The organism is Yimella lutea (assembly GCF_006715095.1).
GTDB classification, from domain to species: Bacteria; Actinomycetota; Actinomycetes; order Actinomycetales; family Dermatophilaceae; genus Yimella; species Yimella lutea.
In genome coordinates this window covers 569,224-1,028,725 of record NZ_VFMO01000001.1, presented here as the reverse complement: position 1 = coordinate 1,028,725, position 459,502 = coordinate 569,224, and the positions used below count along the sequence as shown (strand labels likewise).

Annotated in this window: 441 protein-coding genes, 10 tRNA genes, 1 other RNA gene and 9 pseudogenes (2 of these 461 running past the window's edge); 180 read left to right on the top strand and 281 right to left on the bottom strand. The window is 67.3% G+C overall.

What is annotated here, in order from left to right; all coding sequences use genetic code 11:
* Positions 1–2,400, bottom strand: partial view of a DNA-directed RNA polymerase subunit beta gene (gene rpoB / locus FB459_RS04870; RefSeq protein WP_141927647.1) — the 5' portion only. Its footprint begins 1,086 nt before the window's first position; only the first 2,400 of its 3,486 coding nucleotides appear in the window; the start codon lies at positions 2,398–2,400; its stop codon lies off the left edge, out of view.
* 510 nt (positions 2,401–2,910) lie between these two features.
* Between rpoB and FB459_RS04865 the strand changes: the two genes are divergently transcribed.
* Complete coding sequence (locus FB459_RS04865; RefSeq protein WP_170221717.1) at positions 2,911–4,011, top strand: peptidoglycan-binding domain-containing protein; 1,101 nt, start codon at positions 2,911–2,913, stop codon at positions 4,009–4,011.
* A gap of 22 nt (positions 4,012–4,033) precedes the next feature.
* Entirely contained in the window at positions 4,034–5,374 is a 1,341-nt protein-coding gene (locus FB459_RS04860; protein ID WP_141927645.1) for a hypothetical protein, read from the top strand.
* A gap of 119 nt (positions 5,375–5,493) precedes the next feature.
* On the opposite strand, the gene FB459_RS04855 is transcribed toward FB459_RS04860, so the two are convergent.
* Positions 5,494–8,952 (bottom strand): ATP-binding cassette domain-containing protein, encoded by a 3,459-nt coding sequence (locus FB459_RS04855; protein WP_425472369.1) that lies wholly within the window; start codon positions 8,950–8,952, stop codon positions 5,494–5,496.
* Between the two features lie 772 nt (positions 8,953–9,724).
* On the opposite strand from FB459_RS04855, the gene FB459_RS04850 reads away from it, so the two are divergent.
* Entirely contained in the window at positions 9,725–10,135 is a 411-nt protein-coding gene (locus FB459_RS04850; protein ID WP_129626003.1) for a GIY-YIG nuclease family protein, read from the top strand.
* A gap of 241 nt (positions 10,136–10,376) precedes the next feature.
* Here FB459_RS04850 and rplL read toward each other — a convergent pair whose 3' ends face one another.
* Together rplL and rplJ are read right to left on the bottom strand one after the other, a co-directional pair.
* Complete coding sequence (rplL, locus tag FB459_RS04845) at positions 10,377–10,766, bottom strand: 50S ribosomal protein L7/L12 (protein WP_129625328.1); 390 nt, start codon at positions 10,764–10,766, stop codon at positions 10,377–10,379.
* Between the two features lie 63 nt (positions 10,767–10,829).
* Positions 10,830–11,435 (bottom strand): 50S ribosomal protein L10, encoded by a 606-nt coding sequence (gene rplJ, locus FB459_RS04840; protein ID WP_141927643.1) that lies wholly within the window; start codon positions 11,433–11,435, stop codon positions 10,830–10,832.
* 325 nt (positions 11,436–11,760) lie between these two features.
* Between rplJ and FB459_RS04835 the strand changes: the two genes are divergently transcribed.
* Positions 11,761–13,047: an integrase catalytic domain-containing protein gene (locus FB459_RS04835; RefSeq protein ID WP_211345110.1), complete on the top strand. Its 1,287-nt coding sequence runs from the start codon at positions 11,761–11,763 to the stop codon at positions 13,045–13,047.
* Between the two features lie 78 nt (positions 13,048–13,125).
* Here FB459_RS04835 and FB459_RS04830 read toward each other — a convergent pair whose 3' ends face one another.
* The 3 genes from FB459_RS04830 to FB459_RS04820 form a co-directional block, all read right to left on the bottom strand.
* A complete protein-coding gene (locus FB459_RS04830; RefSeq protein WP_141927642.1) occupies positions 13,126–14,019 on the bottom strand; it encodes an SCO4651 family lipoprotein in 894 nt (297 codons plus the stop codon).
* Between the two features lie 259 nt (positions 14,020–14,278).
* Positions 14,279–15,325, bottom strand: a complete 1,047-nt coding sequence (locus FB459_RS17175; RefSeq protein WP_170221715.1) for a hypothetical protein — start codon at positions 15,323–15,325, stop codon at positions 14,279–14,281.
* Between the two features lie 111 nt (positions 15,326–15,436).
* Positions 15,437–16,213, bottom strand: a complete 777-nt coding sequence (locus tag FB459_RS04820) for a hypothetical protein (protein ID WP_141927641.1) — start codon at positions 16,211–16,213, stop codon at positions 15,437–15,439.
* Between FB459_RS04820 and FB459_RS17170 the strand changes: the two genes are divergently transcribed.
* Complete coding sequence (locus tag FB459_RS17170) at positions 16,203–16,355, top strand: hypothetical protein (protein ID WP_170221713.1); 153 nt, start codon at positions 16,203–16,205, stop codon at positions 16,353–16,355. The two genes, FB459_RS04820 and FB459_RS17170, sit on opposite strands and share 11 nt — an antisense overlap.
* Positions 16,356–16,476: 121 nt before the next feature.
* Here the strand turns inward: FB459_RS17170 and FB459_RS04815 are convergent, their stop codons facing one another.
* The 6 genes from FB459_RS04815 to metG form a co-directional block, all read right to left on the bottom strand.
* Entirely contained in the window at positions 16,477–18,288 is a 1,812-nt protein-coding gene (locus tag FB459_RS04815; RefSeq protein WP_141927640.1) for an ABC-F family ATP-binding cassette domain-containing protein, read from the bottom strand.
* Between the two features lie 7 nt (positions 18,289–18,295).
* A complete protein-coding gene (locus tag FB459_RS04810; protein WP_141927639.1) occupies positions 18,296–19,222 on the bottom strand; it encodes a 4-(cytidine 5'-diphospho)-2-C-methyl-D-erythritol kinase in 927 nt (308 codons plus the stop codon).
* A gap of 9 nt (positions 19,223–19,231) precedes the next feature.
* Positions 19,232–20,110, bottom strand: a complete 879-nt coding sequence (rsmA, locus tag FB459_RS04805; RefSeq protein ID WP_129625321.1) for a 16S rRNA (adenine(1518)-N(6)/adenine(1519)-N(6))-dimethyltransferase RsmA — start codon at positions 20,108–20,110, stop codon at positions 19,232–19,234.
* Positions 20,111–20,191: 81 nt separating this feature from the next.
* Positions 20,192–21,058, bottom strand: coding sequence for a resuscitation-promoting factor (locus FB459_RS18025; RefSeq protein WP_129625320.1), 867 nt, complete (start codon positions 21,056–21,058; stop codon positions 20,192–20,194).
* Positions 21,059–21,268: 210 nt separating this feature from the next.
* Positions 21,269–22,123, bottom strand: coding sequence for a TatD family hydrolase (locus tag FB459_RS04795; RefSeq protein ID WP_141927638.1), 855 nt, complete (start codon positions 22,121–22,123; stop codon positions 21,269–21,271).
* Positions 22,120–23,910: a methionine--tRNA ligase gene (gene metG, locus FB459_RS04790; RefSeq protein WP_141927637.1), complete on the bottom strand. Its 1,791-nt coding sequence runs from the start codon at positions 23,908–23,910 to the stop codon at positions 22,120–22,122. Before metG ends, FB459_RS04795 begins: the two co-directional genes overlap by 4 nt.
* Positions 23,911–24,046: 136 nt before the next feature.
* On the opposite strand from metG, the gene FB459_RS04785 reads away from it, so the two are divergent.
* Both FB459_RS04785 and FB459_RS04780 read left to right on the top strand, forming a co-directional pair.
* Complete coding sequence (locus FB459_RS04785) at positions 24,047–24,646, top strand: DUF4126 domain-containing protein (RefSeq protein ID WP_141927636.1); 600 nt, start codon at positions 24,047–24,049, stop codon at positions 24,644–24,646.
* A 49-nt stretch (positions 24,647–24,695) separates the two neighbouring features.
* On the top strand, positions 24,696–24,992 hold the full coding sequence (locus FB459_RS04780) for a DUF3592 domain-containing protein (RefSeq protein ID WP_170221711.1): 297 nt from the start codon (positions 24,696–24,698) through the stop codon (positions 24,990–24,992).
* A 325-nt stretch (positions 24,993–25,317) separates the two neighbouring features.
* Here the strand turns inward: FB459_RS04780 and rsmI are convergent, their stop codons facing one another.
* Entirely contained in the window at positions 25,318–26,148 is an 831-nt protein-coding gene (gene rsmI, locus FB459_RS04775; protein ID WP_141927634.1) for a 16S rRNA (cytidine(1402)-2'-O)-methyltransferase, read from the bottom strand.
* Positions 26,149–26,192: 44 nt separating this feature from the next.
* Here rsmI and FB459_RS04770 point away from each other — a divergent pair, with 44 nt between their 5' ends.
* Positions 26,193–27,827, top strand: coding sequence for a dolichyl-phosphate-mannose--protein mannosyltransferase (locus FB459_RS04770; RefSeq protein ID WP_246092319.1), 1,635 nt, complete (start codon positions 26,193–26,195; stop codon positions 27,825–27,827).
* A 20-nt stretch (positions 27,828–27,847) separates the two neighbouring features.
* On the opposite strand, the gene FB459_RS04765 is transcribed toward FB459_RS04770, so the two are convergent.
* The 10 genes from FB459_RS04765 to galU all read right to left on the bottom strand — a co-directional run bounded on the left by FB459_RS04765 (position 27,848) and on the right by galU (position 35,766).
* Positions 27,848–29,455 carry a PH domain-containing protein gene (locus FB459_RS04765; protein WP_141927633.1) on the bottom strand — a complete coding sequence of 536 codons (1,608 nt, stop codon included), beginning with the start codon at positions 29,453–29,455 and terminating at the stop codon, positions 27,848–27,850.
* A gap of 1 nt (position 29,456) precedes the next feature.
* Positions 29,457–29,966: a PH domain-containing protein gene (locus tag FB459_RS04760; protein ID WP_246092318.1), complete on the bottom strand. Its 510-nt coding sequence runs from the start codon at positions 29,964–29,966 to the stop codon at positions 29,457–29,459.
* A gap of 2 nt (positions 29,967–29,968) precedes the next feature.
* Positions 29,969–30,496, bottom strand: a complete 528-nt coding sequence (locus FB459_RS04755; RefSeq protein WP_205744701.1) for an inorganic diphosphatase — start codon at positions 30,494–30,496, stop codon at positions 29,969–29,971.
* 258 nt (positions 30,497–30,754) lie between these two features.
* A tRNA-Ala gene (locus tag FB459_RS04750) sits at positions 30,755–30,830 on the bottom strand.
* Positions 30,831–31,016: 186 nt separating this feature from the next.
* Entirely contained in the window at positions 31,017–31,970 is a 954-nt protein-coding gene (locus FB459_RS04745; RefSeq protein ID WP_141927632.1) for a hypothetical protein, read from the bottom strand.
* 40 nt (positions 31,971–32,010) lie between these two features.
* Complete coding sequence (locus FB459_RS04740) at positions 32,011–32,649, bottom strand: GNAT family N-acetyltransferase (RefSeq protein WP_141927631.1); 639 nt, start codon at positions 32,647–32,649, stop codon at positions 32,011–32,013.
* Positions 32,642–33,124: a MogA/MoaB family molybdenum cofactor biosynthesis protein gene (locus FB459_RS04735; protein WP_342771012.1), complete on the bottom strand. Its 483-nt coding sequence runs from the start codon at positions 33,122–33,124 to the stop codon at positions 32,642–32,644. Before FB459_RS04735 ends, FB459_RS04740 begins: the two co-directional genes overlap by 8 nt.
* A 4-nt stretch (positions 33,125–33,128) precedes the next feature.
* Positions 33,129–33,611, bottom strand: coding sequence for a cyclic pyranopterin monophosphate synthase MoaC (gene moaC, locus FB459_RS04730; RefSeq protein ID WP_141927629.1), 483 nt, complete (start codon positions 33,609–33,611; stop codon positions 33,129–33,131).
* Positions 33,608–34,822, bottom strand: coding sequence for a molybdopterin molybdotransferase MoeA (locus tag FB459_RS04725; RefSeq protein WP_129625308.1), 1,215 nt, complete (start codon positions 34,820–34,822; stop codon positions 33,608–33,610). The genes moaC and FB459_RS04725 overlap by 4 nt, the downstream gene beginning before the upstream one ends.
* Positions 34,822–35,766 (bottom strand): UTP--glucose-1-phosphate uridylyltransferase GalU, encoded by a 945-nt coding sequence (gene galU, locus FB459_RS04720; protein WP_141927628.1) that lies wholly within the window; start codon positions 35,764–35,766, stop codon positions 34,822–34,824. The genes FB459_RS04725 and galU overlap by 1 nt, the downstream gene beginning before the upstream one ends.
* A 90-nt stretch (positions 35,767–35,856) precedes the next feature.
* Between galU and FB459_RS04715 the strand changes: the two genes are divergently transcribed.
* The 6 genes from FB459_RS04715 to FB459_RS04690 all read left to right on the top strand — a co-directional run bounded on the left by FB459_RS04715 (position 35,857) and on the right by FB459_RS04690 (position 40,454).
* Positions 35,857–36,435: a 5-formyltetrahydrofolate cyclo-ligase gene (locus FB459_RS04715; RefSeq protein WP_141927627.1), complete on the top strand. Its 579-nt coding sequence runs from the start codon at positions 35,857–35,859 to the stop codon at positions 36,433–36,435.
* Positions 36,436–36,489: 54 nt separating this feature from the next.
* Positions 36,490–38,040, top strand: coding sequence for a potassium/proton antiporter (locus tag FB459_RS04710; RefSeq protein ID WP_246092317.1), 1,551 nt, complete (start codon positions 36,490–36,492; stop codon positions 38,038–38,040).
* 16 nt (positions 38,041–38,056) lie between these two features.
* Positions 38,057–38,386: an FmdB family zinc ribbon protein gene (locus tag FB459_RS04705; protein WP_129625305.1), complete on the top strand. Its 330-nt coding sequence runs from the start codon at positions 38,057–38,059 to the stop codon at positions 38,384–38,386.
* Between the two features lie 95 nt (positions 38,387–38,481).
* Positions 38,482–39,330, top strand: coding sequence for an S-methyl-5'-thioadenosine phosphorylase (locus tag FB459_RS04700; protein WP_141927626.1), 849 nt, complete (start codon positions 38,482–38,484; stop codon positions 39,328–39,330).
* Positions 39,327–39,974 (top strand): SAF domain-containing protein, encoded by a 648-nt coding sequence (locus tag FB459_RS04695; protein ID WP_170221710.1) that lies wholly within the window; start codon positions 39,327–39,329, stop codon positions 39,972–39,974. Before FB459_RS04700 ends, FB459_RS04695 begins: the two co-directional genes overlap by 4 nt.
* A 123-nt stretch (positions 39,975–40,097) precedes the next feature.
* Positions 40,098–40,454, top strand: a complete 357-nt coding sequence (locus FB459_RS04690; RefSeq protein ID WP_129625302.1) for an MscL family protein — start codon at positions 40,098–40,100, stop codon at positions 40,452–40,454.
* Positions 40,455–40,521: 67 nt separating this feature from the next.
* Here the strand turns inward: FB459_RS04690 and FB459_RS17165 are convergent, their stop codons facing one another.
* From FB459_RS17165 to FB459_RS04680, 3 genes are read right to left on the bottom strand one after another with little or no spacing between them, the layout of a single operon-like run.
* Positions 40,522–40,692 (bottom strand): hypothetical protein, encoded by a 171-nt coding sequence (locus FB459_RS17165; RefSeq protein ID WP_170221708.1) that lies wholly within the window; start codon positions 40,690–40,692, stop codon positions 40,522–40,524.
* Complete coding sequence (locus tag FB459_RS04685; protein WP_141927624.1) at positions 40,692–44,378, bottom strand: hypothetical protein; 3,687 nt, start codon at positions 44,376–44,378, stop codon at positions 40,692–40,694. The genes FB459_RS17165 and FB459_RS04685 overlap by 1 nt, the downstream gene beginning before the upstream one ends.
* A 2-nt stretch (positions 44,379–44,380) precedes the next feature.
* On the bottom strand, positions 44,381–46,045 hold the full coding sequence (locus FB459_RS04680) for a substrate-binding domain-containing protein (protein ID WP_141927623.1): 1,665 nt from the start codon (positions 46,043–46,045) through the stop codon (positions 44,381–44,383).
* Between the two features lie 134 nt (positions 46,046–46,179).
* Between FB459_RS04680 and FB459_RS04675 the strand changes: the two genes are divergently transcribed.
* The 3 genes from FB459_RS04675 to FB459_RS04665 all read left to right on the top strand — a co-directional run bounded on the left by FB459_RS04675 (position 46,180) and on the right by FB459_RS04665 (position 49,008).
* A complete protein-coding gene (locus FB459_RS04675) occupies positions 46,180–47,538 on the top strand; it encodes an AI-2E family transporter (protein ID WP_211345132.1) in 1,359 nt (452 codons plus the stop codon).
* A 68-nt stretch (positions 47,539–47,606) separates the two neighbouring features.
* A tRNA-Arg gene (locus FB459_RS04670) sits at positions 47,607–47,679 on the top strand.
* A 126-nt stretch (positions 47,680–47,805) separates the two neighbouring features.
* The gene (locus FB459_RS04665; RefSeq protein ID WP_141927622.1) at positions 47,806–49,008 is read left to right on the top strand and encodes an MFS transporter; all 1,203 of its coding nucleotides are present in this window, start codon (positions 47,806–47,808) and stop codon (positions 49,006–49,008) included.
* 132 nt (positions 49,009–49,140) lie between these two features.
* Here the strand turns inward: FB459_RS04665 and FB459_RS04660 are convergent, their stop codons facing one another.
* Both FB459_RS04660 and FB459_RS04655 read right to left on the bottom strand, forming a co-directional pair.
* Positions 49,141–50,439, bottom strand: a complete 1,299-nt coding sequence (locus FB459_RS04660) for an HNH endonuclease signature motif containing protein (protein WP_246092530.1) — start codon at positions 50,437–50,439, stop codon at positions 49,141–49,143.
* Between the two features lie 600 nt (positions 50,440–51,039).
* Complete coding sequence (locus FB459_RS04655) at positions 51,040–52,062, bottom strand: GTP pyrophosphokinase (protein WP_141927621.1); 1,023 nt, start codon at positions 52,060–52,062, stop codon at positions 51,040–51,042.
* 144 nt (positions 52,063–52,206) lie between these two features.
* Between FB459_RS04655 and FB459_RS04650 the strand changes: the two genes are divergently transcribed.
* The gene (locus tag FB459_RS04650; protein WP_170221706.1) at positions 52,207–53,385 is read left to right on the top strand and encodes an MFS transporter; all 1,179 of its coding nucleotides are present in this window, start codon (positions 52,207–52,209) and stop codon (positions 53,383–53,385) included.
* A 6-nt stretch (positions 53,386–53,391) separates the two neighbouring features.
* Here the strand turns inward: FB459_RS04650 and FB459_RS04645 are convergent, their stop codons facing one another.
* The 4 genes from FB459_RS04645 to FB459_RS04635 form a co-directional block, all read right to left on the bottom strand.
* Positions 53,392–54,864, bottom strand: coding sequence for a WS/DGAT/MGAT family O-acyltransferase (locus tag FB459_RS04645; RefSeq protein WP_141927619.1), 1,473 nt, complete (start codon positions 54,862–54,864; stop codon positions 53,392–53,394).
* The gene (locus FB459_RS04640; protein ID WP_170221705.1) at positions 54,831–55,754 is read right to left on the bottom strand and encodes an alpha/beta fold hydrolase; all 924 of its coding nucleotides are present in this window, start codon (positions 55,752–55,754) and stop codon (positions 54,831–54,833) included. The genes FB459_RS04645 and FB459_RS04640 overlap by 34 nt, the downstream gene beginning before the upstream one ends.
* Entirely contained in the window at positions 55,744–56,571 is an 828-nt protein-coding gene (locus FB459_RS17160; protein ID WP_170221703.1) for an esterase/lipase family protein, read from the bottom strand. Before FB459_RS17160 ends, FB459_RS04640 begins: the two co-directional genes overlap by 11 nt.
* Positions 56,572–56,667: 96 nt before the next feature.
* Positions 56,668–57,510, bottom strand: coding sequence for a serine hydrolase (locus tag FB459_RS04635; RefSeq protein WP_141927617.1), 843 nt, complete (start codon positions 57,508–57,510; stop codon positions 56,668–56,670).
* Positions 57,511–57,586: 76 nt separating this feature from the next.
* On the opposite strand from FB459_RS04635, the gene FB459_RS04630 reads away from it, so the two are divergent.
* Positions 57,587–58,015 carry a pyridoxamine 5'-phosphate oxidase family protein gene (locus tag FB459_RS04630; RefSeq protein WP_141927616.1) on the top strand — a complete coding sequence of 143 codons (429 nt, stop codon included), beginning with the start codon at positions 57,587–57,589 and terminating at the stop codon, positions 58,013–58,015.
* Positions 58,016–58,070: 55 nt separating this feature from the next.
* Positions 58,071–59,429: a hypothetical protein gene (locus FB459_RS04625; RefSeq protein WP_141927615.1), complete on the top strand. Its 1,359-nt coding sequence runs from the start codon at positions 58,071–58,073 to the stop codon at positions 59,427–59,429.
* A gap of 71 nt (positions 59,430–59,500) precedes the next feature.
* Here FB459_RS04625 and FB459_RS04620 read toward each other — a convergent pair whose 3' ends face one another.
* From FB459_RS04620 to pdxH, 3 genes are all read right to left on the bottom strand, one after another.
* Positions 59,501–61,414 carry a potassium transporter Kup gene (locus FB459_RS04620; RefSeq protein ID WP_141927614.1) on the bottom strand — a complete coding sequence of 638 codons (1,914 nt, stop codon included), beginning with the start codon at positions 61,412–61,414 and terminating at the stop codon, positions 59,501–59,503.
* 72 nt (positions 61,415–61,486) lie between these two features.
* Complete coding sequence (locus FB459_RS04615; RefSeq protein WP_141927613.1) at positions 61,487–62,173, bottom strand: iron-dependent transcriptional repressor DtxR; 687 nt, start codon at positions 62,171–62,173, stop codon at positions 61,487–61,489.
* A gap of 628 nt (positions 62,174–62,801) precedes the next feature.
* A complete protein-coding gene (pdxH, locus tag FB459_RS04610) occupies positions 62,802–63,479 on the bottom strand; it encodes a pyridoxamine 5'-phosphate oxidase (protein ID WP_141927612.1) in 678 nt (225 codons plus the stop codon).
* 33 nt (positions 63,480–63,512) lie between these two features.
* Here pdxH and serC point away from each other — a divergent pair, with 33 nt between their 5' ends.
* Both serC and FB459_RS04600 read left to right on the top strand, forming a co-directional pair.
* Complete coding sequence (gene serC / locus FB459_RS04605) at positions 63,513–64,622, top strand: phosphoserine transaminase (RefSeq protein ID WP_141927611.1); 1,110 nt, start codon at positions 63,513–63,515, stop codon at positions 64,620–64,622.
* A 57-nt stretch (positions 64,623–64,679) separates the two neighbouring features.
* Positions 64,680–67,307 carry a M1 family aminopeptidase gene (locus tag FB459_RS04600; RefSeq protein WP_170221701.1) on the top strand — a complete coding sequence of 876 codons (2,628 nt, stop codon included), beginning with the start codon at positions 64,680–64,682 and terminating at the stop codon, positions 67,305–67,307.
* A gap of 85 nt (positions 67,308–67,392) precedes the next feature.
* On the opposite strand, the gene FB459_RS04595 is transcribed toward FB459_RS04600, so the two are convergent.
* Together FB459_RS04595 and FB459_RS04590 are read right to left on the bottom strand one after the other, a co-directional pair.
* Positions 67,393–68,682 carry an MFS transporter gene (locus FB459_RS04595; RefSeq protein ID WP_129625287.1) on the bottom strand — a complete coding sequence of 430 codons (1,290 nt, stop codon included), beginning with the start codon at positions 68,680–68,682 and terminating at the stop codon, positions 67,393–67,395.
* Entirely contained in the window at positions 68,679–69,077 is a 399-nt protein-coding gene (locus FB459_RS04590) for a MarR family winged helix-turn-helix transcriptional regulator (RefSeq protein ID WP_211345131.1), read from the bottom strand. Before FB459_RS04590 ends, FB459_RS04595 begins: the two co-directional genes overlap by 4 nt.
* Positions 69,078–69,445: 368 nt before the next feature.
* Here FB459_RS04590 and FB459_RS04585 point away from each other — a divergent pair, with 368 nt between their 5' ends.
* Positions 69,446–70,849: a S1C family serine protease gene (locus tag FB459_RS04585; RefSeq protein WP_246092315.1), complete on the top strand. Its 1,404-nt coding sequence runs from the start codon at positions 69,446–69,448 to the stop codon at positions 70,847–70,849.
* A 93-nt stretch (positions 70,850–70,942) separates the two neighbouring features.
* Positions 70,943–71,242: a WXG100 family type VII secretion target gene (locus FB459_RS04580; protein ID WP_129625286.1), complete on the top strand. Its 300-nt coding sequence runs from the start codon at positions 70,943–70,945 to the stop codon at positions 71,240–71,242.
* A gap of 201 nt (positions 71,243–71,443) precedes the next feature.
* Here the strand turns inward: FB459_RS04580 and groL are convergent, their stop codons facing one another.
* Positions 71,444–73,069: a chaperonin GroEL gene (groL, locus tag FB459_RS04575; RefSeq protein WP_141927609.1), complete on the bottom strand. Its 1,626-nt coding sequence runs from the start codon at positions 73,067–73,069 to the stop codon at positions 71,444–71,446.
* A 236-nt stretch (positions 73,070–73,305) separates the two neighbouring features.
* Positions 73,306–73,833 carry a YbaK/EbsC family protein gene (locus tag FB459_RS04570; RefSeq protein ID WP_141927608.1) on the bottom strand — a complete coding sequence of 176 codons (528 nt, stop codon included), beginning with the start codon at positions 73,831–73,833 and terminating at the stop codon, positions 73,306–73,308.
* Between the two features lie 76 nt (positions 73,834–73,909).
* On the opposite strand from FB459_RS04570, the gene FB459_RS04565 reads away from it, so the two are divergent.
* Positions 73,910–74,656, top strand: coding sequence for an SDR family oxidoreductase (locus tag FB459_RS04565; RefSeq protein WP_141927607.1), 747 nt, complete (start codon positions 73,910–73,912; stop codon positions 74,654–74,656).
* Between the two features lie 94 nt (positions 74,657–74,750).
* Here the strand turns inward: FB459_RS04565 and FB459_RS04560 are convergent, their stop codons facing one another.
* The 15 genes from FB459_RS04560 to FB459_RS17155 all read right to left on the bottom strand — a co-directional run bounded on the left by FB459_RS04560 (position 74,751) and on the right by FB459_RS17155 (position 87,985).
* Complete coding sequence (locus FB459_RS04560) at positions 74,751–75,041, bottom strand: DUF3263 domain-containing protein (protein WP_141927606.1); 291 nt, start codon at positions 75,039–75,041, stop codon at positions 74,751–74,753.
* A gap of 146 nt (positions 75,042–75,187) precedes the next feature.
* On the bottom strand, positions 75,188–76,678 hold the full coding sequence (locus FB459_RS04555; protein WP_246092313.1) for a hypothetical protein: 1,491 nt from the start codon (positions 76,676–76,678) through the stop codon (positions 75,188–75,190).
* Positions 76,679–76,895: 217 nt separating this feature from the next.
* Positions 76,896–78,236: a pyridoxal phosphate-dependent decarboxylase family protein gene (locus FB459_RS04550; protein ID WP_141927605.1), complete on the bottom strand. Its 1,341-nt coding sequence runs from the start codon at positions 78,234–78,236 to the stop codon at positions 76,896–76,898.
* 63 nt (positions 78,237–78,299) lie between these two features.
* On the bottom strand, positions 78,300–79,748 hold the full coding sequence (locus tag FB459_RS04545; RefSeq protein WP_141927604.1) for an NADH-quinone oxidoreductase subunit N: 1,449 nt from the start codon (positions 79,746–79,748) through the stop codon (positions 78,300–78,302).
* The gene (locus tag FB459_RS04540) at positions 79,745–81,241 is read right to left on the bottom strand and encodes a complex I subunit 4 family protein (RefSeq protein WP_141927603.1); all 1,497 of its coding nucleotides are present in this window, start codon (positions 81,239–81,241) and stop codon (positions 79,745–79,747) included. Before FB459_RS04540 ends, FB459_RS04545 begins: the two co-directional genes overlap by 4 nt.
* A complete protein-coding gene (locus tag FB459_RS04535; protein ID WP_141927602.1) occupies positions 81,235–83,301 on the bottom strand; it encodes an NADH-quinone oxidoreductase subunit 5 family protein in 2,067 nt (688 codons plus the stop codon). The genes FB459_RS04540 and FB459_RS04535 overlap by 7 nt, the downstream gene beginning before the upstream one ends.
* Positions 83,298–83,606 carry an NADH-quinone oxidoreductase subunit NuoK gene (gene nuoK, locus FB459_RS04530; RefSeq protein WP_129625277.1) on the bottom strand — a complete coding sequence of 103 codons (309 nt, stop codon included), beginning with the start codon at positions 83,604–83,606 and terminating at the stop codon, positions 83,298–83,300. Before nuoK (FB459_RS04530) ends, FB459_RS04535 begins: the two co-directional genes overlap by 4 nt.
* Positions 83,603–84,133, bottom strand: a complete 531-nt coding sequence (locus FB459_RS04525; RefSeq protein ID WP_141927601.1) for an NADH-quinone oxidoreductase subunit J family protein — start codon at positions 84,131–84,133, stop codon at positions 83,603–83,605. Before FB459_RS04525 ends, nuoK (FB459_RS04530) begins: the two co-directional genes overlap by 4 nt.
* Positions 84,130–84,645 carry a NuoI/complex I 23 kDa subunit family protein gene (locus FB459_RS04520; protein WP_425472285.1) on the bottom strand — a complete coding sequence of 172 codons (516 nt, stop codon included), beginning with the start codon at positions 84,643–84,645 and terminating at the stop codon, positions 84,130–84,132. Before FB459_RS04520 ends, FB459_RS04525 begins: the two co-directional genes overlap by 4 nt.
* The gene (nuoH, locus tag FB459_RS04515; RefSeq protein WP_141927600.1) at positions 84,642–85,610 is read right to left on the bottom strand and encodes an NADH-quinone oxidoreductase subunit NuoH; all 969 of its coding nucleotides are present in this window, start codon (positions 85,608–85,610) and stop codon (positions 84,642–84,644) included. Before nuoH (FB459_RS04515) ends, FB459_RS04520 begins: the two co-directional genes overlap by 4 nt.
* Positions 85,610–86,143, bottom strand: coding sequence for an NADH-quinone oxidoreductase subunit C (locus FB459_RS04510; RefSeq protein ID WP_129625274.1), 534 nt, complete (start codon positions 86,141–86,143; stop codon positions 85,610–85,612). The genes nuoH (FB459_RS04515) and FB459_RS04510 overlap by 1 nt, the downstream gene beginning before the upstream one ends.
* A complete protein-coding gene (locus FB459_RS04505) occupies positions 86,136–86,729 on the bottom strand; it encodes an NADH-quinone oxidoreductase subunit B (RefSeq protein WP_129625273.1) in 594 nt (197 codons plus the stop codon). The genes FB459_RS04510 and FB459_RS04505 overlap by 8 nt, the downstream gene beginning before the upstream one ends.
* Complete coding sequence (locus tag FB459_RS04500) at positions 86,719–87,102, bottom strand: NADH-quinone oxidoreductase subunit A (protein ID WP_240795965.1); 384 nt, start codon at positions 87,100–87,102, stop codon at positions 86,719–86,721. Before FB459_RS04500 ends, FB459_RS04505 begins: the two co-directional genes overlap by 11 nt.
* 9 nt (positions 87,103–87,111) lie before the next feature.
* Positions 87,112–87,741 (bottom strand): DUF222 domain-containing protein, encoded by a 630-nt coding sequence (locus FB459_RS04495; RefSeq protein ID WP_246092529.1) that lies wholly within the window; start codon positions 87,739–87,741, stop codon positions 87,112–87,114.
* Positions 87,641–87,985 carry a hypothetical protein gene (locus FB459_RS17155; protein WP_170221697.1) on the bottom strand — a complete coding sequence of 115 codons (345 nt, stop codon included), beginning with the start codon at positions 87,983–87,985 and terminating at the stop codon, positions 87,641–87,643. Before FB459_RS17155 ends, FB459_RS04495 begins: the two co-directional genes overlap by 101 nt.
* Positions 87,986–88,370: 385 nt before the next feature.
* Here FB459_RS17155 and FB459_RS04490 point away from each other — a divergent pair, with 385 nt between their 5' ends.
* From FB459_RS04490 to FB459_RS04460, 7 genes are all read left to right on the top strand, one after another.
* Positions 88,371–88,991 (top strand): urease subunit gamma, encoded by a 621-nt coding sequence (locus FB459_RS04490; protein ID WP_141927598.1) that lies wholly within the window; start codon positions 88,371–88,373, stop codon positions 88,989–88,991.
* The gene (locus FB459_RS04485) at positions 88,988–90,697 is read left to right on the top strand and encodes an urease subunit alpha (RefSeq protein WP_141927597.1); all 1,710 of its coding nucleotides are present in this window, start codon (positions 88,988–88,990) and stop codon (positions 90,695–90,697) included. The genes FB459_RS04490 and FB459_RS04485 overlap by 4 nt, the downstream gene beginning before the upstream one ends.
* The gene (locus tag FB459_RS04480; protein WP_141927596.1) at positions 90,697–91,332 is read left to right on the top strand and encodes an urease accessory protein UreF; all 636 of its coding nucleotides are present in this window, start codon (positions 90,697–90,699) and stop codon (positions 91,330–91,332) included. The genes FB459_RS04485 and FB459_RS04480 overlap by 1 nt, the downstream gene beginning before the upstream one ends.
* Positions 91,325–92,056, top strand: coding sequence for an urease accessory protein UreG (gene ureG, locus FB459_RS04475; RefSeq protein WP_484455997.1), 732 nt, complete (start codon positions 91,325–91,327; stop codon positions 92,054–92,056). The genes FB459_RS04480 and ureG overlap by 8 nt, the downstream gene beginning before the upstream one ends.
* Positions 92,040–92,729: an urease accessory protein UreD gene (locus FB459_RS04470; RefSeq protein ID WP_141927595.1), complete on the top strand. Its 690-nt coding sequence runs from the start codon at positions 92,040–92,042 to the stop codon at positions 92,727–92,729. The genes ureG and FB459_RS04470 overlap by 17 nt, the downstream gene beginning before the upstream one ends.
* A gap of 404 nt (positions 92,730–93,133) precedes the next feature.
* Positions 93,134–95,002, top strand: a complete 1,869-nt coding sequence (locus tag FB459_RS04465) for a 2-oxoacid:acceptor oxidoreductase subunit alpha (RefSeq protein WP_141927594.1) — start codon at positions 93,134–93,136, stop codon at positions 95,000–95,002.
* Positions 94,999–96,078 carry a 2-oxoacid:ferredoxin oxidoreductase subunit beta gene (locus tag FB459_RS04460; protein WP_141927593.1) on the top strand — a complete coding sequence of 360 codons (1,080 nt, stop codon included), beginning with the start codon at positions 94,999–95,001 and terminating at the stop codon, positions 96,076–96,078. Before FB459_RS04465 ends, FB459_RS04460 begins: the two co-directional genes overlap by 4 nt.
* A gap of 577 nt (positions 96,079–96,655) precedes the next feature.
* On the opposite strand, the gene FB459_RS04455 is transcribed toward FB459_RS04460, so the two are convergent.
* A complete protein-coding gene (locus FB459_RS04455; protein ID WP_170221695.1) occupies positions 96,656–97,090 on the bottom strand; it encodes an enoyl-CoA hydratase-related protein in 435 nt (144 codons plus the stop codon).
* Positions 97,091–97,167: 77 nt separating this feature from the next.
* Here FB459_RS04455 and rarD point away from each other — a divergent pair, with 77 nt between their 5' ends.
* The gene (gene rarD, locus FB459_RS04450) at positions 97,168–98,100 is read left to right on the top strand and encodes an EamA family transporter RarD (RefSeq protein WP_246092312.1); all 933 of its coding nucleotides are present in this window, start codon (positions 97,168–97,170) and stop codon (positions 98,098–98,100) included.
* A gap of 110 nt (positions 98,101–98,210) precedes the next feature.
* Here the strand turns inward: rarD and FB459_RS04445 are convergent, their stop codons facing one another.
* The 20 genes and pseudogenes from FB459_RS04445 to FB459_RS04350 all read right to left on the bottom strand — a co-directional run bounded on the left by FB459_RS04445 (position 98,211) and on the right by FB459_RS04350 (position 120,641).
* A complete protein-coding gene (locus FB459_RS04445; protein WP_211345130.1) occupies positions 98,211–99,509 on the bottom strand; it encodes a D-arabinono-1,4-lactone oxidase in 1,299 nt (432 codons plus the stop codon).
* Positions 99,502–100,647, bottom strand: coding sequence for an alanine racemase (locus tag FB459_RS04440; protein ID WP_239702414.1), 1,146 nt, complete (start codon positions 100,645–100,647; stop codon positions 99,502–99,504). Before FB459_RS04440 ends, FB459_RS04445 begins: the two co-directional genes overlap by 8 nt.
* Positions 100,644–101,255 (bottom strand): TetR/AcrR family transcriptional regulator, encoded by a 612-nt coding sequence (locus FB459_RS04435; RefSeq protein WP_129625263.1) that lies wholly within the window; start codon positions 101,253–101,255, stop codon positions 100,644–100,646. Before FB459_RS04435 ends, FB459_RS04440 begins: the two co-directional genes overlap by 4 nt.
* Before the next feature lie 152 nt (positions 101,256–101,407).
* Positions 101,408–102,418 carry a polyprenyl synthetase family protein gene (locus tag FB459_RS04430; protein ID WP_129625262.1) on the bottom strand — a complete coding sequence of 337 codons (1,011 nt, stop codon included), beginning with the start codon at positions 102,416–102,418 and terminating at the stop codon, positions 101,408–101,410.
* Between the two features lie 7 nt (positions 102,419–102,425).
* Positions 102,426–103,967: an NADH-quinone oxidoreductase subunit NuoN gene (nuoN, locus tag FB459_RS04425; RefSeq protein WP_129625261.1), complete on the bottom strand. Its 1,542-nt coding sequence runs from the start codon at positions 103,965–103,967 to the stop codon at positions 102,426–102,428.
* The gene (locus FB459_RS04420; RefSeq protein WP_129625260.1) at positions 103,967–105,514 is read right to left on the bottom strand and encodes an NADH-quinone oxidoreductase subunit M; all 1,548 of its coding nucleotides are present in this window, start codon (positions 105,512–105,514) and stop codon (positions 103,967–103,969) included. The genes nuoN and FB459_RS04420 overlap by 1 nt, the downstream gene beginning before the upstream one ends.
* Positions 105,514–107,370 (bottom strand): NADH-quinone oxidoreductase subunit L, encoded by a 1,857-nt coding sequence (gene nuoL, locus FB459_RS04415; RefSeq protein WP_141929415.1) that lies wholly within the window; start codon positions 107,368–107,370, stop codon positions 105,514–105,516. The genes FB459_RS04420 and nuoL overlap by 1 nt, the downstream gene beginning before the upstream one ends.
* Before the next feature lie 116 nt (positions 107,371–107,486).
* Entirely contained in the window at positions 107,487–107,786 is a 300-nt protein-coding gene (gene nuoK, locus FB459_RS04410) for an NADH-quinone oxidoreductase subunit NuoK (protein ID WP_129625259.1), read from the bottom strand.
* Entirely contained in the window at positions 107,783–108,574 is a 792-nt protein-coding gene (locus FB459_RS04405) for an NADH-quinone oxidoreductase subunit J (RefSeq protein ID WP_141927589.1), read from the bottom strand. The genes nuoK (FB459_RS04410) and FB459_RS04405 overlap by 4 nt, the downstream gene beginning before the upstream one ends.
* On the bottom strand, positions 108,571–109,251 hold the full coding sequence (nuoI, locus tag FB459_RS04400) for an NADH-quinone oxidoreductase subunit NuoI (protein WP_141927588.1): 681 nt from the start codon (positions 109,249–109,251) through the stop codon (positions 108,571–108,573). Before nuoI ends, FB459_RS04405 begins: the two co-directional genes overlap by 4 nt.
* A pseudogene (gene nuoH / locus FB459_RS04395) lies at positions 109,244–110,636 on the bottom strand (NADH-quinone oxidoreductase subunit NuoH). Before nuoH (FB459_RS04395) ends, nuoI begins: the two are co-directional and overlap by 8 nt.
* Positions 110,637–113,117 (bottom strand): NADH-quinone oxidoreductase subunit G, encoded by a 2,481-nt coding sequence (locus tag FB459_RS04390; protein WP_141929414.1) that lies wholly within the window; start codon positions 113,115–113,117, stop codon positions 110,637–110,639.
* Positions 113,117–114,433: an NADH-quinone oxidoreductase subunit NuoF gene (nuoF, locus tag FB459_RS04385; protein ID WP_141927587.1), complete on the bottom strand. Its 1,317-nt coding sequence runs from the start codon at positions 114,431–114,433 to the stop codon at positions 113,117–113,119. The genes FB459_RS04390 and nuoF overlap by 1 nt, the downstream gene beginning before the upstream one ends.
* The gene (gene nuoE / locus FB459_RS04380) at positions 114,433–115,263 is read right to left on the bottom strand and encodes an NADH-quinone oxidoreductase subunit NuoE (protein ID WP_141927586.1); all 831 of its coding nucleotides are present in this window, start codon (positions 115,261–115,263) and stop codon (positions 114,433–114,435) included. Before nuoE ends, nuoF begins: the two co-directional genes overlap by 1 nt.
* Positions 115,263–116,615, bottom strand: coding sequence for an NADH-quinone oxidoreductase subunit D (locus FB459_RS04375; protein WP_141927585.1), 1,353 nt, complete (start codon positions 116,613–116,615; stop codon positions 115,263–115,265). The genes nuoE and FB459_RS04375 overlap by 1 nt, the downstream gene beginning before the upstream one ends.
* Positions 116,615–117,418, bottom strand: a complete 804-nt coding sequence (locus FB459_RS04370; RefSeq protein ID WP_425472284.1) for an NADH-quinone oxidoreductase subunit C — start codon at positions 117,416–117,418, stop codon at positions 116,615–116,617. Before FB459_RS04370 ends, FB459_RS04375 begins: the two co-directional genes overlap by 1 nt.
* Entirely contained in the window at positions 117,415–117,969 is a 555-nt protein-coding gene (locus FB459_RS04365; RefSeq protein WP_129625251.1) for a NuoB/complex I 20 kDa subunit family protein, read from the bottom strand. The genes FB459_RS04370 and FB459_RS04365 overlap by 4 nt, the downstream gene beginning before the upstream one ends.
* 10 nt (positions 117,970–117,979) lie before the next feature.
* Positions 117,980–118,345: an NADH-quinone oxidoreductase subunit A gene (locus FB459_RS04360; RefSeq protein WP_141929412.1), complete on the bottom strand. Its 366-nt coding sequence runs from the start codon at positions 118,343–118,345 to the stop codon at positions 117,980–117,982.
* 64 nt (positions 118,346–118,409) lie between these two features.
* Positions 118,410–119,687 (bottom strand): geranylgeranyl reductase family protein, encoded by a 1,278-nt coding sequence (locus FB459_RS04355; protein WP_141927584.1) that lies wholly within the window; start codon positions 119,685–119,687, stop codon positions 118,410–118,412.
* A gap of 261 nt (positions 119,688–119,948) precedes the next feature.
* On the bottom strand, positions 119,949–120,641 hold the full coding sequence (locus FB459_RS04350) for a demethylmenaquinone methyltransferase (protein WP_141927583.1): 693 nt from the start codon (positions 120,639–120,641) through the stop codon (positions 119,949–119,951).
* Between the two features lie 61 nt (positions 120,642–120,702).
* Here FB459_RS04350 and FB459_RS04345 point away from each other — a divergent pair, with 61 nt between their 5' ends.
* Positions 120,703–121,983, top strand: coding sequence for an isochorismate synthase (locus tag FB459_RS04345; RefSeq protein ID WP_141927582.1), 1,281 nt, complete (start codon positions 120,703–120,705; stop codon positions 121,981–121,983).
* Between the two features lie 528 nt (positions 121,984–122,511).
* Here the strand turns inward: FB459_RS04345 and FB459_RS17150 are convergent.
* The 4 genes from FB459_RS17150 to FB459_RS04330 all read right to left on the bottom strand — a co-directional run bounded on the left by FB459_RS17150 (position 122,512) and on the right by FB459_RS04330 (position 125,804).
* Complete coding sequence (locus tag FB459_RS17150; RefSeq protein WP_170221693.1) at positions 122,512–122,661, bottom strand: hypothetical protein; 150 nt, start codon at positions 122,659–122,661, stop codon at positions 122,512–122,514.
* 274 nt (positions 122,662–122,935) lie between these two features.
* Complete coding sequence (locus tag FB459_RS04340) at positions 122,936–124,243, bottom strand: ISL3 family transposase (RefSeq protein ID WP_141927312.1); 1,308 nt, start codon at positions 124,241–124,243, stop codon at positions 122,936–122,938.
* 469 nt (positions 124,244–124,712) lie between these two features.
* Complete coding sequence (locus tag FB459_RS04335) at positions 124,713–125,045, bottom strand: hypothetical protein (protein ID WP_141927581.1); 333 nt, start codon at positions 125,043–125,045, stop codon at positions 124,713–124,715.
* Between the two features lie 351 nt (positions 125,046–125,396).
* Positions 125,397–125,804 (bottom strand): hypothetical protein, encoded by a 408-nt coding sequence (locus FB459_RS04330; protein ID WP_141927580.1) that lies wholly within the window; start codon positions 125,802–125,804, stop codon positions 125,397–125,399.
* Positions 125,805–125,814: 10 nt separating this feature from the next.
* Here FB459_RS04330 and FB459_RS04325 point away from each other — a divergent pair, with 10 nt between their 5' ends.
* From FB459_RS04325 to FB459_RS04315, 4 genes are all read left to right on the top strand, one after another.
* Positions 125,815–126,021: an AfsR/SARP family transcriptional regulator gene (locus FB459_RS04325; protein ID WP_141927579.1), complete on the top strand. Its 207-nt coding sequence runs from the start codon at positions 125,815–125,817 to the stop codon at positions 126,019–126,021.
* A gap of 323 nt (positions 126,022–126,344) precedes the next feature.
* Positions 126,345–126,500, top strand: a complete 156-nt coding sequence (locus FB459_RS17145; RefSeq protein ID WP_170221691.1) for a hypothetical protein — start codon at positions 126,345–126,347, stop codon at positions 126,498–126,500.
* Positions 126,501–126,624: 124 nt separating this feature from the next.
* A complete protein-coding gene (locus FB459_RS04320) occupies positions 126,625–127,164 on the top strand; it encodes a toxin-antitoxin system HicB family antitoxin (protein WP_211345128.1) in 540 nt (179 codons plus the stop codon).
* A 2-nt stretch (positions 127,165–127,166) separates the two neighbouring features.
* Positions 127,167–128,015, top strand: a complete 849-nt coding sequence (locus FB459_RS04315) for a DUF4097 family beta strand repeat-containing protein (protein WP_141927577.1) — start codon at positions 127,167–127,169, stop codon at positions 128,013–128,015.
* 69 nt (positions 128,016–128,084) lie between these two features.
* Here FB459_RS04315 and FB459_RS04310 read toward each other — a convergent pair whose 3' ends face one another.
* Positions 128,085–128,654: a dienelactone hydrolase family protein gene (locus FB459_RS04310; RefSeq protein ID WP_141927576.1), complete on the bottom strand. Its 570-nt coding sequence runs from the start codon at positions 128,652–128,654 to the stop codon at positions 128,085–128,087.
* Positions 128,655–128,746: 92 nt separating this feature from the next.
* On the opposite strand from FB459_RS04310, the gene FB459_RS04305 reads away from it, so the two are divergent.
* The gene (locus FB459_RS04305; protein WP_211345127.1) at positions 128,747–128,992 is read left to right on the top strand and encodes a hypothetical protein; all 246 of its coding nucleotides are present in this window, start codon (positions 128,747–128,749) and stop codon (positions 128,990–128,992) included.
* Positions 128,993–128,998: 6 nt separating this feature from the next.
* Here the strand turns inward: FB459_RS04305 and menD are convergent, their stop codons facing one another.
* Together menD and FB459_RS04295 are read right to left on the bottom strand one after the other, a co-directional pair.
* Positions 128,999–130,732, bottom strand: coding sequence for a 2-succinyl-5-enolpyruvyl-6-hydroxy-3-cyclohexene-1-carboxylic-acid synthase (menD, locus tag FB459_RS04300; RefSeq protein ID WP_170221690.1), 1,734 nt, complete (start codon positions 130,730–130,732; stop codon positions 128,999–129,001).
* Between the two features lie 4 nt (positions 130,733–130,736).
* Positions 130,737–131,648: an aldose 1-epimerase family protein gene (locus FB459_RS04295; protein WP_141927575.1), complete on the bottom strand. Its 912-nt coding sequence runs from the start codon at positions 131,646–131,648 to the stop codon at positions 130,737–130,739.
* A 56-nt stretch (positions 131,649–131,704) separates the two neighbouring features.
* Between FB459_RS04295 and FB459_RS04290 the strand changes: the two genes are divergently transcribed.
* Positions 131,705–133,624, top strand: coding sequence for a helicase-associated domain-containing protein (locus FB459_RS04290; RefSeq protein WP_141927574.1), 1,920 nt, complete (start codon positions 131,705–131,707; stop codon positions 133,622–133,624).
* A gap of 115 nt (positions 133,625–133,739) precedes the next feature.
* On the opposite strand, the gene FB459_RS04285 is transcribed toward FB459_RS04290, so the two are convergent.
* On the bottom strand, positions 133,740–134,555 hold the full coding sequence (locus FB459_RS04285; RefSeq protein ID WP_141927573.1) for a helix-turn-helix domain-containing protein: 816 nt from the start codon (positions 134,553–134,555) through the stop codon (positions 133,740–133,742).
* 74 nt (positions 134,556–134,629) lie between these two features.
* Here FB459_RS04285 and FB459_RS04280 point away from each other — a divergent pair, with 74 nt between their 5' ends.
* Both FB459_RS04280 and FB459_RS04275 read left to right on the top strand, forming a co-directional pair.
* Positions 134,630–135,169, top strand: a complete 540-nt coding sequence (locus tag FB459_RS04280; RefSeq protein ID WP_129625237.1) for a maleylpyruvate isomerase family mycothiol-dependent enzyme — start codon at positions 134,630–134,632, stop codon at positions 135,167–135,169.
* 29 nt (positions 135,170–135,198) lie between these two features.
* Complete coding sequence (locus FB459_RS04275) at positions 135,199–135,615, top strand: ATP-binding protein (protein ID WP_141927572.1); 417 nt, start codon at positions 135,199–135,201, stop codon at positions 135,613–135,615.
* Here FB459_RS04275 and FB459_RS04270 read toward each other — a convergent pair.
* The 3 genes from FB459_RS04270 to FB459_RS04260 all read right to left on the bottom strand — a co-directional run bounded on the left by FB459_RS04270 (position 135,612) and on the right by FB459_RS04260 (position 138,927).
* Positions 135,612–135,953, bottom strand: coding sequence for a DUF2200 domain-containing protein (locus tag FB459_RS04270; RefSeq protein WP_141927571.1), 342 nt, complete (start codon positions 135,951–135,953; stop codon positions 135,612–135,614). The genes FB459_RS04275 and FB459_RS04270 overlap by 4 nt on opposite strands.
* Positions 135,953–137,902, bottom strand: a complete 1,950-nt coding sequence (locus tag FB459_RS04265) for a M13 family metallopeptidase (RefSeq protein ID WP_141927570.1) — start codon at positions 137,900–137,902, stop codon at positions 135,953–135,955. Before FB459_RS04265 ends, FB459_RS04270 begins: the two co-directional genes overlap by 1 nt.
* Positions 137,903–137,994: 92 nt before the next feature.
* Positions 137,995–138,927 (bottom strand): hydroxymethylglutaryl-CoA lyase, encoded by a 933-nt coding sequence (locus tag FB459_RS04260; protein WP_141927569.1) that lies wholly within the window; start codon positions 138,925–138,927, stop codon positions 137,995–137,997.
* Between the two features lie 78 nt (positions 138,928–139,005).
* Here FB459_RS04260 and FB459_RS04255 point away from each other — a divergent pair, with 78 nt between their 5' ends.
* Positions 139,006–140,658, top strand: a complete 1,653-nt coding sequence (locus FB459_RS04255) for a DNA repair helicase XPB (RefSeq protein WP_141927568.1) — start codon at positions 139,006–139,008, stop codon at positions 140,656–140,658.
* Between the two features lie 56 nt (positions 140,659–140,714).
* On the opposite strand, the gene FB459_RS04250 is transcribed toward FB459_RS04255, so the two are convergent.
* Positions 140,715–142,193: an NCS2 family permease gene (locus FB459_RS04250; RefSeq protein ID WP_141927567.1), complete on the bottom strand. Its 1,479-nt coding sequence runs from the start codon at positions 142,191–142,193 to the stop codon at positions 140,715–140,717.
* Positions 142,194–142,246: 53 nt separating this feature from the next.
* Between FB459_RS04250 and FB459_RS04245 the strand changes: the two genes are divergently transcribed.
* On the top strand, positions 142,247–142,486 hold the full coding sequence (locus FB459_RS04245; RefSeq protein WP_239702435.1) for a DUF2530 domain-containing protein: 240 nt from the start codon (positions 142,247–142,249) through the stop codon (positions 142,484–142,486).
* Positions 142,487–142,539: 53 nt separating this feature from the next.
* On the opposite strand, the gene FB459_RS04240 is transcribed toward FB459_RS04245, so the two are convergent.
* Both FB459_RS04240 and FB459_RS04235 read right to left on the bottom strand, forming a co-directional pair.
* Positions 142,540–143,187 (bottom strand): response regulator, encoded by a 648-nt coding sequence (locus FB459_RS04240; protein ID WP_141927566.1) that lies wholly within the window; start codon positions 143,185–143,187, stop codon positions 142,540–142,542.
* A complete protein-coding gene (locus FB459_RS04235; RefSeq protein ID WP_170221688.1) occupies positions 143,165–144,517 on the bottom strand; it encodes a sensor histidine kinase in 1,353 nt (450 codons plus the stop codon). Before FB459_RS04235 ends, FB459_RS04240 begins: the two co-directional genes overlap by 23 nt.
* A gap of 152 nt (positions 144,518–144,669) precedes the next feature.
* Between FB459_RS04235 and zwf the strand changes: the two genes are divergently transcribed.
* A complete protein-coding gene (zwf, locus tag FB459_RS04230; protein WP_141927564.1) occupies positions 144,670–146,106 on the top strand; it encodes a glucose-6-phosphate dehydrogenase in 1,437 nt (478 codons plus the stop codon).
* Positions 146,107–146,181: 75 nt separating this feature from the next.
* Here zwf and FB459_RS04225 read toward each other — a convergent pair whose 3' ends face one another.
* The 6 genes from FB459_RS04225 to FB459_RS04205 all read right to left on the bottom strand — a co-directional run bounded on the left by FB459_RS04225 (position 146,182) and on the right by FB459_RS04205 (position 150,641).
* Positions 146,182–146,979 (bottom strand): DUF3027 domain-containing protein, encoded by a 798-nt coding sequence (locus tag FB459_RS04225; RefSeq protein WP_141927563.1) that lies wholly within the window; start codon positions 146,977–146,979, stop codon positions 146,182–146,184.
* Positions 146,979–147,362 (bottom strand): cold-shock protein, encoded by a 384-nt coding sequence (locus FB459_RS04220; protein ID WP_129625228.1) that lies wholly within the window; start codon positions 147,360–147,362, stop codon positions 146,979–146,981. Before FB459_RS04220 ends, FB459_RS04225 begins: the two co-directional genes overlap by 1 nt.
* A 133-nt stretch (positions 147,363–147,495) precedes the next feature.
* Positions 147,496–148,140 (bottom strand): hypothetical protein, encoded by a 645-nt coding sequence (locus tag FB459_RS04215; protein ID WP_141927562.1) that lies wholly within the window; start codon positions 148,138–148,140, stop codon positions 147,496–147,498.
* Positions 148,141–148,251: 111 nt separating this feature from the next.
* Positions 148,252–148,416 (bottom strand): hypothetical protein, encoded by a 165-nt coding sequence (locus FB459_RS17140; RefSeq protein ID WP_170221677.1) that lies wholly within the window; start codon positions 148,414–148,416, stop codon positions 148,252–148,254.
* A 100-nt stretch (positions 148,417–148,516) separates the two neighbouring features.
* Positions 148,517–149,641, bottom strand: a complete 1,125-nt coding sequence (locus FB459_RS04210) for an ABC transporter permease (RefSeq protein ID WP_141927561.1) — start codon at positions 149,639–149,641, stop codon at positions 148,517–148,519.
* Positions 149,642–149,738: 97 nt separating this feature from the next.
* The gene (locus tag FB459_RS04205; RefSeq protein ID WP_129625225.1) at positions 149,739–150,641 is read right to left on the bottom strand and encodes an ABC transporter ATP-binding protein; all 903 of its coding nucleotides are present in this window, start codon (positions 150,639–150,641) and stop codon (positions 149,739–149,741) included.
* A gap of 64 nt (positions 150,642–150,705) precedes the next feature.
* On the opposite strand from FB459_RS04205, the pseudogene FB459_RS18110 reads away from it, so the two are divergent.
* Positions 150,706–150,861 (top strand): annotated as a pseudogene (locus tag FB459_RS18110) (helix-turn-helix domain-containing protein); the annotation flags it as partial.
* Here FB459_RS18110 and FB459_RS04195 read toward each other — a convergent pair.
* Entirely contained in the window at positions 150,862–151,815 is a 954-nt protein-coding gene (locus FB459_RS04195) for a 1,4-dihydroxy-2-naphthoyl-CoA synthase (RefSeq protein ID WP_141927560.1), read from the bottom strand.
* A 322-nt stretch (positions 151,816–152,137) separates the two neighbouring features.
* Here FB459_RS04195 and FB459_RS04190 point away from each other — a divergent pair, with 322 nt between their 5' ends.
* Both FB459_RS04190 and FB459_RS17135 read left to right on the top strand, forming a co-directional pair.
* Positions 152,138–153,127 carry an o-succinylbenzoate synthase gene (locus FB459_RS04190; RefSeq protein WP_246092311.1) on the top strand — a complete coding sequence of 330 codons (990 nt, stop codon included), beginning with the start codon at positions 152,138–152,140 and terminating at the stop codon, positions 153,125–153,127.
* A complete protein-coding gene (locus FB459_RS17135; protein WP_170221614.1) occupies positions 153,127–153,273 on the top strand; it encodes a hypothetical protein in 147 nt (48 codons plus the stop codon). Before FB459_RS04190 ends, FB459_RS17135 begins: the two co-directional genes overlap by 1 nt.
* 91 nt (positions 153,274–153,364) lie before the next feature.
* Here the strand turns inward: FB459_RS17135 and FB459_RS04185 are convergent, their stop codons facing one another.
* Together FB459_RS04185 and FB459_RS04180 are read right to left on the bottom strand one after the other, a co-directional pair.
* Positions 153,365–154,153, bottom strand: coding sequence for an inositol monophosphatase family protein (locus FB459_RS04185; RefSeq protein ID WP_141927558.1), 789 nt, complete (start codon positions 154,151–154,153; stop codon positions 153,365–153,367).
* A 25-nt stretch (positions 154,154–154,178) separates the two neighbouring features.
* Positions 154,179–154,922 (bottom strand): SDR family NAD(P)-dependent oxidoreductase, encoded by a 744-nt coding sequence (locus FB459_RS04180; protein WP_141927557.1) that lies wholly within the window; start codon positions 154,920–154,922, stop codon positions 154,179–154,181.
* Positions 154,923–154,971: 49 nt separating this feature from the next.
* Between FB459_RS04180 and menE the strand changes: the two genes are divergently transcribed.
* Together menE and FB459_RS04170 are read left to right on the top strand one after the other, a co-directional pair.
* On the top strand, positions 154,972–156,102 hold the full coding sequence (menE, locus tag FB459_RS04175) for an o-succinylbenzoate--CoA ligase (protein ID WP_141927556.1): 1,131 nt from the start codon (positions 154,972–154,974) through the stop codon (positions 156,100–156,102).
* A gap of 32 nt (positions 156,103–156,134) precedes the next feature.
* The gene (locus tag FB459_RS04170; RefSeq protein ID WP_129625218.1) at positions 156,135–157,022 is read left to right on the top strand and encodes a 1,4-dihydroxy-2-naphthoate polyprenyltransferase; all 888 of its coding nucleotides are present in this window, start codon (positions 156,135–156,137) and stop codon (positions 157,020–157,022) included.
* A gap of 91 nt (positions 157,023–157,113) precedes the next feature.
* Here FB459_RS04170 and FB459_RS04165 read toward each other — a convergent pair whose 3' ends face one another.
* From FB459_RS04165 to FB459_RS04030, 28 genes are all read right to left on the bottom strand, one after another.
* Positions 157,114–157,377 carry a DUF4229 domain-containing protein gene (locus FB459_RS04165; RefSeq protein ID WP_129625217.1) on the bottom strand — a complete coding sequence of 88 codons (264 nt, stop codon included), beginning with the start codon at positions 157,375–157,377 and terminating at the stop codon, positions 157,114–157,116.
* Positions 157,377–158,363 carry a c-type cytochrome biogenesis protein CcsB gene (gene ccsB / locus FB459_RS04160; RefSeq protein WP_129625216.1) on the bottom strand — a complete coding sequence of 329 codons (987 nt, stop codon included), beginning with the start codon at positions 158,361–158,363 and terminating at the stop codon, positions 157,377–157,379. The genes FB459_RS04165 and ccsB overlap by 1 nt, the downstream gene beginning before the upstream one ends.
* A complete protein-coding gene (resB, locus tag FB459_RS04155; protein ID WP_129625215.1) occupies positions 158,360–159,982 on the bottom strand; it encodes a cytochrome c biogenesis protein ResB in 1,623 nt (540 codons plus the stop codon). Before resB ends, ccsB begins: the two co-directional genes overlap by 4 nt.
* Complete coding sequence (locus FB459_RS04150) at positions 159,982–160,731, bottom strand: cytochrome c biogenesis CcdA family protein (RefSeq protein ID WP_141927555.1); 750 nt, start codon at positions 160,729–160,731, stop codon at positions 159,982–159,984. The genes resB and FB459_RS04150 overlap by 1 nt, the downstream gene beginning before the upstream one ends.
* Entirely contained in the window at positions 160,731–161,330 is a 600-nt protein-coding gene (locus FB459_RS04145; protein ID WP_141927554.1) for a TlpA family protein disulfide reductase, read from the bottom strand. The genes FB459_RS04150 and FB459_RS04145 overlap by 1 nt, the downstream gene beginning before the upstream one ends.
* Positions 161,327–161,968 (bottom strand): histidine phosphatase family protein, encoded by a 642-nt coding sequence (locus tag FB459_RS04140; protein WP_141927553.1) that lies wholly within the window; start codon positions 161,966–161,968, stop codon positions 161,327–161,329. Before FB459_RS04140 ends, FB459_RS04145 begins: the two co-directional genes overlap by 4 nt.
* Positions 161,968–163,284, bottom strand: a complete 1,317-nt coding sequence (gene hemL / locus FB459_RS04135; RefSeq protein ID WP_141927552.1) for a glutamate-1-semialdehyde 2,1-aminomutase — start codon at positions 163,282–163,284, stop codon at positions 161,968–161,970. The genes FB459_RS04140 and hemL overlap by 1 nt, the downstream gene beginning before the upstream one ends.
* 71 nt (positions 163,285–163,355) lie before the next feature.
* Positions 163,356–163,811, bottom strand: coding sequence for a MarR family winged helix-turn-helix transcriptional regulator (locus FB459_RS04130; protein ID WP_141927551.1), 456 nt, complete (start codon positions 163,809–163,811; stop codon positions 163,356–163,358).
* Positions 163,812–163,883: 72 nt separating this feature from the next.
* Complete coding sequence (locus FB459_RS04125) at positions 163,884–164,795, bottom strand: M15 family metallopeptidase (protein ID WP_246092310.1); 912 nt, start codon at positions 164,793–164,795, stop codon at positions 163,884–163,886.
* A gap of 57 nt (positions 164,796–164,852) precedes the next feature.
* Entirely contained in the window at positions 164,853–165,824 is a 972-nt protein-coding gene (gene hemB / locus FB459_RS04120; protein ID WP_141927550.1) for a porphobilinogen synthase, read from the bottom strand.
* Positions 165,825–165,935: 111 nt separating this feature from the next.
* Positions 165,936–167,558, bottom strand: coding sequence for a bifunctional uroporphyrinogen-III C-methyltransferase/uroporphyrinogen-III synthase (locus tag FB459_RS04115; RefSeq protein ID WP_141927549.1), 1,623 nt, complete (start codon positions 167,556–167,558; stop codon positions 165,936–165,938).
* Positions 167,555–168,676 carry a hydroxymethylbilane synthase gene (hemC, locus tag FB459_RS04110; protein WP_141927548.1) on the bottom strand — a complete coding sequence of 374 codons (1,122 nt, stop codon included), beginning with the start codon at positions 168,674–168,676 and terminating at the stop codon, positions 167,555–167,557. Before hemC ends, FB459_RS04115 begins: the two co-directional genes overlap by 4 nt.
* Entirely contained in the window at positions 168,673–169,962 is a 1,290-nt protein-coding gene (locus FB459_RS04105; protein ID WP_141927547.1) for a glutamyl-tRNA reductase, read from the bottom strand. The genes hemC and FB459_RS04105 overlap by 4 nt, the downstream gene beginning before the upstream one ends.
* Positions 169,959–170,630, bottom strand: a complete 672-nt coding sequence (locus FB459_RS04100; RefSeq protein ID WP_141927546.1) for a redox-sensing transcriptional repressor Rex — start codon at positions 170,628–170,630, stop codon at positions 169,959–169,961. The genes FB459_RS04105 and FB459_RS04100 overlap by 4 nt, the downstream gene beginning before the upstream one ends.
* Positions 170,631–170,803: 173 nt before the next feature.
* Entirely contained in the window at positions 170,804–171,040 is a 237-nt protein-coding gene (locus FB459_RS04095) for a glutaredoxin family protein (protein WP_141927545.1), read from the bottom strand.
* Positions 171,040–172,272: a lysophospholipid acyltransferase family protein gene (locus FB459_RS04090; protein WP_141927544.1), complete on the bottom strand. Its 1,233-nt coding sequence runs from the start codon at positions 172,270–172,272 to the stop codon at positions 171,040–171,042. The genes FB459_RS04095 and FB459_RS04090 overlap by 1 nt, the downstream gene beginning before the upstream one ends.
* A complete protein-coding gene (locus FB459_RS04085; protein ID WP_141927543.1) occupies positions 172,265–173,245 on the bottom strand; it encodes an NAD-dependent epimerase/dehydratase family protein in 981 nt (326 codons plus the stop codon). The genes FB459_RS04090 and FB459_RS04085 overlap by 8 nt, the downstream gene beginning before the upstream one ends.
* A gap of 95 nt (positions 173,246–173,340) precedes the next feature.
* On the bottom strand, positions 173,341–173,439 hold the full coding sequence (locus FB459_RS04080) for a 30S ribosomal protein bS22 (RefSeq protein WP_003792170.1): 99 nt from the start codon (positions 173,437–173,439) through the stop codon (positions 173,341–173,343).
* Between the two features lie 97 nt (positions 173,440–173,536).
* On the bottom strand, positions 173,537–173,737 hold the full coding sequence (locus FB459_RS04075) for a helix-turn-helix domain-containing protein (protein ID WP_141927542.1): 201 nt from the start codon (positions 173,735–173,737) through the stop codon (positions 173,537–173,539).
* 213 nt (positions 173,738–173,950) lie between these two features.
* Positions 173,951–175,162, bottom strand: coding sequence for an acetoin utilization protein AcuC (locus FB459_RS04070; protein WP_141927541.1), 1,212 nt, complete (start codon positions 175,160–175,162; stop codon positions 173,951–173,953).
* Between the two features lie 53 nt (positions 175,163–175,215).
* On the bottom strand, positions 175,216–175,755 hold the full coding sequence (locus FB459_RS04065) for a GNAT family N-acetyltransferase (protein WP_141927540.1): 540 nt from the start codon (positions 175,753–175,755) through the stop codon (positions 175,216–175,218).
* 106 nt (positions 175,756–175,861) lie between these two features.
* The gene (gene proC, locus FB459_RS04060) at positions 175,862–176,692 is read right to left on the bottom strand and encodes a pyrroline-5-carboxylate reductase (RefSeq protein WP_281279528.1); all 831 of its coding nucleotides are present in this window, start codon (positions 176,690–176,692) and stop codon (positions 175,862–175,864) included.
* A gap of 29 nt (positions 176,693–176,721) precedes the next feature.
* Positions 176,722–177,675 (bottom strand): proline dehydrogenase family protein, encoded by a 954-nt coding sequence (locus FB459_RS04055; RefSeq protein ID WP_211345126.1) that lies wholly within the window; start codon positions 177,673–177,675, stop codon positions 176,722–176,724.
* Between the two features lie 26 nt (positions 177,676–177,701).
* Positions 177,702–178,547 (bottom strand): transglutaminase family protein, encoded by an 846-nt coding sequence (locus tag FB459_RS04050; RefSeq protein ID WP_136622854.1) that lies wholly within the window; start codon positions 178,545–178,547, stop codon positions 177,702–177,704.
* Positions 178,544–179,470 (bottom strand): alpha-E domain-containing protein, encoded by a 927-nt coding sequence (locus FB459_RS04045; RefSeq protein ID WP_129625197.1) that lies wholly within the window; start codon positions 179,468–179,470, stop codon positions 178,544–178,546. The genes FB459_RS04050 and FB459_RS04045 overlap by 4 nt, the downstream gene beginning before the upstream one ends.
* Positions 179,471–179,473: 3 nt before the next feature.
* Complete coding sequence (locus FB459_RS04040; RefSeq protein WP_425472282.1) at positions 179,474–181,279, bottom strand: circularly permuted type 2 ATP-grasp protein; 1,806 nt, start codon at positions 181,277–181,279, stop codon at positions 179,474–179,476.
* 86 nt (positions 181,280–181,365) lie between these two features.
* On the bottom strand, positions 181,366–182,169 hold the full coding sequence (locus FB459_RS04035; RefSeq protein WP_141927539.1) for a sugar phosphate isomerase/epimerase family protein: 804 nt from the start codon (positions 182,167–182,169) through the stop codon (positions 181,366–181,368).
* A complete protein-coding gene (locus FB459_RS04030) occupies positions 182,170–183,096 on the bottom strand; it encodes a Ppx/GppA family phosphatase (RefSeq protein ID WP_129625195.1) in 927 nt (308 codons plus the stop codon).
* Positions 183,097–183,129: 33 nt separating this feature from the next.
* On the opposite strand from FB459_RS04030, the gene FB459_RS04025 reads away from it, so the two are divergent.
* Positions 183,130–183,933: a DUF3109 family protein gene (locus FB459_RS04025; RefSeq protein ID WP_129625194.1), complete on the top strand. Its 804-nt coding sequence runs from the start codon at positions 183,130–183,132 to the stop codon at positions 183,931–183,933.
* Positions 183,934–183,935: 2 nt separating this feature from the next.
* On the top strand, positions 183,936–184,628 hold the full coding sequence (locus tag FB459_RS04020; RefSeq protein WP_168990179.1) for a class I SAM-dependent methyltransferase: 693 nt from the start codon (positions 183,936–183,938) through the stop codon (positions 184,626–184,628).
* A 6-nt stretch (positions 184,629–184,634) separates the two neighbouring features.
* Here the strand turns inward: FB459_RS04020 and FB459_RS04015 are convergent, their stop codons facing one another.
* Positions 184,635–186,362, bottom strand: a complete 1,728-nt coding sequence (locus FB459_RS04015) for an NAD-binding protein (protein WP_141927538.1) — start codon at positions 186,360–186,362, stop codon at positions 184,635–184,637.
* A 26-nt stretch (positions 186,363–186,388) separates the two neighbouring features.
* Positions 186,389–186,775: a DUF6394 family protein gene (locus FB459_RS04010; protein WP_129625191.1), complete on the bottom strand. Its 387-nt coding sequence runs from the start codon at positions 186,773–186,775 to the stop codon at positions 186,389–186,391.
* Between the two features lie 87 nt (positions 186,776–186,862).
* On the opposite strand from FB459_RS04010, the gene radA reads away from it, so the two are divergent.
* The 5 genes from radA (at position 186,863) to FB459_RS03985 (ending at position 191,560) form a co-directional block, all read left to right on the top strand.
* Positions 186,863–188,287 (top strand): DNA repair protein RadA, encoded by a 1,425-nt coding sequence (gene radA / locus FB459_RS04005; protein ID WP_129625190.1) that lies wholly within the window; start codon positions 186,863–186,865, stop codon positions 188,285–188,287.
* Between the two features lie 234 nt (positions 188,288–188,521).
* Positions 188,522–189,598: a DNA integrity scanning diadenylate cyclase DisA gene (disA, locus tag FB459_RS04000; RefSeq protein WP_129625189.1), complete on the top strand. Its 1,077-nt coding sequence runs from the start codon at positions 188,522–188,524 to the stop codon at positions 189,596–189,598.
* A 14-nt stretch (positions 189,599–189,612) separates the two neighbouring features.
* Positions 189,613–190,497 carry an HhH-GPD family protein gene (locus tag FB459_RS03995; RefSeq protein WP_425472281.1) on the top strand — a complete coding sequence of 295 codons (885 nt, stop codon included), beginning with the start codon at positions 189,613–189,615 and terminating at the stop codon, positions 190,495–190,497.
* Between the two features lie 32 nt (positions 190,498–190,529).
* Complete coding sequence (locus tag FB459_RS03990) at positions 190,530–191,207, top strand: AAA family ATPase (RefSeq protein ID WP_370447349.1); 678 nt, start codon at positions 190,530–190,532, stop codon at positions 191,205–191,207.
* Complete coding sequence (locus FB459_RS03985; RefSeq protein WP_141927537.1) at positions 191,204–191,560, top strand: MGMT family protein; 357 nt, start codon at positions 191,204–191,206, stop codon at positions 191,558–191,560. The genes FB459_RS03990 and FB459_RS03985 overlap by 4 nt, the downstream gene beginning before the upstream one ends.
* A gap of 33 nt (positions 191,561–191,593) precedes the next feature.
* Here the strand turns inward: FB459_RS03985 and FB459_RS03980 are convergent, their stop codons facing one another.
* The 4 genes and pseudogenes from FB459_RS03980 to FB459_RS03965 form a co-directional block, all read right to left on the bottom strand.
* On the bottom strand, positions 191,594–191,923 hold the full coding sequence (locus FB459_RS03980) for a type II toxin-antitoxin system PemK/MazF family toxin (protein ID WP_240795958.1): 330 nt from the start codon (positions 191,921–191,923) through the stop codon (positions 191,594–191,596).
* 19 nt (positions 191,924–191,942) lie between these two features.
* Positions 191,943–192,179, bottom strand: a pseudogene (locus FB459_RS03975) (hypothetical protein); the annotation flags it as partial.
* Between the two features lie 40 nt (positions 192,180–192,219).
* The gene (locus FB459_RS03970; RefSeq protein ID WP_239702477.1) at positions 192,220–192,726 is read right to left on the bottom strand and encodes an amino-acid N-acetyltransferase; all 507 of its coding nucleotides are present in this window, start codon (positions 192,724–192,726) and stop codon (positions 192,220–192,222) included.
* Between the two features lie 111 nt (positions 192,727–192,837).
* Positions 192,838–195,384, bottom strand: a complete 2,547-nt coding sequence (locus FB459_RS03965; protein WP_141927536.1) for an ATP-dependent Clp protease ATP-binding subunit — start codon at positions 195,382–195,384, stop codon at positions 192,838–192,840.
* 230 nt (positions 195,385–195,614) lie between these two features.
* On the opposite strand from FB459_RS03965, the gene FB459_RS03960 reads away from it, so the two are divergent.
* A complete protein-coding gene (locus FB459_RS03960) occupies positions 195,615–196,727 on the top strand; it encodes a PqqD family protein (protein ID WP_141927535.1) in 1,113 nt (370 codons plus the stop codon).
* Here FB459_RS03960 and FB459_RS03955 read toward each other — a convergent pair.
* Both FB459_RS03955 and ku read right to left on the bottom strand, forming a co-directional pair.
* A complete protein-coding gene (locus FB459_RS03955; RefSeq protein WP_168990184.1) occupies positions 196,708–197,199 on the bottom strand; it encodes an arsenate reductase/protein-tyrosine-phosphatase family protein in 492 nt (163 codons plus the stop codon). The genes FB459_RS03960 and FB459_RS03955 overlap by 20 nt on opposite strands.
* Before the next feature lie 32 nt (positions 197,200–197,231).
* Complete coding sequence (gene ku, locus FB459_RS03950) at positions 197,232–198,026, bottom strand: non-homologous end joining protein Ku (RefSeq protein WP_129625181.1); 795 nt, start codon at positions 198,024–198,026, stop codon at positions 197,232–197,234.
* 16 nt (positions 198,027–198,042) lie between these two features.
* On the opposite strand from ku, the gene FB459_RS03945 reads away from it, so the two are divergent.
* Both FB459_RS03945 and ligD read left to right on the top strand, forming a co-directional pair.
* Positions 198,043–199,002: an ATP-dependent DNA ligase gene (locus FB459_RS03945; RefSeq protein ID WP_168990183.1), complete on the top strand. Its 960-nt coding sequence runs from the start codon at positions 198,043–198,045 to the stop codon at positions 199,000–199,002.
* A 32-nt stretch (positions 199,003–199,034) separates the two neighbouring features.
* On the top strand, positions 199,035–199,910 hold the full coding sequence (gene ligD, locus FB459_RS03940) for a non-homologous end-joining DNA ligase (protein WP_425472280.1): 876 nt from the start codon (positions 199,035–199,037) through the stop codon (positions 199,908–199,910).
* Between the two features lie 4 nt (positions 199,911–199,914).
* Here the strand turns inward: ligD and FB459_RS03935 are convergent, their stop codons facing one another.
* From FB459_RS03935 to FB459_RS03925, 4 genes are all read right to left on the bottom strand, one after another.
* Positions 199,915–200,238 carry a histone-like nucleoid-structuring protein Lsr2 gene (locus FB459_RS03935; RefSeq protein ID WP_129625179.1) on the bottom strand — a complete coding sequence of 108 codons (324 nt, stop codon included), beginning with the start codon at positions 200,236–200,238 and terminating at the stop codon, positions 199,915–199,917.
* Between the two features lie 100 nt (positions 200,239–200,338).
* On the bottom strand, positions 200,339–200,500 hold the full coding sequence (locus tag FB459_RS17130; protein ID WP_168990178.1) for a hypothetical protein: 162 nt from the start codon (positions 200,498–200,500) through the stop codon (positions 200,339–200,341).
* A 73-nt stretch (positions 200,501–200,573) separates the two neighbouring features.
* Positions 200,574–201,455, bottom strand: coding sequence for a pantoate--beta-alanine ligase (gene panC, locus FB459_RS03930; RefSeq protein ID WP_129625178.1), 882 nt, complete (start codon positions 201,453–201,455; stop codon positions 200,574–200,576).
* Entirely contained in the window at positions 201,452–202,324 is an 873-nt protein-coding gene (locus tag FB459_RS03925) for a Rossmann-like and DUF2520 domain-containing protein (protein ID WP_129625177.1), read from the bottom strand. Before FB459_RS03925 ends, panC begins: the two co-directional genes overlap by 4 nt.
* Positions 202,325–202,378: 54 nt before the next feature.
* Here FB459_RS03925 and FB459_RS03920 point away from each other — a divergent pair, with 54 nt between their 5' ends.
* Positions 202,379–203,344, top strand: a complete 966-nt coding sequence (locus FB459_RS03920; RefSeq protein WP_168990182.1) for an SAM-dependent methyltransferase — start codon at positions 202,379–202,381, stop codon at positions 203,342–203,344.
* Here FB459_RS03920 and FB459_RS03915 read toward each other — a convergent pair.
* Entirely contained in the window at positions 203,319–203,795 is a 477-nt protein-coding gene (locus tag FB459_RS03915) for a DUF8017 domain-containing protein (RefSeq protein WP_484456001.1), read from the bottom strand. The two genes, FB459_RS03920 and FB459_RS03915, sit on opposite strands and share 26 nt — an antisense overlap.
* A gap of 75 nt (positions 203,796–203,870) precedes the next feature.
* Between FB459_RS03915 and FB459_RS03910 the strand changes: the two genes are divergently transcribed.
* Positions 203,871–204,110 (top strand): hypothetical protein, encoded by a 240-nt coding sequence (locus FB459_RS03910; protein WP_141927532.1) that lies wholly within the window; start codon positions 203,871–203,873, stop codon positions 204,108–204,110.
* 247 nt (positions 204,111–204,357) lie between these two features.
* Positions 204,358–205,461, top strand: coding sequence for an NADH-quinone oxidoreductase subunit D (locus FB459_RS03905; RefSeq protein WP_240795970.1), 1,104 nt, complete (start codon positions 204,358–204,360; stop codon positions 205,459–205,461).
* Between the two features lie 86 nt (positions 205,462–205,547).
* Here FB459_RS03905 and FB459_RS03900 read toward each other — a convergent pair whose 3' ends face one another.
* The 10 genes from FB459_RS03900 to FB459_RS03855 all read right to left on the bottom strand — a co-directional run bounded on the left by FB459_RS03900 (position 205,548) and on the right by FB459_RS03855 (position 215,983).
* Complete coding sequence (locus tag FB459_RS03900) at positions 205,548–206,030, bottom strand: DUF3180 domain-containing protein (RefSeq protein WP_129625173.1); 483 nt, start codon at positions 206,028–206,030, stop codon at positions 205,548–205,550.
* A complete protein-coding gene (gene folK / locus FB459_RS03895; RefSeq protein ID WP_129625172.1) occupies positions 206,030–206,911 on the bottom strand; it encodes a 2-amino-4-hydroxy-6-hydroxymethyldihydropteridine diphosphokinase in 882 nt (293 codons plus the stop codon). Before folK ends, FB459_RS03900 begins: the two co-directional genes overlap by 1 nt.
* Positions 206,908–207,747, bottom strand: a complete 840-nt coding sequence (gene folP / locus FB459_RS03890; RefSeq protein ID WP_170221673.1) for a dihydropteroate synthase — start codon at positions 207,745–207,747, stop codon at positions 206,908–206,910. The genes folK and folP overlap by 4 nt, the downstream gene beginning before the upstream one ends.
* Positions 207,744–208,337, bottom strand: a complete 594-nt coding sequence (gene folE / locus FB459_RS03885) for a GTP cyclohydrolase I FolE (protein ID WP_129625171.1) — start codon at positions 208,335–208,337, stop codon at positions 207,744–207,746. The genes folP and folE overlap by 4 nt, the downstream gene beginning before the upstream one ends.
* Positions 208,309–210,324 (bottom strand): ATP-dependent zinc metalloprotease FtsH, encoded by a 2,016-nt coding sequence (gene ftsH / locus FB459_RS03880; protein ID WP_129625170.1) that lies wholly within the window; start codon positions 210,322–210,324, stop codon positions 208,309–208,311. The genes folE and ftsH overlap by 29 nt, the downstream gene beginning before the upstream one ends.
* Before the next feature lie 274 nt (positions 210,325–210,598).
* A complete protein-coding gene (hpt, locus tag FB459_RS03875) occupies positions 210,599–211,150 on the bottom strand; it encodes a hypoxanthine phosphoribosyltransferase (RefSeq protein WP_141927530.1) in 552 nt (183 codons plus the stop codon).
* Positions 211,151–211,154: 4 nt separating this feature from the next.
* On the bottom strand, positions 211,155–212,129 hold the full coding sequence (gene tilS / locus FB459_RS03870) for a tRNA lysidine(34) synthetase TilS (protein ID WP_141927529.1): 975 nt from the start codon (positions 212,127–212,129) through the stop codon (positions 211,155–211,157).
* A gap of 14 nt (positions 212,130–212,143) precedes the next feature.
* A complete protein-coding gene (locus FB459_RS03865; RefSeq protein ID WP_141927528.1) occupies positions 212,144–213,181 on the bottom strand; it encodes a zinc-dependent metalloprotease in 1,038 nt (345 codons plus the stop codon).
* A gap of 26 nt (positions 213,182–213,207) precedes the next feature.
* Positions 213,208–214,611, bottom strand: coding sequence for a D-alanyl-D-alanine carboxypeptidase/D-alanyl-D-alanine endopeptidase (gene dacB / locus FB459_RS03860; RefSeq protein ID WP_141927527.1), 1,404 nt, complete (start codon positions 214,609–214,611; stop codon positions 213,208–213,210).
* 55 nt (positions 214,612–214,666) lie between these two features.
* On the bottom strand, positions 214,667–215,983 hold the full coding sequence (locus tag FB459_RS03855; RefSeq protein WP_141927526.1) for an MFS transporter: 1,317 nt from the start codon (positions 215,981–215,983) through the stop codon (positions 214,667–214,669).
* 41 nt (positions 215,984–216,024) lie between these two features.
* On the opposite strand from FB459_RS03855, the gene FB459_RS03850 reads away from it, so the two are divergent.
* Positions 216,025–216,882 (top strand): alpha/beta fold hydrolase, encoded by an 858-nt coding sequence (locus FB459_RS03850; protein ID WP_141927525.1) that lies wholly within the window; start codon positions 216,025–216,027, stop codon positions 216,880–216,882.
* Between the two features lie 182 nt (positions 216,883–217,064).
* Here the strand turns inward: FB459_RS03850 and FB459_RS03845 are convergent, their stop codons facing one another.
* Positions 217,065–217,283 carry a hypothetical protein gene (locus tag FB459_RS03845; protein WP_141927524.1) on the bottom strand — a complete coding sequence of 73 codons (219 nt, stop codon included), beginning with the start codon at positions 217,281–217,283 and terminating at the stop codon, positions 217,065–217,067.
* A 120-nt stretch (positions 217,284–217,403) separates the two neighbouring features.
* Between FB459_RS03845 and FB459_RS03840 the strand changes: the two genes are divergently transcribed.
* The 3 genes from FB459_RS03840 (at position 217,404) to FB459_RS03830 (ending at position 218,539) form a co-directional block, all read left to right on the top strand.
* Positions 217,404–217,477 (top strand) — tRNA-Thr (locus FB459_RS03840).
* Positions 217,478–217,607: 130 nt separating this feature from the next.
* Positions 217,608–217,919, top strand: a complete 312-nt coding sequence (locus FB459_RS03835) for a YciI family protein (RefSeq protein WP_141927523.1) — start codon at positions 217,608–217,610, stop codon at positions 217,917–217,919.
* Positions 217,916–218,539 carry a sigma-70 family RNA polymerase sigma factor gene (locus tag FB459_RS03830; protein ID WP_141927522.1) on the top strand — a complete coding sequence of 208 codons (624 nt, stop codon included), beginning with the start codon at positions 217,916–217,918 and terminating at the stop codon, positions 218,537–218,539. Before FB459_RS03835 ends, FB459_RS03830 begins: the two co-directional genes overlap by 4 nt.
* Before the next feature lie 48 nt (positions 218,540–218,587).
* Here FB459_RS03830 and FB459_RS03825 read toward each other — a convergent pair whose 3' ends face one another.
* From FB459_RS03825 to FB459_RS03805, 5 genes are read right to left on the bottom strand one after another with little or no spacing between them, the layout of a single operon-like run.
* Positions 218,588–219,232, bottom strand: a complete 645-nt coding sequence (locus FB459_RS03825) for an HAD family hydrolase (RefSeq protein WP_141927521.1) — start codon at positions 219,230–219,232, stop codon at positions 218,588–218,590.
* A gap of 55 nt (positions 219,233–219,287) precedes the next feature.
* Positions 219,288–220,880, bottom strand: a complete 1,593-nt coding sequence (locus tag FB459_RS03820) for an alpha/beta hydrolase (RefSeq protein ID WP_141927520.1) — start codon at positions 220,878–220,880, stop codon at positions 219,288–219,290.
* 21 nt (positions 220,881–220,901) lie between these two features.
* Positions 220,902–222,062 (bottom strand): DNA polymerase III subunit delta', encoded by a 1,161-nt coding sequence (locus tag FB459_RS03815; RefSeq protein ID WP_141927519.1) that lies wholly within the window; start codon positions 222,060–222,062, stop codon positions 220,902–220,904.
* Complete coding sequence (gene tmk / locus FB459_RS03810) at positions 222,059–222,697, bottom strand: dTMP kinase (protein ID WP_141927518.1); 639 nt, start codon at positions 222,695–222,697, stop codon at positions 222,059–222,061. Before tmk ends, FB459_RS03815 begins: the two co-directional genes overlap by 4 nt.
* 55 nt (positions 222,698–222,752) lie before the next feature.
* Complete coding sequence (locus FB459_RS03805) at positions 222,753–223,598, bottom strand: polysaccharide lyase family protein (protein WP_170221672.1); 846 nt, start codon at positions 223,596–223,598, stop codon at positions 222,753–222,755.
* A gap of 103 nt (positions 223,599–223,701) precedes the next feature.
* On the opposite strand from FB459_RS03805, the gene FB459_RS03800 reads away from it, so the two are divergent.
* A complete protein-coding gene (locus tag FB459_RS03800; RefSeq protein ID WP_141927516.1) occupies positions 223,702–225,036 on the top strand; it encodes a serine hydrolase domain-containing protein in 1,335 nt (444 codons plus the stop codon).
* A 68-nt stretch (positions 225,037–225,104) separates the two neighbouring features.
* Here FB459_RS03800 and FB459_RS03795 read toward each other — a convergent pair whose 3' ends face one another.
* From FB459_RS03795 to FB459_RS03780, 4 genes are all read right to left on the bottom strand, one after another.
* Complete coding sequence (locus tag FB459_RS03795) at positions 225,105–225,800, bottom strand: hypothetical protein (RefSeq protein ID WP_129624175.1); 696 nt, start codon at positions 225,798–225,800, stop codon at positions 225,105–225,107.
* A 138-nt stretch (positions 225,801–225,938) separates the two neighbouring features.
* Complete coding sequence (gene topA / locus FB459_RS03790; RefSeq protein ID WP_239702493.1) at positions 225,939–228,698, bottom strand: type I DNA topoisomerase; 2,760 nt, start codon at positions 228,696–228,698, stop codon at positions 225,939–225,941.
* A gap of 137 nt (positions 228,699–228,835) precedes the next feature.
* Positions 228,836–230,326 (bottom strand): DUF7059 domain-containing protein, encoded by a 1,491-nt coding sequence (locus FB459_RS03785; RefSeq protein WP_246092309.1) that lies wholly within the window; start codon positions 230,324–230,326, stop codon positions 228,836–228,838.
* Positions 230,323–230,676, bottom strand: coding sequence for an STAS domain-containing protein (locus tag FB459_RS03780; RefSeq protein WP_281279525.1), 354 nt, complete (start codon positions 230,674–230,676; stop codon positions 230,323–230,325). Before FB459_RS03780 ends, FB459_RS03785 begins: the two co-directional genes overlap by 4 nt.
* A gap of 137 nt (positions 230,677–230,813) precedes the next feature.
* On the opposite strand from FB459_RS03780, the gene FB459_RS03775 reads away from it, so the two are divergent.
* Entirely contained in the window at positions 230,814–233,141 is a 2,328-nt protein-coding gene (locus tag FB459_RS03775; RefSeq protein ID WP_129624177.1) for a DEAD/DEAH box helicase, read from the top strand.
* On the opposite strand, the gene FB459_RS03770 is transcribed toward FB459_RS03775, so the two are convergent.
* From FB459_RS03770 to FB459_RS03735, 8 genes are all read right to left on the bottom strand, one after another.
* Entirely contained in the window at positions 233,077–233,460 is a 384-nt protein-coding gene (locus tag FB459_RS03770) for an Rv3654c family TadE-like protein (RefSeq protein ID WP_240795881.1), read from the bottom strand. The two genes, FB459_RS03775 and FB459_RS03770, sit on opposite strands and share 65 nt — an antisense overlap.
* Entirely contained in the window at positions 233,447–233,827 is a 381-nt protein-coding gene (locus tag FB459_RS03765; protein ID WP_141927514.1) for a TadE family type IV pilus minor pilin, read from the bottom strand. Before FB459_RS03765 ends, FB459_RS03770 begins: the two co-directional genes overlap by 14 nt.
* Positions 233,824–234,036: a DUF4244 domain-containing protein gene (locus FB459_RS03760; protein ID WP_129624179.1), complete on the bottom strand. Its 213-nt coding sequence runs from the start codon at positions 234,034–234,036 to the stop codon at positions 233,824–233,826. The genes FB459_RS03765 and FB459_RS03760 overlap by 4 nt, the downstream gene beginning before the upstream one ends.
* Positions 234,037–234,099: 63 nt before the next feature.
* Entirely contained in the window at positions 234,100–234,549 is a 450-nt protein-coding gene (locus FB459_RS03755; RefSeq protein ID WP_141927513.1) for a type II secretion system F family protein, read from the bottom strand.
* Positions 234,546–235,211: a hypothetical protein gene (locus FB459_RS03750; RefSeq protein ID WP_129624181.1), complete on the bottom strand. Its 666-nt coding sequence runs from the start codon at positions 235,209–235,211 to the stop codon at positions 234,546–234,548. Before FB459_RS03750 ends, FB459_RS03755 begins: the two co-directional genes overlap by 4 nt.
* Complete coding sequence (locus tag FB459_RS03745) at positions 235,211–236,350, bottom strand: TadA family conjugal transfer-associated ATPase (protein WP_240795882.1); 1,140 nt, start codon at positions 236,348–236,350, stop codon at positions 235,211–235,213. Before FB459_RS03745 ends, FB459_RS03750 begins: the two co-directional genes overlap by 1 nt.
* The gene (locus tag FB459_RS03740; protein WP_129624182.1) at positions 236,347–237,036 is read right to left on the bottom strand and encodes a CpaE-like family protein; all 690 of its coding nucleotides are present in this window, start codon (positions 237,034–237,036) and stop codon (positions 236,347–236,349) included. The genes FB459_RS03745 and FB459_RS03740 overlap by 4 nt, the downstream gene beginning before the upstream one ends.
* Positions 237,037–237,540: 504 nt before the next feature.
* A complete protein-coding gene (locus tag FB459_RS03735; protein ID WP_239702502.1) occupies positions 237,541–238,422 on the bottom strand; it encodes a Fic family protein in 882 nt (293 codons plus the stop codon).
* 95 nt (positions 238,423–238,517) lie between these two features.
* Here FB459_RS03735 and nhaA point away from each other — a divergent pair, with 95 nt between their 5' ends.
* On the top strand, positions 238,518–239,831 hold the full coding sequence (gene nhaA / locus FB459_RS03730) for a Na+/H+ antiporter NhaA (RefSeq protein WP_129624184.1): 1,314 nt from the start codon (positions 238,518–238,520) through the stop codon (positions 239,829–239,831).
* Positions 239,832–239,907: 76 nt separating this feature from the next.
* Entirely contained in the window at positions 239,908–240,297 is a 390-nt protein-coding gene (locus FB459_RS03725) for a phage holin family protein (protein WP_129624185.1), read from the top strand.
* 61 nt (positions 240,298–240,358) lie between these two features.
* On the opposite strand, the gene FB459_RS03720 is transcribed toward FB459_RS03725, so the two are convergent.
* Positions 240,359–241,000: an NUDIX hydrolase gene (locus tag FB459_RS03720; RefSeq protein WP_239702503.1), complete on the bottom strand. Its 642-nt coding sequence runs from the start codon at positions 240,998–241,000 to the stop codon at positions 240,359–240,361.
* Entirely contained in the window at positions 240,997–241,758 is a 762-nt protein-coding gene (gene nth, locus FB459_RS03715) for an endonuclease III (RefSeq protein WP_129624186.1), read from the bottom strand. Before nth ends, FB459_RS03720 begins: the two co-directional genes overlap by 4 nt.
* A 115-nt stretch (positions 241,759–241,873) precedes the next feature.
* Between nth and FB459_RS03710 the strand changes: the two genes are divergently transcribed.
* On the top strand, positions 241,874–242,551 hold the full coding sequence (locus FB459_RS03710) for a Crp/Fnr family transcriptional regulator (protein WP_205744631.1): 678 nt from the start codon (positions 241,874–241,876) through the stop codon (positions 242,549–242,551).
* Between the two features lie 2 nt (positions 242,552–242,553).
* Here FB459_RS03710 and FB459_RS03705 read toward each other — a convergent pair whose 3' ends face one another.
* Genes FB459_RS03705 through FB459_RS03685 form a run of 5 tightly spaced genes read right to left on the bottom strand, consistent with a single transcriptional unit; the run spans position 242,554 to position 246,154 of the window.
* The gene (locus tag FB459_RS03705; protein WP_129624187.1) at positions 242,554–243,345 is read right to left on the bottom strand and encodes an MBL fold metallo-hydrolase; all 792 of its coding nucleotides are present in this window, start codon (positions 243,343–243,345) and stop codon (positions 242,554–242,556) included.
* 21 nt (positions 243,346–243,366) lie between these two features.
* Positions 243,367–244,215, bottom strand: coding sequence for an NUDIX hydrolase (locus FB459_RS03700; RefSeq protein ID WP_141927512.1), 849 nt, complete (start codon positions 244,213–244,215; stop codon positions 243,367–243,369).
* Positions 244,215–244,676: a RidA family protein gene (locus FB459_RS03695; protein WP_141927511.1), complete on the bottom strand. Its 462-nt coding sequence runs from the start codon at positions 244,674–244,676 to the stop codon at positions 244,215–244,217. Before FB459_RS03695 ends, FB459_RS03700 begins: the two co-directional genes overlap by 1 nt.
* Positions 244,677–244,682: 6 nt before the next feature.
* Positions 244,683–244,835, bottom strand: coding sequence for a Sp36 family protein (gene sp36, locus FB459_RS03690; RefSeq protein ID WP_129624190.1), 153 nt, complete (start codon positions 244,833–244,835; stop codon positions 244,683–244,685).
* A 38-nt stretch (positions 244,836–244,873) separates the two neighbouring features.
* On the bottom strand, positions 244,874–246,154 hold the full coding sequence (locus tag FB459_RS03685) for an NAD(P)/FAD-dependent oxidoreductase (protein ID WP_141927510.1): 1,281 nt from the start codon (positions 246,152–246,154) through the stop codon (positions 244,874–244,876).
* A gap of 91 nt (positions 246,155–246,245) precedes the next feature.
* Between FB459_RS03685 and FB459_RS03680 the strand changes: the two genes are divergently transcribed.
* Genes FB459_RS03680 through bagB form a run of 3 tightly spaced genes read left to right on the top strand, consistent with a single transcriptional unit; the run spans position 246,246 to position 249,097 of the window.
* Positions 246,246–246,944 (top strand): alpha/beta fold hydrolase, encoded by a 699-nt coding sequence (locus tag FB459_RS03680; protein ID WP_141927509.1) that lies wholly within the window; start codon positions 246,246–246,248, stop codon positions 246,942–246,944.
* 9 nt (positions 246,945–246,953) lie between these two features.
* Positions 246,954–247,940, top strand: a complete 987-nt coding sequence (bagA, locus tag FB459_RS03675; RefSeq protein WP_141927508.1) for an ATPase BagA — start codon at positions 246,954–246,956, stop codon at positions 247,938–247,940.
* Positions 247,937–249,097 carry an ArsA family ATPase gene (bagB, locus tag FB459_RS03670; protein ID WP_141927507.1) on the top strand — a complete coding sequence of 387 codons (1,161 nt, stop codon included), beginning with the start codon at positions 247,937–247,939 and terminating at the stop codon, positions 249,095–249,097. The genes bagA and bagB overlap by 4 nt, the downstream gene beginning before the upstream one ends.
* 1 nt (position 249,098) lies before the next feature.
* Here the strand turns inward: bagB and FB459_RS03665 are convergent, their stop codons facing one another.
* Positions 249,099–249,374, bottom strand: coding sequence for a WhiB family transcriptional regulator (locus FB459_RS03665; protein WP_129624492.1), 276 nt, complete (start codon positions 249,372–249,374; stop codon positions 249,099–249,101).
* Between the two features lie 308 nt (positions 249,375–249,682).
* On the opposite strand from FB459_RS03665, the gene FB459_RS03660 reads away from it, so the two are divergent.
* Positions 249,683–252,058, top strand: a complete 2,376-nt coding sequence (locus FB459_RS03660; RefSeq protein WP_141927506.1) for a transglycosylase domain-containing protein — start codon at positions 249,683–249,685, stop codon at positions 252,056–252,058.
* 52 nt (positions 252,059–252,110) lie between these two features.
* On the opposite strand, the gene FB459_RS03655 is transcribed toward FB459_RS03660, so the two are convergent.
* Positions 252,111–252,560, bottom strand: coding sequence for a GatB/YqeY domain-containing protein (locus FB459_RS03655; protein WP_129624196.1), 450 nt, complete (start codon positions 252,558–252,560; stop codon positions 252,111–252,113).
* A 92-nt stretch (positions 252,561–252,652) separates the two neighbouring features.
* Between FB459_RS03655 and FB459_RS03650 the strand changes: the two genes are divergently transcribed.
* Positions 252,653–253,588 carry a metallophosphoesterase gene (locus FB459_RS03650; protein WP_129624197.1) on the top strand — a complete coding sequence of 312 codons (936 nt, stop codon included), beginning with the start codon at positions 252,653–252,655 and terminating at the stop codon, positions 253,586–253,588.
* 156 nt (positions 253,589–253,744) lie between these two features.
* Positions 253,745–253,821 (top strand) — tRNA-Pro (locus tag FB459_RS03645).
* Positions 253,822–253,930: 109 nt separating this feature from the next.
* Here FB459_RS03645 and FB459_RS03640 read toward each other — a convergent pair.
* Positions 253,931–254,518 carry a hypothetical protein gene (locus tag FB459_RS03640; RefSeq protein ID WP_141927505.1) on the bottom strand — a complete coding sequence of 196 codons (588 nt, stop codon included), beginning with the start codon at positions 254,516–254,518 and terminating at the stop codon, positions 253,931–253,933.
* A gap of 127 nt (positions 254,519–254,645) precedes the next feature.
* Here FB459_RS03640 and FB459_RS03635 point away from each other — a divergent pair, with 127 nt between their 5' ends.
* From FB459_RS03635 to FB459_RS03600, 8 genes and pseudogenes are all read left to right on the top strand, one after another.
* Positions 254,646–255,113 carry a DUF4357 domain-containing protein gene (locus FB459_RS03635; RefSeq protein ID WP_141927504.1) on the top strand — a complete coding sequence of 156 codons (468 nt, stop codon included), beginning with the start codon at positions 254,646–254,648 and terminating at the stop codon, positions 255,111–255,113.
* Positions 255,114–255,147: 34 nt separating this feature from the next.
* Entirely contained in the window at positions 255,148–256,191 is a 1,044-nt protein-coding gene (locus tag FB459_RS03630) for a hypothetical protein (RefSeq protein ID WP_129624198.1), read from the top strand.
* Positions 256,192–256,274: 83 nt separating this feature from the next.
* Positions 256,275–256,766, top strand: coding sequence for a helix-turn-helix domain-containing protein (locus FB459_RS03625; RefSeq protein WP_129624199.1), 492 nt, complete (start codon positions 256,275–256,277; stop codon positions 256,764–256,766).
* 3 nt (positions 256,767–256,769) lie between these two features.
* Positions 256,770–257,342 (top strand): PIN domain-containing protein, encoded by a 573-nt coding sequence (locus tag FB459_RS03620; protein WP_141927503.1) that lies wholly within the window; start codon positions 256,770–256,772, stop codon positions 257,340–257,342.
* A pseudogene (locus tag FB459_RS18105) lies at positions 257,281–257,430 on the top strand (hypothetical protein); the annotation flags it as partial. The gene FB459_RS03620 and the pseudogene FB459_RS18105, both read left to right, overlap by 62 nt.
* A gap of 65 nt (positions 257,431–257,495) precedes the next feature.
* The gene (locus tag FB459_RS03610; RefSeq protein ID WP_246092307.1) at positions 257,496–258,890 is read left to right on the top strand and encodes an HsdM family class I SAM-dependent methyltransferase; all 1,395 of its coding nucleotides are present in this window, start codon (positions 257,496–257,498) and stop codon (positions 258,888–258,890) included.
* A 54-nt stretch (positions 258,891–258,944) separates the two neighbouring features.
* Positions 258,945–259,700, top strand: coding sequence for a beta-phosphoglucomutase family hydrolase (locus FB459_RS03605; protein WP_129624201.1), 756 nt, complete (start codon positions 258,945–258,947; stop codon positions 259,698–259,700).
* Complete coding sequence (locus FB459_RS03600; RefSeq protein WP_141927502.1) at positions 259,697–262,054, top strand: glycoside hydrolase family 65 protein; 2,358 nt, start codon at positions 259,697–259,699, stop codon at positions 262,052–262,054. The genes FB459_RS03605 and FB459_RS03600 overlap by 4 nt, the downstream gene beginning before the upstream one ends.
* A 16-nt stretch (positions 262,055–262,070) precedes the next feature.
* Here the strand turns inward: FB459_RS03600 and FB459_RS03595 are convergent, their stop codons facing one another.
* Both FB459_RS03595 and FB459_RS03590 read right to left on the bottom strand, forming a co-directional pair.
* Positions 262,071–263,354 carry a glutaminase gene (locus FB459_RS03595; RefSeq protein ID WP_141927501.1) on the bottom strand — a complete coding sequence of 428 codons (1,284 nt, stop codon included), beginning with the start codon at positions 263,352–263,354 and terminating at the stop codon, positions 262,071–262,073.
* Positions 263,351–263,938: a 4'-phosphopantetheinyl transferase family protein gene (locus FB459_RS03590; protein WP_141927500.1), complete on the bottom strand. Its 588-nt coding sequence runs from the start codon at positions 263,936–263,938 to the stop codon at positions 263,351–263,353. The genes FB459_RS03595 and FB459_RS03590 overlap by 4 nt, the downstream gene beginning before the upstream one ends.
* A gap of 232 nt (positions 263,939–264,170) precedes the next feature.
* On the opposite strand from FB459_RS03590, the gene FB459_RS03585 reads away from it, so the two are divergent.
* The gene (locus FB459_RS03585; protein WP_129624493.1) at positions 264,171–265,001 is read left to right on the top strand and encodes a uracil-DNA glycosylase; all 831 of its coding nucleotides are present in this window, start codon (positions 264,171–264,173) and stop codon (positions 264,999–265,001) included.
* A 69-nt stretch (positions 265,002–265,070) separates the two neighbouring features.
* On the opposite strand, the gene FB459_RS03580 is transcribed toward FB459_RS03585, so the two are convergent.
* Positions 265,071–265,853, bottom strand: coding sequence for an amino acid ABC transporter ATP-binding protein (locus FB459_RS03580; protein WP_141927499.1), 783 nt, complete (start codon positions 265,851–265,853; stop codon positions 265,071–265,073).
* Positions 265,850–267,301, bottom strand: coding sequence for an ABC transporter substrate-binding protein/permease (locus tag FB459_RS18100; protein ID WP_141927498.1), 1,452 nt, complete (start codon positions 267,299–267,301; stop codon positions 265,850–265,852). Before FB459_RS18100 ends, FB459_RS03580 begins: the two co-directional genes overlap by 4 nt.
* A 190-nt stretch (positions 267,302–267,491) precedes the next feature.
* Between FB459_RS18100 and FB459_RS03570 the strand changes: the two genes are divergently transcribed.
* From FB459_RS03570 to FB459_RS17120, 7 genes are read left to right on the top strand one after another with little or no spacing between them, the layout of a single operon-like run.
* Complete coding sequence (locus FB459_RS03570) at positions 267,492–270,434, top strand: Na+/H+ antiporter subunit A (protein ID WP_141927497.1); 2,943 nt, start codon at positions 267,492–267,494, stop codon at positions 270,432–270,434.
* Positions 270,431–270,859 (top strand): Na(+)/H(+) antiporter subunit C, encoded by a 429-nt coding sequence (locus FB459_RS03565; protein WP_129624208.1) that lies wholly within the window; start codon positions 270,431–270,433, stop codon positions 270,857–270,859. Before FB459_RS03570 ends, FB459_RS03565 begins: the two co-directional genes overlap by 4 nt.
* Positions 270,856–272,397: a Na+/H+ antiporter subunit D gene (locus tag FB459_RS03560; RefSeq protein ID WP_141927496.1), complete on the top strand. Its 1,542-nt coding sequence runs from the start codon at positions 270,856–270,858 to the stop codon at positions 272,395–272,397. The genes FB459_RS03565 and FB459_RS03560 overlap by 4 nt, the downstream gene beginning before the upstream one ends.
* On the top strand, positions 272,394–272,984 hold the full coding sequence (locus FB459_RS03555; RefSeq protein WP_141927495.1) for a Na+/H+ antiporter subunit E: 591 nt from the start codon (positions 272,394–272,396) through the stop codon (positions 272,982–272,984). The genes FB459_RS03560 and FB459_RS03555 overlap by 4 nt, the downstream gene beginning before the upstream one ends.
* Positions 272,981–273,304, top strand: a complete 324-nt coding sequence (locus FB459_RS03550) for an MrpF/PhaF family protein (RefSeq protein ID WP_170221670.1) — start codon at positions 272,981–272,983, stop codon at positions 273,302–273,304. The genes FB459_RS03555 and FB459_RS03550 overlap by 4 nt, the downstream gene beginning before the upstream one ends.
* Positions 273,301–273,675 (top strand): monovalent cation/H(+) antiporter subunit G, encoded by a 375-nt coding sequence (mnhG, locus tag FB459_RS03545; RefSeq protein WP_141927493.1) that lies wholly within the window; start codon positions 273,301–273,303, stop codon positions 273,673–273,675. Before FB459_RS03550 ends, mnhG begins: the two co-directional genes overlap by 4 nt.
* A gap of 33 nt (positions 273,676–273,708) precedes the next feature.
* Positions 273,709–273,861 carry a hypothetical protein gene (locus FB459_RS17120; protein WP_168990100.1) on the top strand — a complete coding sequence of 51 codons (153 nt, stop codon included), beginning with the start codon at positions 273,709–273,711 and terminating at the stop codon, positions 273,859–273,861.
* Here the strand turns inward: FB459_RS17120 and FB459_RS17505 are convergent.
* The 3 genes from FB459_RS17505 to FB459_RS03535 all read right to left on the bottom strand — a co-directional run bounded on the left by FB459_RS17505 (position 273,851) and on the right by FB459_RS03535 (position 275,257).
* Entirely contained in the window at positions 273,851–274,234 is a 384-nt protein-coding gene (locus FB459_RS17505; protein ID WP_211345125.1) for an MBL fold metallo-hydrolase, read from the bottom strand. The genes FB459_RS17120 and FB459_RS17505 overlap by 11 nt on opposite strands.
* The gene (locus tag FB459_RS17500) at positions 274,210–274,635 is read right to left on the bottom strand and encodes an MBL fold metallo-hydrolase (protein ID WP_211345124.1); all 426 of its coding nucleotides are present in this window, start codon (positions 274,633–274,635) and stop codon (positions 274,210–274,212) included. Before FB459_RS17500 ends, FB459_RS17505 begins: the two co-directional genes overlap by 25 nt.
* A gap of 256 nt (positions 274,636–274,891) precedes the next feature.
* Positions 274,892–275,257 carry a VOC family protein gene (locus tag FB459_RS03535; RefSeq protein WP_141927492.1) on the bottom strand — a complete coding sequence of 122 codons (366 nt, stop codon included), beginning with the start codon at positions 275,255–275,257 and terminating at the stop codon, positions 274,892–274,894.
* Between the two features lie 475 nt (positions 275,258–275,732).
* Between FB459_RS03535 and FB459_RS03525 the strand changes: the two genes are divergently transcribed.
* The 3 genes from FB459_RS03525 (at position 275,733) to FB459_RS03515 (ending at position 279,964) form a co-directional block, all read left to right on the top strand.
* Entirely contained in the window at positions 275,733–276,338 is a 606-nt protein-coding gene (locus FB459_RS03525; RefSeq protein ID WP_246092306.1) for a CGNR zinc finger domain-containing protein, read from the top strand.
* A gap of 274 nt (positions 276,339–276,612) precedes the next feature.
* Entirely contained in the window at positions 276,613–277,407 is a 795-nt protein-coding gene (locus tag FB459_RS03520) for an ABC transporter ATP-binding protein (protein ID WP_141927490.1), read from the top strand.
* 1 nt (position 277,408) lies between these two features.
* Positions 277,409–279,964 (top strand): ABC transporter permease, encoded by a 2,556-nt coding sequence (locus FB459_RS03515; RefSeq protein ID WP_211345123.1) that lies wholly within the window; start codon positions 277,409–277,411, stop codon positions 279,962–279,964.
* A gap of 113 nt (positions 279,965–280,077) precedes the next feature.
* Here the strand turns inward: FB459_RS03515 and FB459_RS03510 are convergent, their stop codons facing one another.
* Positions 280,078–281,565, bottom strand: coding sequence for an amino acid permease (locus tag FB459_RS03510; protein ID WP_141927489.1), 1,488 nt, complete (start codon positions 281,563–281,565; stop codon positions 280,078–280,080).
* Positions 281,566–281,780: 215 nt separating this feature from the next.
* Between FB459_RS03510 and FB459_RS03505 the strand changes: the two genes are divergently transcribed.
* A complete protein-coding gene (locus FB459_RS03505; RefSeq protein WP_246092305.1) occupies positions 281,781–283,535 on the top strand; it encodes an alpha-amylase family glycosyl hydrolase in 1,755 nt (584 codons plus the stop codon).
* A gap of 263 nt (positions 283,536–283,798) precedes the next feature.
* Here the strand turns inward: FB459_RS03505 and FB459_RS03500 are convergent, their stop codons facing one another.
* From FB459_RS03500 to FB459_RS03490, 3 genes are all read right to left on the bottom strand, one after another.
* Positions 283,799–284,824 (bottom strand): phosphotransferase family protein, encoded by a 1,026-nt coding sequence (locus FB459_RS03500; protein ID WP_141927488.1) that lies wholly within the window; start codon positions 284,822–284,824, stop codon positions 283,799–283,801.
* Positions 284,825–284,940: 116 nt separating this feature from the next.
* Entirely contained in the window at positions 284,941–285,573 is a 633-nt protein-coding gene (locus FB459_RS03495) for a CoA transferase subunit B (protein ID WP_141927487.1), read from the bottom strand.
* A 1-nt stretch (position 285,574) separates the two neighbouring features.
* A complete protein-coding gene (locus FB459_RS03490) occupies positions 285,575–286,399 on the bottom strand; it encodes a CoA transferase subunit A (RefSeq protein WP_141927486.1) in 825 nt (274 codons plus the stop codon).
* 131 nt (positions 286,400–286,530) lie between these two features.
* Here FB459_RS03490 and FB459_RS03485 point away from each other — a divergent pair, with 131 nt between their 5' ends.
* On the top strand, positions 286,531–287,523 hold the full coding sequence (locus tag FB459_RS03485; RefSeq protein WP_141927485.1) for a patatin-like phospholipase family protein: 993 nt from the start codon (positions 286,531–286,533) through the stop codon (positions 287,521–287,523).
* Between the two features lie 79 nt (positions 287,524–287,602).
* On the opposite strand, the gene FB459_RS03480 is transcribed toward FB459_RS03485, so the two are convergent.
* The 8 genes from FB459_RS03480 to FB459_RS03445 all read right to left on the bottom strand — a co-directional run bounded on the left by FB459_RS03480 (position 287,603) and on the right by FB459_RS03445 (position 295,136).
* Positions 287,603–288,262, bottom strand: coding sequence for a DUF2461 domain-containing protein (locus FB459_RS03480; RefSeq protein ID WP_211345121.1), 660 nt, complete (start codon positions 288,260–288,262; stop codon positions 287,603–287,605).
* A 76-nt stretch (positions 288,263–288,338) separates the two neighbouring features.
* Positions 288,339–289,208, bottom strand: a complete 870-nt coding sequence (locus tag FB459_RS03475; RefSeq protein WP_141927484.1) for an amino acid ABC transporter permease — start codon at positions 289,206–289,208, stop codon at positions 288,339–288,341.
* Positions 289,205–289,885 carry an amino acid ABC transporter permease gene (locus FB459_RS03470; protein ID WP_141927483.1) on the bottom strand — a complete coding sequence of 227 codons (681 nt, stop codon included), beginning with the start codon at positions 289,883–289,885 and terminating at the stop codon, positions 289,205–289,207. The genes FB459_RS03475 and FB459_RS03470 overlap by 4 nt, the downstream gene beginning before the upstream one ends.
* A 70-nt stretch (positions 289,886–289,955) precedes the next feature.
* Positions 289,956–290,777 carry a glutamate ABC transporter substrate-binding protein gene (locus tag FB459_RS03465; protein WP_129624221.1) on the bottom strand — a complete coding sequence of 274 codons (822 nt, stop codon included), beginning with the start codon at positions 290,775–290,777 and terminating at the stop codon, positions 289,956–289,958.
* Between the two features lie 55 nt (positions 290,778–290,832).
* The gene (locus FB459_RS03460) at positions 290,833–291,639 is read right to left on the bottom strand and encodes an amino acid ABC transporter ATP-binding protein (RefSeq protein WP_141927482.1); all 807 of its coding nucleotides are present in this window, start codon (positions 291,637–291,639) and stop codon (positions 290,833–290,835) included.
* Positions 291,640–291,738: 99 nt separating this feature from the next.
* Positions 291,739–292,797 (bottom strand): aspartate-semialdehyde dehydrogenase, encoded by a 1,059-nt coding sequence (locus tag FB459_RS03455; protein WP_129624223.1) that lies wholly within the window; start codon positions 292,795–292,797, stop codon positions 291,739–291,741.
* Between the two features lie 6 nt (positions 292,798–292,803).
* On the bottom strand, positions 292,804–293,856 hold the full coding sequence (locus tag FB459_RS03450) for an aspartate-semialdehyde dehydrogenase (RefSeq protein WP_141927481.1): 1,053 nt from the start codon (positions 293,854–293,856) through the stop codon (positions 292,804–292,806).
* Positions 293,853–295,136, bottom strand: coding sequence for an aspartate kinase (locus tag FB459_RS03445; protein WP_141927480.1), 1,284 nt, complete (start codon positions 295,134–295,136; stop codon positions 293,853–293,855). The genes FB459_RS03450 and FB459_RS03445 overlap by 4 nt, the downstream gene beginning before the upstream one ends.
* Positions 295,137–295,500: 364 nt before the next feature.
* Between FB459_RS03445 and FB459_RS17115 the strand changes: the two genes are divergently transcribed.
* The 3 genes from FB459_RS17115 to FB459_RS03430 are packed head-to-tail and all read left to right on the top strand — an operon-like array spanning position 295,501 to position 297,431.
* Positions 295,501–296,223 carry a phosphatase PAP2 family protein gene (locus tag FB459_RS17115; RefSeq protein WP_170221669.1) on the top strand — a complete coding sequence of 241 codons (723 nt, stop codon included), beginning with the start codon at positions 295,501–295,503 and terminating at the stop codon, positions 296,221–296,223.
* Between the two features lie 52 nt (positions 296,224–296,275).
* Positions 296,276–296,878: a recombination mediator RecR gene (recR, locus tag FB459_RS03435; RefSeq protein WP_129624227.1), complete on the top strand. Its 603-nt coding sequence runs from the start codon at positions 296,276–296,278 to the stop codon at positions 296,876–296,878.
* Positions 296,871–297,431 (top strand): DUF5063 domain-containing protein, encoded by a 561-nt coding sequence (locus tag FB459_RS03430; protein ID WP_129624228.1) that lies wholly within the window; start codon positions 296,871–296,873, stop codon positions 297,429–297,431. Before recR ends, FB459_RS03430 begins: the two co-directional genes overlap by 8 nt.
* Positions 297,432–297,435: 4 nt before the next feature.
* Here FB459_RS03430 and FB459_RS03425 read toward each other — a convergent pair whose 3' ends face one another.
* Positions 297,436–298,107 carry a lysophospholipid acyltransferase family protein gene (locus FB459_RS03425; RefSeq protein ID WP_129624229.1) on the bottom strand — a complete coding sequence of 224 codons (672 nt, stop codon included), beginning with the start codon at positions 298,105–298,107 and terminating at the stop codon, positions 297,436–297,438.
* A 2-nt stretch (positions 298,108–298,109) separates the two neighbouring features.
* Positions 298,110–300,470, bottom strand: a complete 2,361-nt coding sequence (locus tag FB459_RS03420) for a DNA polymerase III subunit gamma and tau (protein ID WP_141927478.1) — start codon at positions 300,468–300,470, stop codon at positions 298,110–298,112.
* A 277-nt stretch (positions 300,471–300,747) separates the two neighbouring features.
* On the opposite strand from FB459_RS03420, the gene ffs reads away from it, so the two are divergent.
* Positions 300,748–300,844: signal recognition particle sRNA small type (gene ffs / locus FB459_RS03415), an RNA gene on the top strand.
* An 81-nt stretch (positions 300,845–300,925) separates the two neighbouring features.
* Here the strand turns inward: ffs and FB459_RS03410 are convergent.
* Positions 300,926–301,012: transfer RNA gene (locus tag FB459_RS03410), tRNA-Ser, on the bottom strand.
* Between the two features lie 29 nt (positions 301,013–301,041).
* A complete protein-coding gene (locus tag FB459_RS03405) occupies positions 301,042–301,674 on the bottom strand; it encodes a MerR family transcriptional regulator (RefSeq protein WP_281279524.1) in 633 nt (210 codons plus the stop codon).
* Positions 301,675–301,954: 280 nt separating this feature from the next.
* Here FB459_RS03405 and FB459_RS03400 point away from each other — a divergent pair, with 280 nt between their 5' ends.
* Positions 301,955–302,749 (top strand): LytR C-terminal domain-containing protein, encoded by a 795-nt coding sequence (locus FB459_RS03400; RefSeq protein WP_170221668.1) that lies wholly within the window; start codon positions 301,955–301,957, stop codon positions 302,747–302,749.
* Positions 302,750–302,762: 13 nt separating this feature from the next.
* Here the strand turns inward: FB459_RS03400 and FB459_RS03395 are convergent, their stop codons facing one another.
* Entirely contained in the window at positions 302,763–304,313 is a 1,551-nt protein-coding gene (locus FB459_RS03395) for a helicase HerA-like domain-containing protein (RefSeq protein WP_246092304.1), read from the bottom strand.
* 213 nt (positions 304,314–304,526) lie between these two features.
* Between FB459_RS03395 and FB459_RS03390 the strand changes: the two genes are divergently transcribed.
* Together FB459_RS03390 and FB459_RS03385 are read left to right on the top strand one after the other, a co-directional pair.
* A complete protein-coding gene (locus FB459_RS03390; protein WP_141927475.1) occupies positions 304,527–305,051 on the top strand; it encodes a LytR C-terminal domain-containing protein in 525 nt (174 codons plus the stop codon).
* A gap of 16 nt (positions 305,052–305,067) precedes the next feature.
* Positions 305,068–306,339, top strand: a complete 1,272-nt coding sequence (locus FB459_RS03385; RefSeq protein WP_141927474.1) for an alpha-hydroxy-acid oxidizing protein — start codon at positions 305,068–305,070, stop codon at positions 306,337–306,339.
* 12 nt (positions 306,340–306,351) lie between these two features.
* On the opposite strand, the pseudogene FB459_RS18190 reads toward FB459_RS03385, so the two are convergent.
* A pseudogene (locus tag FB459_RS18190) lies at positions 306,352–306,540 on the bottom strand (helix-turn-helix domain-containing protein); the annotation flags it as partial.
* Between the two features lie 99 nt (positions 306,541–306,639).
* On the opposite strand from FB459_RS18190, the gene FB459_RS03375 reads away from it, so the two are divergent.
* Positions 306,640–306,729 (top strand) — tRNA-Ser (locus FB459_RS03375).
* Between the two features lie 54 nt (positions 306,730–306,783).
* Here FB459_RS03375 and FB459_RS03370 read toward each other — a convergent pair.
* The 4 genes from FB459_RS03370 to tadA all read right to left on the bottom strand — a co-directional run bounded on the left by FB459_RS03370 (position 306,784) and on the right by tadA (position 311,193).
* Entirely contained in the window at positions 306,784–307,557 is a 774-nt protein-coding gene (locus FB459_RS03370) for an acetoin reductase (protein WP_141927472.1), read from the bottom strand.
* 10 nt (positions 307,558–307,567) lie between these two features.
* Positions 307,568–309,355 carry a flavin-containing monooxygenase gene (locus tag FB459_RS03365; protein ID WP_141927471.1) on the bottom strand — a complete coding sequence of 596 codons (1,788 nt, stop codon included), beginning with the start codon at positions 309,353–309,355 and terminating at the stop codon, positions 307,568–307,570.
* An 89-nt stretch (positions 309,356–309,444) separates the two neighbouring features.
* A complete protein-coding gene (locus FB459_RS03360) occupies positions 309,445–310,617 on the bottom strand; it encodes a GAF domain-containing protein (protein ID WP_141927470.1) in 1,173 nt (390 codons plus the stop codon).
* Between the two features lie 90 nt (positions 310,618–310,707).
* The gene (tadA, locus tag FB459_RS03355; protein WP_246092303.1) at positions 310,708–311,193 is read right to left on the bottom strand and encodes a tRNA adenosine(34) deaminase TadA; all 486 of its coding nucleotides are present in this window, start codon (positions 311,191–311,193) and stop codon (positions 310,708–310,710) included.
* Here tadA and upp point away from each other — a divergent pair.
* A complete protein-coding gene (gene upp / locus FB459_RS03350; protein ID WP_141927469.1) occupies positions 311,192–311,833 on the top strand; it encodes a uracil phosphoribosyltransferase in 642 nt (213 codons plus the stop codon). The genes tadA and upp overlap by 2 nt on opposite strands.
* A gap of 4 nt (positions 311,834–311,837) precedes the next feature.
* On the opposite strand, the gene FB459_RS03345 is transcribed toward upp, so the two are convergent.
* Complete coding sequence (locus tag FB459_RS03345) at positions 311,838–312,785, bottom strand: MFS transporter (protein ID WP_141927468.1); 948 nt, start codon at positions 312,783–312,785, stop codon at positions 311,838–311,840.
* Complete coding sequence (locus FB459_RS03340; protein WP_141927467.1) at positions 312,764–313,711, bottom strand: small ribosomal subunit Rsm22 family protein; 948 nt, start codon at positions 313,709–313,711, stop codon at positions 312,764–312,766. The genes FB459_RS03345 and FB459_RS03340 overlap by 22 nt, the downstream gene beginning before the upstream one ends.
* A gap of 146 nt (positions 313,712–313,857) precedes the next feature.
* Here FB459_RS03340 and FB459_RS17110 point away from each other — a divergent pair, with 146 nt between their 5' ends.
* The 6 genes from FB459_RS17110 (at position 313,858) to FB459_RS03310 (ending at position 318,476) form a co-directional block, all read left to right on the top strand.
* Positions 313,858–314,031: a hypothetical protein gene (locus FB459_RS17110; RefSeq protein WP_168990104.1), complete on the top strand. Its 174-nt coding sequence runs from the start codon at positions 313,858–313,860 to the stop codon at positions 314,029–314,031.
* A 4-nt stretch (positions 314,032–314,035) separates the two neighbouring features.
* Positions 314,036–314,971 carry a PH domain-containing protein gene (locus FB459_RS03330; protein ID WP_170221667.1) on the top strand — a complete coding sequence of 312 codons (936 nt, stop codon included), beginning with the start codon at positions 314,036–314,038 and terminating at the stop codon, positions 314,969–314,971.
* Positions 314,972–315,040: 69 nt separating this feature from the next.
* Positions 315,041–315,619 (top strand): peptide deformylase, encoded by a 579-nt coding sequence (gene def, locus FB459_RS03325; RefSeq protein WP_129624248.1) that lies wholly within the window; start codon positions 315,041–315,043, stop codon positions 315,617–315,619.
* Positions 315,620–315,679: 60 nt separating this feature from the next.
* Entirely contained in the window at positions 315,680–317,236 is a 1,557-nt protein-coding gene (locus tag FB459_RS03320) for a metallophosphoesterase family protein (protein WP_141927464.1), read from the top strand.
* 141 nt (positions 317,237–317,377) lie between these two features.
* On the top strand, positions 317,378–318,247 hold the full coding sequence (locus FB459_RS03315) for a hypothetical protein (protein WP_141927463.1): 870 nt from the start codon (positions 317,378–317,380) through the stop codon (positions 318,245–318,247).
* 156 nt (positions 318,248–318,403) lie between these two features.
* Positions 318,404–318,476, top strand: a tRNA-Arg gene (locus tag FB459_RS03310).
* Positions 318,477–318,561: 85 nt separating this feature from the next.
* Here FB459_RS03310 and FB459_RS03305 read toward each other — a convergent pair.
* Positions 318,562–320,241 (bottom strand): long-chain fatty acid--CoA ligase, encoded by a 1,680-nt coding sequence (locus FB459_RS03305; protein WP_141927462.1) that lies wholly within the window; start codon positions 320,239–320,241, stop codon positions 318,562–318,564.
* 42 nt (positions 320,242–320,283) lie between these two features.
* Positions 320,284–320,511 (bottom strand): hypothetical protein, encoded by a 228-nt coding sequence (locus FB459_RS17705; protein WP_170221666.1) that lies wholly within the window; start codon positions 320,509–320,511, stop codon positions 320,284–320,286.
* On the opposite strand from FB459_RS17705, the gene FB459_RS17495 reads away from it, so the two are divergent.
* The 4 genes and pseudogenes from FB459_RS17495 to FB459_RS03290 all read left to right on the top strand — a co-directional run bounded on the left by FB459_RS17495 (position 320,472) and on the right by FB459_RS03290 (position 322,302).
* Positions 320,472–320,930: a glycoside hydrolase family 3 N-terminal domain-containing protein gene (locus FB459_RS17495; RefSeq protein ID WP_281279523.1), complete on the top strand. Its 459-nt coding sequence runs from the start codon at positions 320,472–320,474 to the stop codon at positions 320,928–320,930. The two genes, FB459_RS17705 and FB459_RS17495, sit on opposite strands and share 40 nt — an antisense overlap.
* Positions 320,842–321,045, top strand: a complete 204-nt coding sequence (locus tag FB459_RS18020) for a glycoside hydrolase family 3 N-terminal domain-containing protein (RefSeq protein WP_342771011.1) — start codon at positions 320,842–320,844, stop codon at positions 321,043–321,045. Before FB459_RS17495 ends, FB459_RS18020 begins: the two co-directional genes overlap by 89 nt.
* A gap of 27 nt (positions 321,046–321,072) precedes the next feature.
* Positions 321,073–321,336, top strand: a pseudogene (locus tag FB459_RS18185) (fibronectin type III-like domain-contianing protein); the annotation flags it as partial.
* Between the two features lie 237 nt (positions 321,337–321,573).
* Positions 321,574–322,302: a sulfite exporter TauE/SafE family protein gene (locus tag FB459_RS03290; protein ID WP_141927461.1), complete on the top strand. Its 729-nt coding sequence runs from the start codon at positions 321,574–321,576 to the stop codon at positions 322,300–322,302.
* A gap of 47 nt (positions 322,303–322,349) precedes the next feature.
* Here the strand turns inward: FB459_RS03290 and FB459_RS03285 are convergent, their stop codons facing one another.
* A complete protein-coding gene (locus tag FB459_RS03285) occupies positions 322,350–323,147 on the bottom strand; it encodes a transglutaminase-like domain-containing protein (protein ID WP_141927460.1) in 798 nt (265 codons plus the stop codon).
* 74 nt (positions 323,148–323,221) lie between these two features.
* A complete protein-coding gene (locus FB459_RS03280) occupies positions 323,222–323,767 on the bottom strand; it encodes a hypothetical protein (RefSeq protein WP_170221664.1) in 546 nt (181 codons plus the stop codon).
* A gap of 202 nt (positions 323,768–323,969) precedes the next feature.
* Between FB459_RS03280 and FB459_RS03275 the strand changes: the two genes are divergently transcribed.
* Complete coding sequence (locus FB459_RS03275; protein WP_141927458.1) at positions 323,970–325,373, top strand: class II fumarate hydratase; 1,404 nt, start codon at positions 323,970–323,972, stop codon at positions 325,371–325,373.
* A 29-nt stretch (positions 325,374–325,402) separates the two neighbouring features.
* Entirely contained in the window at positions 325,403–326,557 is a 1,155-nt protein-coding gene (corA, locus tag FB459_RS03270) for a magnesium/cobalt transporter CorA (protein WP_141927457.1), read from the top strand.
* Between the two features lie 20 nt (positions 326,558–326,577).
* Here the strand turns inward: corA and FB459_RS03265 are convergent, their stop codons facing one another.
* Positions 326,578–326,925 (bottom strand): IclR family transcriptional regulator domain-containing protein, encoded by a 348-nt coding sequence (locus FB459_RS03265; RefSeq protein WP_141927456.1) that lies wholly within the window; start codon positions 326,923–326,925, stop codon positions 326,578–326,580.
* 62 nt (positions 326,926–326,987) lie between these two features.
* Here FB459_RS03265 and FB459_RS18180 point away from each other — a divergent pair.
* Positions 326,988–327,182 (top strand): annotated as a pseudogene (locus tag FB459_RS18180) (CoA transferase); the annotation flags it as partial.
* A 27-nt stretch (positions 327,183–327,209) separates the two neighbouring features.
* Here the strand turns inward: FB459_RS18180 and FB459_RS18175 are convergent.
* Positions 327,210–327,332, bottom strand: a pseudogene (locus FB459_RS18175) (hypothetical protein); the annotation flags it as partial.
* Between the two features lie 144 nt (positions 327,333–327,476).
* Between FB459_RS18175 and FB459_RS03255 the strand changes: the two are divergent.
* From FB459_RS03255 to FB459_RS03235, 5 genes are read left to right on the top strand one after another with little or no spacing between them, the layout of a single operon-like run.
* On the top strand, positions 327,477–328,307 hold the full coding sequence (locus FB459_RS03255; protein WP_141927454.1) for a siderophore-interacting protein: 831 nt from the start codon (positions 327,477–327,479) through the stop codon (positions 328,305–328,307).
* Positions 328,308–328,353: 46 nt separating this feature from the next.
* Positions 328,354–329,403: an iron-siderophore ABC transporter substrate-binding protein gene (locus FB459_RS03250; protein WP_141927453.1), complete on the top strand. Its 1,050-nt coding sequence runs from the start codon at positions 328,354–328,356 to the stop codon at positions 329,401–329,403.
* Positions 329,400–330,446, top strand: a complete 1,047-nt coding sequence (locus FB459_RS03245) for a FecCD family ABC transporter permease (protein ID WP_246092302.1) — start codon at positions 329,400–329,402, stop codon at positions 330,444–330,446. The genes FB459_RS03250 and FB459_RS03245 overlap by 4 nt, the downstream gene beginning before the upstream one ends.
* Positions 330,443–331,495 carry a FecCD family ABC transporter permease gene (locus tag FB459_RS03240; protein WP_246092301.1) on the top strand — a complete coding sequence of 351 codons (1,053 nt, stop codon included), beginning with the start codon at positions 330,443–330,445 and terminating at the stop codon, positions 331,493–331,495. The genes FB459_RS03245 and FB459_RS03240 overlap by 4 nt, the downstream gene beginning before the upstream one ends.
* Entirely contained in the window at positions 331,492–332,289 is a 798-nt protein-coding gene (locus tag FB459_RS03235) for an ABC transporter ATP-binding protein (protein WP_141927452.1), read from the top strand. The genes FB459_RS03240 and FB459_RS03235 overlap by 4 nt, the downstream gene beginning before the upstream one ends.
* A gap of 97 nt (positions 332,290–332,386) precedes the next feature.
* Here the strand turns inward: FB459_RS03235 and glpK are convergent, their stop codons facing one another.
* Together glpK and FB459_RS03225 are read right to left on the bottom strand one after the other, a co-directional pair.
* Positions 332,387–333,937, bottom strand: a complete 1,551-nt coding sequence (glpK, locus tag FB459_RS03230; protein WP_141927451.1) for a glycerol kinase GlpK — start codon at positions 333,935–333,937, stop codon at positions 332,387–332,389.
* A 79-nt stretch (positions 333,938–334,016) separates the two neighbouring features.
* Positions 334,017–334,754 carry an MIP/aquaporin family protein gene (locus FB459_RS03225; protein ID WP_168990109.1) on the bottom strand — a complete coding sequence of 246 codons (738 nt, stop codon included), beginning with the start codon at positions 334,752–334,754 and terminating at the stop codon, positions 334,017–334,019.
* Between the two features lie 220 nt (positions 334,755–334,974).
* Between FB459_RS03225 and FB459_RS03220 the strand changes: the two genes are divergently transcribed.
* From FB459_RS03220 to FB459_RS03210, 3 genes are all read left to right on the top strand, one after another.
* Complete coding sequence (locus FB459_RS03220; protein WP_141927450.1) at positions 334,975–336,702, top strand: glycerol-3-phosphate dehydrogenase/oxidase; 1,728 nt, start codon at positions 334,975–334,977, stop codon at positions 336,700–336,702.
* A gap of 122 nt (positions 336,703–336,824) precedes the next feature.
* Positions 336,825–337,547: a response regulator transcription factor gene (locus FB459_RS03215; RefSeq protein ID WP_141927449.1), complete on the top strand. Its 723-nt coding sequence runs from the start codon at positions 336,825–336,827 to the stop codon at positions 337,545–337,547.
* A 7-nt stretch (positions 337,548–337,554) separates the two neighbouring features.
* On the top strand, positions 337,555–339,060 hold the full coding sequence (locus tag FB459_RS03210; protein ID WP_141927448.1) for a sensor histidine kinase: 1,506 nt from the start codon (positions 337,555–337,557) through the stop codon (positions 339,058–339,060).
* A gap of 53 nt (positions 339,061–339,113) precedes the next feature.
* Here the strand turns inward: FB459_RS03210 and FB459_RS03205 are convergent.
* A tRNA-Ser gene (locus FB459_RS03205) sits at positions 339,114–339,203 on the bottom strand.
* Between the two features lie 246 nt (positions 339,204–339,449).
* Between FB459_RS03205 and FB459_RS03200 the strand changes: the two genes are divergently transcribed.
* Positions 339,450–341,036, top strand: coding sequence for an LCP family protein (locus tag FB459_RS03200; RefSeq protein WP_170221663.1), 1,587 nt, complete (start codon positions 339,450–339,452; stop codon positions 341,034–341,036).
* A 39-nt stretch (positions 341,037–341,075) separates the two neighbouring features.
* Entirely contained in the window at positions 341,076–342,986 is a 1,911-nt protein-coding gene (locus tag FB459_RS03195; RefSeq protein ID WP_141927446.1) for a penicillin-binding transpeptidase domain-containing protein, read from the top strand.
* 97 nt (positions 342,987–343,083) lie between these two features.
* On the opposite strand, the gene FB459_RS03190 is transcribed toward FB459_RS03195, so the two are convergent.
* A complete protein-coding gene (locus tag FB459_RS03190) occupies positions 343,084–343,287 on the bottom strand; it encodes a cold-shock protein (RefSeq protein WP_129624281.1) in 204 nt (67 codons plus the stop codon).
* A gap of 337 nt (positions 343,288–343,624) precedes the next feature.
* Positions 343,625–343,987, bottom strand: a complete 363-nt coding sequence (locus FB459_RS03185) for a hypothetical protein (protein ID WP_141927445.1) — start codon at positions 343,985–343,987, stop codon at positions 343,625–343,627.
* Positions 343,988–344,193: 206 nt separating this feature from the next.
* On the opposite strand from FB459_RS03185, the gene FB459_RS03180 reads away from it, so the two are divergent.
* Positions 344,194–345,345 carry a PRC-barrel domain-containing protein gene (locus tag FB459_RS03180; protein WP_141927444.1) on the top strand — a complete coding sequence of 384 codons (1,152 nt, stop codon included), beginning with the start codon at positions 344,194–344,196 and terminating at the stop codon, positions 345,343–345,345.
* A 6-nt stretch (positions 345,346–345,351) separates the two neighbouring features.
* On the opposite strand, the gene FB459_RS03175 is transcribed toward FB459_RS03180, so the two are convergent.
* From FB459_RS03175 to FB459_RS03160, 4 genes and pseudogenes are all read right to left on the bottom strand, one after another.
* A complete protein-coding gene (locus FB459_RS03175; protein WP_141927443.1) occupies positions 345,352–346,605 on the bottom strand; it encodes a GNAT family N-acetyltransferase in 1,254 nt (417 codons plus the stop codon).
* Between the two features lie 39 nt (positions 346,606–346,644).
* The gene (locus FB459_RS03170; protein ID WP_141927442.1) at positions 346,645–347,634 is read right to left on the bottom strand and encodes a cation diffusion facilitator family transporter; all 990 of its coding nucleotides are present in this window, start codon (positions 347,632–347,634) and stop codon (positions 346,645–346,647) included.
* Positions 347,624–348,505: a crotonase/enoyl-CoA hydratase family protein gene (locus FB459_RS03165; protein WP_141927441.1), complete on the bottom strand. Its 882-nt coding sequence runs from the start codon at positions 348,503–348,505 to the stop codon at positions 347,624–347,626. The genes FB459_RS03170 and FB459_RS03165 overlap by 11 nt, the downstream gene beginning before the upstream one ends.
* 11 nt (positions 348,506–348,516) lie before the next feature.
* Positions 348,517–348,696, bottom strand: a pseudogene (locus FB459_RS03160) (DUF1345 domain-containing protein); the annotation flags it as partial.
* A gap of 284 nt (positions 348,697–348,980) precedes the next feature.
* Between FB459_RS03160 and FB459_RS03155 the strand changes: the two are divergent.
* Both FB459_RS03155 and FB459_RS03150 read left to right on the top strand, forming a co-directional pair.
* A complete protein-coding gene (locus tag FB459_RS03155; protein ID WP_239702572.1) occupies positions 348,981–349,736 on the top strand; it encodes a histidine phosphatase family protein in 756 nt (251 codons plus the stop codon).
* Positions 349,726–350,658: an NAD(P)H-hydrate dehydratase gene (locus FB459_RS03150; protein WP_141927438.1), complete on the top strand. Its 933-nt coding sequence runs from the start codon at positions 349,726–349,728 to the stop codon at positions 350,656–350,658. The genes FB459_RS03155 and FB459_RS03150 overlap by 11 nt, the downstream gene beginning before the upstream one ends.
* 4 nt (positions 350,659–350,662) lie before the next feature.
* Here FB459_RS03150 and FB459_RS03145 read toward each other — a convergent pair.
* Positions 350,663–350,752: transfer RNA gene (locus tag FB459_RS03145), tRNA-Ser, on the bottom strand.
* Between the two features lie 134 nt (positions 350,753–350,886).
* Here FB459_RS03145 and FB459_RS03140 point away from each other — a divergent pair.
* Positions 350,887–351,312, top strand: a complete 426-nt coding sequence (locus tag FB459_RS03140; protein WP_141927437.1) for a hypothetical protein — start codon at positions 350,887–350,889, stop codon at positions 351,310–351,312.
* Positions 351,313–351,507: 195 nt separating this feature from the next.
* Positions 351,508–351,783 carry an HU family DNA-binding protein gene (locus tag FB459_RS03135; RefSeq protein ID WP_168990111.1) on the top strand — a complete coding sequence of 92 codons (276 nt, stop codon included), beginning with the start codon at positions 351,508–351,510 and terminating at the stop codon, positions 351,781–351,783.
* Positions 351,784–351,863: 80 nt separating this feature from the next.
* Here FB459_RS03135 and epsC read toward each other — a convergent pair whose 3' ends face one another.
* Together epsC and cysK are read right to left on the bottom strand one after the other, a co-directional pair.
* Positions 351,864–352,490 (bottom strand): serine O-acetyltransferase EpsC, encoded by a 627-nt coding sequence (gene epsC, locus FB459_RS03130; protein WP_141927436.1) that lies wholly within the window; start codon positions 352,488–352,490, stop codon positions 351,864–351,866.
* 83 nt (positions 352,491–352,573) lie between these two features.
* Positions 352,574–353,506 carry a cysteine synthase A gene (cysK, locus tag FB459_RS03125; RefSeq protein ID WP_129624303.1) on the bottom strand — a complete coding sequence of 311 codons (933 nt, stop codon included), beginning with the start codon at positions 353,504–353,506 and terminating at the stop codon, positions 352,574–352,576.
* Positions 353,507–353,865: 359 nt separating this feature from the next.
* On the opposite strand from cysK, the gene FB459_RS03120 reads away from it, so the two are divergent.
* The 3 genes from FB459_RS03120 (at position 353,866) to FB459_RS03110 (ending at position 358,120) form a co-directional block, all read left to right on the top strand.
* A complete protein-coding gene (locus FB459_RS03120) occupies positions 353,866–356,115 on the top strand; it encodes a (Fe-S)-binding protein (RefSeq protein WP_141927435.1) in 2,250 nt (749 codons plus the stop codon).
* A gap of 146 nt (positions 356,116–356,261) precedes the next feature.
* Positions 356,262–356,624 (top strand): hypothetical protein, encoded by a 363-nt coding sequence (locus FB459_RS03115; protein ID WP_141927434.1) that lies wholly within the window; start codon positions 356,262–356,264, stop codon positions 356,622–356,624.
* The gene (locus FB459_RS03110; RefSeq protein WP_141927433.1) at positions 356,621–358,120 is read left to right on the top strand and encodes an alpha/beta hydrolase family protein; all 1,500 of its coding nucleotides are present in this window, start codon (positions 356,621–356,623) and stop codon (positions 358,118–358,120) included. Before FB459_RS03115 ends, FB459_RS03110 begins: the two co-directional genes overlap by 4 nt.
* 6 nt (positions 358,121–358,126) lie before the next feature.
* Here FB459_RS03110 and FB459_RS03105 read toward each other — a convergent pair whose 3' ends face one another.
* From FB459_RS03105 to FB459_RS03065, 9 genes are all read right to left on the bottom strand, one after another.
* A complete protein-coding gene (locus FB459_RS03105; protein WP_141927432.1) occupies positions 358,127–359,953 on the bottom strand; it encodes an ABC transporter ATP-binding protein in 1,827 nt (608 codons plus the stop codon).
* Positions 359,950–361,680, bottom strand: coding sequence for an ABC transporter ATP-binding protein (locus tag FB459_RS03100; protein WP_141927431.1), 1,731 nt, complete (start codon positions 361,678–361,680; stop codon positions 359,950–359,952). The genes FB459_RS03105 and FB459_RS03100 overlap by 4 nt, the downstream gene beginning before the upstream one ends.
* Positions 361,681–361,692: 12 nt before the next feature.
* Positions 361,693–362,625 carry an ABC transporter substrate-binding protein gene (locus tag FB459_RS03095; RefSeq protein WP_141927430.1) on the bottom strand — a complete coding sequence of 311 codons (933 nt, stop codon included), beginning with the start codon at positions 362,623–362,625 and terminating at the stop codon, positions 361,693–361,695.
* On the bottom strand, positions 362,622–363,362 hold the full coding sequence (locus FB459_RS03090) for an ABC transporter permease (protein WP_170221662.1): 741 nt from the start codon (positions 363,360–363,362) through the stop codon (positions 362,622–362,624). The genes FB459_RS03095 and FB459_RS03090 overlap by 4 nt, the downstream gene beginning before the upstream one ends.
* Complete coding sequence (locus tag FB459_RS03085) at positions 363,359–364,000, bottom strand: ABC transporter permease (RefSeq protein WP_141927429.1); 642 nt, start codon at positions 363,998–364,000, stop codon at positions 363,359–363,361. The genes FB459_RS03090 and FB459_RS03085 overlap by 4 nt, the downstream gene beginning before the upstream one ends.
* The gene (locus FB459_RS03080; protein ID WP_141927428.1) at positions 363,997–365,133 is read right to left on the bottom strand and encodes an ABC transporter ATP-binding protein; all 1,137 of its coding nucleotides are present in this window, start codon (positions 365,131–365,133) and stop codon (positions 363,997–363,999) included. Before FB459_RS03080 ends, FB459_RS03085 begins: the two co-directional genes overlap by 4 nt.
* A gap of 45 nt (positions 365,134–365,178) precedes the next feature.
* Complete coding sequence (locus tag FB459_RS03075) at positions 365,179–365,853, bottom strand: alpha/beta hydrolase (RefSeq protein WP_141927427.1); 675 nt, start codon at positions 365,851–365,853, stop codon at positions 365,179–365,181.
* Entirely contained in the window at positions 365,854–366,429 is a 576-nt protein-coding gene (gene dcd / locus FB459_RS03070; protein ID WP_141927426.1) for a dCTP deaminase, read from the bottom strand.
* A gap of 171 nt (positions 366,430–366,600) precedes the next feature.
* Positions 366,601–366,671 (bottom strand) — tRNA-Gly (locus tag FB459_RS03065).
* 59 nt (positions 366,672–366,730) lie between these two features.
* Here FB459_RS03065 and FB459_RS03060 point away from each other — a divergent pair.
* Genes FB459_RS03060 through FB459_RS03050 form a run of 3 tightly spaced genes read left to right on the top strand, consistent with a single transcriptional unit; the run spans position 366,731 to position 369,005 of the window.
* Positions 366,731–367,516: a LamB/YcsF family protein gene (locus FB459_RS03060; RefSeq protein ID WP_246092298.1), complete on the top strand. Its 786-nt coding sequence runs from the start codon at positions 366,731–366,733 to the stop codon at positions 367,514–367,516.
* Positions 367,513–368,160 carry a 5-oxoprolinase subunit B family protein gene (locus FB459_RS03055; protein ID WP_211345120.1) on the top strand — a complete coding sequence of 216 codons (648 nt, stop codon included), beginning with the start codon at positions 367,513–367,515 and terminating at the stop codon, positions 368,158–368,160. The genes FB459_RS03060 and FB459_RS03055 overlap by 4 nt, the downstream gene beginning before the upstream one ends.
* Positions 368,157–369,005, top strand: coding sequence for a 5-oxoprolinase subunit C family protein (locus FB459_RS03050; RefSeq protein WP_141927425.1), 849 nt, complete (start codon positions 368,157–368,159; stop codon positions 369,003–369,005). Before FB459_RS03055 ends, FB459_RS03050 begins: the two co-directional genes overlap by 4 nt.
* 49 nt (positions 369,006–369,054) lie before the next feature.
* Here the strand turns inward: FB459_RS03050 and aroQ are convergent, their stop codons facing one another.
* The 5 genes from aroQ to FB459_RS03025 all read right to left on the bottom strand — a co-directional run bounded on the left by aroQ (position 369,055) and on the right by FB459_RS03025 (position 372,840).
* A complete protein-coding gene (gene aroQ / locus FB459_RS03045) occupies positions 369,055–369,498 on the bottom strand; it encodes a type II 3-dehydroquinate dehydratase (protein WP_141927424.1) in 444 nt (147 codons plus the stop codon).
* A 9-nt stretch (positions 369,499–369,507) separates the two neighbouring features.
* Complete coding sequence (locus FB459_RS03040) at positions 369,508–370,824, bottom strand: MFS transporter (RefSeq protein WP_141927423.1); 1,317 nt, start codon at positions 370,822–370,824, stop codon at positions 369,508–369,510.
* 41 nt (positions 370,825–370,865) lie between these two features.
* The gene (locus tag FB459_RS03035; RefSeq protein ID WP_141927422.1) at positions 370,866–371,555 is read right to left on the bottom strand and encodes a Pr6Pr family membrane protein; all 690 of its coding nucleotides are present in this window, start codon (positions 371,553–371,555) and stop codon (positions 370,866–370,868) included.
* Positions 371,556–371,758: 203 nt separating this feature from the next.
* Positions 371,759–372,292: a YbhB/YbcL family Raf kinase inhibitor-like protein gene (locus FB459_RS03030; protein ID WP_141927421.1), complete on the bottom strand. Its 534-nt coding sequence runs from the start codon at positions 372,290–372,292 to the stop codon at positions 371,759–371,761.
* Between the two features lie 47 nt (positions 372,293–372,339).
* The gene (locus tag FB459_RS03025; RefSeq protein WP_141927420.1) at positions 372,340–372,840 is read right to left on the bottom strand and encodes a Fur family transcriptional regulator; all 501 of its coding nucleotides are present in this window, start codon (positions 372,838–372,840) and stop codon (positions 372,340–372,342) included.
* Between the two features lie 145 nt (positions 372,841–372,985).
* Between FB459_RS03025 and FB459_RS03020 the strand changes: the two genes are divergently transcribed.
* Positions 372,986–374,848 (top strand): acyl-CoA dehydrogenase, encoded by a 1,863-nt coding sequence (locus FB459_RS03020; RefSeq protein WP_141927419.1) that lies wholly within the window; start codon positions 372,986–372,988, stop codon positions 374,846–374,848.
* 342 nt (positions 374,849–375,190) lie between these two features.
* On the opposite strand, the gene FB459_RS03015 is transcribed toward FB459_RS03020, so the two are convergent.
* The 6 genes from FB459_RS03015 to FB459_RS02990 form a co-directional block, all read right to left on the bottom strand.
* A complete protein-coding gene (locus FB459_RS03015; RefSeq protein ID WP_141927418.1) occupies positions 375,191–376,375 on the bottom strand; it encodes an acetate/propionate family kinase in 1,185 nt (394 codons plus the stop codon).
* Positions 376,372–378,462, bottom strand: coding sequence for a phosphate acetyltransferase (gene pta, locus FB459_RS03010; RefSeq protein WP_141927417.1), 2,091 nt, complete (start codon positions 378,460–378,462; stop codon positions 376,372–376,374). Before pta ends, FB459_RS03015 begins: the two co-directional genes overlap by 4 nt.
* 61 nt (positions 378,463–378,523) lie before the next feature.
* Positions 378,524–380,335 carry an NHL domain-containing thioredoxin family protein gene (locus tag FB459_RS03005; RefSeq protein WP_141927416.1) on the bottom strand — a complete coding sequence of 604 codons (1,812 nt, stop codon included), beginning with the start codon at positions 380,333–380,335 and terminating at the stop codon, positions 378,524–378,526.
* A gap of 87 nt (positions 380,336–380,422) precedes the next feature.
* Positions 380,423–381,217 carry a carbon-nitrogen family hydrolase gene (locus tag FB459_RS03000; RefSeq protein ID WP_129624338.1) on the bottom strand — a complete coding sequence of 265 codons (795 nt, stop codon included), beginning with the start codon at positions 381,215–381,217 and terminating at the stop codon, positions 380,423–380,425.
* A complete protein-coding gene (locus FB459_RS02995) occupies positions 381,217–383,181 on the bottom strand; it encodes a bifunctional copper resistance protein CopD/cytochrome c oxidase assembly protein (protein WP_141927415.1) in 1,965 nt (654 codons plus the stop codon). Before FB459_RS02995 ends, FB459_RS03000 begins: the two co-directional genes overlap by 1 nt.
* Entirely contained in the window at positions 383,178–383,882 is a 705-nt protein-coding gene (locus FB459_RS02990) for a class I SAM-dependent methyltransferase (RefSeq protein ID WP_141929390.1), read from the bottom strand. Before FB459_RS02990 ends, FB459_RS02995 begins: the two co-directional genes overlap by 4 nt.
* A gap of 50 nt (positions 383,883–383,932) precedes the next feature.
* On the opposite strand from FB459_RS02990, the gene FB459_RS02985 reads away from it, so the two are divergent.
* On the top strand, positions 383,933–384,772 hold the full coding sequence (locus FB459_RS02985) for a maleylpyruvate isomerase family mycothiol-dependent enzyme (protein ID WP_141927414.1): 840 nt from the start codon (positions 383,933–383,935) through the stop codon (positions 384,770–384,772).
* A 3-nt stretch (positions 384,773–384,775) separates the two neighbouring features.
* On the opposite strand, the gene FB459_RS02980 is transcribed toward FB459_RS02985, so the two are convergent.
* Positions 384,776–385,144 carry a DedA family protein gene (locus tag FB459_RS02980; protein ID WP_141927413.1) on the bottom strand — a complete coding sequence of 123 codons (369 nt, stop codon included), beginning with the start codon at positions 385,142–385,144 and terminating at the stop codon, positions 384,776–384,778.
* A 274-nt stretch (positions 385,145–385,418) separates the two neighbouring features.
* Between FB459_RS02980 and FB459_RS02975 the strand changes: the two genes are divergently transcribed.
* From FB459_RS02975 to FB459_RS02960, 4 genes are all read left to right on the top strand, one after another.
* Complete coding sequence (locus tag FB459_RS02975) at positions 385,419–385,892, top strand: MarR family winged helix-turn-helix transcriptional regulator (RefSeq protein ID WP_170221661.1); 474 nt, start codon at positions 385,419–385,421, stop codon at positions 385,890–385,892.
* Positions 385,889–387,763, top strand: a complete 1,875-nt coding sequence (locus tag FB459_RS02970; protein WP_129624347.1) for an MDR family MFS transporter — start codon at positions 385,889–385,891, stop codon at positions 387,761–387,763. The genes FB459_RS02975 and FB459_RS02970 overlap by 4 nt, the downstream gene beginning before the upstream one ends.
* A 284-nt stretch (positions 387,764–388,047) precedes the next feature.
* Positions 388,048–388,422: a GNAT family N-acetyltransferase gene (locus FB459_RS02965; protein WP_342771010.1), complete on the top strand. Its 375-nt coding sequence runs from the start codon at positions 388,048–388,050 to the stop codon at positions 388,420–388,422.
* Positions 388,423–388,529: 107 nt separating this feature from the next.
* On the top strand, positions 388,530–389,324 hold the full coding sequence (locus FB459_RS02960) for an ABC transporter permease (protein WP_129624349.1): 795 nt from the start codon (positions 388,530–388,532) through the stop codon (positions 389,322–389,324).
* On the opposite strand, the gene FB459_RS02955 is transcribed toward FB459_RS02960, so the two are convergent.
* From FB459_RS02955 to hisC, 9 genes are all read right to left on the bottom strand, one after another.
* On the bottom strand, positions 389,309–389,701 hold the full coding sequence (locus FB459_RS02955; RefSeq protein ID WP_129624350.1) for a VOC family protein: 393 nt from the start codon (positions 389,699–389,701) through the stop codon (positions 389,309–389,311). The genes FB459_RS02960 and FB459_RS02955 overlap by 16 nt on opposite strands.
* The gene (locus tag FB459_RS02950) at positions 389,698–390,522 is read right to left on the bottom strand and encodes a helix-turn-helix domain-containing protein (RefSeq protein ID WP_129624352.1); all 825 of its coding nucleotides are present in this window, start codon (positions 390,520–390,522) and stop codon (positions 389,698–389,700) included. Before FB459_RS02950 ends, FB459_RS02955 begins: the two co-directional genes overlap by 4 nt.
* Positions 390,523–390,564: 42 nt before the next feature.
* On the bottom strand, positions 390,565–390,744 hold the full coding sequence (locus FB459_RS02945; protein WP_129624354.1) for a DUF1905 domain-containing protein: 180 nt from the start codon (positions 390,742–390,744) through the stop codon (positions 390,565–390,567).
* Positions 390,745–390,867: 123 nt separating this feature from the next.
* Positions 390,868–391,650 (bottom strand): MerR family transcriptional regulator, encoded by a 783-nt coding sequence (locus FB459_RS02940; RefSeq protein WP_129624356.1) that lies wholly within the window; start codon positions 391,648–391,650, stop codon positions 390,868–390,870.
* Positions 391,651–391,958: 308 nt separating this feature from the next.
* Positions 391,959–392,447: a DUF3253 domain-containing protein gene (locus tag FB459_RS02935; protein WP_246092297.1), complete on the bottom strand. Its 489-nt coding sequence runs from the start codon at positions 392,445–392,447 to the stop codon at positions 391,959–391,961.
* Positions 392,434–393,873, bottom strand: a complete 1,440-nt coding sequence (locus FB459_RS02930) for a dihydrolipoamide acetyltransferase family protein (RefSeq protein ID WP_141927410.1) — start codon at positions 393,871–393,873, stop codon at positions 392,434–392,436. The genes FB459_RS02935 and FB459_RS02930 overlap by 14 nt, the downstream gene beginning before the upstream one ends.
* Before the next feature lie 13 nt (positions 393,874–393,886).
* Positions 393,887–394,876: an alpha-ketoacid dehydrogenase subunit beta gene (locus tag FB459_RS02925; RefSeq protein ID WP_129624362.1), complete on the bottom strand. Its 990-nt coding sequence runs from the start codon at positions 394,874–394,876 to the stop codon at positions 393,887–393,889.
* Position 394,877: 1 nt separating this feature from the next.
* Positions 394,878–396,047, bottom strand: a complete 1,170-nt coding sequence (gene pdhA / locus FB459_RS02920; RefSeq protein WP_141929389.1) for a pyruvate dehydrogenase (acetyl-transferring) E1 component subunit alpha — start codon at positions 396,045–396,047, stop codon at positions 394,878–394,880.
* A gap of 2,343 nt (positions 396,048–398,390) precedes the next feature.
* Positions 398,391–399,476, bottom strand: a complete 1,086-nt coding sequence (gene hisC / locus FB459_RS02915; RefSeq protein WP_129624366.1) for a histidinol-phosphate transaminase — start codon at positions 399,474–399,476, stop codon at positions 398,391–398,393.
* A 77-nt stretch (positions 399,477–399,553) separates the two neighbouring features.
* Between hisC and FB459_RS02910 the strand changes: the two genes are divergently transcribed.
* Positions 399,554–399,952 (top strand): phage holin family protein, encoded by a 399-nt coding sequence (locus tag FB459_RS02910; protein ID WP_129624368.1) that lies wholly within the window; start codon positions 399,554–399,556, stop codon positions 399,950–399,952.
* Positions 399,953–400,018: 66 nt separating this feature from the next.
* Here the strand turns inward: FB459_RS02910 and FB459_RS02905 are convergent, their stop codons facing one another.
* A complete protein-coding gene (locus tag FB459_RS02905) occupies positions 400,019–400,831 on the bottom strand; it encodes an NUDIX hydrolase (RefSeq protein ID WP_239702606.1) in 813 nt (270 codons plus the stop codon).
* Between the two features lie 32 nt (positions 400,832–400,863).
* Positions 400,864–402,579 carry a phenylacetic acid degradation protein PaaN gene (paaN, locus tag FB459_RS02900; RefSeq protein WP_129624370.1) on the bottom strand — a complete coding sequence of 572 codons (1,716 nt, stop codon included), beginning with the start codon at positions 402,577–402,579 and terminating at the stop codon, positions 400,864–400,866.
* A 60-nt stretch (positions 402,580–402,639) separates the two neighbouring features.
* Between paaN and FB459_RS02895 the strand changes: the two genes are divergently transcribed.
* Positions 402,640–403,092, top strand: coding sequence for a hotdog fold thioesterase (locus tag FB459_RS02895; RefSeq protein WP_246092296.1), 453 nt, complete (start codon positions 402,640–402,642; stop codon positions 403,090–403,092).
* Positions 403,093–403,363: 271 nt separating this feature from the next.
* Here the strand turns inward: FB459_RS02895 and FB459_RS02890 are convergent, their stop codons facing one another.
* A complete protein-coding gene (locus FB459_RS02890; RefSeq protein WP_141927409.1) occupies positions 403,364–403,927 on the bottom strand; it encodes a DivIVA domain-containing protein in 564 nt (187 codons plus the stop codon).
* A gap of 114 nt (positions 403,928–404,041) precedes the next feature.
* Here FB459_RS02890 and galE point away from each other — a divergent pair, with 114 nt between their 5' ends.
* Positions 404,042–405,061, top strand: coding sequence for a UDP-glucose 4-epimerase GalE (gene galE / locus FB459_RS02885; protein WP_141927408.1), 1,020 nt, complete (start codon positions 404,042–404,044; stop codon positions 405,059–405,061).
* 79 nt (positions 405,062–405,140) lie between these two features.
* Positions 405,141–406,949: an alpha/beta hydrolase gene (locus FB459_RS02880; RefSeq protein WP_141927407.1), complete on the top strand. Its 1,809-nt coding sequence runs from the start codon at positions 405,141–405,143 to the stop codon at positions 406,947–406,949.
* A gap of 99 nt (positions 406,950–407,048) precedes the next feature.
* Here FB459_RS02880 and argS read toward each other — a convergent pair whose 3' ends face one another.
* Positions 407,049–408,785, bottom strand: a complete 1,737-nt coding sequence (gene argS, locus FB459_RS02875; RefSeq protein ID WP_141927406.1) for an arginine--tRNA ligase — start codon at positions 408,783–408,785, stop codon at positions 407,049–407,051.
* Between the two features lie 98 nt (positions 408,786–408,883).
* Between argS and FB459_RS02870 the strand changes: the two genes are divergently transcribed.
* Together FB459_RS02870 and FB459_RS02865 are read left to right on the top strand one after the other, a co-directional pair.
* Positions 408,884–412,756, top strand: a complete 3,873-nt coding sequence (locus FB459_RS02870) for a Pls/PosA family non-ribosomal peptide synthetase (protein ID WP_141927405.1) — start codon at positions 408,884–408,886, stop codon at positions 412,754–412,756.
* Between the two features lie 55 nt (positions 412,757–412,811).
* The gene (locus FB459_RS02865) at positions 412,812–414,116 is read left to right on the top strand and encodes a M1 family metallopeptidase (RefSeq protein ID WP_141927404.1); all 1,305 of its coding nucleotides are present in this window, start codon (positions 412,812–412,814) and stop codon (positions 414,114–414,116) included.
* A gap of 77 nt (positions 414,117–414,193) precedes the next feature.
* Here the strand turns inward: FB459_RS02865 and FB459_RS18010 are convergent, their stop codons facing one another.
* From FB459_RS18010 to FB459_RS02850, 3 genes are all read right to left on the bottom strand, one after another.
* Entirely contained in the window at positions 414,194–414,964 is a 771-nt protein-coding gene (locus FB459_RS18010; RefSeq protein ID WP_281279519.1) for a LysM peptidoglycan-binding domain-containing protein, read from the bottom strand.
* A gap of 380 nt (positions 414,965–415,344) precedes the next feature.
* Positions 415,345–417,648 carry an MMPL family transporter gene (locus tag FB459_RS02855; RefSeq protein WP_141927402.1) on the bottom strand — a complete coding sequence of 768 codons (2,304 nt, stop codon included), beginning with the start codon at positions 417,646–417,648 and terminating at the stop codon, positions 415,345–415,347.
* 44 nt (positions 417,649–417,692) lie between these two features.
* Positions 417,693–418,298, bottom strand: coding sequence for a TetR family transcriptional regulator (locus FB459_RS02850; RefSeq protein WP_141927401.1), 606 nt, complete (start codon positions 418,296–418,298; stop codon positions 417,693–417,695).
* A 133-nt stretch (positions 418,299–418,431) separates the two neighbouring features.
* On the opposite strand from FB459_RS02850, the gene bioB reads away from it, so the two are divergent.
* The 7 genes from bioB (at position 418,432) to FB459_RS02815 (ending at position 423,916) form a co-directional block, all read left to right on the top strand.
* Positions 418,432–419,445 (top strand): biotin synthase BioB, encoded by a 1,014-nt coding sequence (gene bioB, locus FB459_RS02845; protein WP_141927400.1) that lies wholly within the window; start codon positions 418,432–418,434, stop codon positions 419,443–419,445.
* 7 nt (positions 419,446–419,452) lie between these two features.
* Positions 419,453–419,647 carry a biotin synthase auxiliary protein BsaP gene (gene bsaP / locus FB459_RS02840; protein ID WP_239702616.1) on the top strand — a complete coding sequence of 65 codons (195 nt, stop codon included), beginning with the start codon at positions 419,453–419,455 and terminating at the stop codon, positions 419,645–419,647.
* A gap of 109 nt (positions 419,648–419,756) precedes the next feature.
* Positions 419,757–420,437 (top strand): hypothetical protein, encoded by a 681-nt coding sequence (locus FB459_RS02835; RefSeq protein ID WP_141927399.1) that lies wholly within the window; start codon positions 419,757–419,759, stop codon positions 420,435–420,437.
* Between the two features lie 63 nt (positions 420,438–420,500).
* Positions 420,501–421,790, top strand: a complete 1,290-nt coding sequence (locus tag FB459_RS02830) for an adenosylmethionine--8-amino-7-oxononanoate transaminase (RefSeq protein ID WP_141927398.1) — start codon at positions 420,501–420,503, stop codon at positions 421,788–421,790.
* A 76-nt stretch (positions 421,791–421,866) separates the two neighbouring features.
* Positions 421,867–422,556 (top strand): dethiobiotin synthase, encoded by a 690-nt coding sequence (bioD, locus tag FB459_RS02825; RefSeq protein ID WP_141927397.1) that lies wholly within the window; start codon positions 421,867–421,869, stop codon positions 422,554–422,556.
* A gap of 58 nt (positions 422,557–422,614) precedes the next feature.
* Positions 422,615–423,409 carry a GNAT family N-acetyltransferase gene (locus FB459_RS02820; protein WP_211345116.1) on the top strand — a complete coding sequence of 265 codons (795 nt, stop codon included), beginning with the start codon at positions 422,615–422,617 and terminating at the stop codon, positions 423,407–423,409.
* Positions 423,410–423,424: 15 nt separating this feature from the next.
* Complete coding sequence (locus FB459_RS02815; RefSeq protein ID WP_141927395.1) at positions 423,425–423,916, top strand: low molecular weight protein-tyrosine-phosphatase; 492 nt, start codon at positions 423,425–423,427, stop codon at positions 423,914–423,916.
* Positions 423,917–424,092: 176 nt separating this feature from the next.
* Here the strand turns inward: FB459_RS02815 and FB459_RS02810 are convergent, their stop codons facing one another.
* The gene (locus FB459_RS02810; RefSeq protein WP_170221660.1) at positions 424,093–424,512 is read right to left on the bottom strand and encodes a DUF1232 domain-containing protein; all 420 of its coding nucleotides are present in this window, start codon (positions 424,510–424,512) and stop codon (positions 424,093–424,095) included.
* Between the two features lie 121 nt (positions 424,513–424,633).
* On the opposite strand from FB459_RS02810, the gene FB459_RS02805 reads away from it, so the two are divergent.
* Together FB459_RS02805 and purB are read left to right on the top strand one after the other, a co-directional pair.
* The gene (locus FB459_RS02805; RefSeq protein ID WP_141927393.1) at positions 424,634–425,398 is read left to right on the top strand and encodes a VOC family protein; all 765 of its coding nucleotides are present in this window, start codon (positions 424,634–424,636) and stop codon (positions 425,396–425,398) included.
* 108 nt (positions 425,399–425,506) lie between these two features.
* A complete protein-coding gene (gene purB / locus FB459_RS02800; protein WP_141927392.1) occupies positions 425,507–426,919 on the top strand; it encodes an adenylosuccinate lyase in 1,413 nt (470 codons plus the stop codon).
* Positions 426,920–427,079: 160 nt separating this feature from the next.
* On the opposite strand, the gene FB459_RS02795 is transcribed toward purB, so the two are convergent.
* The 3 genes from FB459_RS02795 to FB459_RS02785 are packed head-to-tail and all read right to left on the bottom strand — an operon-like array spanning position 427,080 to position 430,928.
* Positions 427,080–428,579, bottom strand: a complete 1,500-nt coding sequence (locus FB459_RS02795) for an acyl-CoA carboxylase subunit beta (RefSeq protein WP_211345115.1) — start codon at positions 428,577–428,579, stop codon at positions 427,080–427,082.
* A gap of 20 nt (positions 428,580–428,599) precedes the next feature.
* The gene (locus FB459_RS02790; RefSeq protein WP_141927390.1) at positions 428,600–429,982 is read right to left on the bottom strand and encodes a tryptophan-rich sensory protein; all 1,383 of its coding nucleotides are present in this window, start codon (positions 429,980–429,982) and stop codon (positions 428,600–428,602) included.
* 52 nt (positions 429,983–430,034) lie between these two features.
* Positions 430,035–430,928: a MerR family transcriptional regulator gene (locus FB459_RS02785; protein WP_141927389.1), complete on the bottom strand. Its 894-nt coding sequence runs from the start codon at positions 430,926–430,928 to the stop codon at positions 430,035–430,037.
* Positions 430,929–431,038: 110 nt separating this feature from the next.
* Here FB459_RS02785 and FB459_RS02780 point away from each other — a divergent pair, with 110 nt between their 5' ends.
* From FB459_RS02780 to idi, 10 genes are read left to right on the top strand one after another with little or no spacing between them, the layout of a single operon-like run.
* Positions 431,039–432,121, top strand: a complete 1,083-nt coding sequence (locus FB459_RS02780; RefSeq protein ID WP_141927388.1) for a polyprenyl synthetase family protein — start codon at positions 431,039–431,041, stop codon at positions 432,119–432,121.
* Positions 432,118–432,984, top strand: a complete 867-nt coding sequence (locus FB459_RS02775) for a phytoene/squalene synthase family protein (RefSeq protein ID WP_141927387.1) — start codon at positions 432,118–432,120, stop codon at positions 432,982–432,984. The genes FB459_RS02780 and FB459_RS02775 overlap by 4 nt, the downstream gene beginning before the upstream one ends.
* Complete coding sequence (gene crtI, locus FB459_RS02770) at positions 432,981–434,558, top strand: phytoene desaturase family protein (protein ID WP_141927386.1); 1,578 nt, start codon at positions 432,981–432,983, stop codon at positions 434,556–434,558. The genes FB459_RS02775 and crtI overlap by 4 nt, the downstream gene beginning before the upstream one ends.
* Complete coding sequence (locus FB459_RS02765) at positions 434,555–434,920, top strand: lycopene cyclase domain-containing protein (RefSeq protein ID WP_141927385.1); 366 nt, start codon at positions 434,555–434,557, stop codon at positions 434,918–434,920. Before crtI ends, FB459_RS02765 begins: the two co-directional genes overlap by 4 nt.
* Entirely contained in the window at positions 434,920–435,252 is a 333-nt protein-coding gene (locus FB459_RS02760) for a lycopene cyclase domain-containing protein (RefSeq protein ID WP_141927384.1), read from the top strand. Before FB459_RS02765 ends, FB459_RS02760 begins: the two co-directional genes overlap by 1 nt.
* Entirely contained in the window at positions 435,249–436,628 is a 1,380-nt protein-coding gene (locus tag FB459_RS02755) for a cytochrome P450 (protein WP_141927383.1), read from the top strand. Before FB459_RS02760 ends, FB459_RS02755 begins: the two co-directional genes overlap by 4 nt.
* Complete coding sequence (locus tag FB459_RS02750; RefSeq protein WP_141927382.1) at positions 436,621–437,715, top strand: glycosyltransferase family 2 protein; 1,095 nt, start codon at positions 436,621–436,623, stop codon at positions 437,713–437,715. Before FB459_RS02755 ends, FB459_RS02750 begins: the two co-directional genes overlap by 8 nt.
* A complete protein-coding gene (locus tag FB459_RS02745) occupies positions 437,715–438,197 on the top strand; it encodes a glycosyl-4,4'-diaponeurosporenoate acyltransferase CrtO family protein (RefSeq protein ID WP_246092523.1) in 483 nt (160 codons plus the stop codon). The genes FB459_RS02750 and FB459_RS02745 overlap by 1 nt, the downstream gene beginning before the upstream one ends.
* Complete coding sequence (locus tag FB459_RS02740; RefSeq protein WP_141927380.1) at positions 438,194–439,072, top strand: phosphatase PAP2 family protein; 879 nt, start codon at positions 438,194–438,196, stop codon at positions 439,070–439,072. Before FB459_RS02745 ends, FB459_RS02740 begins: the two co-directional genes overlap by 4 nt.
* Positions 439,069–439,611: an isopentenyl-diphosphate Delta-isomerase gene (gene idi / locus FB459_RS02735; protein ID WP_129624408.1), complete on the top strand. Its 543-nt coding sequence runs from the start codon at positions 439,069–439,071 to the stop codon at positions 439,609–439,611. The genes FB459_RS02740 and idi overlap by 4 nt, the downstream gene beginning before the upstream one ends.
* 211 nt (positions 439,612–439,822) lie before the next feature.
* Here idi and FB459_RS02730 read toward each other — a convergent pair whose 3' ends face one another.
* The 7 genes from FB459_RS02730 to serS form a co-directional block, all read right to left on the bottom strand.
* Positions 439,823–440,035, bottom strand: coding sequence for a heavy-metal-associated domain-containing protein (locus FB459_RS02730; RefSeq protein WP_129624409.1), 213 nt, complete (start codon positions 440,033–440,035; stop codon positions 439,823–439,825).
* A 15-nt stretch (positions 440,036–440,050) separates the two neighbouring features.
* Positions 440,051–440,332, bottom strand: coding sequence for a metal-sensitive transcriptional regulator (locus FB459_RS02725; RefSeq protein WP_129624410.1), 282 nt, complete (start codon positions 440,330–440,332; stop codon positions 440,051–440,053).
* An 86-nt stretch (positions 440,333–440,418) separates the two neighbouring features.
* The gene (locus tag FB459_RS02720; protein WP_129624411.1) at positions 440,419–441,072 is read right to left on the bottom strand and encodes a VOC family protein; all 654 of its coding nucleotides are present in this window, start codon (positions 441,070–441,072) and stop codon (positions 440,419–440,421) included.
* A 94-nt stretch (positions 441,073–441,166) separates the two neighbouring features.
* A complete protein-coding gene (locus FB459_RS02715; protein ID WP_129624412.1) occupies positions 441,167–441,976 on the bottom strand; it encodes a TrmH family RNA methyltransferase in 810 nt (269 codons plus the stop codon).
* An 18-nt stretch (positions 441,977–441,994) separates the two neighbouring features.
* A complete protein-coding gene (locus tag FB459_RS02710; protein WP_239702631.1) occupies positions 441,995–442,780 on the bottom strand; it encodes an HAD family hydrolase in 786 nt (261 codons plus the stop codon).
* 86 nt (positions 442,781–442,866) lie between these two features.
* Positions 442,867–443,808 carry a hypothetical protein gene (locus FB459_RS02705; protein ID WP_129624414.1) on the bottom strand — a complete coding sequence of 314 codons (942 nt, stop codon included), beginning with the start codon at positions 443,806–443,808 and terminating at the stop codon, positions 442,867–442,869.
* A gap of 113 nt (positions 443,809–443,921) precedes the next feature.
* Positions 443,922–445,235 (bottom strand): serine--tRNA ligase, encoded by a 1,314-nt coding sequence (gene serS, locus FB459_RS02700; RefSeq protein ID WP_141927379.1) that lies wholly within the window; start codon positions 445,233–445,235, stop codon positions 443,922–443,924.
* 83 nt (positions 445,236–445,318) lie between these two features.
* On the opposite strand from serS, the gene FB459_RS02695 reads away from it, so the two are divergent.
* A complete protein-coding gene (locus FB459_RS02695) occupies positions 445,319–446,251 on the top strand; it encodes a diacylglycerol/lipid kinase family protein (RefSeq protein ID WP_141927378.1) in 933 nt (310 codons plus the stop codon).
* Positions 446,248–446,694 (top strand): SRPBCC family protein, encoded by a 447-nt coding sequence (locus FB459_RS02690; RefSeq protein WP_141927377.1) that lies wholly within the window; start codon positions 446,248–446,250, stop codon positions 446,692–446,694. Before FB459_RS02695 ends, FB459_RS02690 begins: the two co-directional genes overlap by 4 nt.
* Before the next feature lie 24 nt (positions 446,695–446,718).
* Here the strand turns inward: FB459_RS02690 and FB459_RS02685 are convergent, their stop codons facing one another.
* Positions 446,719–447,174 (bottom strand): hypothetical protein, encoded by a 456-nt coding sequence (locus tag FB459_RS02685; protein ID WP_129624418.1) that lies wholly within the window; start codon positions 447,172–447,174, stop codon positions 446,719–446,721.
* Between the two features lie 191 nt (positions 447,175–447,365).
* Positions 447,366–447,971, bottom strand: a complete 606-nt coding sequence (locus tag FB459_RS17100) for a hypothetical protein (protein ID WP_170221659.1) — start codon at positions 447,969–447,971, stop codon at positions 447,366–447,368.
* Between FB459_RS17100 and FB459_RS17095 the strand changes: the two genes are divergently transcribed.
* The gene (locus FB459_RS17095; protein WP_170221658.1) at positions 447,970–448,344 is read left to right on the top strand and encodes a class F sortase; all 375 of its coding nucleotides are present in this window, start codon (positions 447,970–447,972) and stop codon (positions 448,342–448,344) included. The genes FB459_RS17100 and FB459_RS17095 overlap by 2 nt on opposite strands.
* 811 nt (positions 448,345–449,155) lie before the next feature.
* Positions 449,156–450,700 carry an HNH endonuclease gene (locus tag FB459_RS02675; RefSeq protein ID WP_170221657.1) on the top strand — a complete coding sequence of 515 codons (1,545 nt, stop codon included), beginning with the start codon at positions 449,156–449,158 and terminating at the stop codon, positions 450,698–450,700.
* On the opposite strand, the gene pheA is transcribed toward FB459_RS02675, so the two are convergent.
* A complete protein-coding gene (gene pheA, locus FB459_RS02670) occupies positions 450,697–451,635 on the bottom strand; it encodes a prephenate dehydratase (protein WP_141927374.1) in 939 nt (312 codons plus the stop codon). The genes FB459_RS02675 and pheA overlap by 4 nt on opposite strands.
* A 48-nt stretch (positions 451,636–451,683) precedes the next feature.
* A complete protein-coding gene (locus FB459_RS02665) occupies positions 451,684–452,169 on the bottom strand; it encodes a DUF4446 family protein (protein ID WP_211345114.1) in 486 nt (161 codons plus the stop codon).
* Between the two features lie 36 nt (positions 452,170–452,205).
* Between FB459_RS02665 and FB459_RS02660 the strand changes: the two genes are divergently transcribed.
* Entirely contained in the window at positions 452,206–452,835 is a 630-nt protein-coding gene (locus tag FB459_RS02660) for a TMEM165/GDT1 family protein (RefSeq protein WP_141927373.1), read from the top strand.
* Positions 452,836–454,916: 2,081 nt separating this feature from the next.
* Here the strand turns inward: FB459_RS02660 and FB459_RS02655 are convergent.
* Entirely contained in the window at positions 454,917–456,182 is a 1,266-nt protein-coding gene (locus FB459_RS02655; RefSeq protein ID WP_141927372.1) for a glycosyltransferase 87 family protein, read from the bottom strand.
* Positions 456,183–456,290: 108 nt separating this feature from the next.
* On the opposite strand from FB459_RS02655, the gene FB459_RS02650 reads away from it, so the two are divergent.
* A complete protein-coding gene (locus FB459_RS02650) occupies positions 456,291–458,318 on the top strand; it encodes a hypothetical protein (RefSeq protein WP_141927371.1) in 2,028 nt (675 codons plus the stop codon).
* A 64-nt stretch (positions 458,319–458,382) separates the two neighbouring features.
* On the opposite strand, the gene FB459_RS02645 is transcribed toward FB459_RS02650, so the two are convergent.
* Positions 458,383–458,730, bottom strand: coding sequence for an ArsR/SmtB family transcription factor (locus FB459_RS02645; protein WP_129624425.1), 348 nt, complete (start codon positions 458,728–458,730; stop codon positions 458,383–458,385).
* 258 nt (positions 458,731–458,988) lie between these two features.
* On the opposite strand from FB459_RS02645, the gene arsB reads away from it, so the two are divergent.
* Positions 458,989–459,502, top strand: partial view of an ACR3 family arsenite efflux transporter gene (arsB, locus tag FB459_RS02640; RefSeq protein WP_141927370.1) — the start only. Its footprint extends 596 nt past the window's final position; 514 of the gene's 1,110 nt are visible here — the first part of the coding sequence; the start codon lies at positions 458,989–458,991; the stop codon falls past the right edge of the window.

Sequence of the window (459,502 nt, the reverse complement as noted above, 5' to 3'; positions counted from 1 at the left end):
GGTCTCACCCTTGGGCGTGACCTTGCCGACGAGCAGGTCGCCGTCGCGAACCTCGGCACCGATACGGATGATTCCGCGCTCGTCGAGGTCGGCCAGCACCTCCTCGGACACGTTCGGGATGTCGCGGGTGATCTCCTCCGGACCCAGCTTGGTGTCGCGGGCGTCGATCTCGTGCTCCTCGATGTGGATCGAGGAGAGAACGTCGTCCTGCACCAGACGCTGGCTCAGGATGATGGCGTCCTCGAAGTTGTAGCCCTCCCACGGCATGAATGCCACGAGCAGGTTCTTTCCGAGGGCCATCTCGCCACCGTCGGTCGACGGTCCGTCGGCCAGCACGCCGCCGACCTCGACGCGGTCACCGGTGTCGACCAGCACACGCTGGTTGTAACAGGTGCCGGCGTTCGAACGGTCGAACTTGGCGATGCGGTAGGTGGTGTAGGTCGCATCGTCGTTAGCGACGGTGACCAGGTCGGCCGAGACCTCCTGCACCACACCGGCCTTCTCGGCGCGGACGACGTCGCCCGAGTCGAGGGCGGCGCGGTACTCCATGCCGGTACCGACCAGCGGAGCCTCGGCGCGCACCAGCGGCACGGCCTGACGCTGCATGGCGGCACCCATCAGCGCGCGCGATGCGTCGTCGTGCTCCAGGAACGGGATCAGCGCGGTGGACGCCGACACCATCTGGCGCGGGGAGACGTCCATGTAGTCCACGTCTTCACGCGGGACGTCGGTGGCCTCTCCGCCCTTGGCGCGCACCAGGACGCGGTCCTCGACGAAGTGGTTGTCGTCGGTCAGCGGCGCGTTGGCCTGCGCGATGACGAACTCGTCCTCCTCGTCAGCAGAGAGGTAGTGCACCTCGTCGCTGACCAGGCCGTTCTCGACCTTGCGGTAGGGCGTCTCGACGAAACCGAACGGGTTGATGCGTCCGAAGCTCGCGAGCGAACCGATCAGGCCGATGTTCGGGCCTTCCGGCGTCTCGATCGGGCACATACGTCCGTAGTGCGAGGGGTGGACGTCACGAACCTCCATGCCGGCGCGGTCACGGGACAGACCACCCGGGCCGAGCGCCGACAGACGACGCTTGTGCGTCAGGCCGGCGAGGGGGTTGTTCTGGTCCATGAACTGCGACAGCTGGCTGGTGCCGAAGAACTCCTTGATGGAGGCGACGACGGGCCGGATGTTGATCAGCGTCTGCGGCGTGATGGCTTCGACGTCCTGGGTGGTCATGCGCTCACGCACGACACGCTCCATGCGCGACAGGCCGGTGCGGACCTGGTTCTGGATCAGCTCACCCACGTTGCGCAGGCGACGGTTTCCGAAGTGGTCGATGTCGTCGGTCTCGACGCGGATCGACACGTCCTGACCGTCACGACGACCCGGCAACGTGGTCTGGCCGGCGTGCAGCGCGACCAGGTACTTGATCGTCGCGACGATGTCGTCGACGGCAAGGGTCGAGTCCGACAGCGGAGCCTCCAGGCCCAGCTTCTTGTTGACCTTGTACCGACCGACCTTGGCCATGTCGTAGCGCTTGCCGTTGAAGTACAGACCGTTCAGCAGGTTCTGCGCGGCTTCCTTGGTGGGCGGTTCGCCCGGACGCAGCTTGCGGTAGATGTCGATCAGCGCTTCGTCCTGGGTGGTGGTGTTGTCCTTCTCCAGGGTCTGGCGGATCGAGTCGTACTCGCCGAAGTGCTCGAGGATCTGCGCCTCGGAAAGGCCCAGGGCCTTCAGCAGCACGGTGACCGACTGCTTGCGCTTGCGGTCGACGCGAACGCCCACCATGTCGCGCTTGTCGATCTCGAACTCCAGCCACGCGCCGCGGCTGGGGATGATCTTCGCGGTGTAGATGTCCTTGTCGGACGTCTTGTCGATCGAACGCTCGAAGTAGACACCCGGGCTACGGACGAGCTGGGAGACGACGACGCGCTCGGTGCCGTTGATGACGAAGGTGCCGCGGTCGGTCATGAGCGGGAAGTCGCCCATGAACACGGTCTGGCTCTTGATCTCACCGGTGTTGTGGTTCATGAACTCGGCGGTGACGAACAACGGCGCCGAGTAGGTCATGTCGCGCTCTTTGCACTCCTCGATGGAGTACTTGACCTCTTCGAAGCGGTGATCGCGGAAGGAGAGGCTCATGGTCTCCGCGAAGTCCTCGATCGGGGAGATCTCCTCGAAGATCTCCTCCAGGCCGGAGCGCTCGTTCAGGTCATCGCGCCCGGCAGCCTTCGCCTCGGCGACACGCTCCTGCCAGCGCTCGTTGCCGAGCAGCCAGTCGAAGCTCTCCGTCTGAGGAGCGAGCAGGTCGGGCATTTCCAGGGGTTCGCGAATTTTCGCGAACGAGAGACGGCCCGAAGCCGTCTTCGCCGAGGACAGAGATTGGGTCGCAGTACGCGAGGCAGCCAAGGAGGGTCCTTCCACAGGCCGGGACGGGCGGTTTGTGGCCACACTCAAGCGGCGAATCCATCCCTACCGGTGGGCAGGACAACCGCGGCTTCGCAAATCGGAGATCGTCCCGCCGTGGAGCGGAGATCGGCCGAATGTTGTCGCCGGATCGAAAATGGGTTGCTGAAGAGGGCAGCGCAAAGGTCAACTATAGACACGCCATGCGGAAATGTCCAACCGCGGGCACAAGACCCCCTACCCCGGGCGACATTCAACTGCGAAAAGGGTGCACCGGGGTGGGTGCCGGGGTCAAGAGCTTTCGATGCGCGTGTCGCAGGTGGTCGCTTCTGGCGGTGTGCGGACCGCGGCTGCCCTTCGAGATCGCAACTGGCAGCGCCGGCGGCACCAGTTGCGATTCGGATGTCAGAAGCGGGCTCGACCATGACAACCGTTCGACTACCCTTGCGTTGGCCGGAGCACCGCGGGGTCCGCGCAGGCGGTAGGTGCATCGTCACGTCCAAAGGGTTTGTCATGACCGTTTCTCGTCGCTTCGTACTCGGTTCCGCCGGCGCCGGCATCCTGTTCGGCACCTCGGTGCAGGCTTCGTCCGCCGCCACGTTCGCCGCTGTCACCTCCACGTCTGATCCCAGGAACATCCGGGCGTTCAAGTTGCTGCTGAACGGGCTGGGTTGGCGCACCGCGGTGGACACCACGTACACACGCACCTTCTATGACTTCGTCCGCACGTTCCAGCGGCGAAACGGCTTGCCTGTCACCGGCCTCGGCGACGAAGCAACCGTCCGTTTCCTCGCATCGCGACGCACGGTCGCGGTTGACACCACCTCGTGGCACGCCGGCGCCCTCAAGGTGCTGTTGCACAAGCACGGGTACGTCTTCTCCACCGGCGCGGACGCGACGCCCTACCTGACCGGATCGTCGCTCGCGTTCGCGCAGACGATGCTCGATCTCGGCAACTTCCGCGTCTCGGCCGGTTACGGCCACACACAGTCCAACCCTGATGCCGTCATCTGGACCAGACTCTTCGGCGCCCCGAGAATCGGGGGGCTCTACCCGGTGAGTCAATTTTCCTCGTCGGTGAAAGGCACCAACTGCGGGCCCGCGAGCGCGGTCGCGATTCTGGCGTCCCGTGGAAAACTTCCGCGCAATTGGGCTTACACGACTGCCGGTGCCGGCGCCGCGATCGATGATTTCCGGCGCTCCTGCACTCTGGACGCCGTGGCCGGGGTCACCGACCGGAACAAGATCGGCACCGAATACTGGGAACTGCTCAGAGGCTTCGCCACCTACGGCCTCACCGGGCGCCAAGGCGGGATCGCCGATACCATCTCCCTCGGCCGGGCCGGACGCGCGACGATATGCGGCGGGAACATCAGGCAGCTGCCATGGTGGAGAACGACCTTCTCCGGCGACGCATCGCACTGGATCGCTGTGCTCGGCACCGCATCGAACGGCGATTTCGTCGTCGTCGACCCCTACCTGTCCGGCTCCAACGCCTACGCGCGACGCATCACCGAGGCCGGTCTTCGGCTGTACGCATCCACGAACCCCGGATACCGGGTCGGGCACCCCCGTGTGCAGCCGCCGGACCGCAACAGCGTCGTCATCAACTGATCGACACCACGTCAGGATTGCCATGAAGCTCAGCCCCGCTCGGTTCTGCTCCGCCGTCGCCTGCACCGCTGCCCTCGCCCTGTCGGGTGGCGTTGCCGCCCCTGCCGCTCGGGCGGCTGCCACACCGGGTGAGTACGTCCCCCTGCCCTCCCCGACCCGTGTGTTCGACACCCGCTCCGCGTCATTGGCGGCCGGTGAGGCGCGACCGATGCGGACCGACGAATCGCGCACCGTCGACGTCGTCTCCCGCCTTCGAACCGCGTCCGGCGCCACCGTGGCGCCCGACCAGGTGTCGGCCGTGATGGTCACGACGACCGTCGCCAACACCTCGGCTGCCGGTTACGTCACGACGCAGCAAAAGAACACCGGTCGGTCTCCTGCGGTGTCGACGGTGAACTTCCCCGCCGACAACCATCAACTGGCGAACACGACGATCGTGCCCGTTGCAGCCGACGGAACGCTCGACGTCACCGAGGGTGCCGGGTCGAGCAACGTGATCCTGGACGTCGTCGGCTGGTTCACCAGCGGCGCCACATTGCCGGCCGATGTGGTCACCTCCCAGGTCGACATCACCGACCCGGCGCGGTTCTACGACTCCCGTTTCAACGGTGACGGGCCGCTCGGTGGCGACAGGACACGAGCGATTCGCTTCGAGACGCCGTTCTCGGACGCCGACATCAACACCGCCCTCGTGCAGATGACCGCAGCCTCGCCCACCGGCAACGGCTACCTGCAGGCCTGGGACGGCCGGACGACCACGCCGCCGCCCACATCCGTGCTGAACTTCCGTCGGGGCGAGAACATCGCCTCGTTCGTCGCCGTGCCGGTACGCAAGGTCGCGGCCGGCGTCTTCGAGTTCACCGTCCGTGCCACCGGTGGCCCGACCCACATCGTCATCGATTCGGTCGGGGACGCGGGACGATTCAACGCCGCCACCTACCGTCCGATCACGCCGTGGCGATTCCTCGACACCCGCAGAACCAGCGCGTTGAAGGCGCGGTCGACGCTTTCGATCGCCGTGCCGTCAGCGGCGAACGCGCGCACCGCGAACACCTGGGCGATGGTCGGCAACGCGACGATGATCGCCGGATCGTCCTCGGGGCACTCGTTGTTCTGGAGCGGGGGGCTTCCGCGGCCGATCGCTTCGACCACCAACACCATGGCCGGGCAGAACCGTGCCTCCGGCGCTGCCGTCGTCCTCGGGTACGACCCGACAACCGCGCAGAACAACCTGCTGGGTGTCCACAACGGGTCGGGCGCCGCGGCCCATGTGCTGTTCGATATCTCCGGCCGCTTCGAGGCCTCCCCCGCTGCGGGTGCCGCCATGGCGAAGCGTTCGTGGAGGTACGTCGGTTCGCGCTAGCGGTCCGGACGACGACTGGCCATCCGGACTGCAACTGGACACCCAGATCGCAACTGGCAGCGCCGGCGGCACCAGTTGCGATCGGGAAGTCAAGAAGCGAGCTGGATCGCCAGTTGTGGTCAGCCGGCCAGGTGGCCCCAGTCGTCCGCGAGGTCGCGCCACCGACCGTCGGCGGCGACGCGCCCGTCGACCAGGACCACGACGCGGTCGGCCTGGGCCAACGCGGCCCGCTTCGAAGTGGCTCCTACGACGGTCGCCGAACGATCACGCAGCGCCTTCCACAACTCGATCTCGGTGGTGGCGTCGAGCGCGCTGGAGACGTCGTCGGCCAGCAGCAGTTCGGCGTCCGCGGCGAGCGCCCGGGCCAGTGCGAGGCGCTGAACCTGCCCACCGGACAGGCGAACTCCGCGGTGCCCGACCAATGCGTTCGGTCCACCGGCGGTCTCGACGTCAGGAGTCAGACGGGCGTCGGCGACCGGCTGATCGAACGCCCGGGTGAATCCGAGCTGGACGTTGTCGGCGAAGGTGCCCGACAGGACGCGCGGCACCTGCGCGACGTACGCCACCTGCCCCGGACGCATGAACACCTCGGCGTCGTCGATCTCCTCGCCGTTCCAGGTGAGCGAGCCGTCGTAGTCGATCAGGCCGGCGAGCGCACGCAGCAGACTCGACTTGCCCGAACCGACCTGGCCGAGCAGCAGCACCAGTTCGCCGCGTCGGATGTCGAGCTGCACATCCTCGACGCCGACCGTGCCGTCCTCGTGAATCGCGGTGAGGCCGTGAACCCCCAGCTCCTGCAACGCAGTTCGCGGAGCAACCGGAGCCTGCGGCGCCTGCCCTGTAAGCAGGTCGACGCCGTCGGGAAGGCGCATCAGGTCCTGGCCGCCTGCCATCCGACTGGTGGCGGTCTGCCATGAACGCGTGCCCGGCGCCTCGGTGACCACGGCACCGGCGACGCGTCCGAACCAGTCGAAACCGTTGACCGCGTTGACCACGAGCAGCGCCGTCGCCAGACCCCAGACGTCCCAGAGCACTGCGGCCCACGCGACGACGGCACCGGTCTGCACCATCACCATCGGGACGCCGTCCAGGAAGGACTGCACTCGGTGTTCGCGGACGGCAGCATCCACCCGTCCGGCGTCGACCTTGCGCAGGTGGCGGTGCAGTTCGGGGGTGCGGCCGGCGAGTTTGACAGTGCGCGCCGACTCCAGCGTCGATACCAGCGCACGGCCGAAACGGGCTCGGGCGGCGGACGCCTGGGTCGCCGAGCGTCCGGCGATCGGGCGTCCCACTGCCGACGCGAGCGCGGCCGAGAGCATCACGGCGGCGAGGACGAGTCCGGCCAACGGGGTACTTGCGGCAACCGCGGTGAACAGCGCGATCGCCAAGCCGTTGCAGAAGTCGACCCAGCGGTCGGCGTAGCGCGCGTAGCGGTCGGCGTCCATCGCACGGGCCACGACCTCGCCGGCGGGGTCCTTGTGCAGTCGGCGCTGCGCGGTCTGGCCGACGAGCACGGCCATCCGCACCCGCAGCAGCACCTCGACCCACCAGCGCGGGTACCGCGAAATCGCCTCGGCGAGCATGATCGGCCCGATCATCACGCTGGCGACCACTGCGACCAACCACGGCCAGGACAGCGAACCGTCCTGCAGCCGCTCGATCGTCTGGCCCCAGGTGTATCCGGTGACCGCGCCGACCGCGCCGGTCAGGGAGAAGATCAGGAAGAGTCCGACCGAGAGCATGCCCCAGCGCGGACGCACCCATAGTGCCGACCAGATGCCCTTCGCCAGGCTCGGGCCGTTGCCGGTGTCGGGACGCACCGGCGGGTCGGTGCGACGGCGCTGACCGCCCACCGTGGTCACTTCGTCGACGATCTCAGGCTCTGCCCCACCGTCCCCGAGGTCGGCCGCCGTGAGCAGGTCGCGGAAGCGTCCCTCGGACGACGCCAACTCGCTGCGACTGCCGAACTGCGCGACCCGTCCACGGTCGAGGACCGCCACGAGGTCGGCGCGCTCGATCGTCGAAAGGCGGTGTGCGACAAGGATTCCGGTACGTCCGTGCAACAGGCGATCGGACGCGGCGACGACCCGGGACTCGGTGAGCGGGTCCATGCGAGCGGTGGCCTCGTCGAGCACGACGACGTGGACGTCGCGGATCAGCAGTCGTGCGAACGCAACCAGCTGTTCCTCACCGGCCGAGAGCAGCGTGCCGCCCGGACCGAGGAGCGTGTCGAGTCCGTCGTCCAGACCGGCGACCCAGTCGGTGAGGCCGAGTTCGTCGACGACGGCCTCGACCTGGGTGCGCGGGTTGTCGGCGAAGAGCGTAATGTTCTCGGCCAGAGTGCCGGCGATGATCTCGGTGCGTTGGGTGACGACGCCGACCTGGCGGCGCAATGCATGCAGGTCGAGGTCGAGCACGTCGATTCCCCCGATGAGCACCGAGCCACGTTCGGGTTCGACGGCACGGGAGACCAGAGACGCGAGCGTCGACTTGCCCGATCCGGTGCGTCCGACGAGCGCGAGCGTCTGGCCGGCGGGAACGTGGATGTCGATGCCCTCGAGCGCGAACTTGCCCTCGGTGTAGGAGAAGTGCAGGTCGCGGAAGTCGAGGTCGGGGGTCTGGTCGCCGAGGTGCAGACCGCCGGTCGGTTCGGGCGCGACGGCGAGCATCTGACGCAGACGGATCACGGCACCCATGCCCGCCTGCAGGTCGGGAAGTTGCTGAGCGACGTTGCCGATGACGCCCACGAAGGTGCTGGTGATCAGGAACAGCGTCACGATCTGCGCGACCGACAAAGATCCGCGGTCGGCGAGCAAGACACCGGCGACCGCGATGATCGCCAGCAAACCGTGCAACAGCAGGACGGCGCGCAGCGTGATGCGACGTTCGAGCAGGATGACGTTGTAGAAGAGTTCGTGGACCCTGGACGACAGCTGCGCGAGCCGGCGGATCGCGAACGACTGGCCGAGGCTGGTGCGCAGGTCGTCGCGTCCGGCGATGCCCTCCTCGAGGGCGGCGGCGTGGTCGGTCCAGGCGGCTTCCTCGACCACCTTGCGCTCGGCGATCTGGCCCATCAGCGGACGCATCACCAGCAGCGTCAGCCCGGCGAAGACCGGGAACAGCAGCCAGGCCGGCCACCAGGTGAAACCGGCCACCAGCCACATCGGGATGAGCGAGAGCACCGCGCGCAGCACCATCCAGACCTGCATCCGGACGAGTGAGCCGACCTCGTGGGTGTCGTCGTCGACGCGGTCGAGCACCTCGCCCACCGCCTGCTCGGACAGTGCCTCCAGCGGTTGGTGGAGGGCTGCGTCCAGCAGGTCGTCACGCAGTTTGCCCTCGGCGCGGTCGACGACGGTCGCCCACAGGATGCGTCCGGCGGTGTCGAGAACCGCCCCGCCGATGACGCATGCAGCAAGCCACCAGACCAGGGATGCGGTCGGGCTTTGCGCCAATCGCCCAGCGACGACCGTGCCGGCGGTCGCTCCCAGCGCTGCGATCGTGAGCGCAATGATTGCCACCACGGTCAGCGGGTGCTTCAGGCGACGCCAATTCACCTGGCGCTCCGGTGATTTCATCGTCTCGGCAGCGGCAGACTCTTGGATCTTCGTCGGCGTCAGGGTTGTCGTCATGGCGTGGTTCAGGCTATGCCCGACCACTGTCAAGGAGCGAATCATTTTCGGCCCCGTCGAGTAGGTGCGGAGCGTCAGCGGACTCTCGCGCCTTGTCTGAGCCGATGCGAGGTACGAGCGTCGTGTCGAAGGGACGGAAATCGCACACCCAACGGTGGTCGAGTAGGTGCGGAGCGCTAGCGACCGCGCGCGATCGAGATCACACACCCAACGGTGGTCAAGTAGGTGCGGAGCGCCAGCGACCGCGCGCGATCGAGATCACATCCCCAACGGTGGTCGAGTAGGTGCGGAGCGTTAGCGGAGTGCCGCCATCGAGACCACACACCCAACGGTGGTCAAGTAGGTGCGGAGCGCCAGCGACCGCGCGCGATCGAGATCACATCCCCAACGGTGGTCGAGTAGGTGCGGAGCGTTAGCGGAGTGCCGCCATCGAGACCACACACCCAACGGTGGTCGAGTAGGTGCGGAGCGTTAGCGGAGTGCCGCGATCGAGACCACACACCCAACGGTGGTCGAGTAGGTGCGGAGCGTTAGCGGAGTGCCGCGATCGAGACCACATCCCCAACGGCGGTCGAGTAGGTGCGGAGCGTTAGCGGAGTGCCGCGATCGAGACCACATCCCACGACGGCTGTCCACAGCGCCTCCCTCACCAGCGCGTCATCCACAACTGCGTAAACGAAGCTGGCCCCGCAGGAGCCCCAGCCGCACAGTTGTCCCCATGCCGTACACATACATTGTGGAGTGCTCTGACGGCTCCTACTACTGCGGAAGCACGTGGCAGCTGGACCGGCGCATCTGGGAACACAACCATTCCCCGAACGGTGCTGCCTACACTCGCCATCGCCGTCCGGTGCAGCTTGTGTGGGCCGTCGAGTTCGACAGCATCGCGGCGGCGTTCGAGTTCGAGAAGCAGGTGCAGAACTGGGGACGCGCGAAACGCGAGGCGTTGATCAGGGGCGAGTACGAGGTGCTGCCGCAGCTCGCGCGTCGGACCGATCGTCGACCGCGGCCGGACGGTGATCCGGGCCGACCGGTGAAAGGTCGCGTCGAGCGTCCGCCGGAGCCAGACGACCCGTGGGCATACCCGCTCAAGAGACCACGGCGTCCGCGGCGTCCGCGGGAACGTTGACGCTCACCGCGGAGTGGTCTCGATCGCGGCACTCCGCTAACGCTCCGCACCTACTCGACCACCGTGATCGGCACCTACTCGACCACCGTGATCCGCACCTACTCGACCACCGTGATCCGCACCTACTCGACCACCGTGATCCGCACCTACTCGAGCACCGTTGATCACCGTCCAACGACAAAGCGGGCCGGACCTTTCGGTCCGACCCGCTTCGCGAGAGTTGCTGCCTAGGCAGCGAGGCTCACTTGAGCTCGACGGTGGCGCCGGCGCCCTCGAGCTGCTCCTTGGCCTTGTCGGCGGCAGCCTTGTCGACCTTCTCCAGGACGGGCTTGGGAGCGCCGTCGACGAGGTCCTTGGCTTCCTTCAGACCGAGGGAGGTCAGCGCGCGGACCTCCTTGATGACGCCGATCTTCTTGTCGCCGGCAGCGACCAGAACGACGTCGAACTCCGACTGCTCCTCAGCAGCGCCGGCGTCGCCGCCGCCTGCTGCCGGGGCAGCGCCAGCAACCGCGACCGGGGCCGCAGCGGTGACGTTGAAGGTGTCCTCGAACTGCTTCACGAACTCCGAGAGCTCGATGAGGGTCATTTCCTTGAAGGCCTCAAGGAGCTCGTCAGTGCTGAGCTTCGCCATGATGGCTTCCTTTCGTTAATGCCGTGAGTGGCTGTGTGTGAAAAGTGCGAACCGAGCGGGTGCTCAGTTCTCGTCGCCACCCTCGGCGACGTCAGTGGTGCCGGCCTCGTCTGCAGCAGCCGGTGCCTCGTCGGCAGCCGGGGACGCGGGGCCCTCGGTCTCGACCTTGGCACGCAGCGCGTCCACCACACGGGCGGTCTGCGACAGCGGGGCAGCAAAGAGGTACACAGCCTGGCTGAGCGACGCGTTCATCGCGCCGGCCAGCTTGGCCAGAAGCACCTCGCGGGACTCCAAGCTCGCGAGCTTGGTGATCTCCTCGGCCGAGAGCGGCTTGCCGTCAAGCACGCCACCCTTGATCACGAGGAGCGGGTTCGCCTTGGCGAAGTCGCGCAACTTCTTGGCCGCCTCGACCGGGTCACCGGTGACGAAAGCGATTGCGGAAGGACCGACGAGCTGACCGTCGAAGGCGGTGACACCGGCTTCGCTGGCAGCACGCTCGGTGAGCGTGTTCTTCACCACGGCGTAGGTCGCGTGCTCGCGGAGATCAGTACGCAGCTGGGTCAGCTGCGCCACGGTCAGACCGCGGTACTCCGTCAACACGGCCGCACCCGACTCACGGAACTTGTCCGTAAGTTCGGCAATGGCGGCGTTCTTGTCGGACTTCGCCATGCGGACCTCCTTCGATCGTGGTTGCCGATCGCCGTGGCCACAACGAAAAGAGCCCCGGCGCAGATGCGCTCAGGGCTCGCAGGAACGTACGGCATCCGTACGTTCGTGGAATTACCTTGTGCTCACCTACGCTGGTCGCCCGTTTCGGCGGGACCTTCGGACGCTTTCCCTTGCGGGATCGCACCGACCGGCGGTCATTGGTAACTCAATGCTACGGGCGAATGTCGCATCCGACCAAATCGCCGCGTTGACTCACGCTAAATGCCCGCGTGGGTGGAGTCATTGACTCATCCCAGAATGCCCGCGTGGGGTGCAGCCTCGATGGATGGAGCTCACGGTGGGTCAGCGCAAGGCGGTCCTGGTCTCGCAGGTGAAGGCGTGGCCGAAGGCGACGAAGGCGGAGAAGACAGCGATCCTGGACCATCTGGTCGCGGTCAACGGGTGGCACAGGGACCACGCCCGCAAGATGCTCCGCCGCGCGGTCGCCGGTCATGACCCGAATCGTCCCCGAGCACAGCGTGATCCGGTCTACCGCTACGACCCTGCCGTGATCGATGCCCTGGTGACCTGCTGGGTGGTCCTGGACGGCCCCACCGGGAAGCGACTGCACCCTGCGCTGCCCGACCTGACCACCGCGCTGATCGCCCACGGCGAACTGCACTGCACCCCTGACACGTTGGCCGCGCTGCTACGAATGTCACCCGCCACGATCGACCGCCGCCTCAAACCACACCGCACCGGCCTGATCGCGACCAAGGGCCGGTCGATGACCAAACCCGGCAGCCTCCTCAAGGCCAGCATCCCGATGAAGACCTGGCACGAATGGAACGAAACCGTCCCCGGCTTCCTCCAGATCGACCTGGTCGCACACGAAGGCGGCGACAACAACGGAGCCTTCCACTACACCCTGGACGCCACCGACATCGCGACCGGTTGGACCGAAGCGATCAGTGTCCGCTCCAAAGGCGAACGAATCGTCGCCGCCGGCCTGACCGACCTGATCCTGCGATTCCCGTTCGGCATCAACGGAATCCACTCCGACAACGGGGGCGAGTTCATCAACCACCACCTCGCGAAGTGGTGCGACGCGCGACGTATCACCCTGACCCGCGGCCGGGCCCACCACAGCAACGACCAGGCCTACGTCGAGCAGAAGAACTGGTCCAGCGTCCGCCGCGCGGTCGGTTACTACCGGTACGACACCCGCCACGAGCTCGACCTGCTCAACCAACTGTGGCCCCTGCAAGCAGCACTCGACAACCTCTACCTGCCCCAACAAAAGCTGCGCAGCAAGTCTCGCAACGGCGCCAAGGTCACCAAAACCTACGACACCGCCGCGACCCCGCTGCACCGCCTGACCCGGGACCACCCGCAGTACCTCACCGATCAAGACGCCGCTGACCTGAGCACACGAGCCACCCAGATCAACCCCGCCGAACTACGCCGTCAGATCCACGCGATCCAAGCCAGTCTCATCGAACTCGCCCGCCGCAGAGGCAAAGTCGAACAACGACCCAAGCGCAACGCGACCTACCTCAGCCGCAAGAAAATCCACCCCACCAAGCGGGCAAATTCAGATGAGTCAACGACTCACTCCACGCGGGCATCTTGACGTGAGTCAACATGATCGCCCGGAGCAGGGAGAGAAGCCGGTGGACGCGGACGGGCGCGAACCCGTCCGCGTCCGGTGTCAGGCCTGACCCTGGCCGGACAGCGCGTCCGCGCTGACCGTGGCGGCTGCCGGCGGCACCTCGATCTTCACGGATTCGCCCCAGCCGGAGTAGGTCGTCGTGGAGACGAACACGACGTCGGACGTCTTCGCCGACAAGCCCAGACCGCTCAAGCCGGTCGAGTCGGTCTTCACCTTCACCGGGCGGTTCTTGGCGTCGAGCCAGACATCGATGTCGACCGTCCTGTCCTTCAGCTTGGCCTTGTCCGCCTTGCGGTCGACCGGGCCGCCCTGCTCGGTCTCGGAGTCCTCGTCCACCTCGTCCTCGTAGAACTGGTCAGCCGGTGCCTGGGCCTTGTAGTGCTTGCCTTCGGCCTCGTCACCGACGAAGGTGACCTTGCCCGCAGCCAGGACGTTGATGTCTTCGTCGCCGTCGACGTCGCGCCGCACTCCCTCCAGGAAGTCCTTCACCTCGGGGTTCGTGCTCGTCTTGTCGAACTTGATCCACTTGCCCGGCAGTTCCGGCGACTGGATGTAGGCGTTCCCGTCGATGTAGCGAAGGCCGCCCTCGCCGGGCATCTCGGCCATCAGGTCGACGCGATCACCTGCACCACGCACCATCGCGCCGGTGGTCGTGCCCGAATCGGCCGTGCTCACCTCGCTGATCCGATACGACTTCTCTGCTTTGAGTGCCTTGTCGGACGTGTCGGCCCATGCCTTCGCGTCAACGGTGGCCCCTGGGGTCGGTCCGGTCGGGGTCGGCTTGCTGCTGGTCGACGAGGACGAGGCGGACGCCGTCTTCGAAGACATGGTCGAGGACGTGGTGGAGGACGCGCCGTCGTCGCTGCCGCCGCACGCGGTCAGAGTGGCGGTCAGGCCGGCCGCGAGAAGCGCCGATCCGAAGATGTTTCGCATGTAAGTTCCCTTGTGTCGCAGCGGCCGACGAGGGGTCGACCGTCGACCAATCGTACGGGCGACCCAGGTGCGACGAGCCTGTGTTGACGAAACGCAGGTGTGGCCGCGTCCTCGAATGATGAAGGATCATTGACGACCAAGGGGGCCCGCCACGCACACCGACCACGACACCACCGGAATCGAGCACGAACTCGACCGAACAGGATCGACGCGGACGATCTGCTGCAGGAGACGCCGGCTGCGGTGAGCGGTTGAGCGATCAGGCCGGCGAGGACGCGCTGCTGGACGCGGTCTCTTCGCCGGTGCCACCCGGGCCGAACATGCCCGCGTCGCCCATGCTCTTCATCGCCTCGTCGAAGGACATCGTCTGCGCGGCCGGCGGAGCGACCACCCGCACCGGGACGTTCCATTCGGAATAGCGAACGGTCATCTTCGCCGGCCCCATCGCGTCCTTGGGTAGTTCGCCATCGGCCATCGCGCCCTGGAACGACGACAGGTCGGCGACGACCACGACCGGCCGTTCGGAGGCGTCCAGCCAGTAGTCGTAGCTGACCGTCTTTCCGGCGAGCCTGGTGCGTGCCTGCTTCATCTCCTTGGCCATCGACGAGGACGCGGAGGCACCTGCGCCGGAGACGACGGTGTCGAACATCTTCTGCATGGCATCGAGCATCGCGGTCGCCGGCACTGCCACCCGGTAGTGAGCGCCGTCCTTCTCGTCACCCACGAAGGTCACCGCGGCCTTGGCCATGGCGCCACGCTGCAGATCCCCTTGCGCCATCGAGGTCATCGACGACAGCGCCATGCTCATCATCTTGCCCATCGGAGACTCGGTGTTCTTGTCGACAACGACCCAGGACTTGCCGTTCTGGCGCTCCTGCGGCGGGATCGGGAAATAGAGCGAGCCGTCGACGATCCGCATGGAACCGCTCTCGCTGTCGCTCATCTCGAGGTCGGTGCGGTTCGGGCCGGGCTTGGCCACGGCCATCTTCATCGTCTCCTCGCCGGGCACCGACAGCGCCAGCTTCACCGACTTCGCCGCATCGACCGCACCCCACACCGTGTCGGTGAACGCAGCCGCGTCGACCTTCCCACCGGCAGCCGGCTTGGTGAACGACGATGCCGTCGTCGAACTCGACGAGGTGGCACTCGCAGCAGTCGACGAGGTGGTTTTCAGGGACGACGTCGACGACGGCGCACTCGTGCTCGCCGGCGAGGAGGCGGCGGGCTGTTCGGTCGGCTGCTGGCCGCAGCCCGCGAGCGACACGACGGTGATGGCGGCGACTGCGGCGGCAGCGATGGTGCGCATGACTCTCCCCTTGCTGACGTTGCGACGGGCGACGGGCGACGACCGTGCCTGATCAGATTACGACGGCACACTCCATTCGGATGCCGTTGTCACGCAACCGTGACCCGAACCTCAGGAGGACGAGCTGGATGTGCGGGCAGACGCCGTCGGGGACAGCTTCTCCACCTCGGCGAAGGTCTTCCACGACGAGGGCGCCTCGATACTCAACTCGTCGCCGTACCCGGTGTACTTCGCGTAGTCGCGACCCGACTTCGAGCCGCCCCCCTTCGTCGGCTCGAGGTACACCAACGGCCGGTTCTGCGGGTCGAGGAAGACCTCGAGCGTGTACTGCGTGGCGCCATCCTTCGCCTTCGCCTTGTCGAACGACTTCTTGATCTCCGGCACCGCGAGCAGGTCGCAACCGTGCGCCTTCATCGAGGCGACCTGCTTGTCCATCAGTGCAGCACCGGTGGCGGTGACCGCATAGTGGGTGGCCTGGACGCCGCCGATGGTGGTCTGCCCCTTGACCACGGCCTCGCCCGCACTGAGCATGTCGGCGGCCACGCGCGGGTCGAGCTCTGCGATCTGCGAGGTGTACGTGGCGACGAACTGTTGCTCCAGCGGGCTCGGTGTCTGGGACTGCTTCACCCAGTTCTTCGACCGGCGGTCATACCCGTAGACCACACCGTCGACCGCGATGACGTCCCGCTTGCTCGAACCGCCGTCGGTGAAGGCGGCCGTCATCGGGTCGTCCAGCTTCAGCTGCACCGTGTCGGTGAGGCTGTCCGAGCTCGGGGACGAACTTTGCGCAGAACCGAGGTTGCCGGAGTAGTACTTCACCGTCTTGGCGTCCGTGAGCGCCGCGTGGATCTGCTGCGCCAGGGTCGCTCCCGGGACCTTGCTGCCCACCGCCTGTGCCGCAGAGGACGATTCGCTGCTGCTCGTGCTCGACGTGGACGTCGGTGCCACACCCGAACTCGTGCTGGTGCTCGATGAGGTGGTCGCGCTGCTCGTGCCGGACGTCGGAGCCGGATTGACCTTGTTGTCCTGACATCCCGTGAGCGCCAACGCACTCGCCAATGTGACCGTGACTGCGATCTTTCGCATGGCTCCCCCTCCGGGCGCTCGACCCCCTGCCGAGCACTCCCCCAAAGGTAGCCCTTCGGGACGCGTCAGTCGTCGAGCCGTTCAGCCGCTTCGAGCCATTCCATCTCGAATTGATCGCGTTCGGCGTGTATCTCCCGCAACTGCGCGTCGAGTTCGGCCGCCTTGACGTGATCGGTCGCGGCCTCGAGCAACTGCTGGTGCAACCGCTGCTCGCGCTCGGCGCTGCGGGCCAGTGACTTCTCGAGACGGGCGACGGTCTTGCGAAGTTCGCGGACCTCTCCGGCCGACAAACCGGCGGACGCCGCGGCAGGAGCCGACGCTGACGTGGGCGCCGTGGAAGCCTCCGATCGCGTTGCGGCAGAACGAAGTTCGAGGAACTGCTCCACGCCGCCGGGTAGTTCACGGATGCGTCCGTCGCCCAACAGCGCGACCTGACGGTTGCACATGCGCTCCAGCAGGTACCGGTCGTGGGAGACGACGAGCAGGGTGCCGGCCCAGCCGTCCAGCACGTCCTCCATCGAGGTGAGCGTCTCGATGTCGAGGTCGTTGGTGGGCTCGTCGAGCATCAGCACATTGGGTTCGGTCATCAGCAACCGCAGGAACTGCAGCCGTCGACGCTCACCACCGGAGAGATCGGAAACCCGGGTCTGCTGACGAGAGCCGCTGAACCCCAAGCGTTTGGCCAGGGACGACGCACTCGTCTCCTTGCCCTCGAGCATGATGTACGACTTCACCTCGGTGATCGCGTCGATCACCTTCAGCCCCATCACCTCGTCCAGTTCGCGCAGTTCCTGGGTCAGGAAGGCCAATTGGACGGTGCGGCCCTCCTTGCGCTTGCCGGCCGACAGCGGGTGCAGGCCGGCGATCGCGCGCAGCAGCGTCGACTTGCCGGCGCCGTTCACTCCGACGATGCCGGTGCGCTCGCCGGGAGCCAGCCGCCAGGTCTGCTTGGTGATCAGTTCGCGATCACCCACGCTGACCGACGCGTCCAGCAGGTCGATGACGTCCTTGCCGAGACGGGTCGTCGCGAAACGCACCAGTTCGACCTCGTTGCGTGGGTCGGGCTCGCTTTTGATGAGTTCGTTGGCAGCGTCGATGCGGAACTTCGGCTTCGAGGTACGGGCGGGCGCTCCCCTTCGCAGCCAGGCGAGTTCCTTGCGCAGAAGGTTCTGTCGACGGTCCTCGGTGGCCGCAGCCACCCGTGACCGCTCGGCCTTCGCCAGCACGTACGCGGCGTATCCGCCTTCGTACTGCTCGACCCGTCCGTCGACGACCTCCCAGGTGAGGGTGGCGACGGCGTCCAGGAACCACCGGTCGTGGGTGATGGTCACGAGCGCGTTGCCCGCCGTGGCCCGCCGGGTGGACAGGTAGGTCGCCAGCCACTGCACGCCCTCGACGTCCAGGTGATTGGTCGGCTCGTCGAGCAGCAGCACGTCGGGGTCGTCGATCAGCAAGCGCGCCAACGAAACTCGACGCCGCTCACCACCCGACAAGGGTCCGACGAGTGCGTCGTGACCGCCGACCGCCGACAAGGAGACCCCGCCGAGCAGGCCGTCGAGGATCTCCCGGACGCGGGCCTGACCGGCCCATTCGTGTTCGGCGAGATCACCGAGCACCGCCTCGGCGACGGTGGACTCGGGCGACAGGCCGTCCTGCTGGGTGAGCACCCCGACGGTGAGACCTGCGGTGCGAGTCAGGCGACCCGAATCGATCGGTTGCTTGCCGGCGAGCACCGACAGCAGCGTGGTCTTGCCACCACCGTTACGGCCCACGATGCCGATCCGGTCACCGGTGCCCACACCGAGAGAAACTTCGTCGAGCAACTGCTGGGTGCCGAGCGCAAGCGAAATCCGCTCGGCAGCAATGAGATTCGCCATCGATCCTTCAGACAGTTCGGATATTCGAAACGACCCGCGCACCCGGGTGCGGGCCACCGGCCGACACCACGTCGTCCGCGACCCCGCTGGCCGTGAGCCCCACCATCAGGTCGAGAGCAGCCGCACGGTCGGCACACAGGAAAGCCACGGTCGGGCCGGAGCCGGACACGATCGCACCGAGCGCGCCTTCGGCCAAACCGGTGTCGATCGTCTTCTGCAGTTTCGGCATGAGGGAGATCGCCGCCTCCTGCAGATCGTTGGACAGGGCCCCCGCGAGCTCGCGGGGGTCGCCGCTGCGCAGCGCCGCGATCATCTCCTCCGGAGCCTGCGGGAGCGGCACCTTGCGTCCCTTGTTGAGTCGGTCGAACTCCGCGTACACCGCGGGCGTCGACAGCCCGTCGTCCTGCAGGGCGAAGACCCATTCGTAGCGACCGGTGGTCAGCACCGGAGCCAACTGGTCACCGCGGCCGGTGCCGAGCGCGGTGCCGCCGGCGAGGATGAACGGCACGTCGGCGCCGATGTCGGTGGCCAGCTCTTGGTGGTCGAGTTTGGTGAGCTGCAGGTCGAACAACTGGTCGATCGCGATGATCGCAGCGGCCGCGTCGGCCGATCCGCCGGCCATTCCACCGGCGACCGGGATCGACTTGTCGATCGTCATCGAGACCGGACCGGCCTCGAAGCACTCGTCGGCGAGCCGCTGCGCCACGCGCATCGCGAGGTTCGAACCGCCGGTCGGTACGCGGTCGGCGTACGGGCCGGTGACCGTGCACTCCCAGCGCTTGGACGGACGCACCGTCACGGTGTCGGTCAGGTCGACGGCGTGGAACACCGTCGCGAGCGGGTGGTAGCCGTCGCCCTGCACCGGGCCCACGCCGAGGCACAGGTTCACCTTCGCGGGTGCGCGAACCGTCACCCCTGGTTGTTTGGCGGCCATGTCTGCACCCTATGCGTTCGACGGGGCGGCGCGAGCCGCCGCGAGCGCAGCGAAGTCATGCACCGACAGGCGCTCCCCGCGCAGGGTCGGGTCGATGCCGGCCCGGACGAGTGCCTCTTCGGCTGCGGCAGGCGATCCGGCCCATCCGGCGAGCGCCGCACGCAGGGTCTTTCGGCGTTGCGCGAACGCGGCGTCGACGCACGCGAACACCTGCGCCGCCGGCACATCGGTGCGCGGCGGCTCCCGGCGAACCATCGAGACCAGACCGGAGTCGACGTTCGGCGCGGGCCAGAAGACATTGCGCCCGACCTTGTCGGCGAGGCGCACGTCGGCGTACCAGGCGGCCTTCACGCTCGGCACTCCGTACACCTTGCTGCCGGGCCCGGCCGCGAGCCGCTCGGCGACCTCGAGTTGCACCATCACCAGCACCTTCTCGATGCTCGGGAAGCGCTGCAGCATCGACAGCACCACCGGCACCGAGACGTTGTAGGGCAGGTTCGCGACGAGCGCGGTGGGCTGGGGGTCGGGCAGTTCGGTGACCGTCAAGGCGTCCTGCTGGACGACGCGCAACCGGTCGAGCACGGCGGGCGCCATCGTCTCGACGGTCTTGGGCAGTTGTTCGGCCAGGCGCCGGTCGATCTCGACGGCGACGACCTGACGTACCTGCGGCAGCAGCGCCAGGGTCAGCGAACCGAGTCCGGGACCCACCTCCACCACGACGTCGTCGGCGCCGACACCGGCCAGCCGGACGATCTTGCGGACCGTGCCCTTGTCGATGACGAAGTTCTGTCCCCACTGCTTGGTCGGGCGGATGTCGAGCCCGGCCGCGAGTTCACGGATCTCGGCAGGCCCGAGCAAGGCCTCGTCGGCGGCAGGCTGGTCAGTCACTCCGCGAGCCTAACGACAACAGGAAAGTGGACGCTGTTGCGCCCACTTTCCTGTACTACCGCTGTAGTGACGATGCCTCGATCAGCCGGCAGCGTGTGCGCAGCCCCACGGCTGCAGCCCGGCCTGGGCGTACAGCTTGTTGGCGATGGTGATCTGCTGGGCGCGGGAGGCGAGGTCGGCGCGCGGCGCGAAGGCGGTGCCGCCCATCGCGGCCCAGGTGCCCTGCGCGAACTGCAGGCCGCCGTAGTAACCGTTGCCGGTGTTGATCGACCAGTTGCCGCCGGACTCGCACTGGGCGATCCGGTCCCACATGCCCGCGTTGCTGGTGTTGCCACCGGTGGCCTTCGGCGTGGCCGGAGCCTGGGTGGTGCGCGACGGAGCCGCAGCAGCGACCTTGGTGCCGACGGCAACGACCTCGTTCACGGGCTGCTGCACGGTCTCACGCTTGGCGACCACGACGTTGGAGATGCGGCCCTGCAGGAGGGTCTGGGTCAGCGTGACCTTCTGGGTGCCGGCGACGCCGCGCTGCACGACCTTCGTGGTGCCCTTGGCGAGTGAGGAGTCCTTGCGGCTCACGACGTCGAACGCCAGAACGCGGTGTTCCACGACGGTCTTGAGGACGGGACGCGCGGCCGAACGGGCGGCGCGGGTGCTCTGCGATGCACGGGCCGGGGCGGCAGCCGATGCCGTCGCGGACGGCTTGGCAACAGCCTTCGAGGTGGTCGCCTTGGCGGCGGTCGAGCTCGAGGTGGTCGAGCTGGAGGTGGTCGAGCTGGAGGTGGCGGACGAGGACGAGCTGATGCTCGACGCAGCGCTGGACGTCGAGGACGTCGGCACCGGGGTGTTCGCAGCGGTGTCGCCGGAACCGCCACAGGCGGTGAGGCTGAGTGCGGCCACGACGGCGGCGGCAGCGACGGTCATCGAGCGGGTGGGCGTGCGGAAGTTCAAAATGTCTCCAATAACGTACGGTTCCCCGGCGACGGACGCTCGCGATCGGTGTCGGCTTCGACGAGCCGTACGTTCTCGCACTGGTCCCCGGAAATGTCCGGGGATTCGGCCACACGTGACCGGGCGTCCGAGGTGTGTCACCACGGGACTAGCCCATCAACCGTGACTCATGGACCGACAAAAGGTCAAATTTTGGTAACGAGGTGTGCGTCACCACGGTCCGTAGATGGCCTCACTGTTGTCCGAGACCGCCTGGCACAGCGCGGGCACGGAGACATTGAGGACGTCCGCCATCAGACGGACCGTGATCGGCGTCAGATAGGGCGAGTTCGGGGCTCCGCGGTGGGGTGCCGGAGTGAGATACGGTGCGTCGGTCTCGACCAGGACCTGCTCCAGCGGGGTCACCGCGAGCGCGTTGCGCAACGGTCGCGCGTTCTTGAAGGTGACCGTGCCCGAGTAGCTGAGGAAGTAACCGCGGTCGACACACTCACGGGCCATCGCGACGTCGCCGGAGAAGCAGTGCAGCACCACCTTCTGCGGCGCGCCCTCCTCGGCCAGGATCCGCAGCACGTCGTCGTGGGAGTCGCGGTCGTGGATCTGTAGCGCCTTACCGGTGCGCTTCGCCAGGTCGATATGCCATCGGAACGAATCCTGTTGCGCCGCAACGCCGTCCGGACCCGTACGGAAGTAGTCGAGGCCTGTCTCCCCGATCGCTCGGACGCGCGGGTGCGCGGCCAGCCGTTCGATCTCGTCCCACGCCTGGCGCAGGTCGCCGCGCGCCTCGTGCTTGGGCGCCTCGTTCGGGTGGATCGCGATGCCGCCCAACAACTCCGCATGCCGGTCGATGACCTCGACCGTCCAGCGGGCCCCGTCCAGATCGCAACCGACCTGCACCATGCGGTTGACCCCGACCCGCTTGGCCGCGGCGATCGCGTCCGCGACGTCGACGGGGCCCTGACCCTCCCGGCTGATGTCGAGATGGGTGTGGTTGTCGACGATCGGCAGGGGCAAGGGATCCGGCGCCGCCGGCGGCGTCGAGTGTGAGGAACCCTGCGTGCCGCTCATGCTTGCGGCTGCCCCAGCCGCGCGTTCTCCTCCTCGACCACGGACGGGTCGAGCTTGGTGAAGATCGGCGTCGGCTTCGCGATCGGCGTGCCGACGGTCACCGGGCGCGACTCCCAGCGCGGGGTCGAGGTGTACTCGCCGGTGATGATCGGGTAGCCGCGCGACTCGTCGTCCAGGTCGCGCACCTGCTCCAGGCGGGGCATCGGCATGAACTCGGTGATGCCGAACACCTCGGCGACCTTGTTGGAGGAGTGCGGCAGGAACGGCGCCATCATCGTGTTGAGATCGAGCACCGCCTGCGCGAGCGTGTGCAGGACGGTGGCCAGGCGTTCGCGCTGGTCGTCGCCCTTGAGCTTGAACGGCTCGGTGTCGGACACGTACTTGTTGGCCTCGCGCACCAGGCGCATCACTTCGGCGATGGCCGGCTTCTGGCGCTGCTCGGCCAGCATGTCGCCGACCGTCGCGAAGCCACCGGTGATCTGCGCCAGCAGCGCTTCGTCGATCGGCTCGAGCGAGCCGGGTGCGGGCACCTCACCGAAGTTCTTGGCGATCATCGCGGCGGTGCGGTTGACCAGGTTGCCCCACCCGGCGACGAGTTCGGAGTTGTTGCGCTGCACGAACTCCTCCCAGGTGAAGGTGGAGTCCTGCTGCTCCGGGCCGGCGGCGCAGATGAAGTAGCGCAGCGCGTCCGGGCCGTAGCGGGCCACCATGTCCTGTACGTAGATCACGTTGCCGCGGCTGGTCGAGAACTGGCCGGCGCCGAGGTTGAGGAAGCCGGACGCGACCACCTCGGTCGGCAACTGCAGGTCGCCGTAGCCGCCGGGCTCTCCGCCCTTGTCCCCCTTGCCCATGTAGGCCAGCAGTTCGGCCGGCCAGATCTGGGCGTGGAAGGTGATGTTGTCCTTGCCCTGGAAGTAGTAGGACTTCATCTCGGCGTTGTTCCACCACTCGCGCCACTTCTGCGGCTCGCCCAGGCGCCGCGCCCATTCGATGGACGCCGACAGGTAGCCGATGACCGCGTCGAACCAGACGTACAGCCGCTTGTCGTCCCAGCCCTCGACCGGGATCGGAATGCCCCAGTCGATGTCGCGGGTCATCGCGCGCGGGTGCATGTCCTTGGCGATGTTCTTGGCGAAATTGATGACGCCCGGACGCCAGGTGCCGGCGGAGTCGACCTCGTCCAGCCACTGCTGCAACGCGTCCGCCAAGGCCGGCAGGTCGAGGAAGAAATGCTTGGAGTCGACGAACTTCGGCGGCTGCCCGTCGACCTTGCTGATCGGGTCGATCAGGTCGATCGGGTCGAGTTGGTTGCCACAGTTGTCGCACTGGTCGCCGCGCGCTTCGGGGTATTTGCAGATCGGGCAGGTGCCCTCGATGTACCGGTCGGGCAGGGTGCGTCCGTTGACCGAACTGACCGCGGTCTGCGTGGTCTGCTCGATCATGTATCCGTTGTCGTGGATGCCGCGGAAGAGTTCCTGCACGACCGCGTAGTGGTTGCGTGTGGTCGTGCGCGTGAACAGGTCGTAGGACAACCCGAGGTCGGTGAGGTCCTGGGCGATGACCGCGTTGTACTTGTCGACGATCTCCTGGACGCCGACGCCCTCCTTGTCGGCCAGCACCAGGATCGGCGTGCCGTGCTCGTCGGTGCCGCTGACCATCAGGACGTCGTGGCCGGCCATCCGCATGTACCGGCTGAACACGTCGGAGGGCACCCCGAAACCGGCGACGTGGCCGATGTGGCGGGGACCGTTGGTGTACGGCCAGGCAACTGCGGACAAAACCTTCATGGTCACCCATCCTAGGAGTGCGATCGGCGTGCTCCGCGCGGGCTTTCCCGGAATGCGAAGTCGCGCCGCTACGTTGGTTGCATCGGTTGTTCGACCGCCGCCAGGATGGTCGCCGAAGTTTGCAGGAGGATGCGGAATGTTCGCAGCCTTGACCGGTGCCGGCCTGTCCGCCGCAGCCGGGTTGAACGCCTACGTCCCGTTCTTGCTCGTCGCGATCGTGGCGCGGTTCAGCGACGTGATCACGTTGCCGGCGAGTTTCGAGTGGATCGAGTCGCCGTGGGCGATCGGTGGCGCCACGCTGCTGCTGCTGACCGAGGTGGTGCTCGACAAGATCCCGGCGGTCGACAGTCTCAACGACATCGTCGGCACCGCCGTGCGGCCGACCATCGGTGGTGTGGTCGCGGCGGCCACCTCGTCGGCGGGCACGCTGGACAACTCCACGTTCATGACCGAGAACCCCTGGATCTCCGCGATCGGCGGTGGCCTCATCGCGGCCGTCGTGCACGCCGGCAAGGCGAGTGCCCGCCCGTTGATCAACACCGCGTCCGTCGGTCTGGGCGCCCCGATCGTGTCGACCGCCGAGGACGTCAGTTCCATCGGTCTGTCGTTGATCGCGATCTTCATCCCGGTGCTCGTCATCGTCGCGCTCGCCGTCCTGGCGTGGGTGATGTGGCGCCTGATCCGTCGGGTGCGGCGGTACGGACGGCGGCGGCGCGACGCCGAAGCACTTGTCTAGCCGGCCGGCCCCGTCCGGGCGTCCGTCGGTTCGACTGCCGCTCGGTCTGATGGCGGCCGGGCTCGTGCTGGTGCTGCTGGCCGGTTACTGGTGGTGGCAGCAGTCCCGGCAACCGACCCTGCGGTCGATGACCGAGGGCACCGTCACCTCGCGCGCGGCCGACGGGGACAACCTCGCTCTCGAGGTCAGGTTCCGGGCCGGTGGATCGACGCACACGGTCGAGGGACGTGTGGACAAGGACGCGTTCGAGTGGCAGGGCTCCAAGGTGTGGGTCTGTTACGTCACCGACGACCCGGACGAAGCCACGATTCGACTGCCCTACGACCCGCTCTGCAACGTCAAGTAGCCGGAAAACGCTGGTCGAGTCGGTACGGGGCCCCGAAGGGCGAGTGCCGCGATCGAGACCCCCAAACGCTGGTCGAGTAGCGAGGGAGCGTGAGCGACCGAGCGCGGTCGAGACCACGCGAGATCCGCTGGAAGACAACCACATCGGGCAGGTTCACGTCGTCCTCACCTGGTCTCGATCGCGGCACTCCGCTAACGCTCCGCACCTACTCGACCAGCGTTCTTGCGTGGTCTCGATCCCTTCGACACGACGCTCGTCCCTCGCGTCGGCTCAGGACAAGCGCGAGAGTCCGCTAACGCTCCGCACCTACTCGACCACCGTGGGTTCAGCGGGCGGCGAGGGCCGCGTCGTAGAGGGCCTTCTTGGACAACCCGGTCTCCTGGGCGATGGCGGCGGCGGCGTCCTTGAGGCGGTCGCCCTCGGCGACGAGTTCGAGCACCTGCGGGACGGCGTCCTCGACCGTCGTCCGGACGGCCGGGGCGCCTTCGACGACGACCGTGATCTCGCCACGGGCGTGCTCGACCGCCCACTGCGCGAGATCGGCCAGGCCGCCGCGCTTGATCTCCTCGTAGGTCTTGGTGAGTTCGCGACAGACCGCCGCCCGCCGGTCGGCGCCCAGACCGTCGGCGAGCGCCTCCAACATGTCGGCCAATCGGTGGGGCGCTTCGAAGAAGACCATCGTTCGGCGTTCGGCAGCGAGGTCGGAGATCTGTCGCGACCGCTCCCCCGCTTTGCGGGACAGGAACCCCTCGAAGCAGAACCGGTCGACCGGCAGACCTGAGACCGCGAGCGCCATCAGGACGGCGGACGGCCCGGGGACGCAGGTGATCCGCAGGTCGCGCGTGACCGCGTCCGCCACGACGCGGTAACCCGGGTCGGACACCGACGGCATGCCGGCGTCCGTCACCACCACCACGCGTCCGCCGCGGGCAACGGTGTCGACGAGCTCGGTGGAGCGGGACGCCTCGTTGTGTTCGTGGTAGCTGATGATCTTCGCCGACGTGGTGATTTCGAGCGCGTCCATCAGCCGACGCAGCCGCCGGGTGTCCTCCGCGGCGACGACGTCGGCCTCCCGCAATTCCTGGGCGAGCCGGGGCGCGGCGTCCCTCGGGTCGCCGATCGGAGTCGCAGCCAGCACCAGCACACCTTCAGCCATGAGTCGCAGCGTAGTTTCCCTCGCCCGGGTATTACGCTCGCCGGGTGTCTTCCCTGACCGCCGAGCGCGAGGCGCTGCGACGACGATTGCTCGGTCGACCCCGTACGGCGCAGGAGAAGCTGTGGGCCTGGCTCGGACCGGCCATCATCACCGTGATCGGTGGAGTCCTTCGCTTCTGGGAACTCGGACGCCCGCATCAACTGGTCTTCGACGAGACGTACTACGTCAAGCAGGGCTGGTCGATGATGCAGTACGGCTACGAGATGAAGCCGACCCAAGCGGTGCAGGACGGCAAGGCCGCCGACTCGTTGTTCACGATGGGCAACTGGCAGCAGGGTGTCTACGGCACCGAGGCCGACTTCATCGTCCACCCACCACTTGGGAAATGGCTGATCGGCGCCGGCGAGTGGATCTTCGGCATCGACAACAGCATCGGCTGGCGCTTCGCGGTCGCCCTGATGGGCACGCTCGCGATCTACCTGACCGGACGCGCCGCCTGGCACCTGTTCCGTTCTCCGTTGCTGGCGATCATCGCCTCCCTACTCATGGCCTTCGAGGGCCAGGAGTTCGTGATGTCGCGCACCGGGATCCTCGACATCATCGTGATGTTCTGGGCGCTGGCCGCGTTCGTCGCGCTGCTGGCCGATCGTGAACGTACCCGCGGGATCCTCGCCGACAAGGTCGCTCGAATGAAGATTGAGGGCACCTGGACCGAGGACAAGGCCGCGTGGTCGGGGCCGTTCCTCGGGCTGCGTCCCTGGCGCTGGGTCGCGGGCCTGTGCATCGGACTCGACCTGGCCACGAAATGGTCGGGTGGCTTCTTCCTGGTCTTCTTCGGTCTGATGACCGTGTGGTGGGATCTCGGCGCGCGACGCGCGGTCGGCAGCCGCCACTGGATCAGCGGCACGATCTTCAAGGACGCGCTCCCGGCGATGGTCTTCATGATCCCGGTGGCACTCGCGACCTACCTCGCGACCTGGTGGGGCTGGTTCGCGTCGAAGGACGCGTGGGGCCGCAACTGGGCCGCGAACAACCCGGCCGACAAGGACTCCGGGCTGTCTGCGGACAGCTCGCTGTTCGGCTGGATGCCTGACTCGATGCGGTCGCTGTGGCACTACCACCAGGAGATGTACACCTCGGCCGCGAGCATCGTCAGCCCGCACAACTGGGAGTCGAACCCCTGGTCGTGGATGATCCAGTCGCGCCCGACGCTCTTCTTCGCCGAGTGGCCGAACCGCGGCGCCGAGGGCTGCGAGGTGGCCAAGTGCGCGAAGGTGATCAACCCGATCGGCACGCCGCTGATCTGGTGGTTGGGCACGATCGCGCTCGTGGTGTTGATCTTCCACTGGGTGCTCAAACGTGACTGGCGCGCACCGGCGATCCTGGCCGGAATCGCGGCCGCTTGGCTGCCCTGGTTCTCCTATCAGGAGCGGACGATCTTCACGTTCTACTCGGTGGCGTTCGCCCCGTACGTCGTGCTTGCCGTCGTGTTCGTGCTCGGGCTGTTGCTCGGGGCGCCGGACGCGTCCGCGCAGCGCCGTAAACGGGGCATGATCGCGGTCGGCGCCATCGTCGTCGCCTGCGTGGCGATGTTCGTCTTCTTCTGGCCGATCTACACCGCGCAGGTCATCCCGCACAGCCACTGGCAGGCGCGGATGTGGCTGCCCAGCTGGTCCTGATCCGGTAGTTGCTCCGCTGGTCAGCGGCGCATCGCCCGGTTCACGACGAAGGCGGTGAGTTCCTCGGCGCTGTGGTCCGCCAGGTCGGTGACCCGATAGCCCTGGCGCCCCGCGCCCAGAGCGACCTCCACAGAGGCCAAGCCGGCCCGACGCTGGAAGAAGCTGCGCCGCACAGTGACTGCGGCAGTGGCGTCGAGGTCGAGTGCCGCGGTGCTCATCGCGAGCGATCCGCTGCGGGTCACCAGGTGGTCGTCGACGACGGCGTGGCCGAGCCAGTGTGCGCGGGACCGTCCGAGCAGGATCGAGGCGAGCACGAGCAACACAGCCAGCACGATCGCGGGCACGATGCGGCCGAGGAAGTGACCGCCGACGACCAGACCCACGGCCAGCACCGAGGCCGGGACGATCGAGCGGATGTAACGACGTCGGGTCGCGGCGCTGCCGTGCCGGCGAAGCGGGCCGCCCAGGATGTCACCGCGCAGGACGGTGTTGCCGGTCTGCACGATGCGTTCGTAGGGCGACGACGGCGCGAGCACCGCCCGCTGACCCGCGTCGGCGTCCAGAGAGAAGCCGGTGACGATGGCCGTCAGCCGCGCACCACCGAAGCGGCGCAACAGGATCGGACGCTGCACCTCGACGCCGCGCAACCGCTGAGTCTCCAACGAGGTGGAGCGGGTGGTGAACAAACCACGCTGCAGGTGCAGGGTGCGGCCGTGCACATCGCGACCGAGCGTGAAACCGAAGTTGCTGATCGCAGCGCCCACGACGGCCAGCAGTGAAACGACGGCGAGGAAGAGCAGTCCAGCAACGGCGATGATCGCGAACACACCGAGGTTCTCGGCGCGGGTCCATGAGTCGTTGACGGCGGAATCGTCCGAGGGCCACAAGTTCAGCTGGTCGACCGTCTGGAACAGGACGCCCAGCACCGCACCGGCGGTCGCGAAGCCGGCGAGTCCCAGCGGCGCGTACAGCAACCACTTGGGTTCGAAGCGGTAGAGCACCTCATCGGCTTCATCCTTCGAAACCCATTGCGGGACAGCACCTTCGGCGTTCTCGTCGGTGTCGCTGCCCGCGCCTTCGTGCTCGAGTGAGTTCGGCGCCGGCGTCCGGCGGCGTTGCAGCAGGTCGGCGCGCAGACGGGCTGCCTCGGACGCAGGAAGACCGTCGAGCTTGACCGGCTTGTCCCCCGCGCCGGTGCCGATCTCGACCGTCGCCAACCCGACCAGCCGGTGCAGCAGCGGCGCGGTGACGTCGACCGTCCGGACCTTGTCGGTGGCGGCCGCCAGGGTGGACCTCTCGAACAGTCCGGTGCGCAACTGAATGTGCTCGGGCGTGAAGCGGTAGGTGGTGGTGAACCAGCGCAGCACACCGAACAACACGACCAGTACGGTGCCCACGACCGGCCACAACCAGCCGGTGCCGCCGCCGAGGTTGCGTCCGGCGAACAGTGCACCGACCAGCAGCGGGATGGCCCGACCGATCTCGCGGAACGGGTGGATCAGCAGCATCCGCGGGTCGAGGCGGCTCCATTCGCCGGCATCGTTCTGCGGCGGCGTAGGTGGCAGGCTCTGGTGGTCCTGTCGCGCCGTATCGTCCAGACCGGCATCGGGCTGCTGATCGTCGCTCATCTCAGGTGCCGTCCCCACCGTCCGCCGCAGCGATGCGGGTGAGGTCGGCTGCGATCCGGTCGGCCTCGGTGCGGTCGAGGCCGACGATCCGCAGTGCCCCCTTCGCGGACGCCGTCGTGACCGTCACAGTGGACAGCTTGAACAGCTGGGCCAGCGGCCCGCGTTCGGTGTCGACGGTCTGGATGCGCGGGATCGGGGCGATCCGGCGCTCCTGGTTCAGCCAGCCGTGCTGGGTGTAGACAGCCTGGTCGGTGACCTCGTACCGGTGCACCCGGTAACGCCATTGCGGCTGAACGATCATGCTGACGATCGCCTCGACGATCGCCAGGACGAGCAGGGTCGTGTCCCATGGACCCGGGATCCAGTCCTTGGTCCAGACCCAGATGAGAATGCCGATCACGACGACCGAGGAGATCGCCTCCGAGCACAGCCACATCCATTTCGCGCGCGGCGAAACGCGGTGAGCGGGCTCTCGCCCGAGCAGTGCGGCCGCCCCCTCGACCTGTGACACGACTACTTGGTGTTCCAGCGCTCGATGCACTCGTGGATGACCTCGATGGCCTCCGCGGCGTCACCCCAGTGGTCGACCTTCGTCGAACCGGGCTTCTTCAGCGCCTTGTAGTTGTTGAAGTGGAACTCGATCTGCTTGATCAGCTGCGGGTTCACGTCGTCGAGGCTGGTGATGCCGTCGCCGGTGTTGCGGTCATCGGACGGGACCACGACGACCTTGTCGTCGACCTCACCGTCGTCGATGAACTTCATGATGCCGACGACACGGCCCTCCATGACCAGCCCGGTCGGCAGCGGTTCCTCGGTCAGCACCAGCACGTCGAGTTCGTCGCCGTCCTCGTCCAGTGTCTGCGGTATGAATCCGTAGCTGGTGGGTTTGGTGAACACCTGCGGCTCGACGCGGTCGAGCTTCATCACCTTGTTCTCGCGGTCCCATTCGATCTTCAGGGTGCTGCCCTTGCCGATCTCGATGACGACGTTGATGAGGCCACCGTCGACGTCTCCCGGGCCGAAGGCCTCATTGAAGTCCACCACTGTTCGATCTGCTCCTGGAATCGCGCGGAATCGTGCCCAATTGTGCGTTGGGAGCCTATCAACCGGCTGGTCCGGCGTTTCGTCTTGCCATCCTGATCGCGACTGGCGGTCCGGGTTACATCTGCCAGCGCCGGCCGCACCAGTTGAGATCTGGATGTCCAGACGAGGTCTCTGGTCCGCCAGATGACGGTCTCCCCTGTGCCGGAGAAAGCGAGAGGGAGCTCAGACACTGTGTGCCTGAGCTCCCTCTCAATGTGGTGGAGCTAAGGGGATTCGAACCCCTGACCTTCTCATTGCGAACGAGACGCGCTACCAACTGCGCCATAGCCCCAGAGCGAGGAAACGATAACACCAGCCGCCGCGAGCTCACCAATCGGAGCGGGACTCGCTCGTAGGCTTCAGCGCATGCACTTCGCACCCGAGCCGGCACACAGTGCGACGGTCGCGCCTTACGCCGGAGTACCGCGTCGTACCGGGGCGTAAGGCGCGACCGTCGCGCTTTGTGGTGCTGTTGAGATCAGCCGGCGCGGTAGACCGCAGGCAGTTCCTCGAGTTCCTCGTCCAGGGCCAGGCCGTCGAACGGAAGGTCCTCGACCGGGGTGTCGGCAACAGTGGCGGCCGGTGCGACCTGAGTCTGCGGCGCCCGCTCCTTCATCGCGTACGTCGGACGCGGGACGGAGGTGGGCTGCCAGCCCTCGGCGTCGAAGATCTGCTCGGCAACTGCGGTTTGCACAACAGGCGCTTCCTGCGGCTGCTCCTCGAACCCGAACGGCGCCGGGCTCGGGGTGGTCTCGATGACGATGCGCGATTCCTCGACTGCGACGGGCTCGTTCATCGTGTCGGCCATCGGCTCGGCCGGTGCCGCGAACGACTCGGTGCGGACAGTACGACGCGGCGCACGGGTCGGGCGGGCCTGCTCGCGAGCCCGACGCTCGGCGATCGCGGTGTTGCGCAGCCACAGCACGACACCGGCGGTGATCATCACTCCGGCGAGCGGAGCCAACCAGGAGACGACTCCGAAGGGAGCGAGCACGAGCATCAGTGCGGTGAACCCGAGCGCGGTCAGCAGCGAGATGCCGCGAACCTGACGTCCGTCGAGACCGCGCACCTTGGCGAGTGCCTGCTTGCCACCGGTGGTGATGCCCTCGAACCGGTCACGCCGCGAATCGTGCTGCGGCACATGCTTTTCGTCGTTCATCTTGTCTCCCACGGTGGGTTGTCCGGCGCGCAAGGAGGTGCGGGCTGCCTTGACACTGACCTGCGGTGCCTGCTCGGCGGCGGAGCGTCGGCGCACCATCGGTGCGATCCCCTGCGGCAGCGGGTCGCGCTTGGCGAGCACCCGCATCGCTTCGGAGAACCGGTCGACCGAACGAGCGGTCGCCATCGCTTCCCGTCGGCGGATCCAATGCTGCAGCAGATAGGCAGCCCAGATTGCGACGACGAGGAGGATGAGCAAGCTTGTGGTCGGCACGAACCCGACGGTAGTTGTGCGAACCGCAGCAGCAGCGGACCTACTCGGTGTGTCGCGGAAGTGACTGCCGTGAAAGCCGATTGAGACGGTCGACGACGCTCTCGCCGTCCAAATCCTCGGTCGTCAGCGCGAAGGTGCGGTGGTCGCGCCACTTCCCGTCGATGTGCAGGTACCGCTCTCGCAGACCCTCGTCCCGCAGGCCCAGCTTCTGGACCACGCGCAGGCTGCGTGGGTTGTCCGGACGGATGTTGACCTCGACCCGGTGCAACCCTTCGCGCTCGAAACCGTGGTCCATCGTCATCGCCAGCGCGAACGGCATGATCCCCTGTCCGGCAAGGGATTCGGCAATCCAGTAACCGGCGGAGCCGGACAGCAGCGCACCTCGGGAGATGCCGAACAGGTGCACCTGACCGGCCATCGCACCGTCGACCTCGAGCACGAACGGGAGCAGGCGCCCGGCCTTCGCCTCGCGATCCTGCTGGCGCACCATCTGCGCGAACGACATCCCCGTGGGTAGCGGCACCGGCGGAGAGGAGTCCCAGGGACGGTTCCAGTCGGAATTGTCACGCCGCAACTGCAGGTACTCGTTGCGATCAGCCCGAGTTCGCAACGGTCGCAGCTTGATTCGCCGACCGAGGTGTACTGCTTCGACCGCAACCGGCCACGGGCGGTCACTCACGCCGATGGTCTCCGCCGGCGATCTGATCGAGGGCGTGTTCGACCACCGGATGCAATACGTCGATCGCGTCGCGCACTCCCCCGGTCGAACCGGGCAGGTTGACCACCAGCGTCCGTCCGGCGACGCCGGCGAGACCTCTCGACAGGATCGCGCCGGCCACTCCGTTTGCAACACCGGCTGCTCGCAGCGCCTCGGGAATGCCCGGCACCTGCCGGTCGAGCAACGGCGAGGTCTGTTCGGGGGTGCTGTCGGTGGGGTTGAGTCCGGTGCCACCGGTGGTCAGCACCAGGTCGGCGCCCGAAGAAATAGCGGCGCGGAGGGCTTCACCCACCGGCGGACCGTCAGCAACGACCACGGGTTCGTCGACGTGAAAACCCCACTGCCGCAACGCTTGCGCCGCAATCGGACCGGACCGGTCGTCGTAGACACCGGCCGCAGCGCGGGTCGAGGCCGTGATGACCACCGCCGTTCGCACGGCGTTACGCCTCGGTCCAGTCGCCCGAGCGCCCACCGGACTTGGCGGTGACCCGGACGTCGGTGATCCGCGCATGCTTGTCGACCGCCTTGACCATGTCGACCAGCGCGAGCGCCGCGACGGTGACGCAGGTGAGCGCCTCCATCTCGATGCCGGTGCGGTCGGCAGTGCGGACGGTCGCCTCGATCTCGACCCGGTCGTCCTCGACTCGCAAGTCGACTGCGACCGCGTGGATCGCGACCGGGTGGGCGAGCGGGACGAGCTCGGGGGTCCGTTTGGCGGCCTGGATGCCGGCGATGCGGGCGACCGCGAGCGCGTCTCCCTTCGGCACGTTGTCCGAGCGCAGCGCGTCGATGGCGGCGTCCGACAGCAACACCGACCCGCGCGCTTTCGCCTCGCGAGCAGTGATCTGCTTGGCGCTGACGTCGACCATGTGCGCCGAACCGTCCGATCGCACATGGGTCAGACCAGAACCTTTGTCGGTCATGCGAATTCCCCTTCCAGCGAGACGACGCGCACCTCGTCGCCTGCGGTGACTTCGTCCACGGAGGCGTCGATCCAGGCGAGTGCATCGGCGTGGGCGAGACCACCCATCAGGTGTGATCCCGGGCCGCCGCTGGGTGCGACGCCGAGTCCGTGGTCGTTCTGCGACAGGCGAACCCGCGCGATCTGCGCCCGGCCGGGCGAGGTACGCCATCCCTTCGTGACCCGTGCGGACAGCCAGGCGATGTCGGTTGTCCTCCCGGCCATGGTGCGCAGCGCGGGCGCGACGAACATCACGAACGACACCAGGGACGACACCGGGTTGCCGGGCAGCGCGAACAGCGGCATCCGGTCACCGATGATTCCGAAACCCTGCGGCTTGCCGGGTTGCATCGCGACCTTGCTGAACGTGATCTCGCTGCCGCCCTCGAACGCCGCCTTGAGCGGCTCGAACGCTCCCGCGCTCACCCCGCCCGTGGTGATGATCGCGTCTGCGCCGGCGTCGGACGCCTGCTCCACGGCGGCCAGGACGGCCTCGGCGGTGTCGCCACTGCGTCCGATGTGTACGACCTCGAAGCCGGCCTGACGCGCAAGTGCGGCAAGCATGGGCGCGTTGGTGTCGATGATCTGCCCGTAAGCCAGTTCGTCTCCGACAGAACGCAATTCATCGCCGGTGCTGATGACCGCCACCTTCGGGCGCGGAATGACCCGCACCGTCGCCGAGCCCGCTGCGACCAGGACCGGCACGTGCCTGGCCGCGATCCGGGTGCCAGCAGCGAGCACCTCGTCACCCGCAGACACGTCCTCACCGGCCCGCCGGATCGACACACCCGGCTCGGCCGCCCGCTCGAAACGAACCTCGTCCGTACCGCCGTCGGTCAACTCGACCTGGACGACAGTGTCGGCGCCGTCCGGCACCGGCGCGCCCGTCATGATCTGCCACGCCGTACCCGGCTCGAGGCGGTTGCGGCGGGTGTCGCCGGCCGGTACAACGCCGGCGACCGGCAGCACGGTGCCCGCGTCGGGGACGTCCTGCGCGCGCACGGCGTAACCGTCCATCGCGGAGTTGTCGAAGCCCGGAAGCGAGGCTCGGGCGATCACCGGTTCGGCGAGCACCAGACCGAGACAGTCGGTCACCGCCACGTCGACCGCCGGCAGGGCCGCAACGGCCTCGGTGAGGCGTGCGGAGTAGTCGGACGGCGCAAGCAGTTCCATCAGTGCTTCAGCTGCTGGCCCTCGGCCGCTCCCGAGCCCTCGTCGGTCTCGACCCACTCGCCGAGCCACGAACGGAAATCGTCGCCGATCTCGCGGTGGCGAACCGCCAGCCGGACGACCGCCTTCAGGTAGTCCAGACGGTCTCCGGTGTCATAGCGGTTGCCGCGGAAGACGACGCCGAGCACACCGCCGCCGTCGTTCCTGCTCTGGGCCTGGGCGAGCAGTGCGTCCGTCAACTGGATCTCGCCCCCGCGTCCGGGCGCGGTCTGCTCCAGCACCGCGAAGATCGAGGGGTCGAGCACGTACCGCCCGATGATCGCGAGATTCGACGGTGCGTCCTCGGCTTTGGGCTTCTCCACCATCGAGGTGACCCGCACGACGTCTGTCTCTCCGTCGATCGACTCGACGGCGGCGCAGCCGTACATGTGGATCTGGTCGGCCGGCACCTCCATCAACGCCACGACGGAGCCACCATGACGACCGCGCGCGGCGATCATGTCCTCGAGCAGGTGCTCGGTCTCGTCGATCAGGTCGTCACCGAGCAGGACGGCGAACGGTGCGTCACCGACGTGCGCCTTGGCCTGCAGCACCGCGTGGCCGAGCCCGAGCGGTTCGCCCTGACGGACGAAATGGACATTGCCCAGATCGGCCGACTTGCGCACCCGGCGCAGCTTCTCGTCGTCCAGCTTGCGCTCCAGCGCCGCCTCGAGTTCCCAGTGGCGGTCGAAGTGGTCCTCGAGCGAGGCCTTGTTGCGCCCGGTGATCATCAGGACGTCGTCGATGCCGGCGCGTGCGGCTTCCTCGACCACGTACTGGATGGCCGGCTTGTCGACGACCGGCAGCATCTCCTTCGGGATCGCCTTGCTGGCGGGCAGGAACCGGGTGCCGAGACCGGCGGCCGGGATGACGGCCTTCAGGACCGGGTCGTTGCGGGACGCACTCATGGGCGCAAGGCTAATGGAGCAGCGCCGCGCGTCGGGTCAGGCGCCCGAGGCGTCCGTGCACACGCCGCTCGCCGGGTTCAGACTGGACCCATGAGCGTGCTCACCCTGCCCGAGGACAAGCCCGCCGCGCGGGCACAGGTGCGCGCCGCCCGCCGTGCGCGTCGCGACGACCCGGCGACCGACCGGGCCGCCCTCGCTGCGGCCTACCGGGACGGTCTGCTGCAGCACCTCGCCGGGTTCGAACCCGGCACCATCACCGCGTACGAGTCGTGGGCCACCGAACCGCCCACCGAGGTCCTCATCTGCGCGTTGCAGGAGGCGGGTTGGCGGGTGATCGTGCCGGACACGCTCGCCGACCTGCGCCTGTCCTGGCACGACGCCATGCGACCGGACGTCGACCTCGGCATCGGCGGGGTCGTAGCGGCCGACGTCGCGCTCATCCCCGGCCTGGCGATCGACCTGGACGGCTACCGCTTGGGCCAGGGCGGCGGCTGTTACGACCGCACCCTCGGACTGCTGCGCCCCGGAGTACCGGTGATCGCGATGATCTTCCCGGATGAACTCGTCGCATCCGTCCCGAGAGAAACACATGACGCCCGGGTCGACGGCGTCCTGACGACCGAGGGTGTTCGCATGCGCGACAGGGGTACTGGAAGAATCGCCCCGTAGCCGACGGCGGGAGGGGGCGAAGTGCACCTTTCGGGCTTCGCCACGCTGGCGGCCGTGCCGAAGTCGGGCGCGTACGACCTCGACGACCTGGCCCGCTCACTGCTCATCGGCAGCGCCGTCCTGCTGGTCGCGGTCGCCGCGGTGCGTCTGGCCAACCGGTCCGGGCTGCCCACGCTGCTGCTGTATCTCGCGATGGGCCTCATGCTCGGCAGCTCCGGCTTCGGCCTGGAGTTCTCCGACCCGCTGATGACCGAGGTACTCGGCTACGCCGCCCTCGTGCTGATCCTCGCCGAAGGTGGGCTGACCACCGAGTGGAGCAGCATCAGACGCAGCGTCTTACCAGCCATGCTGTTGTCCACGATCGGTGTGTTGATCTCTGTCGGTGTGGTCGGCGTCGCCGTGCACTTCCTGCTCGGACTGCGTTGGGAGACAGCGCTGTTGCTCGGCGCGATCGTGTCCTCCACGGACGCTGCCGCGGTGTTTTCAGTGTTGCGCAAGGTGCCGCTGCCCGACCGACTGAAGGGCCTGTTGGAGGCCGAGTCCGGCTTCAACGACGCCCCCGTCGTGCTGCTCGTCTCCGCCTTGGCCACTGTCGGCGCTGATGATCGAGCCGACCCGAACTGGGGACTGGTCGGCTTCGCGGCAATCGCGGAACTGGCCATCGGCGCGGCCATCGGTCTCGCGCTCGGGTTCGTGCTCGGCAAATTGATGAAGCGCTCGGCCCCCGGGTCGTCCGGCTTGTTCTCCATCGGCGTCGTCGCGGCGTGCGTGCTCGCATTCGCACTCGCCGACGTCATCCACGCGAGCGGTTTCATCGCCGTCTACCTGTGCGCACTCGTGCTCGGCAATCAGGGACTGCCGCACCGGCAAGCGGTCCGCGGCTTCGCGCAGGCGCTCGGCTGGCTCGCGCAGATCGGGCTGTTCGTGCTGCTCGGGCTGCTGGCCGACCCGCGCCGCCTGGACGAACAGATCTGGCCTTCGATCGTCGTCGGTCTCGTGCTGTTGCTCGTGGCCCGGCCACTCTCGGTGTTCGGGTCGATGCCGGGGTTCGGAATCTCGTTGCGGGAGAAGCTCTTCCTGTCCTGGGCAGGTCTGCGGGGAGCCGTCCCGGTCGTGCTCGCGACGGTGCCGCTGACGCTCGGCAGCCGCGGCACGGAGTGGATCTTCGACCTGGTGTTCATGCTCGTCGTGATCTTCACGATCGTGCAGGCGCCGACCTTGCCCTGGGTCGCCCGCAAGCTCGGCATCGTCGACGAATCGCACGTCGTCGACGTCGAACTCGAGGCCACTCCCCTGGACGAACTGAACGCCGAGGTGGTGCAGGTGCGCATCGGTGAGCGCTCGCTGCTGCACGGGGTCGAGGTGCACGAGCTGCGTCTGCCCAAGGGCGCGAACGTGACGCTGGTCAAGCGTGGTGACGATTCGTTCGTGCCGAGCAGGCGTTCGGTGCTGCACCGTGGCGACCAGTTGCTGGTCGTCACGCCGAGCACTTCTCGGACGTCCGTCGTCAAGCGGATCCGCGCGGTGAGTGATCGCGGACGTCTGGCCGGATGGCGTCGGGACGAGGCAGATCGGACGGTGGCGCAGGACGTCCGGCGTCGCTGACCTAGAATTCTGCGACGTGCCCACCTATTCGTACGGCTGCAAGAACTGCGGTCATCAGTTCGACATCGTCCAGTCCTTCAGTGACAACGCCCTGACCGACTGCCCGGAGTGCGGTGGTCAGCTGCGCAAGGTGTTCAACTCGGTCGGAGTCGTCTTCAAGGGATCCGGTTTCTACCGCACCGACAGCCGAAGCAACTCCTCGTCCTCCTCGTCGTCGACGACTCCTGCGGCGAAGGACAAGAAGAGCGACACCTCCTCGTCCTCGTCTTCGTCCTCGTCCTCGGACACCGGTTCCAGCACGCCGGCCCCGAGTGCCCCGAGCACTCCTGCGCCCAAGTCCGACTGACCCGATTCTCCACAGCCCCGCTGCGGGTCGTCTGCGGTCCACAGTCTGACCTCGCGGACCCGCTGGGCGTGGGCGCCGCCCGTTAACCTCGCGGCATGACTTCCCAGAGCACCGCCGGCGCCGAGTCCGCACCCACAGCCGAGATCGGTGTCATCGGCGGATCTGGGTTCTACACCTTCCTGGACGACGCCCGCCGGGTCGCGGTCGACACCCCGTTCGGTCCGCCGAGTGACGACGTCGTCATCGGCTCGGTCGGCGGACGGTCGGTGGCCTTCCTGGCACGGCACGGTCAGGGGCACCGTTTCCCGCCGCACCGGGTCAACTACCGCGCCAACCTGTGGGCCCTGCGCTGCGTCGGCGTGCGCCAGGTCCTCGCCCCGTGCGCCGTCGGTGCATTGAAACCGGAGTTCGGCCCCGGCACCGTCGTGGTGCCCGATCAGGTCGTCGACCGCACCTGGGGTCGCGAACACACCGTGTACGACGAACCGGGGGCCGTCGTCCACGTCGGGTTCGCCGATCCGTACTGCCCCACCGGGCGAGCCTCGGTGCTGGACGCCGCACGCGACGACGCCGACCTACCATCGGTCGACGGCGGCACGTTGGTGGTGATCAACGGGCCGCGCTTCTCCAGCCGCGCCGAGTCGCAATGGCACCAGGCAGCCGGGTGGTCGGTCGTCGGCATGACCGGGATGCCCGAAGCGTCGATCGCCCGCGAACTCGCGATGTGTTTCACCAGCGTCTGCCTGGTCACCGACGCCGACGCGGGGGTGGAGGGCCAGCCGGGTGTCACCCACGAAGAAGTACTGGCGGTGTTCGCGACGAAGGTCGAGCACTTGAAAGATCTGGTGCGACGCACCATCGCGCAGCTTCCGCCCGTCGACGACTCGAACTGTGAATGCAGGAATGCGCTCGACGGAATCACTCTTCCTTTCGAGTTGCCGTGAGTCGGTTCGGATCGGCACGCACCGGCAGCCGCGCACAGAGGTGGCGCCGGACCCGCCTGCGACGCACCGGTGCGTTGCTGCTCGCGGTGCTGGCGCTGTGGACGACGTGGGCGGCGTTGCGGCCGAGCGCGGCTGCGACCGTCGCGGTCACCGTCGCGGCACGTCCCATCGCCGCCGGGACGACGCTCGGCTCAGCCGACCTGAAGATCGCGCAGTGGCCCGCCGGCGTCGTCGTGCCCGGTCTGCTGCTGCCTGCCCAGGCGGCCGGACAGGTGACCACGGGCGCTCTCGCTGCGGGCGAACCGGTCACGGCGACCCGGCTGGCCCACAGCGCCTGGAAGGCGCTGCGTCCGGGCGAACAGGCCTTCACGATCCCGCTCGCCGACCCACAGTTGGCGGCACTGCTCAGAGCCGGCGACCGTGTCGATCTCTACGACCCGGCCACCCGACGATTGGTGGCGAGCTCGGCGCGAGTCGTGATGTCCACCACCCCAAAGGTCGGACCTCACGACGTGACTGCACCCGCAGAGCCCACACTGGTCATCGCGGTGGAGCAGCGGAATTCCGCGCAACTGGCGGGCGCACTGGCCTCTGCGGCGACCCTCGGGACGGGCTTGATCGCGGCCGCATCGTCACGGGCCTAACACAACAAACGTCGCCGTGTGGGCGTTTCGGATTTTTCCACTCCGGGTTGCTCCGCTACTGTGGCGGCGCTTCCTGCAGAAAGCACCGAAGCACAAAGACCCCGAAAAGAGAAGGAAACAGCCGTGAGTGGCTTCAAGAAATTCCTGTTGCAGGGCAACGTCGTCGAACTCGCTGTTGCGGTTGTCATCGGCACCGTTTTCGCCAAGGTTGTCGACGCCTTCGTCAAGATCATCATGGACCTCATCGGCAAGGCCGGCGGGACCCCCGACTTCTCCAACTACAAGCCGGGCGGCGTGAGCGTGGGTAACTTCCTCACCGCCCTGATCGGCTTCCTGATCGTCGCCGCCGTCGTCTACTTCGGCGTCGTCAAGCCGTACGAGGCTTTCAAGGCCCGCTTCATGAAGCAGAAGGAAGAGGACGACGTCACCGAACTCAGCGTCCTCACCGAGATTCGCGACGCCCTGCGCACGGGCCGCTGATCACCCAGCACCACAACAGGAACGGGCGCCCCGATCGGGGCGCCCGTTCTTGTTCTTCGTTGCCTCACTACTGCCAGTGCGGCGGACGCTGCTCGTTGAGCCAGGTCTCGCGGGCCCGGTCGCGCGGCGTCGGATCCTCCTTGGCCGGTTCGTCCGCACGCGGCTCGGGGCCGGATTCTCCGCCGGTCGCCGGTCGCACCACCCGACGGTGCTTGCGTCGCCGCGGCTGCTCGGTCACTACGCCCCGTCCTGCGTGCGTGTGGCGACCTCAGCCAACCGAGCAATCTGCTGGGCGGGGTCGCTGAAGACCTCACCCAGCGCCAGTCGCTCGTACCGCCAGCCGCGAGCGCGCAACTGCGCCGGACGCACGAGATCGCGATCGCGTACGTTGCCGAGTTCGGCCAAGGCGACGGCGTCGGTGTCGACCACCAAGGGCTCACCCTCGACGATCACCAGGTCGACCGCCGGGCGAGACGTGCCCGCCCCCGGCCGAACGGTCAGACCCTCGCCGCGCAACCGGCGCGCGAGGTCGCCGATGCACGGGTGTGCCGGTTCGTCGACGGGTTTACTCAGGGGCCGATCCAGCACACTGCCGGTCGAGGCGGTGCGCCGACGGCGAGACTGTTTGCTCTTTCCCGCCGACCCCGGCGGGCCGGCGGTCCGTTCGGCCCCGCCACCGGTGGCCGCGTGAACGAGCAGGTCGCGATACATCTGGGCACCGCGGCTGTGCAGTCCGGCCACGGCGACGTCGTCCGCCCGGAACGCGCTGACGACGACGAGTTGTTCGCGGGCCCGCGTGGTGGCGACCAGCAGGGCACGCTCGCCCCCGTCGTCCAACACACGCGCCACCGCGCCGACAAGCCCGCCGTCCTCGTCCACCCGGCATCCGGTGCTGAGCACGACGACGTCACGGGTGAAGCCCTGGGCGCGTTCGGCGGTGCGCACGATGAACGCTTCGGCGGAGTTCTCCTCCAACAGCGCCCGTACCCCGGGATCGGTGACTGCGCGTCGCGCCAACTGGGCGTTCAGTCGCTCGGCGTGCTCGTCGGTCAGTGCCACCACCATCAACGACCCGCGTCCAGGACGTGCAGCGTGACTGCTCACGACGTCGACGACGCGGTCGAGCTCGTCCTGACCCGCCGCGGTGATGTCCAGCCTGATGACCCGGCCGTCGGTCGGAGCGGGGAAGGTGCGCACCTTCGCGCCGTACGCCTGGATGTTCGCGAAGTCGAACAGCCGCCCGTCGCGCGATCGGTAGTGCGTGCCCAGTTCGATCGCCGGTACGAGCCCGGTGAGTTCGTCCAGGATCGAGGGGGTCGGTCGTGCACCGGCCGGGGTGCGCGCCGCGTCGACCGCGAACCGACTCGGTCGCAGCTGACGCCGGTCACCGAACAGGACGGTCTGCGCACCGCGCCGAACCGCCGGCACCGCCTCCGCGGTGCTCATCCGGGACGCCTCGTCGATCGCGACGACGTCGAACCAGACGCCCGTCGGGACGTGGGCGGGTACAAGCAGGGGACTCATCGCCCAGCACGGCATGAGCGCCATCATCAGCTCGGGTGCAGCCGGCAACAGGTCCCGCAGGCTGGCCCCGCGGGCCAGACCCTGTTGGACGTCCCGCATCTGCTCAGGCAGGTTGCGTACGACGAATCGCAGACGTTCGTCCAGCTTGGCGCGCACGAAGCCGGCGCGTTCCGCGCGGCGCTCCTGCTCATCGGCCGCGTACTGGTGCAGCAGATCGCGGATCTGCTGACCGCCGGCATCAGTACCCTCGGCAGGATCGTGAAGATGAGCGAAAAGCGAAGTCCACCAAACGAATTCGAGTTCGGGCACAACCTCGTCGGGGCTGACCTGCCGGTGCGCGAGTTCGTCGACGAGGTCGCCGAGTCCCTGCGCACGCAAGGCATCGATGTCGGCGGTTACCTCGGGGATGACGCCGAGTCGTTCGATCGAGTGCGACAACCGTCCCAGGCGCGCCTGCAGCGAGTCGAACGACTGGTCGAGCAGGTCCCCGCCGTCGGCGGTGGTGGACAGTCGCTGCCCGAGCCACTCGAGTTCGCTGCGCATCTTCTCGTGGGCGGCGACCACGTCGGCCAGACCCTTCGGTGCGGCCGGCCGGGAACCCTTGCCCGCGATCCGGCGCCACGTGACCCGCTGCCGCAACGCCTGCACCAGCACACCGTGCAGATCGGGACGCGGTCCCGGACGCAGCAACTCCTGCGCCTGCGCGACCAACCGGCGCCGTTCCATGACCCCGACCTTCGAGTCGTGTTCCCGCCGGTAGTGGCGGTCGCCGGTAGCTGCGGCCAGGTCGCCGAGCGGCGCCTCGAACACCTCGGGGCGGAAGACTTCGAGCGTGTCGGTCACGTGCTGGAGCAGTTCGAGGCACTCCTCCTCCTCGCGCATGTCGGCGGGTGAGGGCAGGCCGACCTGGTCGAAGAGATCTTCGACCAGCGCACGGTGCGCGCCGAGTCGCTCGTTCGCCAACTCGGTGACGCTGTTGCGCGTCCGCTGCGCTTGCTGCGGACCGGCGATGGCGGCGCCGTACCAAGGGTCGTTCTCACCGCTGGTCGGCCACGCGCCCTTGCGCGCGATGGCCAGCAGGCGGCGTCCGGCTTCGTCGCGCTGCGCGGGTGACAGCGCCAGCAGGTCGCCGCCGGCCAGCCGGACATGTGAGCGCGGTGAGGGACGCCGATCGCCCAGCGCGGTGATCGCCTCGAGGGTCTGCGCCAGCGAGACCTGCCACGGCGAGTGCAGCCGGTGCATCCGCTGGTGGTGCTCCTGCAACTTCTGCGCGAAGACCGACGGGTTCCGTTGCACCGCGGGGGGCTGCGCGGAGGAGGCGATCGCTTCCTGAATACGCCGGTTGAACAGTTCCTCGAACTCAGGGCCCGGGCGCCCGTCGCTCATGTGTGCGACGAGGTCGCCGAGTCCGACCTCGGTCAGCCGACTGTTCACCGCTTCGATGGCGGCGCGCTTGTGACTGACCAGCAACATCGGCCGGCCCTGCGCCGCGAGCGCAGCGACGAGGTTGGCGATGGTCTGGGTCTTGCCGGTACCGGGCGCCCCGTCGACCGTCAGGTGGGCGCCGGCGAGCACAGCGCTGAGCACGGCTTCCTGCGAGGCGTCCGATGCCAGCACGCCGTGGGCTTCGGCCAGCCCGGTGGGGTCAGGCTCCGGCGGCACTGCGCGGATCGCGTCCAACGCGTCCGGGTCACCGCTCAGCGCATCCAGCACCGGGTGACCGGGAGCGTGCTCGTCCATCAGGTCACCGACGAGGTCGGCCTTGCTGAGGTTGAAGGTGCTGATGATCTGGCGACGCTGGATCTCGAAGCCGGGCACCGTGGTGCACGCTCGGCGTAGTTCGTCGAACACCTGTCGCGGGTCCGACGGTGAACTGGCGCGGGCGAGCGCGGTCAACGCGTCCTCGTCGACCTCGATGCCGTAGGCCTGCCGTAGGTACGCAACCAGCGCCGGGTTCACGATCGCGGGACTCGTGACCTCGATGAGCAGGTCGTCCGGGTGCCCGGCGACCCGTTGCAGGCGCACCCGGCGCAGCAGCACCGGGGCGAGCGGAGGCGTGCCGCTGCCCCGCACCTTCCACCCGGCCAGGCCGATACCCATCCAGCACGAATCGATGCCACGGTCCTCCTGCAGTTCCACGACCTTGGCCTCGATCATCCGCAGCCGGCGCGAGGCCTCGGCGTAGGCGTAGGACTCCCGCACCACCTGCGACAGACGGGCGCTGCCGGAGGAGAACAGGCGAGCCACCCCGGCCGGGTGCGCGGTGGTGAGTTCGAGCATGCCGCGTCCGCGGTCGTCGAACCACAACAAGGTGTTGGGTCCGCCGATACCGGTGAGCTCCTCGCGCCAGCCGGCGATGTCGTGCGCGGAACGGTCGTCCGTTGCGGTGGTGTCGGTCATCGTCAGCTTCGGTGCAGGAATGCGTCGACGAACACAGTTGAGATCTCCGAGGGGTCCTTGGTCACGTAGGACAACCCGTCGGTTGCCCTCGCGATCTGCTTGAGCGCGGCCGGATCGGTGTCCTGGCCCATCGAGATGGCGACCAGCTTGATCGGCTTGTCGGGTTTGTAGGCGCCGCCGAGGTTCTTCAGCAGCTGCTGGAGACTGAGCCCGCCACCCGGGTCGTCGTTCTTGCCGTCGGTCATCACGACGATCGAGTTGACGTAGCCGTCTCGGTAGCTCTTGGTCGCCGCCTGGTACGCCGCCCAGATCGAGTCGTACAGACCGGTGTCCCCGTTCTTGTCGACCAAGGCGGGTAGCTGTCCGAGCTTGTCGACCATCTTCTGCTTGTGCGCGTTGCCGGCCGGGGTGTTACCGATCTCGGCGACCTCGGGAACGATCGCCAGATAATCCTTGCCCTTGCCGTCGAGGTCGGTGCTGAACGCCCAGGCACCGATCTGAGTCGTGCCCGGGAGCGCGTTCAGTGCGAGTTTCGCGGTGCTGGCGAGCAGGTCGATCCGGCTCTGCTTCGGCCCCACCTCGGCGATCATCGAGCCCGACACATCGACCAGGACGAGCATGCGTGCGTCGCGTGCCAGGTCACCCCACGACTTGACGGCGCTGACGTTCTCGGCGCTCTTGGGCGCCGCCACCAGCTTGATGTCGGAGGGAAGTGCCGAACCGTCCGGCGCCTGTCCCCCGGGCACCCGGAAGCCCGCCTTGTTCAGCGCCGACTTCGCCTGCGCGCTGCGCAGAGAGGCGAGCAACGCATCGATCGCGTTCTGCGGTGCGGAGGTTCCCTTGACCGGACGCACGAACGGGAAGTCGAGCTGCGGGACGCCTTCCTGCGGAATCAGCGGCCGCAGCTTCTTGTCCGGGTGGGTCCGGTCGAACTCGAGCAACTGTTGTTCCGACAGCGGGTATGCGCGTGCGGCGTCCGACCCCTGCACAGCGCGGCCGGCCAGCGACTCCGGCGACAGGGTCGAACGGCTGAGTCGAACGATCGAGCGCAGCAGGTCGGTGCGTTCCTGACGGGTGCCCGATCCGCGGTTCGCGACGGTCATCGCGGCGAGCGCGGTCGAGGAGACACCGGTGTCCTGAACGGTGACAGGGAGATTGCCGGCACTGAGCAGCTGCGCCCAAGTCGGGGTCTTGTCGAAACCGGGCAGGGAGGACTGTGCCTGCGGCACGCCGACGACCACGGGACTGCCGGCGATCGAACCGGAGTTTCCGACCCAGCCCGCACCGAGCTTCGCCGTGGCGTCGTCCACCCACATCGAGGAATCGGGGATCCACACATCCGGGATGCCTTGGCCGCCCGCCTTCACGGCCCGGTTGACGCTTTCGCCCGATGCGCGGCTGACGACGTAGTCCGCGCACAGCGTGGGGTTGGACTCCAACGCGTCCACCTGCTCGAAGACGACTGGGTACAACTCCGGGGTCACCGACACGGACACCTTCGCCGGCTCGGCGCAGGACGCGACCTCGTCCGACGAGCCGACCATCGCCGAGACCGCGCCACCGGTGCCGAGGGTGAGCGCGAGCAGTCCGGCGCCCGCGGCGATGCGCTTGTTTCGCGTAGGGCCGGCGGACGACGACGCAGCTGTGGATACCGAGGAGTCACTCATCGTTCCGGTAGGTTACCTGCCCGTTCTCGCGCTAGTTCCCCGTCGCGCCGATCGAGGTGGTTCAGTGGGGGCAGCGTCCGGCGCCGGTCCTCATCCTCGGGGCCGGTTCGGACTTCGCCGCTTGAAGGAGAACAATGCTGAAACGTCTGGGCTTGTCCCGCCTGGGTACAAAGCTCGCGGGCCCCAAACAGATGCCCACGCGTCCGGACGAGGACTCCGGCGACGGCACCGCCAAGGCACGGCCCCGCATCCTGGGCGAGCGGGTGGCTGCCGGGTCGAAGGTCGCGAAGGCGCGCATGACCAACGAGGGCGTCGACCGGGCCATGGTCATCGGACGAGGCATGCGTTGGACCGCCGGCTGGGCTCTGAGAACGCTGCTGATCCTGGCCGCCCTGTGGGCCGTGCTGAAGATCGTGGGCATCTTCTGGTCGGCCCTGCTGCCGGTGTGCTTGGCGCTCGTCATCGCCACCGTGTTGTGGCCGCCGACCCGCTGGCTGCGTTCGCGCGGCTTCTCCCCCGCGGCCGCCGCCGTCACCAGCCTGCTCGGTGCGATCGCAGTGTTCGCGGCGATCATCGCGCTGATGACGCCGATGGTGAGTTCGCAGGTGCCCGAACTCACCAGCAAGTCGATCGACGGGGTCAACAAGATCCAGGACTGGCTCGAAGGCCCGCCGTTCAACGTGCAGCCCGAGCAGATCGACAACGCGGTCAAGGCCATCACCGACAAGCTGCAGACATCCGGCGACAAGATCGCCAGCGGTGTCTTCACCGGCGTCACGACCGCCGGACACATCCTGGTCAACCTCATCGTGGCCCTGATCCTGTGCTTCCTGATGATCAAGGACGGACCGCACTTCCTGCCGTGGCTGCGCTCGATCGCAGGACGCGGCGCCGGCGCCCACTTCACCGAGATGCTCACCCGCGTGTGGCAGACCCTGTCCGGGTTCATCCGGACGCAGGCCCTGGTCTCTGCGGTGGACGCGTTCTTCATCGGTCTCGGTCTGGTGGTGCTCGGCGTCCCGCTCGCGCTGCCCTTGGCGCTGCTGACCTTCTTCGGTGGGTTCGTCCCGATCGTCGGTGCGTTCGTCGCCGGGACGCTCGCGGTGCTGGTGGCGCTGGTGACCAAGAGCGTCACGACCGCGTTGCTGGTGCTGCTGATCGTCCTGCTGGTGCAGCAACTCGAGGGCCACATCCTGCAGCCCTTGCTGCAGAGCCGTTCGATGGAGTTGCACCCTGCGCTGGTGTTGCTGTCGATCGCGCTGGGTGGCCAGTTGTTCGGCATCGTCGGCGCCTTCTTCGCCGTACCTCTCGCCGCGACGGTCGCGGTGACACTGCGCTATCTGGGTGAACAGATCGACCTGCGAACAGGTGACCTGTCTCCGGGCGAACTCGAGCCACTCACACCCGAAGGGCGGTACGCGGCCGAGCAAGCTGCCAAGGACACTCATCCGCCCGCCAAGGACGACCTGGCGGACAAGCTGGCCGAACTGTGAGTCGCCCGGTGAGTTCGGAGGTTCGACCACCTGCGAACTAGACTGCTCCGGCCGGGCATCCGGCCCCCGCCCTCGTAGCTCAGGGGATAGAGCACCGCTCTCCTAAAGCGGGTGTCGCAGGTTCGAATCCTGCCGGGGGCACTTCACGTGACGGATGACCTCACCTCATGCTCGACAGCTACTTCGGCTGATCCTTGAGACCGGACGACGACGGAGGGAACGGGCGATGGGCCGTGTGTTGTTCGCACGCCTCCGCGCCCAAGCATCATGAACCGCCTGGGCCGGCGCGGGGCGTTCTGGTCCGCGGCGTCCGTCCTGGGCCTGTCGCTCTGGTCGTCGGGAGCGCCGAGCGTCCTCTATCCGCTCTACGCGGTGAAGTGGGATCTACCGCCAGTCGCGGTCACGACCGTGTTCGCGACCTATCAACTCGCGCTGGTCGTGGTGCTCCCCTTGTTCGGGAATCTGTCCGACCTGTTCGGACGGCGCCGCATCATGCTCGCGGGCATCGCGCTCATGGCAGCCTCCGCGATCGTGTTCGCATTCGCACCCAACGTCGCCTTCCTCTATGTCGGACGCGTGCTGCAGGGCGCCGGGGCGGGCCTGGCAATGGGCGCCGCGACCGCGTCCCTGATCGAGAACAACACCAGCCGCAACCCTCGCTCCGCGAGCACTGTCGCCACCGTCGCGACGGCAACCGGTCTCACTTTTGCCCTGCTGCTCAGCGGCTTGTTCGCCGAACACCTCCCTCGCCCGCTGCTGTGGAGTTACATCGTCCTGCTCGTCCTTGCCGTGACGGCGGGTGCGGCGGTGTGGGCCACCCCGGACGACCGACCACTGATGACGAAGCGGTGGCGACCGCAGGTACCGTTCGTCCCCACCGGATTCCGGACCGGGTTCGTCATCTCGACGCTCTCGGTGAGCCTGGCTTACTGCGTCGGTGCGATCTTCCTGTCCTTGGGCGCCCACATGATCGACCAGTTCACCCACAACGAGAACACCGCTCTCGTCGGGAGCCTGCTGGCCACGTCATCCGCGTGCATTGGGGTCACTGGCCTTTTCCTGCCGCGGTTCCATGCCCGCGCTCTCATTTGGGCCGGCACCGCGCTCACTCTCGTGAGCCTCGCACTCATGGCGGCGGCCAGCGGCTTCGGATCGCTTCCGTTGTTCCTCGGCTGGTGCGTCGTCGGCGGGATCGCCTACGCGCTGGCGTTCACCGGCGGGCTCGGACTCATCAACGACCTGTCTCCTACGCATCACCGGGGTGCCACACTGTCGTTCCTCTATCTGGTCGCCTACACGCTGCAGGCCGCCACCGCGATCGGCGTCGGCGCGGTCGCCACTGTCGTCTCACTCAGCACCGCGGTGGGAGCGGCGGCGATCGTCCTCGCCGTGCTGTGCGAGGCGGTCGCGGTCTTGCTGCTCACGAGTAGACGGACCGCTACGCCGCTCACAAATCTCGCAGCGTCGTGACGCTACAAGTGCTCGCGTCGCTCTGATTCATTTCGCTCGAGAACGTCACCGAGTGGTGACAGGAATCATGTCCTGGCGAATGACCCCTCGGTGGAACTGAAAACATCGGTCGAACCTGAGGGCTTCGATCGGTCAGGCCGCGGAGGCGGTCTTCTTTTGGTGGTGCCAGGTCACGGTTTCGTCGGTAACGGTCGCGGTGAGGTTGTCACGGTGCACGATCCGGTGATGCGTGCCGCACAACAGGGCTGAGTTCGCCAGGGATGTTTCACCACCGGTCCACCACGGTTGAACGTGGTGGACCTCGCACATCACCGGCGGCCGCGTGCACCCATCGAAGCTGCAGTGCCGATCTCGTTGGATCACTGCTCGTCGCAGTTCCTTGTCGACCAACCGGACTTTGCGTCCGACGTTCAACGGTTGACTCTTCGAACCCAACACCATCGGAATGATCTCCGCATCACACGCCAACTGCCGCACCGTGTCCGGTGTGACACCCACACCACCATCAGTGACGCCCAACCCCGCAAGCGCTTTGGCGAGCACCCCGTAATCGATCGTGACCACCAACCGGGCCGTCCCGAACGTCTTCACACTGCCGTCACCATCAACAGCCTGCGCACCCACCATGATCAACATCAGCAACGCATCCGCGCGCCGCTTGCCCGGCGTCCGCAGATCCGGTTCACCCGACCTGCTCGCACCCGGGTAGTGCCGGTGATGCGGATCCTCGCAGCACTTCGACACCGGTGACGGCGCCGACAATGCTCCGATCGCGTGCTTGATCACCTCGGCATGATCAGCAGAGAAGTCACCGGTGAACCGCACCATGCCCTCCGGCAGATCAGTCCACGACAACGACTCGTGCCGCTGCAACGCGTCTTCCTTCTCATCCAGCACCTCCTGGCCGTACTCAGCCAGGATCCGCTTGGTCAACTCCCGCACCGCCCGCGCCCCATCACCCGGCGCCAGCGACAGGAACCACCCATAAATCTCGTCCACACCCGCGGTCGGCACCACCGCTTTCACCTTCGCGGTGTTGAACAACGCCGCATTCGCGATCGTGGTGTTCACCGCCCCCGAGGTCACCGCAGCAGCCAACCGAGCATTCAACGGCGACCGACACGCGTCCGCCAACCGAGCAACCCGGGCAGCATGCGCCGGCTCCAAACCACCAGCAGCCACAGCACACGACACATCAGAACCGTCGGAACAGTCGGAACCGTCGGAATCGTGTTCTGTCTCAACCGGATCCACCCGAACCAGGGGCCCCGCGAGCGACGCTGTCTGCGCGCCGAGCACTGAGCCCGCGTCCTCACCACTGGACAACCGTTGCACCCACTGCCCCGCACCCGCCGCGGTCGACCGATCCACCGCTCCCCGCTCGATCGCCTCAGCAGTTACCGCCACCAACGCTGCTTCCGCCTGCTGCATCATCACCGCCAACGACTGCGCCGCCACCGTCAGCTCCACATCACTCAGATTCACCGAGATCGACGCCAACCGGCACACATCCGGCAGCACCTCACGCACCGACCCAGCACACTCACCCGCCTCGCCCGGGTACGCAGGGGCCGGTTCAGCAGCCGTCGAACCGCACCGGGTCTCGATCGCGCCGCTCGCCCCTGGGGGCTCGCAGCTACTCGACCAGCGTTCGTTCACCATGCCCACTCACCCTCCCTTGGTGCGCTTCCGGTCTACCTTCATCGTACAGGTGTTCGAACAGTGTGGGGAAGGGTTTGGTCCCTGAATTTCGTTCGTCGACAACAGAATTCGCTACTTGACGGTATCCACAGCCCGGCTTCGCGGGCCTATTTATGCACAGCCCTTCCTCGGCGGGTCGGGTGTCCGTCTATGTCGCCGTGGTTTCGGCACCTGCGCCCTCGTACCTCGGGCGCAGGGCTCAACCAGCGAACGCTCCTAGGCCCCCGAAGCCTGCGGCCGGCGGTGGTGACATTCCGCCGTAGGGCTCAACCAGCCAAAGTCGGCGGAAGCCTTGGGCGTTCAGAAGCCGCTGATGAGTGCGTAGGCGAGTCAGCCGGCGGACTTCATCTTCGCCAGCCGCGTCTTCAGCCGGTCGACGCGGTGGGAGTTGTCGTGCAGATCGATGTACCTCTCACCGAACGCGACCAGCAGGACGTCATCCAACCGGCGGACGGCGCCCGGCGGGTTGCGATAACCCATTCGCCGGTCCACGTCCGCGACGTCGATACTGCGGATCGCATCGGCGAGCTCGGTCAGCGAGGTGATCCCGAGCTCGAGGACGAGCCCCGACATCCAGGCGTAGTGCTCCGGACGCGACCAGCTGGCGTCCGCGTACTGACCGGCCAGGAACGCGGCCAACTCGCGCGGGTCGATGCGCGGGTCGACCTCGGGGTCGCCGGAGGAGGGCGCGTGCACCGGCCGTTGCAGGCGTTCGCGGATCGCCGAGAACTCGAGGTCGGCGAGCTCGAGCAGACCCGCCGCAAGACTGAAACGACGATCGAAGTCGGAGCGGTACTCATCCGGAACCGTCCCCTTGTAACGGATGTCGTGCTCGAACTCGGCCCATGCGTGCTGCAGCACGGTACGGATCTGCACCTGTACGTGCCGGTCTCCGATCTTCGGGTGGGCCTTGCGGTCCTCGGCCGAGAGCTGGATCTGCAGGTGCCGGCTCGCGTAACCCCAGCGCCCCTCGCTCGCGGTCTCGCTGCCCATGTCCCGGTCGTCCAGCACGACTGCCTCGGTGGCCAGCAGTTGAGCGACCGCCGCGACGTCCGAACGCACGTAGGTGATGACCCGCAGACCGATCACGTCGCCGATGTCGGACATCGGGTCGGGATAGACCGGCGTACCGTCCCGCAACCGGCCGGCCTTGTCGGCGAACGACTCGACGCTCTTGGCTCGGCCGGTGACGGTCAGGTAGTTGAGGCCGGCGTCGTCCAGGATGCCGACGACGAGATCGACCGCTTCTTCAGCGGCGACGCGCAACTTCGGGTGCAGGGAGGCGTACTGCTGGGTAGCACGACGAACGACTTCCTGGTGCGGGAGCGGACGCGAACCACGGGACGACGGCATGGGTGCAGCATGTCAGGCCGGCGACCCGGACGGCGAGCACCGGTCCACAAGCCCACCGATCGGTCGGTGCGGTGGGAGGGGCGCACGACGGATGTCCGCACCTGCAGTGATGCTCGCCGGATTCATGCCTGCCAGGCTGTGCCGGTGAAGCCATGGATGCGCGTCGCGTTCGCGCTGTTCGTCGTCGGATGGGGGGCCAACGAGTTCTCCCCGCTGCTGCTGGTCTACCGCGCGGAGAACGGACTCACCCCCACCTTCGTCAACGCGATGTTCGCGGCATACGTTCTCGGCCTGGTCCCGGCCCTGCTGGGTTCGGCTGCACTGGCCGGACGCTTCGGCCACCGTGCGGTGCTCCGACCGGTCATGGTGTTCAGTGCTCTCGCCTCGGCTGTGCTGGCGATCGGTGAATCGAACTCCGTCCTGCTGTTCATCGGACGTGTGCTGTACGGCATGGCAACCGGTGCCGCCATGGCGCCGGGCTCGACCTGGGTCAAGGAACTGTCCAGCGATGCACCTGCAGGGACGGGCGCCCGTCGGGCCGCGATGTCGTTGTCGGGCGGGTTCTGCCTCGGCCCCGTGGCGGCCGGGGTGCTCGCCGAATGGGTTGCCGGCCCCAAGGTCGTCCCGTACCTCGTCCACATCGCCCTGACGGCTGTTGCCGCGGCGGTCGTGTGGAACGCTCCGATGCGCTCCCAGCATGCCCCCGACCATCTCGTCGCGATCGGCGAGCCGGACGTCCCTGCGACTCGCCCGTCGCACGCGGCCCTGTCGACGCATTTCTGGGGACGCATCGCGCCGATGGCGCCGTGGGTGTTCGCCTGCCCGTCGCTGGGCATCGTCACCATCCCCGCCCTCGTCGGTCAGCACATCAGCGGCTGGTCGATCGCCTTCAGCGGCGCCATGTCGGGTGTGACGCTCGGCATCGGCGTGCTGGTGCAGCAGCCCGCCCGTGACCTGGAGGCGCAGCGTCCGGGCGTGGTCAGCCTGCTCGGCATGGTGGCCGTGCTGGTCGGCATCCCGATGGTGGCTCTCGTTGCGTGGCAACCGAATCCGCTGCTAGCAGTTGCCGCCGGAGCGGTGCTGGGGTGCGGATACGGACTCAACCTCGTCGGCGGGCTCACCCGCGTCGAGCACGCCGCCGACGCGACTCACCTGGCGATGACCAACGCGGTCTTCTACTGCCTCACCTATCTCGGCTTCTTCCTGCCGATGATCATCGCCGCGCTCGCCTCACGCTGGCACACCCAACAGGTCATGGCCGGGCTGTGGATCGCAGCCGTGGCGAGCGCAGCGGTCGCCTTGGCCGCACGACGAGCAGCCTGAGACCGGTCAATCAGTCTGTGAGGCGGGCCGTTCGGCCTCCTGCACCAACAGCGCCAGTTCCTCGACCGCCCACTCGCAGATCTGCTGCGGGTCAGGCACCAGTTCCGGATCGGTGGTGATGCCCACATGCAGCAGATCGCGGTAGCCCAGCAGGGTGATGTTGAGCCCGATCCCGTCGGCCAACACCGACAGCGGGTACATCGCCTGCAGTTCCGCGCCCGCGACGTATGCCTGCCGGCTGCCACCGGGCACGTTGGAGATGATGAGGTTGAACGGCCTGATGGTGCGGAAGATGCCGGTCTCCCACATCGCGCGAGCAGCACGGCCGAAGATCACCGGCGGCGCGAACTGCATCGCCGACGTCAGCACCGTCGGTGGCACCGCTCCACCCTTCTTGCGTGCCGACTTCGTGAACTTCGAACTGCGCCGCAGGCGGTCCTTCGGGTCCTCGAGGTGAGTGGGCAGCGTGGCCAGCATCGCGGTGACGAAGTTGCCCTGCTCGGACCGATCCGCCGAGCGGACCGCCACCGGCACCATCGCCACGAGCGGCGTCCCGGTGACTCCCCCGTCCTGCAGCAACCATCGCCGGACGGCGCCCGCCATCACCGCCATCACCACGTCGTTCACAGACGTGCCGAACGCGTTCTTGACCGTCTTGATGTCGTGCAACGGCAGGTCGATCACGCCGAGCCGCCGACGGCGCGAAATACGTCCGTTGAAGGTGGTGACCGGTGGTCGGACCGGCAGGGAGTCGGTGACGATCTCCGGATCGGCGTCCTTTTGCCGCAACGGATTACGCGGCTTGAGTGCGCTGAGCGAGAGCATCGCCGGGGTCCACTTCGCCAGGCCGGTCACGACCGTCCATGCATCGCCCGGACGCTGCAACATCCCGATCGCCGAGCGGGCCAGCAGACCCACCGAGGACGGCGCCGGCTCCGGAACGAACTTGAACGGTTTCCCGGTCAGCTGTAGTGGCTCCAGGTCGACGAGCGCACTGAGCACCTCCATGCCGGACACCCCGTCGATCACCACGTGGTGCGTTTTGGTGATCAACGCGACGCGCCCATCGGCAAGTCCGGTCACCAGGTACAACTCCCACAGTGGACGGCTGGTGTCGAGCGGTCGCTCGTGGATGCGCGTCGCCAACTCCATGAGTTGCTCGACCGTGCCCGGACGCGGCAGCGCACTCTCTCGCACGTGGTAACTCAGGTCGAAGTGGTCGTCGTCGACCCAGTAGGACCGGTCGAGGCCGAACGGCACCTCGGCCAGGCGCTTGCGGAAGAAGATGACCCGGTCGAGGCGCTCGGCGACGAACTGGGTGATGTGTGCCAGGTCGAACTCATCGTCGAGACCGGACGGATCCAGCAACATGATGCTGCTGATGTTGCCCGTCATGGTGGAGTTCTCGAGCCCGAGGAACGCCGCGTCGAGGGCGGAGAGTTGCTTCATGCGGCGGGTCGGATATGCGAATCCACCCATCCGACAATGGTTTTCGCGGTGCGATCGGGGTGCTCGATCATCGGCACGTGACCGGTGGCCTCCCACTCCTCGTACATCCAGCGAGGGTTGGCCCGCTTGGCCCACCGCGCCGCCTCGACCGGCACCAACCGGTCCTGCACGCCGTGGATCAGCAGGACGGGCACCCTGATCGCCCGGTAACGGCCGAGCACGGCACCGTGCGAGATGGTTTCCTGGAACATCGACCGGGCGGCGATACCGAGTGCCTGCATCGCGTCCGGGAACTGGCGGCGAGCCTTGGCCATGTCGACATGCACGTCGAACATGTCGTTGTCCCGCGAGCCGTAGTCGGCGAAACAGATCCGCATCGCATTGTCGACCTCCGCCTCCGGCGTGATCGGACGCTTACGTGCGCGGCTGTACATACCGACGGCGGCCGGAGTGAAAAGCGTTCGCAGAGAGGAGATCTGGCGTCCGGGATGACGGCGCGGGGCGGGCATCGCCGGGTTGAGCAGCACCACGCCGCGCACCAGGTCGGGGTGCGCGGACGCGACCATCGCGCAGATGAGCCCACCCATCGAGTTGCCGGCGACCAGGGCGGGCGCACCGACGACAGTCTCGATGAACTGCCGCACCAATTTGGCGTTGCTGCGCACGGTCGGCGAGCGATCCGCGGCACGGGTCAGACCGAATCCGCCGAGATCCGGCGCGTAGACGTGGTACCCCGCGTCGCGCAGCAGAGGTCCGATCAGCATGTAGTTCAACGAATGTCCGCCGAGTCCGTGGACCAGCACGAACGGCGTGCCGTCGCCACCGAAGTCGAGGTAGTGAACCTCACCGTCGAGATCGACCGTGCGGTACTCGGCTCCACGCTCGGCCAGCGGTGCGGTGAACGGGCTCTCAGGCGACATCGGCATCTCCGTGTGGGTTTTCGGACTCGGGGAAGAAGCAACGCAGGGCACCCGGCGGCACGAACGGACGCCAGTCGTCCTCCGGTTGGGCGAGACGGTCGGCGATCGCGTAGAACATGTGCGGATCGAAGCCGATCGACAGGTGACTCGAGCGCACGCGAACGCTCTCGGAGTGTTCGGTCGCAGGCTCGAGACAGTGCTGCCACGCCACGATGCCGTCCTCCTTGGAATAGAACGACGTGGAGGGCACCGACAGCGGGTACGCGCTTCGACCGGTCGCGGTGGGTTGCTCGGCATCCTGTGCGTGCAGATGAGCGAACCGGGTGAACATGGATTCGGCGCGGGATTGGCGCGGGTGCTGCAGCCGGTAGGGCGAAGCGAGCGTGATGACCTGACGGATGCACTCGGGGTGCTGGTGAGCCAGTTCGCGAGCGTAGATACCGCCCAGGCTCCACCCGATCACCGAGACCTTGGCGCGGTTGCGGCGAGCGATGCGCTGGATCGCGACCGGAAGCTCGGCACGAACGGCGGCCGTGGGACCGACATTACGGCCCAGGTGCCAGCCGTACGGGCGCCAGCCGCGCAACCGCAGGAAGTTGCGCAAGGCGAGTGTGGACAGGTCGTTCGCGCCCAACCCGGGCAGGACGAGGACCGGGTGGCCGTCTCCGGAGGCCGTGGTGGCAAGCAGCGGCACCGCCGACGCCATCAGGTGCACACCGAGGGCGACGCGCGGAATCTCGGTGGCGAGCCAGAACGCGCCCGGCGGTCGGGCGACCCGATCGGCCACCGACGCCTCGAACTTCTCGAGGGACCCCATGACTGCTCACCTCTTCACACTCGGGACGGTGCAACACGTCCCGAGATCCATTGTGCTCCTAGGGCGCGAGCACGAGTGCATCGGAACTACGGGCGATCAGGTCAGCGGCGTGGCCAGTTCGCGGAAGACGATCGAGCTGACCCCGTTGAGCGTGTCGCGCCCGTAGTAGAACCCGTTCGGCGAGCGCGACAACATCGCCATCTGATAGTCGCGGCCGTACCCCTTGATCCGGCCGACCGAGTTGAGCCGGTAGCCCCCCGTCCGCGGCCCCCAGCCGTTCTTGACCTCGGCGTTCACCATGGAGGCGAAGGAGGGGTTGACCACGCCCCAGATCTGACTGGAGGTCACGTTCGACATCCAGGAGCGGACGTAGGTGCGCTCGGCAGGGGTGAGCACCGGCGTCCCGTTGACCAGGTAGGTCTCCAGCTTCAGGAAGTCCCACGGCACGGTCGTCGAATAGCCCCACCAGGTGGAACTGCCGGCAGCGCCGCCACCCCGGATCGTCGTGTACGTCAGACCGAGGAGCCGGGTCACCCGCTGGACGTTCGAGACGCCCACCTGCGCCAGCAAGGTGTCGGTCGCGGCATTGTCGCTCGAGCCCATCATCCGTCCGATGAGGGTGCGCTGGGAGGAGGTCAACGGACGCCCCTGCTCGCGGGACACCCGCAGAACCGTGCACAGGATGAGGATCTTGACCGTGCTGAGCGTCTCGTTGGAGAACGAGTTGTAGGTGTAGTGCACCCCGGTCCGGTTGTCCCACAACGAGATTCCGACCGTCCCCCCGTGAGCGCGTACATAGGAACCGATCGTCGAATCCAAGCGCGTCTTCGTGACAGCGCTCGCGGGCGGCGCGATCGCCAAGCTCAGCATGGGGGCCGCGGCCACACCCATCGCCCCGAGGAGAACTCGACGACGCCCGACCTGCGTTTGCTTCAGCACGTCGGAAACTTACCCCGTGCCATCGCCCGCGACTAGTACTACCATGAGTAGTAATCAGCGAGAGAGGCGAACCACGATGACCGACGACACGTTCCGACCGACCGAACTCAGCGATCTCGAGTGCTACGAGTTCCTGCGCAGCCGGGAACTCGGGCGCCTGGCCTACCACCTGCTCGGTGAAGTGCACATCGTTCCCGTCAACTACGCGGTCGACGACGACAACCGGTTGATCTTCCGCACCGCGGAGGGAAGCAAGCTGTTCGGCATCACGATGAACGACGACGTGGCGTTCGAGGTCGACCAACTTCTGGGGGACGAAGCCATCAGCGTGATCGTGCGCGGGCGCGCACACGTCTTGGAGGCAGACTCCGCATACGTCGCAGAACGGGTCCGCCTGCGTCCCTGGATCAACACCCCGAAGTTCAATGTCGTCGCGATCGACCCGAACGAGGTGACCGGACGGCGGTTGCACATGCACCGGCCGTGGCTCAGCATGCGCGGCTGAGGGGTTCGGGCTGGGTACTCTGACGGCGAGACTCCCTCGCCCGGAAGGCATCCCGATGAAGCGCGCCATGGCCGCGACCACCACCCTGCTCGTGTCCGGCCTCGGCGCCGTCCACGCCGGCCCCGCTTCGGCTTCCGTTGCGCTGCCGACCGCCGTGACGCGCACTGCTGCAGGCAACTACCTGCCGGCCGCCCCGACTCGGCTCGTCGACACGCGCATCGGACAGGGTGCTCCGATCGGTTCGGTCGACACGGGTGAATCGGTGACCGTTCGTGCAGCGGGCGTCGCGGGTATTCCCGCGACCGGAGTCCGCGCGATCGTGGTCAACCTGACTGCTGTGAAGGCACGTTCGAGAGGGTGGTTCACCGCATTCCCGTCCGGCACCTCGCTGCCTGCGACGTCGACACTCAACTTCCGCGCCGGGTGGACCGGGTCCGTCACCGCGACCGTGCCCGTAGGTGCTGACGGCACGATCATCGTGCGCGCCGGTGCAGGCGGCGCCGATCTGCTGGTCGATGTCGTGGGCTGGTACGCCGGGACGGGCTCCACGCAGACCGGTGGGACGCTGCTGAGCCCGCAGGATCCCTACCGTCTCGACGACACCCGCTACAACAAGGGAGCGTTGAGCTCCGGCAGTACCCGCGTGGAGGAGTTCGGCTTCTACGACAGCGCCGGGTCGCGACTCAAGGCGGTCGTCGCCAACATCACGGCGGTCGCCGGGTCGACCTCCAGCGGATATCTGACGACGTGGAGCGGCACGGGTACCCGCCCGGCGACGTCCACCCTGCAGTACGCCCGCAACGAAGTCTCGCCCAACACCACGAACGTGCCGGTCACCTACCGAGGCGTCGACGCACTGGGCAACTCCCGCTACTCCTTCGGCATCACCGCGATCGGCGCGGGGTCCGTCGATGTCGTCGTCGACATCGCCGGCTTCTACACGACCGCTGCGGACGGCGTGGGCTCCGTCTTCGTGCCGGTGACCCCGACGCGCCTGGTCGACTCCCGGTTCGGCCTCGGCACGACCAAGGCTGCGCGCGGCACCAACAGCACAACGAACCTGCTGGTCCCCGGCCACCTGGTGAACACTCGTACCCAGGCCTTCGTCGGCAACCTCACCGGCACGAGAGCCACCACCGGCACGCACCTGACGATGTGGTCCGGCACGGCACCCACGGACAGCAGCACTACGAACGTCGCGCCGAACCGCGAGCGCGCCAACGGGACTGTGGTCGTGACACCGCGCAACGACGACAACACCCGGCTGCGTTACTCGGTGTACAACCGGTACGCCTCCTGCGACTTCATCGTCGACATGACCGGTCGGTTCGACACCTCACCCGACCAGCCGGCCGGTGCGTTCAGCAGCAAGCGGATCGTGAGCCACAAGTCCTACCCGATGCCCACGCGCTGATCCGGGCAGCGCCGAGCCGTCTCCGGGCGGCTCAGAGCGGCTCAGAGCGGCTCAGAGCGGCTCAGAGCGGCTCAGAGCGCGACGTTCGCACCCATGATCACCGTGCGCTCCTCGGGTAGCCGGAAGTACTGCACCGGAGTGGCCGCATTGTGTGCGAGGCCGATGACGATACGCTTGCGCCACTTGGGCATCGAACTGTCCTGCGACATCTGCACGCTGATCCGGGACAGGAAGTAGTAGACCTCGTCGGCGTCGAAGTCGACGCCCATGTCACGAGCGGTCTCCAACGCGGCCGGCACGTCCTGGTCGTCCATGAAGCCGAAGCGCACCGTGAGGTGGGTGATGTGGTCGAACGGGTCGCCGAGGTCGTCGATCGTCACCCGTTCGTCGAGGGGCACGTGCGGGATGTTGGCCGAGACGGTCGTGACGATGAGGACGTTCTCGTGGATCACGTGGTTGAAGCTCGCGTTCTCACGCAGCGCCAACGGTGCGGTCTCCTTGCTGGGGTGCATGAAGACTGCGGTGCCGGGCACCCGCATCAATGGATCGGCGTGCAGGTCGTCCAGGAACGGCAGCAGCGGGCCCTCAAGCTTGGCGCGCCGTTCGGTGATGATGGTCTGCCCTCGGCGCCACGTGAACATCACGGTCGCCACACAGGCTGCGACGAGCAGCGGCAGCCAGCCACCGTGCGTCACCTTGGAGAGGTTCGCAGAGACGAAGATGATCTCCAGCGGGGCGAAAAGTATGAGCACCAAGGCGATTCGCCACGTCGGCCACTTCCACCGAGCGCGAGCCAGCATCAGGAACATCAGGGTGGTGATGATGAACATGCTCGTCACCGCGACGCCGTAGGCGGCAGCGAGGCGCTCGGACGACCGGAACATCAGCATGAGCACGATCACGCCACCGAACAACATCCAGTTGATGGCGGGGACGTAGATCTGACCGCCCTCGTGCTCGGACGTCTGCCGCACGGTCAGGCGCGGCAGGTAACCGAGGCGTTCGGCCTGACGTGACATCGAATAGGCACCGGAGATGACCGCCTGGGATGCGATCACGGTTGCCAGGGTCGCGAGCGCGACCAGCGGCAGGGTGGCCCAGGTCGGCGCGAGATGGAAGAACGGGCTGTCGATCTTCGTCGGGTCCTCGATGATCATGGCGGCCTGACCGAGGTAGTTGATCAGCAGGCACGGCATCACCATGAAGAACCACGCGCGCGACAAGGGCGGACGCCCGAAATGCCCCATGTCGGCGTAGAGCGATTCCGCTCCGGTCACGGCCAGCACGACGGCGCCCATCGCGACAAACGCGACGAAGGGTTCGCCGACCAGGAAGTCGAGCGCGTACGTCGGGGACAGACCCTTCAGGACGCTCGGCTGGGCGGCGATGTGCGGGATCCCGAGCAGGGCGAGCGTGAGGAACCAGATGACCATCACCGGGCCGAACGCGCGTCCGATCTTCTCCGATCCGAAACGCTGGACGGCGAAGAGGAAGACGATGATCACCAAGGCCAGCGGAAGGATCCAGTCGTGGACCTCCGGTGCCGCGACCTCCAGGCCCTCGACCGAGGACAGCACCGAGATCGCCGGCGTGATGATGCTGTCGCCGTAGAAGAGCGCCGCCCCGATCACGCCCAGGACGACGATCGTCCGGAATCTCCTGCCGCCCGGCTTCACGCTGCGCCGGGTCAGGTGCGAGAGCGCCATGATGCCGCCCTCACCGTCGTTGTCGGCGCGCAGGATGAACACGATGTATTTCACGCTGACGATGCCGGTGATCGACCAGAAGATCAGCGAGATGATGCCCAGGACGTGCGGGATCGTTGCCTTCACGTCGCCGTGGTCGATGTTGAACACCGTTTGCATCGCATACAGCGGGCTGGTGCCGATGTCGCCGAAGGCGACACCGAGGGCCGAGACGACGAGACCGAAGCCGGCCTTCTTACCGGCGGCGGCGCCGGAGTGAGGTGCAGTCACTCGGACCATTGTGCAGGCCTAGGAACCTGGGCGCAGGTCAGCCTCCCCTTCGTGATCCGAGCCACGGGTCGCGGCCGTTCGTCAGGCGTCGACGAAAACGTGACTGGCCACGTCGAGCGGCAGCGAGATCGCCTCCGCGCCGACCGCCTGCACCAGGACGCGGTCGCCGTCGCGGCGTGAACTGACGCGAGCGCCCGGAACGACTCCCCCGGTGGTCAACACGGCGAGGGTGTCGTGGTCGGCCTGTGCCGGTTCGCCGATGCGACGCACGACGTGGTCGGCCTCGGTGTCGGTGACGGCCGAGGTGAGCGGCACGACGCCGTCGCGGAACTTGGTCGCGGTAGCCGTCTGCCCGAGCTCCTCCAGCCCCGGGATCGGGTTGCCGAACGGCGAGAGCTCCTTCTCCTGAAGCAGCTCCAGAATCTTCAGTTCGACGCGGTCGCTCATCACGTGCTCCCACCGGCACGCCTCGTCGTGGACGTACTCGAGTTCCATCCCGAGGACGTCGACCAACAGTCGCTCGGCGATGCGGTGCTTGCGCATGACGCGGGTCGCGAGCAGCCGCCCCTGCGGCGTGAGTTCGAGGTGCCGGTCACCGGCGAGCGTGAGCAGACCGTCCCGCTCCATGCGGGCGACCGTCTGGGAGACGGTGGGACCGGAGTGCCCGAGACGCTCGGCGATACGGGCCCGCAGCGGCACGATGCCTTCTTCCTCGAGGTCGAAGATCGTGCGCAGGTACATCTCGGTGGTATCGATCAGGTCACTCACGGTGCCCAGCCTGCCACCTACCACCGACGCAGGGGCCGTTGGTCCCGAAACTGACCGGGCGCCATGGCCCGACCGGACCGCTCGGCGAAAGGTTTCGTCATCTTTATTTGAAACCGACCCCAGATGGGGTAGAAATGTCGTCGGACGAAGAACTACCCCTTGGTTCTTCTGTCTTGGATGTCCCTCGTTGGACATCGCGGCCGGTGCGCACCCCTTGGCGTGCCGGCCGCTTCCATGTCCGGCACAGGTCATCCGCAGGCCATGTGCGCGTTGTTGGTGCCGCATCGCGAGAAGCCGGCCCCAGCGAAGGCCCACGAATCTTCGAAGCCTGTCCCGGCTGCCGGCTGATCGTCACGCGGGCATGGAACAGCCCATGGGTTCCGGCCTGATGGCCGGTGCGTGCTGGACGATGCACGCTCCCACGGGCTGCGGCGGCGGCGATGGATTCGCTCCCGCACGTCCACGGTCTGCCACTACGGCGGACCGAAGGGTGCGCTAGCGCGCAACCACCTCACGCGTCCGATAAGAAATCATGAGTCGGACCACCTCCTTTCTCGTGTACCTCCGAGCGTAGGTCGGTGATCGCCCTCGATCAACGGGTTTTTCTCCTGTCGGCCTTGGGGCCGGTTCAGGGCTGGCGACGCTCGACGCGCCAGCAGTCGTCCGCGAGATCGCCGTCACCCTCGCGCAGGTAGACCAATCGGTCGTGCAGCCGCGAGGAGCGTCCGGCCCAGAACTCCACAGCGTGACAGTCGATGAGGTACCCGCCCCAGTTGTCGGGTAGCGGGACGTCGTCGGCGTGACCGGTGTCGGGGAACTTGAGTTCGAGTTCGCGGACGCGATCCTCCAGCACCGTGCGGTCATGGATCGGCTGGGACTGCGCCGACGCCCACGCACCGATCCGACTACCCCATGGACGGGACTCGAAGTACGTGCGGACGGTGTCGCGGTCGAGCAGTCGTGCGGTGCCCTCGAAGCGGATGGCACGGAACATAGGTGCCCACGTCACCGTGCCGGCGATCTTCGGATTCTCCTGCAGGGCAACGGCTTTGCGCGAGTCGAGATTGGTGTAGAAGCCGGGCCCGGCAGGCTCGAGGTAGCGCATCAGCACGGTGCGGACGCTCGGCCCGCCGTCAGCGTCGACGGTGGCGATCGAGATCTGGTCGGGCTCGCGAAGGTCGGATTCCTGCTGGCTTCGGGCGCGGGCCTGCTCGACCCAGCCGCGGACCAACTCCCACGGCGCAGCGGGAATCTGTTGTTCGTCGAGGCCTTCGCCGGCGTAGTCCCATCGGGCGATCGGTTCCATGGCCCAAAGCTACGCGCTGCCAGACTGTGCAGCGTGACCGATGTGGTGAAGATCCCCAGCGAACTCCTGCCCACCGACGGGCGCTTCGGCAGCGGGCCCAGCAAGGTACGCCCAGAGCAGCTCGTTTCACTTGCCGCACAGGCACGCTCGGTGATGGGCACCAGCCACCGCCAGGCGCCGGTGCTGGGGCTCGTGGCCCGCGTCCAGGAACGTCTCGCCTCGCTCTACGACCTCCCCGACGGGTACGAGGTCGTGCTCGGGTTGGGTGGCTCGACCACCTTCTGGGACGTCGCCGCCTGCAGCCTGGTACGCGAGCGGTCGCAGCACGCGGTGTTCGGTGAGTTCAGCTCGAAGTTCGCGACCGTCACCACGAAGGCTCCGTTCCTCGCCGACCCCGACGTGCGTTCGGTGGAGCCCGGCGGCGTGGCCGACCTGTCCCCGGTCGACGGCGTCGACCTGTACGCGACCGCGCACAACGAGACGTCGACCGGCGCGATGATCGAGGTCGAGCGGGTGGACGCCGACGCACTGACCGTCGTCGACGGCACCTCGGCCGCGGGCGGCCTCGAACTCGACGCATCCGCCTGCGATGTCTACTACTTCGCTCCGCAGAAGTCCTTCGCCTCGGACGGTGGACTCTGGCTCGCGCTGATGTCGCCGGCTGCTCTCGAACGCGCCGCCGAGATCACCGCGCGGGGCGACCGGTGGATCCCCGACTCCCTCAACCTGCAACTCGCGATCGAGAACTCGCGCAAACACCAGACGCTCAACACTCCGGCCCTGGCGACGTTGATCATGCTCGACGAGCAGTTGGCCTGGATGCTCGAGCACGGTGGGCTCGCGGGATGTGCGAGCCGTACTTTCGACAGCAGTTCGCGTTTGTACTCCTGGGCGGACGCGTCCTCGTACGCGTCGCCGTTCATCACCGATCCGAAGCACCGTTCCCAGGTCGTCGGCACGATCGACTTCGACGAGTCCGTCGACGCGGCGGCACTCGCGAAGACGTTGCGCGGCAACGGGATCGTCGACACCGAGCCGTACCGAAAGCTCGGCCGCAACCAGTTGCGCATCGGCATGTACCCCGCCGTCGAACCCGACGACGTCTCCGCGCTGACCAGGTGCATCGACTTCGTGCTGGGCTGAGTCGTTCACTCGGCCTGATGGCGTAGCCGGCGCCGCAACATGTTTGACTCGGGTTCCGTGACCAGTGATCTGAATCTCACCCGCCAAGAATGTGACGCACGGGGCGACCAGCTGAAGGTGCGCACCTACCGCGTCGAACTCGACCTCTCCGAGGCTGCGACGGACGCGCAGACCTACCGCTCGCGTTCGACCGTGGTGTTCGACTCCACCGGCACCTCAACCTGGATCGACCTGGTCACCGACGTCATCGATTCGGTCACGGTCAACGGTCGTCAGGTGTACCTGGAGGACTACGACGGCGCGCGAATCCTCCTGCACGACTTGGAGATCGGCGAAAACACAGTCGTCGTCGACGCCCTCTGCAAGTACAGTCGCACCGGTGAGGGGCTGCACCGGTTCACCGATCCCGAGGACTGCAACACCTACCTCTACACCCACTGCGAGCCGACCGATGCGCGCCGCATGTTCGCCTGCTTCGAGCAGCCCGACCTCAAGGGCGAGTTCACCTTCGTGGTGACCGCGCCGTCGCAGTGGCTGGTGCGTTCGAACCAGCCGGAGGTGTCGTCCGAGCCCGCGGGCGAGTGCACGACCCACACGTTCGCGCCGACTCCGCCGCTGTCGAGCTACATCGTGGCCCTCATCGCGGGGCCGTACGCCGTGGTCCAGGACACCTGGAGCGTCGAGCGCGCCGACGGCAGTTCGCAGACGATCGAACTCACCGCGATGTGCCGGCGGGGAATGCTGGAGCACCTGGAGTCCGACGAGATCTTCTACACCACCAAGGCGGGGCTCGACTTCTACGACCGCGCGTACGGATTCCCTTACCCCTGGGGCGGTTCTTCTTACGCGGCCCCCGCGAAGGATCGCAGCGAGGGACGAGCGGAGAACTTCGTGGGGTGTAAGTACGACCAAGTGTTCGTGCCGGAGTACAACATCGGCGCGATGGAGAACCCCGGCCTGGTGACCTTCACCGAGGACTATCTCTTCCGTGGCGGCGCCACCACCATGCAGCGCACCTCCCGTGCCGCAGTGATCCTGCACGAGATGGCGCACATGTGGTTCGGCGACCTGGTCACCCCGAAGTGGTGGGACGACCTGTGGCTGAAGGAATCGTTCGCCGACCTGATGGGCTACCAGGTCACTCAGGAGGCGACCCGGTTCGACCAGGCGTGGTTACAGTTCGCCAGCGGACGCAAGCTCTGGGCGTACACCTACGACCAGTTGCCCAGCACCCACCCGGTCATCGCCCGGATCGAGGATCTCGAGGCCGCGGCCCAGAACTTCGACGGCATCACCTACTCCAAGGGCGCAGCCGTCCTGCGCCAACTGCAGGCGATCATCGGACCGGAGTCCTTCTTCGCCGGCGCACGTGACTACTTCGCCGCGCACGCATTCGGTTCGGCGACCTTCAACGATCTGCTGACCGCCCTGCAACCGCACACCGAGCACGACCTGTGGCGCTGGGCGGACGCCTGGCTGCGCACCACGTCCCCGTCCGAACTCACCGCCGACACGTCGCGCGGTCACGGCGGCGCCGTGACCGAACTCGTCGTCCGGCAACGGTGCACCGACCGGATCACCGGCGATGAGGTCGTCCGACCGCACCAACTGCAGGTCGCCGGATACGCGCTGGGCGAGGCCGGGCTGGAGCGCACCTTCCTCGCCCCGGTCACGTTGACGGGCGAATCGGTGGAGGTGCCCGAAGCCGTCGGCAACCGAGCCGACCTGGTACTGGTCAACGCCGGCGACCTGACCTACGGCATCGGCCGCCTCGACGAGCAGTCGCAGCACGTTGCGAGCACGCACCTGTCGTCCATCACCGACGATCTCGACCGCGGCGCCGTCTGGACCGCATTGTGGAACCTCACTCGTGACGCCCGCATCCCCGCGTCCCGCTTCGTCGACACCTTCTGCACGCAGGCCCCCGCCGAGTCCAACGCGATGATCCTGCGCATCGTCGCCGGTCAGGTGCAGACCGCGGTCGGCCATTTCCTGCCGGCCGGCACCCGGACAGCAGCGTGGGACGCGTTGGGCGGTGTGGCACGCGTGGCTCTCGCCGGCGCCGAACCCGAGTCGGATCTGCAGCGCACCTGGGCCGATCTGCTCGCGGAATTCGCGTCGCAGACCGACACGCTAGCCGGCGATGCGGCCGCGCTCGCCGACGGGAAGGTGCCGGACGGTCTGACGCTGACCGACGAACTGCGCTGGAAACTCGCCGCGTCGCTCGTCCGGCAGGGCGCCTGGGACGAGGCCGAGGTGCAGCACTTGCTCGAGCAGGACAACACGCTCATCGGTCGCACCAGTTCGCTGACCGCCCTGGCCGCTGCGCCGCAGGCCCAGGACGAGACCTGGCGACGCCTGGTCGAGGACGAACTCACGAACGACGCGCAGCGAGCGCTGCTCACCGGTTGGGGAATCAGTGATCCGGGGACGAAGTACGCGCAGCCGTACGTCGAGTTGCTCGACTCCGTGTGGGGAGACCGTGTGCAGTCGATGGCGCAGCGCTTGGTGATCGGCCTGTTCCCGGACGTGGACGCGGACGACGAGGGTCGCGCCGCACTGGGAGCGATCAGGAGTTGGTACGACGACAACCCGGGTTCACCCGCGGCGCTGCGCCGCATCGTCCTGGAGCAGATCGACCACGCCGAGCGCGCGCTGCGGGCTCAGCAGGTGACGCAGGACTGACGTCAGCCGGTGAGCGCGGCGATGCCTGCGACGATCAGCATCCCGAGCAGGACGCCGACCACCAGCAGGCGGCGACTGTGCGGGGTCATCGCACCTGCTCGGGGTGGATCCCGGCGGCGGCCTGACGGGCCGAGACCACGTTCAGGTGCCAGGGGTGGCGCTCGAGAGTGACGGTGAGCCGGTCGGTGCGCATGACGTAGAGGATGGCAGCAACGGCGGCAAGGCCGACCGCCAGGCTGCCGACCAGGATGGTCCAACGCGGTCCCCAGGCGTCCCCGATCCAGCCGATCATCGGTGCGCCCAGCGGTGTACCGCCGAGGAAGATCGCCATGTAGAGCGCCATCACACGTCCGCGCATCTGCGGTGAGACGGACAGCTGCACAGCGGCATTGGCGGTGGTGACGACTGTCAGCGCGCACAGGCCGGTCGGGATGAGCATCAGCCCGAAGAACCAGAACGTGGGTGCCAGACCGGCCGCCGCGGAGAAGACGGTGAAACCGATCAACGCGGTGAACAGCACCCGCAACCGCGGCTTCGGACGCCTCGCCGACATGAGCGCCGCGGCCAACGACCCGATCGCCATGACCGAACTGAGCAGTCCGTACTCGCTCGCGCCGCGACCGAAGATCGACGTCGACATCAGCGCGATGGTGATCTGGAAGTTCATGCCGAAGGTGCCGAGCATGAAGACCACGAACAGCAGCAGCTTGATGTCGCTGCGTTGCCTGACGTAGGCGAGGCCCTCGCGCACTCCCCCGCGCCCCTTGCCGCGCGGTGGCCGGGTGAGTTCGGCGCCGTGCATCATCGCGAGCGCCCCGAGGACGGCAATGAAGCTGAAGGCATTGATCACCAGAGTGAATCCGGTGCCGACCGCGGCGATCAGCAGACCGGCGATCGCGGGACCGACGAGACGGGCCCCGTTGAACGAGGCACTGTTGAGTCCGACGGCATTGGAGAGTTTGTCCGGCGGGACCATCTCGGAGACGAACGCCTGACGCGTGGGGTTGTCCAGCGCGGTCGCGACTCCCTGCAGGCCGGCCAACACGTAGACGTGCCACAACTGGGCGACATCGGTGAGCACAAGCACCGCGAGCAGCGCGGCAGTGATCGCCAGGGAGGTCTGCGACAGCGCCAACAGCTTGCGCTTGTCGAACCGGTCGGCGAACGAACCGGCCAGCGGCGCGAGCAACACGACGGGTGCGAACTGCAGGCCGGTGACGATGCCGAGCGCGGTGGAGTCGTGATCGGTGAGTTCGGTGAGGACGAGCCAGTCCTGTGCGACGCGTCCCATCCAGGTGCCGACATTGGAGACGATCGCACCCAGGGCGTAGACGCGGTAGTTGTAGATCGAGAGCGATGCGAAGGTGGGGCTCATCGAGCGACCACCCGCGCGAGGATCGCAGTGGCCTGCGCCAGCAGTTCGCACTCGTCGTCGCTGAGCTGGGCGATGCGTTCGTTCATCCAGACGTCGCGCGACCGCTTGGTCTGCAGCACCGACTCACGCCCGGCATCGGTGATGTACACCCACGTACGGCGCTTGTCGCCGCCATCGGCGACACGGACCACGTATCCGCCCTCGACAAGACCGTCGACCGTGCGGGTCATCGAGGGTCGGCTCACGCATTCGGCTTCAGCCAGACCGCCGATCGGCAGCGGGGCGTCCATCAGTTTGCAGAGCACCGAGAACTGGTGCGGCGCAACGCTTTCGACGTTCTCGAAGCGGGTGCGTCGACTGATCTTCATGCAGGTCATGCGCAGTTCGTCGGACATCGCCCGACGTTCGTCCGGGGTCATTCGGTGGGTTTCGCCTCCAGGCAAGGTAGTTAGCTCAGTTCAATAGTTTAGCTAATGATTCGCCGCACGTCGATCCCGTGGCGATCCCGTGGCGATCCCGTGGCGATCCCGTGGCGATCCCGTGGCGATCCCGTGGCGATCCGTGGTGACAGTGCAATGTGGCCTGCCGGAATCGGCGTGGCCGGTAGGGCGTTCAACCGTCGACGCGCCTGACAGACTCGGGCCCCGGGCCTGGCAGGACGCACAGACTCCACACAGGCTCGGGCCAGCAACCGCTCAAGAGCAGCCGGTTGACTGCACGAAGACGAACAACCGAACGAGCACCGAACGAGCAAGGAGCGACCATGTCGCACGACAAGCACCCGTCCGACGCAGGACGCAACGCACCCCGACCCGCGCAGCAGGACGACGACATCACCGGCCCGCTGCCTCACGTGGACCGGCAGGATGTCCGCCCTCCCGCCGGTGACACCCGTTCCTTCCAGATGCCGGGTCAGCACCGTCCGTACGGCAACTCCCCGCACCAGCAGCCCGCACCCCAGGCGTCCGGCACCTTCGGCTCCCCCTGGGCAAACCCCGCCGGCGGTCCCGGCATGCCCGCGTACGGGCACCAGCAGGCATCGACCGCGACCGCACCGCGCCGCCGCCGTGGCGCTCCGTGGCTCGCGGTCCCGATCGCGGCCGTGCTGGCTGCCGGCCTGGCCAGCGGCACGACCTACGCGTTGACCGACGACGACGTCGCCGGCACGTCCAGCACCACGACGAAGGTCGTGCAGGCCAACCCCGCCGACTACAAGGACGCGAGCGGAGTGAACTGGTCGTCAACCGCCACCAAGGTCACCGACAGCGTCGTGTCGATCACGGTCGAGGGCGGCGGTAGCGGCGGTGAGGGCTCGGGGGTCGTGCTCGACACGAAGGGCCACATCGTCACCAACAACCACGTCGTGTCCGCAGGCGGCGGCAGCGATCCCAAGATCACCGTCACCTTCACCGACAACCTGACCTACGAGGCGAAGGTCGTCGGCAAGGACCCGAGCACCGACCTCGCCGTCATCAAGCTGAGCAAGCCGCCGTCGAACCTCAAGCCCATCTCTCTCGGTGACGACGCGACGCTCGCCGTCGGCCAGCCGGTCATGGCGATCGGCAACCCGCTCGGGCTGTCCAGCACGGTCACGACCGGAATCGTCAGCGCGCTCAACCGGCCCGTCACGGCAGGCGGCAGCGACGGTGAGAGCGAGAGCACCACCAACGCGATCCAGACCAGTGCCGCGATCAACCCGGGCAATTCCGGTGGCGCACTGGTGAATGCGAGCGGTCAGCTGATCGGCATCAACTCCTCGATCGCGACGCTCGGCAGTTCCTCGGCCGGTTCGCAGTCGGGCAACATCGGCATCGGCTTCGCGATCCCGGTCTCCGTCGTCGACTCCATCACCCAGCAGCTGATCAGCAAGGGCGCGGTCCAGCATGCCCAACTCGGTGTGAAGGCCAGTACCGGCTCGGTGAAGGTCGGCGACGCGACCGAGAGTGCCGCGAAGATCGCCGAGGTGGTGTCCGGCTCCGCCGCGGACAAGGCGGGGATCAAGGTCGGCGACGCGATTATTGCCGCCGACGGACGTCCGATCGTCTCCTCGAACGCGCTCGTGGGCTACGTCCGCGCCAAGATCGTGGGTGACAAGGTCGAGCTGACGATCGTCCGCGACGGCGACCGCAAGAAGGTCACGGTCGCGCTCGGCAAGGCGTCGAACTGATCCGTTGGGGATAACTCGAATACGTTCGGGCGATTCGACGTACCGTCCTGCGCATCGTCCACCGGTCGGGTGGACCGAGCCAGGAGGAATCCCATGCACCCCAGCAAGTACGCGGTCGACAGCGACCTCGTGGCCCAGCACGGATTGGACGTCGGCACGATCGCCGGGCAGATCCAGACGGCGATGAACCTGATGGACCGCAAGCTGACGGCCCTTCAGGGCACGTGGACGGGTTCGGCGGCCACGCAGTACGCCGTGCTGCACGGCGAGTGGCAGCGCGCACAGATCAAGATGAAGGATTCGCTCGCCGACATCGGACGCACGCTCGGCACGGCCAGCAGGGCGTACTCCACGACCGAGTCCGACGTGAAGGCTGCGTTCATGCCGCGCTGACCCGCCGGCGTCCGCTTCGTCGGAGGCTGCCGTGCCCGGGAACGGCACGCCTGCGAAACACGCACGTGCCATCCGGGAGCGTTTCCGGCTTTCCAAATCGCGTCCGGCAGCGCCGACGGCACCAGAAATCGATGTGTAACAGAAGGGGCGCAACCACGTTCGTGGCTGCGCCCCTTCTTTCGTGCGTCGGTCAGACGTGGGTCAGAAGCCCATTCCGCCCATGTCGTCGCCACCCGGCATCGCCGGGGCAGCCTTCTCGGGCTTGTCGGCGATGACGACCTCGGTGGTGAGGAACAGGGCCGCGATCGAGGCTGCGTTCTGCAGCGCCGAACGGGTCACCTTGGCCGGGTCGATGATGCCGGCCTTCACCATGTCGACGTACTCGCCGGTGGCCGCGTTGAGGCCCTCACCCGGGGTGAGGTTGCGGACCTTCTCGACCACGACGCCCGGCTCGAGGCCGGCGTTGAGGGCGATCTGCTTCAGCGGAGCCTCGGCCGCGACGCGAACGATGTTCGCACCGGTGGCCTCGTCACCCTCGAGCGACAGCGAACCGAAAGCGTCCTTGGACGCCTGGATCAGCGCCACGCCACCACCGGCGACGATGCCCTCCTCGACGGCAGCCTTCGCGTTGCGGACGGCGTCCTCGATGCGGTGCTTGCGCTCCTTGAGCTCGACCTCGGTCGCGGCACCCGCCTTGATGACGGCGACGCCACCGGCGAGCTTGGCCAGGCGTTCCTGCAACTTCTCGCGGTCGTAGTCGGAGTCGCTGTTTTCGATCTCGGCGCGGATCTGCTTGACGCGACCGGCGATCTGGTCGGCGTCGCCGGCACCCTCGACGATGGTCGTCTCGTCCTTGGTGACGACGACCTTGCGAGCGCGGCCGAGCAGGTCGAGTTCGGCGGTCTCGAGCTTGAGGCCGACCTCCTCTGAGATGACCTGACCACCGGTGAGGATGGCGATGTCACCGAGCATGGCCTTGCGACGGTCACCGAAGCCCGGAGCCTTGACGGCAACGGACTTGAAGGTGCCGCGGATCTTGTTGACGACCAGGGTCGACAGTGCTTCGCCGTCGACGTCCTCGGCGATGATCATCAGCGGCTTGCCGGACTGCATGACCTTCTCCAGCAGCGGCAGCAGGTCCTTGATCGAGGAGATCTTGGAGTTGACGACCAGGATGTACGGGTCGTCGAGCACCGTCTCCATGCGCTCGGTGTCGGTCACGAAGTAGCCGGAGATGTAGCCCTTGTCGAAGCGCATACCCTCGGTGAGCTCAAGCTCCAGACCGAAGGTGTTGCTCTCCTCGACGGTGATGACGCCTTCCTTGCCGACCTTGTCCATGGCCTCGGCGATGAGCTCACCGATCTGGGGGTCCGCGGCGGAGATGGACGCGGTGGCAGCGATCTGCTCCTTGGTCTCGATCTCCTTGGCGTGCGACAGCAGCTGCTCGGACACAGCCGCGACAGCCGCTTCGATGCCGCGCTTGAGCGCCATCGGGTTCGCGCCGGCGGCGACGTTGCGCAGACCCTCGCGCACCATGGCCTGGGCCAGCACGGTGGCGGTGGTGGTGCCGTCACCCGCGACGTCGTCGGTCTTCTTGGCGACCTCCTTGACCAGCTCGGCGCCGATCTTCTCGTAGGGGTCCTCGAGCTCGATCTCCTTGGCGATGGACACGCCGTCGTTGGTGATCGTGGGTGCGCCCCACTTCTTCTCCAGGACGACGTTGCGGCCCTTGGGGCCGAGGGTGACACGGACGGCGTCGGCGAGGGTGTTCATACCCCGCTCGAGTCCGCGACGGGCCTCCTCGTCGAAGGCAATTGTCTTGGCCATGTGGTGGTTCCTCCCACACATTGCGTATCGAGTTGGCGGCACGACGCCCGCGACGGACGAGCCGCACCGGCTGCGGACCTACGTCGTCCGCGCGATGTGACCCTCGCCGTACTGCCACTTGTTCTGTCACTCTCATGCCGAGAGTGCTAACGCCATTATTGGCACTCGCGCGGGGCGAGTGCAAACGGGACGCCGGGGAATTTTCGGCGGGCTCCCGGACACGCGAACCGGACGGCTCAACCGGCGATCGTCAGGTCGAGAACCTCGGGGTTCGGCAGGGCTGCCAAGGCTTCGCCGGTGATCAACAGCTTCGACGTGCGCACTCCCCCGCCGATCACGAACTCCCCGCCATCGGCGACCGCCCGGTCGATGAGGATCGGCCAGTCCACCGGCAGACCGACCGGCGTGATCCCGCCGGATTTCATGCCGGTGGCCGCTTCGGCGTGCTCCTGGTCGGCGAAGGTGATCTTGCGGGCGTCCAGGTGCTTGCGGACGGTCTTGTTCACGTCGGCGCGGTCGGTGCCCCGAACGACGACGGCGGCGTACGTGGTGTTCTCACCCCGGCGCGCTTGCACGACAACGCAGTTCGCGGCCGCTTCGAGGGTCACGTCGTACGCCTGGCAGAACGCGGCGGTGTCGGAGAGCGAGGCGTCGACCGGCGCGACCAGCAGACCGGGCGCGTTCGCGTCCGCGACCGTCGGCGCCACGAGGCCGGGGTGCTCCTCCAGGGGCTGCCAGTCGAGGTTCCCGCGAGCGCTGGACATGGACCACTCCTTCGTCGGACGTACGGATTGCGACAAGATGACAACACAACCACCGAAACGAACAGAAGAGGTGTCCATGAACCGTCTCGAGGGCAAGACCGCGATCGTCACCGGAGCCAGCCGAGGCATCGGCCTGGCCATAGCCGAGCGCCTGGTCGACGAAGGCGCGAACGTCATCATCACCGCACGTGGCGAGGACGCCCTGAAGGAAGCCGTCGCCGGACTCGGTGAGCGCGCGTCCTACGTCGCCGGCAAGGCGGACGACCCCGCGCACCGCGAGGAGGTCGTGCGCACCGCGATCGACAAGCACGGCAGCATCGACGTGCTGATCAACAACACCGGCATCAACCCGGTCTTCGGCAAGCTGCTCGACGTCGAGCCCGAGGTGTCGCGCAAGATCCTCGAGGTCAACGTCCTTTCCGCGCTGGAGTGGGTCAAGCTGGTGCACAAGGCGTGGATGCAGGAGCACGGCGGCTCGATCGTCAATGTCGCGTCCGTCGCCGGCCTGCGACCCGCCCCGGGCATCGCGATGTACGGCGTCAGCAAGGCCGCCGTCATCCACCTCACCGAGGAACTCGCGATCGAGCTCGGCCCGGACATCCGGGTCAACGCCGTCGCACCGGCCGTCGTGAAGACGAAGTTCGCCGAGGCGCTCTACTCCGGACGCGAGGAGCAGGTGGCCAAGCCCTACCCGCTCAAGCGCCTTGGCGAGCCCGAGGACATCGGCAGCGTGGTTGCTTTCCTCGCCTCGGACGACTCCGGCTGGATGACCGGCCAGACCCTCACCGTCGACGGTGGCGTGCTGCTCAACGGCGGCGTCTGACTTCGACCCCACCCGAGAATCGGCGTGAGTTTCTGCCCTTCGCCACGCCCGGCGAAGGGCAGAAACTCACGCCGATTTGTGGGGCTGGGCAGGCTCAGGGTGTGTCGAAACCGAACCGGCGCGCGTTGCGCTGCTTCATCCGGCTGGAACGCAGTCGGCGCAGGCGCTTGACCAACAGCGGGTCGGCCTTCATCGCCTCCGGGTTGTCGAGCAATGCGTTGAGCGCCTGGTAGTACGCGGTCGAGCCCATGCCGAGGCGGTCGCGGATCGCGTCCTCCTTGGAGCCCTGGGCGCGGAACCAGTCTCGCTCGAGCTCGAGGATCCGCCGGTCACGGTCGGTCAGCTCTGCACCCTGGGGTGCACTCGTCTGCTCCGCCGCGCTCATCGGTGACCTTTCCTCGTGGACGTCTGGTGCTCGGCTCGCCCGCTGGGGCAAGCCGAGCCGTCGCCGATTCTAGGAGCCTAATGACACGGTTGTCATTTGTGGCGGTGAGCCTGTGCCGGATGTGACGAATGAGGCGAAAAAGGGCCTCAGCGGGCCCCTCCGATGCCGAGTACAGCCGCGATTCCGAGGGCGGACCGCGGGTCGTACGGCGAACGCCACAGCCCGCCATGGGCCGCGCCGGCCGCCTCGGCGGCCCACACGTCGCCCTTGGCCGCGTAGCCACCGGTGCGCAGATCGTGGACGAGCATCGCCGCCATGAGGGTGTTGGCGGTGGACGGATCGAACACCTCGACGCCGAACCGGTGGGCGCCTGCGTACGCGGCAGCCAGGGCGCGGTTCTTGGTGACGCTCTTGGTGCGGGTGGGCGGCGCGATGTTCATCGAGACCAGCTGCCCGTCGGCCGCGGCGGCCGTCGCGCGCCAGCGGTGAATTCGCTTGGCCAGCAAGTAGTTCGGCCCCTGCTGCGGCACGATCGTGTCGCTGATCGCGGGGCCGTCGACGATCGGCGGGTACTGCCGCTGTAGCAACCGGCCTCCCGACAGCGCACGCAGCGGACGACGCACCGACTTCAGGAACGCCGAGTCGAGTCCTGAATTGGCTTGCGAGACAGCATCGTCCGGCGCGACGAAGACGTCGGTGGGTGTGGCCAGGTAGGCGAGCGCGACGTCCGGCCTTTGCGAAAGATGCACGGCAAGGGCGTCCGTGGCGGCCGAGAGACGAAGGTTCACCCCACCGTCGGCGTACACGTAGTTGCCGAGCACCATCGGGCCTTCGAGGCCCATCAGGTAGTCGCCGATGCGGCCGGTGTCGTGGAGCAGGTCGGCACCGGCATGCTGACTCGGGTCGGACGCATCCACCCCGGCCGGACCGACCGGTGCGGTGAGCGATCCCGCACCCGACCTGGCCAGGTCGAACAGCGGCGACCAGATGCCCGGGCGGGCAAGGTCGATCGCGACGACATGTCCTCCCCAGCGAAGCAGCGACCGCAAAGGACCCATCTCGGCACCGGCGCCCAACACGACGAACGTGCGGTCACGGACGTCCAACCACTCCGGATGGTCGAGCACCTGACCCACCGCGTCCCGCACCCCCGGTTCGATGACGCCGGATTCGACCCAGTCGTCCAACCGGCGACGCAGGTTGGCCCCCGCGAGCCGAGTTCCCTTGTAGGGCAGGGTGAATTCGCGCTCCGGATCGCCGTCGCCGCGCACCGTCACCGACTCCAGGGCGGGCTGCGGACTGGGAGTCGCGAAGGCCTCGGCCACGCGCCGGTCGTGCCCGCCGGTCACCGGAAGCCAGCACATCCGCTCGTGCACCGCCGACAGTCCGTCGCGGGCGATCGCCATCGCCGCCTGGTGGTCGCGCGCGCCCACCTCGACCAGGCGCCGGAAGTGTCGGGGATAGCCGCGGCGCCACCCGGTGTCGCGACGGACAGCGAGAGCTCCCGGCTCGTCCACGGAGGCGAGCGCGTCGGAGACGACCCCTCGACCGAAGGCCGACGAACTGCGCTCCTCCTGCCCCTGCGCCATCTTGGCGGTGTTGCTGACCGGGAAGACGACGCCTGTGCTGGTGTTCATGAGGGCGACTCAATCACGGACTCGCCAGTAGCCCAGCGGTTTCGTTCTTCGACACCAACCGCGTCACCTGCGAAAGAAGATGCGACTCAGGCCCCGGTCACGACGTCCGGGTCGACACCTCGTTCGGCACGATGCTCGAGATCACCGACCCCGACGGCCAACTGGTGCAGGTACACGCCGCCCGGTAGCAACACAATCCGCGCAGATTCGCGGGCCGTCAGGCCATGGTGTCGAGGATCGCGGTGATGTCGTCCTCACTGGTGAGGGGGTTGACGATCGCGAACCGGGCGAGGGTCTCGCCCTCGTGCGAGGTCGGCACCACGAACGCCTCCTCGCGCTCCAGCAGGTCGTCCGACCAGCGCTGGTAGTCGGCGGCCGACCAGCCGAGGCGCCGGAACACCACGACGGTGAGCGAACCCTCGCGCACGAGTTCGACGTACGGCCGCTTCTTGATCTCCTCGTTGGCGAACCGCGCCACCTCGAGAGTGCGCTCGATGGCCTCGGTGTAGGCGTCCGTGCCGTTGACCACGAGCGAGAACCAGAACGGCAGGCCGCGAGCGCGACGAGTGAGGCCGATGGAGAAGTCGGAGGGGTTCCAATCGGTGGAGCCGGTGAGCACGTCCAAGTAGGAGGCGTGTTGGGTGTGCGCGGCTCGTCCGAGCATGGGTTCGCGGTAGATCAGCGCACAGCAGTCGAACGGCGCGAAGAACCACTTGTGCGGGTCGACGATGAAGGAGTTGCAGCGTTCGATGCCGTCGTACTTCTCCCGGACGCTCGGCGCCGCCAACCCGGCGCCGCCGTAGGCACCGTCGACGTGCAGCCAGATGCCGTACTCATCGCACACGTCCGCGACGGAGTCGATGTCGTCGATGATGCCGAAGTTCGTCGTGCCGGCCGTGGCGACGACGGCGAAGAAGGTGTCAGGACCGTTCTCCTCCAACACTTCTCGCAACTTTTCGCCGGTCAGCTGCCAGTCGTCGACCGGCACCTTGACCAGTTCGGCGTCCATCACCTTGCACGCGGTCTCGATCGAGGAGTGTGAGCCGAAGGTGGCTGCAACGCGGTACGGACGCTTGTCGGTGAGCGCGCGGGCGGTGTCTCGCGCCGCGACGAGGGCGGAGAGGTTGCCGATCGTGCCGCCCTGGACGAACTGACCGCCGGCGGTCGGGGGCAGGCCCACGAGATCGGCAATCCAGCGCAGCGCTTGGTTCTCGGCGTACACCGCACCCGAGCCCTCGAGCCACGAACCGGCGTAGAGCGCGGACGCACCGACGACGAGGTCGAACATGGCTGCCTCGCGCGTCGGCGCCGAAGGAATGAACGACAGATAGCGTGGGTGGTCGATCGACAGGCACTTCGGCGCGAGCCGCTCGGTGAACAGTTCCAGCGCGGGCAGTCCGCCCATGCCCTCGCGGGTGATCGTCTGGCCCACGAGCTCCTGAAGCTCCTGCGGGGTCGCGACCCCGTCCAGCGGAACCGGGTTCAGCTTGAGTCGGTTGTCGGCGTACGCCGCGATGGCGTCGCTCAATTGCTGGGTCTTCTCGTCGAACCGGTGCACGAGCGAGCAGTCTAGGTGCGCGCGCTCGGAACGCCGAACGACCGCGGGATTGCAGGCGTCCGTTCAGTCGACCAGCCAGAACAACAGCTGGGGCGCGAGGTTCACGACGACCAGCGCGGGCACCCCGGCAACGAGCAGGATCAGGTGCAGCGGGTGGGCACGCAGACCACGGTCGACGGTGTCACCGCCGGAGCTGAAGATCTGCCACACCCATCGCAGGTACACCGCGACGCCGATCATCGCGTTGATCGCGGCGAGTACCAGCAGGAGCCACTGCCGCTCGTCCGCGACGGGGTGCAGCACCGCGACCTTCGCCAGCACTCCGCCGATCGCGGGAGGCAGACCGGCGAGAGTCAACAGACCGAGCGAGAGCAGGACGCCGGTCCACGGCTGTCGTCGTCCGAGTCCGCGAAGAGCATCGAACGCGGTGACTGCAGAGCGTCCCTGCTGGTGGGCGACCGCGGTGAGCGCGATGAAGATGCCGAGCGTGGCGACGGCGTAGATGACGACGTACGCGGCCGCGGCGTGCACCGCACGGCTGGACGAGGTGGCCAGCGGCAGCACGATCCAGCCGGCCTGGGAGACCGAGGACCACGCCAGGAAGCGCAGCGTGTCGTTCTCACGCAGCGCCATGACGTTGCCGAGCGTCATCGACAGCACCGCGATGACCGCCAGCGCGACCATGGCCGCTCCCCCGACCGCGGCGATCGGGCGGGCGACCACCAGCAACGCCCCGAGTGCAGCGATCTTGGACACCGTCGCAAGCAGCGCGGTCATCGGGACGGACGCACCCGCGTACCCCTCGGGAGTCCACGCGTGAAAGGGCACGAGCGACAGCTTGAACCCGACACCGGCGACGATCAGCATCAGCGCGACGGCGAGCATCGGGCGGGTGTCAGGGTTGTCGATCGCGACCTGCACGGTGTCGGCGTCGAAGGTGGCCGAACCGGTGGCGGCGAACCACATCGCCACACCCATCGCTGTCACCGCGAAGGAGACCAGCGACGTCGTCAGCAGGTTGAGCGCGCCGTCCACCGCCGTGCGGCGGGCGCGGACGGCGACCAGCGCGATGGTGGGGACGGTCGCGAGTTCGAGCATCACCAGCCACGCGGGGAGATCGCGAGCAGCGACGACGCCCGTGGCGCCTGCCGTCACGGACAGCAGAGCCGACACCTGAATCACACTGTGCGACTTCGCGATCCGGATCGGCGCAGCGAGCAACGTGACGACGAGTGCCGAGAGCAGCGCGGCTGCCTGCAGACCCGCAGAGACGTTGTCGACGACGTAGAAGCAGTTGCCCTCCGGCTGACACAACGAGGTGGCCGGATCGTCGAACACCCGCGTCAGCGAAGGGACGGTGCTCGCGGTGGCCGCGGCCAGGGCGAGGGCCGCCACGACGAAGTGGACGGTGCGTCGGCGGGGCACGACTGCGTCGATCACCAGGACGAGGACGGCTGTGACCGCCGGGATGATCACCGGGAGCAGCGGCAGCCAGTACACGTGGATGTTCATCGGATTGCTCCCGACTGATCGACGGCAGGGGCCATCAGATCGAGCAGCCCGGTCGGCCAGACGCCCAGCACCGCGATGGCGATGATCAGCGTCGCGATGACCGTCCACTCCAACGCGGACGCATCACGCCAGGGCGCGGGCTCGGGCACCACGCGTTCGCTGCGGTCGGATGAGCCGCCCCAGACGGTGCGCGCGACGCGCAGTGCGTACGCGGCGCCGAGCACGGCACCGATCGCGGCCACGGCGGCCAGCACCTTGAACAGCGTCCGATCGGATGCCGGTTGCCAAGCGGCGAGGAGGGTGAGCAACTCGGACCAGAAGCCGGCCAGCGGCGGCAGACCGAGGGAGGCGGCGAGGCCGAAGAGCAGAGCGAAACCCAGGCGGGGGCTGACGTCGCGGACGGCCTCCCGAGGCACGTCCAGGCGGTCGTCGTGCCAGCGCTGCTTGAGCCCACCGACCACTGCGAACAGCAGCGCCGAGATGAGTCCGTGGCTGATGTTGCCGAAGAGAGCCGCCTTGAGACCGAGTTCGGTGCCGGTCGCGAGCGCCAGCATCACGACGCCCATGTGGGCCACCGAGGAGTAAGCGATCAGGCGTTTGAGTGACGGTTCGACCAGGCAGACCAGACCGGCCCAGATGATGCCGATGACCGCCAGCACGCCGACGAGGGGTGCGAGCGTCTGCCAGCCTTCGCGCAAGGGTGCGACGAGCAACCGGATGACGCCGTAGGTGCCGAGCTTCAGCAGGACGGCCGCCAGCAGCATCGAGCCGCCGGTGGGTGCGGCGGTGTGTGCGGCGGGCAGCCAGGAATGCAGCGGCCACAGCGGCACCTTGACTGCGAACCCGGCCAGCAGCATCGCGGCGATGGCGGTCTGCTGGGGCGCATTGAGGGAGACGCCCCGGGCGAGTTCGGTGAGGTCGGCGGTGCCGGAGGCGAAGACGAGCGCCAGGATTCCGGCGAGCATCAGCGTCGAGCCGAGCACCGTGTAGAGCACGAACATGAGCGCCGCGCGGCGGGTGCTCTCGCGGTCCCGCTGGTCGCCGAAGACCGCGATCAACACCCACATCGGCACGAGGACCATCTCGAAGGCGATGAAGAACAGGATCGCGTCGCGGGCCAGGAAGCCGAGCAGGGCGCCGCCGACCACGATCAGCAGACAGCCGAAATACGTTGCGTCCGAACCAGATCGGTCATCAACCCGGCGGTGCAGCACCGCGAGCAGACCGATCGCGGCGGTGAGGACGATCAGCGGAATGCTGATGCCGTCGACACCGAGGTGGAAGCGCAGGCCGAGCGAGGGCACCCATTGCCGGTCGAAATCCGGCCGCTGGATCGACACCACGACGGCGAGGGCGGTGGTCGCAGCCGCGGCGAGCGCCGCGATCGCGAAGGCAGAGGTCTCGCCGACGGCGCGCGGCCGGCGTCCGCCGCCCACGAGCGCGAATCCGGTGACGAGTGGCACCAGCACGAGAGCCAGCAGGATGATCACCACAGCGTCACCCCCAGCACTCCGGCCAGCACGACGCCGCAGGCGAGGGCGACCAGACCGACCGACGGGGCGCCGGTGTGCACGCGTCCGCTGCGGGTGGCGAGGGTGAGCGCACCGGTGCCCAGGGCGCGAACCCCACGCTCCAGCATCGCGTCCGCGCGGGCGACCACGCCGGCGAGCATCTCGACCGGCCGGGCGACCAGCGCGAGGTAGAGCCGGTCGACGTCGGCGCCGCGGGAGGCGAACGTACGCAGGTACAACGGCAGGCGGGAGGCGGCGTCCCCGAAGGTGGTGCGTACCGACAGCGCCCGCACCAGCAACCCGGCGGCGGCGATCGCGAGCAGCCCTGCGGCCACGATCAGCCACTGCGGGTGCATGTAGTCGATGTCGAGCCAGGGGCTCAGGATGAGCGCGCCGCCGCCGATGCTGATCAACGCCAGCAGGCCCAGACCCATCCGGGTCGGCCACGGCGGACGCGGCAGGACGACTTCCGGTTCGGGCTCAGGCTCGGGTTCGCGGCGCAGCGGGCGACCGAACTCGTCCACCGGTTCACCCTCGACCAGCAGGTCCATCAGGCCGACTTCCTGCACCGAGTGCGAGTCGTCGAGCACGTCCATGACGAAGTGGCGCTGCAGCACCGTCTGGTGGGTCAGGACCAGCCAGGCGCGCATCGCGTACGCGGCGGTGAGCGGGATGACCAGCACGAGCGCGACGGCGGCCACGTAGGAGGACTGCCGTCCGTCGGCAACGCCCTTGAAGACCTCGTCGACGATGAGGTCCTTGGACACGAAGCCGAACAGCGGCGGGATGCCGGCGAGCGCCAGCAGGCCGCTGCCGACGAGCCAACGGGTCTTGTGGTGGGTGGTGACTGCGCCGGACATGCGCTCGACGATCGTGCCTCCGACCAGCACCGCGAGCCAGCCGACCATCAGGAAGAGCAACGCCTTGAAGCCGGCGTGCGCGAGCAGGTGCAGCACGACGACGTCCGGCCTGACCGCGTCCGGAAGACCGGCGAGGCCGGTGAGCATGAGCCCCATCTGCGAGACGGTCGACCAGGCGAGCAGCTTCTTCAGGTCGTGCTGCAAGAAGGCCAGCAGCGCACCGACGACGGTCGTGATCCCGGCGAGGATCGCGAGTGCGAGCGTGGCCCTCGGGGCGACCAGGAAGAGCGGGTGCAGGACGCTGACCAGGTAGGTGCCGGCCGCGACCATCGTGGCCGCGTGGATGAGGGCGGACGCGGGCGTCGGGCCTTCCATCGCGTCGGCCAGCCAGTCCTGGAAGGGAACCAGCGCGGACTTCCCGGCGACGCCGCACACGATGCACAGCAACGCCACCGTGAGCGAGCGCTGCGGGTGGGCGCTCCAGAACTCGATGATGCCCGGGATGGAGGTCGTCTTCGCCCAACTCGCGAGCGCGACGAGCCCGATGTAGAACGGCGCATCGGCCAGACGAGTCACCAGGAACGCCTTGTAGGACGCGCGACGGGCCTTCGCCCGCTCGGATTCGTGGCCGATGAGGACGTAGGAGCACCAGCCCATCAGCTCCCAGCCGATGAGGGTCAGCACCACGTCACCGCTGAGCACAACCAATTGCATGGCGGCGGTGAAGAGCGCGACGGTCGCAGCGAACGAGCGGTACCGCGGGTCGTTGTAGAGGTACCAACGCCCGAACATCTGCACGACCAGCGACACCAGCGCCACCGCGCAGGCCATGAGAATGGCGAGTCGGGTGACGTGCAGTTGGAGCGGCAGCGTGAGTTCGGCTGAACTGATCGGGACGCCGACGGTCGGCACGCTCGACCGCAGCCCACCGCGCATCGACTGCCAGACCAGCCAGGCCGGCGCGAGCAGACCGAGGAAACCGGTGATCCGGACGATCCACGCGGCGACCGCGTTCGGGCTGCGGAACAGCAGCACCGACAAGGCGCCGAGGGTGGGCAGCAGGATCGCCAGGTGACTGGGTTGGAGCATCAGGTCGAGCGCACCCGTGGTGGTGTCGAGTAAGGGGTCCTCGCGAAGTATCGGAGCGATGGACGAGTGGAGAACTTCGTGGGGTGTCTTCACTCGTCGTCACCTCGAGCAGCGGTGACATCGATGTTGCCGCGTGCGCGGTAGGCGAGCACGACGAGCCCGAGCGCCACGGCGATCTCGGCGGCGGCGATCGTGATGAGGAAGACGGTGAGCGTCTGACCGGCCAGGACGGTGTCGGAGAACTTCACCCCGGCGGTGATCAGCAGAAGACCCGCGGCACCGAGCATGAGCTCGACCCCGATCAGCACCAGCACGGCGTTGCGCCGGGCGAGCACGCCGTACAGACCGACGCCGAAGAGTGCCGCCGACAGCGCGAGCGGCAACCACAGGTGGATCACGCGTCCACCTCGTCGTCGTCGTACACCTCGTCGAGTTGCATGCGGGACAGCATGATTGCGGTGACCAGCGCGATCAGCAGCAACAACGACAAGAGTTCGAACGGCCACGACCAGGTGGCGAAGATCTGGGTGGCCAGTTGCTCGGTGGTGTTCGGTCGCAGGCTGACCTTGCCGGTGCCGAACCCGGTGATCAGCGCGGCACCGATGAGGGTCGCGGTGGCGGCACTGAGCACGAGCGCAGCGGCGCGTTGGACGCGTGGGGTGTCGTGCGCCTTCGAGCGACCGATGGGTGCGCGGGTCAGCATGAGTGCGAACAGGATCAGAACGACGACCGCGCCGACGTAGACCACCAACTGCACCAGTGCGACGAACTCGGCACCGAGCACGAGGTAGCAACCGGCGAGGGTGCCGAGGCTGACCACGAGCCACAAGGCCGAGTGCAGGATGTGCTTGGTCGTCACGGCGAGGACCGCACTGGCCAGGCAGAGCACTCCGACGATGGTGAAGAAGACGTCGTGTGTGGTCACGAATCCGCCTCTGGTCCATCGGTCTTCGTCAGGTCGGCACCGGGGTCGATCGCTGCCGGTGGCGGGACGGTGGCCATCCACTCCCCCAGCCGGTCCTTCTCGTGCAGCAGGTCGCGGATGTCGGTCTCGGCGTACTCGAACTCCGGGCTCCAGAACAGCGCGTCGAACGGGCACACCTCGATGCAGATGCCGCAGTACATGCACAGGCTGAAGTCGATAGCGAACCGGTCGAGCACGTTCTGTTGACGCGCGCGACCTCCCTCGGTGGCCGGCGGGATCGTCTCCTTGTGCGAGTCGATGTAGATGCACCAGTCGGGGCATTCGCGGGCGCAGAGCATGCACGAGGTGCAATTGTCGGTCTGCAGCGCGATCACTCCGCGCGAGCGGGGCGGCAGGGCCGGCTTCTCGTCCGGATAGTGCTGGGTGTCGGCCGGGCGCATGGCGGTCTTGGCGGTGGTGGCCATCCCGGAGATGAGTCCAGGGATGAAACCGGACTTCTTCTTCTCGGTCACAGTTTGTCTCCGATCAGAACGACACCGACCGCGGTGATCGCGACCTGGAACAGGGCGAGCGGCACGAGGCCGAGCCAGGCGAACCGCTGCAGCTGGTCCTCCCGCAGGCGCGGCCACGAGACACGGATCCAGATGATCAACACCGCGATCACGAAACCCTTGAGCAGCGTCCAGACCCAGGCGAGGACGCCGTCGAACGGTCCGGTCCAGCCGCCGAGGTAGAGCACCGCGAACAGCAGCGACATCACGACGATGCCGGCGTACTCGGCGAGCAGGAAGAGGGCGAACCGCAACCCGGTGTACTCGGTGTACGGACCGAGCACGAGTTCGGAGTCGGCGACCGGCATGTCGAACGGGGGACGCTGCAGCTCGGCCGTGGCGGCGATGAGGAAGACGATCGCTGCGGGCAGCTGCCACAGCAGCCACCAGGGGGTCCACGCGTGGGCGATCTCCACCAGGGACAGCGAGCCGGCGGCCATCGCGAAGGAGGCGCAGGCGAGCAGGAGCGGCAACTCGTAGGAGACCAGTTGGGCGGCCGAGCGCAGCCCGCCGAGCAGGGAGTACTTGTTGCCGGACGCCCACCCGGCCATCAGCGTCCCGACCGTGCCGATCGCGCTGACCGCGAGCACCACGAGCAGGGATGCCGGGACGTTGGCGGCGATCGTGCCGGGCCCGAGCGGAATCACCGCGAGCGCCATCATGTAGCTGACCAGCCCGAGCGCAGGCGCGGTTCGGAACACTCCACGGTCGGCGGCGTACGGGGTGATGTCCTCCTTCTGGACGAACTTCACCCCGTCGGCGACCAGTTGGGCCCAGCCGTGAAAACCACCGGCGTACATCGGACCGACCCGGCCCTGCATGTGGCCCATCGTCTTGTGCTCGGTCTGACCGACGACCAGCGGCAGCACGAGGAACGCCGCCAGCACGGCGGCGCTGCGCAGCATCACCTCGATCGCGACGTCCATCAGCGGGGTCCCCAGCTCTCGTCCGGGACGCCGGGCGGTTGCAGCTTGCGACGCGGCGCGCGACCGGCTTTCGCGGCGTGGGCGGTCGCGCCCTCGCCGGGCTCCTTCGCGCCGGGCCACGGCTTGGAAACACGGCTGGCCAGCACGAACGACTTGCGCAGCGGGGTGCCCTCGAAACCTTCCGGCAGCAGCAGCGGACGCATCCCGCGTCCGGAGGCGTCGGTGAAGCCGGTGAAGTCGATGCCGAACATCTCGTGGGTCTCGCGCTCGTGCCAGGCCGCACCCGGCCATACCCAGGTCAGGCTCGACAGCGACGTGCCGTCGGGGACGCGGGTGCGCAGGAAGGCTTCACGCAGGGCGCCGGGGGTGATGTCGTACACGTGCAGCACGACGTCGAAGCCCGGCTCCTCGACGTCGTCGAGGTGGTCGACCGCGGTGAGGAAGTCGAAGAAGTCGAAGCCTTCGGCCCAGAGCTTGCCGGCTTGCTCCACCCATGTCGAGCGTTCGCAGATGGTGGTCAATTCGTCAGTCATCAGCGCCGCCCGTCGGCGGTTTGACGACCGGGCGCTGCAGCGCGCTCGCCGCGGTGCGGTTGTCGGCGTACCGGGCAGCCTTGGCACGCAACGCTTTCGTGCTCACCCGCTCACTCGCGATCTTCTCCTGCAACACCAGGATTCCCTGCAGGAGGGCTTCCGGTCGCGGCGGGCACCCGGGTACGTAGACGTCGACCGGAATCAGCTGGTCGACACCCTTGGTGACGCAGTACGAATCCCAGTACGGGCCACCGGAGTTGGAGCATGCACCGAACGAGATGACGTACTTGGGTTCCGGCATCTGGTCGTACAGCCGGCGGATCGCGGGCGCCATCTTGTCGGTGACGGTGCCGCTGACCACCATGAGGTCGGCCTGCCTCGGTCCGGGTGCGAACGGGATGACACCGAACCGGATGAAGTCGTGCCGTGACATGGACGCAGCGATGAATTCGATGGCGCAGCAGGCCAATCCGAAGTTGAAGACCCAGAGCGAGTAGCGGCGTCCCCAGTTGAGGACGATGCGCATCGGCTTGGGCGCGGCCGACTGCATGGGTCCGACCGTGGGCATGGGCAGGTCAGTCGACATCGCTCACCCAACTGAGCACGCCGCGGCGGGCCGCGTGCGCGAGCCCGACCAGCAGGACGCTGATGAAGATGCCCATCTCGACCAGGCTGGTCATTCCCAGGCGGCTGTCGCGCAGCACGAGAGCCCAAGGGAACAGATAGACGGTGTCGATCGCGAACACCAGGTAGAGGAAGGCGTACGCCAAGTAGCGGACCTTGGTCTGCGCCCAGCCCGTGCCGACCGGGTCGACGCCCGATTCATAGGTCGCCAGTTTCGCGGGGTTCGGATCAACCGGCGCAAGCAGACGGCGCGCGATCATCGCGGCCACGAACAGCAGGATTCCGGCGACACCGACCCCACCGAGCACGAGGTAGCCACTGAGTCCGGAACGCACCCGAGCAGACTAACCAAGTTGCCCGAAATCCCCATGAACGCCACGGATGACGGAGAATCCCGCACCGGCGCGTTCTCCTTGGATCACGCTCGAGATCGCCAGGTCCTCCCGCAGTTCCCAACAGCGCGCCACCAGTGGCGTGTGGTCGACTCGCTGTTCATCGCGATGGATCACGGTTCTTCGGAGTTCTTTGTCGACCAGCCGGACCTTGCGTCCGACGTTCAACGGTTGAGACTTGGACCCGAGGACCATCGGGATGATCTCCGCATCGCAGGCGAGTTGCCGGATCGTGCCGGGGGTGACACCTACCCCGGTGTCGGTGACCCCGAGTCCGGCGAGGGCTTTGGCGAGCACCTCGTAGTCGATGGTCACGACCAACCGGGCACTCCCGAACGTCTTGATGCTGCCGTCACCGTCGATCCCTTGAGCGCCCATGGCGATCAGCGTGAGTAGCGCGTCTGCGCGTCGTTTCCCCGGGGACCGGGTGTCCGGTTCACCCGTCTTCGCAGCACCCTCGTTGTGGCGGTGGTTCGGCTCGTCACAGCAATCGGTGACCGGCGCGGGTGCGGACAACGCACCGATGGCGTGCTTCACGATTTCTGCGTGGTCGAGTGACAGGTCCGCGATCAACCGGACCATGCCCTCGGGCAGGTTCATCCAGGTCAATGATTCGTGTGCCCGGAGGGGCGTCTTCCGTGTCGTCCAACACTTCATCATCGAACGTGGCGATGATTCGTTTGGTCAGTTCGTGCACGGCTTTGGCGCCGGAGCCGGGTTCCAGGCCGAGGAACCAGGAGAACACTTCACCCCGGTCCGCGGCGGGCAGCACTGCTTTGATCGTGTCGATGTTGTCGAGCGCGGTCTTGGCGATGGTGGTGTTCACGCTTGCGGTGCACACCGCGTCCGCCAACACCTGATTCAACGGTGACCGGCACGCGTGGGCGAGTTTGCTGATCCGGGCGGCGTGCGCCGGCTCGATCCCCGACCGCAACGGCGCCGGCTCGCGTCCAGCAACAGAACCCGGCCGATCGCGTCCGCCGTTCGAACTCGCACGGCAGGCTTCTCAAACCCCAATTTCGCTCGCCTACAACGACATTCGCTACCCGCTGGTATCCACAGTCCCCGTCCGAGCACGCGGTTATCCACAGCGCGAATCATGCCATTGACAGACGCGCCTGATCACGCGCGCCACCTCTCGGCCGAGTCTTTCCACCGCCGGAACGACCACGAAACATCCCTGACATATCCGCTTGCCAGAGTCACCCGTCATGCACCTGATGCCCTCCGACACCGAGAAGCTGCTGCTGGCCGTGGCCGGCATGGTGGCCCGCGACCGGCTCGCGCGCGGGGTGAAGCTCAACCACCCCGAGTCCGTAGCACTGCTGTCGACCTGGGTGATCGAACACGCTCGTGACGGAGCGTCGGTGACGCAATTGATGGAGGAAGGACGCGAGGTGCTCACGGCCGACCAGGTGATGAACGGCGTCGCCGAGATGATTCACGACGTCCAGGTCGAGGCGACTTTCCCGGACGGACGCAAGCTGGTCACCTTGCACCATCCCGTGCAAGGCGGGTCGGCCGAAGCGCCCGGCGCAACCAGACCGGCGCAGACCGAGCGAGAAATCAATCCGCGTCCGGCCGACGAGCGCATCTCGCTCACCCTCACGAACACCGGTGACCGTCCGATCCAAGTCGGCTCGCACTTCCACCTGCCCGACACCAATCCGGCACTCGAGTTCGATCGCGCTGCGGCGCAGGGGTTCCGGCTCGATGTGCCGAGCGGCACGTCCGTCCGATTCGAACCGGGCGTTTCCCGCGAGGTGAGTGCCGTCAGCCTGCGCGGCGAACGCGTGGTGGCCGGCCTGCAGGTGAAGCAGAACGCGCGATGACGAGCATCAGCGCCCGCAAGTACGTCGACCTCTACGGACCGACCACCGGCGATCAGGTGCGGCTCGGCGACACCGACCTGTGGATCGAGATCGAACGCGACCTCACCGCCGAACGACCCGACGGCTCGATCAGCTACGGCGACGAAGCGGTCTTCGGGGGTGGCAAGTCGATCCGGGAATCGATGGCGCAGGGGTCGACCACCAGCGCCGACGGCGCGCCCGACACCGTCATCACCGGCGTCACCGTGCTCGACCACGCCGGCATCGTCCGCGCGGACGTCGGCATCAAGGACGGACGGATCGTCGCTCTCGGACGGGCCGGCAACCCGGACGTGACGGACGGCGTCCACCCGGCGCTGCGCATCGGCCCCTCGACCGACATCATCAGCGGCGAACACAAGATCTTGACCGCCGGCGGCATCGACCTGCACGTGCACTTCTTGTCGACCAGCCAGGTGCACGAGGCCCTCGCCGCGGGACTCACCACGCTGGGCGGCGGCGGCACCGGGCCGTCGGAGGGTTCCAAGGCCACCACGGTCACACCCGGACCCTGGCACCTGCGCAATGTGCTGCAGGGCCTGGACCACCTGCCCATCAACGTGCTGCTCATGGGTAAGGGAAATACCGTGAGCCACAACGGTTTACGCGAACAGGCTGAGGCCGGAGCTGCTGCCTACAAGGTGCATGAGGACTGGGGTTCGACCCCCGCCGCGATCGACGCCGCCCTGCGAGCAGCCGACGAGTTCGGTCTGCAGGTCGCACTCCACAGCGACTCGTTGAACGAAGCCGGGTACGTCGACTCGACGCTGCGCGCGATCGGCGGACGCACCATCCACGCCTTCCACACCGAGGGCGCCGGCGGCGGTCACGCGCCCGACATCATGTCGATCGCCTCACACCCGAATGTCCTTCCGGGATCGACGAATCCGACGCTTCCGCACACCGTCAACACCGTCGCCGAGCACCTCGACATGCTGATGGTCTGCCATCACCTCAACCCGTCCGTACCGGAGGACCTGGCGTTCGCCGAGTCGCGGATCCGGGCCACGACGATCGCCGCCGAGGACCTGCTGCATGACCTCGGCGCCCTGTCGATGACCTCCTCGGACGCTCAGGCGATGGGACGCATCGGCGAGGTGATCACCCGCACCTGGCAGGTCGCGCACGTGATGAAGCACCGCGTCGGATCCCTCGGCGGCGCGGCAGACAATCTGCGAGCGCGCAGGTACGTGGCGAAGTACACGATCAACCCGGCGATCGCGCACGGCATCGACCACCTTGTCGGCTCGGTCGAGGCCGGCAAGCTCGCCGACCTCGTGCTGTGGGACCCGGCTTTCTTCGGCATCCGCCCTGCTCTGGTCGTCAAGAGCGGCGCCATCGTGCGCGCCGCACTCGGCGACCCGAACGCGTCCATCCCGACCCCGCAACCCGTTCTCATGCGGCCCGCACTGACCGCCGAGGCCGCCCACGGCATCACGTTCGTTGGCCCCCTGGCCACGGACATCGGTCATCGCTACGGGCTTCGCCACGAGATCCAGCCCGTACGCAACACCCGCGAGGTGACCAAGGCCGACATGGTGCTCAACGACGCCTGTCCACGCATCGACATCGATCCGGAGACCTTCACGATCGCGATCGACGGCGCGGTTGTGCAGCCGTCACCGGCTACCGAACTCCCACTCGCACAGCGTTATTCACTCTTCTGATGTCCAGTCACGCACTGCTGCTCGCCGATGCGCGTCTGCCCACCGGCGGCCATACCCAATCCGGCGCCCTCGAGCCGGCCCTTCTGGCAGGAATGCCCGAGGCCGAGATCGAACACTTCCTCGTCGCTCGCCTGCGCACCAGCATTCGGGTGGACGCGGCGACGGCGGTGGTGACCCGCGCCGACCCTGAACGTGTCGAGGACGTCATCAGCGCCTGGAACGCACGCACGCCCAGCCACGTGGTGCGCGAGGCGTCCTGCCAGGCTGCCCGCGGCTACCTTCGGCTCGGCGTACGCGGCGGGCTGGACGCTCGCTGGAATCGCCGCACGGACGTCCCTCGTCCGGTCGCCGTCGGTCTGCTCGCCGCACATTGGAGTCTGGACGCGGAGGAGACCGCCCGCGTCGTGTGCCATGACGAGGTGCAGGCGGTTGCGTCCGCCGCCCTGAAACTCGCGCCACTCGACCCGATCGACACCGTCGGCTGGTCGCTCGGCGTTGCCGACGAGATCGACGAAGTGGTCGACGCGGTACGCGAACTGACCTCGCCCGACCACCTCCCGGCTGCAACCGCCCCGCTGTTGGAGCTGTGGCAGCACGCCCATCCCACCCACACCAGGAGACTCTTCCGTGCCTGACATCATGCTTGAAAACCCCTCTCGCGCAATGCGACTCGGCGTTGCCGGACCGGTCGGCACCGGCAAGTCGTCACTCATCGGACTGCTCTGCCGCGAACTCGGCACCCAGCTCGACCTCGGTGTGATCACCAACGACATCTACACCGACGAGGACGCCCGAATGCTGCGCGCCGCCGGCGTGCTCGACGCCGACCGGATCCGTGCCGTGGAGACCGGGGCGTGCCCGCACACCGCGATCCGGGACGACATCACGGCCAATGCGACCGCCGTCGAGGATCTCGAATCCGATTACCCCGGAATGGAACTCGTGTTGATCGAGTCCGGCGGCGACAACCTCACCGCAACCTTCAGCCCGGCCCTCGTCGATGCGCAGATCTTCGTGCTCGACGTCGCGGGAGGCGGCGACGTCGTCCGCAAGGGCGGCCCTGGCATCGCCCGTGCCGACATGTTGATCGTCAACAAGACCGACCTCGCGCCGTTCGTCGGCGTCGATGCGCACCTGATGCGGCGCGAGGGCGAGGTAGCCCGCGACGGCCAACCGGTGATCGCCCTGTCGCGCAACGATCCGGCGTCCGTGCAGTCCCTCACCGACTGGGTACTCACCACCCTCGCCGCCTACCGGGCGGGCGATCACCAGGCGATCGACCCGGGTCCGATGGCTCCGCATTCGCACGCCGACGGCACCACCCACGAACACGCGAGCGCCGGTGCCCACAGTCACTGAACCGCGCACCACCCGCATCGAGGTACACCCCGCTGGAGACACCGTCCGGACGAGGATGCGCACCGGTGTCCTGTCGCCGCGCATCACCCACCAGCAAGGTCACCGGCTGAGCATCACCCTGGTCGCGACCGAGGCCCTACTCCTCGGCGGTGACCACGTCGTGCTCGAGGTCGTGGTGGGTGAGGGTGTACGACTCGACCTCACCGACGTCGCCGCCACCGTGGCGTACGACGGCCAGGGACACAGCGCTCGTTGGACGACGCGCCTCACCGTCGCATCCGGCGCGAGCCTGCACTGGTGGGGTGAACCGCTCGTGGTGTGCGACGGTGCAATCGTGCACCGCTCATTGCATGCAGCCGTGGCCGAAGGAGGCGAACTACTCATGCGCGACGCCGTCCGTCTGGGCAGGCACGGTGAGCACGGCGGCGAACTGCACTGCGAGACCCTCATCGAGCACGCCGCCCGGCCTGCCGTTGTGGAACACCTCGTTCTCGACGATTCCCATCGCGACCTGCCCGGGTATCTGGGCGAGCACCGCACGATCGACACGGTCACGATCGTCGGCCGACGCCCATCCCCGGCGACCGACATCTTCGAACTCGCTACCCCTGGAGCAATCCATCGCACGTACGAATCGCCTCGGCGACGAGGCGTTTTCGCGTGCTGGCAGTGATCAGTCGACGTCCGGCGCCTTGGTGTCGGCACTCGGACTGCCGGCCACCAGATCACCGAACCATGGATGTGCAGACCGTCGTCCCGGACGTTGTTCTTGAACGGTCCCCTACCGTCGCGAATCATCCGGGTGACGACGCGGGTGGCGAGGAAGGTCAGCAGGAACGCGATCAAGCAGAGCGCGAGCGGCTGCTTGCCCGCGTCCGGGACGTACGTGTCCCACCAACCCACACGTTGACCCTATGTGCGGCACTCACCCTCGACGTATGTATAACGTTGCGTTAGGAATTTCATAACGCGGACGGATTCCGGTGTTTCTCGGACACAGGCGTACCGTTGTGGGTTAGCACCTCCTAACTCGCGAACCAACCTCCGCGAACGCGAACCTCGAAGAAGACGGGTCCAGTGAGCAGCAAGCAGTCCCAAGCACTCGACCGTGTGGTCATTCGTTTCGCCGGCGACTCCGGCGACGGCATGCAGTTGACCGGTGACCGATTCACCGCCGAGACGGCCTCCCTCGGCAACGACCTGTCGACGTTGCCCAACTTCCCCGCCGAGATCCGCGCGCCCCAGGGCACGCTGCCGGGTGTCTCCAGCTTCCAGTTGCACTTCGCCGACCACGACGTGCTCACCCCGGGTGACGCGCCCGACGTGCTCGTGGCGATGAATCCCGCTGCACTCAAAGCGAATCTGGGTGATCTGCCACGCGGCGCGACGGTCATCGTCAACACCGACGAGTTCACCAAGCGCAACCTGGCCAAGGTCGGTTACACCGCCAGCCCGTTGGACGATGAATCCCTCGCCTCATGGCAGGTGCACCCTGTCCCGCTGACCTCGATCACCGTCGAGGCGCTGCAGGAGTTCGAGAGCCTGAGCCGCAAGGACAAGGAACGCGCGAAGAACATGTTCGCGCTCGGCCTGCTGTCGTGGATGTACTCGCGTCCGCTGGAGGGCACCGAGAAGTTCCTGTCCACCAAGTTCGCCAAGTTGCCCGACATCCTCGCCGCCAACATCAAGGCATTGCACGCCGGTCACGCGTACGGCGAGACGACCGAGGCGTTCGGAGTCCAGTACGAGATCGCGCCGGCCCCGATGCCGCAGGGCACCTACCGCAACATCACCGGAAACGTAGCTCTTGCCTACGGATTGGTGGCTGCGTCGCACCGTGCGGGCATCCCGCTGACACTCGGCAGCTACCCGATCACGCCGGCGTCCGATCTGCTGCACACCCTGTCGGGGCTCAAGCGCTTCAACGTCATGACGCTGCAGGCCGAGGACGAGATCGCCGCTGTCGGTGCCGCACTCGGCGCGTCGTTCGGTGGGTCGCTGGGTGTCACCACGACCAGCGGACCCGGCCTCGCGCTCAAGGCCGAGACCATCGGCCTCGCGGTCTCCCTCGAACTGCCCCTGGTGATCGTCGACGTGCAGCGCGGTGGCCCGTCCACCGGCCTGCCGACCAAGACCGAACAATCAGACCTGCTGCAGGCGATGTTCGGCCGCAACGGCGAGTCCCCCGTGGCCGTCATCGCGCCGTGCACCCCGATCGACTGTTTCGACGCCGCGCTGGACGCCGTTCGCATGGCCACGAAGTACCGCACCCCGGTCATCGTGCTGTCCGACGGTTACCTGGCGAATGGTTCCGAGCCATGGCTGGTGCCATCCGTGGACGAACTGCCCGATCTGACAGTCGAATTCACCACCGAGCCCAACGACGTGGACGCCGACGGCAAACCGGTCTTCCACGGCTACAAGCGCGATCCGGAGACGCTCGCTCGGCCGTGGGCCGTGCCCGGCACCCCCGGTCTCGAGCACCGCGTCGGCGGTATCGAGAAGGCCGACATCACCGGCAACATCAGCTACGACCCGGCCAACCACGACCACATGGTGCGCACCCGCGCCGCCAAGATCGCCGGCATCGAGGTGCCCGACGTCGAGGTCGACGACCCGAGCGGCAAGGCCAAGGTGCTGGTGCTCGGCTGGGGTTCGACCTACGGACCGATCCAGGCCGCGGCACGGCTGGTGCGTGCCGGCGGCGCCGAACTGGCCACCGCACACGTCCGCCACCTGAACCCGTTCCCGGCGAACCTCGGAACCGTGCTCAAGTCATACGACCGGGTGATCGTGCCGGAGATGAACCTCGGCCAGCTCGCGATGCTGCTGCGCAGCAAGTACCTCGTCGACATCAAGTCGCACACCGCCGTTCGCGGATTGCCTTTCACCGCAACTGAACTCGCCACCGTCATCACCGAACACCTCGAGGGGGTCTCGCAGTGAGCATCGACCTGGGCATGCCCGCCACCATCGGCGGCGGCACCGCCGGCGTCCCGACCACCGACGCGAAGCAGACCAAGAAGGACTTCACCTCCGATCAGGAAGTGCGCTGGTGCCCTGGCTGCGGCGATTACGCGATCCTCGCCGCCGTCCAGGGCTTCCTTCCCGAACTCGGCCTCAAGCGCGAGAACATCGTGTTCGTCTCCGGCATCGGTTGCTCCAGCCGTTTCCCGTACTACCTCGACACCTACGGCATGCACTCGATCCACGGCCGCGCCCCGGCCATCGCGACCGGGCTCGCCACCTCGCGCGGTGACCTGTCGGTGTGGGTCGTGACCGGTGACGGCGACGCGCTGTCGATCGGTGGCAACCACCTGATCCACGCGCTGCGCCGCAATGTGAACCTGAAGATCCTGTTGTTCAACAACAAGATCTACGGCCTCACCAAGGGTCAGTACTCCCCCACCTCGGACGTCGGTGCCGTGACGAAGTCGTCGCCCGCCGGTTCGGTGGACCGGCCGTTCAACCCGGTCTCGCTGGCGCTCGGAGCCGAGGGCACGTTCGTCGCCCGCACCATGGACTCCGACCGCAAGCACCTCACCGAGACGCTGAAAGCCGCTGCGGCACACCGCGGTACGTCGCTGGTGGAGATCTACCAAAACTGCCCGATCTTCAACGACGGCGCCTTCGAACTGCTGAAGGACCGTGACGAGGCGACCGCGCGCCTGTTGCACCTCGTGCCCGGCGAACCCGTCCGTGCCGGCACCGGCGACGACGTGCGCGTGGTCGTCAGCGCCGAGAACGGTTCTCTCGCCGTCGTTCCCGAGTCGGACGCCGATCCGAATCGCATCGTCCACCACGACCCCACCGACCTCGGTCTCGCGTTCGCGCTGTCGCGGCTGGACGACCCGTCGTTCGCGCACGTACCGATGGGCATCTTCCGCCAGGTCGAGGTGCCGACGTACGACGACCGTGTACGCGCCCAGATCGACCAGGCCACCGGCGGCGAACAGGTGGCCGACGCCGACCTGCAGCAACTGCTGTCCGGTGCCGACACCTGGGACGTCAACACCCGCTGAACCTCTTCTGCTGATTCCGTATCACCTTCCGGCGGCCGGCTTTTTGAGGTGTCGGGTTTTCAGGCGGCTACGAAGGAGACGGGATGGCCGGTTTTCGGTGCTCGTTGCGTCCTGGGTGGTTTGCCCGTAGGCGGTTTCGTATCGCCTTCCGGCGGCCGGCGTTTCGAGGTGTCCGGTTTTCAAGCGGCTTGAGGGAGGCGGGATGGTGCGTTTTCGGCATTCGCGCGTCCTCAGGTCGTCAACGATGCGCACCTTATGTACAGGCGCGCAGGTTGCGTACACATGCCCGCGCTGCGTCCGGACGCGCACGTTATAACGTGCGCATCCGGACGCAGCCTGGGCGCTTGTACGTTTCCTGCGCAGACTTTCCGGACGTGCGCCCGTCAGGTAGTGAGGTGGGACAGCAAGGCCGCGGCCCCTCCCGTCCAAAGCCTGCTTGAAAGCTGGACACCTCGAAAGGCCCCCGCCGGAAGGCGATACGGAACCGCCTGAAACAGCACCGTCACGCAGCCCGAACCACTCGTTGCCGGGGTTCTCGTTCGAACTCACCGGGTTTCAGCGCACGGTCACCAACGCTTCAGCGGCCCTCGAACCTCGGCGTTTCGCGCGCGAGTGATGCCTCGATACCCGCCGCCGCGTCGGCGGTCTGCATGAGTCGCGCGGTCGCGACCCGGAAATCCGCTGCGCAGGCCAGCCCGAGTCCGCCGCCGACCGCGGCACCTTGCACCGCCGCCACCACCGGAATCTCGAGCGCGAAGATCCGTTTGCCCGCTTCGTACAACGCCGAGATCGCACCGTGCGGGTCGGCCCGGATCTGTCCGGCGGCGAAGTCGACGTCGGCGCAGAAGTGCTTGCCGACGGACGCCAGCACGACGGCCCGTGCACCCTCGTCCTGCGCGCGCCCGCCCGCGTCCGCGATCGAGACCAGCAGTTCGCGATCGAAATGGTTGGCCGGCGGACGGTTCCACTCGATCACCTCGACGTGGTCGTCGATGGTGAGGTTCACGGTCATGGCGCCCATCCTGCCGCGCCGTGATCAGCGGCTGAAACGGTTCGATAGGCAGCCGATCGATGCCCTACCGTTCACTGGTGAGGCACGAACGGGACGAGGTCAGCAAGGGCACGGTCTACGGGTTCGCGGCTTACCTGCTCTGGGGCGCGTTTCCGCTCTACTTCCACCGACTGCTGCCGGCGGGCGCCTGGGAGATCCTGGTCCACCGCATCCTGTGGACGCTCGTCGTCTGCGCGATCGGCGTCGTGGTGTTGCGACGAACCGCGTTCATCCGCAAGCTGATTCGCGACAAGCGCCGATTGGCACTGGTGACGATCGCCAGCCTGCTCATCGCGACCAACTGGCTGGTCTACGTCTACGCGGTCAACACCGGACGCACCAGCCAAGCGTCCCTCGGCTACTTCCTCAACCCGTTGGTGACGATCGCACTCGGCGTGGTCGTGCTGCGCGAGAAGCTGCGCCCGTTGCAGTGGATCGCCGTCGCGATCGGCGCGGTGGCCTGCCTGTACCTCACCGTCGAGGGCGGCACGTTCCCGTGGATCTCACTGGTGCTCGCGTGCAGCTTCGCCTCCTACGGTCTGGCGAAGAAGCGCATCGGCGGATCACTGTCGGCGTTCGAGAGCCTGGCGGCCGAGACGGCCATCCTGTCCCCGATCGCGCTGGTCGCACTCTTCCTGCTCGCCGCACGCGGCGACACCACGTTCGGCTCCGAGGGCGCCGGTCACACGCTGTGGCTCGCGTCGTCCGGTATCGCGACCGCCATCCCGTTGCTGCTGTTCGCTGCCGCCGCGTCACGCGTCCCGCTGGTCACCATCGGGCTGCTGCAGTTCGTCACGCCGGTGCTGCAACTGCTCTGTGCGGTGCTGTTCCTCGGCGAACAGCTGTCAACCGCACGCTGGATCGGCTTCGCGATCGTCTGGCTGGCCCTCGCCGTCCTCAGCGCCGACTCGCTCGCCAGCGCAGGCCGCTCCCGACGGTCGGCGAGATCGGCGCGAAACGCAAGCGTCTGAGAGACCTGCACGTCCGAAGCGGTTCGATGCTCTATTCGCTTCGTTCGCTGCAGAGATTTCGGCGCGTACGCCTTCGTCGCTCAGGCGTACGGCTCAACCACCAGAGATGATCAGGCGCCGAGGACGCGGTCGAGGTAGGGGTTGGTGAACACCCGCTGCGGGTCGAGTCGGTCACGCACGGCCACGAAGTCGTCGAACTTCGGGTACACCTTGCGCAGATCGTCGGCGCCGAGCTCGTGCATCTTGCCCCAGTGCGGGCGCGCCTCGTGATCGCGAAGGATGTCCCAGAACGCCGCGAAGTACTCCTCGTGCGGACGCGTGCGGAACTGGTGCACGGCGATGTACGCCGACTCGCGGTCGTAGGAGGTCGACAGCCAGACGTCGTCCGGCCCCGTGAAACGTACCTCGACCGGGAAGCAGGTGGTCGACGGGTGCGCACGGTGCCACTCGTCCAGGCGCTGCAACACCTCGACGGCGTCGGCTCGGGGCACGGAGAACTCGGTCTCGCGGAAGACGACGTCACGCTCGGTCGGGTACACGATGTGCGACCAATCGGTGTAGGTCTTGGCCGAGAGTGCACGAGCGGAAACCTGGTTGATCAACGACGTCGCCCGCGGAACACGTCCGGCGAACCGGTTGACCGCCTCGAACACCTTGTTCGACAGCAGATCGTTGTCCAGTCGGTCCTTCCACGCGGGCATCGGCGCACGCCTGGACTCCTCGCGGTGGCGCGAATTCGTCTTTGTCAGAACGCGATCGGTGTCGGGAAACCAGAAGAACTCGAAGTGGTCGTGGGCGGCGATGCGCTCGTCGACCTCTGCCAGCACCGTCCGGAAGGAAGCCGGTCCTTCCTGCGCGGTCAGCAGGTAGCGGGGCTCGCACTGGTACTCGATCGCGGTGATCACACCGAGCGAGCCGAGGGTCAGCGCGACGGCCGGCAGGAGCTGCGAATTCTCGCAGTCGCAGACGCGCAGCAACGTGCCGTCGGCGAGCACCAACTCCACGCCGCGCACCATGCCGGAGAACCCGGTGAAACCGACACCGGTGCCGTGCGTACCCGTCGAGGTCGCGCCCGAGAGCGTCTGCCGGTCGTAGTCGCCTTGGTTCGGCAGACCGAGGCCTGCTTCGTGCAGCGCGACCACGGCGTCCTTGAGGCGTGTGCCCGCACGCACCCACGCCCGTCCGGTGGAAGCGTCCGCGCTGATGAGCCCACTGATGCGGTCCATCCGCAACTGAATGTCGACCGGTTGGCCGATCGCGGTGAAGGAGTGGCTCGCGCCGATCGGCTTGACCTTGCGACCCGAGGCGAGCGCCTGCGCGCAGATCTGCTGGACGTGCTCGACGTCGCAGACCTCGACGATCTCGACGTCGGCCGTGGCGGTACCGCTCCAGTTGCTCCACTCAGCCAAAGTTCTTCCCTTCGCCGCGATAGGTCGGGACGCGACCTGTCACCTGCCCGTCGCTGATCAGCACGATCTCGTCGAAACGCTCACACATCTCACCCGCCTTCGCGTGCCGGAACCACACCAGGTCACCGAGTTCGAGATCGCGGGCAGCCTTGCCGCGCAACGGACTCTGCACCTCGCCGGCGCCCTCCTGCAGGAAGTAGGACAGTCCGGACGGGTGGGTCGGGGTGGGCAGGCGCGAGCGGTCGGCCGCACCGGAGGCGAGGTAGCCGCCACTGAAGGTGACGACGACGTCGGCGCGCGGCTTGCGCGTCACCGGCGAGACGAACCATGCCGCGGGTTCCACCCGTAGGTCGTCGAAGCCGTCGAAACTGGCGGGCGAGAAAAGGCCTGAGCCTGCTGCGAGTTCGGTGATCGCCGGGTCGAGATGGGTGGTGTGCAGGCTGCCGGTGCCGCCGCCGTTCACGAACTCCAGGGACGCGTGCTCCTCGACCGCTGATCGGATCGCGCCGCGGTCACGGGTGAGCTGATCGAGCGACAGCTTCTTCACGATCCGCATGCCGGCCTTGTTGTCGGGCACTCCGGCGACCTGCGCCTCGTAGAACATCATTCCGACCAGCGCGAGACCGGGAGTTGCGGCCGCGTGCGCTGCGAGGCGGCCCGCCTCGTCCGCGGTGTGCACGCTGGATCGGTGCGCACCGATCGACAGCGCCACCAGCCGCAGCGAGCAGTCGACGTCGATCGAAACCCGCAGCGGCACGTCCTGAGCGAACCGGGCCAGCCAGTCGATGTGCTCGGGCAGATCGACCATGAACGTGATCGCTGCGGCCAGCGTGGGGTCGGCTGCAACGGTCCGCACCGATTCCTCGTCCACGGTCGGGTACGCGACCACGACATCGTCGATTCCGTTGCGTACCAACCAGATCGCCTCGGCCACTGAGTAGCCCAGCACTCCCTGGTAGCACTTGAAGGACAGCGCGCGTTCGATCAGCGATCGCACCCGGATCGACTTGGATGCGACCCGGATCGGCATTCCACCGGAACGGCGAAGCATGCCCGCGGCGTTGGCGTCGAAACGATCCAGATCGACGACAGCGGTCGGGACACCGGCCTTCGTCAGCGCTCTCCAGGGCTCGGTCAATCGGACCCCGCGAGCAAGGTGTCGATCGTCATTCCGAAGATGACGGCGTAGCCGTCGAGCACCTCGAGGGCCGCCTCGTCGTCGCCGTCGGCGATCCAAGCAAGGGCGACACCGTCGGTGACGGCAATGATCATGCGGGCCAGCGTCTGGCTCGGCAGCGGCAACTCCGGCACGGAATCCAGCAGGCGCTGCTCGATGAACCGGGCGACGGTCGCGAAGGAACGCTGGAACATCATCTTCGCCAGCTCGGGGCCAGGCTCCTCCTGGCGCACCAGGTGGGTTGCGAGCTCGTAGATCAGCCGCTGGCGGTCACGGTTGCCGCCGGCCTCGACCCAGTACGCCCGGAAGGCCGCGCGGATGATCCCGGTGTAGTCGTCGGGCGCGATTGCGCTGAGGTCGACCTCGAGGGTCGGCTGCGCGATCGACTCGACCACGGCCTCCAGCAGCGCGCGCTTGGATCCGAAGCAGTAGTGGACCGTGCCCAGGGAGACCCCTGCTTCGGCGGCGATGCGGCGGACCGTCGCCGCTTCCAGGCCTTCGTTGAGCGAGACCCGAATGGCCGCCTCGACCAGTTCGGTACGACGAATGGCCGCGGGAGTGCGTGACATGGGGTTCTCCTTCTCCCGGTCTTGAACGGCCGTTCAAGACAATACCCGGTGATTCCCGGATATTTCAGCACTCTTGATCTTGACGGGTGTCAACCGGCTCCGAACCGGCGCGTAGCACTATCCGCTCGACCACCGGGCCGAGTCCGCTCGGCTCAGGCAGAGCGTTCGGCAACTCCCTCGGGCAGCGCCCGCAGCGTCTGCACTGCATCGCTGTCCCCCAGCCCGTCCAAGAGCGCCCGAGCCGATGCCGCCACGGCGACGGTGTGCTCACGCGCCTGTTGCAGCGCCGGGTGGGCACGCAGCAACGCCAGCGCCTCGGCGTGCTCCGCGGGATCGGTGAGCGGCCGGGATACCAACTCCTTGAGCCGATCATCGGCAGGGTCGGTCGACGCCAACGCGTACAGCACCGGCAACGTGCGCACGCCCTCGCGCAGGTCGGTGCCCGCGGGTTTACCCGAGACGTCCGAACTCACGTCGAGCACGTCGTCGGCCAGTTGGAAGACCATGCCGACCAGCTCGCCGTACTTGGTGAGCGTCTCGACGACGTCGTCCGCAGCGCCGCTGAACATCGCACCGTAGCGAGCCGCGGTCGCGATCAACGAGCCCGTCTTGTCGGCGAGCACGTCGAGGTAGTGCGCCATCGGATCGGCATCGGCCGGGGCCTGACGGTCGTCCTCGATCTGACCGGTGCACAGCCGGACGAACGTCTCGGCCTGAATGCGGACCGCATCCGGTCCGAGCCCGGCCATGATCGCCGACGCCTTGCCGAACAGCAGGTCGCCGATCAAGATCGCGGTCGAGTTGTCGTACTCGGCGTTCGCGCTGGGGACACCGCGACGCAGGTCGGCCTCATCCATCACGTCGTCGTGGTACAGCGAGGCGAGGTGGGTTAGTTCGACACCCACCGCCGCGTCGACCACCTGCTCATTGCGTCCGTCACCGAGTTCGCAGGCCAGCAGCGTCAGCAACGGGCGGAACCGCTTGCCGCCCGCCTCGACCAGGTGCTTGGAAGCCCCGGCGATGAACGGGTCGTCATGCTGGACGACCTCCCGCAGCCGCGCGTCGACCTGTGTGAGTCCCTCGGCGAGCCGGGTCGCGAGCTCTTCGCTCGCGCCCGGCACACCGATGGTGGACGTGTCGGTAGGGCTCGTGGACATGCTCATGACCGGATCAGCGCAGGAACTGCGAGGCGTGGCCCGCGATGTCCAGCAACGGTCCCGGCAGCACACCGAGCGCCAGCGTGATCGCGGTACCGGCGGCCACCGCTACGGCGGTCAGCGGCGACGGCATCGCCACCTGGACACCCTCGGCCGGCTCGGAGAAGAACATCAGCACGATGACGCGGACGTAGACGAACGCGGTGATCGCGGAGACGATCACGGCCACGACGACCAACCACACCGAGCCGTGCTTGACGGCCGGCGCGAACAACGCGAACTTGCTGGTGAAGCCCGACGTCAGCGGGATACCCGCGAACGAGAGCATCAGGAAACCGAACACACCGGCCAGGATCGGGCTGCGACGGCCGAGGCCCGCCCACTCCGACAGGTGCGTCGCCTCGACGCCCGATTTACGCACCAGCGCCACGACCGCGAAGGCGGTGATGGTCGCAGCGCCGTAGGTGGCGACGTAGAACTGCACACCGGCGACCGAATCCTTGTCGAGCGCGGTCAGCGCGAGCAGCAGGAAGCCTGCGTGCGAGATCGAGCTGTAGGCCAACAGACGCTTCATGTCGGTCTGGGTGATCGACAGCACCGCACCGACGACCATCGTCAGCAGCGCGACGATCACCATGACCGGCTGCCAGGTCCACCGCATCGTGTCGAACGCGACATAGAAGACGCGCAGCAACGCACCGAAGGCGGCGGCCTTCGTACACGCAGCCATGAAGCCCGAGACAGGGGTCGGGGCACCCTGGTAGACGTCCGGCGTCCAGGAGTGGAACGGCACCGCACTGACCTTGAACAGCAGGCCCACCGCGATCAGGATGATGCCGAGGACGAGGACGGAGTCCTGGCCGCTCTGGGTGCCGACGGCGTTGGAGATCGACGCCAGGTCGAGCGTGCCCGCGAAGCCGTAGATCATCGCCGAACCGAACAGGAAGAACGCCGAGGAGAAGGCTCCCAGCAGGAAGTACTTCAGGGCGGCCTCCTGCGACAGCAGGCGACGGCGACGAGCCAGACCGGTGATGATGTACAGCGGCAGCGAGAGCACCTCGAGCGCGACGAACATCGTCAGCAGGTTGTTGGTCGAGGGGAACATCATCATTCCGGCGACCGCGAACAGCGTCAGCGGGAAGACCTCGGTGGTGGTGGCGCCCAGGCGCTCGGCCTGAGCCTCCTGCGGCGAACCGGGCACCGATGCACCGGACTGGGTGAACGCGTCCGCACCGTCGGAGGTGAAGCGCTCGGCCATGACCAGGACGGCCAGGAACGACAGCACCAGGATCGTGCCCTGCATCATGAGCGCCGGGCCGTCGATCACCAGGGCGCGACCGGCGGTCACACCCTGGTGGTCACGCGCGACGGTCACCAGCAGGACGAACGCGGCCACCAGGCCGATGAGGGTCACGGCGAGCTGCGCCGCGTACCTGGCCTTGCGGGGCGCGAACGCCTCGATCAGCACACCCACCATCGCCGCACCGAAGATCACGAACATCGGCAGCAGCGCCGAGTACTCGATCTGCGCCTGCGTGAAGGTATTGGGATCCATTACTTGGCGCTCCCGTCAACGGCCGCACCGGTCTTCGGAGCGGGGTCGGTCACCCCGACGTGCTGCAGCGTCTGCGTCACGGCGGGCTTCAACATGTCAAGGGCCGGCTTGGGGTACACACCCAGACCGATCAGGAAGGCGATCAGGACTGCGGCGACGACCTTCTCGCGGACGTCGAGGTCGCGCACGGCGGCGAACCGCTCCCCCTCCGGCTTCGGACCGGTCATCAGGTGCTTGTACATCAGCAGGATGTAGATCGCGGCCAGGATGACGCCCACCGCGGCGATCGCCGCAGCCAGCCAGTACTTGCCGAAGGTGCCCACCATGACCAGGAACTCCGAGACGAAGGAGTTCAGACCCGGCAACGCCAGACCGGACAGACCGGCGATCAGGAATACACCGGCGAGTACCGGGGTGACCCGCTGCCAACCGCCGTAGTCGGGGATGTTCTGGCTGCGACCGCGCACCACGAGGAAGCCGGCGAACAGGAACAACGCACCGGTGGTGAAACCGTGGTTGATCATGTAGAGGTTCGCGCCGACGTGCGAGGTGCTGGTCATCGCGAAGATGCCGAGCACGATGAAGCCGAAGTGGCTCACCGAGGTGTAGGCGATCAGGCGCATCATGTCGGTCTGGCCGATCGCCACGATCGCCGCGTAGATGATCGAGAAGACCGCCAGCGTGATGACCACGGGCGTTGCCCACTTGGACGCGTCCGGGAACAGCTGCAGGCAGAACCGGATCATTCCGTAGGTGCCGACCTTGTCGAGCACACCGACGAGCAGGACGGCGACGGCCGGCTTGGACTCGGCGGCGGCGTCCGGCAACCAGGTGTGCACCGGCGCCATCGGGGCCTTCACCGCGAACGCGATGAAGAAGCCGACGAACAACCACTTCTGGGTATCGAGCGGGATGTCGATCCCGGTCAGGCGGCTGACCAGGAAGCCGTGTTCCCCGCCGGGACCGGCCTGGAACAGGCCGATGACCGCGACGAGCATGACGAGTCCACTGGCGAGGGAGAAGATCAGGAATTTCACTGCGGCGTACTGGCGGCGCGGGCCGCCGAACTGGCCGATCAGGAAGTAGACCGGGATCAGCATCGCCTCGAAGAAGACGTAGAACAGGAAGACGTCCGTGGCGGCGAAGACACCGACCATGAAGGTGGCCAGCACCAGAAGCAGCGCGTAGTACGCCTTCTGCCGGCCGGGGGTGTCGTCCTCGACATCGCGCCAGGCGGCCAGGATCGCGATCGGCACCAGCACCAGGCTCATCAGGATGAGCGCGAGCGCAATGCCGTCGACACCGAGCGCGTAGGAGACACCGAACTGCTTGATCCAGGTGTGCGTCTCCGTCAGCTGGAACTGCTGACCGCTGCCGCCGGTCTTGAACTGGGTCGCCGCGGCGATGCCCAGACCGAGGGTGATCAGCGAGAACACCAGCGCGACCAGGCGCGCCGAGGCCGCGGCTGCCTTCGGCAGGCAGCCGATAACGATGGCGCCGACCAACGGCACGACGCCGATCGTCGTCAACCAGGGGAAGTTGGACATCAGTTGATCACCCACAGCAGACCGAGGATCGCGACGATGCCCACGAGCATCGTTGTCGCGTAGGAGCGGACAAAACCGTTCTGCAGCTTCGCCAGGCGCGAGGAGCTGCCGCCGATCATCGCGGCCGTGCCGCCGACGGCGCCGTCGATGCCCTTGTTGTCGGCGAAGACCAGCGAGCGGGTCAGGTGCAGGCCGGGACGAGCGAACGCGGCCTCGTTGAGGTCGTCCTGGAACAGGTCGCGACGCGCGGCACGCGTGGCGAACGAACCGACCGGCGGCGTCACGGGGACGTCGTCGCGCCAGTAGCGCATCCACGCCAGGGCCACACCCACGGCGACGAACAGGATCGTCAGCGCCATGATCACCGGGATCGCGATGACCGGGTGCTCACCCTCAGGGTGGGCGCCGACCACCGGCTCCAGCCAGTGCGGGAAGTCCAGCAGCGTGAGGGCCAGACCGAGGAAGGCCGAACCGACCGCGAGGATCATCATCGGCACCGTCATCGACAGCGGCGACTCGTGCGGGTGGACGTCGTCGGTCCAGCGGCGCTTGCCGTGGAAAGTCATGAAGAACAGACGCGACATGTAGAACGCGGTGATACCCGCGCACAGCAGCGTCGCCCCGCCGAAGACCCACGGACGCCAGCCCTCGCCGATGAACGCGGCCTCGATGATCTTGTCCTTGGACCAGAAACCGGACAGACCCGGCACACCGATGATCGCCAGCCAGCCGAGGCCGAAGGTGATCCAGGTGATCTTCATGACCGAGGACAGCCCGCCGAAGCGGCGCATGTCGACCTGATCGTTCATTCCGTGCATGACCGAACCGGCACCGAGGAACATGCCCGCCTTGAAGAAGCCGTGCGTGACCAGGTGGAAGATCGCGAACGCGTACCCGACCGGGCCGAGACCGGCGGCCAGGATCATGTAACCGATCTGCGACATCGTCGAGGCGGCCAGCGCCTTCTTGATGTCGTCCTTGGCACATCCCACGATCGCACCGAACATCAACGTGATCGCACCCACGATGCAGACCGCGAGACGGGCGTCCGGCGTGGCGTCGTAGATGACATTGCTGCGGACGATGAGGTACACACCCGCGGTCACCATGGTGGCCGCGTGGATCAGCGCCGAGACCGGCGTCGGGCCGGCCATCGCATCGCCCAGCCAGGCCTGCAGCGGGAACTGCGCCGACTTACCGCAGGCAGCGATCAGCAGGAAGATTCCCATCGCGGTGAGCGCGCCCCTGCCGGCTCCGGCGACCTGCTCGTTGACTCCGGCGAAGTCGACGCGGCCGAAGGTGGCGAACATCGTGAACATCGCCAGCAGCAGACCGAAGTCACCGACACGGTTCATGATGAACGCCTTGTTGGCGGCGGTCGCGTACGCCGGGTTCCAGTTCCAGAAACCGATCAGCAGGTAGGAGGCCAGACCCACGCCTTCCCAGCCGAGGAACAGACCGACGTAGGAGTCGGCGAGCACCAGCGTCAGCATCGCGGCGATGAAGAGGTTCAGGTAGGCGAAGAACCGGCGCTTGTCCGGGTCGTGCTCCATGTAACCCAGGGAGTACACGTGGATCAGCGAGCCGACGAAGGTGATCAGCATGACGAAGGTCATCGACAGCTGGTCCATCAGCAGGCCGAAGTCGACGTTCAGCGCGCCGGCGTCGATCCACGAGAACAGCTTCAGGTGAGCTGCGCGGTCGTGGCTGTCCTTGCCGAGCATGCCGAGCAGGACGGCGAGGCCGACGCCGAAGGAGGCCCAGGACAGCACGGTCGCCAGCAGCGGACCGATCTTGTCCAGCTTGCGTCCGCCGAGCAGCAGCACGGCAGCACCCAGCAGCGGCAACGCGATCATCAGCCAGCCCAGGGACGCGATGCCCTCGGCGGCGTGTGCGGTCTGCGCCTCGCCGGACGCCAGGACGGCGCCCTGGACAGAGGTCGTGAGGAAGTTCAACTCAAGTCACCGTTCCCTTAGAACTTCAGCAAGTTCGCGTCGTCGACGGAGGCCGAGCGGCGCGCCCGGAAGATCGCCATGATGATCGCCAGGCCGACCACGACCTCGGCGGCCGCGACCACCATCACGAACAGTGCGATGGCCTGCCCGTCGACCGTGCCGTGCATGCGCGCGAAGGTGACGAACGCCAGGTTCGCCGCGTTGAGCATCAGCTCGACGCCCATGAAGACGATGATCGCGTTGCGCCGCAGCAGCACCGTCGTCGCGCCGATCGCGAACAGGATCACCGACAGGTAGATGTAGACCATGGGGCTCATCGGTCCGTACCTCCGTCGTAACGAGTCATGTCGCCGGTCTCGCCCTCAAGCTCCTTGCTCGCGGCGACCAGCTCACTGGTAGAGGCCACCTGGCCACGGGCCTTGAGGACGCGCGACACCGACTTCTCGGCGATCGATCCGTCGGGCAGCAGTGCCGGGGTGTCGACCGCGTTGTGGCGGGCGTAGACACCCGGCACCGGCAGACCCGCGACGTCCTTGCCGCTCTTGATGCGAGCTCGCGACCAGTCGGCCTGGGTCGGCTTGGCGGTCAGGCGCTCACGGTGCGCGAGCACCATCGAGCCGAGGGCGGCGGTGATCAGCAGCGCCGAGGTGACCTCGAAGGTCCACACGTACTGGCCGAAGATCAGGTTCGCCATACTGCTGACGTTGCCCTGCTCGTTGACCTTGTCCAGGCCGGTGAACGGACCGAAGTTCGCCTTGGCGACCGCGGCGACGCCGAGTGCGGCCAGCGCGAGGCCCAGCAGCAGACCGGCGACCCGCTGACCCTTGATCGTCTCGACCAGGGAGTCGGAACTGTCGACACCGACCAGCATGACGACGAACAGGAACAGCATCATCACGGCGCCGGAGTACACGAAGATCTGGATGACACCCAGGAACTCGGCGTTCTGAGCGATGTAGAAGACACCCATCCCGACCATCGTCAGGGCCATCCCCATCGCGGCGTGCACCGCCTTGCGGGCGAACAACAGAGCGAGCGCACCGAAGACGGTCAGCGGTGCGAGGAAGAAGAAGAGCGTCGACTCGGCTCCACCGAGGTTGCTCACGGGCGTCCCTCCCCTGCGTAGCGGCCGGCCTCCCGGTGCTCGACCGGGGTTTCGTGGGGCTCGTCGACGACGGTGTCGCCGCCGCGCTGCTCGACCCACTCGCGCTGTTCGTCCGTGGCGCCCTGCACCTTGCCCTGGTAGTAGTCGCGCTCCTCCATGCCCTCGACCATCGGGTGCGGCGCGGGCAGCATGCCCGACAGCACCGGAGCCAGCAGCTGCTCCTTGGTGAAGATGAGGTCGGCGCGGTTGTTGGCGGCCAGTTCGTACTCGTTGGTCATCGTCAGCGCGCGCGTCGGGCAGGCCTCGATGCACAGGCCGCAGAAGATACAGCGCAGGTAGTTGATCTGGTAAACGCGGCCGTACCGTTCGCCGGGGCTGAAGCGCTCACCTTCGGCGTCATTGTTGTTCGCGCCTTCCACGAAGATCGCGTCGGCCGGGCAGGCCCACGCGCACAGCTCGCAGCCGACGCACTTCTCCAGCCCGTCCGGGTGACGGTTGAGCTGGTGACGCCCGTGGAAGCGCAGCTGGGTCGGCCGCTTCTCCTCCGGGTACTCCTGCGTCTCGATCTTGCGGAACATGGTTGCGAAGGTGACGCCGAAGCCCGCGATGGGCGCGAACAGGTCGGAGAGGAATCCGCCCTTCTCGCCGTCGTCGTCAGGCTTTTTCTGGTCAGCCACGGGACTCCTCCTGGAGGGTGGTGTCGGTGCTGTGGGCGCTCGACCGGACGCTCGAGGAGGTCAGGCTGGGCGCGGGTTCGACCAGGCGCTGGCCCGGCAGAGGCGGTACGGGGTGACCGCCGGCGAACGGATCGATCTCGTCCGGCACCTGCCGGACCTCGGTCTCCTTGCGTGCCTGCTTGGCATCCCAAGCCCATGCGGCACCGAGGACGGCGAGCGCGATCAGGCTGGTGACCAACAGCGTTGCCCGCGGGATGTCGAAGCCGGCGAAGGAGATCCGGTTGTCACCGAGGAAGCCGAGCTGGGAGGCGCGGATGAACGCGACCGCGACGACCCAGAGCAGGGTGACCGGGATGAGCAACCTTCCAGCCGAGCTTCATGAACTGGTCGTACCGGACACGCGGCAACGAACCACGCAGCCAGACGAAGAAGAACATGAACGTCCACAGCTTCAGGCTGAACCACAACAGGCCCCACCAGCCGCCGTTGAGCATGCCGTCACCGATCATCGAGATGAGCGGGGGCGCCTGCCAGCCGCCGAGGAACAGCGTGGTCGCCAACGCGGAGACGGTGAACATGTTGACGTACTCACCCAGGAAGAACATCGCGAACTTCAGTGAGGAGTACTCGGTGTGGAAACCACCGGTGAGCTCGCCCTCACCCTCGGCGAGGTCGAACGGTAGACGGTTGGTCTCACCGACCATGGTGATCAGGTAGACGAAGAAAGAGAAGAACGCCGGGATGATGTACCACAGGCTCTTCTGCGCGTAGACGATCTGACTGGTCGACATCGAGCCGGCGTACAGGAACACCGCGACCAGCGCGAGGCCCATCGCGATCTCGTAGGAGATGACCTGGGCCGAGGAACGCAGGCCACCCAGCAGCGGGTAGGTCGAACCGGAGGACCAACCGGCGAGCAGGATGCCGTACACACCCACACCCGCCACCGCGAGCACGAGCAGCACCGCCACCGGAGTGTCGGTCAGCTGCAGCGGGGTGCGGTGACCGAACATCCACACCTCGTTCGACAGCGGGATGACCGCGAACGCGACGAACGCCATCGCACCGGCGATCATCGGAGCCAGCATGAACATCAGCTTGTCGGCGTTCTTGGGGGTGACGTCTTCCTTCAGCGCCAGTTTCACACCGTCGGCCAGCGTCTGCAGCAAACCGAAGGGGCCGGCACGGTTCGGGCCCGGACGCTGCTGCATCCGGCCGATGACGCGACGCTCGAACCAGATGACGACCAGCGTGTTCACCAGCAGGAACACGAACAGCAGGACCGCCTTGACCAGCGACAGCCACCACGGGGTGTCGCTGAAGTCGGCCACCGGGTTGTCGGTGGCGGCCGGGACGGCCGTCAGGAGGTGAGCCACGGAGTTCACTCAGGCACCTGCCTTGCGCAGTGCGACGGCCGCACCGGCGTCGACGTCGAGCGTCGAACGCACCGTGCTTTCGTCGGAGTTGGTCGGCACCCAGACCACGTGGTCGGGCATGGCGGTGATCAACACCGGGAGGGTGATGGCACCGGACTTGGTGGAGACCTGCACCAGATCGCCGTCGACCACGCCCGCGCCGGACGCGGTGGCCTGCGACATGCGAGCCACCGCCGGACGGCGGGTGCCGGCCAGGAACGGTTCGCCGTCCTGGAGCACTCCGTTGTCGAGCAGCTGCGCCCAGGTGGCCAGGATCGCCTCGCCGACCAGCGGACGCGGGGCGCCGCCGGCCTTGGCACGCGGACGCACCGCGCGGGTGCCGGTCCACGGACCGAGTTCGTCCATCTCCGCGCGGATCTGGTCGATCGTGCGGGTGCCGAGGAACTCGCCCATCTCGGCGGCGAGCAGGTCGAGCACGCGGTAGTCGCTCATCGACTGGGTGTCGATCGCACGCTGGAACGGGCGGACGCGGCCTTCCCAGTTGACATAGGCGCCGGACTTCTCCTGCTGCGGGGCGACCGGCAGGATCACGTCGGCGTACTGCGCGACCTCGTTGTCGCGGATCTCCAAAGAGACCACGAACGCGTTGGTCAGACCCTGGCGAACGGTTCCCTGACCGGTGAGGTCGCGCGGGTCGACGCCGGCCACGACGAGCGCGGACAGGTCGCCGGACGCGGCAGCGGCCAGCATCGAGCCGGTGTCACGGCCCGGCGTCGAGGGCAGGTCGCCCTCGCCCCAGACGGTCGCGACCTGATCGCGGGCAGCGGCGTCGGTGACATCGCGGCCACCGGGCAGCAGGGTCGGGAACGCACCGACTTCGAGCGCACCGCGCTCCCCCGCGCGACGCGGGACCCAGGCCAGGCGGCCCTTCTTGGACGCGGCGAATGCGGCGGCCGCGGACAGCGCACCCGGCGAAGCGGCCATGCGCTCACCCACGAGCACGATCACGTCACCCTCGATCGGGTTCGACTTGGCCAGTTCGGTGTTGAGGTCGCCCAGGGCGTCCAGCACCTCCGCCTCGGTGCCCGGAGCGGTCGGCACCAACGTGCCACCCATCTTCTCCAGACCGCGGCTGGCGTAGGAGGCCAGCGAGAGCACGTTGACGTTGTTCTTGCGGAAGCCCTTGCGCAGGCGCAGGAACACGATCGGCGACTCGTCCTCGGGCTCGAAGCCCACGAGCACGACGTTCTTCGCGTTCTCCAGGTCGGCGTGCGTGACCGCGCCACCGGCGGGACCGGTCGCGACCACGGCGTGTGCCAGGAACTCGGCCTCCTCGGCCGAGTGCGGGCGGGCGCGGAAGTCGACGTCGTTGGTGTTGAGCACCAGACGGGCGAACTTGCCGTACGCGTACGCGTCCTCGGCCGACAGGCGGCCACCCGTCAGCACACCGACGCCCTGGGCGGCACGGGCCCTGGCGAGACCGTCCGCGGCGGCGGCGATGGCCTCGGGCCAGCCGGCGACGCGCAGTTCACCATTCTCGTCGCGCACCATCGGCGTCTCGAGGCGGTTCTTGGTGGCGTACTGGAAGGCCCAGCGACCCTTGTCGCAGTTCCATTCCTCGTTGACCAGGACGTCGTCCATCGCCATGCGGCGCAGCACCACACCGCGGCGCTGGTCGGTACGCAGCGAGCAACCGCTGGCGCAGTGCTCACACACGCTCGGCGTCGAGACCAGGTCGAACGGACGCGCGCGGAAGCGGTACATCGCGCTGGTCAGTGCACCCACCGGGCAGATCTGCACGGTGTTGCCGGAGAAGTAGCTCTCGAAGGGCTGCTCCTCGTAGATGCCGACCTGCTGCAGCGCACCACGCTCGATCAGGGCGATGAACGGGTCACCGGCGACCTGGTCGGAGAAGCGGGTGCAGCGGGCGCACAGCACGCAACGCTCACGGTCGAGCAGCACCTGGCTGGAGATGTTGATCGGCTTGGGGTAGGTGCGCTTGATGTCCTCGAAGCGCGACCGGGCGCGGCCGTTGCTCATCGCCTGGTTCTGCAGGGGGCACTCGCCGCCCTTGTCACACACCGGGCAGTCGAGCGGGTGGTTGAGCAGCAGCAGCTCCATGACGCCCTGCTGTGCCTTGTCGGCGACCGGGCTGGTCTGCTGCGTCTTGACCTCCATGCCGTCGCTGACCTCGAGGGTGCAGGACGCCTGCGGCTTCGGCATCGGCTTCAGCGAGCCGTCGGGACCCTTGGTCGAGACGTCGACCAGGCACTGGCGGCAGGCGCCGACCGGGTCGAGCAGCGGGTGGTCGCAGAAGCGCGGGATCTGGATGCCGAGCTTCTCCGCGGCGCGGATGACCAGCGTGCCCTTGGGCACGCTGACGTCCACGCCGTCGATGGTCAGGGTGATCTCGTCGGCCACGATCGGGGGCGCAGCGTTGCCGCCCTTGTCGACGGCGTTGCCGCCGGCCGAGGGAGAGGTGACGGTCATCATGCGGACACGGTCTCCTTCGTGTTGAACAGCACCGAGCGCTCGGGCGGGAACATCTCCCACCACGGCGTGTGCATACCGGCCTCGAACTCGTCGCGGAAGTACTTCACCGCGGAGGTGACCGGGCTGGTGGCTCCGTCGCCCAGAGCACAGAAGCTCCGGCCGAGGATGTTGTCGCAGATGTCGAGGAGCTTCTCGATGTCGTCCTGGGTGCCACGACCGTTCTCGAGGCGAGTCATGATCTGCTTCAGCCAGAACGTGCCCTCGCGGCACGGGGTGCACTTGCCGCAGGACTCGTGCGCGTAGAAGTCGATCCAGCGGCTGACGGCACGGACGACCGAGACGGTCTCGTCGAAGATCTGCAGGGCGCGGGTACCGAGCATCGAACCCTCGGCGGCCACCGACTCGAAGTCGAGCGGGACGTCCCAGTGCTTGTCGGTGAAGATCGGCGTGGACGAGCCACCCGGCGTCCAGAACTTCAGCTTGTGACCGCCCCGGATACCGCCGGCCATGTCGACGAGTTCGCGCAGGGTGATGCCCATCGGCGCCTCGTACTGACCCGGACGCGTGACGTGACCCGACAGCGAGAAGATGCCGAAACCGGTCGACTTCTCGGTGCCCATTGCCTTGAACCAGTCACTGCCGTGCAACAGGATCGGCGGCACGGACGCGATCGACTCGACGTTGTTGACGACGGTCGGACGCGCGTACAGACCGGCGACGGCCGGGAACGGCGGCTTCAGGCGCGGCTGGCCACGACGGCCCTCAAGCGAGTCGAGCAGCGCGGTCTCCTCACCACAGATGTAGGCACCGGCGCCGGCGTGCACGGTGACATCGAGATCGAACCCGGAGCCGTGGATGTTCTTGCCGAGGTGCCCGGCGGCGTACGCCTCCTCCACCGCGCGCAGCAGGCGCCGGTAGACGTGGACGACCTCACCGCGCAGGTAGATGAACGCGTGGTTGCAACCGATAGCGAACGACGTGATCGCCACACCCTCGATGAGGAAGTGCGGCGCGGCCATCATCAACGGGATGTCCTTGCAGGTGCCCGGCTCGGACTCGTCGGCGTTGACCACGAGGTAGCGGGGGCCGCCGTCCGGCTTGGGCAGGAAGCCCCACTTCATACCGGTCGGGAAGCCGGCGCCGCCGCGTCCGCGCAGGCCGGAGTCCTTCGTCATGTTGACGAGTTCTTCCTGGCTCATGCCGAACGCCTTCTTCAGCGCTTGGTAGCCCTCGTTGTCCTCGTAGGTCGCCAGGGTCCAGGACTGCGGTGCGTCCCAGAACTTGGTGAGGATCGGGGTCAGCGTCGTGGCCATCAGTTGTCACCCTTCGCGGACTCTGCGGTGCCATGACCTTCGGCGCCCGAGTGGGCCTCCCCCGGCTGCGGCTGGCGACCGCCGGCCTCGGCAGTGGCCTGGTGGTCGGAATCGACGTCCTGCGCGCTGCCCGGTGCGGTCCAGTTGTGCTGCTTGGCGACCTTCAGACCCTCCAGGGACGCGGGGCCCGCGCCGACACCCTCGTCCGCAAGGCCGTCGGAGAACCCGGCGAGCGTACGCGAGACCTGCTTGAAGGTGCAGACCTTGTTCGGGCCACGGCTCGGACGCACGTCCTTGCCGGCCCGCAGGTCGTCGGCGACCTGCTTGGTGGCCTCGGGGGTCATGTAGTCGAAGAACTCCCAGTTGGCCATGACCACCGGGGCGTAGTCGCACGCGGCATTGCACTCGACGCGTTCGAGGGTGATCCTGCCGTCGGGCGTCGTCTCGTCGTGGCCGATGCCGAGGTGCTCGGACAGTTCGTCGAAGATCTGGTCGCCGCCCATGATCGCGCACAGCGTGTTGGTGCAGACGCCGATCGTGTAGTCGCCGTTGGGGTGGCGCTTGTACTGGGTGTAGAACGTGGCCACACCCGACACCTCGGCGTCGGTGAGGTCGAGCTTCTCGGCGCAGAAGGTGACGCCGCGGCCGGTGATGTAACTGTCGACCGACTGGATCAGGTGCAGCATCGGCAGCAGCGCGGACCGCTTCTGCGGGTAGCGGGCCACGATCGCGTCGGCGTCGACGTGCAATTGAGCCAGCTGCTCGTCGGTGTACGGCTCGGCGCTGGCGTGCAGTGGGGTCTTCTCGTGGAGCGGGCTCTCGGCGCTCATCAGCGGTCGACGCCTCCCATCACAGGGTCGATCGAGGCAACGGCGACGATGACGTCGGCGACGGCGCCGCCCTCACTCATCGCGGCCGCGGCCTGCAGGTTGTTGAACGACGGGTCACGGAAGTGCACCCGGTGCGGACGCGTGCCGCCGGTGGAGACGACATGGCAGCCGAGTTCGCCCTTGGGCGATTCGATCGCGACGTAGGCCTGTCCTGCCGGCACCCGGAATCCTTCGGTGACCAGCTTGAAGTGGTGGATCAGCGACTCCATGGACTCGCCCATGATCTCGCGGATGTGGTCGAGGCTGTTGCCCTGACCGTCGCTGCCGACGGCCAGCTGCGCCGGCCAGGCGATCTTCTTGTCGGCGACCATGACCGGGCCCGGGTTGTTCTCCAAGCGCTCGATGGCCTGCTCGACGATGCGGATCGACTGGTACATCTCATCGATGCGCACCCGCAGTCGTCCGTAGGCGTCGCAGGTGTCGCGCACGGCGACCTCGAAGTCGTAGGTCTCGTAACCGCAGTACGGCTCGGTCTTGCGCAGGTCGTGCGGCAGACCCGCCGAGCGCAGGATCGGGCCGGTAATGCCGAGGGCCGTGCAGCCGGTGAGGTCGAGGTAGCCGACGTCGACCATGCGGCCCTTGAGGATCGGGTTCTCGTTCAGCAGCGCCTCGAGTTCGCCGATGCCCCTGCTCAGCTTCGGCAGCATCTCGCGCACTGCGTCGATGGTGCCGACCGGGAGATCCTGAGCCACACCGCCGGGACGGATATAAGCGTGGTTCATGCGCAGACCACTGACCATCTCGAAGATCCGCAGGATGCGCTCTCGCTCACGGAAGCCGATGGTCATGACGGTGGTCGCGCCGAGCTCCATCCCGCCGGTCGCCAGGGCAACCAGGTGGGAGGTGATCCGGTTGAACTCCATCATCATCACGCGGATGGTGTTGGCACGCTCCGGGATTTGGTCGGTGATGCCGAGCACCTTCTCGACCGCGAGGCAGTAAGCCGCCTCGTTGAACAGCGGCATCACGTAGTCCATACGCGTGCAGAACGTGACGCCCTGCACCCAGGTGCGGAACTCCATGTTCTTCTCGATGCCGGTGTGCAAGTAGCCGATTCCGGCGCGAGCCTCGGTGACGGTCTCGCCGTCGAGTTCGAGGATCAGGCGAAGGACGCCGTGCGTCGAGGGGTGCTGCGGACCCATGTTGACGACGATCCGCTCCTCGTTGAGGGCGGACGCCTCCTCGGCGACGGAGTCCCAGTCGCCGCCGGTCGCGTTGATGACCGGGGTGTCGTCGTCGACGTCGTGGTTCGAGGCGCCGAAGGGGTCGCGTTCGTTCGTGGCGGTCGACATCAGTTGTAGCTCCTGCGCTCGTCGGCCGGCGGAATGGTGGCGCCCTTGAACTCCACCGGGATTCCGCCGAGCGGGTAGTCCTTGCGCTGCGGGTGGCCGGGCCAGTCGTCCGGCATCAGGATGCGGGTCAGTGCGGGGTGACCGTCGAAGATCAGTCCGAACATGTCCCAGGTCTCGCGCTCGTGCCAGTCGGCACCGGGCCACACCGAGGTGATACTCGGGATGTGCGGGTTGCTCTCGGGGGCCGTCACCTCGAGGCGAATTCGCTTGCTGCCGTTGGTGATCGACAGCAGGTGGTAGACCGCGTGCAACTCCGCACCCGCCTCCTGCGGGTAGTGCACACCGGAAACACCGGCGCACATCTCGAAGCGCAGCGAGGGCTCGTCACGAAGCGTCTGCGCCACGATCGGCAGGTGCTCACGGGTCACGAAGAGGGTCAGTTCCCCGCGGTCGACCACAACTCGCTGGATCGCGTCGGCGAACGAGGCTCCCCCGCGTTTGTCGACCGCTGCAGCCAGATCGTCGGCGAGCTTGTCGAACCAGCCGCCGTACGGACGCTGCGCCTCGCCGGGAAAGAGCACCTTGCGCTCAAGACCGCCGTAACCGGTGGTGTCGTTGCCCATCGACGAGCCGAACATGCCCTGGCGCTTCGCGACGACGACGGGACCGCCGCCCTCGCGGGTGTCGAGGACGCGGCCGTCCTCCTGGGCGATTTCGGTCTCGGGCTTCTGCTCGGTGGGCGCCGGCACGACCGGGCCGTTCACCGGATCCTGGGGGACGTCCTTCTTCTCGTTGTCGTTCACGCGAGAAGGCCCTTCATCTGGTGGGTGGGGGTGGCTTGCATGGCGGCGCGCTCGGCGGCACGGGCGGCCTCGACGCGGTTGACGCCGAGCGGGCTCGACTGCACTTGCTTGTGCAGTTCGAGGATCGCGTTCAGCAGCATCTCCGGACGCGGCGGGCAACCGGGCAAATAGATGTCGACCGGGACGATGTGGTCGACACCCTGCACGATCGCGTAGTTGTTGAACATGCCGCCGGAGCTGGCGCACACGCCCATCGAGATGACCCACTTCGGCTCAGGCATCTGGTCGTAGACCTGGCGCACGACGGGAGCCATCTTCTGGCTGACACGGCCGGCGACGATCATCAGGTCGGCCTGGCGCGGGGTGGCTGAGAAGCGCTCCATACCGAAGCGGGCGATGTCGTAGTCGGGCGTGCCGACGGCCATCATCTCGATCGCGCAGCAAGCCAGACCGAAGGTGGCGGGCCACATCGAACTCTTGCGCATGTAGCCGGCGACGTTCTCGACGGTCGACAGCAGGAAGCCTGCGGGGAGCTTCTCTTCAATACCCATGTTTCGGACCTCAGTCCCAGTCGAGGCCGCCGCGGCGCCACACGTATGCGTAGGCCACGAAGACGGTCAGGATGAACAGCACCATTTCGACCAGGGCGAACAGGCCCATGCGGTCGAAGGAGACAGCGAACGGGTAGAGGAACACCGATTCGATGTCGAAGATGATGAAGAGCATCGCGGTCAGGTAGTACTTGACCGGGACGCGTCCGCCGCCGTCCGCGTGCGGGGTGGGCTGGATGCCGCACTCGTACGCGTCCGCCTTGGCGCGGTTGTATCGCTTCGGGCCGGCGAGTGCACCGGCGACGACCGAGAACACCGCGAAGAACAGACCGATGGCCGCGAAGAACAACAGCGGTGCATACGAGTAGTTCGTCATCCCTTGCATCGGGCCGACTCCTTCCAGGCGCTCATGATCGAGCGACGCTCCATGGTATTCACGCTCATGCTGCCGGGGTCACCCGTGTCAGGGCTGCCAGCAGCCGGTCGTCGGCGTTGCGGCCGTGGGTGTCACCGAGGTTTGCCATCAACTTCACCGCGAACCGCATCGTCGTCGCGCGGGGTACCGCGTACTTCACGGCCCAGCGCTCGAGGTGCGGGTTGCCGATCATCTTGGCGAACCAACGACCCATTGTGTAGTACCCACCCAGCGCGCCGCTCACGGCGTCCGGGTAGGAAGCCAGGACCTGCTCGCGACCGGCGGCATCGCAGCGCGCGAAGGCATGGACGACAACCTGCGCAGCGAGGCGGCCGGACTCCAGCGCGGCAGCGATGCCCTCGCCGGTGAACGGGTTGGTGCAGGCTCCTGCGTCGCCGACGAGCAACAGCCCGTCGGTGTACAACCGCCCGCGGGTCAGACCCGCCGGAAGGCGCGCGCCCTCGATCTCGCCCTGCATCGTGGAGTCGTCGAAGGTCCACTCGGACGGCATCGTCGCCACCCAGCGCTTCAGGGCGTTCGCGGCGTCGGCCGGCGCAATGTCCTCGCGAACGGTGAGTCCGACGGTGCTCGTGCCGTCGCCCAGGCCATGGATCCAGCCGCGGCCACGCATCGGCTCACCGCCGTCCGGCGTCGGGAGTTCGACCCAGGATTCCAGGTGGTCGTCGTTGCTGCGCGGACTGGTGTACGTGGCGCAGACCGCGTACATCTCGGGTTGCTCCGACTCGAGACCGGCCACTTGCGCCAGGACCGACCCGGCGCCGTCGGCCGCAATGACCAGCGGCGTGTCGAAGCCGACCTTCGCGCCCTCGTCGTCGATGCGCCGAGCCTCGACGCCGACGATCCTGCCGTTCGAGTCCGTGATCGGCCCGGTGACCTCGACCCCGTGCAGCACGCGGGCGCCCTCGGCCGCGGCATGCTCGGCGAGGGCCTGGGCGAGTTCGCGCCGGCTGCGCACGAAACCGTACGGCGGGAAGGCGGCCTCGTCCGGCCAGGCGACCTGCAGTCGCATGCCGCCACCGATGATCCGCACACCCTTGGTGCGCACCCATCCGTCGGTGGGGACGCCGAGGGTGATCAGTTCGCGAACCGCGCGCGGAGACAGAGCCTCGCCACGGTTGTTGCCGCGGTCGGTGTCGTCGGGGAAAGTGGCCTTCTCCAGCACCAGCACGTCGAGGCCGGCCTGGGCCAGGTGCGCTGCGGTCGCCGAACCTGCGGGGCCTGCGCCGACGACGATGACGTCAGCGGTTCCCTCCGCCGCATGATGCGGGGCAGCCTGGCTCACAGTGGGGTTCCTCGGTGCTTCTGGGTCTGCTTGTGAAGACGTTCACTAACCCGTGCACTCTACGTCGCAGCCCTCGAATTTCCCTACTAAGGCGATCCTAAACACCGCCGGTCGAGCTACATCCGCAACCGCCGCTGGTCGAGCCGCACCCTGCGAACGCCGCTGGCAGAGCCCACGCCTGACGAAGGAAGGCGTGCGCGCCGAAACCAAGGCGCCGACGGGACGAGAACCCGACCACGCGTGCTCCGGACCGCGAAGAAGTCAGGCCTTGGTGCCCCGGTGCAGCGCGACGATCCCGCCGGCGAGGTTCTTCCACTCCACGTCGCTCCAGCCGGCCTGCTGCAACTGCGCGCCCATCCCGGCCTGGTCGGGCCAGGCCTGGATCGACTCGGCCAGGTACACGTACGACTCGGCGTTCGATCCGACCGGCTTGGCGATGCGTGGCAGCGCACCCATCAAGTACTCGGAGTACACCTTGCGGAAAACCGGGTTCGTCGGCGTCGAGAACTCACAGATGAGGACGCGTCCGCCGGGCTTGGTGACGCGGTGGAACTCCGCGAGCGCCTTCACCGAGTTCTCGACATTCCGCAGACCGAAGCTCATCGTGACCGCGTCGAACGTGTTGTCCGGGAACGGCAGGTTCATCGCGTCCGCCGCGGTGAAGGCCATGTCGGCGCGACGCTTCTTGCCGACGCGCAGCATGCCGAGCGAGAAGTCGGCGGGCACGACCTGTGCACCGGCCGCCTCGAACGGCTCGCTCGACGTGCCGGTGCCGGCAGCGATGTCGAGGATGAGTTCGCCACGCTTGGGTGCGACGGCGTCCACCACCTGCTTGCGCCAGCGGCGGTCCTGCCCCATCGACATGACGTCGTTGGTGATGTCGTAGCGGGCTGCCACGTCATCGAACATCCGGGCGACGTCGGAGGGGCGCTTGTCGAGGCTGGCGCGATTCATGTGCCCATCTTGACGCACGCAGTGACCGTATTACTCGCCGGTCGGCGTACGCTCCTTGCTCGTGACCTTCCCGCTCGCCGACGCCACCCCGCCGACCCTGGTGGCCCGGACGACGCAGATCCCCGACCCGATCGACCTGTCGCTGCTGGTGCCCGACGACGTCGCGCCGCAGGACATCGTCTGCTGGTTGCGGGGCGGCGAAGGACTCATCGGCTGGGGCCGGGCCGCCTCGATCACCACCAGCGGTGCCGACCGGTTCGACGCCGCCACACAGTGGTGGCAGGACGTCGCCGCGAGCGCCGTGGTCCGCACCGATCTCGACCTCCCGGGCACGGGACCCATCGCATTCGGCACCTTCGCGTTCAGTCGCCGCTCGGGTCAGACCAGCACGCTGGTCGTGCCCGAGGTGGTCGTCGGACGACGGGAGGGCCGCTGCTGGATCACCCAGATCGCGACGGCCGACCGCTTGCCCGGTACCCCCGCCCGGGTGGAGCGCCACGAGCCGCGCACGACCGGTGAGACGGCCTTCGAATCAGGGTCCCTGAGCCGCGACGAGTGGGCGCACGCGGTCGCCGAGTCCGTGCAGCGCATCCAGCACGGCGACCTGGACAAGGTGGTCATGGCGCGCGACGTCGTGGCTCGCAGCGCAACCCCGATCGACCCGCGCCGGCTGCTGCACCGCCTGTCGCAGACCTACTCCAACACGTGGACCTTCGCCGTCGACGGCATGCTCGGGGCGACCCCGGAGATGCTGCTGCGCCGCGAGAAGGGCCTGGTCACCTCGCGTGTTCTCGCCGGCACCATCCGCCGCAGCGGCGACGACGAGCACGACCTCGGCCTGGCCGCCGGTTTGGCCCGGTCCTCCAAGGACCTCGAAGAACACGAGTACGCCGTGCGCTCGGTCGCCGAGGCGCTACGTCCGCACTGCAAGTCGATGAACGTGCCCGAGTCCCCGTTCGTGCTGCACCTGCCCAACGTGATGCACCTGGCCACCGACGTCACCGGCGTGCTGCGCAACGGCACGCCGTCACTGGCGCTCGCAGCCGCGCTGCACCCGTCCGCGGCGGTGTGCGGCACGCCGACCGGCATGGCAGCCGAGGTCATCCACGAACTCGAGCGGATGGACCGCGGACGCTACGCCGGCCCGGTCGGTTGGCTCGACGTCGATGGTGACGGCGAGTGGGGCATCGCCCTGCGCAGCGGCATGCTCGACCCCGAGGACCCCTGTCGAATAAGGCTTTTCGCCGGCTGCGGCATTGTCGCCGGAAGCATCCCCGAGGCCGAACTGGCCGAGTCGGACGCCAAGCTGCTGCCGATGCGCAGCGCCCTCGCCGACGACTGACCACCGCTGGTCGAGCCCTGCGGATGACGAAGGCTTGTACTGAGCCGTCGCGAGGCACGAGCGACGTGTCGAAGTGAATCCGCATGGGCCGAAACCACGGTGACCGCGAACGCCAACGCGGCCACACCCCGACGCTGGTCGAGCAAGCCCAGCGTTCTCGGAGGTTCTCCGACCGTGCCAGGTCGGTGACAGACCGGGCGCGCAGCTTGGTCTCAACGAGACCACGAGGAGCGTCATGCAGACCACGACAACCATGATCCTGTGATTCAGCACTGGGGCACTGCCCTCCCGGCGCCCACCGAAACCTTCGCGGTGCGCTCCCTCACGGACGGCGACGTCCTCACCGTCCACGAGGTCATGGGTGGGATGTCTGCGCAATCTGCGTACCTGCGTCTTCACACCGGCATCCAGCGGCTTCCGCTCCGCTTGGCGACCGCACTCGCACGGGTGGTGGACGGTGTTCAGCGATCGCACGTGGCACATGAGTCCGGCACCGGCCGGGCGATCGGTCTCGCGATGTGGGTCCGGTCATCGGACACCGACGAGGCCGAGATCGCGGTGATGATCGTCGACGACTGGCAGGGCCAGGACGTGGGGCGAGCGCTCGTCGTCGAGACAGCCCGCTCGGCGCACGCCGCCGGCGTCCGCCAGCTGTCGGCGGTCGTACTGTCTGAGCACCGCCGCATGCGGGCCTGCCTGACCCGTCTCGGCGCACTCTCCGACCCCAGCGACCCGACGATGCTGCGGCGCGTCGACCGACACCTCGCTCGGCAGGGGCCGCTTGCGCGAGTTGGGCATGGCCGCGCTCGGGGCTCTGCCTGTCGTCGGGCCGGAAGGAACCGTCATCGGTGGCGTCGCCGGCTTCACATATGGTGGTGGAGCAGGAGTAATCGCAAATGCAACGCTCGGCTGCAATCCGATCCAGGACTTCCAACAGCCCTTTTCAGGCTCATCACAAACCAGGGTGTAGCTGAGGTCTGAAGCCGCCGGTTTCGAGGAGGGATCGGGCGATGTAGTGGGCGAGGTTGCGGAAGCCGAGGGCCGACCCGCGTAGGTGCTCGAGGCGACCGTTGATCGCCTCCGTTGGTCCGTTGCTGGTGCCAGGCCGGTCGAAGTAGGCCAGCACGTCGGCGGACCGCTTGGTCAGGGTGCGGCCAAGGGTGGTGATCTCGGTCAAGGCCTTGGGCACACCGGTACTGATCGAATCGATGAGGGCGGTCATGAGCTTCTTGCCGGTGGCACGGTCGCGGTGCCGGTACGCCGCGATCATCCGCTGGTAGATGCCCCAGGTGCACTCAACTTCCACATGCTCCTCGACCGCGAACAACGCGGTGAGGCGGTCCTGCTGCCGGTCGGTGAGCAGGTCCGCTCCGGTATGCAGCGTGCGCCGCGCACGGTACAAAGGGTCACCGGCCCGACCCCGGTGGCCGTGCAGCTCGTGCTGGACCCGGCGCCGGCACTTGTCCAGGGCGTCACCGGCTAACCGGACGACATGAAACGGGTCCATCACCGTGGTCGCGTCCGGGAGTTCTTCGGTAGCAGCAGTTTTGAAGCCGGTGAACCCATCCATCGCGACGACCTGCACCGTCTCACGCCACGCTGGGTCACGGTCGGCGAGCCAAGTCTTGAACACGGCCTTGGATCGGCCGGGAACCATGTCTAACAACCGTGCTGGCCCGGTGCCGTCCTGGATCGGGGTCAGATCGATGATCACCGTGACGTACTTGTCGCCGTGCCGAGTGTGGCGCCAGACGTGTTCATCGACCCCGATCGCGGTGACACCTTCGAACCGGGCCGGGTCGTTGATCAACACCCGGTACCCCTCGGCGAGGACCGCGTCATTCGCGGTGTTCCAGGCAACGCCGAGTCCTTCAGCGACCCGGGCGACGGTCAGGTGCTGACACACGATCGCGGCAAGTGCCCACGCCATCGCACGCCGCGACAAGGTGGCTCGCGGTTCGGCCGCGAGGCTGGTGTCTTGGCGCCACACATGCCCACACTCGGTGCACCGGTACCGCCGTACCGTGACCAGCAGTGTCGTTGGTCGCCACCCGAACGGTTCGTGGGCCAACCGGCGGACCACGCTGCCCCGCGGGGTCCCTTCGCAGCCGCACCGGTGACACCACCGGTCATCCTCAACGACCCGGCACGTCAGCACCGCCCGGCCTGGTTCAAGACGTTGACCCGTCGCGAGGAGACCAAGCTCATCCAGGCGGCAGAACGTAGTCAGGTCAGGCGTCGTGAAGGTAGCGTTGTGCACGTCGAGGTCTTCCAGATGAGTTGCGTCAGAACTCTCATCATCGGGAGACCTCGACCCTCACCCCCGGACCGACGCGCCAGGAACTCCTACACCCTCATCTGTGATGAGCCCCTTACCTTTGGAGGATCGCAACTCAAACAATCGAATGAGGGCTTGGGGTCGCTCCTCCAAATATTGTCGCTCCCGCTTGCGATCGTCACATTATGGGGGGTTGTCCGCTACTTTCGCGTGTTATTCAACAGCATCGAAGATGGCGACGATACTAAGGATCGCGGCGAACGGTGATCGACTACGTCGGGACATGCGATCCCAGGCCTTGGGACGCTGTCTCTCACGCGACGCCCTCCCGACTCGCCGACCAGCTGACGGGGCTGGGTAGGGCGATCTCTGGGTGACACAAGGGGGCCATAACGCTGGTTGTAGCCCCTCATCCTGATGTGTGTGGAAGGTTTACTGACCGAACCCTCGATCAGGTGCCGGCCCGGTGCGGCGTGGGGGGTGCCGGCCACCCATTGGACCAGCCGTGCGCCGGACCGGTGCCGGCGGCCGGGAACCGAGGTCGCCCAGAAGTGCCGTGCGCTGCGGCCTGTTGGGCCTCGATCGCCTCTGCCGGCAGTTCCGGCGCGGGAGTGGTGCGCATCGACGAGGGGACGCGGCCGGCCTCGGCGTTATACCCGGCGCCGACCCGGACAGGCACGAGCTGCTGCTGGGTGACGGTTTGGCCGCGACCAAGGTCGACGAGTTCCTGGCGGGCGGCCTGCGCATCCTGCAGAGCGGGCACGGTGCGCTGGATCTGCTTCATCACCGCGTACCAGCCGCGAGTCCGGTCGCGGCCGCCGGCGCGGGTCGCGAGGTTCAGGTGTCGTGCTGCGAGCCCTGCTGAGCGGGAGCGGGGCAGAGTGCTGCCGTGCTACATCCCGGCCCCGGTGGTGTAGTCCTTCGGGCGGGGATCGAAGACACTCGGGCGTACTCGTCGGCGACCTTCCCCAGCCGGGACGCCTCGTGCGGGTCGGGGTGATGCACCGCGGCCAGGGCGAGCATCCCGCCGGCGGCGGCCGCGTGCGATCGCCACTGCTCAATGTCTTCGGGGTCGGTCGCCTCGACCTCGGCAGCGAACCGTTCTGCGTGGTGCTCGGCTTCGGCCAGGTGCTCCTCAACGTCGGTGGCGGGGTGGTCGACAACCGCCTCTTCTTCCCGTCACAGCGCGAGCGCTTCCCGCCGGGTCTCCGGGTGTTTCGTGGGGTGCCCACTGCTTCCGCAACGATGTCAGTGTCAGGTCCGGCGCGATCTTCGATTCGGCGATCGCGACCGAGTCGGTGTCGGCCAACGACACCGAGTACCCGGTGACGACGTCGCGGCCACCCTTACCCCACCGGGGCACCAGCTCGAAGCCGACCATCGCCGCGTTCCGCAACCACTCCGCCTCGGTCGGGGAACCGGCCGCGGTGCCGCGCAACACACGCTGCAGGTGCACCCGATCCAGGTCGACCGGACGAGTCGCGGGCCGTCCCGCCGCCTGGTCCTGGGCATTCAATTCGGCCCGTTCCTCGACGCGGCGCACCTCGGCCTGGATGTACGCACTGAACCCCGATCTGTGCCGCCGCGCCCTGGCCCTGTGGCAGGGGGACATCGCCTACGACAACGTGTCTGCCACCCTGGTCGGCCCCGAGCGGGTGCGGCTGGACGAGCTACGCCGTGGCGTTCGGACCACGCTGGTGAGCTTCCCTCTGGACGAGGACCGTCCAGGCGGCGCGGACAAGGACACGGGCCGCCGGTGACACCGAGGGAGCCATGGCCGAAGAGCACGCGGCGATGGCCCGGGCAGGCCACAGTGCCGGCGTGGTGCATAGGGTCACTGCCATCCCAAGGCCGCCCTGGCGCTGCTGCTGCACGCCGGCCGGCCGCAGGAGGCGCTCGACCTGCTCGAGGACTCCGCGTGCCAGGCAGGCTGACTCGGCGTGCGGCCGACGGCCACGATCGCCACGTACGCGGGTTGGGCGGCGCTGGCACTCGACCGGGTGGATGTGGCCACGAGGTGGTTCGCCGAGGCGATGGGCGGGCCCCGCTCTACGCGTCCGCCCCGGCCATGGGCGAGTGCTGCGTGGGAACGGCCGCCGCTCTCGCGCGCAGCGATCCCCGACCGGCGGCTGAGTTGCTCGGACTGGGGCACTGGCTGCTCGACCACGAGGAGACGGCGCTGCCTCCCACGCTGGCGGCACACGACGCCCGCGTCACCGGCCTGGTCGAGGCCCCATGACCCTCACGCACCTCGACTGCCGACCTCGTGATGACCCGCGTCCAGCAGATCGTCGGCGGCTCGGATTTTTCTGCCGCCCCCGAACCCTTGATGCTGACGCCATGTTGACGTCATAGTGATGTCTATGGACATCACTCCGTACATCGAAGGAATGCGGCAGGACCTGCTCGCTGCCGCCCGTGCCGCCGGGGAGGACGGCGAGAAGTTCGTCGCCGAACGCCTCTCGTACGCCATCGACGCATCCGCGCGACTGGCCATCATGGAGGCGGTCAGCGCCGCTGCCGCCGAGATCACGGCCAAGATGCCGTCGGGTTCGGTCGATGTGAAACTGGTCGGTCGCGACCTCGACTTCGCGATCAACGCGCCGCTGCCGAGTCCGCCCACTCCCCCGTCGCCCCCTCACCTGGACAAGGACGCCGAACCCGAGGACGAAGGCGGCCTGGCCCGCGTCACGGTACGCCTGCCCGAGGCGGTCAAGGCCAAGGCCGAGGCTCGCGCCGAGGCTGCCAACCAGTCGCTGAACACGTGGATCGTCAACGCAATTCGCGTTTCCACGATCAAGGACGGGTTTCAGATGGACCCCAGCGAACTGATCAACCACTTCCTCGGTCAGGACCCGTTCACCGGACGAAAGGGCAGCCGACACATGAAGGGGTGGAACTGATCATGCGACACGAACAGTTCGAGGCCCGCGAACCTGTCGAGCTGTACGTGGAGATCCAGGGCGGCTCGGTCCACCTGGACGCCACGAGATCCACCGACGTCTCGGTCGAGATCGAAGGCACTCACGCGGACGAGGTGCTGGTCGAGCAGCGCGGTCGCTCGCTGCGCGTGGTCACCCCGCGGCCGCGGGGCCTGGGCGGCGGACGCGAATGGGCCGTCGACCTGCGCATCCACGTTCCGGGCGACAGTGACGTCATCGTGCAGTCAGGTAGCGCGCCGGTGACCCAGCAGGGTGAGCTGCGCTCGATGCAGTGCAAGGCCGGATCAGGCCACGTGGTGCTCGACCGGGTCCGACGCGAGACCCTCGTCGACACCGGTTCGGGCCGGATCACGGTGGCTCACCTGCAGGGCGACGCCCGACTGCGCACCGGGTCCGGTGGCGTCCGAGCCGGACGCCTCGACGGCGAGGCGATCATCGCCACCGGCTCCGGCGACGTCAGCATCAGCGACTTGTTCGGCGAACTCTCGTTCAAGGCCGGCTCCGGAAGCCTGTCGATCGAGGGGGCTCGGGGCAAGGTGCGGGGACGCACCGGCAGTGGCGACGTGTCCGTAAGTCGCCTCCAGCACGGCGAGATCGATGCCAAGACCGGCAGTGGTTCGGTCAGCGTGCACGTCCCCGAAGGCACTCCGGTCTGGACGGACGTGGTCTCCGGACGTCCGGTGGAGTCGACGCTGCCTTCCGCCGGCGAACCGGCCCCCGGCCAAGACTTCGTCAAGCTCAGCGCTCGCACCGGCAGCGGCACCGTCCGCCTTGCACCGAGCGAGAGTTCGGATCACCACGAGCACGTCTGAACAACCCGAAAGTCCGCAGAATCGGCGAGTCGGTCTACTGGTTCTGCGGACTTTTCGTTGCCGGAGCGCTCAGTCAAGCCCGCCAAGGAAGGCCTTGGCCCGCTCCATGAGCAAGGCTGCCGCCTGCGGGTCGTAGGCGTCGAGAGAACTGTCGGCGAACAGGTGCTGATCGCCCGGGTAGACGAACAGCTCTGCATTGGACTCAGATTCGGTGAGCTCACGTGCTGCGGGCAGGTCCTCGTCGAAGTACTCGTCGCCTTCCTTGCCGTGGATCTGCACGGGCAGCCCGGCCGGCCACGCTCCGAACTCGCTGGCCGGCAGGCAGGAGTACATGAACAGCGCGCCGCGTGCGCCGGATCGGGTCTGGGCCAGCTGCTGGGCGATCGCCACACCGAACGAGAAGCCCGCATACACGAGATCGGTTCCGTACTCCTGGGCAGCAGCGACGCCTCGCTCGCCCAACTCCTCGAACCCCACCTCCTTCGCATAGGCGAAGCCGTCCTCGATGCTGGGGAATGTCCGCCCCTCGAACAGGTCGGGTGAGTGCACCGTGTGCCCGGCCTCGCGTAGCTCGTCGGCAAAAGCACGGACGCCGTCGGTCAGGCCCTGGATGTGGTGGTAGAGCAGCACGTCGGTCATGAGAAGCAGCTTTCTCGAGGCAATGATCCACATTTTTGGAACGTTCGACGATGCTAGTCTGACCGGCCGAACCCGCCGCCGATCGCGGCGCAATGCCGCTGGACTTCAACGATTTCGCGGTCGCCGCGCAGGAATCCGGCCCCGCCTACGAACGCGGCAAGCTGTGGGGCTTCATCCGGCACGCCCGCCTTTCCCAGGACCAGGCGTCGCAGTTCTGGCACCGGATGGCTGAACTCGTCGAGGAGTTCGACCGGATGCCGCGCTCGGGTGACACGGTGTACGGATTCGCCATCGGCGTGTATCCGACGGATCACCCGTCTCTGCCATCGGCCGACTGAGCGCGATCAGTCCAGTTCGGCCAGCGCGTGTCGGGCGACCTCCGCAAGACGTTCGTGCAGAGGACGCTCGGCAGAACGCTCGATGCGTACCTCCAGCACCCGAACCCCCTTGCTGGGGTTGGCGATTCGATCGGCGAGCGTGTCGCGGTCGGTGATGAGCTCGTACTGCGTGCTGCGCGCCCGACACACCAGCTCGAGGTTGGCGCCGGTCGGCGTTCCGAAGATGCGCTCGAAGGAATCGGTCAAGTGGTCCTGGCCCGGCTCCAAGGTGCTGAAGATGCCACCGCCGTCGTCGTTCAGCACGACGATCGTCAAGTCCGGCTTGTCGTTGTCCGGGCCGATCAGCAACGCGTTGCCGTCGTGCAGGAACGTGAGATCGCCCATCAGTGCGTACGTCGGTCGTTCCGGACGCGAGAGCGCGACGCCCGCGGCGGTCGACACCATGCCGTCGATGCCTGCCAAACCGCGATTGGCTACCGAAACCACCTCTCGCGCAATGCGATTGGGGTTTCGCGCAAGATCGAGGTCTCGGACGATGTTGGACGGGCCGATCACGATCGCAGAGCCGTCGGGCAGGTTGTGCACCACCGTCCGGGCGACGGTCATGCCGGAAGGCCAGCTGCCCTCGATGAGCGGTGTCGCGGCCTCGGACAGCGCAGTGCTGGCACGACGCCACCGGGCGCTCCACGCGCGGTCCGCGCAACTGGCGACCGCCGTCCGGCTGCGCTCGATGTCCTCCCACGCGTGCACGCGGCGGGTGTGGTGACTCGAGCCCGCCCACGAGGTGCCGGCGGTGACGACCTCGACCGAGACGTCCGGATGGCGCAGCAGTTTGCCCACCTCCCGATCGAGGGTGGTGCGTCCGGCCACAAGGACGCGTTCTGGCCGGTTGCGCTCCAGCCATTCGGTGGCACGCAGGATCAGCGCCCCGTGCGGGGTGACCCGTCCACGGTGGTACTGACCGAACGGTTCGGCGATGACCGGCCAGCCCGCCGCGTCCGCGAGCTCGGCGACCTCGGCGGCCATCGACGGCTCGGGCAGGTCACCCAGCACGACCAGCGTGCGCGGCACGGGGGCGATGCCGGGCCCGGCAGCCACAGCGCGGTGGCTGTCGACCTGGCGGATGTTGAGCCAGGACTCACCGCGCGGCAGACCGCTGAGGTCCTCCGGCCAACCCTCACTGTCGACGTCCGGCACCAATGGGGCGCGCAGCGGAATGTTCAGGTGCACCGGCCCGGCGTCGCCCGCGGGTATGCCGGTCGCTTCGGCGAGGGCACGTCCGACGATCGAACGCCACCAATCCTGTTGACCCGCACGCCTTTCGGGTACGCCGAACTCGTAGAACCAGCGGGTGGAGTTGCCGAAGATCTTCACCTGGTCGGTGGTCTGGTTGGCACCGACAGCGCGCATCTCCGGCGGCCGGTCGGCCGAGAGGACGAGCATCGGCACATGGGCATGGTGCGCCTCGAGGACGGCCGGGTGCAGGTTGGCCACCGCGGTGCCGCTGGTGGTGATGATCGGCACCGGGATCCGACGGATCTTCGCCATGCCGAGGGCGAGGAACCCCGCCGACCGTTCGTCGATGCGCACGTGCAGCCGAAGTCGTCCGGCCTTCTCGGCCTCGAGCGCGGCGTACGCCAGCGGCGCCGATCGGGAGCCGGGAGCCAGGACGATGTCACGTACGCCGTGCCGGACGAGCTCGTCGATCAGCACGGTCGCGAAGGCCATGGAGGGGTTCACGGCGTCATTCTCCCGTAACGCCCCACGACGCCGACCAGGTCTGTCCGGGTTGCAGCTCGATGAGGCCCTCGCCGGTGTTGAAAGCGTTGGCCGGACAGGTCATCGGCTCGACCGCGACGCCGGTGCGCCGAGCGTTACCATCGGGCAGCGAGTCACCGGTGAAGGCTTGCGCGTAGCCGAACGCGTCCGCATCGGCCCAGAGCGTCGTCGCGTGTTCGTCGGTCCGTACCGTGATGCGCCAGTGACCGTCCTCCGCGCGCAGATCGGTGTACGCGTGATCCAGCTGCGTATCGGCGATCGGCCGCGCGGTCGAGAAGTCGAGCTCGGCCGGCACGGGCGCGGTGCCCGTCGGGATGAGGCGGTCGTCCACGTCGATGACGGTGCCGGCAGGCAGTTCGAGGATCAGCTGGTCGACCGTGTCCTCCCCGGCCGTGAGGTAGGGGTGTGCGCCGTAACCGAAGGGCACCGCTGCACGGCCGGCGTTCGTTGCAGCAGGCGTGACGGTGAGGCCGTCCTCGCCGATCGAGTACGTGACGGTCAGCTCGAGCATCCCATCCCAACCCTGTTGCGGCAGCAGCGAATAACCGACGACCACTCGATCGTCACTCTGCTCCACCAGGTGCCAGGTCGCCCAACGGGTGAGTCCGTGGGAGGCGTTCGATCGTGCCGGTTCGGACAGCGCCAACTGCTGCTCCTTGCCCGCGTAGGTGTACTTGCCGTCTCGAATACGGTTGGGCCACGGCATCAGGTGCTGACCCCGTCCGGCATCGGCCTTTGCGTCGACCGGGTAGCCGTGCAGCAGTGGCCTTCCACCCGAGCGGTATTCGCGGATTCCTCCACCCGCCTGGACGACGACGAGTTCCTGGTCGTGGGCCTTCAGGGTCCATTGCTGCCCGCTGGGTGCGCGATCACTCATGACGCCCAATCAAGCACATCGCGCCGTCGTACGCACGGGATGACTAACGTGGTCTGGTGCCCACCCACCGCAGCCTCGCCGACGACGTCCGGTCCAGGACACCGCAAGAACTGCGCGATCTTGTCGTGGCCCGGCCCGATCTGCTTCACCCCGGCACGTCCGACCTGACCGGGCTGGCGGCACGAGCCGCGACCCGCAGCAGTGTGCAACGTGCCGTGGACGCCCTGCCCGCTGACGCCTTGCGCGTCCTGGACGCCCTGGTTGCTTCGTCGGGTGAGCTTGCGGGCGCAGCGGCCCGCCTGGCTGTCGAGGTCGATGCCATCACCGACTTCGCGGACGACCTGTGGACCCGGGCACTGGTGTGGCGCAACGGTGACCGGTTGACCGCAACCCGCGAGGTCGCCCAGCTCCTCGCCGAAGTCGATCTGGACCAGGCCCCGTTCCACCACCCCGTGGTCGGGACACCCGGGGGCAGCCAGAAGGCCGCCGACGCGCACGCCGGACATGCGGCGCTCGACCTGGTGTGGCAGGTCGAGGCGCTCGCCGAACACTGGGAAGCGGCGCCGCCACGAGTGATGAGCAAGGGCGGGGTGTCCGTCCGCGACCACAAGGGTCTCGCCGGGCATCTCGACACGACGATCGAACACAGCGCATTCATCGCCGAACTCGCCCACGCTGCAGGGCTGCTCGCACCCGACGCAGAGATCGATCCGACCTGGTTGCCCACCCCCGCCTACGACGACTGGCTACAGGAGCCGCCCGCCTCGCGTTGGGTCGCGCTCGCTCGGGCGTGGTGGACAATGCTGCGCGCGCCGTCCCTCGTCGCGTCCAGAGACCCGGGCGGGTCGGTCGTCAATCTGCTCGGGGATGCTTCCGTGTGGCCGATGATGCGCCAGCGCAGACACGACGTGCTGTCGGTGCTCCTCGACCTGTCCGCTGAGGTCGCGGTGTCGGTGGACGACGTCGATGTCCTGTTGCGCTGGCACCGCCCCCTGCGCCTGCCGCCCGGGGTACCGACTCGCGCGGATGCCGCTGTGCAAGAGGCGGAATGGTTGGGACTGGTCGCCGACGGACGACTGAGTTCGGTCGGACGAGCCCTGGCCGCCGACCGGCTGGACGACTCCGTGGCCGCGCCGCTGTTGCCCGCACTGATCGATCACGTTCTCGTGCAGGCTGATCTGACGGCGATCGCGCCCGGCCCGCTGACGGACGATCTGCGACGCCTCATGCACACCGTGGGCGACGTCGAATCTCGCGGTGGGGCAACTGTTTTCCGGATCACCGACCGCTCGATGAACCGAGCGCTCGATGCAGGGCATTCGGCTGCCGGCCTGCGCGAACAGTTGCGCTCCGCGAGTCTCACCCCGTTGCCGCAGTCGCTCGAGTACCTGATCGACGACGCCGCACGACGGCACGGCGTGACTCGCGTTGGGGCTGCATCGTCGTACGTGCGTAGTGATGACGAGTCACTACTGAACGCGCTCGTGGCCGACTCGGCCGCAGAACCGTTGCAACTGCTGCGAATTGCCCCGACCGTCCTGGTCTCGCGGCTGCCGGCTGCTCGACTTCTCAATCTCCTGCGCGAGATCGGCTACTCCACCCTCGCCGAGGACGCGTCCGGCGCCGTGACCGTCATCGGCAGTGAACCCGCCCGGGCGCCGTCGCCCCGTCCGTCCGCGTCCGTCACCCGCACCACGGTCGAGGCGTCGGCCGCGGAGCAGTTCGTCGAGAAACTACTGCAGACGTCCGGGACCGAAGCCCCGGCCACCGGCGACCCGGCAGTGACCGTCGACGTGCTGTTGGACGCGGCGGCCACCGGCGTGCCCGTCCGGGTCGGCTATGTCGACACATCGGGCAACATCCGACGGATCACAATGCGTCCGCGCTCGGTGGACGCAGGACGGGTGACCGGTACCGTCGGCGAGAACGTCCGGACGATCAGCGTGCACCGCATCACTGCCGTCGCGCCCGCTTGATGCGGAACGACGGCAGGTAGTCGGTCAGACGCACGGGGTGTCGAGGTCCGCGCGGGTCGGGATGCGAGCAGATCTCGAGACCCCGCGCCCCTGTCAGCGATGCGCGGTGACCCAGCTAGTCGGCGGCTGCGTTCATCCGAGCGAACTCGCCAGGCGTCATTCCGGTCGCCGTCTTGAAGTCGCGCGAGAAGTGCGCCTGGTCGGCGTAACCGAGCACGGCGGCGACGTCCGCCAACGACCCCGAACTCTCACGCAGGCGATCGGCCGCCTCGTGCAACCGGCGACGACGGATCAACCAGAGCGGCGTCAACCCCAGCCGCCGGTTGCACAAACGCTGCAGCGAGCGCTCGTTCAAGTCGAAGCGGCGACACAGTTCCACGACGCTCGTGATCGACAGGTCCGTCTCCGCGGCCTCGGTCAGGTCGTTGATCAGCAATGACTCCTCGTCGAGGGGCAGCAGTGGCTCGAGCCGCTCCTGCACCAGCGTTCGTCCCTCCGCATGGGCGCCGATATCGTCCGGGTCAGCAGCCATCAGTTCGCGCAGCTTCACCGTGAGTCCCGGGAACACCTCATCCAACTCGATGGACTGATCGGTGATCGTGCTGACCGGGCGGCCGAGTAGCAGCGACCCTGCGGCCGGAGTGAACATCGCACCGAACCCCCACGATCCGCCCTCCAGCACCGTCCTCGACAGACCACGCGTCGGGCCGCCGAAGCGCGAGTACGCAGGCGTCGTGATGAGCAGACAGACGGGGTACTGCAGCACCTTCTGCACCGACTGCTCCGGCGCCGGCACGTCCCACACCGGAATCCAAAAGCGACGCAGCAGACCGCGCAGATGCTCAGGCGCCCCGTAGCGATGAATCGTGAACGAGCGGTCGGACGGGTCGCGCAGGTGAGCGCGCTCAATGTCGTCCGCGGCTCTGGCCATGTGTCGGAAATTATCAAGACCGGCCCGCGCACGCTGCCCTAACGTCACGATCAAGATCGACGAAGGAGAAGGTCATGACACAGATCCAGCAGACCTGGACCCGGCACGAAGAACCGTTCAGCAAGGTCGTCGCCTCGGTCACCGACTGGGACGCCGCGAGCCCGTGCGAGGGGTGGAGCGCCCGCGATGTGTTGCACCACGTCATGGAGACCGAGCGTGACTTCCTCGGCAATCAGGGCCACGAACTCCCCGCAGCGGCAACGGCTGAGGATCCCGCCGCTGCGTGGCGCGAGCACAACCAGGCGGTGACCGACCTGCTCGGCGATCAGTCAGTCGCGGACAAGCAGTTCGACGGTTACTTCGGACCGACCACCGTCGGCGAGACCCTCGCCCGTTTCTACGGCTTCGACCTGCTCGTGCACCGCTGGGATCTCGCCCGATCGCAGGGCACCGACGAGCAGTTCACGGACGCCGAGCTCGACGAGATCGACTCTGCTGTGGACGGATTCGGTGATCATGCGTACGTTCCCGGAATCTTCGCCGACCCGGTGAAGGTGCCCGAGGACACAGACCGCACCACCAAGGTGCTCGCCCGCACCGGCCGGAAGGTCTGATCCCACGGCGGTGGTGAACACTGGCCCGCATGGCTTCGTTGTTCTACCTCGTGGGTCCGCCCGCTGTCGGAAAACTCACGGTCGCCCGGTGCCTCGAACAGCGCACCGGCGCGATCGTGGTCGACAACCACCTGATCAACGACCCGGTCTTCGTGCCGATGGGCGTGCACCGCGGCGAAGGCATCGAAGCGACGAACAAGCTACGAGGACGCGTTCTCGACATCGTGCACGAAGCGATCCGGCTCGCACCGACGCGGTTCAGCTACGTCCTCACCCACTGGCTGCCTACAAGCCCGAGAACTCCGAACTGGTCGAGCGGGTGCGCGCGTTGGCCGCAGCCGGGCAGGCGCGGTTCGTTCCCGTGTGGCTCACCACTGATGCCGAGACCCTCGCGGGGCGGGTCACGGAGCCGGATCGTCCAGCACGTCGAGCGGCGCGATCGCTAAGATCTGAGCACCTTCTCCATCGGCCGGCCCTTCGCCAACTCGTCGACCAACTTGTCGAGGTAGTGGATCTCGCGCATCAGCGGGTCCTCGACTTCCTGCACCTTCACCCCGCACACCGAGCCGGTGATCTGCGAGACGTTCGGGTTGACCGACGCCTCAGCGAAGAACTCCTCGAAGGTCGTCTCGTCGGCGAGGTGCTTGTCGAGAGACGCCGCGTCGAAGCCGGTGAGCCACTCGATCACCTCGCGCAGCTCGGCCTCGGTACGGCCCTTCTTCTCGACCTTCGTCACGTAGTGCGGATACACCGACGCGACGCTGGTGGTGAAGATGCGCGACATCAGAAGATCCGCACCTGGTCCTCGGGCGCGAGGTACATGCCGTCGCCCGGCTGCACGTCGAACGCCTCATGGAACTCGCGCAGGTTCCGTGCGACGTTCGCGCGGCAGTTGGCCGGCGCGTGCGGGTCGATCGCGATCAGACGCTTCGCCTCGTCCGGACGCGCCTTGCCGCACCACACCTGGCTCCACCCGAGGAAGAAACGCTGATCACCGGTGAATCCGTCCAGTTCCGGAGCCGGATTCTCCTCCTGCGCAATGGAATACGCCTTGTAGCCGATCGTCAGACCACCGAGGTCGCCGATGTTCTCGCCGACGGTCAGTTCGCCGTTGACCTTGATGTCGGGGGCATCGGCCGGTGACTCCTGGTCGAACTGGTCGATGAGCTTCTGGGCACGCTCCTCAAAACGCTCGCGGTCTTCCGGGGTCCACCAGTCGGTGAGCGAACCGTCGCCGTCGAAGCGCGAACCCTGGTCATCGAAGCCGTGCCCGATCTCGTGACCGATCACAGCACCGATGCCGCCGTAGTTGACCGCGTCGTCCGCGTCGACGTCGAAGAAGGGCGGCTGCAGGATCGCGGCCGGGAAGACGATCTCGTTCATCATCGGGTGGTAGTACGCGTTGACCGTCTGCGGGGTCATCAACCACTCGGTGCGATCGATCGGCTGACCGATGCGGCCGAGCTGACGGTTGAGTTCGAACTCGGCCGACCGAGCAAGGTTTCCCAGCAGGTCGTCCGCGTCGATCTCGAGCGCGCAGTAGTCACGCCACTTGTCCGGGTAACCGATCTTCGGGGTGAACTGCGCCAGCTTTCCGAGCGCGCGTTCACGAGTCGCGGGCGACATCCATTCGAGGCTCTCGAAGTCGCGGCGGTACGCCTCGATGAGGTTCGCGACGAGTTCCTCCATGCGCTCCTTGGCGCGCGGCGGGAAATGCTCGTCGACGTACAACTGCCCGACGACCTCACCGATGCACGACTCGACGACCGCGACGCCGCGCTTCCACCGCTCCTTCAATTTCGGGGTGCCGCTGAGCACCCTGCCGTTGAACGCGAAGCTCTCGTCGACGATGTCCTGATGGAGGTACGCCGCCTGGTCGCTGATGACCATCCACGACAGCCACGCTTTCCAGTCGTCCAGGTCGTGGTCGACCAATGCGGTGGACAGACCGGACAGGTACGACGGTTCTCCGACGACCACGTCCGCGAATGCTCCGGACGGCGCCCCGATCCCGGAAACCCAAGCATCCCAATCGAACTCGGGGGCCAGATCCTTCAGTTCGGCGAACGAGTGCTTGTTGTAGGTCTTCAGAGCGTCGCGGGTCGAGACGACGTCCCAGTGATGAGTCGCGAGGCGGGTCTCCAGCGCGAACACACAGCGCGCGAAATCGGCAGGATCGGGGACGCGCGCCAACTCGGCCATCCGCTCGAGATGCCCCTGGTACTTCTCGCGCACCTCGGCGTACTTGTCCTCGCGGTAGTACGACTCGTCCGGCAGGCCGAGACCACTCTGCGTGAGGTAGGCGATGTACTTGTCCGGGTCCTTGGCGTCGGCGGTGACGTAGAAGGCGATCGCGCTCCACACTCCGCGACGGGTGAGTTCGCCCATGAGCCCGGCCAGCTGGCTCGTCGACCGCAAACCGCGGATCTGCTCCAGCCGCGGCTGGATCGGGTCGGCACCGGCGGCCTCGATCGACTCGGTGTTCATGAACGAGGTGAACAGGTCACCGACCTTGCGCTCCCCCGTGCCGGGCTCGGCGTCGGAGGCGGCGGCCCGCTCGATGATCACTCGGACAGCTGCCTCGGACGCCTCGCGCAGCGCGTCGAAGGTGCCGTACCGCGCACGGTCGTCGGGAATCTCGGTGCTGCGGACCCAGTGATTGTTGACGAACCCGAACAGGTCGTCCTGCACGCGGGTTTCGGAATCGAAGGTCGAAGTCAGGCCAGAACGCATACGTCGACCCTAACTCCGCCGAGTGGCCGGGCTATGGACGAGTGGCCGGGATATCGCCCGGCCACCTGTTCATAGCCCGGCCACTCGGTGGGTCAGGCAGTGCCGAGGGCGCGGACGACGCGGGACGGCGACGGGCGGCCGAGTTGGTCGGCCATCCAGACACTGGTGGCGACGAGTTTGTCGAGGTCGACCCCGGTCTCGATGCCGAGTCCGCGACACATCCACACGAGGTCCTCAGTGGCCAGGTTGCCGGTCGCCGACTTCGCGTAGGGGCACCCACCCAGTCCGCCGGTGGACGCATCCACCACGCGGACCCCGTGCTGCAGCGCGACGAGCGTGTTCGACAGCGCCTGCCCGTAGGTGTCGTGGAAATGGACGCCGATCCGGTCGACCCCGATTCCGCTGTCTCCCAACGCATCCAGTAGCCGAGCAACATGACCCGGGGTACCGACTCCGATGGTGTCGCCGATGCTGAGTTGATCGCAGCCGAGCTCCATCAGGCGCGCGCAGACGTCGACGACCTGCTCGATCGGCACCGGCCCTTCCCACGGGTCGCCGAAGCACATGGAGACGTACCCGCGCACCCACAGGTCGTCGTCCTTGGCCCGCTTCACCACGGGCGCGAACATGTCGAGTGATTCCGCGATCGAGCGGTTGAGGTTCTTCCGGGCGAAGGTCTCCGTGGCCGAGCCGAACACCGCGATCGACTTCACCCCGGCGGCGAGCGCGTTGTCGAGACCCCGCTCGTTCGGCACCAGTACCGGCCGGGTCGGACGGCGTGCCTCCTGCCCCAGCGAGTCCACCAGTTCGGTCGCGTCGGCCAACTGCGGGATCCAGGACGGCGGGACGAAGCTGGTCGTCTCGATCGTGTCGAGGCCGGCGTCGATCATCCGGCGGATGAACTCGGCCTTCACCGCGGTGGGCACGACACTCTTCTCGTTCTGCAGTCCGTCGCGAGCACCGACCTCGTAGATCGTGATGCTGTCGGGCAATCCGTCGGCTGGTTCGACCATCGGCAGGCTCATGTGAGCATCGTCTCACCCACCGTCCGCGCCCTGAACCCGTCGGGAATCGGCGCGCTTCCCGCCTGGTTAGCCTGAAACGTGCCCACCGACGTCCCCGGACCCCTCATCGTCCAGAGCGACAAGACCGTCCTGCTCGAAGTCGACCACCCGCTCGCCCGCGAAGCACGCGCTGCGATCGCGCCGTTCGCCGAGTTGGAACGTGCGCCCGAGCACATCCACACCTACCGGGTGACGCCGCTCGGCCTGTGGAACGCGCGCGCCGCCGGACACGACGCCGAACAGGTGGTGGACGCGCTCGTCCGGTACAGCCGCTACCCGGTGCCGAACGCGCTGCTCATCGACCTCGCCGAGACTATGGACCGCTACGGACGCCTGACCCTGCGCAAGCAGGACATCGCCGGCGAACAGAAGCTCGTGCTGGTGACGACCGACCGGGCAGTGCTCACGGAAGTGTTGCGCAACAAGAAGATTCAGCCACTCGTCGGCGACCGGATCGACGACGACAGCGTTCTGGTGCACCCGTCCGAACGAGGCGCGATCAAGCAGCAACTCATCAAGCTCGGCTGGCCCGCCGAGGACGAAGCCGGCTACGTCGACGGCGAGGCGCACCCGATCGAACTGGCCGAGGACGGCTGGAGTCTGCGCGATTACCAGCAGCACGCGGTGGACGGTTTCTGGCACGGCGGCTCCGGCGTCGTCGTGCTCCCGTGCGGCGCCGGCAAGACCCTCGTCGGCGCGGGTGCCATGGCGAAGTCGCGCACCACCACGTTGATCCTGGTGACCAACACGGTGAGCGCTCGGCAATGGAAGGACGAACTGCTGCGCCGCACCTCCCTCACCGAGGACGAGATCGGCGAGTACAGCGGGGCCCGCAAGGAGATCCGGCCGGTCACCATTGCGACCTACCAGGTGCTGACCCTGAAGCGGAAGGGCGTGCACCCGCACCTGGAACTGCTGGACTGCCGCGACTGGGGGCTCATCGTCTACGACGAGGTGCACCTGCTGCCCGCGCCGATCTTCCGGATGACCGCTGACCTGCAGGCCCGTCGCCGCCTCGGTCTCACCGCGACGTTGGTACGTGAGGACGGGCGTGAAGAGGACGTCTTCAGCCTCATCGGCCCCAAGCGTTTCGATGCGCCGTGGAAGGAGATCGAGGCGCAGGGCTACATCGCGCCCGCCGACTGCGTCGAGGTGCGGGTCAGTCTGTCCGAGAGCGAGCGCTTGGCGTACGCGTCCAGCGATGCGGACGAGCGCTACCGGTTCGCGTCCTGTGCACCGGTGAAGGACAAGGTCGTCCAGCAGCTCGTCGACAAGCACCGCGGTGAACCGACCCTGGTCATCGGCCAGTACCTCGACCAACTGGAGTCGCTCGCCGGACGCCTGGACGCCGACCTGATCACCGGCGAGACGTCGGTTTCGGTGCGGCAGAAGCTGTTCCAGCAGTTCCGCGACGGTGAGATCTCGTTGCTGGTGGTCAGCAAGGTGGCGAACTTCTCGATCGACCTGCCGGAGGCGTCCGTCGCGATCCAGGTCAGCGGCACCTTCGGTTCACGCCAGGAGGAAGCGCAACGCCTCGGACGCGTGCTGCGCCCGAAGACCGACGGACGCACCGCGCATTTCTACACGGTCGTCACCCGCGACACCGTGGACGCCGACTTCGCCGCCCACCGGCAGCGCTTCCTGGCCGAACAGGGCTACGCCTACCGGATCACCGACGCCGAGGACCTGTAAACGTCATGAGGGACGGGGCATGGTTGCCCCGTCCCTCATGACACTCGGTCGCGCGGTCAGTTGACCCCGAAGATCTGACGGATCGGGTCGATCGCGAAGTACAGGAAGAAGCAGAACGAGATGATCCACAGGATCACCGGGATCTCACGCCACTTGCCCTTGATGATCTTGATCAGCAGGTAGGCGAGCGTGCCCGCACCGATACCGACGGTGATCGAGTAGGTCAGCGGCATGAGCGCGATGGTCAGGAACGCCGGCAGCGCGATATCGATGTCGCGCCAGTTGATCTCGCCGACCTCCTGCATCATCAGGAAGCCCACGAAGACCAGTGCCGGGGCGGCCGCCTCGTGCGGGATCACCTCGACCAGCGGCGCGAGGAAGGTCGCGAACAGGAACAGGACGCCGGTGACGACGGACGCCAGGCCGGTGCGGGCACCGTCGCCGACGCCGGACGCCGATTCGATGTAGCCGGTGTTCGAGCTGACTCCGCCCAGACCGCCGGCGGCAGCGGCCACGGAGTCGACGACCAGGATCTTCTGGGTGTCGTGCGGGGCGCCGTCCTCGTCCAGCAGGTCACCCTTCGCCCCGATGGCGGTCATCGTGCCCATGGTGTCGAAGAAGTCGGCGAGGATCAGCGAGAAGATGATCAGCGCGGCCGCGATGACACCGATCTTGGCGAAGCCGCCGAACATGTCGACCTGACCGACGAGCGAGAAGTCCGGTGTCGATACGACCTGGTCCGGAACGGCCGGGACGTTCAGTGACCAGGTGCGGTCGTTGGTCGGCTTGCCGTCGACGGAGCGGGGGCCGATCTTGGCGATCGACTCGATGATGATCGCCAGGACGGTGGCCGAGACGATCGCGATCAACAGCGCGCCGGTCACCTTGCGGACGTACAGCGCGAGCAGTAGCAGGAACCCGACGATGAACACGACGATCGGCCAACCCTGCAGGCGCCCGTCGATGCCGAGCTGAACGGGCGTACCGGCGCCGGCGCGCGAGAAGCCCGCGTCGAACAGGCCGATGAAAGCGATGAACAGTCCGATACCGACCGAGATCGCGGTCTTCATCTGTCCCGGCAGGGCTCGGAACGCCGCGACCCGGAAGCCGGAGATGACCAGCAGGAGAATTAGGATGCCTTCCCAGACGACCAACCCCATCGCTGCTTTCCAGGTCATGTCGGGAAGCGCCGCGACACCGAACGCGACGAACGCGTTGAGCCCGAGGCCTGCGGCGATCGACATCGGGAAGTTCGCGACCACGCCCATCAGGATCGACATGACTCCGGCGACCAGTGCGGTGCACGCGGCGACCATCGCCAGGTTCGGAGCCGAGCCGCCACCGAGGAACTGGCCGGTTCCGTCCTTGACCGTGCCGATGATCAACGGGTTCAGCGCGATGATGTATGCCATCGTGAAGAAGGTGACGAATCCTCCCCGCACCTCCCGGGCGAGCGTCGAACCTCTTTCGGAGATCTTGAAGTAGCGGTCGAAACCGCTGACCGGGGCGGGTTTCACGGGGGTGCTGGTCGACATGCCCGCGAGACTAGGCCCGGGCGCCGGTCCGCGTCACCGGTACGCTACTAATCGTGACCCACGACGCATCCGACGAGCCGATCGCGGTCGAACCGATGCGGGTCGACATGAACAAGGTGACCCTCGGCGGAGTGGCCGTCTGGACCGTCGCCCTGATCGTCATTCTCGTGGTGCCGAGTCTGCGCTCCGGCGAGCGCAGCTGGTGGCCCTGGACGCCGGTGTTCGGCATCGCACTCGGCCTGATCGGCTACTTCTACGTGCGCCGCGGACGCGGCAACGCGTCCGCCGCCTGACCCGTCCCTCGCTTTCGTGGGGTCACGTTTCAGGCGGTTTCGTTGACCAAAGGTCAGTCGGACCCGCGCAGGTAAGCCAACACAGCGAGCACCCGTCGGTGCCCGGCTGAGTCGTCCGGCGACAGACCGAGCTTGGCGAAGATCCGCTGGGTGTGTTTTTCCACCGCTCCCCCGGTGACGAACAACCGCCCCGCGATCGAACCGTTCGAGAGCCCCTGCGCCATCAGTTCGAGCACCTGTCGTTCACGCGGGGTCAGCGACTGGACGGGGTCCTTCGCCCGCACCATGAGCTGCGAGACGACGTCCGGGTCGAGGACGGTGCCGCCTGCGGCGACCTGGTCGATCGCGGCGAGGAACTCGTCGATGTCGCCGATGCGGTCCTTGAGCAGGTATCCGACGCCGGCCGCTCCGGACGCCAGCAACTGATCGGCGTACGCCTGCACGACGTACTGCGACAGGACGACGATTCGGGCCTCCGGCCACGCCTGTCGGATCTCGACCGCAGCACGCAGACCGTCGTCCGAACCTGTGGGCGGCATCCGGACGTCGGTGATCACCAGATCGGGACGCTCCCGCAACGCCGCCTCGACGAGGGTCGGTGCGTCGCCGACGTCGGCCGCGACCTGGTGACCGGCATCGGTGAGGATCAGCTGGACGCCCTCGCGCAGCAGCGTCGAGTCATCGGCGAGCACGATCCGCATCAGTACACCTTCGTCCGTGGGGAATGAGAGCCAGCAGTGTGGTCGGGCCACCTGTGGGTGAGTCCACCGACAGCCTGCCGTCCACCGAACGCAGCCGCTCGGCCAGCCCCCGCAGGCCGCTGCCCTTGGCCAGGTCCGCGCCGCCGACACCGTCGTCCGTCACGGCGACGACGAGTTCATGGTGATCGACAGTCAGTTCGACGTAGGCGTTGCGAGCGCCGCTGTGCTTGGCGACGTTCGTGAGTGCCTCGCTGATCACGTAATAGGCGGCCTGTTCCACGTGCGACGGCAGGACGCCGCGCTCCTCGGGAAGGTTCGTGGTCAGTGAGACCGGGACGGTGGGACGAGCGGCTGCCTGGCGCACCGCGGCGACGAGTCCGAGCTCGGTGAGGGTGGGTGGAGCGATACCGCGGGACAGCGCTCGCAGTTCCTCCAGCGTGTCCTGCGTGCTGACGATTGCAGCCCGGATCGATTCTGCCGCAGGTGAATCCGAGCCCAACTGTCGTTCGATGCGGGCGAGGTCGACCTTCAGACGGACCAACCGCTGCTGTGGTCCGTCGTGGATGTCACGCTCGAGACGAGCCAGCTGATCGGTCTCGGCCGACCGCCCGGCGTCGCGGCTGGAGCGCAACTGTTCGATGACCTGCTGCTGCGACCGGCTGGACAGGATGGCGCGGGAGGCGAGGCTCTGCAGATGCGCCAGACCGACCGTCACGTAGGGCGCGATCATCAGCAGCAGGATCCCGAAGACGACTTCGACCACCGCCTGAGCTCCGTAGGAGGTGAACCCGAAGATCAACCCCGCGAGCGACCCGCTGCCGTCCTGCGGCAACGCCCAGCCCCACGCCGGCCAGAACACGAGGCCGATGACGGTGCCCCACAGGGTGATCAGGATGATCCAGGTGATCGTCGAGATCACCCAGCCGACCGCGGACCACACCGCGTCCAGCCAACGCTGCGGGTCGCGTACCAGCGTCCACGCCTTGGCGACCATCGAATCGTCCTGGCGCAGTGGGTAGTACGCACCGTGGGCGTCGTCCACCCCCTGGAAGCGGCGCAGCAGGCGCCGCTCGGTCTGTGCCGCCCAGGACGCGACGAGCAGCGCCACCGGGACGGCGACCGGCGCCAGGACGACGCTGCTGACCATTCCGAAGAACATGCAGGCGAGCGCGAACGCCAGCAGCGCGACCGGCCAAGACAGGAACAGGTACGCCGCGTCACCGGGAAGACGCCGCAGCACGTCGCGAGGGGTCGGAATCCGCTGACGAGTATGGTGCGTCGTCGACATGAGTGTCTTCTCGGCCGAGGTCGGTAACTGTGTCGTCATCATGTCATCGACGCTATGGACCGCCGAGCGGCGGCCACATCCCGTGCTCTGGCCAACGCTGTGTCGGGGCAGCCCGACACCTCCGAGAACGCAGCGACGCATTTCACCTGCTGCGGGCTCGCGACAGCCGTGCCGGGAGGGGCAGACTGGGCGGCATGTCGGAACGGCCCACAACCATCGTCCTGTTCGGAGCCACCGGAGACCTCGCCCGCCGCAAGCTGCTTCCCGGCCTGCTGCACCTGTGGGGCAGCGGACTGCTCAACGATGTGCGCGTCGTCGGCACCTCGCTCGATGACCACACGCGGGAGAGTTTCGTCGAGTTCGCGCAGCAGGCGATCGCCGAGTTCTCCTCCCGCAAGGAGGCACGGAAGGATTTCCAGGAGTTTGCGAAGAGGCTCTACTTCGTGCGCAGCGATGCCGGCCCGGAAGCGTTGAAAGCCGTTGTCGCAGAAGCGGAACAGGGGTACGACGGCGACTCGCGCCCGCGTCGACTGCACTACCTGAGCGTCCCGCCGAAGGCTGCGCTCTCGGTGATCCAGACGCTCGCCGCCGCCGATCTTGTGGCGTACAGCCGCGTGGTGATGGAGAAGCCGTTCGGCACCGACCTCGCGACGGCGGTGGAGTTGAACAAGAAGCTGCACGAGGTGTTCGCCGAGGAACAGATCTTCCGCATCGACCACTTCCTGGGCAAGGAGGCGGCGCTCAACATCCTGGCCTTCCGGTTCGCCAACGGCTTGTTCGAGCCGATCTGGCACCGCAACCACATCGACCACATCCAGATCGACGTGCCCGAGACCCTCGGCCTGGAAACCCGCGCGGCGTTCTACGAGGCGACCGGTGCGTACCGCGACATGGTCGTCACCCACCTGTTCCAGGTGCTCGCCTTCACCGCGATGGAGCCGCCGACGTCACTGGAACCGCAAGCCATCACCGAGGAGAAGAACAAGGTCTTCCGGTCGATGATGCCGATCCAGCCCGAGAACGTCGTGCGCGGTCAGTTCCAGGGGTACCGCGATCTGGACGGGGTGGCCCCCGAATCGGAGACCGAGACCTTCATCGCGCTCAAGTGCTACATCGACAACTGGCGCTGGGCCGGCGTCCCGTTCTACCTGCGCACCGGCAAGCGCCTGGCGCAGGGCCAGCGCATCATCTCGATCGCGTTCAAGGAGCCGCCGAAGTCGATGTTCCCGGCCGGCTCCGGAGTGAGCCAGCACGGCCCCGACCACCTGACCTTCGACCTGGCCGACCAATCGCGAATGTCGTTGTCGTTCTATGGAAAACGACCCGGTACCGGCTTCCGTCTGGACAAGCACTCGATGCAGTTTGCGATGCAGGAGTCGACCGGTTCGGCGGCAGCACTGGAGGCCTACGAGCGTCTGATCTACGACGCGGTGCGCGGCGACCACACGCTGTTCACGACGTCCGAGGGCATCGAACGTCTCTGGGAGGTCAGCCAGCCGCTGCTGGACAACCCGCCCCCGGTGCGCCCCTACGGGCAGGGCAGTTGGGGTCCGAACCAGATCCACCAACTGGTCGCACCCACTGCGTGGCGCCTGCCGTTCGAGCGGGAGTGGCGCGAGCCGACGGCCTGACTCGAGACGGACCAGCAACGAGCAAGGGCGAGCTGCAATCCCAGGTCGCCCTTCTCAGGTGAATCTGCTTGCTGCTCAGCCCTGTTCGACATCGACGGCGAAGTCGTCGAGCACGGGCGGCTCGATCTTCTCCGGTGTCGGGGCCTCTTCGTGGATCTCGCTGTGGGCACCGCACCCGTGGTCGAGGGAGACGACGGTGCCGTCGCTCGGCGACCATTCGTTGGTGCAGACACCGAAGCAGCGACGCAGCGCGCCGGCCATCGGCAGGAAGTAACCGCATCCGCTGCAGTTGCCCTTGGCCTGTGCCGCGACCGCGGCGCGCGGGCCGTGCTCGCCGTCGTACCAGCGGGTGGCAGCAGCCTCGCGTCCTTCACGCGACAGCACGCGCGGACGGCCGAGGCCGAGTTCGAAGAACGCCATGTGGTCGACGTCCTCGTCGCCCGTCGCCTCGAAGCCGGGCTCGAGGTTGGGGTCGTCGGCGATGTAGGGCATGACATCGCCCGGGCCGACATCACCGGGGGCCAGTCGCTCGGCGTAGGGCAGCCACTCGGGCGCCAGCACCGCGTCGTCACCGGGCAGCAGGTTGGTCTCGCAGACGGTCGCGACCTTCGCCCGCGGCGCACGAGCGACCGCGATCGCCCAGCGCCACCCGCGGTAGCCCTTGTTGGTGCAGGTGAAGTAATGCATCGCCAGACGCTCGCCGAGCATGACCGCGCCCTCGTGATCGCCGACCGTGTTCGGGGTCGCGATCGAGACGGCTGCTTCACGGGCGAGGTCGACGGCGTCGAACAGCACCTTGTCCGGCTTCGGCGCGGCGCTCTTGCGCGCCGTTCGGCGCGGGGCCGCTGCCCTGGTCGTGGTGTCGGCCGGCATCAGACGTCCAGGTTGTCCGCGACGGCGCGCAGCACCGAGGCGACCTTCGCCGAGTGGGAGCTGTCGGGGTACCGGCCCTTGCGCAGACCGTTGCCGACACCGTCGAGCAGCTTGATGAGGTCCTCGACGATGATCGCCATGTCGTCGGCCGGTTTGCGGTGACGGGCGGCCAGCGACGGCGCCGGGTCGAGCAGGGTGACAGTCATCGCCTGCGCACCACGTCGCCCTTCGACGATGGAGTACTCCAGGCGGGTGCCGCTCTTCAGGGTGGTCGTGCCGGCGGGCAGGGCACTGGAGGGCAGGAAGACATCCTTGCCGTCGTCGCCGGAGACGAATCCGAACCCCTTGTCCGCGTCGAAGAACTTCACTTTGCCGCTGGGCACGTCACACCTGCTTGCTGATCAGTTTCGGAAAATGCGTCGCCTGCGGGCGCGCAGGGCCGACGGCCAAAGGTTAACGCGTCCGGCGCCTTTCCTCCGAACTCGATTCACCGTCGCCGGACGGACGAACGGCGGATCACCAGCGCGGCTGGTTGTTCCACTGGCCCATCTGCTGCTGCATGCGGAACTGCGAGCGCTCCTTGCCGGAGTTGACCAGCTTGACGATGCCGATGATCAGCATGATGAGGCCGAGGATCCCGATGATGGTGGCGCCGATGAGGCCGCCGCCGATCCCCCAGGCAGCCTTCGTGGCGGCTTCACTGGCCTGGTCACCGTCCGGCACGATGGCCGAGGCGCTGCCGCAGTCGACGGCGTGATCGCCCGCCTCCTGGGCGGTGAAGCTACCGGCCGAGCCGTAGCGGCCGCCGTCGCGCGTCCAACTGGTGTTGCCGGTCGCGCTCGACACCGGCACGTCGGCACCGGACGGTGAGGTGACCTTGCACGCGGGCACGGAGTCGCCGAGGGTGGAGTCGGTCTCGATGCCGGAGTCCGACGACGATGCGCCGACGTAGGCGTAGATGTCGCGGGTCTGTCCGGCCGACATGGGGACGCTCCCACCGCTGGTGACCATCGGGGCCGACTGCACCAGGTCGACGGCACCCTTCACCCCGAACACGGTGCCGACGACGAACGCCGCCGGAGCGAGCACCAGCATCATCACGGCGCCCACGATGGTGAGGGCAAGACCTCGGCGCTTGGGTTCTCCGGCGTAGTTAGACATGACTTCCTCCCTGGTCGCATCGGGGCAACTCTGTGCCCTGCGGTCGGACGCGACAGTGGCGAATCCGTTCCGCGAAACCAGCCTAAGCTGCGCGCTCCCCGACGCCGGGACCTACTCGGTGGGAGTGCGGCGCCTGCGACGTTCGGCCGCCGGGCGTTCGGGCCGGTAGGCATGTTGGCGGTGCTCGGCGCGCCGATCCATCAGGGCACGTACACCGATCGCTGCGAGTCCGAGGACGCACAGCGCGAGAATGACGTAGAGGATCGTGTTTCCCACGCGTTCGAGGTTACGCAGCACGGGTGCACAACGGTCCACAACGAAGCGTCCGACCGGTGTGGGGCGGGCCACGCCGACCGGATGCTTCGACGCCGATGGCTCAGTCCTCCCAGCGGAAGATCTTCGCTGCGATGAGCGTGAAGGCGGCGGCGAAGGCGAGCAGGATCGCCATCGGCATCAGCGCGGCGGTCGGTCCCTCGCCACGCACCATCACGTCCAACATTCCTTCGGTGAGGTGACCCATCGGCAGGAAGTTCGCAACGGTCTTGAGCCATGCCGGCGCGAAGTCGAGCGGAATGAACGCTCCGCCGAGGAAGGACATCGGCAGGACGATGAGGTTTGCGAGGCCGGACGCCGCCTCCTCGCTCTTGGAGACCGAACCGGCGATCAGTCCGATCGCCATGAACACAAGCATTCCGCACAGCGCGAGCGGCAGCGCCATGTACCAGGAACCGGTCAGCTTCAGGCCGAACACCGCCATGGCGACCGCGATGAAGAGCACGAACTGCAGCACCGCGATGACCATCGAGACCACGACACGGGAGGCCACGAGGTCCCAGGTGTTCGTCGGGGTCAGCCGCATCCGGCGCAGCAGCTTGGTCTTGCGCCAGTTGACCAGGGTCATGGCGCCGCCGAACGTGCCACCCATCGCGAGCGCGAACCCGAGCAGGCCGGGGGTGAGGTACTGGATCGGTTTGAGGGAGGCGTCCTCGACCGGCTGAGCCTGCAGCGACACCGCTGGTTTCACGCCGGCGATCGCAAGGTTCGACCGGTCGACGAACGAACTCACCGTGCCCTGGACGGTGGCGGCCCGCACCTGGTCGGCGCTGGAGTAGTGCAGCACCAGACCGCCACCGGTCTGTTCGAGGACGGCGTCGGTGTCGCCCTTCTTCAGCTTGGCCAGAGCGGCATCACGATCGGAAGTCTTGGTGACCTCGAACAGTTCGTCCCACTGCTTCTTGGCGTCGGCCGGCATACGGTCGACGAACTGCACCGAACCGACCTGCGTCATCTCGGTCTTGGGGGCATCACCGGACGAACCGTTCAGCACCCCGAACAGCAGCAGGAAGGCCAGCGGGAACGCCAGCATCCAGAACAGGATCTGCTTGTCGCGGATGAACGCCTTCCACTGCGCCCGAGCCAGCGTGGCGAAACCCTTGGGCTTGCCCAGCTGGGTGCGGCCGGTCTGTTCGGGAGCCCGAGTCTCTTCGGTGGTGTGACTCATGAGCAGCACTCCCTTTCTCCGGTCACTCCACCATCGGTGCCGGGGCCCCCGCGAAGTATCGGAGCGAGGTACGAGCGGAGAACTTCGTGGGGTGAGTTCACGCGCGGTACTCCCGTCCGGTGAGTTCGAGGAAGACGTCCTCGAGGCTGGCTCCGCTGACCCCGACGCCGGCGAGTGCCTTGCGTTCGGCGAGGGCGGTGAGCACGGGCGCCGGATCGTCGGTGATCATCGTGAGGGATTCACCGGTGTCCTCGACCGAGTGGACACCACCGATCGCGGCCGCATCCGGAACGGACATGAGATCGCGGTCGATGGTGATCTTGTGCGGCGCGTTGATGTGCGCGATGAGAGCGCGTGGGCTGTCGACGGTGAGGATGCGTCCGTGGTCCATGATCGCCACCTGGTCGCACAGCGACTGCGCCTCGTCCATGTAGTGCGTGGTGAGGACGACGGTGCGGCCCTCGGCGTTGATGCCGCGCAGGGCGTCCCAGAGGTTGCGGCGTGCTTGTGGGTCGAGCGCTGCGGTCGGTTCGTCGAGGAAGACGACCTGCGGGTCGTGCACCAGAGCGCAGGCGATGGACAGCCGCTGGGACTGGCCACCCGACAGGTCCTCGGTGAGCGTGCCCGCCTTCTGCGTCAGACCGAACTGCTCGAGCAGAGCGTCGCAGCGCGACTCGGGTGCACCGTACAGATCGGCGAACGCCCGGATCTGTTCTCTTGCAGTCAGTTTCGGGAAGAAAGCGGCCGACTGGAACTGGACGCCGATCTTGGTGAGGATCTCGGTGTTGCGCGGCCACACCTCCACCCCGGCGATGCGCGCCGTCCCGGCGTCCGGTTTGCGGATGCCCTCGATGATCTCCAGCAGTGTGGTCTTCCCGGCACCGTTCGGGCCGAGAATGCCGAAGAAGGATCCCTCCTCGACGGTCAGGTCGACGTTGTCGACGGCCTGATGATCTCCGTACCTCTTGGACAGGCCTGTGGCCTCGATGATCTCCCCCATGTGAACACCCTAGGAAAACTGTGCGGCACGGGGTCGGACGGGGGCGCTACCGGCGCGTCAGTGGCGCCTGGGCTTCGCTGCCGACCTGCTGCACGAACCATCGATGACGATCGCAGCGATCGCCCGAAGGGTCGGCTATGCGAGCCCGTACAGCCTCAGCGCCGCATTCAAGAAGGAGTACGGCGTGAGCCCGCAGCACTATCGGCAAGCGCGGGCCTGATCAGAAGTACCACGGGAAGGGTGACCAGTCCGGGTCCCGCTTCTCCAGGAACTGGTCGCGCCCCTCGACCGCTTCGTCGGTCATGTACGCCAACCGGGTCGCCTCACCTGCGAACACCTGCTGGCCCATCAGACCGTCATCGGTGAGGTTGAACGCGAACTTCAACATCCGTTGTGCCTGAGGCGATTTGCCCATGATCTCGCGGGCCGCCTGGAGCGCTTCGTCCTCGAGTTCAGCGTGGTCGGCGACGATGTTGACCGCGCCCATGCGGTGCATGTCCTGCGCGCTGTAGGGCCGGCCGAGGAAGAAGATCTCACGGGCGAACTTCTGGCCGACCATCTTGGCCAGGTACGCCGACCCGTAGCCGGCGTCGAAGGAGCCGACGTCGGCGTCCGTCTGCTTGAAGCGGGCGTGCTCGCGGGAGGCGATCGTCAGGTCGCAGACGACGTGCAGCGAGTGACCGCCGCCGGCCGCCCAGCCGCCGACGACCGCGATGACGATCTTGGGCATGGTGCGGATCAGGCGCTGCACCTCGAGGATGTGCAGACGTCCGCCCTCGGCCTTGACGCGGCGTTCGTCGACGGTGTCCGCGGTCTCGCCGTCCGCGTACTGGTAGCCCGAACGACCTCGGATGCGCTGGTCACCGCCGGAACAGAACGACCACTTGCCGGCAGCACCGGATCCCTGCGGGCCGGGCCCGTTGCCGGTCAGCAGGACGACGCCGACGTCCGCGGTGCGGCGTGCGTGGTCGAGAGCCCGGTACAGCTCATCGACGGTGTGCGGCCGGAACGCGTTCAGCACCTCCGGACGGTCGAACGCGATGCGCACGCAACCGAGGTCCTTCGCGCGGTGGTAGGTGATGTCGGTGAAGTCGAACCCGTCGACCGGCTCCCACAGTTCGGGACGGAAGGGGTTGGCGCTGGTCTGCTCACTCACCCGACCGACCCTAGTCATTCCGGTCACCGACGGCGGCTGTGCCTCACGTACAGGCCGGCGCCGGCGCACAGGATGTTGCCGGCCACGACTGCAGGGAGCGACTAAGGGGTGATTCGCGCCGCGCGGATCCACCCAGCAAGGATCACCAGCCAGAGGATCGATACTCCGGCCGGGGTTCCGGCGGGGGCGAACCACCATCGGGCAGGCCCGTCATCGCCACGAAACCGGCAGCCATCATCGCGATCCCGCAGATCGCCGGTGCACCACCGTGCGGACGTACCGATGACTGTGCGGCTGCCTCCCCTGTTCACGCATGCCGCGATGTTGTCATGATGATGAGGTGAACCTTCCGGGCCCCGACGACCTCATCGCGGCACTGCACGTCGTGTCACTCCCGCTCAACACACGGTTCCGCGGGGTCGACCACCGTGAGGTCGCGCTGTTCGACGGACCTTCCGGGTGGGGCGAGTTCGGTCCGTTCCTGGAGTACGCCCCCGAGGAATCATCCAGGTGGCTGGCTGCGGCGATCGAGACGGGCTGGCACGGATTCCCTGAGGCGGTACGCGATTCGGTACCGGTCAACGCGACCGTTCCCGCCGTCGCCGACCACGAGGTGGAGTACGTGCTGGCGCGGTACGACGGGTGCCGCACCGCGAAGGTCAAGGTCGCCGAACGCGGTCAGTCACTGACCGACGACCTGGCCCGCGTCGCTGCGACCCGCGTGGTGATGGGTCCGGACGCCCGCATCCGGGTCGATGCCAACGGCGGCTGGACGGTGGACGACGCCCTGGACGCGATCGCCCAGCTCGCCCCGTACGGCCTGGAGTACGTGGAGCAGCCCTGCACCCGGGTCGAGGACCTCGCCGCTCTGCGAGTGGCATTGGCCCGCAACGGGATCGACGTCCTGGTCGCAGCGGACGAGTCGATCCGCAAGGCCGAGGATCCGTTCCGGGTCAAGGAACTGGACGCTGCTGACGTCGCGGTCGTCAAGGTCGCTCCGCTCGGTGGCGTCCGGAACGCCCTCCGGGTCGCCGAACAGATCGAGCTGCCCGTCGTCGTGTCGTCGGCGCTCGAGAGCAGTGTCGGCATGTCGGCGGGAGTCGCATTCGCAGCCGCGCTTCCGGACCTGCCGTTCGCGTGCGGCCTGGGAACGATCGAACTGTTCGACGCAGACGTGGTCACCGATTCCGTCGTGCCGCACGATGGTTCGCTTTCCGTCCGGACAGTCACTCCGGAACCGGAACTGCTCGACCGGTGGGCGGCGTCTCCCGACCGCATCCAGTGGTGGAAGCGACGCGTCCAGGACGCCTACATGCATCTGCCCCGCTGATGGCTCGCTCACGCAAGGCGAAGGTCACCGACGTCCACGAGATTGCCGCCGGCATGCCGCACACGACCTGCACCGACGGCCGCGTCTACCAGGTGGGCGGAAAGTCGTTCGTCTTCTTCCGCACCGAACGTCCGGACGCCGGTTGACTGGCTGAAAGCGTCCGGCCTCAGCGTAAGCTGAGCAACCCCAAAGTCGGTAAGAAGGGCGCGTTGACCCGCGCGTTCTGCGGCCTTTCGGTCAGGCTGTCGCGGCCGAGTGCCTGGCGAGCTCGCAGCGCACCCGGTCGAAGGTGGTGCGATCGCCGGCCGCGAGGAGCGGGGTCTGCAAAGAGGTCGGGTCGTAGGGCGAACCGTCCGCATACCCGACGGTTCCTCCGGTCTCGGCCAGCAGAAGCGAGCCGGGCGCGTGGTCCCAGGGCATCGAGCCGCCGTACAGCAGGAAGTCGGCGTCACCGGCCGCCAGCTGCGGGTAGTCGACTCCGCAGCAGACCCACGACAGCTTCAGCGGCGGCAGGTCACCGATCTGCTCGTTCAGCAGCGAGCGTCGGGACGTGTGTCCGGAAAGCGTCTCCTGGTCGCGTTCCACCGATTCCAGTCGAATGCCGTTGCGGAAGGCTCCCACCCCGCGCTCGGCGACGTACGCCGTCCGGTATTCCGGCTGCCAGATGATCCCGCGCACCACCTCGCGTCCGCGCATCTCGGCGACCATCAACGCGTGATCGGGAGAACCGTTGACGAAGTTCTTCGTGCCGTCGATCGGGTCGACCGTGAACCAGTGATCTGCGTCCGGGGTGCGCTTGAGGATCGACGGCTCGGCCGCGACGGCTTCCTCGCCGACGATCAACGCGTCCGGGTAGGCGTCCGTGAGGCGGGCGGCGATCGCCAGTTCCGACTCGCGGTCGGCGACGGTCACCAGGTCGCCCGGGTTCTTCTCCATCACCTCGTGCGCGGCGAGGGATCTGAATCGAGGGGTGACGATCTCGGCGGCGACTTCCTGCAACAGGCCCAGCAACTGGTCGTTGTCCACGCGGCCATTGTGCCGGTCGGCCGGATCAGCCGGTGCGGTGGACCTTGTGCGCAGCCGCCTGCGCCCGCGGGCGGACCACGAGTTGGTCGATGTTCACGTGCTCGGGCAGGGATGCGACCCATACGACGGTGTCGGCGATGTCGTCCTGCGACAGCGGTGCCTCGACCCCGTCGTAGACCGCTTCGGCCTTCGTCGCGTCGCCGTGGAAACGGACCAGCGAGAACTCGTCCGACTTGACCATGCCCGGATCGATCTCGCAGACCCGCACCGGCTGGTCGACCAGCTCCAGGCGCAGCGCCATCATCAGCGAGCGGACGGCGGCCTTCACACCGCAGTAGCCGGCGCCGCCCTCGTACGCGACCAGCCCGGCCACCGAGCCGATGGTGATGATCGCGCCGTGCGCGTTCTTCAGAGCCGGCAACAGGGCCTGGATGGACGCAGCCACGCCGATCACGTTGGTGTCGTACATCGCCCGCCACTCCTCGAGCTTGGCGTCGGCGACATGCTCGGTACCGATCGCTCCGCCGGCGTTGGCGACGAGGACGTCGAGCCGGTCGCCGACCTCGTCGGCCAATCGCTCGATGTCCTCGGGCTCGGTCACGTCACAGGTGACGGCTCGGCCGCCGATCTGCGCCGCGAGTTCCTCGATGCGCTCGGTGCGGCGCGCCGCGCAGATCACCTCGAACCCGTCCGCCGCGAGCCGTCGGGCCGTCGCCCGTCCGATGCCGCTGCTCGCCCCGGTCACCACTGCCAGTCGCTTGTCAGCCATGGGCACAGGCTAGGGAGAAGCGGCGGGACGCGGGTCGTAGGGTCGGACCGTGACCCGCCTCCTCCCGTTCGTCGTCGATCCACGCGACTTGCGCAACTACCGGCGAGCGCTGCACGAGGCGTTGAACGGCGGGGACGCGATCGCGCCACTGACGGACGCCGGTGCACCCGGGGAGACCGACGTGCCGGCCGGGGTCGCCCTCGTGGTCTCGACCAGCGGCTCCACCGGACGACCCAAGCGAGCGATGCTCACCGCCGGCAACCTGCGCGCCAGTGCGACCGCGACACACGAACGGCTGGGCGGCCCTGGCCAATGGCTGTTGCCGATGCCGCCGCAACACATCGCCGGTACCCAGGTGCTGATCCGCTCGATCGTGGCCGGCACCGAACCCGTCGGTCTCGGAAGGTTCGGTACCGACGAATTCGTCCGCGCCACAGCCGAACTGACCGGCGAGCGCCGATACACCTCGCTCGTGCCGACCCAACTGGTCCGGCTGCTGGACAGCGATGCCCTGACAGCACTGCGCTCCTACGACGCGATCCTGCTCGGCGGCGCGGCGAGCGCACCGGCGCTGCTGCAACGAGCCGCTGATGCCGGCGTCCGCGTGCACACGACGTACGGGATGAGTGAGACCGCCGGTGGGTGCGTGTACGACGGAGTTCCGCTCGAGGGCACCACTGTCGAACTGAACGACGACCGAATCACCCTGCGCGGCAACACCGTTGCCCTCGGCTACTTGGGTGAACCCGAACTCACGACCGAGGTCTTCGACACCGAGGGTGGTTTCCGCACCGGGGACCTCGGCCGGTTCGCCGACGGCCGCCTGCAGGTGCTCGGACGCGCCGACGACCTCATCAACACCGGAGGTATGAAGGTCGCACCGCGCCTCGTCGAGGACGCGTTGTCCCACCTTCCACAGGTCCGCGAAACCGTCGTGCTCGGCACCGACCACCCCGAATGGGGGCAGGTCGTCAGCGCGGCCGTGGTCGCCCGTTCGCCGATCACGCTCGCCGGTATCCGTGAAACCCTCGCCGCGGACCTGCCCCCGTATGCCCTCCCCCGACGCCTGCTCGTGCTCGACAAACTCCCCCTGCGCGGCCCCGGCAAGCCCGACCGCCTGGCGCTGCGGACCTCCGATCAGTGGCAAGATTGGATGACCCCTCCCGTCGCCGAACCCTGATTCGGCCTGCCCTCCTGGAGCACGCACCGCCCATGGCAACCCTGAACCAGTGGATCGCCGGCGCCCGCCCGCGCACCCTGCCCGCCGCCGTCGCGCCCGTCGCCGTCGGCACCGGTGCGTCCTACCTGCTGCCACGCGGCGCGAACCTCGGGTACGCGCTGCTCGCGCTGCTGGTCGCGGCCTTGCTGCAGATCGGGGTCAACTACGCCAACGACTACTCCGACGGCATCCGCGGCACCGATGAGGACCGCGTCGGCCCCGTCCGCCTGGTCGGGCAACGGCTCGCCACCCCGTCCAACGTGAAGCTGGCCGCGTTCATCGCCTTCTTCTGGGCAGCGTTCTGCGGGTTCGCGCTGATCACCCTGTCGAGCACCTGGTGGCTGTTGCTCGGGGGTGTCGCGTCGATCTGGGCGGCGTGGAAGTACACCGGCGGAGACAAGCCCTACGGCTACATGGGTCTGGGCGAACTGTTCGTCTTCATCTTCTTCGGGCTCGTCGCGACGCTCGGCACGACCTACACGCAGGCCAAAGAACTCAACCTCGCCTCCATCGCCGGGGCGATCGGAGTAGGTGCGCTCGCCGTCGCGATCCTGCTGGTCAACAACCTGCGCGACATACCCGGCGACACCGTCTCGGGCAAGCGCACGCTCGCCGTCCGCATCGGTGACAAGGCCACCCGGACGCTGTTCGTGGCGATGTACGCCGTCGCCGCCGTCGTCGTGGTGCTCATCGCGATCGGCCACCCGTACGCGGCGCTCGGGTTCGTGGGTCTGCTGCCGGCGATCCTGCCGGTCCGCACGGTGCTGTCGGGCAAGAAGGGGCGCGACCTCGTCCCCGCGCTCGCCGGTGCCGGACTGACCAGCCTCACCTACGGCCTCGCGCTCGGTCTCGGTCTCTACCTCGCATTTCGCCTCGGCTGACGCACTCCGAATGTCATGAAGGGTGAGGCGCTGACGCCTCACCCTTCATGACATTCGCGCCACATTCGCGCCACATTCGCGTCCGAGACACTCAGCGGTCGGTGTACTCCTGCGATTCCTCGTCCTCTTCGTCCTCGGCCGTACGGTGGTCGTCGGTGCGCTCGCGGCGCTCGGTGACCTTCTCCTCGAGTTTCTGGGCGACCTGCTCGCGCGGGCCGGCCAACACGAACACCGAGATGATCGCGGAGACCACCGCCGACAGCAGAAGCAGCGGCCAGCCGCGCAACTGGGCGAGCCAGAGCGCGCAGAGGACGCCGAAGAAGATCAGCAGGCGCAGGACGGTGTAGCGCGCCATCACATACCCGAGTACGAGTGCTGACCGACGAAGAACACGTTGACGATGCCGTAGTTGATCAGCACGCAGGCGAACCCGGCGAGCGCGACGTAGATCGACTTGCGGCCGCTCCAACCGGCGGTCATGCGGGCGTGCAGGTAGGCGGCGTAGAGCACCCAGATGACCAGCGTCCAGACCTCCTTGGGGTCCCAGGCCCAGTAGCGGCCCCAGGCCTCCTGCGCCCAGATCGCACCTGCGATGAGGGTGAACGTCCACAGCGGGAAGGCGATGATCAGGACGCCGTACGCCAGGCGGTCGAGCGTGTCCTTGCCGGGGACGGCGTCCATGAAGGCCAGTTTGCCCGGCTGACGTTCACGCCAGGACTGCATGAACCACAGCGCGTGCAGCACGAACGCGACGGTGAACAGCGCGACGGACAGGGTCGCCACGGAGACGTGGATCGAGAGCCAGTAGCTGCGCAGCGACGGCATCAACTGGCTGGCCTCGGTGAAGAACACCATCGCGGCGAGCATCTCGAACAGCACGACGGTGCCGGTGACGAACGCGCCGAGCCAACGGACGTCGTGGCGCAGCGCCCACAGCAGGTAGCAGAGCATCACGAATGCCGAGCCGACGATCGCGAACTCGTACATGTTGCCCAGCGGCGGACGGTGCACCGAGAACGCACGTGCGGCGACGGAGCCGATGAGCAGCAACGTGCCGAGCCAGGCCAGCGAGATGCCGATGCCGCCCCACTGGCGCTTCTCAGGCGCGCCAGGCGTGTCGACCTCGGTCAGGACGGCGGTGTCGCCGGCCTCCTCGATCTGCTCGTGGGTGCGCGCCGTGCGACGGGCCTGCGCCCGGGCGACGCGTCCGGGGTGCCCGGCGAGGTCGAGGGTGAAGGCGAGCATCGCGAGGGTCAGCACCAGCGCGGACGACCACAGCAGGTCGACGCCGATCTCAGCGAGGGACTCGTTCACCTCGCTCGCTACGAAGGACGTGATCATCGTGCACCTGCTTTCTTCACCTGTTCAGGGTACGTGGCGTCCGTGGAGCCACTTCGAAGCGTCTGCATCAGCTCGTCGACCGCGAGCTGCAGGCGTGGGTCGTCACCCTTGGCCAGGGCACCGACCTGGACGCGGTTGGTGCCCTCGCCGTCCGGGGTGACCCGCACGAAGATGCGGCGACGGCGAAGCACCATCGACATGACCAGGCCGATGAGGCCCAAGGTGGCGCCGATCAGCGCCGGCAGCTTGCCGGGATCGGAGCGCACCGACAGTCCGGCCCAGCGCGGCACCGATTCCAGGGTGATCGAACCGCGGCCGCCGGGCAGCTGGATGGTCTCACCGGGGCGGATCATCATCCGCAGCGGCTCACCGTTCTGCGCCTTCACCTGGGTCATCTCGCGGGTGTCGAGCGAGAAGACCGACTGCGGGCGTCCGCCCGGGAAGAGATTGCCCTCGTAGAGACCAAGGACGAGCGCGGGCTTTCGCAGGTCGGGGAAGGTGGAGTACGGGCCCTGCTTGTCGTCGAAGTCGACCGACGGGAGGAAGAGCCCGAAGAAACCCAGCTGCTTGGGCGCGGAACCGGTCACCTTGATGGCGCCCACCGAGCGGTAGTTGTTGTCCTGCGGCAGGAACGGCGTGGCGTCCTCGTACAGGACGTTGCCTCGGGCGTCTCGCACGACGACCTTCGGTGCGTACCCGTTGCCGAGCAGGAAGACGTCCGAACCGCCGATGCTGAGCGGATGGTTGACCGAGATCTGCGACTTCTGCGGCGACCCGCCTTCGCCGTCCTGGGTGGTGACGGACGCGATGAAGCTGCGCGGCTGCCCGAACTGCGGGGAGTCCTGCGGCACGTTCTCCTCGAACGCGACATCGAGTTTGTCCATAGTCAGCGACCACGGGGTCAGCTTCTCCAGGTCGACCCACGGGCCCGGGTCGATCGTGTCGTAACGGGTCATGGTCGAGGAGAACTCGCTCTTCTCCGGCACGATGACATCGCCGCGCCAACCGAGCAGCGAACCCATCGCGACCGCCACGATGACGATCACCAGCGACAGGTGGAACAGCAGGTTGCCGGTCTCGCGCATCCGGCCGCCCTCTGCCGCGAGTTCGTGGGTGTCCTGGGTGCGGGCGTCGTCGCCGGAGTCTTCCCTCAGGCGATAGTGCTTGCGCCCCAACACTTCTCGCGCGGTGGCGATGATCTTCGCAGGGTCACCCGCAACCCTTTCGTCGGCGCTCGCCTGCAGGCGTCCCAGACGCGCGGGCACCTGCGGAATGGGTGAGCGCAGCGAGTTGTAGTGGATGCGCATCCGCGGGATGACACAGCCGAGCAGCGAGATCACCAGCAGGATGTAGATGGCCGCGAACCAGGGGCTGGAGAAGACGTCGAAGAAGCCGAACCGGTCGAGCCAGGGCCCGGTGGTCTTGTGCTGGTCGAGGTACTCGGTCACCCGCTGGGCGTTGATCGAGCGCTGCGGGAAGATCGAGCCCGGCACCGCCGCCACCGACAGCATCAACAGCAGGAACAGCGCCGTGCGCATCGAGGTCAGCTGGCGCCATAACCAGCGCAGGGTGCCGACGAGACCGAGTTTGGGTTGTGCGGTCCGCGTGCTCGTACCCATCAGATCACCGTCCGGAATCCGTCGACGCCGACAAGGTTCGTCTGCATCCAGACAATGAACTGCTCCCAAACTCCGAGGACCATCAGGACTCCGACCAACAGCATCAGCCCGCCACCGACCCACTGGATCGGACGGTGGTGATCACGCAACCAGCGCGAGGCACGCTCGGCCCGCGCCCACCCGGCGGCGATGAGTACGAACGGGATCCCGAGCCCGATCGCGTAACAGATCGCGAGCACGACGCCGCGTCCGACGATGCCGCCGTCGCCTGCCAGCGGCGCGTTGACGGTCAGGATCGCCCCGTAGACCGGGCCGATGCACGGGGTCATCCCTAGCCCGAACGCGACGCCGAGCAGGGGTGCTCCGGCCAGCCCCGCGGTCGGCCGCCAGTGCACCGGCAAGCCGCGTTGCCCGATGAAACCGAGGTAGACGAGCGCCAGCAGGATGACCACGACGCCGGCGACCCGGGTGATCGCGGCACGGTGCAATTGCGTTGCCTCCAGGGCGAATCCGAGCGCCACCGCAACCGACACGAGTACGGCGCCGAAACCGAGCACGAACAACAACGCGCCGGTGACCAGGCGGGTCCTTCGTTGTTCGTCGGTGAGGCCGGTGACGTAGGCGAGGAAGCCAGGCACGAGCGGTAACACGCACGGCGAGGCGAATGAGACGACGCCCGCGAGCAGGGCCAACGCGATCGCCGCCGGCAGACTGCCGGAGACGACCGTCGAGCCGACGTCAGCGAGCACTATGACGACTTCAGGACGTCGTCGACCAGACCGTTGAGCGTGCTCTCGGTGACCTCGCCGGAGACCCGCGCGGCGATGCGGTGCTGCTTGTCCAGGACGAGCGTGGTCGGGTAGGCGCGCACCTTGCCCTGCAGCGACAACAGCGCCCGGCCGCCGTCCTCGGCGAGCGAGGGGTAGCTGATCGCGAACTTGTCGAGCATGGCCTGCGCCCGCTGCACGGAGTCACGCTGGTTGATACCGAGCATCACCACCGGCTTGCCGGAGTCCTGCCAACCGGTCCACGCCTTCTGCAGGTGCGGAAGTTCTTCCTGGCACGGCGGGCACCAGGCTCCCCACACGTTGAGGACGACGACCTTGCCGGTCGCTTGGTCACTGCTCCACTGCGTGCCGTCGAGCAGCTTGCCGGACAGGCTCACCGGCTTGCCCCGCTCACCCGAACCGATCTGTTCGATGGTGCCGTCACCGGCGACGTACCCCTTGGAATCGCCCTTGTTGGCCTGCGCGCCGATCGAATTGGGGTCGTCCGAACATGCAGCCAACGACCCGGCCAACAGAACGGCAACAGCACCTGCGGTCAGACGACGAAACACTCGGGTCATGCTCCGGGCACCTTGGACGCGCGCGCCAGCAACTCACCGGCCGGCTCGGAGTACTGGATGCTCAACAGTTCGTCAACGGCGAACGTGAGGCTGGTGACGGACGCGAGCGCACACTCGCGCTTACGCGGGTCGTGCCACAGGCGGCGTCCCTCGAAGGACAACCGCGCCGTCCAGACCGGCAACTGGTGGCTGACGATCACAGCTTCGTGACCAGAGGCGGCCACCCGGGCGTCGTGGATCGCAGCGCGCATCCGGGTCGCGATCTGCTCGTAGGGCTCGCCCCAGGACGGCTGAATGGGGTTGACCAGTTTGGGCCACAGGCGCGGGTTGAGCAGCTGTTTGGGGTTCGAACCGACGGTCATGCCCTCGAAGTCGTTGGCCGCCTCGACGACGCGATCGTCGAGGGTAACCTCCTGGCGCAGTGTCTCGGCCAGCGGCTCCATCGTCTCCTGGGCGCGCTCCAGTGGAGAGCTCACCAGGTGGGTCACGTCGTGCGACTGGAGGTACTCCCCCACCCGTATGGCCATCTCGCGACCGAGCTGCGAGAGATGGAAGTCGGGCATCCGTCCGTACAGCAGCGCCTCGGGGTTCTCGACCTCGCCGTGACGGACCAGGTGGACGACGGTACGAGCAGCCATCAGCGGCTTCCTTCCGTGACGGCGCGGACCGCGCCCGGCAACGCATCGATCACCTTGGACACTGCGGCGTCGTCGTGGGACGCGCTGACGAACCAGGCCTCGTACGCGCTCGGCGGCAGGTGGACACCCTGGTCGAGCATCCCGTGGAAGAACCGTCCGAACGCCTCGGTGTCCTGGGCCTTGGCGTCGTCATAGTTGCGCACCGGGCGGTCGCGGAAGAAGACGCTGAACATCGACCCGGCCCACTGCACGACGTGCGGCACTCCGGCCTTGTCGAGTTCCTCGCTCGCGGCTGCGGCGATCGCGCGGGCGGCCACCTCCAGACGTCCGTAGACGTCGGGGGTGCAGCCCTGCAAAGTGGCCAGTCCGGCCGCCGTGGCAACAGGGTTACCCGACAAGGTGCCGGCCTGGTAGACGGGGCCGTCGGGAGCCAGGCGGCTCATGATGTCGGCGCGACCACCGAACGCGGCGGCCGGGAAGCCACCGCCCATCACCTTGCCGAACGTGAACAGGTCGGGCACGCCGTCGCCCTGCGGACCTTCCAGGCCGAACCAACCCGCCTGCGAGCAACGGAAACCGGTCATGACCTCGTCGCTGATCAGCAGCGCCCCGTGGTCGCGGGTGACGCGACGCAGCGCGGCGGTGAAGCCCTCGGCCGGCGGGACGACGCCCATGTTTCCCGGGCTCGCCTCGGTGATGACGCAGGCGATCTCGTCACCGTGCTCGACGAACGCAGCCTGGAGCGCAGGAATGTCGTTGTAGGGCAACACGATCGTGTCGTGCGCATTCGATTCGGGGACACCCGCGGAGTCGGGCAGCGCGAACGTCGCGACACCGGAACCGGCCTGGGCGAGCAGAGCGTCGACGTGTCCGTGGTAGCAACCGGCGAACTTCACGACCTTCGTCCGGCCGGTGAATCCGCGCGCCAGCCGCAGCGCGCTCATCGTCGCCTCGGTGCCGCTGCTGACCAGGCGCACCTGCTCGACGGGCTCGACCCGGCGGACGATCTCCTCGGCGAGCGCGACCTCGTTCTCGCTCGGCGTGCCGAAGGAGAACCCCTTCGACGCAGCCTCGCTCACCGCACGCTCTACGTCGGGGTGGGCGTGGCCGAGGATCATCGGGCCCCAGGAGCAGATGAGATCGACGTACTCGTTGCCGTCGACATCGGTCATCCACGGACCCTTCGCCGAGGCGATGAAACGGGGCGTGCCACCGACGCCGCGGAACGCGCGGACCGGGGAGTTCACACCGCCGGGCGTGACCCGGCGGGCTCGGTCGAGCAGGGCAGCGGAAGCCGACGTCGAGGCGGTGGACATGAGGCCAGTGTCCCAGGTGGGAGCGGTCAAACGAAATCCTCCCACGGCGTCAGCCCGGGTTCACAGTCGATTCACAGTGACGCGCGAACCTTCATCATCGCGGCACCGAGCTCCACCAACTCCAGGCGCTCCAGCACGTCGACCAGATGCCGGCGAACACTCATCACGTGCACCTGGGCGGCGACCACGACGGCCTCCATCCCGGCTTCGGTGAGGACCAGCTCGACGCCGCGGCCGTCGTCGGCGGCAGCACGCCGTTCGACCCAGCCCCGGCGTGCCAGACGGTTGGCGGTGTGCGTGACCCGGCTGCGTGATTGGACGATGAGTTCGGCGAGGGTGCTCATCCGCAGCACCCGGTCAGGTGCCTCCGACAGCATCGAGAGCAATTCGAACTCCGACAGCGACATGCCTGCCTCGGTCTGTACCTCGTTGTCGAGCACAGTCTCCAGCGCCCGTGAACCGCGGATGTAGTGCCGCCACGCGAGCTGTTGTTCGTCGTCAAGCCACTCGACCCCAGACCCACCCATGCAGATAACTTACGCGCAGGCCGGCCCTCAGGGGTCTCGGTCGTACAACGATCAACTGGCCATCGGTGCAGGTCAGGCCACGGGTCGGGGGTAGTCGGCTGCATCGTCGAGGTCGAACGCTTCCTCGAGGGTGTCGGTGTCGGAGTCCTGCAGGTAGGTCGCCAACCAACGTCCGACGTAGCGCAGGTGCCACGGTTCGTACCGGTAGCCGGTGACCTCGTCGCTGCCACGGGTGTACCGGACGACGAAACCGTGCTCGGCCGCGTACTTGGAGGCCCAGCGTCCGGCCGCGGTCTCGGCGAAACAGCGTTCGAGATTGCAGACGCCGTTCGCGATATCGATCACCAGGCCGGTCTGGTGCTCGCTGTGGCCAGGACGGGCCGAGTAGGTATCCGCCTTCTCGGCGCCGTCGCGCCGGACGTAACCCTCGTACAGCTGCTTCTGTCGCTCCGCGGAGCGGTAGCTGCTCGCCACCCAGAAACCGGATCCGTCCTTGTCGGCGGCCTTCGCCATCGGCCGATAGGCATCGAGAGCACGAACCTCGAGACGCCCACCCTCGAACTCCTTCAGCTTCTTGGGCACGTACCTGGCGGCGCCGTGTCGCTTGTTGACCACGAACCACGGGCTGCGCTTCAGGTCGTCGGTGTCGAGGGCGATCGTGACGGTCCTGCGGTGGTCGCCGACCACGACGGCGATCGAGCGGGGCGCGGATTCTGCTCGAAGCGTGTGCTGGATCGGCACAACGGCCTTCCCCTTCGCGACTTCGCCGGTGCCGACCAACCGTCCGCGGTCGTACGCCTTCACCGCCGTGTCATCGGCGGCGTGCTTCACCTCCACACCGAGCGCGACGCGATCAGCGGTGACGGGCACAGGGACGACGCGGGTCAGCTTCGGCGCCGCCTCAGGAGCAGCCACGGCGGAGCCGGCAACTGTGAGCATGCTTGCTGCCGCGGTGGCACCGGCGGCGATGGAGAGCAGTCTCATCGGGTGGCCTCCCAATCGAAGGTTGGAGCGGACTCTTCCAGGTCGAGGGTACGCGGGTCAGCCCAGACGGCGCGCGACCTCGGCGGCGTAGTAGGTCAGGATGATCTGCGCACCCGCACGCTTGATCGCGGTCAACTGCTCGGTCACCATCCGGTCGCGGTCGATCCACCCGTTCGCGGCAGCGGCCTCGATCATCGCCATCTCGCCACTGACGTGGTACGCGGCGACCGGCACGTCGGACGTCTGCTTCACCGCGGCGATGACGTCGAGGTAGAGAGTCGCCGGCTTCACCATCACGATATCGGCGCCCTGTTCGATGTCGAGGCGCACTTCGCGCAACGACTCGGTGAGATTGCCCGGGTCCTGCTGGTAGGTCGCACGGTCACCCTGCAGCGCGGAGTCGACGGCCTCGCGGAAGGGTCCGTAGGCGGCGGACGCGTACTTGGCGGCGTACGCCAGCACAATCACGTCGGTGAAGCCCGCGTCGTCGAGTGCGGCCCGCACGACCTCGACCTGGCCGTCCATCATGCCGCTCGGGCCGACGACGTGAGCGCCGGCTCGTGCCTGCGCCACCGCCATCCGTCCGTAGATCTCCAGCGTCGCGTCGTTGTCGACGGCACCGGTCTCGGTGAGCACACCGCAGTGTCCGTGCGAGGTGAACTCGTCCAGGCACAGGTCGGCCATGAGCACCGTCGACGCACCGAATTCGTCCCGCAAGCGACGCAGCGCGACATTGAGAATGCCGTCCGGATCCGTTGCGCCCGAACCGATCTCGTCACGCTCGGCCGGAACGCCGAACACCATCAGGCCACCGACGCCGGCGTCGATCGCCTCGCGTGCGGCCTCCACCAGCGAGTCGAGCGTGTGCTGCACGACTCCCGGCATCGACGAGATCGGCGCCGGCTCGCTGATGCCCTCCTTCACGAAGAGCGGGAGCACCAGGTCAGCCGGGTGCAGACGCGTCTGCGACACCCACCGGCGCACAGCCGGACTCTGCCGCAGACGGCGCGGACGGACGATCGGGTTCACGGCTTCTCCTTGCTCTGTCGGACAAACGCCGAGTGGCCGGGCTATGAACGGGCGGCCGGGCCATAGCTCGGCCACTGGTTCATAGCCCGGCCACTCGGTGAAGGTTTCGGATCAGGCCTTGGCCTTGCGGCGCGAGGTGGTGCGCCGCTCGCTCGGGCGACGGACCGCCTCACCGGCCTCGGCGGCCGACAGGGCGAGGCTTCGACCGAAGTCGGCCAGCGCGTCCACCAGTGCTTCGGCGGACGGCTCCGGCGACATGACGTCGACGCGCAGGCCGTGCTCCTCGGCGGTCTTGGCGGTGGCCGGACCGATGCACGCGACGATGGTCGTGGCGTGCGGCTTGCCCGCGATGCCGACCAGGTTGCGCACGGTCGAGGACGAGGTGAAGCAGACCGCATCGAACTTGCCGGTCTTGATCGCCTCACGCACCTCGGGGGCCGGCGGCGCGGCGCGCACGGTGCGGTACGCGGTCACGTCGTCGACCTCCCAGCCGATCTCCTGCAGACCGGCCACAAGGGTGTCGGTCGCGATGTCGGCGCGCGGCAGGAAGACCCGGTTGATCGGGTCGAGCAACTCGTCGAACTCCGGCCATTCCTCCAGCAGGCCCTTGGCGGACTGCTCGCCGGACGGGACCAGGTCGGGCTGAAGGCCCCACTCGCGCAACGCTTCTGCGGTCATGCCACCGACAGCGGCGATCTTCAGACCGGCGAACGCCCGGGCGTCGAGACCGAACTCATCGAACTTCTCGCGCACGGCCCGAACCGCGTTCTGGGAGGTGAAGCCGATCCACTCGTAGCGGCCGGTCACCAAACCCTTGATCGCGCGCTCCATCTGCTGCGGGGTGCGCGGCGGCTCGACGCTGATCGTCGGAACGACGTCACTGGACGCCCCGAAGTCGCCGAGGCGCTCGGTCATCGAACCGGCCTGGTCCTTGGTGCGCGGCACCAGGACGTTCCACCCGAACAGCGGCTTGTTCTCCCACCACGACAACGTCTCGCGGTAGTCGACCGGTGAACCGACGACGGCGACCAGTTGGGCGTCGTCGGCGAGCAGCTTCAGGCCGGCGTCGACGGTGTCGAGGGTGAAGGTGTGCGTCTTCTGGTGGATGGTCGTGCCGTCGACGGTCACCGCGACCGCGGTCTCGGCGTCCCGTCCGGCTTGGAGGAGTCGGGTGAAGCTGGTACGCAGGGTATCCACGGTGCCGAACAGCACGACGGTCGTGTCAGCTGCGACCGACTTGGCGTAGTCGACCTTGGAGTCGCCCGGCGAGAGCAGGTGCACCGCGCGAGAACCGTTGTGCGTCAGCGGGATACCGGCGTATGTCGGTACTGCGGACGCAGCGCTGACACCGGGGACGATCTCGAACGGCACCGCAGCCTTGTGCAGCGCGGTCGCCTCCTCGGCGAGACCGTTGAAGGTGGCGGGGTCGCCGTCCATGAGGCGGACGACGAGAGCGTCCTTGCCCAGCTTGGCCGCGGCCTTGGCCGTCTTCACGACGAGCTTGGCACGCGAGGCGGTGGTGAGAGCCTGGCCGGCCTCACCGTGGCCGGCGTCGACGATCTCGGTGTCCTCGCGGACGAACTTCGCGACGAAGTCCTCGCGAGCCACCCGGTCGAGGACGACGACGTCGGCGCGGCGCAGCAGGCTGGCGGCTCGCACGGTCAGCAGACCGGGGTCGCCGGGGCCGGAGCCCACGAAGGCGACTGTTGCAGGCGTCTTGGCGGTGGTGGTCACTTGTCACGCTCCATGGCGTCGGTGTTTGTTGTTCGGACTTCTGGGCCGCCGGCCGAGCCGGCGTTGGTTGGTCGCCCGGGAGGGGGTTCGGACGCGTCGGCGACAATTTCGTGCGCCCCGTGATGCTGCGCCTGTGTTTTCTGCCGGTGCTCCTCCCCGGTGCCGGCTCGCACGCTCCCCGCCACCGCATCGTCACCACCGGCGTCGGCGATGATCCGGTCCGCCCCGTCTTCCAGCAGCATGTGTGCCAGGTCGAGGCCCAGTTGTTCGGCCTTGTCGAACGGGCCGGTGATCGAGCGGCGCAGGTCATCGCTGCCGTCGGGTGCTCCGACGAACGCCCGAAGCGAGATCTCCAGGCTGCCGTCGACGTCCTCGACGACTTCGGCGAGCGCACCGACGGGTGCCGAGCACCCTGCCTTGAGTCCGAGCAGAACGGCTCGTTCGGCGGTGACGGCGGCTCGGGTGTCGGCGTCGTCGAGTGCGCCGACGATGTCGATCATCCGGCGGTCGTCCGCGCGCACCTCGATGGCGAGTGCGCCCTGCCCCGGGGCCGACAGCATCTGCAGCGGGTCGATCGCCTCGGTGATGCGGTCCTGCCGTCCGATCCGGCGCAGCCCGGAGCAGGCCAGGATGATCGCGTCCAGTTCGCCGTCGCTGACCCGCGCCAAGCGGGAGTCGACATTGCCGCGCAGCGGCCGCACCTCGAAGCCGAGGCCGAGCGCGTTCAACGCTGCGACGCGGCGCGGCGAGCCGGTGCCGATGCTCGAGCCGGGAGGAAGTTCGCCGAGGGTCAGTCCGTCGCGGGCTACCAAGGCGTCACGCGGGTCCTCTCGTCGCGGGATACCGGCGACCGTAAGGCCGGGATGCCCCGCAGCAGGGAGGTCCTTGAGCGAGTGCACCGCGAGGTCGACCTCGCCCTGCAGCAGCGCTTCGCGCAGGGCGGCTGCGAAGACTCCCGTGCCACCGATCTGGGTCAGCGGGGCGCGGTTGGTGTCGCCCTCGGTGACGATCTCGACCAGTTCGACCTCGTGACCGAGCGCACGCAGCGCGTCGGCGACATGACCGGACTGGGTCATCGCCAGGTGGGACCGGCGGGTGCCGAGCCGAAGTGCGCTCATGAGTCGCCTCCTACCTGTCGCGGGATGGACGACACCTTCGAGACGAAGGGGTCGATGTCGAAGAGCGTGCGCAGCAGGGAGGTGTACTCACTGCCGTCCTCGGAGCCCGCGAGTTCTTTCATCCGCACGGTCGGGGTGTGCAACAACTTCTCCACGATGCGGTGGACGCTGAGCTGCACCTGCGCGCGTTGGCGGTCGTCCAGTTCGACGCGGGAGTCCAGGCGTTCCAGTTCGGTCGCGACCACGTCGGCGGCGTACCGGCGGATCGCGGCGACGGTCGGGCCGACGGATGCGGCGCGCCGATTGAGCACGAACTCGGCGACCTCGGCGGTGACCATCTCCTCGACGGCGTGCACCTGCGAGCGCGAGCCCTCGGACTCGGTGACCTCGCGCAGGTCCTCGAGCCAGAGCACGGTGACTCCGTCGAGGACGGCGACCGCGGGGTCGACGTCGCGGGGCAGTGCGAGGTCGAGGAAGACCTTCGGACGGTCGCCGCCGGTGACGTGCTCGATCTCGACGACATGTCCTACGGCTCCGGTGCAGGACACGACGAAGTCGGACTCGGCGACCGCGTCGGCACGCTCGTCCCACTCTCGCGCGGTGGCGCCGGTGGCCGCAGCCAGGCGGCGCGCGTTCTCCAGCGTCCGGCTGACGATCGTGATGTTCTCCACGCCCATCCGGCTGAGGGTGTGGGTGGCGAGCGCACTCATCGCACCCGAACCGATGACCGTCGCACGGGCCCGCTGGATCGGGCCGATCCGGTGTTCGGCGAGCGCAACTCCACGTTCGATCAGACCCTTGCTGACCCGGTCGATCTCGGTCTCGGCGTGCACCTTCTTGCCGACGCGCAGCGCCTGCTGGGCGACGTTCTCCAGCGCACTTCCGAGGTGCCCGTGTTCGCGGCCGTCCTGCAGGGAACTGCGCAACTGACCGAGGATCTGGCTCTCGCCGATCGCGAGCGAGTCGAGCCCGGCGGCCACGGAGAACAGGTGCGCGATCGCCCGCTCCTCGTAGTGGGCGTACAGACTGTCGCCGAGCTCTTCGAGGCTGAGTCCCGTTACCGCGCACAGCGATTCGCTCATCTGGGTGACGGCACCGTGGAAGGTGCCGACCTCGCCGTAGATCTCCACCCGGTTGCAGGTGGACACGATCATCCATTCCTCGACGTGGTCGCCGCCGCGCAGCACGGCGTCCAGCCGCGCGCCGCGCTCACCGGACAGGGCGGCGCGCTCGAGCAACTCGACGGGCGCCGAACGGTGCGACAACCCAACGACCAGGAGACTCACGAAGGAACCTCCACAAGGGGAGCAGGCTCGGGACGGGTGCGCTGATCGTGAAAGGCCAGGATCTGCAGTTCGGTGGCGAGGTCGACCTTGCGCACGGCGACCGATTCCGGCAGATCGAGCGGCTCCGAGGCGAAGTTCAGGATGGAGCGGACGCCGCGGGCCACCAGAGCATCGGCGGCGGCCTGCGCAGCGTGCGGCGGCGTGGCGATCACCCCGATGACCGACTCGTCGGCGGCAGGGCGGAAGCCGTCGAAGTCGACGATCGCCAGAGCACCCACATGGATGCCGGTCAGGGCCGGGTCGTTGTCGATGAGCCAGCGCACCTCGAAGCCGCGAGTGGCGAATCCGCGGTAGTCGGCCAACGCGCGGCCGAGGTTGCCCATGCCGACGATGGCAACGGCGAAGTCGCTCTGTAGGCCCAGTTCGCGGGTGATCTCCTCCGACAGGCGCTCGACGTCGTAACCGACACCACGCACGCCGTAGGAGCCGAGGTAGGAGAGGTCCTTGCGCAGACCAGCGGAGCGAACGCCTGCGGCGTCAGCCAGTTCGTTCGAGGACACAACGTCGACCCCGCGGCCGCTGAGGGCACGGAGCACCCGCAGGTACACCGGCAGCCGAGCGACGGTCGCATCCGGGATGTCCCGGCGCGACGCGGACGTGTTGGTCACAGGGAACGAATCTCCTCCCGATGAGATGGCGGCGTATACCAAACGCTCGTCATCCCTGGCACATGACCCCCCGAGAGTAAGTCCTCGTGAACGCAGGCACAAAGTCGCATGAACGCGCGAAACGTGCTACAAGGCCTCTGTGGTATGGCCACCCCCGGCCTTCGCGAACAGTTTCAGGCGGTGAGGGCAGTACGCAGTCGGGACTCGCTGACCCGCCAGTAGTCGTGCTGCTTGCCGTCGACGAGCGTGACCGGGATCAGTTCGCCGTACGTGTGCATCAGGTCGGCGTCGCCCTCGATCGAGAACTCCTCGTACTGCTCCCCCAGATCGGCGCAGACCCGCTGGATCACCGTGCGGGCGTCGTCGCACAGGTGGCAGCCGGGCCTGCCGTACAGGGTGACGCGCGCCATCAGAAGAAGACCGAACGTCGTTCCAGCAGTAGGGAGTACAGCGTCTGCTGGATGGTCTCGCGCACCTGGTCGGTGACGTCGAACAACACCATCGGGTCATCGGCGGCGGCAGAGCCGTGGTGCTCGGTCTCGATCGGCGTGCCGAACTCGATGATCCACTTGCTCGGCAACGGGATCGCACCGAGCAGGCCGAACAACGGGAACGTCGGGGTGATCGGGAAGTAGGGGAAACCGAGCAGCCTGGCCACGCTCTTGGCGTTGCCGATCATCGGGAAGATCTCCTCTGCCCCGACGATCGAACACGGGATGATCGGGGCACCGGCACGGACGGCGGCGGACACGAAGCCACCGCGACCGAAGCGCTGCAGACGGTAGCGGTCGCTGAACGGCTTGCCGACGCCCTTGAACCCCTCGGGGAAGACGGCGACCAGTTCGTCCGATTCGAGCAAGCGCTCGGCGTCGGGGTTGGCCGCCAGCGTGGTGCCGGATTTACGGGACAACTCTCCGATGAACGGCGACTGGAAGACCAGGTCGGCTCCGAGCATCCGCACGAAACGGTGGTTCGGGTGCTCGTCATGGATCGCGACCTGGGTCATCAGTCCGTCGACCGGAACGGTGCCGGAGTGGTTCGCGACCACCAGGCCCCTGCCTTCGGCCGGGATGTTCTCGATGCCACGCACCTCGACCCGGAACCAGCGCTTGTACAGCGGCCGTAGCAACGGGATCCAGATCTCGCGGGTGAACTCCTCGTCGAAACCGAAATCGTCGATCGCGTAGTCACCGTTGAGCCGTCGCCGCAGGAAGGCCAGCGCGGACGCGACCCGGCGTTCGAGGTCATCACCCGACAACCCGGCGGCAGTGCCTGCCGCGCGCAGTACCGAGATCAGCGTCTGTACGAGGGTGGCCGGGTCGACCGGCAGCTCGAACGGCAGCTTGTTCGCGAACGGATTGCCGGTGGCGGCGAACCCCTCCTCCCGATCGGGCGCCGGGTCGGGCACGACGTGCAGCGCCGGACGCGGCGACTTCGCCTTCGTCTGTACTGACGACCGGGTGGGCCGACGGGTCGTCCTCGAGCCGAGCGAGTCATCGGTTCGCGCGGCAGCACGCAGCGGCTTGGCCGTTGTCTTGCGCGGCGTCGACGCCTTGGTGGCGCGCTTGGACGCCGGTTTGGCCGATGGCACCTGCTTCGCAGCGGATTTGGCAGCCGGCTTGCGGCCCTTGGGCTCAGCCATGCGCAGCTCCGACGAAGGCCGCGCGTCGTGATGGTGAAGCGAACACGTCGGCGAACGCCTCACGTGTGGTCAGTGCGGGCTCGAACCCGAGCTCGGTGCGCATTCGACTGGTGTCCATTCCTCGCCCGTAACACAGGAAGTCCATCTGGGACGCCGCGAAGCCCTTGAGTCCGACCCGGCGAGTGAGCTGCTCGACCAGACCGCTTGTCTGAGGCACGACCGGGACGATCGGCCTGCCGGCGATCCGCGCAGCCTGACGGACAGTGAGCAGTCCGTCGGCCGCGATGTTGATCGTGCCGTCGAGATCGGACAATGTCGCGGCGCGCAACGCCTGCAGCGCGTCGTCGAAGTGCAGTAGTTGCATCCGTCCGTCGAACCCCATCGGTACCGGCATGATCGGCATCGAGAAGTAATCGGACAGCTGGCTACGGAAACCGCGTCCGACGACATTGGCCATGCGCAGGGTGGCGACCTGGACGTCGGGACGACGGCGCGCGAAGCCGCGCACGTAGTTCTCGACCTCCGCCGAGTCCTTGCCGAATCCACCGGCGGGCATCCGCCTGGCCTGTAGTTCTTCGGTGAACATCGCGGGGTCGCGCGGCGAGGAGCCGTAGACCGCGGACGACGACTTCACGACCAGCCGCTGCAGGGAGGACGCGCGCTGGCAGGCGGCCAACAACTGCATCGTCCCGATGACATTGATCTCCTTCTGGGAGGTGCGTCCACCGGCCTGTTTGGGGGTGAGGATCACGCCGAGGTGCAGCACTGTGTCAACGCCCTCATGGGCGATCACCTTGCCGACCATCGGGTTGCGGATGTCGGCGCGCACGAACTGGGCACGGCCCAGGCTGTGCGAGGGCGGTACCGCGTCGACCGCGATGACCTTCTCGATCTCGGGGTCGCTGGACAGCAATTCGGCGGTGCGACCACCGATCCGGCGCGAAACGCCCGTGACCAGCACGATCCGTCCCATGCTCACCCCTTTCGACGCCCCGATCCTATGCGTTCGACACCCTACGCAAGAGGCCCCGTCCGAATCGGACGGAGCCATCTTGTGGCGAAGAAGCCTTACTTCTTGTTACGGCGCTGGTGACGCGTCTTGCGCAACAACTTGCGGTGCTTCTTCTTGGCCATGCGCTTACGGCGCTTCTTGATCACGGAACCCATGCGTCAGCGGTGTCCTAACTGGTTATCGAGGAACAGAAAAGTCAGTGGGCGCGAGCCCTTCGGGCTACTTTACGCCATCGACGGCGAGGCCGGAAAATCAGGCGGTGCCCATGTAGGACTGCTTGAGGTAGTGGTGCACCGCGTCCTCGGGTACTCGGAACGACCGACCGACACGGACGGCCGGTAGTTCACCGGCGTGCACGAGGCGGTAGACCGTCATCTTGGAGACCCGCATGATCGCGGCCACCTCGGCGACCGTCATGAATGTGGTCTCGCCGATCTGACGCTCTTGCTCCATTTAGGATCCCAGCCCTCTCGTGGCAATGGAAGCTATGGCCCAGGGCGGTCTGCGCTGAACTCATGTGGTTGATGTTGCCTTGGAGCACCATAGGGGCAGATGGGCCCCCGCGGAAAGTTCTGGGGGGACTTTGTCCATCCGACACGCCGACAGTGGCCGAAACCGCTCGAAATACTGCCCGGCCGCTCCGCGTCGGTGCCCTGTGGGGAGATCTCAATCGAACCAGATGTCCAGGCCATGGTGCGGGAAGACCGCTTCACGGGTGGCCATGACGGCGCGGTCGACCGGGTTGTCGGGGTCGCTGCCGGTGGCCCAGGAGCGGAACCAGACATGCCCGCCCTCGGCCACGCCGTCGCCCATCCGCGGTGGGCCCGGGCGCCCGACGCGCTCTGTGACGTGGTCGCGCCACTCCTGCGGGACGGGCGCCTCAAGATCGATCGGCTTGTGCGCGGCGATCGCGGTGAGGTGCGTCCACGAGCGCGGGACGACGTCGACCAGTTCGTAGCCTCCTCCGCCGAGCGCGACCCAGCGTCCGTCACAGACCTCGTGAGCCAGGTCGTGGATGGTCTCGAACGCGGTGCGCTGAGCGTCGATGCTGATCGCCATGTGCGCGAGCGGGTCGGAGTAGTGGGAGTCGCAGCCCTGCTGGGTCACCAGGATCTGCGGCTTGAACGCGCGCACCAGCGACGGCACCACCGCGTGGATCGCCCGCAGCCAGGCAGCGTCCCCGGTACCCGCCGGGAGTTCGAGGTTCGCAGCCGAGCCCTCGGCGTCCGGACCACCGATGTCACCGGGAAAACCGGTGCCGGGGAACAGGATTCGTCCGGTTTCGTGCACCGAGATGGTCAGCACCCGCGGGTCGTTCCAGAAGATCTGCTCGACGCCGTCGCCGTGGTGCACGTCGACGTCGATGTAGGCGACGCGTTCGGCGCCGTTGTCGAGCAGCCACCTGATGCCGAGAGCGGCATCGTTGTAGATGCAGAAGCCGGCGGCGCGGTCAGCCATCGCGTGGTGCATGCCGCCGCAGTAGTTGACACCGTGGTCTATCTCGCCCTGCCAGACGGCCTTACACAGGTCGCGGGTCGCGACGGCGATGCGGGCGGAGGTCTCATGGATGCCGACGAAAGCCGGGTCGTCCTCGGTGCCGAGCCCGAAGCGCTCGTCGGCATTCGCCGGATCCAGGGAGGCGGCCTTGACCGCTTCGACGAAGTCGGGGCTGTGCACCCCCGTGAGAAAGGCGTCGAGATCGGGTTCGTCGTCGACACCGACCACTTCGACGCCAGGCAGGTCGAGCACGCCGAGCGCGCGTGCCAGCCGGGTGGTGAGGTCCAACCGGACCGGGTTCATCGGGTGCGTTTCCCCGAAGTCGTACTGGGTGAATCGGTCATCCCAGACGACTCGGACCGACGGCGTTGTCGATGCCATGGGCGCCTGCGGCTTCTACGAGTAGGTGGTGTTCCTGCGCCGGCGACGAAGGATCAGTCAAGGACCGACGACGGCACCGAGGACGGGTCGTCGCCGAGGGGGTAGACCATCGCCATCTCATCGTCGTCCTGGGTGTCTTGAGTGGCACCCTTCATCGGACGACGCGAATCAGTGGGACGGAATCCGAAGCTGCTCGCGAAGGCGACGGCCCGACCGTTGTCGGTGCCGACCCAATAGAGCAGGAACTTGTAGCTCTCCTGTTTGGCCTTCTCGACGCCGGCCTCGACCAACTTCCAGGCCACACCCTGGCCACGCAGGCGCGGGGTGACCCAGAGTCCGAACAGTTCGCCCACACGCGCCTCGTCGGTGCTGCGGTCTCCGACGGAGACCACTCCGACGATGTCGTCACCGTCCTGCGCGATCAACCGACGGGAGCGCTCCAGGCGAGTACGCCAGAAGTCCTCGTCGTAGTCCTTCTCCTGGGCTGCGGAGGCGGCGAAGGCCTCGGGCGACTCCTCCAGCGAGCTCAGGCGAACGGAGCGGTAGGTCTCCCACTCGTCCGTACCAAGCGCGCGAATCGTGATTTCGCTCATGCAGTCCACCTTTCCATGCCAAGCATTTCCTTCCGGCTCCGGGAGGGAAGTCGCGGCTGCAGCCTATCCGGCAGGACCGACGACACGCCCGGCCAGGTGTGCGCGGTCAGCCCTGGGCCAGTTCGGCGGAGCGATGTGCGGCGGCTTCCATCGCGGTCAGGAACGCTGCGCGCACCTTGTGGTCGTCCAGTTGCCGCAACGCCGCCATCGTCGTTCCCCCGGGTGAGGACACCTGCTCGCGCAGCACGGTCGGGTGCTCACCTGTCTCTTTGAGCATGGTGGCCGCGCCGACGACGGTCTGGACGACGAGCTCGGTGGAGGTGTTGCGCGGCAGCCCGAGCAGCACGCCGGCCTCGATCATCGCCTCGACCACGTAGAACAGGTACGCGGGGCCGCTGCCGCTGATCGCGGTGATCGCGTCCATGTGGTGCTCGGCAACCGTGACCACCTTGCCGCAGCCCTCGAGCAGACGGGTCGCCTCGGCGAGATCGTCGGCGCCGCAATGAGTTCCGGGACTGACCGCGGCCATGCCCTGATCAACGAGCGCCGGGGTGTTGGGCATCGCGCGGGCGACCGGGGTCCCTTCGGGCAACCGCGCCTCCAGGTACGCCGTGGCGATTCCGGCGGCGATCGAAACCACCAGCGCTCCCGGTTCGAGCCGGTCGCGGATCTCGTCCAGCAGCGCACTCATGTCCTGTGGTTTCACCGCGAGCACCACTGTGTCGGCACCTACGACGGCGTCCGCCGGGGACGCGGCCCGGACTCCGTGCGTGGCGACGATCTGATGCGCGCGGGCCTCGTACCGGTCACCGACCACGACGTGATCAGCGGGCTGACCGCTGCGCAACAGACCGGCGAGCAGGGCCTCCCCCATCACGCCGACGCCGAGTACGGCCAGGCGACGCGGGGTGCCCGCGGGTGCCGAGGATTCTGACACTGGTACCTCCGGGATGGAACGGACGGGGTTCAGTTGCGGCTGCTCAGCGCACGCAGGAAGAACGCCGTGTTCGACGGTCGTTCGGCCATGCGACGCACCAGGTAGCCGTACCACTCGTCGCCGTACGGGACGTACACGCGCACCTGGTTTCCGGCGTCCGCGAGACGCTGCTGCTCGTTCGGGCGGATGCCATAGAGCAGCTGGTACTCGAACGAGTCGGGGGCGCGGAGGTTCTTGGTCGCCAGCGAACCGGCGATCTCGACGATGCGCGGGTCGTGGCTGGCGATCATCGGGTAGCCCTCGCCCTCCATCAACACCCGCATGCACTTCACGTAGTTCATGTCGATCTCGCCCTTGTCGGCGAAGGCGACGGACGCCGGCTCGGCGTACGCGCCCTTGCACAGGCGGACGCGGCTGCCTTCGTACGCGAGGTCGCGGCAGTCACCCTCGGTGCGGCGCAGGTAGGCCTGCAGCACGGCGCCGGTGTCAGGGAAGTCCTTGCGCAGTTCGGCGAGGGTCTCCAGCGTCGCGTCGGTGGTGGTGTGATCCTCCATGTCGAGAGTCACCGTGGTGCCGGCGATCGCCGCGGCCTCGCAGATCGAGCGAGCGTGCTCCAGGGAGAGCTTGCGACCGTCCTTGGGCAGGGCCTGGCCGAGTGCGCTGAGCTTCACGCTGACCTCGACACGTCCGCCGTCGGTGAGGCAGGCGTCGGCGAGCTCGGCGAGCAGATCGAGGTAGGCATCACGGGTGTGGATCGCCTGCGCACGGTCGAGGGTGTCCTCGCCGAGGAAGTCGATGGTGGCGAGCTTGCCCTCCACGTCGAGCTCACGGCTGACCCGCACGGCGTCCTCGGTGGAGGTACCGGCGACGAACCGCTTGACGACGTCCTTGCTGACCGGCGCCTTCTCGACGACGTCACGCACCTTGGTGTTGCGGCTGAGACCCATCAGTCCGCTGCGCAGCACAGCACTCGGGTCGACCATGACTTCTCCTTCAGCTCGTTCGGTGGTCAGGCCAGTCGGCTGATTTCCACCGTGACGGACATCTTGCTGCCGGGCGTCCCGGTGAAGATGCCCCGCAATGGCGCGACGTCGGTGTGGTCGCGTCCATGTGCGACCTCAATGTAGAAGTCGTCCGGCTCCCGCTGCATCGCAGGGTCGTACGCCATCCATGTGCCGTCCCACCATTCGATCCACGAGTGACCGTGACCGGTGATCACTTCGCCGATCGGCACCTCGCTGTCACGCAGCAGGTAACCAACGACGAAACGGGCCGGGATCCCGGCGGATCGAAGCGCGGTGATCATCATGTGCGCGAAATCGGTGGAGCCGCCCTCCCCCGCGTCCCAGACCTTCGCGGCCTGGGGTGCGTGCGAGAAGCGCTCCGGGCGGTAAGTCACCTTCTCGTGCAGCGCGGCAACGACGGACTCGACGAACGTCGCCGGGGTGTCGGCCTCGTTCCGGATCCGCTGAATGGCCGCAGCGAACTCGCCGACCGCGCCACAGTGGCCCGAACACTCCAACAACTCGCCGCACTCGTCGCTGACCGACTTCTCCTGCATCTGGTCCCAGCCGAGGTGCTCGCCCTCCTGCGGGGTGCGGTGGACGGTGACCGTGCTGATGGCGACGACCTTGAGTTCACCGTGCGGTTCGTGCAGCTCGAAGGTGGTGACATTACTGCCCCAGTAGTCGACCCAGGAGTCCTGCCACGGCGTCGGGGTGATCTCCATCCTGGTGTGCGAAACCGTTTGTGCCAGAGTCGATCTGGGCACCATGCGCGCCTCGTTGTACGACGCGACGGCGGGTCCGGAGTAGGTATAGCCGGCCCGGTGGACCAGGCGAAGGGTCACGCTCACGATTCACCTCGGATCCACTCGGGAGGGAGAGCTCCCTCGAAGTAACGCTTGGACACTGCCTCGGTCGCCTGTGCGCACACCCGCTGCAGCGACTCCATCTCGCTGGCGACGTCGCCGAGCAGGTCGCTGATCGAGCGGTACTCCAGCTGGGCGAGGGCCTGCCCCACGATGCGGCGCGCATCGCCGGAAAAGCCGGTGCGGTGCTGCTTGGGATTGAGTTCCTCGAGGCAGGTGGCCGCCTCGTTGAGTGAGTACCTGACAGATCGCGGGAACAACCGGTCCTGCAGCAGGAATTCGGCGGCGGAGCGGGGAGATTCGGACGCCCGGTAGATACGGGTGAACGCGTGTGCGGCACCGCAGGCGCGCAGGGTGACCTGCCAGGACGCTGCCGAACCGGTGCCGTACGTCGTCATCAGGATGACCCGGGCGGTCATGTCGACCCGCTCGATCATCCGGCCGAGGCGGATGAACTGCCACCCGTCGTCGTGGCTCTGGGTGTTGTCGGCGAGCGCTGCAATCATGTTCGCTCGCTCCCGAACCAGACGGAACGCGTCCGCCGGTCGCATCGAGGCGAGCTGGCCGTCGGCGACCTGCAGGTGGGTGGTGTTGAGCGCCTCCCACAGTTCGGTCGAGACGATCTCGCGCGACCGACGCGCGTTGTCGCGGGCCATTGTGAGCGCGTACGCGATCGCGGACGGCTGCTGGGAATCGGTCAGCAGGTAGCGCAACACCTCGTCCACGTCGGCCGGACCGTCGTGCCCGACGGCCATGGCCGCGAGCAGCGACTGGCAGGTGGCGTCACGGTCGAGCACCGGGTCCTCGACGAGCAACTGCAGGTGCACGTCGAGGATGCGGGCGGTGGCCTCGGCGCGCTCGATGTAGCGACCGATCCAGAAGAGGGATTCAGCGATTCGACTCAGCATGATCTAGAGCGCCCCCTCGTCCTCGACGTCCGGATCTAGTTCGATCTGGGGTTGCTCCTGGGGTCCGGCTTCGACCGGCTCGTCCGACTGCGACGATTGCGACTGGGACTGGCTCTGCGAGCCACCACCGCTTTGCGACTGGCTCTGGGACTGTCTCTGCATCCCGCCGTCCAGACCGGGGTGAGCCGACCGCTGCGCCGAACCCTGGGACTGTGACTGGGCCTGTGACTGCGAGAAGCCCGGGGTGACGACCTCCGCCGTCTCTGCGGCTTCCTCCGTCGCCTCGCGTTCAGCGGCAGCGCGCGCCGTCCGCTGTGCAGGGTGCAGGACCGCCGACTCATCGGCCGGCTCGGGGGTGACGATCGGGTCGCCGGGCTCGGGAGCCAGCACCCAGGTGTCCTTCGAGCCGCCACCCTGGCTGGAGTTGACGATCAGCTCGCCCTCGGGCAGCGCGACGCGGGTCAGGCCGCCGGGCAGCACCCAGACCTTCTCCCCGTCGTTGATCGCGAACGGACGCAGGTCGACGTGACGCGGCGCCAACTCGCTGCCGATCAACGTCGGCACGGTGCTCAGCTGGACGACGGGCTGGGCGATCCAGCCGCGAGGGTCCTCAAGGAGGCGGGCGCGCAGTTCGTCCAGTTCTTGCATGGTGGCCCGCGGGCCGATCACGATGCCCTTGCCGCCGGCCCCGTCGACGGGCTTGACGACGAGTTCGTGGAGTCGGTCGAGCACCTCTTCGCGGTGGTCCTCGTCCTCCATCCGCCAGGTGTCGACGTTGGGCAGGATCGGCTCCTGCGCCAGGTAATAACGGATGAGATCGGGCATGTAGGTGTAGACGAGCTTGTCGTCGGCGACGCCGTTGCCGACCGCGTTGGCGATGGCGACATTGCCGCGACGGGCCGCGTTCAGCAGGCCGGGCACGCCGAGTACAGAATCCCGTTTGAAATGAACCGGATCGATGAAATCGTCGTCGACCCGGCGGTAGATCACGTGCACCGGCAGGAGGCCGTTGGTGGTGCGCACGCTGACCCGTCCGGCCTGTGCGACGAGGTCGCGTCCTTCGACGAGGCGGACACCCATCAGACGAGCGAGCAAGGCGTGCTCGAAGTAGGCCGGGTTGTAGGAGCCAGGAGAAAGCACGACCACGCTCGGATCGCCGATACCGGACGGAGCACAGGCGCGCAGGGCGGCGAGCAACTTGCCGGGGTACTGCGTGACCGGGCGAATTCGGTGGTGCGCGAAGGCTTCCGGCAGACCGGCGGACATCGCGCGCCGGTTCGTCATGACGTAGGAGACACCGGAGGGAATGCGGACGTTGTCCTCCAGCACCCGGAAATCGCCCTTCGCGTCCCGGATCAGGTCGATGCCGGCGACGTGCACGCGCACGCCGGCAGGAGGGTTGATGCCCTTCGCGGCGCGCAGGAAGTGCGGGCTGCTGGTGACGACGCGACGCGGGATCACGCCGTCGTTGAAGACCTGGCCCTCTCCGTAGATGTCACCCAGAAATGCCTCGAGTGCGCGAACCCGTTGCGCCACACCGGCTTCGACGTGCGACCAGGCCTTGTTGTCGATGAGACGGGGAATGATGTCGACCGGGAACGGCCGCTCCTCGCCACCGATGTCGAACGTGACGCCCTGGTCGAGATACGTGTGCGAGAGGTAGTCGGCTCGCGTACGCATGTCGTCCGGGGTCAGCCGTTCGACCTGACGCCTGAGCTCGACATACGCCGGACGCGTGGTGGCGTCCTCGGCGTACATCTCGTCGTAGGTGTCGGGGCGGTTCCGGTACGCCTCGAAGATCCCTTTCACGCATGCGAACCTAGCGCGGTTTGGTTACCGCCATGTTTCTGCGCGACATTCGCCTTGCCACAGTGGCCGCAGGGCCCGGCGGGGGCTCAGCCCGTAGGCGCCGCCAGGTGCAATCGGGCGAAGGCGAGCGCCTCGGCGAGGTCGAGTTCGCGATCGTCGTCGGTGAGCTTGCGTGTGCCGACCTCCACCACGACGTCACCGGAGAATCCTTGGGCGGCAATGAGTTCCAGCACTTCCGCGCAGGGCTGGCCACCGCGTCCGGGCACGAGGTGTTCGTCCTTGAAGGACCCGAGGCCGTCAGCGAGATGGATGTGGCGCAGCCGCTCGTCGAGGTCGTGCACCATCTGCACGGCGTCCGACCCGGCAGTCGCGGTGTGCGACAGGTCGAGTGTCACATTGCGGTAGGACTCGCCGACCGGATCCCAGTGCGGCAGGTAGGCCTGCATCTCACGCCCACGGGCCCGCCAGGGGAACATGTTCTCCACCGCGATCGCGATGCCGGTCTCGTCCTCCCGCTGCGCGATGCCCTCGACGAACTCCGCGGCGTACTCCTTCTGCCACCGGAACGGCGGGTGCACGACGACCACCTCGGCGCCGACCTCCTGGGCCAGCTTCACCGAGTTGTCGACCTTGCCCCAGGGTTCGGTGCCCCACACCCGCTGGGTGAGCAGCAACGTCGGAGCATGGATCGAGACGACCGGTAGTCCGTAGTGGTCGATGAGGCGCTTGAGTGCACCCGACTCCTGGCTGATCGGGTCGGTCCAGACCATGATTTCGATGCCGTCGTACCCGAGCCGGTCGGCGAGATCGAACGCACCGACGACCCCCAGCGGGTAGACCGACGAGGTCGACAGCGCCACGCGGGAGTCCGGCACGTCAACGACGCCCACTCAGTCGTCCAGCCAGTCCAGCCGGCGCAGGATCACGCCCTCGCGCATCGCCCACGGACACAACTCGAGTTCGGCGATGTCGAGCAGGTCCATCACGGCCTCGATGACCATGGCACCGGCAAGCACCTGGTGGGAGCGGCTCTCGGAGACACCGGGCAGCGAAGTTCGTTGTGCCGCAGTCATCGTCGACAACTTGGGCACCATCGTGCGCAGGTCATCGCGCGAGAGCGTGCGGCGGACGTACGGCCCCTCGTCCGAGGGCGCGGCGCCACACATGCGAGCCAGCGAGCGAATCGTCTTGCTGGTGCCGATGACCCGGTCGGGCAGACCGGCCTTGGTCAGCGGACGGATCTCGCGGGCGATGTCGGACCGGATCTGCTTGCGCAGCACCTTGAGTTCGGCGGCCGAGGGCGGGTCGCCGTGCATCGTTCGGGTCAGGCGTCCGGCGCCGAGCAGCAGACTCATGGCGACGTCGGGCTCCTCGTCCGTACCGGTGACCAGTTCGAGTGAGCCGCCGCCGATGTCGACCACGAGCAGGCGCCCGGCCGACCAGCCGAACCAGCGACGTACCGCGAGGAAGGTCAGGCGTGCTTCGTCCTCACCCGGCATCACCTGGATGTCGAGACCCGAACGCGAGCGCACCTGCTCGATCACGTCCTCGCCGTTCGGCGCCTCACGGATCGCGCTCGTGGCGAACGGGAGGAGTTCCTCGATGCCGTGGTCGTCGGCGATCGCCTGGCACTCCCCGATGAACGTGACCAGTTCATCGATGCCCGCGTCGGCGATGTGTCCGCTGTCGTCGGTGTACTCCGACAGCCGCAGTTCGCGCTTGTGGGAGAACGCCGGCAACGGACGTGCGCCCTGGTGAGCGTCGACCACGAGAAGGTGCACGGTGTTCGATCCGACGTCGATCACACCCAGGCGCATGAGGCGAGGTTACCGGTAAGGGAGAATGCGCCGGTGACCGAGACACCCCTTCGTGCCCCGCGGGTCTGGGCCGAGTTCGACAACCCGGACGACGCGACCGAACGGTTCCGGGTCGACCTGACCTGGCTCACCTCGTCCTACATGTGCATCTTCGGCCAGGGCTGCCAGGGCATCTACGAGGACCGCCCGGACGACGGGTGCTGCACGCTCGGCGCCCACTTCAGCGACAAGGACGATCTGAAGAACGTCAAGCAGGCCGCGAAGAACCTCGGTCCGGACGAATGGCAGTACTACGACGAGGGCCGCTCCAAGAAGGGCTGGACGCAGAAGGAGGACGGCGCCACCAAGACCCGCGTGGTCGACGGCGCATGCATCTTCCTCAACCGGCCGGGCTTCCCCGCCGGCGCCGGATGCGCTCTGCATCAGCACGCGATGGCCGAAGGTATCGAGCCGCACACGATCAAGCCGGACGTCTGCTGGCAGCTGCCGATTCGGCGCGACTTCCGCACCGTCACGCACAACGACGAGTCGACGTACACCGAGGTGACGATCACTGAGTACGACCGTCGCGGCTGGGGTCCGGGTGGACATGACCTCGACTGGTACTGCTCGGCCAACCCCGAGGCGCACGTCGGCAAGAACCCGCTGTACGTCTCGAATGCCGGAGAGCTGAAACATCTGATGGGCGAGGCCGGTTATGCAGAACTGGTTCGGCGATGCGAGGCCCACCTGGCCGCGGTTGCGGTCGCGCGTCGTCCGGGCAACCGCAAGATGCTGCCCCTGCTCGTCCACCCTGCAACTCTCGCCGCGGAGAAGCAGAATCGTCGGAAGATCTGAACTTGCCTGATTACCAAGCGATTCCGTCACCGAACATCTGGAACCACCCCGACATCTACGAGATCGAGAACCGCGGGGTCGATCCCGACGGGCTGATCTGGGACGCGATGCGTTCGGTGCGTTCGTTCGACGGTGCCCGGGTGCTCGACGTCGGCTGCGGCACCGGCTTCCACCTGCCCGAGCTGGCCCGCACGGCAGAGTCCGTGATCGGGGTCGAGCCGCACGAACCGTTGGTGCGCACCGCGCAGGCACGGGTGCGCGGCATCCGGAATGTCGACGTCCGGCTCGGTGGGGCGGAGATGCTGCCGGTCGAGGAGCACTCGGTCGACGTGATGCACAACCGGTGGGCGTACTTCTTCGGCGGCGGCTGCGAGCCGGGGCTGGAAGAGCTCGACCGCGTCATGGCGCCGGACGGTGTCGCGTTCGTCGTCGACAACGACGCGTCCCGCTCGACCTTCGGGCGGTGGTTCCGCGAGGCATGGCCGACCTACGACCTGGTGTCGGTCGAGCGGTTCTGGGAACGTCAGGGTTGGTCGAAGATCCCGGTGTTGATGCGCTGGAAGTTCGAGACCCGCGCGGATTTCGAGGCGGTCGTAGGCATCGAGTTCGACAGGCACCACGCCGAGCAGATCCTTGCCTCGCACGAAGGCGCCGAGGTCGACTACGCGGTCTGGGTGCGCTGGAAAAAGTACTGACCGGCGTCAAGAACGCCGGCTGCGCAGGACCCGCCAGACCCAGGTGGAGGGCACCTGGTTGCCGGTGGCGATGTACTCGAGCGTCGCTGAGTAGAACAGCGCGTCGTACAGGTCCATGAGGCCGCGGCCGGTGCCGGCCAGCAGCACCTGATCGCCGGCCTGCACCAGCAGGTCGTCGTCCGGGGCCAGAAAATGCTCGTCATCGCGCAGCACCATCAGCGGCACCAGGGCGAGCATCTCGTTGCGGTCGTCCGGGTGCCGCAGCAGGTCGCCGAGTCGAAGCTCGTGACCACGCTCGAGCCACGCGGACACAGCCGGCGCATGCTCGGGATCGAGTCTGAACAGATCCCGTTCGGGCGCGCGCTTGCCGCACTTGTCCACCAGACGGTCGCGCAGCCCCACCGCGAACCGCTCGTCCTGCTGCAACAGTTCCTCGATGAACTGCCAGAACACCGGCGTCAGCACACGGGCCAGCACCTCACGGGCCACCAACTCGGTCGAGATGTAGATGGAGTCGATGTCCATCGCATGACACAGCGCCGCATAGGAGTTCGTGCGCTGCCGCACGCACAGGTAGGTGTCAGGGTTGGTCAGCCGAACCCGTTCCGCCAGAGCGATGTTCGTCAGGTCGTTCGTGCTGGCAGCGACGAACCCCGCGACATCGTCGAACGACTCGGGCATCCGGGACGCGTCCACGTGGTCGACCGACAGTCCGGCTCCACGTAGGTCGCGAGTGACCTCATCTCCGAACTCGCAATCACCGGCGACCACCCAGCGTCCGAGGGCAAGGCCCTCACGCAGCTCGGGAAGTTCGTGCTCGTCGTTGTCCATCAGCCACTGCACGAGTTGGTCGGTGACCGGCTGGTGCAGGGACAGCGCGAGGTAGCCGCCGTACCGGTCGTCCGGGTTGATCAGCGCGGTCGGTCCGAAATCCTCGATCCGCGACTGGACAGTGTGGTCGACACAGCGCGCGATCACCGGCAGGTCCGGACGAAGCAAGGACACACTCATCGTGATTGCCAGGTTCGCCTCGTCGTCGTCGGTCAGCGCGAGCACGGCCTCGCACTGCGGGTGTCCGAGCCCGGCGAGTCCGAGTGCGGCCGGCACCTTGCCGTCCGACTCCAGCGCCGGGACATCGGCGGTGAGTTCGTCGGTCCACACGGTCTCGACCCGGCTCCGCGACTCCTCCACGACGACGAACCTGCGGCGTCGCTTGTCGAGTTCGTGGCCCACCGCCTGGCCCGCCGCTCCGTACCCGACAACGAGCATGAACGGCTCGCGCATGTTGCGCACCTTGCGCCGAAACCGTTGTGTGGCAAGGGCTTCCTGAAAGGCCGTGTCCTGCATCATCGAGAAGATGACGGCGATCGCGTAGGCCCAGCTGACCACCAGCATGAAGATGGACGCGGTCATCCACATGCGCTGCGGGTAGCTGAAGGCATGCGGGGCCTCGGTGAATCCGACCGTCGTGACCGTCATCGTCATCTGGTAGAACGCATCGAACGGCGTCAGGTGATAGGTGTTGCCGTTGACGTCCTTGCCGGGCACCAGCGTCATGCCGAGGGTGGCGATGCTGAACGTCGTGATGAGCACGATGAACGGCATTCGCATCCGGCGCAGCAGCAGGAAGACGGCGTCCGTCGCCGGAAGCCCGGTGGGGATCGGCACCGGCCGGCGCCGCGCGCGCCGCACGTGGCGATGACGCAGGTTGAGCAGATGCAGCAGGTTGACCATGAAGGTTCAGTCGACGACGGCGCGGATCAACGTCGCCGGAACGACACCGTCTCCACGACCAGCAGCACCACCGAGACCACGTTCGCCAGCAGTGCGCCACCCGACAGCGAGACGACGCTGGACGTGGCCTCCCCATCGAGCCCGTGGGCGGAGACCTGACTCGCCCATACCCACACCGACGCCGCGCCGATCAGCTGCAGCAGGGCGACCAGGCTGGTCGCCAGGTGCACGGCGCCGACCTGCGTCCGGTCGCCGAACTTCAGCACGGTGGCGATGCAGTTGACGACGATCGCAGCGAACAACTCGTACACGTTGTGCACGTGCGGGTTGTCGATGTCGCCGAGGAAGAAGCCGAAATTGAGTGTGGCCGCCAACAGGACGAAGAATCCGAAGACCACCTTTTCGAGGTTCACCCAAGCAGCGTAGGCCCCACACCAGGTGAGGTCGGCCACTTAGGACGTCCGAAGTTGCTGTCGTACCCGTCTCGTACGGTTACCACCATGGCAGCGAAGAAGGGCTCGGCACCGGCGTACAAGTGCACGGAGTGCGGTTGGACGGCGATCAAGTGGGTCGGCCGGTGCGGTGAATGTCAGGCCTGGGGCACGGTCGTGGAGGCGGGCACGGTCAAGCCGCGGACGGCTCCGGCGCGCACCGTCGAGCGGCCGGCTCTGCCGATTGCCGACGTCGATGCGAGCCTGGCCGAGGCTGCCCCGACCGGCGTGGGTGAGTTCGACCGGGTGCTCGGTGGCGGGCTCGTTCCGGGTGCTGTGGTGCTCGTCGCCGGCGAACCGGGCATCGGCAAGTCCACGCTGCTGCTCGACGTCGCGGGGCGGGCGGCGCGCGGGGGTCGTGAGGTGTTGTACGTCAGTGGGGAAGAGTCCGCGGCTCAGGTGCGACTGCGCGGCGAGCGCATCGAGGCCATGGCCGACACCCTCTACCTCGCATCCGAGACCGACCTGTCCACCGTGCTCGCGCAGATCGAACAGGTACAGCCGACCTTCCTGATCATCGACTCGGTGCAGACCATCGCGTCCGCCGACATCGAGGGCGCGCCCGGCAATGTCAGCCAGATACGTGAGGTCGCGACCAGCATCATCCAGGTGGCGAAGGAGAGAAACATCGCCACGCTGCTGGTCGGCCACGTCACCAAGGACGGTTCGATCGCCGGTCCGCGGATGCTCGAACACCTCGTCGACGTCGTCGTTCAGTTCGAGGGCGAGCGCCACTCGCGCCTGCGCATGGTGCGGGCTGTGAAGAACCGCTACGGCCCCACGGACGAGGTGGGTTGCTTCGATCTGTCCGATGTCGGAATTGTCGGCCTGCCCGACCCGTCCGGGTTGTTCCTAACCCGCACCGCGAATCCCGCACCGGGCACCTGCATCACGGTGACGCTCGAAGGACGCCGCCCCTTGGTCACCGAGGTGCAGGCGCTGCTGGCGAAGTCGGAGCAGGGCGGCTCGCCGCGGCGCACCACCAGCGGGGTCGATTCCTCGCGCGTGGCGATGATCCTCGCCGTCCTCGACCGGCACTGCCAGGTGCCCACCCGCAACTCCGAGTGTTATGTCTCGACCGTCGGCGGCGTGCGCCTGGCCGAGCCGGCCGCCGATCTTGCGCTTGCTCTCGCGATGGCCAGTTCGCTGGTCGACGCGCCGTTCACCAAGGGCACGGTCGCGCTCGGAGAGGTCGGACTGGCGGGCGATGTGCGCGCGGTCCAGGGGGTGCCGCGCCGGTTGGCCGAAGCGGCGCGCATCGGTTTCCAGCGGGCGATCATCCCCAAGGGCTCCCTCGGCGAGGAGAAAGCACCCGACGGGATGGACGTGCGCGAGGTGGCCGATCTGGCGTCCGCAGTTCGCCTGCTCAACCTGGCGACCGTCACCGAACTGCGCCCCCGCGAAGGAGCACCCGGACGGTCGCGGGCCACCTGAGCCGTCTGAGGCACTGAAACTGACCGCGAACGGTGGCATCGCCCGGCACCACGACGCGTACCGCATCTACCGAGAGGCCGTCGGCCGTGCCGAGGCGAGCGGCCTGCCGACCGACCCGTTCGGCATCGAGAGGCCGCAGCGATCGCGCGGCGAGACGGGTTGGTCTGACCGCTCACGTCGGCCGGAACCGGCGTGCATCCGCGCGATCCGACCTCTGTCACCTAGTCTGTGCGGGTGGAGCGCACACCCGAAGAGATCCTGCACGACACCCTCGCGCTCGTCGCCCCGGGCACCGTTCTGCGTGAAGCGTTGGAGCGCATCCTGCGCGGGCGCACGGGCGCGCTGATCGTGCTCGGCAACGACCCGGTCGTGGAGCAGATCAGCACCGGCGGATTCCCGATGGACATCGAACTCACCGCCACCCGACTGCGTGAACTGGCCAAAATGGACGGCGCGATCGTCGTCGACGGCGATGTCAGCCGAATCGTCCGCGCCGCAACGCAATTGGTGCCGGACGCCTCCATCGAGACGTCGGAGTCGGGCACCCGTCACCGTACCGCCGAGCGCGTGGCCAAGCAGACCGGTTACCCGGTCGTCTCGGTCAGCCAGTCGATGCACATCTGCGCCTTGTACGTCGGCAACCTGCGTCACGTCATTGAGGACTCCACTGCGATCCTGTCCCGCGCCAACCAGGCATTGCAGACCCTGGAGCGTTACAAGGAGCGGCTGGACGAGGTCGCCGGCACCCTCAGCGCCCTGGAGATCGAAGACCTGGTCACCATCCGCGATGTCGCGAGCGTCGTGCAGCGGATGGAGATGGTCCGCCGCATCAGCGAGGAGATCGCCGAGTACGTGATCGAACTCGGCGTCGACGGGCGCCTCATGGCACTCCAGTTGGATGAACTCGTCACCGGCCTCGGCGACGACCGCACGCTCGTCGTGCGCGACTACGTCGAGTCGGCCAAGGAACCGCTGTCCGTCGACCAGGCACTCGACCGCCTCGGCGCGCTGTCCTCGTCCGACCTGCTCGACCTGTCGGCGGGCGCACGGGCGATGGGCTTCTCTGTCAGCGGAGACTCCCTCGACAGCGCGGTCAGCCCCCGCGGATACCGCCTGCTCAGCCGCATCCCACGCCTGCCCGGTGCGATCGTGGAGCGCCTCATCGACCACTTCGGTTCGCTGCAGGCCCTGCTCGCCGCCGACTTCGACGATCTGATGGCCGTCGACGGCGTCGGTGAGAGCCGGGCCCGTGCAGTGCGCGAGGGGATGTCGCGTCTCGCCGAGAGCAGCATCCTCGAGCGTTACGTCTGACCCAACCGAAACCGTTGAACATCGACGATCTCGGCGAGATCCACTGTCGGATCATCGAGTGGTACCGCCGCGAGCAACGTGAGCTGCCCTGGCGCAACGCCGACTGCTCGGCCTGGGGCGTGCTGCTGTCGGAAGTGATGTCGCAGCAGACTCCGGTCGCCCGTGTCGCTCCGATCTGGCTCGAGTGGATGGAGCGCTGGCCGACCCCCGCCGATCTCGCCACGGCACCTCCGGGCGAGGCCGTCCGGCACTGGGGACGCCTGGGCTACCCACGACGCGCGCTACGCCTGCACGAAGCAGCCACCGCCATCGCGCGCGATCATGACAATGTCGTGCCGTCCGATCCCGTTGTGCTGCAATCACTTCCGGGTATCGGCACCTACACGGCGGCAGCCGTGGCCGCGTTCGCCTACGGCGTCCGAACCGTCGTCGTCGACACGAACATCCGCCGGGTCGAAGCGCGTCTCTTCACCGGAGACGCCCTTGCCGCACCGACCCTGACCGCCGCCGAGTCCCGGCTGGCCGCAGCGGTTCTGCCGGACGACGACGAGGACGCCGCCGTCTGGAACGTCGCGTCGATGGAACTCGGTGCCGTCGTCTGTACCGCCAAGAATCCGACCTGTGGTTCGTGCCCGGTGCTCGACCTGTGTGCTTGGCAACGGGCGGGCGCGCCACCGTACGACGGCCCGGCACGCAAGGGTCAGAAGTGGGCGGGCACCGACCGCCAGGTGCGCGGCAAGTTGCTGCAGACCCTGCGCGATGCGCACGGTCCGGTTTCCCGCGGCACGCTCGACCTGGTGTGGAGCGATGAAGCACAACGGGATCGCTGTCTCGCCGGGCTCATCGAGGACGGCCTGGTCGAACCGCTCGACGGAGAGCAGTTCGCGCTACCGACCTGACAAGCGAACCAGGGACGCGTAGGGTCTTGCTGTTGTGTCTTCCCTCCCCCTGGCTGCCGTACTGGCGCCTGTTCGTGGCAAGGATCAGACAGCAGGCAACCTCCCGGTTGGCCATGGTCGGTGGACTCATCGCAAACGCCACCTTCGGCTTTCTGAAGACCGCCATCCTGTCGGCGACGGTCGTCGCCGGCGGCGGAACGGGGATGCGTGCCGAGGTCGCGGCGGCGCTGCTGCACTCCCCCGAATTGGTGATCCTGGACGAGCCGACGATCGGTCTCGACGTGCTGTCCAAGCAGCGGCTGCGCGACTTCCTGATCGCCGAGCGCGCGCAGAACGGCACCACGCTGCTGCTCACGACCCACGACATGGGCGACATTGAGCGACTGTGCGACCGCGTCCTTGTCGTCGACCACGGAAAGCTGGCGTACGACGGCCGCCTGCCGGGACTGTCGGCGCGGGTGGGTGCGCAACGCGTCCTCGTGCTCGACCTGGCGGACGCCGGTCCGGACCTCCTCGACATCCCGAAGACCCAACACATGGGTAGTGAGGCGGACGGCATGCGCCAGCGACTCGCGTTCGACCCCGCCGCCACGACCGCGGCCGCCCTGCTGGCCGCCGTCGGTGAACGGGCGGAGGTGCGCGACCTGACCATCGAGGAACCCGACATCGAGGACGTGGTGCGGCGTATCTACCTGGCGCAGCGGACATGAACGAGCAGCTACGGGAGCAGGTGTACGCCGTCGTCAGTCTCGTTCCACCCGGACGCGTGATCAGCTACGGCGACATCGCAGAACTCTTCGGCATCAATCCGCGACTGGTCGGACGCCTCATGTCGATCAGTGAGCCGGCCGACGAGTTGCCGTGGTGGCGCGTGACCAACTCCTACGGCGACCCGCCCAAGCGCCTGCTGGACGAAGTGGTCCCGCGCTGGGCGGAAGAGGGAATCACCTTGAAACCCAATGGCATCGGATGCCGTATCAAGGAGTACCGCGCCGACCTGGCAGCACTCGCGGACGATGCCGAGCGTCTCCTCGGTCCGATGCCCGGACTCCGGGACGACTGACCGATCAGCTCGCTCGGCAGCACACGGCGTCGGTTATGCGAATGCTTGGGGCAAGGCCAGGAAGTCGCGCAGCCAGCCGTCGACCTCTCGCATCGTGGCGGAGTCGACCACTCCGATCCGGGCGGCCAGTCGATCCCGAGTCACTGTGCGGGGCTGTTCCGTCATCGCGAAGGTCGGCTTCGACAGCCCGACCTTCGCACCGCGGAGCAAGATGTGGTTGGGCCAGCCGCGATCTACGGTCGTCGCAGGAACGATGATCGCGAACGTGTCGGCTTGCTCGAGGTACAGATCGCTCGCGATTACCAGCGCCGGGCGGCGGCCGAACTGCTCGCGCCCGCGCACCGGGTCGAGTTCAGCCCACACGACGGATCCGCGATGCAGATCATTCGCCGGGCCGCCCGTCCGGCAGCGTCACGTCCCAAGACCTGAAGTCATCCCAGTAGGACGCGTCGGCGCCACGGACAGCGCGGCCGAAGGCCTCCATGCGCTGACGCCGTTCGTACCCGTCGAGCAGCCCCTCGATCAATCCGGCTGCGGTCACTCCACGTTCGCGCGCATCGCGATTGATCCGATCGCGAAGTTCGGCACTCACCTTGATCGTCGTGCTCATACGCCGACCATACGGCGGCGGATACCGATCGGTATACCTCGACGAGGACTCAGAAGGTGAGCAGCATTCTGGTGTTTCCCAGGGTGTTCGGCTTCACCCGGTCGAGGTCGAGGAACTCGGCCACACCCTCGTCGTAGGACTGCAGCAATTCGGCATACACAGCCGGCTCCACCGGCGCGCCCTCGATCTCCACGAACCCGTGCCGCCCGAAGAACTCGGTCTCGAAGGTCAGACAGAAGACCCGCTCGACTTCCAACTGCCTCGCCCGATCGAGGAGTTCGCGGACGATGCGGCTGCCGACCCCGTGCCCCTTCGCGCTGCGGTCGACCGCGAGCGTGCGGATCTCGGCGACGTCGTCCCACATCACGTGCAGCGCGCCGCAGCCCACGATGACCCCGTCGATCTCCGCGACCAGGAACTCCTGCAGCGACTCGTAGTACGACACCGCCGGCTTGGGGACGATCGCGCGGGAATCGACGTACGGCGACGTGACCTCCCGGATGCGGCGGACGTCCGTCGCGCGGGCCGGCCGGACGAGAACCTGCGTTTCACTCACCCGCCCAACGCTAATACCCACACCGGACTCACGCGGACGCGTCCGCGCACAAGACATGCGAGGGGGCGCCCACCCGAAACCGGATGAGCGCCCCCTCGAAACGAACCGACCTTATTCGCCCTTGCCCAGGTCGATGCCGTCGGCGATAGCCGCCGTCTCGGCCTCGAGGGTGTCGGGTGCGGTGGCCCGCGGCGAACCCTTGAAGGTGAACGTGTCGTCCTTACCCTCGCCGGTGGCGTCGACCAGGACGATCTGGCCCGCACCGAGGTCGCCGTAGAGCAACTTCTCGGACAGCTGGTCCTCGATCTCGCGCTGGATCGTGCGACGCAGCGGACGGGCACCGAGCGCAGGGTCGTAGCCCCGCTTGGCCAGCAGCGCCTTGGCGAGGGGGGTGAGCTCGATCGCCATGTCCTTGTCCTTCAGACGCTCGTCCAGACGAGCGACCATCAGGTCGACGATCTCGACGATCTCCTCCTGCGACAACTGCGGGAAGACGATGGTGTCGTCCACACGGTTGAGGAACTCGGGGCGGAAGTGCTGCTTGAGTTCCTCGTTGACCTTCGCGCGCATCTTGTCGTAGCCGGTGGCGGTGTCGTTGCCGGACGCGAAGCCCAGCGAGACGCCCTTGGCGATGTCACGCGTACCCAGGTTGGTGGTCATGATGATGATCGTGTTCTTGAAGTCGACGACCCTGCCCTGGGAGTCGGTCAGGCGACCGTCCTCCAGGATCTGCAACAGCGAGTTGAAGATGTCGGGGTGGGCTTTCTCGACCTCGTCGAACAGCACGACCGAGAACGGCTTGCGACGCACCTTCTCGGTGAGCTGACCGCCCTCTTCGTAACCGACGTAACCGGGAGGCGAACCGAACAGGCGCGACACGGTGTGCTTCTCGGAGAACTCCGACATGTCGAGTGTGATCAGCGCGTCCTCGTCGCCGAACAGGAACTCGGCGAGCGCCTTGGCCAGTTCGGTCTTACCCACGCCGGTCGGGCCGGCGAAGATGAACGAACCGCCCGGACGACGCGGGTCCTTCAGGCCGGCACGGGTGCGGCGGATGGCCTGGGAGAGCGCCTTGACCGCGTCGTTGTTGCCGACGATGCGCTTGTGCAGCTCCTCCTCCATCCGCAGCAGACGAGCCGACTCCTCCTCGGTGAGCTGGAACACCGGGATACCGGTGGACGCAGCGAGCACCTCGGCGATCAGCTCCTCGTCGACCTCGGCCACGAGGTCCTGGTCGCCGGACTTCCAGGCCTTCTCACGCTCGGCCTTGGCGTCGATGAGCTTCTTCTCGTCGTCGCGCAGGGACGCGGCCTTCTCGAAGTCCTGGCCGTCGATGGCCGACTCCTTCTCGCGGCGCACGTGCGCGATCTTCTCGTCGAACTCGCGCAGGTCGGCCGGGGCCGTCATGCGACGGATACGCAGGCGCGCGCCCGCCTCGTCGATGAGGTCGATCGCCTTGTCCGGCAGATGCCGGTCGTTGACGTATCGGTCGGCCAGGTTGGCCGCCGACACCAGCGCGGCGTCGGTGATCGTGACGCGGTGGTGCGCCTCGTACCGGTCGCGCAGACCCTTGAGGATCTCGATCGCGTGCGGGATGGACGGTTCCTGCACCTGGATCGGCTGGAAGCGGCGCTCCAGCGCGGCGTCCTTCTCGATGTGCTTGCGGTACTCGTCGAGCGTCGTCGCGCCGATCGTCTGCAACTCACCGCGAGCCAGCATCGGCTTCAGGATGGATGCGGCATCGATCGCGCCCTCGGCGGCACCCGCACCGACGAGGGTGTGGATCTCGTCGATGAACAGAATGATGTCGCCGCGGGTGCGGATCTCCTTGAGCACCTTCTTCAGGCGCTCCTCGAAGTCGCCGCGGTAGCGCGAACCGGCCACCAGCGAACCGAGGTCGAGGGTGTACAGCTGCTTGTCCTTCAGCGTCTCGGGGACGTCGCCGCGGACGATGTCTGCGGCGAGGCCCTCGACGACGGCGGTCTTGCCGACGCCGGGCTCACCGATGAGCACCGGGTTGTTCTTGGTGCGGCGGGACAGCACCTGCATGACCCGCTCGATCTCCTTCTCGCGCCCGATGACCGGGTCGAGCTTGCCCTCGTGGGCAGCCTGCGTGAGGTTGCGACCGAACTGGTCGAGCACCAGCGAACCGGCCGGCTGACCGGCCTCGGGGCCGCCCTGGCCGACGCCTGCGCCGGCCTTCTCGCCCTTCTCACCGTTGTTGAAACCGGAGACGAGCTGGATGACCTGCTGGCGCACGCGCGGCAGGTCGGCACCCATCTTCACCAGCACCTGGGCGGCAACACCCTCGCCCTCGCGGATGAGGCCGAGCAGGATGTGCTCGGTGCCGATGTAGGAGTGGTTCAGCTGCAGACCCTCACGCAACGACAGCTCCAGCACCTTCTTGGCGCGCGGAGTGAACGGGATGTGTCCCGACTGCGGCTGGTTGGAGGGGCCGATGATCTCCTGGACCTGTTCGCGCACGGCCTCCAGGGAGATACCGAGCTGCTCCAGGGCCTTGGCGGCGACTCCTTCGCCCTCGTGGATGAGGCCGAGCAGGATGTGCTCGGTCCCGATGTAGTTGTGGTTGAGCATGCGCGCCTCTTCTTGCGCAAGCACGACAACCCGGCGGGCACGGTCGGTGAACCGTTCAAACATCGTCTTCTCCCTCGGCTGCTTCTTCGCTCGATGCTAGTCGTCACCCTGGACGCCGGTGGAGCCCCTGGGGACACCGGTGGAGATTCGGGGTGGCGAACTCTGCCGGTGACAACGCGAGCCCCGCCGCCTCTGTTCCGAGATCCGTCCACCGAATGCCGATCACGCGTTACGCCCAGGGCTCAATCGTCGCGCAATCGGTGCGCCCGCGACCTGCCCATAGGATCGGGGACATGGCCAGCTTCGTCGTCGATGCGTTCGGCACGGCGGTGTCCGTGAAGTGCCATGCCAGTGATCTCGATCGCCTTCGGCAGCAGTGGTCACGCTGCCTCACCGAACCGGTCCACGAGCCGAAGCAGATCGAGCGAGTCGAACACAGCGGCGGCGAGCTCGTCGATACGGCCGACTACGCGCTCTCTTCCGCCGTCACACTCGCCGCGATCAACGCACAAGCCGGGGAACGCCTCATGTTCCACGCCTGCGGCCTGGCCGATCCAGAGTCCCGGGACGTCGCGGTCCTCGTGGCCGCGTCCGGCACCGGCAAGACGACGGCCTCGGTACGGCTGAGTCAGGTCGGACTCGCCTACGTCAGCGACGAGACGATCGCGGTCGACGACGACCTGAGCGTTCGCGCCTATCCCAAGCCTGTGTCGGTGGTCATCGATCCGGCGCACCCCACGCAGAAATCGCAACACGGTCCGGACGAGTTGGGCATGGCTCCGGCGCCGGAAGGACACCTCGGGCTGGGTGCCGTCGTGCTGCTGACGCGGCGCCGTGACGAACATGTCGCCCCGACGCTGACCCGAATCGACCTGATCGACGGCTTGGTCGACCTGCTCCCTCACACCTCCGCCCTGCCGCGCATCACGCATCCACTGCGCACTCTCGCCTCCGCCGTCGCGCGAGTCGGCGGACCGCTGCGGCTGGAGTACTCGGAGATCGAGGAGTCCATCGAACTGTTGCGTGAAGCGCTCGGCTCGACCGCACCCGAGGTCGAGTTCGTGCATCTGCCACCGACCGCGGAGTTGTTCACCGCCGAGACGGTGGCCGCGCAACCGGTGACCGACCCACGGGTCGTCCAGCGCAGCCCGTATCTGGACGCCGTCGAAGCGGACGGGCGCGTCATGTTGTTGCTGGGCAGTCAGAGTATGGTGCTTGACGGCGTCGGTGCGCTGCTGTGGCGGCACGCCGAACAGCCGACCCGGATCGAGGATCTTCTGCAGCGATGCCGCGCGGAGTTCGGACCGCACCCGGACGACACACAGATCGTCAACTCGTCGGTCGAACAGTTGATCAGCCATTCGGTACTGCGCGAATGCGACGAAGTCACCCCTCCAGGGCGATGACCACCTGCCGGACGTGCTGAGCCAGGACCTCGGCCGCCAGTGCCGCGGCTTCGTCACCTTGGCGATACGGGTCGGCGATGTCCTTGACTCCCCGCGGAATCGGCTGTGTCAGAGCCGCTTTGACGATCTGGTCACCGCGCAGCGCCGGCTGCTGCGCAGCAACCGCGGTGAAGTGGGTGAGAAGGGTCGTACGACGCAGGGCGACCGGTGCCTCGTCCACGACCCACAGCCGGTGCCGAGACTCCATGCACAGCAGCAGATCAGCTTCGCGCACCATGGAAGCGGTGAGTTGGTGTCCGGCGAAACCTTCCGACGTCCCTCCCCGGGCCGACAGTTGGTCGGCCATCGGTCGATCCATCGGCTCGCCGTGGAGCGCCTGGATGCCGGCGGACGCGTACTCGACCGAGCCGTCGGACAGCAATCGGGCCAGTCGTTCGGCGAAAGGGGAACGACAGACGTTCCCGGTGCACACGAAAAGCACCTTGGGCACTGGGCAGGCTCCGTTCAGCTGGCCTCGCCGCGCGATTTCTTGGCGCGATCCACGCTCTGCTGCAACGCTGCGAGAAGGTCGATGACTTCGCCCTCGGATTCTGCCGCAGCGGCCGGCTTCTTGACCTCACCGCCCTTCAGCTTCGCCTTCACGACCTCCTTGACCGCCTGCTCGTAGTCGTCGGAATACTCGTCGGGCTCGTAATCGCCGGCGAGTGACTCGACCAGCATGTGAGCCATCTCGAGCTCAGCCTTCTTGATCTTCGTGTCGTCGTCGTCCAGCACCCCGAACTCGGGCTTGCGCACCTCGTCCGGCCACAACATCGTCTGCAGCACGATCACGTCGTCGCGGACCCGCAACAGCGCCACGGTGGAACGGGTACGCAGCGAAACCGTCACCAGGGCAACGCGATCGGTCTGTTCGAGTGCCTCACGCAGCAGCACGTACGGCTTCACCGCGCTCTTGTCGGGCTCCAGGTAGTACGACTTGTCGAGCACCAACGGGTCGATCTGCTCGGCAGGAACGAACTTGTCGACCGCGATCTCCTTGGTGGTGCTGATCGGCAGGTCGGCGAGATCGTCGTCGTCGAGCACCACCATCTCGCCGGAGTCGGTCTCGTAACCCTTGGCGATGTCGTCGTACGAGACCTGCTCGCCGTCGATCGAACACACCCGCTGGTACTTGATCCGGCCGCCGTCGGTGCGGTGCACCTGACGGAACTGGACATCATGGTTCTCGGTGGCCGAGTACAACCGCACCGGCACATTGACAAGGCCGAAGGAGACCGCGCCCTTCCAGATCGCTCGCATCCGTCAAGATTGCCCCATGCGCCCCATGCTCGCCACCCCCGCCGAGGTCCTTCCTCGCGGCGACGAGTGGCGACACGAGATCAAGTGGGACGGGATGCGCGCCCTGATCGACGTACGTGATCACCGCGTCCGCGTCTTCAGCCGCACCGAACGGGACGTCACGATCGCCTTTCCCGAGTTGGCATCGCCCGCCTCCGGGCTCGCTGATTTCGAGGATCTGCTGCTCGACGCCGAGATCGTCGTCATGCGAGCGGGCCGGCCCTCGTTCGCGGCGCTCGCCGAGCGGTTCAATGTCGTCGACCCGAACAGCGCCGACGAATTGGCCTCGACCGCGCCCGTCACCGCCATGGTCTTCGACGTGCTGCGCGTGATGAGGAGCCCGGTCACGGGCCGAACCTGGCGGGAACGACGCGACCTGCTCGACTCCATCGCCCCGACGTCGAAGTGGGTGTCGGTGCCGCCCGAGTTCGCCGACGGCGAGGCCCTGTTGGACGCCACCGCCGACCAGGGCATGGAGGGCATCGTCTCCAAACGGGTCGGCTCGAAATACTCGCCCGGTCTGCGCAGCGACGACTGGCGCAAGACGCTGCACCGGCGCACCGGTAGTTACGTGATCGTCGGGTGGCGGCGTCAACAGGCCGGGTCCGTTCTCGGATCGGTGCTGCTCGCCGAGCCCACCGAGGTCGGGCTCGCCTATCGCGGACGCGTCGGCTCCGGCCTGGCCGGTCGCAAGGGGGTGACGCTCGCCCGCGACCTGCTCCCGCTGCGTCGCGAGACTGCGCCGGTGGTCACCGGTGTGCCGGACGTCGACGCGCGCGATGCGATCTGGGTCGAGCCGCACCTTGTTGCCGATGTCGAGTTCCACGGCCTTTCCGACGCCGGCCGCTTGCGGCAGCCCGCCTGGCGCGGCTTGCGCTCGGATCTGACCGTGGCCGACCTGCAGATTCGTGCGGCTTCCCCGAACGGAGACGAATGATGGCACCGGAGAAACAGACCGTCACGGTCGAGGTGGACGGCCGCAAACTCGGCCTGTCGAATCTGGACAAAGTGCTGTTTCCGGCGACCGAAACGACAAAAGGTGAGGTGTTGCACTATTACGCCACCGTCGCCCCGGTGTTGTTGCCGCAACTCGAGCACCGGCCGTTGACCCGGATCAGATTTCCCGAGGGCGTGGGTGGGATCAGCTTTTTCGAAAAGAATCTGCCCCAAGGTGCACCGGACTGGCTGGGGCGGGTGACCATCGACTCGCGTGGTTCGCGCGGCGGAGATCAGGTGACTTACCCGCTGGTGGAAGATGTGGCCGGGCTCACCTATCTGGCCAATCTCGCCTCCATCGAGTTGCACGTGCCGCAGTGGCGGGTCGACGCAAACCTCACCCCCAAGAATCCGGACCGCCTGGTCATCGATCTCGACCCCGGCGCGCCGGCCGGTCTGCACGAATGCGCCGTTCTCGCCCTGGCTGTCCGCGAACGACTGACCGACCTCGGACATGACACCAGTGTTCCGGTCACCTCGGGCAGCAAAGGCCTGCAGTTGTACGCGCCTTTGGATGGTTCCCGTTCGAGCGACGAGGTGCGCGATTCGATGCGCGAGGTGGCGCAGGCGCTCACCAAGGACATGCCCGATCTCGTGGTGTGGAAGATGACGACCAATCTGCGCAAGGGCAAGATCCTGCTGGACTGGTCGCAGAATGTCGCCGCCAAAACGACGGTCTGCCCGTACTCGATGCGCGCGAAGGAGCGTCCCACGGTGGCCGCGCCACGCACGTGGGACGAACTGGAACGAGAAACGCAGCACCCGGGGGTGCTGCGTCAACTCGATTTCGAGGATGTGCTCGAGCGCCTCGACCGCGACGGCGATCTGATGGATGCGATCGAACACTGACCATTCAGTTGTTGGCGGCTGCGTAAGCTTCCTGCACCTCGCGCGAAACACGACCGCGCTCACTGACCTGGAAACCGTTCGCACGACCCCATTCACGAACCTTGTTCAGGTCGTCCTTCACACCGGCAGGGCGTGCACTGCGCGAGGCGCGACCCTTGACCCGACGTGCATTTCCGACCCATTTCGCGAGGTCATCGCGCAACTGGGCCGCATTCGACTGCGAAAGGTCGATCTCGTAGACGACTCCGTCGAGTCCGAACGACACGGTCTCGTCGGCGTCCGCGCCATCGAGGTCGTCGATGAGTTTGATCTGAACCCGCTGCGCCATCATTTCCTCCATCTGATCGGTCTTCCAGAATTACGGAGGCCAATTTAGTCACGAATCACCGCAGAAAGAAACTCCGGCCAAAAAAGGGATGCGGTGGTTCTCAGGAATGATCCGACGGCGGCGGACCGACCTGCTGATCGCGCTCCCACTGAGCCTGCGCAATTCGCTCCCGGCGATCGCCCTCGAGGATGTGCTTCATGATGACGTAGAACAGATAGAGCAGCCCGATGGACGGCAGGAGGGTTGCGATGTAGGGCCACACAATCACCAAGGATAGAACGCCGTTCGGCGCACCCCTTCACGCGGCGTGACCGACACCCTCACCGAGCGGCCGGTCAGTCGGTGTATTCGACCACCGGGCGCGCACCGCCGCCGGGGCCGACGACCAGGGGCAGATTGTCGATCAGCCGGGTCGTGCCGACCTTCGCCGCGACCGCGAGCAGGGCGGGACCGCGGTACCACTCGGGCACCTCTTCCAGCGTCGTCGGGTGCACCAGCACCAAGTAGTCGACGATCGCCAGCGGTTCGCGCACCAGCACGTCGCGGGCCGCGCGACGGATCGCGGCCGGTCCGGTCTGCGCCATGTCGGCACCGGCCTTCAACGCCGCCGACAGGCTGAGCGCGACCTCGCGGTCGGACGGCGACAGATAGGTGTTGCGGCTGCTGAGTGCGAGGCCGTCGTCCTCACGCACCGTCTCGACGGGAACGATGTCGACCGGGAAGTCGAGATCGCGCACCATGCGCCGGATAAGCAGCAGCTGCTGCGCGTCCTTCTGGCCGAAGAACGCCTTGTCCGGCCGCACCAGGTGCAGCAGTTTCGCCACGACGGTCAGCACTCCGTCGAAGTGCCCCGGACGCGACGCACCTTCCAGCACAGAACCCAGTGGTCCGGCCGAGACCCGGATTCCCGGCTCCCCCTCGGGGTAGACGACGTCCGGACTCGGAGCGAAGACGATCGCCGCACCGTGTTCACGGCAGATCTCCACGTCGGACTCGAACGTGCGCGGGTACCGCGACAGGTCCTCCCCCTGAGCGAACTGCAGCGGGTTGAGGAAGATCGTGACGATCACATGATCCACCCTGGAGCGCGCCTGCTCGATGAGTTCGGCGTGACCGCTGTGCAGCGCACCCATGGTCATCGTCACCCCGACGGTGCCGGTCAGCTCGCGGCGAGCGTTCGCCAACTCCTCGCGGGTGCGCGCGATCGTCAGGGTCATCGGTTCTCCTTGGAAAGCAGGTCGGTCATCGGGTCTACTTTTTCGGCCGGCAGGACGCGTCGCGTCGCCGCCCGCTGCGTCGTTGCCAGAGCCATCGCACGATAGGCCATCAGCGCGTCGTCCGTCAGTACGCCGAGATGGGCACGCACTGTTTGAAGGTCACCGCGGGCCACCGGCCCGGTGAGTGCCTTGTCGCCCCGCTCCAGCGCGTTGTCCAGGCTCGCCTCGAGCAACGGGCGCAGGATGCGCGACGGATCGTCGATACCCACCTCCCGCAAGACCTGCTGAGCCTGGGCGACGAGCGTGACCAAGTGGTTCGAGCCGTGGGCGAGGGCCGCGTGATAGCGCGGCCGATCGACCTCGGCGAGATAGAACGGATCACCCCCGATGTCGACGACCAGTGCCTCACCGATCAACTGCGCCCCCGGCGATGCCGTGACCGCGAAGGGCGTGCCGGCCAGGCGGGGCAGGTCCTTCGGCCCACCGGTGAACGTCATCGCGGGGTGCATCGCGACGACGTCCCCGCCGGCGTCGAGCACCGCCTGCAGAACCGAGGGGCCGTGAAATCCGCTGGTGTGGACGACCAGTTTCCCACCGGCCCAGGCATTTTCGGCTCCCAATCCGTCCGCGAGTGGGCCAAGCGCGTCGTCCGGGACAGTCATCAGGATCACGTCCGCGCAGGCGACCACCTCGGGGATCGGGACGATCGGCACGCCGGGAAGCATGGCCCCAGCCCGTTCGAGGGAGGCCTCACTGACCGCCGAGACAGCGACGATCCGGTGGCCGGATGCGGCGAGCGCAGCCCCTAGAACAGCACCGACCTTGCCGACGCCGACGAGTCCGATGCGCAGGGCAGGGGGCGAATTCATCACCTGCACGACGTTACCTGTGGGCCGACCCGACCCACCTCGTACGCTGCGCTGGTGCCGAATTCACCGTCCACGCGCCCGCTGCGCCAGGCGTGGCACGAGGCGTTGTACGGGGCTGACGGGTTCTACCGGCAACCCGGCGGACCGGCGGCCCACTTCAGCACCTCGGCGCAGGGCCTGCCCGGGGTGGATGAACTCCTCGCCGAGTGCATCATCGCGATCGCCGAAGAGCACCGGCTGGATCACGTGGTCGAAATCGGCTGTGGCAGAGGTGAACTGCTGGCTTTGATTGCTCAGCGGTCGAAGCGCCTTCAGCTGACGGGTGTGGACGTCGTCGATCGTCCGGCCGGACTGCCTGCGTCCGTGGAGTGGGTCCGTTCGCCCGGCGGCGAAGGCCTCCCGGACGAACTGACCGATCTGAGGTCGACATTGGTGCTGGCGCACGAATGGCTCGACGTCGTGCCCTGCGAGATCGCCGTGACCACGTGCGACGGCCTTCGCGTTCTGGAGGTCGCGCCCGACGGTGGGTCGCGTCCGGGCCGAGAACTCAGCGACCGGGAGCGTGAGTGGTGCGAACAGCACTGGCCCGACGCGCAAGCAGCCGAGATCGGCACCACGCGCGACGACGCCTACTGCGAACTGCGATCACGGATCGCCGACGGACTGCTGATCTGCGTCGACTACGGGCACACGATCGAGGACCGGCCGACGGACTCGACCTTCACCGGCTACCGGGCCGGCGCCATCTGCGAGCCCCGCTTCGACGGCTCCACCGACCTCACCGCGCACGTGTCGATGGACTCGCTCGGTGTACCGGAACTGTTGCAGCAGAAGGACATCGCCGCGCGATACCTCGTCATTCCCGATCGTCCCGATCATGAGCTCGCGCGCATGGATCCGACGAAGTACCTGTTGATGCTGCGCCGACGCTCCGCCTACGCGACGTTCACCGAGCCGGCAGGACTGGGCGCGTTCTACTGGTCGCTGGAGCGGGTCACTTCTTCGGACGCAACGAGTTGATGATGTCGAGGATGTCCTGGTCGGACATCTTCTTCTTGGTGTCCATGTCGCGTGAGATCAACAGCATCACCGATACCCCGCTACCGGAGAAGGCGACGACCCGGGCCTCGGCCTTCTTCCCCTCGCACCTCTTCGCTTCGGGGTTCGCGACGTCCATCGTCATCAGCGACTCGATCGCAGGCGTCTTCCCGCCGTTCACGGTGATCTGACGCGTTCGGGCCGGGCTGTACTTCAGGTACTTCTTCGTCTTCTTGTCGTACGTGATCAGCTTCGCGACGTTCTCGATGACGGACGGGGCGGCTTCCGCCGGGTCGCGGGTGCCGATGTTCACGAAGCCGATGAATCCGGTGGCGGCGGTCTTCGCCGTCGGACAGTGACCCTTGCCGTACTCGGACGGCGCGCTGGCGACCACGCCCTTGTCCTCCTTGTTGTCGGCGAGCCACCCCTGCAGGTCACCGGAGTGCTTCGGTGGTTCCCACTTGTCGTTGTCCGGAACGTCATAGGCTCGACAGTCGGCGAACTCGACGTGGTGGTGCTCGTCGTCGACGCCGATGTGGTCGTGGTCTGTGTCGTGGTGGCGGTGGTCGGCGGCGAAGCGCCGCCCTGGACCTGCTCGTCGTCACCGCCGGTCAACGCCCAGATGCCGACTCCACCGAGCGCGAGCGCAGCGATGACTCCTGCGGCGATGAGCGCGTTGCGACCACCGGTGCCTGCTCCACCCGAACTCCGAAGCGTCGGGTCGGTGTCCTGCAGGTACCGCTGGTAATAGCGGTCCTGCGACGGCGGCGGCGTGTGCGGCCCCTGGTCCCCCATCTGATCGTTCACGCCGCCCACGGTACCTTCCGCCACCCTCAGCGAGGCGGCTTGCACGCTGCGCCCGGGTGGGATGAACTGGCCCCATGCCCTCCAGCTCCGACGACGAACGCTTTGCGGGCAACCGGTCGGACACAGGACCACAAAATTCTCCATCAGTGACCGCGGCGGTGGGCGGCACCGGTTTCTCCACCACCGACATGGTGCTCAACATCGGTCCGCAGCACCCCGCGACGCACGGCGTCCTTCGTCTGCGGCTCACCCTCGACGGCGAGCTGATCAAGCACGCCGAACCGGTCATCGGCTACATGCACCGCGGCGCGGAGAAGCTGTTCGAGGTGCGCGACTACCGGCAGATCATGGTGCTGGCAAATCGACACGACTGGCTGTCGGCGTTCAGCAACGAGATCGGTGTCGCCCTCACGGTCGAGCGGATGCTGGGCATGGACGTGCCCCAACGGGCCACCTGGACGCGCACTCTGCTGGCCGAACTCAATCGCGTACTGAACCACCTGATGTTCGCCGGCTCCTACCCACTCGAGCTCGGTGCGATCACCCCGATCTTCTACAGCTTCCGCGAGCGCGAGGAGTTGCAGGCCGTCATGGAGGAGATCTCCGGCGGACGGATGCACTACATGTTCTCCCGCGTCGGTGGCCTGCGTGACGACCTGCCGGCCGGCTGGTTGCAGCGGGTGGACGCGGCGATCGAGGCCGTCCGCCGGCGCCTGCCCGAACTCGAATCGCTGCTGATCGGCAACGAGATTCTGCGTGCCCGCACGCGTGGGGTCGGCGTGCTGTCGGCCCGCACCGCGAAGGCGTACGGAGTCAGCGGGCCGATCGCACGAGCCAGCGGGCTCGACGTCGATCTGCGTCGCGACCAGCCCTACCTTGCCTACGGTGAATTGTTCGCGCCCGGCGGCCCCGGACGCGTGGTGACCCGCACCGCCGGCGACTGCGAGGCACGCCTGGAAGTGCTCCTGGAGCAGATCCATGTCAGCCTCGACCTGGCCGAAGCCTGCGTGGATCGGTTGCGCTCGATGCCGGCCGGACCGGTCAACGTGAAGCTGCCGAAGGTGCTGAAGGTGCCCGAGGGCACCGACTACTTCGCGACCGAGAACCCGTTGGGGTTCAACGGCTACTACCTCGTCTCCCGCGGTGACAAGACGCCATGGCGCCTGAAGCTCCGGTCGGCATCGTTCAACAATGTGGCCGTCCTGAGTGAAGTGCTCGAGGAGACCCTGGTCGCCGACATGGTCGCGATCCTGGGATCGATGTTCTTCGTCGTCGGCGACATCGACCGCTGATTACGGGAAGGGATTTTCCTCACCGGCAGGGAAATTCTCCTGCTCACGGAACAATTCTCCCTCGATCTGTCCGCGCACGGACGGCCTCACGCGGGAGTGGCGTCGCCCTTCGGCTTCTTGTCGTCGTCGTCCTCGTCGATGCGGCACCACTGCTGCACCACGAAGCCGATGATCGCCAGACCGACGGACGCGAGAGCCGAGGCCGCCGCGACGATCGCGATGCCGCGCAGACGGTCGGAGTCGAGGTTGTGCAATGCCGCCGCTGCGTGACCCGCATACCAACCGGCGAGCACGCCGCCGACGAGGGCGGACGCCTGTGCGGCGACCAACGTCCGACGGGCCACCTGGGGCGCCGGCATCCGGCGCGCGGTGTGCCGGCGGTACGAGCGGATCTGCCAACCGCCGGCGGCGACCAGCCCGCCCATCAGCGCGATGACCGCGACAGTGAACCAACTGATCTGCGGGATCGTGTTGCCCTGCGTGCTCCAGAAGCGCAGGAAACCGTAGGACAGCACGAAAGCGATGACGCCGGCGATCACCGGGTGTCGTACCTGGACACCGTCCTGCATCAGTCGTTCACCGCCCGGACTCCGGTGGTGTCGACCTCGGCGGCGAGATCGCTGACCGCGCGGACGCCGTCCGCGGTGCGCAACCGGGCACCCGGGTCGAGGTTCCCCCAGGGCACCAACACGAAACCGCGCTCGCCGGCTCGCGGGTGCGGCAGGGTCAGCTCGTCGGTGTCACTGGTCAGATCGGAGCCGTCGGACGGGTCGCCGACCTGAATCAGATCGAGGTCGAGCGTCCTTGCCCCCCAACGGCCTTCGCGGGTGCGGTGGTGCCAGCGCTCGATCTGGTGCAGCCGGTCGAGCAGCGTCTGCGGCGCCAGGCGCGAGCGGCCCAAGATGACGGTGTTGAGGTAGTCGGGCTGGTCAGGTCCGCCGACCGGGTCGGTCTCGACGAGTGGCGCGACCGCGACGACGGTGAGTCCGTCGGTCTCGTCCAGCGCGCGGATCGCGGCCTTCAGCGTGGCCTGCCGGTCGCCGAGGTTGGCGCCCGCTGCGATGACGACAGGGCGGTCGTGCTCGCGGTGCACGGTGACCGCGGGCCCACCCAACCGGGCGTCGTGGAACGGGACGCCGGCAGGAGCCTGCGGCTTGCGAATGGTCACGGTGGCGGACTCGACCCCGGGAAAGGAAAGCGTGGACGCGGCGATGCGCTCGGCCAGAGTCTCGATGAGATCGACCGGTTCGCCGCGCAGGACGGCCTCGGCCGCCTGGGCGACGTCGGCGTAGCTGACCGACCTGGTGAGGTCGTCGGACTCGCCGGCCCGGCGGACGTCGATGCCGAACGTGATGTCGGCGAGGAAGCGCTGCGGCTCGACCTTCTCGCTCGCAAGGACGCCGTGGCAGGTGGTGACCTCGAGGCCGGTGATCGTGATCGTGTCGCTCATCGCGCCGCCCGCAGCGAGCCGACGACGTCGCAGGCCGCCATGGTGGAGCGCACCTCGTGCACGCGGATCGCCCAGACCCCGGCCTGGGCCAGCACCACGCTGACCGCAGCCGTCGCGGCATCACGCCGGTCGGCGGGCAACGGCGAACCGTCCACCGATCCGACCGGACCGAGGAAGGACTTACGGGAGGCCCCGACCAACAATTCGTGACCGAGTTCCATGAAGCGCGGCGTGGCACGCAACACCGCCCAGTTCTGAGCGGCTGTCTTGGCGAAACCCAGGCCCGGGTCGAGCACCAACAGCTCAGGACGGATCCCGCTGTCCAACAGTGCGTCCCGGCGCTCGCTCAGCTCACGCAGGACGTCCTCGACCACATCGTCGTACTGCGTGCGGGTCTGCATGTCGTGACTGTGACCGCGCCAGTGCATGGCGACGTACGCCGCCCCGACCTCGGCAACCATGGTCGCCATTTCCGGGTCGGCCAGGCCCCCGCTGACGTCATTCACGATCGCCGCTCCGGCCTCGACGCACGCGTGCGCCACGGATGCGCGCATCGTGTCGACCGAGATCGGCACGTCGGCAGCAAGAGCCTCGACCACCGGCAGCACGCGGGCCTGTTCATCCTGGGCGGACGGTCGTTCGGCACCTGGACGGGTCGACTCGCCACCGACGTCCAGGATGTCGGCACCCTGGGCGATGAGGTCGCGACCGTGCGCGATCGCGGCTTCGTGGTCGAACCAGCGTCCGCCGTCGGAGAACGAATCGGGGGTCACGTTGACCACGCCCATGACCAACGGGCGGTCGGCGGGCCGCTTCGGCAACGACCGGGCGGTCATCGGTGGGAGGAAGCCTTCATCAGGCTCATCGCCTCGGACCGGGTCGCCGGGTCACGCAGCACGCCTCGCACCGCGGAGGTGATCGTCGTGGCGCCGGGCTTACGCACGCCGCGCATCGACATGCACAGGTGCTCGCATTCCAAGACCACCAGCACGCCCTGGGCATCCAGGTGGGTGATGATCGCGTCGGCGATCTGCGTGGTCAGCCGCTCCTGCACCTGCGGACGCTTGGCGAACACATCGACCAGGCGGGCGATCTTCGACAGCCCGGTCACTCGTCCGTCCTTGGCCGGGATGTATCCGACGTGTGCGACGCCGTGGAAGGGCACCAGGTGGTGCTCGCAGGTGCTGTAGAGCTCGATGTCCTTGACGATGATCAGCTCGTCGTGATCGATCTCGAAGGTGCGCGAGAGCACCTCGGCGGGATCCTGATCCAGGCCGGAGAACACTTCCTCGAACGACTTGGCGACCCGCATCGGGGTGTCGACCAGGCCGTCGCGGTCGGGGTCCTCCCCGACCGCGATCAGCAGTTCACGCACCGCCGCGGCGGCGCGATCACGATCAAATGCCCGGCGGGTCAATGCGTCCACCGTCCGGCACCTCGACGATTGCCTCCACCGGACGCTCCTCGTCCTTGTCGAGGTCGACGCCCTGGGCCAGCGCACGCTTCTCGGCCTCGGTCATGACCGGCGGGCGGTCGCTGACGAACCGGCGGTCGCTGGACAGCCACACCTGACGCTTCGGACGCTTGTGCACGTTCTTGAAGATCTCGGCGAGCTGCTCGGCGTTCAGCGTCTCCTTCTCCAGGAGTTCGAGCACGAGGGCGTCGAGGATGTCGCGGTTGTCGTTGATCGCGTGCCACGCCTCGTCGTGCGCGGCCTCGATGAAGCGGCGCACCTCGTCGTCGACGACGCTCGCGAGCGCCTCGGAGTAGTCGCGCTCGTGGCCCATGTCGCGCCCGAGGAAGACCTCGGAGTTACCGGAGCCGAGCTTGACCGCGCCGACGCGCTCGCTCATGCCGAACTGCGTGACCATCTGGCGCGCCATACCGGTCGCCTTTTCGATGTCGTTGGACGCACCCGTGGACGGGTCGTGGAACACGACCTCCTCGGCCACACGTCCGCCGAGCGCGTACGCCAGCTGGTCGAGCAACTCGTTACGGGTGGTGGAGTACTTGTCGTCGATCGGCAGCACCATCGTGTACCCGAGAGCGCGGCCGCGCGGCAGGATCGTGATCTTGCTGACCGGCGCGGTGTGGTTCATCGCCGCGGCGACGAGCGCGTGACCACCCTCGTGGTACGCGGTGATCTTGCGTTCCTTGGCGCTCATCGCACGGGTCTTCTTCTGCGGGCCTGCCATGACGCGGTCGATCGCCTCGTCGAGCGCACGGTTGTCGATGATCTGCGCGTTGCTGCGGGCGGTCAGCAGCGCCGCCTCGTTCAGCACGTTGGCGAGGTCGGCACCGGAGAAGCCCGGGGTGCGACGGGCGACGGCGAGCAGGTCGACGTCGTTCGCCATCGGCTTGCCCTTGGCGTGCACTTGCAGGATGTGATGACGGCCGGCCATGTCGGGCGCCTCGACCGCGATCTGACGGTCGAAACGTCCCGGACGCAGCAGCGCCGGGTCGAGGATGTCGGGACGGTTGGTCGCCGCGATCAGGATGACATTGGTCTTGACGTCGAAGCCGTCCATCTCGACCAGCAACTGGTTGAGGGTCTGCTCGCGCTCGTCGTGGCCACCGCCCAGACCGGCACCACGGTGGCGGCCGACGGCGTCGATCTCGTCGACGAAGATGATCGCCGGGGCGTTCTCCTTGGCCTGGTTGAACAGGTCGCGGACGCGAGAGGCACCCACACCGACGAACATCTCGACGAAGTCGGAACCGGAGATCGAGTAGAACGGGACGCCTGCCTCGCCGGCAACGGCGCGGGCCAGCAGGGTCTTACCGGTACCGGGCGGGCCGTAGAGCAGCACGCCCTTCGGGATCTTCGCGCCGACGTCCAGGAACTTCTTCGGTGACTCCAGGAACTCCTTGATCTCGTGGAGTTCCTCGACCGCTTCATCGGCGCCGGCGACGTCGGAGAAGGTGACGGTCGGCATGTCCTTGGTGGCGAGCTTCGCCTTCGACTTGCCGAACTGCATGACGCGCGAACCGCCGCCCTGCATCTGGCTCAGGATGAACCAGAAGACACCGAGCACCAGCAGCAGCGGCAGGATCGTGAACAGCAACGACACGAAGACGTTCTGCCGGGCGGGATCGTCGGTGAAGCCCTTCGCCGGCGGGTTCTTCTCCAGCAGCTGGACGATGTGGTTGCCGCGGGCGGTGACGTAATCGGCCTGGACCTTCTTGGCGTCCTTGGCCTCACCACCGGTGTACGCCGTCTTCAGCGTCAGGTTGATGCTGTCAGGCGTGAGCTTGGCCGACTCCACCTGCTTGTTGGCGATGAGCTTCTGGGCTTCTGAGGTGTCGATCTTCTGGTAGCCACCGGCATTGCCGACGGAGAACCAGATGAACGCACCCGCGATGACGAGGGCGATCAGCAGCCAGGGGCCGCGGACGAGACGCTTCGATTTCATGTACGTGCGGGGTGGTCGCCCCGTGCCTCCTGCTCACTGTGCATTACCAGCTGACCGACAGCCGAATCGCTGACCGACGCTACATCGTGGTGGACCGGCGCAAACCGATCGGTCCATCCTCCCAGCCCCAACGGACCAGGAACGAATTGTGTTCCGGCTACCTCACATCGGTCCGTGCCGGCGACGATGCCGGACCGTGCGAGCCTGCGAGCGCGGCCGGAGGAGAAGTCGTCACAGAAGGCGCAGATGTAGTCGAAGGCTGAGCCCGCGAAGCCTACGAGTACATGTGCGGCGCGAGCACGCCGATGTCGCGCAAGTTGCGGTACTTCTCGTCGAAGTCCAGGCCGTAACCGACGACGAACTCGTTGGGGATCTCGAAGCCGACGTACTTGCAGTCGATCTCGACCTTGGCGGCCTCGGGCTTGCGCAGCAGGGTGCAGATCTCCAGCGAAGCCGGGTTGCGGGACAGCAGGTTGCTGCGGATCCAGTTCAGGGTCAGCCCAGAGTCGATGATGTCCTCGACGATCAGCACGTGCCGGTTCGAGATGTCGGTGTCGAGGTCCTTCAGGATGCGGACGACGCCGGAGGACTTGGTGCCCGAGCCATACGACGACACAGCCATCCAGTCCATGGTCACGGTGCCGGGCAGCGCACGCATGAGGTCGGCCATCACCAACACCGCGCCCTTCAGGACGCCGACCAGCAGCACTTCCTTGTCGTGGTAGTCGGCCCAGATCTCCTTGCCGAGCTCCTCGAGCCGGGCGTGGATCTGCTCCTGCGTGTACAGGACGTGGTCGAGGTCGTCACCGAGGTGCGCGGAATCCATGGGCCTATTCAACCTGACCGCTGGGCTCGACGTGGATCTGCCCGGTGCCTCGTCGCACCCGAAGCCGTCCGGGGACGTCCACGGGTCCTTGCCCGCGCCAACCGGTGAGCAGGGTCTCCAGGGACGCCACGTGTGTCGAGGACAGGTCGGCGATGACCGCGCCCTGCGCCGCAAGCGCTCCGCGCCACCACCGGGTGCGAATCGCGATCGGGACGCCCGTCAACTCCTCCACCGGCCACGGCGCACCACCCAGGCGGTCCTGCAGCGCTGCTGTTTCGGCGTCGAGGTGGTCGGCGTCCTGGCGGGCGAGGTCGGCCGTGCGGGCAAGACCCTTGATCAATCCCGGACCGAGATCACCTTCGAGATGGGCGAGCGCGCGACGCACACGCACCCGGGAAAAGCGTGGGTCGTCGTTGTGCGGGTCGTCCCAGAACACCAATCCCTCGGCCGCGCACGCCTGCCGGGTCTGCTGTCGGCTGATGCGCAGCAGCGGTCGGACGAGGCCGTGCCCGGCCGGTGCCATCGCCGCGATGGACCGGAGCCCGGACCCCCGCACGAGCCCGAGCAGCACGCTCTCCGCCTGGTCGTCCTGGGTGTGGCCGAGCAGGATTGCGTCCGCTTCCGTCCGCCCCGCGGCTTCTCGAAGCGCCGCGTACCGTGCTGCGCGGGCTGCCGCCTCCGGACCGTCCTTGCTGTCGGCGACCTCGACCGCGACCACCTGCGCGGACAGTCCGAGGCGGCGGACGCGTTCGGCCGCGTCCTGCGCGATCTGTGCCGAGCCGTCCTGGAGCCCGTGATCGACGACCATCGCCAGCGCTTCTGCATCCAGCTTGGGTGCCTCGAAGGCGACGGCGGCAGCCAGGGCCGTGGAGTCTGCGCCGCCCGAGCACCCGACGATCACCCGGCGTAACCCGTTGTCCCGCAGCGCGGTCCGCACGGCCAACCGGATGGCGGCGACCGCGGGGTCAGGCCCGGGCACCGCTGACCGACCACTCAACCATGGACGCGGGCGAGCCAGCGTTCGGGCTCGGTGATCTCCACGGCGGTCGGGAGGGTCTCCGGTGAGGTCCAGACCTCGTTGAGTCCGTCGACACCGACCTTGTCGATCACCGCGCGGCAGAAGACGGCGCCGTCGCGGTACTGCCGCATCTTGGCCTCGAGGCCGAGCAATCGGCGCAACACCCGGTCGACCGAACCGGCACCCTTGCGCCGCTGGTCGAACTTGCGCCGGATCTCCTCGACGCTGGGCACGACCTGAGGGCCGACGTCGTCCATCACAACATCGGCGTGGCCCTCAAGCAGCGACATGACGGCGGTCAGCGCAGCGACCCGTTCGCGCTGCTCGGACGTGACGAACACGTCGGCGAGCCCGCTGCCGCCCTCCTTGAGCGCGGCCGGCAGCCGAGAGCTGATCTCCTTCAGCTTCTGCGGCATGGCCTCGGGGTCGGGCACCAGGTCGACCATCAGTGACCTCGAACTGTCGATCATGTGATCGCGCAGCCATGGGACGGCAGTGAACTGCACTCGGTGGGTCTCCTCGTGCAGGCACACCCACAGCCGGAAGTCGTGGCTGTCTACGTTCAGTTCCCGTTCTGCCGCAACGATGTTGGGAGCCACGAGCAGCAGGCTCGGCTGTCCACCGGGGGCGAGGTCGTACTGGCCCAGCACCTTCGACGAGACGAATCCGAGCAACCCGCCGGCCTCGGTGCCGGAGACCTTGGACGTCACGGCCCGGGTGGCCCGGCCGCCGGCCCGCTTGGCCAGCAGTTTGTCCATCACCGGGTCGGTCAGCGATGCGAACGAGTTGACGTTGACGTCGATCCAGGTGCCCCGGTCCACGACGTGCACCGGCGAGTGCGGATGACCGGTGGTGTCGAGGCGGGCAGTGGACGCGACCGGTTCGTAGGCGCGTTCTGCCGCGATCCGAAGATCCTCGGTGACGGCGTGCGCCTCCCCCAGACTCACGGTCGGGCCGTCGCCGGCCACGCGTCGTCCGATGCGGCGGGCGATGGTCCAATCCACGTACGACATGTCAGCCAACCTAAGCGACGGTTCGGTCAGAGCTTCGCGAGCGCCGCAACGGTGTTGTCGATCGCGGCGCGGACGCCCCACGCGCCGGCCCCGTTCATCGGGCCGTTGCTGGTGATCGCGAAGACGAGAAGGCGTCCGGAATCGGTGACGACCGTGCCGGCGAGTGAGCTGACGTCGGGCAGGCTGCCGGTCTTGGCCCGCACCTCACCGGCGGCCCACTTGTCGGAGTCGAGGGAGTAGCGGTCGTGCAGGGTGCCGTTCCAGGCAGCGACCGACTCGCGGGCGAGTACTTCCTGGAAGGGCTTGCTCTTGCCGGTCGTGCCGGCAACGAGCAGGTCGCTCAACAGCTTCGCCGGGATCGTGGTGCCGTCGGACAGTCCGCTGACATCGGCGAGCTTCACGCCGGTGGTGTCGAACCCGTCCTTCTCGAGCAGGGAACTCACCCATGTCGTGACAGAGTCACTGGGTACGCCCTGACCGAACGCAGCTGCGCGCGTGAGGGATTCGATCATCGCGTTGTCACTGTCACGCATCGCTTGACCGAGCACGTCGATCAACGGGGCACTCTGCACCGACCCGAGTACGGGGACTCCAGCTGCGGACTTGACCTCGCCGCCGGCGACCGCGGTGATGCCGCGCTTGCCGAGTTCGGAGATCAACGCGTTCAGCACCGACCTGTTCGGGTCGGCTGCGGCAGGCTTCGGGGGTTGTGAGCGCTCGGTGGACAGGCCGAGTTGCGCGATCCGGGCCGAGAATCCCATCCCGAGGTAGTCGGGGTGCCAGGTCCTCACCGCGTCCGGACCGGGTGCGTAGGTGGTGGTGTCGAGGCCGACGGTCACCGAGGTGCGACCCTGCTTCTTCAGCCCGGTCGCGACCTGTGCGGCCAGATCGGCGACGCCGGCGTGACCGACGATCTGGTTCGGATCACCCTTGCCCCGCGCGAGGACCGTGTCTCCGCCGGCAACGAGCACGGGCTGTCCGCCGTGGTCGACCACCTTCGTCGTGAACGGCTTGTTCAGGTCCATGGTCGTGGCGACAGCCCAGGCCGCGAGCAGTTTCGTGGTCGATGCCGGGATGAGGGCGCGCGCGCCGGCTTGGTCGAAGAGGGTCGCGCCGGTCGCCGCGTCGCGTACGACGACCGAGGTGTCCTTCAGGTAGCCCTTGGACGCGAGCGGTCCCTTCAACGCAGCGGCCACCTGCGGGGCGCTCAACGGTTGCCCGGACGCGACGGGCACTGCGGACGGCGCGGACGGCGGTTTCGGGGCGGGGTACGACGGCGCCGGGGTGGTCTGCGAGGGCAATGGCACGGGTGAAGGGCTGGTGCTGTCGAGGGTGAGGATGCCGGGAACCTTGTCGTGAACGTCCAGCACGCCGTAACCGCCGACAGCCAGCAGAACGACGGCGCCACCGGCCAACACTTGTTTCAGCACTGCTTCCCTTCCGCACGCTCGTACGTCAGGTGCGAGCGTAACGGCGGCGGGCTGGTCAGCCGTGCCGCTTGGAGATCCGGCGACGCAGGTGCTCCATCTCGGGGTTGGTGTCGATCTCCGCCCGGGCCAGACGACGCAGCCGCACGATCTGCACGATGCCGATCGTCCAGACGATGTACTGAACGCACCACGCCGCTCGGAAGCTGTTGTTGGTCCAGGTCGCAGGCCCACCCGGGGAGACACGGTCGAGCACCACGCCGATCAGGACGACGGTGCACAGGGATGCGGTGAACCCACCGACGTTGACGATGCCGGTGGCCGAGCCGATGCGGTCCGGCGGGTTGAAGGTGCGGGCGAGGTCGAAGCCGACCATCGATCCGGGTCCGCCGATCGACATCATGATGCCGAGCAGCACGACCAGCGGGGTCGGCGGACGTCCAGGCCACAGCAGCACGACCGTCCACGTCGCCACGATGGCGAGAACGAGGCCGAGCACGAGCGTCGACCGCGAATACGGGAAGCGGACGGTGAACCCGCCGATGAACGGCGAGACCATGATCCCGGTGATCACCATCAGCGTGAGCAGGGCACTCGCCTCCCCCGAGGACATCCCCAATCCGACGGTCAGGTACGGGAATCCCCAGATCATCGCAAAGACCGTCGCGCTGAACTGTGCGGTGAAATGGCACCACAGGCCGAGCTGGGTGCCCGGCGTCCGCCAGGCCGAACGCAACGCGCGTCCGACGGAGCGCATGCGCAGCTTCGTGCGATTCGGGTCGAGGTAGGGGGTGTCGCGGACGACCAGCAGCATGACGATCGCGACGACCACACCGGAACCGGACGCGATCAGGAACGATCGCTGCCAGCCGTACGTGTGCAGGGCGGCCGACAACGGACCCGCGGCAAGGATCGAGCCGACCTGTCCGGCCCATCCGGTCGCCTGGGTGACCATCGCGGAGCGCGCCGGCGGAAACCACAGCGCGACCAGTCGCAGCACGGACACGAACACCATCGCGTCCCCCATGCCCACGAACACCCGCGCGAGCACGCCGGCTCCGAACGTGTGGGCGAACGCGAACCCGGCCTGTGCGAGGGTCATCATCGCCAGACCGGTGGTCAGCAGGGCGCGCGAGCCGAAGCGGTCGAGCATCGCTCCGACCGGCACCTGCATCGCGGCGTAGACCAGCAGCTGCACCATGGTGAAAACGGCCAGCTGCGCCGAGGTGATGTGGAAGCGTTCGGCAGCGAGCACCCCCGCGACGCCGAGCGAGGCCCGGTGGAAGACGGCGAGCACGTAGACCAGCAGCGCCGCGCCCCAGACGAACCAGGCCCGTCGTCCGCCGAGTGGATACGCAACCGGCGCCGTGCTCACTTCGTCCTCCTTTGTGGGTTCGACGTGTCAGGCTCGTCCCCATGCAGAATTTCGAGCGTGACGGACTGGTCTTCGACGTGACCGACAGCGGCCCCCGCGACGGTGAGGTGGTCGTTCTGCTGCACGGCTTCCCACAGGATGGCACCGCATGGACGGGTGTGTCAGAACGTCTCAACGACGCCGGGCTGCGCACACTTGCCCCCGACCAGCGTGGCTACTCCCCCGGCGCCACGCCGAAGGGTCGGGCGGCGTACGACATCCGTGAGTTGATCGGCGACATCGCGGCACTGGTCGAGGCGAGCGGCGCCGAGAAGGTGCACCTGGTCGGGCACGACTGGGGAGGCGCGGTCGCGTGGTCGATGGCGGCGCACCGGCCCGACCTGGTCTCGACGGTGACCGTGTTGTCGACGCCGCACCCGGCTGCGATGGCCTGGGCACTGCAGCACGGCGGGCAGTGGCGCAAGAGCTGGTACATGGCAGCGTTCCAGGTGCCTTTCCTGCCCGAACTGCAGATGTCGCGCGGGATGCGAAAGATGTTCTCGCGCACCGGACTTCCCGACTCGTACGCCGATCGCTACGTGGCTCGCTTCAGCACCCCGGAGTCGTTGCACGGACCGCTGGGTTGGTACCGCTCCTTGTCCAGCCGCGCCTCCTTGGTCGCGAACGCCAAGCCCGGACGCAAGAAGTCGGAGGGCGGCGGCGCAAAGCACGTGTCGATCCCGGCGACCTACATCTGGGGCAGCAAGGACTTCGCACTCGGTCGTGCGGCGGCGGAGAAGACCGAGGAGTTCTGCGACGGGCCGTACCACTTCATCGAGTTGCCGGCCGGGCACTGGTTGCCCGAGACCCGCACGGACGACGTCGCCGAGGCGATCATCGAGCGCGTCAACGCTGGCTGAGCCGAACCACCCACTCCGCGGGCTGAGCCGAACCACCCACTCCGCTGGTTGAGCCGAACCACCCACTCCGCTGGTTGAGCCGCGCTGCCGACGAAGGAGGCAGCGCGCGCCGAAACCAAGGTGCGCTGCGGTACCGAGCCCACTCGGCGTTCAATGGTGGATCGGCGTCGTCCCGGCAGCACTCAGAGGTCGCCCTGCTCCTTGCGACGCTTGCGCTCCTCGTCCTTCTGCACCAGCACCGGCTTGCGGATCGGCTCCTGACGCGGCTTGTTGCGATTACGGCGTTCGCCGATCATCACCATGATCACGAAGATTGCGACGAACCCCATCGAGAACATGATGAACGTCGGTCCCATGCCGAGGGCTTCGGACTTCGCGGGCAACATGGCGAGCTCGTTCACCCCTCGATGATCGCAGCCCCGAGCGATCGGCCGTAGTCCGGCCGCTCGATTCGGCGGATACACACCCGGCGCGTATACTCGCTGATCGCATCCGTGCGCGTCCGCGCTGCCGGTTGCGGCGCCGCTTTAGCTCAGTTGGCCAGAGCGATTCACTCGTAATGAATAGGTCGTCGGTTCGATTCCGACAAGCGGCTCAGTCAAGGCCCCCGGTCCGCCGGGGGCCTTTCTTCGTCGATCCACTTCGGAATCCACGGTGAGTCGTACGCAAACTGCTGCAGTTCGAAGCCCCATGGCCACGATGATCCCGAGATTCCGGCGTTCGGGATGCATGACGCCGGCGAACTACAGCACGGGTGGACGCCCGACGCGTTCCTGGAGGAACTGGGCAAGCAGGGTGAACTGATCGGCGGCGAAGCACTGGGTGACCCGAAGTCCTCGACCCTCTACCGGGTCAAGAACGGCGACCCGATCGCGTCCGACGGCCCGTACGCCGAGACCAAGGAACAGTTCGCCGGCTTCTTCCTCGTCGATGTGCAGGACCGCGCTCGCGCCGAAGAAGTCGCGGCGAAGTTCGCCGGTCCGGGCGAGACGATCGAGTTGCGGCCGACGATGTGGCCCGGCGGCGAGGACCAGTGACGATCAGTGAGGACGTGTGGCGGCACGAGGCGCCGCACGTCCTCGCCGCGCTGCTGCGTCGGCACCGTTCGTTCCACGACTGCGAGGACGCCGTCCAGGAAGCACTGCTCGCGGCGGCGGCGCAGTGGCCCGCCGACGGTGCGCCGCAGAGTCCACGCGCCTGGCTGATCCGGGTCGCGTCCCGCAAGATCATCGACCACCGCCGCTCGGTCGACGCCGAGGCGGCCAGGATCGATCGGTATGCACTGCAGGAGCGCCTGGACGACCCCGTGGTCGGCGATCCGATCGGCGACGACGACACCCTGCGGATGCTGTTGTTGTGCGCCCACCCGCAGCTGTCGGACACGTCCCGGGTCGCCCTGACCCTGCGAGCAGTCGCCGGGCTGCCGACCCACCGGATAGCGGACCTGCTGCTCATGCCCTCGGCGACCATCGGGCAACGGATCAGTCGCGCGAAGACCACGATCCGTGAGGCCGGGCTCACCGCGCCGACCGACCGCTGCTCGCCGACCCGGCACAACGGGGGAACCACCGACTCCATGCCACCCGCGCGCACCTGCTCGAACTCGCCGGGGAGGATGAGCCGGCCCGCGCGGCGTTCGCTCTCGCGGCGAGCCTGACGCACAGCATCCCCGAGCAGCGCTACCTCAACGCCAAGGCCGCACGGGTCAGCCGCTGAGCAGGAACTCCCGCAGTTCGTCCACCGTGTCGACGATCGCGTCGGGGTCCAGTGACTCCAGCACCTCACGCGTACCGGCACCCCAGGTCACCGCGACGGACGCCATGCCCGCCGCGCGAGCGGCCAGCACGTCGACGTCCGCGTCACCGATGTACACGCAGTCCGACGGGTCGGCACCGAGAGCATCGGCGGCGAACAGCAGCGGGTCGGGTTCGGGCTTGTGCTTGGCCGTCTCGTCCATCCCGGCCAGCACGTCGATCGCCTCGTCCAACCCGACCACCCGCAATCCCTGCAGGACAGTGGACGCCTTCTTCGATGAAACGACGCCGAGCCGGATCCCCTTGTCGGACAGCGACTTCAGCAGCTCCGGCATGCCCTCGACGCGCTCGATCAGGGCGTCGTGCTGGGCGAGGTTCCAGTCACGGTAGGTCGCGGTCAGCTCTTCGCCGCGGCCCGGGTAACGCTCCTCGAACACCGGCTGCAGCGGACGCCCGATCCACGAACGCACCTCCACCTCGTCCACCGCCGGCAACCCGGAGGTCTCCAAGGTGTGGTGGTAGGACTGCACGATCAGCGGGATCGTGTCGGCCAGGGTGCCGTCGAAGTCGAACAGGGCAACGGGTCGAAAACTCACCCGAGAACCGTACGACTGCCCGCGAGCTACGCGGTCCTGCGGGCGAGGTTCGCCGTCAGCAGGTCTGGCCGTCCGGCGGCAGAGTGCCGTTCAGCAAGTACCCGTCGACGGCGTCGTTGACGCACTCGCTCTGGCCGTAGGCGGTATGTCCGTCGGCGTCGAAGGTGAGCAGGCGCGCGTGCTTGAGGTCCTTTGCCAGACGCTGCGCGAAGGCGAGCGGCGTCGCGGGGTCACGGGTGTTGCCGATCACCAGGATCGGGCCGGTGCCGTCGGCGGTGACCTTCTTCTGCTTGCCGGTCGCCGGCACCTTCCACTCGCCGCAGGTGAGCGAACCCCAGGCCAGCATGTTGCCCCAGGTCGGCGCCTTCTTGGCGAACTCCGTTGCGTCCTTTGCATATTCGTCCAGGTTGTTGCTCGCCTTACGGTCGAGACACGACACCGCGTAGAACGCCTGCATCGAGTTGTCCCGGTAGGCACCGTTGGCCTGTCGGCCGGCGTACTGGTTGGCCATTGCCATCAGCGGCTTGGGGTCGCCGCCCATCGCCGCCTTCAGCGCCTCGGTCAGGGACGGCCAACTCGCCTTGGAGTAGAACCCGAGCGCGAGACCGAGCGTGGCCCAGCCCTCGGTGAACCGGGTGACCGGGCCTTCGCCGGAGATCGGCAACGGCTTGGCGTCGAGCTGCTTCAGGAATGTGCGGATGCGCTGCATGCCGGCGTCGACGGTCGAGCCGAGATAGCAGTCGCCCTTGCTGACACAGTCCTCGACATAGCTGCGGGTCGCTGCCTCGAATCCGGTGGCCTGTCCGAGGTTCATCTCCTGGGAGGTGACGTCGGGCGGCACCACGCCGTCGAGCACGAAGCGTCCGACGCGCTGGGGGAACAGGTCGGCGTAGGTCGATCCGATGAAGGTTCCGTAGGAGAAGCCGAGGTAGTCCAGCTTCTCGCTGCCGAGTGCGGCGCGCAGCACGTCGAGATCCTTGGCCACCTCGACGGTGGAGACGTGCCCGAGCAGCGGTCCGGCCTTGTCCTTGCAGGCCTGCGCGAAGGTGCCGACCGACTTCTGCACCGAGGACTGCTCGGTCTTGTCGTCGGGAGTCGGGTCGATGCCGAGCATGGTGTCCATCTCGGCGTCGGACGCACAGGTGATCGGCGCCGAGCGCCCCACGCCGCGCGGGTCGAACCCGACGACGTCGAACGACTCGAGCACCTTCGGCGTCACGACCCCGTCGGCCATCGCGCCGTAGTCGTAGCCGCTCGCCCCGGGACCGCCCGGGTTGACCACGAGGGAGCCTTTGGCCTTGCCCTTCGCGGCGACCTTCGACAACGCGAGTTGGATCGTCTGGCCACCCGGGTCGGCGTAGTCGACCGGAACGGTGAGCTTGGCGCACTTCACGCCTTCGCAGTCGCCCCACGTCAGCTTCTGCGTGTAGAACTTCTCCAGCGCCTTGGCCGGGTCCGCCGCGCCGGCCGAAGAAGAACCGGACGTCGTGGCGGCGCCGGACGAGGGCTGGGAGCCGACTGGGGACGAGGTGCTCGCCCCGTCGTCCGAACCACCGCTGCAGGCGCTGAGGGCCAGCGCGGACGCGGCGAGCAGTGCGAGCGTCGACCGTCCGGTTCGGCGCGAGGAGGTGAGTGAGGTGCGGCTCATGGTCCTCAACGCTACGTCAGGTCATACCTGCACGCGCAGCGAGATCATCATCGCTTCCAGGGCCAGCAGCGGCGGGACGTTGGCGTCGATGCGCTCGCGGGCGGTGCCGATCGCGTCCATCGCCCCGAGCAACGATTCGGGGGCGTGCTGCGCGAGGGTCTCGACCTGGACGCGGTGGTCCTGGTTGATCAATGGGACCCGGCTACCCGTCTGCGTCACCAGCGCGTCGCGGTAGATGGACATCAGATCGACCAGAGACCGGTCGATGACATCCCGGGTGATGCGCGTGGCGCGGGTCTTCTGTTCTTTCTCGAGCGCCGCCAATTGTGAACGGACGTGCGGTGGCTGGGTGCGGGCTGCGGCATCGGCGCCGAGCTGCTCGAGCAGTCGCTCGCGTTCGGCCGCGTCGCGTTCACCCGCGGCTGCTGCCGACTCCTGCTTGGCGAGGGTGTCGAGTGCCTCGGCCGCGCGGATCGCGTCGCCGAGCGACCGGATGGACCCGGCGAGGTTGAGGGTGTCGGAGCGCCGCCCCCGGGCGGCGTCGTCCTTGGCCAGGCGCTTGGCCAGACCGACATGGGACTGTGCCGCTGCAGCGGCAAGCAGACCCTGTTCCTTCGGGACGCCGTCGCGACGCTCGAGCAGGTCGGCCACCGCCTCGATGGACGGGGTGCGCAACCGGACGTGCCGTGAGCGGGAGCGGATGGTGATGATGACGTCCTCGAGGCTGGGTGCGCACAGCAACCACACAGTGCGGGCGACCGGTTCCTCCAAGGCCTTCAGCAGGGCATCGGCGGCGCGCTCGGTGAGGCGGTCGGCGTCCTCGATGAGGATGACCTGCCACGGCCCGACGGACGGCGAGTGCTGAGCGGCGACGGCGAGTTCGCGGGCGTCGCGCACCTGGATCGACAGACCCTGCGTGGCCAACACGGTGAGATCGGCGTGCGAGCCGTCGATCACCGTTCGACATTCCCGGCAGGCGCCACACCCGTTGTCGGGGCACTGCAGAGCGGCGGCGAACGCCCGGGCCGCAGTGGAGCGTCCCGAACCAGGCGGGCCCGTGAACAACCACGCGTGCGTCATGGATCCCGGGGTGGTGACGGCTCGCTGCAGCGTGGCGACGACCTCGGGCTGACCGACGACATCGGCCCAGACGCCGGACTCCACTCCGGTGGCCGGACTCATGCCCTCATCCCGAGCAACGCGGCGACACGGGTGCGGATCTCGCCGGCGAGCTCGTCGCGGTCGCGTGTGGCGTCGAGGACGAGGTAGCGCTCGGGTGCCTGGCGCGCCATGGCCAAGAACTGCTGACGGACCCGGTGATGGAAGTCGTCCGCCTCCCGCTCCAGCCGGTCGTGGGAGTCGCCGCGGCGGGCCCTGCCGACGGCGGGGTCGACGTCCAGGACGATCGTCAGGTCGGGGACCAGATCGTGGGTCGCCCACATCGACAGGCGGCGGACGTCGTCGGCATCGAGATCACGCCCCTCCCCCTGATAAGCAACCGAGGAGTCGAGGTAACGGTCCTGCAGCACGACATCACCGCGCTCGAGCGCCGGACGGACCAGCGTCGCGATGTGGTGGGCACGGTCGGCTGCGAACAGCAGCGCCTCGGCTCGCGGCTCGACGTGATCGCCGTGCAGGAGCAACTGCCGGATCTGGGCGCCCAAGGGGGTGCCGCCGGGTTCACGGGTGACCACCACTGTGCGCTCGACGGAGCGCAACCACTGGGCCAGCGCCTCGATCTGGGTGGTCTTGCCGGCGCCGTCGCCACCTTCGAAGACGATGAAACCGGTGGCGTTGCAACCGGTGGCGTTCGACATGGCGGCAAGCCTAGGCGAGCCCACCGACACGCCCCTTGCGGATCCCGCAGATCGCTCAGCGGGCGAAGATGCCGACCGCGTCGTACGCGATCCAGCTGCCGTGGTCCTTGGCGATGTCGAGCACGTTCTCGCCGAGACGCAGAGCCTCGCGCGGCACGGCCGTCTCGAAGTGGGCCGGCCCGGCTCCCGAACCGGGGACGACGAGGCTCGCGTGCACCTCGCCGACGGTCTCGTCGAACAACAGCGACTCCAGCGCCTGCCCGTTCACCGCGATGCTCGCCGAGCCGGCACGGGTGGGATGTCGATCCACCAGCCAGAGCGCCAGGTCGAGGTCGTCGGTAGGGATCTCGTCGAGGTCGAAACGCAGCCGGAAGCGGTGACTGCGGCGACCGGCCCAGGCGTCCTCCGGTCCGGGCTGCACATAGCTCCAGCGTCGGTCGGGGCGGTCGAACCCGTACCGGAAGTCGACATCGCCTGGAAACGTCGTCCGGTAGTGCACGAAACCCGAGGTGCTGATCGCCAGGTCGAGGCCGTTGCCGTCGAACGCACCGACGACGGCCACCGGCCGACCGGTCACCGTGACCGATGTCCGTGAGGACGCGACGGCGATGGTGGTCATGAGGTGTTCGCCGTGACTGGTGACCGCGATGATGCGGTAGGACCACGTGCCGGAGCGGGGACCGAGACCGCGATGGACGAAACGGGTCCCGGTCGTCACCGAGAGCAGGGTGGCGCTGTTCGGAGACCAGTTCTCCCGACGCCCCTGCACACCGTGCACCTCGTAGGCAGACACCGGACCGAAAGGCTTCCAGGACAACCGGATCGCGCCGACTTCCGGCACCAGGACGAAGCCGCGGTCGGCGACGTGCCAGGGCACACTCACCTCTGCCGTGTCGCTCATCGCCATCCCTTGCAGTCGCCACCCCTGGTATCAAGCCATCGTGCGCGACCCGCCCGACGCCACGGCAACATCGAGGTGAACATCTCGGGCGTAGGGTCGGGCCATGCAGAGTCGACTCGCCGAACCGCTCACCCGAGACCTGGAACGAATCGCCCGCAGGGCCCAGATCGACAGTCGCACACCGGGACTCGTAGCGGGTGTCGCCCGGGACGGCGCGATCGCGTGGTCGACGGCCGTCGGGTCCGCCGACCTCGACGACCCGTCCGTGCCGCTCGGCGACGACACCCAGTTCCTGGTCGCGTCCAACACCAAGACGTTCACCGCGGCACTGGTGATGCAGCTGCGGGACGAGGGCAAAGTCGACCTCGACGATCGGCTCGACCAGCACCTCCCCGGCGTCGAGCACGGTGCGGTGACCGTCCGTCAGTTGCTGATCCACGGCAGCGGGATGCAGCGCGAACCCGTCGGAGACGTCTGGGACACACTGCAATTCCCGGACCGAGAGGGCCTGGTCGCGGGCTGGAACGAGGCCGAACGCATCGGCCGACCGCACCTTGTGTGGCACTACTCGAATCTCGGGTACGCACTGCTGGGCGAGCTGGTTGCGCGGCTCGACGGCCGCGAGTGGGAGCAGTCGCTGCAGACCCGGCTCCTGGACCCGATCGGACTCAAGCGGTCCACGCTGCAGCTCGCTGCACCGCACTCCGGCCAGTACTACGTGGCACCGTTCACCGATGTACCGGTGCGGGAACCGTTGTTGAACAAGAGAGCCACGTCCGCCGCGGGTGCGTTGTGCAGCACTCTCGGCGACATGATGCGCTGGCACCAATTCCTGCTCGATCCCGACGACAGTGTGCTGCGCAAGGACACCGTCGAGGAGATGACCACACCGCAACTGCTGGTCGACGGATCGTGGGGCGGCGGTTGGGGCCTGGGCTTCGAACTCGTCCGCAAGGACGGACGCACCTGGTTCGGCCACACCGGCGGCCTGCCCGGCGGCATCACGGGTTTCTTCTCCGATGCGGACTCGGGTGTCAGCGCCGGCGTCCTCATGAACGCCACCAATGCGATCGAACCCGATGTCACAGCGGTCAAGCTCGGATCCTTTGTGGCACAGGAGGATCCGGCGATGCCGAAGCCGTGGATGCCGGGTTCCACGACACCCGACGGCCTCACCGAGCTCACCGGGCGCTGGTTCTCCGAAGGGTCCGGCTTCACGTTCGTCATCCGCGACGGACAACTGCAGGCCAAGCTCGACCGTGCGCCGGACACCGCGAAGTGGTCGGTCTTCGAGAAGCTGGGGGACGACGTCTTCCGCACCATCGCCGGGCGTGAGAAGGGTGAGCGCCTGGTCGTCCGCCGTGACCCGAACGGTGCTGTGCGACAGATGAATTGGGCCACCTACAAGTTCACGCGTGAGCCGTTGCCCTTCGGCTGACACCGGACACGAAGAACGGGCGGAGCCGACCGGCTCCGCCCATTCTCGATCGCCCGCTCAGGAAGGGGTCACTCCCAGGTGAGGCGGTTCTTGGAGTTGGCGTAGGTCACCGTCTTCGAGGTGGCACCGGTGATCTGGTAGATGTAGCAGCCGCTGCCGGACTGGCCGACCTCGATCTTCTCGTAGCTGCTCTTGCAGTCGTCGGTCGAGCCGTACATGCGCTTCGCCTTCTGGCCCGAACCGAAGGACGGGTACAGCCACAGGCCGTTCACCGAACTGGAGTAGAAGCTGCCACTGGTCTTGACCGGGCTCACATCGAAGTTGATGTAGTAGACGGTGCCGTCGGACTTCTTCAGGTTCTTCTCGCTGTAGATCGACTCCGGGGCGACCTTCAGTTCCTTTACGGTCAGACGGAAGACCTTGCCGCTCTCGTCGATCACGGCCGGCTGGTTGAACTTCAAGGTGGTGCCACGCGGGGTGACGTCGGTCGGGCCGGAGTCAGCGGTGGTGCTGGACTCCGAGGACGCCGACGAGGTCTCCGAGCTGGTCGGCGACTCCGAGGTCGTGCTCGACTCGGAAGTGGATGTCGAGGTCTGCGAGCTGGAAGGCGACTCGGAGGTGCTGGTGGACTCCGAGCTGGTCGAGGACGACGTGCTCGAAGAGTTGGTGACGGTCGTGTCGCTGTTGCAAGCGGTCAGGCCGAGCGCGCCGACCAGTGCGAGCGAGGTGACGGCGACGCGGTTGCGCATGGCGGTGCTGGACATGTTGTTTCTCCCTGTGTGTCGAAGCGGAACTGCCTGTGTGACGACATCCCCGGCAGTTCGGTTCCCCGTAGTTCCGAACAGATCCTGACCGGTTTTTCCTGCCTACGGGGGTGACGCAAGCCGAACTTCACCGAACCCTCAGCCGCTCGCCTTCTTGGCAGCGGCCTTCTTCGCGGTCGTCTTCTTGGCAGCAGCCTTCTTCGTCGTCTTCTTGGCTGTCTTCTTCGCCGCCCGTTTACGGGTGGTCGGTCCCTTGGCCCGCTTCTCGGCGAGCAGTTCGAACCCGCGCTCGGGCGTGATCGTCGACGGGTCGTCGTCCTTGCGCAGCGTCGCGTTGGTCTCGCCGTCGGTGACGTACGGCCCGAACCGTCCGTCCTTCACCACGACCGGCTTGCCCGACGCGGGGTCCTCTCCGAGCTCCTTCAACGGTGCCACCGCCGCGCGACCGCGCTGCTTGGGCTGTGCGTAGATCGCGAGCGCCTCGTCCAGCGTGATGTCGAAGATCTGCGCCTCGGTCTGCAACGACCGTGAGTCGGTGCCCTTCTTCAGGTAGGGCCCGTAACGGCCGTTCTGGGCAGTGATCTCGACCGTCTCACCTTTGTCGTCCGTCGTCTCACCGACAACGCGCGGCAGGCTGAGCAGCTTCAGCGCGGTGTCGAGTTCGATCGTGCCCAGGTCCATGTCCTTGAACAGCGACGCCGTGCGCGGCTTCGCCTTCTTGGCGCCACGCTTGGGCTTCTCCTCGCCCTCGGGCTCGGGCAGCACCTCGGTGACGTACGGGCCGTAACGGCCGGCCTTCGCAACGATCTCGTGGCCGGACTGCGGGTCCGTGCCGAGCACGCGTCCGTCGTCGCCGGCCTGTTCGAGCAGTTCGCGGGCCTTCTCCGGCGTCATCTCGTCCGGCGCGATGTCGTCGGTGATGGACGCACGGCGCGGGTCCTTCACCTCGGCGCCCTCGGTGACCTCGCCGGTGTTCGGGTCGATGCCCGCCGGGGCGAGCTCCTCGACGTACGGGCCGTACCGCCCGACGCGGACCGCGATGTTGTCGCCGATCCGGATGGTCGAGATCTCGCGGGCGTCGATCTCACCGAGGTCCTCGACCATCCGGCGCAGACCCTCGCGCGACTCCTGTGGTCCACCGAAGTAGAACTTGGTCAGCCAGGCAACACGCTGCTCGTCACCGCTGGCGATCTGATCGAGGTCCTCCTCCATCGAGGCGGTGAAGTCGTAGTCGACCAGGCTCGGGAAGTGCTCCTCCATGAGCCGGGTCACCGCGAACGCGAGCCAGGTCGGGATGAGCGCAGACCCGCGCTTGTTGATGTAGCCGCGGTTGGTGATGGTGGCGATGGTGGGCTCGTAGGTCGACGGGCGGCCGATGCCTTTCTCCTCCATCGCCTTCACGATCGAAGCCTCGGTGTAGCGCGGCGGCGGGGAGGTCTCGTGCCCCTTGGCCTCGGCGTCCAACACCTCCAGGCGCACACCCTCGGACAGCTTCGGCAGACGGCGCTCGGTCGGGGTGCCGTCGGCGCCCCGCTCGACGTCGCGGCCTTCCTCGTACGCAGCCAGGAAGCCGCGGAAGGTGATGACGGTGCCGCTGGCGGTGAACTCCGCCGACTTCGCACCCGCCGCGTCGACCGGGACGGCCAGCTTGACGGTCGCGGTCGAGCCGCGGGCGTCCGCCATCTGCGAGGCGACGGTGCGCTTCCAGATCAGTTCGTAGAGAGCGAATTCGGTGCCGCGCAACTCGCCGGCCACCTGTGCCGGGGTGCGGAAACGATCACCGGCGGGGCGGATCGCCTCGTGCGCCTCCTGCGCACCCTTGGACTTGCCGGCATATCGACGCGGGGCGTCCGGCACATACTCGGCGCCGTACAGATCACGAGCCTGAGCTCGGGCAGCGGTGAGCGCCGACTCGCTGAGCACGACAGAGTCGGTACGCATGTAGGTGATGTAGCCGTTCTCGTACAGGCGCTGCGCGGCCCGCATCGTGTCGCGGCTGGACAGACGCAGTTTGCGGCTGGCTTCCTGCTGCAACGTCGAGGTGATGAACGGCGCACTCGGACGCCGGGTGTACGGCTTCTCCTGGACGGAGGTCACGTCGGCGTGGCTGGCACGGGCAGCCTCGGCAACCGCGTTCGCGCGCTGGGAGTCGAGGTGGACGACGTCCTTGGCGGTGAGTTCACCGGCGTCATTGAAATCGCGGCCGGTCGCGACCCGCGTGCCGTCCAGACCGGTGAGGCGAGCGCCGAACTGCTGCCCACCGTTGACCGTGAACTCGCCGTCGACATCCCAGTAGGAGGCGGCCCGGAACGCCATGCGCTCCCGCTCGCGCTCGACGATCATCCGGGTGACGACCGACTGGACGCGTCCGCCGGACAGGCCCTGACGGACCTTGCGCCACAGGACCGGGCTGATCTCGTAGCCGTAGAGACGGTCGAGGATGCGGCGGGTCTCCTGGGCGTCGACCAGGTAGGTGTCGAGGTCGCGGGTGTTGTTGGCGGCGCGCTGGATCGCTTCCTTGGTGATCTCGTGGAACACCATGCGCTTGACCGGCACCTTGGGCTTCAGCACCTCGAGCAGGTGCCACGCGATGGCCTCGCCCTCGCGGTCCTCATCGGTGGCGAGCAGGAGTTCGTCGGCGTCCTTGAGGGCGCGCTTGAGCTCGGAGACCTTCTTCTTCTTGTCGGCATCGACGACGTAGTAGGCCTCGAAGCCGTTGTCGACGTCGACCGCGAACTTGCCGAACGGGCCCTTCTTCATGTCGGCCGGCAGTTCGGACGGGGTGGGCAGGTCACGGATGTGACCGGCGCTCGCGTCGACTACGTAGTCGGACCCGAGGAAGCTGCCGATTTTCTTCGCCTTGGCGGGCGACTCGACGATGACCAGCTTGCGCGACACTTCGATGTGCTCCTTGTCTGCGGCTGCGTGCAGCGGATTCGTCGCTGCTTCGACGCGAGCCGCCTTGAAGGTAACGCCTGCCGCAGGTTTGCGCTGAATCGGCCCACGCCGGTGTGGCGCACCTCACCGGCGTCGCGTCAGGTGCCGACCAGGAAGCCGGTCTCCACGAGCCGGGTCACGATCGGCTGCGCACGTTCGAGCAGATCGCGCTCGTCGCGTTCGAGCAGGGTTGCGATGGCGACGAGCGCCTGACGGGCGGTGAGGTCGCCGTCGGCGACACTCAGGTAGGCGGAGATCGCGGTGTCGATGTGCAGCTGCCGGCCGAGCCCGCCGCCCTGGGTGATGCGGATGACCGATGGGTCGTCGGCGCCGGGAGCGGCGAACCGTTCCTCGGTGACGTCGTCGGCGACCCGCCAGTTCTGGTCGAGCACCTCGTCCGGATGCTCGGCGCACCAGGTGAGCGCCGCGAGTTCGGCGTCGACGGCCGGGCCCATCGGCGAGGCGACCGGGCCGCTGTGTTCTTCGAGCACCTGGAAGCGGCGGCGCTTGGTCGCCGGACGTTGCAGCGTGATGACGCCGAAACCGATACTTGCGACGCCGCGGGCGTCGAAGTCGTCCAGCCAGGCGGCATACATGCGCTCGTACGCCTCGGTACCGGGACGGTGACCCCCATCGCGGATCCACAGTTCGGCGTACTCGGCCGGGTCCTGCGTCTCGCGCTGGACGACCCAGGCGTCCAGCTCGGTCGGGGCGAGCCACTGCCGGACGACGTCCTGCCAGTCGGTGCCGGCCGGCACCTCCCAGTTGCCGAGGAGTTGGGCGACGCCGCCGGGTTCGAGATGCGCTTCGACCTGATGGACGACGGTGCGGACAAGAGAATCACCCACCATTCCGCCGTCGCGGTACTCGAACAACGGCACGCCGGCGACACGTGGGGTGATCACGAACGGCGGGTTGCTGACGATCAGATCGAAGCGTTCGCCGGCCACCGGTTCGAACAGCGAGCCCGACCGAACGTCCCACCGCTCGCCGTTGAGCACCGCGTTGAACCGAAGGATCTCGACGGCCCGCGCCGACAGATCGGTGGCGACGATCCGTTCGCAGTGCGCGCCGAGGTGCAGAGCCTGGACGCCACAGCCGGCTCCCATGTCGAGGGCGCGCGCCGCCGGGCGGCGCACCGTCCAGGAGGCGAGAGTGGTGGAGGCTCCCCCGATGCCGAGCACGTGGTCGTCGGGCAGGGGTCCGCCGGTGACCAGTTCGGACAGGTCGGAAACGACCCACCAGTCGTGGGTGTCGTCGGCGTGCGGTCGCAGGTCGAATCGTGCTCGCCCGTCATCGGCCAGCAGTCCCAGCTCACGCAGTCCGTGCGACCGCAGGCCCGGGACCGCGACGTCCAGCAGTTCACCGGGCACGGCGTCGCCGAGGGTGAAGAAGCGGATCAGCACGTCGAGCGGATCGTCGTCGGTGACGACCCGCCGCGCGGGCGTGACCTGTTCGCGGTGAAGTGCGGCGGCCGCGACCGGGCCGAGACGTTGTTGGACACCGTCAACGGTGAACGCCGCCGACCTGAGGTCGGCGGCGAGTGCCGTGAGGAGTTCCGGGTCGGCGTGCAGCCCGGTGTGGTTCACATCGATGAAGCGGCGTCCGGCTCGACCTTCGCGGCGAGCGCGGCGTCGACCGAGTCGTACAGGTGGAAGACCTTGTCGAGGCCGGTGATCTTGAAGTTGCGCAACGTGCGCTCCTGAGCACCCGCGAGCACGAGGTCACCGTCGACCAGACGTACTGCCTTGAGGCGTCCAACGAGCACACCGAGACCGGTGGAGTCGAGGAAGGGCACATCGGACAGGTCCACGATGAGATCGTGGCTGCCGTCTGCGATCACCCGGCTCAACTCATCGCGTACCCTCGGAGCGGTCGAGACATCGATCTCGCCAACAAGCTGCAGAATCGTGCGCCCGTCTTCCTGGCGCCGTGTCACCGTCAGATCCACTGGCAGGGTCCCATCCATGGTCGTCATTAGGGCAGTGCAAGCACGCGCGGCAAGAGCCGCACGCATGCACCATACGCTCAAGTAGCGCACTTCGCCTATCCGTAGTTCGAGGACCACGCTTGCCCATGACCAGTTCCGCGCCTGACCCGTTCGAGCCGGCTTCTGCCCTCGGACGACTCACGGGCACGGGCACCGGCGGGCTGATACATGTCGAAACCATCCCGGGTCGGCCCGCCGATCTGCGTGACTGGCCGGACTGGGTGGATCCCCAGGTGGAGGCTGCTGTGCGAGGGTCCGGCGTGACCTCGCTGTGGTCGCATCAGCGCCGAGCCGCCGACCTGGTACACAGCGGCGAGGATGTCGTCCTGTGCACCGGCACCGCCTCGGGCAAGAGCCTGGGATATCAGTTGCCGATGCTGAGCGCGGTCAGTGCGGGCGCGGACGCACCCACCGGCCGCGGCGCGACCGCGTTGTACCTCGCACCGACGAAGGCCCTGGCCGCGGACCAGGAGGCTCGCATCCGTTCCTGGGCGATCCCTACGGTGCGGGCGGCGGTGCTCGACGGTGACACCCCTCGCGACGAACGCCGCTGGATCCGCGACCACGCGGGTCTGATCCTGAGCAACCCCGATCTGCTGCACCACACCCTGTTGCCGACACACGAACGCTGGGCATCGTTCTTCCGTTCGCTCCAGGTCGTGGTCGTGGACGAGTGTCACCAGTACCGAGGCGTCTTCGGTACCCACGTGGCGCTGGTCCTTCGCCGGCTCCGCCGGGTGGCGGCACGGTACGGATCCGATCCCGTCTTCGTGCTGGCCTCAGCGACCATCGCTTCCCCGGCCGGCCATGCGAGCGCCCTGGTGGGACGACCGGTCACCGCGGTGACCGATGACGGGTCTCCCCGCCAGGAGTTGACCTTCGGGCTCTGGCGGCCGGGCATGGTCGACACCCCGCAGGGCGAGGTGCAGCGCGGCGCGATCGCCGAGACCGCCGATCTAATGACCCGGCTGGTCGACGACGGCGTGCAGACCCTGGCGTTCGCCAAGTCGCGCGTCGGGGTGGAACGAGTGGCCGACTCGGTGCGGCACCACGTCACCGAGCCGACGACGCAGATCGCCGCCTATCGCGGTGGTTACCTTCCCGAGGAACGTCGTGCGATCGAGCGAGACCTGCGCACCGGACGGCTGCGCGGTGTGGCCGCCACGAACGCGCTGGAACTCGGCATCGACGTCAGCGGTCTGGACGCGGTGATCGTCGCTGGCTGGCCAGGCACCACCGCGTCGTTGTGGCAGCAGGTCGGGCGGGCCGGTCGCAGCGGGCGGCGGTCCCTGGCGCTCTTCGTCGCGGCCGACGACCCGCTGGACACCTATCTGGTGGATCACCCGGAGTCGCTGTTCGGCCGTCCGGTCGAGCCGTCGGTGATCAACCCGGAGAACCCGCACGTTCTGGCACCGCACCTCGCGGCGGCCGCCTATGAACTGGCGCTCACGCCGGACGATGTCGAGTACTTCGGTGAGAGCCTGCCCCAACTCGCCGACACCCTTGCCCGCGCGAGGATCCTGCGTAGCCGCCCGCGAGGCTGGTTCTGGGACCGCGACGACCGTCCGGGTGACCATCTGAACCTGCGTGGCAACCTCGGCACTCCCGTGGCGATCGTCGAGAAGCGCAGCGGAGCGGTGCTCGGAACGGTGGACGGTGATCGTGCCGAGACGACCGTGCACACCGGTGCGGTGTACGTGCATCAAGGCAAGACGTACGTCGTGACGAACTACGACGTCGAGGCGGCGCTGGCCGAAGTCACCCCCGGCGACCCGGGTTGGACGACCTGGGCGACGTCGGACTCCCAGTTCGAGATCGCGCAGGTCGAGGCCGGCGGCCGGCACGCAGACCTGGAATGGCACTACGGACAGATCGTCGTCCACAAGCAGGTGACCGGGTTCTTACGGCGGCTGCCGGGCGGTGAGGTGATCGGTCAGCACCCGCTCGACTTCCCGGTGCACACCTTGCGAACCCGGGGCACGTGGTGGACGCTGCCGGCCGACGTCCTCGCCGCGGCCGGCGTCGACGAGCCGTCACTGCCGGGCGCTCTGCACGCCGCCGAGCACGCCGCGATCGGCCTGCTGTCCTTCGTCGCCCAGTCGGACCGGTGGGACGTCGGGGGTGTCTCGACCGCGCTGCACCAGGACACCGGCCTGCCGACCGTGGTCGTCTACGACGGGTTCCCGGGTGGTGCCGGCATCGCACACAGTGGATTCCGTCAGCCGGCGCGGTGGATCGAAGCCACGCTGGACGCCGTGCGCAACTGCCGTTGCCGCAGCGGGTGCCCGGCATGCATCCAGTCGCCCAAGTGCGGGAACGGTAACGAGCCGCTGGACAAGGACGGTGCGATCAAGGTGCTCGGGCTGGTGCGTGACTACCTGCGCCCTCCGGTCCGGCCCGCGATCGAGCCGTAGCCGGACCGAGCACACGGGACCGGGGCCGGACGGTGACGACGACCTCGAAGTCACCCGCACCGAGATCCGAGCAGCCGACCAGGGCGGCACCGTTGGCAGCAGCCACCTGGGACGCGGCGGCACACGCAGCCGTCGACTCCGCTCGGGCGACGGCGCCGGCAGCTGCGAGTGCTGCGAGGTCGGCGGCGGTGCGCGCTCGCGCCGAAGCCTGCTGCGCGCTCGCCAACGTGGCTGCAGCACCGAACAGCAGTACCGCCACCGCGACGACCCCGAGCATCAGCACACTGCCCGAACCTCGTTCCGAATCAGGGCTTTTCACCTGGTGCCTCCTCGATCGCCGCAACCGCAGAGGCGAAGAACCGGCCGGAAGGCACCAACCAGGCCGTCGCCCCGCGCGCCGGCAGGACGACGTGGACGCGTACCCGTTCGCCTTCACCGGAGATCTCGACGGACGCAGCGGGCGCTGCACGACGGGCGAGGCTGATCGACTCCGCCCGGCTGTCGCCACGTGCCGCCGACCGAGCGGCCAGTCGCGCAGCTTCCTCCGCGCGGGTGGCGGTGATCGCGTGCTGCGCCACCCCGAGCACCAGCAGAAGGGCGAACACCGCGGCAGGGAACGCAGCCGCGAGCTCGGCGCAGACCATGCCCGCGTCCCGTCGCCGAGCCCGGACGGCTGCGCTGCTCACCCCGCGACCGACAGGGCCGAGGTGATGATCCCGGTGAGCGCGGTCTTGACCGCCGCCGACTTCACGATCGCGATCAGCACGACTGCGAAGCTGACCGCGGCGAGGATGCCGACCGCGTACTCACTCGTGGCCATGCCGGATTCGGCACCGCCCTCGCGCACCGCGCGCCAACGCCGGGCGAGGACGCCGGGCAGGGTCTTCTCATTCATCTCGTTCTCCTTCGTGTTCGGATTCTGTTGATTCCGACCGGATGTCCTCCGGTGGTCTGTGTCTCACCCGATGCCGTCGAGCGTCGATCGGGCGAGGCTGATCACGACCGGCACCACGGCCAGCAGCGCGAAGGCAGGCAGGAACAGCAGTCCGAGCGGCAGGACGAGCAGCACGCTCAGGCGTCCCACCGCCGCCTCGGAGCGGGCGGCTTCGTTCAGACGGATCGATTCGGCGGCGTCGTGCAGCAGGCCGCGTGGCGGCAGACCGAGGTCGCCGGCGAGGGCGAAGGCAACTCCGACCGCGGCCCACACCTCGCCCGCCTCGCGCCAGGCGACGGACGGCTCGACGCCCCACCGCAGGGCTGCTTCGACCAGGCGCAGATCGTGCTCGATGCGATCCCTGCTCACCTGCGCGACCGCACCGAGCGCATCGGCCAAGGGGAGGCCGCCACCGAGCGCGATCGCGACGAGATCGATCGCCGCAGCGGCGTCCAAGACCGTGGATTCGCTCATGTCAGTCGCCTCGTGCGGCCGGCGCGGGCGACCAATCTTCGGCACCACCAGCGTCCGGCGACGATCAGCACCACGCCGGGCACGACGGTGACGACGGCCAGCGGAGAGGCGTACACCGACCAGACATCGACGCCGAGCAGGCCGCCGAGCCCGGCTCCGCAGATCGGGAGGCCGGTGAGCAGGTTGACGGACGTCACCGGAGCCGCGAGAGCAGCCTTGGCACGCGCGGCACGCTCGGTCTCCGAGCGGCGTAACCGGGAGGCCACCGCGAGGGCGTCCGCCAAGGGAGCACCGGTGGAATCGGACAGTGCCCACGCGGACGCAACCGCCCACAGACCCGGATCATCAAGGCTGTCCGCCGCGTCGCGCCACGCCGCTGCGAGATCCCCACCCGACACCGCCGCCGCGTGCAGGCGACCGATCTGCGGCAGTGGTTCGGTCATCGACTGGCCCACTGCGCAGCACGCCGCCGCGCAGGCCAAGGTCGGCGCAGCGCCCGAACGGACCCCGGTCGCGATCGACTCCACCAGCACCGACCACACCTCCAGCGTGGTGCTTGCCGGTCTTTTGGGGCTCAGCCGCCATGAACGTGGAAGTGTGACTCGAGCCGGGGTGAACCACAGCAGCGTTGCCGCGAAGACCAATACGGTCGCCAGCACCATCACCGGACCGCCCGTCCGAGCACAGATTCGAGGGCAGACAGACCCTCCATCGGGACGGCCTGCCCGGCCTCCCACCGCAGTGCCGGACGGACGCGAAGCTCGCCTTCGTCGACGCCGATGACACCCACCTGGGCCAGACGCCGACCGGCCGGCGTCCGTTGCACATGCACGACCACGCGCACCGAACTCGCCAGCTGCGAACGCACGGCCGAGGGGGCCATACCGCCCAGGGCACCGAGTGCTTCGAACCGGGAGATGACATCGACCGGCGAGTTCGCGTGCAACGTGCCGCAGCCGCCCTCGTGACCGGTGTTCAGGGCGCTCATCAGTTCCCGCACCTCGGCACCCCGCACCTCACCCACGACCACTCGGTCGGGACGCATCCGCAGCGCCTGCCGGACCAGCGCCGCCAGCGTGACCTCGCCGGCACCCTCGACGTTCGGCGGCCGCGATTCCAGGCGCACGACATGCGGGTGCTCGACGATCATTTCCCGAACGTCCTCGACGACCAACAGCCGCTCGGCCGCCGGCACCAGCGCGAGCATCGACGACAGGAGCGTGGTCTTCCCGCTGCCGGTGCCGCCCGTCACGACGAACGCCACCTTCTGTTCGACCAAGGCGGTCAGCAGTCGCTCCCCGAGCACGTCGGTCAGACCGCGAGCACACAACTGGGACAGTCCGATTCCGGTGCGACGCGGAATCCGCAGGGAGAGGTGCGGGCCATCGGAGACCAGAGGCGGCAGCATCGCGTGCAGGCGAACACCGCCCGGCAGTTGGCCGTCGACCCAGGGGCTCGCGTCGTCGAGTCGGCGACCGGCGATGGCCGCGAGCCGCACCGCCAGGCGGCGTACCGCGTCCTCGTCGCCCAGGTTGAGGTCGACCGGCTGCAGGCCGTCGCCGCGATCGATCCACACCTGGCCCGGTCCGTTCACCAAGACGTCGGTGACGTCGGGCTCGTCGAGCAACGGCTGCAAGGGGCCGCCACCGAGCACCTCGGCGGTCCACCGCTGTCCGAGCTCTCCGGCGCTGCGCTCACCGAGGACAGCCGCCTCCGCACCGGCGACCGCAGTGATGCGATCCTTCGTCGGCACCTCGCCTGAGCGGATGTGCTCCCACATCGTCCGGCCGACGACGCTCATGCCGCGTTCTCCGAACCCACCAGGTCGGCGATCATCCGCTCGGCCGGCGCGCGCAACGATGACCTACGTCGTCCGCAGAGCACTCCCCGCTCGAGGTCACGCCGGTCGGTGCGTCCGACCCGTACCGCTGCGTCGATCGTGTCGAAGTCCTCGCTGCCACCGACACCGTCGCCCAGCAGGAGCGTGCCATGGACGAAGCCGTGTCGTGAGAACCATTGCGCCGCAGCGACTCCGGCCGCGGTCGAGCGCACTTCGTCACCGGCGATGACCCACAGGCCGTCGCCGGCGCGGTGGATGTCGGCAGACGCGACCGGACTGACGACGTCGATGATCAGCAACGACGCGCTCAACCGCAAAGCGTGCACCGCTGCTCGGACGACGCCGTCGGACACCGGTGAGGCTGCATGCCGGTCATGCGCCAGCACCCGTTCGCCGAGCGGCCCGACCGGCAGTCTGTCGAACAGGCCGTCGGCGTCGAACTCACCATCGGCACCGTCGAGGTCGTGCCAGCGCACCCCCGGCGCGTGTTCGAGACCGAGCAACACATCACTGCCACCTGACCACGCAGACAGATCGATGAGCACCGGGCACAGGCCCTGCTCCGCGGCGACACGGACCGTCGCCGCGCGCAAGGGTGCGGCAAACTCGCCACCGACCAGATGCAGAGCACGCGCAAAACCGTTCATGCACCGCATCCGACCCTGCGGGACTGCAGCGCGGCGAGGGGCGGATCACCGGCTGTGAACAACCGACGACCGCTGGTCGGGCTGTGGACAAACCTGAGAGGTGAACAGGGGAAAGCCCCGCCGGGGGGACGACGGGGCCTTCCAGATGCTCGTCGCCCAGGGGGATGGGGACGAACACCGCGCTACGACCATGTTGGGAGCGCCGACAGGTCAATCATGCGAGCCAAGGTGGGCAGGGACAAGCGTCCTGACCATCTCCATACCAAGTTCTTACCTTCTCCACAACGGGTAAAAGGTGACCGGACGCGCCGCGACGGTTGAAGCCCTGCTCCGAAAGATCGGAGCAGGGCTTCATCGACCGCACCTCTGCAGGGTTACCAAGCGTGCATTTCCGGGTTGTCGCCGATCCACAAGGGGTCGAACGAGCGGTTCACTAGTGAACTGCCTTCGCGTGGGTGCCCTGTTCAGTTGCGGTGGTCTTCAGGCTTTCGCCTGAGAACAGGTCTACTCCTGCGTCGGCCGGGAATCAAGAGATGCAGAGGGAGGCGATGTGAGTCTTCCGGCGAGCACTGCGTCGCACACATCGTGCCCGGCTCCCGCCGCCCGGGTGAGAGCCGTCGCTTCGTGCAGGATCCACAACCGCACGCCCTGCGGGTCACCGGATGCGTACGCCGCCAGCCCGCCGTGGTAGTCGGTCTCCATCGAGTGGTGCGCTTGTTCCGGTACCGCGACTCCGGTGGGGTCGAGCCCGCTGCCCCACACCAAGGCGCGTTCGAACGCGCGAGCAACCAGTGCATTGCCATGGACGAACGGGCGTGCCGCCACAAGCTCCGCATGGACGATCGCCGCGACGACGACGGTCGGCAAGTGCGCTGAGCCCTGGAGCAATTCGCACAACTGGGTCAGTCGCTCCCCCGCGTCGGACGCGGACGGCGCCGGGCCCAGTTCGAGCATCTCTCGGCTGTCCTCCGAACCGGTGCGCGGCCGTCCGACCTGGTCCGGCGGAAGTAGATCCGCCATCGCGGCCACGTGCAGCCGGGCCAACGCCTGCCGGGGCGCGGAGGTGACCATCGCTCGCACATGTTCGGCTTCCGCGGTGGCACGCAGGGCCGCACCGATCGTCCGCTCGACAGGGTCCGGGTGCTCCGGCAGCCGGCGCGCCCCACGGAAGACATCGCGCACGAGCGTCACCGACATCTGTGCGCCGTCCAGTGCCGCGCTCGCCGTCGCTCCACGCACACGCGACTCGGCCGACGCCTCCGGGATGCGCCGGCGCAGCGCCGGGTGCCAGCGCAGGGCGGTGCAGGCCTCGCGGGCCGCATCCACCGCCTGCGGCACTTGCGGAAGACGAGCGAGTTGGGCGACTGCAGCATGGACGTCGGACACGCGACAACGGTAGGCCCCGGTAAACTCGAAGCTCATGGTGAGCCGGGAAGTCTGGTCGGCAACGTCCTGACCGACCCCGATCGACAAGAGGCTCGATGACCACTCCCACCCGTCCGAAATTGTTCTCTCGCGGCGAATGGCCCGAAGCGCAGCGCATCGCCGCGCTGCTCCGGCTCGAAACCGTCGGCGGTGCGCTGCTGCTGATCGCGACCGTGCTCGCGCTGATCTGGACCAACTCGCCGTGGCGCGACGCCTACACCTCGTTGTCGAAGACCCACCTCGACATTCCTGCGCTCGGTATCGAGCTCTCGCTCGCGCACTGGGCCGCCGACGGCCTGCTCGCCGTCTTCTTCTTCGTGGTGGGGCTGGAGCTCAAGCACGAGTTCGTGCACGGTGACCTGCGCGACCCCGCGAAGGCGACTGTGCCGATTGTCGCCGCCGCCTGTGGTGTGGCCGTGCCGGCCCTTCTCTATGTCGTCGCCCAGCTCGTGCTCGACGGCAACACAAAGGGGTGGGCGATCCCGACGGCCACCGACATCGCCTTCGCGCTGGCCGTGCTCGCGGTCATCGGCAGTCATCTGCCGTCCGCGCTGCGCTCGTTCCTGTTGACTCTCGCCGTCGTGGACGATCTGATCGCCATCACGATCATCGCGTTGTTCTTCACCTCGGATCTGAACCTGGTCATGCTCGCGCTCGCGATCGTCCCGCTGGCGTTGTTCGGTTGGGTGGCGCGCACCCGCAGTCACCCGTGGTGGCTGTTGATCCCGCTGGGCGTTGCGACGTGGGTGCTGGTCCTGAACTCCGGTATCCACGCGACGATCGCCGGCGTCCTGCTCGGCCTGATCGTTCCGGCCGCCAGGGGCGCAGACGGTCACAGCCTCGGCGAGCGTATCGAGCACCGCGTCCGTCCCCTGTCGGCCGGCTTCTGCGTGCCGGTGTTCGCGTTCTTCGCAGCCGGTGTCAGCTTCGTCGGCGGCGACATCCTGGCCGCGCTGACCGACCCCATCACCATCGGGATCATGGTCGGCCTCGTCGTCGGCAAGGTGATCGGCATCTTCGGTTCGACGTACGTGCTCGCCAGGTTCACCCGCGCCGACCTCGACGACGACCTCGCCTGGTCCGATGTGTTCGGTCTCTCATTGCTGGCCGGTATCGGCTTCACGGTGTCGCTGCTGATCGGCGAGCTCGCGTTCGGCCCCGGCAGCGAGGCCGACGAGCACGTGAAGATCGGGGTGCTTCTCGGCTCGCTCACCGCGGCATTGCTGGCAACGATCGTGTTGCGTCGCCGCGACAAGGTCTACAAGCGCATCCACGAGCAGGAGTCGCGCGACGACGACCTCGATGGCATCCCGGACGTCTACCAGCGTGCTCAGGACGGTGGACGCGCAGGGACCACGGGCGCGAAGTGAACGCTAGGGTAGGTGCGATGTCACGCCGGAAAACGGCGTAGTTAACCGTCCCCGGCAAGTCTCGGAGGGAATTCGAATGGCCCAGGAGCGCACACTCGGTCAGCTGGTCGCTGATGCGTCGCAGGATCTTCAGTCGATCGTCAAGGGTGAGATCGCCCTTGCCAAGATGGAGATCAAGTCAGACGTCAGCAAGGGCGGCAAGGGTGCAGGCCTGCTCGTCGGCGCAGGGATCTTCGGTCTCTTCACGCTCGGCTTCCTGCTCACTGCCGGCGCATGGGGCCTGTTCGCTGCGGGCCTTCCGCGTTGGGCGGCCTTCCTGATCGTCGGTGGCGTGCTGCTGCTGATCACGCTGATCCTCGCCCTGATGGGCAAGAGCGCGCTGAGCAAGATGCAGGGCAAGCCGGTCAAGACGATCGACAACGCGGAGAAGACGATTGCCGCGCTGAAGCCGCCGAAGGCTTCCTGACTCAAGACACGAAGTCCCCGGACCCGCGAGGGACCGCAGACTTCGTGTTTGTGTCAGAGCATCAACGGAGCAGGAAGCGTGCAGGCACCGGACGTTCGTCCTCGACATCCCAGGGCTGCTCCAGGCCGGCGAGCTTGAGGACGGCGTCGAGCAGGATCGCGGTGAAACCCCAGACGTAGAGGCCGTCGACCTCGAATGCCGGAGCCTTGAAGGTGCGGGCCGGGTGGACGGCACTGAACCGGTTGGCCGGATCGGTGAGGTCCGACAGGGCGACACGCACCACGCGGTCGACCTCTTGCCGGCTCTTGGCGTGGATCTCGCCCGGGTCGTGCCACCACCCGATCACCGGGGTGACGTGGTAGCCGGTGACGGTGAGCGGTACGGGTGCCAACTCGCCCAGCACGGTGACCTCGGACGCATCGAGGTCGACCTCCTCGTGGGCCTCGCGCAGCGCGGCCGCTGTCGCGTCGGCGTCCGTCGGGTCGATGCCGCCGCCGGGGAACGACACCTGGCCGGGATGCTTGCGCATCACCTCCGAGCGCTGGGTGAGCAGCACGTCCTCGCCTGCGTCGGGGTGCGGGGCGAAGAGGATCAGCACCGCCGAGCGCCGCCCCTCGGGCAGGCCGAAGGAGTTGAAGAACGAGTCGTCGGCGCCCGCCCGCTCCATCAACCTCGGCAGCCAGGCCGGGACGGGAGCGGTCACGAGGAGTACTCCGCGCGCAGGCGTGCGAGGTCGTCCTCACGCCCGGGCGCCAGTTCGAACTTCAACAGCTTGCGCGCCTTGTCCTCGTCGATCTCGCCCTCGCCGTAGGACGGGCACCACCGCGCGACCGGGCACGCACCGCACGCCGGACGCTTGGCGTGACAGATGCGTCGGCCGTGGAAGATCAGCACGTGGCTGAGCATCGTCCACTCCTTGCGCGGGAACAGCTCACCGATCGCGTGCTCGACCTTCACCGGGTCGGTCTCGTCGGTCCAGCCGAGCCGTCGGGCGACCCGGCCGAAGTGGGTGTCGACCGTGATGCCCGGGACGTCGAAAGCATTGCCCAGCACGACGTTCGCGGTCTTGCGGCCCACACCGGGCAGGGTGACGAGGTGGGCGAGCTTGTTCGGCACCTCGCCCCCGAATCGTTCGACCAGCACCTGGCCGAGTGTCTGCACCGAGTTCGCCTTGGCCCGGAAGAACCCGGTGGGACGCAACAGCTCCTCCAGTTCGGTGCGATCGGCCTCCGCGAGCGCTTTCGCGTCGGGGTAGCGCTCGAACAGCACCGGCGTCACCTTGTTGACCCCGACGTCCGTCGTCTGGGCCGACAGGATCGTCGCCACGAGCAGTTGCAGCGGCGTCTCGAAGTCGAGTTCACAGTGCGCGTACGGGTAGAAGTCGGCGAGCACCCGGTAGGTCTTGCGAGCGCGCCGGGTGCGAGCCACCGGTGTCTCGTTCTCGATGTCGATCGGCTTCACGTGACTCACCCTAGAGACCGATGGCGACACCCGGCTCCCCGCGGGAGTGCGGGATCATCAGCCACCCGGCCGAGGCGGACGTGAAATACACCACTGCCGTGGCAGACTGACCCTCGTGGACACCCAATCCGTGCGCAAAGCACCTCTCTTCGCAGCGTTGGACGACCAGGCGGCCGAGGCGCTGCTGGAGTCGATGACCCGCACCAAGGTGCCCCGCGGGCAGGAACTGTTCCACGAGGGCGATCAGGGCGACTCGCTCTACGTGATCACCGACGGCAAGGTGAAGCTGGGCCGACGCTCCCCCGACGGACGCGAGAACCTGCTGGCCATCCTCGGCCGCGGCGAGATGCTCGGTGAGCTGTCGCTGTTCGACCCGGGCGCCCGCACCGCCACCGCGACCGCCGTCGCCGACACCGAACTCGTCGGCATCGGCCACCAGGCGATGAGCGACTTCCTGAGCAGCCGCCCCGAAGTGGCGATGACCATGCTCACCGCGCTGGCCCGCCGGTTGCGCCGCACCAACGAGGCCCTCGGCGACCTCGTGTTCACCGACGTCCCCGGACGCGTCGCCAAGGCCTTGCTGGACCTCTCCCTGCGTTTCGGCAAGCCGGTGGACGAAGGCGTGCTGGTCGCGCACGACCTCACCCAGGAGGAGCTCGCCCAGCTGGTCGGCGCTTCCCGTGAGACGGTCAACAAGGCCCTCGCCGATTTCTCCGCGCGCGGTTGGGTCAAGCTCGAGGCTCGCGCGGTGACGCTGCTGGACGTCGAGCGGCTGCAGCGCCGCAGCCGCTAGGTTCAACGCTGGAGTTCGAGGTACTCCAACTGCGCCTGCACGGTCGCCTTGGCCGCCGGCCAGACGTCCTTGGACACATCGGCGTACACCAGTTCGACGATCGCCTGGGCGAGGTCCTCGGTGTCCGGGTCGGAGTCCTTGAGCGCAGCGCGCACCTGCTCGAGACGCTCGGCGCGGTGCTTGCGGTAGAAGTCGATGACCGCTGCCGCATCGGTCGTGGCCGGCCCGTGGCCGGGGGCGAGCAACGAACCACCCTCGGACGCCGCCGCGTAAAGCGCTTCGAGCGAGGCCAGGTAGCTGGTCAGGTTCCCGTCGGGGTGCGCCACGATCGAGGTGCCGCGTCCCAGCACGGTGTCGCCGGTGAGCAGCAGACGCTCCTCGTCCCAGGCGAAGGACACGGAGTCCTTGGTGTGGCCGGGCGTCACCAGTACGCGAAGGTCGATGTCGCCCGACGAGATCCGGTCGCCGTCCTCGAAGGACTCGCCGCGGCCGGCGCCACGCACGGGTGAACCGGTGCGCTCCACCCATAGGGGCACGCCCTCGTCGTGGTCGAAGTGACCGTGGGTCACCAATGTCAGCGCAACGCGGGCGCCGATCTGCTCGACGTAGTTCTCGATCGCGGTGAGGTGCTCCTCGTCGAGCGGGCCTGGGTCGACGACGATCACCTCGTCGGTCGAGGTCGAGTGCAGCACCCAGGTGTTGGTGCCCTCCAACGTCATCGGTCCCGGGTTGGGGCACAGGATCACTGCGGAGCGGTCGCTGACGGCGCCGCCGGTCCAAACAACTTCGGTCATGAATGAACGGTAACCGTCGGATCACCCGTAATACCGGGTGCGGAGCCGAACTCCTTCGGGTCCCATCTCGGCAACCGGCATGACGGTCATCAGCGGCGGACGAAGGCGCACCATCGCCTGCGCGTCCGGGGCCCGTCGGATGCGTTCCAGCTGCAACTCGGTCGGTGGCAACATCACGGCATCGCCGGACTCCAGATCGGCCAACAGATCGGCGGGGCGCACCCACCGGCTGATGTCGGACTCGGTGGTCTGGTCGTCGGCGTCCTGCCCGTCGGGCATGAGCGCGGCGAAGAACCAGGTGTCGTACCGCTTGGGCTCGAACTCCGGCGTCACCCAGTGATCCTGCGCCTGCAGCAGATCTGTCCGCAGGGTCATGCCGCGCTGTTGCAGCAGCTGCGCGAACGACACCTCCCTGGCAAGCAGCGCTGCGCGGTCGGCGTCCCGCTCGGGGTGCTCGTCCGGCGACACGATCGCGTCGTCGCCGCGTGCGGCGAGCAGCACTCCGGACTCCTCGAAGACCTCCCGAGCGGCCGCGACGACCAGGGAGGTCGCGACGTCGACGGGTTCGCCGAGACGCTCGCTCCACTCCTGCGGCGAGGGCCCGGCCCACGCCGGCAACACATGCGCGTCGCGGTCGTCGACGCCTCCGCCGGGGAAGACCCACATCGACGGCGCGAATGCCATCGTGGCGACCCGGCGCATCATGAAGACCTCGACCCCACCGGGCTCGTCACGCAGCAGCATGACGGTGGCGGCCCGCCGGGCTTGCACCCCGCCCGGCGAACCCGCGTGGACCCAGTCCGACGCGAGCCCGCCGAGTTTCGGGGCAGGCTGCCACAGGCGTTCGATCACCCGCGGCTGGTCGTTCATCAGTCGCGCACCGACACCGTGACTTCGACCTCGACCGGCGCGTCGAGCGGCAGCACTGCGACGCCGACGGCCGAGCGGGCGTGCGCGCCGTTCTCACCGAACGCCTTGGCGAACAGTTCGCTGGCACCGTTGATCACGGCCGGCTGACCGGTGAACGAGGGGTCGCTGGCCACGAAGCCAACGACCTTGACCACGCGCACGCTGTCGAGGTCGTCGACGATGCTCTTCACCGCAGCGATCGCGTTCAGTGCGCAGGTCTGAGCCAGCTGGGCGGCGTCCTCGGGCGAGACTTCGGCACCGACCTTGCCGGTTGCGGCGAGCTTGCCGTCGACCATCGGCAACTGGCCGGAGGTCATCACGATGTTGCCGTCACGGATCGCCGGCACGTATGCGGCGACGGGGGCGGCGACTGCGGGGACGGTCAGCCCGAGTTCGGACAGCCGGTTCTCGACTTCGGACATCTGGGATCAGCCCTTCTGGCGCTTGAGGTAGGCGACGAGGTTGCCGTTGTCACCGGTGAGGACCTGCACCAGCTCCCAGCCGTCCTCACCCCATTGGTCGAGGATCTGCTTGGTGGCGTGGACGATCAACGGGACGGTGGCGTACTCCCACTTGGTCATGGCGATTCCTGTCTGAAGAGAGAAGCTGGTCGGTTCGATTATCGCGTCGGTGAGAAGGGCGTGAGTTCGCAGGGCACCTGACCGGTGACCATCTGCTCGGCGAGCAGCCTGCCGGACAGCGGGCCGAGGGTGATGCCCCACATGCCGTGGCCGCCGTTGACGTAGACACCCGGCACCTTGGTCTCGCCGATCAGGGGCAGACCGTCGACGGTCACCGGACGGCCGCCGACCCAGACGTCCTGCTGGTCGTCCCAGTTCACTCCGGTGAGCAACGGTTCGCCGCTGCGGCGAATGGCGGCCACGCGGTCGGCGCTCAGCGGGTCCTCGGTGCCGGCGAACTCCATCGTCCCGCCGACCCGCAGCCGATCGCCGAGCGGCGTGCACGCCACCCGCTCGTGCGGGAAGTAGACCGGGCACGGCACCGGACGCGCGTTCTCGTCGGTGACCGAGACGGAGAAGCTGTAGCCGCGGCCGGCCCGCACTGGCACACGGACGCCACATGTCTTGGCGAGCTCGGGCAGCCAGGCACCGGTGGCGATCACGACGGCGTCACCGGACACCGGCTCGCCGCTCATCATCTCGACGGTCACTCCGCCGGGGCCGTGACGCAGGGCGCGAGCGTTCGCACCGATGACCAGTCGTCCGCCACGCTCCTGCACGGCCTGCGCCAGCGCGTCGACGTACTCGCCGGGGTTGATGTAACGCTGTCCGCCGAGTCGGATCGCCTTCTCCACGTCGGGGCTGATGATCGGCAGTTCAGCCCGCAGGGTGGCGTTGTCGACCTCGGTGGCCTCGAGGTCGAGGCCTGCTTCGTGGATGAGTTCGATCTCGTGCTCGAGGCCCTTCGCGTCCTCGGCCCTGCGGAACGCTGCCATGATCGGCGCCTCGTGGGACCTCGCCGCGACACCGTTGCTCTCGAGTTCGTCGTACGCACCGATGGCCAGACGGTTCACCGGCACGAAGAGGTCCATCGTCTTCCTCCACTGACCCGGGGTGCAGCGGCGGGCGAACCCGAGCAGGAAGGACGCGAGCCGGACGTCAGGCTTCAGCGGGATGAACAGCGGAGAGTCCGGGTCGAGCACGGCCTTCAGCCCGTACTTGAGCACCGACGGGTCCGAGAGCGGCACGCACAGACCCGGCGAGATCCACCCCGCGTTGCCCCACGAACTACCCGCCGCAACACCCGACCGCTCGATGACAGTGACCTGCACGCCGTGCTCCTGCAAGTACCAGGCGGTCGACAGACCGACCATCCCGGCTCCGACGACGACGACGTGCGGTGTGCCCGATCCGCTCAGTGGGCGGAGGACCTTGGCCATGCTTGACTCTCCCTAGAACGCGCAAACCATTGCGACGCTAGCACCGGTGAGACACCCTTCACATCGGGCCTTGCCTACCGAGGAGTACCCCGTGGACCGCCTGCCCGACGAGCCGGCCCGGGGGCCGGATCGCACCCTCCCGTACGGCCCGGCCGCGGACCAGGTGATCGACCGCTACGACGGATCGGGCCCGGGCCTGGTCGTGCTGGTGCACGGTGGATTCTGGAAACCCGCGTACGACCGCGAGCACCTTCGTCCGATGGCGGCCGCCTTGAGCGACAACGGTTTCGAGGTCTCACTCGTCGAATACCGACGTCCCGAGAGCGGGCGGTGGCCGGTCATTTCGGCCGACATCCGTGCGGCATTGGCACACCTGGGCGGCGTACCGGCGGTGATCGTCGGACACTCCGCCGGCGGACAGCTCGCGGTCTGGTCGTTGCACCAACCCGAAGGTGCCGGACTCGTCGGTGCGGTCAGCCTGGCCGGCTGTCTCGACCTGCGCTCGGCAGACCACGACGGGCTCGGCGCCGGCGCAGTGCGAGCGTTGTTCGACGGTGCGCCACCATCGAACGCCGACCCCATCCGGCTCCCGCCTCGGCAGCCGGTCGTGGCGGTCCACGGGGACGCGGATCTCGACGTCCCGATCGAGATCTCGCGCCACTACGCGCAGCGCACCGGAGCCCGACTGGTGGAGATTCCCGGCGCCGATCACTGGCCGCTCATCACGCCCGGAACCGATGCGTTCGACGTCACGATCGATTCGATCCGGACGCTGTTCGCCCGCAGCTAGGGTGACTCCATGACCTGGGACGGCGCGCGTGTGCACATCGTGACCGGCAAGGGCGGCACCGGCAAGACAACCGTCGCCGGCGCGCTCGCCCTTGCACTGGCCGACCGCGGCAAACAGGTCCTGCTCGCCGAAGTCGAGAGCCGGCAGGGCATCAGTCAACTGCTCGACATCCCGCCGTTGGGAGAGGTCGAGACGCGAGTGGCGCGCGGCGCGGACGGCGGCAGCGTCTGGGGCATCTCGGTCGATGCGAAGGCGGCGCTGCTGGAGTACCTGCAGATGTTCTACAAGCTCGGCATGGCCGGCGGGATGCTGGAACGGTTCGGCGTGATCGACTTCGCGACCACGATCGCACCGGGCGTGCGCGACGTCCTGCTCATCGGCAAGGTCTACGAAGCCGCCCGCCGACGCACCTCCCGGCGCGGTGTCCGCCACGACCAGATCTACGACGCGATCGTGCTCGACGCACCACCCACCGGACGCATCGGACGCTTCCTCAACGTCAACCAGGAGGTCGCCGGGCTGGCGAAGGTCGGACCGATCAAGTCGCAGGCCGAATCGATCATGCAGTTGCTGACCGGCCCGGACACGCTCGTCCATCTGGTCACGTTGCTGGAGGAGATGCCGGTGCAGGAGACGCTCGACGCCGCCGGCGAACTGCGGGGCTTAGGACTCTCGATCGGAAATGTCGTGGTCAATCAGGAGCGCGCGGACGTGCTCAGCAAGCGCGCGCTGGCGCATCTGCAGTCCGACGACGCCGACCTCGCAGACCTCGAATCAGACCTGGCCGCAAGCGGATTGCGCGTCGGCCCGACTCTGGTCAACGGACTCGTCCAAGCCGGACGCGACCTCGGTGACCGACTCGACCTGCAGGCCGAGGAACTCGCCGACCTGCGCGCGCTCGATCGTCCGATCGTGCACCTGCCGTTCGTCCCCGGCGGCGTCGATGCCGGCGGCCTGCGCCACCTGTCCGCCGCACTGATGGAAGGTGTGCGATGAGCAGCGAGTTCTCGATCGACGACCTGTTGCACGACGAGGCGATCCGTACCATCGTTTGCTGCGGCTCCGGCGGTGTGGGCAAGACCACGACGTCCGCCGCGATCGCGATCCGTGCCGCCGAACAGGGACGCCGCGTCGCGGTACTGACGATCGACCCCGCGAAGCGATTGGCGCAGGCGATCGGTCTCGAGCACCTCGACAACGAACCCGAGCCGGTCACGACCATCGATGCCTCGGCGGGCGGATCGCTCGACGCGATGATGCTCGACATGAAGCGCACCTTCGATGAGGTGGTGATCCGGCACGCCGCACCGGAGAAGGTTCAGCAGATTCTCGACAACCCCTTCTACCAAGCCGTTTCCAGTTCCTTCGCCGGCACCCAGGAGTACATGGCGATGGAGCGACTCGGTCAGCTCATGAGCGAGACGGCTGCCGACGGAGAGCTGCGATGGGACCTCGTCGTCGTCGACACTCCCCCGTCGCGTTCGGCGCTGGACTTCCTGGACGCCCCCGAGCGCTTGGGCACCTTCCTGGACGGTCGCTTCATCCGCTTGATGACGGCGCCGGCCCGAGCAGGTGGCCGGGCCTATCTGAAGCTGATGAGTGTCGGCGTCTCGTCGGTGACGACCGTGATGTCGAAGATCCTCGGTGCCCAATTACTTTCGGACGCACAGACATTCATCGCCGCACTGGAGACGATGTTCGGTGGGTTCCGCGAGCGTGCCGACCATACGTACGCGCTGCTGAAAGATCCGGCAACAGCCTTCGTCGTCGTCGCGACCCCGGAACGGGACGCACTGCGAGAGGCCGCGTACTTCGTCGACCGTCTGGAGGAGGACGGCATGCCGTTGGCCGGGCTGGTGGTCAACCGGGTGCAAATGACGTACGTGCCGTCGGTCAATGCAGCGCGAGCACTTAGCGCAGCGGACGCGATGGACGAGGTACCGGACCGGTCAAGCGGATGGCGACCGACGGACACCGCCGCACTGCTTCGGCTGCACGCTGATGTCACCGAACTCGGCGTGCGGCACGCCGAGGCGATCGACCGATTCCGATTACTGCACCCGCAGGTGCCGGTCGGCCAGGTGGCCGCAGCAGGTCACGACGTCAACGACATCGCGGAACTACGCGAGATCGGCGAGGAACTCGCCGGCTGAGTCAGCCCAAGCCGTCGGCACGCGCAGCACGGAACAACTGAGCCCAGGACTTCACCTCAGGGCGACGACGAAGCAGCGCACGGCGCTCGCGTTCGGTCATGCCACCCCAGACGCCGTACTCGGTGCGGTTGTCGAGCGCATCGGCCAGGCACTCGGCCACGACCGGGCAGCGCTGGCAGATCACCTTGGCGCTCTGCTGAGCAGCCCCCTTGGCGAAAAGGTCGTCGGGACTACCGGCTCGGCAGGACGCACGTCCGGCCCAGTTCTCGTCCCACATCACGGTGTCGGGTGCAACAACGGTCACAGCTGCCTCCTCGGGCACTGCTGGACATTCCGCCCCGCCAACGCGCCCCCGTGTCACCGCGAACTGCATGCGGAGACCACGTCTTCGTTGGAGGACCCGGGTATCCAGGTCATCTGTCCTACTAATCGCGATAATACAAGCGGCGTCACGTTGTGGGAAGACCCAATCTTTACCTTCTTTTTGTTATCCTTCGCCGCAACCCTGGCGCACGTCCCCTGGCCGATGTTCACGCGAAACGCGGATTCCGGGCTTACCCAGGTCGGCGGGTTACCCTTCCTTCCATGCGCCAAACCTCCCGGATCGCCAGCGTCATGTCTATGCTCGGCGGCTTCGTCGCGGTCGCCATGACGATGGGCCTGCTGACGGCCGGTCTCGTCATCCCCGCGGTGGGTGTCGCGGGCCAGGCGACCAACAACGGCATCAAGATGTTCAACCAGATGCCGGCCGACTTCCAGATGAACCCGTTGGCCCAGCAATCCCGCATCCTCGCCTCCGACGGCACCGTGATCGGCACACCGTTCAACGAGAACCGAATCGTGGTGCCGCTGAACAAGATCGCACCGGTGATGCAGCAGGCGCAGGTGGCGATCGAGGACGAGCGCTTTTTCGAGCACGGCGGTGTCGACCCCAAGGGTCTGCTGCGCGCGATCAGCACCAACATCCTGAGCGCCGGCACCCAGGGTGCCTCGACCCTCACCCAGCAGTACGTGAAGGTCGCCCTGCAGAACAAGGCGCTGGCCTCCGGCAACAAGGACGCCGCAGCGGCGTCCGTCGCCCGATCGGGCATGCAGGGGTACGTGCGAAAGCTGCAGGAACTGAAGTACGCGGTGTCTCTGGAGCAGAAGTACACCAAGCAGCAGATCCTGGACGGATACCTCAACCTCGTGTACTTCGGCGACCAGCAGTACGGCGTCGAGGCCGCGGCCCGCCACTACTACGGCCGCTCCGCCTCGCAGCTCACTCTGCCGCAGGCCGCCACGCTGGCCGGCGTGGTGAACGCGCCCGGCGTCACCGACCCGATCAACAACCCGGAGGCGGCCACCAAGCGCCGCAACCAGGTGCTCGGCAAGATGTATGCCCAGCAGATGATCTCCTACAAGGAATACACGGACGCGACCAGCCACGATCTGAAGTCCGACCTCAAGGTCACCAACATCAGCAGTTCGTGCGCCAGCTCGAAGTACCCGTACTTCTGTTACTACGTCTACAACTGGCTGCTCAACGAGCCGTCGCTCGGCAAGACCCGCAAGGAGCGCGAGGCCGCGCTCAAGGGTGGCGGGCTGACGATCCAGACCTCGTTCGACCCCAAGCTGGCGGCCAAGATGGACAAGGACATCAAGTCGAAGGTGCCGGTCGCGAACTCCGAGAACGTGCAGGCCGCAGCGCTGACGATCCAGCCGGGCACCGGGCTGGTCCTCGCGACCGGTCAGAACACCGCGTACAGCAATAACACCACCGCCGGGAAGAGCGCGATCAACTACACCGTCCCGCTGAACATGGGCGGTGGCCAGGGCTTCACGATCGGCTCGACCGCGAAGTTCTTCGCGATCGTGAGCGCGGTCCAGCAGGGTCGTGACATCGAGGGCGACATCAACGTTCCGAAGTTCAGCGGCAAGGACAAGAACGGCAACTTCGTCCGGTTCACCAACAAGCAGTTCCCGGGTGAATGCGGACTGGCTCCCGGTGAGAACTGGGACGTCCACAACTCCGAAGGTCACGAATCCGGTGGACCGATGCCGGTCATCGAGGCGACCGCCGGTTCGATCAACACCGCGTTCGCCCAGCTCGTCTCCGAACTCGGCGCCTGCGACGTGCACGCGACGATGACCAAGATGGGAGTGCGCAACGGTGACGGCACTGAGATCGGCAAGTCGCCCTCCGGCATCATCCTCGGCTCGGAGCCGGTGACGGCTCTGGACCTCGCGAACGCCTACGCCACCGTGGCGGCGGACGGCGTCTACTGCACCCCGCGTCCGGTCAAGTCGATCGCCGACGCGAACGGCAAGCAGTTGAAGCTGGCCCAGGCCGGCTGCAAGCAGCTGCTCTCCAAGGACGTCGCACGTACCGTGACGAAGGTCTTCGAGAACGTGTTGAAGCCGGGTGGTACCGCCTACGCGTCTCGTCTCGCAGGGGATCGTCCGGCAGCCGGCAAGACCGGCACCGTGGAAGGCGCCACGCAGAGCTGGTTCGCCGGCTACACCCCGGAACTGGCGACGGCCGTGTGGGTCGGCCACGCCGACAACGAGAAGACGCTGAAGGACGTCCGGCTCGGCGGCAAGTACTACGACGGCTACCTCTACGGCTCGACGATCGCCGCGCCCATCTGGAAGACGATCATGGACGACGCGCTCCGGGGCAAACCGGAGAGGAAGTTCGCCGCTCCGTCGTCGGAGTTCCTGGACGGTAACAAGGTGCGCGTCCCCAATGTCAAGGGACAGACGCCCGACAACGCGACGTCCATGCTGGAGTCGGCCGGCTTCAAGGTGAAGCAGGGGCCGGCCCAGGACGCCCGGCTGTTCGAGGGTCTGATCATGGGCTCGACACCTGAGGGCGGCGAGAAGGTGGCCAAGGGTGCGACGATCACGATCTACCCGAGCACCGGACGTCGTCCCTCGTCCACCCAGCCGACGATCGCGCCGGCCGTCTCACCGAACTGATCAGCCCGTTCACGAAAGGCCCCGCCATCGGCGGGGCCTTTCGTTTGTCGCCTCAGCTGAGCGCGCGCTTCACGGCTGCGGCGATCTTGCCGCCGTCCGCGCGACCGGCGATCTTGGGCTGGAGGATCTTCATGACCTTGCCCATGCCGCCGATGTTGGTGGCGCCGGACTCGGTGACGGCTTCGGCGACCATCTGGTCGAGTTCGGCGTCGCTGAGCTGGGCGGGCAGATACTTCTCGAGTACGACGAGTTCGGCGCGCTCCTGCTCGGCGAGCTCGGGACGGTTCGCTGCGTCATAGGCATCGGCGGCCTCGCGACGCTTCTTGGCTTCTTTGGTGATGACCTTGAGCGTCTCGTCGTCGGTCAGTTCCTTGGCGGTGTCACCGGAAACCTCAGCGGTCTTCACGGCGGCGATCGTCATGCGCAACGCACCGGCGGTCACTTTGTCGCGGCTCTTCATCGCTTGGTTGAGGTCGGACTGGAGCGTCTGCTTGAGCGTCATGGGTTCAGTGTCCCACTCCGGTCACACCGCCCTCACCCGAATTGTCGCCCGGACGTTTCGGTGCCCCGTCACCACCGTGCGACGATGAGCGGATGCACTCGCTCACTCGTTCAGCTGTCGCCGTCGGCGCTCTCGGGGCCGCGACCCTCGGCTGGTCGAGCCTGGTCGAACGCAACTGGTACGCATTGCGTGAGGTGACCGTGCCCGTTCTGCCCGAGAGTGCCGACCCGGTGCGCGTGCTGCACCTCAGTGACCTGCACCTGGTGCCGCGCCAGGCCCGCCGCATCGAGTGGGTTCAGGACCTCGCGCGCCTCGAGCCCGACTTCGTGGTCAACACCGGCGACAACTGCTCCGATCTCAACGCGGTGCCGGCGGTGCTGCGCACGATGGCACCGCTGATGGACTTCCCCGGCGCGTTCGTGCTCGGCTCCAACGACTACTTCGCCCCGGCACGGCGCAACCCATTCCGGTACTTCAACTCCTCGCACAAGCAGGGCGACCAGATGGGCGTGCCGTCGCTGCCCTGGAAGAACATGGTGCGCGGGTTCGAAGCCGGTGGCTGGACGAACCTCACTGACGTGCGCGCCCGCGTCCCGATCGGTGACCTGGACGTCGAACTGGTCGGGGTGGACGATCCGCACCTGGGTTACGACGAGTACGACAAGGTCGCCGGGCCCGCCGCAACAGACGCCGATCTCACGGTCGGTGTCGTCCACGCGCCGTACCTTCGCGTGCTCGACGCGATGACCGCGGACGGCGCATCGATGGTGATGGCCGGTCACACGCACGGCGGCCAGATCTGCGTTCCCGGTTACGGCGCCCTGGTCACCAACTGCGATCTCGGAACAGAGCGGGTCAAGGGACTGTCGCGTTGGTGGCCCGGCGCCGACAACGCTCCGTCGTCGCAGGCTCCGGACGATGCCGCCTGGCTACATGTCTCGGCCGGCCTCGGGCACAACAAGTACACGCCGGTACGCCTGGCCTGCCGCCCCGAGGCGACGCTGCTGACCCTCGTCCCGAAGTCCTGACAGATGCCTGAGGTCTCGAGATCTGCTCGCGTCCTGACCCGCGCACATCTCGACACCCCGCGCGTCTGAACCCGATTGGGAGATTGCCCTGTCAACCGGTAAAGTCTCCACTTGCTGCGTGCGGGTATCGCCAAAAGCGCCAACGTACGCAGGCCACGGGGTGTGGCGCAGCTTGGTAGCGCGCTTCGTTCGGGACGAAGAGGTCGCAGGTTCAAATCCTGTCACCCCGACCATGGCGAGCCGGCTCTGTTGATCAGGGCCGGTTTTTCGTTGTCCTTGTTCGGACTGCCGGACTGGTCACGACGGCATCTGATCTGCGTCAGACACTGCGCCCCTGCGCCTTCAATGCAGCTTCTTGATCTCCGCAGAGACCCGGTCAACAGCCTTCGTCAACTTGTGGATCGTGCCGGACGGGCTGTCGATGGACTCGCGGAAGTCTGACAGGTTGATCACGTAGGTCAGCGACGGAACTGCACCAAACGGGCCGTCGGCGTCGACGGTAACGGTGTGAATCTGCGCGTCTGGAGACCTGAGCAACTCGGCAGCGAGCCCCAGAGGCCATGAGTGCACATGCCCTGGAGCAACGGAGGAGAAACCATCCTGCAGCCTGCCGAGTGCGGCGCTGGTGAGATCTTTCAGGTCACCTGACCGCGGCAAGGGCGGATCGAAGTTGACGCGCACGTTCTCGGCAACCGTCGGCCCCGAGTTACCGACGAGAAGGATCAGCCTCTGCCCCTGCGCATCGTCTCCGCGCACGTCTGCCCAGACATAGGGCTGCGCAGCGGCGATGTTCGATTCCCGTTGACCGGCAACCTGTGCTTCCGCGGCATTCGCCGAGCGTCGTGCCTGCCGCATGCTCCCGCCGGCAACGCCAACGGAGACGATCGAGACAAGAAGAGCAAGGAGGGAGAGGACCAGTTCTGTACTCATGTCCTGAGTCTGCAGCTGACCTCTGACAGCACCGACTCTCAGCGCACCGTTCCAACGAATGTCACGCACGGTCGCTCATTTCCCAAACGCTGCCGACATGCATGCAAGCAAGTAACCTGCGAACACTATGAATGCGCCACGGGACCCTCGGCTTACTGCCGAGGCGCGTGCGCGGGTGTTGATCGACCGTCAGCTGACCGAAGCCGGCTGGGTCGTTCAGGACAAGAAGGCGCTGAACCTGTTCGCCGCGCAAGGTGTCGCGTGCCGCGAAGTCACGATGAAGTCCGGGCAAGGCCGGGCCGACTACCTGCTGTACGTCGATCAGCGCGTCGACGGTGTGGTTGAAGCTAAACCGCAGGGCACGACGCTCAGCGGCGTCGAGTGGCAGTCGGGGATGTACGCCGAGGGTCTGCCGGCCGACGTAAGGCTCAAAGCGCTGACGCGCGACGGCCGGTCGCCATTCGTGTTCGACGTCTTCTCGTCACCCTCGACCGCGGGATCTGTCGCGCTGGGTCGCTCCTGCAACGGCCGCGTCGGATGGGTGTCACCGGACGGACATACGTTTGGTGCGTGGGAGAGCCGGGGAGTCGAATGATCACGACGGAACGAACAGAGGACAGGAGACCTTGATGTCCGAAGAACTCGTGTTCAAGGTGCAAGGCACGACCGCTGCGCCCGCCCGAGAGACCTCGCTGGCCGCCGCCGGACTGCGCGAACGCGACCACCTGCAGGAGTGGGTAATCGCAAATCCGGAGATCCTCGGCCCGGACGTCCTGATCATTACCAGCGAGTTCGATCGATGGATGTCGAAGGACGGCCGTGAAGCCGACCGGCTCGACATCCTCGGGCTGGGATCGGACGGTCGCCTCGTCGTCGCTGAACTCAAACGCGACCGAGCCCCTGACTACGTGACTACCCAGGCGATCAACTACGCGGCCCGGGCATCACGATTCTCGCTCGAGGACCTTGCGGACGCCTACCTGTCATTCGTTCGACGGAGCGATGACGCCCCGTCGACCGCTGATGAGGCCCTTGCTGCACTGACCGCGCATGCACCTGAGCTCTCCACCGAGACACTCCGGAAGCCGCGCATCACGCTTGTCGCGGGTGAGTTTCCCGCCGCCGTCACCTCGGCCGCGGTCTGGCTCACCGAGCAGGGAGTCGACATTGTGCTCATCCAGGTGCGCGCATATGAATGGGGCGAAGGTCACGCGATCACCGTGTCGAGACTGTGGCCGGTCGCAGACGTCGAAGACTACGTCGTCGCGCCTGCGCGACGAGAACGGACATCGGCAAAGTCGGCTGACACACTTCCGGCTACACCCTGGAGCGAAGAGGACCTCAGGCAGTTGGCCGGCCTGGGAGTGAGCGAAACAGTGCTCGCCACCATGGACATGTGTGCCCGCGCTCCGGACCAATGGATCGGCGGCCTCCGCGTCATGGCGTCCACAGGCCGCGCGGTCCCCCAACATCGCGGCGACTACGGAGGTTTCTCGATCGTGGTCCGCCGCAAGTTCGATCGGAGCAACCCGCCCTACGACACCTGGTACGGCGAGGAAAACGGCGAGCCGCCGCAGTCGTACTACCGGCTCGACGCGACCAGCGCCGAGCAGTGGCGTGCCATCCGCGATCTCGAGCTCGACGCCGTCCCGACAACGAGCAACACCGACTAACGAACGAAACACGGGTGCTTTGGTTCGGTAGACCACTCGAAGAAGTCTGTTCGTTTTGTTCGTTTTGATCTATCTTCGGTGTCATGCCGACTCCTACGAAGACTGCCGCGCGCCACAGCGCGACCTACCTTCCATCGTCGGAAGACGAGGCGTCTGCAGCGTCCTTGGCCAAGGTCCTGCAGGTGGGAGATGACGGTCTCGTCGCCCTCGTAGCGCCGGACGGCACAACAATCGCTTTGTCGGCGCAAGTCCACCGCGTCCTCGTCCAGGTCGCGGACGCCATGGCCCACGGGATGGGCGTGACCGTCGCCCCGCACAACGCAATGCTCACCACCCAGGAAGCCGCCGACTTCCTCGGCATCTCGCGGCCGACCCTGGTGCGCATCATCGATCGCGGCGACTTGGAAGCCGTGAAGCCTGGCCGTCACCGTTATGTCGCTCTCCAGGATCTGATCGCTTATCAAGAGCGTGTGGCTGTGCAACGGCGTAAGAGCCTTGACGAGATGGCGCGGGACGCGGACAACGCCGGCCTATACGACCTCCTCGATGGACAGCCGCCACTGAAGCGCCACTGAACGATGACGTTCGAGGTCCTACTCGACACGTGTGTCCTCTACCCGCCGACGCTGTGCGACACCCTGCTGCGGATCGCCGAGAATGGCGCATTCGAACCACGCTGGTCCGCTGACGTCCTGGTCGAACTGGAGCGCAACCTGTCCCCGCTCCCTTCCGTTGGTATCAATGGTGCGCAGGCCCGGATCCGTGCCATGACCGGCGCGTTCCCGAACGCAACCGTCAACGCCTACGAGCAACTGCTCGGCGACATGCCCGGCCATCCCACAGACGCGCACGTCATGGCGGCGGCGATCGTGGCTCGATGCCAGGTCATCGTCACGGCAAACCTGAAGGACTTTCCGGAGGCCGAACTCGCGCAGTGGGGTTTGACCGTCTCCCACCCGGACGCCTTCCTGCTCGATCAGCTAGAACTACACCCGCGGGAAACCCTTCTCGCTCTACAGAATCAGTCGCGCGATTCGTCGCGACCGTCTCTGTCGCTGCCCCAACTGCTGGAGTCACTCCGGAGGGCTGGTGTCCCCCGGTTTGCTGCGGCGGTCACTCGCACCCGAAGCCAAGGAGTTCACGATCACTGATTCACGCCGCTTGGTCGACAAGCTCTGGTCGTACTGCGACGTGCTTCGGGATGACGGAGTAGGAGTCATCGAATACACCGAGCACCTCACCTACCTCCTGTTCCTCAAGATGGCGCACGAGCGCGCGACCCGGAAGCTCGACCGGAGCAGATCGTGCCCGAGGAGTACTCGTGGCAGAAGCTGCTCGACGCCCAGGGCGACAAACTCGAGTACGAGTACACCCGCATCCTCGTCGGCCTCGCACGCGAGGACGGTGTCATCGGCACGATCTTCCGCAGGGGCCAGAACCGCATCCAACACCCGGCAAAGCTGCGCCGGCTGGTCGTCAACCTGATCGACAAGGAGAACTGGTCGCAGTCGGGCACCGACATCAAGGGCGACGCCTACGAGGAACTGCTCTCCAAGGGCGCTTCTGACAAGGGCTCTGGCGCCGGCCAGTACTTCACACCCCGTGCCTTGATCGAGGCGATCGTCGACGTCGTACGCCCGACGGTCGCCGACACCGTCGTCGACCCGGCCGGCGGCACAGGCGGCTTCCTCCTGGCCGCGCACGAGCACGCCGCCCGCGGCGCCGAGTCGATGACGCCGGTCCAGCGCGATCACCTGCGCGACGGCTTCGCCTCGGGCTACGAACTCGTCGACAGCACAGCCCGATTGGCCGCGATGAACCTGCTGCTCCACGGCATGGGCACCTCCAACGGTGACTCGCTGATCGAGCTGCGCGACTCGCTCATCGCCGACCCCGGCCGCCGCTGGTCGGTCGTGCTGTCCAACCCGCCGTTCGGTCGGAAGTCCTCCCTGACGATGGTCGGCGCCGACGGCCGCGAGGTGCGAGAAGACCGCGAGATCGAGCGGCAAGACTTCGTCGCGACCACGAGCAACAAGCAGCTCAACTTCGTCCAACACATCGCCACCATCCTCGACACCAACGGCCGCGCCGCCGTCGTACTGCCCGACAACGTGCTCTTCGAAGGTGGGGCTGGCGAGGTCATGCGGCGCAAGCTGCTCACCGACTTCAACCTGCACACCATGCTGCGCCTGCCGACCGGGATCTTCTACGCCCAGGGCGTGAAGGCCAACGTGCTGTTCTTCGACAAGAAGGTCGCCCGCCCCGGGCAACCGTGGACCGAGCGGCTCTGGGTCTTCACTACGCCATTCCTCGAGAAGGAGGTTGTACAGATCGAGCAACCGGTCGGCCTTCTCCCATTTGTCGACGATGACGTCTTTGCTATCAGCAATGACCAGCCGATGCAGCTCAAGGAGAACCATGAAGCGGGATGGCAACGAACCGAGGATCTCCTCGAGCACCTCCCGCGCTGCCCAATACTCAGCTTCTTCAAGGTCGTCGTCCTCGAACAGGTCGACCATGGAACACACCTCTCATCACTGCGGACGGCTCTCACCCCATCGTGGGGTGACCCACCGACAACCCCGGTTTCAGTGAGAGGGGCACGGAAGCCGAAAAGCACGATCGACCGTCCGCGCTTCCATTTGTTCGTCGGCGCGCTGCACGACGTAAAGGGCCGCCGACACGTTGAAGACACCTGACGCAACTCGAGCCTGCGCCGGGATACCGTGGCGGTGGTCGACGATGGAGACGATATGACGGCGCCACGGACGCTGGGCCTGCCCGACGGGATCACCACCTGCCTGTTCGACCTGGACGGTGTGCTCACCGACACCGCGAGCGTGCATCGCACGGCATGGAAGGCGATGTTCGACGCGTACTTGCGTGATCGCGACGGCGAGGGTTTCGTGCCGTTCGACACCGACCGCGACTACACCCACTACGTCGACGGCAAGCCACGCGAGGACGGGGTCCGCGATTTCCTCGCTTCTCGGGGCATCACGCTGCCAGAGGGAACGCGCGACGACGCACCCGGCGCCGCCACCGTCCGGGGGCTCGGGAATCGCAAGAACGAGCAGGTGCAGCAGGTGATCGCCCGCGACGGCGTGAGGGTGTACGAGGGTTCTCGCACGTACTTGGAGGCAACCAAGAAAGCAGGCCTTCACCGGATCGTCGTCTCGTCCAGCGCGAACACCGAGATGGTGCTGAGGGTCACCGGTCTCGATCGACTCGTCGAAGGCCGCGTCGACGGGGTCACGCTCGCGCGATCGAACATCAAGGGCAAACCGGCACCCGATTCCTTCCTGGCCGGCGCTGCACTCGTGGGAGCCGATCCCGCGCAGGCGGCGGTCTTCGAGGACGCATTATCAGGCGTCGAGGCAGGGCGTGCCGGCCACTTCGGCTACGTCGTGGGCGTCGACCGGGTCGGTCACGCCGAGGCGTTGAGAAAGCACGGCGCCGACGTCGTGGTCGAAGACCTCGCCGACCTGCTGAGTGGAGGAACCCGATGACCGCACACCCGTCCGCGTTCACCGTCGAGCCCTGGAAGGTGCGCGAGATCGGGCTGAACTTCGACAATCTCGCCCAGGCCGAGTCGGTCTTCGCACTCGCCAACGGACACATCGGCGTCCGAGGCAATCTGGACGAGGGCGACCCCAGCGGTCTGCCCGGCACGTACCTCAACTCCTTCTACGAGAAGCGTCCGCTGCCGTACGCCGAGGCGGGCTACGGCTACCCCGATTCCGGGCAGACCATCGTCAACGTCACCAACGGAAAACTGATCCGACTGCTCGTGGACGATCAGCCGTTGGATCTGCGCTACGGCGTCATCCACCACCACGAACGCACGCTCGACATGCGCACCGGGTTGCTGCACCGCGACCTGCTGTGGGAATCGCCCTCCCGCCGTCTGGTCCGGGTGCGGTCGACCCGGCTCGTGTCGTTCACCCAGCGGGCGATCCTCGCTGTCCGCTACCAGGTGGAGGCCGTCGACAACCCGCTGCGCGTGGTGATCCAGTCCGAGATGGTCACCAACGAGGAACTGCCCTCCGTCTCCGACGACCCACGCGTCGCGGCCGCGCTCAAGGATCCGTTGGTTCCTGAACTGCACAGCCACAATCACAACCGCTCACTGCTGATTCATCACACCCGGCAGAGCGGGCTTCGGATGGCGGCCGCCTGCGACCATGTCCTGCACAGTCCGGGCGTCGGCAGCCACACCTACGTCGAAGAAGACTGGAGTCGCACCACGATCGGCACCGACCTCGCCCCCGGCGAGACCCTCGGGGTCACCAAGTTCGTCGCGTACGGCTGGTCCTCCCGCCGCACCATGCCCGCGCTGCGCGACCAGGTCGACGGCGCACTCTCGGCGGCGCTGCACACCGGTTGGCATTCGATGGTGCAGGAACAGGCCGCCTACGTCGAGGATTTCTGGGATGGCGCGGACGTCGAGGTGGACGGCGACCCGGTCGTCCAGCAAGCAGTCCGATTCGGACTCTGGCATGTGCTGCAAGCGGGAGCTCGCGCGGAGGGTCGCGGGATCGCAGCAAAGGGGCTCACCGGTCCCGGCTACGACGGTCACTGCTTCTGGGACACCGAGAGCTACGTGCTTCCCGTGCTCACCGCCACCGCGCCACCGGCGGCACGCGACGCCCTCAGCTGGCGGCACTCGGTCCTGCCGTTCGCGCGAGAGCGCGCGCAGCACCTGAAGATGGAGGGCGCAGCGTTCCCGTGGCGCACGATCCGCGGACAGGAGTGCTCGGCCTACTGGCCTGCCGGCACCGCGGCCTTCCACATCAATGCCGATATCGCCCTTGCCGCCGCACGCTACGTCTTCTGGACCGGCGACGAGATCTTCGACCGGGACGTCGCGTTGACCATCCTGGTCGAGACCGCACGCCTGTGGGCCGGCCTGGGCTACCACGGCGACGACGGAAAGTTCCACATCGACGGCGTCACCGGGCCGGACGAATACACCGCCATCGTCGGCGACAACACCTTCACCAACCTCATGGCGGCTCGCAACTTGCGGTACGCCGCCGACACAGCGCAGCGGTGGCCGGAGCAGGCGGCCGACTTGAATGTCACCGAGGACGAGATCGCGCAATGGCGATCCGCCGACGAGAGCATGGCCGTTCCGTTCGACACCGAACGCGATGTGTACCAACAGAATCGGGGAAGCACCGCCAACGAGGTGTGGGACTTCGACGCAACGCTGAAGGACGACGGCTATCCGCTGCTGCTCAACTACCCCTACTTCGAGATCTACCGCAAACAGGTCGTCAAACAGGCCGATCTCCTGCTGGCCATGCACTGGTGTGGTGACCGGTTCACGCGGGAGGAGAAAGCGAAGGCGTTCGCCTACTACGAAAAGATCACCGTGCGTGACTCCTCCTTGTCGGCGTGCACCCAGGCGGTCATGGCGGCCGAGGTCGGCCAACTCGAACTCGCCCACGCCTACCTCACCGAAGCAGCGGTGATGGATCTACGCGACCTCGAACACAACACCAAGGACGGCGTCCACGTCGCCTCGCTCGCCGGCGCCTGGTTGGCGCTGGTTGCCGGCTTCGGTGGGATGCGCGAGTACGACGGCCACCTGAGCTTCGCGCCGGTGCTGTCGCCGAAGATGCAACGTCTCGCCTTCTCCATCCGGTGGCGCGAGTACAAGATCCGGGTGAGCGTCACTCACGATCACGCGACCTATCAGTTGGAAGACGGCACCGAGGGTCACTGCGAACTGCGCCACTACGACCACAAGTTCACGCTGACCACCTCCAAGCCGGTCAGCTTCCCCGTCGAACCTGTCCAGCCGCTCACTGCGCAGCCCACTCAACCCGTCGGACGCGCACCCGTGTCACTGGATTGAAGGGCCGGGCCCGCGGTCAGACCCGGGGGAGTTCTCGGTACTCGTCGAGGTGCTCGACCCGCTCCGGCGCAGGGTGCTCGGCCGGAACCTTCAGCACACCGTCCGGGTCGACAAGGACGACGCGACACCCCTCCTGCTGCACCCGTCGCAGTCCCTCGGCGATCATCACCCCGGCAACGCGGTCGATCGAGGACACCCGGCGCAGGTCGAGGACGAGGCGTTCGAGATCGGTGTCATCCTCGGCGATCTCGCGCAGCACCAATTCGGCTCCGCTGAAACGCAATTCGCCTTGAAGGCTCAGGATGCGTACCAGATGTCCATCGCGCGTACGCATTCGACGGTCGCGACGCACTGCCGACTGCGACTCTTCAGGGCTGTTCATGATGTGCAGACCCATGTCGCGAGAAAGTCTGCGGCACAGGGTGATTCCACGAACGCTGTTGCCATGATCGTCCAGTCGCGGCGAGAAGGTCGCCAGCCCGACCTGACCGGAGAGCGCGCCCAGAATCCCGCCGCTGACCCCGCTCTTGGCCGGGAAACCGCAACTGGTCATCCAGTCGCCGGCCGCGTCGTACATGCCGCAGGTCATCATCACGCTGAGCACCTGGCGCACCACGTCGGTGTCGACCACGCGTTCGCCGGTGGCGGGCTGCACTCCCCCGTGTGCCAGCGTCGCGGCCATGCGGGCGAGGTCGCGGGTGGTCACCCGCAGCGAACACTGCCGGGTGTAGCCGCGGACCACATCGGCCGGGTCGCCGTCGATCACCCCGTAGGAGCGCAGCATGTTGGCGATGGCGCTGTTGCGATAGGCGTCCGCCAGCTCCGATTCGAACACCGCTTCGTCCACGTCCAGTTCACGGTCGGCGAAGGCAGACAGCCCTTGGCGCACCTTCTCGAAACGCTCGTCCGGGTCGCAGTCGGGGCCACCGATGAGCGCGTGACAGGTGAGCGCGCCTGCATTGATCATCGGGTTGAGCGGACGACCTGAGCCGGCCTCGAGCGACAGTTCGTTGAAAGGCTCGCCGCTGGGTTCGACGCCGATGCGTTTCACGACCGCGTCCACTCCGTGCTCCTGCAGCGCGAGTGCATAGACGAACGCCTTCGAGATCGATTGGATCGTGAAGGCGTTGTCAGCGTCACCCGCGCAGTAGAGGCTGCCGTTGGTCGTGCACACTGCGACCGCAAGCTGATCGGGGTCGACGTTGGCAAGTTCTGGAATGTAGTCGGCCAGCGCGCCACTGGTCTCATGCGCGCAGGAACTCAGGATCTCCTCGAGATAATCCGGTACCGGTGTCTTCACGAACCAACCGTAGGACGCCGCCAGGCGACAGCGGCGATGACCCCGTCGAAACCGGTCGGGACGTCCTCGACAACGAGCCCATACACATCCCGCCGATCCCCCGGCCACCCCAACTCACCGTGACGCGCAAGCTCCAGCACCACGTCGAGATCGAACGCACCCGCCTTGACCAGGGCCTCGGCTCGCACGAACGCTCGTCCGGTCACGCCCACGTCGGGCACGAGGAGGTCCGGATCGAGGAGGTCGATGTCGACGCCCAGCCTGTCGCCTCGGCAGGCCGCTGCTGCCGAGAAGCCGTGCGCGTGCGCCCACGACACCGACACGTCGTGATTCGTGACGACCGGACGGCCGTGCGGTCCTGCGCAGGAATCGCAACGCTGCACGAAATCGGCCGCCGGCTCCGGGCCACAGATCTGCGCGACGGCGTCCCGAGCAAGAAGCCGTGCAGCAAGGAAATCGTGTCGGTCGCACGGCCGACGCAACCTTTCCCAACGGGCTCGGTCGCTACCGGAGATCAGGCGCAACGGGTCGGGCTCGGGGTGCAGCCGCACCACCGAGCGCTGGATCAGCACCACCGGTTCCACGCCACGATCATCCCAGCAGACCTGAACCCCGGGCGCGCAGCAGGTGAACGTGGACTCCTTCTACTTCACCAACATCGCTCCTCAGATGGAAAACTTCAACCGGGCAATGCGCGAGGGACTCTGCTGCCTGCTCCTCGACGGCCCGACCCAGGAGTGTGACGAGGCGTTCGGCGTAACCAGCGAGCAGACAACCAGGCCGTCGTGCACCGGCGCTCACCCCGACAATGGCTTCATGCCCGATGCTCAGTTCCCCCACCCGATCACCGGACAGCTGTTCCCCTCGCCGGTACCACCGGGAACAGGATGGCCGGGCGATGAAGCCGACGCGTCCACTCCTGTCGCGCACACGTCCGACGAGGTCGCTTCGCTGGCCGGGAGCGCGCCGCATCTCGCCGAACTGGACGCCCGGATCACCGTCTGCCGAGCCTGTCCTCGCCTGGTGACGTGGCGCGAGGAGGTCGCGAACAAGAAGCGTGCTTCCTTTGCCGCACAGCCGTATTGGGGTCGACCCGGTGCCGGCTTCGGCGACCCGGACGCTCGTGTCCTCGTCGTCGGACTCGCACCGGCTGCCAACGGCGCCAACCGCACCGGACGCATGTTCACCGGTGACCGTTCGGGCGACTGGTTGTACGCGGCATTCAACCGCGCCGGGTACGCCGGCCAGGCGTCGTCCGAACACGCGGGTGACGGCCTCGAACTCACCGATCTGCGCATCATCGCGTCCGTGCGCTGCGCCCCGCCGGACAACAAACCGACGACCGAGGAGAGGCGCACCTGTGCTCCGTGGCTCGACCGCGACCTGCAGTTCGCCGAACCGAACCTCTATTCGATTCTCGCTCTCGGTTCGATCGGCTGGGACTCCACGCTGGCGGCTGCTCGCCGACTGGGCTGGGACGTCCCGCGCCCGAAACCCAAGTTCGGCCACGGCGCAGTGGCGTTGTTGCAGAACGAAACTCGTCAGGTGAAGCTGGTCGGCAGCTATCACGTCAGTCAGCAGAACACGTTCACCGGCCGACTGACCGAGCAGATGCTGGACGCGGCGATCGGCCTGCTCGCGCCCTGAATCAGGACAAGCCGCTGAGAAGGTCGTGCACATGACTTCGGCCCCTCACCGGGTCTCGATTGCGCCCGGTCAGATCGGTTCGAGGATGCGACGCAGGAAGTCCTGGGTGCGGGGGTTGCTCGGGTTGGAGATGACCTGCGCGGGCGAACCCTGCTCGACGATCAGACCCTGGTCGATGAAAAGCACCTGGTCGGCGACCTGGGCCGCGAACTTCACCTCGTGGGTGACGATCACCATCGACCAGCCCTCCTCGGCCAGATCGCGGATCACCCGCAGGACGTCGCCGACGAGTTCGGGGTCGAGGGCCGACGTGGGCTCGTCGAAGAGCACCAACTTCGGCTCCAGCGCGAGGGCTCGGGCAATGCCGACGCGCTGCTGCTGACCGCCGGACAGTTGGTAAGGGTATTTGTCGACATGGTCGGCCAGGCCGACCTTGGCCAGCAGGTCGAGCGCCTTGGCGCGCGCCGCTTCCTGCGAAACCCCTTGCACCACAACGGGTCCCTCGGTGACGTTCTCCAGGGCGGTGCGGTTCGGGAAGAGGTTGTAGGACTGGAAGACCATCGCGCTCTGAGCACCGAGGCGGTTCAACGAAGCCTGCTGCGTCTTCGGCAGACGTCCGCGCTTGTTCGGGCGCACCTGGGAGAAGTCGACGGACGCGTCCGCGACCTCGACGGTGCCCGACTCGGGAAGTTCGAGGCCGTTGAGCGAACGCAGCAGCGTCGTCTTGCCCGAACCCGACGGCCCGAGGATGACGGTCACGCTGCCGGACGGCACGGTGAACGAGATGTCGTCGATCACCCGGTTGTCCCCGAAGGACTTGCGGAGGTTGGAGACCTGCACCAGTTCACTCATGCCACGAACCTGCTCACTCGCTTCTCGATGCGTGCTTGGAAGAACGACAGGACGACGCTGATCAGCCAGTAGTAGAGCGCCGCGAGGCTGTACAGCGTGAAGAACTTGAAGGTCGGGGCCGCCGCGATCTGCGCCTGACGCAGCAATTCGACGACCAGGATCGCCGAGGCGAGCGAGGTGCTCTTGACCAGGTCGATGAGCGTGTTCGACAACGGCGGGACGGCCGTCCGCGCGGCCTGCGGGATGATCACGCGGCGCAACGTCGTCCGATGATCCATGCCGATCGTCCGCGCTGCTTCCCACTGCCCACGGGGCACCGACTGGATCGCGGCCCGGATGATCTCCGCTCCGTACCCGGCGACGTTCAGCGAGAAGCCGATGACCGCGGCGGTGAACGGCGCCAGTTTCCAACCGAACTGAGGCAGACCGAAGTAGATCAGCAACAACAGCACGAGCACCGGGATGCCGCGAAAGATCGAGATGAATAGCCGTGCCGGCAGGAACGCGAGCGGGTTGGTCGACATCCGCGCGATCGCCACACCGAGCGCGATGATCAGACCGATGACGAAGCTGATGATCGTCAGCGGGATCGTCACCTTGATGGCGGCCCACGCCATCGGCCAGGCGTTCTCGCGGATCATCTTCCAGTCCGTGATCGGCTCGGCCTTGGGGTTGAAGTACTTGTCGTACAGTCGCTGCGAGGTACCGTCGGCCTTGAGTTCGTTGATGCCCTTGTTCAGGGCGGGCACGTAGCCCGAGTTCTTCCGGGCCGCGAGCACGGACTCCGACTTGTCGTCGGTCTCGGCGACGATCTTCACACCCGGGTTGTCGGTGGTGGCCAGGAAGTTGCGGACGGCCAGCTTGTCGTTGACCACGACGTCGACGCTGCCCTGGCGCAGGTTCTGGATCGCCTTGTCCATGCTGTCGACACCGACGACCTGCGCACCGTTCGCCTTCGCCGTCTGCGCCCAGTTGGACGTGAGGTTCTGGCCGGCCCGCTTGCCCTTGATGTCGGACAGCTTCTTGACGGAGTCGTCGTCCTCGGCCACCACGACGACACCGGTCGTCTCGATGTACGGGGTCGACAGGTCGTACAGACCTTCACGCTCGGGGTTCTTGGTGACCTGGTTGGCGACGACGTCGATGCGTCCGGACGACAAAGCCGCGAACATGGAGTCCCACGGCACCTCGACGAACTGGATGCGGACGCCGGCCTTGCGCCCCAGCGCCTCCATGAACTCGACGTCATACCCGGTGAGCTTGTTGCCCTGGTGGTAGCTGAACGGCGGGTACACACCCTCGGTGCCGACCCGCAGCACCTTCGGCAACTCCTGCACGGACGTCGGGGCCGGCGCAGCGGCCGCCGTGCCGCCTGATCCGAGCAACGTCGCGAGGACGACAAGGACGGCCGCGAGCGCAGCGACCGTACGCGAGGTGATGGAACGCATGACGACCAGTTATACGCCGATCGATCGCTACCCACGAATCCCACTCAGGCACGCAACCGCCCGCAGAGACCCGTGGAATGCCGCCGATGCGCGATTTCGCGCGGCTCACCGATTCGGGATCGAACCGTGCGGACTGTAAAGTGTGACCAATCCCCTTCATGTGAAGCCACCAGACGGAAGGACGCCTGGCGTGCTCTACGCACTCATTGCCGCACACGTGGTGGCGGGTGCATCGACCCCTTGGCTGGCCCGGTTCCTCGGGTCCCGAGCATTCTTCGTACTCGCCCTGGTTCCGTTCGCCGCCGGCGTCTGGTTGCTCACGCTCGCGCCCAGGATCACCTCCGGCGAGACGGTCGACGTCCGCCTGGACTGGATCCCCGGCCTCGGGGTCAGCCTCGACATGCACATCGGGCTGGTGCAGTGGGTCCTGGCGCTGATCGTCTGCTGGATCGGTGCCTGCGTGCTGATCTATTGCCGCTGGTACTTCGACAAGGAGATGCCGGTCCGCAGCGGATCGATCCTGACGATCTTCGCGGGCACGATGCTCGGTCTGGTCACCGCCGACGACCTGATCCTGATGTACGTCTTCTGGGAGCTGACCTCGGTCTTCTCCTACCTGCTCATCGCGCACGACGTGACCCGCCGGGCCAACCGCGGCGCCGCGAACACCGCACTGCTGGTCACCACCACCGGTGGTCTGGCGATGCTGATCGGCATCGTCGCCCTCGGCCACGAAGCAGGCACCTACTCCCTCAGCCAGATCATCGCCGCTCCTCCGTCGGGTGCGTTGGTGACCGTCGGCGTCCTGCTCATGCTGGTCGGAGCGCTCAGCAAGTCCGCGCTGATCCCCTTCCACTTCTGGCTACCCGGCGCGATGGCCGCCCCGACCCCGATCTCGGCGTACCTGCACGCCGCCGCGATGGTGAAGGCCGGCGTCTACCTGGTCGCCGTGCTCGCCCCGGCGTTCGCCGGCGTCGCCTTCTGGCGCCCGACCGTCCTGCTCCTCGGCACCGCGACGATGCTGGTCGGGGGCTGGCGAGCCCTACGACAGACCGACCTCAAACTCCTGCTGGCCTACGGCACCGTCAGCCAACTCGGATTCATGGTGCTGCTCGTCGGCGTCGGGACGCGGTCGGCGGCGCTCGCCGGCATGGCCCTGGTGATCGCGCACGCGCTGTTCAAGTCGACGCTGTTCATGTGCGTCGGCATCATCGATCACAGCGCGGGTACCCGAAACCTCAAGGATCTCAACGGAGTCGGCTACCGCGCCCCATGGCTGGCCGTCCTCGGCGGCCTGGCCGCCCTGTCGATGGCGGGTGTGCCCCCGCTGATCGGGTTCGTCACCAAGGAAGGCGCGTTCGAGTCGGTCACCTACCTGGTCAACGGTGAGCCCCCGTCGGTCAGCCCGCTGGCCGCGATCGTCGTCGCGTTCGCTCTCGTCTTCGGTTCGGCGCTGACCGTCGCCTACAGCCTGCGCTGGTGGTGGGGTGCCTTCGCACCCAAGGACGGCGCCCCCGCGCTGAACTGGCACCCTCCCGCCGTCGGCATGGTCGCCGTCCCCGTCGTCCTCGGGGCACTCAGCCTGGTCGGCGGATTCCTCGGCGCCCCGCTCACCGAACTCCTCGAGCCGTACGCGCAGAGCGTGCGCACCGGCACCCCGAGCCACGGACTCGCCCTGTGGCACGGCCTGGGATGGCCGCTGTTCATGTCCGTCGCCGCAGTCGTCGCCGGCATCGGCCTGTTCCTGGCCCGCGACCGCATCGCCGCCGTCCAGTCGACCTTCCCCAAGACCGTTGCAGCAGAAGAGATCTATCACCGCTCGATGCGCGGCATCGACCGTCTCGCTGTCGAGACCACGGCACGCACACAGCGCGGTTCGTTGTCGATCTACCTCGGCACGATCCTCATCGTGTTCGTCTCGCTGGCCACCTACTCCATGCTGCGCATCCAGCAGTGGCCCTCGGTCCGCCTCGCCGACAGTTGGGCGCAGATCCCGATCGCGATCGTCATGGTGTGGGCCGCGTTCCTCGCGGCCACCTCCCGCGGACGCCTGCGCGCGGTGCTACTCACCGGTGTCACCGGCTACAGCCTGGCGCTGATGTTCATGATCGCCGGCGCTCCCGACCTCGCCCTGACCCAGGTGCTCGTCGAGACCGTCAGCCTGGTCATCTTCGTCCTGGTCATCCGCAAATTGCCGCGCTACTTCACCAACCGCCCGCTGAGCTCCACCCGCTGGTGGCGCGTCCTGGTGGCGCTGCTCGTCGGCACCACCGTCACGCTGATCGCGCTCGTCACCGGCGGCGCACGCACCGCGGCACCGGTCAGCGAGGAGTGGTACGACGCAGCCTACGACTTCGGGTACGGCAAGAACATCGTCAACGTGGCCCTGGTCGACATGCGCGCCTGGGACACCTTCGGAGAGATCTCCGTGCTGGTCATCGCCGCCACCGGTGTCGCCTCGTTGATCTTCCTGCGCTCCCGCACCGCCACCGTCACCCGCACGTCCGAGGCGATGGAGACCCACGACGACGACCACAAGGACGACCGCAACCCCGGCGTCTGGCTGCGTGCCGGGCAGACGCTGTCGCCGCAGACGCGCTCGCTGGTGTTCGAGGTCGTCACCCGTCTGCTGTTCGGACTGCTGATCATCACCTCGCTGTACCTGCTGCTCGCCGGTCACAACCTGCCCGGTGGCGGGTTCGCCGGCGGCCTGGTCGCGGGCATGGCGCTGATGGTGCGTTACCTGACCGCCGGCCGCCACGAGTTGGACGAGGCCGCGCCGTTCGATGCCGGACGTCTGCTGGGCGCCGGACTGTTCACGGCGATCAGCTCCGCCATCATTCCCGTCGCGTTCGGCGGCAAGGTGCTGGAGAGCTACGACCTCCACGTCAACATCCCCGGTCCGGACTCATGGACGACGCCGTGGGGTGCTAACTGGCCGATGTTCGGTGAACTGCACCTGGTCTCCTCGACGCTGTTCGACATCGGTGTGTACCTCGTCGTCGTCGGCATGATCCTCGACCTCGCCCGCAGCCTCGGCTCCGGCATCGACGTCCACGCCCAGGAGGACATCGCCCCCATGCCGCTCGCCTCGTCCACCAAGGCGATCCCCGGTCAGGAGCGTCGTCGATGACCGCGAACCTGACCCTCAGCATCACCGCCGGACTCCTTGTCGCGGCCGGCGTCTACCTGCTGCTCGAACGCTCGCTGTCCCGGATCCTGATCGGGGTGGTGCTCTGCTCGAACGGCGTGAACCTGTTGTTCCTGAACGCAGCCGGCGACGCCGGCACACCACCGATCATCGGCATGTTCTCCCGCGAGACCGCGGCCGATCCCCTGCCGCAGGCCATGGTGCTCACCGCGATCGTCATCACCCTCGCCGTGTCGGCGTTCGTGCTCGCGATGGCGTACCGCAGCTTCCAACTGCACGGTCACGACGAGACGGCGGACGACGTCGAGGACTCCCGCATCCGCGAACTGGCCAAGAAGGACGAGGCGTCCGACTCCTTCGAGGAGACCACCTTCTCCGACAGCGGTGAGGACGTGGTGAGCGAATGAACAACCTGCTCCCCGTCCCCGTCCTGCTCACCATCTTCGGTGCCGGTGTCGCGCTGGCGCTCCCACGTCGTCCGCGCCTGCAGCGTGCCGTCTCGGTGCTGTGCCTTTCCGGCGTCATCGTCGTCGCCGCGATCCTCATGTGGCACACCGACCAGGAAGGTCCGCTGGCGCTGTGGGTGGGTGACTGGCCGGCGCCGCTCGGCATCGTGCTGGTGGCAGACCGCCTGAGCGCGCTCATGCTGCTGGTCGCATCCGTGGTGGCCCTCGCCGTCCTGGTGTTCTCCGCCGGCGCCGAACACGACGAGCAACGCCGCGACATCCCGGTCTCGATCTACCACCCGACCTTCCTGCTGCTGATCGCCGGCGTCTCCAACGCCTTCCTGGCCGGCGACCTGTTCAACCTGTTCGTCGGATTCGAGATCCTGCTGTTCGCGTCCTATGTGCTGCTCACCCTCGGCGGCACGGCCGACCGCATCCGGGCCGGCACGACCTACATCATCGTCAGCCTGCTGTCGTCGTCGCTGTTCCTCATCTCGATCGCCTCGATCTACGCGGCGACCGGCACCGTCAACATGGCGCAGCTGTCCCAGCGCCTGGGTGACCTGTCCGAGCCGGTGCAGTTGTTGCTGCACATGCTGTTGCTGGTCACCTTCTGCATCAAGGCGGCCGTCTTCCCGCTGTCGGCCTGGTTGCCGGACTCCTACCCCACCGCCCCGGCACCGGTCACGGCCGTGTTCGCCGGCCTGCTGACAAAGGTCGGCGTGTACGCGATCATCCGGACGCAGACATTGCTGTTCCCCGGCGAGCACCTGACCAACCTGTTGCTGGTGGCCGGTTTGCTCACGATGATCATCGGCATCCTGGGTGCGGTCGCGCAGACCGAGATCAAGCGGATGCTGTCGTTCACGCTGGTCAGCCACCTGGGCTACATGATCTTCGGCATCGCGGTCGCCAACCCCGCCGGCCTGGCCGCGACGATCTTCTACACCGCGCACCACATCACCATCCAGGCCACGTTGTTCCTGGTGACCGGGCTGATCGAACGCCGCGGTGGGTCGTCCGCCCTCGACAACCTCGGCGGACTGGCCAAGGTGTCACCGGTGCTGGCGTTCCTGTTCTTCCTGCCCGCGATGAACCTGGCCGGTATTCCGCCGATGTCCGGCTTCATCGGCAAGCTGGGCCTGATGCAGGGCGGTGCCGAACTCGGCACCCCGCTCGCCTGGGTGGTCGTCGTCGGCGGCATCGTCACCAGCCTGCTGACGCTGCTGGCGATGGCCAAGGTCTGGAACCGTGCGTTCTGGGGCACCTCCCCCAGCAAGCACGACGACGAGGAACTGCACGGAGCCGTCGCCGACGACCTTTCCGGCGACCGCCGTCCGATGCCGCCGCTGATGGTCGGTGCCACCGGTGCCCTGGTGCTGTTCAGCCTGTCGCTGACCTTCTTCGCCGGGCCGCTGTACGACTACACCGGCCGGGCCGCGGCGAACCTGACCGATCAGAGTTACGTCCGCGCCGTCCTGGGCGAGGTGCAGCCATGATCAACGCACGCGCCCGGATGCGCTTGCGTCCCGCCGCGGTGCTCAGCATGGCCGTGGTGTGGATGCTGTTGTGGGGGTCCCCGTCACCGGTGGCATTCCTCGGCGGCGTGTTGCTCGGTTGGCTGATCACGATCGTCTTCCCCTTGCCGCCGATCCACCTGTCCGGACGTCCGCACCTGGTCGGTTGCATCGTCCTGCTCGGTCATCTGCTGCGCGATCTCGTCGTGTCGTCGGCCAGGATCATCCGCCTGACCTGGGGACGCGAGGTGCATCTTCGCTCCGGCATCGTGCGTACCGAGTTGTTCTCCGACAACGACCTCTACCAGGTGCAGGTCGCCGAACTGACCTCGCTCATTCCGGGCACTGTCGTCGTCGAGATCGTCCGTTCGCCACGACGTCTTTACCTGCACGTGCTCGACCTGGAGGGGGAGCACGCGATCGCCGGTATTCGGCACCAGGTGCTCGAGACGGAGCGGCGGGTACTTCGAGCGTTCGGCACGAAGCAGGAGCAGGACGCCTTCGAGACCGCCTGCGTCAAGCTGCCGCCCACAGCCACCCGCCGCGACGAATGGGAGGTCGAGGAATGACCTTGGTTGCACACGTCATCATCGGCATCGCAGCCGTCGTGCTCTTCGCCTCCGCCCTGATCGCGGTCGGACGCATCGCACACGGCCCCAGCCAACTCGACCGCAGCGTCGCCGCCGACCTGATGGTCGCGGTCGTCATCGCATCCGTCGGACTCTGGGCGGCGTACTCCGACTCCTCCACCGAGATCAACGTGTTGCTGCTGCTGTCGATGCTCGGGTTCACCAGTGCCGTCGCCGTGTCGCGCATGGTGGCCGACCGAATGGTCAGCCGGCGCCGCTACGAGCAGACACACCACAGCGACCAGGAGAGCACGTCATGAACGGGTTCCTCGACCTGCTCGGCGCGATTCTGCTGCTGATCGGTTCGCTGCTGTGCCTGGGCGCGGCGGTCACGCTCGTCCGCTTCCCCGACCTCCTGTCGAAACTGCACGGAATCACCAAGCCACAGGTGCTCGGCATCATCGTGATCGCGCTCGGCATCGCACTGTCGCTGCGCACCTGGTACGTCGTGGGCATCTGCGTGCTGATCGTCTTCATGCAACTGTTCACCGCACCGGTCGCCGGCACGATGGTCAGTCGCAGCGCCTATCGCGCCGGCCTGATCGACTCCGACACCCTCGTCGTCGACGAACTCGCCGAAGACCTCGCCGACTCCGGCTTCGCACAACGCACATCCGACGACAACCAGTAACCCTGCGGTGAGTCGGGCGTCCGCTGAGTCTGCATGGTGACACCTGTCACGTACGACGTCGGCTGTGGCGCCTTCATCCCGATCATGCGCGCGCTGGGCGCGGTCCCGACCGCGGCGGCGATCAACGCCGTCGCGCACCACCTGCTGGACTCCCCCCGTTGCGGTGACCTTCCGATCAGGATGTAAGGGGGATCGTCTGCCCTCGATCGACCAGACGCAGGTCGCCCGGGGCGGCGTCACGGGTGAACCGGGCGACGAAGTCCTCGCGGGGGGACTTGAAGACCTTGTAGTCGTCGAAGTGGATGGGGGTAGTCAGCTTGGGACGGATCGCGTGCACCAACTTGACTCCTTGCCGGTCGTCCATGGTGACGGTCATCCCGGCAATCCTCGTGCCACCCAAGTGGACCACCATCGCGTCGATCGGCCCGCACCGTTCCACGACGCGCTCCAGGTCGCGGCGGAACAGGGTGTCGCCTGTGATGTAGGTACGCAACGGCGTGCCGGCACCGGTGTCCAGCTCCAGCACGCTGCCCATCACCGGTGGCAGCAGGAAACGCATCGGTCCGCGGGCGTGTTGCCCGGCACCGAGGTGATGCGCAACCCGACGCCGGCGGCGGCCAGCTCTGACGACTGCCACGGCGCTAGGGCCTTGGCGTCGAACTCCCACTTCTCGAGCCGGCGCGCCGCCTGACGTGTGGTGTAGACCGTAGGGGTCCGGTCGAGCTCCCGCCGGGCGATGCGGTCCAAGTGGTCCCCGTGCAGGTGGGACAGCACGATGGCGTCGAGCTGCGGCAGGTCTTGCGGCTGGACAGAGGGCTCGGTCAGCCGTCGGCTCATCAGGCCCTTGCCCAAGTAGGCGAACTGGCCCCGGTGCAGGAAGTTCGGGTCGGTCAAGATCGTGAACGGACCAAGTCGCAGCACCGTGGTGGCGGTGCCGACGAACTCCAGACTCGCGTCCATGGCTTACTCCTCGGTGTCCAGCTGAAGAAGATGGGTGAACTGACAGGCCCAACGGCCCGAGCTGCTGGCGGGGTCGGCTCACCTACTGCCCATCAGACCACCGACCGTGAAGCCTCGCGACCCCCGAAGGGTGCGACTGGGATGCCAAACCCCGGTGAAGGTCAGACGCAGGGAAAGCCGGTGTAGGCATCGCGCAGAGCGAGCAGTACGTAGCCCAGCGGTGGCTGGATGTCCCTCTGTGGAAGGGGTGGCCTGGTCAGGCGTCGGGCTGGAGGATGCAGAACTCGTTGCCTTCGGGGTCGCGCAAGACGGCCCAGCCAAGGTCGTCGCGTCGGTCCTCGGCCATGGTCGCGCCCAGGCGGAGGGCTCGCTCGACCTCTTCGTCCCTGGTGGAGCCCTCGGGGACGAGGTCCATGTGGGCGCGGTTCTTGACCTGCTTGGCCTCGGGCACCTTGTAGAACAGAACGGTGTATCCGTGGGGGCTGACGAGGTAGCACTCGTCGGAGCCGTGGCGGTAGCAATCGGGTTCGGCGACATCCCAGCTCACGAGCTCGCGCCAGAACTCGGCGACGGTGTGGGGGTCGTGGGCGTCCCAGGTGGTGTGGGACAGGCGCAGCGACATGGGGGCTTCTCCTTATGGTGGGTCAGGTGGTGCTTTGAGCGGGTGTGGTCAGGGTGCGGATGGCTCGGGTGAGCATGGGCGCGATGGACCCGGCAAGCGATGAGAGTCAACAACGCTGCCTGCGCGAGGTCGGCCGGGATCATGACGGCTCGCTTCGGTCGTGACTCAAGGACGTGCCCAGCCAACAGGGAGAACATCAGGTAGGGGGCCATCGACGCCGTGGCAACAAACTCGACATCGGCAGGTTTGCCGTCCAGGGCCAGCGCCGTCACCAGGGGAAGCGCCATGGACGTGACCTGGCTACCGGCGCTACTGATCGACTGCCCCGCCCAGTACCACCGGAAAGTGGGGCGGGAACGCAGGAGGCGCAGACTCGGATCCATAACGAACCACTCTCACGGGTGAATAAGCGTTTACTTGTGAGAGTAGATCGCATGTTGACCTCACGTGCAACACTTGGGTCACTTGTGAGGAGGTGCTCATCGCGAAGTTCAGCCACATCTCTGGGGACCGGGTGCTCGACTTGATCAACACGGTTGAGTGGAGACTCGGAGGGCCCCAGCGGGAGGAAGACCTCACCTCGTACAGCCTCATGCTGACCTGGTGCCAAGAGTCGGGCGTCATCGACGCGTCGGAGCAGAACCTGCTGCTCGCCCTGGCCGAGAAGAACCCCCGCAGTGCGGCCAACGAGCTCGACAAAGTGATCACCCTGCGCGAGAACGCCTACGAAGCCCTGTTCCACGGTGACGCCGCGGCCGCGACCGCCCTCGCGGCCGCCTACCGCAAGGCAATCGCGGCTGCCACCCTCGTGCGAGGCGAGAGCGGCACGAGCTGGGCCTGGGAAGACCAGACGACGGCCCTAGACCTGCCGCGCCACCGCATCACGCGAGGCCTGATAGAACTCCTCAAGCGCGACGATCTCGACCGCCTGCACCAGTGCGAAGACGCCACCTGCGGCTGGGTCTATCTCGACACCTCACCCCGTCGTAACCGGCGCTGGTGCGTCACCCGCGACTGCGGCGACCGCAACCGCTCCCGCGCCTACTACGCCCGCCAGCAAGCGCGCAAGCAGACGACTTAGCCGGCGAGCCAGTAGCAACCCCCGCGCCAAGAGGCCCGAGTGTGCCCGGGCCGCTGTCGACCAATGTCTCCGGTCAGTACAGCTAGACAGGGTATGGGGGATGCTCGCGACGGCGCCTGCTGTGCGTGCTGGCCCGACGAGCGAATGTCGGGTAAACCGCAATGCGCTCTACCGGGCTCACGTGAAATGCTCGACGCAGCAGATGCTCCTCGGGGGGGACGACGCACGCAGGACGTGCCCGGTCAGCTCCCCACGCCGATCGAAAGGTTGACCGATGACGGTCCCCGCAGCACCCGTCCGTCAAGCCGCCGCGGTGGCCGAGAACCTCACGAAGACCTACGGCTCGGGTGAGACCACGGTGTACGCCCTGCGTGAAGTCAGCGCGACTTTCGACCGTGGTCAATTCACCGCGATCATGGGACCATCCGGATCCGGCAAATCGACGCTCATGCACTGCCTGGCCGGTCTCGACACCGCGTCGAGCGGGCGCGTCCTCATCGGCGACACCGACCTCAGCGGCTTGAAGGACGCAGCGATGACCAAGCTGCGGCGCGATCGCATCGGGTTCGTCTTCCAGTCGTTCAACCTGGTGCCGACGCTGACCGCGAAGGAGAACATCACCCTTCCGCTGGACATCGCCGGCGCCGCCGTGGACAAGGAATGGTTCGACACCGTCACGCAGCGACTCGGTCTCACCGACCGACTCGGTCACCGGCCCAGCGAACTGTCGGGTGGTCAGGTGCAGCGTGTCGCATGCGCTCGGGCGCTGGTCGGACGACCGGAGATCATCTTCGGCGACGAACCGACCGGAAACCTGGACTCCAAGTCGTCCGCCGAGGTGCTCTCGATCCTGCGCGGGGCGGTCGACGACTTCGGGCAGACCGTCGTGATCGTCACCCACGACCCGCGCGCCGCGTCCTACGCCGACCGCGTCGTCTTCCTCGCCGACGGACAGGTTGTCTCCGACCAGAGCGGCCTGTCGGCCGATGACATCTACGAGTACATGAAGCACCTGGACGGTGGCGCCGGTCCGACGTCCCCGCACACCGCCCCGACCCAGGGACGCTGACATGGCGAACACCATGCGCAAGGTGTCCTTGCGGAATCTCGGCGCGCACAAGCTGCGCCTGCTGCTCACCGTCCTGTCGGTCGTACTCGGCACATCGTTCGTGGCCGGCTCACTGGTCTTCACCGGCACCGTCGGCAAGTCGTTCAACGACCTGTTCGACAACGTCGCGGTCGGGGTGGATGCCCAAGTCACCTCCAAGAACGAGAGCGGTGGGGTCAGCACCGACCTCGGCATTCCCCAGTCGGACGTCGATCGGATGCAGGCGCAGAAGCGCCGCCTCGGCGTGGACAAGGTGCAGCTCGGCTACACGGGGACGATCGTCGTCGCCGACGCGAGCGGCAAGGCGATCCAGACCGGCGGCGCGCCCAGCGTCGGATCGAACTGGGTGCCGAACGACCAGGCGTTGGACCCGAACGGCGTCCGGATCATCGAAGGACGTGCCCCGCAGGCACCGAACGAGATCATCCTCAACCAGGACGCGGTCAAGAAGGGCAAGCTGAAGGTCGGCTCCCGGACCAAGGTGGTCGCCACCAACGGCAACGGCGAGCCGATGGACGTCACGGTTGTCGGCGTGACCAAGCTGTCGACGGCCGCCAGCGGGTACACCGAAGCCGACTTCACCACCGAGGGCGCCCGACGACTGTTCACGGACGGTGAACACGTGTCGACCGTCTCGCTCAGCGCCGTCGACGGCGTCTCCCCCGAACAGCTGAAACAGCGTGTGGCACAGGCCTTTCCGGACCTGAAGGTGACGACGGGCAACGAGGTGCGCAAGCAGGCGAAGGACTCGATCAACCAGTTCCTGCAGATCTTCAACTACATCCTGTTGTCGTTCGCGGCGATCGGCCTGATCGTCGGCACGTTCATCATCTACAACACCTTCTCGATGATCGTCGCGCAGCGGGTGAAGGAACTCGCACTGCTGCGTGCGATCGGTGCCGGTCGCAAGCAGATCACCCGGTCGGTGCTCTTCGAGGCGTTCGTGGTCGGGCTGACCGGGTCGGTGATCGGCTTCGCGATCGGCATCGGTCTGGCGGCCGGGTTGCAGGCGTTGCTGTCGTTGACCGGCTCGGGGCTGCCCGAAGGAGCGTTGGCGATCTCGCCGGTGGCGCTCGTCGCCTGCCTGCTGGTCGGCGTGCTGGTGACGATGGTGAGTGCGTACGCACCGGCTCGCCGAGCATCCAAGGTCGCTCCGGTCGAGGCGATGCGTGAGAGCCAGACCGACGGCGCCGCATCGCTCAGGCTGCGCACGTTGATCGGTGCAGTGCTCGCCGTCCTGGGTGCCGCCGCCATCGCGATCGGCGCAACCGGCAAGGGTGGACAGGCGGCGGGCACGGTCGGCCTCGGCGCCGTCCTGCTGATCGTCGCCATCATCATGGGATCGCCCGCCCTGTCACGTCCGATCATCGGCGCGCTCGGTGCGGTCACCGCCCGACCGTTCGGCAAGCTCGGCAACCTGGCCCGCACCAACGCCGTCCGCAACCCGCGCCGGACGGCCGCGACAGCGTTCGCGCTCACCCTCGGGCTGATGCTGGTTGCCGTGATCGGCACTCTCGGATCGTCCTTCAAATCGACGATCGACGCAGCTGTCAAGAGCGACATCACCGCCGACGTCATCCTCATCGGCAGCGAACGCGGCGTTCCGCCGGCGAGCGCCGCCGCCGTCGCCGCGGTGGACGGCGTGCAGGACGTGGTGCAACTGCGTAACGTCCCGGCGAAGGTCGAGGGGAAGAACGCCGTCGGCACGGCTCCCAGCGGCGACCTGGGCAACGTGATGAAGCTCAAGCCGGTGCAGGGCAATTTCAATCTCGGCGGCAACGACCTGCTGGTCTCGGACAAGCAGGCGACCGAGCCGGGTTGGAAACTGGGATCGAAGGTGCGTCTGCAGACCGCCTTCGGCACCAGCACCACGGCGACCGTCACCGGTGTGTACCAGGAGAGTCCACTCTCGGGTCCGTACCTCATCGGCCAGGACGCGTACACGGCCCTCGTGCCCAAGCAGTTGCAGTCGTCGTTCGTGACCTTGGTCAATGTGGAGGACGGCGCGGACGTCCCGCCGGTGCAGGAACGCATCGGCGAGGCGACGAAGGACTACCTGACGATCAAGGTGCAGACACCGAAGGAGTTCGCGAACTCCCAGTCGGGTCAGATCGACCAGATGCTCACCGTGCTCTACGGGATGCTCGGTCTGTCGCTGCTGATCGCGGTGCTCGGCATCATCAACACGCTCGCGTTGTCGGTGGTCGAGCGCAAGCGCGAGATCGGCATGCTTCGTGCGGTCGGGATGTTGCGCAAGCAGGTGCGCCGGACGATCTACCTGGAGTCGATCCTGATCTCCATCTTCGGTGCTCTGCTCGGCATGGTCATCGGCGTCGCGATCGGCTGGTGCCTGGTGCGCACCTTCCGCGAGTGGATCCCGGACATCCAGGCGGTCATCCCGTGGGGAACAATCCTGTTCACTTTGGCGATGTCAGCAGTGGCCGGTGTGCTGGCCGCACTGTGGCCGGCCATCCGCGCGGCCCGCACCAAGCCGCTCGAAGCGATCGTCGATCTCTAGATCACCGGCAGGACGTCCGCCCACCGCGAACGTAAACGCTGCCCCTGACAACGAAAAGACGAACGGGCGAGCTCCTTGAAAGGAGCCCGCCCGTTCGACATCTCGGGTCGACGTCAGAGATTCGCCTTCTCCGTCGCCGGACCCGTGTAGCCCTTGGCCAGACGGCTGCGGTGATAGCCGTAGACGAAGTAGATGACGAACCCGAGCACCAACCAAATGAGAAAGCGCAACCAGGTCTCGACCGGGAGCGTGAGCATGAGGTAGCCACAGATCAACGCCGAGATGATCGGCAGCACCGGGCTGAACGGCACCTTGAACGGGCGGTGCATGTCGGGACGCTTCTTACGCAGCACCGGGACCGCGATCGACACGAGGAAGAACGCGCTCAACGTGCCGATGTTGATCATGTACTCCAGTTCGCCGATCGGGGTCAGCGCGGCGACCAGGGCGATGACCAGGCCCAGACCCATCGTGATCCGCAGCGGGGTTCCGGTCTTCGGGTTCGTCTTGCCGAGGCTCTTCGGCAGCAGCCAGTCACGCGACATCGCAAAGATGACACGCGAGGCGCCGATCAGCAATGTCATGACAACCGTGGTCAGACCGGCGACCGCACCGGCCGCGATCAATGTCGCGAACCCGTCCTGCCCGACCGCTTCGAAGGCCTTCGACAGGGACGCACTGGGTGCGATCTCGTTGTAGGGCTGCATACCGGTCAGCACCAAGGCGACGCCGCAGTAGAGCAAGGTGCAGATGATCAGCGAACCGATGATGCCGCGCGGCAGGTCGCGAGCGGGGTTCTCGGCCTCTTCGGCAGTGGTCGCGACGACGTCAAAGCCGATGAACGCGAAGAACACCAACGATGCTCCGGCCATGATGCCCGCGATACCGAAGTGTGCTGGTGTCATGCCGAAGATCCACTCGGTCAGCGGCTGCTTCCAGACGTCCGTGGTGCCCTCGGCCGGCTTGCTGTCCGGGACGAACGGCGTGTAGTTCTCCTTCTTCACGTAGAACAGGCCCGCGACGATCACGAACAGGACGATGAAGACCTTCAGCGCGACGAGTGCGAGGTTGACCCGCAGCGACTCCTTGATACCGACGCTGACCAGGATCGTCAGCACCGCGACCAGGAGAAAGGCGGGAAGGTCGAAACTCGAGCCGTACGCGACCGACTCGGGCATCGACCAGCCCATCTGTTCGAAGAACACTCCGAGATAGGCCGACCAACCCTGCGCGACGACAGCTGCACCGAGCATCAACTCGAGCAGGAGGTCCCACCCGATGATCCACGCGATGATCTCACCCAGTGATGCATAGCTGAAGGTGTAGGCCGAGCCGGAGACCGGGATCGCCGACGCGAACTCCGCATAACACAGGGCAGCCAGGCTGCAACAGAACGCGGCGATGATGAAGGAAAGAACCACTGCCGGACCGGCGAGTTCGTTGGCAGCTTTACCGGCCACCGTGAAGATGCCTGCGCCGATGACGACGCCGACGCCGAACACCGTGAGGTCGAGCGCGGTGAGCCGCTTCTTGAGTTGGTACTCCGGTTCGTCACCCTCGGCGATCGATTGTTCGACCGTCTTCGTACGCATCATGCTCATGGCGAGAGCCTTCCTGCTGGTGCTGCCCGGGTCGACAGTTGAATCTACGACTCACTGAACCCCTGGGCCAGAGTGAGAACGGGAAAATTTCGCACTCGTCGGGAGTACCCAGTGGTAACGCCCACATTCCGGTCACCCCGCCCGGCGTCCGTCGCCACGTACGCTGGCGGACGGCCGTCCGGCCGGGCAGTTCGCGTCGAGTTCAGGAGACACCGATGGGTCAGCAGGCAGGCATGGGAGCGATCCCCTTCGAAGGCGGCGTCGCCTTCCGAGTGTGGGCTCCCCACGCAGAACGCGTGGCCGTCGTCGGCGACTTCAACGGCTGGGACGGCGGCGCGACCGTCATGGAGTCCGAGGGCAACGGTTACTGGTACGCCGAGACGAAGGCGGAGGTCGGCCAGGAGTACAAGTACGAGCTCACCGCCGGCGGTCAGTCCTTCCAGCGCATCGACCCGTATGCCCGCAAGGTGACCAACTCGGTCGGCAACGGGATCGTCTACGACCACGGCACGTACGACTGGGGCAACGACGCCCCCAAGCTCGACTCGATCGACGACCTGGTCATCTACGAATTGCACGTCGGCTCGTTCAACGCCGAGCAGGGACGCGGCTCGTTCGAGTCCGTCGGCGAGCGCCTGGACTACCTGAAGTCGTTGGGAGTCAACGTGATCGAGCTCATGCCGGTCATGGAATGGGCAGGCGACGACTCCTGGGGGTACAACCCGGCCCACCTGTTCGCGGTGGAATCGGTGCTCGGCGGGCCCGACGGTCTGAAGAATCTCGTCAAGGCCGCGCACGAGCGTGACCTCGCGGTCATCGTCGACGTCGTCTACAACCACTTCGGTCCGAGCGACCTGCCGACCTGGCAGTTCGACGGTTGGTCGGAGAACGGCAAGGGCGGCATCTACTTCTACAACGACGAGCGGTCCTCGACGCCGTGGGGCGACACCCGCCCCGATTACGGACGCCCGGAGGTGCGCGCGTTCATCCGCGACAACGCCCTCATGTGGTTGCGCGATTTCCACGCCGACGGTCTGCGGTTCGACATGACGCCGTACATCCGCAGCAAGGACGGCTCGGGCATGGACATCCCCGAGGGTTGGGCGATGATGCGGGAGGTGAACTCCGCTGTGCGACAGGAGTTCCCGGACCGCATCCTGATCGCCGAGGACATGCAGCAGAACCCCGCGGTCAGTTCGACGGACGAGGCCGGCGCCGCTTTCCACGCCCAATGGGACGGTGCGTTCGTGCACCCGGTGCGTGAGGCGCTGAAGGCATCCACCGACGAACACCGCTCGCTGGAGGCACTCGCAGGAGCGATCCTGCAGAAGTACAACGACGACGCGTTCCAGCGAGTCATCTACACCGAGTCGCACGACGAGGTGGCGAACGGGAAGGCGCGCGTACCGCTGGAGGTCGCGCCCGACGACACGTCCGGCGAGCTCGCCCAGAAGATGGCCACGCTCGGTGCCGCGACGATGCTGACCTCCCCCGGCATCCCGATGCTGTTCATGGGTCAGGAGTTCCTGCAGGACGGCTGGTTCCAGGACACGGTCCCGCTGGACTGGTCGCTGACCGAGCAGGTGCCCGGCGTGGTCGACATCTGGCGCGACCTGATCGCGTTGCGCCGCAACGCAACCGGACGCAGTGCCGGACTGCGTGGTCAACACACCGAGGTCGTCAGCGCGGACGACGACGCCAACGTCATCGCCTACCACCGCTGGGCGCAGGGCGGCCCGAACGACAGCGTCGTCGTGGTGCTGAACTTCAGCGGCGAGGCACGCTCCGACGTTCCGGTGCGCTTCCCGGGCGCGGGTGGTTGGGAACTGTTGCTGAACACCGACGGCACGAGCTACTCCGACGAGTTCGGTTCAGTCGCAGCAGGATCGGTGTCCGCGGAAGGCGAGCCGGCTGCAGCGACGGTCAACATCGGCCCGTACTCGGCCCTCGTGTTCGGCTACACCGGCTGAGCCCCAGCGCATCTCGCCTTGGTTTCGGCACGTGGGGGTTCGCAAGCTCACCCCCACGGCTCAACCAGCGGCGGTGGTTGAGCCACGCCGCCGACGAAGCAGGCAGCGAGCAAGGTGGTCCACGGCGGGAACCTCGTCAAGGCCGTCGGCAACCAGAAGTCGTCCGTGACCGCCACGCTGTTACAGATCGGTCGTCGCGGCGCTGGTCACCGTAGTCATCATCCTGCTTGCCCGCCGCGACGAACGACGGTCAGCCGCGTAGCTCATGCGTCGAGGGTGTCCAGACCCTTCTGGGAGATGTGCTTGACAAGGTGGTCGAGTTCGCCGAAGTTCTGGCCCGCCATCGAACCGGCCTTCTGCCGGGCGTTGATGCCCTGGACGATGCCGGCGAGCTTGAACGCGGCGAACGCCTCGTAGAAGCCGAGATCCGACAGGTCGAGCCCGGTGCGCTCGGCGTACCGCTTCTTGACGAAGTCGCGTCCCGGGAAGCCCGGCGTGCGGGTGATGGACGGTGTGATGCCGACCGGCTCGTCCGACTCCTCGACCCAGTAGAAGAGGGTCAGCGCCAGGTCGGCGAGCGGGTCGCCGAGCGCCGAGAGCTCCCAGTCGAGGACCGCGGCAACCGTGCCCGGGTCCTTCGGATCCATCATGCAGTTGTCGAGCCGGAAATCACCGTGGATGACCGAAACCCGCTGCGGCGCAGGCGCCCCCGAGGACAGGCGGCGTCCGAGCTCGTCCATCTGCGGAATCTCGATGGTCTTCGAGCGCTGCCACTGCTCGGTCCAGCGACGCACTTGGCGCTGCATGAACCCCTCGGCCTTGCCGAAGTCAGCAAGCCCGACAGAGTCGGGGTCGGTCAGGTGCAGCGCGGCCTGAGTGTCGACCAGCGCCCCCGCGATGCGCTGCATGTCGTCGACCGAGTCGGCGTATCCCTCGGGGAATGCTTCGCGGATCACGTGACCGTCGACCTTGCGCATCACATAGCAGGGCAGTCCGAGCAACTCGCCTTCGTCGACGAGCACGATCTCGGGCACCGGCACCGACGTGCCGGCGAGCGCCTTCTGCACCCGCGCCTCACGACCCATGTCGTGAGCACTCGGCAGCAGCTTGCCCGACGGTGGACGGCGCAGGATGAGTTCGCCTGCGCCGGAGCGCAGTTCGAAGGTGAGATTGGACTTGCCGCCCGCGATCAGCTTGGCCTCGAACTCACTCCATGCCTCGTCACCGGTCGCTTCGGCCAACGCGGGCCCGAGGTGCTCCGGACGCACCAACTCGTCGTACTCACTCACCGCATGTCTCCTCAAAAATCGCCACCGACGCCGATGGTCAGCAGATTACGTGGCCGCCCTCTGGCGAGACCCTGCGGGACGCGCGATGACGTCGATGCCCGCACGCCTCGGCGAGGTCAGGCGAAGGTCAGCGGAACGCCGGTCTTCTCCTGCAGTTCCTCCTGCGACAGACCATCGACGATCTCCCGGACGACGAGACCGTCGTCGGTCACGTCGATCACCGCGAGGTCGGTGATGATGCGCTGGACGACTCTCTTGCCGGTCAGCGGCAACGAGCACTCCTGCACGATCTTGTGGCTGCCGTCCTTGGCGACGTGCTCCATCAGCACGATGACCTTCTTCGCGCCGTGGACCAGGTCCATCGCCCCGCCCATTCCTTTGACCATCTTGCCGGGGATCATCCAGTTGGCGATGTCGCCGACCGCGCTCACCTGCATGGCGCCGAGGATCGCGGCGTCGACCTTGCCGCCGCGGATCATCCCGAAGCTGGTCGAGGAGTCGAAGATGCTCGCCCCCTTGCGCAGGGTGACCGTCTCCTTGCCGGCGTTGATGAGGTCGGCGTCCTCCTCCCCCTCAAAGGGATAGGCACCGGTGCCGAGGATGCCGTTCTCGGATTGCAGCACGAGTTCGACGTCGTCGGCCACGAAGTTGGGCACGAGCGTCGGCAGGCCGATGCCGAGGTTGACGTAGTCGCCGTCCTGCAGCTCCTGCGCCGCACGACCCGCCATCTGTTCACGGGACAGAGCCATCTCAGGCCTCCTTGCTTTCTGCGACGCTCTCCGAGCCACCGGCCGCGCCGGCGCCCGGACGCTGACGGGTGGTCGTGCGCTCGATCAACTTGTCCTGCGCCTGCTCGGGCGTCAGGGGCACGACGCGGTGGACGTAGATGCCCGGCAGGTGCACTTCGTCCGGCTCGATCTCACCGGGCTCGACGAGGTGCTCGACCTCGGCGATCGTGACGCGCCCGGCCATCGCACAGGCCGGGTTGAAGTTGCGGGCCGACGTGCGGAAGACGAGGTTGCCGTGACGGTCACCCTTGTAGGCACGCACCAGCGCGAAGTCGGTGACGATCGACTCCTCGAGCACGTACTCGTGCTCTGCGCCGAGGCTGTCGAAGGTGCGGGTCTCCTTCGGCGGCGACTCGATCTCGATACCTCCGTCGGCGTCGTACTTCCACGGCATGCCGCCCTCGGCCACCTGAGTGCCGACACCGGTCTGCGTGTAGAACGCGGGGATGCCGGCACCACCGGCGCGCATCTTCTCGGCCAGGGTGCCCTGTGGGGTCAGGCGAACCTCGAGCTCGCCGGACAGGTACTGCCGCGCGAACTCCTTGTTCTCACCGACATAAGACGCCTGGACGAGGCTGATCCGCTTGTCGGCCAACAGGATTCCCAGGCCGGCACCGTCAACGCCGCAGTTGTTGGAGATCACTTTCAGGTCGTCCGCGCCGGCGTCGTGCAGCGCCTTGATGAGAACCGTCGGGATGCCGCAGAGCCCGAATCCGCCGACCGCGAGCGAGGAACCGGGGCCGATGTCGGCCACCGCCTGCGCCGCGGACGCAACAACCTTGTCCATGACCGCACTTTCGTTGTGTCGAGGTGAACCAGCCTCGATGCTATCCATCATGTGACCGCGGTCACCATGGCGGCCACACACGGTGCCGGCAGCCGACTGGTGCCACGCCACACCGTCCTACAGTTGCAGTCATGACACCCGGGAAGAGAGTTGCCATCGCACTCGGCTCCGGTGGTGCCCGCGGCTACGCCCACATCGGCGCCCTCGAAGTGATCGCCGAACGCGGCCACGAGGTCGTCACGATCGCCGGCACCTCGATGGGCGCTCTCGTCGGCAGCTTCGCCGCGTCCGGCCGGATGGACAACCTCAAGGAGTGGGCGCTCAGTCTCACCCAGCGCGACATCCTGCGGCTGGTCGACCCGAGCCTCGGCGGCCCGGGTGTGGTCCGAGCCGAGCGCATCCTGACGAAGATCGGTGCACTGCTTGCCGATTCGCAGATCGAGGACTTCCCGATCCCGTTCACCGCCGTCGCCACCGACCTCGACGGACGCCGCGAGGTGTGGTTCCAGAAGGGTCCGGCCGACATCGCAGTGCGTGCATCGATCGCGATGCCCGGAGTCATCCACCCGATCACCGTCGACGGACGAATGTTGGTCGACGGCGGCCTGATGAACCCGATCCCCGTCGAACCCACGCGCGCGGTGTCCTCCGACATCACGATCGCGATCTCGCTCAACGGTGTTCGCCAGAGTCAGGGCGTGAACGAGGGTGTGCCGCTCTCGCCGCTGCGCACCATCATCGGAAGCAGCGAGGCGTTGACCCGAGGAGCTCGCCGAGTTCGCCGGAGCACCAACGAGATCCTCGAGACGCCGACGATGCAGCGGTTGTCTGCGCGACTGACCGCCAACCGTGCGGCCGAGGACGCCGACCTGGACGCCGACCCGCTGGCACGTCTGCTCGGGTCGCGCATGCCGAAGGACCTGTCGACGATCGAGATCTTCAACCGCTCGTTCGACACGATGTCGTCGCTGGTCGCGCGGTACCGGATGGCATCCAACCCGCCGGACGTCCTGGTCACGTTGCCCTCGGACGCGTGCCGAACGCTGGAATTCCACCGCGCCGCGGAGATGATCGAACTGGGTCGGATTATGACCGCCGAAGCCCTGGACGCCCAAGGGCTCTGAGCTGAACAGCGTCCGGCTGAGTCCCAGCCCATCGCGCCGTGGTTTCGGCACCTGCGCCTTCCTCCGTCAGGCCCAAGGCTCAACGAAGACCCGTCCCATCGTCGCTGAGATGAGTGGCGAGCCAGTCGACAAGGGGTCGGCCGGTGCGCCAGTCGTCCCGGATCCGCGTCAACACCTCCGGGGTGTGCACGAACGGCTCGAAGCCGTACTGCTTCGACAGCGACATCGTCCTGTGTCGCAGCAGTTCGATGCGCGGGTTGTCTGCGCTGTAACCGCGCGGCGCGGTCTTGACGGTGTCACCGCCGAGCGCCCAGCCCTGCGCCGTCAGATCACCGATCATGCGCTCGAGGGTCGCGCCGCTCGGGCTGTCGATCACCTTGCGCAACAGGGCGAGTCGGTCCGGCGGGGCGTTGTAGAACCCGAGGCCGACCATGACACCGGCGGCGGACAACTGCACGTACCACCCGGTGGCCTCGGCAGCGGACACGTACATCCCCTGATGCGTCTTGTACGGGGTCTTGTCCTTGCTGAACCGGATGTCGCGGTTCGGGCGGAAGATCTTCGCCGACCCGAACTCGTCCTCCAGGTCCGCTGCGAGAGCCTCGAACGGCGCGCGCACCGACTCCTCGTAGGTCGAGCGGTGCGCGTCCCAGAACGCCTTGCTGTTGTCCTGCTCGAGGTCGTCGTAGAAGTCGAGCGCTGCCACCGGGAAACCGTCGAAACTCACATCCGAAATCACCGTTCGATCGTAGACATGAGGAAAGTCCGCAGCCCCGCCCAAAGGGACGAGGCTGCGGACTTTCTGCAGAACGGGACTACGCGGCTGCGTCGGCAGCGACCGCCGGTCCGCCGGTGACCTGCTGCTTCCTCGATCCGCGACCGCGGTTCTTCAACCGGCGCTCGACGAACTCGGCCAGCTTGGACAGCGAGTAGTTGATCAGGATGTAGATCACACCGAGCACGAACATCATCTGCACGATATTCGCGTTGTTGGATCCGATGCCCTGGCCGGTGCGCAGCAGTTCGCTGTAGAGCACGTTGTAACCGAGCGCGGTGTCCTTCAGCACGACGACCAACTGGCTGATCAAAGCCGGCAACATCGCGGTGATCGCCTGCGGCAGCTGAACCATCCGCAGGGTCTGGCTGGGTCGCAGACCGATCGACAGACCGGCCTCCCGTTGCCCGTTGGGCAACTGGTTGACACCGGAGCGGATGACCTCGGCGACCACCGAGGAGTTGTAGAGCACCAGACCGGTGACGGTAGCGTACAACGGGGCCAGTTCGTCGTCCACGGCACCACTGGTGGACAGGTAGCCGTAGCTGAACAGCATCATCAACAGCACCGGGACTGCGCGGAAGATCTCCACGAACACCGAGCAGATCCAGCGCAGCGGCGCGATCTCCGACATCCGGCCGAGGGCGAAGAGCACACCCAGGACACCGGCGATCACGATCGCGATCGCGGCCGCCTTGAGCGTGCCGACCAGGCCCTCGAGCAGGGACTGCCAGACGGTGCCGGTGGTCAGCGGCTTCCACAGCGCCGGCGCGAACTGGCCCTTGTCGTCCAGCCGCTTGTAGACCAGGAACATTCCGACCAAGAACAACAGCACACCGACGACGGTGAGCATCATGTGCCGGCGGCGAGCCTTCGGGCCGGGTGCATCGAACAGAACCGAGGCGCTCATCGCTTCACCGCCAGCTTCTTACCGAGGTGCCCGATGAGGACGCCGGTGGGGAGGGTCAGCAGGACGAACAGTCCGGCCGTGGCCAGGAACGCCTGGTTCAGCAGGCCGGGGTCGTTCTCGGTGACCGCGGCCAGCAGGGCTGCCATCTCTGCCACACCGATGACGACCGCGATCGTCGTGTTCTTGGTGAGCGCGATCAGGGTGTTGCCCAGCGGCACCACCGCGCCGCGGAACGCCTGCGGCAGCACGACCTCCTTCAGCGACTGACCGAAGGTGAGCCCGATGGAGCGGGCGGCCTCGGCCTGCCCGAGCGGGATCGTGTTGACGCCACTGCGCAGCGACTCACAGACATACGCGGCGTGGTAGATCACCAGACCGAGCACGGCCAACCGGAAGTTGTTGATGTCGAGGTATGCGGGGTCCTTGCTGTCGGCGAGGCTGATGCTCAGCTGCGCCCACAGGACCAGGTTCATCGACAGGATGATCAACGTCAGCGGCAGGTTGCGGAAGACGTTGACGTAGGAGGTGCCCAGGAAGCGCAACATCGGCACCGGCGACATGCGCAGCACCGCGATGATCGTGCCCAGGACGAGGCTGCCGATCGCTGCCAGGACCGTCAGCTTGATGGTCATCCAGAAAGCCGACAGCAGGTGGTACTCGTTGATGAGTTGTGACATCACTGCCTTTCGAAGTCACGAAAGGGAAACCGCGTCGGTGCCGGCATGACCGACACCGACGCGGCACCGATCACGCGCAGGTCTCGAGGGACTTCGGCGGGTTCTCGGTGGTGTTGTACTTGTAGTCGGCGCCCAGGTTCTCCTTCAGCGCCTTCTCCCACGACCCGTCCTTGATCATTTCCTGGATCGCGGAGTTGACCTTGGTGCAGGTGTCCTTGTCGCCCTTCTTCAGGCCGACGCCGTACTTCTCGGTGGAGAAGGTGCCACCGACGAGCTTGAAGGCACCCTTGTACGCCGCCTGGTTGGAGTACCCGGCGAGGATCGCGTCGTCCGTGGTCATCGCGTCGACAGCGCCCGACTTCAGCGCGGTGGCGCAGGCGGAGTAGGTGTCGTACTTCTGCGGCACCAGAGCCGGCTGCTTCTTCTTCAGGTTGTCGACCGAGGTCGAACCGGTGACCGAGCAGACCCGCTTGCCCTTGAGCGCGTCGACGCTGTTGATGTCACTGTCGGACTTCACCAACACGGACTGGCCGGCGACGAAGTACGGGCCGCCGAAGGAGACCTGCGCCTTGCGCTTGTCGGTGATCGAGTAGGTCGCGAAGATCATCTTGACGGTGCCGGCCGCCAGCATCTTCTCGCGCTGCTTCGAGGGCGACTCGACGAACTGGATCTGGTCTTCCTTGAAGCCCATCTTGCCGGCGACGTACTTGGCGACGGCGACGTCGAAGCCGGAGTTCTTGGTGCCCTCCTTGAAGCCCAGACCAGGCTGGTCGAACTTCACACCGATCTTGATCTTCTCCCCCGAGCCGGACGAGTCGTCTCCGCCGCAGGCGGCGAGGGTCAGGGATGCTGCGGCCATCATGGCGACCGCGGAAGCGGAACGGAACTTCATGATTCTCCTCCTGCTGACGGGATGGTTGTCATCCCGGGACTGTGGGTGAGCGTGCTCAGTGAGCCAGGATCTTGGACAGGAAGTCCTTGGCGCGGTCGGTCTTGGGGTTGTTGAAGAACTCCTCGGGCGTCTCCTGCTCGAGGATCTGGCCGTCGGCCATGAAGACGACGCGGTCGGCGGCACGGCGCGCGAAGCCCATCTCGTGGGTCACGACGATCATCGTCATGCCCTCCTTGGCGAGTTGCCCCATGACGTCGAGCACCTCGTTGATCATCTCGGGGTCGAGTGCCGAGGTCGGCTCGTCGAAGAGCATCACCTTGGGCTCCATCGCGAGCGACCGCGCGATCGCCACGCGCTGCTGCTGTCCACCGGACAACTGCGCCGGATACTTGTTCGCCTGGTGGTCGACACCCACGCGCTTCAGCAGTTCCATCGCGCGCGACTCGGCCTCCTTGGCCTTCATCTTGCGCACCTTGATCGGCCCGAGCGTGACGTTCTGCAGGATCGTCTTGTGCGAGAACAGGTTGAACGACTGGAAGACCATGCCGACGTCCGCACGAAGCCTGGCCAGGCCCGCGCCTTCTTCCGGCAGCGGAATGCCGTCGATCGTGATCGACCCGCTCTCGTAGGTCTCCAGGCGGTTGATCGTGCGACACAGCGTCGACTTACCCGACCCGGAAGGGCCAAGGACGACGACGACCTCACCCTGGTGAACGGTCAGGTCGATGTCCCGCAACACGTGCAGATCACCGAAGTGCTTGTTCACGTTCTCCAGGACGACCAACGGCCGACCGGCCTGCCCGTCACGCCCCGCTTTGCTCAGATCCGCGGGCTGCCCCTCGGCGGCATTCTGCTGCGTCATGGCGGACACCCTAAGTCACATGAACACAGCAATGTAATGACATGCGGGCATTTGGGACGTTACGCAGCGCAATCGTGACCAAATCCGGACGTTCGCCGTTCAGCTCGCAACGAGCTCCGCGAGTTGGATCATGTTGAGCGCAGACCCCTTGCGCAGGTTGTCGACGCAGACGAAGAGTTCGAGGGCGCGCGGGAAGTCACCGGGCTGCCTGACCCGTCCGACGAACACCGGGTCCGTGCCGACGACGTCGACGGGCGTCGGCCACTCCTGCCGCAACGGATCGTCCAGGACGACAACGGAGTTGGATCTTTCGGTCAGGGCGCGGACGGCGTCGGCCCGCGTGAGTCGTCGCTCGAAGCTCAGATGCAGCGAGGCCGAGTGGGCGGTCGTGACCGGCACCTGGACGCAGGTGGTCGCCATCCGCAGATCGGGTTCACCCAGGATGGCGCGCACCTCTTCGCGGGCACGCAGCTCGGTACTCGACCAACGTCCGTCGCCCGGGCCACCGACCCACGGAATCACGTTGAACGCCACCGGCGCCGGGAACGGTGAGCGCCCGTCGATGTCGGACACGAAGCGACGCACATCGCCCGGAGTCTGACCGACGCCTCGGTTCCCGGCAAGCTCGGCGGTCTCGTCGTACAGGCGATGGACGCCGCGGACACCGGCGTCGGACACGGCCTGGTACGTGGCGGCGACGACCTCGCGCAGATGCCAGACCTCGTGCAAAGTCGCGAGCGTGTTGGCCATCAGCAAGGTCGTGCCACCGGGACTGGCGATGATCCGCCCGCCCTCGCCGCGGGCTGCATCCGGATTGATCTCCGGCACCACCAACGGCACGGTCGGGTTGACCGTGTGGGCCCCGGAGTTGTCGATGACGACGGTGCCGGCTCGCGCGATGATCGGCGCCCAGGTGCGGGCGACATCGATCGGCACGCTGAGGATGCAAACGTCGACGTCGTCGAAGTTCGCCTCCGCCAACTCCTGGACAGGCAGTTCCTGGCCGAGCGCCTGCATCGTCGCTCCCTGGGAGTGTCCGGACGCGAGCAGCCGCACCTCACCCCAGACGTCGGGACGGGTGGGCAGCATCGAGACCAGGGTCTGTCCGACCACCCCCGTCGCACCCACGACGGCGAGAACAGGTCGGCGACCGTTCATCAGGCCTCACGTCCCCGAAGCGATGACCTCGGCGATCTGCACGGTGTTGAGCGCGGCACCCTTGCGCAGGTTGTCGTTGGAGATGAACAGCACCAGACCCTTGCCGTCGGGGACGGACTGGTCCTGCCGAATCCGTCCGACGTACGACGGGTCGGCGCCGGCAGCATCGAGCGGAGTCGGGACGTCGGCGAGCTCGACGCCGGGGGCGTCGGCCAGCAGCGAACGGGCCTCGTCCGGCGTGATCGGCTTGTCGAACTCGGCGTGGATCGCCAGCGAGTGACCCGAGAAGACAGGGACGCGGACGCAGGTGCCGGCGACCAGCAGGTCGGGCAGACCGAGAATCTTGCGACTCTCGTTGCGCAGCTTCTGTTCCTCATCCGTCTCCCCCGATCCGTCCTCGACGACGTTACCCGCGAGGGCGACGACGTTGAAAGCGATCGGAGCCACGTACTTCTTGGCCGGGCCGAGTTCGACCGACGAACCCTCGTGGGCCAGTTGCTCGAGGTTGCCGGACTCCACGCCCTGGCGCACCTGGCCGGCAAGCTCCTCGACACCGGCGAGACCCGAGCCGGAAACAGCCTGGTAGGTGGCAACCGTCAACCGACGCAGGTCTGCCTGGTCGGACAGCGGCTTGAGCACCGGCATCGCAGCCATGGTGGTGCAGTTCGGGTTGGCGATGATGCCCTTGGCGGGCGAGAGCGCCTCGTTCGGGTTCACCTCGGTGACGACGAGCGGCACCTCGGGGTCCATGCGCCAGGCCGACGAGTTGTCGATCACGGTCACACCGGCGGCGGCGAACTTCGGCGCCAGTGCCTTGGAGGTCGCGCCTCCGGCGGAGAAGATGGCGATGTCGAGACCCGACGGGTCGGCTGTCTCGGCGTCCTCCACCTCGATCGAACGGCCTTGCCACTCAATGGTCTTGCCTGCCGAACGCGCGGACGCGAACAGGCGCAGGTCACCCACGGGGAAGTCGCGGTCGGCCAGGATCTGCAGCACGACGCCGCCGACCTGTCCGGTGGCACCGACGATGCCGACGTTCAACTTCTTCGCCTCGTTCATCGGCCCGTACCTCCGTAAACGACCGCTTCACCGTCGGCCGAATCGAGTCCGAACGCGGTGTGAACGGCCCGGACGGCGTCGTCCAACTGGTCGTCCTTGGTCACGACCGAGACGCGGATCTCGGAGGTGCTGATCATCTCGATGTTGATGCCGTTGTCGGCGAGTGCCTGGAACAGGGTGGCGCTGACACCCGGGTGCGAACGCATGCCGGATCCGACGAGCGACAGCTTGCCGACCTGGTCGTCGTACTGGAGCTGGTCGTAACCGATGGAGTCCTTGGCGGCCTGCAGCACCTCGACGGCCTTCTGACCGTCGCCCTTGGGGCAGGTGAAAGAGACATCGGTCAGACCTGTGTCGAGCGCCGAGACGTTCTGCACGATCATGTCGATGTTGATCTGTGCGGCTGCGATCGTCTGGAAGATCTTGGCGGCCACACCCGGGGAGTCCTTGACCCCGACGACGGTGACCTTGGCTTCGCTGCGGTCGTGCGCGACGCCGGCGATGATCGGGTCTTCCACGCCTTCTTCTCCTTGGTTGTTGCGCGAGTCGTTGTCGACGACCCAGGTGCCTTCACGGTGACTGAACGAGGAGCGCACGTGGATCGGCATGTTGAACCGGCGTGCGTACTCCACGCAGCGCAGCATCAGGATCTTGGCGCCCGAGGCGGCCATCTCCTGCATCTCCTCGTTGCTGATGCGGTCGATCTTGCGCGCCGTCGGGACGATGCGCGGGTCGGCGGTGAAGATGCCGTCGACGTCGGTGTAGATCTCGCAGACATCCGCACCCAGCGCGGCCGCGAGCGCGACGGCGGTGGTGTCGGAGGCGCCACGACCGAGGGTGGTGATCTCCTTGGTCGTCTGGCTGACGCCCTGGAAGCCGGCGACGATCACGATGTGCCCGCCGTCCAGCGCCTCGCGGATGCGTCCGGGCGTGATGTCGATGATGCGTGCCCTGCCGTGCACGTCGTCGGTGATGACGCCGGCCTGGGAGCCGGTGAACGACCGGGCGGAGTCGCCGAGATTGGCGATGGCCATCGACAGCAGGGCGGCCGAGATGCGCTCACCGGCGGTCAGCAGCATGTCGAGTTCGCGCTCCGGCGGTGCCGGGGACACCGCAGCGGCGAGGTCGTGCAGTTCGTCGGTGGTGTCACCCATCGCGGACACCACGACACACACCTGGTTGCCGGCCTTGCGGGTGTCGACGATCCGTCGTGCGACGCGCTTGATGCTGTCGGCGTCCGCCACCGACGAGCCGCCGTACTTCTGGACCACCAAACTCACGGCGGATCTCCTTGGGTTGCTGTGCGTGTGCGTTTGCTCGCGAGCTCGAAGGAGCCCGGACAATCGTAACGACGGCTTGTGGCGTCCCCCTGCACAGACCGCGATTCGGACTCGTCGTCCACGCCTTGCCCTCACCCGATCGCGGATCGAAGAACAACCCGCCGTGCCGGTCCGGCGTCGTCGTAGGCAACCGCCGGCGGGCAAACAATTGGCAAACAAGGATCGAGAAGGAGACACTTACGTGGTGTCAAGCAGCGTGAACAGCGTTGGGGGAACTGTCACGACAGTCGCGACCAGGGGGGTCAGGCGGCGTCGGGCGCTCCTCCCTGTCACGCTCCGCACCCACCGCTCCCCGAGATGGTGGGTGGAGATCTCGATCATCGTCGTCCTGAACGTCGTCTACGAACGGCTGCGTAACCTGGTGCCCGCCCGTCAGGACGAGGCGTACAACCGCGGCCACCAGGTGCTCGATCTGACCCAACAGCTGACCGGTGACCTCGAGCTCTCGGTCAACCGGTTCGTCGCCGGGCAATCGATACTCGCGCACGGCTTCAACGCCTACTACACCTACTTGCATCTGCCGGTGACCGCGCTGACGCTCATCTGGATCTTCCGCGTCCACAAGCGCTACTACCGGGCGGCGCGCACCGTCCTGGTCGGCACCACGGTCCTCGGCCTGGTCGGTTTCTACCTGTTGCCGATGGCTCCCCCGCGGTTGCTGCCGGGGGCCGGATTCACCGACACGCTGGTGACCTACGGCGCCTGGGGTTCCTGGTCGGACCCGACGGTCGCCAGTTCCACCAACCAGTTCGCCGCGATGCCGAGCCTGCATTGCGCGTGGGCACTCTGGGTGGGCCTGTCTGTCTTCTCGATCGCGCGGCGACCGTGGCTACGCGTCCTCGGCATCGTGTATCCGATGATGACCTTCGTGGTCGTGGTCGGCACGGCCAACCACTTCATCCTCGATGGCGTCGCCGGTGCGGCCGTGCTGGCAGCGGCCTTCGCAGTCCAACGACTGCTGTTCGGGCAGGGCGCCTTCCACCCCGCACCCACCCGCGACGAACTGCGCCCGCAGACCGCGAACTGATCCTCGCGCGCGGCAACCGGCGGTGTCGGCCTGACGACGTACGCTCAGGGTTGTGTACGAAGGTGTGGTCCAAGACCTGATCGACGAGCTCGGCCGGCTTCCCGGCATCGGGCCCAAGTCCGCGCAGCGCATCGCGTTCCATCTGCTCCAGGCCGACAGCGCCGACGTGAACCGTTTGGTCGAGGTGCTGCAGACGGTCAAGGCGCGAGTTCGCTTCTGCGACACGTGTTTCAACGTGGCCGAGTCCGATCGATGCCGCATCTGCGCCGACGAAAAACGCGACCGTACCCAGTTGTGCGTGGTCGAGGAACCCAAGGACGTCATGGCCATGGAGCGGGCGCGTGAGTTCAAGGGCGTCTACCACGTGCTCGGCGGTGCGATCGATCCCATGTCGGGCATCGGCCCGGACGACCTGCGCATCACCGAACTTTTCCGCCGCTTGGGTGAAGAACCCATCGAGGAAGTGTTGATCGCGACCAACCCCAACCACATCGGCGAAGCGACCGCCACCTACCTGGTGCGCTCGATGCGTCCGATGGGCGTCCGGATTTCGCGTCTCGCCTCAGGCCTGCCGGTCGGCGGCGACCTGGAGTACGCCGACGAAGTCACCCTCGGCCGGGCCATCGAAGGACGAAAGGTGCTGACGAATGTCTGAGATCTCCGACCTGGGCGGCCTGGCCGCCGAGACCGCCCGCGACGCCGAGACCTTCACCACCGCCGTACGCGAGATCGCCGCCGGCGGCGCCCCCGAGACAGCGATCCCGCTGTTGCTGCTCCTGCTGTCCCAGTTGCAGATGAGCGGCGCCCGACTCGGCGCGGTGCAGGACGTCGTGCCCGCAGAACGCTTCGAATCCGATCCCGGCGCTGAGGCCGACCTCGACCCATTGCGCCAGAACCTCGCCAACCTCTTCGAGGGCATCGACGACTACACCGACCTGGTCGACCCGGTCACCTCCGTCGAACCCGCGCGCGGCGCCGTCTCCGACGACCTCACCGACATCGTCCAGGCACTCGAGCACGGACTCGTCCACTACCGCGCCGGTCGCACCGTCGAGGCGCTGTGGTGGTGGCAGTTCAGCTACCTGTCGGAGTGGGGCGTACGCGCCGCGTCGTGCTTGCGGGTGCTGCTGACGATCCTGCGCCACCTGCGCCTCGACGTCGACGACGACGCTGCCGCCGAGGCCGAGTTCGACGCCCTGCACCCCTGATCGATCAGGTCGTGGGAGCCGAGCGCTCGTTGTAGACGCCGGCGCGCTCCTGACCGCTGAGCGCGGCGATCGCGTCCATGATCTCGTCGGTCGCCAGGCGCCGGGCCTTGCCCTGGGCGACGCCGTCCAAGCGTCCGGAGAAGTCGATCGGCTCCCCGAACTTCACGGTGAACTTCTCGCGCCGCACCTTGTTGGTGCCGATCGGTTGGACGTGCTGTGTGCCGATCAGGCCGACCGGGACGACCGGCACCTTCGCGGTGAGCGCCAGATGCGCGACGCCGACGTGTCCGCGGTAGAGCCGCCCGTCGCGCGAGCGGGTGCCCTCGGGATAGATGCCGAACACTTCCCCACGACGAAGGACGTCGAGCGCGATGTCGAGCGACTGCGCAGCGGCCTTCGAGTCGTCACGCTCGACCGGCACCATGCCCATCGAGGTGAACCACGCTCGGCTGGCCGCACCCTTCACGCCGGTGCCGGTGAAGTACTCGGCCTTGGCGAGGAACACCACCTTCCGGGGCGCCACCAGCGGGATCGCGAAGCTGTCGATGAACGACAGGTGATTGGACGCGAGCAACACCCCACCGGTGCGCGGCACGTTGTCGGCGCCCTCGACGTCGGGCCGGAACCAGGCCCGGGCCAACGGCGACACCAACAGCTGCGTCGTGAGGTAGAGCATCGCTACTCCCTGATGTCTTCGATGACCGTCGCACCGAGCACGGACGTCATCACCGGCAGGCCGACCTCGTCGCCGTCGGTGACGTCTTCGTCGTCCATCGACTCGACCGGCCCGTCGTCGTCACGACCTCTGCTGGACTCGGGAGCGGCGGTGGACGAGGGCTGCTGCGGCGAGGCGCTCGGCGCAGCTTCTGCGGTTGCCCAGGCGGGCGCGTCGGACGACACCGAGGACCAGTCACCCGACTGGTCGTCGCGCTGATAACGAGACAGGGCTGCCTGTTGGTCGAGGGCCGCACGATCTGCGCTGGGCGGAGCGGGGTGCTCGGACGCGCGATCGTCGGAGGTGGTCACACGCGACGGTGTGACCGCAGCGTCGTCGGGTTCTCCACCGGCCTGACGGACCCGCTGTTGCCAGCGGGAACGGATTTCCGCCTGCTTGGCCGCTTCGTCCTCACCTGCGTCGACCACGTGGGCATCAGCGCTGGGGCCCCAACCGGAACTGCGCTGGTGCTGCTCCTGCGCCACCGACACCTGCCCGCCGGGCCCGGTGACCTGAGCCGTCACCCGAACGTCGAGCCCGAGTGCGTCGTGCACGGCCTTGCGAACGATCTCCGGGTTGGGGTCGGAGCCGATGCGCTCGACCAGTCCGGGGCTGCTGCTGCCCAGGGTCAACACCGAACCGTCGAACGCTGCGACGTGCGCATGCTGGCTGATCAGCGTCCAGGTGACCCTGCGAATGGCGGAGATTCGCTGCAGGATCGCCGGCCATTCGCGACGGATCTCTTCGACCCCGAGTGCACCGGGGTGAGCTGCCGGTGCCTGCGACGGTGCCTGCGACGGTGCCTGCGAGGGTGCCTGCTCGGGCTCCGGCGCGGACTGCCGCTCGGCCGGACGCGCGTCGCGGGACGGTGTCTGTTCGGTCGGCGTCTGCGGACCCGTCGATGATCGCCGAGGCGGCACGGATTCGTCCGGGAAGTCGTCCTCGGGCGGCGGTTCCTGCTCGAACGCGGGCTCCGGACCTCGCTCGACCGGACGCTGCTGCACACGGCGCTCCGACGCCTCGGCGACCGGAATCTCGCGGGCCGGCCGCTGCTGGGAGGAGGCCGGGTCACGCTGCGGCACGGGGCTTTCCGACTGATCGACGGTCGGGTTCGGCACCGGAGCGGCAGCCGGTCGGGAAACAGGAGCTGTCGCGGACCCGGCGGAGATGTCGATGCGCCGCTCCAGCCGGTCGAGGCGGGCGCCGTACCCGTCCTCTCCCGCGGCGCGGGGCAGCAGCACCCGCGCACACATGAGTTCCAACTGCAGGCGGGGACTGGTCGCACCGGTCATCTCGGTGAGACCGGCGTTGATGATGTCGGCGGCGTACGACAGCCGTCCGGGCCCGAACGCACCGGCCTGACTACGCATCCGCTCGATCTGATCACCGGGCAGACCGCGCAGCACCGCCTCGGCTCCGTCGGGCACCGCAGCAACGATGATCAGGTCGCGCAATCGCTCCAGGAGGTCCTCGACGAAACGCCTCGGATCGTGACCCGACTCGACGACGCGGTCGACCTGCTGGAACACCGCAGCACCGTCACCGGCCGCCAAGGCGTCGACCGTCGCGTCCAGCAACGCACCATCGGTGAAACCCAGCAACGCGGCAGCACCGGCGTAGGTGAGCCCGTCATCGGTCGAACCGGCGATCAACTGGTCGAGCACCGAGAGCGAGTCACGGACCGACCCACCACCGGCACGCGTGACGAACGAGAGGACTCCCGGCTCCACGGCCACGCCCTCGGTCGCGCAGAGGCCCTCCATGTACTCGGCCAGCCGCGCCGGCGGAACCAGACGGAACGGGTAGTGGTGGGTGCGCGAACGGATCGTGCCGATGACCTTCTCCGGCTCGGTGGTCGCGAAGATGAACTTCACGTGCTCCGGCGGTTCCTCGACGATCTTCAGCAACGCGTTGAAGCCTTGCGGCGTCACCATGTGCGCCTCGTCGATGATGTAGATCTTGAACCGGCTCTGCGCCGGGCCGTAGGACGCACGCTCGCGCAGGTCGCGAGCGTCGTCGACACCTCCGTGGCTGGCCGCGTCGATCTCGATGACGTCGACCGTGCCGGCTCCCTTGCGCGACAACGCAACACACGACTCGCAGGTGCCGCACGGCGTGGGCGTCGGCCCCTGCTCGCAGTTGAGGCAGCGGGCCAGGATGCGCGCGCTGGTCGTCTTGCCGCAGCCGCGCGGACCGCTGAACAGGTAGGCGTGGTTGACCCGCCCCGTGCGCAGGGCCTGCATCAGCGGCTCGGTGACGTGCTCCTGCCCGATCACATCGGCGAACGTCTCCGGGCGGTAACGACGGTAGAGGGCTGTGCTCACCCAGTCACTCTATGCCGCAGGACCGACAGCCCACACCGGTCGACCCAAGCTGGGGACGAACGCCAGGAAGGGGAAATGAAGGGACCCGTCGGGCACCTGAAAGAGCAGTTTGTCCTCTGGAGGCTCCTTCGGCGTTCGACCCGTCGCTCGTACCTCGCTGACGGCTCGAGCCGCCCCGCCTCCGTGTGCCGCCTCCGTGTGCCTGGCCGTCGACTCACCCGGGTGCCGCCACGGCACCGCGATTGGGCCTGGGCGCGCGCCTGTTCTAAACTGCTCAGCAGACCCCTCGTGTGGTGATACCTCACTGAACTCCCCCAGGGCAGGAATGCAGCAAGGGCAGGTGAGCTCTTTCAGGTGCGCGAGGGGTCCTTTCATGCCCGTGGGGGCCCTGAACATGAACAAGCCCCCGGCACCGAAGTGCCGGGGGCTCGTTCGTGATCACTGCGATCACCACGCGGAGGATGCGGGATTTGAACCCGCGAGGGGTTTCATCCCCAACACGATTTCCAATCGTGCGCACTAGGCCACTATGCGAATCCTCCAGGCCGGTCGAGGATACCGGGCCGGACGCTCAGTCCGAAATCGGCTCCGCCTGGGGCGTCTCGGCGCCGGCACGCCGGGCGACATCGGATTGCGCGAGTCGGCGCAGCGTGATCAGCAACTTGTCGGAGACTGCGGTGCCGAGCACGGTGTTACGGACGGCGAGGGTCGCGTCGTCCGGGACGAGCGAGATGTCGACCTCGGCGATGTGGTGCGCCATCCGAGCAAGGCCCACCATGTGCGCCATCGTCATACCCACATCGGCCTCGTCGGCCACTTCCAGCTGGCGCTCGAGCAGATCGACCATCCGGTCACCGTCGCTGTACTCCCACCCGAGTTTGTCCAACAGCTGCCGGGCGAGTGGGTGCTCGCGCCGCGGGACGATCACCGGTGGGGCAAGTGACTTCTGGGCGGTCGCGAGCAGGCTGAGCCGGTCGACCTGCGGGTCGTTCATCGCGTCGACGACCATCTTCGTGGCCGCGATCGAGAGTCCCCCGACCTCGGTGAGCGCCCGGACGAGCCTGACCCGCTCCACATGGGAGTCGTCGTAGAAGGACTGGGTCTTGGCCTGCGCTTCGCCGGGATGCAGCACCCCCTCGCGCAGGTAGAACTTCAAGGTGGCGATGGGCATCCCCGTCACCTCGGACAGTTCCGAGATACGCACTGCAAACCTCCTCGGGAAGCACCCGCGCTGCGGGTTCACCCTCACTATCGCTCTGGACGACCATTCGTTCGGGCTTGCCTCCCCCGGAAGCCGGGACGACCGTAGCAAAGTCTTCGCCCACCACCGCCCGCGGCTCTCGGGGAGTTCCTGCCAGATCTATTTGAAGCCGCGACTCATGAGCCCGACTCGACCGAGCCGCCCGGACGTGTCCCGGGCACGGGTACGAGCCGGACGTGAAACAATCACGCTGGCTATGACTGTGATCGTGAAGGGGACGACAATGCACGACCGACGGTTGGCATGCGTCGGCTTCGTCGTCGGCATCGCCGTCCTCGTCACCGGGTGCAGCGACGACCCCGCACCCCAGAAACCCCGTGCGACCGCTGCGTGCCCGAAGACACTGCCGAAACCGTCGTTCACGGTGCCGCTCTCCCAGATCTACCTCAACATCTACAACGCCAGCGCCACCTCCGGCCTGGCTTCGAAGGCCGCAGGTGAACTGACCTGGCGTGGCGCTCACGTGCTGAAGACCGGCAACGACCCCAACCCCGACGGCCGACCCGAACCGCGTACCGCGGAGATCCGCCACGGCAGGAACGGCCGCCAGGTCGCGCTGAATCTCGCTTCCCAGGTACAGAACGCCGTCCTGTACCAGGACGACCGGAGCAACCCGACGGTCGACCTTGTCCTGGGCGACTCGTTCAAGTTCGTGCCGGTGCCGCCGCCGCCCGCGCAGAAGGTGACCGTGCGGGTGTACAACACGACGTTCAAGGGCGGACTGTCCGGCACTGTCGCTGCCGGGTTGCGCGAGCGTGGCTTCCAGGTCGCAGCCAACGGCAATGACCCCAACGGCGGCTACTTCCCCGACGACACCGCGATCATTCGGCACGGCGAATTCGGCGAGCCGGCCGCGCGCCGCGTGCAACTGTCCATCAAGGGCGCACGCCTGGTGAAGGACGGTCGCAAGGACGAGACCGTCGACGTCATGCTGGGCAGCAAGTTCGAGGAGTTGGTGCCCGCCGCCGAGGCGACTCCGGCTCCGGCGAAACCGAGTTCCAGACCGCCGGGCTGCTGATCAGAACCAGCGGTCAGCGACGACGCCGAGCCGTCCCGAACAGGCTTCGGGTGATCTCGCGTCCGATGACGGTGCCGGCCGAACGAAGCATCGATTTGAAGGCACTCGACTTCACCACCTGCTCGACCACTCCCGGTTCCTGCTCGGCCCGCCGGGCGGGCGGAGCTGCCGGCGCGGGCGGCTCCGGGTCTGCGGCTGCGGGTTCCGGCGCCGCCTCCATCCGTTTGTTCAACATCTCGTACGCCGACTCGCGATCGACCGCGGCGCCGTACTTGGCGTTGAAGGGCGACGCGGAGACCAACTGATCCATCGTCGCTTCGGACGACGGCGCCATGAGCGAGGTCGGCGCTAGCATCCGCGTCCAGGCCACCGGCGTCGGTGCACCGCGCTCGCTCAGGACGGTGACGACGGCTTCACCGGTGCCGAGGGTGGTGAGCAGTTCCTCCAGGTCGTACTCGCTCGTCGGGAAGGTGCGGACGGTGCGGGTGAGCGCCTTCTGGTCGTCCGGGGTGAACGCGCGCAACGCATGCTGGACGCGGTTGCCGAGTTGGGCGAGGACGGCCTCCGGCACGTCCTTCGGCGTCTGTGTGACGAAGAAGATGCCGACACCCTTGGATCGGATGAGCTTCACCGTCTGTTCGATCGAGGCGAGGAACGCCTTCGACGCGTCCTTGAACAGCAGGTGCGCCTCGTCGAAGAAGAAGACCAGCTTCGGCTTCTCCGCGTCACCCACCTCGGGAAGGTCCTGGAAAAGGTCAGCGAGCAGCCACATGAGGAACGTGGAGAAGAGTTCGGGACGGTCCTGCACCTGCGGAAGTTCAAGACACGTGATGACGCCCTTTCCGTCCGGCGCAACTCGCATCAGATCGGCCGTGTCGAACTCCGGTTCACCGAAGAAGACGTCGGCGCCCTGGTCGGAGAACGTGATCAGCGAGCGCAGGATGACGCCGGCCGTCGCGGAAGAGAGGCCGCCGAGTTCCTTCAGGTCGGCCTTGCCCTCGTCCGAGACGAGGTGCTTGATGACCGCCTGCAGGTCCTTGAGATCCAGCAGCGTCAGTCCGCGCTTGTCGGCGTAGTGGAAGATCAGGCCGAGGCTGGACTCCTGGGTGTCGTTGAGACCGAGCACCTTCGCCAACAGAGTCGGTCCGAACGAGGTCATGGTGGCGCGGACCGGGGCGCCCTTGCCCCGTCCGCCGAGGGTGAGGAACTCGGTCGGGTAAGCGGTCGCGGTCCACTGTTGCCCGATGCCCTGCGTGCGATCGAGCAGCTTCTCGCTCGATTCGCCCGGCGTCGCCAGGCCGGAGATGTCGCCCTTGATGTCGGCGATGAAGACCGGAACGCCCTGGTTCGACAACTGCTCGGCCATCAACTGCAATGTCTTGGTCTTGCCCGTTCCGGTCGCGCCGGCGACCAGGCCGTGGCGGTTCATCATCGCCAGTGGCAGGCGCACCGGCGCGTCGGGATGCGGGGTGTCTTCGTCCATCGCCACCCCGAGCTGGAGGGCCAGGCCCTCGAAGCCGTACCCGGACTTGATCTGGTCGAGTTGCGTCGCAGATTCGCTCACGGCGACGACTCTAGACTCAGATCACATCCGAACACCGGCGAGCCGCCGGAACCAGCCGACCTAGACTGGCGCGGTGATCTCCCAGGCCGTGAGCGAAGTGCGCCCGTCCTTCGATCACGGCCTGGGGTGTCGTTACGGATCGACATGCCCACCGACATGGGCACCGATCGCCGTTGCACGCACGCGTCCACGTGATCTGATGGTGCCGATCTCATGAAGTACGCACAATCGACCGGACGCTCCCACGCCCGCGACCGCAAGCGCAGGCGTTCCCTCATGGTGCTCATCGGGGTCGGACTGGCCGTCGTGCTCGGATCGGCCTACGCGGCGGCGTACACCACCGGGATGATTCCGGGTAGTCGTCCGCCCCAGAAGCCGGCGAGCTGCTCACCCACGAAGGTCGTGCACGCCAACGCCGGGTTCGTCCTGAACGTCTACAACGCCTCCAGCGGCCAGGGCAAGGCCAAGGAGACGGCGAAAGCCCTGAAGGCGCACCACTTCACCGTCGGTGTTGTCAGCAACGACCCGTACCAGATGAAGCTGAAGACGGTCGGCCAGATCCGGTTCGGCCCGAAGGGCGCAGCCAAGGCGAAGCAGTTCGTGCAACCCCTCGTGCCGGGCGCCCAGAGCATGACCGACGGTCGCGACGACGACTCGATCGACGTCGTTCTGGGCGATGCCTTCCCGACGATCAACACCCCCGCGCCGACCACCAGCACCACCCCACCCGGCTGCTGAACAGGGAGTCCCCGAGATGACCCAGTTGCCCTTCGGACGCGAGATCCAGTCGCGTATCTACTCGGCGGGTGTCTTCGGTCGGACGCCTTCGGTGCCGACCCATGCCGACTCGCTGGAGCGCGCGGGGTTGAAGGCGATGAGCCCGCCGGCACGCGACTACGTGCAGACCGGTGCCGGATCCGGGTCGACGATGGACGCCAACCGTGCCGCCTTCGACCGACACCGCATCGTGCCGCGAATGCTGCGCGACGTGAGCCGCCGGGAACAGTCGATCTCCCTGCTGGGCAGCGATTTCCTCTCACCTCTGCTGACAGCCCCGATCGGTGTGGCCGAGATGGCACATCCCGATGCCGATCTCGCCGTCGCGCGCGGGGCGAAGGCCGCGGGCGTGCCGATGATCATCTCCTCGCAGGCGTCCGTGCCGATGGAGCAGATCGCCGCCGAACTCGGCGATCACCCGCGTTGGTTCCAGCTCTACTGGAGCAACCAGCCGTCCGTCGTCGAGTCGTTCGTGCGACGGGCCGAGGCCATCGGTGCGGGCGCGATCGTGGTCACGCTCGACACGACCGTGCTCGGTTGGCGCACGCTCGACCTCGATCGCGCGTACCTGCCGTTCGCCCGTGGTCTCGGCATCGCGCAGTACACGTCCGACCCGGCGTTCCAGGACCTGGTCGAGCAGCGCGTGAACGGCGGGCCGGGCAAACAGCCCGACGGACGACCGACCCCGGCCGCGGTGCGCTCGCTGCTCTCAATCACCAAGCACTATCCCGGCGAGTTCCGCGAGAACCTCCGCTCGCCCTATCCACGCGCCGCCGTCCAGACCTTCCTGGAGGTCTTCTCCCGAACCGATCTGACCTGGGACGACCTGGCGACGCTGCGGGAGATGACGGACCTGCCGATCCTGGTCAAGGGTGTGCAGTCCGTCAAGGACGCTCGGCTGGCACTGGAGGCGGGTGTCGACGGGATCATCGTCTCGAACCACGGTGGCCGGCAGGTCGACGGAGCGATCGCCTCCCTCGATGCGCTGGAGGCGATAGTCCCGGTGGTCGACGGGCATGTCCCGCTGCTGTTCGACAGCGGGATCCGTTGTGGTGCAGACGTTTACAAGGCGTTGGCGCTCGGCGCGTCAGCGGTCTGCATCGGCCGCCCCTACGTCTACGGGCTCGCGATCGCCGGTGCCGACGGGGTGCGTGAGGTGCTCGAACACTTCCGTGCCGAACTCGACCTCATGATGGCCACCACCGGCGTCACCTCGATCGCCGAGATCGACTCCTCGATGCTGGCCTGAGGTCGCCATGCAGACGTCGGTGACGCTCAACTCACCGATGCGCAGCAGCGCCTGGGCGCGCTCGACCCGCCGAGTCATCAGGTAGGAGTAGGGCGTTTCGCCGTACGCCTTCTTGAACGAGCGCTGGAAATGGCCGACCGACATCAGCGCATCGGCCGCGAGCGCGGGCACGTCGAGGGGCTGGGCGTAGTCGCGATCCATCCGATCGCGCGCCCGCCGCAGCCGGACGATGTCCTCGTGCTCCACCCGTCCAGTGTGCCGGTTTGGGGCGAACGTCGTCCGTCGGGTATGTTCTTCGGCGGTGGCGTGTCCGAGCGGCCTAAGGAGAACGCCTCGAAAGCGTTTGTGGGTTAACCCCCACCGAGGGTTCAAATCCCTCCGCCACCGCCAGATGGAACGAGGCGCCCGCAGCGATGCGGGCGCCTCGTTCCGTTTGCCGTCGGACTAACTGAAGACCATTCCGCCGTCGACCAGCACCGACTGTCCGGTCATGTAGTCCGAGTCGGGGCCAGCCAGGTACGACACCAGCTTGGCGACGTCGTCGCCGGTCGAAACGCGTCCGAGTGCGATGCCTGCGGCCATCGCCTTCATCGACTCGCCCTTGCCGACGTTGTTGATCGCGCCGAGATCGCGATCGATCTCCTCCCACATCGTCGTGTCGACGATGCCCGGGCAGTAGGCGTTGACCGTGATGCCGTGCTCGGCCCACTCCTGCGCGGCCGACTGGGTGAGCGCCCGCACCGCGAACTTGCTGGAGCAGTAGACACCGAGCAACGGAAATCCCTTGTGCGCCGCGATCGACGCCGCGCCGATGATCTTGCCGCCGTTGCCTTGGGAGATCATCTGCTTGGCGGCCTCGGTGTAACAGAGGAACACCCCTCGCCCGTTGACCGCGTGCACCCGGTCGTATTCCTCGGGAGTCACCTCGAGCAGCGCCTTGGTCTGGGCGATACCGGCGTTGGCGACCATGACGTCGAGCGACCCGAGTTCGTCGCCGGTCGTGGCCACCAACCGGCGTACGTCGTCGGCCGACGACACGTCACCGGTGGCGGCGACGACCTTGCCGCCGTGGGCCCGCAGCTCCTCGGCGGTGGCCTCGAGTGCGTCGGACATGCTGGGAAGGTCGGACACGACCAGGTCGTGTCCGTCGCTTGCCAATCGGTTCGCGATCGACTTGCCGATTCCGCGCGCTGCGCCGGTGATGTGGACGTTGGACATGACGGCTCCTTCAGGACAGGTGGACGGTTTCGGGGATGGCGTAGACGGGGGTGTCGAGCCCCTCCATGCGCGCCTTGAGCTGAATCGACAGGTAGCGCGAGTAGTGCCGGGACTGATGCAGGTTGCCGCCGTGGAACCACAGGTTGTCCTGCTTGGTGGGCTTCCACATGTTGCGCAGCTCGCCTCGCCACGGGCCAGGGTCCTTGGTCGTGTCGGAGCCGAGGCCCCAGCACTTGCCCACCTTGTCGGCGACCTCCTGGCTGATCAGCTTCGCCGCCCAACCGTTCATCGAGCCGTAGCCGGTGGCGAACACGATGAGGTCGGCGTCGAGGTGGCGTCCGTCGTCGAGCACCACCCCGGTCTCGTCGATGTGGTCGACGTTCGCCGGTGCGACGAGTTTGATTTCGCCCTTGGCCACCAGGTCGGAGGCACCGATGTCGATGTAGTAGCCGGAGCCGCGCCGCAAGTACTTCAGGAACAGACCGGAGTCGTCGTCGCCGAAGTCGAGCATGAACCCGGCCTTCTCCAACCCGTCGTAGAACTCCTTGTCGTTCTCGCGGATGACGTCGAAGGCCTGCTTCTGCACGCCCGGCAGCACCTTGTACGGGATCGAGGCGAAGATCAGGTCGGCCTTGTCGTGGTCGATGCCGTTGGCCAGCGCCTCCTCGGAGTAGAGCGGGCCGAGCACCTCGGTCATCAGCGACTGCGACCGCACGATGTGGGTGCTCGAACGCTGCAGCATCGTGACGTCGGCCCCGGCTCGCCACAGGTCGGCGCAGATGTCGTGGGCTGAGTTGTTCGAGCCGACGACGACGGCCTTCTTGCCGGCGTACGCGTCGCCACCCGGGTGCTGGGACGAGTGCTGGATCTCGCCCTTGAAGGTCTCCATGCCCGGCACGGTCGGCATGTTCGGCACACCCGACATGCCCGTTGCGAGCACCAATTGCGAGGGCTCGAGGGTGACCGGCGAACCGTCGCGCATCACCTTGACGGTCCACTTCTGGGTCGACTCGTCGTAGTCGGCCGACACGCACTCGGTGTTGCTCCAGTAGTCGAGCTCCATGATCTTGGTGTAGCTCTCCAGCCAGTCGCCGATCTTGTCCTTCGGCGTGAACACCGGCCAGTTCGCTGGGAACGGCAGGTAGGGCAGGTGGTCGTACCAGACCGGGTCGTGCAGACACAGGGAGTGGTAGCGGTTGCGCCATTGGTCGCCCGGACGCGGGTGCTTGTCGATGATCAGCGTCGGCACCCCGAGCTGCTTCAACCGGGCACCGAGCCCGATGCCACCCTGACCGCCGCCGACGATGACCACGTACGGCTGGTCCTCGTAACCCAGGCGCGCCTGGCGTTCCTTCTGGTGGTCGAGCCAGTTCTTGTCCTGGTTGGGGTTGCCGTGTTCGGCGCCGAGCGGACGCCGGGTGCCCCGGTTCTCAGGAAAGTCGACGAGTTCCTGCGAAGTGGTCAGCAGCGTCCATGCCTTGCCGTCGCGCAGCCGCACCAGGCCCTTGCCGTTGAACGCGTCGTTGTCGAACTCGAACCAGGCCTCGATCACTCCGTCGGCGTCGGCCGCTTCGGTCGCACGAATGTTCCTGGGGCGCAGGCCTTTTGCAGTGCCGTCGAGCATCGCGGTGATCTCGTCGACGCTCTCGGCCGTGTGCAGATTCCAGGTGAGCGTCACCAGGTCGCGCCAGTAACACTCCGGCCCGAACAGGTCGGTCACCGCGGCGTCGTCGTCGCCGCCGAGGGCTTGCTCGAACGAGCTCAGCCACTGCTGGGCGGTCTTCAGTTCATCGGTCATCACGGTCTCCTTCGAAGGTGATGTGGGTCACATCGCCGACGTTAGGAGTCAGGTGCGCAGCGAGAAAGCGTTGCAGAAGGTTGCAGCGGTCAGTCGATCGCGCACGGCACGGTGAAGCGGTAGGGCCGGCTCTCCAGCAGGCCGCCGAGGCGGCGTCGCAGCCGGGAGATCTCGGCCCGCACCGACACGGCGCTGCCGACCCCGAGCACGGTTTGCAGTTGGGCGACGTCGAGTCCGCCCGGCGCGGCCGCGAGCGCTTCGACCAGCACCATCTGCTTCGGAGTGAGCGCGAACCGCGCGTTCGCGGCGTCCGATGGGTCTTGCGCCTCCCCCACCTCCAGGGTCGGACGCGGGTGCCGCACCAGCCGCAGCTGCGGCTGCAGCGACTGAGTCGGGTGCAATGCCCAGCCCGACCCGACCGGCATGCACTCGAAGCTGCCGAACGCGGGCAGCCAGATCGCACCGGACGCGAATCCCCTTGGCGCCCAGACGCGTTCGGGCGCATCGATACCGCGGGCCGCGGCGACCCAGCCGTATCTGTCGACGACCAGTGCGGCGCGCTCGTCTGCGCCGGCAAGGTCGCGCAGCGAGCGGCGGTGGCTCAACGTGAGTTCCGACTCGACGGCCCGGACGGCGCTGGTCACCAGCGAGAGGGTGTGCGGGTGGGCGCTCGCAAGCGGCCCGGACAGCGTGATCGCCCCGATGACCGCGGTCGAGGCGGGGTCGCGGATCGGTGCGCCGGTGCACACCCAGCGGTGCTGGTCGGGGTTGGAGTGCTCCGCACCGAACAACTGGATCGCGCGCCTTTCGGTCAGCGCGGTGCCGAGCGCATTGACGCCGACGAGGTCTTCGGTCCAGCGGGCACCTTCGACGAACCCCAGCCGTTCCGACTCGGCGCGCACCGGACGTGGCCCGTCGACCCACAGCACGACTGCGTCGGTGTCGCAGACGACCATCTCGTTGCTCGACTCGACGGCCGTGTCGAGCAGCAACTGACGCAGCGGCTCGACCGCGGCCGCGAGCACCACCGAGGCGTCCCGCCGCTCGCGCACCTGGTCGACAGCGAGCGTGCCGATGGAACGAGCGGCTCGGTGCTCGGGCTCGTGGCGCGCCCATGCCCGCGCCACCTCGGGGCGCAGGGCGTCAGGGACCAGCCGGCTGCGCTGCCATTGCTCGTGCAGACGCGCAAGATCCGCGGCCTTGTGCCGCAGGTCGTCGAGAGCACGGACGGCTGGCGTCACCGGCAAGGTCGGGCTGCTCATCGGACTCCTGGGGTCGGGCGTAGGCGACCAGTCTGACCTATCGAAATGTGATCTGCACCACTTGGCGGGCCCTGGGGTGAGGAGTCGCAATCAGCCCTTGCGCCGCCGCCGTGCGCGGAAGAAGTCGGTGAGCAACTGCGCGCACTCTGCCTCACGCACCCCGCCGGCCACGGTCAGCTTGTGCGGGGAGCGGTTGGTCGCCGGGACGTCCCACACGCTGCCGCAGGCGCCTGCCTTCGCATCCCACGCCCCGAAGATCACCCTCGGGATGCGGGCCTGCATCACCGCACCGGTGCACATCAGGCAGGGTTCGAGAGTGACGACAAGGGTGCAGTCGTCGAGGCGGTAGTTGCCGTGCGTCTCAGCAGCTGCACGGATCGCGACGATCTCGGCGTGTGAGAGCGGGTCGTTGATCGCGACCCGCGCGTTGCGTCCCGTGCCGATCACCACGCCGTCCGCATCGAGCACCACGGCCCCGACCGGCACGTCGTCAGTGGCGAGCGCGGCACGCGCCTCGTCGAGCGCGATCTGCATCCAGTCGTCGGCGGCAGCGATCACCCGTAGAGTCTGGTCCATGCGTGTTCTGGTCGCCAATCACCCGCTCATCGCCCACAAGCTCACCTACCTGCGGGACGTGCGCACCGACTCCCCCACGTTCCGGCGCCTGGCCGAGGAGCTGATGACGCTGCTGGCCTACGAGGCCACCAGGGACGTGCGGGTCGAGCCGTTCGAGATCAACACCCCCGTCGCCCCCACCACCGGTATCAAGCTGTCCTCGCCGAAGCCGCTGATCGTGCCCATCCTGCGTGCCGGCCTGGGCATGCTCGAAGGCATGGTGCGGCTGTTGCCGAGCGCCGAGGTCGGGTTCCTCGGCATGCAGCGCGACGAGGAGACACTCGAAGCGGTCACATACGCCAACCGCCTTCCCGACGACCTGTCCGGGCGCCAGGTTTACGTGCTCGACCCGATGCTCGCCACCGGCGGTTCGCTGGCCATGGCCATCCGTTACCTGGCGGAGCGCGGCGCGGACGACGTCACCGCGGTCACGCTGCTGTGCGCGCCCGAAGGCATCGAGTTCATGGAGAAGGACCTCGCCGAACTCGAAATCCCAATCACGCTGGTCACCGGCTCGATCGACGAACGTCTCAACGAGCAGGGCTTCATCGTCCCGGGCTTGGGCGATGCGGGCGACCGTCTGTACGGCGTCGCCGACTGACCGGTCAGGTGAGCAGCGGCTCGTCGGCGTGCTCGGGAAGCCGTTCCATCGTCCGGATCGAGTGCACGGCGAGCGTCGACAGCGCGATGAGCGCGTAGAGCACGCCTGACGCGATCAACAGCGGCTTGAGCGGGACGGCAGTGGCGAGGACGCCGAACACGAGCATCCCGATCGGCATCGCGACGAACGAACCGACCATGTCGTAGCTGACCACCCGCGACAGTACGCTCGGCGGAATGCGTTCTCCCAGAGCGACATTCCAACCGGTGCCGAACGTCTCGATACCAGCGCCACAGGCGAACGCGGCGATCATCATCGGCGCAGTGACCGGATGAAGACCGAGCATCGCGATCATCAGGGCGGCTCCGACGCCGATCCCCAGCATCCCCGCGCGCAACGGCCGCAGGACGTGAAGCCGCAGGAGCACGAGCGACATCAACAACATTCCCGCCGCCTCGGCTCCCATCACCCATCCCCAGCCCTCGATCCCGAGGGTCTCGGTGTTCTTGGCGACCAGGGGGCCGAGGACGAGGATCGCGCCGCACTGGATGGCGTTCATGAAACCGAACGCGACGACGATCACCCACAACCAGGTGCGGGATCGGAACTCCGTCCACCCCTCGCGCAGTTCGTGGACGATGCCGGTGCCACTGCGTACAACGCCCGGCAGCTTCACCGGCAACAACAGCAGACTCGCCACGACGAACGACGCCGCGTCGATCGCGAGCGCCCACGGCGCCCCGCCCAGCGCGACCAGCATCGCGCCGAGGACCGGCCCGAGGAACTGTGCGGAGTTGCAGACGAAGGCCATCAGCGCGTTTGCCTGCTGCAAACCTCGCCGCGGCACCAGTTGAGGTACGAGTCCCTGCACGGCGGGTTGGGCGAAGGCGCTCGTCGAGGTTTCTTTGGTGGTTGCCGGACGCGGATGGGTCAGACCCAGGGGTCGCCCCACCGCAGGTCGCGGGCCTGCTTGTACGCATCCCCCTGCTTCTTGGTGACGACCCGTCGACCGGTCTCGCCCGCGGCATCACAGACGGTCAGATCGACGAACCCCTTGCGCTTGCCCGGGTGCCGCAGCACGCGCGCACCGGACGGCGAAGCACCGGAGCGGACGGCGAACACGAACGAGAACTTCTCGTCTTCGTAGCTGAGATCCCCACCCTTGATCTGTCGGTGCATTGCCGAACGCTCGACCCGCGCGGCAAAGTGGCACCAATCAGGTTGCCGCACAGGGCATTCCCCCGACTGCGGACAAGGAGCCGCGATCATCCAACCCGAATCGACGAGTTGTGCACGGGCGGCAAGGATCCGCTGATGTCCGTCCGGCGTGCCCGGCTCGATCAGGAACACCGCTTCGGACGCCGACGACCCCATCGCGTGGACCAGGGCAGCCCGCTGCGCCTCGCTCAGTTCCGAGAGCACGAACGACGCCATCACCAGGTCGGCGGCCGGTACGGCAGACCCGACCCTCCAGGTCTCGAAACGAGCATCGAACACGGACGAGGACAGTCGCTGCCCGCATTTCAACGCCGCGTCCACCTGGTCGAGCACGCGCACCGACGAGGGCTCGAACACCGACGCAGCCGCCCACGCCCCGGCGCCGGTGCCACCACCGAGGTCGACCACCGAGTCGATCCGGCCACCGAAGCACAACGAGGAAAGCGCGAGCGCCCGCTCACATGCGGCATAGGTCGCGGGCATTCGATATGCCGCGTACGCAGCCACGTCCGCGTCGGTCACAAGGATCGGCGCCTGCGCCGCCCCACCTCGCCGGTAGCGCTCGGACAGCCGCGCCGTCGCGGCGGCGAGCGTCGCGCGGGGGCGCCCGGCGAGCTCGTCCTCGAGAGCCGAACGCAACACCGGAGCCAGTGAGTTCACGAGTCGAAGCGTACGACCACCGGCGCGGCGACACTCCCGGGCGATGGCCACTCCAGTCACAGCCGTCACATCGCTGGCAGAATGAGCCGCGCAAATATGCTCGTCTTGAGCGGGCTGTCCCGCTCGCTCATCAACCGGAGGGTCCCATGGCGACCGAGAAGATCAAGAGGATCACCATCTGGGTGCTCTTCGCCTTCGTTCTCTATGCCATCTTCACCAGCCCTGACAAGTCCGCCGACATCGTCCGCAACATCTGGGACCTCCTGGCCTCCGGGGTCGAGAACATGGGCGACTTCTTCAAGGCCATCATCGGCAAGTAACGCCATGCCACGGCGTCCCCTCGACGATCCGAGCAACACCCGATCCTCGTGGGGTGAACTGGTCGACCCGCGCGGCGCGCAGACGATGCGCCGCTTCCTGGTGCACGGCGAACGGATGGTCGTCGTCCACCGTCCGCACTGGGCATCACTCGCCGGCACCGTCTTCTCGTTGCTCGCGGGCTTCGCGATCACGCTGTTCGTCGGGTTCACGGCACCGCCCTCGTTCGGGGTCGTCACGAACGCGATGTGGTACGTCCTGCTCGCGATGCTGGCCTACACGGTCATCGCGGTCTGGCTCTGGACCCGCGACTGGTTCATGGCCACCGATCAGCGGCTGGTCTGGCGACGCGGCATTCTCAACCGCAAGACCGCGATGATGCCGCTGGCCAAGGTGACCGACATGTCGTTCAACCAGCCCGTCATCGGACGCATCCTCGGCTATGGCGAGTTCGTCATGGAGTCCGCGGGCCAGGAGCAGGCACTGCGCCTGATCACCTACATTCCGCACCCCGAGGCGTCCTATCGGGCGATCTGTGGCGAACTGTTCAGCCATCCGGACGAGGACGCGATGCCGGTGATGGTGCCGACCACGGACGCGTACGACGACCGCGCCGACGACACCGATCCGTTCCTGCCCCGTCCGTCCTCGGCCCGCACCGCCACGAGGACCGCACCACCACGTCGGCCTGAGGGCGGGCGACCGATCTCCGACGTCCCGGAGTCCGACGTCGCGTCCCGCCTCGGCACCTATGTCGACCGTTACCGCGACAAGGCACGCACTCCGATGCGCGAACGCCTGCTGCGCGGCCCGCAGGTCACCGAGCCCGCACCCGACCACGAGAACGCGTCCCAGATCGACACTCCCTTCCAGGGCGACAGTTGGTCGGTGAGCCACGAGGACGCGTCCCCGCCGCAACGCATCGACCGCCGCGACCACTGATCACTCGACACCTCGGCGCGCGTGCGAAACTTGGTCGCTGATCCGTCACCACCCAGGAGAACCACGCACATGGCCGTCCGTCCCATCACGATCATCGGGCACAAGGCGCTGCACCAGCCGACCAAGAAGGTCAAGGAAGTCACGGACGAGATCCGGACGCTGGTCGCCGACATGTTCGACACCATGGAGGCAGCCAACGGCGTCGGCCTGGCCGCCAACCAAGTGGGCGCCCGCCACCGCATCTTCGTCTTCGACTGCCCGTCCGAACGGGGCGAGGACGACAACTTCGTCGGCGTCGTGGTGAACCCCGTGCTGGAGAAGGGGGTCGTGCCGCCCGGAGAGCCGGACGAGGACGACGGCCTGGAGGGCTGCCTGTCCGTACCCGGCGAACACTTCCCCACCCCGCGAGCCGAGTGGGCCCGCGTCACCGGCACCGACCTGGACGGTAACCCGGTCTCCTACGAGGGCGAGGGACTGTTCGCACGCTGCCTGCAACACGAGACCGACCACCTCGACGGCAAGCTCTACCTCGAGCGCCTCACCCCGAGCCAGCGCGACCTGTCGCGCCAGGCCCGCAAGGAACGCGGTTGGGAAGCAGAGGGCGTCACCAAGTGGGACCCGGCCACCCAGAAGGCCGACGACGTCTGATCCCAAGTTCACCGTGCCGTTTTCCCGCCGAGGACGCCGGTGATTTGGTCGGGTTGAGGAGTGAAGGCTCCACAGATCACCCGAAGCAACGCACGCAGCGCCGGTAGGTGGGCGCTCGCGACGCTGTTGCTTGCCGCATTCGGGTACGTCGGTGGGGTCGGGATGACCAGCTTGTTCCCCACCACCGTCGAGACGAAGTTCTACTCTGCGGACGTCCGGATGGGGCTGGTGCCCGACTCCACGGTCCGCCTGCCGACCCTGCTGGGCGACGTGTCGGTCGGCTTCGACGGCCCCTTGCCTGCCCCGGGCATCATCGTCGACGCCCAGTTGCGCAAGGACGTCACCGAGGCCTTCGCCGGCCGGACACCGACGCCCGCACAGTTCCAGCCGAGCCCCGCAGAGCTGGACACTGCTGCCCGTGCCGGGCTCACCGGGGTGGCCTGGCGGTTCGTCCTCGGCTTCGCCCTCACCGCCGGAGCCCTGCTCGTTGCGCGGCGCGCCTGGCGGAACCCGCGCGCGAGTCTGGTCACGGCGGCCGGTGCGCTCGCGCTCTCGCTGGTCGCACCGGCCCTCGCCGGTTACGTGACCTACCACGAGCGCCACATCGGCGAGGTCCGCACCACGTCGCTGTTGAGCATGGCGCGCAACGACCTGTCGATCCTCACCGATCTGGAGAAGCGCACCTCCGAGTCCTCGCGGTACATCACCAGCGTGCTCGCCCTCTCGAGCGCCCTGCAGACCAAGTACGCGCCCCGCTCGACCGCTGCGCCGACCGCGCTGCGGGTGATGTTCGTGAGCGACATCCACGGCACGAACCAGTACGCATTGATGCGCGACATCATCCGATCCGAAAGAGTGGACGTCGTTGTCGACGCGGGAGACCTGATCAACTTCGGCAGTGTGCGCGAGGCCGAAGCCGCCGGCATCTTCCGGTCGATCGAGCGGCTCGGCGTGCCGTACCTGTTCGTCCGCGGCAACCACGACGCGACCAGCGCCACCGATACCGCGTTGCTGGACCGGATGAGCAAGGTGCCCAATGTGGTTACTCTGCAACCCAACTCACGCCTGTACACGAAGGTGACAATGGCCGGTGTGACATTCGGCGGCTTCAACGACCGGCGCTTCTACGGCGACGGCGACCCGAAGGACAAAAGCATCCACTCAGGTGCCCGCAAGCACTTTCTGAGCACGTGGAAAGACAACGAGGTCCCGGCCCCGGACGTCGTGGTGAGCCACGAGCCGGGCGCGGTCGAGGACGGGTTCGAGGACGACCAGTTGCTGATCTCCGGACACACCCACACCCCGCATCGTGACGGGAACTGGATGACCGTCGGCACGTTCACTGGCGGCGGGCTCTTCGGCGCCCGCCTTGCACAGGGCGCCGAGAAGGGCACCGAGGTACAGACCCAGGCGTACTCGTTCGACATCGCCGAGTTCGACACCGGCTGCTCCTTGACCACCATGCGCCGCTACACCTTCACCGGCATTCTGCAGGGCCGTCCCGAGTTGCAGTCGACCAACGTGTTGAGCGGGCGACAGTTCGTACCGGAAGCCGCAGACGATCGGCAGTGCGCAGGACCCGTCGAGCCGGTCACCGTGCCGGTACGCGGCGAGTAACAGACGGGCTCCTGGCAGTCGCCGTGATGGGTAGCTCTCCCCATCGCGGGAACGCCTGTTCACACGCCATCATCAGACCAACGAACGTCGCTCGCCACCCCGTACGTGAAATCGATCAAGGTAACCAACGGTCACGAGGGCATGTCGTACGCCAAGGACGGAACGGTCAAGTTCTTCGAGAGCGAGGACGGCACTTCGTGGAAGCAGGTCGGCTCCTCCAGGGCCCCCGAGTCGCACGAGCAGTCGACCCCGAAGATCGACGCCGCCGAACTCGGTGACTTCCACGCCGTCTTCGTCGTCAACAGCAGCCTTCCGGGCGTCGGTCACCGGTTCGCAGCCGGTTTCTCCAACGGCAGCGGAGTCTGGGGACCGCTCACCAAGGACGGCAACGATCTGGTGGTGAACACCAAGGGGTCGCAGGCCAACTGGGGTCCGATCGAGCTCGAGCTCTCCGACCAGGGCCTGATCGAGACGTCCCCGTGGGACAACGACGCTTCCACCGCGGAGCGCACCGCACACCCGATCGTCCGCGTCTGGAAGGCGAACGGTGAGGGCACGTTCATCCTCAAGAGCGACAACGTCTTCCGCGCCGAACCGGTGACGGTCGAGCCTGCGGAGCCGAAGAAGGGCGAGGAGAACACCGGAGACGGACGCTTCACCGCGCGCATCGTGTCGGTCGACGGGAACAAGGTCACCTTCAAGCCGCAGGTCGACAACTGCGACCCCGAGCCGGAGGTGCCGTGTGGCCCCGAGGACGGCGCCGCGCGCTCCGCGACCCTCGCCCCGGACGCCCGCGCGTCGATCCTGGTCGGCGTCAACGAGAACATCAGCGCTCCCCAGTGGGTGTGGACGCAGAGCGTGCACGGTGCACCGAACCTGTCGAACTACCGTGAGGGATCGTCCTACGTCGTCCCTTCGAAGTACACCGCCGCCGAGCAGACGTACACCGCGATCCTGCAGGTCAAGGACGGCCGCATCGTCGCCGCCGACACCGTCAGCCCGGGTAACTGAGTGCGGGCTCGTCCGGCTCGGAACCGTCCGCCGGTTGCGGGCCGGACGGGCGCCCGGCCTCACCGATCAGAGCGTGACGTACACATCGTGCCCTCGATTTCTCATCGATCGAGGTGAGCAGGTAGAGTGTGACGTCGTTGCCAGTGATGGCAGCAAGCACCCGTAGCTCAACGGATAGAGCATCTGACTACGGATCAGAAGGTTTGGGGTTCGAATCCCTACGGGTGCACAGGTAATACCAAGAATCTGTGTTGAGACAGAGGATTCCAAGCCCCGACCGGCGGATGCGCCGGTCGGGGCTTCCTCGTTCTGACCTACTGGGCGGGTGCCCCAGTCTCCGCGACGTCGAGACCGCCCTCGGCGAAGCGTGACCGTAGTGCCTTCTTGTCGTACTTGCCGACGCTCGTCTTGGGCACCTCGTCGATGATCGCCCAGCGCTCGGGCACCTGCCACCGCGCGACGCGTCCGGACAGAAAGTCGCGCAACTGCTCCATCTCCACCGATTCGCCGTCCTTGATGACGACAGCGGCCAACGGACGTTCGCCCCACTTGTCGTCCGGCACACCGATGACGGACGCCTCGAGCACGGCCGGGTGCGCCATCAGATGGTTCTCCAGGTCGACCGAGCTGATCCACTCGCCGCCGGACTTGATGACGTCCTTGGCGCGGTCGCTCAGCAGGATGTAACCGTCGTAGGTCATCGAACCCACGTCACCCGTGCGCAGCCAGCCGTCGTCGAACTTGCTTGCCATATCGGCCAATTCGCCTTCGGCTTCGCTGCCGTTGCTGTAGTACGAGCCGGTGATCCACGGACCGCGGACCTCGACCTCGCCGACCGATTCCCCGTCCCACGGCTGCACCGAACCGTCCGGCCCCATGATGCGGGCCTCGACCCCGCCCATGATCCGGCCCTGCGAGGCGCGGTACTTCCAGTACTCGTCGCCGCCTTCCTCGAGACGACCGGGAGGGAACGCCAGGCTCGCCACCGGCGAGGTCTCCGTCATGCCCCAGCCCTGGATGATCTCCACGTCGTAGCGCTCGAAGGCCTTCATCAAAGCCGGCGGGCAGGCCGCGCCGCCGGACATCAGCATGCGGCAACTCGACATGTCACCACCCTTGGCGTCCAGGTGCTGCAGCAGTCCGTTCCAGATGGTCGGCACGCCCGCACCGACGGTCACCCGCCACTTCTCGATCATCCGAGCGAGCGGTTCGGGTTGCAGGAAGCGGTCGGGCATGAGCAGGTTGTCGCCCGCGAGCATCGCGGTGTACGGGTAGCCCCACGCATTGGCATGGAACAGCGGCACGACGACGAGCGCGGTGTCGGACGGCGTGAGCGCGAGCGTCAGGCAGCAACTCATCGCGTGGATGTAGTTCGAGCGGTGCGAGTAGGCGACGCCCTTGGGGTTTCCGGTGGTGCCGGAGGTGTAACACATGGACGAGGAGTCGTTCTCGTCGACGTCCTTGGGCCACTCGAACTCGTCCGACCGACCGGCCAGCAACTCGTTCCAGTCGTGCACTGCCTCGACGTGAGCAGGCGCCCCCAGGGCCTCACGGACGCCGTCGTCGACCGGTCCGTTGACGATGACGTGCCGGATCTTGGGCAGGTGCTCCAGCAGCTTGCTGAACGGCTCGGCGAGGGTGTTGTCGACGACGACGACCTCGCTGCCGCCGTGGTTGGCCGTGTAGATCAGTTGCTCGGGGAACAGTCGGATGTTGAGGGGGTGCAGCACCGCCCCCATCGACGGGACGGCCAGGTAGGCGACGAGGTGCTCGGCGTTGTTCCACATGAAGGTTGCGACGCGGTTGTCACCGTCGATACCCATGTCCCGCAACGCATTCGCGAGCTGTCGACACTGTCGTCCGATCTCGCTGTACGTGACCTCCCGTCCCCCTTCCGGCGTCCAGGTGATGCATCTGCTCTCGGCGTGCACCGTGGTTCCGTACTCCAGCAGGGACGAGATCAACAGGGGCGGCGACTGCATGGTGCTCTTCATGGACAGAGCTTGCCATTTCCGGCCGCGATGATGTGGCGTGAATCACAGCAAGCCGCCTTCGACTTTGCGAAAGTGGTCGTTGTGTCCCACATGCCGAGAGCCACCGACCTGACCAGTGACGAGCAGATCGGTCTGCTCAGTGGTGTCGACTTCGGGCTCACGCGTCCGCTGCCCGTTCATGACCTGCCTCCCGTGACCCTCTCGGACGGTCCCCTCGGCATCCGGCTGCAGTGCGAGTCGGCCGATCATCTCGGAGTCGGCGACAGCCACCCGGCCACCTGTTTCCCTCTGCCGTCACGTTGGCCTCCAGTTGGGACCTCGACCTTGCACGGGAGCTGGCTGTCGCGTTGGGTACCGAGGCGAGCCAACTCGGTGTGGACGTCGTGCTCGGCCCAGGGTTGAACATCAAGCGAAACCCGTTGGGCGGCAGGAATTTCGAGTACTTCTCCGAGGATCCGTTCATCAGCGGACGTTTCGCTGCGGCAGTTGTCGATGGTCTGCAGAGCGTCGGTGTGGGCGCCTGCCTGAAGCACGACGCGGTCAACAATCAGGAGTACTACCGCTTCGTGGTCGACGCGGTCGTCGACGAGCGCACGCTGCATGAGATCTACCTGTCCGGCTTCGAGTACGCCGTCGAACGGGGCAAGCCATGGGACGGTGATGGCGTCGTACAACTCGGTCGACGGTGAACTTACCTCCCAGAATCACCGACTACTCACCCAGATCCTGCGCGACGAGTGGGGCTTCGACGGAGTGGTGAGCGACTGGAGCCGCCGCGGCCGGCACGGTCCTGCTCCGCAATGACGACACCCTTCCCCTCGATCGCCGGGCATCGATCGCGACACCCTGTCGCTCCCTGCGGCGCACGACGAACTGGTTTCGGCTGTTGCACAGGCCAACCCGCGCACCGTCGTGGTTCTGTCGAACGGCGCACCCATCACGATGCCGTGGCGCGACGAGGTGGCCGGCTTCGCCAAGGTGCATCTCGAAGTCGGCGGTTCACGACGGGTGGACATCGAGGTGCCTGCCCGAAGCTTCGAGTTCTGGGACGTCCGTACGCACGAATGGCACTGTCCCACCGGACGGCGGACGATTCTGCTGGCGCGCGACGATCGCCGGCACCGAGCTCAGCGATGCCGACCGCCCCATGGTCGAACGCAACTTCGCCGAGTTGCCGCTGCGCGCGGCGGCACGCTTCGGCGACGGCAAACTCAGTTGGCGGACGATCGACCTCGCCCTGCGCCTTTGCAACCTCGGTCGACGCTGACCGATTCGTCGTTTCCCGGCCGCCGCTGAGACCATCGTCCGTCGGCCTGAGCGAAGGGAGCAACCATGGGCATCTCATGGACGCTGTTCGTCGTTCTCGGACTCGTGATCGGCCTCGGCGCGTTCGTGCAACGGGTCGCCGGGTTCGGTCTCGCGGTCGTCGCGGCACCCTTCGTCGTGATGGCAGCGCCCGACCTGATGCCGGCGTCGCTGTTGATCACCGTCGTGCCGCTACCGCTCCTGGAGGCAGTGCGCGGACGCGCTCATGTGCTGTGGCGGTCCTGCAGTTGGGCACTGCTCGGACGCCTGGCCACGATGCCGCTCGGGGTCTGGTTGGTGTCCGTCGCGTCGTCCTCGGTGATCTCGCTCGTGGTTGCGGCGATGGTGCTGGCTGCGGTTGCGGGCTCGTTCACCCGGATCCATGTGCAACCGACGCCCGCCCTGTCGGGGCTCGCCGGCCTGGTCACCGGCGTCTCGGCCACAGCCGCATCGATCGGCGGACCCTTCTACGGCCTGGTGCTGCAGGAGCAGAAGCCGCAGCAGGTGCGCTCCACGCTCGCCCCGTTCTTCCTCATCGGTGCACTGGCCTCGCTGGCCGGACTGGGCGTCGGCGGCCAGGTGCCGCGTGAGGCGCTGATCGCAGGCGTCGCCTGGATGCCGTTCATGGTGCTCGGTTCGGTGCTCGCGCAGCCGCTGCGTCACCGCATCGACCCGACACGGTTCAAGCAGCTGATGCTGATGCTGGCCACCGTCGCTGCGGTGGCCGTGATCGTCCGGGTCGCCCTGACCGTCTGAGTGTCAGACCATCCGCGTCGCGGACTGCGTCTGACACTCAGCAACTGTCAGCGCAGCTGGGTCAGCATCGAGGGGTCGTCGGTCGGCAGGTCGGGCTCGGCGATCGCCGTGACCTGCATCTGACCGAGCTCCACCTGACCGGCAGCAACCGTCATGAACGCGGTGTCGCTCGCGTCCCGGCCGGTCGCGATACGCAGCAGTGAGGTACGCGGCGCCATCGAGGTCGCGTCGACGACCTGCCACTTGCCGTCGATCAACGCTTCGGCGATCGCGTGGAAGTCCATCGGGCTGAGTCCCGGCGCGTAGACGCTCACCAGCCGGGCAGGCACGTTCAGCCCACGCAGCATCGCGATCACCAGGTGCGCGAAATCGCGACAGACCCCCTGCCTGGACAGGTAGGTCTGGATGGATCCGTCGGTCGGACGACTGGAACCGCTGACGTACTGCAGGCTCTGATTCACCCACACCGCAACGGAATCCAGCAGGTCCTTGCCCTGCTTCCCCCCGAACGTCGCATGGGCAACGGGAGCGAGAGTGTCTGAATCGACATAACGGCTCGGACGCAGGAACACGACCTCGTCCAGGAGCGTCACGTCCGGCTCGGGAGCTTGTTCGTCGACCGTGCATCGATAGTCGAGGACGAGAGCGCCCGCCGGGGTTTGCCGGCACCGGTGCAGCCGCGTCATCCCGTCGACGATCTCTTCCAACTCGATCTTCGTGCCGTCGACGGTGACCGTGAGCTCTTCCTCGGCTCGCGGTACGACCTCGGACACCGCCACCGACCAGGTGATGTCGGCGGTGGCGGAAACAGTGGCTTCGACATGGGCGGAAACAACGCGGCGCATCCGTCCATCCTGTCGGCGGAACGAGCAGCACAGGGCTTGCGGCGCCGCGTTGTTTCCGTGTTGTTCCACTCGGCTCACACCTGGAGAATCTGGTGCAGCTCTACGATCTTGCCCCCGACGATCTTCACCACCGCGTGAGTGGGAGTGGTCAGCCGGTCGATCCCCTTCGGCAGGGTCCACCGCGATGTCGTAGATGAAGCCGTGGTCGGGTCGTTCCTGGACCCACAGCAACCCGACTTCCTGCGTCGGATCGGCCGCGTCGAAGGCCGACCAGAGCGATGACCGGGCGACTGCAGACCCTGCGGCAGCAGGCGCTTGTGTTCCTCGAGCGAAGCCAGCCGCGCGGTTTCGATCGTTTCGAAACCGCCGGCATCGAAGATGGAGTGGGCGTAATGCTCGATGCCGGCGTCGATGAACCGTTCGAAACGATCCTCGGTCATCGGACGCAGTTCGATCGTACCGTCCGGCACGTCGTTCACCCGGATGCTCATCTTGGCCGCGACCAGCTCCGCCCCGGCCCGCTTCACTGTTGCACCGACGGCGCCACAGCTGCTGCTTCCCTTGCTGATGCAGCGTCTCCAGGACGCGGTCGGCAACAGCCGCCGGGTCTCCTGGCGCATTGCCGGTGCGGATCGCGATCAGGTGCGCCCGCACGACCGCGGTCCAACGCTCGAACTCGGCCGCGGTCATGGGCTCGATCAGCAATTCCATGCGAGGACTGTTCCACCGGCCCGCCCGGTTCGCACCGCAACCGGAGGAACAACTGGAGCGCCAACCGCTGTTGACTGGAGAAAGACGACGAACTCGACTGAAGGAGCAACGATGTCCGAGCAGAAGACGAGGACCGAGCGCGATTCGATGGGCGAGGTCGAAGTACCCGTCAACGCGAAATGGCGCGCACAGACCCAACGCGCTGTCGAGAACTTCCCCATCTCCGGGCGTCCGATCGAACCGTCCCTCATCCACGCGCTGGCCTCGATCAAGGGCGCGTCCGCGAGAGCGCGCGCCGCCAGCGGAGCCCTCGACTCCGATGTGGCACAGGCGATCTCGGACGCTGCCGCGGAAGTATCGGACGGCACCTGGGACGACGAGTTCCCGATCGACGTCTTCCAGACCGGCTCGGGCACGTCCAGCAACATGAACGCCAACGAGGTCATCGCGACCCTCGCTGCCGACACGCTCGGCAAGGACGTCCACCCCAACGATGCAGTGAACGACCCGTTCTCCTCCAACGACCAGTTCCCCGCGGCGATGCACATCGCCGCCACCGCCGGCGTGAAGAACGAGCTCATCCCTGCTCTTGAGGTCTTCGCAAAGTCTTTGCGCACCAAGGAGACCGAGTTCGCCGACTTGGTGAAGTCCGGGCGTACCCACCTGATGGACGCCACCCCGGTGACCCTCGGGCAGGAGTTCGGCGGATACGCCGCGCAGGTCGAGTACGTCATCTCCCGCCTGAGCGAGGTGCTGCCCCGCGTCGGCGAACTTCCCCTCGGCGGCTCCGCCGTGGGCACCGGCATCAACGTGCCCACCGGGCTGGCCAAGACGGTGATCGACGATCTCGCGAAGTCGCTCGACCTGCCGCTGACCGAGGCGGGTAACCACTTCGCTGCCCAGTCCAGCCGCGACTCGCTGGTCGACCTGTCGGGCCTGCTGCGCACCTGCGCGGTCGCGTTCACCAAGATCGCGAACGACATCCGGTGGATGGGCTCCGGGCCGACCGCCGGTCTGGCGGAGATTCACCTGCCCGATCTGCAGCCCGGCAGCTCGATCATGCCGGGCAAGGTGAACCCGGTGCTGTGCGAGGCGATGCTGCAGGTCAGTGCGCAGGTCATCGGCAACGACACAGCCGTAGCGTTCGGGGCCAGCGCCGGCACCTTCGAACTCAACGTGATGCTGCCCGTGATCGCGCGTAATGTACTGGAGTCGATCCAGTTGTTGGCCAACGTTTCTCGGGTCTTCGCAGAGCGTTGTGTCGATGGGATCGAGCCGGACGCCGACCGCATGCGCCGGTACGCAGAGTCGTCCCCGTCGATCGTCACCGCGCTCAACCACCAGCTCGGTTACGACGAAGCCGCAAGCATCGCCAAGCAGGCCCTGAAGGAGGGCAAGACCATCCGCGAGGTCGTCATCGAACGCGACCACGTCGCCGACGGCACACTGACCGAGCAGCAGCTCGACGAAGCCCTCGACGTGCTCGCCATGGCCTACCCGCACGGACGTGAATGATCCGACCTTTCGGGGCTAGTGTTTCGGCCATGCCCGTCTGGCGCGGACGCCCGGTCACCGTCCCGAAATCACCCGCACGCAACCTGTTCACCTACGACGGTCCGGCTGCGTCGTTCGAGCCTGCGCGCGATGAGCAAGACCGTCCCGCAGAGGCCACGGTGGTCGAGCGTGCGATCTACTGCAACGGTCGCAAATTGGAGAACCCCGCGACGATCTCCGAGACCATCCACCGGTTGTCGCACAAGCCCGATCCGTCCGAGCGGCCGATGGCCTGGATCGGCTTGGCCCACCCCAGCGCCGATCACGTGCAGCAGGTCGCGCGCATCTTCGACCTGCACCCGCTGGCGGTGGAGGACGCGATCGTCGCCCACCAGCGTCCGAAGCTCGAGCGCTACGACGACACGTTGTTCGTGGTGCTCCGTTCGGCCAGCTACGACGACGACACCGAGACCGTGGACTTCGGCGAGATCCACCTGTTCATCGGACCCGACTTCGTCATCACCGTGCGGCACAGCGCCGACCCCAAGCTCGGTCCGGTGCGCAAACGGCTGGAAGCCGAGCCCGACCTGCTCGCGCTCGGCCCCGAAGCCGTGCTGTACGGCGTGCTCGACCACATCGTCGACGGTTACGCTCCCGTGCTCGTAGGCCTCGAGAACGACATCGACGAGATCGAGACGCAGGTGTTCGAGTCCGATCCGAGCGTCTCGCGCCGCATCTACGAACTCAGCCAGGAGGTCATGGAGTTGCAGCGTGCGGTGAAGCCCTTGCAACGCATCCTCGACGCGCTCGACAAGGGTGTCGAGAAATACGGCACCGACCCCGAACTCCAGCGCTCACTACGCGACGTCGCCGACCACGCCACCAGTGTCGCCGAGCGGGTCGACGGCTTCCGGCAGTCGCTCGCCGACATCCTCACCCTCAACGCCACCCTCGTCGCACAGACCCAGAATGAGGAGATGAAGCGGCTTGCCGAGGTGGCGAACAACCAGGCGGACGAGGTGAAGAAGGCCTCGTCGTGGGCGGCCATCCTGTTCACCCCTACTGTCGTCGCCGGCATCTACGGCATGAATTTCGAGAAGATGCCCGAACTCTCCTGGTGGTTCGGCTACCCGTTCGCGTTGTTCTTGATGTTCGCTGTCAGCACCACGATGTGGGTCATCTTCCGTCGCAAGAACTGGCTCTGACCCACCTCACTGCTGTTCGGTCACCGAAGCTGGTTCCGACGCACGTAGTCCTCACTGATCGAGGATGCCGTAGAGAGCAGTCTGGGCAGGTGGTGCTCGAGCAACCTGTCCACCGAAGTCTGGCCGGCATGAGCGTTGACGTTCAGAGCCGCCACGACACGCCCCGTCGCATCGCGCAGAGGCGCGGCCACGGAACGGATGCCCACTGCGAGGTCTTGATCGGTCATGCACCACCCCTTGGCGCGAGTATCCGCAAGTTCCCGTCCCAGTTGGGCCCGGTCGACCTCCCGGCGGGCGACCACCCCCGATCGGCTCGGCTGGTCGAGCACCGCGTCCAGCTCCTCAGGGCTCAGGTCGGCGAGCAGCACCTTTCGTGTCGTGGGCGTCGCCGAGCGCCTGAATCACCTCCAGGCCTCTGGCCAAGGCTTCGATGAAGTCGGGACCGCTGCCACGCTTTCCCATTGCTACCTCCGAGTGTGCGTCGGTTCACGCGACCATGCTGCTGGCCGACCTCGGCGCGACTGTGATCAAGGTCGAGGGGCCCTCCGGAGACGACACCCGGACCTGGATGCCGCCCACCAGGGGCGAGATCTCGACGTACGACGCGCTGCCATTCCTCGATCTCGAGATCGGCAAGTGGTGCGGACGCGAAGATGCCTGCGTTGTTGAACGCGTAGTCGAGTCCGCCGAAGGTTGCCACGGCGTACTCGACGGCGCTGCGCAGCGAGCGACGCCTACGCGGAACATCGACCCGGTAGAAGCGCGACTTACGCATTACCGCGAGCACCCCCCTGGCGGGAGTGAGACCGGCTTGACATGGTTAGGTAACGCTTAGTTAGGTATGCCTGACCTAATCCGCCACTCTTGGGCCGCCGCTCTCAAATCATGAAGTGGGGTCCAGCAACCGGAAGGAATTCGCGTGACCACTCTGCTCGACCGCATCGAACAGCGCGCCGTCTCTGCGTACACCGCCGTCACGATGGCGCAGATGCCCGACCGCACCGACCTTCGGCAGTGGCCCATGACCGTCCGCTCGATCACTGAGGTCGCCGACCATGTGCGTCGGTTCACGTTCGTGGCCAAGGAGTTCAGCGGCTACGCCAGCAACGGCCCCGACGAGTACTTCGGGTTGCTCATCCCCACCGACGGTCGGCTGACGATGCCAGATCCGAACGAGGCCAACGTACGGCGCGCAGTGCATGCGATGAATCCGGTCGAACGCCCCGAACTTCGGTGGTACACCTTGCGGGCGGTGCGCCCCGACCTCGGCGAGGCCGATGTCGACATCGTGTTGCACGGCGACGCCGGTCCCGGCACTGCCTGGGCGTCGCGAGCGCGCGTCGGTGACCGCCTGGGCTTCCGCCAGGGCACCGCGCTCTACCTGCCCCAGCACGACGGCCACGAACTGCTGGTCGCCGACGAAACCGGCGCACCGGCCCTGGCCGCGATCATCGACCAGCACCCGGACAAGCCGCGCACGATCATCGTCGAGGTGCCGGACACCGATCACCTGTCGCCGCTACCGGTCGACATCGACGCGCACATCGTCATTCGCGGCGATCGCGCGCCCGGCGAAGCCGTGCTGGAGGTGCTGCCCGGTCTGCAGTGGCCCGCCCTCGGCTATGCGTGGATCTGCGGGGAGCGCGCCCTCGCGACCGGCACCCGCAAACACCTCGTCGGCGAGCGCGGTGTGCACCGCAGGAAGGTCATGTTCTCCTCCTTCTGGCAGCTCGGCCAAGCCCGCGTCTGAACCACAACCCGCCCGAAATCTCTTATCCGACAAGGAAATTCCTCGCATGCAGAAGATCGCACTTCCCATCGCGCTGCTGGCAACGGGCTTGCTCGCAGCCTGCTCGACCGGGCCGACCGGTGGCGCCGACAGCCAAACCGCGGGCACCCAGGCGGCCGGCGCCACAACGACCACCGACAGCGGCGACTTCCCGGTGACTGTGAAGACCGCGCTCGGTTCCGCCACCATCACCAAGGCGCCGCAGCGAGTGGTGACCCTCGGCTGGAGCGACCAGGACGTCGCGGTCTCGCTCGGCGTCGCGCCGGTCGGCGCGCCGGAAGTCACCTGGGGTGGCAACGCCGGCAAGTCGACCGATTGGTACGACGCCGCGCTGGCGAAGATCGGCGGAAAGCAGCCCACCCGCTACAGCGACGCCGACGGCACCCCGTTCGACAAGGTCGCCGCGCTCAAGCCTGACCTGATCCTCGCGACCAACTCCGGCATCACCAAAGACGACTACGCGAAGCTGTCGAAGATCGCGCCTGTCGTCGCCTACCCCGACCAGCCCTGGGGCACCTCGTGGCAGCAGTCGCTCGACCTCGTCGGCAAGGCGTTCGGCAAGTCCACCGAGGCCGCGAAGCTGAAGACCGACACCGAGAACTCGATCAAGACCGCCGTCGCGAAGTACCCCGCAATCAAGGGCAAGTCGGCGGCGTGGGCCTGGTTCACACCGACCGACCTGTCGAAGGTGAGCTTCTACACCAGCATCGACAACCGTCCGCGCATGCTCGAGGCGTTCGGTATGACGACGCCGAGCTTCGTCACCAAGCTGTCGGCCGGCAAGCCCAACCTGTTCAGCGTCGATGTCTCCGCCGAGAACGCCTCGACCGCCGACGCCGACGTGCTGGTCTTCTACGTCGACAACGCAGCGCAGACCAAGCAGATCACCGGCAACGCGCTGCTGTCGAAAATCCCTGCGCTGCAACGTGGTTCGTACGTCGCCAGCTCCGACAACGTCGCGGCCATGCCGATGTCCAGCCCCACCCCGCTGAGCATCCCGACCGCACTCGAGAAGTTCCTGCCGCAGCTTGCTGCGGCCGCCGCCAAGGCGCTGTGAGCACTCTCGTCTCCACCCGACCCGCGTCCGGCCGACCCACAACCGGACGCGGGTCGCGCCGGCGCGCCGGCGTCGGCTTCGCGATCGCGACGGCGACCTTGGGCGTCGCCTGCGCGCTCTCCCTCGCCATCGGCTCCAGCAGCAGCCTCGGCATGCTCGACGCTTTGCACGCGTTCTTCACCGGCACCGGTGACGCGGCCGCCGTCGTCGATGCACGCGCCACCCGCACCCTCGTCGCCGTCGTCGTCGGGGCGTCGGTCGCCGTGTCGGGTGCCGCGCTGCAGGGGCTCACCCGCAACCCGCTGGCCGACCCGGGACTGCTCGGTGTCAACGCCGGCGCTTCACTGGCCGTCGTCATCGGCCTGACCGCCGGCTTCGCCGGCAACCAACTGTCGTTCGTGCTCCTTGCCCTGCTCGGCGGCGCTCTCGCGGCGTTCGCCGTCTATGCGATCGCCTCCGCGGCCTACGGTGGCGCTGGCCCGATCACGCTGGCACTGACCGGCGCCGCGGTCACCGCCGGCTGCTCGAGCATCACCGCCGCGCTGCTCATGCGCGACCAGGGGGCGCTTGAGGTCTACCGTTTCTGGCAGGTGGGCTCCGTCGGCGGACGCGAGTCGGCGAACCTGCTCCTCACCCTCCCCTTCCTCGCCGTCGGCGCACTGATCGTGGTCGCCTCGGCGCGCACTCTCAACGCGCTCGCACTCGGCGACGACCTCGCCCGTGCCCTCGGCCGGCGGGTCGCGCTGGTGCGCATCACCGTCGCCGCCGGAGCCGTGCTGCTCGCCTGCACGGCCACCTCGATCGCCGGCCCGATCGCCTTCGTCGGGCTCGTCGTGCCCCACGTCGTGCGCGGCTTCGCTGGGCCCGACCACACCCGCTTGCTGCCGCTGTGCGCCCTGGGCGGCGCCGCGATGCTGACCCTCGCCGACGTCATCGGACGCGTCGTGGCCCGCCCAGGCGAGCTTCCGGCCGGCATCCTCACCGCACTGGTCGGGGTGCCCGCGCTGATCGTGTTGCTGCGCCGAAAGGTGGTCACCCTGTGACTGCCGCAACCTGCGCCACCCCTGCCCTGAAGGCGGTGGCCGCCGCGCGCACCCGCGTCCGCCGCAGGTTGTCGGTCGCGCTCGTAACCGCGGCCTTCGCGCTGCTCGGACTGCTCGCCGCGCGCGTGCTGCTCGGCGACTACACCGTGACGATCCCCGACTTCTTCCGCATCGTGACCGGCACCGACATCCCGGTGGCCGGTTTCATGGTGATGGAGTCCAAACTCCCGGCCGCGCTCGCAGGAGCTCTTGCAGGGGTCGCCTTCGGCGCGGCCGGGTCGATCTTCCAGACGATGTTGCGCAACCCGCTGGCCAGCCCCGATGTGCTCGGCGTCTCGCTGGGAGCAAGCGCAGGGGCGCTGGGTTCGTCGGTGCTGCTGGGCTGGTCCGGCACACCGATGTCGCTCGCCGCGCTCGCCGGCAGCCTCGTCGTCGCGCTGCTGATCCACCTCGTCGGCGGCCGCGGCGCGACCGCCTCGCACCGGATGATCCTCATCGGGCTCGGCATCAGCGCGGCGCTGCAGTCGCTGATCCAGTGGCTGCTCATGCGCTCCAACATCCATCAGGCACAGGACGCGATGGTGTGGCTGACCGGGTCGCTCAACTCCCCCGCGTGGAGCGGAATCGCCCGGCTGGCAGTCGTATTGGCCATCGCCCTGCCGGTGGCCGCTGTACTCGCCCGGCCGCTGCGACTGATCGAACTCGGCGCCGAAGCGGCCACTGCACTCGGCGCTGCGGCTGACCGCACCCGACTCGCGCTCATGGCCGTCGCGGTCGTCATCACCGCCACCGCGGCCTCCGTCACCGGCCCCATCGCGTTCGTCAGCCTGCTCGCGGGGCCCACCGCGCGCCGCCTCAACGGCGGCCGCCCCTCGATCCCGTTGTCGGCACTCATCGGAGCCTGCATCGTCGTTGCCGCCGACTACCTCACCACGTACGTCGTGCCCGGCAGCCTCCCGGTCGGTGTGCTCACCGGCATCGCCGGCGCGCCTTTCCTGCTGTCCCTGTTGATCCACCGCCCCACCTCGCGAGGAAGTAACGACGCATGACCCTCGAAGCACGTGGCCTCACCCTCACCTACGACAAGCACACCGTCGTCGACGGTCTCGACCTCGCGCTGCCCGCGGGCCAGATCACCGCGATCGTCGGCGCGAACGGCTGCGGCAAGTCGACGCTGCTGCGCGGGCTGTCGCGGGTGTTGCGTCCGCACGCGGGTGCGGTGCTGCTCGACGGCGCCGACCTGAGGTCGATGCGCCCCAACCAGGTCGCGCGGCGCGTCGCGCTGCTCCCACAGCAACCTGTCGCGCCGAGCGGCATGACCGTCGTCGAACTCGTCGGGCTGGGCCGGCACCCGCACCAGAGCGCGTTTCGTCCCCGTACCCGTGACGACGATCGCATCGTCGCCGAGGCACTCGAAGCCACCGCAACCCTCGACCTCGCAGACCGCCTCGTCGAGGAACTCTCCGGTGGCCAACGACAGCGGGTGTGGATCGCGATGGTGCTCGCCCAACAGACCGACGTGCTGCTGCTCGACGAACCCACCAGCTTCCTCGACCTCGCCCACGCCGTCGACGTGCTCGACCTGGTCACCGACCTCAACCGCGAGCGCGGGACGACGGTGGCGATGGTGCTGCACGACCTCAACCTGGCTGCCCGGTACGCCGACGAACTCATCGCGGTCAAAGAAGGAACGGTCGTCGCTCAGGGCAGCCCGACGGAGGTGATCACCGCCGAGCGAGTGCGCGGGGTCTTCGGTCTGACCGCGAGTGTCGTGCCCGACCCGGTGACCGGGACGCCGCTGGTGGTGCCGATCGGCCGGCACCACAGCGTCCCCGCTGCCTGAACAGAACCAGGCCCCACCCGTGTCGGGCTGGGGCCTGGTTATGTTCCGGGTTTCGATGCGTCGCTCGCAGCCTCACGACGGCTCATCCACCGGTCGGTTACTGCTGGATGTCGGCCTCCGACACCGCGTCTTCCGGCTTCTCGTCGTCCTTGGCCCAGTCGAGGGTGCGCTGGACGGCCTTGTTCCACTTGGCGTACAGACGCTTGCGGTCGGCCTCGTCCATCTGCGGCTCCCAGCGCTTGTCCTCGGCCCACTGCTTGCGCAGTTCGTCCTCGTCCTTCCAGAAACCGACGGCCAGGCCGGCCGCGTAGGCCGCGCCCAACGCGGTGGTCTCGTTGATCACCGGACGGATGACGGGCACGCCAAGAATGTCGGCCTGGAACTGCATGAGGGTCTCGTTGACCACCATGCCGCCGTCGACCTTCAGCTCGGTGAGGTCGACGCCGGAGTCGGCGTTCATCGCGTCCATCACCTCGCGGCTCTGGAACGCGACGGCCTCGAGCGCGGCACGGGCGATGTGGCCCTTGTTCGCGAACCGGGTGAGGCCGACGATCGCGCCGCGGGCGTCGGAGCGCCAGTGCGGGGCGAACAGACCGGAGAAGGCGGGGACGATGTAGACGTCACCGTTGTCCTCGACACCCTTGGCGAGGTCCTCGACCTCTGGCGCCGAGCTGATCAGGTTGAGGTTGTCGCGCAGCCACTGCACCAGCGACCCGGTGACGGCGACCGAACCCTCGAGGGCGTAGATCGGCTTGTTGTCCCCGATCTTGTAGCAGACGGTGGTGAGCAGGCCGTTCTTGCTCATGACCTTCTCCTCACCGGTGTTGAGGAGCATGAAGTTGCCGGTGCCGTAGGTGTTCTTCGCCGTGCCGGGCTCGTAACAGACCTGACCGAAGGTGGCGGCCTGCTGGTCGCCGAGGATGCCCGCGATCGGCACACCCGGGAAGGAGCCCTTCTCCCGGCCCTTGCCGTAGACCTCCGACGACGACCGGATCTCCGGAAGCATCGACATCGGAATGCCCATGTCCTTGGCGATGGATTCGTCCCACTGCAGGGTGTCCAAGTCCATCAACATGGTGCGCGAGGCGTTGGTGACGTCGGTGACGTGGACACCGCCGTCCGAGCCGCCGGTCATGTTCCACAACACCCAGGTGTCCATGTTGCCGAACAGCAGGTCGCCCTTGTCGGCCTTCTCGCGAGCGCCCTCGACGTTGTCGAGGATCCACTTGACCTTCGGACCGGAGAAGTAGGTGGCCAGCGGCAGGCCGACCTTGTCCTTGTACTTGTCGGCACCCTCGGAGCCGCCGAGTTCCTCGACGATCTTGTCGGTGCGGGTGTCCTGCCAGACGATCGCGTTGTAGACGGCCTCGCCGGTGTTCTTGTCCCAGACGACCGCGGTCTCACGCTGGTTGGTGATGCCGACCGCGGCGACGTCGCCGCGCGAGATGTCTCCCTTGGCCATGGCCTCGGCGCTCACCTTGCGGGTGTTCTCCCAGACCTCGGCCGGGTTGTGCTCGACCCAGCCGGCCTTGGGGAAGATCTGCTCGTGTTCCATCTGTGCGACCGAGACGACCTTGCCGTCGTGGTCGAAGATCATGCACCGCGTGCTGGTGGTGCCCTGGTCGATCGAAGCGATGTACTTGCTCACTGCGGTGGCTCCTTAGCCGAAAGTTTCGTGCGGGGAAGAGAGGAGTGTCCCGCCGCTGGTGCGACGGGCCCACGTCCGATCACATGTAGACGATCGCGAGCAGACCTGCAGCGACGGCGCCGAGGAGCGGGCCGACGACCGGGATCCACGCGTAACCCCAGTTGCTGTCGTCCTTGTGCGGGATCGGCAGCACGGCGTGCGCGATACGCGGACCGAGGTCACGCGCCGGGTTGATGGCGTACCCCGTGGGGCCACCCAGCGAGGCACCGATTCCGACCACAAGCAGCGCCACGGCCAACGGGCCGAGACCTGCGGGTGACTTGCCGAACATCATGATGATGAAGACCAGAACGAAGGTCCCCAGGGCCTCGGTCACGAGGTTCCAACCGGTGGAACGGATCTGCGGGCCGGTGGAGAAGACGCCGAGCGAGCCGGCCTCACCGCGCTCGTCGAACTGCTTCTTGTAGGCCATCCAGCACAACACGGCACCGATGAAGGCACCGATCAGTTCGGCGGCCAGGTAGACCATGGTGGACGCGGCGGTGATCTCCACGCCCTTGGCGTAGGTCACGGGTTCGTCACCGAGGCTCTGAGTGAGCAGACCGATGGTGACGGCCGGGTTGAGGTGCGCGCCCGACTTCCAGGCGGCGTAGACACCCGCGAAGACCGCGAGACCCCACCCGAAGTTGACCATCAGGAAACCGCCGTCCGTACCGTTGTTCTTCGGCAGCGCGACGTTCGCGACGACACCACAACCCAACAACAGCAGGATCGCGGTTCCGATCACTTCACTGACAAATACTGCTCCGAGGCTCACCGTTGAACCCCTCCTCCCAGTATGCGAAGAGCGCGGACCACGATCTTCGACGTAGATGTGACTATGTTCTACCAAAGGTCGACCCATGTCCGTAGGGCTTGAGCACAATTGACCGGCGCGTTTTTCGGTCCTCTACATCCGTAGTGGCCAGTGGGTGGCGACGTTGACCACTCGTTTACAGTTGAACCAGAACACTCGTCGAGGCAGCCAGGAGATTCCCATGGTCATGCAGCCCTTCAGCGCCACACTCGGTCCGGCCGAGCACCAGCAAGCCTGGGAGGAACTCGGTGAACGCGAGTTCGACGTCCTGGTCATCGGCGCCGGCGTCACCGGCGCCGGCATTGCGCTCGATGCAGCGACCCGCGGACTGCGCACCGGACTGGTCGAGGCGCGCGATTTCGCCAGCGGCACCTCCTCGCGCAGTTCCAAGTTGTTCCACGGCGGCCTGCGCTACCTCGAACAGCTCAACTTCAGCCTGGTGGCCGAGGCGCTGAAGGAACGCGAGTTGATGCTGACCCGCATCGCGCCCCACCTCGTCCACCCCGTCCCGTTCCTGTACCCCCTGTCGCACCGTGGCTGGGAGCGTCCGTACGTTGCGGCCGGGTTGGCCATGTACGACCAGATGGGCGGTGCACGCTCGGTGCCGCGCCAGAAGCACCTCACGCACGGCGGTGCCCTGAAGCTCTTCCCCGGCCTGAAGTCCGACGCGATGGTCGGCGCAGTGCGCTATTTCGACGCCCAGGCCGACGACGCCCGACACACGATGATGGTCGCCCGCACCGCCGCGCACTACGGGGCGGTCGTGCGAAACAGCACCGAGGTCGTCGAGATCGTCAAGGAAGCCGACCGGGTCGTCGGTGCGGTCGTGCGCGATGTCGACACCGGCACCACCCAGACGGTGCGCGCCAAGGTCGTCATCAACGCCACCGGCGTCTGGACCGACGACGTGCAGAAGATGAGCGGCGGACGCGGACGCTTCCGAGTGCGCGCCAGCAAGGGCGTGCACATCCTCGTTCCGCGCGACCGCATCGCCGGCGAGGTCGGCCTTATCCTGCGCACCGAGAAGTCGGTGCTGTTCGTGATCCCGTGGGGCCAGCAGTGGATCATCGGCACCACCGACACCGACTGGGCGCTCGACGTCGCCCACCCGGCGGCCACCAAAACCGATATCGAGTACATCCTCGAGCACGTCAACGAGGTGCTGGCCACCCCACTGACCAAGGACGACATCCTCGGTGTCTATGCCGGGCTGCGCCCGCTGCTCGCCGGCGAAAGCGAGTCGACCAGCCAGTTGTCTCGTGAGCACGCGGTCGCGCGTCCGGAGCCCGGTCTGATCTCGATCGCCGGTGGTAAGTACACGACCTACCGGGTCATGGCCAAAGACGCCGTCGACGCCGCTGCCGAAGACCTCGGCCAGATCAAGGACTCCGTCACCGAGAACGTCCCGCTCATCGGGGCCGACGGCTACCAGGCGATGCTCAACCTCAAGGGCGAGCTCGCCGCCGAGACCGGGCTGCCCGAGTGGCGGGTGGAGCACCTGCTGGGCCGGTACGGATCGAAACTGCACGAGGTGCTGGCACTCGGCGAGGAGGACCCGTCGCTGCTCGAACCGGTGACCAACGCCGAGGCCTACCTGCGCGCCGAGATCAAGTACGCCGCGACCCACGAAGGCGCGCTGCACCTCGCCGACGTGCTCACCCGGCGCACCCGCATGTCGATCGAGACCAAGCACCGCGGCACCGAAGCCGCCCAGGAAGCAGCCGACCTCATCGCACCGGTGCTCGGCTGGGACGACGCGAAGAAGGCACACGAGGTCAACGCCTACCTGGAGCGGGTGAAGGCCGAACGCGAAAGCCAGGAACTCACCACCGACGAGGAGTCCGACGCACGCCGCAACGAGGCGCCGGAGACCCGTCCGGACATGCGCCAGGTGCTCGCGACTCGATAACCGCTGCCAGCATCGAACGGTGATGGGCGAGCAGCGCGGCTGCTCGCCCATCACTGACTTGTCATAGAAATCGCACAGGAATGCGATAGCTGTCGGCTAGCTGTGAAATGCACACTGGTCTCATGGCAAACGCTCCTGCGCTCACCCGGCTCGACGGCTCGCCGGTGCGCGTCCTCGTGGTCGACGACGAGTCGAACCTGACCGAACTGCTCGGCATGGCGCTGCGCTACGAGGGCTGGCAGATCCGCACCGCGGCGACCGGCACGAGCGCGGTGAAGACGGCGAAGGAGTTCGAGCCGGACGCCGTCGTGCTCGACATGATGTTGCCCGACTTCGACGGACTCGAGGTGCTGCGCCGGATGCGCGACAGCGACCCGTCCCTGCCGGTGCTGTTCCTCACCGCAAAGGACGCCGTCGAGGATCGGGTGGCCGGACTCACCGCCGGTGGCGACGACTACGTGACCAAGCCCTTCTCGCTGGAAGAGGTTGTCGCTCGGGTCCGCGCCCTGATCCGACGCTCCACCCAGATGGTGCAGGAATCGTCCTCGGTACTTCGGGTGGGTGACCTCACGCTGGACGAGGACAGTCACGAGGTGATCAGGGACGGCGCCGAGATCTCGTTGACCGCAACCGAGTTCGAGCTCCTGCGGTTCATGATGCGCAACCCGAAGCGGGTGCTGAGCAAGGCGCAGATCCTCGACCGGGTGTGGCACTACGACTTCGGTGGGCAGGCGAACGTGGTCGAGCTCTACATCTCCTACCTGCGCAAGAAGATCGATGCCGGGCGCGAGCCGATGATCCACACCATGCGCGGCGCAGGCTACGTGCTGAAACCGGCTAAGTGATCCACGGGTGACCCTTGTCTCCCCCGGCCGCTGGACGCTGCGCACCAAACTGGTCGCAGGCGTCCTGTTGCTGTTCTTCCTGGTCACGGCCACCGTCGGCGCGTTGACGGTCTGGCAACTGCAGCGGACGCTGCTCGGCCAGGTGGACGAACAGTTGACGAGTTCCCATGCTGCTCTGAGCAATTCGGGCGACCGAGCCGCACCCGGACCACAAGGGCCGCAGGGAAGTGTCGCCGGCGGCTCGATGCTGCGCCTCGACGTGCTCGCAGACACCTCGACCCCGACGGTCTCGCGTGACCCGGACACCGACAAGTACACCCCGGACGCCTGGATCAACGCGCCCGGCAAACGAACCCGCCTGTCTCCCACCCAGATCGACCAACTGCTCGCGGTCGGCCTCGACTCGAACCCTCGGACGGTGCACGTCGACGACGCGGGCGACTACCGGCTGATTGCCGTCCGGCATCCGCAGCGGGTGATGAAGGTCGACACCGGCGAACGCTCGACCGAGCAAGTGGTCACGATCATGGGGTTGCCGCTGGAGCCGGTGCGGGAGAGCATCGCGAAGACGGCGTTCTCGGTCGGGCTGCTCAGCGGGCTCGGCGTGCTCATCGTCGGCCTCGGGAGCGCATTCCTCATCCGGCGCAACCTCGAACCACTGCGTCGTGTCGCCGGCACGGCGACCAAGGTGTCCCAGTTGCAGCTGTCCCGCGGTGAGGTCGACATCGTCGAGCGTGTCGACCCGCGCGACACCGACCCGCGCACCGAGGTGGGTCAGGTCGGCCACGCGCTGAACAACCTGCTCGACCACATGGGCGCTGCCCTGAGCACCCGCCAGGCGAGCGAGACCCGCGTCCGCCGTTTCGTCGCGGACGCCTCGCACGAGCTGCGGACCCCGCTCGCGTCCATCCGCGGTTACGCCGAACTGTCCCGTCGTGAACCCGAGCCGGTGCCCGATTCGGTCACCCACGCCCTCGGACGCATCGAGTCCGAGGCGACCCGGATGACCGCGCTCGTCGAGGATCTGCTGCTGCTGGCCCGACTCGATTCCGGACGCCCGCTCGACCGCGAACCGGTCGATCTGTCGATGCTGCTCATCGAGACCGTGAGCGATGCGCAGGTGGCCGGACGTGAGCACCGGTGGAACCTGGATCTGCCGCAGGACGCGGTCGAGGTGATCGGCGACGAGGCACGGCTGCGCCAGGTGATGATCAACCTGCTGGCGAATGCGCGACGCCATACGCCGGCCGGCACGACCGTGACGGCGGGTGTCCGCGAGTTCGAGGACCACGTGGAACTGATGGTGCGCGACGACGGGCCTGGTATCGATCCGGACCTCGTGCCGCACATCTTCGAACGCTTCACCCGTGGCGATCGCGCGCGTACCCGCACCGAAGGGTCGACGGGTCTCGGTTTGTCGATCGTCGACGCGGTGGTGGGCTCACACGGCGGCGCCGTGTCGGTGACCTCGCGGCCCGGCGACACGATCTTCCAGATCCGGCTGCCTCGATGAGACCCCGCAGAACGAGACAAGGGCCCCCCGGTCGGGGAGCCCTTGTCGATCGGCGGAGGCGGCGGGATTTGAACCCGCGTGCGGCTTTAAGACCGCTCCCGCTTAGCAGGCGGGCGCCATAGACCTGACTAGGCGACGCCTCCTCCGCTTGCCGTGCGATGTCTCACGTTGCTCATCGAGCAACGACGAGGCACCATGTACGGCAGCCCGGTCAGGCTACCCCGCTACGGCGAGTACCTGCAAAATGGGTTCGAGGGGGAACCAACCGCAGTACCGTGCACGTCGTCCCTCATAGGGGATTGTCGTGCAACAGAACATCCGGAGAACGACCACAGCCTGAGCGGCCGCGCCCACGAGGACGGCCGTACGACCAGCGTGAGAAGGAAACGATGTCGACCGAGGACCGCAATGTGTCCACCGAGGACGACGCTTCCACGCCCACACGCGACGGCCGGGAGCTGAGCCGGCACGAAGTACGGCAGGTGCGCTCCGAGCAGTTGAAGCGAGCACTGGCCCTCACCGGTCTGTCGACCATCTGGCCCGGGATCGGGCTGCTGCGCACCCGGCGCAAGTGGCTCGGAGTCGTCCTGGCTCTGGGCGCTGCGGTGACGGCCATCGTCCTGGGGTTCGTGCTGTTCAGCGGCGGTGTGCTGGCCGGCGCGGCCAAGTTCGCCACCAAACGGGGTCTGATCTCGCTGCTCGTCCTGGTCGCCATCGGTGCCCTGGTCTGGATCAGCGGCATTTTGTTGACGGCGAAGGAGACGTCCGGACGCCGGTGGACCTCGAAGATGCGCTGGGCGCTTCGCGGTTTCACCATGCTCATGGTGCTGATCGTCGCCGTGCCGGCCGTGCAGGCGGTGCGTTACGTGACGGTCACCCGCAGCGCGTTCGACAAGATCTTCACCGACCGGTACGAGGGACGCGGCGGCCCTGCACGCGGTCCCGGGACGGGTTCCGATCCGTGGAAGTCGGTTCCTCGGGTCAACATGCTGCTGTTGGGCTCGGACGCCGGCACCGACCGGTACAAGCAGCGAACCGACTCGATGATGGTCGTCAGCATCGACACCAAGACCGGTGACACCACGCTGATCTCGATCCCACGCAACCTGCAGAAGGTGCCGTTTCCCAAGAACAACCCGATGCACGCCCTGTTCCCCAAGGGTTACGACTGCCCTGAGCGCGGTGGCGCCGGCGCCGAATGCATGATGAACGGCGTCTGGATCGAGGCCGACAACAACAAGGACAAGTTCCCCGCCGACGAGGCCAACCCCGGTCTCGACACCACGCGCGAGGTCATCGGCGAGATCGTCGGTCTGCACATCGACTACACCGCGGTCATCGACATGTCGGGCTTCCAGCAACTCGTGGACGCGATGGGCGGCGTCTACATCACCGTCCCCGGTCCGCCGCCGGGCATCCCGATCGGCGGGAAGGTCGTCAACGGCTACGTCGTCCCCGGCAGCATCACCGGTTACATCGCGCCGGGCTATCAGAAGCTGAACGGTCGGAACGCTCTCTGGTACGCCCGCAGCCGCGTCGCCGGCACCGATGACGACCGCATGCGTCGTCAACGCTGCATGGTGAACGCTCTTGTCTCCCAGACCGATCCGTTCAAGATGGTCACGAAGTTCACCGGCATCATGGAAGCTGCCGGGCAGAACATCCGTCTGGACGTCCCCCAGGACGAGCTCCCTGCGTTCGCCGAACTGGTGGATCGCATGAAGAGCGGCAACTCGCGCACGGTCAACGTCACCGACTCGGTCAAGCACTACAACCCCGACTTCGCGAAGATCCGCTCCATGGTCAAGACCGCGATCAACACCCCGCACGACCCCAAGGCCCCGAAGGCGGGCGCGACCGCTTCGACGTCGAGCCCGACCACGTCGTCCAGCCCCACGACGTCCTCCCCCACCACCGAGCCGTCGAGCAAGTCGACCAGCGTGAAGCCGGTCACGGACACTGCGCAGCACTGCTGACGAGCAGCTGCCTGGCACCTGAAACGCCGAGAGGGATCGATGAGCGCACGCACAGTCCTGGCAACGACGACCGCAGGGTTGATGATCGCCGCCGGAGCCGGGGGCTACATGCTCTGGAACGAACGTTCCGAACAGCAGGAGTTGGACGAGGCCGCTCGTAACGCAGCGACGAGCTTCGCGAGCGCGTGGTCGGACCGCACGCTCGACCGGGCGAATTACGTCGGCACCGAACCCGCCGCCGCTGCCGAGGACTTCCGCACGACCACAGCGCAGTTGGGCAACGGCAACGTCCGGACCTCGATCTCCGGGTTCGAGCGCAACGGCAACCGCGCCACGGCTGTTGTCAACGTCGCTTGGACCGTCTCGGGCGGCCGGACGTTCAGCTGGGTGAACCCGATCGAGCTGGAGAAGTCCGGCGACAGCTGGGGTGTCGTGGCGAACAACCGCTCGCTCTGGCACCCCAAGTTGCAGGCGAACGACGCATTCGTGGTCGATCTGGACAGCGGCCTGCGCGGGGAGATCCGCGGCCGGGACAACGCCGCGATCATGACCAACCAGTCGGTGTACGACATCTCGCTCGACCCGACCAAGGCCACCCTCGACTCGGCCCGGCGGCTGGAGAACACCACCGGCGTCGGCGGTCTGCGCGCCAAGGTGACAGCGGCGAAGGCTTCCGGGTCGAAGTCCACGATCGATGTCATCACCTACCGCAAGGACGACTACGAGGAGCGATCGTCGGGCATCCGCGACCTTGCCGGGGCGATCGTTCGTGAGCGAAAACAACCGCTCGCAGCCAACCGTACGTTCGGGCAGCCCTTGCTCGGCGCAGTCGGCCCGGTCACAGCCGAGATGCTCAAGAAGGACCCGAGCACTTACCGGTCAGGCATGTTCGCCGGCACCTCGGGGCTGCAACGACAGTACGACGGGGTGCTCCTGCCGAAGGCCGGGCTGAAGATCTCGGCGAGGTCCCAGCCTGATGCGGTGCTCTTCGGCGCCGGCGCACAGGACGGCAAGAACCTGGGCACCACCCTCGACCCGAAGGTGCAGACCGCTGCGGAGAAGGCGCTCGACTCGCTGCCGGAGGGGTCCATGGGTGCGGTCGTGGCGATCGACGTCCCGACGGGAGGCATCCTCGCGGCCGCCAACGCACCGACGTACGGGCTGGAGCGGGCCGTCACCGGTCGCTACTCGCCCGGATCGACCTTCAAGATCGTCTCTGCGTACGAGCTGCTGAAGAAGGGGCTGAATCCCGACACCAAGGTGGCCTGCCCGCAGGAGACGAAGATCGACGGCCGCGCCTTCCGCAACTTCGAGGGTGAGACGCTCGGCGATCCCAGTTTCCGCGACGACTTCGCGCACTCCTGCAACACAGCCTTCGTCAACTCGACGAAACCGTTCGGTGCGAGCGATCTGCAGCAGGCGGCTTCGCTGTTCGGGTTCGGAACCGACCTGAGCAAGTCGGTCGGCGTCAACGGGGCCTACAGCGGCAGCGTCCCCGCGTCCGCCGGGCCAACCGACACGGCGGCGATGACGATCGGGCAGGGACGCATCCTTGCTTCACCGATGATGATCGCGAGCGTTGCCGCGTCCATCGCGCGCGGCAGCTACGTGCCGCCGGTTCTGGTCACATCCCCCGCCCAGGGCGGCGACCGGACGCCGAAGCCGTTGGATGCCGGGATCGTCAACTCGATCAGGCAGATGATGCGGCTGACAGTCACCGACGGCACCGCCACGCTCGTCGAGGGCGTGCCCGGCGGTGAGGTCCACGCGAAGACCGGCACGGCGGAGTTCTTCGAAGGTGGGAAAGCCGGTGCCCACGCCTGGTTGGCCGGCTGGCAGGGCAATGTGGCGTTTGCCGTCCTGGTCGCCGATGTTCCGGCCGGCAAGGGTGGCGGCACGGTCGCGGCGCCGGTCGCACGCGACTTCCTGTCCCTGCTCGCGCGCAGCTGACGCCGGCCGAAGACACGAAACCGCCCCGGCAGATGCCGGGGCGGTTTCGCTGGTGAAAGTCTCAGATGTTGCGTGCCATCACCATACTGAGGTGAACTCAGACCGCGACGACGTTGCTCGCCTGCGGGCCCTTGTCGCCCTGGGTGATGTCGAACTCGACGCGCTGCGCTTCCTCAAGGCTGCGGTAGCCCTGGGTCTGGATAGCGGAATAGTGGACGAAAACGTCCGGGCCGCCGCCATCCTGCGCAATGAAGCCGAAGCCCTTTTCCGCGTTGAACCACTTGACGGTTCCTTGTGCCATGCGGGGTAACTCTCAATCTGTGTACGGTTTCATTCCCGCCAAGTCGGCAGGAACTGTGTTGCCGAAACCGTCCCCGAACATGCAAATGCCCACCTGTCGGCGGGCACTTCGTCTTACGAGGAACTGCAACTGCAACGAGACTGACGTTAGCACGGGCTGGCCGATAGGGCACGGTCGAAGAAAACCGAAAATGTTCAAGAAATGGTCAAGGACGTCGAAATTCACCCCGCAGGCGGCCAGCGGGCGAGGCGAAAATGAACGTCCGGCGAACCCTGCATGGCCCTGCATGACTGTGGGGTCGCCGGACGTCCGGTTCGCGCGACAGGACCTACCGGGTTCAGGAATACAGCGGCCGCTCCGGGTCGGCGGGGTCTGCGTGAGTCTCCTGGGTCGGCTCTGCGGAACTACGCTCCTCCCGCTCGAACAAGATCGTGCCGTCATTGGTCGAGATGGTCAGCGGTGCCGCACCCTCACCCACCAATTGCTCTGCGGTGCGGTCGATCTCGACCGGAGAGATCTCGACGCCGATGCGCTGGAAGCTGCGTTCGAGCTCTTCGCGCAGGACATCCTTGTCGGCGTCAGGATGGTTCTCCGAGGCGTCGACAAGGACCTGGACGTACGCCTGCAGTTGCCCCTTGGACAACGAGTCGACGAAACCCTTGTTGAGGACGACGGTGCGCCCGATCGGTGCGTCATTCATGTTCGATCACCTTCCGCTGTGGTTTTGTCCGATCGTCGCAGACACGGCGTCCTGATCGGCCCTTGCCGGTCACTGTGGTTCAGCGCACACTGGCGCATCTGACCCGTCCCAGGACGGCCAATCGGAACCGGGGCTGTGCCACGATCGACAGGAGTCCGGGTTCGCGCAGCGCTCGGACACAGTCGCCCGAGGAATGAGGGATCCCTATGGCTCACGACAACTCACCGCACGAGGCCCGCCGCATCCGCGACGAGGACCTCCAGCGCCTCACTCGCGCAACCGTTCTCGACAGCGAGGGCGAACGCATCGGCGGAGTCGATCAGATCTACGTCCACGACGCCACCGGTCGCCCCTCCTGGGCCTGCGTGCGTACCGGCCTGTTCCGCACGCGTGAGTCGTTGGTGCCGCTCGACGGCGTCGACCTCGGTGGCGATGAGATCCGCGTGCCGTTCACCCGGGACGTGGTGAAGAACTCACCCCGCGTCGACTCAGACGACCACCTGTCGAGCAGCGAGGAAGGCGAACTCCACCAGTACTACCGCCGGCACGGCTGGCAAGGTTCAGCCGGCTCCCGGCAGGACGAGGCCGGCGAGGGTGTGAGCGCCGAGAACACGGACGCCGATCGACGCGCCGGTCAAGCAGCCGCCGCCGGGGCAGCAAGCGGCGCGGCCGTCGGGTCGAGCGACGAGCGGGAAGCCCGGACCCCGGCGACTGTCGGTGATCCGGACGCCGTCTCCCGCGGTGACGGTGTGTACGCGGGGACCACGACGTCGTCCGACGACTACCCGGTGACGGTCGAGTCCGTCGAGGAGATCGAGGCGCACGACGCACCGGACGAGGCACTCGTCGACCAGAAGCCTCAGAACGAGGCGGCGGTCGCCGGCGGTGCTGCGGGCGCGGTGCCCGACTCCCCCGGTGATGCGTACACCGGCGCAGGACGCGAGCACGCCGAGGCGACGCCGCGCTCGATCGGAATCGATGACGACAACCCTGACGGCGATCTGCCGGGCGTGCATCGCTCGACGCCGGATGTGGAGCAGGAGCTCCCGGCGACGGACATCCCGGCGGCGGCGGTCGAGCCCGGCCCACACGACGGACCGTTCCCCGGCGGGGCTCGTGCCGACGGCACCGGCGGGCGACGGGTCAGCGACTACGACGAGGTTCGTGACGGCGGGTACGGCATCGGCTCCGCCGCTGCGATCGATGACGGCGCGCAGCCGCTCGGCCACCCGATTCGCGCCTGGCAGGACACGATGTCCTTCCGTGGCGGATCGGAAGCCGAGTGGGAACGCGACGCCGACGTCTGGTTCGTGGACGAGACCGCCGCGCAGAACGCCGGCTTCCACCCGGCCGACTGAGCTCGGTCAGAAGTCGACCGCCTTCGTCGGCTGGCTCGCCGTCCGCAAGGCTGCGTCCAGGGCAGCGACCGCTCCTTCGCTGGTTTCCCTGACGAAGCCGGCAGCGTGCCGTGCGCCGAGCGTCTGACCGCCGAGCCAGACAGCACCGAGGTCGACGATGTCGAGACTGAGGTCGGCCTCGCCCGCCGCCGGCTCGAGGGCACCCGTACCGTCGGCGTCGACCACCCAGTGCCAGACACGGTCGTTCTCTTCGATGAGCTTGTCCTGCACAGTGATTCGGACGTCGCACGGCGCGGCGAACCCACGTTCGGCGATAGCGGCGGACAGGTCGACGATGCGCAGCCACAACGAGTCGGTCACGCCGCTGCCGACGCCACGCGGCGACGGGCTCCACAGCAGCAATGGGTCGTCCAGCGGCATCCAGTTGATGGCCGAACCCATCAGGTCGAAGTCGACGAGTCGGCGCATCAGCGCCAGGCGCGCACCGGTGTCGGTCGAACCGAACATGAACACGTCGATCTCACCGCCGGGCAACCCGTCGTCCCATTTGTGGGTGCGGCGCAGCAAGGCGTAACCGACGTCCTCGCCGTCCCGCGTCGCCCACAACAGACGGTTACGCTCCCTGTCCCTGCGCTGTTCGGGTATGTCGGTGAGCAGCCGTCGCAGGTCATCGATGTGACGGACCACTGCTCCGCAAGCACCCTCGACGGCGCAGCGGCGCATCAGTGCGTGTAATCGCTGCGCGTCGTCGGGGGAAGCAGTCCGGAAGGTCGTGCGGGTTGCGTCCGCCAGATCGGAAACCTCTGAGGGAGCGGCGAACTGGGCGCCCCGGCCGAACTTCGCCTTGAGTGACTGCGCAGCCAGGCCGTAGCCGAAGCGTCCATAGATGCCGGGCTCGGACGCCTTGAGCGCGGCGAGTGAACGGCCTTCGTCGCGCGTCCAACGCAGGTGGTGGCGCATCATCGCGCTCAGGACGCCCCGGCGACGGTGGTCGGGGTGGACGCCGACCCAGGTGAGGCCCTCGGCCGGCACCAGGCGACTCCCGGTCATCCCGCTCGGCACCGCCAGCTCGATGTCCCACGACGCGCTGATCCCGGCGAGTTCACCGTCCTGCTCGGCTGCGAAGCCGGCCCGTGTCGGGGTGTTCTGCAGGCGATCCTGCCGATCGCCGGCTTCGTCGTCGGCCCAGACGAGTTCGTCCGCAGCCAGGAACCAGTCGGCGTCGCCCGGTTCGATCCGGCGGATGGTGGTGTCGCTCATGCAGTCACGCTCGCAGACGCACGTGCGCGCAGCAACCGGTTAACGAGCCGCCAGGTACCAGGCCGGCAGTTCACCCGGACACAGGTCGGTGGTGTCGTCCGGACGGGTGAGGGTCAGTACCGCACGGACGATCTCAGGACGTTCCTGCAGGTCGTCGGCGATGCCGGCGAGGGTTCGCGCGAGATCCGGCTCCGGGCGGTCGCCGATCAGGTCGACGGCGGCCACGAAGTACAGCTGGTCTGCCCCGATCCACTCCATGCGCAGGTAGCTGACCCGTTCGACCTCGGGGTGATCGAGCAGTCCGGCGAGGGCCGCGTTCCGGACCAGCGGCGTGACGTTCTCGCCGGTGAGGAAGTCCATATTGCGAGCGATCAGAAAGACCGCGACGACGCCGAGCAGGATGCCGACGACGATCGAGCCGATCGCGTCCCAGATCGGGTCGCCTGTCACCTGATGCAGACCGATGCCGCAGGCGGCGATGATCAGGCCGATCAACGCCGAAGCGTCCTCGGCGAACACCGCGCGCAGCATCGGGTTGGACGTGATGTGGATGTACCGCAGCGGCGCGAGCCGCCGTCGGGCCGCGTTCTTGCGGGTCTGCCGCAGGGCCTGCAGGAACGAGGTTCCTTCCAGCACGAACGCGATGGCCAGCACGACGTACGCCCACAGGTAGGACGGGGTCTCCTGCTCGGTCGCGCCGAGCGACTGGATACCGTGCCAGATCGACACCGCGGCACCCACCGTGAACAACCCGAACGCGGCGAACATCGACCAGACGTAGCCGACGCGGCCGTAACCGAGCGGGTGATCGTCGTCCGGTTTCTTGGCAGCCTTGCGGGTGCCGATGAGCAGAAAGACCTCGTTGCCGGTGTCGGCCCACGAGTGCGCAGCCTCGGCCATCATCGAGGCCGACGCGGTGATGACTGCGACGACGGTCTTGGCGATCGCGATCAGCAGGTTCGCGGCGAACGCGACGATGACGGTGAGCAGCGACTCGTCCTTGGTCGCCGTCTTGGCGTCACTGCCCACGCGACAGCCACTCGTCGTAGAAGTCGGGCAGCTGCGAGGCGCGTCCTTGGTACTCCGCAGCACGCTTGCCCAGGAACGCTGCCACACCTTCCTTGCCGTCGCCGACACTCGTCCAGAACATCGCGAGCGAATCGACGCGATGTGCCTCGACCGGGTGCTCGTAAGCGCTGTTGCGCCGGATCATCTGGCGGGTGAGCGCAACGCCGACTGGCGACCGACCCTTCGTCCATCGGTCAGCCAATTCCTTTGCAGCACCGAGCAACTCATCGGTGTCGTGCACGCCGTTCGCAAGACGCCGAGCGACGGTCTGCTCGGCGTCCAGAATGTCGGCAGAAAGCATGAGGTCGATCGCGTCGGCCATGCCGACGATGCGCGGCAGGAACCAGGTGGATGCCGCCTCGGGCACGATCCCGATCCGGCCGAACACCAACCCGAACCGCGCCTTCTCCGACACCAGACGCGCGTCCATCGCCAACGTCATCGTCGCGCCGATCCCCACGGCCGGACCGTTGATGGCCGCGATCACCGGCTTACGGCAGTCGTGGATGGCAAGCGTCACCCGTCCGCCGGTGTCGCGCACCTGTGCAATCCGCGGATCGGCCAGGTCTTCCATGTCTGCCAGACCCGGGCGCTTGGACTCATCGAGCCCGAAGACGTTGCCACCCACCGACAGATCCATACCGGCGCAGAAGGCCCGCCCGGCACCGGTCACGATCACCGCGCGGACGTCGTCGTTGTCGTTCACCTCCCGGAACGACCGCTCGAGCTCGTCGGCCATCGTCACCGTGAAGGCGTTCAGCTGTTCGGGACGGTCGAGGGTGATCGTCAGGACGCCGTCGTCCAGGGTGTGGGTCAGCGTTTCGTAACTCATGTCGAGTCCTTTCAATTGCCGGTGACGAGACCGGCGACCGGGTTGATCGTGGCCGCGAGGATGACTGTGCCGAACAGGTAGGACAGCAGGCTGTGCCGCAGGACGACCGACCGGATGTCCGTGCTGGAGACGTCGGTGTCGGACACCTGGTAGGTCATACCGAGGTTGTGACTGAAGTAGAAGAAGTCACGGTACGCGGGCGGTTAGCAGCGACCTCATGGCCCCATCATGCTGGTCACTGGCTCCGGCAGTGGTTCAGCGGACCGGCCGGTGGGTTGTTCCGGCACCCTTTCCCACACGTCGTGAGACGACCACCGCCCCGACGAAAGCTCCCAGCGTTCCGAGCACCTCGTCATCGAGCGTGTCCTGGATACCGAAGTGTGGCGCCGCAGAACAGCGAGACGCCAGATGCTGCACGGCGAGTCGAATGCCTCGCGCCCGACCCGGTGCGCCCGCCCAGACCTACGCTGGCGCAATGGCACCCATCGACCTGATCATCGTCCGGCACGGTCAGTCCGTCGGCAACGTCGCGGCCGAGTCCGCCGAGCGCGACAAGTTGGAGCGGATCGACGTCCCGGTGCGCGACCCCGACATCGAACTGTCCGAACTCGGCCACGAGCAGGCCGCAGCGGTCGGGGCATGGCTGTCCCGACTGGAGGAGTCCGAGCGTCCGGACATCGCGTGGACCAGTCCGTACCGTCGCGCCCGCCAGACCTTGCAGACCGCACTCGACGGCGCGGGGCTCGAGGTCGACATCCGGGTGGACGAGCGGCTGCGCGACCGCGACATGGGAATCACCGACATGTTGACCGCGGCCGGCATCCGCGAGAAGTACCCCGAGGAAGTGGAACGCCGTAACTGGATCGGCAAGTTCTACTACCGGCCCCCGGGTGGTGAGTCCTGGGCCGATGTCACGCAGCGGGTCCGCGGTGTCCTCACCGACATCCGCCACCTGGTCGGCGAGGGCACCGTGCTGATCACCGCCCACGACGTGGTGAACCTGCTCTTCTGTTACGTGGCCGAGGGCCTGGACGAGGAGTCCGTGCTCGACCGGGCGCGCACGAACCCGATGGGCAACGCCGCGATCTGCCGACTGCGCAGTGACGAGGAGTCACCGACCGGCTGGACGGTCGTCGATTACAACCTGAACGAGCACCTGCGCGAGGAGAACGTGCAGGTCACCGCCCAACCGGGCGCCTCGGATGAGGTGGGTGCCGGCAATGACCAATGACGCTGTCTCGCAAAACATCCCGGACGACGCACGCGGCGGCTCGCGCGAACAGCCTCGGCTGATCACGCCAGCGTTGCTGCGTTCGTGGACCCTGCCGGAGCCGTCCGGCACCAAGTACAGCCGCGGCCAGGTGTTGGTCGTCGGCGGCGACCGCGCCACGCCCGGCGCGGCGATGCTCGCCGGACTGTCGTCGCTGCGGATGGGTGCCGGGCGCCTGAGCCTGGCGGTGGCTGCGTCCATCGCGGCGCAGGTGGCGGTGGCCGTCCCGGAGTCCGGTGCGACCTCGCTCGCCGACGACTCCGAGGGAGCGATCACCGGCGAGCAGGTCGAGCAGCACCTGACGAAGGATCTCGAACGTGCCGACTGCGTGCTCGTCGGCCCGGGCCTGGGAAACCCGGCCGGTGCCGGCCGCTTGCTGAGCGAGATCGTCCGACTGCTTCCGGACGACGTGCCGATCGTGTTGGACGCGTTCGGCGCGACTGTGCTGCCGGACCTGTCGACAGCCGAGCGCGACCGGTTGTCGGGACGACTCGTACTCACCCCCAACCGAGGCGAGCTGGCCCACCTGCTCGACGAGGACGAGGTGGACGAGGATCGCGTGGCCGAGGGCATCATCGACGCCGCAGGTCGGTACGGCGCTGCGGTCGGCTGCGACACCTGGATCACCGACGGCGACGGGCTGTGGCAGGTCACCACCGGCGACACCGGCCTCGGCACCTCGGGCAGCGGCGACGTCGTGGCGGGCGCGGTTGCCGGTCTGCTCAGCCGCGGCGCCGGACTCGTGCAGTCGCTGGTGTGGGGGAAGTACGTGCACGCGGCGGCGGGCGACGCGCTCGCTGCCCAGTTCGGACGCGTGGGCTACCTGGCCTCGGAGATCCCGCCACAACTGCCGCTGGTGATGCGCACCCTGCGTGGGGACTGATCGGCGGAGGGCGTGGGATTCGAACCCACGAAGCCGGGGTTACCGACTTAGCGGTTTTCAAGACCGCCGCACTAGGCCACTATGCGAGCCCTCCATGCTCCGGGTGACCGGAGCCCGCCCATCCTAGGTCACCGCCGGTCCGGGATTCGCGTGCAATGCCGACAGGGCGCAGGCCCCAGCCGTCCTGCGCCGATCAGTAGGGTCGTCCGCAGGACGAGAGGAGACCCGATGGGAAAGATTTCCTTCCTCGCCGGGTTCGCCGCCGGTTATGTGGCCGGTGCGCGGGCAGGCGAGCAGCGATACGAACAGATCAAGCTTCAGGCCGGTAAGGCCTGGCAGCACCCGGCCGTCCAGCAGAAGAAGGACGAGGCCACCCAGACGCTCAAGGAGCGTGGCCCCGAGGTTGCTGCGGCAGCCGGCCAGGCGGCCATCAAGGGCGCGGGCACAGCCGCGAAAAGTGCTGTGGCGGCTGGATATTCGGCTGCGAGGCATGGCAAGCCCGGTGAAACTGTGGAGGGTGAACTCGCTGCAGGCGACGACGCCGGCGTGGCACCGTCCGCCGACACCGACAGCGGCTCGACCAAGCAGACGTCCACGACGCTGTCGGACGACGCCAAGCTGCCCAAGACCGACCCCGGCTTCGACGCCAACTGAGGGCCCGGCCTCAGCGCGTCGGGTTGACGTCACGACGCCTTCCCGTACGGTGAAGCCGACGGCACACCCGCACAAATCCGCGGTTTTTCGCGGTTACTGTGGTGAACTGCCAACGCTACGGGGGTAACCACGCAGCGAAACAAGTCAGACGGAGACATCGAGTCCCGTCCTGATTAACACAGACAAGGAATATCGATGAACAAGACTGACCTCGCCAGCACGATTGCTCAGCGCACCGGCGTCAGCGTCAAGGACGCCAACGCGGTCATCGGCGGTCTCAACGACGTCATCCTCGAGGCTGTCGGCCGCGGTGAGAAGATCCAGCTGCCGGGTCTGCTGACCATCGAGGTCGTGGACCGCGCCGCTCGCACCGGCCGCAACCCGCAGACCGGCGAAGCGATCGAGATCGCCGCGTCGAAGGCCGCCAAGGTCACCGCGGGCTCCAAGCTCAAGGCTGCCGCGAAGGGCTGAGTCCCCCGCACCACGTCGAAGGCCCGCTCCCATGATGGGGGCGGGCCTTCGTTCACGCGTGTGCGACTGTTGACCTCTGCTCAGATGTAGAGCGCCGGATCCGCGAAGGGGTCGAGCGCAGCGGCCGGCTGGTTGGGCCGGACGACGGCGGGGACCCCGACCGCGGTGGACTGCGCCGGCACGTCCTTCACCACGACGGCATTCGCGCCGACCGCAGAACCGGCGCCGACGGTCACCGGGCCCAGGATGCGAGCGCCGGCTCCGACGGTGACACCGTCCGCCAGCGTCGGGTGGCGCTTCACCTTCGCGAAGGTGCGGCCCCCGAGGTTGACGCCGTTGTACATCATCACGTCGTTGCCGATCTCGGCCGTTTCGCCGATGACGACCCCCATCCCGTGGTCGATGAAGAACCGCTTGCCGATCTGCGCGCCGGGGTGGATCTCGACACCCGTCACTGCGCGGGAGGCCTGGGAGAGCATGCGCGCCGGCAGCTTCCAGCGTCCGCCGCGCTTCCACATCGAGTGTGAGACGCGGTGTGTCCAGATCGCGTGCAGGCCGGGAGAGGCGAGCGCCATCTCCACTCGCGAGTCGACCGCCGGGTCGCGGGCGATGGCCGCGTCCAGGTCAGCGCGAACCTCGTCGATCGCTCGACGCAGCGGCGAACCGCTGCTACGGCGGACTCCGCTGCCGCCCGTCAGAACCACCATCGGTTCACTCCTTGCATCTGACACGGGAAGAACAACAGCCGCAGCGCACGGACGATTCCGTACCGGGCGCCACGGCCGGCGGATCAGTCGAGAATGCCCTCGAAGAGGATCGTGGACAGGTAGCGCTCACCGAAGCTGGGGATGATCACGACGATCGTCTTGCCCTTGTTCTCCGGCCGCGCAGCGACCTGGGCCGCAGCAGCGAGCGCTGCGCCCGAGGAGAGGCCGACCAGCAGGCCTTCCTGGGTGGCCGCCTTGCGGGCCCACTCGACGGAGGTGGCCGCGTTGATGTCGATGACCTCGTCGTAGATCTCGGTGTCGAGGATCTCGGGGACGAAGTTGGCGCCGATGCCCTGGATCTTGTGCGGGCCGGGCTGGCCGCCGTTCAGGATCGGGGACTCCTCCGGCTCGACCGCGACGATCTGCACGTCCGGCTTGCGCTCCTTGAGCACCTGACCCACACCGGTGACGGTGCCACCGGTGCCGATGCCTGCGACGACGATATCGACCTTGCCGTCGGTGTCGCGCCAGATCTCCTCTGCGGTGGTCTCGCGGTGCACCTTCGGGTTCGCCTCGTTCGCGAACTGACGAGCCAGCACGGCGCCCGCACGCCCGGCGACGATCTCGTTCGCCTTGTTCACAGCGCCCTTCATGCCCTCCGAACCAGGAGTGAGGACGAGTTCTGCGCCGAAAGCCTTGAGCAGGCCCTTGCGCTCGGCGGACATCGTCTCGGGCATCGCCAGCACGACCTTGTAGCCCTTGGCCGCGCCGACCATCGCCAGTGCGATCCCGGTGTTGCCCGACGTCGCCTCGACGATCGTCCCGCCCGGCTTCAGTTCGCCGGACTCCTCGGCGGCCTTGATGATGGCGGCACCGATGCGGTCCTTCACGGACGCGCCGGGGTTGTTGAACTCGAGCTTGGCCGCGACGGTCACGCCGGGCTCGTCGATGATCCGGTTGATCTTGACCAGCGGAGTGTTGCCGATCGCCTCGGTCACATCGTTCAGGATGGGCACAGTGATTCGCCTTCTGTCGTGAGCCGAAAGGCTCGGGTCAGTCGTCCAGCCATAACGTCCTTCCCGTTATGACTATTCCAATGCCAGGTTATATAACCGGGGAGCACAGACGCCACCCCGTCACAGTCCCTGAGACGCGTCGATTCGGATGGAAGATCGACCCTGCCCCGGTAGGTCGGATCTTCCACTTCGTTGATCCGCCCGGCAGCGCCTGTGCATACCGAGACTGCGATATGCGCGCGACCTGACGTCCAGCCTGACAAACTGCGATGCAAGATGGACCCTGTCCGGACGGGGTCGATCTTCCATCGAGAACCGACGCCGAGTACTCGCGAGTAACCGATCGTTAGGATGCGTGCATGTCCCCGCTGCAGATCGTCTCCATCGTCCTGACCCTCGGGATCACCCTGGTCGGGGTCGCGATGGTCGCCCGCGCCGTCCCGCAGATCATGTCCGGCTTCAAGCTCGGGCGCCCCGAGAACCGCGGTGACGCCAAGGGCAGGCGCACGGCGACGATGCTGCGGGAGATCTTCGGGCACACCCGGATGTCGCGTCTGCCGATCGTCGCGATCGCGCACTGGGTCACGATGATCTCGTTCATCATGCTGTCGCTGGCGGTGCTCCAGTCCTACTTCCAGGTCTGGGACCCCACCTTCATGCTGCCGCTGCTCGGGTCGTTCTTCCTGTGGGGCTGGGCGAACGAATTCCTCGGCTGGGCCGGACTGCTCAGCATCCTGTGGTTGATCTGGAACCGCCGAAAGAACCACCCGGGACGCTCCGCCGGACACGACGGCCGCAAGTCCCGCTTCTTCGGCTCGACCTTCTGGCAGGCCTACTTCGTCGAGCTGGTCATCGCGATCGAGATCATCTGCGTGGTCACGCTGCGCGGCCTGGAGTACGCCCTGGACAAGACCGGCTCGGGCGAGCACGCCGATGTCCTGCACTTCCCGCTGACGTTCTGGTTCGGCGAGTGGTTCACGAACATGGGCCGCGAGGGAATCAAGCAGTTCATCGTGGTGATCTCGGTGATCAAGATCGTCACCGCGATGGTCTGGCTGATCACGATCTGCCGCAACCTGACGATGGGTGTCGCCTGGCACCGTTTCCTGGCGTTCTTCAACATCTTCTTCAAGCGCCACCCCGACGGCCGCACCTCGCTCGGCGCACTGGAGCCGATGAAGGTCGACGGCAAGCCGGTCACCCTGGAGTCGTTGGAGGAGATGGACGAGGACACCACCTTCGGTGTCGGCAAGGTCGAGGACTTCACCTGGAAGGGCCTGCTCGACTTCTCCACCTGCACCGAGTGCGGACGTTGCCAGAGCCAGTGCCCCGCCTGGAACACCGAGAAGCCGCTGTCGCCCAAGCTGCTGATGATGACGTTGCGCGACAACGCCGCTCACCGTGCACCGTTCATGAAGGCCGGAGTCTCCGGTGGCGACAACAGGGAGAACGGGGAGAACGCCCCCGACGTCCTGGGCGCGACGCTGATCGGCGACACCGGGTACGACATCGACAGCCCGCTCATGGCGTACAACCCGCACGGTCCGGACGCCGTCATCGACCAGGACGTGCTGTGGAGCTGCACCACCTGCGGCGCCTGTGTCGAACAGTGCCCGGTCGACATCGAGCACGTCGACCACATCGTCGACATGCGCCGCTACCAGACCCTCATCGAGTCGGCCTTCCCGAGCGAGCTCGGTGGCCTGTTCAAGAACATGGAGAGCAAGGGCAACCCGTGGGGCATGTCCGCGCGGGCCCGCCTCGACTGGGCCAAGGAACTCCCCTTCGAGGTCAAGGTCTTCGGCCAGGACGTCGAGTCGCTGTCCGAGGTCGACTACCTGTTCTGGGTCGGTTGCGCCGGTGCATACGAGGACCGCGCGAAGAAGACCACCCGCGCGGTGGCCGAACTGCTCGACCTGGCCGGGGTCGACTTCGCCGTCCTCGGTGACGGCGAAACCTGTACCGGCGACTCCGCCCGCCGCGCCGGCAACGAGATGCTCTTCCAGGCCCTGGCCCAGCAGAACGTCGAGACCCTCAACGGGGCCGGCGCGAGCAAGATCATCGTCACCTGCGCACACTGTTTCAACACGATCAAGAACGAGTACCCGCAGGTGGGTGGCGAGTACGAGGTGCTGCACCACACCCAGTTGCTCAACCGCCTCGTGCGCGAGAAGAAGCTGACCCCGGTGACCCGTCCCGGCGAGACGCCGTCGTCCGTGGGCGCTGCGTCCACCGGTAAGTCCGTCACCTACCACGACCCGTGCTACCTGGGCCGTCACAACAACGTGTACGCCCCGCCGCGTGAACTGATCGGTTCGCTGCCCGGCGTCGAGTACCGCGAGATGGAGCGCAGCGGCGAGAAGTCGTTCTGCTGCGGCGCCGGCGGTGCGCGCATGTGGATGGAGGAGAAACTGGGGTCGCGGATCAACCTCAACCGCACCCAGGAGGCCGTCGCGACCGGCGCTGACCGCATCGCCATCGGCTGCCCGTTCTGCCGCGTGATGCTCACCGACGGTCTGACCGCCGAGCAGTCCGAGGGCAACGCCCGCGAGGACGTCGAGGTCGTCGACGTGGCGAACATGCTGCTGGCCGCGGTGAAGTCCGACTGACGGACAGCTGAACGATCGAGGGCCACTCCGTTCGGGGTGGCCCTCGATCCTTCTGCTGTCCACAGCCCGGTCGGTGACGCTGCTCTGTTCACAGGCTTCCGCGGACGCGTGGTGCCGGCGGTTGTGCCTTACCTACCGTCCGGGTCATGAGTGATGCGGACGAGATCAGAGCGGTAGCGCGTCAGGCGTCCACCATCGCAGGCGAGATTCGACGCGCGGCCTGGCGCATCGGCACCGCAGACGCGGTCGACTGGCGCAGCGTCGGGGCCATCCAGTACCGAAAACGGCTGCACGAGAAGGCCGGTCGATTGAACAACCTTGCCCGGGAGGTGGACGGCATGGCTGGCGCACTGCACCGGTACGCGACGGCGGTCGAGGTCGGCCAGTCGGCGCTGACCGATGCAGCGATGGACACCGTCGGTGCGTTCCACGATGCCGCCAAGGGCGTCGGTCGGACGATCGCAGAGACGAGTCGGCCGCTCACGAGCGGGTTCGGGCTGCGCCGATGAGCCGGCAGCCCGGGGCACCGGAGCGCACCGGCGGAGCACATTCGACGGTCGCCGACCTGACCGACATGCGCGTCACCGCGAGTGTGCTCGAAACAGAGGGGAATGCCGTTCGCCGGGCGGGGGGCGACATCGTCTCGGCACTGCTCGACCTGCCGGCGAGCGCTGTGCCGTTCGCTCCACTGCACGCGGCCGGCATCGCTGCCGACGAACTACGCCTCGTGCATCACCCGAACGGCATACTGGCCACCGGTGTCGACCTCGAACTGACCGCTCGAGCGCTTCGCGGAGCGGCTGTTGCGTACGCCGTCCGCGATGCGTCCCTGGCGGCGAGTCTGCGCTCGTTCAAAGTGATCATGGCGCCACCGCGGGTCGCTCTGACGCTGTACGGCACGGTGCAGGTCAGCCTCGCCGCGTCCGTTCCTCTCCCCCGGAAATGGGACTGGGCACGCGACGCAGCGATGCCGCCGTGCGCGCGCAACATCAACCCCCTGGCCGGCGTGGTGGGTTGCACGACAGCGGCGTTGATCGCGGATCCAGAACTGACCGACGCCACGCTGCTCACCGCACAGCAACTCCTGTTCGTCGTCGATCCGATGACTGCTCCGACCCTGGAGGCGCAGGCGGCCGCCGTCGTCCGATACGCCAGGGCGGGACGGCTGCTGAAGGACGACCGTCCGTTGACCGTGACACCGGTCGCGCCGCATGAACGAACGCATCTGGCGCCGCCGCGGGATGCCGCACAGGTGATCAGCAGCATCGACCGGTTGGAGACCACCTCCGCCAGTGCCGGCAACACGGCCTCGCGCATCCGAGTCCGACAGGTCACGACTGCCGACGGTGTCAGCGCGTGGATCGTCGAGGTGCCGGGTACCCAGGACTGGTCGGCCGATCGGCCGCGCAACCCCAGCGACGCCGCGGCGAACCTGCTTGCGGTCGCTGGCATGCCTAGTTCGCTGTACCCGGCGATCGAGAAGGCACTGCGGACGTCGATGGCGAAGAAGGGGGTGACGCCGGGCAGCCAGCCGGTGCTCATCGCCGGGCACAGCCAGGGCGGGATCGTTGCGACGCGGCTGGCTCAGGACCGTCGGTTCCGACAGACCTTCCGGGTCACCCATGTGGTCACTGCCGGTTCACCGGTGTCGCGGATCGCGTTGCCGGCGAGCGTGAAGTCGCTGGACTTCGCGCATCGCGCTGATCCGGTGCCGCGCCTGGACACCCAGGGTCCGCCCGACCGGATGAACCGGTACGGACTCACCGGCGACCCGGCTCGGCGAGTGGGCGACGAGACGGACCCGATCGCGGTTCACGGGGCCACGCGTTACGCCGATTCGGCGGCCCACTGGGCACCGGCGATCAGCACCGACCCGAATGTGCGCAACTTCTACGACAGTCCGTTCTTCCACGGCACCACCGGCACCGTCGACGACTACCACTTGCAACGACCGGGGCCGCCCGACGTGGTTGCCACGCCCAGCGACACACCGGCGAACCGATGAACCCGATCAGGTTGCGACGCCTTCGAACTGGGATGCGTACAGGTCGCTGTAGACCCCGCCCAGTGCCAACAGTCGCTCGTGGTCCCCCGTCTCGACGATGCGTCCTCGGTCCATCACCAGGATCACGTCGGCGTCCCGGATCGTCGACAGACGGTGGGCGATCACGAAGCTGGTGCGGTTCGCGCGCAGGGCCGCCATGGCGTGCTGCACGAGCACCTCGGTGCGGGTGTCGACCGATGAGGTCGCCTCGTCCAGGATCAGCAGTGCCGGATCGGCGACGAACGCCCGGGCGATCGTGATCAGCTGTCGCTCACCGGTGGAGACATTGGTCCCGTCCTCGTCGACCACGGTGTCGTAGCCGTCGGGCAGGGAGTGCACGAACCGGTCGACGAAGGTGGCTTGCGCCGCTTCGAGCACGTCCGCCTCGGTCGCGTTCGGGTTGCCGTAGGCGATGTTCTCGCCGATGGTGCCGTGGAACAGCCAGGTGTCCTGCAGCACCATCCCGATCCGTGAGCGCAGGTCGGTACGCGGGACGTCGCGGATATCCCTGCCGTCCAGCGTGATTCGTCCGGAGTCGATGTCGTAGAAACGCATCAGCAGGTTGACCAAAGTGGTCTTTCCGGCGCCGGTGGGTCCTACTATCGCGACCGTCTGACCGGGCTCCACCTCGAGGTCGAGGTGCTCGATGAGAGGCTCCTCGCCGTAGGAGAACGAAACGTCCTCGAAGGTCACCTTTCCCCGCGCCGGCGACAGTCGGCCGGCGGCGTCGGCAGGCTCCTCGGGGGCGTCCAGCACTTCGAACACCCGCTCCGCGGAAGCGACACCCGACTGCAACAGGTTGACCATCGACGCGAGTTGGGTGATCGGTTGGGTGAACTGCCGGGAGTACTGGATGAACGCGGTGACCTGACCGAGCGACATCCCGCCGTTCGCCACCTGCACCCCACCGAGCACACAGACGATGACGTACTGCAGGTTGCCGACGAACATCATGATCGGCATGACCAGTCCGCTGACGAACTGCGCCCGCCAGCTGACGTTCGTGAGTTCGTCGTTCTTAGCCCTGAACGTCGCCTGCACCTGCGGGCCGCGTCCGAAGACCTTCACCAGATCGTGTGCGGAGAACGTCTCCTCGATCTGGGCGTTGAGCTCGCCGGTGTGCTGCCACTGCTGCACGAACAGCCCCTGCGACTTCTTCATCACCTTCGCGGTCACGACCATCACGACCGGCACCGCGAGCACGGCGACGATCGTCAGCCACCACGAGATCGACACCATCATCACGACGACGCCGATCACGGTGAGGCCGTTGAACAACAGCTGACTGATCGACTGTTGCATCGACTGTCCGACGTTGTCGATGTCGTTGGTGACCCGCGACAACATCTCACCCCGTGGCTGGCCGTCCAGGTATGCCAGCGGCAGACGGTTGACCTTGGCCTCGACGTCGTCGCGCAGTCGCTGGACGGTGCGCTGGACGACCTTCGCCAGCAGGAACCCCTGCACCAGTTGGGCCACCGCGGCGACCACGTACAGACCGACGACGATCGCGAGGATGCGTCCGACCTCGTCGAAGTCGACCGAGCGGCGACCGATCACACCGTCGTAGATCTCATCGACGGCCGCACCGAGCACACGCGGCGCGATCACCGACAGCACCACCGCGACGACGGTGAGTGCGAGCACCAGGATGAGCGTGAGGCGATGCGGGCGCAGCCGGCCCAGCAGCCGCTTGGACGAACCCTTGAAGTTCATCGTCTTCTCGGCCATACCGATGCCCATCGACGGGCCGTGGCCGCGGCGCATGGGCGACTGGGTGGTCCGGGTGCTCATGCCGCGTCCTCGATCCGCTGCGAGGCGCAGATCTCCTGGTACTCGGTACAGTCACGCAACAACTCCTCGTGACGTCCGTGCCCGACCACTCGGCCGTCCTCCAGCACGATGATCTGATCCGCATCCCGGATGGTCGAAACCCGTTGGGCGACAAGGAAGACCGTGCTGTTTCGGACGTACGGCGCGAGCGCGGTTCGAAGGGCGCGGTCGGTGCGCAGGTCGAGCGCGGAGAAGCTGTCGTCGAACAGGTAGATGTTGGCCCGGCTGACCAGGGCGCGCGCGATGCACAGCCGCTGCCGTTGGCCCCCGGAGAAGTTGGTGCCGCCCTGGCTGACCGGTGCGTCGAGCCCGCCGTCGAGTTCCTGCACGAAGTCGGCCGCCTGCGCGATGCGCAGCGCTTCCCACAGTTGCTCGTCGGACGCGTCCGGGTCGCCGTACCGAAGGTTGGACGCGACGGTGCCGGTGAACAGGTACGCCTTCTGCGGGACGATGCCGACGCGTCCCCACAGCAGTTGCGGGTCGAGCTCCCGCACGTCGACGTCGTCCACCAGCACCTCACCCGAGGTCGCGTCGAACAACCGGGCGATCAGTGACAGCAGCGTCGTCTTGCCCGATCCGGTCGCGCCGATGATCGCGATCGTCTGGCCGGGAGTTCCGCGCACCGAAACGTCCTGCAGCACAGGGACATCCGCACCGGGGTAGGACATCGAGACGTCACGCAACTCGACCACACCACGGCCATCGTCCGGCGTCAGCGGGTTCGCCGGCGGCATCACCGACGGCTCCGTGTCGAGCACCTCCACGATGCGCTCGGCCGACACCGACGCACGCGGGATCATCATGAACATGAAGGTGGCCATCATGACCGCCATCAGAATCTGCATCAGGTAGGTCATGTAGGCCGTCAGGGCACCGATCTGCAGGGACCCGTCGCCGACCTGATGACCACCGAACCACCACACCGCGGTGGTCGACAGGTTCATCACCAGGAACACAACGGGGAACAGCGCCGACATCAGCCGCCCGGTGCGGATCAGCAACCCGGTGAGGTCTTCGTTGGCCTCGGTGAAGCGTTGCTGCTCGAAGCGCTCACGGGTGAACGCACGGATCACCCGGACGCCGGACAGGTGCTCGCGCAGGATCCGGTTGACGCCGTCGAGCTTGACCTGCACCTGCCGGAAGCCGGGCACGAGTTGCCGGATGATCAACGAGATCGTGACGCCGAGGACGATCACCGCGACCACGATGAGCCAGGACAACGACACTGATTCCTGCAACGCCATCACCACGCCGCCGATCATCATGATCGGCGCGGCGATCATCAGCGTGGCGCCCATCAGCACCACCATCTGCACCTGCTGGACGTCGTTGGTGCCCCGAGTGATGAGGGTGGGCGCCCCGAAACGGTTCACCTCACGAGCCGAGAACTCACCGACCCGCGCGAACAACGAACCCCGGGTGTCGCGCCCGTAGAACATCGCCAGCTTCGCTGCGACATAGGCCGCCCCGATGGCGGCGAACACCTGTACCAACGACACCAGCAGCATCCAGCCGCCCGTACGCCAGATGTATCCGGTGTCGCCGACGGTGACCCCCTTGTCAATGACGTCGGCGTTGAGCGAAGGCAGGTAGAGCGAGGCCGCGACGCTCAGCAACTGCAGCAGGACGAGGGCGCCGGTCAGGCGCGGATACCGCTTCAGGTGAGCGATGACGAGACGGGAGAGCACCCACCTACTCTGTCAGGCCAACCCCTCGGCCTGCAGGAAGGTTTTCGCGACAGCCTTCGCGCTCTTCTTGTCGACGACGACCTGCTTCAGCATCTCGGCCAGCTTGTCGGTGGTGAGCTTGGCCGAGACCGCGTTGAGGGCCACCTGCATCTTGGGCGTGGCTGCGGACTTGGCCACCAGCGGCACGACCTGGTCGGCGCCGAACAGCTTCTTGTCGTCCTGGAGCACGACGAAATTGTTGACCTTGATGGACGGGTCGGTGGAGAAGATGTTGCCTGCCTGCGCCTGGTTGTTCTTCAGCGCCTCCACGACAGCGGCCGAGGCGAGCGGGCGGAACGACTTCGGGGTCAGGTTGTAGGTGCGCTTCAGCCCCAGCAGTCCCTGCTCACGGCCCTGGAACTCCGAGGGCGCGGCGATCGTGATCTCGTTCGCGTGCTTGGCCAGATCGGAGATGGTCTTCAGTTGCCATTTGTCGGCGGTGGCCTTGGTGACCACCATCTCGTTGGAGTCCTCGGCACGGGAGGGCTGCAACGCGAGTTGGTTGCACGGCAGCGAGGTCAGCAGAGCGGCGTACACCTCCTGCGGGTCCTTCTCCTTCGAGTTCTCGTCGACGAAGGTCAACAACGAGCCGGTGTACTCCGGCACCACCTGCACCGAACCGTCCCCGAGCGCCTTGAGGTAGGCCTCACGCGCACCGATCGGGTCAGTGGTAGAAGCGCGAATCCCCTTGGCCTGCAGGGCCCCCGCGTACACCTCGGCGATCAGCGAGGACTCGGGGAAGTCGGCCGAACCGACCTTGATCGGTGCCTCCTTGGGCTTCTCGACCTTGCAGTCACCACCGCCGGAACCGGAGTCGAGCGCGTCACCGGACAGCCCACACCCCGACAGCGAGAGGACGAGGGCGGCGCTCAGCGCGGCGCGTCGGCGGAACGTACGTGTGGTCATCGGGCACTCCCTGTGGCTTCGAGGGCCTTGCGTTGCGAACGGGCCGATCGTCGTCCGGAGCGGCCGGTGAGACCGGGCGAGACGACCGTGCGCTGGATCAGCGCGAAGAGCAGGTCGACGGCGAGGGCGAGCAGTGCGACCAGCAACGATCCGCCGACCATCACCTCGTACTTGCTCTGCGCCAGGCCGTCGATGAGGTAGCGGCCGAGGCCGCCGAGCGAGACCGCAGCAGCGATGGTCGCGGTGGCGATCACCTGCAAAGTGGCGCTGCGCAGACCGGAGAAGATCAACGGAAGCGCGTTCGGCAGTTCGACCCGGGTGAAGACCTGCCCGCCGGTCATACCCATGCCCTTGGCGGCGTCCCGGGCCGCAGGATCGACCTCACTGACGCCGGCGTACGCGCCGGCGACGATCGGGGGGATGGCGAGGATGACCAGGACGACGATCGAGGGGGCGGTGTAGGCGAGGTCGCCGCTCAGGCGCGGGCCGGCGAACATGGCGGCCACGAACAGCAGACCCAGGGACGGGACCGCACGGGCTGCGTTCGCGGCCGTGACCAGCCACTTGCCCTTGCCGGTGTGGGCGATCCAGGTGCCGAGCGGAATGGCGATCGCAGCAGCGATCAACACGGTGAGGAGGCTGTAGATGACGTGTTCCTGCAACCGCATCGGGATGCCATTGGGCCCTGACCAGTTGACGCCGTCGGTCAACCACTGCCAGACCTTCTCCAGAATCATCGCGTCACCACCCGTTGCCAGGGGGTGAGCAGCCGGGCGATCAACTGGATCACTGCGTCGAAGACGAGCGCGAGCACCAGGCAGGCGACGATCCCGACGAAGATCTCGTCCCAGTACTGACGCTGGTAGCCGCTGGTGAGGTAGTACCCGAGTTGGGGTACGCCGATCAGTGAGGCCACGCTGACGATGCTGACATTGCTGACCGCCGCGACCCGCATGCCGGAGGAGATGACCGGCGTCGCCAGCGGCAGGTCGACCTTGAACAGTCGCTTGAGCCGCGTCATCCCCATGGCCGTCGCCGCCTGTGTCACCGTCGACGGGACGGCGTCGAGCGCGTCGGTGACGGTGCGGACGAGCAGTGCGACGGTGTAGATCGTCATCGCGGCGATGACATTCCACGCGGACAGGATCTTGGTGCCCAGAATGATCGGCATCACGATGAACAGTGCCAGGGACGGGATCGTGTACAGCAGACCGGACCCGGCCACCAGCACATTGCGCCAGCGCGGACGGCTGTGCGCGAGCCAACCGAGCGGCAGTGCGATCAGGAGTCCGAGCACGAGCGGAATCCCGGCGAGCAGCGTGTGCTGCCACGCCCGATGCAGGATGTCGGACCAGTTGTCGAGGGCGTAATTCACGTGCGGCCGTTCGCGTGTTCCGGCGCGACGTCGTCCGGGTCGACCTCGACACGATCGGTTTCCTCGATCGCGCGCAGCACCTCGTAGGCGCGGACGGTGCCGGCCAGGCGTCCGTCGTCGTCGACGATGATGCCGCGGCGAGACGGCGAGGACAGTGCGGCGTCCAGACTCGTGCGCAGCGGGCCGCCCGAGCGGGCGACGGTGCCACCACGGTGCAGCATCGAGGGTTCGATGGCGCTCTGAATACGCGCCGGCTCGATCCACCCCTGCGGTTTGCCGTCTTCGACCACGAGCAGCCAGCGGCCGTTCGTCGCGGCACGCGCCTGCTCGACGGTGGCACCGAGTTCGACGGTGGGTTCGCTCATCAGTGGGAACCGCGGGGAGTTCTGGAAGCTGAGTGACCGGTACCCGCGGTCGCGTCCCACGAAGTCCGCGACGAAATCGTCGATCGGGTGGGCGAGCAGGTACTCCGGCGAAGCCATCTGGGCGAGTTTGCCGCCCACGCGCATCACGGCGACGTTGTCGCCGAGCTTCATCGCCTCGTCGATGTCGTGGGTCACGAAGACGATCGTCTTGTCGAGTTCGTCCTGCAGCCGAAGGAACTCGTCCTGCAGCTGGTCGCGGACCATCGGGTCGACGGCACTGAACGGTTCGTCCATCAGCATCACCGGCGGATCGGCGGCCAGCGCCCGGGCCACGCCGACGCGCTGCTGCTGCCCACCGGACAGCTGCGACGGATACCGGTCGGCGAAATCGCCTGGCAGACCGACGAGTTCGAGCACCTCGCGGCTACGATTGCGAATCTTCTGCTTGTCCCAGCCGAGTAGTTTCGGCACGGTGCCGACGTTCTCCAGCACCGTCTGATGCGGGAACAGTCCGCCGTGCTGAATGACGTACCCGATGCCGCGGCGAAGTTCGGGAGCAGCGACGTCGGCGATGTTGCGGTCGTCGATCGTGATCGTGCCCGAGGTGGGTTCGATCATCCGATTGATCATGCGCAGCGTGGTCGTCTTGCCGCAGCCGGACGGGCCGACGAGGCAGGTGATCTGGCCCGTGGGGGCCTCCAGGTCAAGGTGGTCGACGGCGATGTTCTTGTCGCCGAACGACTTCACCACCTGCTCGAAGCGGATCATTCCGCCAACCTAACCGCTGTGGCCGCGTCCGGAACTGTTGCGCGCCTACGCATTCCTGGGCTGGTCGCCGCCGTCGCCCACCAGGTAGTGGTGCAGGAAAGAAGCGACCTCGCGGTGCCAGCCGGCCGGCCGGAACATCAGCGTGTGCCAGTCGGGCACGCTGCGGTACGTCGCGCTGCCGCCGTCGATGCGGATGCGGCGGACCAGGTCTGCGGACGCGTCCGGATCGGTGACGTTGTCGAGGCGTCCGTGCATGACCATTACGGGAGTGCCGAGGAAACGCTTCTCGTCATACCCGTCGGCCAACCACGGTGCCAGGCCGATGACCGCCCGGACGTCCGGCTCGTCCACGAGTTCGAACGCGGTGCGGCCGCCCATCGAGTGACCGACGACCGCGACCGGAAGATCGGGATAGAGCTGTCCGATACGCATGAGTGCCCATCGCGCATCGGCGACCGGGGACATCACCCTATCGTTCCAGCCTCCGACGGCATTGAGGAGCCGGACGACTGCCAGGTCTGGTCGACGGCGGGCGATCCCGGCCGCGGCCACCCGCACCGGCAGCGGTGATGGGTCGAACGTGCTGCGCGCCTCGACCCCCTCCACGTCGCCGCCGTGCAGCATCAGCACGACGCCCCGGGGCTCGGTCGCACGTCGGTCGGGAAGGATCAGCGTCGGCCTGACGCGACCGACGCCCGGGCCGATCTCCCGTCGCTCCACCTAGACCTGCGTGCGGTGGAAGTTCTTGTACGACCGGCTGGCCGTCGGTCCACGCTGACCCTGGTAGTGCGAGCCGTATTTCTCACTGCCGTAAGGATTTTCGGCCGGGCTCGACAACTGGAAGAAGCACAACTGACCGATCTTCATCCCGGGCCACAGCTTGATCGGCAGGGTCGCGACGTTGCTGAGTTCGAGAGTTACGTGGCCGCTGAACCCCGGGTCGACGAAGCCGGCGGTGGCGTGTGTGAGCAGACCGAGACGCCCCAGGCTCGACTTGCCCTCGACACGGGCGGCGACATCGTCGGGCAGCGTGATCGTCTCGAAGGTGGAGCCGAGAACGAACTCACCGGGGTGCAACACGAAGGGCTCGTCCGGCTCGGACTCGACCAGCCGGGTCAGCTCGTCCTGCTCCTCGCTGGGGTCGATGTAGGGGTACTTGTGGTTGTCGAACAACCGGAAGAACTTGTCGAGCCGGATGTCGACGCTGGACGGCTGCACCATCCCTGCGTCCCACGGGTCGAGGACGACGCGGCCGGCGTCGATCTGGGCCAGGATGTCGCGATCGGAGAGGAGCACGCGCCCAACTTACCCATTACGCGGAATCAAGGGATCGCGACGACGGTCGACCAGGTGCGAGCCACAGACGAGCGCCGCGATCGAGACCGAGCCACCTGAGCGACCGAGGCATTCGACAACTGCATCAGGAAACGACAAATCCCGTTGCGCTGCAACGGGATCGATGTCGAGAGCGAGTGACGAGAATCGAACTCGCGTATTCAGCTTGGGAAGCTGATGTTCTACCATTGAACTACACTCGCGGGTCGTGCTCGAAGGATTCTAACCCCTTCCACCTGCGCCGCTGAGGCAGGATTCGGCCATGACCTCACCCGTGACCTCGATCGACCTCAACGCCGACCTCGGTGAGTCCTTCGGCCGGTGGACTCTCGGCGACGACAAGGCGATGCTCGGTGTCATCACCTCCGCGAACATCGCCTGCGGTTTCCATGCCGGCGACCCGGCCACCTTGCTGCGCACCTGTCAGCAGGCCGTCCACGCAGATGTTGTGATCGGCGCACAGGTGGGATACCGCGACCTCGCCGGATTCGGGCGCAGGTTCATCGACATCGCTCCGGACGAGTTGATGGCCGACGTGCTGTTCCAGATCGGCGCCCTGGACGGCCTGGCGCGGTCGGTCGGCGGACGGGTCGCCTATGTGAAGCCGCATGGAGCCCTCTACAACGCGGTCGTCCACGACGAAGCACAAGCACGGGCCGTCGTGGACGCGGTTGCGACGTACCGCAATTGCGAGCAGACGAGCCTGCCGATCATGGGGCTGCCGGGGTCGGTGGTGCTGCGCATCGCGCAGGGCGAAGGTCTGCGGGCGGTCACCGAGACGTTCGCCGACCGCGCGTACACCCCGCAGGGGACTCTCGTTCCCCGCTCCCAGCCGAGGGCTGTCCTGCATGATCCGGAAGAAATCGCGGAGCGTGTCGTCCGGATGGCCACCCGGGGGCGGGTGACCGCGAACGACGGCACGGAGATCGGCGTCACCGCCGAGTCGGTCTGCGTGCACGGCGACTCCCCCGGTGCGGTCGAGATCGCGACCCGGGTGCGCGCAGCCCTCACCGAGGCCGGTGTCGACCTGCGCCCGTTCGTCCGATGATCCGGCTCCTGCCGTGCGGCGACCGCGCGATCCTGGTCGATCTCGACGACGCCCGCGAGCGCCGCGACTTCGATGCAGCACTTCGCGCCGAGATCGCCGCCGGCCGGTTAGCCGACGAGATCATCGAGCATGTTCCGGCGGCACGGACGGTGTTGGTTCGCCTGCGTGACCCCCGACATCGCGGCTCGGTCGAGACTGCGCTGCACAGCCTCGAAGTCGGTGCCGCTTGCGTCGAAGACCAGTCATCGGGCGAAGTAGCCGTGCCGGTCCACTACGACGGTGCGGACCTACAAGCACTCGCCCATCAGCTCGGGGTCAGGCCCGCCGAACTCGTCGAGTGGCACACCGCAACTCCCTGGCTGGTCGACTTCACCGGATTCGCACCGGGATTCGGTTATCTCGTGCGCGAGCCAGTGGGCTCGCCGCTGGACGATGTCGAGATCCCGCGGCTCGACTCACCTCGTACGCGTATCCCCGCCGGCGCAGTGGCCCTCGCCGGACGGTGGAGTGCGGTCTACCCGAGCGCGTCCCCGGGCGGCTGGCAACTGATCGGGGGCACCGACCTGCCGATCTGGGACGTGGACTGCGATCCGCCCGGGCTGTTCCGGCCGGGCGTCCGAGTGCGCTTCGAGGTGATGCCGTGACGTTGATCGTCGAGTCCGTCGGTCCGCAGGCCACCGTCCAGGACCTCGGTCGTCCCGGATACGCCGACGTCGGCGTACCGACCGGCGGCGCCGCAGACCGAGGAGCACTCACTCTGGCCAACCGGCTGGTCGGCAATCCGGACGGAGCCTGTGGACTCGAACTCCTGATGGGCAACGCCGTCCTGCTCGCCGAGGAGCCGGTCGTCGTCGCCGTCACCGGTGCACCCGCTTGCGTCAGCTCTGACGACCGCGCGATGCCGTTCGGCGAAGCCTTCCTGCTGCAGGAGGGCGATCGCCTGCGAATCGGTACTCCGGTCGCGGGGTTACGCACCTATGTCGGCGTCCGAGGCGGCATCGACGAACCCCGAACACTCGGCAGTCGCAGCACCTCACCGACTGCGAACATCGGACCGGAACCACTCCGATCCGGCCGCCGATTGCCGGTCGCAGATGCGCCCGACTCGGTTGTGCCGCAACCCTTCCCGGGTCAGTACGCCTGGACGAATCCGGTGACCGTCCGCGTCCTGCTCGGTCCACGGGACGACTGGTTCACCGACGACGCAGTGCGCATTCTGCTGCAGCAGAAATGGACGACCAGCAGCGATCTCGATCGGGTGGGCGTCCGCCTGGACGGACCGCCGCTCGAGCGCAGCCGCTCCGGTGAACTCGCCAGCGAGGGCATGGTGCGTGGCGCGATCCAGGTGCCTGCGAACGGTCAGCCCGTCGTCTTTCTCGCCGACCACCCGACCACCGGCGGCTACCCGGTCATCGCGGTCGTGACGGACGCCGACACCGACCGGCTCGCTCAACTGCGCCCCGGCGACACCGTCCGCTTCACCCTCTGAAAGTCCGCAGAACCGACGGGTCGACCCGTGCGTTCTGCGGACTTTCGGGTCAGGGGTGGGCGCGCAGGGTTGCCACGGCGTCCACGGCCAGGACGTAGCCGTGCGCGCCGAGTCCGGCGATGACACCGTCCGCCACCGCCGATACGTAGGAGTGGTGCCGGAAGGGCTCTCGCTGGTGGATGTTCGACATGTGCACCTCGACCACCGGGCAGGTGACGATCTCCAAGGCGTCCCTGATCGCGACCGAGGTGTGCGTGTACGCGGCAGGGTTGATGACGATGCCCGCCGCCGACGTCCGCGACTGCTGGATCCAGTCGACGAGTTCGCCCTCGTGGTTACTCTGCCGGAAGTCGACGTCCAGGCCGTGTTCACCGGCACGCTCACGGACGGACGCCTCGATGTCGGCGAGGGTCGTGGTGCCGTACTGCTGCGGGTCGCGCTGCCCGAGCAGGTTGAGGTTGGGCCCGTTGAGCACCAGCAGGACGTCACTCATGGCACGAGACTAGACCGAGTGGACGGCGCCGTCACCGACGACGCCAGGGTCCTTGATCGGCGGGACGATGCCGTTGACCTGCAGGGAGATCCGGCGCTCCAGGGCGAGCGCCGACCAGGCCATCGCCGCACAGCCGACCAGCAACACGACGATGTACTGGAGGTTCCAGTGGTGCCGTAGCAGGAACCCGGCCGCGACCGGCCCGGCGACTGCGCCTGCCTGAAAGGCGCCGGAAGAAATCGCATTGAACCGGCCGCGCAGGTGGTCGGGAGCGAGGTCGTTGGTGATCGCGGGGATGGTCGGCTGCAGCAGTGTCTCGCCGAACCCGAAGACGAAGTGGAAGGCGATGACCGCGAAGACGGCGTACGCCGAGGCGGGTAGCAGTCCGGACGAACCGAGCAACGTCCAGGCGCACGCCCAGACCACGGCCATGACCAGCAGGACACGCGTGCGTCGGTGTCCGGCGATGCGCCGTAGCACGAGCATCTGCGCCACGACGATCACCACGGTGTTCACCGCGAACGCCCAGCCGATGACGCGGGTGCTGACCTCACCGATCTCACGGGAGTACGCGCTGAACCCCGCTTCGATCTGGCCGTAGCCGACGAAGCTGCCGAGGAAGGTGAGCAGCAACAGCCACTTCATCGCCGGTGTGCGGACGATGGACAGGTACGAGGTGCGCGCGCCGGCGGCCTGCTGCGTCGGCTCGACCTGGGTGCGCACGTGCCGAAGTGGTCCGAGCAGCAGACCGATCGGGATCAGCATCGCGAGCGCGTCGAGCACGTAGATGGTGGTGAACGTCGAAGGTCGATGGACGTCGATGAACGCCCCGGAGATCAGCCCACCGACCCCGATACCCAGGTTGACCAACGCGAAGCTGATCCCGAAATAGGTCTGCCGCGCCGGCCCGCTGACGATCGCCGCGATGAGCGAGTTGAACGCCGGCCAGGTGATGCCCGAGATGCCGATCAACGACATCGCGAGGAAGAAGAACGGCACGGTGTGCGCAAACGCCAGCACGAACAGGCCGGCCATGTTGCAGGCCGAGCCGAAGACCGACACGACGCGGGCGCCGAAGCGGTCGGTCGCCCAGCCGCCCGGCCCGGTGGCCACCACCCCGATGACCGCGATCCACGCCATCAGGGTGCCCGCGAGGTCGAGACTGACGCCCTTGATCTCGTGCAGATAGATGATCGTGAACGGCAAAGTGAGACCGCGGCCGAGCAGTTGGATCGCCGTCGTCGACAGCAACCATTTGCCCTCGCGCGGCAGGTCGCGCCAGAAGGCGCGCAAGTCGGTGTGTCCGGTGTTGACGGTGCTGCTCACCGAGGAATGGTCGCAGCACCGCTGCTTCGAAGGCGAATCGTTTATGCGCGCTTCGGAGATCTACGTTCGAGGGCCCGATCGATACGGCAGTAGATCGCCGCGATGAGAAGGCCGATCGCCAGGATCGCCGCGAGAGTGGCTGCCACCCGGGCGTATCCGAGAGTCGAGACGTCGGTGAAGTCGTACGGGTAGGCGTCGATCACCTGTCCGCGCAACAGCGTCCACACGATCCAGATCAACGGGACGACCAACGCCCAGGGCAGCAGCCGGAAGCTCAACCAACCGCGCGGGCCGTAGGTCGCCCAGACGCCGACGGCGAGAACACCGACCACGAGGTGCTGCAGCGGGCTGGTGATCACCGACCAGCCCTGCCAAGTGTCGTTCGCCGCGAGCATCGCCCAGTAGACGATGGTCGTGATCGTGATCATCAGCAGCGCGTCCAGCAGCAACACCCGGTGCACCAACGAGTCGACACCGGGCCGCAGCGCGAGCAGCGTGAAGGCAACCGCGACAACGACATTCGACCAGACGGTGAAGTAGCTGAAGGTGTCGCCGATCCGGCCGGGCGCTCCGGCGATTCCGGACGTGTGCGTGCCGAACAGGTTGCCTTCGACCACCGCGCGTGCGGCGAAACCGTCCGCGGCCGAGACGATCGCGACGAGCAGCACCGACAACCAGGAGACGATCGCCACCACCGCATGAGCGCGACGAACAGACAGGGATGAGGCCATGAACGGCAATGCTAGGCCGGATGTCACCTGAAGTTCGGGATCAAACTGATCCTCACCGTGCTGGAGGAGAACCCCGCGAGGCGCAGATCAGGCGCGAGCACCGGTTGGCGCGCCGGAACGCGATCCTGGCGTCCCGGGTCTGAAGCGGATCGGCCACCCACCCCATTCGCGGGCGGGTGGCCGATCGGTGACCAGTGGGTGGCTCAGGCCCGGTAGGTGCCGTGGATGTAGCCGCGGCCGATCGCCTTGAAAGCCAGGTTGAACGAGCAGACCGCCGGGGACGCGTCCGCTTCGATGCCCAGCGACTCCTCGCCCACCGCGTGGACGGCGAAGTAGTAGCGGTGCGGGAAGACGTCGCCCTCGGGCGGCGCCGCCCCGGCGTACGCGACGGTGCCGCCGTCGTTCTTAAGCATGAATGCCGCGCCGGGCAGCGACGCGCCCTCCGCGCCGGCGCCCGTGTCGAGCGAGATGACGTCGGCGGGCACATCGACGAGCACCCAGTGCCAGTAGCCGGACGGCGTCGGGGCGTCCGGGTCGAAGCAGGTGACGACGTAGGACTTGGTGCCCTCAGGGGCTCCGGACCAGGACAGCTGCGGCGAGGTGTCGCCCTGCGCCTGCACCTGGTCGGCCTTGAGCGGCTGACCGTCGGTCACGTCGTCGCTGCGGACCTCGAAGGAGGGCAGCGCGGGAAGGAAGTCGTAGGGGTTCGGGGGCTGCTTGCGCTCGAGGGAACTCATGTCCACCACTGTGCCGCACGCACCCGCCCCGAGGCCGAGTGGCCGGGCTATGAATTGGTGGCCGGGCCATACCCCGGACGCTCGTTCACAGCCCGGCCACTCGGCGGGCCGGGCTCGCGGCAGTCGGCACAGCGGCCGAGCAACGCAGCGTGTCCGGCGTCGAGCGTGAAGCCGAGTTCGCGGTCGGCGCGAGCGCTGAGCTCGGCGAGCCAAGCGACCGGGACGTCGAACATCCGCTGACAGCCGGCGCACTGCAGGTGCGAGTGGCTGTGGCCGGAGACCGCCAGGTGGTAGATCGTCGCCGAGTCGGGCACGTGGGTGTGCGCGATGACTCCGAGGTCGACGAGCGACTGCAGACAGCGATAGATCGTGGCGCGGTGGACGCCGGGATGCCGTTCCCCGACGCGTCCGGCGACGGCGTCCGCGTCCAGGTGCGGCCGGTCGGCGAGCGCCTCCAGGACCGCGCGCCGGGCCGTTGTGATGCGTTCGCCCTGAGCTCGCACGGCCGCGACCGCGGCGTCGACCTGAGTAGCGGGTTGCGACTGCATGAGCCCATGGTGTCAGCCGCCGTGCGGGACACACCAGGAATTCACCGGACCCCGGTTGTCATTCGTTACTGGCGGGTAGCACAATGACATTACTGCCCAGTAACTGGCGCGATGGCAAGCGCTGCGCTTGAACAGGAGCCACACGTTGACGCACTACAAAAGTAACGTCCGCGACATCGAGTTCAACCTCTTCGAGGTGCTCGGTCGCGATGAGGTGCTCGGCACCGGACCGTATGCCGACCTCGACGCCGACACCGCCCGCGAGATGATCAAGGAGGTCGCTCGCCTGGCCGAGACCGACCTGGCCTCGTCGTTCGTGGACGCCGACCGCAACCCGCCGGTCTACGACCCGGAGACCAAGTCGGTCACCATGCCCGAGTCGTTCGCCAAGAGCTACAAGACCTACCAGGACTCCGGTTTCTGGAGCGTCGACGTGAACGAGGAACTGGGCGGCACCGTCGCTCCGCCGAGCCTGAAGTGGGCGATGAACGAGATGGTGCTGGGATCGAACCCCGCCATCGCGATGTTCGCCGCCGGCTACGCCTTCGGCAAGCTGCTGTACCTGCTCGGTACCGACGAGCAGAAGAAGCTCGCCGCTCACATCGTCGAAAAGGGCTGGCACTGCACGATGGTGCTCACCGAACCGGACGCCGGTTCGGACGTCGGTGCCGGGCGCGCCAAGGCCGTGCAGCAGGACGACGGCACCTGGCACATCACCGGCGTGAAGCGCTTCATCACCTCCGGCGAGTCGGACATGACCGACAACGTCATCCACTTCGTGCTCGCGCGCCCCGAGGGTCACGGTCCGGGCACCAAGGGACTGTCGCTGTTCATCGTCCCGAAGTACCAGGTCGACCTGGAGACCGGTGAGCTCGGCGAGCGCAACGGTGTCTACACGACCAACGTCGAGAAGAAGATGGGCCTGAAGGTGTCGACCACCTGCGAGCTCACCTTCGGCGACGGCGCACCCGCCGTCGGCACCCTGCTGGGCGACGAGCACGACGGCATCGCGCAGATGTTCCGCGTCATCGAGCACGCGCGAATGCTGGTGGGCACCAAGGCGATCGCCACCTTGTCGACCGGCTACCTCAACGCGCTCGATTACGCCAAGCAGCGTGTCCAGGGCGCCGACATGACCACGCCGCAGAAGGACGCCCCACGCGTCACCATCACCCACCACCCCGACGTCCGCCGCTCGCTGATGCTTCAGAAGGCGTACGCGGAGGGTCTGCGGGCGCTGGTGCTGTTCACCGCGACCCAGCAGGACATCGTCGACCAGGAGTTCCTGGCCACCGGCAGCGAGATCCCGGCGGACGGTACCCCGGCGCAGATGGCCGCGCGTCTCAACGACCTGCTGCTGCCGATCGTCAAGGGTGTCGGTTCGGAGCGTGCGTGGGTGCTGCTGGGCACCGAATCGCTGCAGACGTTCGGCGGCTCGGGCTTCCTGCAGGAGTACCCGATCGAGCAGTACATCCGCGATGCGAAGATCGACACGCTGTACGAGGGCACGACGGCCATCCAGGGTCAGGACTTCCTGTTCCGCAAGATCCTCAAGGACCAGTTCGTCGCTCTCGGCGCGCTGGCCGAGCAGATGCTGCAGACCGCCAAGGGCGGCGCGGGCGACGACAAGCTGCGCGGTGAGCGTGACCACCTCGGCAAGGCGATCGAGGACGTCCAGGGCATGGTCGAGAACCTCGCCATGACCGCGATGGGTTCGATGAGTGAGGACGGCGACCCGAAGTCGATTTACAAGGTCGGCCTCAACACCACCCGCTTCCTGCTCGCTGCCGGTGACCTCGTCATCGGCTGGCTGCTGCTGCGCCAGGCCGAGGTCGCACAGGCCCGCCTGGACGCCGGGGACGCCGGCAAGGACGAGGCGTTCTACACGGGCAAGGTGGCGGCGGCGAAGTTCTTCGCGGCCAACGTGCTGCCACGTCTGAGCGCGGAGAAGGCCATGCTGGAAGCAACCGACCTGTCGCTGATGGAACTGCCGGAAGAAGCGTTCTGAGCCCGATCGCATGCCGATCGTGAGCTGAGTACCTCTGCACGTCAACGGTGGCTGACCCCTTTCGATGGGTCGGCCACCGTTGTTCTCGGTGTCTCCACTATCAACACAGTTGGCGTCGTGCACCCGTTTCGTGGCGGCGTGGGATAGATTCATCTGACACCGCTGGTCGCGACGTCGGATAGCCCGTCGCGGCCAGCGCTGTTTTTCGGGGCGACGGCTTCTGCTCATCGACGCGACCCCGACCCCGAGTGCGCAACTGTTGCGCGCTCGGCTCGAAACAAGTCGACGTTTCGCGCCGCGCACGCAACAGCTGTGAGTCCGGGCGAGTAGATGTGAGTTCGGTCAGCGGACGGCGACCTCGGCTGCGTGTCGTGCGATGGCCCATTCCTCGTTCGTGGGCACCACCAGAACCGCGACTCGACCGGCGCCGTCATCGATCCTGCGGGCGCCACCATCACGTGAACTGTTCTTCTGCTCGTCCAGCCGCACTCCGAGGAAGCCGAGTTGCTCCAGCGCAGCAGCCCTGATCGTGGGCGAGTTCTCACCGACACCGGCGGTGAAGGTGATGGCGTCCAAGCCACCGAGCACCGCGGCATAGGCACCCACGTACTTCACCAGACGGTGGACGTAGACGTCGAACGCCAGCGTCGCGGCCTCGTCCCCGTCGTCCTTCGCCTGCGCCAGGTCGCGGAAGTCGCGGTGACCGCCGAGGCCGTAGATGCCGGACTTCTTGTTCAGTAGGTCGTCGAGCCCCTGTGCGTCAAGGTCTGCAACGCGACTGAGGTGCAACAGGATTCCCGGGTCGAGGTCACCACTTCGGGTACCCATCACAAGACCCTCTAGGGGGGTCAGACCCATTGAGGTCTCGACGGCACGGCCGGAATCGACCGCCGAGATGCTCGCGCCATTACCGAGGTGCAACACGATCTGTTTCAGGTCGTCGCGACCCAGCAGCGAGGACACCTGCTGCGAGACGTATTCGTGCGAGGTGCCGTGGAAGCCGTACCGGCGAATCGCGTGCTCACGCGCGAGATCACGGTCGATGGCGTACGTCGCGGCGGCGGCCGGCAATTCGGAGAAGAAGGCCGTGTCGAACACTGCGACGTGCGGCAGGTCGGGAAAAGCCTTGCGGGCACTGCGGATTCCAGCCAGTCCCGCGGGGTTGTGCAGCGGAGCAAGTACTGCGACACGATCGATCTCGGACTCCACACCGTCGTCGATGAGCGTCGGTTCGGTGAAGTTGCGTCCACCGTGGACGACGCGGTGACCGACCGCGATCACCGAGTCGGGGGTGAGCGGTGTGCCACCCCGTTCCATCGCGTCCTGCATGACCGTCACCGCGGCCGAATGGTGGGGCACCTCGACGTCCCGCTCGTCCTTGCGGTCACCGGATTCGTGCTTGAGATGTCCCTTGTCGGTACCGACCCGCTCGATGAGTCCCTTCGCCGACGCCTCGCCGGTCTCGGGGTCGACCAGTTGGTACTTCAGCGACGACGAGCCGGCGTTGATGACGAGAACGTTGCTCATGAGATCCCCTGCTGCAGTGACTGTGCCTGGATGGCGGTGATCGCCACCGTGTTGATGATGTCGTCGACCAGCGCGCCGCGGGACAGGTCGTTGACCGGCTTGTTCAGGCCCTGCAACACCGGACCGATCGCGATCGCACCGGCGCTGCGTTGGACAGCCTTGTAGGTGTTGTTGCCGGTATTGAGGTCGGGGAAGATCAGCACGCTGGCCTGACCGGCGACCGGGGAGTCGGGCATCTTCGACTTCGCGACGGAGGGCTCGACCGCCGCGTCGTACTGGATCGGGCCCTCGACCAGCAGCTCGGGTTCACGCTCGTGGACCAGCGCGGTCGCCTGCCGCACCTTGTCCACGTCGGCGCCGTGACCGGAGCTTCCGGTGCTGTACGACAGCATCGCCACGCGCGGCGCGATGTCGAACTGTTGTGCGGTGCGTGCGGAGGAGATCGCGATGTCGGCGAGCTGTTCGGCGGTCGGGTCGGGATTGACTGCGCAGTCGCCGTAGACCAGCACCTCGTCGGCAAGGCACATCAGGAACACACTGGAGACGACGTTCGTGCCCGGCACCGTCTTGATGATCTCGAAGGACGGCTTGATGGTGTGTGCCGTCGTGTGCGCGGCGCCGCTGACCATGCCGTCGGCCTTGCCGAGGTGCACCATCATGGTGCCGAAGTAAGACACGTCCGTCACCGTCTCGCGAGCCTGCTCGATCGAGATGTTCTTGTGCGCCCGCAGCCGCGCGTACTCGGTGGCGAACTCCTCGACCAGGCGAGGGTCGTTGGGGGACAGCAGGTTCGCGCCGCTGAGATCGGCACCGATGGACGATGCGAGCGAGCGAATCTTCAGCTCGTCGCCGAGGATCGTCAGGTCGGCGATGCCACGCCGCAATACCGCGTCCGCCGCTTCGAGAACGCGGGGATCGTCTCCCTCCGGCAAAACGATGTGCATGCGCTGCGCGCGTGCGCGATCCATCAGCCGGTGGCCGAACATCAAGGGGGTGACCGCTGCGCTGGTGCCCAGGTTCATGCATTCCAGCAGGGTCTGCGCGTCGGCGTGATCGGCGAAGTTACGCAGGGCCGCCTCGACCTTCGCCTTCGCTTCGGGACGCATGCGCCCCGTCACCCGCGACAGCACCGCGGTCGTCTCGAAGGTGTCGAGTTCGGTGACGATGATCGGGAGTTCGAGGTGCGCACCCTCGATCAACTGGATGACGCTGGACGGGGGCGTGTATCCGCCGGTGAGAACGATCGACGACAGCGCCGGGAACGTGCCCGACTGGTGGGCCAGGACGAGGCCGGGAAGGATGTCGTAGCGGTCGCCGGGAGCGATGACGGTGACGTCGTCGACGAGTCTGGTGAGCACGTTCGGCATCGACATCGCGGCCACAAGGAAGCCCTGGGCCTCGCGGTGCAGCCACTCCGAGTTGCCCTGGACGAGGTCGCCGCGACACGCGTTCATCAGGTCGCCGACGGTCGGGGCGTCCAGCAGGGGGTTCTCCGGCAGGATGCCGGCTAGTGCCAAGCCGTCCAGCCGCTTGGACGTCTCGAAGCGGTTGCGGATGTCGCCCGCACGTGCATCGTCGGCCCGGTTGACCACGACCGCAACGGGATTGGCGTGCCGCGTGCGCAGTTCCTCGACGGCGAGTTCGGCGGCAGTCACGACATCGACCGCCGACCGGGCGAACGCCGGCACCACCAGCACGACCGGTGTGCCCAGATTCGCGGCGATCATCGCGTTGAACGACGCCTCCGCTCCCGGGGACACGTCGTGGAAGTCGCTACCCAGCACGAGAACGACGTCATGCTCGGCGCCGAGGGCGTGAAAGCGTTCGACGATCCGGGTCAGCGCCTCCTCCTCATCGCCGTGCGTCTCCTCGTACCCGACGCCGATGGCCGACTCGTAGGACTGGTGGCCACCGGCCTGGGTGAGCATCAGTTCGACGATCGGGTCACGCTCGCCGAGGGTCGCGGTCACGGGTCGGAAGATCCCGACCGAGCCGGCCTCGCGGGCCAGCAATTGAAGGAGTCCGAGGGCGACGGTGGACTTGCCTGCCTGTCCCTCGGCGGAGGTCACGAAGACGCTTCGAGCCATGCCCCTGAGTCTATGTGCGTGCTGTCATCCCGCCCGACCGGGCGAGCGTTCGAAGTCACGATCAGACCCCGCGCAGGTGCAGGTCGAGCACCGCGTCCGCACCGGCCTCCAACCGCACCGGAATACCCCAGTCCTGTTGGTACAGGTGACAAGCGGCGTGCTCGGGCACCTCCCCGTCGGGCCCGGATGCGTCGCACGCCGCGGCGCGCACGCTGATGTGCAGCACACCGTCCCCGACGGAACTGTCGAGATCGAGCGCACGGGCGAGACCGGTTGCCCGACCACCGCCGGACCGGATCAGCGAATCCGGGGTCGAGGACACCATCAGCATCGTCGGATCGCCGTACCGGTCGTCCAGTTTCTGCCCGGCCGGCGGCTCGAAATGCACGACGAGTTCGACTGCGCCCGGCGCGATCTGCGTCGCAGACCGACGCACTCGTCCGGCGCCGCCCTCGGCCGCAGCGGTTGCCGGCAGACGCATCCGATCGACGCGATGGGCCGACGACTCGACGACGATCAGACCGTCGTCCAGAGGCAGCACGTCGCTGGGTTCGCTCAGCCCGGTGAGCGCCGTGCTCAGCACCTGCGTCACAGGGTCGAACCGGCGGATCGCGCCGTTGTAGGTATCGGCGACCAGCACGGTGCCGTCCGCCGCCTCGGCGACGCCGAGCGGGTGTTGCATGCGCGCCTGCGAACGAACACCGTCCACGAACCCGAAGTCGAACAGGCCCTCCCCGATGTGCGTCTCGAGACGGAAACCGTTGTCGTCGACCACGATCGAACGAAGCGCAGACGTCTCGGAGTCGACGATCCAGACCCGGTCGCCGGATGCACTCACAGCCAGGCCGGACGGTTGCGCGAGCCACGCTTCGTCCGCCGCACCGTCACGCAGGCCTTCGGCGCTCGTCCCGGCCAGGACCGCGACCGTGTTGTTCTCAGGTTCGGTCGCGAGGTGCAACGCCCACAGCTGATGGGTACCGGCCATCTCGATCACCGCGCGGTCGAGCCACCAGACGATGTCCCACGGCGAGGACAGCGGCTGCTTGTGCGCAGCACCGCCTCCGGAACGCTCACGCAGCTGCTCACCCGTACCCGCCTCAGTGCGAATCCGCCCGTCGGACAACCGGATCGAGGCAATTCGGTGGTTCACCGTGTCCGCGACCAGCAGGTCGTAGCCGAGCCGTTCGGCCGCGTCCGATGGGAGCACACAGACGCCCTGCGGTTCTTCGAAGACCTCCGGCCCACCGAATCGTGCCCGTTCGGTCCGCAGGTCCGATTCCAGGAGCACGATCTGGTGGTGCGCGGTGTCGCTGACGACGAAGCCGCCGTCGCCCAGCGGGACGGCCTTCCCCGGGAACCTGAACTGCGTCGAGTCCGAGCTCGGCGGGACGTACGGTGAATCTCCTTGCCGCAGAGTGCCCCTCGCGCTGTGCTCGCCGATCAGTTCACGGACCAGCGAGGCGATGCCCGGTCCATGACCCTCACCCGACATCTGTCCGACGATGTAGCCCTCCGGGTCGATGACGACCAGCGTCGGCCAGGCACGAGCCGTGTACGCATCCCACGTCACCAGGTCGGGATCATCGAGCACCGGGTGATGGACGGCGTACCGCTCGACGGCGGCCTCGACGGCTTCAGGTCGCCCTTCGTGTTCGAACTTGGGCGAGTGCACGCCGATGATCACCAGCGAGTCGGCGAACTCCTGCTCGAGCGGACGCAGTTCGTCCAGGACGTGCAGGCAGTTCACGCAACAGAAGGTCCAGAAGTCCAGAACGACGATTCGGCCGCGCAGACCGACGAGAGAGAGTTCCTCGCCGCCGGTGTTCAGCCACCGCCGGCCTCGAAGTTCAGGGGCACGCAACCGGTCGACCATGTCGCCAGTCTCGCACCGAGAGCACTCAGGACGTGGCCGGCCCGGAGGCGGTCGATCAGCATGGCGACAGGCTGGCCGCGCGACTGCTCACAGGCGACGGTCCCGCAGAACCGGGAAGGACTCGCGCTGCTGGGCGACGAGCGAGGGGTCGATCTCTGCTCGGAGCACCTCTTCACCCTCCCCCGCTTCGGCCAGCACAACGCCGTTGGGGTCGATGACTGCCGAGTGTCCGCCCATCTCGGTCTTGGCGTGGGTGCCCGCTGTGTTGCAGGCCAGCACGAAGGTCTGGTTCTCGATCGCCCTGGCGCGCAACAGGACTCGCCAATGCTCGACCCGCGCCATCGGCCACGCCGCCGGAATCAACGACAGTTCGACGTCGCGGTCGCCGTACTGCCGGTACAGCTCGGGGAAGCGCAGGTCGTAGCAGGTGCTGAGGCCGGCCCTGGTGCCGTCGATCTCCACGGTCACCAGGTCCTCTCCCGCCTCCATCAGCTTCGGCTCGCCGCCGGCGAACCCGAAGCGGTGGATCTTGCGGTAGGTCGCGAGGGTCCGCCCGTCGCGGCCGAAGATCAGCGACGTGTTCCACAGGTCTTTGCCCTCGGCACCGGTCGAGCCGTCCGCCGGACGCTCGACGATGGACCCCCCGTGCAGGTACGCGCCGATCGAGCGCGCTGCGTCCGAGAGCCGCTGTGCGACAACGCCGTCCGTCGCCTGGGCTGCGCCTGACCACGCCCGGTAGTCGAAACCGCCGGCCGACCAGAGTTCGGGCAGCATGACCAGATCGTGTCCACGCTGCTTCTCGACGAGGTCGACCACGCGATCGATCCGCTCGGCGTTCGGCTCGTTGTCGTCGTACGCCAACTGGATCAGCGCTACCTTCATCAGCTGCCTCCTCGGCCCCGGCCCAGGCCGGCCAGGTAGTCGTTGTAGGCGTTCAGGTCGGAGTCGCCGTCCCGCTCGGCCTTGCGCTCCTGACGCTCGGCATCCCGACTGTCGGTGCGGTACCACTCGAACGCGATGAGCATCGTCAGCACCAGCGTCGGCACCTCACCGACACCCCAGGCGACGGTACCCGCGCGCTGCTGGTCCAGCAGCGGGTCGGGCACGTAGGACAGTCCGACCCGGGTGAAGAAGTCGCCGGCGAGCAGGTCGGTGCCGGTCATCAAGGCCACGCCGAAGAAGGCGTGGAAGGCGACGGTGACCAACAGGACGAGCAACCGGATCGGCGCCGGCCACTTACGTGGCCCGGGGTCGATGCCTACCAGCGACCACGCGAACAGGTAACCGGACAGCACGAAGTGGATGATCATCGTCAGGTGCCCGGTGTGGGTGGTGAGCGCAAACTCGAACCAGCCGGTGTAATAGAAGAGAATCAGCGTGCCGAGCACGATCGTTGCGATGATGGCCGGGTTTGCGACGACGTTGAGCACCCGGGAGTGCACCGAGGCGAGCAGCAGTTCCCGCGGGCCGAGGGTCTTGTCATTGCGCTTGGGCAGCGCACGCAGTGCGAGCGTGACGCCGGCTCCGCGCACCAGGAAGATCGGCACGACCATCGACAGCATCATGTGTTCGGCCATGTGTGCCGAGAACATAACGCGTCCGTAGATGCCGGGCCCGCCGCTGATCATGAACACGAACAGCGCCCAGCCGAAACACCAGGAGATCGTGCGGTCGATCGGCCACTTGTCGCCGCGCTGCTGCAGGCGGCGCACCCAGCGCAGGTAGACGAGGACGGCGACGACGGCGACCGAGGTGAACAGCCACTGCGTGCGCCACGATCCGAAGATCTCGGCGGCGCTGATCTGCGGCGGTGCCGGGTAGCCGGTCAGCGCGACGACGGGGTCGGCGGACTCCTCCTGGACCACCGGCGGTGCAGTACGGGCGAGCGCTGTCGCCAACCCGATCGCGACGGCCATGATGACCACCTCGACCGACGCCAGCCGGACGGCGAGCGAGCGGGCCGGTTTGTCCTGCGGGTCCTTCTTCAGCCGCTCGACGACCGCTGAGCGCTGGCGGGCACCGATGACGCCGAGTGCGACCAGCGCACCCACCTTGAGCAGGAGCAGGACGCCGTACGCACTGCCGAGATCGGACAGCGAGCGCAGCCGCAGGAGTGCAGCCAGGACCCCCGACCCGGCGACGCCGACGTAGCACCACAGTGCGATGGTCGAGAACCGTTGCAGAACGACGCTTGCTGATTTGCCGAGGGTGTTCCACATCGCCGCGATCGCGGCGATCCCGCCGACCCAGATCGTCACCGACAGCAGGTGGACGGCGAGCGAGTCGACGCCGGTCTCGTGGTCGGCGCTACCGGCGGCGTGGCCGGAGAGCGCGAGCGGCCACAGTGCGAGGAGAGCACCGAAGAAGGCCCATGCGAGTCCGTTGCGGCGGGGATTGAGGAAGCACCAGGCGCTGACCGACAGGGCGCCGACGGCGGTGATGGCCGGGGCGCGCAGCACCTCGAGATCCCAGGTGAACTTCCAGGCGCCCGTCCAGAATCCCTCGGAGCCGACCGGAACACCTGCAGCGTCGCCGTACGCCAGCACGGCCCGGGCGACGCCGGCCAGACCCCAGGCCAGTGCACTCCAGGCCGCGACCCGCCCGGCGATGACGCGCCGGCGTGAACTCGTGGTCTCCGGGACAAGGAGGCCGCCGAGCAACAGGGCACCGATGGTGAGCGCGGCGGCAAGGTCGTGAACGGTGCGGGTGAGCGGCAGCCCCCATCGCACCAACGGGCCGGGGTCGAGGAGTTCGAGCGGGTTCGCAGCCCCACCGGCGAGGACGGCGATCGTGCAGACGGTCAGCGCGACCGCAGCAGCGAACGGGGTAAGGACGCGATGGGTCATCGAGCGACGAACACGGTGCTGGCGCCACGACAGGAGCGTTCGCCCTCGAACGCCGGGAGAGCTTCGGCGAGGTCGGGTCGGAAGGTGGCCAGGTACGTCTGCGCGGCGACATGGTCGGCGAACACCGCACGAGTGTCGAAGTCCTCCTGGTCGATGTGCGCGAAATGTCGGCTCAAGGCATCCCGCCCGTTCTCGGTGCTGAAGCCGGTGACGAGCGGCTCTCCCCCGGCCTGCGTCAGCAGATCTGCCAGGTGCTCATCGCCGTTCGTGACCGCGACGAAAGCGCCGCCTGGTCGAAGCACCCGGCGCACCTGCCTGAGCGCGGCGTCCAGATCGGGCACGTGGTAGAGCATCCAACCGGCGTACACGACATCGAAGGACGCGTCGTCGAACGGCAGATCCGCGGCCTCGGCGACCTGGGTCAGGACGCCGTGTCGAGCGGTGGCGAGCGCCATCACCTGCGAACGGTCGGTCGCGACGACATGAGTGTTCGAAAGAGCATCGCTTACGGACGCGGCGAATTCGCCCGTCCCGCAACCGACCTCGAGGAAGTCGGCAGGTTCAGCCGCTACGACGGCGGCGAGCGCCGCCCTTGTCGGGTTGCGCCCGTCCGGGGTGTCGCGCCACACCGACGCCCTGGTCGCGAGTCGGTCGGTCGTGTCGTACTGGATCGCCAGCGACGCCGCGTCGTTCGAGATCATGCCCACCCGTTCAGGGTACGTCGCAGGTTCACACCCCTAACCTGGGGAACATGCATCCGGCTGCCCCCACCGAACTGACCGAGCTCATCGCGGCCTACTCCGCCACCGGACAGGCGATCCTCGACCTCGGATTCACCTGCCATGAGGACGACTTCACCAAGCCGACGCAGTGCCCCGGCTGGACGGTGAAGGACCAGTTCTCGCACGTCGTCGGGCTGGAGGACATCTTCAACGGCGGCCCGACACCCGAGGTCGAGGTGCCTGATTACACGTGGCTGCGCAGCGACTTCGGACGCTTCATGGAAGCCCACGTCGAGGCGCGTCGCGGAACACCCGGACCCGAGGTGGTCGCGCAGTGGCAGGAACTGTTCCCACAGCGGGTCGCTGCGCTGCACCAGTTGCTCGCCGACCCCGAAACGATCGTCGAGACCGCGGTCGGGCCGCGTCGTCCGGTCGACCTGGTGTCGCTGCGCATCGTCGACATGTGGTGCCACGAGCAGGACATTCGCCAGGCGCTCAACCGGCCGGGCAATCTCGACACCCCAGCGGCCGCTCTGTTCACTGGCCGGCTGATGGCAGCGCTGCCGATCCGGGCCGCGAAGGCGGGATTACCGATCGGCACGACCGTGATCGTGGAGACGACCGGGCCGGTGAACGCGCGATCGGGCGTCCGGGTGATCGAGGACGAGAACGGCAAGCCGTACGGTGAGGAACTGTTCTCCGGCGATTCACATGACGAGAGCGCCGATGTGACGTCGATCCGCATGACCACCGAGGAGTTCACCCGACGCGGCGCGGGCCGGATCGCCACCGAGGATCTGCGCTACCACGTCGAGGGCGACGAGGACGTCGCACGCCAGGTGCTCGACGCGATGGCCGTCACTCCTTGAGATTCAGCGCTCCGACAGGTCGAGCAAGAGGGTGAACAGACCGGCGTAGATCGCCGCCCAGATCACGCACCCGACGAGCAGAGCCGGAACGTACCTGCGCGCCGGCATCCGAGTGAGACCGGCCGAGAAGTTCGCGGCGGTCTGGACGCCGATGGTCAAGAACGACAACGGAACCGCGAACACGCCGAAACGCGACGACAACTGCCTGGCGCGCGCCATCCGTGGGCCACTGAGTTTGCCCCGCCACCGCGTGGCGTGTCCTGCCCGCATGGCGGCGCGACCCAGCAGGTAGGTGCCGCCGGCACGCAGGAACACCACGACGAACAGCACAACGAACGCGAATACGCCCGGCAGGTCACGAATTCGGTCCACGCGGTCAGCTTGTTCGGGCGAGCAGACCTTGAAGTTGATCGAACAGCGCCGTGTTCAGCTCGAACGCGCGCACCGCGGCGGTGAGCGATGCGGGCGGGTCGGTCGTCGTGGTCATGCCCTGCCCTTCGATCGAGTAACGCAACCTAGGTCAAGGCTTCATGTCGGGGCAACCCGGCCTCCCGTATCGGCACGTGTCGAGTCTCACCCCGCCACTTGTTTGCATCGATCTACTATGTGTAAAGTTGCTTGCTGCAAACAACCTGTGAGGAAGTCCATGTCCGTGAGCACGAAGGTCGCCGGCGAACTCGCCACCGATCTGGTGCACGTCGTCAAAAAGCTGTCGGCGTTGCGCAACCACCTCCCCCGGCTGCACCCGGCCATCGACGTCTCGTCCTACCCGGTGCTCATCGCGCTCAAGCAGGGCGATCAGCGCGTCTCGGCAATCGCCGCCTGCGTGCACTCGGACATCTCGACGGTCAGCCGGCAGATCAGTCACCTGGTGGCCGCCGGTGTCGCCGAGAAGGTCGCCGACCCGCAGGACGGCCGCGCCCAGGTGGTGCGACTGACCGACGAAGGCAAGCAGATCATCGACGAACTCGCCGCCCGCCGAGCCGAGTGGTTCCGCTCGATGCTCACCGGCTGGACCAGCGACGAGGTGCGCGACTTCACCGCGTATCTCGGACGGTTCGACCAAGCCCTCACCCACGAACTCGGACGCAACACCCACTGCGGAAAGCAGGACGCATGACCACCGCCGCCGCGAAGCCGACGGCAACGTCCGACGGCGACTACACACACAGTCAGATCCTGCGGATCCTCACCGGCCTGCTCATGGGCATGTTCCTCGCCGCCCTCGACCAGACCATCGTCTCCACCGCCATCCGCACCATCGGTGACGAACTGCACGGCCTGTCGATGCAGGCCTGGGTCACCACCGCCTACCTCATCACCTCGACGATCGCGACCCCGATCTACGGCAAGCTCGGCGACCTGTACGGCCGCAAGAAGCTGTTCCTGTTCGCAATCAGCGTCTTCATCGTCGGCTCATTCGCGTGTGCGTTCGCCGACTCGATGACCCAGCTCGCCGTGTTCCGTGCCATCCAGGGCGTCGGCGCCGGTGGCCTGTTCACCTTGGCCCTGGCGATCATCGGCGACATCGTGGCGCCGCGTGAGCGCGCAAAGTACACCGGCTACTTCATGGCAGTCTTCGCCACCAGCTCGGTGCTCGGCCCGGTCATCGGCGGACTGTTCGCACAGACCAGCTCGATCGCCGGCATCACCGGATGGCGCTGGGTCTTCCTGGTCAACGTGCCGATCGGCATCGCCGCACTCTTGGTCGTCTCGCGCACCCTGCACCTGCACCACGTGCGCCGCGAGGCCCGCGTCGACTGGTGGGGCGCCGCCGCGCTCGTCGTCGCGCTCGTCCCGCTGCTCACCGTCGCCGAACAGGGCCGCGAGTGGGGCTGGGGCTCAGGCAAGGCGCTCGCCGCCTTCGCGATCGGTGCCGTCGGCGTCATCGCGTTCTGCTTCATCGAGCGGTCGATGGGCGACGACGCGCTGATCCCGCTGCGGATCTTCCGAATCAGGGCCGTCAGCGTCACGGTCGTGGCATCCGTCATCGTCGGTCTGGCGATGTTCGGTGCGATGATGGTGCTGCCCCTGTACATGCAGATCGTGCACGGAGCGTCCCCGATGATGTCGGGTCTGATGATGCTGCCGATGGTCGTCGGCATGATGAGCATGGCGATGACGTCCGGCATCATCACCTCCCGCACCGGGATCATCCGACCGTTCCCGATCATCGGTACCGCGATCGCGACGTTGGCGATGGTGCTGCTGTGGACGATCGACGCCGGCACCAACCTCGCTGTCGTCATGGCGTTCATGTTCCTGCTCGGCATCGGTATCGGTAACTGCATGCAGCCGCTGACGCTGATCGTGCAGAACGCCGTGCCGCCGCAGGAGATCGGTGTGGCGACCTCGGCCGCGACGTTCTTCCGTCAGCTCGGTGGAACCCTCGGTGTCGCGATCTTCCTGTCGATCCTGTTCAGCACCGTCGGCGAGAAGATCTCCTCGGCTTTCAAGGCCGAGCTGCCCGCCATTCAACAAGCCGCGAAGGCCGACCCGTCCCTGCTGCAGAACCCGTACAACGCCGGCGTCCTCAAGGGCGACACCTCGATCATGGCCAGGGTTCAGGACGACTCATCGATCATCAGCAAGATGTCGGACGTCGTCGCCCACCCGTTCAAGGTCGGCTTCTCCGATTCGATCTCGCAGATCTTCATCGCGGCGGCTTCCGTCATGCTGGTCGGGTTCCTGGTCACCCTGCTGATGCCGAAGGTGGAACTTCGCTCGCAGTCCGCGTCGGCAGCGATGCGCCAGCAGGCTGCCGAAGGCGGCGCGTCCTCGGCCGACGAGGCGGGCGACAACTTCGCCGGTCTCGAGCCGGGCACCGCGCCGGCGGGCACGCCTCCGGCCGTCAACGCTGCGGCCTGTGACATCGACGCCACCGACAGCACGATCGAAGACGATGCCGACACGGCGGCCAAGCACGCCGCGTCCGGCGACGTCGAGGTCGAAGCGCCGAGTCACACCACGCCGAAGCACCTGGCCGACTGAGCCACGCTTCGCACCACAACCGGGCCTCCCCCCACTGCGGGGAGGGGCCCGGTTCGTCGTGCCCGCTCCTACGATCGAGGGGTGTTGCACCCCCACTATCCGATCCGCACCGAGTGCCTGGCGCTGCGTCCGATCACGTCGGCCGACACCGACGCGATGCTGTAGTACAAGTCCGATCCGGACGTCGTGCAGTACGTGCCGTACGACGTCCTCGACCGGGATGGTGTCGAGCGGCGTATCGGATCGGCCTGGGCCGAAGCGTTTTCGACGCACCGGGCGACGATGTGAGCCTCGGCGTCGAGGAGACCGCCACCGGTCGCCTGGTCGGCGACGTCGTGCTCTTCTGGCACAGCGAGAAGGACCGATCGGGCGAGGTCGGCTACATCTTCCACCCCGGTGTCCGCGGACGCGGGTACGCCGGTGAGGCCGTCGCGGCCCTGCTCGACCTCGGGTTCGGTGGGCTCGGGCTGCACCGCATAGTCGCGCGCATCAACGAGTTGAACGAGGCGTCAGTGCGCGACGTCGAGCGGCTCGGTTTCCGCCGTGAGGCCCGCACGGTGGAGAGCATCTGGTTCAAGGGCGGCTGGGCGACGATGCTGGAGTACGCGCTGCTCGAGCGGGAGTGGGCGCCGAGGTCACAGATCCCGCCGGTCAGGTAGCGCCCGGTGGTTGAGCCGGATTCGCCGCGAGCACAGCGGCCTCAGGATCCGCGCCAAAACCGAAACCCTCCCAGGTCGATGTCGGCGATCCCACCTAAAGTCGACCCGTGGTCATCACCTGGGGCATCTCGCTCGTCGCGTGCTGCGTGCTGCTGCTGGCAATCCCCGTGCTCCTGGAATGGCGGGCCGGCACCGGGCTCGCCCCTTCGATCGCGATCGCCGGGCTGCGTTCGGTCGTCCAGTTGGTCGTGGTTGCGCTGCTCATCGTGTTCGCGATCTCGCACCTGTGGGCAACGCTGCTGGTCATCGTGGCGATGTTCACGATGGCGGTGCTGACCAGTGTCGGGCGCGTCGGCGTCAGTCGGCGCCAGGCGCCGATGGCCGCGCTCGCGATGGGCGCCGGGCTGCTGCCGGTGCTCGCGGTGACGGTGTTCTCCGGCACCATCCCGTTCAAGGGGGTCGCGCTCATCCCGATCGCCGGCGTCGTGATGAACAACATCATGTCGGTGCACACCCTCGGCGGCCGCAATTCCTTCCGCGCGCTCGAGGAGCAGCACGAGATCTTCGAGGGCTACCTCGCGCTCGGCCTGCCCGCGCAGACCGCGGCCGCGCAGGTGCTCCACCCGCGGATCAAAGAGTCGCTGATCCCCGGCATCGACAGCGTGAAGACCGCCGGCATCGTCACCCTGCCCGGAGCCTTCCTGGGCGTGATGCTCGGCGGCGGGTCCCCGATGGACGCCACGATGGCGCAGGTGGTCGTGCTGCTCGGGGTGTTGTGCGCGCAGAGCTGCACGGCGCTCGCGCAATACGAACTCATCATCCGCGGCCGGCTCCTGCGCGACGATCTGCGTTCGTTGTTCCGACCGTCCCCCGCGGTGGCGGCGACTCATGCGCCGGGGTAGGAGTCGATGTTCCAGATGTTGCCCTCGTGATCGGCGACGGCCACCGACCGACCGCCGTACGGCGGCTCGTGCACTTCGTCGAGTTGTCGCGCACCCGCGGCCAAGGCGCGGGCCAGCGTCGCGTCGACCTGATCGTCGGACTCGACGACGAGGTTGACGCAGGCGGTGCCCGGCCTGGGTCCGATGCCGTCCGGGCGATCGGTGCCGAACATGATGCCGCCGTTGTCGCGCCAGGCGAACTGGGCGTGATGGACGACCTTCGGGTCGGCGTCGTCGTGCACTACGAGGCGCTCGGTGAAGCCGAGCGCGGTCAGGAACTCGATCGCAGCGCCGGCGTCGGCGTAGCGGAGGCAGGAATACAGTTGTGGTCTGGTCATGTTCGTGATTCTTTCCCGGAACGCATCGGCTCGGATTGAACCTTTGGGAACTCAGCCAGGGTCGCCGTGGGCGTGCGGCTGGCGAGGCGGCGCCATTCCCGGTTGAGGTGCGCCTGGTCGGCGTAGCCGGCGGCGTACGCCGCGTCGACAAGCGCGGTGCCGCCTTCGGCCAAGCGGTGCGCCCGCTCGAATCGCGCCAGTCGTGCGACCTGTTTGGGAGTCAGTCCGAACTCGCTGCGGAACTGGTTGAGCAGGTGTCGTCGCGACCACCCGACACGGTCGGCCACCCGCTCGATCGGCATCCGTCCCCCGGACGCGATGATCAGTCGCCACCCCTCGCGCACCTCGGGGCACGCAGGTTCGCAGTCCGCCGCAGCGAGCCGGGCGAACAGGTGGCGTTCGAGCACCGTGAACCGTTCGGGCCAGGTGAGTGGACCGAGCCGCTCGTGCAACGACGCCGGGAACGCCGGAAGGTCGTCGTCCGCATGGACCAGACCGCCCGCAAGTTCCGCCGCCGGCATGCCGTGCAGCGCACGCGCGCCGAAGGGAGTGAGCGCCAGCTGGATGCCGCACTGCCGGCCGTGCGTGCGGATCAGGGCCGGACGCTGGTGCAGTCCGGCCGCCAACACCCAGAAACGATCGGAGGCGGCATCACCCACCCAACCGCAATCCAGCGCTTCGTCGAACTGGATGATCACGGTGAGGGTCGTCGAGGGCAGCCCGTGGTGCACGGCGTCGCGGTCGAGCCGGTAGTCGAATCCCTCGACGGACTCGACGAACTGCGACAACTCCGGCGGCACACGCCACGGGTACGACGGCATGTCGACGACGGTAGTCCGACCGGTCAGCTACGGGTCTTTCCCTCACGCAGCATTTCGACCACCCATCCGTGCGAGCCGCAAGGGCCGGGTCACCTCGCCGATCGTCACTCGAATGGGCGCGCGCTTGCCGGCGCCGAGCTGTTCCACCTGCTCATCGGTGAGCACGATGGCTCCGGCCGGCCCCGCGGGTTCGAGGACGGTGCGCAGTCGCAGTTCGTTCATGTGGTCAAGCTTGCCCGAACCGGCGGACGTCGGCCGTCGATCGGGCGGACGGTCGCTTGTGGTCCGCGCGGCACGTCGCGTCGGGCGCGAGTTCGCGAACCCGCGCCCGACGCGAGAGACCACTCAGCCGCGCACCGGCTGATGCAACTCGGTCACCCACTTCTCCTGCGGGCCGTTGGTGTCGAGGTACACCTCGCGACACGGGCCGTACGGCTCGAGACCGAGCGACGCGACGTGGGTGCCGAGTTCGGCCCACGCGTCACCGATGCCACTCATCGGGCCGACGTACGTCACGGTCACCGCCCGCTCGACAGCGTCGAGTTCACCGGTCTCGAACCCGTCGATCTCGGTGTCGAACCCAGCACCGAAATCGAGCCGCTCACCGTCCGCCCGATACCAGGCGTACGCGGGGTGTGCCGGCTGCCCCCCGGCTTCGATCTGTGCGGCAACCAACTCCTCGAACATCGGACCGATGACCGGCCCGATCTGGCTCCGATCGGCGACCGTCGCCGTCCGTTGGCTCAGTTCCAGTGCGGGCAATGACTTCTCGATGAACTCCATGACGGTGTTTCCTTCCATCAGACGCAGATGTCGCTCGACGTCGGCGAGGCGCCGGTGATCGGCATCGATCTGTTCGCGCAAAGCTGCCCGACGTCGGTCGAGGAGCTCGCGGAAGGTCTCGGTGTCGATCTGCCCCGCCAACATCGGTCCGATCTGCTCGAGCGTGAACCCGAGGTCCTTCAAGCCGATGAGGGCGTGGACGCGTTGCAGTTGCCTGGGCTCGTAGAAGCGGTAACCCGTGTGTGGGTCGACGCGAGCCGCGGACACCAGACCGAGGCGGTCGTAGTGCCTCAGCATCCGGACCGACACCCCGGCGAGCCGTGCGAAATCTCCGATACTCAACATGACGCCACCCACTCGACCGTCTGACACCGTGTCAGAGTCAACACCACGGCGCCTCTCGCCGACGGGAATCAGCCGGTGAGCGCCAAGAAGTCGACGACCACGTCCGTCATCGCCTCACGCGCCGGCGTCAGGCTTGCTTGGGACAGACGGCCAGGATCACGTCGCCCGCCGCGCGTTCTCGGGCTGACCGGCTTCCTGCATGTGCCCGAGCATCACGCTGGTCGAGTAGGTGCGAGCCGCTGGGCGAGTGAGTGCCGCAATCGAGACCACGTGACGCCAGCACGAACCAAACCGAACGGCACCGTCGATCAGCGCTTCAACTCAGGCCCTGCGGCCAACCGGATCGGTCCCTTGGCCGCATCGAGGTCGACCGGCTCACCGCGCTGCTGGATCACGACGACCTCCTCGGACGCGAGCGTGCCGGCGACCTCGCGGGCCACCGGCATCAACTCACGCCAGTCGTCACCACCGGCGACCCGGGCCGCATCGCTGGGGCAGATCGTCTTTCCGTCACGATGCCGAAGTAGGACGCGCATCGACGCCGCCAAGCGCTCGCGGACGCCATCGTCGCTCGCCTGCTCCCACCACGGTTCGCCGCGCTCACCGAGGGCCACCTTGGCGTCCTGGACGAACGGGCGCACCTCGTCCCCGCGCGTCCTGACCAATCGTCGAGCCCGCATCAGTTCGGCGACCAGTTCGGCCTTCAGCTTCTGCGGGATCGACGGATCGGTCGCCCGCCACCGCCGTCCGTCGACGATGATGTAGCGGCCGTCGTCCGACGTCTCAGCCCCAGACAAGTGCCTTGCCCGGGTCCTCCAGCAGAGCCGCGACATCCGCCAGGAAGCGCGAGCCGAGGTCGCCGTCGACCAGGCGGTGGTCGAAGGCCAACGACAACTGGGTAACCTGACGCGGCACGATCGTGTCCTTGCCGGACGCGTCGGTGACCACCCACGGCATCTTGCGCACCGCGCCGAAGCACAGGATCGCGGCCTCACCCGGATTGATGATCGGGGTGCCGTTGTCGACGCCGAAGACACCGACGTTGGTGATCGTGATCGAGCCACCGGACATGTCGGCCGGCGGTGTCTTGCCCTCGCGGGCGGTCTCGACCAGTGAGCCCATCGCTTCGGCGAGCTCGCGCAGGTTCATGCGGTCGGCGTCCTTGATGTTCGGCACGATCAAGCCACGCGGCGTGGACGCCGCGATCCCCAGGTTGACGTAGTGCTTGACCACGATCTCCTGGGCCGTTTCGTCCCAGCTCGCGTTGATCTCCGGGTTGCGCTTCACGGCTACGCACAGCGCCTTGGCGAGCACGAGCAACGGGGTGACCTTGACGCCCTTGAACTCACGGTCGGCTTTGAGGCGGTCGACGAGTTCCATCGTCCGGGTCATGTCGACGGTGATGAACTCGGTGACGTGCGGGGCGGTGAACGCCGACCCGGCCATCGCTTGGGCGGTCATCTTGCGGACGCCCTTGATCGGCGTACGGGTCTCCCGCTCAGCGCCGCCTCGGGTTTCGGCACTGGTCGCCGCTCCTACGTCGCTGCGTCCAGTCTCAACCAGCGAGGTGAGGTGTGCTTCCACCTCGGCGCGGGTGATGACGCCGTCCGGACGGGACGGGGTGATCGCGGACAGGTCGACCCCGTTGTCCTTGGCGAACTTGCGCACCGGCGGCTTGGCCAGCACCTTCCCGCGCTTGTCCGCAGATCCGGCGACCTGGCCCGCGAGTTCTGCGGACTTCGGCTGGGGAGTGTCCGCAGATCCGGTGACTTGACCCGCGAGTTCTGCGGACTTTCGGGAGGGTGTCGCCGGGGGCGCTGTGCGGCGGGCACGCCGCTGGGTCGAACCGGCGACCGCGCCGTAACCGACGAGGTTGGCCACGCGCTCCTCCTCGTCCTCCTTCGCGGCCTGCGAGTCGGGCGCAGCGCCCTGGACGGCGGTGTCGGCCGCCGGGGTGGACGACGGGGTCTCGGACTCTGCGCCCTCCACCTCGATCGACACGATCGGGCTGCCGACATCGACCGTCGCACCCTCCTCGACGAGCAGCTCGACGACGGTGCCGGCCCACGGAATCGGCAACTCCACCAACGATTTTGCGGTCTCGATCTCGACGACGACGTCATTGACCTTGACGGTGTCGCCCGGCTTGATCTTCCAGGTGACGACGTCCGCCTCGACGAGTCCTTCACCAGGGTCGGGCAGGTTGAACAGCTTCACACCCATGTCAGTGATCCCCTCAGTACGCCAGCGAGCGGTCGACGGCATCGAGGATGCGGTCGAGGTCGGGCAGGAAGTGCTCCTCGAAGCGGCTGGGCGGGTACGGCAGGTTGTATCCACCGACCCGGAGCACAGGTGCCTCCAAGTGGTAGAAGCACTCCTGCTGGATCAGCGCGGCGAGTTCCGAGCCGAGTCCGAGGAAGGTGCTCGCCTCGTGCACCACGACGACGCGTCCGGTCTTCTTCGCCGAGGTGAAGATCGTCGCGCGGTCGAGCGGCGAGAGCGACCGAAGATCGATCACCTCGATCGAACGTCCTTCTGCCGCAGCGGCTTCCGCGGCCTGGCGGCAGGTCTTTACCATCGGTCCGTACGCGATGAGAGTCAGGTCGCTACCCTCCCGCGCCACTCGCGCGTCGTACAGCCCGAGCGGTGCACCGGTGGACTCGTCCAGGTCGACCTCTGCACGCTCGTGGTAGCGGCGCTTGGGTTCGTAGAACAGCACCGGGTCGTCGGTCTGGATCGCCTGCTGGATCATCCAGTAGGCGTCCGCTGGGTCGGAGCAGCTGACCACGCGCAGACCCGCGGTGTGAGCGAAATAGGCCTCGTTGGACTCCGAGTGATGCTCGACAGCTCCGATGCCGCCGCCGAACGGAACCCGGATGACCATCGGCAGCTTCAGGTAGCCCAGCGACCGGTAGTGCATCTTGGAGACCTGGCTGATGATCTGGTCGAACGCCGGGTAGATGAACCCGTCGAACTGGATCTCCACCACCGGGCGGTAGCCGCGCATGGCCAGGCCGATCGCGGTGCCGACGATGCCGGACTCCGCGAGCGGGGTGTCGATCACGCGGTCCTCACCGAAGTCCTTCTGCAGACCCTCGGTGATCCGGAAGACGCCGCCGAGCTTGCCGACGTCCTCACCCATCAGGACGACCTTGGGGTCGTCCTCCATCGCCTTGCGCAGACCGGCGTTGATGCCCTTGGCGAGCGTCATCTTCTGCGTTGCCATGTCAGTTCGCCCCTCCCTCGACGAAGGAGGCTTGGTAGGCGACGAACTCCTCGCGCTCGGCGTCGACCACGGGGTGCGGTTCGGCGTAGACCTTGTCGAACATCGTCACCGGCTCCGGGTCGGGCATCTGCTGGCACTCGCGTCGGATGCGAGCGGCGAGTTCGTCGGCCTCGGCCTCGACCTGCTCGAAGAACGCCGGGTCGGCGTGGCCCTTGGTCTCCATGAACCCGCGCATGCGCTTGATCGGGTCCTTCTCACGCCAGATGTCGACCTCGGACGCGATGCGGTACTTGGTCGGGTCGTCGGACGTGGTGTGCGCACCCATGCGATAGGTGAACGCCTCGATCAGCGTCGGGCCCTGACCCGCACGGGCGGCATCCATCGCGGCCTTCGACACCGCGTACACCGCGAGGACGTCGTTGCCGTCGACCCGGACGCCGGGGAACCCGAAGCCGCGTGCGCGCTGATAGGGCGGGATGCGGAATTGCTTGTAGTTCGGCTCGGAGATCGCCCACTGGTTGTTCTGCACGAAGAAGACGACCGGTGCGTTGGCGACGCTCGCGAACACCATCGCCTCGTTGTAGTCACCCTGCGCGGTGCCGCCGTCACCGGTGAACGCCATCACGGCCGCGTCGCGCTCGGGGTCGCCGGTGCCGACGACGCCGTCACGCTGCATGCCCATCGCGTACCCGGTGGCGTGCAGCATCTGGTTGCCGATGACGATCGTGTAGAGGTGGAAGTTGTTCTCGTTGGAGTTCCAACCGCCGTGGTTCACGCCGCGGAACATGCCGAGCAGGTTGACCGGGTCGACCCCACGGCACCACGCGACACCGTGCTCGCGGTAGCCGGGGAAGGCGTAGTCCTGCTTCTTCAGGGCGCGTCCGGCACCGACCTGCGCGGCTTCCTGGCCGAGCAGCGAGGGCCATAGTCCGAGTTCGCCCTGGCGCTGCAGCGCGTGACCCTCGGCGTCCATCCGGCGCACCAGCACCAGGTCGCGGTACATCGCCTGCGCGTCCTCGGAGGTCATGTCCTCGACGATCTGCGCGTACGGGGCGTTGGCCTCGCAGGTGGCCAGACGGTTGCCGTCGCCGTCGACGAACTGCACCATTTCCGGGCCGCCGTCGGTGATGTCGTGTTCCATGCTCGGTGCCACGGAGGTCTCGTGGTGCATCGTGTGCCGGGCATCGGCGTGCGCGCCGGGGGCTCCGGACACATCGGTCGGGTCGGACATGCCACTCCTTGCTCGTGCGGCCGGCAGAACGGGGGTGACCGTGGGTGCCGACGCTGGCTTTCGGCCTATGACGTGGGTCACACAGGCTCGACGACGAGGCTACTGGTCCGCGCTCGGTGTCTGCGAATCGACCCGTGCTGCCGGCGGACCGTCATCCACTCGGCACTCTGGGGTGCGGTGCAACGACCCACCCTTGGCGAACTGGCTTATTGATAGTGCTCGCTACGCGGGTGTTGCACGGGATTCTATGCGTTCTCGCATGGAATTCGCCTTGCCGAAACCTAGCGACAGAGCCTGCGGGTGCGCTTCAATGCGTTCAGTAGAGCCGGATCTCGCTCGAGCGGCGGGCTGAGAACGGTTGTCAGCAAGGGGAATCACGAGGCCGTGGGGAAATTTTCCGCTGCCTTCATTTGCGCAGGAAGTACTGCGCTAGTAGCAGCGCCATCGCTCGCTGCACCAACCCGTACGCAAGCTTCCGAACCCAGCAGGTCTTCCAGATTTCGTGGGACATTAAACTCCAATAATCTACCAGAATCGAATCAAACATCAACGACGCATGTTTGTTATACCGGAGCTAGGAGGAATACTTTGGGCCTCCAAGAAGGCACCAACCACAGGCATGACAATCAGGAGAAAGCGGCACGGCTCGAGCCTGGTAAGCCGTCTCACAGACTGTGGATCGTGTGATGACAGGCGGGCAATGCCGCGCGATCCTAGCTGCGGTTCCGATACTTTGGTCTCCGTTAATATACGGACCCTTGTACTATATGGCACGGAATACTGACCCTCCATTATCAGCTCGGGATCTATTGGAACCGGTTGTGTGGGTTCCCCTTGCCATCGCGGGGGCGCTGGGTTTAGTGTCTTCGCTGTTCTATTGGTCCCCGGCGGTCCCAGCCATCGTGGAGTCGATAACAGTCTTGTTAACGCCGGTAGCGATGGAAGGAGTAGCAGCCTCCGGTCCATTCATAACCTTCTATATGCTCGTCACGTTCTATTGGCTAGCTGTTGGATTAACCTGCTTCTTTGTGGCAAAGAGGATTCCGCAGCGGAGCCCATTTCAAAAGCGTTTTCCCGGAGCTTTTGACGAGTGGGGCGAGGACGATGATTAGAGGTGTTTGCACCTACTTGTGAGGTCTCGCATTGTTCACCAGAGGGCCTCCACATACGCATTCGATCCGGTGAACCGAGGGACGTTCAATCGTGTCGCGTGTAGCTCGATCACCGGCCGGGGCTGGTAGCGGCGTTGTCGGTCCAGCCGTTGTGGATCCTGACGTAGCCGCCGAGGGTGGCCAGTGACCTGTGTCGGGATTGCTGCGCGATCGCCCGGTGGGTTGCTCCGCGCAGGTGGGCGTAGGTGATAAACCCCGCGCGTAGCGTGGGTGGAGTAGGGGGGTGGGTCGATCCCGGCGCGGGTGATGCCGGCAATCACGCCGCCAACGACCTCCACGTCACCGCCCATGAAATTTCGAGGCTAGGACGAACTTCCCGTGACTCCATTTATTACCACAGCAACAACAAAAAATGAGCATCCACCTCCGAAGGGAACCCAAGAAAGATAAAATGCCCTTTGTGCGGTCTTAGGGGATAGCGACGTACCTCTTGCCAGCCGAGCAACCTGCTCTAGCTGCAAGCCTAAAACACCGAGCCACCCATGCACGAAATTATCGTCGCGTGCGGGGGGGCCCGCAAGCGAGTACCTAAGCATCAGTGGGACCATACCAACCGCTAATAGTATGGGCACGTATAAAAACAGGCCAAACGCCATGATCAAGAGTGCCAGCGTGGGGGCCGATAGCGCAAACAAAAAACGCAACCTGCACAAAACTACCTCCGTGCGGCCCACACAGGCACTCCTCCCGCAACCCAGGCGCCGTAGCCAGCGCCGATGCCGACGCAGGGAACCCGCCCGCGGCAGGCGAGCCGACTGCGGTATCCGGACTGTGCGCCCACACATCTGCTGCGGCAGAACGCGCCGCCGCCTGTGAATTTTGACCTGGTACGAGGTACGCCCGGCGACCACCCTACAGATGCGGATGGGGCGCGAGTGAACGTCCTTCTGCTGGCAGACACACCGTAGCCGAGACCCACGTATGCGCGAGGGTTCTTGTTGACGTGCGTCTAGGACAATGCAGCGCTACGTCCCATCACTGACACCGATGCGGTCCAGGTACCGTGCCCTGCCAGTGATGACCACCCTTCGATATCGATGAGGGGCGCTCTTGCTTGCCCAAATAATCCAGACAACGTAAGCCGTTATGAGGACTCCCGCTAAGAACCGATTCAGCGGTTGAGGAATTCCTCGCACACCTCGATGAGGCGGTCGTTCGCCTCGGTCTCTCCGATCGAGCAGCGGACGCCGTCGCCGTCGAACGGGCGGACGACGAGACCGGCCTGGTCGGCCGCGGCAGCAAACGCCATCGCGTCGTCACCCAGCGGCAACCAGACGAAATTGGCCTGGCTGTCGGGGATCTTCCAGCCCTGCTCGGCGAGCGCCTGCGCGACACGGGCGCGCTCGGTCATCAGCGCGTCGACGCGCTCCTGCAGTTCGTCGTAGGCCTCCAGGCTGGCGAGCGCGGCCTGCTGGGCGACGTCGCTGACACCGAACGGGACGGCCGCCTTGCGCAGCGCTTCGGCCACCGGCTCGTGGGCGATGCAGTACCCGACCCGCAGGCCGGCCAGGCCGTACGCCTTGGAGAAGGTGCGCAGCACACAGACATTCGGGTGGTCGCGGTAGATCGCGAGCGCGTCGATCTGGTGATCGGGCTCGACGAACTCCAGGTATGCCTCGTCAATGACGACCAGGACGTCCGAGGGCACCTTGGCCAGGAAGCCACGCAGTTCGTCCTCGGTGACACTCGGACCGGTCGGGTTGTTCGGGGTGCAGACGATCACCAGGCGGGTGCGGTCGGTGATCGCGTCCGCCATCGCGTTCAGGTTGTGGCGTGCCTGCGAATCCAGCGGGACCTGAACCGGTTTCGCGCCGGCGAGCGCTGCGACGATCGGGTAGGCCTCGAACGAGCGCCACGCGTAGACCATCTCGTCGCCCGGGTTGCAGGTGATCTGCACCAACGAGCCGAGGACGCCGACGCTGCCGGTGCCGGTCGCGATCTCGTCCGGCGTGACTCCCCAGCGGGCGGCGAGCGCTTCGGTGAGTTCACGCACGCTCATGTCGGGGTAGCGGTTCATCCGGCCGGCCGCGTCCTGCACGGTCTTCAGCACCGACGGCAGCGGCGGGTACGGGTTCTCGTTGGAGGAGATCTTGTAGGTCACCAGGTCTTCCCGCGGCGGCGCCGGCTTGCCGGCCTTGTAGGCGGGAACGGCGCCGAGGGTGTCGCGCAGACGGACGTCGGGCTGAGTGTCGCTCATGCGAGCAAATCTACGACCCGGTGTGACCGGCGTCTCAACCAGTCGGTTTCTGCAGCGCCGCCTGCGACGATGGAGGCATGAAGAACTTCCTGATCCGCCTCGTCGTCAACGCCATCGCGCTCTGGTTGGCCGCCGCGGCACTGTCCGGCATCCATCTCGCCGACGGTTCGTCGCAGACCTTCGACAAGATCAAGACCGTTCTACTCGTCGCGCTCGTCTTCGGTGTGGTCAACGCACTGCTGAAGCCGATCGCCACGTTCTTCTCTTTCCCGTTGCTGCTCGTGACGCTCGGGCTGTTCATGATCATCGTCAACGCGGCGATGTTGCAGCTGACCTCGTGGCTGGCCGGAAAGTTCGACCTCGCCTTCCACGTCGACCACTTCTTCTGGGACGCCGTGATCGGTGCGCTGATCATCTCCGTCCTCGGGTTCGTCGCGAACGTGATCCTGCCCGACAAGCACGAGATCAACCGCTGACCCTGACTCGAGTGTCAGAAGGGATGCGTCGCAGTCGACGCATCCCTTCTGACACTGGCGGGTTCGTCAGACGCGCGGGCGTCCGTCCTCGAGGTAGACCGGCACGTCGGCGGCGAGGGCTTGTTCGATGACCCGGACGGTGTACTCGGCGACGTGTTCGCCCAGATCGGCCGGGTCGACCCAATGCACGGCCTTGATCTCGCGCGGCTGCAGCGAGTGCGGCGGACGGTCCAACTCGACGTCGAAAACGAAGAGGGTCGCGTCGTCCCAGCCGCGCCACGGCGGCAGCCAACTGACGGCGGCCAGCCCGCGGACGGTGGCCTCGACATCGAGTTCTTCACGCAGTTCGCGCACGACGGCGGTCGCCGGTGACTCGTGCGGGTCGACGACTCCGCCGGGGAGGTCCCAGAACCGTTTGTAGACCAACTCGCACAACAGGATTCGTCCCTCGTCGTCGCGAACGATTGCCTGAGCGATGCAGCGTTTGGTCGGCAGGCTGGAGTTGAGGACGGCAGTGAACGTCGACCGGTCGGCCAGCGGCGGGTCGGTGGCCACCCGGGCGAACTGCACCAAGTCGGCCTGCTCGACGCCGCCCCCGCGAACGACACCTTCCTTGCGCAGTCCGGCCCGCGCCGCGATCCGCAGATCGTGCTTGGCATCGGCGGGTAGTCGGCCCTGCACCCGGTGGACGCCGAGCTCACCGAACGCGTACTCGATCATCGCGTCCAGGCCGCGGACGGCCAGCCGCTCGTCGACGTCCTCCAAAAAGTTCCAGGTGAGCCCGCCGTCCGGGTGGACAGCCGCTCGGCCGATCACCGACCCGGCCGAGACGATCTCGTACTCGGAGCCGTCGGGTCGGATCGTCACGTCATCGCTCACGATCCGACGCTAACCCAATCCGCCGCGCGGAATCAGACGTGGCGGCGAGCGGTGATCACCCGGAAGCGCCCGGCCACGAACGCGCTGTCGGCGTACGCGGCGTTGGCGGCCGGGTTGGCACCGGTGCCGTGGTAGTCGCTGAATGCAGCGGTCTGGTTGACGAAGACCTGGCCGAGCAGGTTCTCCGAGAGCGCCACACCGGCGTCCATTGCGGCGTCCCGCGCCTTGTCGAGCACGGCCTCGTCGGTCGAGTACACGGAAGCGGTCATCGCGCCGTGCTTGCGGACGGTGTCGCGGAAGGTCGACAGTGACTGGTCGGTGCCGTCGGTGCCGATGAGGAAGGTCACCGGACCGAACTGCTCGGTGGTGTACGCGCCCTGCGCCTCCACACCCACACCGATCAAGCCCGGAGTCCGGACCACGGCGTCCGGGTACTTCGGGTGCGTGACCTGGCGGGTGTCGGCGACGACGGAGCCGCCGGCGTCCGAGGCGATCTTGTCGAGCGATCCGGCTCGGGCGCGGACGTCGTCGTTGACCGTCGCGCCGAGAATCTCGACCGCCTTCTCGTCCTCACCGGTGAGCTTGCCGATCGCGCCGCCGAGCTTGGCACCGAACTCCTCGAACGACAGGTGTCCCTCGTCGGTGTCGATGCCGTCTTTGGGCAGGTAGATGTTCTGCGGGGTGGTGCACATCTGCCCGGAGTAGAGGCTGAGCGAGAACGCGAGGTTGCCCAGCATCGCCCGGACGTTGTCGGTGGAGTCGACCACGACCGTGTTGACGCCGGCCTTCTCGGTATAAACCTGCTGCCCACGGGCCGCGCCCTCACGTTCGAGCCAGGCACCGAAAGTCGGGCCGCCGGTGTAGTCGATGATCTTGACCTCATCGCGCTCGGCGAGCGTCTTGGCCAGGCCTTCGCCATCGGCTTCGGGGGCGAGCTGGACGAGTTTGGGGTCGAAACCGTTGTCGCTCAACGTTTGCTGCAGCGTTTCGACGGTGATGGCGAGCGGCAGGATCGCGCGTGGGTGCGGCTTGATGACGACCGCGTTGCCGGTGGCGAGCGAGGCGAAGATACCCGGGTAGGCGTTCCAGGTCGGGAAGGTGTTGCAGCCGACGACGAGGGCGACCCCGCGCGGCACGATGCGGTAGTCCTTCTGCATCCGCAGCGGTTCGCCTTTGCCCGGTTTCTCCCAGGTGACGCTCTCGGGGACGCGTGACTGCTCGGCGTACGCCGCGGCGACGGCCTCGAGGCCGCGGTCCTGGGCCTGCGGTCCGCCCGCCTGGAAGGCCATCACGAACGGCTGGCCGGACGTGTGGTGCACCGCGTTGCCGATTTCGAACGACTGCTTGTTCAACGCGTCCAGTGCCTCGATCAGCACCAGCGCCCGCCTGCGCGGGCCGGCATCGCGCCAGGCCGGGATCGCGTCCGTCGCTGCCGCCATGGCCGCGTCGACGTCGAGGTGTGGGTAGGCGACACCGAGCGTCGGGCCGTAGGGCGAGACCTCGTCGCCGACGGTGGTGTCGTCGAAGGCACCCTGAAGGCCCTCGAACGGCTTGCCGAGGCGGCCCTCGTAGGCGGAAAGTCCTTGTGCGGCGGCGGTTTCGCCGTAGACGCGGGGCGAGGGTGATTCGGGGTAACGCGAGAAGTAGGTGCGCCCGGCAAGGGCTGCGAGCGCGTCATCGAGCACCGAATCGAACTTTGAGCCGGTGGAGGTCTCGGCGGATGCGGTGGTCTGGTCTGCAGCAGTCATCGTCTCATCGTAACGGCCAACGTGTTACAGATCACATGCAGTTATGCAACCATGCGTCACATGGCCACGGATGAAGTCGGAGCTGACCTCGAACACGTCCACCGCATGTGGCGCGAGGACCGCGCCTCCTCCCGCCTCGGCATCCGGTTGCTCGCCGTCGGGGTCACCGACGGCCTCGGTCACGCCGAAACCACGATGACGATCGGCGCGGATCAGGTGAACGGGCACGACATCGCGCACGGTGGCTACCTGTTCACGATGGCCGACTCGACGTTCGCGCTCGCGTGCAACGCGTCCGGGCAACTCACCGTGGCCTCCGGAGCAGACGTGACCTTCGTGACCAGCGCTCACCTCGGTGACGAATTGCGCTGTGTGGCAACCGAACGCGCACGGTTCGGACGTAGCGGAATCACCGATGTCACGATCACCCGTGAATCAGACGGCGCTCTGATCGCAGAATTCCGCGGACGATCGCGCAGCCTGCCGGCACGCACCACCGAGGAGAAGTCATGATCCTGCCCGCCGTCGATGACAGCCCCCGGGAATTCCTCCGTCAGTCCCGCGGCTCAACCAGCGAAGATTGCGCCCCGGACTGCGTGATGTGTGGACTCACCTACCACCGCTGGTTGAGCCGTACGGATGAGGAACGAATCCGTACGCGCCGAAACCAACGCGAGATCCGCTGGAACGCAACCACATTCAACCCGGCTCCGCGTATCGCGTCACCATGGTCTCGATCGCGGCACTCGCCCAGGGGCTCGCACCTACTCGACCAGCGTGCCGCTCAGCGCAGGATGGGGCGCAGGCGCTTGAGGTCGTCCAGGAACTTGTCGACCGCGAGCGCCTCGTAACCCGCGCGACCAGCGCGGGGCGGGTAGAAGCGCACCGAGTCGATGTCGGGCAACTCCTCCCCCTTGGTCATCGCGATGAGCACCCGGTCGAGGAAGGAGTCGACCTCGTCCTCGGCGTAGCCGCGCTTGCCACGGGCCGGCCGGAAGTTCGATTCACGCACCCAGTCGAGTTGCTGCGGAGTCCAGTACGGACGCTGCGGCACGGCAGCTGCCATCGCTTCGGCAGGGGCGCGCTTCGGCGCCGCCAACTCGCTCTGCCAATCAGCAATGTGGCCGAACAATGCCTCGACGGCGGCCGGCGAATAGCCCTGCTTGAGCGGCGAGCGACGCAGCCCGGACAACGGCGCGGAGGGCACCTCGCGGCGGGCGCGCATCAGGGCGACGACGTGCTGCAGATAGCGGTCGACATCGTCGCAGTTGTAGCCGCCACGCTGTTTCGACAACGGCGCGCGCCGCACGGTGGCGGCGTGCTCCGGGGTCCACGGCACGGAATTCACCGGTCCATAGTGTCAGGACGTCCGAGCCGACGGGGACGGTAGCGGCACGCAACAGAACGCCGGTCAGAGGTCGTTCCCGAACCGGTCGGGGACGATGGAAAGTAGGGTGCGCTCATGCATGTTCTCGTCGCCGGTGGGGCCGGCTTCATCGGTTCGCACACGGTCGTTCAGCTCAAGCAGGCCGGGCACGACGTGACCGTCGTCGACGATTTCGACAACAGCAAGGCGAGCGCCGTGGCACGGGTCGAGCAGCTTGTCGGCGGCCACATCCCGCTGCACGCGTTCGACCTGTGCGACCCCGACAAGACCGAGGCGCTGTTCGCGGCCGAGCGGTTCGACGCGGTGATCCACTTCGCCGGGCACAAGGCCGTCGGCGAGAGTGTCGAGAAGCCGCTGCAGTACTACCGCAACAACCTGGACAGCACGTTCAGTCTGCTGCGCGCGATGGCGACGCACGGCGTCCACCGCCTGGTGTTCTCGTCCTCGGCGACGGTGTACGGCGATGAGTCCCCGCAGCCGTCCCAGGAGGACTACCGACCACTGCAGTCGTCCAACCCGTACGGCTGGACGAAGGTGATGAACGAGCAGATCATCGGCGATGTCGCCCGTGCGACACCCGGCATGCGGGTCGCGCTGCTGCGCTATTTCAACCCGGTCGGCGCGCACCCGTCCGGCACGATCGGCGAGGACCCGCAGGGCATCCCGAACAACTTGATGCCGTTCATCTCCCAGGTCGCGGTCGGACGCCGGGAGAAGCTGACCGTGTTCGGTGACGACTACGACACCGCCGACGGCACCTGCGAGCGCGACTACATCCACGTGGAAGACCTCGCCGCCGGGCACCTCGCCGCACTGGAGCACATCGCCGCGATGGCCGAACCGGTACGCGCGTTCAACCTCGGCACCGGCGTGCCGACGTCCGTATTGGCCATGATCAACGCGTTCCGTACGGCCACCGGAGTCGAGATCCCGTACGAGGTCGGACCTCGCCGCGCCGGTGATCTGCCGGTGACGTACGCCGATCCGACCCGCGCGTTGCACGAACTCGGCTGGCGCACAACGAAGTCCATCGAGGACATGTGTGCCGACACCTGGCGTTGGCAGTCGGCGAATCCTCAGGGCTTCCCCGGCTGACGGTCTGCACCAGGAACCATCTACCCGCTCGAGTCCGTCTAGGCTCCCGGCAGGACTCAATCGACCAGGAGCAGGGGACATGGCGCACAAGTGGGGGACGCGGGCGTTGACCGCGACGACGGTGGTCACGTTGGCGGCGACGCTGGCTGGTTGCAACGGCGACAGCGAAGGCTCCAAGAACACCGGTTCGTCGACGACGACCACGACCTCGACATCGGCGAACGGCGGCGGTGGCGACACGACGGCTGCCGGCGACGGCAAGCTCTCCCCCACCGGCGCCGACCTCAGCAAGTACACCGCCCAGCAGATGCAGTGGAGCAAGGACACCTGCACCGACGATGTGAAGGAACTCAAGTCCTTCAGTCTGCGTGACCTGGCCCCGGTCAACGACCGCAGCGAATGCGCCAAGATCAAGGTGCCGAAGGACTACAGCGACCCTGGCAAGGGCGAGATCGAGGTGATGGTCACCCGCACCAAGCCGGCCAAGGGCGAGAACCACCGCGTCCTGATGACCAATCCCGGCGGCCCCGGCGGACCGGCCGGTGCCTTCTCGGTGATCACCGCGGCACTGTCCCCGCTCGGCGAGAGCCACGTGGTCATCGGCATCGACCCCCGCGGCGTCGGCGGCGGGACGCGGCTGACCTGCAAGTCGTACTCCGCGCGCGGTGTCACCGACTACCGCAACCTGTCCGACACCGACATCTCGGCCCTGCAGACCGCCGCGAAGAAGACCGTGGACGAGTGCGCGCGTGAGAACGGCGATCTGCTGCCGTACATCACCACGGCCAATACTGCGCGTGACCACGAACTCGTCCGCCAGTTGTTGAAGGTCGAGACCGTCGACTACTACGGCGTGAGCGCCGGCACCTGGCTCGGGGCGTACTACTCGACGCTGTTCCCCAAGCAGGTCGGACGCTTCGTGCTGGACAGCAACACCGAGTTCACCGGCACACTGCAGTCGAGCTGGGCCACCCAGCCGATGTCGTTCCAGCGCCGTTTCAAGGATCAGCTGCTGCCGTGGCTGGCCCGCCAGAACACCACCTACGACCTCGGCTCGACCCCGGACGACGTCAACGCCTCCTACGAGGACATCCGCAAGGCTGCGGGCGAGGGCAAGCTCGGCCAGTTCGAGCCGATGATCATCGACAACATCGTCGCCCAGACGCTGTACAGCGACCGCGGTTTCCAGAGCTCCGGTGCGCTACTGGCGCTGCTGAAGCAGGCGATGAACGGTGACGCGGAGGCGCTGCGCACCGCCGAGGGTGCTGCCGGCGGCGGCCGCACCAAGAAGGACATCGACGACTCCCGCAACCAGAACACCGTGTTCATGGCGATCCGCTGCAACGACACCTCGTGGAACAAGGACGAGAAGTCGTACGTCGACCGTGCCAAGCAGGACGGCCAGAAGTACCCGCTCGTCGGCTACTTCGACATGGCGAACGAGTGCGCGTACTGGCCCTACAAGGCACAGGACATGAAGGTCGACACCTCGAAGGCGCCGCAGATGCTGCTGGTGCAGACCGAGAACGACCCGGCGACCGCGTACGAAGGCGGGCTGAAGGCGCACAAGGCGTCCAAGAACACCCGCTTCCTCGCGGTCAACGACCAGGGCAACCACGGTGCCGTGCTGGGTAGCGGCAACCTGTGCGTCGAGCAGCAGACCTACGGCTTCCTGCAGAACGGCAAGCTGATGGACAAGGACTCGGTCTGCCCCGGCATCGCGCTGCCGAAGGACAAGGAAGTGCACAAGGTCGGCTTCGACCCCGAGGGCGAGAAGCTGGCGATGCCGGTCGACCCGACGCCGCAATGGAAGAAGGCGCTGCTCGCCGTCCTCGGAGCGGTCCTGGACGAGTTGCTGACGCCGAAGAACACCGCGCCGCGCGACTGACCGTCCCGGCGAGGGCACTCCAAATGCATCAGGGCACTCCGTATACGGAGTGCCCTCGTGCATCTGGCGTGCCCTCGTCGGGAGGACCGTGGACGGCGCCTACATTTGGTCGGGCGCCTCGATGCCGAGCAACGACAAGCCGCGGGTCAGCACCTCGAGGGTCAGCCGGCACAGCGCCAGGCGCGAGTCACGGACGGCGGCGTCCTCGGCCTTGAGCACCGGGCACGCCTCGTAGAACGCGGTGAAAGTGGTCGCCAGCTCGAACAGGTACGCGGCGAGTTTGTGCGGTTCGAGGCTCTCGCCGACCTGGTTGACGACCGAGCCGAACTCCAGCACCTTCAGGGCGAGGTCGCGCTCGGCCGGCTCGCCGAGCACGATCGGACCCTTCGGGTCGACGACGTCCGCACGGGCCAGGATCGAACGAATACGGGCGGTCGCGTACTGCAGGTACGGACCGGTGTTGCCCTGGAAGGCGACCATCCGGTCGAGGTCGAAGGTGTAACCGGAGTCGTGGCTGACCGACAGATCGGCGTACTTGATCGCGGCGACCCCCACCTGGTGGGCGATGGTGGCGCGGGTCTGCTCATCCAGCTCCGGACGCGACTCGGCCACCACGGTCGCGGCCCGCTCCAGCGCGGCGTCGACCAGCGACTGCAGCGACACCAGGTCGCCCGACCGGGTCTTCAGGATCTTGCCGTCCGTGCCCACGACGTTGCCGATCTGCACGTGGACGGGCTCGGTGCCCTTGATCCAGCCGGCCTTGTCGGCGGCGGCCCAGACCATGCGGAAGTGCAGGTTCTGCGGCGCGCCCACGACGTAGATCGCGCGGTCGGCCTTCATCTGCAGCGAACGGCGACGAATCGTCGCGAGGTCGGTCGTCGCGTAGCCGTATCCGCCGTCGGACTTACGGATGATCAGCGGCACCGGTTTGTCGTCGCGTCCGGTGAACTCGTCGGAGAAGATGCACAGAGCGCCGTCGCTCATGACGGCAATTCCCTTGTCCTCCAACGTCTTGCACACCTCGGCAAGCTCATCGTTGTAGGACGACTCCCCGGCGATGTCGTCGTCGGTGAGGGTGACCCCGAGAACGGAGTAGACCCGGCGCAGGTAGCCCTTGGTGAGGTCGAGGATCTCCCTCCACAGCCGCAGGCTGTCGGGGTCGCCACCCTGCAGGGTCGCGACACGGGCACGAGCGCGAGTGGCAAAGTCTGCGTCCGCATCGAACTTCGCCCGCGCGGCGCGATAGAACGCGTTGGGGTCGATGGTCAGCAGCTTTGCGTCATCGCTGCCATCGCCGACTTCGAGGAGATGCTCGACCAGCATGCCGAAGGCGGTGCCCCAGTCGCCGAGGTGGTTCTGGCGAATGACGTCGTGCCCGAGGAACTCCAGCGTTCGCGCGAGTGAGTCGCCCACGACGGTGGTGCGCAGGTGCCCGACATGCATCTCCTTGGCCGCGTTGGGCGAGGAATAGTCGATGACGATCGTCTGCTGCTCGGGAAGCACCGTGCCGAGCAAAGGCTCACCGATCATCGACGCGGCTGCTTCGGCGATCCATCGCGAGTGCAGGGTGACATTGAGGAAGCCGGGACCGGCGACCTCAACCGACTCGATCAGGTCGTCGGGCGGCAGGTCGGCCGCGATCGACTGCGCGACCTCGCGCGGGTTCTTGCCGGCCTTCTTCGCCAGCGCCATCGCCGCGTTGACCTGCAGGTCGGCGCTGGTCTGCTTCTTGTTGGCCGGACGGATCACCGGATCGGCGCTCGCGAACTCGTCGCCCAGCGCAGCCACCATGGCCTTCTGGACGTGTGAGGTCAGGGCTGCGATCGGATCCACCATGTGAATCAGTTTATGGACGCGAGCAAATCGGTTCTGCCTCGTCCATCGAAGGCCGAATGCCGACCGACACAGCGGCGTTCACCTGACCGCGGCACAATATGGCCGCTGCTCCCGACGAAAGCGATGGATCCGTGTCCTTGTTGCGAGGCGATCTGGCCCCGGCACCCCGCACGCTCGTCGACATCTTCGCCGAGACCGTGCAGGAGTGCCCGGACGCGCCCGCCCTCGACAACGGGCGCGAGGTACTGACGTACGCCGAACTCGACGAGCGGGTCACCGAACTCAGCGAGCAGCTCGCCACCGCCGGGGTTGGACGCGGCGACCGCGTCGGCGTCCGTATCAAGTCCGGCACGACCGACCTCTATGTCGCGATCCTCGGCATCATCGCCGCGGGAGCGGCCTACGTGCCGGTGGACGCGGACGACCCGGACGAGCGCGCCCGCACCGTCTTCGGCGAGGCGCAGGTGGCTGCCGTGCTCGGCGATGACCTGGCGATCGACGTCCGCCGTGAGGCCGAACCCAAGGAGTCGGTCGAGCCGCCGACGACCGAGGACGACGCCTGGATCATCTTCACGTCAGGTTCGACCGGCAAGCCGAAGGGCGTCGCGGTCACGCACCGCAATGCTGCAGCGTTCGTCGATGCCGAGTCACGAATGTTTCTGCAGGACAGCCCGATCGGCCCGGACGACCGAGTTATGGCCGGTCTCTCCGTTGCGTTCGACGCCTCCTGTGAGGAGATGTGGCTGGCGTGGCGGTACGGCGCCTGCCTCGTCCCGGCACCACGGTCGTTGGTGAAGTCGGGGATGGACCTCGGTCCATGGTTGATCGCCAACGACATCACGGTCGTCTCGACGGTGCCGACTTTGCTGGCCCTGTGGCCGGCCGAAGCACTGTCGAAGGTGCGTCTGCTCATCCTCGGCGGCGAGGCCTGCCCGCCCGAGCTCGGCACCCGGTACGCCACCGAGACCCGCGAGATCTGGAACACCTACGGGCCCACAGAGGCGACCGTCGTCGCCTGTGGCGCGCAGCTGACCGGCGACGGCCCCGTCCGCATCGGCCTCCCGCTCGACGGGTGGGACCTCGAGGTCGTCGACACCGACGGCAACCCGGTCGCCGAGGGCGAGACCGGCGAACTCATCATCGGCGGGGTCGGCCTCGCGCGCTACCTCGACCCGGCCAAGGACGCCGAGAAGTACGCACCGATGCCGACTCTCGGCTGGGAGCGGGCGTACCGCTCCGGTGACCACGTGGTGAAGGACTCCGAAGGACTGCTCTTCGCCGGTCGCGCGGACGACCAGATCAAACTCGGCGGACTCCGTATCGAACTCGGTGAGATCGACGCCGCCCTCACCGCGCTGCCCGGAGTGCACGGCGGCGCGGCGGCGATCCGATCGACCAGCACCGGCAACAAGATCCTGGTCGGCTACCTGACCACCAAGCCCGACTTCGACCTGTCGGTGGCGATGGACCGGCTGCGTGCGGAACTGCCCGCGACGATGGTGCCGCGGCTCGCCGAGGTCGACACCCTCCCGACGCGCACCAGCGGAAAGATCGACCGCGACGCACTCCCCTGGCCCGTGCCCACGCTGCGTCCGGTCGGGCAGGAGTCTGTCGAACTCGAAGGCACCGCGAAGATGGTCGCCGACCTGTGGCTGGAGGTCATGGGCGTCGTGGTCGCCACGCCCAAGGACGATTTCTTCGAGGCCGGCGGCGGCAGCCTGACCGCGGCGCAGCTGGTGTCCCGTCTGCGCCAGACGCATCCCGAGGTGACCGTCGCCGACATCTACGACTATCCGACGGTGGGAGCCCTTGCCACACAACTGGATTCGATGGCCGCTCCGGCAAACGTGCGGGAACGCACCGTCCCGCCGACTCCACTCAAGACACAGATCGGGCAGCACGTAGGGCTGGTCGGCACGCGGGCCCTGGCCGGTATGCGCTGGATCGCCTGGTTGCTGCTGGGTACGAAGCTCACCGCCCTCGTGGTCGATCGCGATCTCCCAACGGCGTCATGGTGGCTGATCCTCCCGTTGGTGCTGATCTTTCTCACGCCTCCTGGACGAATCCTGCTGGCGACCAGCCTGATTCGCATCACGCTGGCCGGACTCAAGCCGGGTAACTACCCCCGCGGCGGCAAGATCCACATGCGACTGTGGCTGGCCGAGAAGATCGCCGAGGAGAGCGGTGCGATCCGACTGTCGAGCGCGCCCTGGATGACGACGTACGCCCGCCTGCTCGGCGCCAAGGTGGGCAAGGACGCCGACCTGCACACGATCCCGCCGGTCACCGGCATGCTCACCGTCGGTCAGTACGCCTCCATCGAGCCGGAGGTCGACCTGTCCGGGCACTGGCTCGACGGCGACCGCCTGCACATCGGGCAGGTCCATGTCCGCAAGGACTCCCGGGTGGGCACCCGGTCGACCCTCACGCCGGGCGCGATCGTCGGTCGAGGCAGCGAGATCGCCCCGGGCTCAGGCGTTTTCGGCACCGTGCCGGACGAGGAGTTCTGGAGCGGCGCACCCGCGACCAAGCTGGCCAGGATGAAGCCGCGGGAGATTGACCGCCCTCCGCACCGGCCGATCTTCACCCTCGCGTACGGCACGCTCGCCCTGTTGATCGCCGGACTGCCCGTACTTGCCACAGCTGCCGCGATCTACGTCGGCTCCCTGGTGCTCGACGACCGGTCGGCCTGGACGATGGCCGTCCCGATGGTCCTCGCCGGTGGACTGACCGGACTGACCCTTCTCACCGCGTCGATCTGGCTGCTCGCCCGACTGCTGCAGGCCAAGCTTCAGGAAGGTGAGTTCCCCGTGCACAGCGGGCAGGCTCTGCGCGCCTGGGGCACCCTGCGCCTCATGGACGAAGCGCGCGGCTGGCTGTTCCCGCTCTACTCCAGCGCGCTCACCCCGGCTTGGTTGCGCTCGCTCGGTGCCACCATCGGCAAGGACGTCGAGGCGTCCACCGTCCTGATGATCCCCAAGCTGGTCACCGTCGGGGAGGCGTCCTTCCTCGCCGACGACACCCTCGTGGGCCCCTACGAACTGCATGACGGACGCCTGCGCGTCGGCCGCACCAAGATCGGCAAGCGCGCCTTCCTCGGCAACTCCGGCATGGCCGCACCCGGCCGCAAGGTGCCCAAGCGCGGCCTCGTCGCGGTGCTGTCCGCCGCACCGAGCAAGTCCGAGAAGCCGAAGTCGGGCACGTCCTGGCTGGGCAGTCCCCCGGTGAAGCTGCGTCGCGAGTCCAGCAAGACCGACGACAGCCGAACGTTCCGACCGGCCCGCAGACTGCGGATCGCCCGCGGCATCGTCGAACTGTGCCGCATCGTCCCGGTGTTGCTGGCCTTCGGGCTGTGTGTCGCCGTGGCCGCGGCGTTGCTGGAGATCCAGCGTCACTGGGGCGTCGTGCCGATGATCGTGCTGGTCGGTCCGGTGCTGATGGTCGGCGGCGCGATCGCCTCCGGCCTGGCGTCCTTGTCGAAGTGGGTGCTGGTCGGACGCATCCGCCGCGGTGAACACCCGCTGTGGAGTTCGTTCGTGTGGCGCAACGAACTAGCCGACACCTTCGTCGAGATGCTCGCCGCCCCATGGCTCGCCCGCTCGGCGTCCGGCACCCCCGTGCTCAACCTCTGGCTGCGGACGATGGGCGCCAAGATCGGACGCGGCGTCTGGTGCGAGACGTACTGGCTGCCCGAGGCCGACCTGATCGAACTGCGCGACGGAGCAACGGTCGGCCGCGGCTGCGTCGTCCAGACCCACCTGTTCCACGACCGCGTCCTGTCGATGGACACGGTGACGCTCAAGGAAGGCGCGACGCTCGGCCCGCACGGCGTGATACTTCCCGCCGCAACCCTGGGTCGGTCGGCTACCGTCGGCCCGGTGTCGTTGGTCATGCGCGGGGAGTCGGTGCCCGACAAGACCCGCTGGTTGGGCAACCCGATCGGCGCATGGAACGAAGGCGACCAGCCGTGAACCGGTCGCTACTGCAACCACTTCCGATGACTACCGCTGTAGATGGTGAAACCTGTTGAGCCCCCTGAGCAAGAGCCCCGTCGATCCTTACCTGCCCGGGCACGGTGATGCCTCGTACGAGGTCACCCATTACGACCTCGACCTCGACTACGCGATCGAGAACAACAACCTCGCCGGCAAGGCGACGCTGCACATCCGCGCCTGCAAGAAGCTCGACGAACTGGTGGTCGACCTGCACGCGTTGAAGGTCGTCAAGATCTCCGGGGTCCGGGTGGCCCGCTACACCCACCGCGACTCACGGCTGCGGATCAAGCTGGCCAAGGAACTCGCCAAGGGCGAGGAGATCCGCCTGACGGTCGCCTACCGCGGCGTGCCGGTACCGGTGAAGGACGAGGTCGGGGACGCCGGTTGGGAAGAGCTCACGGACGGCGCGATCGTCGCCGCGCAGCCCGGCGGCGCACCGAGCTGGTTCCCCTGCAACGACCGCACGTCGAACAAGGCCACTTACACCATCACGGTCGCGACCCACCCCGACTACCTGGTGGTGTGCAACGGGATCCGCACCGCCTCCCGCCGCCGCGCTGGACGCGTGGTGTGGACCTACGAACAACGCGAGCCGATGGCTCCCTACCTCGCCACCGTCCAGATCGGGCGGTACGTCGAGGTGCCGCAGTCGGCCGATGTCCCGATGAGCGGTGCGGTGCCGCCGGCGCGACGGACCGCCTTCGAGCGTGCGTTCGCCGACCAGCCGGCGATGCTGGAGTTCTTCACCCGCCTCTTCGGGCCGTACCCGTTCGATGTCTACCGCGTCGTGGTCACCGACGAGCCGCTGGAGATCCCGCTCGAAGCACAGTCGCTGTCGATCTTCGGCACGAACTTCCTCAACCGTGGATGGGACGCCCAGCGTCTGATCGCGCACGAACTGTCACACCAGTGGTTCGGCAACGCGGTCACCATGCACTCGCTCAAAGACATCTGGCTGCACGAGGGCTTCGCCTGCTACGCCGAGTGGCTGTGGTCACAGGAGTCCGGCGGGCCCTCGACCGACGAGCGTGCCGCCGAGCACCACGCCGGTCTCACGCGCAAGACGCAGGATCTGTTGCTCGGCGACCCGGGCCAGGCGGACGTCTTCGACGACCGCGTCTACAAGCGCGGCGCGCTCACCGTCCACGCGGTGCGCAAGCGTCTGGGCGACTCCTGCTTCTTCGCGATGCTGCAGGACTGGGTCAAGGCCTACAACGGGAAGAACGTGTCCACACAGGAATTCGTGGCGTTCGCCGGCGAGCACAGCGGCGTCCGCATCGACGACCTGATCGACGCATGGGTGTACGCGCTGCCGCTGCCGCCGTTGCCTCGCTGACCGTTCCGCGACAGAACGAATCCCCCGGACGCGTGACGCGTCCGGGGGATTCGTTCAGGGGGGTGACTACCCGGTGATCAGTTCGCCGGGATGTCGAAGACCTGGCCGACGAAGATCAGGTTCGGGTTGCTGATCTTGTCGTTGTTCAGGTGGAACAGCGACTTCCAGTTGTTCAGACCGAGCTTCTCGGCGATCTTGCCAAGGGTGTCGCCCGACTTCACCGTGTAGGTGTCACCGGTGCTCTGCACCTTCGGGGTCGCGCGGGTGACCTCGTGCTTGTGCTGCTTGACCTTCTTGGGGGCCTGCTGCACGGGAGCCTGCTGCTGCACCGGAGCCTGCTGCTGCACCGGAGCCTGCTGCTGGTAGCTCTTCTTCGGCGCCTGGTACTGCTTCTTCGGCGCCTGGTAGGTCGGAGCCTGCTGCTGCGGAGCCTTGCGCGTAGCGCTGCGCGAGGTCTGCTGCTGCGCAGCGGCCTGGGCCGGGGCGGTCGAGGAGGTGGCGCCACCGTTGGCGCGGGTGAGACCCGCACGCACGGAGCACACCGGCCACGCGCCGGGGCCCTGCACCGCGAGGGTGCGCTGGGCGACACGGATCTGCTCGGCCTTGCTGGCGTTGGCCGGCGAGCCGGAGCCACCGAAGCCGCTCCAGGTCTGCTGGCTGAACTGCAGTCCGCCGTAGTAGCCGTTACCGGTGTTGATGCTCCAGTTGCCACCCGACTCACACTGTGCGACGCGGTCCCAGACTGTCTCGGCCTTGGCCTCGCCGGCGGTACCGAACGACACGGCAGCCGCGGCAGCGGCGCCCGTCACGGCGAGGGTGGAGATTCGGGTCTTGCGGTTGTTGAGCAAAATGCTTCCCTTCGGTTTGCTGCCTCACCAGGCGCACGCAAGCCTCCGATCGGTCGGCTCGTCATGCACCGCGGCGCCTCGTCTGGCTCCGGAAGTTCCGGACGCGACGTTCACCTGGGAGGTACGGCGAGCGAACGTGCCAGCTCCCGACGCAACTCATTGGTCCGAGCGGTCGGGCAACCATGCGGTCAGGGGCAACAACGCGACACGTCGACGAAGTGTTACAGGAAGGTCACGAAATGTGACATGACTCACATCCGGACTGCCGCGTGCGACCGACCGAACTTTGCGTCTTTCCGGGGCTGGGGCGGGTATGACGACGGGGTCGCGCCCTCCCCCGAAAAAAGGGCGCGACCCCGCCTGCTGTGTGGGCCCGAGGATCAGTCGTCCTCGAGCACCGGCTCCTTCTCCAGCTCCGGGTGGATACCGACGAGCTTCTCGCCCTCGACGTCGACCGACGGCAGGATCTTGTCCAGCCACTTCGGCAGGGACCACGCCTTGTCGCCCATCAGGTACATGAGTGCCGGGATGAGCGTCATCCGGATGACGAACGCGTCGAAGAAGACCGCGATCGCCAGCGCGAAGCCCATCGATTGGATCAGCGAGTTGTCCTGCAGGATGAACGCGGCGAAGACGGAGATCATGATCGCCGCAGCCGCGGAGACCACACGGGCGCCGTGGCGGAAGCCGTCGACCACCGCCTCGCGGGCCGACATGCCGTGCACGTACGCCTCCCGCATCCGGGTGACCAGGAAGACCTGGTAATCCATCGCCAGGCCGAACACCAGACCGATCAGGATGATCGGCATGAAGCTCACCAGCGGTGCGCCTTCGACGAGGCCGAACGTGCCTTCCTGGAAGATCAGCACGGTCGCACCGAGCGTCGCAAGCACCGACAGCAGGAAGCCGAGCGTCGCGGTCAGCGGCACCAGCAGCGACCGGAAGACCAGCAACAGCAGGAGGAACGCCAGGCCGATGACCACCGCGAGGTAGATCGGCAGCGCCTCGGTCAGCCGCTCCGAGACGTCCGTCTGGATGGCGGTCACACCGGTGATCCCGATGTCGGTCCTGGTCTGCGACTCGATGCCGGACTCACCGCCGCGCAGCGCGTGCAGCAGGTCCTCGGTCTTCGTGTCGTCAGCGGCGGTCTTGGGCGTGATGAGCACCTGAGCGCCCGACATGTCCTTGTTGACCGCGACCATCTGGGCGTTCGCGACGTTGTCCTGCCCGGCCGCCCACTGGACGACCTTGTTGTAGGCGGCGACGCGCTCCTGCGGGGTCTTCAGCGACGAACCGTCCACGACGGTCACCAGCGGGGACTGCCGCCCTTCGCCGAACGCCCCGGCGACCAGGTCAGCAGCCTTGCGCTGCGTAGTCGACTTGGCGGCCGTGGAGTCGGTGGGCAACGCGAGGTGCAGGTCCTTCATCGGCACGGCCAGCGCACCGAGCAACACGACCACGAGAGCGACGATGGCGGCCGGCTTCTTGCCCAGGAAACGGGCCCAGCGGACGCCGTTGTTGAGCGGGCGACCGTCCTCGTCCAGCGGGTCCTTGTGACGACGGACGCGTCCGGCGAAGGCCTTGCTCTTGAACATTCCGAGGATCGCGGGCAGCAGGGTGAGGGCGACGAGCACCGCGAAGAACACCGTGCCGGCAGCTGCCATACCCATCGAGGTCAGGAACGGGATGCCGACGACGGCGAGCGCCGCCAGGGCGATCAGCACGGTCAGACCGGCGAACACGACGGCGGAACCGGCCTTTCCGACAGCAAGACCTGCGGCATGCGCACGATCCTCGGTGTGCCGCAGCTCCGCGCGGTAGCGAGCCAGGATGAACAGCGTGTAGTCGATGCCGACCGCGAGGCCGATCATCGTCGCGAGGATCGGCGTGGTGGTGCCGATGGTCGTGAAGGCGGTAGCGATGTACATCCCGATCATGCCCATCGCGACACCGAAGAACGCGGCGATGATCGGCATACCGGCGGCTACGAGCGAGCCGAAGGTGATGATCAGGACGATCGCGGCGACGGCGATACCGATCAGCTCAGCACTGCCGCCGGTCTCCGGGATCGCCTGCATGCCCTGACCGTTGACCTCGATCTGCATACCGCTGGTCTTCGCGTGCTTTTGAAGCACCTCGGTCAGCTTGTCCTTGGTCGCCGGCTTCACGTCCGGTACGGCAGGTACGTCGAAATCGAAGGTGATCGTGCCGACCCGGCCGTCTGCGGAGAGCGGCAGGAGCACCTTCGCGTTCGCCTCGGCGACGGCCTTCGGAGCACCGTTCTTCATCGCGCCCTGCACGGCCATCTTGTACTGCGCATCGGCTGCGGGCACCGGCGGCGCGATCTGCGTCTTCGGCATCTGCGGGACGGTGGCGAGGTCCTTGACCAGCGCACCGGCGGCCTGCTGGTACTTCGCCTCGCGCAGCGAGTGGCCCTCGGGCGCGGCCAGCACGACGTTGACCGTGGCGGCGTTCTCGACGTCCTTGGCGTCCGGGAACAGCTTCTTCTGCATGTCCTGCGCCTGGAGCGAAGGAATTCCGGGAATGCTGAAGGAGTCGGCCATCGGCTTGGAGACGGCGCCGGCGAGCGCGCCGAATCCGATCACGGCCAGCAGCCAGGCGGCGATGAACACCGGCCATTTGCGGTAGGCCGTACTGCCGAGGCGGTACAGGAAGGTAGCCATAGCTTCTTTCTTCTCGTGCGGGTGGAAGTCGTCGGGAATCGCGGTCAGCGGCCGAGCAGGTCGTGCGCGACCTGGAGATTGGCGGCGTAGAACTCGTTGAAGGAGTGGGCGCCCTCGTCGGCCACGAACTGCTGCATGGTCACTTCGACCAGTGCCAGCAAAGTGGCGATCGCGACCCGGACGCGCGGGTGGTCGGGCGGCAGGTCTTCTCGTTCACCGATCACGCCGGCGAACTCACCGATGTGGTGACGTGCGCGCTGCAGGGCCTCATGGGTGAGTTTCGGATTGCGCTCGAAGCACTGCGTCACCTTGACCATGGCCGCCCGGTCGAGTTCCGGGTCGTCGAACATGACCCTGACCATCTCGACGCAGTCGTCGATCAGGACCCCCGTAGGCCCACCCGCTTTGAACGTCGCGAGGGTGGCGGCGTCGATGCGCGGACCGTCTCCGAGGACGGCGTCGAGTTTCGTGGGGAAGTAGTTGAACAACGTCCGGCGCGACACCTCGGCGGCGTCGGCGAGTTGGTCGAGGGTGAACTCGTCGTAACCGTGATCGGCGGCCAACCGCTGGGCGCAGCGGGTGATCCGCTGGGCGGTGCGGTGCTTGTTCAGCGAGCGCCGGCTGAGCTCATGGAGGTCGGATTCGGGCACTGGTCAATATTTGCCCTTTGGGGGCGGAGGGTGCAACTTTGCACTCAGTGAGTTGCGCCACGCCGGCCCCGGTGACCGCCGAGTAGCGGGTCCGGCGAAAGCCCTGTGCCGGCCTGCGGCAGGATCGTGCGCCATGACCAGCACCACAGCGAACACCTCGATCCTCGAACGCGCGCGGGACCGCGTCCTCATCAAGGGCGAAGGACTCACCTACGACGAGATCGTCGAGGTGCTGCGCACGCCGGACGAGATGCTCCCGGACCTGCTCGCTCTGGCCCACGAGGTGCGACTGGAGTTCAACGGTGAAGAGGTCGAGGTCGAGGGAATCGTCTCGCTCAAGACCGGCGGCTGCCCCGAGGACTGCCACTTCTGCAGCCAGTCCGGTCAGTTCACCTCCCCGGTGCGCAGCGTGTGGCTGAACATCCCCGAGTTGGTGAAGGCCGCGCAGCAGACCGCCGCCACCGGCGCGACCGAGTTCTGCATCGTCGCCGCGGTCCGTGGGCCGGACGAGCGGCTGATGTCGCAGATGCGCGACGGCGTGAAGGCGATCAAGGAAGCGGTCGACATCCAGGTCGCGGCGTCCCTCGGCATGCTCACCCAGGAACAGGTCGACCAGATGGTCGAGATGGGTGTGCACCGTTACAACCACAACCTCGAGGCCGCGAGGTCGTTCTTCCCGCGGGTCGTCACCACCCACTCCTATGAGGAGCGGTGGGACACCTGCCAGATGGTGAAGGCGTCCGGCATGGAGTTGTGCTGCGGCGGCCTGGTCGGTATGGGCGAGACGCTGGAGCAGCGGGCCGAATTGGCTTCGCAGCTGGCCGAACTCGAGCCACACGAGGTGCCGTTGAACTTCCTCAACCCGCGCCCCGGCACCCCGTTCGGTGACCTGGAACCGATGGACTCCAAGGACGCGCTGCGCACGATCGCGGCATTCCGGTTGGCGATGCCGCGGACGATCCTGCGATACGCGGGCGGACGCGAGTTGACCCTCGGTGACCTGGGCACGCGCGACGGACTGCTGGGCGGCATCAACGCCGTCATCGTCGGCAACTACCTGACCACCCTGGGACGCAATCCCAAGCAGGACCTCGAACTGCTCGACGAGTTGCAGATGCCGATCAAGGCACTGAACGCTTCCCTGTGAGCCGGTGGTGAGTGACGACCGCTACTGCGCCCGGTGCGGTGAGCCGGTGGCCGAGGGCGACCACGAAGTGTGCGCACGCTGGTTGGCGGCCGAGGAACCTCCGCGGTTCTGTACGAAGTGCAAACGCCGGATGAAGGTGCAGGTCACCCCGACACACTGGAGCGCGACCTGCGTCCAGCACGGTGAGTTGGAGGGCGGTTGAACGACCCGTTTTGCGGAATCGCCGAGGAAACCCTCACCGTCGGCGCGGCGAGCGAACTAGGTTTGATCCGAGCGGCCGAGGCAGGCCGCACGACTTCAGGAGGAAGCAGATGTCACAGCCGACAGGCGGGTCGTACGACGGCCAGGGCGGCTCGCTCGGCCAGAACTGGGGCCAAGGGGACGCGGGCCAGGGTTCGAGCCAGGGTTCGAGCCAGGGTTACGGTCAGCAGCAGGCAGGCGGCCAGGGCGGCTCGCTCGGCCAGAACTGGGGTTCGCCCGAGGCCGACAACCAGGCCGGTTCGCAGTCCACCCAGGAGTGGGGGTCCCAGGGTGGCGGTTCGTCTGCCGCGCAGGGTTACGGCCAGGGTTCACAGAACTCCGGGCAGTCCTACGGCCAGCAGTCCTACGGCGACAACTCTCCCGCCTACGGCACCGGCCGTTCGGGCAACCAGAGTGGCTTCCAGCCGACCGGTAACTCCGGTGGTGGCGACGGCGCCGGCGCGATGTTCAGCGACAAGTTCAGCAAGTCGCTCACCGAGAAGATCGCGCCGCTCGCCTTCATGCTGATCAGCGCGGCTGCGATCCTCTGGGGTCTGACCGACATCCTGCACGGCTTCATGGGCGACACCATGGGTGACGGCGACAACAGCGTCACGATGAAGATGAAGGTCTTCCCGGCCGTCCTCAACATGCTCGCCGACCTGGCCATCGTAGGTGCCGTGATCTTCGGCGCGCGCGTTCTGCTGGAACTGGCGGTCAACGTCGCCAAGCTCACTCGCAAGCGCGACTGACGCATTACTTCGAGGTAGGAGGGTCCGGGCGCTACCCGGACCCTCCTGCTGTTTGATGGGCGGGTGCCGTCGCCAGACCTATTCGACTTCGACCGTGAACACCTTTGGCATCCATACGCATCCGCCACCCGACCCACCACGACGCACCTGGTCGAGTCGGCGTCGGGCGTGCGACTTCGGTTGCGGACAGCCGATGGCGAGCGCCACGAGGTCATCGACGCCATGGCCTCGTGGTGGTGCGCGATCCACGGGTATGCGGTACCGGAACTGGACGCGGCCGCCCGCTCGCAACTCGACCGCATGTCGCACGTCATGTTCGGTGGATTGACCCACCAGCCCGCGATCACGTTGGCCGACAAGCTCATTCGCCTCGCACCGGGTGACTCGCTGCAGCACGTGTTCTTCGCCGACAGTGGCTCGGTCGCCGTCGAGGTCGCGTTGAAGATGGCCTGGCAGGCGCACGCCGCCGCGGGCCGTCCGCGCTCGAAGGTGTTCACGATCCGTGACGGGTATCACGGCGACACGATGTCCCCGATGAGCGTCACCGACCCGGTGAACGGGATGCACACGCTCTTTCGAGGGGTGCTGCCGCAGCAGATCTTCGCGCCACAACCGCCCGGTGGGTTGGACGCCGACATCTCCGCCTGGGAGGTCGAGACGCGAGCACTCTTCGAAAAGCACGCGGACGACATCGCCGCGGTGATCGTCGAGCCGGTGCTCCAGGGAGCCGGAGGGATGTGGATCCATCCACCGTCGGCGGTTCGCGTGCTCGGCGACCTCGCCCGGTCATCCGGCGCGCTGCTGGTGTTCGACGAGATAGCAACCGGATTCGGCCGTACCGGCACGATGTGGGCGGCCGACCGGTGCGGCGTCGTCCCCGACGTCCTGTGTGTCGGAAAGGCGTTGACCGGCGGGTATCTGACCCTTGCCGCAGTGTTGTGCACCTCGCAGGTCGCCGATGCAGTCTCGGCCGATCCTGCCGGCGCCCTCATGCACGGGCCGACCTTCATGGCGAACCCGTTGGCGTGTGCGGTCGCGTCCGCATCCATCGACCTGCTCGGCGACGACCTCCTCGAGCGCGTGAATTCGCTTGGCTCACGGCTGTCTTCGAGGATCGAACCCGCCCGTGCACTGCCGGGAGTAGCCGACGTCCGGTCGATCGGAGCTGTCGGAATCATTCAGCTCGACGCGCCGCGCGACCACGCCGCAGCGTCCCGGGTCGCTCTGGAACACGGCGTGTGGCTGCGCCCGTTCCGAGACCTGATCTACGCGATGCCGCCGTACGTCTGCTCCCCGGACGAGGTGGAGAAGATCGGCGCAGCCATGGTGGCGGCGACCCGGGCTGTCGCATGACGCTGTTCGAGGAACGTCCGTACCGCAAACCACAACAGGCCTGAGTCATCCCAGGACGAGGTGCGACAGTGGTCGCATGAGCACACCTGTCCTCGTCATCACCGGCACCGACACAGAGGTCGGCAAGACCGTCGCCACGGCGGTCATTGCGGCGGCCCTGGCCGCCCGCGGCCAACGCGTCCTGGCGATCAAGCTCGCCCAGACCGGCGTGGGTGAGAACGAGGACGGCGATGCGCAAACGATCGCCCGGCTCGCCGGCGTCGAGGTCGACGAGCACCTGCGGCTGCCCGATCCGCTGGCTCCGGACGTGGCCGCCGAACTGGCCGAGACCTCGATCCCGACGGTGGGCGAACATGCCGAACGCGTCGCCGAACAGGCGCAGAGCGATCGCTACGACGTCATCCTGGTGGAGGGGTCCGGCGGGCTGCTCGTTCGGCTCGACAGTGAGGGCGCGACCCTGGCCGATCTGGGTACCCCGTTGGAAGCCAAGGGGATCCGTACCGGCTATGTCGTGGTGGTTCGGCCCGGACTCGGCACCCTCAACCACACGGCACTCACGCTGGAAGCACTCCGCATCCGCGGACTCGACCTGGTCGGCGTCGTCATCGGGTCGGCATCCGACCAGCCCGACCTCGCCGAACGCACCAACGTCGACCGACTGCGCACGCTGGCCGAGGGTCAATTGCTCGGCGCGGTGCCGAGCGGCGCCGGTGACCTCCCTCCGCAAACCTTCCGTGAGCAGGCCCCGACCTGGATTCGCCTCTGACGGGAGCCGTCCCGAAAAGAGATGGGCTCGCGGCCGATCGGCGAGGATGATGGCCGCCATGACCGACGACATCGCCCGACTGCTGCAGGCGTACGACGACCAACTTCGACGGGACGCGGAGGTGGTGGGCGCGCTCTCCTTCACCAAGGACGGACCGCTGGTACGCGGTGTCTTCGGCTGGGGCGGCTTCACGACCTACCGCTCGCTCGGCGGCGTCGATGACCTCGACGAACTCATCGAACGCACCATCGCGCACTACCGCGACGAGACCGAGGTGGCCCGCTTCGAATGGAAGACCAGGGGGCACGATCAACCGGCCGATCTCGGACAACGCCTGGTCGCGCAGGGCTTCCAGGCCGAGGAACTGGAGACCGTGATGGTCGGCCCGGTCGAACATCTGGTGCAGGATGTCGAACTGCCGCCAGGGGTACGCATCCGGCAGGCCGGGGTGGCCGGTGACTTCACCGACGACGTGACCCGCGCCAATCACCTGCAGAACGCCGGCTTCGGTGGCGGCGACGCGACGGCTGTCGAGACCATCGATCGGCTCGAACGGTCCCGAGGCAACGCGACCATGTGGCTGGCCGAGGACGGCGACGAGGTGATCAGTGCCGGACGACTCGAGATCGTGCCGGGCACCGACTTCGCGGGCCTCTGGGGCGGTGTGACCCACGCTGCCCGCCGTGGCCAGGGCATCTATCGCGCGCTGACCGCGGCTCGGGCGGCGCACGCACAGCAAGCCGGAGTGAAGTTCATGCAAAGCGACTGCTCCCCGATGTCGCAGCCGATCCTCGAACGCAGCGGCCTGACCGCCGTCACCACCACGACCCCGTACATCTGGACGCGGGTCTGAGACACAATCGTCGGCATGACCGATCCGTACCGCGTCTGCGTCGTCTGCACCGGCAACATCTGCCGCTCCCCCATGGGCGAGGTGATCCTGCGTGAGCTCGTTGAGCGGGAAGGCTTGTCGGACAAGGTGATTGTCGACTCCGCCGGCACGGGCGGGTGGCACGTCGGTGACCCGGCCGACCCGCGGACGCTGACCGCACTCACGTCCGGCGGTTACGACGGGTCTGCGCACCGGGCACGTCAATTGAGCGCTGACGACCTGACCGAGCGCGACCTCATTGTCGTGGCCGACCGTGGCCACCTGGACGAGGTGGAGCAGATGGTCGAGGCGGGAAAGGGCAGCGCGCACATCCGACTGCTGCGTGAGTTCGATCCGGACGCCGACAAGGACGAGGTCGACGACCCCTACTTCGGTGACGGGGTCGGATTCGACCGCTGCCGGGACGAGGTCGAGGCCGCCTGCCGCGGCCTGGTCGAGCACCTGAAGACCGTCACGTCACAGCGCTGAGCCCGACACGCAGGGCGGCGGCGAAACCCGGGCCGGCAGAACGACCTTCACCGAGACCGCCTCCGCGGTCTCGACCGCGGTGCTCCTCGGGCTGGTCACCTGCGGCGGCTACTTGATGCTGGCTGTCTCCGACTTCTCCGCTGTGTGGTGACAACCTCACCCAGTGCGGCCGGCGCCTACTCTCCCAGTTCGTCGACCGGGTGCCCCTCGGAGCCGGAGGCCACGCGGGCGACCCAACGCACGACGGTGAGGTCGTCGATCAGGCCGTGTCTACTGTCATCCGGGATGGCGTCGTGCGGCATGACGAGGTACTGCAGGCCGGCGATCACCAGCCGCAGCCGGGCCGAGCGGGTGGCGTCCAGGGACGCGTACGGCTCGCCGCTCTCCAGGAACGCCTCGACGACCGCCGCGGCGATGTCGATGTTGACCGCGATCGGCTTGGCCCGCAAGAACTCCGACTCGATGACCTTCATCTCGACCTCCGCGAGCAACACGCGGAGTCGGTGGTCGTCATGGGCTGCGTCTTCGGCCATCCGGCGGCAGCGCGCGAAGGGTTCGGAAGCGAGCAGGCGCCGGGTAGCGGCATCAGCAGGCATGTTCCGAGGGTAGGCAGTTCGAGGAGGTCGGCGAGTCGGAATCCGCCAAACCCGCACCGATTCGACACCTTCGACCCGCCCGCGACATAGGGTCGAACGAGATATCGGACGAAGGAGCACCATGGCGATTCACACCGGCACCTGGCCCAACGGCGTCCCCTGTTGGGTCGATTGCTCGTACCAGGAAGCACACCGTGGACTGCATCACGCGAAGGATTTCTACGGGCGCCTGTTCGGGTGGCGCGTCGTCGACAGCGACGACGACTACGCGATCTGTCTGAAGGACGACCACCCGGCTGCGGGGATCACGCTCACCCAGGACGAGAACGCGCCGACCGTGTGGAACACCTACCTCGCGGTGGACGACGTCGACACCTTCGTCCAGCGGGTGGCCCAAGCGGGTGGGCAAATCATCCTGCCACCGCAGGAAGTCGGTGCATCGGGAAGCATGGCGTTCTGCAGCGACCCGACCGGCGCCGTCTTCGGTCTCTGGCAGGGCGGTGAGCACCCCGGCTTCGGGATCAGCGGCGAGGCCGGCACGGTCGCCTGGAGCACCCTGCTGACCAAGGACCTCGACGCTGCCCGCGCGTTCTACGCCGAGGTCTTCGGCTACACCTACGTCGACGCCGACGAATACGGCGTTGTGGCGGCGCTGCCCGACGGCACCCGCATCTGCAGCATCCACCTGGCCGACCAGTTGCCGGACGATGCGTCCGCCAGTTGGCTGCCCCACTTCGGCGTCGCCGACCGCGACTCCTCGGCGCAATTGGCGCAGGAACTCGACGGATTCATCCTGATGACCTTCGACTCCCCGATGGGTCCGGAGGCGATCATCCAGGCCAAGCACGGCGAGGTGTTCGGCATCGTCGAGGTAGAAGAGGCCTGACCCCTTTCGCCGAGTGGCCGGGTCACGAACTGGTGGCCGGGTTATCGCCCGGCCGCTGGTTCATATCCCGGCCACTCGGCGTACGGGAGCGCTGGAAGAATGTGGGCCATGCGTTCCCTCGCCGACACCCAGCCGCCCATCGCCCTCGGAGCACTCGACGGTCGTTACCGCGCTGCGGTCTCCCCGCTCGTCGACCACCTGTCCGAGGCGGCGCTCAACCGGCAACGGGTCAACGTCGAGGTCGAGTGGCTGATCCATCTCACCGCCCAGGGCGCGGTGCCCGGCGTCCGTACGCTCACCGAGTCCGAGCAGCAGCAACTTCGTGACGTCGTCGAGAACTTCGACCAGGACGACGTCACTGAACTCGCCGAGATCGAGCGCGAGACCGTCCACGACGTCAAGGCGGTGGAGTACTACCTCAAGCGGCGACTGACCGCGATCGTCGGCGAGGACGACGCCAAGGGTCTGGCCGAACTCATCCACTTCGCGTGCACGAGCGAGGACATCAACAACCTCTCGTACGCGCTGATGGTGCAGGGCGCGACCCAGCAGGTCTGGCTGCCCCGTGCGACTGCATTGGTGGACGCCGTCTCCACCATGGCGAACGACCTCAAGGACGTTCCGCTGCTGGCACACACGCACGGGCAGCCGGCGACCCCGACCACGATGGGCAAGGAACTCGCGGTCCTTGCGCACCGACTGCGCCGCCAGCTCAAGCGCATCGAGCGAGCGGAATTCCTCGGAAAGATCAACGGTGCGACCGGCACCTACGGCGCCCACACCGCCGCCGTCCCGAGCACCGACTGGGTGGAGATCAGCCGGACGTTCGTCGAAAGCCTTGGGCTGCAGTGGAATCCGCTGACCACGCAGATCGAGAGCCACGACTGGCAGGCCGAGCTCTACAGCGACATCGCCCGCTTCAACCGCATCCTGCACAACCTGTGCACGGATGTGTGGACCTACATCTCGATGGGCTACTTCGCCCAGGTGCGCGGCCAGGGCACGGTCGGATCGTCGACGATGCCGCACAAGGTCAACCCGATCCGCTTCGAGAACGCCGAGGCGAACCTCGAGGTCAGCAGCGCACTGCTGGACGTTCTCGCGTCCACCCTCGTGCAGTCGCGCCTGCAGCGTGACCTCACCGACTCCTCGATGCAGCGCAACATCGGCACCGCGTTCGGCCATTCGCTGCTCGCTATCGACAACGCCGGACGTGGCCTCGCCGGCCTCGACGCCGTCCCGGAGGCCATGGCGGCCGACCTCGACGCGAACTGGGAGGTGCTCGGTGAGCCGATCCAGTCGGCGATGAGGGCCCTCGGCGCACAAGGAGTTCCCGGGATGGAGCAGCCGTACGAGCGGCTCAAGGAACTCACCCGCGGACGTCGGATCAACTCCGACGACCTGCAGGAGTTCGTCCGCGGACTCGGCCTGCCCGAGGAGGTGCAGGCCCGCCTGCTCGCCCTCACCCCCGCCACCTACGTCGGCCTGGCCCCGCAGCTCGTCGCCTACCTAGACCGCTGAGAACGCGGAGTCGCCCTGGGCGGGAACAACGAGGAACGCGAGCGGTTTCGGCGCGTACGGATTCGTTCCTCATCCGTACGGCTCAACCAGCGGAGATTGCGAGCTCATCCACCACCGCTGGTTGAGCCTGGACGCAGCGGTCGACCACGGGCCGCAGAAGTCAGCGTGCGCGAACGAAGGTGCGGGCGATCAACGACCTGGTTTCGGCCGGGTCGATCACGTCGTCGATCTCGAAGACCCGGGCGGCGTTGAGCGCCTTGGCGTGCTGCTGCATGAGAGCCGTCTGTTCCTTGACCGTCTGTTCACGCTCCTCGGCCGGCAGAGCGGCGAGCTCCTTGGCCATGCCGAGGCGGACTGCACCTTCCAGACCCATCGGACCCAGGTGGGCGTCCGGCCACGCGACGGTCAGCAGCGGGCGGTGCGTGCTCCCGCCGAGCATCGCCTGCGCTCCGAGCCCGTACCCGCGTCGCAGCACCACACCCACCAGCGGCGTGGTGAGCCGCGCGCCGGCGGTCACCAGCCTGGACGCTTCACGGACCAGTCCATCCTGCTCGGCGTCCGGGCCCACCATGAAGCCGGGAGTGTCGACGAGCGACACCACGGGAAGTTGCCAGCGCTCGCACAGGTCGAGGAAGTCCGCTCCCTTCGCGGACGCCGCGGTGGTCAGCGCCCCGGCGAGGTGCGCCGACTGGTTCGCGATGAAACCGACCGGCATCCCCTCGACACGCGCGATGCACGTGACGAGCTCAGGCGCCCACCCAGAGCGCAGCCAGGTGATCGAGTCCGTGTCGGCGAGGGTCTCGATAACCCGATGGACGTCGAAGGACTCCCGTTCGTTGTGCGGCAGGATCTCCCGGGCGAGATTATGCTCCTCGGACGGCGCGTCCGGTTCGTGGGCGCGGGCCCCGAGATAGCCCAGGATGCGCCGGGCGACCTCGACGGCTCCCTCTTCGTCCTCCGCCACGACATCGAGCACCCCGTTCGCGCACTGGACGTTGACCGGACCGATCTCCTCGGGCGCGAACTGACCCAGGCCACCACCGGCGATCATGGCCGGTCCGGCCATGCCGAGGTTCGCGTCCGGAGTGGCGATCCGCAGGTCGGCACATCCGGCGAGCACTGCATTTCCGGCGAAGCATCGTCCCGAGACGATCGCGATCTTCGGGATGCGTGCGGCGCCCCAGATCGCGAACAGGTCGAGGTCGAGGTAAGAGACCCCGGGCAGGTCGGTGTCTCCCGGACGTCCCCCGCCGCCTTCGGTGAAGAACACCGTCGGGACGTTCATGCGAAGGGCGGTCTCGACCAGGCGGTCGGTCTTGTGGTGCCCGCGCATTCCCTGCGTGCCGGCCATGACCAGGTAGTCGTAGGACAGCACCGCACACGGCGCACCGTCGACGGTCGCAGTGCCGCCGATGATGCCGTCGGCCGGCGCCTCGACCACGAGGTCGGCGAGGGGACGCCGCTGCTCCTGGGCAGGCGTGACGAAGCGCCCGTACTCGATGAACGACCCGTCATCGACGAGGTCGGCGATGTTCTCGCGGGCGGTGCGCCGTCCCTGGGCGTGACGCTTGGCCACCTTGTCGGCACGAGCTTCATCGCCGGTCAGGTAGCGGCGGGCGAGAACCTCATTCAGTCCTTGCACCGGGACGTCGTCAGTCACGCGCCGACGGTATCGCGGCGTCAGTTGCGGTGGGCGATGTCCCCGCTGAGGGCGGTGGCGAAGGTGCACCATGCCGCGTAGGCACCGAGCGCGACCGTACGCAAGCCGCGGTTGGACACGTCCGCACGTCGGGCCAGGTCGGCACTGCTCACGGCCAATGCAGCGGCCACGACCGTCGCGGCCGCGGGCTTGTGTGCTCGGAAGAACACACCGCTCCACCCCGCGTTCAGCACCATGTTGACCGCGAGCGCCTTCTTGTACGAATTCGTCTGCGCCACAGGCGATTCAGCCATCGTCGCGGCGGACGCGAGCGCGGTCGTGGTGTAGAGCGTCGTCCACGCGACCGGGAAGACCCAGGTCGGCGGCTGCCACGGCGGCAGGTCGAGGCTCTTGTACCAGCGGCTGTTCGGGTCGGTCAGCAACGAACCCGCAAGGGCTGTTACCCCCACGATCGCCGCGGAGGTCTTGACCGAACGCGACCACGCGCGGGTGTCGACGTCCTTGGTCGCGCGGTGCACCGATTCCTCGAACCCGGCGAGTCCACCCTCGGGCGGTGACACGTACTCGTCGATGTCGTTCTCCGATGCAACTGCGTCATGCACCAGGCTCCCGGCCAACGGCTTGGCGACCCCTGCCGACACGGGGGTGACGAGCCCGACCCAATGACCGGCGAGGTTCGGCGTGAGCACCGGAACGGTCGCAATCCGCCTCTTTGGCAACCCGATTGCGGACGCATACCGGCGCATCATGTCGGCGTAGGTGAGCACGTCCGGGCCGGCGATGTCGAAGGCGCGGTTCACCTCCTGCGGCAAGTCAGCCGCGCCGACGAGGTAATGGATGACGTCGTCGTCGCAGATCGGCTGGATCTTGCTCTTCAGCCAGCGGGGAGCGATGACCAGCGGCAGTCGCTCGGACAGGTGACGCAGCATGTCGAAGGACGCCGATCCCTCGCCGATCACGGTGCCGGCCTGCAGCACGGCGGTCGGCACACCGGAGGCGAGCAGGATCTTGCCGACCTCCACCCGCGATGCGAGGTGCGGCGACAATTCGCCAGAGGGGTGCAGTCCGCTCAGGTAGACCATCCGGTCGACGCCGGACTTCCTTGCAGCAGAGGCGAATCTGGACGCCATTTTTCGGTCGCGTTCCTCGAAGTCACCCTCGCCGTCCATCGAGTGCAGCAGGTAGTACGCGACATCGACGTCGGCGAGGCACTTCGCCAGGTCAGCAGGTTCGCAAGCGTCACCCTCGACTGCCTCCACGCGCTCGGCCCATGCCGACGCAAGTGAATCGGGGTGACGACTGAGCACCCGCACGCGGAAACCCGCGTCGAGGAGTGCCGGCACCAAACGGCCGCCGACGTGGCCGGTTGCTCCGGTGACCAGGGCAAGACGGGACGAGCTCATAAGCTTCCTCCGAGGCAATCGTGGTGAACGGACCGGCAGACGCCGGGAGTGTCTACTGACCGGCGGCGGGCCGACGATATTGATCCCGGGACGTCAGCAGGAATTCGGCTGAGTCTCGGAGGTGTTCGGGCAAGCGGTCGGCACCGATCACGGCGGCGACCGAGGGCGTCGCGCCTCGTCCCCCGATGGCCATCGGCCAGCGTTGCGAGAGCCGACGCAGGGCTCCTGCACGGGCCTCGAAGACGGTGCGCCGGGTGCCCGACATGATGATGAGGTCGGGGTCGAGTCGTTCGCATGCTCCGTAGAGGTCCTTCAGCGGGGTGTTGGGCCCGAGGTAACGCACCCGCCATCCGGCATCGGACATCAGGACGCCGAGCGCGAGCAGCGGGATGTCATGCAACTCCTTGGGCGGGCAGGCCAGCACCGCGATGGGAGCGTCCGCGTCGTCCACCAGCCTGGCCAGCGAGCCGACCCTTCGACGAACGATATGGCTGACGAAGTGTTCTTGCGCGACGCTGATCCGACCCGCTTCCCATTCCGTGCCCACCTGCTGCAGGTGCGGCATCAGAATGTCGTGAATGGTATCGGCGACACCGAACTCGTCGATAGCGCGGTCGAGCACCGACACGAACGTGAACTCGTCGAATTCACCTGCAGCAGAATCGAGTTCGCGGCGCAGTCGCAACCCCTGCTCCGCGCTCGCCGAGCGAATCGGTCGGCCCTGGGTGACTGCGGAAACGGCGGCCGAAATCGGCACGCCCTTCTCCCGCAAGGCGAGCACCCTGCGTGCGAGGTCGAGGTCGGCCTCGGAGTACAGGCGGTATCCTCCGGGCGTGCGCTCGGGCTCGAACAGCCCGTACCGGCGCTCCCATACGCGCAGTACATCGCTCGAGACGCCGACGAGTTCGGCGAGGCGCCCGATCCGCATGCTAGGTTCATTGGCCACCGGCTCAACCTAACCCCTTGCGTGCGACAGCAGTGCGAAACCTTGGACAAAGCTTTGACATCTTGATGGCACGGCGGTCAGTCTGAGAAATCCACGACCAAGGAGACTCGATGGCCACTCAGACCGGTACTCGGCCGGCTGCTTGTCATTGGCGCGACACCGCGGCCGCCGACCGGGCCCTTTCGGCGATGCTCGGGGATGGGCGCAGCAGGGCCGCTTTGAGCAGCCCGGACCACACGCGTCTGTGGAATGCACTCGAGGACGCGAGCATCGGAGGAAAGCGATTCCGGCCGGCTCTCGTCCGTGCCGCTCACGACACGTTCGACGGCACCGAGCACGAGGCTGTCGCACAGGTCGGTGCGGCGATCGAATTACTGCACACCGCCTTCGTCATCCAGGACGACGTCATCGACGGGGATGACATCCGTCGCGGGCGTCCGAACGTCAGTGGCACCTTCCGCACCTGGGCTCGAGAGCACGGCGCGGACGAGGACGCAGCCGCCGAACTCGCCTTCACCGCAGGGATTCTCGCCGGAGACCTGGCCATGGCCACGGCGTTGCGCGCGATCGCCACCTGCGGCGTCTCCCCCGCCGTCACGAACCGTCTGCTCGACCTGTTCGACACTGCGCTGCAGATCACGACCGCGGGCGAACTGGCCGACGTCCGCCTCTCGCTCGGACTGGAACCGGCATCCACCGACGCCAGCCTGGCGATGGCAGAACACAAGACGAGCGCCTACTCCTTCTCCCTTCCGTTGCAGGCGGGCGCGCTGCTCGCAGGTGCCGGACCCGACATCGTGCAGGAGTGCGATGTCGTCGGACGACACCTTGGCGTCGCCTTCCAGCTCGCCGACGACCTGCTGGGTGTGTTCGGCAATCCGGATCTGACCCGTAAGAGCACGACCTGCGATCTGCGCACCCGCAAGCAGACCCCGCTGCTGAGCCACGCACGTTCCACCGACGAGTGGGACGAGATCGACAGTCATCTCGGACGCGACCTCGGCGACGCCGAGCTGGCAGAAGTGCGCCGATTGCTGACCCGAAACGGCTCCCGAGAGTTCGCGACCGGGTTGATGCACGAGCACCTGCGCCTCGCGCAGGCGCACATCACGGCGCTCGGCCTGCCCACGGAACTGCCGTCGATCATCACCGACAGCCTCACCCTGCTGCTCGACGACAGCGAAGCGGCATGAGGAGTGTTCACGGCACGAACGAGCTCTACGACTCGGTGGCCCGGGCCGGTGCCGACCTGGTGATCCGCCGGTATTCCAGCTCGTTCGGGATGGCATCCCGGCTACTGCGTGAGCCGGTGCGCGGCCACGTCCGCAACGTGTACGCACTGGTCCGGATCGCCGACGAGATCGTCGACAACCCGGATGCGGACCTGGGCAGCACCGAGCGCTCGGCCATGCTGGACGCGCTCCTCGCCGACGTCCGCCAGTCCCTGGTCACCGGCTACAGCGCAAACCTCATTGTGCACGCCTTCGCGCTGACCGCTCGGGCCTGCGACATCGGCGATGACCTCATTGACCCCTTCTTCGCATCGATGGCGCGTGACCTCGACCCCGCACCGCACACCCTCGAAAGCATCGACCGTTATGTCTACGGGTCGGCGGAGGTCGTCGGGTTGATGTGCCTGCGGGTCTTCCTGGCGACCGAGACGGACCGGTCCGCGCGGTACGACGAACTGGCGCCGGGAGCGCGACGGCTCGGCGCCGCGTTCCAGAACATCAACTTCCTGCGCGACCTCGCCCAGGACACGGATACCCTCGACCGTGGCTACTTCCCCGGGGTCGACCCCGACAACTTCACCGACGCCGATCGCGACCGCATCCTGAACGACATCGACGCCGACCTCGCGGCCGCCCAGAACGCCATCGACCACCTCCCGCCGTCCAGCCGACGAGCCGTCCAGGCCGCACACGACACGTTCGCCGAACTAGGCGTCCGTCTACGCGCCACGCCGGCCGAGCAGATCCGACGCAAACGGGTTCGTGTGCCCGGACACGTCAAGCTGCGCATCGCCGGCAATGCCGTTCGTCAGGACCTGCGATGACGGCGGGTACCGGTTCGCGACGGGTCGTGGTCATCGGTGGTGGGATCGCCGGTCTGGCCACTGCGGGTCTGCTCGCGGCCCAGGGCCACGACGTCGATCTGTTGGAGAAGAACGACGTACTGGGCGGCCGCGTCGGCAGCCTGGAGCGGGACGGTTTCCGGTTCGACACCGGCGCGTCCTGGTACCTGATGCCCGAAGTGTTCGAGCACTTCTTCGAGCTTCTCGGCACCACCGTCGAGAATGAACTCGACCTGGTCCGGCTCGACCCGAGCTATCGAGTGTTCTTCCAGGATCACCCCGAGTCCGTCGACGTCCGTCCGGACCGCGATGTCAACCGGGCCGTCTTCGAGTCGCTGGAGCCGGGCGCGGGCAAGAGCCTGGACGCTTACCTGTCGTCGGCGCAGGACACGTACGACATGGCGATGCGCCGCTTCCTCTACTCCAACTTCGATTCGACGGCGTCGTTCTTCGGCACCGACGTCATCCGGCGCAGTCCGAAACTATCCCGGTTGCTGACCCAGTCGCTCGAAGGGTTCGTCGCGGACCGCTTCAGCGACAACCGAATTCGTCAGATCCTGGGATACCCGGCGGTCTTCCTCGGTTCTTCACCGGATCGCACGCCGAGCATGTACCACCTGATGAGCCGGCTCGACATCGCCGGATCGGTGCTCTACCCACAGGGTGGTTTCACCGAACTCATCCGCGTGATCGCGGCGCTTGCCGAGAAGCACGGAGCCCGGTTGCACACAGGCTCGGCTGTCACCCGGATTCTGACCGACGGGTCCGCCAAGCCCACCGTGACCGGCGTCGAGCACCTCAGCGCGGATGGCGCAGCGTCCGTGATCGAGGCCGACGTCGTCGTCGGTGCGACCGATCTGCACCACCTGGAGACCACCCTGCTCCCCGAGAAGCAGCAGACCCACCCGGAGAAGGCGTGGACCAAGCGCTCACCCGGGCCCGGTGCGGTGCTCGCCCTCCTCGGTGTGGAAGGTGAGATGCCGCAGCTGCCACATCACTCCTTGTTCTTCACCGCGGACTGGAAACAGAATTTCGGCGACATCTTCGGCAAAGCTGCGCGCGTCCCCGAACCCGCGTCCATTTATGTCTGCAAGCCGTCGGCGACCGACCCGAGCGTGGCCCCCGAGGGGCACGAGAACCTGTTCGTGCTGATTCCTGTCCCTGCCGACACCGAGATCGGCCACGGCGGCCCGGACGGCACCGGCGACGAGCAGGTCGAGCGAGCCGTCGATGCGGCCATCGACCAAATTACGCAGTGGGCGGACGTACCCGATCTGCGGGAGCGAATCCTGGTGCGGCACACCATCGGTCCCGCCGACTTCGCCGACGACTACAACGCCTGGCGCGGCGGCGCGCTCGGTCTGGAGCACACGCTGCGCCAGAGCGCCTTCCTGCGCCCGTCGAACGTGTCGTCGAAAGTGGACGGGCTCTACTACGCGGGTGCCAGCACGGTGCCGGGCGTCGGACTACCGATGTGCCTGATCAGCGCCGAACTCGTGCTCAAGCGCCTCACCGGCGATCGGTCCAGTTCCCCGACCCTGGTGGACGGTCGATGAGTCTCGAACGCTTCGCCTACCTGGCGATGCTGGTGTTCTGCGTGGGCGCGACGCTGCCGTTGATCCCCGCGTTCGGGCTGGAGCTGGGCCGCAGGTGGCGCCGGCTGCTGCTCACCGTGGTCCTCGCCGGAACTCCGTTCCTGATCTGGGACGTGCTGGTGACCCACGCCGGACACTGGTGGTTCGACGCCGATCAGACCCTGCCCTGGCGTATCGGCGGTCTGCCACCGGAGGAGATCCTCTTCTTCGTCGTAATCCCCATCGTCAGCGTCATCACCTTCGAAGGGGTCCGAACAGTCCTGCGCCACGGCGGTATTCGCGCAACGGTCCGACGTGACCCGGCCGACGGACAGGAACGCTGATGTCGTACACCGTCCTGGCCGTCCTCGGGGTCGTGGCGAGCATCGCTGTCGACCGCTGGGGTCTGCGCACCCGGCTGACCACGTCCCGCACGTGGTGGTTGTCGTACGCGATCATCGTGTTCTTCCAGATCCTGACCAACGGCTGGCTGACCGGCCGCCGCATCGTGCAGTACAACCCTGACGTCATCATCGGCGACTCCGAGGTCGTAGCGTTCGGACGTGGACGCCTTCTCTTCGCCCCTGTCGAGGACCTCGCTTTCGGATTCGCGTTGGTGCTCACCAGTTGCGCGGTCTGGGTCTGGTCGGGACGTCGGGAGAAGGCATCGGCATGAATCTCGCTGCCCGGCTGGCAGCGCTGCAACCGGCCGATATCGGTGTGCCAGGGCCGAGTTCGGCCGACATGGCGCGTGCCTTTCGGTCGGTGCGTCGCGACCCGCTCACCTTCCTGACCGAGGTGACCGAACGCTTCGGCGACACCGTCGCCTTCCCCGTGCCCGGTGCACCGGCCGTGTTGCTGAACGACCCTGCTCACGTTCGCCAGGTGCTGCAGACCTCGGCTCGCAACTGGGGCAAGCAGACCGTGCAGTATGCCGCGCTGGCCCGGGTGACCGGGCCCGGCCTGCTTGCCTGCGCCGAACCGAACTGGATCGAGCACCGACGCCTGGCCGCGCCGGCTTTCCACCGCCGGCGTCTGGAGGCAGTCAGCGAGCAGGTGCGTGACGCCGCACGCACCGTCCTTGCCGATCAAAACCCTACTGCCCACTCGGGGTCCGTCGTCGACGTCAGTCCGCTGATGCATCGCATCGGCCTGGACGCAGTCGGCCGTGCCATCTTCTCCAGCGACCTCACCGCCAGCACCGAACGCCTCCTCGACGCATCCAGCGCCGCGGCCGAGTTCATCGTCCGCCTCGGTCGATCGGTGCTGCCGACCGCACAGTGGGCGCCGACCCGTACGAACCTCCGATTGCGTTCGGCGCGGAGGGAACTCGACGCGGTGGCTGTCGACATCATCGCCGCTCGACGCCGGACCGCCGCGCCCTCGACGCCTGACTTTCACGGCGACGATCTGCTCGGTCTGCTCATCGACAGCGAGCTCACCGACGTCGAGATCAGGGACGAACTGATCACGATGGTGATCGCCGGTCACGAGACCGTCGCCGCCGCGCTCAGCTGGACGCTCATGTTGCTGGCCGAGCACACCGAGATTCAGGATCGGATGCGCGCCGAACTCGGCGCGCTCGGTTCGCCGGTTTCCATGTTGACCCCCCGCGAGCAACTGCCGATCACCCGTGCGGCCATCGACGAGGCTCTGCGCTTGTACCCGCCTGCCTGGGCGATCTCCCGGCGTTCACTCGCTGCCGAGCGGGTCGGCGACGTCGACCTCCCGGCAGGCACATTGGCGATCATCAGCCCGTGGCTGTTGCACCGACGAGGCAAATCCTGGCCCGAGCCAACGCAATTCCGGCCGGAGCGATTCATCCAGGGCGCTCCGACATCGGGCTACATCCCGCTCGGACAGGGTCCGCGGCTGTGCATCGGACGTGACTTCGCGCTCGGCGAGATGCTCGTGGTGATCGGCGAACTGTTGTCGTCCTACCGGCTCGACACGCCTCCGGGCTGGACGCGGCCGGAGCCGGAGACGCTCGTTGCTGTGCATCCGCGCGGCGGGATGCCCCTGCGACTGACTCCTGCGGATCACCATGCTTGAGGTGCTGTACGCGGTGGTGCTCGTCGCCGCCGTACTCGCCGGCTACGGGCTGATGCTCCGGTTCCGCGTCGTCGCTGCGAGCGGAAGCGCCGCCGGTGACGTGTGCGCGATCATCCCGGCTCGCAACGAGCAGAACTCCTTGCCGGCCTTACTCGAATCCTTGGACCGGTCGACCGTCCCGGTGCGGGTGCTCGTCATCGACGACGCATCGACGGATGCGACGGTCGCCCTCGCCCGCGAGGCCGGCGTCGAGGTGATCTCGCCCGGCACCCCTCCGCCGGGGTGGACCGGCAAGGCGTGGGCCTGTCACGTCGGAGCCAACTCCACCGACGCGGAACTACTGCTGTTCCTGGACGCCGACACGGTGCTCGCGTCCGGCGCCCTCGGCGGCATCGTCGACCTGCATCGAAGGTTCGGCGGCCTGATCTCCGTGCAGCCGTACCACCGGGTGCAGCGCACTTATGAGCAACTGTCGGCATACTTCAACGCCGTCGCGGTGATGGCCAGCGGTGTGTTCGCGTCCGGAGTCGGACGACGTCCGATGGCCTTCGGCCCCTGCCTGCTCACCTCCCGAGACGACTACGAGCGCGCAGGCGGGCACGCAGCGGTGCGTGGGGAGATCCTGGACGACGTCGAACTGGCAGCCGCCTACGAGAAGGCCGGGCTGTCGGTGTACTGCGTTGCCGGTGGTTCGCAGATCCGAATGCGCAGCTATCCCAACGGGATTCGACAGCTGGTCGCCGGATGGACCAAGAACATGGCGTCCGGTGCAGCCGCCACTGATCCGCGGGCCGGCCTTGCCACCGGGCTGTGGATCTGCGCCCACCACCTCGTCGCCGTGAACACACTGCTCGCCATGTGGACGGCTGACGAGGCTCTTGACGCAGGCATATGGCTGCTCGCGTGGGTGGTGTTCGCGCTCCAACTCCGGGTCATTCTGCGCCGTGTCGGGTCCTTCCGCTGGTGGACCTGGGCACTGTTCCCGCTGCCCCTCCTGACCTTCGACCTGTTGTTCGCAATCTCCACCGTGAACACCCTGCGTGGCTCGGTGCGCTGGCGCGGGCGGACCGTGCGGTTGGGGGCGTGATGCTCGACTACGTCATGCCGCAGGGCTGGACCGTGTTGGCCGACATCGCCGCCTGGGGTGTCATCCATGCGGCGACGGGATACGCAGCCCACCGACTCACCCCGCAGTGGCTCGCCCGAGATCACCGGCTGTTGCGCCCGCTCGCCTTCGAGCAGGGCGGACGCTGGTACCGCCGCCGGCTGCGGATCAACCGGTGGAAGGACGCTCTGCCGGAGGCCGGCGCACTGTTCGCAGGCGGGGTCAGCAAACGCGAGCTGCCAGCCCTCGACAAATCCGGTCTGGAACTGTTCGTCCGCGAGACCCGCCGCGCCGAACTCGGCCACTGGTGGGCGATGCTCGCCGGCCCGGTGTTCATGCTGTGGAACCCGCCCGCGATCGCTGCCGTGCTCATCGGGTACGGGATTGCGATCAACCTGCCGTTCATAGCGATTCAGCGATACAACCGCTTCCGCACTGAGCCACTCCTGCGGCGGGCGCGATGACGAATTCGACCGTGACCCCGACGGCCGAGCGAAAGGTCGAACCAACGCGGCACGGGCCCATTGCCCAGTTGCTGATCGCGCTGTCGCCGCTGTCCCTCATCCTGATCGGGTACGCGCTCACCCACTGGATCACCGCGCCGCTGCTCGACGACCCGACCCACGCCACCAACCGCATCGGCATCGGACTGCAGGTTTCCGGCCCCGCGGACGTCGACCGCAGCTTTTTCGCAGCGGTGCCGACCGTCTGGATGCAGGAGCACTTCGCGACGGGGGAACCGCACTGGTACGACGCCGTCGCGTCGGTCATCTATGTGACCCACTTCATGGGTATCCCGTTGGTGACGGCGGTGGCGTGGTTCCGCATCCGCGCCCGGTTCACGCGCTGGATCGGCGCCGTCCTGGTCTTCAGCACCCTCGGCATGGCCGGGTACGTGCTCTACCCGGCCGCGCCGCCGTGGTGGGCGTCGGACCGCGGTGAGATCGGACCGGTCGTTCGCACCTCGGCCAGCGGCTGGGACTACCTGCATCTGCGACCGATCGGGCAGCTGCTCGAACGTCTGCAGGACGGCAGCAACCCGGTAGCGGCGATGCCGTCGCTTCACGCCGGAGCCGCGCTGCTGGTGGCGCTGTTCCTCGCGCCCCACTTCGGACGACGCGGACGCGTCCTGCTCGGTACCTACGTCGTGGGAATGGCAGTGACGCTCGTGCTCACCGCAGAGCATTACGTCATTGATGTGCTTGTCGGTTGGCTGGTCGCCGTCGTCGCGATCGCGGTGAGCCGGAAGCTGCGTCCGTCCAGCACCTCAGCACCTTCGCCGAGCCCGGCACCGAACGCACCAGTACTCCGTATCCCGAGTTCAGGAGGCAGCAGATGACTGCACAGACCATTGAAGAAGTCGTCCTGCTGGACGAGCACGGCAACGCCGTCGGCACCTGCCCCAAGAGCGAGGTGCACAACGAATCGACACCCCTGCACCTTGCGTTCTCCTGCTACGTCATCGATGAGTCCGGACGCGTGCTGGTGACCAAACGGGCGCTGCGCAAGGAGACCTGGCCCGGTGCGTGGACGAACAGTTGCTGCGGCCACCCTGCTCCTGGCGAGTCGGTCGAGGACGCCGTCCGGCGCCGCACCCGCCAAGAACTCGGCATCGAACTCACCGATCTCCGCCCGGCTCTACCGGATTTCCGGTATCGCGCGGTGATGGACAACGGAATCGTCGAGAACGAAGTCTGTCCGGTCTACGTCGCCGTTTGCACCGAGCCGGACGACCTGAGCCCCGACCCGGCTGAGGTCGCCGCCATCGAGTGGCACGACTGGGCCGCCTTCCGTTCACAGGTGCTCTCCGGCGAACGCGACGTGAGTCCGTGGTGCGCGTTGCAGGTGGCCGAACTTCCGGAAGAACTCGCTGATTGAGGCCCAGGTCGGGGTCGTGATGTGGTGGCCTACGGCGGAGTTGGTGGCCATGGGCGCAGGTCGAAGTCCGTCAAGGACCACCAACTCACCCGGCGGCCACCAACTTGAGCCGAGACCGTCGTTGGGGTGTCCCTGGATGTGACTCCCGCTCCTTCCGGCACCTGACGTGCAGCGCTCGGCGGGTACCGATCATCGACCCATGGCGCGAGAGTCAGGCGAGCTGGTAGCCCGCCTCGTCGACAGCAGCCGCGATGTCGGCGTCCGCGATCGGGGCGTCACTGGTGATCGTGACGGGCGAATCACCGCCGGCGACGAGGTCGATCTGCACGTCCTGCACACCGTCGATCGACGTGAGTTCTTCCGTGACCGCACCCACGCAGTGGCCGCAGGTCATGCCCGAGACGGTGATCTTCTTGGTTTCCATTGGAATTCTCCTTCGTCAGCTCTTCACGAGGCGTGCGATGGCGTCGGACGCCTCCCGTACCTTGGCCTGGGCGGCCTCGTCCGATTCACGGGCAGCGTCGACGACGCAGTGTCCGATGTGGTCCTCCAGCAACCCGAGGCTGACTGCCTGCAGCGCCTTGGTGATCGCGCTGACCTGAGTGAGGACATCGATGCAATAGGTGTCGTCCTCGACCATGCGCTGGATGCCGCGCACCTGACCTTCGATCCGGCGTAGCCGCTTGAGGTAGTCGTCCTTGGTCCCGGTGTAACCAACCATGCAGTCACTATACCCCTCCGGGGTATTTCGACGGTGGGCCGAGAACGACGAACCCCGCCTCATCGGGAGACGGGGTTCGTGGTTGATCAGATCTCGACGCGTCCGCCGGGTGTGTCGAACGTGACCGACAGGACGCAGGGCGTGCCGTGCGGCGCGACGAACTCGAAGTCGATGTCGGGCTCCCACTCGTCGCGGTCGACGCCCGGCTCACCGAGCAGACCGAGCCACTCACGCACGCGGTCGGGCGAACCGGCGATGGTCATTGCCCTCAGGTCGGCAGCGGTGTCGCCGATCTCGGACGGGTGCGGCGCGTTGCCGTCCCACGCGATGAAGAACGGCACCTGAGCATCGGACATCAGACCCTTGACACCCAACTGTGTCCAGGTGACCTCGGTGCCGTCCGGACGGTGCCGGTTGCCGGGCGCAGCGGTGCGACCGACGAGCTTCTCGGCGGCCCCCATGTCGGCAACCTCGACGACCCAGCCCAGCCAGCCGCCACCCTGCTCGGAACGGGCGCGGACGGCCTGGCCGAACGGTGCCTTGTCGGACGCCGGGTGGTCGAGCACCTCGACGACCTCGATGAAACGCCGGTTCGCCAACGGGATGATCACGTTGCGCGTTCCGAAGCGGGGGTGAACCCCGCTGTCGCCGGGTTCGACACCCAGCGCCTCCCCCAGACGCTTCGCCGTGGGGATCAAGCCCTCGGCCTCAGCGGCATAAACCACATGGTCGACTCGCATGCCATAGATCGTGCCACTGCGATCAGTCCGGAACGTAATCGGGGTCACCTTCACGGGGGCCTCCCCTGGTCGGACCACTCGCAGGTGAGGGCGCTCAGCGTCGGGCACGTTGACGCACCGCCTCGTACAGCACGATCGCGGCGGACGTCGAGACGTTGAGCGAGTTGGCGCGACCCACCATCGGGATCCTGATCCGCGCGTCCGCCCGCTCCAGCACTTCGTCGCTCAGGCCGTACTTCTCGGTGCCGACCGCGATGGCGACCGGTCCGGTGAGGTCGGCGTCGGTATGCAGAAGCTCGGTGTCGGGCGTTGCGGCGAGCAGGTGAATACCGTTGCGATGCAGATAGTTCAGAGCTTCATCCGTGGAAGCGGAGGCGACCGGCACCGAGAACACCGTGCCCTTCGAGCCGCGCACCACGTTGGGGTTGCCCCAGTCGGTCACCGGGTCGGCAGCGATGACCGCGTCGACACCGGCGGCGTCCGCAGTGCGCAACATCGCACCCAGGTTGCCCGGCTTCTCCACTCCCTCGGCAACGAGCACCAATGGGTCGGCCGGCAGGTCCAACTGGTCCAGCCCGTGTCGGACGGACGGAGCCACAGCGAGGAAGCCGTCCGCGCCTTCGCGATACGCGACTTTCTCGAACGCCTGCCGCGCCAGCCGCACCACCTCGACCCCGTTGTCGCGTTCCTCGTCCACCACCTGCTGCTGCACGTCGGCGTCGAGCATCAGCTCCGGGCAGAAGTACAACGTGCGTAACCGGACGCCGGCTTCGAGCGCGAGCACGAGTTCGTCGTACCCCTCGAGCAGGGTCAGGCCGAGTTCTTCACGAGTTCGCCTGCGCCGTAGTGAGATCAGCTGCTTCAGGCGTGGGTTCGCCGCGGACGTGATGGTCAACTCAGCCATGACTCGCCTCGGAATCGCTCACAGCGACTCCAGCACCTGCGCGAGACCGTCTTCCTCGACGGTACCGGTCACCTCGTTCGCGACAGCCTTCACGTCGTCCGGCGCCTGACCCATCGCCACACCACGCCCGGCCCAGGTGAGCATCTCCAGGTCGTTGCGATGGTCGCCCACCGCGACGGTGTCGGCAAGGTCGATCTCCAGGTGCTTGCGGATCTTCTCCAACGCGAACGCCTTGCTGACACCCTCGGGGTTGATGTCGAGCCAGGCGGTGTAGCCGACGCCGTAGTTCACGCCGTGCAGTCCGAGGCCCTCGGCGAGCTCGACGAACTGCTCGGCGGTGCCGCTCGGTGAGCGGAAGGTGATTCGGGTGGTCGGCTGTGCGAGTTCCTCCCAGGGCACGACGCGCACCTCGCCGACGAGTTCGCCGTCCGGGAAGTGGTCACTGACCAGGTAACCCTCGCCGATGACCTCGATGGCGACGAGTCCGTCCGGCCATGCACCTTTCAACCGGTCGAGCACCGGACGCGGATCGAAGGTGATGCTGTCGATCAGCCGGTAACCGTGCGGTTCCTGTGGGTCGATCTGCGCCGTCACTGCACCGTTGGAGCAGACGAGGTAACCCGCCTCCAGACCGAGCAGTTCGACGATCGGCATCGTGCCGGTGACCGAGCGACCGGTCGCGATGACCACCTCGTGCCCGGCGGCGATCGTCTCGGACACCGCCTTACGGACGCGGTCGGACGCGTGACCGTCGTAGTGGATCGTGGTGCCGTCGATGTCGAGACCGACCAGGAGTTTCGTCACGTCGTCACTGTACGAGCACGACCCTGCGTGCATGGCGAAGGGCGGGGCGCCGACCGGCACCCCGCCCTTCCGCAAACGTTCGTCGGCTACTTCTTCAACGCCGAGACCAGTCCCACCGCGATGGTGGCCAGTCCGAGCAGCAGAGCCATCCACAGGCCCCAACCGGTGCTGATGTCGACCTGCGCACCGCTGGTTGCGGTGTCCTTGAGTTTGTCCATGTCCTCCTTGACCTCACTCCAGTCGAGCAACGCCAAGATCGTCGCGATGGCGCCGAGCGCAGCGGCGACGATGCCGCCGATGCGACCTCCCTTACCGAGCCCGCGCAGCACACCCATCGCCGCAATACCGATGCCCATCAACAGGATCGGCAGACCGAACGGGTCACGACCTTCCTGATCGGACTCGTCCGGCTTGTCGGCGCCGGGCGGGAGGCCCTCGTAGGACTCGCTGCCGAAGCCGTTGATCGAGTAGCTCATGTCGAGGTTGTAGCCGGAAGTGTTCATCTTCACGTTGGCGCTGGCCCACGTGCCGAAGGTGACCAGCGCGAGCAGCAGACCGAGAGCGAGCAACGCCCAACCCAACGTCTTGCCCAGACCGCTCGGACGGGTCGTGGTGGCGGAAGCACCGGAATAGCCGGGCTGGCCGTACCCGCCCTGCGGCTGGTTCCACTGACCCTGCGGCTGGTTACCGTACGGGCCGCCCTGCTGCGGGTGCTGCGGCTGTCCGTAGCCGGGACCACCCTGCGGGCCGCCGTACTGACCACCCTGCGGGCCGCCGTACTGACCACCCTGCGCAGGGCCGCCGTAGCCGGGTCCACCCTGCTGACCCTGGCCGTACCCCGGGCCACCCTGCTGCGGGTTTGCGTACTGACCGCCACCCTGCTGACCCTGGCCGTAGCCGGGGCCGCCCTGCTGCGGTTGTTGTCCGTAACCGCCCTGCTGAGGGTCGGACTGCCCGCCCTGCGGCGGCAACTTCGGCATGGCGTGAGTCGGCTGATCCCAGCCGCCTGCTCCCTGATTGTCGGACACGTCCAACTCCTCTTGATCCAAGCGCCGATGATGGGCACCGACGGTTCCCCAGAGCGAGGTTAGTGCAGGACCGTCGCGCGGCGCTGGAACAAGTAGCGGTAGAAGCGCTCGACCTAGGCGATCGGCTTGAGGACGTCCGTGCCGACGAACGGCTGCAGCGCGGCCGGCACCCGCACCGAACCGTCCGCCTGCTGGTGGTTCTCCAGCAGGGCGACGATCGGACGCGTGTCGGTGAGCATCGTGCCGTTCAGCGTCGCCGCGACCTCCGGCTTGCCGTCGGCGCCGCGGTATCGGACACCGAGGCGGCGGGCCTGGTAGGTGGTGCAGTTCGAGGTCGAGGTGAGCTCGCGGTAGGTGTCCTGCGTGGGCACCCATGCCTCGCAGTCGAACTTGCGTGCGGCGGGCCCGCCCAGGTCGCCGGCGGCGACGTCGATGATCCGGTAGGGCACCTCGAGTCCGTCCAGCACCCGCTTCTCGATGCGCAGCAGGCGGTCGTGCTCGGCCTCGGCGTCCTCGGGCTTGCAGTAGATGAACATCTCCGTCTTGGTGAACTGGTGCACGCGGAAGATGCCGCGGGTGTCCTTGCCGTACGAACCGGCCTCGCGGCGGTAACAGGTGGACGTCGCCGAGTAACGCAGCGGACCATTGTTCAGATCGAGGATCTCGTCGGCGTGGTAGCCGGCGAGCGCCACCTCGGAGGTGCCGGTGAGGAACAGGTCGTCGGCTTCGAGCAGGTAGACCTCGTCGGCGTGGCTGTCGATGAACCCGGCGCCCGCCATCGTCCGGCGCAGCACGAGGTTGGGCACCATCAGCGGGGTGAGTCCCTCTTCGCGGGCGATCTGCTGGCAGTACGCCATCAGCGCCTGGGCGAGCACCGCGCCCTGACCCCTGAGGTAATAGAACCGCGAGCCCGACACCTTCGCGCCGCGCTCCATGTCGATGGCGCCCAGCTTCTCGCCGAGGGCGAGGTGGTCGAGCGGCTCGAAGTCGAAGGTCGGCTTGGTGCCGCGCTCCTCGATGGTGACGAAGTTCTCCTCCCCACCGGCGGGCACACCGTCGATGACGACATTGCCGACCTGACGCATCAGGGCGGTGAACGCATCGCCCTCGATGTCGGCGGCGGCGTCCAGTTCCTTGACCCGTGCGGCGAGGGTGGCGGCTTCGCCACGGACGCGGTCGGCCTCGGCCTCGAGTTCGCTGACGTCCTCGCCGGCCTTCTTCGCCTTGTTGAGGCGGCCCATCACCGCGCCGACCTCCTTGCTGACCGACTTCTGCTGCGCGCGCAGCTGCTCGAACTCACCGAGTGAGGATCGGCGCGCCTTGTCGGCGTCCAGGATCTTGTCGACGACGGACTCGTCCTCGCCACGGGCACGCTGGCTGGCTTTGACGGCGTCGGGGTTCTCGCGCAGCAACTTGATGTCGATCACGCGAGCCAGGCTAGTCGCTGAGCCAGACCCATTACCTCCCGGTTTACCGCAAGGCCGCATCGGCTGGCAGGCTTGGGCCCGCCATGAAGCGCGCTGCGATGGTCGTCAACCCGATCAAGATCAAGGACATGCGCCTGCTGCACCGCGAGGTGGAGCAGGTGATGCGTCGTCATGGCTGGGCGGCGCCCGTCTGGCACGAGACGACGATCGAGGATCCGGGGTTCGGTCAGACCCAACAGGCGATCTCCGACCAGGTCGATCTGGTCGTTGCCCTCGGCGGCGACGGGACGGTCCGGAACGTCTCGACCACGCTCCTCGGAAGTGGCATCCCGCTCGCGATCCTTCCTGCCGGCACCGGAAACCTGCTCGCCCGCAACCTGGGCTTGCCGATCCGCAATCGCAAGGTCGCGCTGCGGGCAGCGCTCGCCGGCCGCGACCGGGCGATCGACACGCTGTTCGTGGAGATCGACACCACCGGGGACGGGGTCGCGGACGAGTCCGCGATCTGCACGGTGATGACCGGGTGCGGGCTGGACGCCGAGATCATGGCGTCGACGTCCGAACGCCTCAAGGCGCGAGCCGGCTGGCTCGCCTACCCGATCGCGGGACTGCGGCACATCAACGCCAGGCGCACGCCGATGCGAATCGCATTGGACGACAACGACTTCGAGGATGAGCGTCCACTGACAACCGTGCTGGTCGGCAATTGCGGACGCCTGACCGGTGGCGTTCGCCTGATGCCGGACGCCGAGCCCGACGACGGCGTCCTGGACGTCCTCGAACTGTCTGCCGAGCGCGCCTCATGGGCGCCGTTGATCACGCAGGTGCTGTCGGCCTCGACCCGGACCACGTCCCAGGTGCGGCACCGCACCGCGGAGTCGATCCGGATCGAGTGCGAGGAACCGACCCGCGTCGAGATCGATGGTGAGGTGCACGAGCACGCGCTCGCCGTCCGGATCTCGATCAAACCGAAGTCGCTCGTGGTGCGGGTTCCTCGTTCGTCGAAACCCTCGTGACCCGCCTCTTCCGGTTCCACTCCGAGTTCGATCTGGACGCCGCGCCCGGCCGGGTCTTCGAGGCATTGCGCGACATCGACAGCTGGCCGCTGTGGTGGCCGCAGGTGCATTCGGTCGAACGCATCGACGACGTCAGCGGCCACGTCGCCATTCGCTCAGTACTACCGATCACGTTCCGAATCAAGCTGATTGCGCTGGTGGAAGATTCCACCAGTGGGACGCTCAAGGCCTCGCTTGAGGGCGACCTGACCGGTTGGACGCAGTTCGTCGTCTCCCCTGAAGCCGGACGAGCCCGACTGGTCTACGACCAGGAGGCCGTCGCCACCAAGCGGGGCTACGGTCTTGCAACCAGCATCGGCGCACCGGTGCTGGTCCTCAACCATCGACTGATGATGCGCGCAGGCATGCGCGCTCTGGAACGACGAAGCGCCGGCACCCCGTGAGGTGCCGGCGTTGTTGAACATCGGTCAGTAGAAGAAGACCTTGCAGGTCTTGTCCACGTCGGCGTACGACCCGAGCTTCTTGTGGTCGAGTCGGATGTGCACCTCGGCCCCGCGGGCGTTCGTGCCGCGCGCGGACTCCATCGTGATCGTGTCCCACACACCTCGCGTGATGTAGTAGCCCCCCCACCGATTTCCGCCGACCCAGCTGTGCTGCATCATCACTGCGGACAGTCCGCGGAAGGTGTAGTTGCTGTTGGTCTTGTAGTAGATCGGCTTGATGACGACCTTGTCGCGCAGCTTGCCGTTGTATCGCGTCACCTTGTAGGACGCCATCACTGTGCCGCTACTGGTCTTGACCCGGCAGGTCTGGATGTCGTCGTCGACCGCCTGCGCTGCGGGTGAGGCGACGACGCCGATCCCCGCCGCCATTCCGGCTACCACCAGCGCTGCCGCTGCCCGCGTACGAACCGTGTTCTTCATGGTGTTTCTCCCTCTCGGGCCCCGCCGCGCGGGGCGTGTGAACCGGCAGTGCGACGTCGAACTGCGATTCATGGTTCCCGGCACGTAAGCGAGCCTGCTTCGATCACCGGATACACCCAGGGATTGGAACCGCTCATCGGCGATCTCGGCGTGCTGGACGAGCACGGACGCCCCGTCGTCTCCCGCGGACATCAAGCGCCGGGCGCTGCGGTGCTGAGGGAACGTGGTTCATCGGCTACACCAACCCGATCAGCGGCAACCTGCGGGAACTGCGCATCGACTCCGGACGCATCGCCCACGCGATGCGTCACCAGGCGGCAGCGGAGCAGCGCGCGACCGCCTAGGCTGAACGCGTCCCGACCGGCCCGAGCAAGGACTGATCCGATGCGCTCCGCACTCGTTCCCGCCACCTTGGCCGCAACCGCCCTGGCGACGGGACTGCTCGCCGGGTGCTCCGACGACTCGGGCGACGGCGCCGCCACGTCGGCCACCTCCGGGACGACCGGCGTCTCGGGCACCAGTTCGGCCCCTGCCGATCCTGGCTCGACGAACCAGACCTCCAGCGGCACCAGCGGTGCATCCTCGTCCCCCGAATCCGGTTCTGCCCCGGGGACATCCGTATCGACTCCGACCTCAGCGACCAGTAGCCCGGCCGGCTCTTCGACGACGTCGACGGTGGTGCCCCAGCCGAAGGACAACAGTCGTCCGACATCGATCGCTGCGACCCCCGGACAGGGCTGCGTGCCGACGAGGGTCGACGTCCCGAGCGTCGGGATCACCGAGCCGATCGTCGCCATGGGCACGAACTCCCAGGGCCAGATCTACCCGCCCGCCCGCACCACCATGTGGTACGACAAATCGCCGCAGCCCGGCGACAAGGGCGTTTCCGTCGTCGCCGGTCACGTGACGTACGACGGGCCGGACGACTTCTACGAACTCGACCGCGTCGCGATCGGCGCGTCCGTCTCGGTGAAGTGCAGCAACGGACGCACCCTGGCCTGGAAGGTCACCGAGCGGCAGTCGATCAACAAGACCGCACTCACCAGGGACGCCCGCGTCTGGGGCTCCTCGCAAACCCCGGTCGTCGCGCTCATCACCTGCGACCGTGCGTCCAAGGTCGTCGACGGTCACCACCTGAACAACTACGTGGTCTGGGTTCGTCCGGCCTGACTTCGGGGTCGCTTCGTCTTCGTCCTGCCCCAGGGACCGAAGGCGCCTTCAACAGGCGCCTCGTAGGAGCAGGCGACCGCCACACCACGACCGGCTGCAGACGTTGCCTAGCTTTGCTCCATTCACGAGTCAGAGAAGCTGCTCAGCGAAACGCCGTCCGCACCCTGGCTCCCCGCCGGCAGCACCGCCGAGGTCTGGGTCGGGCAGGACTGCTGGGACTACGAGCCGGCGATCATCGTGCGCCTGCTGCTGCGCCGGCCCACGCCGGAAGAGTTCGGAGTTCTTCGTCGTGAAGTCCGAGAAGGGACTCGACCTGCCGACGAAGTTCCTGGGACCGCCCGGTCAACGGGTTCGGCGCAGGACGGAATCGCGGATCTGATGTCGCAGATACTGGGCGCGCCGATCTGACGACACGGTGCACCGGATACGTGCGCAATGTCGTTCCCCATCCGGACGACACGTATCCGCACCCGGTCCCGCACGCTCACTTGCCGGTGATCGTGGTCGATGCGCAGGTGGAACCCGTGGTGGCGGGCACGTGGGTCACGCTCGATGCAGCGCGTCAGTCTCTGGACGCGCGCCATTGGTGGCCGATCGTCGAACAATCGCTTCGTCCGGCTCGGTAGCCGCCGTCAACCGGCGTCCGCGGCCTGTGGACAACCAGCGCCAGAACAAGGGGCTGTGGATACCCGCCGGTAGGTGAATTTCGCTGCCGGCGAACGAAATTCATAACCGATCCTCTTCCATTCATCTTCGAACACATGTACGATTAATGCATCAGGTAGAGCACTTCTGGGGAGGGGTGACCGGTATGGCCATCGACGACATTCCACTGCCGCACGACCCGCTGGCCCAGGGCCCGATCGCGTTCGGGATGCGCGAGGCTGCGCCCAGTCGCCCCGGTGAGGCAGCCGGCTGCGTCGACACCGTGGCCGGTGCGCTGCCGGCCGTGCGGCGCCTGGCCGACATCAGTACGAACCTCACCGACGCCGAACTCACCGCGGCCGCACGCTCCGCGCTCGCGCACATGCAACAGACCGAGGCGCTTGTGGTCGCCCTGACGACCGATGCGATCGATCGCGGCCTGGTGGCCTCTTCCACGGCAGCCGACGCAGCGCAGTGGATCGGCCGCCTGTCCCGCGGCGAATCGATCACCGCCGTCATGGGTGAGGCGGGCACAGGCGCGGCCGGCCCTCTCGTCCCGATCGATCAGGAGCCGAGCGCGGCGACGGACGCCGATCCGGAGGAACCCCTCCAGGTCGTCGCCGGACTGGAGCCCGGACACTGCTCGCGCCTGGCGAAGCTTGCCCAAGCCTGTCGTGCACCCAAGAACGCACTGGTGCTGGACGCGATCATCAGCGGACGCACCAACACCGCCATCGCGGCGACCGCACTGCACGAGATCGGACCGGTCACCGCGATACTGCCGGGCGCCGATCGCGACGAGTTGTTGGGCGCGTTCCTCTGCCTGCCGCCCGGGTCCGGCGCGAAGGCAGTCCGTGAACTCACCCGCCGGATCGTCGCCCGCTTCGCTGACGACGACCAGCCTGATGCCAAGGAAGACGCTATGCAGCGGCACGAGTCGCTGTCGTGGTCCAACCTGCCGAACGGGTTGGTACGGCTCATCGCCGACCTCAGCCCCGACAACGCCGAGAAGGTGAAGCACGCGATCCAGGCGATGGCCGCCCCTTCGCCGGCCTCCGAGTGCTGCGACAACGTGCACCACAACCATCGGACGGACGAGGCCGACGGCTATGCTCACCACGACAGTTCGAAGAGCAAGGGCGAGCCCGATCTGCGCACCCCCGGGAAGCGCCGCGCCGATGCATTCACCGAACTCATCCGTATTGCCGCGCAGACGGTCGACAACGACGGTCAGACCAAGTCTGCCGGCACCGCGAGAATCGTGGTCACCATCAACTACGAACACCTCGCCGGAGTCCTGTCCGGCCTCGGTTACAGCCAAGGCGGAGTCGGGATGACGCCCGACACGGTCAGACAACTGGCCTGCGACGCCGAGATCATCCCGATGGTGCTCGGATCGAAGAGCCAACCGTTGAACGTCGGTCGAAAACGTCGACTGGTCGACAAGGAACTCCGAGCAGCAGTGATTCAACGAGATCGACACTGCACTCATCCGGGGTGCACCAGACCGCCGGTCATGTGCGAGGTCCACCATGTGAAGTACTGGTGGCACGGCGGCGAGACCTCGCTGCTCAACTCGGCACTCATGTGCAGCACCCACCACCGCATCGTCCACCGCGACAACCTGACTGCGACCGTCACCGATGAAGGCGTGACCTGGCACCAGCCCGGCGAAGGGGTGCAGCAATGGAGCACCGGGGCAGCGTCCTAACTGTCCACACGCAACATCTCGAACCACGTCTGCGATTCAACGAACGCCTCGTCCGTCGCCGTCGGCACCACAGTTGCCGGACGCCGGTCGGCCCGCGGGTAGGAACCGAAGAAGCGCACCTTCGCCGCCACGCGGTGCAGCGACTTCAAGGTCTCCGCCACGCGGGCATCCTCCAGGTGACCCTCGAAGTCGATCGAGAAGCAGTACGAGCCCATCGCCACACCGGTCGGACGCGACTCCAAACGGGTCATGTTGATCCCACGGGCGGCGAACTGCTCGAGCAACGCCAGCAGACCACCGGCGTGGTCGTCGTGCTGGAAGAGCATCAGCGTCGTCTTGTCGGCCCCGGTCGAGGCCGGCAGCTTGCCCGGCCCCGACACCACGACGAAGCGGGTCACCGCGGACGCGTTGTCGCCGATTCCCTCGGCCAGCACCTCCAGCCCGAACGTCTCCGCAGCCATCCGGGCACAGACCGCAGCCTGATAGGGCACGTCATCGTCCGACGCGAGCGCCTCGGCCGCAGCTGCCGTGGAGAGGGTCGGAACGTACTGTGCCGCAGGGGTGTTGGTGCTCATCCACCCGCGCACCTGTGCCCAGGCGTGCGAGTGCGAACCCACCGCATCAATGGACTCCAGCGGCGTTCCGGGACGCGCTGCAAGGACGAACGTGATCGGTACGAGAACCTCGGCCCTGATGAACAGGTCCTCGCGGGCGTTGAGCGCGTCGAGCGTCGCAGAGACCCCGCCCTCGACCGAGTTCTCGATCGGGACGACACCGAAGTCGACCTCGCCCGACATCACGGCGTCCAGCACCGCGGGCACGGTCGAGAACGGCACCGAACGCTCCAACTCGGCTGCAACGCCGTTGGATTCGAGGTACGAGGCAAGCGCGGCCTGGGTGAAGGTGCCGCGAGGTCCGAAGTATCCGTAGCTCATGTGATCCTCATCGGTGCGGGTGCCGTTGCAAGTCGCAAGAATCGGCGCTCAGGCATCGCGGTGGTCCGATCGCGCCGCAGCGAGGGCCTGGCGCTCTTCGGGTGACAGCGTGATCTCGCTGCGCCCGTCGATCACGCCCTTGGCGTAGGTGCGTGACTCACCGCGGGCATGGATCGAACTGATCACCAGACCATCCCCGGAGTCGTCCAGGATCGCGGCCGAGAACGACAGGCGTCCGCCCATGTCGCCGAACGCGTCGTAACGGACCACCGAGACGTGTCGCAGCCCGGCGGCGACGTGCTCGTGCACTCCATCCACGCGTCCTGCGAGTGCGGTGATCCGCTGGTCGAGTGCACTAATGCGGTCGTGCTCCGCCTTCACCACGGATGCAACATCGTGACCGCGTTCGCTGGAGCCCCAGAGCACCTCGAAGTTGCGCTGCACCGCGCGCAGACGCAGGACGGCCACCGCAGCACCCGCCAATGCGAGCACCGCGACGACGAGGGCGAGCAGCGCCACAGCGGTGGAGGTCACCTGGGCAGGTTAGTCGGGCACTAACCTGGCGCGGACATGGATCTCGCACTCGCCTTCACCGTCTTCACGACGCTCTTCATCCTCGAACTCCCGGACAAGACGTTCATCGCCACCTTGGTGTTGTCGACGAAGTACCGGCCACTGCTGGTCTGGATCGGCGTCGCATCCGCCTTCCTCGTGCAGACGGTCGTCGCGGTCGCGTTCGGTGGCCTGCTCGGACGGCTGCCCGAAACGCCGGTCAAGGCCGTCGTCATGGTGTTGTTCTTCGTTGCCGGTGTGCTGCTGCTCAAGGGCGCATCAAGGGCGGACGAGGAGGAGCACGAGGTCGAGGAGGAGTTCGGTGCCAAGGCGACGAAATCGGCCCAGGGCCTGAAGGTCATCTCGACCAGCTTCCTGGTGCTGTTCCTCGCCGAGTGGGGCGACCTGTCCCAGCTCGCCACCGCCGGATTCGTGGCCCGCGGCGGCAACCCGTGGGCGGTCGGCGTCGGCGCCTTCCTTGCGCTGGCGCTGGTCTCCGGTCTGGCCGCGCTGCTCGGACGCACCTTGCTGCAGCGCATCCGGCTGGCCACGATCCGACGCATCGCCGGCTGCATCTGCCTGTTCTTCGCCGCCACGATGGCGCTGCAGCTGGCGGGGGTCGACCTGCCGCACTGGCTGCCCCTGTGAGCAACGCTGCCAGCTGCGGGTGAAGCGTTCGTCACGATCGAACCCGGGGCCGCCTTTCGTTTCGGTACGGCACAGGCGGGGCACCTAGGCTGACCTGATGCTGCGCCGCTGGATCCTCATCACCGCATTCACGGTGATGGCGTGCATCGCAGCGTCGGTCGCGTGGTCTGCTGTCCAGGCCCGACCAAAGGTCCAGCCGGTGAGCGACCAACCCGGTCCGCTCATCGTCATCTCGGTTCGCGGCCTGACGCTGACCGACGGTCCGGACGCACGTACGTCCGCCCTGTGGGACCTCGCCCGGGAGGGTGCGGTCGGCGCGATGACGACCCGCGGCATGTCCGATCACAGTTGCTCGCCGCACAGTTGGCTCAGCCTCTCCGCCGGGGTCCGCACCACCCTGTGGAAATCCGTGCGCGCGACCCCGCCCGGCGAACCCACCGAACCGTGCCCGGTGACACCCGCACCCGAAACGTACCCGGATGGTTCGGCAAACTTCCCCGACTGGCCGTCCTGGCGACGGGCCACGCTGGCGCGCCAGCAGCCGGCTCCGATCGGTGCCGTCGGCAGCCTGTTCAGCCAGTCCACGTCCGGGCGGTGCATCGCTGCCGGCGGCCGGGACGCGGCCCTCGGCGCCGCCGACAGGAACGGCGTCGTCGGGCACTACTCCCCGGACCCTCGCGCGGTCGACATCAACCGATGCAACATCACCTTCATCAGCCTCGACCGTCCGGACGACACCTTCCTGCGGCGCATTCTCGACAGCGCTCCCCCGCGCTCGACGATTGTGGTCGGCTCCTTCGGGGACGACGCCGGTCCGGAGCGCCTGCACCCCGTGGTCGTGGTCGGCCCCGGCGTCCAGCACGGGCTGCTCACGTCGGCCTCGACCCGTCAGCGCGGCATCGTCCAGCTCACCGACCTGTCCGCGTTCATCTTCTCCCGCGCAGGCGACAAGGCCCCGAACCTGCCCGAGGGACGCAACCTGCTGGTCCAGCCGTCCGGCAGTCCGACCGCTCCGGTGCTGCGTACGGCTGAACTCAGCCACGCGCTGCACGTCGAGCACGCGACGGTCCGGGACTTCGTCATCGGCTTCTACGTCGTGATCGTCGTGCTCCTCGCTGCCGGGTATGCAATGGTGCTGGCCGCCCGCGGCCGCGACAAGCTGCGCGCAGCAGCGCACCAGTTCGTCGCCTTCGTCGCGGCGACCGCCGTCGCAATGCCGGTGTCGACCTTCCTGGTCAACGCCTACCCGTGGTGGCGGCACGACCGGCCCAGACTTTTTCTCGTCGGCGGGGTCGTGCTCATCGCAGTCATACTGGCAGCGGTCGCTCTGCTGGGGCCGTGGCGGCGCTGGCTCGGTGGTTCGACGGCCGCGCTGTGTCTGATCACGGGAACGGTGATCGCCCTGGACGTCACCCACGGGGACGACCTGCAACTGCTGTCGATGTTCGGACTTCAACCGGTGTACGGCGGACGCTTCTTCGGCATGGGCAACGTAGGTTTCGCCTTCTTCGCGACCGCGGCCCTGTTGTTCGCCGCGATCGTCGCCAGCCCGCTGACCCGGCACGACGAGGGACGTCACGGACTGGCAGCGCTCACCGTGGCCCTGGTCGGCGTGGCGGCGATCGTCGTCGACGGTTACCCCGGGTGGGGTGCCGAAGCCGGCGGGCCGATCGCGATGCTCCCCGCGTTCGCGTACCTCACGATCAACGCCGCCGGGCTGCGCCTGACCTGGTTGCGCTTCCTGATCATCAGCGCGGCCGCGGGATTGGTCGTCGTCGGCATGGCGGCCTTGGACTACCTGCGCGGCCCGACCGAACGGACCCACCTGGGTGACTTCTTCGCCCAAGCCGTGATGAACGGCAACTTCTCCCGCGCCGAGCGGGTGTGGCAGGCGAACTGGAACATGCTGACCGAGAGTCCGTTGTCGCTGCTCGTGCCGCTGATCCCGTTGCTGCTGAGCTACGTCCTGCTGCGCCCGCAAACCCCGTTGGGTGCACCACTGCGCCCGATCTTCGCGCACCTGCCGGTGCTGCAGAACGGAATGGCCGCCGTCACCGTTTGCTGGATCATCGGCTTCGCGGTCAACGACTCGGGGACGGGGATCCCTGCGGCCGGGCTGATGCTGCTGGCTCCGCTGGTCGTGATGCAACGGGCGCGGATCGCAGCCATTTCCCGATCAGCAGGAGAGCCCCGAACGCAGCGATGACGTAGCTGTTCGCCAACAGCTGCCAGAACGGGTTGAGCGACCAGTCGGTCGCGATGTCGCCCGGGGAGTTCATCGCCCAGAACGCCCACCACGGCCACTTGAGCGTGTACGTCACGAACAGCAGCCCGATGATCGCCAGCCGCTTGCGGTCGCGTCCCGCGAGACTGATCAGCACCGGGAAGACCACCAACAGCCAGTTGTGGTGGTGGATCCAGGACACCGGCGAGATGAGCACACCAACCAGGGCGACCGCGGCGACCGCAGCGAGAGTGTTGCGCCGTTCGTGGGCCTGCTTGGCGATCCGCATCCCGACGAACAGGACGGCCACCACCAGCACGATCCAGATCAAGGACCCGGCCAGGTTGTCGCCACGCAGGCGGTAGATCATGCCGCGGATCGACTGGTTGGAGACACCGGCGTTGGAACCGAGCCGGTGAGGGTCGAGCAACGCGCCGAACCAGAAGTCGACCGAGGTCTGGAAGTCGACCGCCGCAGCCAGGAGCGTGAGCCCAGCCGCTGTGCCGGTCGCGGTCCAGAACGCGCGCCACTGACGGGTGATCGCGAGGTGAACGATGAAGATCGCCGGGGTGAGCTTGATCGCGGCGGCGAACCCGGTCAACACACCGAACGGGATCCGACGCACCGGACGCCACCGGGTGAAGTCGGCCAGCACGAGCAGCAGCAGGAACGCACCGACCTGCGCGAACCGGAACCCGTCGGTGACAGGCAGCATGTGCTGGGCGACCGCGAGCGCCAGACCGAAGGTCAGCGGACGCCACCATTCTGGCTTGGTCCACCAGCGTCGTCCGACGATCCAGACGATCGCGACATTGGTCAGTGCCTGGAGCGCGTACCAGAGCACGCCGGCGACGTGAAACGGAATGAGTGCCAGCGGGACCGCGAGCATCGACGGGAACGGCGGGTAGGTGAACGGCAGCAGCTGCGGCGGCGGCGTGAGCGACTCGTACACCGGCCGGCCGATCAGGTGGGAGATGCCGGCATTGCGGTAGACCTCCAGGTCCACCTGCCAGCGACCCGGCCGGGCATCGATCAGGTGCAGCCAGACGAGCGGTGCGAGTGAGGCCAGGATCAGGGCCGCCGCACCGACCCAGGCGAGTCGGCGGCGGGTCTGATCGGTCACCCGGACATTGTGCCTGTCCACCGGCAGCAGGCGAGTCCCGGGATCATGCGGCGGTCGCAGCTCGGCACCGTCGAACTGCAGCACGGGTGGACGCCTACCCTTGAGCGCATGACCCGCCGGTACACCCTCGTCGTCCTGGCTGCTCTGGTCTCCTTCGCCGCTCTCCTGGGGTTCGTGAACCTGGTCGATCGCGCCCCCGACCGCACCGATCTGAAGGCCGACCGGTCGATCGTCGTGATCGCCGCACCCGGTCTTCGCTGGGCTGATGTCACCCGCGCCGCGTACCCGGATCTGCGGGAGACGCTCGACTACGGCGCGATCGGTTCGGTGACGCCTCGTGGCGGCAAGACGGGTACGTGTTCGACGGACGCCTGGCTCAGCCTCTCTGCAGGACGAGGTGTGTCTGTTCCTGCGCTCTGCACCGATCCGCCGAAGCCGGCGGTCGCCGGGAGCGGTGCCAGGTTCGCCGACCGGTCGTCGTGGAACACCGACGAGGCCGACCGGATCGGCCTGCTCGCCGACCGCTACCGCGCAGCCGGCAAGTGCGTCGCTGCCGTGGGCCAGGACGCGGCCCTGGGCGCCTTGGGCAGTGACGGCACGGTCGACTCGTTCACCCCCTCGGCGAAAGGCGCTCGCTACGACAAGTGCGCCCTCACCCTCGTCGACGCATCCGGCGGTTCGGCGCGCACCACGATGGCCCAGCTGAACGAGGCGTTCGCCGGCATCCCCGCGTCCGCGACGGTGATCGTCACCGGTCTCTCCGACGGACCCGGCCGGCAGGAGCCCGGCGACGCACGGCTTCGAATGCTGTTCGTGCTCGGAAACTCGGTGAAGCACGGCACGCTGTGGTCGGCGTCCGTGCGCCAGTCGGGCATCGTCCAGTTGCCCGACCTGACCGCGACATTCCTCGCACCACTTGGTCCCGTGCCCTCGCAGGTGCAGGGATCACCGTTGCAACTGGCTCCCAATGAGACTCCGTCGTCCTCGCTGGTCAATCAGGCGCGGCAGACCGACGACCAGTTGCGCGGCGTGTTCGACCTCAGCGTCCCGTTCTTCGCCGGCTGGGCCCTGCTCGGACTCACCCTCGGGATCCTGCTGTGGCGCAGCCGCACTCGTGTCGTCGGCTGGCTGCCACCAGTCCTCACCGTGTGGGCCGCCGTTCCGGCTGCCACCTTCCTCAGCGCCTTGTCACCATGGGCGGCCTGGCCCGCGGCGCCGGTCTGGCTGGTGGTGTTCACGCTGCTGTTCGCAGGCATCATCGCGGCGATCGCGTACGCCGGTCGGTGGCGCCGCACCCCGACCGGCCCGATCATCGCCGTCGCGATCGCCACCTGGGTGGTCATCGGTGCCGACGTGATGCACGGTTCGAGGCTTCAGTTCGGATCGCTGCTCGGCCTGCAACCGATCAACGGCGGCCGCTTCTACGGCATGGGCAACGTGGGGTTCGGACTCTTCGCCACCAGTGCCCTGATCGCGGCCGGCCTCGGTGCCGGCGCGCTGATCGTCCGCGGTGAACGACGCCTCGCGGCGGTCACCATCGCCCTCGCCGGCCTGGCCACCGTGATCATCGACGGATGGCCCGGCTGGGGAGCGGACTTCGGCGGTCCGCCGGCCGTCGTGCTGGCCGCCGTGGTGCTGGCCCTGCTCGCGCTCGCCGTCCGGTTGCGTCTGCGTCTGGTGCTGTTCGCCGGGGTGGCCGCGCTGGCCGTGGCGGCAGTGCTCGCGTTCGCCGACTGGCTTCGTCCGGCCGAATCCCGCACCCACCTGGGCAAATTCGTGCAACAGGTGATCGACGGCGAGGGTCTCGGCGTCGTCGGGGACAAGCTCGGTGCGAACGTGCAGTTGGTGTTCGGGACGCCGTTCAGCCCGCTCGTGCCCATCGCCCTCGCCGTGCTGATCTGGATGATTGCCCGACCGACCTCACGTCCTGGCCGGGCGCTCGATGACGCGCTTGCCCGCGTCCGCTTCGGCCGCGAGACCTTGATCGGTCTGCTGGTGCTCTGGACCTTCGGATTCGTGCTCAACGACTCCGGACTCGCTTTGCTGCTCAACGGAATCGGACTCGCCCTGGCGTTCGCTCTTGCACTCGCGGCTCAGACCCTTCGCCGCGAGCAGGACCCGACGATCCACATCTGATCCGACCCTCGGATATCGAGCTTGCTCGGGTCGCGTGGCGGGGCTGTCTTGGCCCCCGCGCCGGTCAGGCCCGAAGTCTCGCCAGTGTGCTCACCGCACGGTTGACCTCTTTGCCGAGTTCGGTCGGCCAGTAGTGCACCCACGTGCCGCGGCGCTCGCAGTCGATGAGCCCGGCTTCGCGCAGTTTCTTCAGGTGGTGCGAGACCGTCGGCTGGGACACCCCGACGTCCTGAATGTCGCAGACGCACAGCGAATCGGTAACCGCGGCGATCCGGGAGAACAGACGAAGCCGCACCGGGTCGGCCACGGCCTTGAGCAGCACCGCAGCAGCCTCGGCATCCGAGACGCACAGTCCGGCCGGCTCACCAGGTGCACAGCAGTCGGCGGCGGGAGCAGGCGCGAGCTTCGTCATCCGTCCATATTGACAAATATCGAAGCAATCCGCCAGGGTTGCTGTATCGACGTTCATCTAATCCGAGGGACAACTCATGGTCGACCGGTCCGACATCCGTGAACAGGTACGGCAGCGGTACGCCGACTCCGCTCGCTCCACCTCTGAGCGAGGCCGAGTACCCAGACGCGCTCGAAGCGAGCGGATGGACAGACGTGGGGATCTGCTACACCCTGTGCACGAGTTCGCCAAGGCTGCGATCGTCCGGGCGGTACGCCCATGAGCGACACGCGGACGCACACCGCGAAGTCCGAGCCATCGGTCGCCACCAAGCTCTCGACTCTCGATCGCTTCCTTCCGGTCTGGATCCTTGCCGCGATGGTCATCGGGCTACTGCTCGGCCGATTGGTGCCCGGCCTCGGATCCACACTCGGTGCCGTGGAGTTGGACGGAGTCTCGCTTCCGATCGCCATCGGACTGCTGGTGATGATGTACCCGGTGCTTGCCAAGGTGCGCTACGACCGGCTCGACACCGTTTCCGGTGACCGGCGTTTGTTGGGCGCGAGCCTCGCGCTCAACTGGATCATCGGCCCGGCCCTGATGTTCGTCCTCGCGTGGATCTTCCTGCCCGATCTGCCGGAGTACCGCACCGGCCTGATCATTGTCGGCCTGGCCCGTTGCATCGCGATGGTGATCATCTGGAACGACCTTGCCTGCGGCGATCGGGAGGCCGCTGCCGTACTCGTCGCGATCAACTCGGTCTTCCAGGTCATCGCGTTCGCGGCTCTCGGGT

Bases quoted from the DNA above. Each gene is read 5' to 3' on its own strand.
- FB459_RS04490 (WP_141927598.1), top strand. From the start codon at position 88,371: ATGCACCTGATGCCCTCCGACACCGAGAAGCTGCTGCTGGCCGTGGCC.
- FB459_RS04675 (WP_211345132.1), top strand. From the start codon at position 46,180: ATGCTGAAACGTCTGGGCTTGTCCCGCCTGGGTACAAAGCTCGCGGGC.
- FB459_RS04210 (WP_141927561.1), bottom strand. From the start codon at position 149,641: ATGAGTCACACCACCGAAGAGACTCGGGCTCCCGAACAGACCGGCCGC.
- rplL (WP_129625328.1), bottom strand. From the start codon at position 10,766: ATGGCGAAGCTCAGCACTGACGAGCTCCTTGAGGCCTTCAAGGAAATG.
- def (WP_129624248.1), top strand. From the start codon at position 315,041: ATGGCCGTCCGTCCCATCACGATCATCGGGCACAAGGCGCTGCACCAG.
- FB459_RS04270 (WP_141927571.1), bottom strand. From the start codon at position 135,953: ATGTCGCGCATCTTCACCACCAGCGTCGCGTCGGTGTATCCGCACTAC.
- FB459_RS02880 (WP_141927407.1), top strand. From the start codon at position 405,141: ATGGCGCACAAGTGGGGGACGCGGGCGTTGACCGCGACGACGGTGGTC.
- FB459_RS03005 (WP_141927416.1), bottom strand. From the start codon at position 380,335: ATGGTCGACCGGTTGCGTGCCCCTGAACTTCGAGGCCGGCGGTGGCTG.
- FB459_RS03155 (WP_239702572.1), top strand. From the start codon at position 348,981: ATGGCACCCATCGACCTGATCATCGTCCGGCACGGTCAGTCCGTCGGC.
- nuoN (WP_129625261.1), bottom strand. From the start codon at position 103,967: ATGGATCCCAATACCTTCACGCAGGCGCAGATCGAGTACTCGGCGCTG.
- nuoK (WP_129625259.1), bottom strand. From the start codon at position 107,786: ATGAGCCCCATGGTCTACATCTACCTGTCGGTGATCCTGTTCGCGATC.
- FB459_RS03495 (WP_141927487.1), bottom strand. From the start codon at position 285,573: ATGGCTCTGTCCCGTGAACAGATGGCGGGTCGTGCGGCGCAGGAGCTG.
- FB459_RS02930 (WP_141927410.1), bottom strand. From the start codon at position 393,873: ATGGGTGTGAAGCTGTTCAACCTGCCCGACCCTGGTGAAGGACTCGTC.
- FB459_RS03465 (WP_129624221.1), bottom strand. From the start codon at position 290,777: ATGAAGTTCCGTTCCGCTTCCGCGGTCGCCATGATGGCCGCAGCATCC.
- FB459_RS03965 (WP_141927536.1), bottom strand. From the start codon at position 195,384: ATGTTTGAACGGTTCACCGACCGTGCCCGCCGGGTTGTCGTGCTTGCG.
- FB459_RS03760 (WP_129624179.1), bottom strand. From the start codon at position 234,036: ATGAATGAGAAGACCCTGCCCGGCGTCCTCGCCCGGCGTTGGCGCGCG.
- FB459_RS02645 (WP_129624425.1), bottom strand. From the start codon at position 458,730: ATGACGAAGCTCGCGCCTGCTCCCGCCGCCGACTGCTGTGCACCTGGT.
- FB459_RS03140 (WP_141927437.1), top strand. From the start codon at position 350,887: ATGGGAAAGATTTCCTTCCTCGCCGGGTTCGCCGCCGGTTATGTGGCC.
- groL (WP_141927609.1), bottom strand. From the start codon at position 73,069: ATGGCCAAGACAATTGCCTTCGACGAGGAGGCCCGTCGCGGACTCGAG.
- FB459_RS03455 (WP_129624223.1), bottom strand. From the start codon at position 292,797: ATGAACGGTCGCCGACCTGTTCTCGCCGTCGTGGGTGCGACGGGGGTG.
- radA (WP_129625190.1), top strand. From the start codon at position 186,863: ATGGCAGCGAAGAAGGGCTCGGCACCGGCGTACAAGTGCACGGAGTGC.
- idi (WP_129624408.1), top strand. From the start codon at position 439,069: ATGACTGCACAGACCATTGAAGAAGTCGTCCTGCTGGACGAGCACGGC.
- FB459_RS03820 (WP_141927520.1), bottom strand. From the start codon at position 220,880: ATGAGCCGCACCTCACTCACCTCCTCGCGCCGAACCGGACGGTCGACG.
- hemC (WP_141927548.1), bottom strand. From the start codon at position 168,676: ATGAGCGCACTTCGGCTCGGCACCCGCCGGTCCCACCTGGCGATGACC.
- FB459_RS03935 (WP_129625179.1), bottom strand. From the start codon at position 200,238: ATGGCGCAGCGGGTTCAGATCAAACTCATCGACGACCTCGATGGCGCG.
- FB459_RS18100 (WP_141927498.1), bottom strand. From the start codon at position 267,301: ATGCGTTCCATCACCTCGCGTACGGTCGCTGCGCTCGCGGCCGTCCTT.
- FB459_RS03945 (WP_168990183.1), top strand. From the start codon at position 198,043: ATGCGCCCCATGCTCGCCACCCCCGCCGAGGTCCTTCCTCGCGGCGAC.
- FB459_RS04280 (WP_129625237.1), top strand. From the start codon at position 134,630: ATGACACAGATCCAGCAGACCTGGACCCGGCACGAAGAACCGTTCAGC.
- FB459_RS03805 (WP_170221672.1), bottom strand. From the start codon at position 223,598: ATGAGCGACACGGCAGAGGTGAGTGTGCCCTGGCACGTCGCCGACCGC.
- FB459_RS03665 (WP_129624492.1), bottom strand. From the start codon at position 249,374: ATGTGGGACGAGAACTGGGCCGGACGTGCGTCCTGCCGAGCCGGTAGT.
- FB459_RS04225 (WP_141927563.1), bottom strand. From the start codon at position 146,979: ATGCCGGCCGACACCACGACCAGGGCAGCGGCCCCGCGCCGAACGGCG.
- FB459_RS03625 (WP_129624199.1), top strand. From the start codon at position 256,275: ATGCCGACTCCTACGAAGACTGCCGCGCGCCACAGCGCGACCTACCTT.
- FB459_RS02945 (WP_129624354.1), bottom strand. From the start codon at position 390,744: ATGAACGAACTGCGACTGCGCACCGTCCTCGAACCCGCGGGGCCGGCC.
- FB459_RS02740 (WP_141927380.1), top strand. From the start codon at position 438,194: ATGACGAATTCGACCGTGACCCCGACGGCCGAGCGAAAGGTCGAACCA.
- hemL (WP_141927552.1), bottom strand. From the start codon at position 163,284: ATGTCCACCGCCTCGACGTCGGCTTCCGCTGCCCTGCTCGACCGAGCC.
- FB459_RS04420 (WP_129625260.1), bottom strand. From the start codon at position 105,514: ATGTCCAACTTCCCCTGGTTGACGACGATCGGCGTCGTGCCGTTGGTC.
- FB459_RS04250 (WP_141927567.1), bottom strand. From the start codon at position 142,193: ATGTCGACCAGCACCCCCGTGAAACCCGCCCCGGTCAGCGGTTTCGAC.
- FB459_RS03035 (WP_141927422.1), bottom strand. From the start codon at position 371,555: ATGGCCTCATCCCTGTCTGTTCGTCGCGCTCATGCGGTGGTGGCGATC.
- bioD (WP_141927397.1), top strand. From the start codon at position 421,867: ATGAGCACACCTGTCCTCGTCATCACCGGCACCGACACAGAGGTCGGC.
- FB459_RS04125 (WP_246092310.1), bottom strand. From the start codon at position 164,795: ATGAGACTGCTCTCCATCGCCGCCGGTGCCACCGCGGCAGCAAGCATG.
- FB459_RS04865 (WP_170221717.1), top strand. From the start codon at position 2,911: ATGACCGTTTCTCGTCGCTTCGTACTCGGTTCCGCCGGCGCCGGCATC.
- FB459_RS03175 (WP_141927443.1), bottom strand. From the start codon at position 346,605: ATGAGCGACACCACCATCCGCCGGATCGAACCGGGCGACGCCGACTGG.
- FB459_RS04495 (WP_246092529.1), bottom strand. From the start codon at position 87,741: ATGGTCCGGTTGATCGCGGACCTGTCACTCGACCACGCAGAAATCGTG.
- FB459_RS03630 (WP_129624198.1), top strand. From the start codon at position 255,148: ATGTCCGAAGAACTCGTGTTCAAGGTGCAAGGCACGACCGCTGCGCCC.
- FB459_RS04065 (WP_141927540.1), bottom strand. From the start codon at position 175,755: ATGAGCGAAATCACGATTCGCGCGCTTGGTACGGACGAGTGGGAGACC.
- mnhG (WP_141927493.1), top strand. From the start codon at position 273,301: ATGAACGGGTTCCTCGACCTGCTCGGCGCGATTCTGCTGCTGATCGGT.
- FB459_RS04195 (WP_141927560.1), bottom strand. From the start codon at position 151,815: ATGACTAGGGTCGGTCGGGTGAGTGAGCAGACCAGCGCCAACCCCTTC.
- FB459_RS04095 (WP_141927545.1), bottom strand. From the start codon at position 171,040: ATGGCGCGCGTCACCCTGTACGGCAGGCCCGGCTGCCACCTGTGCGAC.
- FB459_RS03165 (WP_141927441.1), bottom strand. From the start codon at position 348,505: ATGAGTTACGAAACGCTGACCCACACCCTGGACGACGGCGTCCTGACG.
- FB459_RS02715 (WP_129624412.1), bottom strand. From the start codon at position 441,976: ATGGCTGAGTTGACCATCACGTCCGCGGCGAACCCACGCCTGAAGCAG.
- bagA (WP_141927508.1), top strand. From the start codon at position 246,954: ATGACCTGGGACGGCGCGCGTGTGCACATCGTGACCGGCAAGGGCGGC.
- FB459_RS04785 (WP_141927636.1), top strand. From the start codon at position 24,047: ATGTTCGCAGCCTTGACCGGTGCCGGCCTGTCCGCCGCAGCCGGGTTG.
- FB459_RS02720 (WP_129624411.1), bottom strand. From the start codon at position 441,072: ATGCGAGTCGACCATGTGGTTTATGCCGCTGAGGCCGAGGGCTTGATC.
- FB459_RS02950 (WP_129624352.1), bottom strand. From the start codon at position 390,522: ATGCCGTCGTACCCGTGGCGTGTGCCGCCGGAGTTGTCGCAGTTCGTC.
- FB459_RS04315 (WP_141927577.1), top strand. From the start codon at position 127,167: ATGCGACACGAACAGTTCGAGGCCCGCGAACCTGTCGAGCTGTACGTG.
- FB459_RS04090 (WP_141927544.1), bottom strand. From the start codon at position 172,272: ATGGCTGAGCCCAAGGGCCGCAAGCCGGCTGCCAAATCCGCTGCGAAG.
- FB459_RS04510 (WP_129625274.1), bottom strand. From the start codon at position 86,143: ATGACTGACGAATTGACCACCATCTGCGAACGCTCGACATGGGTGGAG.
- FB459_RS03315 (WP_141927463.1), top strand. From the start codon at position 317,378: ATGTCGTACGCCAAGGACGGAACGGTCAAGTTCTTCGAGAGCGAGGAC.
- FB459_RS04365 (WP_129625251.1), bottom strand. From the start codon at position 117,969: ATGGGTATTGAAGAGAAGCTCCCCGCAGGCTTCCTGCTGTCGACCGTC.
- FB459_RS03330 (WP_170221667.1), top strand. From the start codon at position 314,036: ATGCCACGGCGTCCCCTCGACGATCCGAGCAACACCCGATCCTCGTGG.
- FB459_RS03605 (WP_129624201.1), top strand. From the start codon at position 258,945: ATGACGGCGCCACGGACGCTGGGCCTGCCCGACGGGATCACCACCTGC.
- FB459_RS03250 (WP_141927453.1), top strand. From the start codon at position 328,354: ATGCAGAAGATCGCACTTCCCATCGCGCTGCTGGCAACGGGCTTGCTC.
- FB459_RS04660 (WP_246092530.1), bottom strand. From the start codon at position 50,439: ATGCAGCAGGCGGAAGCAGCGTTGGTGGCGGTAACTGCTGAGGCGATC.
- FB459_RS04085 (WP_141927543.1), bottom strand. From the start codon at position 173,245: ATGGGACGGATCGTGCTGGTCACGGGCGTTTCGCGCCGGATCGGTGGT.
- FB459_RS04350 (WP_141927583.1), bottom strand. From the start codon at position 120,641: ATGAATCGCGCCAGCCTCGACAAGCGCCCCTCCGACGTCGCCCGGATG.
- FB459_RS03835 (WP_141927523.1), top strand. From the start codon at position 217,608: ATGCATGACGCCGGCGAACTACAGCACGGGTGGACGCCCGACGCGTTC.
- FB459_RS02660 (WP_141927373.1), top strand. From the start codon at position 452,206: ATGGATCTCGCACTCGCCTTCACCGTCTTCACGACGCTCTTCATCCTC.
- FB459_RS03215 (WP_141927449.1), top strand. From the start codon at position 336,825: ATGGCAAACGCTCCTGCGCTCACCCGGCTCGACGGCTCGCCGGTGCGC.
- FB459_RS04455 (WP_170221695.1), bottom strand. From the start codon at position 97,090: ATGACCGTGAACCTCACCATCGACGACCACGTCGAGGTGATCGAGTGG.
- FB459_RS03470 (WP_141927483.1), bottom strand. From the start codon at position 289,885: ATGTCACAACTCATCAACGAGTACCACCTGCTGTCGGCTTTCTGGATG.
- FB459_RS04580 (WP_129625286.1), top strand. From the start codon at position 70,943: ATGCACCCCAGCAAGTACGCGGTCGACAGCGACCTCGTGGCCCAGCAC.
- FB459_RS04625 (WP_141927615.1), top strand. From the start codon at position 58,071: ATGAAGCGCGCCATGGCCGCGACCACCACCCTGCTCGTGTCCGGCCTC.
- FB459_RS03425 (WP_129624229.1), bottom strand. From the start codon at position 298,107: ATGCTCTACCTCACGACGCAGCTGTTGGTGTCGCCGTTGGCCCGGGCC.
- FB459_RS04545 (WP_141927604.1), bottom strand. From the start codon at position 79,748: ATGAACATCCACGTGTACTGGCTGCCGCTGCTCCCGGTGATCATCCCG.
- FB459_RS04205 (WP_129625225.1), bottom strand. From the start codon at position 150,641: ATGGGGGAGATCATCGAGGCCACAGGCCTGTCCAAGAGGTACGGAGAT.
- FB459_RS04815 (WP_141927640.1), bottom strand. From the start codon at position 18,288: ATGGCGAATCTCATTGCTGCCGAGCGGATTTCGCTTGCGCTCGGCACC.
- FB459_RS04170 (WP_129625218.1), top strand. From the start codon at position 156,135: ATGGCAACCCTGAACCAGTGGATCGCCGGCGCCCGCCCGCGCACCCTG.
- FB459_RS03685 (WP_141927510.1), bottom strand. From the start codon at position 246,154: ATGGCCAAGGTCCTCCGCCCACTGAGCGGATCGGGCACACCGCACGTC.
- FB459_RS04780 (WP_170221711.1), top strand. From the start codon at position 24,696: ATGGCGGCCGGGCTCGTGCTGGTGCTGCTGGCCGGTTACTGGTGGTGG.
- FB459_RS03485 (WP_141927485.1), top strand. From the start codon at position 286,531: ATGACACCCGGGAAGAGAGTTGCCATCGCACTCGGCTCCGGTGGTGCC.
- FB459_RS03025 (WP_141927420.1), bottom strand. From the start codon at position 372,840: ATGCAGTCGCAACCCGCTACTCAGGTCGACGCCGCGGTCGCGGCCGTG.
- rplJ (WP_141927643.1), bottom strand. From the start codon at position 11,435: ATGGCGAAGTCCGACAAGAACGCCGCCATTGCCGAACTTACGGACAAG.
- FB459_RS03565 (WP_129624208.1), top strand. From the start codon at position 270,431: ATGACCGCGAACCTGACCCTCAGCATCACCGCCGGACTCCTTGTCGCG.
- FB459_RS04295 (WP_141927575.1), bottom strand. From the start codon at position 131,648: ATGAGTGATCGCGCACCCAGCGGGCAGCAATGGACCCTGAAGGCCCAC.
- FB459_RS17505 (WP_211345125.1), bottom strand. From the start codon at position 274,234: ATGCGTTTCCTGCTGCCACCGGTGATGGGCAGCGTGCTGGAGCTGGAC.
- FB459_RS02745 (WP_246092523.1), top strand. From the start codon at position 437,715: ATGCTCGACTACGTCATGCCGCAGGGCTGGACCGTGTTGGCCGACATC.
- FB459_RS03900 (WP_129625173.1), bottom strand. From the start codon at position 206,030: ATGCAGGACGGTGTCCAGGTACGACACCCGGTGATCGCCGGCGTCATC.
- FB459_RS03365 (WP_141927471.1), bottom strand. From the start codon at position 309,355: ATGACCGATGAACTGAAGACCGCCCAGCAGTGGCTGAGCTCGTTCGAG.
- FB459_RS02985 (WP_141927414.1), top strand. From the start codon at position 383,933: ATGCATCCGGCTGCCCCCACCGAACTGACCGAGCTCATCGCGGCCTAC.
- FB459_RS03750 (WP_129624181.1), bottom strand. From the start codon at position 235,211: ATGGTGCTGGCGACCGTATTGGTCTTCGCGGCAACGCTGCTGTGGTTC.
- epsC (WP_141927436.1), bottom strand. From the start codon at position 352,490: ATGGTGGTTCTGACGGGCGGCAGCGGAGTCCGCCGTAGCAGCGGTTCG.
- resB (WP_129625215.1), bottom strand. From the start codon at position 159,982: ATGGGTACGAGCACGCGGACCGCACAACCCAAACTCGGTCTCGTCGGC.
- FB459_RS04055 (WP_211345126.1), bottom strand. From the start codon at position 177,675: ATGGTCGACCCGAGTGCTGTGCTGCGCAGCGGACTGATGGGTCTCAGC.
- galE (WP_141927408.1), top strand. From the start codon at position 404,042: ATGCATGTTCTCGTCGCCGGTGGGGCCGGCTTCATCGGTTCGCACACG.
- FB459_RS04240 (WP_141927566.1), bottom strand. From the start codon at position 143,187: ATGCGGATCGTGCTCGCCGATGACTCGACGCTGCTGCGCGAGGGCGTC.
- FB459_RS03000 (WP_129624338.1), bottom strand. From the start codon at position 381,217: ATGAAGGTAGCGCTGATCCAGTTGGCGTACGACGACAACGAGCCGAAC.
- FB459_RS03080 (WP_141927428.1), bottom strand. From the start codon at position 365,133: ATGATCCGCTTCGAGCAGGTGGTGAAGTCGTTCGGCGACAAGAACATC.
- FB459_RS03725 (WP_129624185.1), top strand. From the start codon at position 239,908: ATGGCCCAGGAGCGCACACTCGGTCAGCTGGTCGCTGATGCGTCGCAG.
- FB459_RS04435 (WP_129625263.1), bottom strand. From the start codon at position 101,255: ATGTCACGCACTCCCGCGGCCATTCGTCGTACCGAACTGGTCGAGGCG.
- FB459_RS17100 (WP_170221659.1), bottom strand. From the start codon at position 447,971: ATGGCGACGATCGGCTCGGTGATCCCGACGCTCGGGACGTCGACCCTC.
- FB459_RS03555 (WP_141927495.1), top strand. From the start codon at position 272,394: ATGATCAACGCACGCGCCCGGATGCGCTTGCGTCCCGCCGCGGTGCTC.
- FB459_RS03285 (WP_141927460.1), bottom strand. From the start codon at position 323,147: ATGCGCCGCGTTGTTTCCGCCCATGTCGAAGCCACTGTTTCCGCCACC.
- nhaA (WP_129624184.1), top strand. From the start codon at position 238,518: ATGACCACTCCCACCCGTCCGAAATTGTTCTCTCGCGGCGAATGGCCC.
- moaC (WP_141927629.1), bottom strand. From the start codon at position 33,611: ATGACCGACAAAGGTTCTGGTCTGACCCATGTGCGATCGGACGGTTCG.
- panC (WP_129625178.1), bottom strand. From the start codon at position 201,455: ATGACCCTGACGATCGCGCGCACCCGCGAGGAGTTGGCGAACGCTCGC.
- FB459_RS02940 (WP_129624356.1), bottom strand. From the start codon at position 391,650: ATGTTGAGTATCGGAGATTTCGCACGGCTCGCCGGGGTGTCGGTCCGG.
- FB459_RS04700 (WP_141927626.1), top strand. From the start codon at position 38,482: ATGACTTCCCAGAGCACCGCCGGCGCCGAGTCCGCACCCACAGCCGAG.
- crtI (WP_141927386.1), top strand. From the start codon at position 432,981: ATGACGGCGGGTACCGGTTCGCGACGGGTCGTGGTCATCGGTGGTGGG.
- FB459_RS04570 (WP_141927608.1), bottom strand. From the start codon at position 73,833: ATGTCCAGCGCTCGCGGGAACCTCGACTGGCAGCCCCTGGAGGAGCAC.
- FB459_RS03695 (WP_141927511.1), bottom strand. From the start codon at position 244,676: ATGTCCGAAGTCGAGAACCGGCTGTCCGAACTCGGGCTGACCGTCCCC.
- FB459_RS04630 (WP_141927616.1), top strand. From the start codon at position 57,587: ATGACCGACGACACGTTCCGACCGACCGAACTCAGCGATCTCGAGTGC.
- FB459_RS03150 (WP_141927438.1), top strand. From the start codon at position 349,726: ATGACCAATGACGCTGTCTCGCAAAACATCCCGGACGACGCACGCGGC.
- FB459_RS03520 (WP_141927490.1), top strand. From the start codon at position 276,613: ATGACGGTCCCCGCAGCACCCGTCCGTCAAGCCGCCGCGGTGGCCGAG.
- nuoH (WP_141927600.1), bottom strand. From the start codon at position 85,610: ATGGACGTCGCGATCGAGGTGATGCTGCGCAGCGCCGCCGTGCTGGCG.
- pta (WP_141927417.1), bottom strand. From the start codon at position 378,462: ATGGCTCGAAGCGTCTTCGTGACCTCCGCCGAGGGACAGGCAGGCAAG.
- FB459_RS04325 (WP_141927579.1), top strand. From the start codon at position 125,815: ATGTACGCACTGAACCCCGATCTGTGCCGCCGCGCCCTGGCCCTGTGG.
- nuoF (WP_141927587.1), bottom strand. From the start codon at position 114,433: ATGGCCACGACGCTGACCCCGATCCTCACCAAGTTCTGGGACGCACCG.
- pheA (WP_141927374.1), bottom strand. From the start codon at position 451,635: ATGAGCTACGGATACTTCGGACCTCGCGGCACCTTCACCCAGGCCGCG.
- FB459_RS04560 (WP_141927606.1), bottom strand. From the start codon at position 75,041: ATGAGCGCGGCGGAGCAGACGAGTGCACCCCAGGGTGCAGAGCTGACC.
- FB459_RS03660 (WP_141927506.1), top strand. From the start codon at position 249,683: ATGCGCCAAACCTCCCGGATCGCCAGCGTCATGTCTATGCTCGGCGGC.
- FB459_RS03390 (WP_141927475.1), top strand. From the start codon at position 304,527: ATGAAGTACGCACAATCGACCGGACGCTCCCACGCCCGCGACCGCAAG.
- metG (WP_141927637.1), bottom strand. From the start codon at position 23,910: ATGAAGGTTTTGTCCGCAGTTGCCTGGCCGTACACCAACGGTCCCCGC.
- FB459_RS02730 (WP_129624409.1), bottom strand. From the start codon at position 440,035: ATGGAAACCAAGAAGATCACCGTCTCGGGCATGACCTGCGGCCACTGC.
- FB459_RS04590 (WP_211345131.1), bottom strand. From the start codon at position 69,077: ATGTCCGACGAACTGCGCATGACCTGCATGAAGATCAGTCGACGCACC.
- FB459_RS04655 (WP_141927621.1), bottom strand. From the start codon at position 52,062: ATGCCGTCGTCCCGTGGTTCGCGTCCGCTCCCGCACCAGGAAGTCGTT.
- FB459_RS03490 (WP_141927486.1), bottom strand. From the start codon at position 286,399: ATGGACAAGGTTGTTGCGTCCGCGGCGCAGGCGGTGGCCGACATCGGC.
- aroQ (WP_141927424.1), bottom strand. From the start codon at position 369,498: ATGAGTGACGTCCTGCTGGTGCTCAACGGGCCCAACCTCAACCTGCTC.
- FB459_RS17160 (WP_170221703.1), bottom strand. From the start codon at position 56,571: ATGGGGTCCCTCGAGAAGTTCGAGGCGTCGGTGGCCGATCGGGTCGCC.
- FB459_RS04260 (WP_141927569.1), bottom strand. From the start codon at position 138,927: ATGAGCCTGCCGATGGTCGAACCAGCCGACGGATTGCCCGACAGCATC.
- FB459_RS03060 (WP_246092298.1), top strand. From the start codon at position 366,731: ATGACCTCACCCGTGACCTCGATCGACCTCAACGCCGACCTCGGTGAG.
- FB459_RS02820 (WP_211345116.1), top strand. From the start codon at position 422,615: ATGACCGACGACATCGCCCGACTGCTGCAGGCGTACGACGACCAACTT.
- FB459_RS03135 (WP_168990111.1), top strand. From the start codon at position 351,508: ATGAACAAGACTGACCTCGCCAGCACGATTGCTCAGCGCACCGGCGTC.
- FB459_RS03275 (WP_141927458.1), top strand. From the start codon at position 323,970: ATGTCCGAGCAGAAGACGAGGACCGAGCGCGATTCGATGGGCGAGGTC.
- FB459_RS03305 (WP_141927462.1), bottom strand. From the start codon at position 320,241: ATGAAGAGCACCATGCAGTCGCCGCCCCTGTTGATCTCGTCCCTGCTG.
- upp (WP_141927469.1), top strand. From the start codon at position 311,192: ATGCGTGTTCTGGTCGCCAATCACCCGCTCATCGCCCACAAGCTCACC.
- FB459_RS03185 (WP_141927445.1), bottom strand. From the start codon at position 343,987: ATGAATGACGCACCGATCGGGCGCACCGTCGTCCTCAACAAGGGTTTC.
- purB (WP_141927392.1), top strand. From the start codon at position 425,507: ATGCGTTCCCTCGCCGACACCCAGCCGCCCATCGCCCTCGGAGCACTC.
- FB459_RS04715 (WP_141927627.1), top strand. From the start codon at position 35,857: ATGAGCGTGCTCACCCTGCCCGAGGACAAGCCCGCCGCGCGGGCACAG.
- FB459_RS04795 (WP_141927638.1), bottom strand. From the start codon at position 22,123: ATGAGCGGCACGCAGGGTTCCTCACACTCGACGCCGCCGGCGGCGCCG.
- FB459_RS03370 (WP_141927472.1), bottom strand. From the start codon at position 307,557: ATGTCCAACGTCCACATCACCGGCGCAGCGCGCGGAATCGGCAAGTCG.
- FB459_RS03220 (WP_141927450.1), top strand. From the start codon at position 334,975: ATGGTCATGCAGCCCTTCAGCGCCACACTCGGTCCGGCCGAGCACCAG.
- FB459_RS02790 (WP_141927390.1), bottom strand. From the start codon at position 429,982: ATGAGCTCGTCCCGTCTTGCCCTGGTCACCGGAGCAACCGGCCACGTC.
- FB459_RS04215 (WP_141927562.1), bottom strand. From the start codon at position 148,140: ATGTCTAACTACGCCGGAGAACCCAAGCGCCGAGGTCTTGCCCTCACC.
- FB459_RS03515 (WP_211345123.1), top strand. From the start codon at position 277,409: ATGGCGAACACCATGCGCAAGGTGTCCTTGCGGAATCTCGGCGCGCAC.
- FB459_RS03905 (WP_240795970.1), top strand. From the start codon at position 204,358: ATGGTGCTCAACATCGGTCCGCAGCACCCCGCGACGCACGGCGTCCTT.
- FB459_RS03580 (WP_141927499.1), bottom strand. From the start codon at position 265,853: ATGAGTGAACTGGTGCAGGTCTCCAACCTCCGCAAGTCCTTCGGGGAC.
- FB459_RS03745 (WP_240795882.1), bottom strand. From the start codon at position 236,350: ATGAGCGTCGTCGGCCGGACGATGTGGGAGCACATCCGCTCAGGCGAG.
- FB459_RS04075 (WP_141927542.1), bottom strand. From the start codon at position 173,737: ATGGAGCAAGAGCGTCAGATCGGCGAGACCACATTCATGACGGTCGCC.
- FB459_RS04070 (WP_141927541.1), bottom strand. From the start codon at position 175,162: ATGGCATCGACAACGCCGTCGGTCCGAGTCGTCTGGGATGACCGATTC.
- FB459_RS03510 (WP_141927489.1), bottom strand. From the start codon at position 281,565: ATGAGCATGATGCGTACGAAGACGGTCGAACAATCGATCGCCGAGGGT.
- FB459_RS04725 (WP_129625308.1), bottom strand. From the start codon at position 34,822: ATGGAACTGCTTGCGCCGTCCGACTACTCCGCACGCCTCACCGAGGCC.
- FB459_RS03055 (WP_211345120.1), top strand. From the start codon at position 367,513: ATGATCCGGCTCCTGCCGTGCGGCGACCGCGCGATCCTGGTCGATCTC.
- FB459_RS03620 (WP_141927503.1), top strand. From the start codon at position 256,770: ATGACGTTCGAGGTCCTACTCGACACGTGTGTCCTCTACCCGCCGACG.
- rsmI (WP_141927634.1), bottom strand. From the start codon at position 26,148: ATGGCTGAAGGTGTGCTGGTGCTGGCTGCGACTCCGATCGGCGACCCG.
- ccsB (WP_129625216.1), bottom strand. From the start codon at position 158,363: ATGATCACGTCCTTCGTAGCGAGCGAGGTGAACGAGTCCCTCGCTGAG.
- FB459_RS03280 (WP_170221664.1), bottom strand. From the start codon at position 323,767: ATGCGCCAGGAGACCCGGCGGCTGTTGCCGACCGCGTCCTGGAGACGC.
- FB459_RS03180 (WP_141927444.1), top strand. From the start codon at position 344,194: ATGGCTCACGACAACTCACCGCACGAGGCCCGCCGCATCCGCGACGAG.
- FB459_RS02780 (WP_141927388.1), top strand. From the start codon at position 431,039: ATGGCCACTCAGACCGGTACTCGGCCGGCTGCTTGTCATTGGCGCGAC.
- FB459_RS02975 (WP_170221661.1), top strand. From the start codon at position 385,419: ATGTCCGTGAGCACGAAGGTCGCCGGCGAACTCGCCACCGATCTGGTG.
- zwf (WP_141927564.1), top strand. From the start codon at position 144,670: ATGTCGGAACGGCCCACAACCATCGTCCTGTTCGGAGCCACCGGAGAC.
- FB459_RS03475 (WP_141927484.1), bottom strand. From the start codon at position 289,208: ATGAGCGCCTCGGTTCTGTTCGATGCACCCGGCCCGAAGGCTCGCCGC.
- FB459_RS02650 (WP_141927371.1), top strand. From the start codon at position 456,291: ATGACCCGCCGGTACACCCTCGTCGTCCTGGCTGCTCTGGTCTCCTTC.
- FB459_RS04140 (WP_141927553.1), bottom strand. From the start codon at position 161,968: ATGGCTGCTCGTACCGTCGTCCACCTGGTCCGTCACGGCGAGGTCGAG.
- FB459_RS03740 (WP_129624182.1), bottom strand. From the start codon at position 237,036: ATGAACGGTTTTGCGCGTGCTCTGCATCTGGTCGGTGGCGAGTTTGCC.
- FB459_RS03550 (WP_170221670.1), top strand. From the start codon at position 272,981: ATGACCTTGGTTGCACACGTCATCATCGGCATCGCAGCCGTCGTGCTC.
- FB459_RS04485 (WP_141927597.1), top strand. From the start codon at position 88,988: ATGACGAGCATCAGCGCCCGCAAGTACGTCGACCTCTACGGACCGACC.
- nuoL (WP_141929415.1), bottom strand. From the start codon at position 107,370: ATGATCGCGTTGCCGCTGCTGGGTGCTGCCGTGCTGCTGCTCGGCGGA.
- FB459_RS02765 (WP_141927385.1), top strand. From the start codon at position 434,555: ATGAGTCTCGAACGCTTCGCCTACCTGGCGATGCTGGTGTTCTGCGTG.
- FB459_RS04285 (WP_141927573.1), bottom strand. From the start codon at position 134,555: ATGGCCAGAGCCGCGGACGACATTGAGCGCGCTCACCTGCGCGACCCG.
- FB459_RS03705 (WP_129624187.1), bottom strand. From the start codon at position 243,345: ATGACCGAAGTTGTTTGGACCGGCGGCGCCGTCAGCGACCGCTCCGCA.
- FB459_RS04305 (WP_211345127.1), top strand. From the start codon at position 128,747: ATGCCGCTGGACTTCAACGATTTCGCGGTCGCCGCGCAGGAATCCGGC.
- FB459_RS02760 (WP_141927384.1), top strand. From the start codon at position 434,920: ATGTCGTACACCGTCCTGGCCGTCCTCGGGGTCGTGGCGAGCATCGCT.
- paaN (WP_129624370.1), bottom strand. From the start codon at position 402,579: ATGACTGCTGCAGACCAGACCACCGCATCCGCCGAGACCTCCACCGGC.
- FB459_RS03290 (WP_141927461.1), top strand. From the start codon at position 321,574: ATGGGCATCTCATGGACGCTGTTCGTCGTTCTCGGACTCGTGATCGGC.
- FB459_RS02855 (WP_141927402.1), bottom strand. From the start codon at position 417,648: ATGGCTACCTTCCTGTACCGCCTCGGCAGTACGGCCTACCGCAAATGG.
- FB459_RS02755 (WP_141927383.1), top strand. From the start codon at position 435,249: ATGAATCTCGCTGCCCGGCTGGCAGCGCTGCAACCGGCCGATATCGGT.
- FB459_RS04640 (WP_170221705.1), bottom strand. From the start codon at position 55,754: ATGTCGCCTGAGAGCCCGTTCACCGCACCGCTGGCCGAGCGTGGAGCC.
- FB459_RS03360 (WP_141927470.1), bottom strand. From the start codon at position 310,617: ATGAGCAGCCCGACCTTGCCGGTGACGCCAGCCGTCCGTGCTCTCGAC.
- FB459_RS04830 (WP_141927642.1), bottom strand. From the start codon at position 14,019: ATGCGAAACATCTTCGGATCGGCGCTTCTCGCGGCCGGCCTGACCGCC.
- FB459_RS04505 (WP_129625273.1), bottom strand. From the start codon at position 86,729: ATGTCGACTGACCTGCCCATGCCCACGGTCGGACCCATGCAGTCGGCC.
- FB459_RS03985 (WP_141927537.1), top strand. From the start codon at position 191,204: ATGAACGAGCAGCTACGGGAGCAGGTGTACGCCGTCGTCAGTCTCGTT.
- FB459_RS02910 (WP_129624368.1), top strand. From the start codon at position 399,554: ATGAAGAACTTCCTGATCCGCCTCGTCGTCAACGCCATCGCGCTCTGG.
- FB459_RS03655 (WP_129624196.1), bottom strand. From the start codon at position 252,560: ATGACGCTCAAGCAGACGCTCCAGTCCGACCTCAACCAAGCGATGAAG.
- FB459_RS03925 (WP_129625177.1), bottom strand. From the start codon at position 202,324: ATGAATTCGCCCCCTGCCCTGCGCATCGGACTCGTCGGCGTCGGCAAG.
- FB459_RS04810 (WP_141927639.1), bottom strand. From the start codon at position 19,222: ATGGCCGCCAAACAACCAGGGGTGACGGTTCGCGCACCCGCGAAGGTG.
- pdxH (WP_141927612.1), bottom strand. From the start codon at position 63,479: ATGGAACCGATCGCCCGATGGGACTACGCCGGCGAAGGCCTCGACGAA.
- FB459_RS04130 (WP_141927551.1), bottom strand. From the start codon at position 163,811: ATGGGTGGGTCTGGGGTCGAGTGGCTTGACGACGAACAACAGCTCGCG.
- FB459_RS03585 (WP_129624493.1), top strand. From the start codon at position 264,171: ATGCCCGATGCTCAGTTCCCCCACCCGATCACCGGACAGCTGTTCCCC.
- FB459_RS04165 (WP_129625217.1), bottom strand. From the start codon at position 157,377: ATGGCGCGCTACACCGTCCTGCGCCTGCTGATCTTCTTCGGCGTCCTC.
- FB459_RS03120 (WP_141927435.1), top strand. From the start codon at position 353,866: ATGTCCCCGCTGCAGATCGTCTCCATCGTCCTGACCCTCGGGATCACC.
- FB459_RS02685 (WP_129624418.1), bottom strand. From the start codon at position 447,174: ATGAAGAACACGGTTCGTACGCGGGCAGCGGCAGCGCTGGTGGTAGCC.
- FB459_RS04555 (WP_246092313.1), bottom strand. From the start codon at position 76,678: ATGAACACCAGCACAGGCGTCGTCTTCCCGGTCAGCAACACCGCCAAG.
- FB459_RS04310 (WP_141927576.1), bottom strand. From the start codon at position 128,654: ATGACCGACGTGCTGCTCTACCACCACATCCAGGGCCTGACCGACGGC.
- FB459_RS03560 (WP_141927496.1), top strand. From the start codon at position 270,856: ATGAACAACCTGCTCCCCGTCCCCGTCCTGCTCACCATCTTCGGTGCC.
- FB459_RS03755 (WP_141927513.1), bottom strand. From the start codon at position 234,549: ATGAGCGAATCCACGGTCTTGGACGCCGCTGCGGCGATCGATCTCGTC.
- FB459_RS02870 (WP_141927405.1), top strand. From the start codon at position 408,884: ATGGCCGCTGCTCCCGACGAAAGCGATGGATCCGTGTCCTTGTTGCGA.
- FB459_RS03115 (WP_141927434.1), top strand. From the start codon at position 356,262: ATGAGTGATGCGGACGAGATCAGAGCGGTAGCGCGTCAGGCGTCCACC.
- FB459_RS02995 (WP_141927415.1), bottom strand. From the start codon at position 383,181: ATGACCCATCGCGTCCTTACCCCGTTCGCTGCTGCGGTCGCGCTGACC.
- FB459_RS04045 (WP_129625197.1), bottom strand. From the start codon at position 179,470: ATGCTGAGTCGAATCGCTGAATCCCTCTTCTGGATCGGTCGCTACATC.
- FB459_RS04855 (WP_425472369.1), bottom strand. From the start codon at position 8,952: ATGAAATCACCGGAGCGCCAGGTGAATTGGCGTCGCCTGAAGCACCCG.
- FB459_RS04235 (WP_170221688.1), bottom strand. From the start codon at position 144,517: ATGATGACGACACAGTTACCGACCTCGGCCGAGAAGACACTCATGTCG.
- ku (WP_129625181.1), bottom strand. From the start codon at position 198,026: ATGCGAGCGATCTGGAAGGGCGCGGTCTCCTTCGGCCTTGTCAATGTG.
- nuoE (WP_141927586.1), bottom strand. From the start codon at position 115,263: ATGAGCGCCGAGAGCCCGCTCCACGAGAAGACCCCACTGCACGCCAGC.
- FB459_RS03090 (WP_170221662.1), bottom strand. From the start codon at position 363,362: ATGATTCTGGAGAAGGTCTGGCAGTGGTTGACCGACGGCGTCAACTGG.
- FB459_RS04480 (WP_141927596.1), top strand. From the start codon at position 90,697: ATGTCCAGTCACGCACTGCTGCTCGCCGATGCGCGTCTGCCCACCGGC.
- FB459_RS04665 (WP_141927622.1), top strand. From the start codon at position 47,806: ATGAACCGCCTGGGCCGGCGCGGGGCGTTCTGGTCCGCGGCGTCCGTC.
- hpt (WP_141927530.1), bottom strand. From the start codon at position 211,150: ATGGATTCCGCGCACCTCGGTGACGACCTCGACCACGTCCTGTACACG.
- FB459_RS18020 (WP_342771011.1), top strand. From the start codon at position 320,842: ATGAGATCTACCTGTCCGGCTTCGAGTACGCCGTCGAACGGGGCAAGC.
- folK (WP_129625172.1), bottom strand. From the start codon at position 206,911: ATGAGCGACACGATCACGATCACCGGCCTCGAGGTCACCACCTGCCAC.
- FB459_RS03460 (WP_141927482.1), bottom strand. From the start codon at position 291,639: ATGACGCAGCAGAATGCCGCCGAGGGGCAGCCCGCGGATCTGAGCAAA.
- FB459_RS04015 (WP_141927538.1), bottom strand. From the start codon at position 186,362: ATGGTCAACCTGCTGCATCTGCTCAACCTGCGTCATCGCCACGTGCGG.
- FB459_RS17120 (WP_168990100.1), top strand. From the start codon at position 273,709: ATGGTGACACCTGTCACGTACGACGTCGGCTGTGGCGCCTTCATCCCG.
- FB459_RS02675 (WP_170221657.1), top strand. From the start codon at position 449,156: ATGGCCATCGACGACATTCCACTGCCGCACGACCCGCTGGCCCAGGGC.
- FB459_RS02955 (WP_129624350.1), bottom strand. From the start codon at position 389,701: ATGACCAGACCACAACTGTATTCCTGCCTCCGCTACGCCGACGCCGGC.
- FB459_RS03505 (WP_246092305.1), top strand. From the start codon at position 281,781: ATGGGTCAGCAGGCAGGCATGGGAGCGATCCCCTTCGAAGGCGGCGTC.
- FB459_RS17135 (WP_170221614.1), top strand. From the start codon at position 153,127: ATGGCTCGCTCACGCAAGGCGAAGGTCACCGACGTCCACGAGATTGCC.
- tmk (WP_141927518.1), bottom strand. From the start codon at position 222,697: ATGTCGAACGCCACCGGTTGCAACGCCACCGGTTTCATCGTCTTCGAA.
- FB459_RS02970 (WP_129624347.1), top strand. From the start codon at position 385,889: ATGACCACCGCCGCCGCGAAGCCGACGGCAACGTCCGACGGCGACTAC.
- FB459_RS04680 (WP_141927623.1), bottom strand. From the start codon at position 46,045: ATGAGTGACTCCTCGGTATCCACAGCTGCGTCGTCGTCCGCCGGCCCT.
- FB459_RS04360 (WP_141929412.1), bottom strand. From the start codon at position 118,345: ATGACGAACTACTCGTATGCACCGCTGTTGTTCTTCGCGGCCATCGGT.
- FB459_RS02925 (WP_129624362.1), bottom strand. From the start codon at position 394,876: ATGGCAACGCAGAAGATGACGCTCGCCAAGGGCATCAACGCCGGTCTG.
- FB459_RS03195 (WP_141927446.1), top strand. From the start codon at position 341,076: ATGAGCGCACGCACAGTCCTGGCAACGACGACCGCAGGGTTGATGATC.
- FB459_RS04030 (WP_129625195.1), bottom strand. From the start codon at position 183,096: ATGCGCCTGGGTGTGATCGACGTCGGATCGAACACCGTGCACCTTCTC.
- FB459_RS03865 (WP_141927528.1), bottom strand. From the start codon at position 213,181: ATGTCGTACGTGGATTGGACCATCGCCCGCCGCATCGGACGACGCGTG.
- FB459_RS02895 (WP_246092296.1), top strand. From the start codon at position 402,640: ATGGCCACGGATGAAGTCGGAGCTGACCTCGAACACGTCCACCGCATG.
- FB459_RS02805 (WP_141927393.1), top strand. From the start codon at position 424,634: ATGGCGATTCACACCGGCACCTGGCCCAACGGCGTCCCCTGTTGGGTC.
- FB459_RS02750 (WP_141927382.1), top strand. From the start codon at position 436,621: ATGCTTGAGGTGCTGTACGCGGTGGTGCTCGTCGCCGCCGTACTCGCC.
- FB459_RS04265 (WP_141927570.1), bottom strand. From the start codon at position 137,902: ATGCGTTCTGGCCTGACTTCGACCTTCGATTCCGAAACCCGCGTGCAG.
- FB459_RS04765 (WP_141927633.1), bottom strand. From the start codon at position 29,455: ATGAGCGACGATCAGCAGCCCGATGCCGGTCTGGACGATACGGCGCGA.
- FB459_RS17500 (WP_211345124.1), bottom strand. From the start codon at position 274,635: ATGGACGCGAGTCTGGAGTTCGTCGGCACCGCCACCACGGTGCTGCGA.
- tadA (WP_246092303.1), bottom strand. From the start codon at position 311,193: ATGGACCAGACTCTACGGGTGATCGCTGCCGCCGACGACTGGATGCAG.
- FB459_RS03535 (WP_141927492.1), bottom strand. From the start codon at position 275,257: ATGTCGCTGCGCCTGTCCCACACCACCTGGGACGCCCACGACCCCCAC.
- corA (WP_141927457.1), top strand. From the start codon at position 325,403: ATGCCCGTCTGGCGCGGACGCCCGGTCACCGTCCCGAAATCACCCGCA.
- FB459_RS04860 (WP_141927645.1), top strand. From the start codon at position 4,034: ATGAAGCTCAGCCCCGCTCGGTTCTGCTCCGCCGTCGCCTGCACCGCT.
- FB459_RS03600 (WP_141927502.1), top strand. From the start codon at position 259,697: ATGACCGCACACCCGTCCGCGTTCACCGTCGAGCCCTGGAAGGTGCGC.
- pdhA (WP_141929389.1), bottom strand. From the start codon at position 396,047: ATGCACCACGAGACCTCCGTGGCACCGAGCATGGAACACGACATCACC.
- hisC (WP_129624366.1), bottom strand. From the start codon at position 399,476: ATGAGCGACACTCAGCCCGACGTCCGTCTGCGCGACACCCTCGGCGCC.
- FB459_RS02695 (WP_141927378.1), top strand. From the start codon at position 445,319: ATGAAGCGCGCTGCGATGGTCGTCAACCCGATCAAGATCAAGGACATG.
- FB459_RS03635 (WP_141927504.1), top strand. From the start codon at position 254,646: ATGAATGCGCCACGGGACCCTCGGCTTACTGCCGAGGCGCGTGCGCGG.
- galU (WP_141927628.1), bottom strand. From the start codon at position 35,766: ATGAGTGCGTCCCGCAACGACCCGGTCCTGAAGGCCGTCATCCCGGCC.
- FB459_RS03015 (WP_141927418.1), bottom strand. From the start codon at position 376,375: ATGAGCAACGTTCTCGTCATCAACGCCGGCTCGTCGTCGCTGAAGTAC.
- FB459_RS17175 (WP_170221715.1), bottom strand. From the start codon at position 15,325: ATGCGCACCATCGCTGCCGCCGCAGTCGCCGCCATCACCGTCGTGTCG.
- FB459_RS04850 (WP_129626003.1), top strand. From the start codon at position 9,725: ATGCCGTACACATACATTGTGGAGTGCTCTGACGGCTCCTACTACTGC.
- FB459_RS03235 (WP_141927452.1), top strand. From the start codon at position 331,492: ATGACCCTCGAAGCACGTGGCCTCACCCTCACCTACGACAAGCACACC.
- FB459_RS03110 (WP_141927433.1), top strand. From the start codon at position 356,621: ATGAGCCGGCAGCCCGGGGCACCGGAGCGCACCGGCGGAGCACATTCG.
- FB459_RS03700 (WP_141927512.1), bottom strand. From the start codon at position 244,215: ATGAACGACCAGCCGCGGGTGATCGAACGCCTGTGGCAGCCTGCCCCG.
- FB459_RS02775 (WP_141927387.1), top strand. From the start codon at position 432,118: ATGAGGAGTGTTCACGGCACGAACGAGCTCTACGACTCGGTGGCCCGG.
- FB459_RS03095 (WP_141927430.1), bottom strand. From the start codon at position 362,625: ATGACCACACGTACGTTCCGCCGACGCGCCGCGCTGAGCGCCGCCCTC.
- FB459_RS04145 (WP_141927554.1), bottom strand. From the start codon at position 161,330: ATGACCCGAGTGTTTCGTCGTCTGACCGCAGGTGCTGTTGCCGTTCTG.
- sp36 (WP_129624190.1), bottom strand. From the start codon at position 244,835: ATGACCAAGTGGGAGTACGCCACCGTCCCGTTGATCGTCCACGCCACC.
- FB459_RS02810 (WP_170221660.1), bottom strand. From the start codon at position 424,512: ATGCCTGCTGATGCCGCTACCCGGCGCCTGCTCGCTTCCGAACCCTTC.
- bagB (WP_141927507.1), top strand. From the start codon at position 247,937: ATGAGCAGCGAGTTCTCGATCGACGACCTGTTGCACGACGAGGCGATC.
- FB459_RS04375 (WP_141927585.1), bottom strand. From the start codon at position 116,615: ATGTCGACCGCCACGAACGAACGCGACCCCTTCGGCGCCTCGAACCAC.
- FB459_RS03385 (WP_141927474.1), top strand. From the start codon at position 305,068: ATGACCCAGTTGCCCTTCGGACGCGAGATCCAGTCGCGTATCTACTCG.
- FB459_RS04585 (WP_246092315.1), top strand. From the start codon at position 69,446: ATGTCGCACGACAAGCACCCGTCCGACGCAGGACGCAACGCACCCCGA.
- bioB (WP_141927400.1), top strand. From the start codon at position 418,432: ATGACCAGCACCACAGCGAACACCTCGATCCTCGAACGCGCGCGGGAC.
- FB459_RS02815 (WP_141927395.1), top strand. From the start codon at position 423,425: ATGACCGATCCGTACCGCGTCTGCGTCGTCTGCACCGGCAACATCTGC.
- FB459_RS02725 (WP_129624410.1), bottom strand. From the start codon at position 440,332: ATGGTTGGTTACACCGGGACCAAGGACGACTACCTCAAGCGGCTACGC.
- ftsH (WP_129625170.1), bottom strand. From the start codon at position 210,324: ATGAAATCGAAGCGTCTCGTCCGCGGCCCCTGGCTGCTGATCGCCCTC.
- FB459_RS03640 (WP_141927505.1), bottom strand. From the start codon at position 254,518: ATGAGTACAGAACTGGTCCTCTCCCTCCTTGCTCTTCTTGTCTCGATC.
- FB459_RS04080 (WP_003792170.1), bottom strand. From the start codon at position 173,439: ATGGGTTCCGTGATCAAGAAGCGCCGTAAGCGCATGGCCAAGAAGAAG.
- FB459_RS04320 (WP_211345128.1), top strand. From the start codon at position 126,625: ATGGACATCACTCCGTACATCGAAGGAATGCGGCAGGACCTGCTCGCT.
- FB459_RS03450 (WP_141927481.1), bottom strand. From the start codon at position 293,856: ATGAACGAGGCGAAGAAGTTGAACGTCGGCATCGTCGGTGCCACCGGA.
- FB459_RS03850 (WP_141927525.1), top strand. From the start codon at position 216,025: ATGCAGAATTTCGAGCGTGACGGACTGGTCTTCGACGTGACCGACAGC.
- FB459_RS03105 (WP_141927432.1), bottom strand. From the start codon at position 359,953: ATGAGCACCCGGACCACCCAGTCGCCCATGCGCCGCGGCCACGGCCCG.
- FB459_RS03030 (WP_141927421.1), bottom strand. From the start codon at position 372,292: ATGAGTTCCCTCGAGCGCAAGCAGCCCCCGAACCCCTACGACTTCCTT.
- FB459_RS03430 (WP_129624228.1), top strand. From the start codon at position 296,871: ATGTCTGAGATCTCCGACCTGGGCGGCCTGGCCGCCGAGACCGCCCGC.
- FB459_RS04645 (WP_141927619.1), bottom strand. From the start codon at position 54,864: ATGGGTGGATTCGCATATCCGACCCGCCGCATGAAGCAACTCTCCGCC.
- folP (WP_170221673.1), bottom strand. From the start codon at position 207,747: ATGACCGCCCGGTCGTTGCCGAAGCGGCCCGCCGACCGCCCGTTGGTC.
- FB459_RS04620 (WP_141927614.1), bottom strand. From the start codon at position 61,414: ATGGTCCGAGTGACTGCACCTCACTCCGGCGCCGCCGCCGGTAAGAAG.
- FB459_RS02835 (WP_141927399.1), top strand. From the start codon at position 419,757: ATGTCACAGCCGACAGGCGGGTCGTACGACGGCCAGGGCGGCTCGCTC.
- FB459_RS17110 (WP_168990104.1), top strand. From the start codon at position 313,858: ATGGCGACCGAGAAGATCAAGAGGATCACCATCTGGGTGCTCTTCGCC.
- FB459_RS04430 (WP_129625262.1), bottom strand. From the start codon at position 102,418: ATGAGCATGTCCACGAGCCCTACCGACACGTCCACCATCGGTGTGCCG.
- FB459_RS04335 (WP_141927581.1), bottom strand. From the start codon at position 125,045: ATGAAGCAGATCCAGCGCACCGTGCCCGCTCTGCAGGATGCGCAGGCC.
- FB459_RS03650 (WP_129624197.1), top strand. From the start codon at position 252,653: ATGCACTCGCTCACTCGTTCAGCTGTCGCCGTCGGCGCTCTCGGGGCC.
- FB459_RS02990 (WP_141929390.1), bottom strand. From the start codon at position 383,882: ATGATCTCGAACGACGCGGCGTCGCTGGCGATCCAGTACGACACGACC.
- FB459_RS03190 (WP_129624281.1), bottom strand. From the start codon at position 343,287: ATGGCACAAGGAACCGTCAAGTGGTTCAACGCGGAAAAGGGCTTCGGC.
- FB459_RS04275 (WP_141927572.1), top strand. From the start codon at position 135,199: ATGGCTTCGTTGTTCTACCTCGTGGGTCCGCCCGCTGTCGGAAAACTC.
- FB459_RS03795 (WP_129624175.1), bottom strand. From the start codon at position 225,800: ATGTCCAGCACCGCCATGCGCAACCGCGTCGCCGTCACCTCGCTCGCA.
- FB459_RS04835 (WP_211345110.1), top strand. From the start codon at position 11,761: ATGGAGCTCACGGTGGGTCAGCGCAAGGCGGTCCTGGTCTCGCAGGTG.
- FB459_RS04390 (WP_141929414.1), bottom strand. From the start codon at position 113,117: ATGACCGTCACCTCTCCCTCGGCCGGCGGCAACGCCGTCGACAAGGGC.
- FB459_RS03775 (WP_129624177.1), top strand. From the start codon at position 230,814: ATGACCAGTTCCGCGCCTGACCCGTTCGAGCCGGCTTCTGCCCTCGGA.
- FB459_RS04565 (WP_141927607.1), top strand. From the start codon at position 73,910: ATGAACCGTCTCGAGGGCAAGACCGCGATCGTCACCGGAGCCAGCCGA.
- argS (WP_141927406.1), bottom strand. From the start codon at position 408,785: ATGGTGGATCCGATCGCAGCCCTGACCTCACACGTCCAGAAGGCCATG.
- FB459_RS04685 (WP_141927624.1), bottom strand. From the start codon at position 44,378: ATGACCGACACCACCGCAACGGACGACCGTTCCGCGCACGACATCGCC.
- FB459_RS03800 (WP_141927516.1), top strand. From the start codon at position 223,702: ATGCAGAGTCGACTCGCCGAACCGCTCACCCGAGACCTGGAACGAATC.
- FB459_RS04595 (WP_129625287.1), bottom strand. From the start codon at position 68,682: ATGAGCCCCACCTTCGCATCGCTCTCGATCTACAACTACCGCGTCTAC.
- FB459_RS03400 (WP_170221668.1), top strand. From the start codon at position 301,955: ATGCACGACCGACGGTTGGCATGCGTCGGCTTCGTCGTCGGCATCGCC.
- FB459_RS03200 (WP_170221663.1), top strand. From the start codon at position 339,450: ATGTCGACCGAGGACCGCAATGTGTCCACCGAGGACGACGCTTCCACG.
- FB459_RS03815 (WP_141927519.1), bottom strand. From the start codon at position 222,062: ATGAGTCCGGCCACCGGAGTGGAGTCCGGCGTCTGGGCCGATGTCGTC.
- FB459_RS03960 (WP_141927535.1), top strand. From the start codon at position 195,615: ATGGCCAGCTTCGTCGTCGATGCGTTCGGCACGGCGGTGTCCGTGAAG.
- FB459_RS17095 (WP_170221658.1), top strand. From the start codon at position 447,970: ATGGGCACGAACTCCCAGGGCCAGATCTACCCGCCCGCCCGCACCACC.
- FB459_RS04180 (WP_141927557.1), bottom strand. From the start codon at position 154,922: ATGGCTGACAAGCGACTGGCAGTGGTGACCGGGGCGAGCAGCGGCATC.